General features: G+C 39.5%; 376 protein-coding genes, 20 pseudogenes and 1 riboswitch (2 of these 397 cut by a window edge). Of the genes and pseudogenes, 179 read left to right on the plus strand and 217 right to left on the minus strand.

The genetic code is table 11. The features are described from left to right. The 8 genes from fabG to C427_RS11620 form a co-directional block, all read left to right on the plus strand. On the plus strand, positions 1–294 hold the final stretch of the coding sequence (fabG, locus tag C427_RS11585) for a 3-oxoacyl-ACP reductase FabG (protein ID WP_007635486.1). Its footprint begins 444 nt before the window's first position; the window shows 294 of its 738 coding nt (coding positions 445–738); its start codon lies beyond the left edge, outside the window; its stop codon occupies positions 292–294. A 169-nt stretch (positions 295–463) separates the two neighbouring features. Next, positions 464–703 (plus strand): acyl carrier protein, encoded by a 240-nt coding sequence (acpP, locus tag C427_RS11590; protein ID WP_007620501.1) that lies wholly within the window; start codon positions 464–466, stop codon positions 701–703. Between the two features lie 76 nt (positions 704–779). Beyond that, positions 780–2018, plus strand: a complete 1239-nt coding sequence (gene fabF, locus C427_RS11595; RefSeq protein ID WP_007635488.1) for a beta-ketoacyl-ACP synthase II — start codon at positions 780–782, stop codon at positions 2016–2018. Between the two features lie 60 nt (positions 2019–2078). Next, positions 2079–2921 carry an aminodeoxychorismate lyase gene (gene pabC / locus C427_RS11600; RefSeq protein ID WP_007635490.1) on the plus strand — a complete coding sequence of 281 codons (843 nt, stop codon included), beginning with the start codon at positions 2079–2081 and terminating at the stop codon, positions 2919–2921. After that, positions 2921–3916 (plus strand): endolytic transglycosylase MltG, encoded by a 996-nt coding sequence (mltG, locus tag C427_RS11605; RefSeq protein ID WP_007635492.1) that lies wholly within the window; start codon positions 2921–2923, stop codon positions 3914–3916. The genes pabC and mltG overlap by 1 nt, the downstream gene beginning before the upstream one ends. 11 nt (positions 3917–3927) lie before the next feature. After that, positions 3928–4557, plus strand: a complete 630-nt coding sequence (gene tmk / locus C427_RS11610; protein WP_007635495.1) for a dTMP kinase — start codon at positions 3928–3930, stop codon at positions 4555–4557. Further along, entirely contained in the window at positions 4558–5445 is an 888-nt protein-coding gene (gene holB, locus C427_RS11615; RefSeq protein ID WP_007635496.1) for a DNA polymerase III subunit delta', read from the plus strand. 30 nt (positions 5446–5475) lie between these two features. Further along, on the plus strand, positions 5476–6249 hold the full coding sequence (locus C427_RS11620; protein WP_007635497.1) for a TatD family hydrolase: 774 nt from the start codon (positions 5476–5478) through the stop codon (positions 6247–6249). 96 nt (positions 6250–6345) lie between these two features. Here C427_RS11620 and C427_RS11625 read toward each other — a convergent pair whose 3' ends face one another. The 5 genes from C427_RS11625 to C427_RS11645 form a co-directional block, all read right to left on the minus strand. Continuing rightward, entirely contained in the window at positions 6346–6825 is a 480-nt protein-coding gene (locus tag C427_RS11625) for a YchJ family protein (protein WP_007635498.1), read from the minus strand. A 103-nt stretch (positions 6826–6928) separates the two neighbouring features. Then, the gene (locus C427_RS11630; RefSeq protein ID WP_007635499.1) at positions 6929–7306 is read right to left on the minus strand and encodes a hypothetical protein; all 378 of its coding nucleotides are present in this window, start codon (positions 7304–7306) and stop codon (positions 6929–6931) included. 921 nt (positions 7307–8227) lie between these two features. After that, positions 8228–9559, minus strand: a complete 1332-nt coding sequence (locus C427_RS11635; RefSeq protein ID WP_007635501.1) for an anti-phage deoxyguanosine triphosphatase — start codon at positions 9557–9559, stop codon at positions 8228–8230. A gap of 99 nt (positions 9560–9658) precedes the next feature. Beyond that, a complete protein-coding gene (gene yfbR, locus C427_RS11640) occupies positions 9659–10270 on the minus strand; it encodes a 5'-deoxynucleotidase (RefSeq protein WP_081588965.1) in 612 nt (203 codons plus the stop codon). A gap of 4 nt (positions 10271–10274) precedes the next feature. Continuing rightward, a complete protein-coding gene (locus C427_RS11645) occupies positions 10275–11495 on the minus strand; it encodes a pyridoxal phosphate-dependent aminotransferase (protein ID WP_007635504.1) in 1221 nt (406 codons plus the stop codon). Positions 11496–12222: 727 nt separating this feature from the next. Here C427_RS11645 and C427_RS11650 point away from each other — a divergent pair. Continuing rightward, positions 12223–13017 (plus strand): DUF2189 domain-containing protein, encoded by a 795-nt coding sequence (locus C427_RS11650; protein WP_007635505.1) that lies wholly within the window; start codon positions 12223–12225, stop codon positions 13015–13017. A gap of 81 nt (positions 13018–13098) precedes the next feature. On the opposite strand, the gene C427_RS11655 is transcribed toward C427_RS11650, so the two are convergent. Continuing rightward, the gene (locus tag C427_RS11655; RefSeq protein ID WP_007635506.1) at positions 13099–13428 is read right to left on the minus strand and encodes a hypothetical protein; all 330 of its coding nucleotides are present in this window, start codon (positions 13426–13428) and stop codon (positions 13099–13101) included. Between the two features lie 119 nt (positions 13429–13547). Here C427_RS11655 and C427_RS11660 point away from each other — a divergent pair, with 119 nt between their 5' ends. Together C427_RS11660 and C427_RS11665 are read left to right on the plus strand one after the other, a co-directional pair. Next, positions 13548–14309 (plus strand): Nif3-like dinuclear metal center hexameric protein, encoded by a 762-nt coding sequence (locus C427_RS11660; RefSeq protein ID WP_007635507.1) that lies wholly within the window; start codon positions 13548–13550, stop codon positions 14307–14309. A 14-nt stretch (positions 14310–14323) separates the two neighbouring features. Then, positions 14324–15088: a methyltransferase gene (locus C427_RS11665; RefSeq protein ID WP_007635508.1), complete on the plus strand. Its 765-nt coding sequence runs from the start codon at positions 14324–14326 to the stop codon at positions 15086–15088. An 11-nt stretch (positions 15089–15099) separates the two neighbouring features. Here the strand turns inward: C427_RS11665 and C427_RS11670 are convergent, their stop codons facing one another. Then, positions 15100–15588: a glutathione peroxidase gene (locus C427_RS11670; protein ID WP_007635509.1), complete on the minus strand. Its 489-nt coding sequence runs from the start codon at positions 15586–15588 to the stop codon at positions 15100–15102. 96 nt (positions 15589–15684) lie between these two features. Here C427_RS11670 and C427_RS11675 point away from each other — a divergent pair, with 96 nt between their 5' ends. Continuing rightward, positions 15685–16569, plus strand: coding sequence for an NAD(P)-dependent oxidoreductase (locus C427_RS11675; RefSeq protein ID WP_007635510.1), 885 nt, complete (start codon positions 15685–15687; stop codon positions 16567–16569). Positions 16570–16586: 17 nt separating this feature from the next. On the opposite strand, the gene C427_RS11680 is transcribed toward C427_RS11675, so the two are convergent. Both C427_RS11680 and sbcB read right to left on the minus strand, forming a co-directional pair. After that, a complete protein-coding gene (locus C427_RS11680; protein ID WP_007635511.1) occupies positions 16587–18242 on the minus strand; it encodes a DUF342 domain-containing protein in 1656 nt (551 codons plus the stop codon). A gap of 166 nt (positions 18243–18408) precedes the next feature. Next, entirely contained in the window at positions 18409–19839 is a 1431-nt protein-coding gene (gene sbcB, locus C427_RS11685; RefSeq protein ID WP_007635512.1) for an exodeoxyribonuclease I, read from the minus strand. A gap of 209 nt (positions 19840–20048) precedes the next feature. Between sbcB and C427_RS11690 the strand changes: the two genes are divergently transcribed. From C427_RS11690 to C427_RS11700, 3 genes are all read left to right on the plus strand, one after another. Further along, complete coding sequence (locus tag C427_RS11690) at positions 20049–20471, plus strand: CBS domain-containing protein (RefSeq protein WP_007635513.1); 423 nt, start codon at positions 20049–20051, stop codon at positions 20469–20471. Positions 20472–20567: 96 nt separating this feature from the next. Next, positions 20568–24473 carry an ATP-dependent RNA helicase HrpA gene (hrpA, locus tag C427_RS11695; protein ID WP_007635514.1) on the plus strand — a complete coding sequence of 1302 codons (3906 nt, stop codon included), beginning with the start codon at positions 20568–20570 and terminating at the stop codon, positions 24471–24473. A 70-nt stretch (positions 24474–24543) separates the two neighbouring features. Then, positions 24544–24846 carry a PilZ domain-containing protein gene (locus C427_RS11700; RefSeq protein WP_007635515.1) on the plus strand — a complete coding sequence of 101 codons (303 nt, stop codon included), beginning with the start codon at positions 24544–24546 and terminating at the stop codon, positions 24844–24846. Between the two features lie 71 nt (positions 24847–24917). Here the strand turns inward: C427_RS11700 and C427_RS11705 are convergent, their stop codons facing one another. Further along, positions 24918–26105: a class I SAM-dependent rRNA methyltransferase gene (locus tag C427_RS11705; protein ID WP_007635516.1), complete on the minus strand. Its 1188-nt coding sequence runs from the start codon at positions 26103–26105 to the stop codon at positions 24918–24920. A 91-nt stretch (positions 26106–26196) separates the two neighbouring features. Here C427_RS11705 and C427_RS11710 point away from each other — a divergent pair, with 91 nt between their 5' ends. From C427_RS11710 to C427_RS11745, 8 genes are all read left to right on the plus strand, one after another. Next, entirely contained in the window at positions 26197–27192 is a 996-nt protein-coding gene (locus C427_RS11710) for an NAD(P)H-quinone oxidoreductase (protein WP_007635517.1), read from the plus strand. A 414-nt stretch (positions 27193–27606) separates the two neighbouring features. Continuing rightward, entirely contained in the window at positions 27607–28110 is a 504-nt protein-coding gene (locus tag C427_RS11715) for an ureidoglycolate lyase (protein ID WP_007635518.1), read from the plus strand. 79 nt (positions 28111–28189) lie between these two features. Next, complete coding sequence (locus tag C427_RS11720) at positions 28190–30454, plus strand: malate synthase G (protein WP_007635519.1); 2265 nt, start codon at positions 28190–28192, stop codon at positions 30452–30454. A gap of 338 nt (positions 30455–30792) precedes the next feature. After that, positions 30793–31539, plus strand: coding sequence for a Sir2 family NAD+-dependent deacetylase (gene cobB, locus C427_RS11725; RefSeq protein WP_007635522.1), 747 nt, complete (start codon positions 30793–30795; stop codon positions 31537–31539). Beyond that, positions 31532–32176: a LysE family translocator gene (locus tag C427_RS11730; protein ID WP_007635523.1), complete on the plus strand. Its 645-nt coding sequence runs from the start codon at positions 31532–31534 to the stop codon at positions 32174–32176. Before cobB ends, C427_RS11730 begins: the two co-directional genes overlap by 8 nt. A gap of 43 nt (positions 32177–32219) precedes the next feature. Then, entirely contained in the window at positions 32220–32984 is a 765-nt protein-coding gene (locus C427_RS11735; RefSeq protein ID WP_007635525.1) for a hypothetical protein, read from the plus strand. Then, positions 32977–33804, plus strand: a complete 828-nt coding sequence (locus tag C427_RS11740) for a glucosaminidase domain-containing protein (RefSeq protein ID WP_007635526.1) — start codon at positions 32977–32979, stop codon at positions 33802–33804. The genes C427_RS11735 and C427_RS11740 overlap by 8 nt, the downstream gene beginning before the upstream one ends. Further along, positions 33801–34436, plus strand: a complete 636-nt coding sequence (locus tag C427_RS11745; protein WP_007635527.1) for a DUF2987 domain-containing protein — start codon at positions 33801–33803, stop codon at positions 34434–34436. Before C427_RS11740 ends, C427_RS11745 begins: the two co-directional genes overlap by 4 nt. 64 nt (positions 34437–34500) lie before the next feature. Here the strand turns inward: C427_RS11745 and C427_RS11750 are convergent, their stop codons facing one another. The 3 genes from C427_RS11750 to ttcA form a co-directional block, all read right to left on the minus strand. Further along, positions 34501–35052 (minus strand): YkvA family protein, encoded by a 552-nt coding sequence (locus tag C427_RS11750; RefSeq protein ID WP_007635528.1) that lies wholly within the window; start codon positions 35050–35052, stop codon positions 34501–34503. Between the two features lie 127 nt (positions 35053–35179). Beyond that, on the minus strand, positions 35180–36205 hold the full coding sequence (locus C427_RS11755; RefSeq protein ID WP_007635529.1) for a patatin-like phospholipase family protein: 1026 nt from the start codon (positions 36203–36205) through the stop codon (positions 35180–35182). An 18-nt stretch (positions 36206–36223) separates the two neighbouring features. Next, on the minus strand, positions 36224–37132 hold the full coding sequence (gene ttcA, locus C427_RS11760; protein WP_041250455.1) for a tRNA 2-thiocytidine(32) synthetase TtcA: 909 nt from the start codon (positions 37130–37132) through the stop codon (positions 36224–36226). A gap of 118 nt (positions 37133–37250) precedes the next feature. Here ttcA and C427_RS28225 point away from each other — a divergent pair, with 118 nt between their 5' ends. From C427_RS28225 to C427_RS11785, 5 genes are read left to right on the plus strand one after another with little or no spacing between them, the layout of a single operon-like run. Then, positions 37251–37448, plus strand: a complete 198-nt coding sequence (locus C427_RS28225; RefSeq protein WP_007635531.1) for an ATP-binding cassette domain-containing protein — start codon at positions 37251–37253, stop codon at positions 37446–37448. 8 nt (positions 37449–37456) lie between these two features. Then, entirely contained in the window at positions 37457–37933 is a 477-nt protein-coding gene (locus C427_RS11770) for an ABC transporter ATP-binding protein (RefSeq protein WP_007635532.1), read from the plus strand. Next, positions 37923–38168 (plus strand): peptide ABC transporter permease, encoded by a 246-nt coding sequence (locus C427_RS11775; protein WP_226991061.1) that lies wholly within the window; start codon positions 37923–37925, stop codon positions 38166–38168. Before C427_RS11770 ends, C427_RS11775 begins: the two co-directional genes overlap by 11 nt. Before the next feature lie 57 nt (positions 38169–38225). Then, positions 38226–38861 (plus strand): ABC transporter permease, encoded by a 636-nt coding sequence (locus tag C427_RS11780; RefSeq protein WP_007635534.1) that lies wholly within the window; start codon positions 38226–38228, stop codon positions 38859–38861. After that, positions 38855–39145 (plus strand): FtsX-like permease family protein, encoded by a 291-nt coding sequence (locus C427_RS11785; RefSeq protein ID WP_236613758.1) that lies wholly within the window; start codon positions 38855–38857, stop codon positions 39143–39145. The genes C427_RS11780 and C427_RS11785 overlap by 7 nt, the downstream gene beginning before the upstream one ends. 43 nt (positions 39146–39188) lie before the next feature. On the opposite strand, the gene uspE is transcribed toward C427_RS11785, so the two are convergent. The 9 genes from uspE to ccoN form a co-directional block, all read right to left on the minus strand. Next, on the minus strand, positions 39189–40118 hold the full coding sequence (gene uspE / locus C427_RS11790) for a universal stress protein UspE (RefSeq protein WP_007635536.1): 930 nt from the start codon (positions 40116–40118) through the stop codon (positions 39189–39191). A gap of 97 nt (positions 40119–40215) precedes the next feature. Next, on the minus strand, positions 40216–40887 hold the full coding sequence (locus tag C427_RS11795) for a sulfite exporter TauE/SafE family protein (RefSeq protein ID WP_007635537.1): 672 nt from the start codon (positions 40885–40887) through the stop codon (positions 40216–40218). Then, positions 40880–41071 carry a cbb3-type cytochrome oxidase assembly protein CcoS gene (gene ccoS / locus C427_RS11800; RefSeq protein ID WP_187292391.1) on the minus strand — a complete coding sequence of 64 codons (192 nt, stop codon included), beginning with the start codon at positions 41069–41071 and terminating at the stop codon, positions 40880–40882. The genes C427_RS11795 and ccoS overlap by 8 nt, the downstream gene beginning before the upstream one ends. A gap of 14 nt (positions 41072–41085) precedes the next feature. Further along, positions 41086–43455: a heavy metal translocating P-type ATPase gene (locus C427_RS11805; RefSeq protein ID WP_007635539.1), complete on the minus strand. Its 2370-nt coding sequence runs from the start codon at positions 43453–43455 to the stop codon at positions 41086–41088. Positions 43456–43459: 4 nt separating this feature from the next. Further along, positions 43460–43951 carry a FixH family protein gene (locus C427_RS11810; protein ID WP_081588966.1) on the minus strand — a complete coding sequence of 164 codons (492 nt, stop codon included), beginning with the start codon at positions 43949–43951 and terminating at the stop codon, positions 43460–43462. A 78-nt stretch (positions 43952–44029) separates the two neighbouring features. Continuing rightward, a complete protein-coding gene (gene ccoP, locus C427_RS11815; RefSeq protein ID WP_007635541.1) occupies positions 44030–45016 on the minus strand; it encodes a cytochrome-c oxidase, cbb3-type subunit III in 987 nt (328 codons plus the stop codon). Next, positions 45009–45182 (minus strand): CcoQ/FixQ family Cbb3-type cytochrome c oxidase assembly chaperone, encoded by a 174-nt coding sequence (locus C427_RS11820; protein ID WP_007635542.1) that lies wholly within the window; start codon positions 45180–45182, stop codon positions 45009–45011. The genes ccoP and C427_RS11820 overlap by 8 nt, the downstream gene beginning before the upstream one ends. A 1-nt stretch (position 45183) precedes the next feature. Then, positions 45184–45789, minus strand: a complete 606-nt coding sequence (gene ccoO / locus C427_RS11825; protein WP_007635543.1) for a cytochrome-c oxidase, cbb3-type subunit II — start codon at positions 45787–45789, stop codon at positions 45184–45186. A 12-nt stretch (positions 45790–45801) separates the two neighbouring features. Continuing rightward, positions 45802–47235, minus strand: coding sequence for a cytochrome-c oxidase, cbb3-type subunit I (gene ccoN, locus C427_RS11830; RefSeq protein WP_007635544.1), 1434 nt, complete (start codon positions 47233–47235; stop codon positions 45802–45804). A 230-nt stretch (positions 47236–47465) separates the two neighbouring features. Here ccoN and C427_RS11835 point away from each other — a divergent pair, with 230 nt between their 5' ends. Then, the gene (locus tag C427_RS11835; RefSeq protein WP_007635545.1) at positions 47466–47936 is read left to right on the plus strand and encodes a hypothetical protein; all 471 of its coding nucleotides are present in this window, start codon (positions 47466–47468) and stop codon (positions 47934–47936) included. Between the two features lie 41 nt (positions 47937–47977). Here C427_RS11835 and bfr (C427_RS11840) read toward each other — a convergent pair. From bfr (C427_RS11840) to C427_RS11860, 5 genes and pseudogenes are all read right to left on the minus strand, one after another. Continuing rightward, positions 47978–48447, minus strand: a pseudogene (bfr, locus tag C427_RS11840) (bacterioferritin). Between the two features lies 1 nt (position 48448). Next, positions 48449–48922 (minus strand): bacterioferritin, encoded by a 474-nt coding sequence (gene bfr / locus C427_RS11845; protein WP_007635548.1) that lies wholly within the window; start codon positions 48920–48922, stop codon positions 48449–48451. A gap of 128 nt (positions 48923–49050) precedes the next feature. Then, a complete protein-coding gene (locus C427_RS11850) occupies positions 49051–50631 on the minus strand; it encodes a cation:proton antiporter family protein (RefSeq protein WP_007635550.1) in 1581 nt (526 codons plus the stop codon). Positions 50632–51089: 458 nt separating this feature from the next. Further along, positions 51090–51401 (minus strand): hypothetical protein, encoded by a 312-nt coding sequence (locus C427_RS27495; RefSeq protein WP_226991063.1) that lies wholly within the window; start codon positions 51399–51401, stop codon positions 51090–51092. Between the two features lie 393 nt (positions 51402–51794). After that, on the minus strand, positions 51795–53036 hold the full coding sequence (locus C427_RS11860; protein WP_007635552.1) for a tyrosine-type recombinase/integrase: 1242 nt from the start codon (positions 53034–53036) through the stop codon (positions 51795–51797). Positions 53037–53774: 738 nt separating this feature from the next. Between C427_RS11860 and C427_RS11865 the strand changes: the two genes are divergently transcribed. Next, positions 53775–54446, plus strand: a complete 672-nt coding sequence (locus tag C427_RS11865; protein WP_007635553.1) for a hypothetical protein — start codon at positions 53775–53777, stop codon at positions 54444–54446. 159 nt (positions 54447–54605) lie between these two features. On the opposite strand, the gene clpB is transcribed toward C427_RS11865, so the two are convergent. Next, positions 54606–57200 carry an ATP-dependent chaperone ClpB gene (gene clpB / locus C427_RS11870; protein WP_007635554.1) on the minus strand — a complete coding sequence of 865 codons (2595 nt, stop codon included), beginning with the start codon at positions 57198–57200 and terminating at the stop codon, positions 54606–54608. A 437-nt stretch (positions 57201–57637) separates the two neighbouring features. Between clpB and C427_RS11875 the strand changes: the two genes are divergently transcribed. Then, on the plus strand, positions 57638–57874 hold the full coding sequence (locus C427_RS11875; protein ID WP_007635555.1) for a hypothetical protein: 237 nt from the start codon (positions 57638–57640) through the stop codon (positions 57872–57874). Between the two features lie 1454 nt (positions 57875–59328). On the opposite strand, the gene C427_RS11880 is transcribed toward C427_RS11875, so the two are convergent. Then, the gene (locus tag C427_RS11880; protein ID WP_015430875.1) at positions 59329–59787 is read right to left on the minus strand and encodes a PGPGW domain-containing protein; all 459 of its coding nucleotides are present in this window, start codon (positions 59785–59787) and stop codon (positions 59329–59331) included. A 73-nt stretch (positions 59788–59860) separates the two neighbouring features. On the opposite strand from C427_RS11880, the gene C427_RS11885 reads away from it, so the two are divergent. The 3 genes from C427_RS11885 to C427_RS24940 all read left to right on the plus strand — a co-directional run bounded on the left by C427_RS11885 (position 59861) and on the right by C427_RS24940 (position 63265). Then, the gene (locus tag C427_RS11885) at positions 59861–61315 is read left to right on the plus strand and encodes a phospholipase D-like domain-containing protein (protein ID WP_007635561.1); all 1455 of its coding nucleotides are present in this window, start codon (positions 59861–59863) and stop codon (positions 61313–61315) included. A 72-nt stretch (positions 61316–61387) separates the two neighbouring features. Further along, positions 61388–62155, plus strand: a complete 768-nt coding sequence (locus C427_RS11890; protein ID WP_007635562.1) for an endonuclease/exonuclease/phosphatase family protein — start codon at positions 61388–61390, stop codon at positions 62153–62155. 705 nt (positions 62156–62860) lie between these two features. Continuing rightward, positions 62861–63265 carry an SDR family NAD(P)-dependent oxidoreductase gene (locus C427_RS24940; protein ID WP_226991072.1) on the plus strand — a complete coding sequence of 135 codons (405 nt, stop codon included), beginning with the start codon at positions 62861–62863 and terminating at the stop codon, positions 63263–63265. Positions 63266–63505: 240 nt separating this feature from the next. On the opposite strand, the gene nhaA is transcribed toward C427_RS24940, so the two are convergent. Further along, a complete protein-coding gene (nhaA, locus tag C427_RS11905; protein ID WP_007635564.1) occupies positions 63506–64864 on the minus strand; it encodes a Na+/H+ antiporter NhaA in 1359 nt (452 codons plus the stop codon). Positions 64865–65251: 387 nt separating this feature from the next. Here nhaA and C427_RS11910 point away from each other — a divergent pair, with 387 nt between their 5' ends. From C427_RS11910 to C427_RS11975, 14 genes are all read left to right on the plus strand, one after another. Continuing rightward, complete coding sequence (locus C427_RS11910) at positions 65252–66028, plus strand: PRC-barrel domain-containing protein (protein WP_007635565.1); 777 nt, start codon at positions 65252–65254, stop codon at positions 66026–66028. A 285-nt stretch (positions 66029–66313) separates the two neighbouring features. Then, complete coding sequence (locus tag C427_RS11915; protein ID WP_322786659.1) at positions 66314–67582, plus strand: class II fumarate hydratase; 1269 nt, start codon at positions 66314–66316, stop codon at positions 67580–67582. Positions 67583–67789: 207 nt separating this feature from the next. Next, positions 67790–69277 carry a bifunctional 2-methylcitrate dehydratase/aconitate hydratase gene (locus C427_RS11920; RefSeq protein WP_007635567.1) on the plus strand — a complete coding sequence of 496 codons (1488 nt, stop codon included), beginning with the start codon at positions 67790–67792 and terminating at the stop codon, positions 69275–69277. A gap of 133 nt (positions 69278–69410) precedes the next feature. After that, a complete protein-coding gene (locus C427_RS11925; RefSeq protein WP_007635568.1) occupies positions 69411–69617 on the plus strand; it encodes a hypothetical protein in 207 nt (68 codons plus the stop codon). Positions 69618–69685: 68 nt separating this feature from the next. Further along, positions 69686–70762, plus strand: a complete 1077-nt coding sequence (locus C427_RS11930; protein WP_015430877.1) for a sodium:calcium antiporter — start codon at positions 69686–69688, stop codon at positions 70760–70762. Between the two features lie 145 nt (positions 70763–70907). After that, positions 70908–71582, plus strand: coding sequence for a response regulator transcription factor (locus C427_RS11935; protein WP_015430878.1), 675 nt, complete (start codon positions 70908–70910; stop codon positions 71580–71582). Between the two features lie 149 nt (positions 71583–71731). Continuing rightward, positions 71732–73003, plus strand: coding sequence for a sensor histidine kinase (locus C427_RS11940; protein WP_236613695.1), 1272 nt, complete (start codon positions 71732–71734; stop codon positions 73001–73003). Further along, positions 73000–75219 carry a DUF5916 domain-containing protein gene (locus C427_RS11945; RefSeq protein WP_226991066.1) on the plus strand — a complete coding sequence of 740 codons (2220 nt, stop codon included), beginning with the start codon at positions 73000–73002 and terminating at the stop codon, positions 75217–75219. The genes C427_RS11940 and C427_RS11945 overlap by 4 nt, the downstream gene beginning before the upstream one ends. 138 nt (positions 75220–75357) lie before the next feature. Beyond that, a complete protein-coding gene (locus C427_RS11950) occupies positions 75358–76968 on the plus strand; it encodes a ShlB/FhaC/HecB family protein (protein ID WP_007635574.1) in 1611 nt (536 codons plus the stop codon). Between the two features lie 11 nt (positions 76969–76979). Then, positions 76980–78668: a phosphoethanolamine transferase gene (locus tag C427_RS11955; RefSeq protein WP_007635576.1), complete on the plus strand. Its 1689-nt coding sequence runs from the start codon at positions 76980–76982 to the stop codon at positions 78666–78668. Continuing rightward, positions 78668–79033 carry a diacylglycerol kinase gene (locus tag C427_RS11960; RefSeq protein WP_007635577.1) on the plus strand — a complete coding sequence of 122 codons (366 nt, stop codon included), beginning with the start codon at positions 78668–78670 and terminating at the stop codon, positions 79031–79033. Before C427_RS11955 ends, C427_RS11960 begins: the two co-directional genes overlap by 1 nt. 34 nt (positions 79034–79067) lie before the next feature. Further along, positions 79068–79676, plus strand: a complete 609-nt coding sequence (locus C427_RS11965) for a COG4705 family protein (protein WP_015430879.1) — start codon at positions 79068–79070, stop codon at positions 79674–79676. Positions 79677–79705: 29 nt separating this feature from the next. Next, positions 79706–79846, plus strand: coding sequence for a hypothetical protein (locus C427_RS29010; RefSeq protein ID WP_015430880.1), 141 nt, complete (start codon positions 79706–79708; stop codon positions 79844–79846). A 577-nt stretch (positions 79847–80423) separates the two neighbouring features. Further along, complete coding sequence (locus tag C427_RS11975; protein WP_226991067.1) at positions 80424–81995, plus strand: LTA synthase family protein; 1572 nt, start codon at positions 80424–80426, stop codon at positions 81993–81995. A 211-nt stretch (positions 81996–82206) separates the two neighbouring features. On the opposite strand, the gene C427_RS11980 is transcribed toward C427_RS11975, so the two are convergent. Continuing rightward, a complete protein-coding gene (locus tag C427_RS11980; protein ID WP_226991068.1) occupies positions 82207–82764 on the minus strand; it encodes a YceI family protein in 558 nt (185 codons plus the stop codon). 682 nt (positions 82765–83446) lie between these two features. On the opposite strand from C427_RS11980, the gene C427_RS27505 reads away from it, so the two are divergent. The 6 genes and pseudogenes from C427_RS27505 to C427_RS12010 all read left to right on the plus strand — a co-directional run bounded on the left by C427_RS27505 (position 83447) and on the right by C427_RS12010 (position 91499). Further along, positions 83447–84772, plus strand: a complete 1326-nt coding sequence (locus tag C427_RS27505; RefSeq protein WP_015430882.1) for a GAF domain-containing protein — start codon at positions 83447–83449, stop codon at positions 84770–84772. Then, positions 84711–86426: a putative bifunctional diguanylate cyclase/phosphodiesterase gene (locus C427_RS27510; RefSeq protein ID WP_236613696.1), complete on the plus strand. Its 1716-nt coding sequence runs from the start codon at positions 84711–84713 to the stop codon at positions 86424–86426. The genes C427_RS27505 and C427_RS27510 overlap by 62 nt, the downstream gene beginning before the upstream one ends. 439 nt (positions 86427–86865) lie before the next feature. After that, entirely contained in the window at positions 86866–88209 is a 1344-nt protein-coding gene (locus C427_RS11995) for a TolC family protein (protein WP_015430884.1), read from the plus strand. 9 nt (positions 88210–88218) lie between these two features. Beyond that, positions 88219–89194 (plus strand): annotated as a pseudogene (locus tag C427_RS12000) (HlyD family secretion protein). Between the two features lie 23 nt (positions 89195–89217). Then, positions 89218–90357 (plus strand): ABC transporter permease, encoded by a 1140-nt coding sequence (locus tag C427_RS12005; protein WP_226991069.1) that lies wholly within the window; start codon positions 89218–89220, stop codon positions 90355–90357. Continuing rightward, the gene (locus C427_RS12010; RefSeq protein ID WP_007635592.1) at positions 90354–91499 is read left to right on the plus strand and encodes an ABC transporter permease; all 1146 of its coding nucleotides are present in this window, start codon (positions 90354–90356) and stop codon (positions 91497–91499) included. Before C427_RS12005 ends, C427_RS12010 begins: the two co-directional genes overlap by 4 nt. A 184-nt stretch (positions 91500–91683) precedes the next feature. On the opposite strand, the gene C427_RS12015 is transcribed toward C427_RS12010, so the two are convergent. The 8 genes and pseudogenes from C427_RS12015 to C427_RS12055 all read right to left on the minus strand — a co-directional run bounded on the left by C427_RS12015 (position 91684) and on the right by C427_RS12055 (position 97485). Further along, positions 91684–92142, minus strand: a complete 459-nt coding sequence (locus C427_RS12015; protein WP_007635607.1) for a CBS domain-containing protein — start codon at positions 92140–92142, stop codon at positions 91684–91686. A 569-nt stretch (positions 92143–92711) separates the two neighbouring features. Next, positions 92712–93068 carry a rhodanese-like domain-containing protein gene (locus C427_RS12020; RefSeq protein ID WP_007635609.1) on the minus strand — a complete coding sequence of 119 codons (357 nt, stop codon included), beginning with the start codon at positions 93066–93068 and terminating at the stop codon, positions 92712–92714. Positions 93069–93096: 28 nt separating this feature from the next. Next, positions 93097–93981, minus strand: coding sequence for an efflux RND transporter periplasmic adaptor subunit (locus C427_RS12025; protein ID WP_148285910.1), 885 nt, complete (start codon positions 93979–93981; stop codon positions 93097–93099). After that, a pseudogene (locus C427_RS27515) lies at positions 93978–94859 on the minus strand (efflux RND transporter permease subunit). The gene C427_RS12025 and the pseudogene C427_RS27515 overlap by 4 nt, the downstream one beginning before the upstream one ends. Before the next feature lie 9 nt (positions 94860–94868). Continuing rightward, a complete protein-coding gene (locus C427_RS12040; protein WP_007635620.1) occupies positions 94869–95168 on the minus strand; it encodes an ArsR/SmtB family transcription factor in 300 nt (99 codons plus the stop codon). Positions 95169–95514: 346 nt separating this feature from the next. After that, a complete protein-coding gene (locus tag C427_RS12045) occupies positions 95515–96027 on the minus strand; it encodes a cytochrome b (protein WP_007635622.1) in 513 nt (170 codons plus the stop codon). 17 nt (positions 96028–96044) lie between these two features. Continuing rightward, positions 96045–96470, minus strand: coding sequence for a universal stress protein (locus tag C427_RS12050; protein WP_007635624.1), 426 nt, complete (start codon positions 96468–96470; stop codon positions 96045–96047). 268 nt (positions 96471–96738) lie between these two features. After that, positions 96739–97485: a helix-turn-helix domain-containing protein gene (locus tag C427_RS12055; RefSeq protein WP_007635625.1), complete on the minus strand. Its 747-nt coding sequence runs from the start codon at positions 97483–97485 to the stop codon at positions 96739–96741. A 150-nt stretch (positions 97486–97635) separates the two neighbouring features. Here C427_RS12055 and C427_RS28535 point away from each other — a divergent pair. The 4 genes and pseudogenes from C427_RS28535 to C427_RS12070 all read left to right on the plus strand — a co-directional run bounded on the left by C427_RS28535 (position 97636) and on the right by C427_RS12070 (position 99988). Next, positions 97636–98132, plus strand: a pseudogene (locus tag C427_RS28535) (PAS domain S-box protein). A gap of 5 nt (positions 98133–98137) precedes the next feature. Continuing rightward, positions 98138–98833, plus strand: coding sequence for a sensor histidine kinase (locus tag C427_RS28540; protein WP_015430894.1), 696 nt, complete (start codon positions 98138–98140; stop codon positions 98831–98833). A 1-nt stretch (position 98834) separates the two neighbouring features. After that, positions 98835–99485, plus strand: coding sequence for a response regulator transcription factor (locus tag C427_RS12065; protein ID WP_007635627.1), 651 nt, complete (start codon positions 98835–98837; stop codon positions 99483–99485). A 113-nt stretch (positions 99486–99598) separates the two neighbouring features. After that, complete coding sequence (locus tag C427_RS12070) at positions 99599–99988, plus strand: response regulator transcription factor (protein WP_007635628.1); 390 nt, start codon at positions 99599–99601, stop codon at positions 99986–99988. 27 nt (positions 99989–100015) lie between these two features. On the opposite strand, the gene C427_RS12075 is transcribed toward C427_RS12070, so the two are convergent. After that, complete coding sequence (locus C427_RS12075) at positions 100016–100222, minus strand: hypothetical protein (RefSeq protein ID WP_007635630.1); 207 nt, start codon at positions 100220–100222, stop codon at positions 100016–100018. A gap of 345 nt (positions 100223–100567) precedes the next feature. Here C427_RS12075 and C427_RS12080 point away from each other — a divergent pair, with 345 nt between their 5' ends. Then, entirely contained in the window at positions 100568–101860 is a 1293-nt protein-coding gene (locus C427_RS12080; RefSeq protein WP_007635632.1) for an NAD(P)/FAD-dependent oxidoreductase, read from the plus strand. A gap of 184 nt (positions 101861–102044) precedes the next feature. Here C427_RS12080 and C427_RS28835 read toward each other — a convergent pair. Then, positions 102045–102793: pseudogene (locus C427_RS28835) on the minus strand (DUF1624 domain-containing protein). Next, the gene (locus C427_RS12090; protein ID WP_007635636.1) at positions 102765–103016 is read right to left on the minus strand and encodes a hypothetical protein; all 252 of its coding nucleotides are present in this window, start codon (positions 103014–103016) and stop codon (positions 102765–102767) included. Before C427_RS12090 ends, C427_RS28835 begins: the two are co-directional and overlap by 29 nt. Positions 103017–103143: 127 nt before the next feature. Here C427_RS12090 and fabA point away from each other — a divergent pair, with 127 nt between their 5' ends. After that, the gene (gene fabA / locus C427_RS12095; RefSeq protein WP_007635638.1) at positions 103144–103662 is read left to right on the plus strand and encodes a 3-hydroxyacyl-[acyl-carrier-protein] dehydratase FabA; all 519 of its coding nucleotides are present in this window, start codon (positions 103144–103146) and stop codon (positions 103660–103662) included. A 49-nt stretch (positions 103663–103711) separates the two neighbouring features. Here fabA and rmf read toward each other — a convergent pair whose 3' ends face one another. The 39 genes and pseudogenes from rmf to C427_RS25530 form a co-directional block, all read right to left on the minus strand. Next, positions 103712–103888, minus strand: a complete 177-nt coding sequence (gene rmf, locus C427_RS12100; RefSeq protein ID WP_007635640.1) for a ribosome modulation factor — start codon at positions 103886–103888, stop codon at positions 103712–103714. A gap of 275 nt (positions 103889–104163) precedes the next feature. Further along, positions 104164–105912 (minus strand): DUF3466 family protein, encoded by a 1749-nt coding sequence (locus C427_RS12105; protein ID WP_007635642.1) that lies wholly within the window; start codon positions 105910–105912, stop codon positions 104164–104166. Between the two features lie 64 nt (positions 105913–105976). After that, positions 105977–107875, minus strand: a complete 1899-nt coding sequence (uup, locus tag C427_RS12110; RefSeq protein ID WP_007635643.1) for an ATP-binding cassette ATPase Uup — start codon at positions 107873–107875, stop codon at positions 105977–105979. Beyond that, complete coding sequence (locus C427_RS12115) at positions 107872–108105, minus strand: glutaredoxin family protein (RefSeq protein ID WP_007635646.1); 234 nt, start codon at positions 108103–108105, stop codon at positions 107872–107874. The genes uup and C427_RS12115 overlap by 4 nt, the downstream gene beginning before the upstream one ends. A gap of 13 nt (positions 108106–108118) precedes the next feature. After that, on the minus strand, positions 108119–110233 hold the full coding sequence (gene rlmKL, locus C427_RS12120; RefSeq protein ID WP_081588969.1) for a bifunctional 23S rRNA (guanine(2069)-N(7))-methyltransferase RlmK/23S rRNA (guanine(2445)-N(2))-methyltransferase RlmL: 2115 nt from the start codon (positions 110231–110233) through the stop codon (positions 108119–108121). A gap of 160 nt (positions 110234–110393) precedes the next feature. Continuing rightward, positions 110394–110906: a cell division protein ZapC domain-containing protein gene (locus C427_RS12125; RefSeq protein ID WP_007635649.1), complete on the minus strand. Its 513-nt coding sequence runs from the start codon at positions 110904–110906 to the stop codon at positions 110394–110396. A 128-nt stretch (positions 110907–111034) separates the two neighbouring features. Continuing rightward, positions 111035–112042 carry a quinone-dependent dihydroorotate dehydrogenase gene (pyrD, locus tag C427_RS12130; protein WP_007635650.1) on the minus strand — a complete coding sequence of 336 codons (1008 nt, stop codon included), beginning with the start codon at positions 112040–112042 and terminating at the stop codon, positions 111035–111037. A 92-nt stretch (positions 112043–112134) separates the two neighbouring features. Further along, positions 112135–116973 (minus strand): NAD-glutamate dehydrogenase, encoded by a 4839-nt coding sequence (locus C427_RS12135; RefSeq protein ID WP_007635651.1) that lies wholly within the window; start codon positions 116971–116973, stop codon positions 112135–112137. Between the two features lie 296 nt (positions 116974–117269). Next, the gene (locus tag C427_RS12140) at positions 117270–117491 is read right to left on the minus strand and encodes a DUF2835 family protein (RefSeq protein WP_034898686.1); all 222 of its coding nucleotides are present in this window, start codon (positions 117489–117491) and stop codon (positions 117270–117272) included. A gap of 31 nt (positions 117492–117522) precedes the next feature. Beyond that, the gene (gene pepN, locus C427_RS12145; RefSeq protein ID WP_007635652.1) at positions 117523–120132 is read right to left on the minus strand and encodes an aminopeptidase N; all 2610 of its coding nucleotides are present in this window, start codon (positions 120130–120132) and stop codon (positions 117523–117525) included. Positions 120133–120201: 69 nt separating this feature from the next. Next, positions 120202–121690, minus strand: a pseudogene (gene nhaC, locus C427_RS12150) (Na+/H+ antiporter NhaC). A gap of 53 nt (positions 121691–121743) precedes the next feature. Next, on the minus strand, positions 121744–123081 hold the full coding sequence (locus C427_RS12155) for a sodium-dependent transporter (protein WP_007635654.1): 1338 nt from the start codon (positions 123079–123081) through the stop codon (positions 121744–121746). 69 nt (positions 123082–123150) lie between these two features. Further along, positions 123151–125187 (minus strand): carboxy terminal-processing peptidase, encoded by a 2037-nt coding sequence (gene prc, locus C427_RS12160; RefSeq protein WP_007635656.1) that lies wholly within the window; start codon positions 125185–125187, stop codon positions 123151–123153. Positions 125188–125190: 3 nt separating this feature from the next. Beyond that, complete coding sequence (proQ, locus tag C427_RS12165; RefSeq protein WP_007635658.1) at positions 125191–125835, minus strand: RNA chaperone ProQ; 645 nt, start codon at positions 125833–125835, stop codon at positions 125191–125193. A 24-nt stretch (positions 125836–125859) separates the two neighbouring features. Further along, on the minus strand, positions 125860–126147 hold the full coding sequence (locus C427_RS12170; RefSeq protein WP_007635660.1) for a hypothetical protein: 288 nt from the start codon (positions 126145–126147) through the stop codon (positions 125860–125862). After that, positions 126147–126644: a GAF domain-containing protein gene (locus C427_RS12175; protein ID WP_007635662.1), complete on the minus strand. Its 498-nt coding sequence runs from the start codon at positions 126642–126644 to the stop codon at positions 126147–126149. Before C427_RS12175 ends, C427_RS12170 begins: the two co-directional genes overlap by 1 nt. A 25-nt stretch (positions 126645–126669) precedes the next feature. Continuing rightward, positions 126670–127368 carry an SIMPL domain-containing protein gene (locus C427_RS12180; protein ID WP_007635664.1) on the minus strand — a complete coding sequence of 233 codons (699 nt, stop codon included), beginning with the start codon at positions 127366–127368 and terminating at the stop codon, positions 126670–126672. A gap of 133 nt (positions 127369–127501) precedes the next feature. Then, positions 127502–129649: a prolyl oligopeptidase family serine peptidase gene (locus C427_RS12185; protein WP_007635665.1), complete on the minus strand. Its 2148-nt coding sequence runs from the start codon at positions 129647–129649 to the stop codon at positions 127502–127504. A 69-nt stretch (positions 129650–129718) separates the two neighbouring features. Continuing rightward, a complete protein-coding gene (gene prpF / locus C427_RS12190) occupies positions 129719–130897 on the minus strand; it encodes a 2-methylaconitate cis-trans isomerase PrpF (protein WP_007635667.1) in 1179 nt (392 codons plus the stop codon). A gap of 28 nt (positions 130898–130925) precedes the next feature. Continuing rightward, a complete protein-coding gene (gene acnD / locus C427_RS12195; protein WP_007635669.1) occupies positions 130926–133529 on the minus strand; it encodes a Fe/S-dependent 2-methylisocitrate dehydratase AcnD in 2604 nt (867 codons plus the stop codon). Between the two features lie 66 nt (positions 133530–133595). Beyond that, entirely contained in the window at positions 133596–134720 is a 1125-nt protein-coding gene (gene prpC, locus C427_RS12200) for a bifunctional 2-methylcitrate synthase/citrate synthase (RefSeq protein WP_007635671.1), read from the minus strand. A gap of 98 nt (positions 134721–134818) precedes the next feature. After that, the gene (gene prpB, locus C427_RS12205) at positions 134819–135700 is read right to left on the minus strand and encodes a methylisocitrate lyase (RefSeq protein WP_007635673.1); all 882 of its coding nucleotides are present in this window, start codon (positions 135698–135700) and stop codon (positions 134819–134821) included. Next, positions 135697–136371: a GntR family transcriptional regulator gene (locus tag C427_RS12210; protein WP_007635675.1), complete on the minus strand. Its 675-nt coding sequence runs from the start codon at positions 136369–136371 to the stop codon at positions 135697–135699. The genes prpB and C427_RS12210 overlap by 4 nt, the downstream gene beginning before the upstream one ends. A 107-nt stretch (positions 136372–136478) precedes the next feature. Beyond that, entirely contained in the window at positions 136479–137603 is a 1125-nt protein-coding gene (locus tag C427_RS12215) for a pyridoxal-phosphate-dependent aminotransferase family protein (protein ID WP_081588970.1), read from the minus strand. A 376-nt stretch (positions 137604–137979) separates the two neighbouring features. Then, positions 137980–138498 (minus strand): gamma carbonic anhydrase family protein, encoded by a 519-nt coding sequence (locus C427_RS12220; protein ID WP_007635678.1) that lies wholly within the window; start codon positions 138496–138498, stop codon positions 137980–137982. Continuing rightward, positions 138495–139358, minus strand: coding sequence for an acyl-CoA thioesterase domain-containing protein (locus C427_RS12225; protein WP_007635679.1), 864 nt, complete (start codon positions 139356–139358; stop codon positions 138495–138497). The genes C427_RS12220 and C427_RS12225 overlap by 4 nt, the downstream gene beginning before the upstream one ends. 38 nt (positions 139359–139396) lie before the next feature. Beyond that, positions 139397–141256 carry a protein kinase domain-containing protein gene (locus tag C427_RS12230; RefSeq protein WP_007635680.1) on the minus strand — a complete coding sequence of 620 codons (1860 nt, stop codon included), beginning with the start codon at positions 141254–141256 and terminating at the stop codon, positions 139397–139399. Between the two features lie 14 nt (positions 141257–141270). Then, on the minus strand, positions 141271–142146 hold the full coding sequence (locus C427_RS12235) for a 23S rRNA (adenine(2030)-N(6))-methyltransferase RlmJ (RefSeq protein ID WP_007635681.1): 876 nt from the start codon (positions 142144–142146) through the stop codon (positions 141271–141273). Between the two features lie 93 nt (positions 142147–142239). Continuing rightward, positions 142240–143478 carry a 2-oxo acid dehydrogenase subunit E2 gene (locus C427_RS12240; protein ID WP_007635682.1) on the minus strand — a complete coding sequence of 413 codons (1239 nt, stop codon included), beginning with the start codon at positions 143476–143478 and terminating at the stop codon, positions 142240–142242. A gap of 34 nt (positions 143479–143512) precedes the next feature. After that, complete coding sequence (locus tag C427_RS12245; protein WP_007635683.1) at positions 143513–144490, minus strand: alpha-ketoacid dehydrogenase subunit beta; 978 nt, start codon at positions 144488–144490, stop codon at positions 143513–143515. A gap of 1 nt (position 144491) precedes the next feature. Continuing rightward, positions 144492–145676, minus strand: a complete 1185-nt coding sequence (locus tag C427_RS12250) for a thiamine pyrophosphate-dependent dehydrogenase E1 component subunit alpha (RefSeq protein WP_007635684.1) — start codon at positions 145674–145676, stop codon at positions 144492–144494. Between the two features lie 226 nt (positions 145677–145902). Further along, positions 145903–148770 carry a TonB-dependent receptor plug domain-containing protein gene (locus C427_RS12255; protein WP_007635685.1) on the minus strand — a complete coding sequence of 956 codons (2868 nt, stop codon included), beginning with the start codon at positions 148768–148770 and terminating at the stop codon, positions 145903–145905. Between the two features lie 120 nt (positions 148771–148890). After that, positions 148891–149931 carry a FecR family protein gene (locus C427_RS12260; RefSeq protein ID WP_007635686.1) on the minus strand — a complete coding sequence of 347 codons (1041 nt, stop codon included), beginning with the start codon at positions 149929–149931 and terminating at the stop codon, positions 148891–148893. After that, positions 149928–150488 carry an RNA polymerase sigma factor gene (locus C427_RS12265; protein WP_015430898.1) on the minus strand — a complete coding sequence of 187 codons (561 nt, stop codon included), beginning with the start codon at positions 150486–150488 and terminating at the stop codon, positions 149928–149930. Before C427_RS12265 ends, C427_RS12260 begins: the two co-directional genes overlap by 4 nt. 122 nt (positions 150489–150610) lie before the next feature. Then, on the minus strand, positions 150611–152068 hold the full coding sequence (locus tag C427_RS12270; RefSeq protein ID WP_007635688.1) for a tetratricopeptide repeat-containing sulfotransferase family protein: 1458 nt from the start codon (positions 152066–152068) through the stop codon (positions 150611–150613). A 62-nt stretch (positions 152069–152130) separates the two neighbouring features. Beyond that, positions 152131–154794, minus strand: a complete 2664-nt coding sequence (locus C427_RS12275; protein WP_007635689.1) for a TonB-dependent receptor plug domain-containing protein — start codon at positions 154792–154794, stop codon at positions 152131–152133. 354 nt (positions 154795–155148) lie between these two features. Then, on the minus strand, positions 155149–156186 hold the full coding sequence (gene sohB, locus C427_RS12280; RefSeq protein WP_007635690.1) for a protease SohB: 1038 nt from the start codon (positions 156184–156186) through the stop codon (positions 155149–155151). Positions 156187–156272: 86 nt separating this feature from the next. Further along, positions 156273–157985, minus strand: a complete 1713-nt coding sequence (locus C427_RS12285) for a VolA/Pla-1 family phospholipase (RefSeq protein WP_015430900.1) — start codon at positions 157983–157985, stop codon at positions 156273–156275. A gap of 42 nt (positions 157986–158027) precedes the next feature. Beyond that, positions 158028–158747 carry a hypothetical protein gene (locus C427_RS25530; protein WP_015430901.1) on the minus strand — a complete coding sequence of 240 codons (720 nt, stop codon included), beginning with the start codon at positions 158745–158747 and terminating at the stop codon, positions 158028–158030. 396 nt (positions 158748–159143) lie between these two features. Here C427_RS25530 and C427_RS12290 point away from each other — a divergent pair, with 396 nt between their 5' ends. Then, positions 159144–159887 carry a YciK family oxidoreductase gene (locus tag C427_RS12290; RefSeq protein WP_007635692.1) on the plus strand — a complete coding sequence of 248 codons (744 nt, stop codon included), beginning with the start codon at positions 159144–159146 and terminating at the stop codon, positions 159885–159887. A gap of 102 nt (positions 159888–159989) precedes the next feature. Here C427_RS12290 and glnS read toward each other — a convergent pair whose 3' ends face one another. Further along, positions 159990–161657 (minus strand): glutamine--tRNA ligase, encoded by a 1668-nt coding sequence (glnS, locus tag C427_RS12295; protein WP_007635694.1) that lies wholly within the window; start codon positions 161655–161657, stop codon positions 159990–159992. Positions 161658–161904: 247 nt separating this feature from the next. Here glnS and C427_RS12300 point away from each other — a divergent pair, with 247 nt between their 5' ends. Then, positions 161905–162933, plus strand: a complete 1029-nt coding sequence (locus C427_RS12300) for a LacI family DNA-binding transcriptional regulator (protein ID WP_007635696.1) — start codon at positions 161905–161907, stop codon at positions 162931–162933. 50 nt (positions 162934–162983) lie between these two features. On the opposite strand, the gene C427_RS12305 is transcribed toward C427_RS12300, so the two are convergent. The 12 genes from C427_RS12305 to C427_RS12350 all read right to left on the minus strand — a co-directional run bounded on the left by C427_RS12305 (position 162984) and on the right by C427_RS12350 (position 175212). Then, positions 162984–164696: an alpha-amylase family glycosyl hydrolase gene (locus C427_RS12305; protein WP_007635698.1), complete on the minus strand. Its 1713-nt coding sequence runs from the start codon at positions 164694–164696 to the stop codon at positions 162984–162986. 13 nt (positions 164697–164709) lie between these two features. Further along, positions 164710–166218 carry an MFS transporter gene (locus tag C427_RS12310; protein WP_007635700.1) on the minus strand — a complete coding sequence of 503 codons (1509 nt, stop codon included), beginning with the start codon at positions 166216–166218 and terminating at the stop codon, positions 164710–164712. A gap of 135 nt (positions 166219–166353) precedes the next feature. Beyond that, positions 166354–166551 (minus strand): acyl-CoA thioesterase family protein, encoded by a 198-nt coding sequence (locus C427_RS28545; RefSeq protein WP_015430902.1) that lies wholly within the window; start codon positions 166549–166551, stop codon positions 166354–166356. Beyond that, the gene (locus tag C427_RS12315) at positions 166518–166856 is read right to left on the minus strand and encodes an acyl-CoA thioesterase (protein ID WP_015430903.1); all 339 of its coding nucleotides are present in this window, start codon (positions 166854–166856) and stop codon (positions 166518–166520) included. Before C427_RS12315 ends, C427_RS28545 begins: the two co-directional genes overlap by 34 nt. 8 nt (positions 166857–166864) lie before the next feature. Beyond that, positions 166865–167539, minus strand: a complete 675-nt coding sequence (locus tag C427_RS12320; RefSeq protein ID WP_007635702.1) for a rhomboid family intramembrane serine protease — start codon at positions 167537–167539, stop codon at positions 166865–166867. Between the two features lie 304 nt (positions 167540–167843). Then, positions 167844–169379, minus strand: coding sequence for a S9 family peptidase (locus tag C427_RS12325; protein ID WP_148285911.1), 1536 nt, complete (start codon positions 169377–169379; stop codon positions 167844–167846). Next, complete coding sequence (locus C427_RS24125; RefSeq protein WP_015430905.1) at positions 169366–169950, minus strand: TolB family protein; 585 nt, start codon at positions 169948–169950, stop codon at positions 169366–169368. The genes C427_RS12325 and C427_RS24125 overlap by 14 nt, the downstream gene beginning before the upstream one ends. 456 nt (positions 169951–170406) lie before the next feature. Next, positions 170407–170988, minus strand: coding sequence for a nucleotidyltransferase family protein (locus tag C427_RS12330; protein WP_007635704.1), 582 nt, complete (start codon positions 170986–170988; stop codon positions 170407–170409). After that, on the minus strand, positions 170985–171992 hold the full coding sequence (locus C427_RS12335) for an XdhC family protein (protein WP_007635705.1): 1008 nt from the start codon (positions 171990–171992) through the stop codon (positions 170985–170987). Before C427_RS12335 ends, C427_RS12330 begins: the two co-directional genes overlap by 4 nt. 6 nt (positions 171993–171998) lie before the next feature. Further along, positions 171999–173180 carry an RDD family protein gene (locus C427_RS12340; RefSeq protein WP_007635706.1) on the minus strand — a complete coding sequence of 394 codons (1182 nt, stop codon included), beginning with the start codon at positions 173178–173180 and terminating at the stop codon, positions 171999–172001. An 11-nt stretch (positions 173181–173191) separates the two neighbouring features. Beyond that, positions 173192–174376, minus strand: a complete 1185-nt coding sequence (locus C427_RS12345) for a vWA domain-containing protein (protein ID WP_007635709.1) — start codon at positions 174374–174376, stop codon at positions 173192–173194. Next, positions 174376–175212: an AAA family ATPase gene (locus tag C427_RS12350; RefSeq protein ID WP_007635711.1), complete on the minus strand. Its 837-nt coding sequence runs from the start codon at positions 175210–175212 to the stop codon at positions 174376–174378. The genes C427_RS12345 and C427_RS12350 overlap by 1 nt, the downstream gene beginning before the upstream one ends. Positions 175213–175473: 261 nt before the next feature. Here C427_RS12350 and cysK point away from each other — a divergent pair, with 261 nt between their 5' ends. Together cysK and C427_RS12360 are read left to right on the plus strand one after the other, a co-directional pair. Beyond that, the gene (cysK, locus tag C427_RS12355) at positions 175474–176439 is read left to right on the plus strand and encodes a cysteine synthase A (protein WP_007635714.1); all 966 of its coding nucleotides are present in this window, start codon (positions 175474–175476) and stop codon (positions 176437–176439) included. A gap of 149 nt (positions 176440–176588) precedes the next feature. After that, a complete protein-coding gene (locus C427_RS12360; RefSeq protein WP_007635716.1) occupies positions 176589–177032 on the plus strand; it encodes a hypothetical protein in 444 nt (147 codons plus the stop codon). A 12-nt stretch (positions 177033–177044) separates the two neighbouring features. Here the strand turns inward: C427_RS12360 and C427_RS24950 are convergent, their stop codons facing one another. Both C427_RS24950 and C427_RS27535 read right to left on the minus strand, forming a co-directional pair. Next, positions 177045–177314, minus strand: a complete 270-nt coding sequence (locus C427_RS24950) for a gamma-glutamyltransferase (protein WP_236613698.1) — start codon at positions 177312–177314, stop codon at positions 177045–177047. Continuing rightward, the gene (locus C427_RS27535; protein WP_015430907.1) at positions 177280–177522 is read right to left on the minus strand and encodes a gamma-glutamyltransferase; all 243 of its coding nucleotides are present in this window, start codon (positions 177520–177522) and stop codon (positions 177280–177282) included. Before C427_RS27535 ends, C427_RS24950 begins: the two co-directional genes overlap by 35 nt. 45 nt (positions 177523–177567) lie before the next feature. On the opposite strand from C427_RS27535, the gene rrtA reads away from it, so the two are divergent. Beyond that, entirely contained in the window at positions 177568–178161 is a 594-nt protein-coding gene (rrtA, locus tag C427_RS12375) for a rhombosortase (RefSeq protein WP_007635717.1), read from the plus strand. Positions 178162–178489: 328 nt separating this feature from the next. Here rrtA and C427_RS12380 read toward each other — a convergent pair whose 3' ends face one another. The 5 genes from C427_RS12380 to C427_RS12400 all read right to left on the minus strand — a co-directional run bounded on the left by C427_RS12380 (position 178490) and on the right by C427_RS12400 (position 185490). Next, a complete protein-coding gene (locus tag C427_RS12380; RefSeq protein WP_007635719.1) occupies positions 178490–180979 on the minus strand; it encodes a S9 family peptidase in 2490 nt (829 codons plus the stop codon). Positions 180980–181129: 150 nt separating this feature from the next. Next, a complete protein-coding gene (locus C427_RS12385) occupies positions 181130–181633 on the minus strand; it encodes a hypothetical protein (RefSeq protein WP_007635721.1) in 504 nt (167 codons plus the stop codon). A gap of 192 nt (positions 181634–181825) precedes the next feature. After that, positions 181826–182590: an SDR family oxidoreductase gene (locus C427_RS12390; RefSeq protein WP_007635723.1), complete on the minus strand. Its 765-nt coding sequence runs from the start codon at positions 182588–182590 to the stop codon at positions 181826–181828. Positions 182591–182632: 42 nt separating this feature from the next. Further along, the gene (locus C427_RS12395) at positions 182633–183637 is read right to left on the minus strand and encodes an NADP-dependent oxidoreductase (RefSeq protein WP_007635729.1); all 1005 of its coding nucleotides are present in this window, start codon (positions 183635–183637) and stop codon (positions 182633–182635) included. 47 nt (positions 183638–183684) lie between these two features. After that, on the minus strand, positions 183685–185490 hold the full coding sequence (locus tag C427_RS12400; RefSeq protein WP_007635731.1) for an acyl-CoA dehydrogenase: 1806 nt from the start codon (positions 185488–185490) through the stop codon (positions 183685–183687). 171 nt (positions 185491–185661) lie between these two features. Here C427_RS12400 and C427_RS12405 point away from each other — a divergent pair. Continuing rightward, positions 185662–186637 (plus strand): annotated as a pseudogene (locus tag C427_RS12405) (GlxA family transcriptional regulator). A 298-nt stretch (positions 186638–186935) separates the two neighbouring features. Beyond that, entirely contained in the window at positions 186936–187244 is a 309-nt protein-coding gene (locus tag C427_RS12410) for an isoamylase early set domain-containing protein (protein WP_007635735.1), read from the plus strand. A gap of 740 nt (positions 187245–187984) precedes the next feature. Here C427_RS12410 and C427_RS12415 read toward each other — a convergent pair. Together C427_RS12415 and C427_RS12420 are read right to left on the minus strand one after the other, a co-directional pair. Next, complete coding sequence (locus C427_RS12415; protein WP_007635737.1) at positions 187985–188911, minus strand: electron transfer flavoprotein subunit alpha/FixB family protein; 927 nt, start codon at positions 188909–188911, stop codon at positions 187985–187987. After that, positions 188911–189660: an electron transfer flavoprotein subunit beta/FixA family protein gene (locus tag C427_RS12420; RefSeq protein ID WP_007635739.1), complete on the minus strand. Its 750-nt coding sequence runs from the start codon at positions 189658–189660 to the stop codon at positions 188911–188913. Before C427_RS12420 ends, C427_RS12415 begins: the two co-directional genes overlap by 1 nt. 456 nt (positions 189661–190116) lie before the next feature. Between C427_RS12420 and C427_RS12425 the strand changes: the two genes are divergently transcribed. The 5 genes from C427_RS12425 to fur all read left to right on the plus strand — a co-directional run bounded on the left by C427_RS12425 (position 190117) and on the right by fur (position 194007). Continuing rightward, positions 190117–191754: an electron transfer flavoprotein-ubiquinone oxidoreductase gene (locus tag C427_RS12425; RefSeq protein WP_007635741.1), complete on the plus strand. Its 1638-nt coding sequence runs from the start codon at positions 190117–190119 to the stop codon at positions 191752–191754. 64 nt (positions 191755–191818) lie between these two features. Then, complete coding sequence (locus tag C427_RS12430) at positions 191819–192592, plus strand: alpha/beta fold hydrolase (protein ID WP_007635743.1); 774 nt, start codon at positions 191819–191821, stop codon at positions 192590–192592. 82 nt (positions 192593–192674) lie between these two features. Continuing rightward, positions 192675–192884, plus strand: coding sequence for a DUF2788 domain-containing protein (locus C427_RS12435; RefSeq protein ID WP_007635744.1), 210 nt, complete (start codon positions 192675–192677; stop codon positions 192882–192884). A gap of 68 nt (positions 192885–192952) precedes the next feature. Continuing rightward, on the plus strand, positions 192953–193477 hold the full coding sequence (fldA, locus tag C427_RS12440) for a flavodoxin FldA (RefSeq protein WP_007635747.1): 525 nt from the start codon (positions 192953–192955) through the stop codon (positions 193475–193477). Between the two features lie 110 nt (positions 193478–193587). Continuing rightward, on the plus strand, positions 193588–194007 hold the full coding sequence (gene fur / locus C427_RS12445; protein WP_007635749.1) for a ferric iron uptake transcriptional regulator: 420 nt from the start codon (positions 193588–193590) through the stop codon (positions 194005–194007). 649 nt (positions 194008–194656) lie between these two features. Here fur and C427_RS12450 read toward each other — a convergent pair. Both C427_RS12450 and C427_RS28840 read right to left on the minus strand, forming a co-directional pair. After that, positions 194657–195635: pseudogene (locus tag C427_RS12450) on the minus strand (transposase). Between the two features lie 500 nt (positions 195636–196135). After that, positions 196136–196363 carry a lysoplasmalogenase family protein gene (locus tag C427_RS28840; RefSeq protein WP_081589034.1) on the minus strand — a complete coding sequence of 76 codons (228 nt, stop codon included), beginning with the start codon at positions 196361–196363 and terminating at the stop codon, positions 196136–196138. A gap of 440 nt (positions 196364–196803) precedes the next feature. On the opposite strand from C427_RS28840, the gene C427_RS12455 reads away from it, so the two are divergent. Beyond that, positions 196804–197475, plus strand: a complete 672-nt coding sequence (locus tag C427_RS12455) for a nitroreductase (RefSeq protein WP_007640160.1) — start codon at positions 196804–196806, stop codon at positions 197473–197475. A 237-nt stretch (positions 197476–197712) separates the two neighbouring features. Here C427_RS12455 and C427_RS12460 read toward each other — a convergent pair whose 3' ends face one another. Continuing rightward, the gene (locus C427_RS12460; protein WP_007640159.1) at positions 197713–198906 is read right to left on the minus strand and encodes an MFS transporter; all 1194 of its coding nucleotides are present in this window, start codon (positions 198904–198906) and stop codon (positions 197713–197715) included. A gap of 376 nt (positions 198907–199282) precedes the next feature. Beyond that, positions 199283–200320 (minus strand): AraC family transcriptional regulator, encoded by a 1038-nt coding sequence (locus C427_RS12465; protein ID WP_226991207.1) that lies wholly within the window; start codon positions 200318–200320, stop codon positions 199283–199285. Positions 200321–200490: 170 nt separating this feature from the next. On the opposite strand from C427_RS12465, the gene C427_RS12470 reads away from it, so the two are divergent. The 5 genes from C427_RS12470 (at position 200491) to C427_RS27545 (ending at position 205628) form a co-directional block, all read left to right on the plus strand. Continuing rightward, complete coding sequence (locus C427_RS12470) at positions 200491–201645, plus strand: acyl-CoA dehydrogenase family protein (RefSeq protein ID WP_007640150.1); 1155 nt, start codon at positions 200491–200493, stop codon at positions 201643–201645. A 46-nt stretch (positions 201646–201691) separates the two neighbouring features. Next, positions 201692–202699, plus strand: a complete 1008-nt coding sequence (locus C427_RS12475; RefSeq protein WP_007640149.1) for an NAD(P)H-dependent flavin oxidoreductase — start codon at positions 201692–201694, stop codon at positions 202697–202699. 37 nt (positions 202700–202736) lie between these two features. Further along, positions 202737–203600: a crotonase/enoyl-CoA hydratase family protein gene (locus C427_RS12480; RefSeq protein ID WP_007640147.1), complete on the plus strand. Its 864-nt coding sequence runs from the start codon at positions 202737–202739 to the stop codon at positions 203598–203600. Between the two features lie 901 nt (positions 203601–204501). Continuing rightward, entirely contained in the window at positions 204502–204696 is a 195-nt protein-coding gene (locus C427_RS27540) for a hypothetical protein (protein WP_015430912.1), read from the plus strand. A 131-nt stretch (positions 204697–204827) separates the two neighbouring features. After that, complete coding sequence (locus C427_RS27545; protein ID WP_015430913.1) at positions 204828–205628, plus strand: hypothetical protein; 801 nt, start codon at positions 204828–204830, stop codon at positions 205626–205628. 68 nt (positions 205629–205696) lie between these two features. Here the strand turns inward: C427_RS27545 and C427_RS12490 are convergent. The 7 genes and pseudogenes from C427_RS12490 to moaA form a co-directional block, all read right to left on the minus strand. Then, positions 205697–206514 (minus strand): annotated as a pseudogene (locus C427_RS12490) (HAD family hydrolase). Between the two features lie 166 nt (positions 206515–206680). Next, positions 206681–207142, minus strand: a complete 462-nt coding sequence (gene moaE, locus C427_RS12495) for a molybdopterin synthase catalytic subunit MoaE (protein WP_007640143.1) — start codon at positions 207140–207142, stop codon at positions 206681–206683. An 8-nt stretch (positions 207143–207150) separates the two neighbouring features. Then, positions 207151–207411, minus strand: coding sequence for a molybdopterin converting factor subunit 1 (gene moaD / locus C427_RS12500; protein ID WP_007640142.1), 261 nt, complete (start codon positions 207409–207411; stop codon positions 207151–207153). Next, positions 207405–207890: a cyclic pyranopterin monophosphate synthase MoaC gene (moaC, locus tag C427_RS12505; RefSeq protein ID WP_007640140.1), complete on the minus strand. Its 486-nt coding sequence runs from the start codon at positions 207888–207890 to the stop codon at positions 207405–207407. The genes moaD and moaC overlap by 7 nt, the downstream gene beginning before the upstream one ends. A gap of 7 nt (positions 207891–207897) precedes the next feature. After that, positions 207898–208437, minus strand: a complete 540-nt coding sequence (moaB, locus tag C427_RS12510; RefSeq protein WP_007640138.1) for a molybdenum cofactor biosynthesis protein B — start codon at positions 208435–208437, stop codon at positions 207898–207900. 2 nt (positions 208438–208439) lie between these two features. Continuing rightward, complete coding sequence (gene mobA, locus C427_RS12515) at positions 208440–209045, minus strand: molybdenum cofactor guanylyltransferase (protein ID WP_007640136.1); 606 nt, start codon at positions 209043–209045, stop codon at positions 208440–208442. Between the two features lie 46 nt (positions 209046–209091). Continuing rightward, the gene (gene moaA / locus C427_RS12520) at positions 209092–210060 is read right to left on the minus strand and encodes a GTP 3',8-cyclase MoaA (RefSeq protein WP_007640134.1); all 969 of its coding nucleotides are present in this window, start codon (positions 210058–210060) and stop codon (positions 209092–209094) included. Then, positions 210054–210225, minus strand: a riboswitch (molybdenum cofactor riboswitch). (Overlaps the previous gene by 7 nt.) 214 nt (positions 210226–210439) lie before the next feature. On the opposite strand from moaA, the gene C427_RS12525 reads away from it, so the two are divergent. From C427_RS12525 to C427_RS12550, 6 genes are all read left to right on the plus strand, one after another. After that, on the plus strand, positions 210440–211321 hold the full coding sequence (locus C427_RS12525; protein WP_007640132.1) for a kinase-like protein: 882 nt from the start codon (positions 210440–210442) through the stop codon (positions 211319–211321). Next, a complete protein-coding gene (locus tag C427_RS12530) occupies positions 211314–212150 on the plus strand; it encodes an HAD-IIB family hydrolase (protein WP_007640130.1) in 837 nt (278 codons plus the stop codon). The genes C427_RS12525 and C427_RS12530 overlap by 8 nt, the downstream gene beginning before the upstream one ends. Before the next feature lie 12 nt (positions 212151–212162). Continuing rightward, the gene (locus tag C427_RS12535) at positions 212163–213392 is read left to right on the plus strand and encodes a glycosyltransferase family protein (protein WP_007640128.1); all 1230 of its coding nucleotides are present in this window, start codon (positions 212163–212165) and stop codon (positions 213390–213392) included. Positions 213393–213424: 32 nt separating this feature from the next. Next, positions 213425–215182: a sugar phosphorylase gene (locus C427_RS12540; protein ID WP_007640126.1), complete on the plus strand. Its 1758-nt coding sequence runs from the start codon at positions 213425–213427 to the stop codon at positions 215180–215182. Positions 215183–215585: 403 nt separating this feature from the next. Further along, positions 215586–215795: an EF-hand domain-containing protein gene (locus C427_RS12545; RefSeq protein ID WP_007640124.1), complete on the plus strand. Its 210-nt coding sequence runs from the start codon at positions 215586–215588 to the stop codon at positions 215793–215795. Between the two features lie 105 nt (positions 215796–215900). Further along, a complete protein-coding gene (locus tag C427_RS12550; RefSeq protein ID WP_007640120.1) occupies positions 215901–216119 on the plus strand; it encodes a hypothetical protein in 219 nt (72 codons plus the stop codon). A gap of 62 nt (positions 216120–216181) precedes the next feature. Here C427_RS12550 and C427_RS12555 read toward each other — a convergent pair whose 3' ends face one another. Then, positions 216182–217015 carry a sulfurtransferase gene (locus tag C427_RS12555; RefSeq protein ID WP_007640118.1) on the minus strand — a complete coding sequence of 278 codons (834 nt, stop codon included), beginning with the start codon at positions 217013–217015 and terminating at the stop codon, positions 216182–216184. Between the two features lie 616 nt (positions 217016–217631). On the opposite strand from C427_RS12555, the gene C427_RS12560 reads away from it, so the two are divergent. The 4 genes from C427_RS12560 to C427_RS12575 all read left to right on the plus strand — a co-directional run bounded on the left by C427_RS12560 (position 217632) and on the right by C427_RS12575 (position 223957). Next, the gene (locus tag C427_RS12560) at positions 217632–218996 is read left to right on the plus strand and encodes an 8-oxoguanine deaminase (RefSeq protein ID WP_007640116.1); all 1365 of its coding nucleotides are present in this window, start codon (positions 217632–217634) and stop codon (positions 218994–218996) included. Positions 218997–219325: 329 nt separating this feature from the next. Next, positions 219326–221722 carry a TonB-dependent siderophore receptor gene (locus tag C427_RS12565; RefSeq protein ID WP_007640114.1) on the plus strand — a complete coding sequence of 799 codons (2397 nt, stop codon included), beginning with the start codon at positions 219326–219328 and terminating at the stop codon, positions 221720–221722. Positions 221723–221796: 74 nt separating this feature from the next. After that, the gene (locus C427_RS12570) at positions 221797–223527 is read left to right on the plus strand and encodes a cupin domain-containing protein (protein ID WP_007640113.1); all 1731 of its coding nucleotides are present in this window, start codon (positions 221797–221799) and stop codon (positions 223525–223527) included. 154 nt (positions 223528–223681) lie between these two features. Continuing rightward, a complete protein-coding gene (locus tag C427_RS12575; RefSeq protein ID WP_007640112.1) occupies positions 223682–223957 on the plus strand; it encodes a hypothetical protein in 276 nt (91 codons plus the stop codon). Positions 223958–224028: 71 nt separating this feature from the next. On the opposite strand, the gene C427_RS12580 is transcribed toward C427_RS12575, so the two are convergent. Continuing rightward, on the minus strand, positions 224029–225036 hold the full coding sequence (locus C427_RS12580) for an adenosine deaminase (RefSeq protein ID WP_007640111.1): 1008 nt from the start codon (positions 225034–225036) through the stop codon (positions 224029–224031). 311 nt (positions 225037–225347) lie between these two features. On the opposite strand from C427_RS12580, the gene C427_RS12585 reads away from it, so the two are divergent. The 3 genes from C427_RS12585 to C427_RS12595 all read left to right on the plus strand — a co-directional run bounded on the left by C427_RS12585 (position 225348) and on the right by C427_RS12595 (position 228400). Further along, on the plus strand, positions 225348–226676 hold the full coding sequence (locus C427_RS12585; protein WP_007640110.1) for an NCS2 family permease: 1329 nt from the start codon (positions 225348–225350) through the stop codon (positions 226674–226676). Between the two features lie 805 nt (positions 226677–227481). Beyond that, positions 227482–227739, plus strand: a complete 258-nt coding sequence (locus C427_RS12590) for a hypothetical protein (RefSeq protein WP_007640101.1) — start codon at positions 227482–227484, stop codon at positions 227737–227739. Positions 227740–227959: 220 nt separating this feature from the next. Continuing rightward, positions 227960–228400 carry a MaoC family dehydratase gene (locus C427_RS12595; protein ID WP_007640100.1) on the plus strand — a complete coding sequence of 147 codons (441 nt, stop codon included), beginning with the start codon at positions 227960–227962 and terminating at the stop codon, positions 228398–228400. 179 nt (positions 228401–228579) lie between these two features. Here the strand turns inward: C427_RS12595 and C427_RS12600 are convergent, their stop codons facing one another. The 3 genes from C427_RS12600 to C427_RS12610 form a co-directional block, all read right to left on the minus strand. After that, positions 228580–229803, minus strand: a complete 1224-nt coding sequence (locus C427_RS12600; protein ID WP_007640099.1) for an EAL and HDOD domain-containing protein — start codon at positions 229801–229803, stop codon at positions 228580–228582. 499 nt (positions 229804–230302) lie between these two features. Beyond that, the gene (gene puuE / locus C427_RS12605) at positions 230303–231205 is read right to left on the minus strand and encodes an allantoinase PuuE (protein ID WP_007640095.1); all 903 of its coding nucleotides are present in this window, start codon (positions 231203–231205) and stop codon (positions 230303–230305) included. 10 nt (positions 231206–231215) lie between these two features. Next, a complete protein-coding gene (locus tag C427_RS12610; RefSeq protein ID WP_007640093.1) occupies positions 231216–231860 on the minus strand; it encodes a TetR/AcrR family transcriptional regulator in 645 nt (214 codons plus the stop codon). A 362-nt stretch (positions 231861–232222) separates the two neighbouring features. On the opposite strand from C427_RS12610, the gene xdhA reads away from it, so the two are divergent. The 7 genes from xdhA to C427_RS12645 are packed head-to-tail and all read left to right on the plus strand — an operon-like array spanning position 232223 to position 240345. Then, positions 232223–233701: a xanthine dehydrogenase small subunit gene (gene xdhA / locus C427_RS12615; protein WP_007640091.1), complete on the plus strand. Its 1479-nt coding sequence runs from the start codon at positions 232223–232225 to the stop codon at positions 233699–233701. Continuing rightward, complete coding sequence (xdhB, locus tag C427_RS12620) at positions 233694–236036, plus strand: xanthine dehydrogenase molybdopterin binding subunit (RefSeq protein WP_007640090.1); 2343 nt, start codon at positions 233694–233696, stop codon at positions 236034–236036. Before xdhA ends, xdhB begins: the two co-directional genes overlap by 8 nt. Then, positions 236033–236899: a xanthine dehydrogenase accessory protein XdhC gene (gene xdhC, locus C427_RS12625; RefSeq protein ID WP_007640087.1), complete on the plus strand. Its 867-nt coding sequence runs from the start codon at positions 236033–236035 to the stop codon at positions 236897–236899. The genes xdhB and xdhC overlap by 4 nt, the downstream gene beginning before the upstream one ends. Next, on the plus strand, positions 236896–237447 hold the full coding sequence (gene uraD, locus C427_RS12630) for a 2-oxo-4-hydroxy-4-carboxy-5-ureidoimidazoline decarboxylase (protein ID WP_007640085.1): 552 nt from the start codon (positions 236896–236898) through the stop codon (positions 237445–237447). The genes xdhC and uraD overlap by 4 nt, the downstream gene beginning before the upstream one ends. Next, positions 237444–237770 (plus strand): hydroxyisourate hydrolase, encoded by a 327-nt coding sequence (gene uraH / locus C427_RS12635; RefSeq protein ID WP_007640083.1) that lies wholly within the window; start codon positions 237444–237446, stop codon positions 237768–237770. Before uraD ends, uraH begins: the two co-directional genes overlap by 4 nt. A gap of 50 nt (positions 237771–237820) precedes the next feature. Further along, complete coding sequence (gene guaD / locus C427_RS12640; protein WP_007640081.1) at positions 237821–239137, plus strand: guanine deaminase; 1317 nt, start codon at positions 237821–237823, stop codon at positions 239135–239137. Continuing rightward, positions 239137–240345, plus strand: coding sequence for a urate hydroxylase PuuD (locus C427_RS12645; RefSeq protein WP_007640079.1), 1209 nt, complete (start codon positions 239137–239139; stop codon positions 240343–240345). The genes guaD and C427_RS12645 overlap by 1 nt, the downstream gene beginning before the upstream one ends. Positions 240346–240400: 55 nt before the next feature. On the opposite strand, the gene C427_RS12650 is transcribed toward C427_RS12645, so the two are convergent. Then, positions 240401–241291, minus strand: a complete 891-nt coding sequence (locus C427_RS12650; protein ID WP_007640077.1) for a formyltransferase family protein — start codon at positions 241289–241291, stop codon at positions 240401–240403. 426 nt (positions 241292–241717) lie between these two features. On the opposite strand from C427_RS12650, the gene glpT reads away from it, so the two are divergent. The 5 genes from glpT (at position 241718) to C427_RS12675 (ending at position 248113) form a co-directional block, all read left to right on the plus strand. Beyond that, on the plus strand, positions 241718–243073 hold the full coding sequence (glpT, locus tag C427_RS12655; protein WP_007640075.1) for a glycerol-3-phosphate transporter: 1356 nt from the start codon (positions 241718–241720) through the stop codon (positions 243071–243073). 126 nt (positions 243074–243199) lie between these two features. Next, entirely contained in the window at positions 243200–243565 is a 366-nt protein-coding gene (locus C427_RS12660) for an MbcA/ParS/Xre antitoxin family protein (protein ID WP_007640073.1), read from the plus strand. Next, the gene (locus tag C427_RS12665) at positions 243562–244311 is read left to right on the plus strand and encodes an RES family NAD+ phosphorylase (RefSeq protein WP_007640071.1); all 750 of its coding nucleotides are present in this window, start codon (positions 243562–243564) and stop codon (positions 244309–244311) included. Before C427_RS12660 ends, C427_RS12665 begins: the two co-directional genes overlap by 4 nt. Positions 244312–244693: 382 nt before the next feature. Next, positions 244694–245968 (plus strand): S8 family serine peptidase, encoded by a 1275-nt coding sequence (locus C427_RS12670; protein ID WP_007640068.1) that lies wholly within the window; start codon positions 244694–244696, stop codon positions 245966–245968. Between the two features lie 360 nt (positions 245969–246328). Next, positions 246329–248113: an alpha/beta hydrolase family protein gene (locus C427_RS12675; protein ID WP_007640066.1), complete on the plus strand. Its 1785-nt coding sequence runs from the start codon at positions 246329–246331 to the stop codon at positions 248111–248113. A gap of 129 nt (positions 248114–248242) precedes the next feature. On the opposite strand, the gene C427_RS12680 is transcribed toward C427_RS12675, so the two are convergent. Next, the gene (locus C427_RS12680; protein WP_007640064.1) at positions 248243–249571 is read right to left on the minus strand and encodes a cytochrome P450; all 1329 of its coding nucleotides are present in this window, start codon (positions 249569–249571) and stop codon (positions 248243–248245) included. 21 nt (positions 249572–249592) lie between these two features. Continuing rightward, the gene (locus tag C427_RS12685; RefSeq protein ID WP_034899753.1) at positions 249593–249913 is read right to left on the minus strand and encodes a 2Fe-2S iron-sulfur cluster-binding protein; all 321 of its coding nucleotides are present in this window, start codon (positions 249911–249913) and stop codon (positions 249593–249595) included. A gap of 180 nt (positions 249914–250093) precedes the next feature. Between C427_RS12685 and C427_RS12690 the strand changes: the two genes are divergently transcribed. Beyond that, positions 250094–251140, plus strand: a complete 1047-nt coding sequence (locus tag C427_RS12690; RefSeq protein ID WP_007640059.1) for an AraC family transcriptional regulator — start codon at positions 250094–250096, stop codon at positions 251138–251140. A 72-nt stretch (positions 251141–251212) separates the two neighbouring features. Next, on the plus strand, positions 251213–252418 hold the full coding sequence (locus tag C427_RS12695; RefSeq protein ID WP_007640057.1) for an NAD(P)/FAD-dependent oxidoreductase: 1206 nt from the start codon (positions 251213–251215) through the stop codon (positions 252416–252418). A gap of 2 nt (positions 252419–252420) precedes the next feature. On the opposite strand, the gene C427_RS12700 is transcribed toward C427_RS12695, so the two are convergent. The 8 genes from C427_RS12700 to smc all read right to left on the minus strand — a co-directional run bounded on the left by C427_RS12700 (position 252421) and on the right by smc (position 264839). Continuing rightward, positions 252421–253188: a 3-keto-disaccharide hydrolase gene (locus C427_RS12700; protein ID WP_226991206.1), complete on the minus strand. Its 768-nt coding sequence runs from the start codon at positions 253186–253188 to the stop codon at positions 252421–252423. A 76-nt stretch (positions 253189–253264) separates the two neighbouring features. After that, positions 253265–253858, minus strand: coding sequence for a gluconate 2-dehydrogenase subunit 3 family protein (locus C427_RS12705; protein WP_007640055.1), 594 nt, complete (start codon positions 253856–253858; stop codon positions 253265–253267). 2 nt (positions 253859–253860) lie between these two features. Continuing rightward, positions 253861–255546: a GMC oxidoreductase gene (locus C427_RS12710; protein WP_007640054.1), complete on the minus strand. Its 1686-nt coding sequence runs from the start codon at positions 255544–255546 to the stop codon at positions 253861–253863. A gap of 45 nt (positions 255547–255591) precedes the next feature. Continuing rightward, entirely contained in the window at positions 255592–256479 is an 888-nt protein-coding gene (locus C427_RS12715; RefSeq protein WP_007640052.1) for a hydroxypyruvate isomerase family protein, read from the minus strand. 952 nt (positions 256480–257431) lie between these two features. Beyond that, entirely contained in the window at positions 257432–257764 is a 333-nt protein-coding gene (locus C427_RS12725; RefSeq protein ID WP_007640047.1) for a DUF3392 domain-containing protein, read from the minus strand. Continuing rightward, complete coding sequence (gene ligA / locus C427_RS12730; protein ID WP_007640045.1) at positions 257765–259804, minus strand: NAD-dependent DNA ligase LigA; 2040 nt, start codon at positions 259802–259804, stop codon at positions 257765–257767. It abuts the gene before it with no gap. A gap of 80 nt (positions 259805–259884) precedes the next feature. After that, positions 259885–261297, minus strand: coding sequence for a cell division protein ZipA (gene zipA / locus C427_RS12735; RefSeq protein ID WP_007640043.1), 1413 nt, complete (start codon positions 261295–261297; stop codon positions 259885–259887). Between the two features lie 53 nt (positions 261298–261350). Continuing rightward, entirely contained in the window at positions 261351–264839 is a 3489-nt protein-coding gene (gene smc, locus C427_RS12740; protein ID WP_007640040.1) for a chromosome segregation protein SMC, read from the minus strand. 196 nt (positions 264840–265035) lie between these two features. On the opposite strand from smc, the gene cysZ reads away from it, so the two are divergent. Next, positions 265036–265758 carry a sulfate transporter CysZ gene (gene cysZ, locus C427_RS12745; RefSeq protein ID WP_007640038.1) on the plus strand — a complete coding sequence of 241 codons (723 nt, stop codon included), beginning with the start codon at positions 265036–265038 and terminating at the stop codon, positions 265756–265758. Positions 265759–265864: 106 nt separating this feature from the next. On the opposite strand, the gene C427_RS12750 is transcribed toward cysZ, so the two are convergent. Together C427_RS12750 and C427_RS12755 are read right to left on the minus strand one after the other, a co-directional pair. After that, positions 265865–266269, minus strand: a complete 405-nt coding sequence (locus C427_RS12750) for a hypothetical protein (protein WP_007640036.1) — start codon at positions 266267–266269, stop codon at positions 265865–265867. Positions 266270–266417: 148 nt separating this feature from the next. Beyond that, positions 266418–267607, minus strand: a protein-coding gene (locus tag C427_RS12755) for an IS3 family transposase (RefSeq protein WP_407636130.1) whose coding sequence is annotated in 2 segments (ribosomal slippage) — positions 266418–267349 and positions 267349–267607 — 1191 coding nt in all. Because the reading frame shifts where the segments join, the coding sequence is not laid out codon by codon here. Between the two features lie 644 nt (positions 267608–268251). Here C427_RS12755 and C427_RS12765 point away from each other — a divergent pair. Next, positions 268252–268815, plus strand: coding sequence for a hypothetical protein (locus tag C427_RS12765; protein WP_226991205.1), 564 nt, complete (start codon positions 268252–268254; stop codon positions 268813–268815). Between the two features lie 240 nt (positions 268816–269055). Here C427_RS12765 and C427_RS12770 read toward each other — a convergent pair whose 3' ends face one another. Both C427_RS12770 and C427_RS12775 read right to left on the minus strand, forming a co-directional pair. Further along, the gene (locus C427_RS12770; RefSeq protein WP_226991204.1) at positions 269056–269373 is read right to left on the minus strand and encodes a hypothetical protein; all 318 of its coding nucleotides are present in this window, start codon (positions 269371–269373) and stop codon (positions 269056–269058) included. 50 nt (positions 269374–269423) lie between these two features. Further along, positions 269424–270488 (minus strand): 2-dehydropantoate 2-reductase, encoded by a 1065-nt coding sequence (locus C427_RS12775; RefSeq protein WP_007640026.1) that lies wholly within the window; start codon positions 270486–270488, stop codon positions 269424–269426. Between the two features lie 130 nt (positions 270489–270618). Here C427_RS12775 and C427_RS12780 point away from each other — a divergent pair, with 130 nt between their 5' ends. Both C427_RS12780 and C427_RS12785 read left to right on the plus strand, forming a co-directional pair. Continuing rightward, positions 270619–271866 (plus strand): GGDEF domain-containing protein, encoded by a 1248-nt coding sequence (locus C427_RS12780; RefSeq protein ID WP_007640024.1) that lies wholly within the window; start codon positions 270619–270621, stop codon positions 271864–271866. A 10-nt stretch (positions 271867–271876) separates the two neighbouring features. Beyond that, positions 271877–273142 (plus strand): glycosyltransferase, encoded by a 1266-nt coding sequence (locus C427_RS12785; RefSeq protein WP_007640023.1) that lies wholly within the window; start codon positions 271877–271879, stop codon positions 273140–273142. A 562-nt stretch (positions 273143–273704) separates the two neighbouring features. Here C427_RS12785 and C427_RS12790 read toward each other — a convergent pair. The 4 genes from C427_RS12790 to modF form a co-directional block, all read right to left on the minus strand. Then, positions 273705–274712, minus strand: a complete 1008-nt coding sequence (locus tag C427_RS12790) for a purine-nucleoside phosphorylase (RefSeq protein ID WP_007640021.1) — start codon at positions 274710–274712, stop codon at positions 273705–273707. Positions 274713–274751: 39 nt separating this feature from the next. Further along, complete coding sequence (locus C427_RS12795; protein ID WP_226991202.1) at positions 274752–275270, minus strand: thioredoxin family protein; 519 nt, start codon at positions 275268–275270, stop codon at positions 274752–274754. After that, complete coding sequence (locus tag C427_RS12800) at positions 275271–276848, minus strand: aminotransferase class V-fold PLP-dependent enzyme (RefSeq protein WP_015430918.1); 1578 nt, start codon at positions 276846–276848, stop codon at positions 275271–275273. Between the two features lie 221 nt (positions 276849–277069). After that, positions 277070–278515 (minus strand): molybdate ABC transporter ATP-binding protein ModF, encoded by a 1446-nt coding sequence (gene modF / locus C427_RS12805; protein ID WP_007640015.1) that lies wholly within the window; start codon positions 278513–278515, stop codon positions 277070–277072. An 828-nt stretch (positions 278516–279343) separates the two neighbouring features. Between modF and C427_RS12815 the strand changes: the two genes are divergently transcribed. Both C427_RS12815 and C427_RS26405 read left to right on the plus strand, forming a co-directional pair. Next, positions 279344–280300, plus strand: coding sequence for a sensor domain-containing diguanylate cyclase (locus C427_RS12815; RefSeq protein WP_007640012.1), 957 nt, complete (start codon positions 279344–279346; stop codon positions 280298–280300). A 71-nt stretch (positions 280301–280371) separates the two neighbouring features. Then, positions 280372–280518, plus strand: a complete 147-nt coding sequence (locus C427_RS26405) for a hypothetical protein (RefSeq protein WP_007640010.1) — start codon at positions 280372–280374, stop codon at positions 280516–280518. A gap of 941 nt (positions 280519–281459) precedes the next feature. Here the strand turns inward: C427_RS26405 and C427_RS12820 are convergent. After that, the gene (locus tag C427_RS12820; protein ID WP_007640001.1) at positions 281460–281903 is read right to left on the minus strand and encodes a DUF4389 domain-containing protein; all 444 of its coding nucleotides are present in this window, start codon (positions 281901–281903) and stop codon (positions 281460–281462) included. Positions 281904–282269: 366 nt separating this feature from the next. Next, positions 282270–283346, minus strand: coding sequence for a D-cysteine desulfhydrase family protein (locus C427_RS12825; RefSeq protein ID WP_015430919.1), 1077 nt, complete (start codon positions 283344–283346; stop codon positions 282270–282272). Between the two features lie 210 nt (positions 283347–283556). Here C427_RS12825 and C427_RS12830 point away from each other — a divergent pair, with 210 nt between their 5' ends. Beyond that, positions 283557–283904 (plus strand): cyclic nucleotide-binding domain-containing protein, encoded by a 348-nt coding sequence (locus C427_RS12830; protein ID WP_007639998.1) that lies wholly within the window; start codon positions 283557–283559, stop codon positions 283902–283904. A 771-nt stretch (positions 283905–284675) separates the two neighbouring features. Here C427_RS12830 and C427_RS12835 read toward each other — a convergent pair. From C427_RS12835 to C427_RS27555, 3 genes are all read right to left on the minus strand, one after another. Next, positions 284676–286139: a serine hydrolase domain-containing protein gene (locus tag C427_RS12835; RefSeq protein ID WP_007639993.1), complete on the minus strand. Its 1464-nt coding sequence runs from the start codon at positions 286137–286139 to the stop codon at positions 284676–284678. Between the two features lie 303 nt (positions 286140–286442). After that, entirely contained in the window at positions 286443–287075 is a 633-nt protein-coding gene (locus C427_RS27550; protein ID WP_015430921.1) for a transposase, read from the minus strand. Between the two features lie 167 nt (positions 287076–287242). After that, on the minus strand, positions 287243–287683 hold the full coding sequence (locus tag C427_RS27555; protein WP_015430923.1) for a hypothetical protein: 441 nt from the start codon (positions 287681–287683) through the stop codon (positions 287243–287245). 276 nt (positions 287684–287959) lie between these two features. On the opposite strand from C427_RS27555, the pseudogene C427_RS12850 reads away from it, so the two are divergent. Beyond that, positions 287960–288385 (plus strand): annotated as a pseudogene (locus tag C427_RS12850) (Lrp/AsnC family transcriptional regulator); the annotation flags it as partial. Positions 288386–288405: 20 nt separating this feature from the next. Here the strand turns inward: C427_RS12850 and C427_RS12855 are convergent. Then, the gene (locus tag C427_RS12855; RefSeq protein WP_007636993.1) at positions 288406–288906 is read right to left on the minus strand and encodes an Lrp/AsnC family transcriptional regulator; all 501 of its coding nucleotides are present in this window, start codon (positions 288904–288906) and stop codon (positions 288406–288408) included. A 174-nt stretch (positions 288907–289080) separates the two neighbouring features. Between C427_RS12855 and C427_RS12860 the strand changes: the two genes are divergently transcribed. The 4 genes from C427_RS12860 to C427_RS12875 all read left to right on the plus strand — a co-directional run bounded on the left by C427_RS12860 (position 289081) and on the right by C427_RS12875 (position 295243). Further along, positions 289081–291207 carry a TonB-dependent receptor gene (locus tag C427_RS12860; protein ID WP_007636994.1) on the plus strand — a complete coding sequence of 709 codons (2127 nt, stop codon included), beginning with the start codon at positions 289081–289083 and terminating at the stop codon, positions 291205–291207. A gap of 75 nt (positions 291208–291282) precedes the next feature. Next, positions 291283–292569 (plus strand): purine-cytosine permease family protein, encoded by a 1287-nt coding sequence (locus C427_RS12865; protein WP_007636996.1) that lies wholly within the window; start codon positions 291283–291285, stop codon positions 292567–292569. Positions 292570–292580: 11 nt separating this feature from the next. Next, complete coding sequence (locus C427_RS12870; protein WP_007636997.1) at positions 292581–294161, plus strand: hydantoinase/oxoprolinase family protein; 1581 nt, start codon at positions 292581–292583, stop codon at positions 294159–294161. Then, positions 294158–295243, plus strand: a complete 1086-nt coding sequence (locus C427_RS12875; protein WP_007636998.1) for a DUF917 domain-containing protein — start codon at positions 294158–294160, stop codon at positions 295241–295243. The genes C427_RS12870 and C427_RS12875 overlap by 4 nt, the downstream gene beginning before the upstream one ends. A 728-nt stretch (positions 295244–295971) precedes the next feature. Here the strand turns inward: C427_RS12875 and C427_RS24970 are convergent. Next, positions 295972–296997 (minus strand): annotated as a pseudogene (locus C427_RS24970) (IS110 family RNA-guided transposase). Between the two features lie 439 nt (positions 296998–297436). Next, positions 297437–298036 carry a glutathione S-transferase gene (locus C427_RS12895; protein ID WP_007641752.1) on the minus strand — a complete coding sequence of 200 codons (600 nt, stop codon included), beginning with the start codon at positions 298034–298036 and terminating at the stop codon, positions 297437–297439. A 214-nt stretch (positions 298037–298250) separates the two neighbouring features. On the opposite strand from C427_RS12895, the gene C427_RS12900 reads away from it, so the two are divergent. Beyond that, positions 298251–300587, plus strand: a complete 2337-nt coding sequence (locus tag C427_RS12900) for a peptidase U32 family protein (RefSeq protein ID WP_007641750.1) — start codon at positions 298251–298253, stop codon at positions 300585–300587. 150 nt (positions 300588–300737) lie between these two features. On the opposite strand, the gene C427_RS12905 is transcribed toward C427_RS12900, so the two are convergent. Beyond that, the gene (locus tag C427_RS12905; RefSeq protein ID WP_007641749.1) at positions 300738–301031 is read right to left on the minus strand and encodes a high-potential iron-sulfur protein; all 294 of its coding nucleotides are present in this window, start codon (positions 301029–301031) and stop codon (positions 300738–300740) included. 417 nt (positions 301032–301448) lie between these two features. Between C427_RS12905 and C427_RS12910 the strand changes: the two genes are divergently transcribed. Both C427_RS12910 and C427_RS12915 read left to right on the plus strand, forming a co-directional pair. Further along, positions 301449–301862 carry a S24 family peptidase gene (locus C427_RS12910; RefSeq protein WP_007641743.1) on the plus strand — a complete coding sequence of 138 codons (414 nt, stop codon included), beginning with the start codon at positions 301449–301451 and terminating at the stop codon, positions 301860–301862. After that, positions 301850–303121, plus strand: coding sequence for a Y-family DNA polymerase (locus C427_RS12915; protein WP_007641741.1), 1272 nt, complete (start codon positions 301850–301852; stop codon positions 303119–303121). The genes C427_RS12910 and C427_RS12915 overlap by 13 nt, the downstream gene beginning before the upstream one ends. Before the next feature lie 232 nt (positions 303122–303353). On the opposite strand, the gene C427_RS12920 is transcribed toward C427_RS12915, so the two are convergent. Then, on the minus strand, positions 303354–303800 hold the full coding sequence (locus tag C427_RS12920) for a hypothetical protein (RefSeq protein WP_007641739.1): 447 nt from the start codon (positions 303798–303800) through the stop codon (positions 303354–303356). A 385-nt stretch (positions 303801–304185) separates the two neighbouring features. Here C427_RS12920 and C427_RS12925 point away from each other — a divergent pair, with 385 nt between their 5' ends. After that, entirely contained in the window at positions 304186–305814 is a 1629-nt protein-coding gene (locus C427_RS12925) for an ATP-binding cassette domain-containing protein (protein WP_007641737.1), read from the plus strand. A 207-nt stretch (positions 305815–306021) separates the two neighbouring features. Then, the gene (locus C427_RS12930) at positions 306022–306702 is read left to right on the plus strand and encodes a hypothetical protein (protein WP_007641730.1); all 681 of its coding nucleotides are present in this window, start codon (positions 306022–306024) and stop codon (positions 306700–306702) included. A gap of 68 nt (positions 306703–306770) precedes the next feature. On the opposite strand, the gene C427_RS12935 is transcribed toward C427_RS12930, so the two are convergent. The 3 genes from C427_RS12935 to C427_RS12945 all read right to left on the minus strand — a co-directional run bounded on the left by C427_RS12935 (position 306771) and on the right by C427_RS12945 (position 309100). Beyond that, the gene (locus tag C427_RS12935; protein WP_007641728.1) at positions 306771–307157 is read right to left on the minus strand and encodes an MmcQ/YjbR family DNA-binding protein; all 387 of its coding nucleotides are present in this window, start codon (positions 307155–307157) and stop codon (positions 306771–306773) included. Between the two features lie 67 nt (positions 307158–307224). Next, entirely contained in the window at positions 307225–307788 is a 564-nt protein-coding gene (locus tag C427_RS12940; protein WP_007641726.1) for a phosphoribosyltransferase, read from the minus strand. Positions 307789–307888: 100 nt separating this feature from the next. Beyond that, positions 307889–309100 (minus strand): lipoprotein-releasing ABC transporter permease subunit, encoded by a 1212-nt coding sequence (locus C427_RS12945; protein ID WP_007641724.1) that lies wholly within the window; start codon positions 309098–309100, stop codon positions 307889–307891. 130 nt (positions 309101–309230) lie between these two features. Here C427_RS12945 and C427_RS12950 point away from each other — a divergent pair, with 130 nt between their 5' ends. Genes C427_RS12950 through C427_RS12960 form a run of 3 tightly spaced genes read left to right on the plus strand, consistent with a single transcriptional unit; the run spans position 309231 to position 315006 of the window. After that, a complete protein-coding gene (locus C427_RS12950; RefSeq protein WP_007641723.1) occupies positions 309231–309824 on the plus strand; it encodes a PilZ domain-containing protein in 594 nt (197 codons plus the stop codon). 23 nt (positions 309825–309847) lie between these two features. Next, entirely contained in the window at positions 309848–313342 is a 3495-nt protein-coding gene (gene mfd, locus C427_RS12955; protein WP_007641722.1) for a transcription-repair coupling factor, read from the plus strand. After that, positions 313342–315006: a CsiV family protein gene (locus C427_RS12960; protein WP_007641721.1), complete on the plus strand. Its 1665-nt coding sequence runs from the start codon at positions 313342–313344 to the stop codon at positions 315004–315006. The genes mfd and C427_RS12960 overlap by 1 nt, the downstream gene beginning before the upstream one ends. A gap of 146 nt (positions 315007–315152) precedes the next feature. Here the strand turns inward: C427_RS12960 and C427_RS12965 are convergent, their stop codons facing one another. The 4 genes from C427_RS12965 to C427_RS12980 all read right to left on the minus strand — a co-directional run bounded on the left by C427_RS12965 (position 315153) and on the right by C427_RS12980 (position 320600). Beyond that, positions 315153–317789, minus strand: a complete 2637-nt coding sequence (locus tag C427_RS12965) for a TonB-dependent receptor plug domain-containing protein (RefSeq protein ID WP_007641719.1) — start codon at positions 317787–317789, stop codon at positions 315153–315155. Between the two features lie 108 nt (positions 317790–317897). Continuing rightward, positions 317898–318392 carry a RidA family protein gene (locus C427_RS12970; protein WP_007641717.1) on the minus strand — a complete coding sequence of 165 codons (495 nt, stop codon included), beginning with the start codon at positions 318390–318392 and terminating at the stop codon, positions 317898–317900. A 17-nt stretch (positions 318393–318409) separates the two neighbouring features. After that, the gene (locus tag C427_RS12975; RefSeq protein ID WP_007641715.1) at positions 318410–319021 is read right to left on the minus strand and encodes a c-type cytochrome; all 612 of its coding nucleotides are present in this window, start codon (positions 319019–319021) and stop codon (positions 318410–318412) included. Further along, complete coding sequence (locus C427_RS12980; protein WP_007641713.1) at positions 319011–320600, minus strand: flavin monoamine oxidase family protein; 1590 nt, start codon at positions 320598–320600, stop codon at positions 319011–319013. The genes C427_RS12975 and C427_RS12980 overlap by 11 nt, the downstream gene beginning before the upstream one ends. 340 nt (positions 320601–320940) lie before the next feature. Between C427_RS12980 and C427_RS12985 the strand changes: the two genes are divergently transcribed. Then, positions 320941–321939 (plus strand): LysR family transcriptional regulator, encoded by a 999-nt coding sequence (locus C427_RS12985; protein WP_007641711.1) that lies wholly within the window; start codon positions 320941–320943, stop codon positions 321937–321939. Between the two features lie 13 nt (positions 321940–321952). Here the strand turns inward: C427_RS12985 and C427_RS12990 are convergent, their stop codons facing one another. The 3 genes and pseudogenes from C427_RS12990 to nagZ all read right to left on the minus strand — a co-directional run bounded on the left by C427_RS12990 (position 321953) and on the right by nagZ (position 324944). Beyond that, positions 321953–322279, minus strand: a complete 327-nt coding sequence (locus C427_RS12990; protein ID WP_007641710.1) for a YunC family protein — start codon at positions 322277–322279, stop codon at positions 321953–321955. A 226-nt stretch (positions 322280–322505) separates the two neighbouring features. Then, positions 322506–323929, minus strand: a pseudogene (locus C427_RS12995) (SLC13 family permease). Continuing rightward, positions 323919–324944: a beta-N-acetylhexosaminidase gene (gene nagZ, locus C427_RS13000; protein WP_007641706.1), complete on the minus strand. Its 1026-nt coding sequence runs from the start codon at positions 324942–324944 to the stop codon at positions 323919–323921. The pseudogene C427_RS12995 and the gene nagZ overlap by 11 nt, the downstream one beginning before the upstream one ends. 155 nt (positions 324945–325099) lie before the next feature. On the opposite strand from nagZ, the gene nadK reads away from it, so the two are divergent. The 3 genes from nadK (at position 325100) to C427_RS13015 (ending at position 328234) form a co-directional block, all read left to right on the plus strand. Further along, positions 325100–325975 carry an NAD(+) kinase gene (gene nadK / locus C427_RS13005; protein ID WP_034900077.1) on the plus strand — a complete coding sequence of 292 codons (876 nt, stop codon included), beginning with the start codon at positions 325100–325102 and terminating at the stop codon, positions 325973–325975. 112 nt (positions 325976–326087) lie between these two features. Further along, a complete protein-coding gene (gene recN / locus C427_RS13010) occupies positions 326088–327761 on the plus strand; it encodes a DNA repair protein RecN (protein ID WP_007641704.1) in 1674 nt (557 codons plus the stop codon). Positions 327762–327877: 116 nt separating this feature from the next. Beyond that, entirely contained in the window at positions 327878–328234 is a 357-nt protein-coding gene (locus C427_RS13015) for an outer membrane protein assembly factor BamE (protein ID WP_007641703.1), read from the plus strand. Positions 328235–328264: 30 nt separating this feature from the next. Here C427_RS13015 and rlmM read toward each other — a convergent pair whose 3' ends face one another. The 5 genes from rlmM to C427_RS13040 all read right to left on the minus strand — a co-directional run bounded on the left by rlmM (position 328265) and on the right by C427_RS13040 (position 334109). Then, positions 328265–329332, minus strand: a complete 1068-nt coding sequence (gene rlmM / locus C427_RS13020) for a 23S rRNA (cytidine(2498)-2'-O)-methyltransferase RlmM (protein WP_007641702.1) — start codon at positions 329330–329332, stop codon at positions 328265–328267. Continuing rightward, a complete protein-coding gene (locus C427_RS13025) occupies positions 329332–329703 on the minus strand; it encodes a DUF423 domain-containing protein (protein ID WP_007641701.1) in 372 nt (123 codons plus the stop codon). Before C427_RS13025 ends, rlmM begins: the two co-directional genes overlap by 1 nt. Before the next feature lie 270 nt (positions 329704–329973). Next, entirely contained in the window at positions 329974–332298 is a 2325-nt protein-coding gene (locus C427_RS13030) for a TonB-dependent receptor (RefSeq protein WP_007641699.1), read from the minus strand. Between the two features lie 301 nt (positions 332299–332599). Beyond that, a complete protein-coding gene (locus C427_RS13035) occupies positions 332600–333220 on the minus strand; it encodes an alpha/beta family hydrolase (protein ID WP_007641697.1) in 621 nt (206 codons plus the stop codon). After that, complete coding sequence (locus C427_RS13040) at positions 333201–334109, minus strand: transcriptional regulator GcvA (protein WP_007641696.1); 909 nt, start codon at positions 334107–334109, stop codon at positions 333201–333203. Before C427_RS13040 ends, C427_RS13035 begins: the two co-directional genes overlap by 20 nt. A gap of 220 nt (positions 334110–334329) precedes the next feature. On the opposite strand from C427_RS13040, the gene C427_RS13045 reads away from it, so the two are divergent. Continuing rightward, positions 334330–334626, plus strand: a complete 297-nt coding sequence (locus tag C427_RS13045; protein WP_007641695.1) for a hypothetical protein — start codon at positions 334330–334332, stop codon at positions 334624–334626. A 174-nt stretch (positions 334627–334800) separates the two neighbouring features. Here the strand turns inward: C427_RS13045 and kdsA are convergent, their stop codons facing one another. Beyond that, positions 334801–335670 carry a 3-deoxy-8-phosphooctulonate synthase gene (gene kdsA, locus C427_RS13050; RefSeq protein WP_007641694.1) on the minus strand — a complete coding sequence of 290 codons (870 nt, stop codon included), beginning with the start codon at positions 335668–335670 and terminating at the stop codon, positions 334801–334803. A gap of 283 nt (positions 335671–335953) precedes the next feature. Here kdsA and miaB point away from each other — a divergent pair, with 283 nt between their 5' ends. The 7 genes from miaB to C427_RS13085 all read left to right on the plus strand — a co-directional run bounded on the left by miaB (position 335954) and on the right by C427_RS13085 (position 345327). Then, positions 335954–337384 carry a tRNA (N6-isopentenyl adenosine(37)-C2)-methylthiotransferase MiaB gene (miaB, locus tag C427_RS13055; protein WP_034900062.1) on the plus strand — a complete coding sequence of 477 codons (1431 nt, stop codon included), beginning with the start codon at positions 335954–335956 and terminating at the stop codon, positions 337382–337384. Positions 337385–337431: 47 nt separating this feature from the next. After that, on the plus strand, positions 337432–338496 hold the full coding sequence (locus tag C427_RS13060) for a PhoH family protein (protein ID WP_007641692.1): 1065 nt from the start codon (positions 337432–337434) through the stop codon (positions 338494–338496). 7 nt (positions 338497–338503) lie between these two features. Beyond that, positions 338504–338992, plus strand: a complete 489-nt coding sequence (ybeY, locus tag C427_RS13065; protein ID WP_007641691.1) for an rRNA maturation RNase YbeY — start codon at positions 338504–338506, stop codon at positions 338990–338992. Between the two features lie 65 nt (positions 338993–339057). Next, a complete protein-coding gene (locus tag C427_RS13070; RefSeq protein WP_007641690.1) occupies positions 339058–339918 on the plus strand; it encodes an HlyC/CorC family transporter in 861 nt (286 codons plus the stop codon). A gap of 47 nt (positions 339919–339965) precedes the next feature. Continuing rightward, positions 339966–341477: an apolipoprotein N-acyltransferase gene (gene lnt / locus C427_RS13075; protein WP_081589060.1), complete on the plus strand. Its 1512-nt coding sequence runs from the start codon at positions 339966–339968 to the stop codon at positions 341475–341477. Positions 341478–341481: 4 nt separating this feature from the next. Further along, the gene (locus C427_RS13080) at positions 341482–341985 is read left to right on the plus strand and encodes a GNAT family N-acetyltransferase (RefSeq protein WP_007641684.1); all 504 of its coding nucleotides are present in this window, start codon (positions 341482–341484) and stop codon (positions 341983–341985) included. A 426-nt stretch (positions 341986–342411) separates the two neighbouring features. Further along, the gene (locus tag C427_RS13085; RefSeq protein WP_007641683.1) at positions 342412–345327 is read left to right on the plus strand and encodes a TonB-dependent receptor; all 2916 of its coding nucleotides are present in this window, start codon (positions 342412–342414) and stop codon (positions 345325–345327) included. Positions 345328–345851: 524 nt separating this feature from the next. On the opposite strand, the gene C427_RS13090 is transcribed toward C427_RS13085, so the two are convergent. Beyond that, a complete protein-coding gene (locus tag C427_RS13090; protein ID WP_007641682.1) occupies positions 345852–346769 on the minus strand; it encodes a DMT family transporter in 918 nt (305 codons plus the stop codon). A gap of 719 nt (positions 346770–347488) precedes the next feature. Between C427_RS13090 and C427_RS13095 the strand changes: the two genes are divergently transcribed. Continuing rightward, on the plus strand, positions 347489–349087 hold the full coding sequence (locus tag C427_RS13095) for a GMC family oxidoreductase (protein WP_007641674.1): 1599 nt from the start codon (positions 347489–347491) through the stop codon (positions 349085–349087). 91 nt (positions 349088–349178) lie between these two features. Here C427_RS13095 and C427_RS13100 read toward each other — a convergent pair whose 3' ends face one another. The 3 genes from C427_RS13100 to C427_RS13110 form a co-directional block, all read right to left on the minus strand. After that, a complete protein-coding gene (locus C427_RS13100) occupies positions 349179–350738 on the minus strand; it encodes an AMP-binding protein (protein ID WP_007641672.1) in 1560 nt (519 codons plus the stop codon). A gap of 21 nt (positions 350739–350759) precedes the next feature. Next, a complete protein-coding gene (locus C427_RS13105; RefSeq protein ID WP_007641671.1) occupies positions 350760–352175 on the minus strand; it encodes a coniferyl aldehyde dehydrogenase in 1416 nt (471 codons plus the stop codon). Between the two features lie 77 nt (positions 352176–352252). Further along, complete coding sequence (locus C427_RS13110; RefSeq protein WP_015430927.1) at positions 352253–353227, minus strand: AraC family transcriptional regulator ligand-binding domain-containing protein; 975 nt, start codon at positions 353225–353227, stop codon at positions 352253–352255. Positions 353228–353405: 178 nt separating this feature from the next. On the opposite strand from C427_RS13110, the gene C427_RS13115 reads away from it, so the two are divergent. From C427_RS13115 to C427_RS26770, 3 genes are all read left to right on the plus strand, one after another. Further along, a complete protein-coding gene (locus C427_RS13115; protein WP_007641669.1) occupies positions 353406–355355 on the plus strand; it encodes a DUF1302 domain-containing protein in 1950 nt (649 codons plus the stop codon). A gap of 13 nt (positions 355356–355368) precedes the next feature. After that, positions 355369–356730 (plus strand): DUF1329 domain-containing protein, encoded by a 1362-nt coding sequence (locus C427_RS13120; protein WP_007641667.1) that lies wholly within the window; start codon positions 355369–355371, stop codon positions 356728–356730. Between the two features lie 532 nt (positions 356731–357262). Beyond that, complete coding sequence (locus tag C427_RS26770; protein WP_007641661.1) at positions 357263–357496, plus strand: MBL fold metallo-hydrolase; 234 nt, start codon at positions 357263–357265, stop codon at positions 357494–357496. A gap of 225 nt (positions 357497–357721) precedes the next feature. Here C427_RS26770 and C427_RS13130 read toward each other — a convergent pair whose 3' ends face one another. The 6 genes from C427_RS13130 to dapB all read right to left on the minus strand — a co-directional run bounded on the left by C427_RS13130 (position 357722) and on the right by dapB (position 367767). Further along, positions 357722–360055: an efflux RND transporter permease subunit gene (locus tag C427_RS13130; RefSeq protein ID WP_007641659.1), complete on the minus strand. Its 2334-nt coding sequence runs from the start codon at positions 360053–360055 to the stop codon at positions 357722–357724. An 8-nt stretch (positions 360056–360063) separates the two neighbouring features. Then, positions 360064–361176: a WD40/YVTN/BNR-like repeat-containing protein gene (locus C427_RS13135; protein ID WP_007641658.1), complete on the minus strand. Its 1113-nt coding sequence runs from the start codon at positions 361174–361176 to the stop codon at positions 360064–360066. A gap of 479 nt (positions 361177–361655) precedes the next feature. Beyond that, the gene (gene greA / locus C427_RS13140; RefSeq protein WP_007641657.1) at positions 361656–362132 is read right to left on the minus strand and encodes a transcription elongation factor GreA; all 477 of its coding nucleotides are present in this window, start codon (positions 362130–362132) and stop codon (positions 361656–361658) included. 108 nt (positions 362133–362240) lie between these two features. Then, positions 362241–365459, minus strand: a complete 3219-nt coding sequence (gene carB, locus C427_RS13145) for a carbamoyl-phosphate synthase large subunit (RefSeq protein ID WP_007641656.1) — start codon at positions 365457–365459, stop codon at positions 362241–362243. A gap of 61 nt (positions 365460–365520) precedes the next feature. Further along, entirely contained in the window at positions 365521–366666 is a 1146-nt protein-coding gene (gene carA, locus C427_RS13150; protein WP_007641655.1) for a glutamine-hydrolyzing carbamoyl-phosphate synthase small subunit, read from the minus strand. Positions 366667–366963: 297 nt separating this feature from the next. Beyond that, a complete protein-coding gene (dapB, locus tag C427_RS13155; RefSeq protein WP_007641654.1) occupies positions 366964–367767 on the minus strand; it encodes a 4-hydroxy-tetrahydrodipicolinate reductase in 804 nt (267 codons plus the stop codon). A gap of 148 nt (positions 367768–367915) precedes the next feature. Between dapB and C427_RS13160 the strand changes: the two genes are divergently transcribed. Then, positions 367916–368512, plus strand: coding sequence for a PH domain-containing protein (locus C427_RS13160; protein ID WP_226991249.1), 597 nt, complete (start codon positions 367916–367918; stop codon positions 368510–368512). After that, positions 368505–370121, plus strand: coding sequence for a PH domain-containing protein (locus tag C427_RS13165; RefSeq protein ID WP_007641652.1), 1617 nt, complete (start codon positions 368505–368507; stop codon positions 370119–370121). Before C427_RS13160 ends, C427_RS13165 begins: the two co-directional genes overlap by 8 nt. A gap of 54 nt (positions 370122–370175) precedes the next feature. On the opposite strand, the gene dnaJ is transcribed toward C427_RS13165, so the two are convergent. The 3 genes and pseudogenes from dnaJ to grpE all read right to left on the minus strand — a co-directional run bounded on the left by dnaJ (position 370176) and on the right by grpE (position 374159). Further along, a complete protein-coding gene (gene dnaJ, locus C427_RS13170; RefSeq protein WP_007641651.1) occupies positions 370176–371318 on the minus strand; it encodes a molecular chaperone DnaJ in 1143 nt (380 codons plus the stop codon). Between the two features lie 147 nt (positions 371319–371465). After that, a pseudogene (dnaK, locus tag C427_RS13175) lies at positions 371466–373412 on the minus strand (molecular chaperone DnaK). Positions 373413–373553: 141 nt separating this feature from the next. Continuing rightward, positions 373554–374159 carry a nucleotide exchange factor GrpE gene (gene grpE / locus C427_RS13180; protein WP_007641649.1) on the minus strand — a complete coding sequence of 202 codons (606 nt, stop codon included), beginning with the start codon at positions 374157–374159 and terminating at the stop codon, positions 373554–373556. A gap of 187 nt (positions 374160–374346) precedes the next feature. Between grpE and C427_RS13185 the strand changes: the two genes are divergently transcribed. Both C427_RS13185 and C427_RS13190 read left to right on the plus strand, forming a co-directional pair. Further along, entirely contained in the window at positions 374347–377721 is a 3375-nt protein-coding gene (locus tag C427_RS13185) for a PAS domain-containing hybrid sensor histidine kinase/response regulator (protein ID WP_007641647.1), read from the plus strand. 83 nt (positions 377722–377804) lie between these two features. Then, positions 377805–378695 (plus strand): homocysteine S-methyltransferase family protein, encoded by an 891-nt coding sequence (locus C427_RS13190; protein WP_007641645.1) that lies wholly within the window; start codon positions 377805–377807, stop codon positions 378693–378695. A 94-nt stretch (positions 378696–378789) separates the two neighbouring features. Here the strand turns inward: C427_RS13190 and hppD are convergent, their stop codons facing one another. After that, on the minus strand, positions 378790–379890 hold the full coding sequence (gene hppD, locus C427_RS13195; protein WP_007641643.1) for a 4-hydroxyphenylpyruvate dioxygenase: 1101 nt from the start codon (positions 379888–379890) through the stop codon (positions 378790–378792). Positions 379891–380422: 532 nt separating this feature from the next. Between hppD and putA the strand changes: the two genes are divergently transcribed. The 3 genes from putA (at position 380423) to C427_RS13205 (ending at position 386094) form a co-directional block, all read left to right on the plus strand. Then, positions 380423–384208: a bifunctional proline dehydrogenase/L-glutamate gamma-semialdehyde dehydrogenase PutA gene (gene putA / locus C427_RS13200; protein ID WP_007641642.1), complete on the plus strand. Its 3786-nt coding sequence runs from the start codon at positions 380423–380425 to the stop codon at positions 384206–384208. Between the two features lie 414 nt (positions 384209–384622). Beyond that, positions 384623–385120 carry an FAD-dependent oxidoreductase gene (locus tag C427_RS27560; RefSeq protein WP_015430929.1) on the plus strand — a complete coding sequence of 166 codons (498 nt, stop codon included), beginning with the start codon at positions 384623–384625 and terminating at the stop codon, positions 385118–385120. Further along, on the plus strand, positions 385015–386094 hold the full coding sequence (locus C427_RS13205) for a flavin-containing monooxygenase (protein WP_236613699.1): 1080 nt from the start codon (positions 385015–385017) through the stop codon (positions 386092–386094). The genes C427_RS27560 and C427_RS13205 overlap by 106 nt, the downstream gene beginning before the upstream one ends. Before the next feature lie 123 nt (positions 386095–386217). Here the strand turns inward: C427_RS13205 and C427_RS13210 are convergent, their stop codons facing one another. Beyond that, positions 386218–386883, minus strand: a complete 666-nt coding sequence (locus C427_RS13210) for a response regulator transcription factor (protein ID WP_007641636.1) — start codon at positions 386881–386883, stop codon at positions 386218–386220. A 130-nt stretch (positions 386884–387013) separates the two neighbouring features. Next, positions 387014–389323, minus strand: a complete 2310-nt coding sequence (locus C427_RS13215; RefSeq protein ID WP_007641635.1) for a TonB-dependent receptor — start codon at positions 389321–389323, stop codon at positions 387014–387016. Between the two features lie 184 nt (positions 389324–389507). Between C427_RS13215 and C427_RS13220 the strand changes: the two genes are divergently transcribed. From C427_RS13220 to C427_RS24135, 8 genes and pseudogenes are all read left to right on the plus strand, one after another. Beyond that, a complete protein-coding gene (locus tag C427_RS13220; protein WP_007641634.1) occupies positions 389508–390803 on the plus strand; it encodes a GntP family permease in 1296 nt (431 codons plus the stop codon). A gap of 34 nt (positions 390804–390837) precedes the next feature. Beyond that, positions 390838–392037 carry an E22 family MetX-like putative esterase gene (locus C427_RS13225; RefSeq protein WP_007641633.1) on the plus strand — a complete coding sequence of 400 codons (1200 nt, stop codon included), beginning with the start codon at positions 390838–390840 and terminating at the stop codon, positions 392035–392037. A 36-nt stretch (positions 392038–392073) separates the two neighbouring features. After that, positions 392074–393066 carry an extracellular catalytic domain type 2 short-chain-length polyhydroxyalkanoate depolymerase gene (locus tag C427_RS13230; RefSeq protein WP_007641632.1) on the plus strand — a complete coding sequence of 331 codons (993 nt, stop codon included), beginning with the start codon at positions 392074–392076 and terminating at the stop codon, positions 393064–393066. Positions 393067–393075: 9 nt separating this feature from the next. Beyond that, complete coding sequence (locus tag C427_RS13235; RefSeq protein ID WP_007641630.1) at positions 393076–393843, plus strand: 3-hydroxybutyrate dehydrogenase; 768 nt, start codon at positions 393076–393078, stop codon at positions 393841–393843. Between the two features lie 717 nt (positions 393844–394560). Further along, a pseudogene (locus tag C427_RS13240) lies at positions 394561–394896 on the plus strand (PAS domain-containing protein); the annotation flags it as partial. Next, the gene (locus tag C427_RS26415) at positions 394877–395029 is read left to right on the plus strand and encodes a hypothetical protein (RefSeq protein ID WP_015430932.1); all 153 of its coding nucleotides are present in this window, start codon (positions 394877–394879) and stop codon (positions 395027–395029) included. The pseudogene C427_RS13240 and the gene C427_RS26415, both read left to right, overlap by 20 nt. Positions 395030–395119: 90 nt before the next feature. After that, positions 395120–395665 (plus strand): GGDEF domain-containing protein, encoded by a 546-nt coding sequence (locus tag C427_RS24130; RefSeq protein ID WP_051075192.1) that lies wholly within the window; start codon positions 395120–395122, stop codon positions 395663–395665. Then, positions 395623–396474: a putative bifunctional diguanylate cyclase/phosphodiesterase gene (locus C427_RS24135; RefSeq protein ID WP_015430934.1), complete on the plus strand. Its 852-nt coding sequence runs from the start codon at positions 395623–395625 to the stop codon at positions 396472–396474. The genes C427_RS24130 and C427_RS24135 overlap by 43 nt, the downstream gene beginning before the upstream one ends. A gap of 98 nt (positions 396475–396572) precedes the next feature. Here the strand turns inward: C427_RS24135 and C427_RS13250 are convergent, their stop codons facing one another. Together C427_RS13250 and C427_RS13255 are read right to left on the minus strand one after the other, a co-directional pair. Beyond that, positions 396573–397979, minus strand: coding sequence for a WS/DGAT/MGAT family O-acyltransferase (locus C427_RS13250; protein WP_007641627.1), 1407 nt, complete (start codon positions 397977–397979; stop codon positions 396573–396575). A gap of 276 nt (positions 397980–398255) precedes the next feature. Beyond that, complete coding sequence (locus tag C427_RS13255) at positions 398256–398492, minus strand: RNA-binding S4 domain-containing protein (protein ID WP_034900071.1); 237 nt, start codon at positions 398490–398492, stop codon at positions 398256–398258. Between the two features lie 395 nt (positions 398493–398887). Here C427_RS13255 and C427_RS13260 point away from each other — a divergent pair, with 395 nt between their 5' ends. Beyond that, a complete protein-coding gene (locus C427_RS13260; protein ID WP_007641619.1) occupies positions 398888–399259 on the plus strand; it encodes a glutathione S-transferase N-terminal domain-containing protein in 372 nt (123 codons plus the stop codon). A 140-nt stretch (positions 399260–399399) separates the two neighbouring features. Here the strand turns inward: C427_RS13260 and C427_RS28845 are convergent, their stop codons facing one another. The 8 genes and pseudogenes from C427_RS28845 to C427_RS13305 all read right to left on the minus strand — a co-directional run bounded on the left by C427_RS28845 (position 399400) and on the right by C427_RS13305 (position 407221). Next, positions 399400–399759 (minus strand): DNA glycosylase AlkZ-like family protein, encoded by a 360-nt coding sequence (locus tag C427_RS28845; RefSeq protein WP_085949637.1) that lies wholly within the window; start codon positions 399757–399759, stop codon positions 399400–399402. Continuing rightward, positions 399690–400334 (minus strand): annotated as a pseudogene (locus C427_RS27565) (DNA glycosylase AlkZ-like family protein). Before C427_RS27565 ends, C427_RS28845 begins: the two are co-directional and overlap by 70 nt. A gap of 85 nt (positions 400335–400419) precedes the next feature. Then, positions 400420–401082, minus strand: coding sequence for an SDR family oxidoreductase (locus C427_RS13280; protein ID WP_007641612.1), 663 nt, complete (start codon positions 401080–401082; stop codon positions 400420–400422). A 9-nt stretch (positions 401083–401091) separates the two neighbouring features. Then, entirely contained in the window at positions 401092–401847 is a 756-nt protein-coding gene (gene kdsB / locus C427_RS13285; RefSeq protein WP_007641610.1) for a 3-deoxy-manno-octulosonate cytidylyltransferase, read from the minus strand. Positions 401848–401879: 32 nt separating this feature from the next. Then, positions 401880–402089 (minus strand): Trm112 family protein, encoded by a 210-nt coding sequence (locus tag C427_RS13290; RefSeq protein WP_007641608.1) that lies wholly within the window; start codon positions 402087–402089, stop codon positions 401880–401882. Next, positions 402089–403080: pseudogene (gene lpxK, locus C427_RS13295) on the minus strand (tetraacyldisaccharide 4'-kinase). Before lpxK ends, C427_RS13290 begins: the two are co-directional and overlap by 1 nt. A gap of 14 nt (positions 403081–403094) precedes the next feature. Continuing rightward, positions 403095–404868: pseudogene (gene msbA, locus C427_RS13300) on the minus strand (lipid A export permease/ATP-binding protein MsbA). Between the two features lie 85 nt (positions 404869–404953). After that, positions 404954–407221 (minus strand): DNA internalization-related competence protein ComEC/Rec2, encoded by a 2268-nt coding sequence (locus C427_RS13305; protein ID WP_081589056.1) that lies wholly within the window; start codon positions 407219–407221, stop codon positions 404954–404956. Between the two features lie 52 nt (positions 407222–407273). Here C427_RS13305 and C427_RS13310 point away from each other — a divergent pair, with 52 nt between their 5' ends. After that, positions 407274–407804 carry a DUF2062 domain-containing protein gene (locus C427_RS13310; RefSeq protein WP_034900047.1) on the plus strand — a complete coding sequence of 177 codons (531 nt, stop codon included), beginning with the start codon at positions 407274–407276 and terminating at the stop codon, positions 407802–407804. Between the two features lie 492 nt (positions 407805–408296). On the opposite strand, the pseudogene C427_RS28850 reads toward C427_RS13310, so the two are convergent. Beyond that, a pseudogene (locus C427_RS28850) lies at positions 408297–408647 on the minus strand (aldo/keto reductase). Between the two features lie 288 nt (positions 408648–408935). On the opposite strand from C427_RS28850, the pseudogene C427_RS13315 reads away from it, so the two are divergent. Next, positions 408936–409280 (plus strand): annotated as a pseudogene (locus tag C427_RS13315) (GGDEF domain-containing protein). A 106-nt stretch (positions 409281–409386) separates the two neighbouring features. On the opposite strand, the gene C427_RS13320 reads toward C427_RS13315, so the two are convergent. Then, positions 409387–410454: a patatin-like phospholipase domain-containing protein gene (locus C427_RS13320; protein ID WP_007641600.1), complete on the minus strand. Its 1068-nt coding sequence runs from the start codon at positions 410452–410454 to the stop codon at positions 409387–409389. Between the two features lie 713 nt (positions 410455–411167). Here C427_RS13320 and C427_RS13325 point away from each other — a divergent pair. The 6 genes and pseudogenes from C427_RS13325 to C427_RS13345 all read left to right on the plus strand — a co-directional run bounded on the left by C427_RS13325 (position 411168) and on the right by C427_RS13345 (position 414914). Further along, entirely contained in the window at positions 411168–411674 is a 507-nt protein-coding gene (locus C427_RS13325; protein WP_226991248.1) for a PTS sugar transporter subunit IIA, read from the plus strand. Positions 411675–411780: 106 nt separating this feature from the next. Further along, positions 411781–412126 (plus strand): annotated as a pseudogene (locus C427_RS13330) (ArsC family reductase). Continuing rightward, entirely contained in the window at positions 412123–413250 is a 1128-nt protein-coding gene (gene dapE / locus C427_RS13335) for a succinyl-diaminopimelate desuccinylase (RefSeq protein ID WP_007641594.1), read from the plus strand. The pseudogene C427_RS13330 and the gene dapE overlap by 4 nt, the downstream one beginning before the upstream one ends. Continuing rightward, a complete protein-coding gene (locus C427_RS13340; protein ID WP_007641592.1) occupies positions 413247–413921 on the plus strand; it encodes a M15 family metallopeptidase in 675 nt (224 codons plus the stop codon). The genes dapE and C427_RS13340 overlap by 4 nt, the downstream gene beginning before the upstream one ends. Beyond that, entirely contained in the window at positions 413918–414073 is a 156-nt protein-coding gene (locus C427_RS24990; protein WP_007641590.1) for a DUF2897 family protein, read from the plus strand. Before C427_RS13340 ends, C427_RS24990 begins: the two co-directional genes overlap by 4 nt. Positions 414074–414110: 37 nt before the next feature. Continuing rightward, a complete protein-coding gene (locus C427_RS13345; protein ID WP_007641588.1) occupies positions 414111–414914 on the plus strand; it encodes a formyltransferase family protein in 804 nt (267 codons plus the stop codon). 159 nt (positions 414915–415073) lie between these two features. On the opposite strand, the gene C427_RS13350 is transcribed toward C427_RS13345, so the two are convergent. From C427_RS13350 to C427_RS13380, 7 genes are all read right to left on the minus strand, one after another. Then, positions 415074–415400, minus strand: coding sequence for a heavy metal-binding domain-containing protein (locus C427_RS13350; protein WP_007641586.1), 327 nt, complete (start codon positions 415398–415400; stop codon positions 415074–415076). Then, positions 415397–415756, minus strand: a complete 360-nt coding sequence (locus C427_RS13355; protein WP_015430943.1) for an HIT domain-containing protein — start codon at positions 415754–415756, stop codon at positions 415397–415399. The genes C427_RS13350 and C427_RS13355 overlap by 4 nt, the downstream gene beginning before the upstream one ends. Before the next feature lie 70 nt (positions 415757–415826). Further along, a complete protein-coding gene (astE, locus tag C427_RS13360; protein WP_007641583.1) occupies positions 415827–416906 on the minus strand; it encodes a succinylglutamate desuccinylase in 1080 nt (359 codons plus the stop codon). Positions 416907–417000: 94 nt separating this feature from the next. Further along, the gene (locus C427_RS13365) at positions 417001–418308 is read right to left on the minus strand and encodes a putative bifunctional diguanylate cyclase/phosphodiesterase (RefSeq protein WP_007641581.1); all 1308 of its coding nucleotides are present in this window, start codon (positions 418306–418308) and stop codon (positions 417001–417003) included. A gap of 201 nt (positions 418309–418509) precedes the next feature. Continuing rightward, positions 418510–420981: a glycogen/starch/alpha-glucan phosphorylase gene (locus C427_RS13370; RefSeq protein ID WP_007641578.1), complete on the minus strand. Its 2472-nt coding sequence runs from the start codon at positions 420979–420981 to the stop codon at positions 418510–418512. A 226-nt stretch (positions 420982–421207) separates the two neighbouring features. Beyond that, entirely contained in the window at positions 421208–422860 is a 1653-nt protein-coding gene (pgm, locus tag C427_RS13375) for a phosphoglucomutase (alpha-D-glucose-1,6-bisphosphate-dependent) (protein ID WP_007641577.1), read from the minus strand. Positions 422861–423097: 237 nt separating this feature from the next. Then, a complete protein-coding gene (locus C427_RS13380) occupies positions 423098–423676 on the minus strand; it encodes a negative modulator of initiation of replication (protein ID WP_007641575.1) in 579 nt (192 codons plus the stop codon). 175 nt (positions 423677–423851) lie between these two features. On the opposite strand from C427_RS13380, the gene C427_RS13385 reads away from it, so the two are divergent. The 8 genes from C427_RS13385 to C427_RS13420 all read left to right on the plus strand — a co-directional run bounded on the left by C427_RS13385 (position 423852) and on the right by C427_RS13420 (position 435712). Continuing rightward, on the plus strand, positions 423852–424772 hold the full coding sequence (locus C427_RS13385; protein ID WP_007641573.1) for an AAA family ATPase: 921 nt from the start codon (positions 423852–423854) through the stop codon (positions 424770–424772). Positions 424773–424780: 8 nt separating this feature from the next. Further along, the gene (locus tag C427_RS13390; protein ID WP_007641571.1) at positions 424781–425830 is read left to right on the plus strand and encodes a DUF58 domain-containing protein; all 1050 of its coding nucleotides are present in this window, start codon (positions 424781–424783) and stop codon (positions 425828–425830) included. A gap of 2 nt (positions 425831–425832) precedes the next feature. After that, positions 425833–427920 carry a transglutaminase family protein gene (locus C427_RS13395; RefSeq protein ID WP_015430944.1) on the plus strand — a complete coding sequence of 696 codons (2088 nt, stop codon included), beginning with the start codon at positions 425833–425835 and terminating at the stop codon, positions 427918–427920. Between the two features lie 141 nt (positions 427921–428061). Next, positions 428062–429648 carry an ABC-F family ATPase gene (locus C427_RS13400; protein ID WP_034900044.1) on the plus strand — a complete coding sequence of 529 codons (1587 nt, stop codon included), beginning with the start codon at positions 428062–428064 and terminating at the stop codon, positions 429646–429648. Positions 429649–429828: 180 nt separating this feature from the next. Further along, a complete protein-coding gene (locus C427_RS13405) occupies positions 429829–430224 on the plus strand; it encodes a hypothetical protein (RefSeq protein WP_007641565.1) in 396 nt (131 codons plus the stop codon). Between the two features lie 141 nt (positions 430225–430365). Further along, the gene (locus C427_RS13410; RefSeq protein ID WP_007641563.1) at positions 430366–431625 is read left to right on the plus strand and encodes a TolC family protein; all 1260 of its coding nucleotides are present in this window, start codon (positions 430366–430368) and stop codon (positions 431623–431625) included. Positions 431626–431693: 68 nt separating this feature from the next. Further along, a complete protein-coding gene (locus C427_RS13415) occupies positions 431694–432548 on the plus strand; it encodes an efflux RND transporter periplasmic adaptor subunit (protein WP_007641561.1) in 855 nt (284 codons plus the stop codon). Positions 432549–432601: 53 nt separating this feature from the next. Beyond that, positions 432602–435712 carry an efflux RND transporter permease subunit gene (locus C427_RS13420; protein WP_007641560.1) on the plus strand — a complete coding sequence of 1037 codons (3111 nt, stop codon included), beginning with the start codon at positions 432602–432604 and terminating at the stop codon, positions 435710–435712. A 267-nt stretch (positions 435713–435979) separates the two neighbouring features. On the opposite strand, the gene C427_RS26420 is transcribed toward C427_RS13420, so the two are convergent. After that, complete coding sequence (locus C427_RS26420; protein ID WP_153810674.1) at positions 435980–436150, minus strand: hypothetical protein; 171 nt, start codon at positions 436148–436150, stop codon at positions 435980–435982. A gap of 446 nt (positions 436151–436596) precedes the next feature. On the opposite strand from C427_RS26420, the gene C427_RS13435 reads away from it, so the two are divergent. Beyond that, on the plus strand, positions 436597–437070 hold the full coding sequence (locus tag C427_RS13435; protein WP_034900039.1) for an NYN domain-containing protein: 474 nt from the start codon (positions 436597–436599) through the stop codon (positions 437068–437070). Between the two features lies 1 nt (position 437071). Here C427_RS13435 and feoB read toward each other — a convergent pair whose 3' ends face one another. The 4 genes from feoB to C427_RS13455 form a co-directional block, all read right to left on the minus strand. Continuing rightward, positions 437072–438886 (minus strand): ferrous iron transporter B, encoded by a 1815-nt coding sequence (gene feoB / locus C427_RS13440; RefSeq protein WP_007641554.1) that lies wholly within the window; start codon positions 438884–438886, stop codon positions 437072–437074. Positions 438887–438999: 113 nt separating this feature from the next. After that, positions 439000–439230, minus strand: coding sequence for a FeoA family protein (locus C427_RS13445; RefSeq protein WP_007641552.1), 231 nt, complete (start codon positions 439228–439230; stop codon positions 439000–439002). 107 nt (positions 439231–439337) lie between these two features. Next, positions 439338–440681: a class II 3-deoxy-7-phosphoheptulonate synthase gene (locus C427_RS13450; protein WP_007641550.1), complete on the minus strand. Its 1344-nt coding sequence runs from the start codon at positions 440679–440681 to the stop codon at positions 439338–439340. A gap of 132 nt (positions 440682–440813) precedes the next feature. Continuing rightward, positions 440814–441290: a low molecular weight protein-tyrosine-phosphatase gene (locus C427_RS13455; RefSeq protein WP_007641547.1), complete on the minus strand. Its 477-nt coding sequence runs from the start codon at positions 441288–441290 to the stop codon at positions 440814–440816. Positions 441291–441372: 82 nt separating this feature from the next. Here C427_RS13455 and pepE point away from each other — a divergent pair, with 82 nt between their 5' ends. Then, entirely contained in the window at positions 441373–442065 is a 693-nt protein-coding gene (pepE, locus tag C427_RS13460) for a dipeptidase PepE (RefSeq protein WP_007641546.1), read from the plus strand. A 918-nt stretch (positions 442066–442983) separates the two neighbouring features. Continuing rightward, positions 442984–443886: a chemotaxis protein gene (locus C427_RS13465; protein ID WP_007641544.1), complete on the plus strand. Its 903-nt coding sequence runs from the start codon at positions 442984–442986 to the stop codon at positions 443884–443886. A 622-nt stretch (positions 443887–444508) separates the two neighbouring features. Here C427_RS13465 and C427_RS13470 read toward each other — a convergent pair. The 3 genes from C427_RS13470 to C427_RS13480 are packed head-to-tail and all read right to left on the minus strand — an operon-like array spanning position 444509 to position 446219. Next, positions 444509–445156, minus strand: a complete 648-nt coding sequence (locus C427_RS13470) for a DUF799 domain-containing protein (protein WP_007641542.1) — start codon at positions 445154–445156, stop codon at positions 444509–444511. Positions 445157–445166: 10 nt separating this feature from the next. Continuing rightward, a complete protein-coding gene (locus C427_RS13475) occupies positions 445167–445520 on the minus strand; it encodes a DUF4810 domain-containing protein (RefSeq protein WP_226991247.1) in 354 nt (117 codons plus the stop codon). Positions 445521–445532: 12 nt separating this feature from the next. Next, the gene (locus tag C427_RS13480; protein WP_007641538.1) at positions 445533–446219 is read right to left on the minus strand and encodes a CsgG/HfaB family protein; all 687 of its coding nucleotides are present in this window, start codon (positions 446217–446219) and stop codon (positions 445533–445535) included. Between the two features lie 394 nt (positions 446220–446613). On the opposite strand from C427_RS13480, the gene C427_RS13485 reads away from it, so the two are divergent. Next, positions 446614–447696 carry a threonine aldolase family protein gene (locus C427_RS13485; RefSeq protein ID WP_007641533.1) on the plus strand — a complete coding sequence of 361 codons (1083 nt, stop codon included), beginning with the start codon at positions 446614–446616 and terminating at the stop codon, positions 447694–447696. A 124-nt stretch (positions 447697–447820) separates the two neighbouring features. Here the strand turns inward: C427_RS13485 and C427_RS13490 are convergent, their stop codons facing one another. The 4 genes from C427_RS13490 to bioB all read right to left on the minus strand — a co-directional run bounded on the left by C427_RS13490 (position 447821) and on the right by bioB (position 453160). Beyond that, the gene (locus C427_RS13490) at positions 447821–449446 is read right to left on the minus strand and encodes an endonuclease (RefSeq protein WP_007641532.1); all 1626 of its coding nucleotides are present in this window, start codon (positions 449444–449446) and stop codon (positions 447821–447823) included. A gap of 467 nt (positions 449447–449913) precedes the next feature. Next, positions 449914–450639: a dethiobiotin synthase gene (gene bioD / locus C427_RS13495; protein WP_015430948.1), complete on the minus strand. Its 726-nt coding sequence runs from the start codon at positions 450637–450639 to the stop codon at positions 449914–449916. A gap of 164 nt (positions 450640–450803) precedes the next feature. Then, entirely contained in the window at positions 450804–452036 is a 1233-nt protein-coding gene (locus C427_RS13500) for an aminotransferase class I/II-fold pyridoxal phosphate-dependent enzyme (protein ID WP_007638554.1), read from the minus strand. Beyond that, positions 452036–453160, minus strand: a complete 1125-nt coding sequence (gene bioB / locus C427_RS13505) for a biotin synthase BioB (protein WP_007638556.1) — start codon at positions 453158–453160, stop codon at positions 452036–452038. The genes C427_RS13500 and bioB overlap by 1 nt, the downstream gene beginning before the upstream one ends. Positions 453161–453273: 113 nt before the next feature. On the opposite strand from bioB, the gene bioA reads away from it, so the two are divergent. After that, the gene (gene bioA, locus C427_RS13510; protein ID WP_407636124.1) at positions 453274–454545 is read left to right on the plus strand and encodes an adenosylmethionine--8-amino-7-oxononanoate transaminase; all 1272 of its coding nucleotides are present in this window, start codon (positions 453274–453276) and stop codon (positions 454543–454545) included. 27 nt (positions 454546–454572) lie between these two features. Here bioA and C427_RS13515 read toward each other — a convergent pair whose 3' ends face one another. From C427_RS13515 to hemA, 6 genes are all read right to left on the minus strand, one after another. After that, entirely contained in the window at positions 454573–455391 is an 819-nt protein-coding gene (locus C427_RS13515; protein WP_007638560.1) for a SirB1 family protein, read from the minus strand. Between the two features lie 178 nt (positions 455392–455569). Then, positions 455570–455788, minus strand: coding sequence for a SirB2 family protein (locus C427_RS24140; protein ID WP_081589019.1), 219 nt, complete (start codon positions 455786–455788; stop codon positions 455570–455572). Between the two features lie 133 nt (positions 455789–455921). Next, complete coding sequence (locus C427_RS13525; RefSeq protein WP_015430949.1) at positions 455922–457463, minus strand: response regulator; 1542 nt, start codon at positions 457461–457463, stop codon at positions 455922–455924. A 126-nt stretch (positions 457464–457589) separates the two neighbouring features. Continuing rightward, positions 457590–458447: a peptide chain release factor N(5)-glutamine methyltransferase gene (prmC, locus tag C427_RS13530; protein ID WP_007638567.1), complete on the minus strand. Its 858-nt coding sequence runs from the start codon at positions 458445–458447 to the stop codon at positions 457590–457592. 15 nt (positions 458448–458462) lie between these two features. Further along, positions 458463–459548 carry a peptide chain release factor 1 gene (gene prfA / locus C427_RS13535; protein WP_007638568.1) on the minus strand — a complete coding sequence of 362 codons (1086 nt, stop codon included), beginning with the start codon at positions 459546–459548 and terminating at the stop codon, positions 458463–458465. Positions 459549–459587: 39 nt separating this feature from the next. Beyond that, positions 459588–460841, minus strand: coding sequence for a glutamyl-tRNA reductase (gene hemA / locus C427_RS13540; protein WP_007638570.1), 1254 nt, complete (start codon positions 460839–460841; stop codon positions 459588–459590). Between the two features lie 143 nt (positions 460842–460984). Here hemA and lolB point away from each other — a divergent pair, with 143 nt between their 5' ends. Further along, positions 460985–461373, plus strand: partial view of a lipoprotein insertase outer membrane protein LolB gene (gene lolB / locus C427_RS13545; RefSeq protein ID WP_007638572.1) — the 5' portion only. Its footprint extends 232 nt past the window's final position; 389 of the gene's 621 nt are visible here — the first part of the coding sequence; its start codon is at positions 460985–460987; its stop codon lies beyond the right edge, outside the window.

Below are 461373 nucleotides of genomic sequence, written 5' to 3' on the forward strand. Positions count from 1 at the left end.
CAAGCTAACTATGCCGCTGCCAAAGCGGGAGTGATAGGTTTTAGTAAGTCTATGGCCCGTGAAGTTGCATCTAGAGGTATTACCGTTAATGTAGTTTCTCCGGGATTTATTGATACCGATATGACAAAATCATTAACTGATGACCAAAAAGAAAGTATATTTAAAGATATTCCAGCAAACCGTTTGGGCGACCCTAAAGAAATAGCGGCAACAGTGGGATTTTTAGCAAGTGATGATGCTGCATATATCACTGGAGAAACGATACATGTCAATGGCGGCATGTATATGGGATGAAATAAAATAAAGTGTAATTTTGTTGATGCTTTATTAAAAGAATAAATATTTACTAATCCGTGAGTGGTTAGACCAGAAAAAAAGTTGACCCTGCTACTTGCAAGGGGTCACTTAGCTGAATACACTACGCACAAAATTATATCTAGCGACTTAAAGGATAACTAGAATTATGAGTACTATCGAAGAACGTGTAAAAAAAATCGTCATTGAGCAACTTGGTGTTAAAGAAGAGGAAGTTAAACCAGAAGCTTCATTCGTTGATGATTTAGGTGCGGATTCACTAGACACTGTCGAATTAGTAATGGCCCTTGAAGAAGAGTTCGATACTGAAATTCCTGATGAAGAAGCTGAAAAAATTACCACTGTTCAGTCTGCTATTGACTACGTTAACGCTAATAAAGACGCATAATACTTTACAAAACGGTCCTCTCTGGGCCGTTTCTTCTTTAAATCACACACATTTTTATAAATAGTCGGAGGCCAATGTGTCTAAACGTCGCGTTGTTGTGACCGGTCTTGGCATGCTTTCTCCTGTTGGCAATACTGTAGATTCCACCTGGAAAAGCATACTTGCGGGTAAAAGTGGGATTGCACCTATCACCTCTTTTGATTGTTCCTCGTTTACCACTCAGTTTGCCGGTGAAGTCAAAAATTTTAATGTCGAACAGTACATTCCTAAAAAAGAAACCAAAAAGATGGATAGGTTTATCCAGTTAGGGATCGCGGCCGGTAAACAAGCTCTCGAGCATTCAGGATTTAAAGTCACCACTCAAAATGCAACAAGAATTGGTGTTGCTATTGGTTCTGGGATTGGTGGTCTGGGTTTAATTGAAGAAAACCATCGGCGGATGCTTGAATCAGGCCCAAGAAAAATTTCACCATTTTTTGTTCCTGCCACGATCACTAATATGATTTCAGGATTCTTTTCAATATTTGAAGGTCTCAAAGGCCCAAATATTAATGTTGTTACTGCATGTACCACTGGCGTCCATAATATAGGTATTGCTGCTCGTATCATTGCATACGGTGACGCAGATGCGATGATTGCCGGTGGTGCTGAGTCAACTGTCTGTGGTTTAGGTATTGGCGGCTTTGCTGCAGCCCGTGCTTTATCGACCCGCAATGATAACCCTGAAGCGGCTAGCCGCCCTTGGGATAAGGACAGAGATGGTTTTGTTATGGGGGAGGGTGCAGGTGTCGTGATGTTGGAAGACTATGACTCTGCTGTAGAGCGTGGCGCTAAAATTTATGCTGAACTGGTTGGTTTTGGCATGAGTGGCGATGCTTACCATATGACTTCGCCGCCAGCTAATGGTGAAGGTGCTGCGGCTGCCATGGTCAATGCGATTAACGATGCCAAGGTTGATGTGAGTGAAATTGGTTACATTAATGCACATGGCACATCGACTCCTGCAGGAGATGTCGCTGAAGTTGCTGCGATTAAATATGCTTTTGGTCAACATTCAAACAAGGTTTTGGTAAGTTCCACCAAATCAATGATTGGACATTTACTTGGAGCCGCAGGCTCAGTTGAAGCTATTTTTACTATACTGGCACTACGCGATCAGATTGCCCCCCCAACTATTAACTTAGATAACCCTGGTGAAGGCTGCGACCTTGATTTCGTTGCCCATACTGCAAAACCTGTGAAGATGGAATTTGCGTTATGTAATTCTTTTGGTTTTGGTGGCACTAATGGCTCACTACTGTTTAAAAGACTCTAGGCAGAGTTTGGCTATTGAATATTATTGAAGCTATTTTAGGGTATTTAGATGCGACTATGAATGATTGTTAACGGTCAGCAACAGCAACAGATAGAGATTGCAGACAGAGCCTTTCAATATGGTGATGGCTGCTTTACCACTATGGCGTTTAGAAACAGCCGTCTTGAATTGTTTGATGCCCATATTAGTCGTCTAAAATTAGCCTGTAAAACGCTATATATAGAGTTTATTAAATGGTCAGATATAGAACGTTGCATCGTTGATTCAGTGCAGTCTATTGATGACTGCGTAGTAAAAGTGATCATTACTCGAGGTGTCGGTGGCAGGGGTTATAGCCCTCAAGGAGCTGCAAATCCTAGTTTTATCATTACCCATCACACAATCCCAGCACATTATGCTCTTTGGCAAACCGATGGTATTAAACTCACTATTAGCCCTATTACGTTAGCTTGCCAACCTCTACTGGCAGGCATCAAACATCTAAATCGTTTAGAGCAGGTATTAATTAAACATGCACTGGCAAAAACTGATTATGATGATGCGATTGTTTGTGATACCCAACAAAACATAATTGAAACATCTGCAGGTAATCTATTTTGGTATAAAGATAATGTTTGGTATACAGCAGACCATTCAGTATCGGGGGTTGAAGGGGTTATGCGTAACCAGATTTTGGCAGTTATGCAAGAAAAAGATTTGCCGTGTCAGGTGGTTCGTCAGGACATCAGTGACTTATTCTGCGCCCAGGAGTTGTTTGTTTGTAACTCTCTAATGATGCTGGTGCCCGTAGTGAGTTTGTTTAATCCAGTCACTCAGCAAAACAAACATTATGTTATCGAACAAACAAAACTGATGCAGCATTATATTCAGCATACAATTAACCTTAAGGCGCTAAAAGTTTAATGAAAATTGTAAAATGGCTATTGTTTTTTGCAGTAGTATTTGGAATCGGTTTTGTTGCCACCCTTTTTTATTTTGACAAAAAAGTACATCAACCTCTAATCCTCAATGAGGCAACTATATATCAAGTTAAATCAGGCCAATCTGCGAAAGGATTACTGAATAGATTAAAAGAGCAGGGTATTATTTCTGATAATATTGGCCTTAAAATTAGATTGAAGCTTGAACCAGCACTTGCCAACATTAAAGTGGGCACCTATGAATTGTTGCCTTCAATGAGTGCATTAGATTTACTAGAGCTATTCTCTAGTGGTAAAGAATTACAATTTTCAATCAGTTTAATTGAAGGACTGAATTGGCGGGAATGGTTATTAGTTATAAAGTCCCATCCACAAATTACATTCTCGGATGATTTTTATCAACAGCTTGCCATTTTAACCGCACAACTTCCGGAGCAATCGATTGAAGGATATCTGCTTCCTGACACCTATTATTTTGTGGCACAAACCGAGGCAATTGATCTAGTCAAACGTGCGCATTTGAGTATGCAAAAATATTTAAATGAGGCTTGGCAACATCGGGCGCTGGATTTGCCATATGCATCGGCCTATGAAGGTTTAACCTTGGCGTCAATTATAGAAAAAGAAACCGGCGTAGCAGATGAGCGGCCTCGTATTTCTGGTGTGTTTGTCAATAGACTTAATCTGAATATGCGTTTACAAACTGATCCGACGGTTATTTATGGTATGGGTGAAAGTTTTGATGGCGACATCAGACGCAAAGATCTAAAAACGGCTACGCCTTATAATACTTATATGATTAGAGGCTTACCACCAACACCTATCGCTATGCCAAGTAAATTAGCCATTGATGCTGCTTTTAACCCGTTGATAACTGATGAGTTGTACTTTGTATCTAAAGGTGATGGCAGTCACAAATTTTCAATCACTTTGCAAGAGCACAACCTTGCGGTGCGTCAATATCAATTAAATAAATAAGAGAGTCCTAGTTGCAAACACCAGGTAAATTCATCGTTATTGAAGGTTTAGAAGGCGCAGGAAAAAGCAGCGCTGTAGCGATTTTGACCCAAGCTATACAAACTGCTGGTCACATTGTAGTTAATACCAGAGAGCCTGGCGGCACCGCTATGGCAGAAGCCATCAGAGATGTAGTCAAACACGATTGGATAGATGAAAAAGTCACAGTAGAAGCTGAGTTGTTGTTAATGTATGCAGCAAGAGCGCAATTAGTCCAAAACGTTATTCTGCCAAATTTAGAAAAAGGGTTCTGGGTACTCGGAGACAGACATGATATGTCTTCGCAAGCATATCAAGGTGGTGGTCGACAGATTGATCAGAACATGATTGAAAGCTTAAGAGCGATTACATTAAAAGACTTTAGGCCTGACTTTACCTTGTATATGGATGTTGAGCCTAAAGAAGGGCTTAAACGTGTCACAGGCCGTGGCGAGTTAGATCGTATTGAGCAAGAGGATTTGAGCTTTTTTGAGCGTACTCGTGAGCGTTATCTGTTATTGGCACAGCAGGATCATAATTGCATCGTGATCAATACTATGCAAGATATGCAAGCGGTGCACACAGATTTAGAGCTAGCGATTCAACAATTTTTGGAGAATTAAGTGTTTCCTTGGTTAGAGGTTACTTTTAAACAGTTAAGTGCACGGATCGCGGCAGTTAAGTTGCATCATGCTTTGCTTATTCAAGGTCCCTCTGGTTTAGGTAAATCAAACTTTGCCTTGCAGTTTGCTCAGTTACTTTTATGTAAAGCTAGGCAAGGGCATAAGGTGTGCGGTCACTGCCAGTCTTGCTTGTTAAATGCTGCGAATACTCATCCTGACTTACATGTGGTGGAATCGGATAAACAAATTGGTGTTGATCAGATACGCGACGCCATTAAAAAATTAGTTAGCTCTGCTCACATGTCTGGGGCAAAGGTATTGATTATCTATGATGCACACACTATGACCGAATCAAGCGCGAATGCATTACTCAAAACCTTAGAAGAGCCTACCGCTAATACGTTTTTGTTACTCACAACGAACAAGCCAGAACGTTTGCTGCCGACAATTAAAAGCCGCTGTGAAAAATTAGCGTTACCTTTACCCACTTTAGATTCGACATTAGCTTGGGTAAAAACCCAATATGACGCTGATATTGATATCAATTTTGCCAGATTGTTTAGTTCACGCCCGCTGGCTTTATTAGCAGAACTACAAGAAGAGCAAAAGTTTACTTATGAAATATTTAGCGCTGGTTTAGATGCTTTGCTGCATAAGCAAACCAGTGCCATGCAATTAGCAATGGATTGGCACGATAGTGCAGATAAAGTACTTAAATGGACTCAATATTGGGCAAGACAACAATGTACTGAGAATGTTTCTGAAACAGTGTGGCAGCTAAATTTACAAGCGTCTAAGGTGACTCGACAATTGCGTAACCCTGGTGTGAATAAAACATTATTGTTAACAGAGCTGTTAGATAAGCTTGCATTAGTCAAGGCCGCATAAACTTAACCCTACAAAAGATGGAAAAATTACGTGTTTGTTGATTCACATTGTCACCTAGATAAATTAGACAAAACCCCAGAAGAACTTTCAGACATCCTTAACTTTGCAAGAAGCCGTGGTGTCGAACATTTTTTATGCGTTTCGGTGTCTGTTAAAGACTTCCCTATGATGTTGGATACCGTTAAAGAATTTAATGATGTATCTGTTTCCTGCGGTGTACACCCTCTACACCAAGAAGATGCTTGTGGTTATGATGAGCTACTTAATATGGCTGATAATGAAGAAGTAGTCGCCATAGGAGAAACTGGCTTAGATTACTTCTATAGTGCTGAAACGAAATCAGTGCAACTCACTTCTTTTGTTGATCATATTAAGGTAGCCAACAAGTTAAGCAAACCATTGATCATCCATACTAGGGATGCTCGAGAAGATACGATTGATTTGCTTAAGCTGCACAAAGACCCAGCAACCAGAGGTGTGCTTCATTGTTTTACTGAGACTTGGGAGATGGCGCAGGCTGCAATTGAACTAGGTATGTATATTTCTATATCCGGCATAGTCACCTTTAAAACAGCCACTGAGTTACAACAGGTGGTGAAAAAAATACCATTAGATAAATTACTAATAGAAACTGATTCACCTTGGTTAGCGCCTGTTCCCTATAGAGGTAAGCCGAATCAACCGGGCTTTGTAAGGGAAGTAGGGGAGTTTATTGCTGAGCTGAGAGGTATAAGTGTGGAAGAGTTGGCTAAAATAACCACTAATAACTTTTATGACTTATTTGCAATTCAACGCTCAGTCTGAATATGTCAGTTAGAGATAGCGTTTCATAGTGTAAAGATGCAAGTTTATTTGTTTTAAATAGGTAAATATATGCTGATTCAATTGGCCTTTTGTTAATTACCGCCCACAACATTTTTTATACTTTTTACCGCTGCCGCACAAGCATTGACTGTTTCGCTCTTGGGAGAGTTCACCTGAATCTTTTTTTATAACTCCATCAGCATATAACCACTTTCCCGCTTCAAAAACAAAGTCTGATATTTCATGCATTACATAATAAGAGTTATGTATTTGATAGAAGGCTTTAAATTCTACCTGAGCCATATTTACTTGAGAATAGTGGGCTATGACTTGTAAAGATAACCACTGAGTATCCTCGGAGCTGTCTGCTAGTTCACTTATTGTTAGTTTTGAACGCTGGGCTAATATGTAGGTTTGTAAGATGTACCGATAATTTTTTAAAGAATAAGCTGAAAAACGCGAGCGCATTAAGGTTTCAGCATCTTTTGCAGCTACTTTTCCATCAATAATCGGCTTGCAACATACTTCATATGTAAGTTCGTTACCGCAAGTGCAGTGTTTAATAATCGTCGCCAAAATCAAATAACCTAACCAAATAAATCTATTAACCTAGCAAGCCTAGGCGATTAAAGTAAACATAGTCAAGAATTTATCAAAGCTGTTTTTTAAACTTTGTCGATTACCAAGGGCCTTTTACTACGTTATCTTGTTGGTCGTTGACGGGGATCAAGTTAACTAGCGATACCTTAAAATCAATACACAGTTGTTTTAGACGCTTAAAGCTTATTTCATCTAAAGATAACTGTTCAACGAACAGGTTTGAACACTGACCGCCAATCACAATTTTTTCAAGCCACAATGATAATTGGTTTTGTGTAGGTTTAGTAATACACATGCAATAATCTTGTTTTTCAGAAAATCGAATATGATTAGCCACTAAAAAAGTCCATTTATTGGCATGCTTAACATTTATATCGATGCTATGCCTGTTATCTGCTGGCACTTGCATAGAGGCTAGTGGAATAGAGTTATTTGTAAACGCATGTAAACTTGCCATAATAATTTCTCAACAGTGTTCTTATATACAGTGGTTATATATACAGTAGTACTGTATAAATCATCATGCAAGCTTTTTTTGCCTTGATGTGTTTTTATTCGTTTATTAATCTTTCTAGATTACATATAAACCTACCGACATCGATGCTGAAGGACGCATGACTTCGTCTAGCTTTAACTTTAACTTTAACTTTAAACATGAGGATAATTGACCTCCCCACCAGTAAAACGATTACTTTGACCTTACATTTATTCCGGATCGTAGATTGTCTTAAACACAACAAATTTCGCCGAGCTAAGTGGGTTAGCTTTTTTAATCAGTGATGAAACTGAAAACCTATCCAAGACACGACCATAGAACAAGCTAAGAAGCAGTGAAGTCGATAGATTCGCGGTAGTAAATTTAAATTTTCGTACAAGTCGTTATAGTTTAACGCATGAGGTTTTTCTGCTTAGTCATTAGTAATCCATGACTATTGGTCAACTTTGAAAGACTGTGACTGTGCAAATAAGAACAAGTTTTCAGAGCTAAATTTATAAAGTTATTGTGGCTGATGAGTTTTGTTGCCATGTCAGCTCATCAATAGATGTTGTATGTTTTTGGCTGTGAAACTCAAGTGGTGTGGTTTTAAATACTTTGTTTTCATCATCAACAAACACTTGAAATAGCTATAGTAAGTGGGCTTACCATCTAGACTAAAGATCCTAACTATCGCATCGACCTTCACCTTTTTCGGCTGTTTTAGTCGACGTTTTTGTCACTTACATGACTTTCTTTTTTCTCAATGAATTTAGGTGTGTGATTTAGCATGCCCTACCTATTAATTAGGTTTAGCTAATGGCCTACATTAATAGGCCATTAATTCAGCACAAAATTCTTGATGTATTTATCATCAAGTAAATGAATATTTTTGGTATTGATTTACGACCCGATCTTTTCTGTAACTGCAGCGGAGGAGGGCAGAAACAAGGTGCCGTACAACTTGGCAGCAAAACCATCTGTCATGCCCGAGATATAATCAGCAATCACTCTGTGGCCATTCCCTGCTTCATGTGCTTTTAACCAACGTTGGCATGTGTTTTCAGGCAGTAATCTTTGAGGATCTGAAGCAAACGCCTGAAATAATTCCATGACTATTTGCTGACCTTTATATTCGATCATTTGTATCTCAGGTTTTCTGATAACACGGTTAAACACATAAGCTTTAAATATGCTTAAAGCCTGATGGAAAGATGTGGGAAACACAGCGTTATATTTAAGTAAATCTTGCTCAAACTCCGGTGCAATTTCTTTTATCTCAATATTTGTAATAAAACAATTGACCAAGGCACCTATGGCATCCTTCCTTTCATGGTGATGTTGGCTAAACAGCTTTTCGCTGAGCGCCATTATGTATTGGTTCATCCAATCAATGTCTAACTTGAGTAACGGCTCTGCGACTTCTTGAAAAAACTGTGAGCGGTTGACTATGCCCATTACAATGGCATCTTCAAGATCATGGATGCCGTAAGCAATATCATCTGCCAACTCCATAATTGAACAGTCAAAAGATTTATATAGAGTTTTGTGATGGCTTTTAGCTGTACTTTTAAATTGCATAAATCGTTGCGAATCATGGGTAGATAATCCCTCAAGTATCCACTCAAAAGAGGCTTGATCGCATTTATACAGACCTTTAGGTGGATGCCAAAGAGATGCTTTCACTTCTCGATGAGATACCGACTCTTGCGCCTGAGGTGGTTGATTTAATTGAGGCAGGTAGTTGGGATACTTGATTAAACCTAATAAAGTTCGCCTGCTAAGATTCATCCCGTGGTTGGCAGTATAAGGTTCAAGTTTGGTGACTATTCTAAATGTTTGGCCATTTCCTTCGAAACCGCCATGATTCCGCATCATATAATGCAGCGCCACTTCACCGCCATGGCCATAAGGAGGATGGCCGATATCATGAGCTAAACATAACGCCTCAATTAAGGTGTCATTCAAATCTAAGTGTTGGGTTAAATCAGCGTATTTGCTTCTAAGCTGCGCAGCGATGCCTTGGCCAATTTGTGATGCTTCTAAGGAATGTGTAAGCCGAGTGCGATAAAAATCACTCATGCCTACACCTAACACTTGGGTTTTGGCTTGTAATCGTCTGAAAGCAGCTGAATGCAGGATCCTGGCTTTGTCACGTTGATAAGGAGTGCGATGATCTCCTTGACGTTGAAGTTGAAGTTTTTGGCCATGCCTGCGCTGTGTCCATATTTCCATAACTTACATCTGCTCCACACATATTATTTGAGGCGAACTACATTAATGTTATGTGACCAGATGCTGCTGAGTTAATCAAGCCATTGTTTGGTCGTCTAACTAATAGTCCTCTTGAGTAATTTCGTCGAGACTTAAGCTAAAGCTGGGCACATATGCTTTGATAAAATAATCGACTTCACTTGAGTGATAATCTTTCAACATTTTGTCTAAACGTTTTTTAGCTAATTCAAATTCCTTGTTTCCAGCAGAAAGCTCCTCTAGGGTTTTTAGATAGGCGCAGATCACATCAGCGGCTTTGACAATAAAAGCGATATCTTTATTGTGACGATGATGATCAATCAGCTGTGCATAATCTTCTCTGAACTCATCTGGTGCCATATTAATGAGTTTTTGTTCTGCGAGCTTTTCAATTTTTTTATACTCGTCACGAATGATGGGATTTGAATATTTTACCGGCGTGGGTAAATCACCGGTGATCACCTCTGATACGTCATGAAACATGGCCACAGTTGCTACTTGATTAGGATCTAAATCACCATCAAAATACTTATTGCGTATCAGTGCTAATGCATGGGCTACCATAGCCACCTGTAAACTGTGCTCTTGCACATTTTCGGTCCTGATATTGCGCATCAAAGGCCATCTGTTTATTAACTTCATACGAGATAGATGGGCGAAGAAATGACTTTGTTTAGGAGATATTTTGTTCATTTAGTTAAATTACCTGCCTATAACTTTTGAAAAAGTTTGCTATACCTTCGAGTGCTGGTTTTAGTACGTCAATATGAGGCAGAAATACGAGTCTAAAATAGCAGCCTGTTTTGAGGTTAAATGCTGAGCCGTGTACTAATAATATTTTTTCTGCACGTAATAGGTCAAAAATCATTTGTTCGTCATTGGTAATATTGAATTTTTCAGCGTCTACTTTAACAAAACAATACATGGCGCCCTTAGGCATGACACATTCAAGACCATCTACAGCATTTAACATTTCAAATGCCATGTCTCTTTGAATTTTTAGTCGACCATCATCACCAATGAGTTCATTAATACTTTGATATCCACCTAAGGCCGTTTGTATCGCATGTTGGCTCGGTACATTTGCGCACATGCGCATCGAAGACAGAATATTAAGCCCTTCGATGTAACTTTGGGCGATAAATTTATTACCACTCACCACTAACCATCCTGAACGAAAACCCGCTATACGATAGTTTTTAGATAAACCACCCATCGTGATACAAAAAATATCGGTCGCCATTGATGCGATACAGTGATGTTTTGCATCGTCATATAAAATTTTATCGTAGATTTCATCGCTTATTACGACCAGTGAAAACTCACGGGCCAATTCAATAATCTGTTGCAATAGCTCTGGGCTATATACTGCACCAGTGGGATTATTAGGATTAATTAATACGATTGCTTTGGACTTGTCAGTAATTTTATTACGGATGTCTTGTATATCAGGTTGCCAAGCATTGGTTTCGTCACATCGATAATGTATTGGTACACCAGATGCGAGACTTACCGCAGCTGTCCATAGAGGGTAATCGGGTGCGGGTATCAATACTTCATCATCATTATTGACCAGTCCTTGCATAGCCATAACGATAAGCTCACTGACACCGTTACCGATAAACACATCTTCTACTTTGACGTTTTTGACATTTTTTTGCTGATAATATTGCATCACTGCAACGCGAGCTGAATAAATACCATTCGAGTCTGAATAACCTTGTGATTTTGGCAGGTTATGGATTACATCTTTTAAAATATCGTCAGGCGCTTCGAAACCAAATGGGGCAGGGTTACCAATATTCAATTTAAGGATTCGATGTCCTTCATCTTCCATTTTTTTTGCTTCGGTTAAAATGGGTCCACGTATCTCATAACAGACATTTTCTAATTTGTTCGACTTATTAATTTTTTTCATTGATTTTGAATAACCTCCTACATGGTAGGACAGATTAAACCAACAAGGGTGGGGGTGTTAAGTGTTAAATTAACTATGCTATATAAAAATGTTAAATGGGTGCATTATTTACAAACTCTGTCATATTTAATTTTGGAAATCCTCTTATTTCAAATGGAGTAATATGTGTTTATTAGGCAAGGTATATATTTGCTCCTTTGATATGGATTGACGTTAGTAATATTTTAGAACTAAAAGGCAAAGGTTTAAATTGAAGCGTACTCTCAAAAAGTTTTTTCAAGAAAGCAGCACTGATTATATTGACACAGCTTGCAACAACAACAATCTTCGATTGATACAATCAGAGAATCTGTTACAAGCTCAATGCTGACAGAGCTATTTCTAATATTTGTAGTTATTCTAAATTTGATGTAATCAACAATAATCGTCACAAACTTGCTTGAGATTGTATATCAGGTAAAGGTATGGATATTATTTGTTTTCTATACGAAACCAAAAGATGGCATAACAACTTGCGACAACTATTCATTGGTAACCAGTTAATTACTGATCGTATTTAAACGTTCATTACGTATTAGACATAGACACACCTTCTAAATTAACGATGGTTAACTAGTTCTATGACTTAAGCGCTGTATATTTTTTTATTCTAGGAGTAAAATAATCTTAAAGTTCAACTATCAAATAATAAAAATTAAAACGTTTCGACTTTTTATGGAGTAAAACTATGTCAGACCACTTCAAAATAACACCTCATAATGCGATTTCCGATAGTGACATTGCACGGGTTATTCCTTGTAAAAAATTGACGATGAATGACCCGATTAGATGGTTGGCGCTGGCGCTTAAGGACGCGAGTCGGGAACCTGGGCTAACACTTTTTTTTGGTCTTATATTTGCGGCTATACCTTGGCTCATTATTGAGCTTGTCCAATTAACAGGTTGGCATTTAGTGATAATGCCTGCAATTGTCTGTTTTATGCTGATTGGTCCATTTTTGGCAGCTTGTATGTACGATGTTAGTTGGGAACTAGAAAAAAACCACGAACCAACTTTACGCCACTGTGTGAAGACATTAAAACGCAATGCACTTAATGAATGGGGTTTAGGAATTTTACTGATGATATTAATGATCTTTTGGCTTCGTGTAGCTTCATTGATCCACGCCTTATATCCTCAGTATATGGATGCAAATTTTATCAATCTTTTACCTTTTTTAGCGGTGGGTACATTAGTCGGTGCCGTATTCACATTATTAGTGTTTTTTGTGAGTGCATTTACACAACCAATACTGATGGAGCGAAAGGTCGACTTAGCTACTGCACTATTAACAAACATGAATGCTATCTGGACCAATAAAGGTCCTATGATGTTATGGGCATTTATAATTATGTTAGCAGTATTGATTGGATTTGCTACATGGTTTGTAGGTTTCATTTTTCTGATGCCGCTTATAGGATATGCGACTTGGCACGGTTATATAGGCACAATAGAAACCAAAAGAGAGCGCCATTACGAATAATTATGCTGTTATAGGTATAATCATCACACAATAAAAAAGCCTCATAATAAATAATCATGAGGCTTTTTTTGTGTTGGAAGTTTATCGCGGTAATTTAGAAACAGTGCTTTCTTCTAAAATTTTCTTAGCCCAAAATGCTTTGACTGAGAAGTTCGTTTTTTTAGCAAGTGATTTGGCTGCTTTTGTCTTAGTCGCCTTCTTGGGTTTATCAACCGCTACTGTGGCTTTATTGGCCGGAGTTAAAGCGCCTAATTCTGCGATCATTGCATCTAAATCTGCCAGACGTATATTTTTGCCACCATCAATACTATACCAGCCACCTTTGGCTTCGATAGCGGGAGCTTTACCATTTTCTGCTTTATAAGCTTCAGTAAAAGCTGCGATTACTTGATCTTTATCCAATTTACTCATAATCAGGTCTTTGCCTTGTCTATGTTTATTTTCAGAATATGTAAAGGTTTTATACCTTTTTTTAATTATAATGTCTAATTTTGCATCATTTACACACGTTATTAATCAGTAGGGGTTCAATGTCAGTATCAAATAGTCAATTATTAGAATTACTTAATTCATTATTAAAGCCAGAGCAGGTAAAGGATTATTGCCCTAATGGTTTACAAGTAGAGGGTAAGACACCGATTTTTAAGTTAGTCACAGGTGTGACTGCCTCGCAAGCATTAATCAACCATGCGGTATCAATTAATGCAGATGCGATTTTAGTACATCATGGATACTTCTGGAGTGGAGAGTCGCCGTGCATAACAGGTATGAAAAGGAAACGAATCCAAACATTGTTGCACCACAATATCAACCTTTTTGCCTATCATCTGCCTTTAGATATTCACCCAACGCTAGGCAATAACGCACAGTTAGCTAAATTATTAGGTATTGTGGATATCACACCATTACAACGAAATAATCCTCAATCTGTGGTGATGCAAGGTAAGTTTGCCGGCGGTATTTCTCCAACCGAGTTGACTCACTTACTAAGTAATATGTTAACTAAAACACCATTACACGAATCAGCTAATAAAACTAAAATTGAAACAGTTGCTTGGTGCACAGGAGGTGGGCAAAGTTACATAGAATTAGCTGCTGAAAAAGGCATCGATGCTTACATCACAGGTGAAGTATCAGAACAAACTATCCACACAGCTAGAGAAATGAACATTCATTTTTACGCCGCTGGTCATCATGCTACCGAACGTTATGGCGTAAAAGCGCTAGGCGAATATATTCAACAAGAGCTAGGAATTGAGACCGTATTTGTTGACATAGATAACCCAGCTTGAGGCACATTCAATAAATGGAAAATAATAATCAAGATCAAAGTTTTGATAAGTTTGCAGATAAATTTGAGAAAAACATTTATGGTTCAACAAAAGGGCGGTTACGGCATGAGTTGTTAGTTCATCATCTGCATGATTGTATATCTCTACAGACTTTGCCATTAGATGTATTGGATGCAGGTGGAGGCACAGGGGTAATGTCTGAAATGATGATTAATTTAGGTCATAAAGTCACATTATCTGATATCTCTTCTGACGTACTGTCTTTAGCAAAGAAAAAGTTAGGTGAAAATATTAATCTGGATATTCAACATAGAGACATCTTATCGTTAAGTAATAATAGACAATATGATTTGGTCGTCTGCCATGCCGTTTTAGAGTGGTTACAACATCCTTCAGAGGTAATACGTAAATTAGTGGATTTAGTTAAACCCGGAGGTCATCTGTCACTTAGCTTTTTTAATCATGATGCTCAGTTGTTTGGAAACATGTTGTACGGTAATTTTGATTATGTTGAACAAGGTATGACCAGTAAAAATATAGTACGTTTAAGTCCTAAAAACCCGCAAAAACCTAAAGTTATTATATCTCAACTTGAAAGCTTACCTGTTAAAGTCATAAAACAAGCCGGTATACGTTGTTTTCATGATTATTTGAAACAGCCAGAAAAGCAAATCAGTGAATATGAACAGTTAAAACACTTAGAAATTCAATATGGCTCGAGTGAGCCATATTTATGGCTGGGTAAATATTTTTTAATTATTGCCCAGAAAGATTCATAATGTTGGGTAGGCTATTCAGCTAATAACTTTTCAATGTCTTTAATCATCTCATCTGGCTTGGTAGTAGACGCATAACGTTTAGTAACTTTACCTTGTTTATTCACTAAAAATTTGGTGAAATTCCATTTGACGCTTTTACTACCCATTACTCCTGCTGCCCCTTCCTTCAAATATTTGTATACTGGGGCTGCGTTTGCCCCATTAACTTCAATCTTCTTAAATAAAGGAAAATTGACATTAAAGTTCAGACTACAAAACTCTTGGATCTCATTATCTTCTCCAGGTTCCTGATGACCGAATTGGTCACATGGAAACCCAAGTACTTCTAAGCCTTGTGGTTCAAATTGTTTATAAAGCTTTTGCAATCCATCATATTGCGGGGTGAAACCGCACTTACTTGCTGTGTTAACGATTAACAGTACTTTGCCCTGATAGTCTTTAAAATTTATATTTTCGCCATTATTTAATATGGCATCAAATTGATATATGGTGTCCGACATAAACATTCTCTTTGTGACTTTGTGTTGTCTATATTGTCATTATTAAGTCCTGTTTCAAATGTTTAAGTCAATAATTATGAATTAAGGCAGCCTTAGATGAAGGAAAGTAAATTGGTACAAAAAATAGCGTTTGTTGGCTTAGGTGTTATGGGATATCCCATGGCTGGACATTGCAAAAAATCAGGCTTTGAAGTCACCGTGTATAATCGCACCACCGAAAAATCCCAAACTTGGGTGGATGAATTTTCAGGACAGATGGCACTTACCCCCAAACTTGCAGCCGAGCAAGCCAATGTAATTTTGTTGTGTGTTGGCAATGATGATGATCTACGTAGCGTTATGTTAGGAGATCATGGGGTATTAGCAGGAATAAATGCTGGAGATATCATCGTTGATCACACTACCGCTTCAGCAGAAGTTGCTCGAGAGATGGCGACACTATGTGCCGAGCTCGGAGTTGGGTTTTTAGATGCGCCAGTATCAGGTGGTCAAGCAGGTGCTGAAAATGGACAGTTAACTGTGATGGTAGGCGGGCAAAAAGACCATTACACTGCGGTTGAACCCGTCATAGATTGTTATGCTAAATTCAGTCAACTACTTGGAGAGGTTGGTAGCGGTCAACTGGCTAAAATGATGAACCAAATTTGTATTGCGGGTGTCGTTCAAGGCATAGCCGAGGCATTAAGTTTTGGTAAAAATGCGGGGTTGGATTGCCATGCCGTTATTGATGTTATATCAAAAGGCGCAGCGCAGTCGTGGCAAATGGAGAATCGATTTGAGAGCATGTTAGCGGGTAAGTTTGACTTTGGGTTTGCCGTTGACTGGATGCGTAAAGACTTAGGTATTGCCTTAAATGAAGCGAAGAGAAACGGCTCTTCTTTACCATTAACGGCACTGGTCGATCAGTTTTATGCCGATGTGCAGAAAAAAGGGGGAGGCCGATGGGACACCTCTAGCCTGTTAACTAGGCTGCAAGATTAATAAACATTAATAAATGATTATATCAGTGGCTCTACATGCCACTGATGTCCATGGAAACAAATTTTGGCCTTGTCATATTCTCTTTCTGCTCGCCACGTGCGATTATTCAATTTAACCACTACACTAGGATAAACGCGTTTATTGGCGATCAATTGAATATTATTTTGATATTGCTCTTTGGCCTGATTCATTTCATTAGATTTGGTTTCAAGCCACTCTAGTAATTGTGTTTCGTTTTTAAACATTTGGTTTGCTTCGTCAACTCTTAGCTGCATATCTTTAGGGATGAACTTAGAATTAATTATATTGATACGCTCTAAATGCCTATTATTATTTTGTTTCATTTTATTTAGAAGTTCGTCGAGTGTGTCTTTGCGTTCCAATAAAGTATTAAAGCCTTCGCTATAATCAATACTCAAGCTACTACCAGACACGGCACCTAAAGTACCGGCCGTAATTGTATCTTGACATTTGACCGTACAGGCGAAAATATTCCCATTCGGTTTGTCTATGGCACCGACAGTCACTTTTCCACGACAGTTAATGCGACTGTAGGCTAGTTGTCTGCCAACTGTCACATTACCATTACAATTAATATCTAAGCCTTGCCCATGCTGAACATGCACGCTACCTTTTGAGGTCAAGCTGGTACTATATTCAGTGGCGCTATCATTCACTTTCCCCATTGCGCCTTCGGTAATAATGATATCCCCGCCAGCATGAATAGTGGCAGACTCAACAAAGCCATTGACTGTGACATCTCCAGTAGCATGGATTTCCATACTTTCAGTTACATCACCATTAACGAGTACTGAACCGTCATAATTCACATTACCGCTACCAACGTTGACACCTTTACAGGTGAAAATATTATCGACCCACATCTTTTGATCTTTAAATTTGGGCATGCCAGAGAAATCTGCAAGCAACAAATTTTCATCACCATCACTGATAACAGTGCCTTCACCAGGTATAAATTTTACCCATTCACCTGACTTGGCATCGATAATATCCCCACCAACTGTAAATCCTCGTCTGCCCTCAGTTGGTGGCATCCTACGAAGAAGCTCAGTGCCTTTTTGAACGCATATAATCGAACCTAAGTTGCGCATGTCAACACGGGCAGAACCCACTGTTTGAGGCTTTAAAATCCTATCTAGGGCATTTTGGACTAAAGGTTTCAACCTAGAAGGTTTGCCTACCCTAGGCGCTAAACCTTTGGCAATAAGCTCTTCAAATACTTCGCCTGGAAAAGCTTGTGCAGTCTGATGAACTAAACTGATTAAACGTTTTTTACTGATCCCGCGTTTTATACTGAATGCATTTAATTCTTTTAGTAATGACTTAACCGATGGGAGTTTACCCGCGTAGCCCGCAGTTATTGTTAAGTAAGCAGATAATTGATCATCAACGATTCTAGTTTTAATTTGGGTGTCTCTACGCTCACCAATTCGATGTTCTATCACATCAGAGATATTATCTTTGGTTACAGACTTACAATTATTGACTGCTTCAATGATATTTTCATCAAATATAAAGAAATGCTTAAAAACACTTTTTTGAACAAGCTCAAAAATAATGTTTGCTTCAACCTTATCTTTAAGAAGACTTGGAGAAATAATTAAGTCTAAATATTGGTCTTTGTCGTCAACCTGTAATGTTATACCGAGCATTCAATTGCCTTTGATTACGCCAAAAAAAACTAAGTGGATTTAAGCCAGCCTAAAGTATCTATTACGTATCGGCTTATCATTGAGTTACATTAATTGAGAACCATCGCATAAATCTCGTAAAAAAGCAGCGGCAGTATCCAATTGTTAAGAACAGTTTGATGTATTGTTATAACCTTTGTGCATAATTGTAAAGAGCTTTTAATATAGTTAATTTGTCCGGATTGCGTGCATGTTCGATGCTAAGTTGTTCGAGTTGCAATAAAAACTCTGGCATTTTAATACTTGCAGGCGACTCATCGTCGAAAAATTTAAAGTGTCGATATCGTTGCCATTTTTCAATCTCTGGCTCAGATAGCGACTGAGGTATATTTCGGGCTCGGTATCTAAATAATAATGTATTTAGACGATCATCTTCAAATGGTAAAGAAATTTCGGTTAATCCATGAACATCTGAATTAACAATTTGGTTCATAAACTCTTTGTCGATGGATGAAAAAAATCCGCCTGAATACAGAGCGTGTTCAGGATCAAGTGAAGTACGTCTTTCTGTTGGAACGTATACCTCTTGCAATTTTTCGATAATGTGCTTGTTGGCTTTAATTTTTTGCAAGTTTTGTAAACAACCTTGCCTATCGATCCCTAAACGCTCGGCATTTTCAGTGCTAAGTGTTTTCGCTGGGGCCAACACCGGGCATTTATTAATATGCAACAGCTTAATTGGCAAGCGTTGCTCATTTTCTTCTAACATTGCTTTTGGTGTATATAACCTGTTTCTTATTTCATCTGCTGAAAGTGTAAAAAGTGGACTAGGGTCTAGGGCTAAATTTAAAGTGATCACTGCATTTTTATTAGATGGATGCATACCTACAGGCACTATCCAAGAACAGCAGCCATGAACTGAAGGGATTTTTGAAGATATGTGTACTAGTGGTGTTAACTTTTCATAATCTATTTGTTCTAGTACTTTTATTTTATCTCGTAAAGTAAACACATAATCAAATAATTTGGGTTGGCGTTCTTTAATCAATTTAGCCACGGCAATTGTGGCGTACACATCAGACATCGCATCGTGTGCACCTTGATGATCAATACCGTTGGCCTTAGTTAAATCCTGTAACTTAAAACTTGGTAAGCCAGCCTCATTTACTGGCCAATTTATGCCTTCTGGTCTAAGCGCATAACAAGCTCTCGCTAAGTCAATTATGTCCCAACGGCTATTTCCATGTTGCCATTCTCTTGCATAAGGGTCATAAAAGTTTCTATATAATGTGTAGCGAGTAATTTCGTCATCAAAACGTATGTTGTTGAAACCGGCGACGCAGGTATTGGGCTTTGAAAACTGTTCATGGACCTTGGCGATAAAATCCCTTTCAGAGAGTCCTTCTTTTAAAGAACGCTGTGGGGTAATACCTGTGACTAAACAAGCTTGTGGAACGGGCAGGCAATCATTAGCGATTTGGCTAAAAATCATCAAAGGTTCACTTATTACGTTCAAGTCTAAATCTGTGCGTATACCAGCAAACTGACAAGGAAAGTCCTTTTGAGGGTTGGCACCCCATGTTTCATAATCGTGCCAATAAATGCTTGCTGAATTCACGAGTTTCCCTTTTGTAAGTTGCTCTGTAATGGAGAATTTAGATTAGTTTTCCTTTACAGAGAGTCAAAACTGATAAATTACTGTATTTATTTTATCAGTTATATCAAGATTAGTATCATAACGAAATTAATTAGGAATAATTGCTACTTAAGTCTATCTTTATATGAGTCGATATAAAATTATAATTATCTGAAAACCAAGGAGTTACAGTGGAATCTCTAAAAGTGAGCGACCATATGAATCAGCGTCCAGTCACCTTTACCAGTAACATGACTGTAGCAGAGGCGGTAGAACGTTTATTACAAACTAAACAAACGGGTGGTCCAGTAATTGATACCCATAAAAAAGTCATAGGTTTCCTATCTGAACAAGATTGCCTAGTACATATGATTGAGTCTAGTTATTACAGAGAGCAGGTAGCACATGTTAAAGACATCATGAAAATCGATGTGATATCTATTAAGCCCTATACTTCAGTCATTGATTTAGCACAAAAAATGATGACCGAAAAACCAAAGGTGTATCCAGTAGTTGATGATGATGGTTATTTACTTGGCACAATCAATCGTTCAGCGCTGTTGCACGCAATAGACTTGCAACTTCATGACGGTTACAGGTTACGCGCAAGTTAAGTTAAGTTATGTTTGTTACGTAATACTTCTGGTATTTGCTCGGTTCATCTTCTAGGATCACAGCTTGTTTTCATTGATGTAATTGAGCAGTCGTTTTTGTCTTCAGCACAACCCAATCCAGAAATTAGCGTTAAACAACTTTCCAGTGATATCGCATCTTGTATGTCTAAGGACAAATTTAGGCTTATTTCCCGTTTACGTAAATTCCATAGTCTAGCCGCAGATAAAAAACCAGAGCATTTAGCCAAACTACATCGAGATGTAGAAAAATCAGCTCAAGTCTATGCTTCCAGACTGGCGCAACGTCCAGAGATTGATTTTCCTCCTTTGCCTGTCTCAGAAAGGAAAGATGAAATAGCAGAGGCTATTGCCAATAATCAGGTGGTGATCATTGCAGGCGAAACAGGTTCTGGTAAAACCACCCAAATTCCGAAAATATGTTTAGAGCTAGGCAGAGGGATTGGCGGTTTGATTGGTCATACTCAGCCGCGACGTCTTGCGGCTAGAACTGTTGCTAACCGTATTGCTGAAGAGTTGAAGACACCACTTGGGCAACAAGTGGGTTTTAAAATCAGATTTTCAGACCATGTATCCGATAGTACTTATATCAAATTGATGACAGACGGTATTTTGTTAGCTGAAATCCAACAAGATAAATTTTTAAGTCAATACGATACAATTATCATAGATGAAGCGCACGAACGTAGTTTAAATATTGACTTTATTCTCGGATATCTAAAACAGCTGTTACCAAGACGTCCAGAACTTAAGCTTATCATTACTTCTGCAACTATCGACCCACTGCGTTTTTCTAAACATTTTGATGATGCACCGGTGATTGAAGTCAGTGGTAGAACTTACCCTGTAGAAATGCGCTACCGGGAGATTGAGAGCAGTGATTACGACCAAATACAAGCAATTACCGAAGCCGTTAATGAGCTTTTAACTGAGGCCGGTGGTGATATTTTAGTGTTTTTAAGTGGAGAGCGTGAAATTCGTGATACCGCCGATGCACTAAACAAACAGCAATATCGAAATACAGAAGTCTTGCCGCTGTATTCAAGGTTAAGTAACAGTGAACAAAACAAAGTGTTTGCTGCGCATTCTTCGAGGCGAATTGTACTTGCCACTAACGTTGCCGAAACCTCGCTGACCGTGCCAGGCATAAAGTATGTCATAGACCCTGGTACCGCTCGTATTTCACGTTATAGCGTGCGCAGTAAAGTGCAACGTTTGCCTATTGAAGCTATTTCACAAGCGTCAGCAAATCAAAGGGCAGGGCGCTGTGGTCGTGTATCCAATGGAATATGTATTCGTTTATATTCAGAAGATGATTATTTATCCAGAGATGTGTTTACGGACCCAGAGATCTTACGTACTAACTTGGCTTCTGTTATTTTGCAAATGATGTCGCTCGGCCTAGGAAAAGTGGACGATTTTCCATTCGTTGAGCCACCTGATTCTAGAAGCATTAATGATGGTTTTAAATTGCTCGAAGAGTTAGGGGCTATTGATAACAAACTGGGGCGCCAAGGATTAACTCCCCAAGGTAGACAACTAGCCAGACTTCCTATTGACCCCAGATATGCACGCATGGTGATTGAAGCCGCTAAACAAAATTGTCTGAATGAAGTGCTGATTATTGCTGCGGGTTTGAGTATTCAAGATCCTAAAGAAAGGCCTCAAGATAAGAAACAACAAGCTGACTTAATGCATGAGGATTTTACTAATAAAGAGTCTGATTTTCTTGGTTATTTCCAGCTTTGGCAGGGGTTCAAAGAACAACAGCAAGCTTTATCATCGAGCCAATTACGTAACTGGTGTAAGAAACATTTCATCAATTTTATGCGTATGCGTGAATGGCAAGATATTGTCAGCCAACTAAAAAAATCCGTAGCAGAATTGGGTTTTGGTATTACCTCTCAACAGGCAGAGTACCAAGCTATTCACCAAGCGATTGCCTCAGGTTTGTTATCTCATCTAGGCAATAAAGATATAGACCGTGAATATTTAGGCGCTCGCAATAGCCGCTTTAAGATTTTTCCAGGTTCTGGTTTAGCTAAATCTCAACCCAAATGGACCATGGTGGCCGAGCTAGTTGAAACGGCTCACTTATTTGGTCGGGTGGCTGCTAAAATCGAACCAGAGTGGATTGAGCCACTGGCGCAACACTTAACTAAAACAGAATATTCCGAGCCTCATTGGTCAAAAAAACAAGGTGTGGTGCAAGCTTTTGAGAAAGTCAGTTTGTATGGTTTGATACTCATTAACCAAAGACGAAAAAACTATAGCCAGATTGACCCAGAAGTTTGCAGAGAAATATTTATCCGCGAAGCTTTGGTCAACATGCAGACCAAGTTAAACTTTTCCTTTTTATCTCTTAATCAAAAAATGATAGAAAACATTGAAGGCCTAGAAGAAAAAAGCCGTAGACGGGATTTATTAGTAGATGAAAGTACTTTAGTCGATTTCTATGGTGAAAAAATACCCAAACATATTTGCTCCGAGGTTAATTTTAAAAAATGGTGGAACAAACAAACTACTGAATTCCCCGATCTCCTTAACTTTGACCCTAAGGCCTTGCTTAGGAAAGATACGCAACATATTAATGCATTGTCATTTCCGGAAACCTTTAGGCAACACAACCTTACGCTGGGATTAGATTATCATTTTGACCCAATGGATGAAGACGATGGTGTAAGTTTGATGGTGCCATTAGCATTACTTAACCAAGTGACACCTGTGGGACTCGATTGGCTTATACCTGGACTCCGTCATGAACTTATTGTGGCTTTGATTAAAGCGCTACCAAAATCTTTAAGGCGAAACTTTGTGCCTGCCCCCAATTATGCTGATGCTTGTTTGGCTGATATGCCACAAACTGATGAGCAAGGTGTCCCCATCGCGTTCTTGACAGCTTTGTCTTTAAAATTAAAGCGTATGACGGGACGTGAGCCTGAAGCCAGCGAATGGCAACTAGACAGATTGCCTCAACATTTAATTTTTAATATCAAAGTTATCGACCAAGATGCCAAAGTTATTGCCCAAGGCCGTGATCTATTTGCATTACAACAAAAACTACAAGGTAAGGTAAAACAAAACCTACAAGCTGTGGCCACACCTGAACTTGAGAAAACCGGTTTAGTCAGTTGGGAAATCGATAAATTACCAAATGAGTTTATCAACAAAACAAGCGGTTATGAAATTAAGGCCTACCCAGCGTTGGTTAATGAAGGCAAAACAGTAGCGGTTAAATTATTTGATCAACCCCACAAGGCGCAAGCATCCCACAAACTGGGTTTGCGTAAATTAATTATCTTAGGGATCCCTTCACCGGTTAAATATTTACAGGATAAATTACCTAACAAAGCAAAATTAGGGCTGTATTTTAACCCTTTTGGACATATTAAGGCATTAATCGACGACTGTATTGATGCTGGAGTCGATAATCTTATTAATCAATATTCTCTTCAGAATCAAAGCGACATCCGTGAAAAAGTACATTTTGAATCATGTTGTGAGTTTGTCAGGCAAGAAATTAACGATACTGTTTTGCGTATTGCTCAACAAGTAGAAGTGGGACTAACAGTTGCCCATGAAATAAAGAAAAAGATGAAAGGCAGTGTGCCCCTGAATCTAATTTACGCTCATGGACATATCAAAGGTCAGCTAGATTCATTAGTTTATAAAGGTTTTGTTGCTGATGTAGGCGCACAGAGACTGGCTGATTGGCAACGTTATATCAAAGCCATTTCAAAAAGATTGGAAAAAGTCGCAATAGATCCTACTAAAGATAAGTTACATCAACTTAATCTGGAAAAAGTAGAACAGGCTTATCAGGAAAAATGTAATAAAATTTCACAAAATCAGCCTATACCTGATGAATTACAAGAAGTACGTTGGTTATTACATGAACTACAGGTGTCATTTTTCGCGCAACAACTAGGCACTTCTGCGCCTATTTCAGTCAAACGTATACTGAATCATTTAGATTCTATTTAATATCCGTTGACTTTGTTTTCACGGCACCCTATAAATAATAGGGTGGAATTTAAACAGCATGAGGTATTGGATGATAGGTTACGATGACAAACGCAATTTTTTCCGGATGATGGTTAATTCTGTATGCGAACTCAAAATAGTGGATGATGAATCTTTACGCAGCCTGCAGGCAGTGTGTAAAGATATAAGTGCAACTGGAATGTCTTTTGAAATAGAAGAAAGTTCAGTTGAAATGGGCACTAAGGTCAACGTTTATATTGAATCAACTAATTCACAGATCCCTTCACTGACAGCCGATACTAAGGTGGTGCGTTGTGAGTCGGTTGATGATAACTCATGTACTGTCGGTGTTGAAATTCTTGAAATGAAATAAGCAGCGACAACGCCGCTTATTAGCATTTTGAATGTTGAGTTGATCTGACAAATATTTTTTTGCAGATCAACCTAAAGTACTCTACACACTAAGCCTTTTAAATAAAATCCTTCTGGATAGTTAGTCCCAACTGGATGATCGGCTGCTTGGCCTAGTCTTTCAATAATTTGCACGGTTCTGCCAGCATCTAATGCCGCGTCTGCCACTACTTTTTGAAACAAATCAAAAGACAATAAACCTGAGCAACTAAAGGTACATAAAATACCGCCAGGCTGCATAATTTGCATGGCTAACATATTGATATCTTTATAACCGCGACAGCCACGAACTACTGAGTTCTTTGAATCGATAAACTTAGGCGGGTCAAGGATGATTTGGTCAAAATGTTTTCCCTCTTGTTTAAAGTCCCGTAACGCTTGAAACACATCTGCGTTGATAAACTCACATTTGTCTGTGTCTAAACCATTGATCTCAACATTTCTTTTGGCGGTGGTTAAGGCTAAGTCGGATACATCAATACTGGTCACTGACTTGGCGCCACTCGCTAAGGCATAGCTGCCAAAGGTACCGGTATAACAGAAACAATTCAGTAATGTTTTGTCTTTTACATATTTTGCAGCAATGGCGCGGTTGTCTCTTTGATCGAGATAAAATCCTGTTTTATGGCCAGCCTTGACGTTAACAATAATTTTTACGCCGTTTTCTTCAATTACTACTTCTTCAGGCACGTCACCATGTAATACCTGTGTTATTTGTTCCAAGCCTTCTTTTTTGCGGATCGCCACATCACTGCGTTCATAAATAGAACATTCTGGGAATTCCTTCTTCAATGCCCAAACAATTTTGTCACGGTGCTTTTCGGCACCCGCTGATAACAACTGGCAAACCAACACATCCGCATATTTATCAATAGTGACGCCGGGCAGTCCGTCTGATTCGGCAGCGATTAGTCGATAACCAGTTAATCCGTGACGTTCGATCAAGTCTTCTCTTGACGCTTGCGCTATGGCTATACGTCTTTGAAAGAAACCATTATCAATAATTTCATTTTGTTCAAATGTCCAAATCCGCACTTGAATTTGCGACTCTGGCGACCAAGCCCCTCTCCCTAAAAACTTACCATCATGGGACATCACATCTACGGTGTCTCCCATGTTGGTTCTGCCTATAGTTTTTTCTATCGCGCGAGAGAAAATCCAAGGATGTTTACGTAATAAAGACTTTTCACGACCGGGCTGCAAAATGACGCTAGATGACATAGGATAACTTTTATAAATAATTTGGCTCAATTGTACATGAGGGTTAGTCTTTGCTAAACAGAATTCCCGCATCTAAAAAGGATTAAACACTATGAGTAGTTCCATGCAGTTTATAAAACACGAAAACGGTTGTACACCTGACTCATTAGGAATTAGCCATACCGACATCCCCTCGCTGACATCTGGTCAGGTTTTGATCAAAGTGGCGTGCTTTGGTTTGAATAGAGCTGATACTCTTCAAAGGCAGGGTAAATACCCTGCGCCAGCAGGTGAAAGTGATATTCTAGGCTTGGAAATGAGCGGTGAAGTTGTGCAAGTTCATTCTCAGCAAACAAGTCCTCATGCTTTTGAAATCGGCGATAAGGTATTCGGCTTAGTGGCCGGAGGAGGATATGCTGAATATGTGGCGGTGCACAGTCAACATCTGATGAAAGTGCCTTTAAATATGGATATGCCTCAAGCTGCAGGCATAGCTGAATGTTTTCTGACGGCATTCCAAGCACTCTTTATTGAAAATAATTTACAACCCAAACAACATGTCTTGATCCATGCAGGAGCAAGTGGAGTGGGGCTTGCGGCTATTCAGTTAGCTAAAAGACATGGCTGTGCTGTTGCTGTGACAGCATCCAGCCAGGCGAAGTTAGACTTATGTAAACAACTAGGTGCGGACTTGGTCATCAATTATAAACAACAAGATTTCGCGGATGAAATAGCCAAACATTGGCAAGGCTGTGATTTAATCATCGATTTTGTTGCTGGTGATTACCTCAACCGAAACCTAAAACTGTTAAATATTGATGGTAGCGTGCTTTATTTAGCTATGTTGGCTGGACGCTATGCAGATAACTTAGACATGGCGATGATGTTGGGAAAGCGGGCCACTGTCAAAGGGTCTACGCTGAGAAGCCGGCATGATAAATATAAAACCCGTCTGATAAAAGCGTTTAGCCAGACATGTTTAGCAGATTTTGATAGTTGCAAACTCGTGCCTAATATTGATACTGAATATGCTGCAAAGGATGTAGGCAAAGCTCATCAACGGTTAGAAGACAACAATACTATGGGCAAGTTAATTTGTTGTTGGTAAACTTTAAATTAAAACGTGTATTTTAATGCCCTTGTTAATAATTTAATCAATCTATGCATCACTTTCTTAATCCATTACAATAATAATCTCGTAGTTTCTCAGATCATTATTGTTAAGAATAACCTGTTTTACGCGACCCTATTATAAATAATAATCTTCTTGCTGAACATGATTTTGGCGCAATAGGTAAGGGCGTATTCGAAGGTAAAACAAATTAACTGTTATAGATTGAAAAGTGACCGGTATTTTGATTGTTATATTATAAAACAGGGTATGAGCGATACGAACAAGACTCTGATATCTACATTTATTTACTTTGGTTAAATTCTATACTTATTTAGATAATGTTAATTCTAGAATGTGCTGGAAGAGTAAAATTAAGTAAGCTTTAATTTCAATTGAGATAATAATTTGATGCAAAATAATAAACCGATAATTCCTAAAACATTGACGCGCGAAAATTTCATTCAGTTTGGTGATGTGATAGAGGTAAATGAAAACGCCAAAAATTTTAGCATTAATGATGGATTTACACAGCGTTATCATGATCTAGCACAAGTAGATGTGACCCAAGAAAACGGTCGTACCTTAATTAATATCTTTCGTTCAACACCTCTAGAACAACCTGTGAGTATTAAGATGATGGAACGTCACCCATTATCAAGCCAAGCTTTTATTCCAATGGGGCAACAACCGTATTTAGTGGTGGTTGCGCCTAAAGGTGAATTGGACATGACAAAACTTGAAGTGTTCTTAGCTTCATCAAACCAAGGGGTGAATTATCATAAAGGCACTTGGCATCACTATTGTTTGGCATTAAATCATGTCAGTGATTTTATAGTGGTTGACCGCGGTGGGGTTGGAGATAACTGCGATGTGATAAAGTTGGACGGATCACTGGTTATAGCTCAGAGCTAACGTAAACAGTAAAATTAATGCCAACTTCAAAAGAATAGAGCCACATCTAGCGGGCTGTTTCAAAATTATAGGAAACACAATGAGTAAACGAATTAATGAACATGGTTATAAAATTGCCGATTGTCTTTACAACTTAGTCAATAATGATGTGCTGCCTGGTTTACAAGTTAATAAACAAGATTTTTGGCAAGCGGTTGCAGCTGTGTTTAATGAGTTTATTCCTAGAAACAAAGCTTTGTTGGCTACTCGAGAAGAGCTGCAATCAAAAATTAATACTTGGCATTTAGAACATCTGAACGGCGAATTTTCACAACAAACATATCAACAGTTTTTGACTGAGATTGGTTATTTGGTTCCTGAAAAAAGTGATTTTCAAATCACTACAGAAAATGTTGACGCTGAAGTTGCTTTAATTGCAGGGCCCCAGTTAGTAGTGCCACTAATGAACGCACGATTTGCACTCAATGCCGCCAATGCTAGATGGGGCAGTTTATATGACGCCCTTTATGGCTCTGATGTAATCGTTGATGACCTTTTAAAAGTTGATGACCTTTTAAAAGTTGATGACTCTTTAAACGTTAATGACTCTTTAAACGTTAATGACTCTGCCACAAAACCAGCCTCTGGTTACAATCCTATTCGTGGTAAAAAAGTACAAACTTTTGCTCGTGACTTTTTAGATGCATCCTTACCATTGGTTCAAGGCAGTCATCATGATGCGGTTCAATATAAAATCAATAACCAGCAGCTTATTATTCATTTAAATACAGGTAGCTTGGTTAACTTAAAAGACATGACTCAGTTTGTTGGATTTAATGGTTCCACAGAAAGTCCCAGTGCAATTTTATGTATCAATAATGGGTTACATATTGAAATTCAAATTGATGACACCAACTTAATTGGTCAAACAGATGCTGCTGGTGTGAAGGACGTTGTTCTAGAATCTGCATTGAGCACCATTCAAGATTGCGAAGATTCCATAGCAGCGGTAGATGCGGCAGATAAAACAGCAGTTTATGCTAATTGGTTAGGACTGATGAAAGGTGATTTGTCTGAAACTATCAGTAAAGGGGGCAAAGAAACCACCAGAACACTTAATCCAGATAGAACATACCTGTCTGCAGACGGTGAACCCATGAGTTTACCGGGGCGCAGCTTGCAATTTATCCGTAATGTAGGTCATTTAATGACAACGGACGCTATATTAACGGTGAATGATGATGAAGTGCCCGAAGGCATTCTAGATGCCCTGATAACATCCTTGATTGCTCTTCACGACTTAAATGGTTCATCTAAGTTTGTGAACTCTAAACATGGCAGCATCTATATTGTTAAGCCTAAAATGCATGGGCCCGAAGAAGTACAATTTACCAATGACTTGTTTATCCGCGTAGAGACTAGTTTAGGCCTTGCAGAAAATACTATCAAAATGGGTATTATGGATGAAGAGCGGAGAACTTCAGCCAATCTAAAAGAGTGTATTCGTGAAGCAAGTGCTCGTTTGGCCTTTATTAATACTGGGTTTTTAGATAGAACTGGCGATGAAATACACACCAGCATGTTAGCAGGGCCAGTGGTTCGAAAGGAACTAATGAAAAATGAAAAATGGATTTCAGCCTACGAAAATAGAAATGTGGTAATTGGTCTAAAAGCAGGTCTTAAAGGTAAAGCGCAAATCGGTAAAGGTATGTGGGCTACACCTGATGAAATGGCAGCAATGCTAAAGGCTAAAATAGGTCATCCAAAATCCGGTGCATCATGTGCATGGGTACCTTCACCTACAGCAGCCACATTACATGTTATGCATTACCATCAAGTTAATGTTTCAGAGGTACAACAGCAAATATTAACTGAGGCTAATACGAGTGAAGTTCATGCTCATCTAGAAGCGTTGCTAACTATTCCGTTGCTTAAAAACAGTGCAGATTTGTCAGAACACGAACGACAAGACGAATTGAATAATAATGTCCAAGGATTATTGGGTTATGTGGTGCGTTGGGTTAATCAGGGAGTAGGGTGCTCAAAAGTTCCCGATATTGATAACGTAGGGCGCATGGAAGACAGAGCGACATTACGTATATCCAGTCAACATATTTGCAACTGGTTACATCATGGTTTACTGAGTACTGATCAAGTCATGCAAACCCTTAAACGTATGGCGGTTGTTGTGGATACTCAAAATCAACAAGATAGTTCTTATATTTCAATGGCACCAAACTTTGATTCCAGTTTAGCTTTTCAGGCAGCAGTAGACCTTATATTTAAAGGCAAGGAACAGCCAAGTGGTTACACAGAACCCTTGTTGCATAAAATGCGCAATGAACTTAAAGCACAGCTTAACTAATCAACGTCGAGAGTTAGTATAAAAATATTATCAGTTGTGAGTGTTTTAGAATCTAAATTTGACTCTCTAAAAAGTGACTAAATGTTTTGATGCATACTGACGCATCAAGACATTTTCTAAAGGTATAAATCATCTTCATCTTCACCTGCATTGTAAAAACATCAACTCACAGACTTTAATTTCAAGTTGTTTTGGTAGCATTTGAATTTTTTGAATGAAATAAACAAATGCTTAAAAGTAATTTTTGTTAGCATGATAATAATATAATATCCATAAACGAAGTTTAAGTATTCAACTGTTGGTTATCAATTCGGTAATTAAATCTTTTTAGGCCTCCCATGTTAGCAAATCTATCTCCCTATAAACTTGAGCAACTGAAAGTAGTGGTGCTGACAGGTGCCGGTATTTCGGCCGAATCTGGATTGAAAACCTTTAGGGATAATAATGGCTTATGGGAAGAACATAGTATTGAAGATGTGGCTACTCCTGAAGGATTTGAACGTAATGCAGACTTAGTCTATCGATTCTACAATCAGAGACGGCGCCAGTTACTCAGTCCAGAAGTGCATCCTAATAAAGCGCACCTAGCACTAGCAAAATTAGAAAATGCATTAGCTAACAATTTCACCCTGATCACCCAAAATGTAGATGATTTGCATCAAAGAGCAGGTAACAAAAATGTGCTTCATATGCACGGCAGTTTGATATCCGCTAGATGTTTAACCTCGGGTAGTTGTAGCGCTATATTTGACGATTTAGATCACACTAATCAGTGTGATTGCTGTTATCCATCAAGCAATATGCGGCCAGATATCGTATGGTTTGGTGAAATGCCAAAATATATGCAGGAAATTGAGACGCTTTTGTATGCTGCCGATGTATTTGTTTCTATTGGCACTTCAGGCACTGTTTATCCCGCGGCCGGTTTTGTCAGTCAGGCTAACCATTATGGTGCTTACAGCGTAGAGTTAAATCTAGAGCCAAGCTCAGGGCAGAACAAATTTTCCGAGAATCACTATGGACCTGCTAGTCAATTGGTCGTTCAGTTCGTGAATACATTATTAAAAGGTCATAACTTTGATTGAACATTTACAACAATATTGGTTAGAGTTTTTAACCATCGCTAGCGTGCACTTGCTGGCTGTCGCTAGTCCAGGGCCAGATTTTGCCATTGTACTAAAACACAGTATCAGTTTTGGACGAAGAGCAGCTATTATTACTAGTGTTGGGGTTGGGGTTGGCATCCTCATCCATGTTGGCTATTCGTTATTAGGTATTGGTATTATAATAAAAACCACTCCTGTGCTTTTTCAAATTTTTAGTTATGTTGCTGCTGCATATTTATTTTATTTAGGCTGGGGAGCAATAAGCAGTTCTGCGCCTAAAAACATAACTAATGTAGAGGTTGAAAAAGTTATTCAAATTATTTCTGATAAGAAAGCCTTTATGGTGGGATTTTTAACTAATGGTCTAAACCCTAAAGCCACGCTGTTCTTTTTATCGGTTTTTGCCGTAGCTGTATCACCCGATACCCCAAATTTAATTAAGCTGGGGTATGGTTTATATTTGGCTGTGGCTACCGGTGTTTGGTTTTGTGTGTTGTCATTGTTATTAAGTTCTAAAAAAGTGACGATTTTTATCGGTAAAAAAGGTTACTGGTTTGATAGGGTTATGGGTGTTGTATTGATTTTGTTGGCGATAAAGCTGGTTATGCCTGTATAGTGCGCGTTTGTATCGTAATAGAGATCGTTAAGTAGGAATATAAGTGGAACAAAAAAAGTATGAAATACAAGGCGGCAGCCTCGAAAAGTCTCTAAAGGGTGAAACCCAATTAGATCTAAAAGCGATTGCTGAAGAAGCATGGAATTTATCAAAAAACACTAAAACAGCCGTTTTACATGGTGTGCTGTTATTGTTTTTTATCGCCATTGTATTTGCCTGGGTATTGCAATCATTTTTTGGCATCTCCGATTTAAGTGTTGTGCCCCCAAGTTTGATGATTTCACTAAAAGTCGCGGGCATCATTGTTACTACACCGATAATAGCCACCATGTTTTTGTTAGGAATTTCACACAGCGTAGGTATTAAACCAAAATTCACCTCTATTCTAAAAAATGTAATTGGCTCTGTTTTAGTCATTTTACTGGCCCTGTTATTAGCTGCGATGTCAGATGTGGGGTCGTTTATTGGTTCACAAATTAGTGTGTTGTTAGGTGTGGCGGTGTTGTTTTACATAAATCTAGCCACAAGTTTTTCAATCATGTTGTTAATTGAAAAAAAGCTAGCGCCGAGTCAATCTGTGATCCAGTCTTTGAAGGTGTTTCACAAATATTGGATGCCACTTTCGATGTTTTACATAGTGTATTATCTTTGTCTGTTTTTAGGCGCCTTGTCCTTAGGTTTTGCGTATATTTGGATAATTCCCTTTTTCATTAATATGAGAGGTATATTATATCGGGAATTATTTGGCGTTAAAGTGCTTAGTGTTAAGAATCAATCGAACCCTGATGAGGCGGTATTTCATGCGTGATTTTATTAAAATATCTGTTGTGACCCTTGCTGTTGTAATCAGCACAATAGTATTCATTGTTTTACTACAACAATTTAAAACTAAAGACGTTGCGGAAGACATTATTAGCCTGAATGGTTTACACATCGCTCCACTAGATAGCAGTAGGAAAGCAGTACCAAATTTTTCTGATTATGCTGATGTTATCGAAAAAAAACAGGCGTTTTTTGCTTATTTACAACCTGAAATTCAAAGACAAAATGAGATTGTATTAAAAGAGCGTGAAATGGTAATTGCTCTGCAAGCGTTATTCTTAAAACAACAAGAGTTTAATAAGCATCAAAAAGCAGTATTTAAGAAGTTAGCAAAAAAATATCAATTTAGCAGTGATAAATCTCTATCTGTAGAACAAACCTTAGAAACATTAGTCAGAAGAGTTGACACAATACCAGAGGCCCTCATTTTAGTTCAGGCGGCGAATGAATCTGGTTGGGGCGAATCAAGGTTTGCTCAAAAGGGCTACAATTTTTTTGGTCTTTGGTGTTTTAAAAAGGGCTGTGGTTTTGTACCTAAACAACGTACTGATGGGGCTGAACATGAAGTCGCAAGGTTTAGAGATTTGTCACATGCAGTTATGACCTATGTTCGTAACATCAATCGTCATTATGCATATAAAGACTTACGTGTAATAAGGCAAATTCTTAGAGAGGCTGATAAGCCCGTTACTGCAAGAGCTCTCGCAGTCGGTCTATCAAGTTATTCTGAGCGTGGACAAGAATACATTGATGAATTGTTAAGCATGTTGCGAGTAAACAGAAAACATATGGAAACAGAGAGTTGAAATTAATTATATTTATATTAGGGCTGACGATTTTAAGTTCATTTGCTGCTGCAGAGACCTTAGAAGTAGAGTATTCGAGTTTTTATAGTCATGTTAAAAAACTGGATGATCCTGAGACAAACGTATTAAGGTTTGCTTTTGGATTTCAGCATATTACCGAGGAACGTCTTTGTCACATCAGCAGTGCAAAAATAGTTACGCAAAAACAAACATTAGAATTAACGGTAGAAGATAATGAGCGTTTTACGGTGCCAACAGATAAAATTCTTAAAATGGCTAAGGCACAGGTAGTCCTCGAATTAGATGATCAGGCAAATAGATGTGATATGTCAGTGCAATTAGAGACGTTACCGAGTTATTTGAAGACACAATATAGCCATGATGAGCTGTTGTTATTGTTTGAGCAATATCAGGCATTTTTTGATGAGATGGGCGGATTTCTGTCGTTTATGATGCCTTCTGCTGAAGGTTTACTGTTTCACTTCGAAGAGGGGGTCACTTTACCTGAAAGTTTGCAACCCTTAATGAATAAAGAGGGAACTATAGCGTTGAACAAAATATGGCTGGCACAGGGGAACGGACTTGAATTGCCCCAAAAACCGTTACGCATAACCACTATTGTGGAGAAATAAGTTATTTAGTAAGAAGAGGTATGCAGAGTGACTATGTTACCCTGCATTCAATAATTATTTAGGGCTAATCTCTCCTAGAGAATAAACGCCTACTCCCGCCAGTACTACGGTTACGGCGCATATTTGAACGAAGCTCTGTTCTTTTGCTGTCCAACCAACTGTCCCTATTTACATTAGCTTCAGAGCCTCTGCGAGTTTCTTCAGTTGTTCTGAATTTGCAAAATTGTCTATAAGCTGACAAATCTTGTGACAACTCTTGAATGACCAATTCGATCATAATGGCATCATCTACATATCCTAAACCAGGAATGTTGTCTGGCACTAAATCTTCAGGTTCACTAAAATAGGCAAGTGAAGTCAGAATTTCATTTTTTTCATCTTCTGGCATTTGCCATTCTGGGTCTTCTAAAGCAGAAATAAGAGTTTCGAGAGATTCCATTCTGCGTTTAACAAAATCAGGTAAATTAGCCTGTTCCATTTCTGCACAAACGGAACGTGCTTTCTGTAACACTTCGGCCGGTGGTAATTTACTGGCTTTACTCATTGCGGCTTTCATCATGGTACGAAAATGTTCTAAGTCACTATCAGAAAGTTCGAAACTAATTTGAATGGGCATGTTGTCAATCCTTGTTTTATTATTAGATATCTACCTTAAAGAGCAGCCGAGAGTCTGTCAATTGCACAGTTCAAATATCGTCCCTAATCTGCTCTTTATCCGAAGTTAATGTGCAATTAATTGGTATTTAGTCTGTACCCAGCTGATATTTTATTTGCTCTTCAATTCTATGAACACTAGCACGACCATGCTCAATAAGTTCTTTGGCTCGATAAAACTCCATCATACCGAAATCACGAAGCTGTGGTTCAATTAGAATGTCCGGTGGATCGCCAGCTAGGCGAGAGCGAGTCACTCTTGCAGATAGGATATCTAATGATCCTGTCATAGCATTAATAATGGATGGAGCAGGGGGCACAATAATATGATTCTGACTTGGTATCTGTGGTGTTTTTGACGGTTCCACATTGGCAGGCTCAAGAATTTCTAAACATTCTTCAGTCAAAAATTCTTGGTCTGTAATTATGTCTTGCTCAGTTGCATCAGGAGTTGTATCTCCATCCTTCTTAAACCATTGTTGAATTTGTTGCTGACTACGTTTAAAAAAATCGGATGTCTTTTTTTGGTTATTACTATGATCAATAGGATTGGCGACCAAAGATTGAGGTCTAAAATCTGCACTTAGATTAACTGCGATCACAATGTCTGCACCTAACATTCTGCACATATTAACTGGCACAGGATTAACCACGCCCCCATCAACAAGCCATCTATTTTCAAATAAAATCGGCGGAAACAAACCAGGAATCGCACATGATGCCTTAACAGCTTCAACCACAGAGCCACTCATAAAGTTAACTTCTCGGCCGCTGTATAAGTCCGTGGCGACAGCTGCAAAAGGTTTATTTAACTCTTCAAAGGTTTCAAAACTAAAGTTATCTTGCAGGGCTTTAAATACTTTAAGCCCACTCACGAGGCCACCTTTATGAAAACCGACTCCCATCAAAGCAAACACCTGCCAATCTGTTAGGCTTTCAACCCATTCAGCTAATTCTGACAATTTCCCAGAGGCATAAGCGGCTCCCACATAAGAGCCTATAGAGCACCCGGATACTATATCTATCTCGATGCCCATTTCTTCTAGAGCTTGGATCACGCCTATGTGCGCCCATCCTCTTGCAGCGCCGCTTCCTAATGCTAGACCAATTTTCATAAATATATGTTTTTAATCCTAAATGTTGGTTATGTTGAGCGACATTACTTCTTTAAACTGTGTCGAAGTGACTGAGGTCAGTTCGGGAGGATCAAAACCAATATCACCGTTTTCAAATGGTGTAGATTGAGTTTTTAAAGCAACAAAATCAAATTGAGTATTATCAGCTAGATGCGAAGGCACCACATTTTGTAATGCTTTTGTCATGGATTCTATTCTGCCAGGAAAGCGCTGCTGCCAATCTTGCAACATACCTTTTATGACTTTTCTTTGCAGATTTTCTTGGGAGCCACAGAGATTGCAAGGAATAATCGGGAATTCAAGGTGTTGAGAATAAGCAGCAATATCCTGTTCGGCGCAATAAGCCAGTGGCCGAATAACCATTTGTTTGCCATCATCACTGACTAATTTTGGTGGCATCGATTTTAACTGCCCCCCATTAAACATGTTAAGAAAGAGCGTCTCCAACATATCATCTCTATGATGTCCCAGTGCAATTTTAGTGGCTTTTAATCGCGTAGCTGTGTTGTATAAAATGCCTCGGCGCAGTCTTGAACAAAGTGCACAGGTAGTTTTACCTTCAGGTACTTTATCTATTACGATGGAATAAGTGTCTTCTTCTACTACCTCAAAATCTACACCAAGCTGGGTAAGGTATTCAGGCAATACATGCTCTGGGAACCCAGGTTGTTTCTGATCAAGATTAACCGCAATAATACTAAACGAAATGGGTGCTACTTTTTGCATATGCAGCAACATATCCAACATAGTGTAACTATCTTTCCCTCCAGATAAGCAGACCATGACTTTGTCGCCATCTTCAATCATATTAAAATCAGCTAGCGCTTTACCGGTGTTATGTCTGATGCGTTTTTGTAATTTATTGAAGCTTTGTGTGTTTTTGCTTATTAATACTGGATAATTGATTCATGGATATGCTTATATTTTATTGACTAAAAAGTTTGCCTCATATGGCTGGATAATTATACTGGAAAAAAATTCCTGTTTCTGAACTAAACCTTTGTTTAATGGATATGTTGTTTTTATGCCTTATAGTTTGTCAATACAAGACCTATTTTTTACTTGGTCAAAACAAAGTGAATTTGCTCTACGTATACCTAATTGGCAAGTGGAGACAGGAAAAAAAGTATTCTTATATGGACGTTCAGGGGAAGGAAAGTCTACGTTGTTGAATTTAATTTCTGGTATTGAAAACCGCTATAGTGGTGACATACATGTTTAGGTCAATGCATGACCGAATTAAGCCAAAGGCAAAAAGACACGTTCAGAGCGAATAATATTGGCATTATATTTCAACAGTTTAATTTATTGCCTTATTTATCAGCAGAACAAAATATACGTTTGTCCCAGCGTTTTAGAAGTGTAAATAAGACTGCAGACTCAATCGAACTAGCCTCAATATCTGAACGCTTAGAATTAAACCGTCATATACTCAAACAAAAATCAATTGAGCTGAGTGTTGGTCAACAGCAAAGAGTAGCCGTTACACGAGCCTTGTTCGGCTCGCCTGCGTTAATTATTGCCGACGAACCTACCTCGGCCTTAGATACTCAGACCAGAACACAATTTATCCAGTTATTATTAGACTCAGCTGAATCCTCGACGGTTATATTTGTTAGTCACGATATGTCTTTGGCTTCACACTTTGATCAACAATTAGCTCTAGCAGATTTACAGCAACCAAGGGGCGAAGTTGATGCTGCTTAAATTAGTCTTAGCAAGTCTATGGTCGCGGCGAGTTATGGCTATTCTGACTTGTACATCAATTGCGATAAGCATGCTGGTGCTTATTGGCGTTGAGCTTTTGCGTGTAGAGGTAAAAAACAACTTTGAACGGGCTGTATCTGGCGTAGACTTGATCGTGGGTAGCCGTACTAGTGGCATAAACTTATTACTATTTTCGGTGTTTAAAATTGGCAACCCTAGCAACAACCTGCAATGAAAAAGCTATCAAGATATAATTAATAGGTATTAAGTAGCTTGGTCGGTTCCGCTTTCGATGGGAGATTCTCATCAAGGGTTTTCTGTGATCGGCACAACGAGTGACTATTTCGAATATTTTAAGTATGCCGATAAACAAAACATTTCATTCGCGCAAAGTGAACGTTTTAAACGTTTATATGAAGTTATGTTAGGTGTAGATGCAGCTAAGAGTCTGGAATATAACATAAATCAATCGCTAGTCATGTCTCATGGCACCGGTAAGGTCAGCTTTACCCATCACGAAGACCATCCTTTTAAGGTAGTCGGGATATTAAAATCGACAGGTACACCCGCAGAACAGTCTTTATATATCCCCTTACAAAGCATCGATATCCTGCATCAAACACAACATATTCATGATGAATTATTAACAGATGCACCTTTAGGAAAACAATATCAATCACAGCTCAATGCGTTTTTACTTGGTAGTAAAAGCAAAATAGCCGTATTACGTTTGCAGCGAGATATTAATCAATATACACAAGAGCCGCTTAGCGCAATTCTGCCTACTTTAGCTCTACGTGAGCTTTGGAAAATTGTAGGTGCGGTTGAAATTAGCTTGAGGGTGATTTCATGGCTGATATTAGCTACAGCTCTTATTTGTATGAAAACTATGTTGTTGGCCTCAATGAAAGAGAATTGGAAGTGCTGAGAGCTTTAGGTGCTAAAGCGCATGTCATTATTTTACTGATTGGCGCTGAGGCTTTGTTGCCTAAAACTGTGGGTTCATTGGCAGGTTATTTATTGATCACATTGGGGTTACTACTAGGCCAGCCTTTACTTGAACAACAATTTGCCTTTTACATCAGCCCATATGTAGATTTCGCTTCCGTTGCACATTTCTTCTTTATAGCTGCATGTGCAGCTATATTATTGTCTTTTATCCCAGCAGTAGTTGCTTATAAAAAGTCACTACTTAGCGGCCTTAAACAATAGCTTGTTTTAGGCACATCTAACATTATACCGGTCATACAAAGCCTTAACATTTTACAGGTGACACGAAGCCATCAGGCTTAATCGCCAATACATCACAATTAAGTTTATCAATCACATGTTCTGCGGTGTTACCGATTAGCGCTGCAGAAATACCTTGCCGACCAATAGTACCAAGCACTACCAACTCTGCATCTAATTGTTCAGCGTATTTTGGGATCACGTCCTCTGGCAAGCCAATATCCACGTGACAATGTGTTTTACTTATGTGGTGTCTTTCACTGTGTTCTTGCATACATTGTTCATGGTGCTGCTTAGCTGATTCGTCGTACGAGGTGGGGTCAAACTCAGGAATTTCGATAACAATGTTGGCAGGTGTGCCAGGATAAGAATTAACTAAGTGAACATTTGAAGATAATAACTTAGCAAAATGTAAGGCTTGCTTCGTGATTTCTTCGTTTAACGAAATGTGCTCTTTGACATCAACTCCTACGTTAATTGCAGCAATAATTTGACCCCCAATAGGCCAATCATGCTCTTTTACTAATAACACAGGCACGGGTGCTTTTCGCATGATATGCCAGTCGGTGGGAGTGAAAATAACTGATTTTAATGAATCATGTTGCTGAGTGCCTTTAACAATCAGATCGTAGCCTTTGTCTATCACTTCATAAATAATGCTTTCATAAGGTCGATTATGCCAAACGATTTTAACATCGATGCTCACGCTTTGAGTACTGAATTTCTCTGAGACTAAATTAACTAACCAGTCAGTTCTGTCATCTATAACGGCCTGTCGCATATTTTCGCGCTCATCCATAGAGAGCATAGTGGTCATTTCGTACGAAAAGTCATAGATAGTTAGAAATGCAGTAATACTGGCGCCGTTGATTTTGGCTATTTCAATTGCTCTGGCTAATGATTTTTGGTTAGTAATCTCTGGCTCTATAACGGCTAATATTTTCTGATAATTCATACCGGACCTTTATATAAAATAGCGGATAAGTAGTTTAATAAGCTTATGAAAATATTTAATATTTTACCAGTGGTTAGGCGTCTAAAAGATGACTATTTTATTGAATTGAGCCTGAAATAGCTTGGAATAATTGATTTGTAGCGAATAACATGAGCAGTAAACCCATGAAAAATTTCGCTTTAGGGGTTTGGATTAATTGTTGAATCTTGTCGAATCCAGAAGCCATTAATATCATTATTGGTAAGGTGCCTAAACCAAAACCAGCCATAATAATAGCCCCCTGAAGTGCAGACCCGCTGGCCAAAGACCACGTTAGCACCGAATAAACTAAGCCACAGGGTAACCATCCCCAAATCATGCCATAGGGTAGAGCGTGTAATGGGCTTTTAAAGGGAAGTAATTTTTTTGACCATGGACGTATTAATTTCCAAAATTTGCTACCTAGCTTTTCAATGTTGCTAAGTCCTTGCCACCAACCCGCAATATATAACCCTAATAAAAATAGGAACACCCCGCTAACAAACTGCAAGATGATAATACCTTGATTAATTTGATGGGCAAACAAATAGCCAGCCCATCCAGTTATTGACCCTGCAATAATATAGCTTACTACTCGGCCGAAATTGTAGGCCAGAGTGTAAGGTAACATCGCTGAATTTTTAGGGACCGCATAAGTAAAAGCCCCCACGATGCCTCCACACATGCCTACGCAATGCACTCCACCTGCTAAACCAATTAGTAAAGCCGAAACAAACGTTAAGTCATTCATCACTTTTGTTAGATGTTGGTTGTGGTTCTGAGGGTTTCTTAGGCAGGTCATCGTCGAACAAAATACTACTACCGTGGCGCTCTAAATCCTCGAATTGATTAGATTTCACAGCCCAAAAAAACACACCGATTGCTATGCTCACTAGTAATATAGCCAGTGGGATCAAAACATATATACTGCTCAAGAGAAGGCCCTCTATTATTTAAGAAGTCGAGTGGAATTCACCACCACTATTAAAGAACTCACTGACATCCCCAGCACTGCCATCCAAGGACTCAGTAAACCCATCACAGCTAAGGGTAATATTAGTAAATTATATCCTATTGCCCAGCCGATATTTTGTTTGATTTTAGATTTACATCTTGCCGCGATACGAAAAATTGTTTGTATCTTAGCCAGATCATTATCGAGTAAGACTATATCCGCTGATGATTTAGCCAAATCAGATCCTGCGCCTAGCGTTATTGATACATCAGCTTGAGCCAATACGGGTCCATCATTTATGCCATCACCCACCATTAACACCACATGCTTATTTGCTTGAGCTACTTTAATTGTGTTTAATTTATCTTCTGGGCTTTGTTCAGCTAACCAATTATTAATGCCTAACTGTTCAGCAACCGATTTCACTATAGGTGCTATATCTCCACTAATTAAATTAATATCATAAGCTTTTAGATCGTTAATTAAATCAACCCCCTGTGGCCTGAGCTTATCGGTTAACAAAAAACCACAAAGTAAGTCACTGTCTGATTGAAGAAATACATTACAAGCACTCATATTCTCAGGAATTGATATATCCATAAAGCTCGCAGCTCCTAGTTTATAAGCAACCCCTGCGATAATGCCACTGACACCTTTTCCCATTTCACTTTGAAACTCAGTTACAGTGTGTGGACTCTCATAATCACGGAATGCCTTTGCAATAGGGTGAGATGAATATCGCTCAATGCTTGCAGCGAGTTCAAGATAATCTAAGTCTGGTTTTTGACTTGGATTGATGCACTGAGTCAGAACAAATTGTCCTTCTGTAAAAGTGCCTGTTTTATCTAAACCAATCCAGTCAACTAACGCGATTTGCTCTAAAGCATCCCCGCGTTTTAGTAACACTCCTTTACTGTTTAAATTAGCAATGGCACAAGATAAAGCAGAGGGCGTCGCTAATCCTAAAGCACAGGGGCAGGTAGCAATCAATACAGCAACCATTACCCATAGCGCTTCGGATGGGTCAATTTGTTGCCATACTACATAACTAACACAGGCTATTACTAAAACAACGATCACAAAATATTGAGAGAACTGATCAGCTAAACTTGCAATCCTTGGCTTAGTACTCATGGCTTGTGTCTGTAATTTATTGATTTGATTAAGTGTGGAATGTTGCAAGCTTGCGGTGACTTTCACGGTCAACGTGCCTAATTGATTCAAACTGCCGGCTAAAACTTGGTCACCAGTGAATTTACTGATCAAATCAAACTCACCCGTTAACATTGCTTGATCAAGTTGTCCTTGTCCATGAATAATAATCCCATCGACAGGAACTAACTCACCGGCTTTTACTAACACTAACTGCTGTACCTTTAAAGACTTAGCCAACACTGGGGTTAACGTATCACCTTCAATCAAAGTAGCAGTGGTGGGCATGTACTCCAGCATATTGGCAGATGCTTGAACCGCTTTGTAACGTGCGCTATGTTCAAGATAACGGCTAACCAACAGTAAAAATACAAACATACACAATGATTCAAAGTAGGTTTGCCCCGTATTTTGTGCCGTGGCAAACACGCCTGATATATATGTAATGCCTAAAGCCAAAACAATGGGCACATCCATATTAAATGTTCCAGCGCGCAGACCACGGACAGCGCTAGTATAAAATTCGGAGGCTGAATAGAGAATAACAGGGGTAGTTAATAACAAGCTAATCCAATTAAAGTATTGTTTAGTTTCAGCATCTATATGCCCGAACAAATCAAAAAAAGTGCCTATATTTAACATCATGACTTGCATCGTCATTAAACCAGCTAAACCTAAGCGCTTTAAAAACGCCTTGTTTTCTTGATTGAATGTAGCTTCATGTTGCTCGGGTTGAAAAGGTTTTGCGTGATAGCCTATTTTTTCAATATGACTTAATATCTGACTGAGCTTTAGTTGCTGACTATTCCACGTTACGCTCGCACGTCTGGCTGATACATTAACACCAACTTTCATGATGCCATTTAATTTAGCCAGTTGTTTCTCGATGAGCCATCCACAAGCCGCACAATTAATACCGCTAATGGTCAATTGAATTTCGCTTACGTCATTCTCACTTTCAACAAATTCCTGCAATATACTGTCGTCGTCGAATACTTTTAGTCTTTGTAGTAAGTCTGCTTCGTTTTCTGATGCCTTTTCAGCAAACTCACTTCGATAATGATAATAATCTTCCAATCCATTTTTAACTATTGCATCAGCCACCGCGCAACATCCAATACAACAAAAGGATTGCCTTTTACTCAATACAGAAGTGTGATGATTAAGCTGCGGGGCTATATCCAACCCACAATGAAAACACTTAGCCAACATAGCGCTACGGCTTTAGGTCAAATGGATTTGTTTGCGGCAAAGAGACCACTTTTTGAATTTTCCAATCTCCGTTAAAAGGATGTAAACTTAATTGCCACTTACCTAACATATTATCGGTCAATGGCGCACGGTATACTCCGTTAGCATCTCGTAACACAGTAACCGAAAAATCTTTAAACTTTTGCGTTGAATGATAGAAGTCTAAAATTAAAGCTTCACCGTTTTCAGGTTCGCCGCTGATAAAGATGACTTCAACATAGTCTGCAAATACTTGTGTCTTAGTTGATATATTGAGAGATTTAGCTTGCTGTAATTTTTTGATTTTGAGATTAATACCTCTGCCTTCTTTGTAGTAGTCGTCAATTACCATGCTGTCTTTGCCAGTAAATGCCAAATTCATCATTGTAAAGCTAAGAACCATAGATGTCAGTGGCACAATAATTAGAAACCAGGGCCAAAATTGTTTGTACCAAACTTTTAAAATATCAGATTGCATGTAAAGAAACGACTCAATGTTAAAATATAATAAATAAAAAAGCCCCGTAAACGGAGCTTTCAGTAAATAATCACGTCACTACTTGTCCTGAGATAAACTGTATACGTACGCACTCACCATATGTATTTTCTTTTCACCTAGTGTATTTTTAAATGCTGGCATTACACCGTTACGACCATACCTAAGTGTTTCTGTGATTGCTTTTTCAGTACCACCGTACAACCAAATTTGGTCAGTCAAGTTAGGTGCACCAATCAATTGATTACCTTTACCATCTTGACCGTGACAAGCAGCACATACAGCAAATCTAGCCTGGCCCCCATCTTTCATTGATTGATTTAAACTTGGGTCATCAAGATATTTTTGACCACTTAACTTTCTATCGCTTAAACTTAAAACATAAGCCACTAATTCTTGGATACCATCTTCACCATGTACAGCTAGTTGAGCAGGCATCATGGCCCTACGACCATTAATTAAAGTTTCAGTTATTTTCTCAGGTGAACCACCATATAACCAATCATCATCAGTTAAATTTGGAAAACCTCTTTGACCCCTTGCATCAGAGCCGTGGCACTGTGAACAATTTTGACTATACAAACGTTGACCAATTTTTAGCGCCTTTACATCTTTGACTAGTTCGGTAATAGGCTGTTTGTAATATGCATCAAAGATAGGAGCAAAAAGTTCGTTAGCAAATTCTACTTCTCTATCATATTGGTTGATCACTCCATTGGTCTTATTTGCCAGTATTGCAGCTTTAGACTCAGCCAATGATTGGATGTTTTGATTAGAACTTTGCCAATTAATTAGACCTTTATAATTGCCTAAGCCAGGATACAAAGCTAAGTAAATAAGTGCCCAAATAATACAAATGTAGAATAAAATTGTCCACCATCTAGGTAGCTGGTTATTGAGTTCGGAAATACCATCAAACTCATGATGCATATCGTCGCCTTCAGCTACACCTGTTTGATTAGACAAACACCAACGTAATATTAAAAAACAACCTAATATTGACCCCAGTGTGATCACTGAGATCCAGATACTCCAAAAACTACTCATCTACTTTAGACTCCCGCTTATCTTGCTGGGGCTCATCATCAAAAATAAGCTTTTCGGCCTCGTCAAAACTTGCTTTTGACTTTTTACTGTAAGCCCACCAAACTATTCCAATAAAAAATACAAAGACCAATACGGTATATATACTACCACTCGTTGCATAATCCATATTATTTCAACGCCGTGCCAAGAGACTGTAAATAGGCGATGAGTGCAACCATCTCCGTTTTACCTTTAACTGCTTCTTTTGCTCCAGCAATATCTTCATCTGTGTAAGGCACACCAAAATCTCTAAATACTGAAAGTTTCTTAGCGGTTAACTCACCATCTAGCTTATTTTCCATCAACCAAGGAAAACCGGGCATATTAGATTCAGGTACTAAGTCTCTTGCATTAATCAAGTGGATTCTGTGCCAATCGTCACTGTACCTTCCACCCACACGGGCCAAATCAGGCCCTGTGCGTTTAGAACCCCACAAGAAAGGGTGTTCCCACACTGATTCACCGGCTACAGAGTAATGACCATAGCGCTCTGTTTCAGAGCGGAAGGGGCGTATCATTTGGCTGTGACAGCCCACACAACCTTCACGAATATAGATATCTCGACCTTCCATCTGAAGGGCAGTGTAAGGTTTTAAACCTTCAACTGGCTCCATCAATTGTTGTTGAAACATAAGCGGTGTAATTTGCGCCATGCCTCCCAAACTAATAGCTACCAAGATAAGAACAGCCAATAGGCCTGCATTTTTTTCAATCAACGCATGTGCATTTTTCATAGTCTGACCTCTTTAAGCCGGTTGTACTTCTGGTTCAATTGCCTTTTCTACATTTACACTTTTAACAGTTCTGTAGACGTTGTAAGCCATGATTAACATGCCCGACACAACTAAAACACCACCGACAAAGCGTAATAAATAGAATGGTTTTGAAGCTTCAAGTGATTCTACAAAACTATAAGTTAAGGTTCCGTCAGCATTAATTGCACGCCACATTAACCCTTGTAAAACACCCGACATCCACATAGCGACTATGTATAACACCACGCCAACTGTGGCCAACCAAAAATGTACATTAATCAATTTTATGCTGTACATCCTGGGCTTATCAAACAAAATTGGGATCAGATGGTAGATAGATCCTATAGATACCATTGCAACCCAACCCAAAGCGCCAGAATGGACATGTCCAATAGTCCAATCGGTATAATGTGAAAGTGCATTAACTGTTTTGATTGCCATCATAGGGCCTTCAAATGTCGACATGCCGTAGAATGACAACGAAACAACAAGAAAACGTAATATAGGATCAGTTCGTAGCTTATGCCATGCGCCTGATAACGTCATAATACCGTTTATCATACCGCCCCAAGAAGGAACGAATAATATAATAGACATTGCCATACCTAAAGATTGAGTCCAGTCGGGAAGGGCAGTGTAATGTAAATGGTGTGGGCCAGCCCAAATATACAGAGATATTAATGCCCAAAAGTGAACAACTGACAAGCGGTAAGAATAAACAGGGCGTCCAGCCTGTTTAGGTACGAAGTAATACATCATACCCAAGAAACCAGCAGTTAAGAAAAAGCCGACCGCATTGTGCCCGTACCACCACTGGATCATGGCATCAACTGCACCAGCATAGATAGAATAGGATTTTGTCAAAGAAACTGGTATTGCCATACTATTAGCAATGTGCAACACCGCAACAGTTAACATAAACGCACCGAAGAACCAGTTAGCTACATATATGTGTGAAACTTTTCTGATAATCATGGTCCCAAAAAAGTTAATTACATAAGACAACCAGACTATAGTAATTAATATATCGATAGGCCATTCAAGCTCACCGTATTCTTTTGAGCTCGTAAAACCCATAGGTAGTGTTATCACGGCTAGCACAATAACAAGCTGCCAACCCCAAAAAGTAAAGGAAGCCATTTTGTCGCTGAACAACCTTACATTTGATGTTCTTTGCACCACATAAAAAGATGTAGCAAACAAGGCACATCCGCCGAAGGCAAAGATAACCGAATTGGTATGCAATGGTCTCAGCCTAGAGAATGTTAACCACGGGGTGTCGAAATTTAATGCGGGCCAATATAGCTGAGCGGCAATTAACACCCCCAAAGCCATACCAATAATTCCCCACACCACTGTCATGATTGCGAATTGCCGAACTACTTTATAGTTGTATTCGGGATGTACTTGAATAGCTTCACTCATTTAATGAATCTTCCACTCTTGTTAACGATAAATTTACAGGCTTCTTACAAATAAAAACAACTAGGCTAATTTTTAAAGCTTTTACTAAGCAATTGATATTAAGACTAATATACAGTACTTGTATTACTATTTTAAGGTTCTTTTATTCAAAAAAAATTTAAATACTTACTTGTTAATGACTATGTTTTTGAACACAATTAGTGCCAGTTTATTCTAGGCGCAGTGTAATTGTGAATCCTACTTTTTTTGCCAAAATATTACTCCCTTTGCTCGTTTTTACAGCAGCTGTAGGACTATTTTTAAATTATACAGATTCTTCACCTATAAAAACCACAAAACAGTGCAACATTGATCTAACGCAAGAATGTGTTGTATTTGATAAGAACAAACAAATTTCAGTTCAATTTCTACAAGTGATTGAGTTAGAGGAAGAATTAGCACTCACTATTACTGTGCCAAACAACACAAATATTACACAAATGTGGGTACAAGGTATCAATATGTATATGGGGAAAAATGCTGTAATAGTTGACTCTGTATACGCAAAGAAACAGCAAAAGGTTTATAACGCACGTTTATTTTTAGGCTCTTGTAGTGAGCCGTTAATGAGATGGCAACTCATTATTCAGACCAGCGATGAAAGCCAATCAGAGCAGTCTTGGTTTTTTAATTTTGCTACAGATAGAAACAAGGAAAGTTGAATAAGTCCACGCTCATCCAACGTCCAAAATAGTGTGTTATCTTACATCTGAGATTGTAGATAAATTGACCAAACCTGGACGTTTGATCAACCCTATTTTGCTGTTTAAGGCCATTGGGATGAACCATTTCAGGGTCATCCAGAAGAACTAACTATATGTGTCGGGTAACATAATCTTGCTCTGCGTCACAAATACTCATGGTGTCTTTTAAAGCTTGAGCAACGGCATACTCAACCCGCAAATCACTTTCTAACATCGAAGGTACATCTGTACCTATCATAAGTCCGTCACGGTCGACCATGTTAGGTGTGCCTTCTAAAAACAGCATCCGCTCTATTAATTTGGTGGCGTGACCTTTCTCATCATCAAATTCATGGGAAATACGTTCATATAACTTATAAAATCCCCAGTCTTGATACATTTGAGAATGAATAAAGTATTGATCCATAGCTGCTAACTCAAAGGCGAGTAGGGCATTAAGTTGGTCAATTATGACTTTTATACCTTGCATATTAGTCTCCTTCAACTTGGCTTTGTAAATAATTTTCTAGACCTAAATGTTTAATTTGATATTGCTGGGTTTCAATCCAATCAATATGATCTTCTTCGTAGCTTAAGATGGATTCAAGTAAATCACGAGTCACAAAATCTTGTAACGTCTCACATAAATGAATAGATTTTTTTAATAATGGAATTTGTGAATTCTGAAAAGTCATATCGCAGCTCAGCATTTCAACCGTTTCTTCACCTATCATTAATTTACCCAACATTTGTAAATTAGGTAAACCTTCCAGAAATAAAATACGCTCTATTAATTGATCGGCTTGTTTCATATCTTTAATAGATTTTTTGTAGGCCGCGTTATTTAGTTTCTCTAGCCCCCAATTTTTAAACATGCGCGCATGTAAAAAATATTGATTTATTGATGTGAGTTCGAAGGTAAGTATTTCATTTAATGCAACTAATACTTGTTTATCGCCTTTCATTAACTGTATTCCATTGTAGTAACTAATAACAAATTATAATAGTAAGCGCTTAGAAAAACCACCGTTAATTAGAAAATAATCTTATAAAACAAGGTGATACATAATACAAACGATTCTCGTTTCAATCTTTATTTAGGCCTTACATACTCTGGTAATAGCTGCAGACTTTCCTCAGCAAACCCCGTTCCAGCCTCGGTAAAAAAGTTAAACACCTTATCTGAACCTGCCTCTATAAGTGGTTGTATCTCGTCTTCATAACGGGCAATAGATGCTATTTTGCCTGAATAATTAGCGTGTTGAAGTTGCTCGGTAATATTGCAGATATCATCAATAGAAGGTAACGCCAGTAAGATTAACTGTACTTGGGTTAAGTCCATATTCTCCCATAAATCGACGTCCTCTCCGTCTCCCACCATGGCTTGATAGCCTATTGTTTTCAGATGACTTATACGGCTAGGATCTGCATCCATTCCCCAAACTATATTACCTACCATGCTGTTAAGAGATAAATAAGCACCTTTGCCGACTCTTCCCAAACCGATCACTATAATCTCAGCCCCAACTGGTTGTACGTAAACGTCTTCATGCAACCGGTGTGGACTTTCAAAAGTTTTGAGTCGGTCTTTAAATTTGGTGTATTGGTTGTGTGAGGTTTTGTAAGCTAAACCAGTTAATACAAAGGAAAACGATACGGCCAAAGCTAAAACCACTAACCACTGGGCACTTAACCATCCTAGGCTTACTAACAATGCAACTACAATGAGACCAAACTCACTATAGTTTGATAACACCAGACTGGCTAAATAACTGGTACGTGCTCTTAATTTTAAAAAAGTAAATAACGAAAAGAACAAAGCAAACTTAATGGGGATAAATAAGCAAAGTATTATGGCTGTCAGCATTAGGTCTAGGGTAGGGAGCGCACTAAAGCCAATGGTAAGGAAAAAGCCGACCAGAAAAATATCTTTAAAATTCATGAGGGCTTTTGACATTTCTGCAGACTTTACATGTGTAGCGATAAACATTCCGACAATTAAAGCGCCTAAATCACCTTTAATTCCCAAAGCTTCAAAAAGCTCGTAACCACCCAATGCAAATAGGAACCCAGATAATATTAATAATTCACCATGACCCACACGCTCTAAAATCATTGACCATATTGGTTTTGCGAAAAATAATAATAACAATAATAACGACCATATAGACGGTACTTTTCCTGTAGCGATAACTAGAAAAAGCACGGCTACTATGTCCTGCATAATCAACACACCAATGGCTAACTTGCCATGACGGGTCTTGATTTCACCACTTTCCTCGAGAATTTTAACAATACACACGGTGCTACTAAAGCTTAATGAAAAAGCGAGTAGGGCTTGTGATGACCAGTCTAAGTCAGCAAAAGCCGCTAAACCAAGCCAAGACACAGCAAATAATAATAAGTTTATTATGGTTACCCATATTACCGAGTGGAAAATACTACCTAACCAGACTTCTTTTTTATACAAATCACGCACATTAAGCTTTAAACCAATGGTAAATAACATCAAAGTTATGCCTAAATTGGCGATTGTCTGCAAGGCGTCTGTTGAGTGAAAACCCAGGTAATTTAGAGTAAATCCTGCAATCAAATAACCGATCAGAGGAGGCAAGCCAACCAATTTAAGGCCAAGACCACAGATGAATGCTAGGAGAATAAATGCGAATTCCATATGAACTCTATGACAATAATGAAGTGACTATTATGGTAACGATTTTATTTAGGAAAGCTAGTTGAAGAATGGTAAGTTAATGTTTTTGTGATAATTAAGAGATCTCTTAGATGGTTGATTACTCATCGAATAAACAAACATTAACTTACCATTCGTTGACAATAATCAATATCCCATCCAGTAACTACTGTTTTAATGACTTCTAAAATTGGATTCATCATCGGTGATTAATATTCATTAAAAGTGATTGGGAAAGACTGTTTTTATCATTGTCAACTAACGTCAGGTTTTACACTGAGTTTTCACTTTTAAATGGGAAGTTAGGTTACGAAATTACTCTATTAAAGGCCCCAGAAACATAGAATTATCTATTGTAGAACGTCAGAAGAGTATTTAAACCTAGGATTAATTAAATTATTTTGAATCTAGCATTTTTGAAAGTTTGTTAAGCTCTTCCATTAGTCTGTTTTCTTTAACCCGAGTTCACCTAACTCAAAAGTGATTTCAGTTTCTCTGCGTTTGACTTGTTCATAGGTTAACGTATTTTGAGCCTGTGTTATTTGAGTGTGCAACTTATCAATACGTTTATACCGGTCAGACCTGTCTAGTAACTCAAGTTTTTCTGTGAACCTTGCCAAAGATACAAGATTGACCCTTATGCCAAAATCTATACATTGTTCATACGTCTTCTCAGAATTTTTATAGTTATTCTGTCGGATCAAAGTTTTAATTGTTTCTACTTTATCAGAACGGGATTTATCACTAAGCACGTGTTGCTCAATTACCGCAATTAGCTTGTTTAGAAGCAGTGAGGTTATGTAGATTCTTTATTGTCATATTTATACACTCAATTTAACATAATATACATTATAGGAACTCAAGTATGTAGGTCCTTATTAATGATATATCGACAAGTAACTAAAAATGGTCAGTAATTGAATGTGCCTAGCACAAGTTTGTTTTTATAAATCGGTTGTCTGATGTGGAACAACCTTATTAATGAATAACGTAATTTCTCTACTTAGCAACGTATGATTTGTTATACAGACTTTGCTAAATACTTATTTTAGTTCTGCCAACTGCCAGCAACTACAGATTAAGTAATCAAAGTACTATATAAAGCGTATTTTAACTATTACGTGGTAATTCGGAACGTAATTAGCTTAATCTACTTTCCTTTGTTTACCACTTTCAGCACGTTTCTTATTTTCGCTTTGCACATAAACAGTGTCGGTGGTTGCCATACTTGCATGGCCAAGGTCTTCTGAAATATCTTTTAGAGGGCGACCACGTTCGATTTCCATACTGGCACCAGTATGTCTTAACCAGTGTGCAGAAGCTTCTTTTAACTTTAACGCCTTATTTTCACCTTCTGATGTGCGCATGTTTTCATGAGCTTGATCTAAAACACTTTGTACTAAACGTCGTAAGTGTCGAGATGTCATTCCACCTTGGCCACGTATTTTTTCGACTAGCACTAAATTTTCATTACTTGATGGCAATCCTATCAAACCACGGGAAATGCGATAACGTTCTAAGAAAGGTAAAAAATCTATAGGAACTGTGATATCACGAATCTTACGGCTTTTACCAAATATTTTAAGCCACCAATTTTCATCATCATCTTGCCAGAAATGGCCCATTGTTGGAGACCAATTTGTGCGTTCTGATAACTCTGAAATCCTTAAAAATAAGGTTTTTAGTGCAACAATCACAAATAAGTTACGTTCAAATACCGGGTTGTCATCAGCCATTTCAACAGCCGTATCTAAGACATATTGCCACTGACTACCTGTTAAACGTTTAATTTCTTTAACTTGTGAGTCGATTATAAAATGTCGGCAATCTTTTTTAGCTATTTGTGCTGGGTTACCAATGCAAAAATCTTCAGCCATTAAATAGTTATAAAAAACGATGATTGCTGTAAACATTGACGAAAGTGTTTGTTGCGATGGTCGATATTTTTTCTTATCAATAATAAATTGTGTTTTTTGACTTTTAGGTGCCTGAATCTTGTACGGGAACCAAAACTCATTGGCACATGAATAACCATTCATTATTTTAAATCGTTCTTGATTTGACGTACCTATCCAACTCACGGGTGGATGCCAACAAAAGTCAGCGAATTCCAATAAGTCTGTCTTACGTAGTTGATCTATAGGTTTCTTTTTCTCAATAAATGACCATAAAAGAAAACGTTCAACGTCATTTCTAAATCGGTCGTAGGTGTGTGTCGATTTATTTCTACCTATATAATTTAAGAAAACTTTTCCCCAGTTAAATTGTTCAAGCCACCAAGATTCATTTGATGAAAATATTTCTTTTAACTCTGGATAATCTTTAAAATCAAAATCACATAAATCAAGGTACGGTGGGTATAAAGGCACAGGCTTTTTAAGTAACATTATTTTTTTAATTCTTAGTAATTAGATTCAAGATAGCTAGTTTAATACACTATTACGTTATGTCCAATACTGAAGAGTATTGGACATAGTGGGGGTGTTTATCTTATATATGCAGTTATTGTGACCCATTATTTTATTGTCGTGCAAATGTATTAAATTAGTTTTTGTATAACCCATTATTTTAATTGAGGAATATAAATATACATCTCTTAATTAAAAAGCATTATAAGCGCAAATCCTAGGTTATATGGTCTGTTTGAAATGACTTATTTTATAAAACCTTAACTGACATTGCCCATGTAGATAAAGTTATATGAAGTTATATAAAGTTGAAAGTTACATTGGTTGCCTAGTAGAAAAAGTGTGATTAATAGAGCTTATCCCCTACCCCACATATCAATTAATATGACATTCATGTAACAATACAATCTAGCTTAACACTGCTTATAAAATGAAAAGGACAATGTAAATATATTGAATTCGTTTTCGGCAACAGTTCATAATTACGAATTAATTTAGGTTAATAAGAATACAAAAGCCATCTTTTTAAGGTGATATTATTGTAAATCTGATTATAAAATATGAAATGCTTTCTGTGGTGATGAGATTAATGATGTGAAGAATACTTTGCCAACAAAATATCGTAATATTTGCAAGTGCAATACAGCATGTATTATGGCTTGTAGAACGCTGATTATACTTGGTCTTTTAAGTAGTTTACTTCAGAGTGTTAGTCTAATGGCAAGTGATACTCAACCCCATTGTCAGCGTAGTTTCAACTATTCTATTTATCTCAGTGGTCTACATACAGGTGAAATGGTCCGCACTGAGAATTGGTTGGACAGATCTGCCGTTATCACCTCAAAAAGTGAAGCCAGTATTTTAGGCATTGGCACTCAATATCAACAACGTTCTGAGTTGTCGTGGTCAGATATTAGTCAAGAATGGCTGACGGACAACTTTCATCAACAAATAACAGGTTTTCGCTCCCGAAATATGCAAGTCATCCTTGCCAATAATGGCCTTGAATCACGTGTTGATCTTGATGGGGCAATCACGACTTACCAATCAAAAACGCTACCATTAAGAGATGTCGACACCATAACCATTCAAATACGTGAAAATATACTTAATAATCGACAGAAATTTACACTTTTAAGACAAGCCTCTGATGCTGTAGAACCCTATCAGTTCTCTGTTAAAGAAACAGTAATCACCACCATAGCCTCTTGGGGCGAAATTCAACTTATACCGGTCGAGCAAACAGGCTCAGAAGTAGTCACATACTTTTTTGCGCCAAGCATGAACTACCAACTGGTGAAAGCTCATTTCCATGGTCTGATTTTACAAGGAATGATTGAACTAAATAGTTACAATTCATCTTGCGACACAATCAAAAACGATAACTGATTCAAACCGAAGTAGCTTAAGCTCATTAACCACGGCAATTATATGCTAATGCCGTTTTGATAGCCTTGAATACTCATTAAAATTTTGGCGTTTTATTTTAATTAAAACGCCAATTAGGTATTTCAAAATTTAATTAGCTTTGTAAAGAGACGCATGCAATTAAACGAGGTTGCCGGATGTTGTCTGAGTAAACTTCACTTCGCCGCCCTCCATGACAACATGAATAATATCTCCAGGACTAAACTCGCCACCTAGAATTCGTTTAGCTAACTGTTTTTCAATCTGATTTTTGATTACTCGTTTTAATGGCCTAGCACCGTAGACTGGGTCAAAACCTGCATCGGCAATCACATCCACCACGTTGTCTGAAATATCTAACGACAAGTCCTGCTCTGCTAGGCGTTTATGCAAATAGTTTAATTGTATTTTTGCTATCTGTCTCACTTGGTCTTTTTTAAGTGGATGGAACACCACAATTTCGTCTAGTCGATTGATAAACTCTGGTCTAAAATGTTGGCCTACCACTTCTAAGACCCTCTTTTTTATCTCTTCATAATTTTCTTCACCCGCAACATCTAATATCAAGTGACTACCTAAATTTGATGTCATCACTATTACCGTATTCCGAAAATCTACTGTGCGTCCTTGTCCGTCAGTCAGGCGTCCATCATCAAGTACCTGTAGTAATATATTAAAAACATCAGGATGAGCTTTTTCGACCTCGTCCAATAATACAACTGCATAAGGTCGACGTCTCACGGCTTCAGTCAGATAACCACCCTCTTCATATCCTACATATCCGGGAGGAGCACCAACCAGTCGTGCAACAGAATGTTTCTCCATAAATTCAGACATATCGATGCGTACAATAGAGTCTTCAGTGTCAAACAGAAATTCTGCGAGTGCTTTAGTTAATTCGGTTTTACCAACACCTGTCGGACCCAAAAATAAGAATGAGCCATTTGGCCGTTGTGGATCAGCCAGCCCCGCTCTTGAACTTCTTATGGAATCTGATACCGCTGTTATCGCTTCCTCTTGACCAATAACTCGGCTATGCAGCGCCTCTTCCATTTTTAAAAGTTTTTCGCGTTCTCCTGAAAGCATTTTTGATACGGGTATACCCGTCCACTTCGAGACAACTTCAGCTATTTCTTCATCCGTTACTTTATTCCTCAGTAAGGTCATTTCTTTGGTTTGATTCTGACTTACTACGATTAATTTAGCTTCGAGCTCAGGTATTCTTCCATATTGAATCTCTGACATGCGGGTTAAATCACTTGCCCTGCGTGCAGCTTCAAGCTCCCTTCTTGCTTGTTCTAGCTCTTCCTTGACCTGGGTTTCACCTTGCACGTAGGCTTTTTCGGAGATCCAAGTTTCTTTTAAGTCAGAAAATTCCAGCTCTAAGACATTCACTTCTTCGTCAAGATTGTTTAACCTTTTTTTAGACGCGTCGTCGGTTTCTTTTTTCAATGCTTCACGTTCAATTTTTAATTGGATTAAGCGCCTGTCGAGCTTATCCATTTCTTCAGGCATCGAATCAATTTCCATTCGAATACGTGATCCAGCCTCATCAATAAGGTCGATGGCTTTGTCTGGCAATTGACGATCAGCTATATACCGTTGTGACAATAAGGTCGCGGCTACTATGGCAGAGTCGGTGATTGCCACACCATGATGCACTTCATACTTTTCCTTTAGGCCCCGTAAAATAGCAATCGTGTCTTCAATAGACGGTTCTTCTACAAGTACTTTTTGAAAGCGACGCTCTAGCGCCGTATCTTTCTCAATATATTTTCTGTATTCATCTAGGGTTGTTGCACCAACACAATGAAGTTCGCCTCTTGCTAAAGCGGGTTTAAGCATGTTTCCAGCGTCCATTGCTCCGTCGCTTTTCCCCGCACCTACGATAGTGTGAATTTCGTCGATGAATAAAATGACATTACCTTCTTGTCTTGCAACATCATTTAGAACCGCTTTAAGACGCTCTTCAAATTCCCCTCTAAATTTAGCACCTGCAATCAGTGCTGCCATATCCAAAGATAGTAATCTTCGACCTTTTAAACCCTCAGGAACCTCTCCATTGACAATACGTTGAGCTAGGCCTTCAACAATGGCCGTTTTTCCGACACCTGGTTCGCCGATTAAAACGGGGTTGTTTTTTGAGCGTCGCTGCAATACTTGAATAACACGTCTGATTTCATCATCACGACCAATAACGGGATCCAGTTTCCCTTGCTCAGCTCTTTCTGTTACGTCAATACTATATTTATCTAAGGCATCACGCTGCTCTTCTGCATTTGCATCATTAACGGGTTGTCCACCTGTGGCTTCCGCTATTGCTTTTTCGAGAGCAAGTGTCGTGGCACCGGAGTCTTTCATTAACTTACCGATCTGCCCTTTATCTGCTGTACAAGCGAGCAAAAACAAGTCACTAGAGATAAATTTATCACCACGTTTTTGGGCTAACTTGTCTGTTTGATTAAACAACCTAGCAAGTTCACTAGAGACATGGATCTCTCCGTTGCTGTCTTCTAACTTGGCAATACGCTCGAGGGATTCACCTAGTTGTGATCTAAGTTTATTAATATCGACATCTGACTTATTTAACAAAGGTCTTGCTGTGCCATCGTCCTGATTGAGCAAAGCAAATAATAAGTGCACTGGCTCAATTGTTGGATTGTCATGACCCAACGCTAAGCTTTGCGCATCCGACAACGCTAGTTGCAGTTTACTAGTAAATTTATCCATTCTCATATTTATGCTCTCTATTAATCGACACTGAATTATTCAGTTTTAGTAAAAATATAACGTTGTCAGGACATAAATTTGATGACCTAACTTGATTTTGCAAACCTACAACAGAGTATAAAATTTGATTTGAAAAGACCCATCACGGATTCTATTATTTAAGCAAAAATACTGGGTTACATGTGTTTCAACCGCATGCGAAATAAGAAAAGAATTCTACGCATGGGAGAAAAATTGTTCAATCAATGCTGATAAATTTGATATGGGTGATGAATCCAGTCCATCAACACTGAATATAATTAGTCTCATTATTTGAGAAGGGTCATAGTGATAATCTTGATTCTCATTATAAATAAATCTGGCGTGCCCCTAAGATTTAAAGATTTTATACGCTTTAAATCTTAGCATCGGAACATTTTGAGCTTACAGAGTTTTGTGAATTAGTGGCAAACAAACACTTTGGCACCGTTGTGGTGCTAAAAGACAATAAACTATGCAGTACTTCTCTTAAAAATGTTGCTGATAAAAGTAGGTTAGTGTCCACAGAAACCCCTGCCCTAGCCAGTGCTTTGTCAATGGGGATATGTTTTGGAAATACTGACCTGACACCTGGCTTACACAGTTTTAAGCATGAGATCCCGGGTTCATTGGGTACACATTGGCCCAGGGCTAAAGCATAAATACCCATTGCTAATGGGTACACCCTGGCAGATTTTACTTCAAGCAAACATTTCTAAAAACACAGCGGTCTATTAAGCTCGTGTATATGGTTTGATAAGCTCGTCCAAAAACAATCAGTTTTAGGTATATAAGATCCTATCTTACGGGTTTTGAATATATCGAGACAGTCATAAAAACTTTATGACTGTCTCGAACAGCTATGATGCTGTTGCTCCTAAATTTAAAGGACTAGGAGTCTGAGGGAGCCCCACAAAATCATAGATGAGTTTTAGGTTTATTTATGAGCGTTTGTAATGTTGCTATAGCCGCTACCCAAAGCCGTTTTAGCAGCTTGAGATTTTTATCTTTTTAGGCTCTTAAGCCTATAAATTTGTTTGATAAAACGTTTTTCCGCTTAACTGAACTAGATTGATACTGCCTATGTTTTCTCACTTCTTTTACCGTTAACCCGAGTAAAAATAGTAAGTTATTGTGCTATGCAAGCAACGCTCAATAACACACCTAGTCTTTTTATTATGCGATTATCACCAGGATTAATGCCTAGCCCCGTTTTTAAATCTCGAAAACTTTCTTCTATTTGCATTCTAGTGGAATAAATTCTGTTTACTTTTTTACATAAGTCTTTTGTTTAAGTCAGTGATATCGCTAACAACCGAGGTTCTTTTTCGCGTTCAGCACAAGCCCGCGATTTTTTGCTATTACGTGAATCTTCTCCTGTGGCTGTTTTATCTTTGTGAACTTTGGGATTGCGTTTAAATACAACCAGCCTTGTTTCAAAAGAATTATTGTTTCGTGTGACTAGCTGAAAAACCCCAAAATCTTTGGATTTTCTAGATCCTTTTGATTAAAGATTTTTCAACGGATGCCATGTATCGCTTGATTTCCTTTTGCAATAGGTTCTATTTATAACTCTTGCTATAAAATCCCAACTGAGTGATTCCATCAACCTAAACCACTGATTTCGAAAACCGGCATCCGTCACGATAATAGGCTGACAACGTTTGGGTAGCATAGCTTTTAATTTACTCATAAACTGACGGTGAGTTTGAGGTTTTTATTTTGTATTTAAAGGGGGCACTTCTTCATTCAACGTTTACGAACGCCCTTGTGTTGCCAATGATGCCCTTAGCAAAAAGTGTTGTTTTCGGTTGTCTATATCTGACCAATTAACCCAGATGACTGAGCGACTATCCTGTGCGATTAGCTTCGTGATCATGCACTGATAAATCAACTCAGTTTTGCAATGTGAATAACTATTATTACAGAGCCTATCAACCCTTTTTATAAAGTGTTTCTCTAATGCTTTATTGTCAATATTACGTCCAAGCCCAGTAACAGAAAAGGAGCTACCATTCATTGCGCTTTCCGCTGCGCAAGACAAGCTTAATGGTTAAGGTAATGGCTTTTCAATACTCAATAACCGCATCAGGCAAGATGCAAATAAAACAGAGTTTCAATCAAAAATAAAGGGGGGTTTCTTGGCTTTAACTCGGATCCAGTTAAGAGTTGTACGTACTGATTTTCGAGAAAGAATATTTTGTTCCATCTTGTCTTTGCCCGGAAACGGGAGCAAGCTGAGACCAATTAACATGGTGATTAACCCTTGGCCGGGTAAAACTAACATCACTATCCCTATCAACAATAAGCATACCCCAACAATGATTTTTGCAAGGTTTATCAGCTGGGTTAGGTTGGAGTTTATCAACTTTAAATGAGGAACGACAATTACATTCTCAGCAGTTATTTGTCTGCGGATAAAGTAACGTTTATCCATTTGGGTGATGATGCAACTTATGATTATAAAATAAACAATAGCAGACGCAGTCGATAACACTATGGTTAGAAATATAACATCAGCGCCAAGAGTTTCATTCAGGTATTTTGCAATGTTGTTGTAATATTCTGTCAGCACTTTTATTTTCCATCATTGATCTAGCAGCATCAATTATTAATGCACTTCGAAGTTGAATCCAAGGTTGAGTTTTATGCAAATATTTGAAATGTTGATTGAATGGGTCTCCCTCCATTGGGTAACAATCTCTGTCATTTTACATTTTAGCTTATCTCTTGTGACATCGTTACATGTGCTTTTGTTTAAAGAAAACGAGCGTACATCACTTGCCTGGATTGGCCTTGTTATATTTTCGCCCTTTGTGGGAAGCTTGTTTTACTGGTTGTTTGGGATAAATCGCATCAAGCGTTTAGCGCAAAAAAAACATCCACAGATTCTTAAAGAAGATTTTAGGTGCCAAGAAAAACCCATTCAGTTTCATAAACTACCTAAAAAATGGCATTCAGCCATTATTTCAGGATTTACTATTCATCCAGTAAATCATGTCTCAAATAACACAGTTGAACCGCTGATTAATGGCGATATTGCCTACCCTGCAATGATTCAATCCATTCATAGCGCTAAGCGTTATATCGTTTTATCGAGCTATATTTTTGATTATGATTCACTTGGACGTTTATTTGTTGATGCCTTAGCTAAAGCACATCAACGAGGGGTTATTGTGAACGTTTTACTGGACGGGATCGGGATTGGATATAGTTGGCACAAATCAGACCGAGCTTTAAATAAAATGGGCGTGAAAACCGCCCGTTATTTACCTGTCGTTTCGTTTACTAGCATTCGCTTTATCAACCTAAGAAACCACAGGAAAATACTTTGCATCGATGGTGACGTGGCTTACATAGGCGGAATGAATCTAACCAAAAATAATGTGGTTAAATTTTCAGTACACCCTATTGATGATGTTCAGTTTAAAGTAACCGGTCCAGTGATTGACCAGATTAGTCAGGTTTTTAAAGAGGATTGGTTTTTTGCAACCGGCGAGTTGATCGAATTCCCCAGCTATCATTCAGTCACAAGTGAGCAAACAAATGAACAATCCGTCATTGCCCGAGTCATTCAAGATGGCCCAGATGAAAACCACAACAGAATCCGCTGGACACTGATTAATGCATTGGTTTGCGCACAACACAGCGTAAAAATCATGACACCCTATTTTATCCCAGATCAAATATTAATGAGCTCACTTCATGCTGCAGCATTGCGTGGTGTGTGCATCGAAATTATTGTGCCTCAACATAGTAATATTCCTTTTGTAGACTGGGTGATGGAAGCAAACTTCTCGAGAATAATAGAGCACGGTATTCAGATATATAAAAACAAAAGGCCTTTTGATCACAGTAAGATTGTCCTTATCGATGATATCTGGTCATTTATTGGATCCAGCAATTGGGATGCTAGAAGCCTGGAATTCAATTTCGAAATAAACTTGGAATGTTATGATGAGGTTCTGAATACGAAACTCACAGATATGTTTACCTTAAAAAAACATAATTCTATTGCTGTGGTTGCGGACGAAATTAATGGCCTACCTATCTACAAAAAAATTCGCAATAACCTGTTTCGTTTATTTTCACCTTATCTATAACCCTATCGGTAGGTTACTACACCCTGTTGTCAAAAATTGTATTAAAGAGCGGGTAACAAAGGGATTATTTTTATGATTAAGAGTCGATATAGTAAAGTTGAGTCTCTAAAAATTATGGGTCTCGCTTCAAAACAGGTGTTAGGACCAGACATCAATATTTTATTGTGGAATGTATTTAAATGCGGTAAGAACGGATGGCGGGACGATTTTTTAAAACTTATGGAGAACAAAGATTTAATTCTGCTACAAGAAGCTATTTTAAACTCTCCCCTCGACCCGCATTTTAATAAGTCATTAAAGCATCAGTGGATTATGGCGCGTAGCTTCAGAAACGTAAAAACCAACATCGAAACTGGGGTTAAAACTGGGTCGACTGTTACGGCAAATAAACATTATTTTGCAGCGTCAAAACACAGCGAGCCGATTTCAAATACAAAAAAAATGTTGCTGGCAACAGTATATCCGTTAGATACATCGGCACAATCATTGCTGGTTCTCAATTGTCATATTATTAACTTTGTTTCTTTTAAAAAATTCAGGGCGCACCTCAAGCAAGTATTCCAAACACTAGAGCATCATACTGGGCCTATATTATTGGCAGGTGATTTTAATACTTGGAATGGAAAAAGATTAAAATATTTTACTGAGCAAGCGTTGTCGTTTTCGTTACAGGAAGTGGAAATGAAGCGCCAGCCAAGGTTGAGTCATTTATTTCAGCATCTTGACCATGTTTACTGTCGCGGATTAGAAATAGTCGATGCCCTTGTACATACTGATATTCATTCTTCTGATCATTATCCAATCAGCTTGTCGTTACGTACGTTAAGTCCAGCAAAATAAAATAACTATTTGGTAAATGATATGTTCATGACATATCAATAGTTTCACTGAACTATTCTCTTCCCAGACTTATCGTCTAGCCTTATAAATCAAGGTAGGTAGTGTCCACAATTTATTAGGTATAATACCGAATGGTATCTGCCTCACCTAAGGGTAATTATGGTTAATGTTCACATGATCTTTTTAAGGTTTTCGTCATGAAAAATAAATAAACAAGCAACAGAATTACAGGCAAGCTATAAAGCAATGGTTGAAAGTGTCGAAGCGTTTGTGATGCAAGAAGGTAAACGTTGTAACAGGCTTTTCTCGAGGCAGAACAACAACTTGAGAATGCCAAGGACATAAGCAAATCAAAAATTCAGCAAGTGAGTAAAGACTTAAAGAGTACTGACGTTTGTGGGGAGATGCTGTAGAAGGCGCCAGTGAAGCATATAAAGATCAAATAACATTTGATTTAGCTTATGTTAATAATCCAATTTGGAATTAGTTTCAGAGTATCGCTGATTCAAATACACTAGAATTTATAGCGTTCACAAGGACTCTAAAGGAATATTCATACCAATATCTGTGGACCAGCCCCGTCAGATCATCCTGAAATAGCTGAATAGTCAAATTTATTGATACTAATAGAATTGATTAATTTTTTACTAGCTCATATACATTAAGGATATCAACATAAAAAGAGTCGAAAATAAAACAGCATTAATAACCGGTGCTGCACTGGGTATTGGTAAAGCCACCGCCCTTCTTATAGCGCAACAAGGCGCGAAGGTAGCCATAACAGACATCAATGATAAACAAGGTCAAAACCTCACTGATGAGATCAATGCAGCTGGCGGTGTAGCTAAATATTGGCATCTAGAGACGTCAAATGAAGACAACGTTCAACAGGTGTTTTCTGAAGTGGCCAGTGAGTTTGGAACAATTGATATCCTGGTTAATAACGCGGGTATAGCCGGAGTCAATAAACCCACTCATGAAATAACCAAAATAGAATGGGAATCTCTAATGAATATCAACGTCACAGGCGTGTTGTATCTCGCATCGGATGAATCTAAATTCGTGACCGGTACTGAGTTAGTGATTGATGGTGGCTATACCTGTCAGTAAATTTTAGTCTGAACGGAAGTTATGTATTATTGCGGAAATCCCTAATATTAGTGACTGGCATTCTTATTTGAGATAACAACGTGCCACTAAATGAATGCATAGAATTCCTCAAAGTACAGGTTTTACAACCTTTTGGAGCCCATTCATTACAATCTTTGATGGGCTCCTTTTTGATATAGTTTGTTCTGAGCCCCCCTACTCAGCTCAAATTACCAAATGTGAAAATGGTCAAACCTCAATTTATCTTCTAGACGCAAATAATAAAAACACCGTGCCGAGAATACCAGCGATTATTGAACCAAACAAAATGCCTAATTTGGCTTGTTCAATTAATTCAGGTTGTCCTTCGAATGCTAATGCTGAGATAAATAGAGACATAGTAAACCCAATACCAGCCAAGAAACCAATACCCACGATGTGATAAAAATCTACACCCTTGGGTAGCCTTGCTATGCCCGTTTTTAGAGATAGCCACGCAAAAACACTGATCCCTATTCCTTTACCCAATACAAGACCAAATAAAACGGCCAATGTGACCACCGCATCGCTAAATTCAGGAATATCGGTGGGTATCAGCATGCCCGCGTTTAAAAAAGCAAATAACGGTAATATGATAAGACTAACGGGTTTATCAAGTGAGTTACCCCAGCGTATTATCGGTGTAGTGGTTTTTTTAGCAATATCTTCAGCTTCAACCGCCAGTGCGTGTTGCTCCCCACTTTCAAGAATAGTGGAGTCCGGTTTGTTGACCTCTTCAAAATTCTTAACCACGTTTTTCATTTTACGTTGAAACCAAACCTTGTTGGCATAAGGTCTTGTGGGAACCATTAAGGCCGCCAAAATTCCTGCCGTCGTGGCATGAATTCCAGATTGAAGAATAAACCACCACAATAAAACACCTCCGATAAAATAAAATGAGGCCTTTCTTATACCTAGCAAGTTCATCAATAACATTGCGATTAATGTCAATCCAGCCCATAAAAGCGAACTGACCACAATTTCCTCTGTATAAAAAAGACCAATAACCGCAACAGCCCCCATGTCATCAACAATAGCTAAACCTGTCAGTATAATGGCGGCGGCTCGAGGAGCTCTAGTGCCTAATAATGTTAAAATACCGATGGCAAAAGCGGTGTCCGTTGCCATCGGTATACCCCACCCCTGATAAGCGTCTATTCCACCTATACTGACAATTAGCAGATAGATTAATGCCGGTAGCACCATGCCACCTATCGCCATAGCAATCACTAAGGCGGCGTCTTTCAGATCACTCAGTGCTCCAACTAAACACTCATACTTAATTTCTAAACCCAAGATAAAGAAAAATAACACCATCAACCCATCATTTATCCAATAGTGTATTGAGTGACTGATTTCCCAGTCCCCGAGTGAAACTGCGAGCACCAGTTTACTTAAGGTTTCATATTGGTGTTGCCACCCAACATTGACCATAAGAATAGCCAGTAAAGCGGCAATAAATAACACTATTCCGGCCATAGCTTGGCTATTGATAAAGGCTTCTAAAGGTGATGATAGTTTAAGAAAGCTGCGTTCAAGTGGCGCATGCCTTCGGTTTGCATCTCTTATTTTATATTTCATAACCTTTCCTTGCAGATTTTTACTGTGTACTGATAAAGAGTATGGCTAACACCCATAATTATATTTGGCATTCGACATGAAATCGTATAAATACATAATAATAATTAGTTCTCTACTCTTTATCCTTGGCCGTAATAATAACACAACGGGTTGCAGTCAAGTTAAATGCCTGTATGTTTTGAGTTTTGGATAGCTGCATGAAATGCATTAAACATGTTGGTGCGTTATAATCATTCGTGTGCTAATTAAATTCAGTTTATATAAAATGAGATTTTTAGCCATTTGTCATCAAGCGAAGACAATATTTTAATGAGTATTATTTATGGATAGCTCCATAAATAATATTGAAAAACGTCGATAAATCAATTCATCAATGAGGAGAAAACGATGTTAGCCAGTCTAAAAGAATTAAGCGGATGCACCATTAAGGCAACTGACGGTGACTTAGGTCAGGCCAAAGATGTGTATTTTGATGATAGGTCTTTAACAATTCGTTTTTTGGTAGTTGATACCCATCCTTGGCTGCCACTGAGTCAGAAAGTATTAATAAGTCCTATTTCATTACTTGAATTTAGTGCAGATGCTTATGCAATGACGGTGTCATTGTCAAAAGACATGATAAAAAGTTGCCCCAAAGTTGAAGAGCATGAAACCGTATCTCGGGAGTTTGAAAAAATATATTACGATTATTTTGGTTACGGCTATTATTGGACTGGTGAAGGTGCATGGGGAGAATACGCATACCCGACCGCCCTATTTCGCGGAAATATACTACCTTTTGAGAGTATAGAAATAGATGACACTGAAACTGACAATGTTGCAGATGACAACCTTGAGACAGCAAACCACTTGCGTTCTGCTAATGAGCTTGCACATTACAGCATTAATGCCGTGAATGGTAAAAAGGGTTACATCTATGACTTTATTTGGGATATCTACAACTGGTCCCTAAAATATCTGGTGATTGATACGCGAGACTGGTTACCTGGTGGCAAACACGTGCTTGTCTCGCCAGAACAGTTTGAAGCTTTTAATTGGGGGAGTAGAACGGTTAACTGCAATATGAGTTTGCAACAGATAAAAGCCTGTCCTGAATATCGTTCAGATAAATTAAATGACAGTAAATACCTGAAACAAGTTAAGCAAAAACTACAGGGCATATAATGATTCGATTAAGTGATATGTTAAATGCATAGGTTGCTGCTGACGATACACGCATCTACATCCGTGATGCAGATGCGTCAATCTAATTAAAATATTTTTTGTCGCCTCGCAAAAAAATATTGCCGGGGCATCATTCCATGGGCTAAAAATCAAGGATAAAACATGACAACAACAAACGACACTAACAAAAACAATAACACTAATAATCCAGAGCATATCAGTAAGGTCTTATATGGGTGAAGAAACCGCTAAAGCGCTTGAAATTTCACCATTAGTGAGATGAAAATGCCCCGTGCCTTTCTTTGGGCGCTGGGTGAGGTGAAAAGTGCAGCTGCGATTGCCAATATGGAGCTAGGGCTACTTGAGCCAGGCAAAGCGATGGCGATCAAACGTGCCGCACAAAGCGTGGCTAACGGCTTCTACGACGATCAATTTCCAGTCGATGTATTTCAAACTGGTTCAGGTACTAGTACTAACATGAATGCTAATGAGGTGATTGCCTCCCTTGTTGCTTTACAAAGTGAGGGAAAAATATCAGTGCACCCTTTGGATGACGTAAATTTAGGACAAAGCTCTAATGACGTTATCCCATCGTGTATTCATTTAAGCGCAGCTACACTTATCGAAAACGAACTACTGCCTGCCCTATCCCACCTAGTTGATACTTTAGATAATAAAGCCAAGGAACATCAGGATACTATCAAAACCGGTAGAACCCATCTTATGGATGCTATGCCGTTAAGCTTTGGACAAGAGATAAGTGCTTGGCGAGATCAGATTACCTTCATACATACCCAACTCCAACATAACTTACAAAGCTTATGTAAGCTGGCTATTGGCGGCACTGCTGTAGGAACAGGTGTCAACACACATCCAGAATTTGGCACTGTCGTGACTCGTATATTATCAGGCAATAGCGGATTGGTTTTTACCCCAGCTGACAATTACTTTCATGCAATCAGTGCCCAAGACACAGCCGTCAACATCAGTGGCAACCTCAAAACAGCCGCAGTTAGCTTGAGTAAAATCAGTAATGATATCCGTTGGCTGAGCAGCGGACCGTTAAATGGCTTAAATGAAATACACTTACCTGAGCTTCAAAAAGGCAGCAGTATCATGCCAGGAAAAGTGAACCCCGTGATCCCCGAAGCCGTGCTAATGGGATGTACTCAAGTGATTGGTAATGACACTACCATCACCTTGGCAGCACAGTCAGGCAACTTCCAATTAAACACGATGTTGCCTTTAATCAGCCATACTCTAATACAAAGTATTCAACTACTGACTACTTGTAGCATCTCGCTGGCGGATAAAGCCATCAAAGGCATGCAAATAAACCACGCAAAGATTGCGCAAAGTGTGGCACGAAATCCTATGTTAGTGACAGCCTTGACGAGTTTGATTGGTTACGACAAAAGCGCCGAAATTGCCAAAAAAGCTTATACAGAAAACAGAACGGTACTAGATGTCGCCAAAGAGCTGACCAATATAGATGAGGCTGTACTTATCGAAAGGTTAGAACCAAGAGCCATTGTAGGTGACACAAAAATGTAAACACTGAGTACAGATTCAAAGTTTGATGTGGTTACTTGGATGATAAATTTCCGATTTATTAATTATCCACGGATTTATGCACTACTGACACATAGTCAGCCATAACTCTGTCGCCTCATTCAATATGCTAAAGCACCTCTAAGTAACCTAAGTGTAAATTTCAACAGAACTTATGCCAAGTATGTAGACAACAAATAAGGATACAAAATGAGCAGTAATGTAGATGTTAACAACCGTCCAGATTATGATCATGTCATTCAAGACATTGCCGATTATGTATTAAATTATAACGTCACCAGCGAAGAAGCTTTAGACACCGCAAGAAACTGTTTAATGGACACATTAGGCTGTGGATTACTGGCACTTCGGTTTCCTGAATGCACCAAACACCTCGGCCCTATAGTACAAGGAACGGTTGTACCGAATGGGGCCCGAGTACCTGGAACATCGCTGACGCTAGATCCGGTAAAAGCCGCTTGGGACATTGGTTGTATCATTCGTTGGTTAGATTATAACGATACTTGGTTGGCTGCTGAATGGGGGCATCCGTCAGATAATTTAGGCGGTATTCTGGCCGTAGCAGATCATCTATCTCAAGTTAGATTATCCAGAGGCGAGCCACCTCTTTTTATGCGAGAAGTACTTGAGATCATGGTGATGGCACATGAAATTCAAGGAGTGATCGCTATAGAAAACTCTTTCAATCGAGTGGGTTTGTGCCATGTATTATTAGTACGCGTTGCATCATCAGCGGTTATTACCAAAATGATGGGCGGCAATAGAGAGCAGATAATGGCGGCAGTATCTCAGGCATGGGTCGATGGCTCTGCTCTGCGTACTTATCGTCACGCACCAAACGCAGGCTCTCGTAAATCTTGGGCAGCTGGCGACGCAACCTCAAGAGCAGTGCGTTTGGCTGACATGTCGATGCGCGGAGAAATGGGTATACCAAGCGCATTAACTGCAGAGCAATGGGGGTTTTATGACGTCTCTTTCTCTAAAACAAACAAAGACCAAGCCCTGAAACCAGAGGCTCAACGACAGTTTTCGTTTTCTCAAGACTACGGCTCTTACGTGATGGAAAACATCTTGTTTAAGATTTCTTTTCCAGCCGAGTTTCATGCACAAACGGCTGCAGAGGCATCGGTTATTTTGTATCCTCAGGTCAGTGCTCGTTTACAGGATATCGAGAAAATCGTAGTCCGGACTCACGAATCTGCAATTCGTATCATTTCAAAAACGGGTACGCTTGCCAATGCTGCGGACCGCGACCATTGTTTGCAATACATGATTGCCGTTCCTTTGGCGTTTGGTAATTTAACGGCGGATCATTACGAAGACGATTTTCATAACGCACATCCCATCATCGATGAACTTCGCGATAAAATGGAAATTGTCGAAGATAAACGCTTTACCACAGAGTATTTAGAAGCAGATAAACGCTCTATCGCCAATGCTATTCAGGTTTTCTTTAAAGATGGCAGTAGCACTGAAGAAGTGGTTGTAGAATACCCAGTAGGTCATAGACTTCGCCGTAAAGAAGGCATCCCGTTGTTGGAGAAAAAATTCAAAACTAACCTAGCATCACGTTTCCCAAGTCAACAATGTCAAAAGATCTCAACACTTTGTAAAGAGCAAGGCACACTTGAGGTAACACCAGTAAACCTTTTTATGGACTTATTTGTTATCAGTTAAGTTTGGAAACTATTTGATTTATACAGATAACGGCATTAATAACGCAGTCACTTGTTACTGCTAGCCGTGACATAAAGTGTTAACAGTAGGCAACAAAACCAGAGCTAACCTAACTAGACCGATAGGATTTAATATGACGGATGAAAATAAACACAGTATCGCAACCTTTGCGGCTTTGAAAACCTCCATAGCAAATGGTGAAGAGTCATCGGTAAAAGAGTTGTTAGCCAATCAACCGATGCAAGAGCTTGAAAAAGGCTATCTTATTGACCTAGCCAAATTATCCAACAACCCCACGATCATTAAGCTACTTGAAGATGTTCCGTTATCAAATAAGTGAAATTTGAATAGCCAATATGGCATCGGTTACCATAGAACCAATATAATCAATTATGAATACGGAACAACGTGCTAACTGAACTCGCCTATATCTTTCTTATTTTGGCTATTGCGACAGCGATAGTCTGGAAGTCATGCCACTATTTAGAGGAAGCATGCCACGATTTAGCAAACTGTTACGGGTTGCCAGACTCAGTCAAAGGCTCCACCGTGATGGCAATCAGTTCGAGTTTCCCAGAACTGGTCACTATCATTTTGGCGACAGGTGTTCATGGCGACTTTGAATTGGGTCTGGCAACCATTATTGGTTCAGCAGTGTTCAATATATTGGTCATCCCTGGGACCTCGGTATTTTTTAGACCTGGTTCACTGCATGCAGCTCGCAACGTGCTGTACCGGGAAGCTCAGTTTTACCTTATCAGTGTGCTGATAGTGATGTTAACGCTGTCGTTTGCGGTAATTTATCAACCGTCTACGGTGCAACAATTTAACGGAACACTCACCGGTTCACTGATGATCCTACCGCTGTTATTTTACGGGTTGTACATCTACATACAATATCAAGAAGTACGCGACCACAGCCCCAAAGAAAAACATCCGAATTGTTCAGCACTCAAAAGCTGGGGCAAGCTGATTCTTTGCATGTTGCTGGTTACCCTTGGGGTAGAAATGATGATCCGAATGGTAATTGATCTCGGCGAGATGTTTCAAACACCGAGTTATTTTTGGGGGGCAACTATATTAGCGGCAGCAACCAGTATCCCTGACCTTTTTGTCAGCATCAAAGCCGCCCAACGCACCCACAGTTCCGCAAGCCTAACAAACGCCTTTGGCAGCAATGTTTTCGACTTATTGGTGGTCTTACCTGCCGGCGTGATCATTGCCGGCTCAGTGGTCTTCAACTATCCCCGGGTTATTCCAATGATGATGTTTCTCATATTTGCCACTGTAACTTTTCTGGTTCTGGCACGAAGTAGTTCCGAGCTGACCAATAATAACGGTAAAATACTGCTTGTATTGTATGCCGGGTTTATTGTTTGGATGGGGACACAATACATTGGTGTTGGTGGCCCCATTACAGCGAACTGCAGCGATTCAATTGGTTACCAACAGTTAGAAATCAACAAACCCACACAATATGGGTAAATGCTTGGACTGAGAACATCAATGATGTGATTAAAGTCATGATGCATATACTTGGGCAGAAAACGCTTTCTTAAGTATAAAATCAGCAAAACTTAAGTTTCATCTGATATGTTAATGGTTGTACTCATTGTTTTTGGCTCGCATCTTGAAAATATTAATTATTGAAGATTCAAACTCTCTTAGAAGAAGCTTAAAAGTGGGGCTATCAAATCTTGGCTTTACAGTCGACGATACAGGCGATGGTTCTGAAGGCTTAAGTATGGTCTTAGCTGGGGATTATTCTCTTTTAATTCTCGACCTTATGCTGCCCTCTGTTGACGGTACGGCGATACTAAAAGCACTGCGCGATGCTAAAAAAAATATTAGAGTATTAATATTATCTGCACGCGATCTCACAGAAGATAAAATTCAAGGGTTATTGAACGGTGCCGACGATTACTTAACCAAACCATTTTCATTTGACGAGCTTCACGTGCGTCTACTGTGCCTTATGCGCCGAGGCAGCTTAAATATTAATGATAGTAAAATTAATATTGGCACTTTTTCTTTAGATCTCCATTTAAAACAATTTCACTGTAATGGTATAGATGCGAATTTCACTCCAAATGAGTATAAGTTAGTGGAATGCCTATTCACTAACCAAGGCAAAGTCATATCTCCAGAAAAACTGAGTGAATACCTAGCAGGACAATATGATGCGATAGCTAAAAATTCAATTGAGGCTCATTTGTCGTCTGCCCGCAAAAAAGTGAGGGAGATAGGTTACGATTTGCCCATTAAGACTAAACGTGGCTTTGGTTACTTTGTTGAAAACAACTAATGAGTTCGATTAAATAAAAATTAAGCCGTTATATATCTATTTCAGTTTCAATATTATTAATATCTATATTCGTGGTAACTGATGTCATTGTAGATAAGTGGATAAGCAGTGAATTTGATAGAGCTATGACTATAAAGTCTAGTTTGCTTGTGACATTAGTAAGTGAAGACACGGAAGAAATAGAGTTTGATTTTGCAGATGAATTCATGCCTGAATTTTCAGGGTTTAACGACCCAGAATACTTTCAATTATGGCTAAATGAAGAAATATTTGAACGCTCACAAACCCTTGATATTTTTGAAATAAATTCATTGCCTAAATTGAGTCTTCCTATAAATACATCTTCTATTACCAACATTACTTTACCAGATGGACGTTCAGGCAGAATGTATTCCACAACATTTAAACCTCAAATTGAAAGCGATGTACGGGAAGATTTTGGAATTACCAAGGAAGAGTTTTCTAAAACACAACAGCCTATGTCATTAGCCTATGCCATAAGTAACGAAAACTTAAATCAAATACTCTGGTTTGTAGATATCATATTTTTAGTTACCTCTATTATAGCCATTGTCGCAGTTAAAATAATTGTATTTAATGTGGTTGAACGTGGCTTAATCCCCCTTGTTAAACTCAATGATGACCTCAAACAAATTAATTTAAATTCTCAAATTAGCACCATATCGACTGACAACCTACCTGAAGAACTTATCTCAATCGCCAGCGGAATTAACCATTTTATCAGTGAAAATAAAGTGCTTTATTCACGTGAAAAAAGGATCACCTCGGATATTGCTCATGAATTAAAAACCCCTATTGCAGAATTACTCAGCTTGAGTGAAGTCGCGATTAAGTTTCCACATGAAAGACAAATATCTGACACGTATAAAAGTGACGTGCTAGATATTGCACAACGTCTAAAGAACATTGTTAATGGCATTCTTTTACTACAAAAAAGTACATCTGGCGTTGAATTACAGAAGACTGACGTCAACATAGAATCACTTCTTAAATGTATTATTGAACGTGAAAATAAATCAGCAAGAGACATTCGCTTAAGCTTTAACAATCCATCTACGCATATGCATATAAGCGAAATAGCCATTGACACTATATTGTCTAACTTGGTCAATAATGCGCTGTTTTACAGCCCCGAAGATACGCCTATTTCTATATCAATTAGCCCCACAATAGACAAAAAGATGATGATAGTAATATCAAATACCAGCACCCATGATTATTCTGAGGCAGATTTAGAGCAATTTTTCGAACCTCTTTGGCAAAAGGATAACTCAAGAACTTCATCAGAACGATATGGATTGGGACTAGCAATAGTGAAGTCTTATTGTGACAACATTGGCGCCTCATTATCTGTGGTGCTAGAGCCAGAAAAACAGGTCGTCTTTACGATATTATTGTGAATCAGTATAGATATTTAGGTTACATTTTTAGCCATTTAATGTGTGCATTCAATGCACATTCACAAGACATGATAATCGATGGCGTTCTTGATGAAAACCAGTGGCAGTTAACCCTTACCCTCACAAAGAGTTATCAAGTTTTACCCCAAACTCTTGTCCGAGATGACAATCAGTTTTCGTACCGACTGCTAACCACGGATAAGGGCATATATTTAGGTTTAACCGCTAAGACTCAAAAAGCGTTACGTGTTCGCACTCAAGAAAATGACAGCATTTTTTCAAATGACCACTTTCAAGTCATGCTAGATATGAAAAACAATGAACAACAAAGTTATGTATTTGCCATAAATCATCAAGGTAACTATTTTGATGGTATCTATGATGTAGATAAAGTGTTGGATCTTGATTGGGATACTCAGTGGGATTATAAGGTAACAACTAACGATAACAGTTGGGTAGCTGAAGTGTTTATTCCATGGAGTGCAATGTCATTTGGAATTGAAGACCAAAATCAATTTGGGGTGTATGTGAGCCGCTTTGACGAAAGCAGTAATGCGACTTATGCGTCAGAGCCAGCTAATCCACAAATGAACAGCTTTTTTCAACGGTTTTCAAAATATTCAAGCAGGGTGCTTAATCAGACTAGTTTTGACTTGTTTCCTTATGTTTCATTTAATCAAGATTTTCTAAATACCCGTAATAGCGAGTCAGTTGGTGCTGAGGTGTTTTGGCAGCCATCAAAAGGACAACGGTTAAGTGCAACGCTTAACCCTGATTTTGGACAAGTAGAATCAGATGAACTGGTCGTCAATTTTTCAGCCATTGAAAACTTTTTTTCAGAAAAACGACCTTTCTTTAATCACAATCAAAGCTTATTCGAAGTCACCGGACCTGAAACTCTAACACTGGTGCATTCACCCAGAATTGGAGGCAATAATTTCTATGACGAAGCACATCAAAGTGAGCTTCATTCTGCCCTAAAATACACTCTAAATAGTGCAAATTATGATGTAGGTGTTTTGTCTGCTTTTGAAAAGCCTACAACAAGGGGGGATGGTAGAGATTTTCTAGCCTTGCGTGGTCAATACTCGTTTGGTGCAAGCAAAGTCGGCTTATCTTTAAACCATGTTAATACGCCGAATATAGATAGACAGGCCACCGTTTTATCATCTGATATACATTATGCCATCACTGATAACACGTCTCTAAACCTTGGGATCATCAAGGCAAATATAAAACAATACAACAAAACCGAAGCAGATATTGGCTGGTGGCTTACAGGAAGTAGTGATATTGCTGGGCAACACACTCACGAATTTAGTATGTTTTCCTATGGAGAGCATTTACAACTTAATGACATCGGATTTGTAAAGCGGGTGAACCGTAAACAATTTGAATACCAGTATCAATATCAAATACCCAATGTGGCGTCGACGTTAATAAGGGATATAACATTTGCACTCGAAACAGAAATAAAAACAAACTTCCAACATGAAAAGCTACCTCATGTGATTGGTGCTGCTGCAGAGCTGCTAACACAAGATGAATTTGAGTACGGGCTTTCAATCGAAATGATCTCATCTGGATTTGATGACCTCGTTACCCGTGGCAATCTTGCCTTATGGTTACCCTCGTCACAAATTTTAGAGCTTGAAGTCGCCTCTGCTGAATATTTATGGGGGCAATACGAATTTGAGTTAGCGCTGGGTACTGAAGGATGGAATGGTTATTTCTATGATATGCAAACCAGCATTGCCCAACAATTGAATCAAGACTTCAATGTAAGTTTTACCGTTTCTCAATACCACAGCAATAGTTGGGTAGATTGGGACCAAGACAATATGATTAGCGAGTTCAGTTTTACAGAGCAAGGTGTTGAGCTGAGTATGGATTATCAAATAGATGCTAATCAAGAGCTACGCATCAAATTCGAAGCAGTTATTGGTAAAGCAAACAATCTAAATACATATGTCATTCAGGCTGATGGTTCAGTACAACGTTTGCACAAGAGTGAAGACTTTGCGTTTGGTGAAAACACATTTCAATTACGTTATAAGTATTCGTTTTCTAAATTAACCGCATTGTACTTAAGTTACGGTTTTGGTGGCGAATATGAGGATGAGTTGGCTAAATTTGGAAAAAGAAACTTATATACAAGGGCTATTAAGTCAAAGAATGCCCACAATCTCTTTGGGAAAATAAGGCTACATTTTTAATCTAACCATATAAAAGTTCTACATATAGCTAATACAACACACACAAATTCAGTTTAATCTATGTCAATTATCAGTTTAATCTAAGCCGATCTTAAGTTTCCTTTTTTATTATATAAACACTTATTAATAGGTGTTTATATGCAGTTGTTTTTTAAACTTTTTACGACTATCAGTTTCATTGTTACCTTTGTACTTTCTGGTCTAGCCGCTAGCGAAGAGCAAACGTGTGAGCAAACAAAAAACGTTAAGTTCGTACCTTATGATATTTTTGACCTCTCTGAAAAAGGCACCATATTTCTTCATCATTGGGCAAATTTTCTTCATATAAAAACCAAACATAAAACACTCATCAATGAGTCTGCATTCTTCCTAAATAAATGCCAAATAAACGATGACGATTTACTGGAGTTAGAGCGGCACCTTCGAAAGGAAAAATACATTCGGAATGCTGCAGTAACTTACCACGAAGATAATACAATCGAGGTGCAGACCTGGGATAATTGGTCTTTGATGCCCACCGTTGATTTCGGTAGAAAAGGTGGAAAAAACAAATTTGCGATAGGCATAAAAGACCGAAATCTATTGGGGTTGGGTATTGATGCAGAGGTTGAGTACTTTAGTAATGATCAGCGTACTGGTTATAAACTTAAAACCCAATTTCCCCTATTTTTAAAAAACAACATCAACGTCAGCATTCGGCTGACAAGTAATGATGATGGCACATCAGAAGCCATATTCTTACAAAAGAAATTTGTCAGTTTTGATACGCGTAACGCTTATAAAATTGGTTTTGATAACTTTGATCAAATTGACACACAGTATGAAAATGGCATTGAATCTTCTCAATATACTCATCATAAAAACTTCTCAACTGTTGATTGGCAATGGCTGCAGCAAGACTCTGCCACCGACACATTAAGATTTGGATTAGGTTTCACCCACGACACACATCGCTTTTTAGAATTAACCGACTCAGCAATATCCAGCAACTTGCCGAGTAAAATTTTACCGTTAGATAGGTCCTTTAATTATCCTTTTCTTACTGTTGAGTATCTCCAAAAAGATTATCGGAAACTAACTAACCTAAACGTCATAAACCAAATTGAGGACTTCAACTTAGGCTGGAATGTTATTGCCAGTATGGGTTCTGACTTGAGCAATAATGAAGCTTCCCCAGCAATACTGTGGCAGTCACATTTATCCAAAGGTTTTGACGTATTTAATAATGCTATTTGGCTATTTGAAGCCTCTTTCGAGGCAGAGGTGTATGCCAACAGTAAGGTCGAAAATAGGCTACTTCTAAACATTAATACTGAATATTTTTATAAGTTTAATGATAACTGGGGCGCCTATTTTAAACAGGCTAATCAATTCAGTAAAAACCAATTTTTGGACTCCCCTATTGTCCTGGGAGGTGAATCGGGTGTTAGGGGGTACCCGCTGCAGTTCCAGCACGGCAAACATAGTGCTCAATTAACGGTTGAGGCGCGTTACTACCCTCACATCAATATTTATAAATTACTCGAACTAGGCGCTGCCGCCTTTATTGATAGCGGCCGAGTGTTTGGGAGAGTCGACTCATCACTCCCCGACTCACCTTTGATGACATCTGTTGGCTTAGGGGCACGCTTCTTTTCAACTCACTCTAGCGAAGCCCGCGTTATTCACGTCGATATTATTAAACCTGTTTCCTCAGATCCCAACGTGAACAGCGTTGAATTTCGGATTACCACCAAACATTCATTTTAAGGCTTAATTTAGTGAAAAAATTTATGATGTATTTTAAAAATTTAGCCATAACAACAAACCAGTTGGTGTTCTTTACCTGTTGTTATATTGCTCTGATTTTAAATCTCCCTTTTTTGGTGAAAACAACCCATGTGATCATAGACCTCGATAACTACAACGTCATTTTTTTACTGTCTGTGCCTATATTTTTATTGTCATTCACCGTAATCCTACAAAGTATTCTCTCTTTTAGGTGGATCACTAAATTCGTTTTAATAAGCACCGTGATTTGTTCATCTCTGATATTTTACGGCACGACTTCCTATGGAATAGTGTTTGATTACGGCATGGTTCAAAATACGGTTGAAACTGACAGAGCAGAAGCCTTGTCTTACGTTAACGTACACGCAACCTTATTCTTTGTTGTATTTGGTATTGTCCCATCGATAATAATATACGCGGTGCAACTTACCTATCAGCCTTTTTTAAAAGAATTATTAAGCCGTGTAAAACTTATTGTATTAAATATTGCGGTGATGCTTCTAATAGGTGGCTTATTTTATTCAAATTACGCGTCAGTGGGCAGAAACAACAAAGCACTCATTAGCTATATTACCCCGTATAAAATGCTGGATGCGTCATATAAATTTGTGCGCAATCACTATTTCACTCCACCTCTGGAATTCAAAGTACTCGATACATCGCCCTCAATCGTGCGTGATAGTTCAAGAAAACATGTCACCGTTATGGTGCTGGGCGAAACAGCCCGCGCTCAGAGTTTTTCGCTAAATGGCTACAATAAACCAACAAATCAGTTTACCGATAAGCAAGGCGTGGTGTCTTTTTCCAATATGCATTCATGCGGTACCGCAACGGCTGTTTCTGTACCCTGTATGTTTTCGAGATTAAGTAAACAAAACTATGATAAACGTATTGCGGTCGCCCAACAAAACGCAGTGGATTTGGTTCATTTGGCCGGTGCGGATGTGTTGTGGATAAGTAATAATAACGGCAGCTGTAAAGGTGTGTGTACCCGGGTTAAAACGCAACAACTGGATACCAGCCGCTCCAATCCTCATTGTGATGGCGAATATTGTTATGACGAAGCGCTTTTGGCGCCATTGCGGAGTAAGCTAAAACATCTGACTCACCAAAATACGCTGATTGTGTTACACATGATTGGATCTCATGGCCCCACTTATTTTAAGCGCTACCCAATAGAAAAAAGAGTTTTCACACCCGATTGCCAGCGAAGCGACATCCAAAACTGTTCACAGCAACAACTTATTAATACTTATGATAATACTATTGCCTATACCGACTTTGTGCTGTCAGAAATTATCACTGGATTAGGGGATTTAGCAGAAAAAGACGATATTGATACATCCTTACTTTATATTTCAGACCATGGAGAGTCACTCGGAGAAAAGGGTATTTACTTGCATGGCTTACCCTATGCGTTTGCGCCTGAGGAGCAAACACACGTCCCGATGATTTATTGGAGCGACCCGTTACAAACTGACTTTAACCTTACTTGTCTGAATGCCTCCGCAGATTCCAGAATATCTCACGATAATATTTTCGATACAATATTGAGCATTATGTCTGTCCGTTCGACCGCGTATAGAACGGATAGTGATCCCTTCATTCAGTGTAAATCTCAAAGTGCCATTGCACGCACCACAACATCAACTAAATTAAGAACGGAGCTAGAAAACTAGTGTTTGATAATAAAAATAAGCTCACAGGTATAAGAAGGATCCAATTAGCCACCCTCAATTCATTTCGAGCATTTAAGTGGCTTTACGATAATGAATCTGCTTTTAAGCAAGAATTATTACTTTTGCTTCTGGCGATACCGATTTCGTTTATGTTCGAGATCAGTATTAAACAACAGCTGATATTAATTCTTGCGATAATATTCATTTTGTTTACAGAAATCATCAACACAGCGATAGAGGCAGTAGTAGATAGAGTGGGATTAGATATACACCCGTTATCTGGTTTAGCAAAAGATTTAGGCTCTGCAGCCGTGTTAATTAGCCTAGTAGTTGCAGCCAGTATTTGGTTAATTATTTTACTTTAAACTGTCGTTATTGCTGTATTTGGATTGAGTAAACATGATTTATAATGAGGTGAAAGTGGATCCTGATATTAAAGAAGCGTTGATTAAAGTACCTCAAGTTACTTTGGGCTTTTGGATCATTAAAATTCTTGCCACTACCCTTGGCGAAACAGTCGGTGACGCTGTTTCTATGTCAATGAATCTTGGATATTTAATTGGCACAATTATATTTATGTCTTGTTTAATTGTGGCTGTTGTGTGCCAAATTAAGGCTATAAAATTCAAACCATCTATATATTGGATTGCAATCATAGCTTCCACAACGGTTGGCACAACACTTGCCGACTTTGCTGATAGGTCTTTAGGTATTGGTTATATTGGAGGCTCCACACTTTTAGCGATATTGTTAGTTAGCACGTTACTCATTTGGCATAAATCACTAGGTAGTATCAGTGTTGCCTCAATTCATAATCCAAAAGCTGAAGCATTTTACTGGCTCACCATCATGTTCTCTCAAACGCTTGGAACGGCTCTTGGTGACTGGACTGCGGTCTCTGCTGGTTTGGGATATGTAGGCGCGGCATATATTTTCAGTGCTGGCTTAATATTAGTGATCGCTTGTTTTTGTTTACCCACATATCACGGACTATCTTATTCTGGTTAGCATTCGTTCTTACTCGGCCTCTTGGTGCCGTGTTCGGTGACTTTTTAGATAAACCTATAGCGCAAGGAGGTCTTGATTTTAGTCGATATACAACGACAGGTTTACTTTTATTGGTGATTATTATTTTAGTGGTATTGTTGCCGCAGCGTTCAGCATTAAAACAACATTAAAATATTGAGTAACGAAAATTACAAATCCTACCTTGTGTTCAAAATTTGTGGCATAAGGTTAAACGTAATAGCCGTTATGTTGGCGAAACAATGTCTATCCTAGCTTAATTTCAGTTTAAATTAAGCCATTCTTAAGTTTCGTTTTTTAAGGTATGCCTCGTGTTTTATTAGAGATATGAATATCGATGTTTACCGCTGTTGTGTATTTGTTACGACCCTTTATCATATTTTCTGTACTCCTCATTGTTACACTTTTTGTTTCTAGGGTTGGATTGAGTTTATGGCAGGTTGATCGGTTTAACGACATACAAAGCGTAATCACGCTTTTGTTGAATGGACTAAGAATCGACCTAAGTTGGCTGGGTTATTTATTGCTTTTACCTTCAATGCTGCATCCTTGGTTAATGTTAACCAGATACCGCGATGTATGGCTTAAAATATTGAAGTTTATATTTTTATGCGTGTTCATTGTGGTGGTATTTTTTGAACTCGCCACCCCGCATTTATCAACGAATACGGTTTTCGCCCGAATCGATTGTTTATTGAATATTTAGCTTATCCTAATGAAGTGATGAAAATGTTATTCAACGGACATTTACTGACATTAGCGCTGGTATGTATATTTCTTATCACCCTGAGTAAAGTGTGTTGGACCTTTTTAGATAAGATTATTGGGTTAGATAAACCCATAAATCGTGTATCCATTATTTTTGCTTCTTTGTCATGTTTTACCATGCTGTTAGTCTTTTTCCTTGGTGCTAGAGGCACATTAGGACATCGTCCCATCAACCCATCACTGGTGTACTTTTCAACTGATCCTTTAGTCAACTCTTTAACCTTAAATTCAATTTATAGTGTTGCCCATGCCTATAAACAATTTGGAAATGAAAAAAATGCTGCCAAACTTTACGGCATAATGGACAACGAGAAAGTGATCACTCTTATTAGGCAAGAAACAGGCTTAGGCCTGCACGCGTTTAAAGATAATACACAACCCTCTCGGTCTTTGCGCTTACCTGTTTATCAAGGTAAACCTAAAAATTTAGTGATTATTTTAGAGGAAAGTCTAGGTGCGCAATTTGTATCATCTTTAGGAGGGCTGCCTCTTACGCCTGAAATCGATAAACTAAATAAACAGGGGTGGGCATTTAAACAATTGTATGCGACTGGCACTCGTTCTGTCAGAGGCATTGAAGCGGTTATTACTGGATTCACCCCAACACCGGCAAGAGCGGTAGTTAAATTGGATAAATCTCAGCAAGGCTTCTTTACTATTGCAAATTTGCTGAAAGATAACGGTTATACAACGCAATTTATATACGGCGGTGAAAGTCATTTCGATAATATGAAAAGTTTTTTCTTAGGCAATGGTTTTACCGATATTGTTGACTTCAATGATATTATTAATCCTCAGTTTGTGGCGTCATGGGGAGCCAGTGATGAGGACTTATTTAATCAAGCTGATATTGAATTAACTGAACTTCACAACAGCAATAAACCGTTTTTTAGTTTTATTTTTTCCTCAAGCAACCACGACCCATTTGAAATTCCAGAAGGTATTGTGACCCCCATTGAATACACCGCTGAGCAATTATCAAAATATGGCTCAAGAGAACGCATGCGTCACAAAGCAATCCAGTATGCAGACTACGCTTTGGGCAAGTTTATTGATAATGCTAAAAATCGCCCTTATTGGAAAGATACCGTATTTCTTGTGGTGGCAGATCATGATGCTAGAGCATTGGGACGTGACCTTGTACCAATCAAAAACTTTCATATTCCTGGTGTTATTTTAAATTCAGGAAAGGCCTATTTATCGGATGAAAGAGTCGTAAGTCAGATTGACTTACCCCCCACTTTATTATCCTTAATGGGGATCTCAAACCATTCACCGATGCTGGGACAAGATTTGAATGCCTCTGAAGCATCGGGGCGAGCTATGATGCAATATGCTGAAAACTTTGGCTATATGCAAGGCGATGAAGTCACTATACTGCAGCCCCATAAAACACCTAGTAATTTTGTATATGATTTAAAAGAAAAGACACTCGTCCGAACACCACTGAACCAAGAACTAGCTGATATAGCCTTGGCTCATGCATTGTGGGGAAGCTTGGCATATAAGAATGCTTGGTTTCAGCATAAATAAACTAAAGCGAATAGTATTACAATAGTGTGATAGTAGCCCATGAAAAGTGAGCACCATGAGGTTACGAGGTGTTGGGTTCGTCAATACGTTGAACTATATATTTACGTATTTCCCAGTAAGCTAAAGCCTCACTAACTGGGAAAATACTATATAAAGCTCATACCAATATTATGCAGATTTATAAATTTAGTTAGTAGCCACAGCCTCAATACTACTGGCGTTGAAATTCGCTGTGTATCTCAATCTCTACTTCGTCACTCACCACTGGAATAAACTTTTTCAAACCAAATACAGAACGGTTAAATCGTAAATTGGCAGCAAAGCCAAGAGTATACTTTCGGGTTAGTGGATTATTGGCCGCACCATTTAATTTAGCCACCATGGTTACTGCCTGAGATGTACCTAAAAAAGTAAGTTCTCCTTGTACTAATAACTGTTCATTTTCAATTTTTTCAACAGATAAACTACGAAACACAGCTTGAGGAAAGTTTTCAGTATTAAGCCATGTTGCGCCTAAAAGTGTGGTCGCAAAGGCTGGATTATTGACATCAATACTGCGCATATTAATTACTGCTTCAACACTTGAATTTTCAATGTTGTTGGGATCAAAATTAAGGCTCACATCAAACTCATTGAAGCGGCCTACATAGCTTGAAAAACCCATATGGTTAATTTTAAATAATAGTGCAGCGTGGTCTTTATCAAGCTTATATTCGCCGACTTGTACCTCAACAATTTTTTGTTTTAAAGTTGGCTGTAGCCAACTCACACACGAACTCATTAGGCATAACATAGAGACAGTCAGTATTAATTGGCAAAGCGACTGTTTTATCTGTTTCTGATGAGTACGTTTAAATCGAAATAAAAACTCTAGTGCTAGCATATGTATCCTTGATGACGAGTAATTCTGTTCTTAAAGCTTTTTTTTACTGCCACTTAAAATGTTGCGTTACTTACCTTAAAAGATAAATTAATCAAAGAAGGTATAGCTGCGTTTAAAAATATAACTGTACAGTACTTTGCGGCTTGGCACTTATGCAACATGCCACCGCAAAGCCTCAATGTTGGCTGAATCTATAAAACAGGGGATAAAAATGGCTACATAAGTTCATTTTATAACCATTTTTTGCTAAATAGTGTCCATCTTGAAATAGGCTTGTGGCGAGAGCGTTTCAGTGACATAAGATCGATGCTCCAAAACCTAGGTATTTAGCTATTCTAAATCACTATATCTTGTAGTGTTAAGAGTATGTTTCAGGGGTGCTCGCACTACACATATATACCAGGACGGGCACTAACTAGATGCCAGCCTTTAAAGATTGACCCTATATTTTTAATGAAGTATGTTGCGATTCAAGTTTTTTATGCGCAGATTTTTCTACATTTACATTTTGTTTGACTTAAATAATTAAATCAAAAAACAACATTGTTCAGAAAAACGTGGGAGTCGAATGACAGAAGTCGAATTAGTCAAAATATTTAACCTTCAGCCTTTTGGAATTGCTGAGCTTACTCCTTTGGAAGGCAAATATATTTTCTATAATGAACAAGAGCGTATCCTCAGAAGGCTATCTGTCAGTGAAATTCAATCTGTCTCGATATTTGATCTATTTTCTGGGGATGAAAGTGAAAAGCTGAGAACGATTTTTAAAAAATGTGTAGCATCATCTGCAGTTCAGGAATGTTTTTTTAAATATAACAGCGAGAGAAACACATTTCAAATGAGGTTGGTCAAAGGCGATAATGGAAATATTGTTAGTTCACTCACGGATATTTCCAATCTTCATCACTTGGAAGGACAGCAGTTAATACACAAGGAAAATATTAAATGTTTAAGCGATGCTGTCTCAGGAGTAAACATTGGTTGTTGGGACTATTATCCTCAAGAAGATCGCATTATTGCGAATGAAACATGGGTAATTCAAAAAAAATACAAAGATGAAGATGAAGATGAAGACTTCAGATTAAATACTGAATTATTCTCAGATGTGATTGATGGACCCACAAATTGGGCTTCTATTGCTACTCCTGGTGATTTGGAAGCTACAAATAAACTTATTGAAAAACACTTAAGTAAAGAGACAGATGTGTACGATGCCAAGTTTCGAATGAAGTGTGGGGATAATCAGTGGAGATGGGTTCATGATCTAGGTAGAGTTTCTCTGTGTGATGAAAATGGTTTAGCTATTAGAATGAATGGAGTTCATGCTGATATCACTGAACGCAAACAAGCCGAATTACGTGAGAAATCCCGCACTCATGTATTGGAGCTAATTACGAAAGGAGAACCGTTGCCAGTTATTTTGGCTGCCATTGTTAAGGTAGTTGAGCAAGATAACCCAGCCATGTTATGTAGTGTTTTATTACTAGACGATAAAGGAAAACATCTATTAAGTGGCACAGCATCCAGTCTTCCCGATTTTTATAATGAAGCGATTCATGGCATAGAGATTGGCGAAGGGGTTGGCTCCTGCGGAACAGCCGCCTTTATTAATCAGCGTGTAATTGTTGATGATATTCAAACTCATCCTTACTGGGTAGCCTACAAAGAAATAGCAAAAGAGGCAGGGTTGGCCGCATGTTGGTCGGAACCAATACGGTCCACAAAAGGTAAAGTGCTCGGCACTTTCGCTATTTATCACCGTAACATTAATCATCCAACAGAAGCTGATCTTGCCGTAATTGAACAAACCGCAAATATGGCAAGCATCGCCATTGAAAAAACAGGCCGAAGAAAAGCTAAAACGCGCTGCCAGCGTGTTCACCCATACCCATGAGGGGATCATAATAACCGATGACTCTGGCAGTATCACTGAAGTCAACGATGCTTTTAGTAGTATTACTGGCTACGCTCCAGAGGACGTGTTGGGAGAACATCCAAGGATATTTCACTCTGGCCGTCAATCACCAGAATTTTATGCTGAAATGAGTCATACGCTGCTAACACAAGGCTATTGGCATGGAGAAGTATGGAATTGCCGTAAAAATGGTGAAATCTATCTAGAAAGGCTCACCATTAGCGCCGAGAAGGATGCTGATGGTCTCTTGCAGCACTACGTATCATTGATAACTGACATTACACTGATGAAAGAACATCATGAGCAACTAGAACGAATGGCTCATTACGACGTACTCACCAATTTGCCTAACCGTGTATTACTAGCAGACCGTCTAAGCCAATCCATGGTGCAGTGTCAACGTCGCAATCAGTCATTAGCCGTTGCATTTATGGATTTAGATGGCTTCAAAGCTGTCAATGACCGTCACGGCCATAATGTAGGTGATAAACTACTCATTGAAGTGGCACATCGCATGAATGAAGCATTACGTGAAGGTGATACGCTGGCACGTATTGGTGGCGATGAATTTATTGTTGTCATCGTTGATTTGGGAAATATCGAAGATAGTGAACCCGTATTAAAACGACTTCTAAAGGCCGCTTCCGATCCTGTTTATTTAGGTGATGCCGTAATGCAAGTTTCAGCTAGTATAGGTGTAAGCTTTTATCCACAAGACCATGTAGGTGCAGACCTTCTGATGCGTCACGCCGACCAAGCTATGTATATTGCTAAGCAATCAGGTAAAAACCGGTATCATTTTTTTGATACTGCACAAGATAATGCGAGCAAGACGCTTGGGCAAAGCATAGGTGATATCAGTTCCGCGTTGGGAAAATGTGAGTTTGTTCTTCACTATCAACCTAAGGTCAACATGCGCACGGGTGAAGTGATAGGCGTAGAAGCTTTAATTCGCTGGCAGCATCCTGTTCGGGGTTTAATCCCACCTTTAGAGTTCTTACCCGCTATAGAAGGCCATGCCGTTAGTCTGGAACTGGGTGAATGGGTTATAGACACCGCATTAACCCAAATAAGCCAGTGGCAAAAAATAGGAGTAAACTTAGCTATCAGCGTCAATATTAGTGCCTATCAACTACAGCAAGTTAACTTCACAACTCGCTTAGCAGGTTTGTTGGCTGTACATCCCGAAGTGCCCCCGCATTATTTAGAATTGGAAATATTAGAAACCAGTGCGTTGCATGACATTAGCCAAGTATCGACGACCATGAATACCTGTCATAAACTTGGCGTGTGCTTTGCTTTAGACGACTTTGGAACGGGATATTCCTCACTCACCTATCTAAAGCGCTTACCAGCATACTTGATTAAAATCGACCAGAGTTTCGTCCGAGACATGTTAGAAGATGCAGACGATTTAGCGATTGTTGAAGGTGTCGTTGGTTTAGCTAAAGTATTCAGGCGTGATGTAATTGCTGAAGGTGTGGAAACCATCGCTCATGGAGTTGCCCTTTTGCAACTAGGTTGTGTTTTGGCACAGGGTTACGGCATTGCTCGACCCATGCCTAGTAGTGATATTCCTGAGTGGGTATCTAACTGGAAAGCGGATGACTCTTGGCAAGTTAACAAAGGCTAAATGACTTGACCACTGAGCTCCACTAGAAGCGACCTTGTAGAGCATTCAGAGGCACAAACCCATCTAATAGAGGATGTTCCTGAAGATATAATTTAGTAGCAAAATACACGGATGTTTTTGTCAGTTCGTATGTCTACTTTGTCGTAAAATCAGTGCTTAACATAACAACCATTCATTCAGTTCCAATATTTAAAACTTAGTTTCAAACTTTTATAAACTCGGACACTATTAATACTGCGGTTAATTACTGAACTGAGAAATTCAAAATTAAATAGATTAAACTCCTCTCTTGTTAACATACTGAATTTATAGCTATATTCGTGTAAATTATAATGTAAATGTAGTAGTGAAATATTATCATTAAACATATCAATATTTAGGGAATTGCTCTGTACATGAAACTGAAAATTTCACGGTTGTTTTTGGGGCGTTTTTTTCGATGATTTTATTGAATATTCCCCCTCTTAATGCAGCTCAAGATGCCACTCAAGCACCGACAAAGTTGCTTTCATTTTCAGATGCCTGGACATTACTGCAAAAAAGTAATAATTCTTTAGCAGCCCAGCACGCAAATGTTGAGCGCTATAAGTATTTACAAGAAGGTAAAAAGGACCTTAACTTACCCGCCGTTACATTAGGTGCTAATTACACCCGTTTGAATGACGATATCACATTGTTAGGAAGCCAAATTTCAGAGAGCCTTGCAGGCCTCGAATCAACATTTGAAAGTAAAGATGTCTATACCTCCTCTGTTCGTGTGGTTTGGCCCATTTATACTGGGGGGAAAATTTCTGCAGCTCAAAATGCTGCAAAAGGTCAATTTAATCAAGCTGAAGCCGAACTTGTCATGGAAACTCAGCATAGATTTGAAGAGCTTAGCCAATATTATTTTTCGGTTTTATTGGCTCAAGATGTCCTGAAAACACGACAAAAAGTAGAGACTGGTCTTAAACAGCATCTTGATTTTGCCATAAAGCTTGAAGAGCAAGGGCAAGTGGCTCACATTGAACGATTGCAAGCAGAGGCTTCCCTAGATAAAGCACAGGTTGATTACAAGAAAGCACAAAAAGATTTGGATATTGCTTCATCTGCGCTAACTCAAATATTAAATCAAAACGTAGTTGTTTTGCCAAAAGACACACTCTTTATAAATAGTACTCTTCCCAAAATGAGCAGCTTTATTGAAAAAACACTTAACACCTATCCTGGTCTAGATATTCTTGACTCCAGAAAGAAACAAGCGAGGAGTTTAATCTCGGCTGAGAAAAGTAAGTATTATCCTGATGTGTTTTTATTTGGTGATTATAATCTTTACGAAGAAGAGACATTAACAAGTGAGCTAAAACCTGATTGGTTTGTTGGTATAGGCTTAAGCGTGCCACTATTTGATAATTCAGGTCGTTCTAATAATGTTAAGGCTGCACACAGTGCTGTTTATCAAGTTCAATATTTAAAGGCACAAGCTCTACAAGATTTAACTGTTCTAGTTCAAAAAACCTACCTTGAAGCGCAGCAAGCAATTGAAGAAGTGATCGGACTTGATTCTAGTTTAGCATTAGCGAGAGAAAATCTTCGTTTACGCAAAAAAGGATTCACACAAGGATTGTCTAATTCTCTTGATGTAGTGGATGCTGAACTGAATCAATCGAGTATTAAAACACAACAATCTGTTGCTCGATTTCAATATTTAACCTCATTAACTAAACTACTTGCGTTAAGTGGTGAGATGAACACTTTTGAGTATTATCAGACTGCAGCGTTACCCACAGACATTCAGGAATAAATACACACTATGAAAAAGTTAAAACTTAGCATTATTCTAATATTGGTAGCGTTGTTAATCAGTTGGTTATGTTTTCGATTTTATCGAGCGTATCAACCTCAACCCATTCGTCTTCAAGGCCAGATTCAAGCTCAGCAATATAGTATTTCTTCCAAAGTACCTGGCCGCATAGAGCAAGTGCTGGTGCGAAAAGGTGATCAAGTTAAAAAATCACAACTGATATTTACATTATATAGTCCCGAGATTACAGCGAAGCTAGATCAAGCCATTGCGGGGCAAAAAGCAGCAGGTGCCATGGCAAAAGAAGCAGAAAAAGGTGCTAGAACCCAAGAAATTCAAGCATCAAAAGATCAATGGTTAAAAGCTAAATCTGCCACCGAATTAATGGAAAAAACCTATCAACGTATTAATAATTTATATAAAGATGGGGTCATTGCGGAACAAAAAAGTGACGAAGCGAATACCTCAGCGCCTTGCAGCAAAATATACCGAGAATGCTGCATTTCAAATGTATCAGTTAACTCAAGAAGGCGCTCGTGAAGAAACCAAATTTGCTGCCCAGCAGAAAGAAATAATGGCGGCCGGTGTGGTAGCAGAAGTACAAGCTTCCGCAGCCGACACTAAAATAACTAGTTGGTTTGATGGTGAAGTTTCACAGGTATTACTAAACAGCGGAGAACTCGCGCCTCAAGGATTTCCAGTGGTCACTGTGATTGATACAAAAGATGCTTGGGCCGTATTAAATGTTCGAGAAGATTTACTCAAGAGCTTCCAAAAAGGCATGCGTTTTATTGCTTATCTGCCTGCTTTAGATAAAAAAATACCTTTTGAAGTATCACATATTGCCGTAATGGGCGATTTCGCCACTTGGCGTTCAACAGACGCAGCACAAGGGTTTGATTTACGTACATTTGAAGTGGAAGCAAGGCCTGTCGAGTTAACTGATGATTTACGTATGGGTATGAGTCTGGTAGTAGAACTCTAAAGTAATTTAAGCGGGCAATGGCGATGAGTTTTCGAGAACAATGGCAAATTTTTTACCAAGATAAGTGGCTGTTATCTTGTCTTACTTGGGTGCCTATTTTATTAGCCCTTTCAATTTGGGCGATATTTTTTCATGGCAGCGCCCGCAATTTGCCAATCGGTGTTGTTGATTTATCCCATAGTCAATTATCTAGAACAATAACTCGTCAATTAGATGCCAGTGCCACTCTTGCGGTTATTGGCAACTACTCAGATGTCAGCCAAGCGAAAAACGCCTTGGTCACCGATGAAATATACGGATATGTTGTTATACCTTCGCAGTTTGAACGAGATATTTATAGAGCTGATGCGCCACAAATATCGGTGTTTTATAATAGCCAATATATTCTAGTCGGCAAGCTCGTTAATTCAGCCATTGTTAGCGCTGTAAGCACTGCTAATGCTCAAATAGATGTATTAAAATCCCTTGCTGATGGCGACACCACAACCCAAAGTGCTATGGGTAAAGCTGTCACTATTAGAACTCAAATTACACCATTATTTAATAAAAACACCAATTATACGCAATTCCTGGTTTCCGCTATTATACCCGCGCTATGGCAAATTTTTATTGTTGCTGGCACCGTTTTAATTATCACTGCTAATGTTTCAAACAAAGGCGCTCAGCGCTGGGTAAAGGAAACATCAATAGTGCATATGATTAAAACGTTGGGTTACTATGTACCGGTCTTTCTATTGCAAGGTGCACTTTTTTTAGTGTGGTTTTACCAAGGATTTGAGTGGCCCATGCATGGCAGTTTTGTGGTCTTACTTTTTGCTCAGCTTGTGACATGTGTAGCTTGTATGATCATGGGGGTATTTTTCTATTTTCTAACCTTTGATGCTGCCAGAGCAATCAGCTTAGCTGGCGCATTTACCGCACCCAGTTTTGCCTTTATGGGTATAACATTTCCGGTGACCGATATGAATAATGTCTCTCTGATATGGAGAAATTTATTACCTATTAGCCATTATATTGAAGTACAAGTCAGCCAGGTTAGTTATGGTGCTTCATGGATTGTGGCATTAACGCAATTACTGCCTATGTTTGGTTATTTATTACCTTTATTATTGACTGTTGTCTTGATAAAAAGACAGCGTCAAATCAATGAGCTTGCAAAATGAATATGCTTTCATTAGCCATGCTTGAATTGAAAGCAATAATGACTAATTCTGCGGTGGCGTTAACTGTGTTTGGTGGCGTAATTTTCTATTCATTTTTATATCCATTGCCATATGCTAATCAGACCCCAAAACAACAAAAGATTAGCATTGTTAATTTGGATAAAAGCCAAGCAAGTTATCAATTAGAAAGAATGGTTGATGCAACACCACAAGTTAAAGTTCAGCGAAGGGATCATTCAATTGATGCTGCAAAGGATGCCCTATTAACTCATAACAATAACGGTATTAGCGGCATTCTTGTTATTCCTGAGGATTTTTACAAAGATTTTTTACTTGGAAAAAGCCCGGTGTTGGCTTATGTTGGCGACGCCTCTTTTTTTTTAGTGTACGGCACAATAATAGAGGGATTAGCTAATGCTGGAGGCACACTGGCGGCAGAAATCAAGGTATCTCATTTACTAACAGAAGATGTGCCTCTGACTTACGCAGTTAACAATATATCTTCCGTAAAATTAAACATGAAGCCAACGTTTAACGCCGGTATGGGTTACATTCAATATGTTGTACCGGCAGTATTTGTGCTCATCCTGCAACAAACCTTAGCCATGGCTGCAGGGTTAATGGGTGGGTCACAAAAGTCAGGTCAAGGCTATTGGCGTCGATATAGTCCACTTAAAGTTTTTGCTATACGCACCTTTATTTTAGGCAGTATTTATGTCCTTTTAAGCTTGTATTATTTTGGTGTCAGCTTTGAAATGTATGGTGTAAATCGGTTGGCAGATATATCCACTATATTTGCTATTTTAATCCCCTTTTTACTCTCTAGTTGTTTTATTGGCATATGGTTAGGAGCGATTCTACCGAGACGAGAATTAGTTACATTTTTTGTACTAATAAGCTCAATGCCCCTTATATTTTCTGCGGGTGTTATTTGGCCACTTGAAATTATCCCAAGCCCTATTATCTGGATAACATCACTGTTTCCAAGCACAGCTGCTATTCAAGCTTTTGTACATGCTAATCAAATGGGCGCGTCACTCCAGCAAATAATAGACAAAGTGTTATTGTTATGGGGTTTAACGTTTCTATGGGGAGGTTTAGCGTTTCTATCGTTTAAACGTTCAATAAGTCGAACTAATTAAATAACATTTTAAGTATCAAAATTCAAACTGTTAACAACTACCTTCACCTCAAGTTTTATTTACTATCCTTTAAAAGTAACAATACAGAGCATTCAATTTGTGAAACTAGATCAGGTATATATTTTAAACTATTTGAAATTCGCGGTTCAAAAGACTCACCAACCTGGGCGTCAATCTTTAAAGACTACAACATTATCTTCGATTCGGTATTCTCATTAATCAGTTCGTTACAGAGTAATTTTACCTGTTCACTAAACTCCTCTGACAGTATTGCCAATGAATCTTCAATGCAAAAAACACCCACTAGTACACCGTTTACGTTGACAACCGGAGCACGTCTAACGCCATAATAACGTAGGTATTTCAGTGCCTCTTCAACATCATGGGTTTCGGTGACGCAGATTAACTCACTGGTCAAAATGTCTTCAGCTTTTAATACCGCTGGATCTATTTTCGCAGCAAGCACTTCAAGTACCAAATCACGATCGGTAATTAAGCCCTGAGGCCTCATTTCACCATTATTATTATCCACTACCACAACTGAGCCAACATGTTGTTCTCGCATAATTCTAGCAACGTCTAACACCGAGTCTTGATGTAAAACATATATAAAATTTCTTGAACATATTTCTCCAACATTCATGTTGTTGTTCCAGCAATAAAACATGAAATAATAGTAGGCTATTTTAATGGGCTACTATTGATTTGGGTCAAATAAAAGAATGGGTTTGAGGGTGCTAAAATTACAAGATGTGTTCTACCCCCATCGATATTTTATTATGCAGTGAGCGTTTCGCCTTTAGTGTTTATTTGTAGATTAAAGATTGAAGGAAATTAATGTGTGTGGGTATTAGTCTTATCATATATTGATACAGATCGACTATTCAGCATTTTAAGGATGAAATATATACTTATAAAACATCTATGATTAGCCAACTCATACTTGTTGCGGATCACATCCAAATGCCCCCCAAAAGTTTCTGCTATTTATTCCAAAACCGAGCTACTCAAAAAGTCGTAAAGAAGCATTACCATGGCAAAAACCTAACCTTATCTGTGATGATCCAGCCACAGAGAATAAGTTAGAAGCAATAATAGTCAATAGCGCTTATGTGTCGGCCATTCGTAAATTACATTTTGTGCTCAGAGCCCGGCATTGGTGGCTTTTCCAGGTGGATATGGACCCTTGATCATAGCTATGGATATGAAAATCTACTGTGAGTACTGGGCCATGTTAAGTACTTCTTCCATTCGACAAGTGATGACATTCACATTTGTATAACCCATTCTGGCCAATTGTTCCGCTGCTAACGTAGCACGTAGCGATGAAGCACAATGCAAATAGATTGGACGTTCTGGGTCTTTTTCAATTTCTAATATTTTCATTTCAAGCACCCCTCGGGGAATATTGATAGCGCCAACAGCAGGGGAAGCAAAGTGTTCAGCTGACTCTCTAACATCTATCAGTAAACCGTGGTTTTGACTGATTTCTTGGGCTGCTTTTTTTGCGGTTAAAAGTTGTACGTTTTGTTTCGCTTGCTGAAGCAACTGCGGAAGTGTTTTTAGCATAATAAATTCCTGAAAGTTTATATATTCTTTAATTAGCGCTCAAAGCCAGTATGTCACCTGAATTGAGACCCGAAACAATTTCTACCTGATTAAGTTGATATTTTCCTAACTGCACAAAGCGTCGGCTTAAATTGCCATCTTTTAATAACCACACCATATCAAGTTGGCCAAAACTTTTCACATAATCCACTGGGACCGACAATACCTCTTTAGTGCCATCTTTTATTAACATTCTGGCAAACATGCCAGGCCTTAGATTAGAATCAAATTCTATTCCTGCTTTCACCAAAAATGAGCGTGCATTAGGATCGGCGGCAGGCACAATCTCAACAATAATGGCATTAATCTCTTTACCTAAAGAGTCTACCTTAACTGTTATTTTTCGACCTATATCGAGCTGGGTTGCCAATGATTCACGAACATCAGCTTCAATTTGTAGGGTTAATGGGTCGTACAAAGACAAAAGCAATTGGCCTGGTGATGCCATATTTCCTGGTTCAGCAGATCTCTCAACCACTACGCCTGAAAAAGGTAAGTTTATTTTACTATATTCAAGGGCAGTTTGTGCCGCTTGTTTGCGTTGATTTGCTGCCACCAGTTCTGATCCATAACGCCTAAAATTTGTCACCGCCACATCAAGTTCACTTTGTGAGACTAAGCCTTTTTCTTTTAGTGTTTGAGCGCGTTCAAAATTGACCTTTGTTACAGTTAACATGGCTTGTGAAGCATCTACCATAGCGATTGATTGAGCTAGCTGTGCTTTTAGCCCCTCGCTTTCAAGCGTAACCAGTAACTGACCTTTTTGTACGTTGTTCCCTGCCCTTACATGAATGTTTTTAATTCGAGCCAAGATTTGGCTGGATAACAAGGTCGCTTCTCTCGCTTTAATACCAGCCTGAATCGATTCTACTATTGGCTTAGTGAAGTATTCGTTTCATTTGCAAATTCTAACCACTGGTAACTTTTAGGCTCGGAAGGCCCATCACGAATTTCGGCAATGTCTTTTAGCAATACCATTTTTCCATTGATGACGTTAACCACAATGTTATTTAACGAATGCAAATCACGGATGACATCTCCAGACTCAATCACCAGAGTATTTTGTCCCAGCGATAATTCGTCATGCCTAGTGAGCTGATTCGATTGCGCCAGAGCATCCACCACATTCATGACACTGGTTTGACGGGCAGCAAGTGCCTGTAAATCAAGCAATACTTGTATCGATCTTGAGCGGCCACCTACTATGTTGACCTCACTGGTATTGGGCAGACTTTGAATAACAGTCGACACTTCTTGTGCCATTCTGCGAAGTTCATAATCAGAATAGAGATCAGGTGAGGTGCTATAAAGCCCAACCATCAGTATTGCAACATCATCAACTTCAATGGGTTTAACAATCTAATTAGCTACCACGTTGGGGATTCTGTCTTGATTAGAATGCAATTTGTTATAGGTGTTGATTAACGCCCGTTCTCTGTCTTCGCCAACATTAAACCGTAGGGTGACTTTTAACGTTCCATCGTGTTATGCAGAGTAAATGTGTTCAATGCAGGGGACTTGTTTGAGCAGTTTTTCTAGTAGAACGGTAACTTGTCGTTCAACCTGACGAGCAGATAGATTAGGCACATCCACCCATACATCAATCATTGGCACCACTATCTGTGGCCCTTCCTCACGTGGCGTATAAGTGAGCGCAATAGCCCCTAAAAATATATCAACAATAAATACAAATTGAGGAAATCCACCTTTCAATGAATAGGCAACGAGTTTATCTATTGGATGTTTTTTCATATCCTTCAACTATTCGGTAACACAGAATAATTCATACATTTTCTCAATTATTTGTTTCACTCTGACATCTGAAAACGTGTAAAAAATTGATTGCGCCTGACGTCGTGTTGATACCATTCCTGCTTTTCTCAGTGCGGCTGAATGCTGAGACAGTGCTGACTGCGTAAGAGGTACTGATAGATTTAACTCGTTTACCGAACATTCTTTATCAACTAGGCTGCATAAAATCATTAACCTGTTTTTATTCGCTATCATTTTTAAGAATGATTCCGCCTCAGAAGCATTGTCTTTAATTTGATCTAGATCCAAGTTTGTTGAATCCAATTTGATTTATATTAGGATTATCTAATATAAAATGCGATGTAAAATGAATATTAATCAAGGCTTGAGATTGGTCGCTGGGATCATGATTTTAGTTTCGCTGGCACTGACATATTTTGTGCATGCTAATTAGATATATTTTATGATGTTTATTTCGGCAAATCTAATTAAGTCAATATTTACAAACTGGTGTCCTATGATAACAATTATGAGAAAGTTGGGTGTGTTGGATTAGTCTCTTTTGAGAATAAAATATGGGGGCACATAGTAGCTGTAATCCAATGTTTATTGCTTTGACTAAGGATTAGACCTGATAAACATGCGCCGCAAAGTATTATCTTGTTGTATGTAATGATGAAAAAAACTCCGTAAACATATGCAAACCAATAAGATAATAACCAATAGTGCCCGCCGTCTTATGCACTTGTTCGATTGTTTCTGATAACACTTCATTTTCAGCAATTAATGGAGGTAAATTCAAACCAAAGAAAGGAATAGGCTTTCCTTCAGCACTTAAAATAAGCCAACCTGCGATTGGCTTACAGATCATCAATATGTATAAACCAAAATGAAAAGCTTTCGCTAACAACTTCTGCCATTTAGTTATAGGAGGATGGATCTTAGGTGTTTGTGTTACCCACCTTGCGATAAGTCTTACCCATACCAAAACGAACACACTAAGCCCTAGCATAAAATGCCAAGTTTTAAGGTTGTCTCTTGGCTCACTTCCTTTTGGGTAAATTTCTCTTAGTTCTATGCAGCTGTAAACCACAACGAGTAACAAGAACATGATCCAATGAAGAATAATGGATAACGTTGCATACCTTTGCTGTTTGGTTAAATACATTTCAGTTTGGCTTTAATTTAAATGATCCTGACAGCTAATACATCCTGCTTTGCAACATGTAGAACCGAATTGGCTGTTGAGCCCAACAATAGTTTAATACCGCTGCGACCATGCGTACCGATAACAATGAGATCTGCATTAATCTCATTTGCTAAGGTGTGAATTTCCTCAGCTGCATTGCCTGTAGGTAAATAAAGTTGTTTTATTGGAATGTTATTATTTTTGCCAATGTCATCTAAGCGATGTTTCGCTTGATTATGTATATCTGCAACATAATCACCGCCTACTGCACTAATATACGGTTGAAAATAAGTGGTAGGCAAAGTCACGAAAACAATATGAAGATGACTAGGATCTTTGACGACAGATAAGGCTTTTTTGAGCACTTGGTCATATTCAGAATAAACATCAATAGCCACTAATATGCGTTGGTAATTTTTCATGTATCGACTCCAAATAGGTGATGTGTGATTATTTAATATCTTTAATATCTATATGCAGATATAAGTAGGTTTAGGGCTATAAAGTCCATGAGTTATGCTTAATTGGTTACGCGTAACCGTTTGTGTGGTATATTTAATCCCAGTATTTAAGCAAAATGTAAGTGCCGAGTATTGATTAACATCAAATTTATTATTGATTGTCACAATCTAAATTTAATTAAATTTGGCAAAGCGGTGTTGCCACCTTTGAATCAGTTCGTTGCATGTTTTACTTTTTTAGGATGTGACCGACCGAAATAGGTTGAGAACAAATGTCTATGGCAACACTACAGTTTAATTCCTCAAAGTCCAAAATACACAAATATCGAAGCTTAACGGCAATAATATTTCTTTGTTGCAAACTGGCAAAAATACGGCTCACAGTTTCTATCGCCATTCCTAAATAATTAGCTATATCAGTGCGTGTCATGCTTAACATAAATTCACTGCCTGACAGGCCTCTTTCAGCAAAGCCAATAGATAAATCGAGCAAAAATCTAGTTATCTTTTGTTCGCTAGAACAGGTACTTAAACACATCATCATGGAACTGTCGCAGGCTAAGGTATGGCTCATCGATTGCAATAATCCATTACGAAACACAGTGTTTGTATTTATCAAATTATTTAGTCGCGATTCTTTTATCAAACACACACTGCTGGTTTCAAGAAAACACACGGTTTGGCTATGTTTATGTCCATCAAACCCATCGACTCCTAACATATCCTCAGGATAATAAAATCTTGTTATATGTTCCTCCCCTTCCCTAGAGGTAATAAACGATTTAGCAGAGCCTGAACGTAAAATATAGATCCCTTCAAAATGATCACCTGCTAAGAATAAGCTATCTCTTCGATGAAAAACTCGATGTGAATTACGCTGCTGTGTATTTTGTGAAGCGTTTGTATTACCTATACAAATGTCCATGAGTGATGCAGCATTGTAATAGTCATTTTGTGCTTGATATGAAGTCTTCATCTCGGTATCACCTCTAAAATTAAGAAATATCAACTGACATAAAGCTTAATTGTCTAGCTGCCACATTTACTCTTGGGTTAAATCATATACCGTAAATAACAACACAAAATATCCGGAATAACTCGTAAATTACTTATAAGGATGTTGTTAATGCTTGAATCTGATAAGTCAATTTCGAACCAAGTATTGTCAGATAAGTCCAGTAGTCAAGGGACGATTAAAGATGCGAACGAGAAGTTGATTGCATTACTTGACGCTGCAGTTGACGCTTTAGTCATTATTGATGGAAAAGGCAATGTCGAGCTTTTTAATAGTGCTGCTCGGAAGATGTTTGGGTACTCTCAACAAGACGTTTTTGGTAAAAATATAAAAATGTTAATGCCCCCTCATTTAGTGTTGAACATGACAAATATTTATCTTCCTATTTGGCCTCTGGTGAACCAAAAATAATTGGTAAAGGCAGAGAAGTCAGAGGCAAAAAATCTAATGGTGAAGAATTCCCTATATTTTTAAGTGTTGGAGAAGTAAAAGGTTCAAGCCACATACAGTTTGTCGGTATCATTCGAGATATCTCTGAACAAGAACGTGACAGAAATGAGGCAAGGCAAGGCAAAGTAGAGAGCGTTTATCTCATGCTTCTAGGTTAAGTTCTATGGGGGAGTTAGCAGCAGGCATTGCCCACGAAATGAATCAACCTCTTTCTGCCATATCGAATTATGCCCAAGCATCAAAACGACTTTTACAATCAGCCTCACAAGAAAACGAACTAAAGGTAGTCGCTGCGCTAGACAAGATTTGTAATCAAGCCATTCGCGCCAGCGAGGTAATCAATCGATTGAGAACATTTGTGAAAAAGCGGGTTACACAAAGGGAATTGGTTGATCTTAATGAGCTGATACGTGAGACGGTCAATTTGGCAAAGGTAGACACGCGTATCCTTAACCACGAGATAATACTAGAGTTATGTCACCATAATAAGCCGCAACTGATAGCTGACCCAGTGCAAATCCAGCAGGTGTTACTTAACCTAATCCGCAACGGCATAGATGCCATGGAGCATATAAAAGGAGCTCCACTGCATATCCACAGCCAATGGTTATCAGATGTGATGATTGAGGTGTCGGTTATTGATTACGGTCACGGAATAGATGTGGAAACAGGCAGTAGCATATTTAACCCTTTTTTCACCACCAAAGAAACAGGAATGGGAATGGGTTTAGCCGTGAGTCAAACGATCATTCATGCGCATGGAGGAAGAATATACTTTGGCCCAGGCAGGCCATCAGGTTGTATTTTCTCTTTTAGTTTACCAGCCATTTCTGACAGCCAAAAAGATATCGAGAAATAGTATGCAAAAAGATCAAATCAAGCATCTGTCTTCACCACCCATGGTGCATGTGGTCGACGATGATGAAGCAGTATTGGATTCAGTTGGTATGTTGCTTGACAGCATTGGATTGGTTAACACTTGTTACAAGGATGTCCAATTATTTTTAGATGCTTATAGTGAAGCCTCGTTTGATAAAAACAATGGCTGTATTTTATTAGATATTAGAATGCCGTTTATTAGTGGCATAGAATGTCAACATAGGCTTGAAAAAATGGGCTGTCGTATGCCAATTGTTTTTGTGACTGGTCATGGAGATGTGCCAACAGCAGTAGAAGCAATGAAAAATGGTGCGACTGAATTTATTCAAAAACCTTTTAGAGAACAAGTTCTAATAGATGCGATTCAAAAAGCACTACAAGTTAACCAGAGAGACCAAAAACGTCTCGATAAAGTTGAACAGACTCAGACTAAGTTAGCCTCACTCGCTCATCGAGAGACTCAAATTCTGAATGCCATAGTAACAGGCAAAGCCAACAAGGTGATTGCCGTTGAACTTAATCTTAGCCAAAGGACAATAGAAGTTCATCGTGCTCATGTAATGGAAAAAATGGAAGTTAAGTCTCTTGCAGAACTCGTTAAAATGGTGATTGATGCCTCCTCTACTGAATAATTAGCAGTTAATATACGTACAAATGCTTATTGCTGTATGCCACATTGACATCGATAAGCACGATTATGAATAGTTAGACCTCAAAATATGTCTAACGTATTATTTAGTTCTTAATGGTGCTCAATATTAAAACTCTTGAAAAACAGATTGTATACATAGTAGATGGTGATCATAATTTACAACGATCACTTACAAAACTGTTTAAACTCAATAACTTAGTAGCTGAGGTGTTTGACTCAGCTGAAGATTTTCTTAAAGCAAAATTAAGAAGCAGAGCAGCTTGCTTAATTATTGAAGTCAATTTACCTAATATGGACGGCATAACGTTGCTAGAACATATTAACAACTTAGGCGTTAGGTTACCCACCATTGTTTTATCATCAGGTAGTGATTTATCCGAGGCGGTTCGGGCAATGCAAGCTGAGACCATGGATTTCATAGAAAAACCTTTTATAGCAGACACTCTTATTAAAAAAGTACTGGATGTAATAAACCAAGCTTAAAATTTTATTTATTACACTTCATAACTATTACATAGCGCAGATATCAGTCGCAAGCGTGAGTCTTTTATCATGTAAAACTCCTCTGGAAACGTTGCTGTGATGTTTACTTGGCTGAGCGGTAATTTCGCGATGTGACCGTTTTTCTGTTACGCCTTCATAAATCTTGTATCGTTCTTCTTCGGCCAGTAGGGTGTTTTTTTGCATAGTGAGCTCACATTGAGTTTTAGCCGACATGTATGAGTCATGCGGTTGTGTTTGTATCAAATACGCGTGCTAATGCTATAAAGTACTGAAATCATATCTTTTATTTAATTGCCTATATTGATATAAATTAAGACTTGAACCTGTTGCTAAGCCCTAGGTTATTTTAGGAATATGCCGCACAGTATTGATTAGTACAATCACAAAGAGTCTAAACCCAGATATAAGTGACTAGACAGCTATAAAGGATTTGTGCATGATATTTATATTACGTTATTGATTTGAAGTTACTGTATTTTTAATACGGATATATCCTTAAAACCTAATACCTTTGCAAATTCAAACGGCCTATCTTTATATTACTTTTAGGGAACCAACATGCAGAAAATCGTTATTGTAGGTGGCGGCGCAGGTGGCCTGGAACTCGTTAGCCGCTTAAGTCAAACATTAGGCAAAAAAGGCTTGGCCGAAATCATATTAGTTGACCGACAGCCAACGCATGTATGGAAACCTCTTCTGCACGAGGTAGCGGCAGGTGTGATTGATAAAAACTCAGATGGTGTGGATTATCGTATTCACGCTGCTAGGCATAACTATCAATTTCAACTTGGCACCATGAGTGATATCGACCATAAGAATAAGCTCATAAAACTCGATCCGATACTCGATGAGCAAGACGAAGTTCTAATACCTAACAGAGAGATTAGCTATGATTTTCTGGTATTAGCTATCGGCAGCGTCAGTAATGACTTTGGCACACCAGGCGTCACTAAAAATGCATATTTCCTCGACTCGTTAGCTCAGGCTGAACGATTTCATAAAGCATTGCTAAATCAATTACTGAGAATTAATCAACAATCTGACTTATCCAGTACTTTAAAAGTGGCTATCGTGGGCGGTGGTGCAACCGGGACAGAACTAGCGGCAGAATTGCATCATGTCGCTAATTTAGCGCGTTCTTATGGCATGCCCAAAATGTCATCAAAGCGCCTAGTTATTACTATAATTGAAGCGGGTGAACGCATATTACCAGCTTTACCTGTAAAAATTGCAAACTCGGCAAAGAGCGCTTTAACAAAACTCGGTATTCACGTTTTGGAAGGCACTCGAATAATCAAAGCACAAAAAGAGGGATTTGTTACCAAAGAGGAAGTATTGATTGAAGCTGATTTATTAGTTTGGGCTGCAGGCGTTAAAGCCCCTGACTTCATACAAAATCTAAATTTCTTTGAAACTAATAGAGCGCAGCAAATATTAGTCAATGCAAATTTACAGAGTACCGTTAGCGACCAAATATTTGTCATTGGCGATTGTTGTGGATTTAAACAAGAAGACGGTACTTGGGTCCCTCCCCGCGCTCAATCTGCTCACCAAATGGCGGGTGTTGCAGCCATCAATTTGAAAAATATTATTAAGTCGAAACCGTTGGTACATTACCGTTATACAGACTACGGATCTTTGGTACATTTGAGTAAATACAGCACCGTTGGCAGTCTGATGGGTAGCTTAAGTAATAGCAGTATGTTTATCGAAGGTCGACTTGCAAGATTGGTTTATGTTTCGTTATACAACATGCACCAATTTTCGGTACATGGCTGGCGTAAAGGGTTGTTAGTGTTACTGAGCCGAAAATTAAGCAATATAGTGGGAGCAAAGTTGAAGCTTCATTAAACAGTCTTGGGCGAAGTAAACAGTCTTGAACTTAGTAAACAGTCTTGAACTTAGTAAACAGTCTTGAACTTAATAAACAGTCTTGAACTTAATAAACAGTCTTGAACAAGGTAAAGACCTTCAAAACAGTGGATAAATAGACCGGTCGTCCCTAATTTATCCACTTTAGTGTATTAGTTAATGATTATCGCCCTAACATCATATCCGCCAAACCAAATAAACCATACAAAATAGGCTGATGTATTAAATAAATAAGCAACGAATGTTGACCTAAAAAAACCAATTTATTTAAAACCCTATTCGATTTAACTTTAATCTGAAAAAGCGCTTTATGCATCACAAATACACCAATCAATACCACTCCAATCCAAGGAAAAAAGCTTACTAGGTCGACGGTTCGTGTAGGTATACCTAGATGTAAAACACTCCACTCCCAGATGGGAGTTAAGTTTACTATACCAATCGCGTAGCCCACTATGCATGCTATACCGATCACAAAGGCAACGTTTGGGGCGCGGACAAATATCACTGATATGGGTAATGCTAAGGTAATAAAATGGATTATGCCAAAGTACACCCATGTACTCGGATGCATAAAAAGACTACCAAGGGTGATAAACAGTGAAACAGCAAAAAGTTTAGCCACCGCCTTAGCCAGTTTTTTTTGTTGATAGATTTTCGATATGCCAAATAACTGCTCATGCCCACAGCCAATAAAAAGCTGCTCACGATAATTGTTCTGAATATTCTCCATTCAATATCTTTACTGGTGCTGAAATCCGCCCAGCCAAAAACCGTTAAGTCATAACTAAAATGGAAAATAACCATTAGCACAATGGCTAAGCCTCTAAGTAAATCAATCTCATAATTTCTGCTAAAACTATTACTTGAAAAATCTCTCATATTATTTATTATGATCCTTAAGCCATTCATTTAAAAGCTTAATTTGGCCACACTTATAGGCTGCATAGGTTATACGTAACGCATTGGATAACATTTCACTGTCGGTCCATTTAGTTTTATCAGACAATTCTTTGTAACAATCCATAGCCTGAGGCGTTACATATCCCCTGACTTGTTTTTTACCCTTGTCTTTTTGTTTGTCTCGAAAACGTTTTTGTTTCTCAGCGTTAGCACTGCGTTTTGGTATGGTCATATTGTAGTAATATTCATTTGTTGAGGATTAAATTAGTCAAAAGTTAAAATATATCACTGTTCAGAGTTGTTTAGCGTACAAGTGTTCGCTAAATTACCCACCTCAGATTATTTAGGCAGTATATAGAATGACAGAACAACAAAATAGTTTCACAAAAGAAGAACTTTTATCTTGTAGCACTGGCGAATTATTTGGGCCGGGAAATAGCCAACTTCCAGCACCTAATATGTTGATGATGGATCGCATTGTCGAAATTCATGAAACCGGTGGTAGCCACGACAAAGGATATATTGTAGCAGAGCTTGATATCACACCCGACCTTTGGTTCTTTGCATGCCATTTTCCAGGCGACCCTGTAATGCCTGGTTGCTTAGGCTTAGATGCAATGTGGCAATTAGTTGGGTTTTTCTTGGGTTGGTCAGGTGGCCCAGGCAAAGGTAGAGCTTTGGGTGTGGGTGAAGTTAAATTTAAAGGGCAAGTGTTACCTACTGCTAAAAAAGTAACCTATCGCATTGATTTAAAACGTGTCATCAAGCGTAAATTGTTTATGGGTTTAGGTGACGGCACGGTTGCAGTAGACGGTAGAGTAATTTACGAAGCGAAAGACTTAAAAGTAGGTTTATTTCAAGATACCAGTAACTTTTAATGTAAATTCACGCTCACAAAAAATTAAAGCCCCTGATGGGGCTTATTTTTTAACGACTGGCTAGTCCTATACTTCTATCTCCAATGGCCTCTCGCCATCCTCCTAACCATTCAGATCGCACATTAGTTGACTGAAATGGGCAATGCTCTTTTGAGCGGCCTGTAATGCCTGCTTGGTAACCTTTAGAATGTGCTCTTGAAAGTTTATCTCTCTTTTGTCGCTTCATTGGGTTTCCTCTATTGAATGATTAATGACTTGTGGTCAATAACTCATGATAACCACGTAATAGAGATAGTTGAATTTAGGCTTTGGTTCAATAATAAATGTGATTTTTTTAATTTGACATTATTTAACTGTTTGAATAATTGTGTTTTTTGTCTATAAATTATATTTGAATATAAAACGACTACTTTATGACTATTGGTAATAATAAAATTTTCACTACGCTGAAAACAAAAAAACCGCCATAAGGCGGTCTAATCTGATTAAATGCTAGGCAAACTAGAGCCGATTTTTAAAGCGTCTCCAACCTAATATTCCTAATCCAAATAAGAATATCCAAGAAACACTTGCTCCTTGTCTATCCCTGTTTACATCATCGGCCGGGGCATCACAATTTTCTACTTCACCACCTGTAATTGGTTCTAATTTAACGGCCACAACTAAATCAATAATTGTTTCACTACCTGTTGAATCAAGTCTCACTTCACCTCTTGAATCTTTTGCGGGCCCTTGATAAAGAGCCGTCGCGCCTATTTCGCCTTTATCATTGATGCTATTGGCTTGAACTATGGTGTAAGGAGAATCGCAACTGATGAGGTCTCGTGCAGCATAAAACTGTTTGGCAGCATGATCATATAAGAAACCTTCAGTACGACGTCCAGTTAGAGACGCATCGACTTCTCCATAACCTACAACTAAATCATTGTTATTAATATCTAAAGCAACACTGGAAGAGCCTAAGAAAAAGTCATTTGGAAAAGTTAACTCGGCTAAGTTCATATCGTAAATAAAGAACTTGGTTCTACTTGTTCCATTGACAGATTTTATCTGATAACCCACAACTAAATTATTGTTATTGATATCTTGCGCTGTACTAATAGTGGTTGTTATGTCTTCTGGATCTGGCGTAATATTAATCACTTCATCTCCATCGAATATCACAGCATAACTAAGGGTAATTGGGATACCATTTTGAGTTACTGTTTCACCGTTTAGAATGTATGGTTCGTTTGAAATACCTACAGCTAATCCGTTATCATTAATCGCAAAAGATTGACTGCGATAATATTTTTCATCACCTGCTTCTGGCTCAAACAACAATCCTAACACTTTAGTATTTAACAAGTTCCCTTGGCCATCTAGTTGCCAAATTAATCCTCTCAGTTGAGAGAACGTAGAGGGAGAATTAGTAAATGAGTCAACAATATTACTGATACAAGATTCAACTGGAATATCGCCTCTTAGGGGAAAATCCTGAGTGTCCGGATCTTCATCATCAACTAATTCATCATTTTTACAGTCGGTAATCGCTGTTTGTAAGGTGTCAGATAAAAATAAAGAAGAACCATAACCTGCCACTTGGTTACTCTCATTAATCCCAAAGGCGTCACTAAAACCACCTGCAGTTGTGTCTGGCGCTGGCAAACCAATAACCGTATCGGCAAAACTAACAAATCCACGTGTACCAAACTCATGCACAACAAGGTTTATGTCAACACCGCTAGCTAACGTGTAATCAATTTTATTGTAAAACCCATCACCACTGCCTACTATAAAACCTGAGTCATTCAGATCTCGAGCAATAGAAGTGGTACTTAACGAAAATTGATTATCTTGTTCAGAAAGCTGGTCAAAACCAGAAATATAATTTGAGTCATTTTCCGAGGCTAAAAAACTAACGGTATCAGCAATTTGTTGAGCACTTTGCGAACCGTCTGCGGACCTAATTAACCCAAGTAGCAGTTCATAGTCAGTAATATTGAAGTCACCGTTACTGGCTGATTCAACATCTGTTAAACCATTAATTAACGCGTCTGATTCAAAATCCAATAAATCTAGATCAATCGGAATATTGTAAGGGTTTCTCACATTTACCGTGATATTGCCATCTTCGTTGATTGCACTAGGGAAACTATTTCGTCCTTCACCTGCAACAGGTAATTCAACTACTCTGTACTTAGCGGCTTGGCTAACAGGTGTTACCAAAAGGGCTAAAGATAATGCGGCGTACAGCCTTGTTTTAGTCATGTATAAATAATCCTACTTACTGCTAATATGTTAATTTGTAATGTCTATTTTTGGTTATCTTCTATTAGAACATACCTTCAATCTCATCCCACCTTTCATACGTAAGTTTTAGCGCTTTTTCTGATTCAGCTAAATCCGCAAGTACTGGGTCTGATTTTGACGCCTCTTGTGTAAAGAAATTTGGGTCGTTCACTAATTTCTGAAGACTTTCGACATGGAGCTCAAGAGTCTCAATTTTTAAAGGTAACGATTCTAATTCAAGTTGCAACTTATATGACAACTTTTTACCTTTTACCTCTGGCGAACTGCTTTTAGGACTATGTGATTGAGATTTAGTTGCAACTGGTGTGACTTTTTGTGTCAATTGCTGCGAGTACCAATCACTAATATCGGTGCACCCCCCTACAAACTCTCTTACTATGCCATTGCCTTCGAAGAAATAACTGGACGTAACCACATTATCAACAAATTCTCTATCGTGGCTAACCAAAATAACTGTGCCAGGGTAATTACATATAGTATCTTCCAACAATTCTAAGGTTTCTACATCTAAGTCATTTGTTGGTTCATCCAGAATAAGCATATTGCTTGGTCTTAACATCAACTTTGCTAACAACAAGCGATTCTTTTCACCGCCTGATAACGATTTAACAGGTGAATTCACTCTTTCAGGCGTAAACAAATAGTCTTGTAAATAACTCATGACATGTTTTGTCTTGCCATTTATGGTCACTTCTCGTCTTCCATCAGCAATTGCGTCAATGACTTTAAGCTCGCCATCTAACTGGTCACGATGCTGGTCAAAATATGCCACTTCAAGTTTTGAGCCTGACTTTACTTCACCCGATGTGGGTGATAATTGGCCTAGTAACAATTTTATTAAGGTACTTTTACCACAACCATTTGGACCAACCAAGGCTAATTTTTCGCCCCTTTGGATAGTCGTTGTAAGTGATTCAACAATCAGCTTGTCGGCAATAATGTAATGTAAATTCTCTGTTTCAAAAACAATCTTTCCAGAACTCTTCGATTCGCTAACGCTGACTTTCGCCGTCCCTAATTTGTTAGCTCTTTGCGAACGTTCTGTTCTTAATGCCTTAAGCGCACGTACTCGACCTTCGTTCCTCGTACGGCGGGCTTTTACACCTTGTCTTATCCATGTTTCTTCTATACTTAACTTCTTATCAAATAACGCATTCTGGGTTTCTTCAACTTCTAAGTCATGGGCTTTTTGATCAAGGTAGGCCTGATAATTTCCAGGATAACTGACTAAATTACCTCGATCTAAATCGATTATACGACTGGCGACTTTTCGAATAAACGCTCTGTCATGGCTAACAAATACCACCGCGCCAGCATATCCAAGAATGGCATCTTCAAGCCACTTGATCATATCAATATCAAGGTGGTTGGTAGGCTCATCTAATAAAAGAATATCTGGCTCACTCGCCATAGCTTTAGCTAAAGCCGCTTTTCTCCTCCAACCACCAGATAAATTGCTCAGTTGTTGATTTGGATCAAGCTGCAGCTTAGTCAAAACCTGCTGTATACGTTGTTCAAGCTGCCAGCCATTGTGGTGATCAAGTTGTTGTTGAAAGAACTCAAGTTTAGCCATATTGGCATCAGAGGGGTCTTCAGCAACCAAGTCAGCCGTATGAAAATAGCCTTTAAGATACTCCCCGACTTCGGCAAGCCCTTCTGCTACATAATCAAACAGACTGCATTCCACACTTGCAGGCGGGTCTTGTGGCAAACGAGAAATTTTTACTTCTTTGTTCACTAAACGTTGACCGTCGTCGAGCTTGATATCTGCTTCAATGACTTTGAGAAGAGTGGATTTTCCGCAACCATTGCGGCCTACTAGACATAATCTTTCACCGGGATGAATGACTAACTCTATACCATTTAGTAAAGGAGGATGACCAAGGATGATACTGGCATTTTTTAACTGCAATAAACTCAACGTAAAAACTCACCTAATTGAAAAGAATCGAATGGCCAAGGCAATTCACTTTGTATATCTTCGCGATACAAAACCGGAATTCGAGCACCATATAAATGGTACAAATCAGAGCTGGCACGCACATCCACTTTTTTAACGATGGACGCCGCACTTTTGTCTACTTTTTCAAGTAGACTCTCGGCTTGTTCGCAAAGGCTACAACCTTGGCCTGTATATAAAATTAAAACCACAACTTAACACACCCTATTGTTTAACTAGAGACCAACAGTGATGAATTTTAGGGTTACGTTGAAAATCTTCAGGCAAAGTTTGCTTAGAAATATCTTCAATATTCAATCCCAACGCAACCAATGCAGCTTCGTCTAACTTAAACTGGCGCAAGTTGTTCGAAAACAAAATTTCTCCACCAGGATTGAGGCATGTTAATGCGTCTGTAAGCAACGCAATATGGTCTCTTTGTACATCCCATGTTCCTTCCATTCGTTTTGAATTAGAGAAAGACGGGGGATCAATAAACATTAAATCATATTTACCATTGTGTCGGTTAAGCCATGTCAAACAGTCGGCTTGTATAAACTCATAAGCGCCAGTTAACTTATTGATTTTGAAATTCTCTTTTGCCCAATCAATATAAGTATTCGACATGTCAACAGTGGTCACAGATTTTGCACCACCTAAAGCAGCATGCACAGAGAAACTACCGGTGTAGGCAAACAAATTCAGAACGTCTTTAGACTTAGATTTCTGTTGGAATAATTGACGTGTCACTCTGTGATCTATAAATAACCCCGTATCCAAGTAATCATATAAATTGACTTGAAATTTAGCGCCGTTTTCAAACACTTCTACCGTTTCTTTACGCTCTGATACTTTCTGATATTGGTTTGTACCTTTTTGTTGCTCTCTGACTTTCAGAATAATCTTGTTAGAATTAATTCCTGTTACCTGAGGCAAAGCCATCATTACTTCTTGTACACGCCTTTTAGCCTTGTGTTCAGGTACATCTTTAGGTGCTGAATATTCCTGCACAACTAAGTAGTCTGCATATCTATCCACGGCAACATTATATTCAGGCAAATCAGCATCATAGATGCGATAACAATTAGTGTTTTGATTTTTTAACCATTTATTGGTTTTTACCAAATTTTTAGATAGGCGGTTAGAAAAATCATTATTGACCGTTTTATTCTCTCGTACCTGGCAATTTTTTTCATCCAATTCAAAGTTAACTAATAAACATTCCAATTTACCGTTCATTAATTTGTAATCTTTTTTAGCTGCTAATTTCATCTGTCGCAACAAGTCACGGTCAGATGTCAATAACGAAAGATGCCAAGTCTTAAATTCTTGTTTTAACCAACTCCCCCATTTCTGGAAAATTGGAATCAGTTGGGTAGTTTCGCTCAACCGTTCACCGTAAGGAGGGTTACTGACAATGTAACCACTAGGCAAATCTGCTGATGGTAAAGTACAGGCATCTTGTTGAGTAAATTTGATTAGGTCTACAACACCCGCTGATTCAGCATTTTCTCTGGCAACCGAAATTATCGAACTTTCAATATCATTTGCCCAAATAATACCGTTATGAGTCTGCCTGGCCTGTTCAGCATCTTGTATTAAATTGTCCCAGCTAGCCTTATCATGTTGTTTCCACGCATCAAATCCCCAGGACTCGCGTTTTAATCCTGGCGCGATATTGGTTGCCATCATAGCTGCTTCTATCGCAATGGTGCCAGAACCACACATAGGGTCTATCAATGGTGATTGCATATTCTTAGGCCATCCGCTTCTAATTAGCATGGCACAGGCTAAATGTTCTTTCACCGGCGCGATACCTGTTTTAGAGCGATAGTGCCTTTGATGTAAGCTTTGGCCGGTTAAATCGATATATACACCCAATATGCTCCGCCACATACGGGCTTGAATTCTAATGTCTGGAGATACTTTACTGACAGAAGGACGGACATCGAAAAAAGTCGAGAATTGGTCAACTATGGCATCTTTCACTCTTAACCCACCGAACTGGGTATTATTGATGCTTTGGTTAGTACCTGTAAAGTCAACCATAAATGTATCGTCTACACCAAAATGAGTTGGCCAGTTTGCTTGGTCAGTGACTTTGTATACATCGTCTGCAGTATTAACCTCACCCTCTGCAAGCTTGACTAATACTCGGTTTGCCAAGCGCGACCAAATACAGACTTTATATGCGTCAGCGAGTTCGCCGCTAAACAATACTTGTCCGGGTTTAGATTTTAGTGCCACGTCTGGGCATATCTCTGCTATTTCTTCTAATAGCAACCCGTCTAAGCCCTTAGACGTAGTAATTAAAAATTCGAAATTAGTTTCGGACGACATACATAGACTCATAGTGCGGCTCAGGATACTCATAATTTAAAACGGGCGCGATTATACGGTAAATGTCGACTAAGCGCATGTTTAATCGACATTTAAAAGAAGCGGATATTTATTGTTTACAGCAAGCCTTATCTAGAGATAATAAGAAACTTGAAAATAGTCATGCAGTCAGCTGGGAGCTGGTTTCGGCCAATAAGGGTTCAAGACGGTTTTTTGCTAACTTAATTAAATCAAACTGTCTTAGAAATTTGTTTTCATTCAGCTGTAGCTTCGAAGAGATCAACATGCAAGTGGCTAAATTGTGTTCATCGGTCAACACCAATACCACACCAGTATTAAATTTATTGACGACTCTGGCTAACCGGTGATGAAAACCGAAAGATTCTATTTCATCTAAAAACCAGCTTTTAGGTGACACCGGTTTGTGAAACATTGTCGCTGCAGTGGCATTGATTAAAATGTGCGTGAGTTGCGCATCTGAAAATTGGCCACCACTTGCAACTAAATGCTCAGCTAGTAATAGGTAACACTCCATATCAGATAAATTAAATAACTGCTGCGACTTTGGTAAATCTATAATCTGTTGTTGTCCGTATGCAGTTGTACACTGCCACTCTTCTCCCATAGACAACATGAGTTGTCTATTTTCAGAAAACCAATACCAATCTGACATGGGGTGCAGCATATAACTGAATAATCTCTGTTGTTAATCACCATTAAAAAAATAACATATGTTTTTAGCCTTTGGGCGTTTTTTTACCTTTTTAATTAGTCTAAAAGAAGCAGATCTTCGCAGGATCATTATATAGAATCCACGATCTCCCTGATCACTTTTGGCCCTTGGTAGATCAAAGATGTGTACAGTTGGATCAAATTTGATCCAGCGTTGATCCTGGCTTTTGCTGACTCAGCGGAATGAATACCCCCTACCCCTATAACCGTTATCCTACCTGCGATCGATTCGACCAGCTTCTCAGTCACAGCAAGGCTTTTAGCGTTTAGTACTGCGCCACTCAGACCTCCCATTTCTTCTGAATATTTCTGTCCTAGGACTTCGGTTCTATCTAGAGTAGTGTTGGTTGCAATAACGCCGTCGATCTGTGCGTTGATCAAGGAATTTGACATGTCGACAATTTCTTGGTCTGAAAGATCAGGTGCGATCTTTATGAGGATCGGTACATATTTAGCATACTGTGTGGCTAATAATTTTTGTTCATTCTTAAGACCTGCTAACAGCGCATCTAGAGCTTGCCCATGTTGTAAGTTCCGTAATCCTGGGGTGTTGGGTGAAGAGATATTAACGGTAATATAACTGGCATAGTTGTAAACTTTACGTAGGCAAATTAGGTAGTCATTCAGTGCCTGCTCTTCTGGTGTATCTTTATTTTTACCAATATTGATGCCTAAGATACCCGTGTATTTTGCGTTCTTAACGTTTTCAATTAAATTGTCTACTCCCTTATTATTAAAACCCATACGATTAATAATGGCCTGCCCTTTAGGTAATCGAAACATTCTAGGTTTGTCATTACCAAGTTGAGGTTTAGGGGTGACGGTTCCGATTTCAATATAACCAAAACCCATGGCTGCGAATGCATCAATGCATTCTCCGTTTTTATCTAAACCTGCGGCTAGTCCAACAGGATTTTTAAACGTTAACCCCAACGCTTGCACCGGTTTTTCAGCTAAGTTTTGTTTGTATACACAATTTAGAAGGTTGTGTTGAGTGCGCTTCAGCCAGTTAATAGTAAGGTCATGGCTCCACTCAGGATCTTGGGTGAACAATAATTTTTGAATGATGGAATACATAATTTCTCTTTAATCATAAAAAAGCCCTGGAACGTATTAACGAAAACCAGGGCATTGTTAAATATAAGGGCTAAAATAGATAAGCCCTATTGTCAGTTGTTGGCGTTGATGCACAGCAGCATTAACTCCCTAAGGGCAACTGAAAACTTAGCAAACTCATGTGTACTACTGGTTTTAAATTCAGACATCATATGATACCAGCGATCGAGTAGAACTTGGTTATTGAGCATCCAATTATTTAGAATTGATTCTGCGTCTTTATTCTTTGGATCGGATGCTAACAACACTGCAGTAATCGATCTTTGCTGCCAATCGAGCTCTTCGCGATACGAAGCCCGCGCTAATGCTTGCCAATGATTACTCACTGCTTGACCATCAATTTGAGACAAGAACCAATGTAATTCAAGTTTTGAACCTAATTTAAAGTATAAATTAGAGACCAGTTTTATATCGCGTTTATCAGATTCTGCAACTTGAGCTAAGTCCATACAAGGGAACATATTGCTAAGTGACGAAACGCGGTATGCAATTGAATCTGGTACACCAGCATTTTTCAGTGCACGGGTAGCGCTTTCAAGTTGTTCATATTCGCTTTCTACCAAATAATCCTGAATATTCGCGAACAAGTCATCGAAAGTAGAACGATAACTGTCAATTGAATCTTGAATACTTAAGGTCTTAATACCGTGACGCAGATACCATCTAGATGCACGACGTAAGGTTCTTCGCATGCTGTCGAGCATACGTAATTGCACTTCTGAGGATACTTTATTGTCTAAATTCTCGATCTCTTCCCACAAACTTTGCATCCCAAAAATGCCTTTAACTACAGAATAAGCTGTGGCTACCTCATCAACTCCAGCCCCTGTTTCTTCTTGGATCCTAAAGACATAGTTCATGCCCATATCGTTAATGATATTATTAGTTAATTTTGTAGCAATGATCTCGCTTCTAAGCGGGTGCAGCTGCATCTGCGCAGAAAAGTTTTCTTGAAGCTTTTTAGGGAAAGCTTCAATTAATAATTTTCCGTGATATGGATTATCAGTAATCGAAGCGACATTAAATTTCTCTTTCATAACCATTTTTCCATAAGCAATCAGTACTGATAACTCAGGTCTGGTTAAACCTGAAGACTTCGCTAGTCTTTCAGAAATCTCATCATCGGCAGGAATAAATTCTAGTTCTCTGTTTAAGTACCCTTCACGTTCTAAACCATGGATAAAACGTAACTGCTCTCTTAATTGACCTACTCCACCTAATGCAGAGATGGATATGGACTCGGTTTGACGGTAACAATCTTGAATAACCAACTCACCCACTTCATCCGTCATTTCATAAAGTATTTTGTTGCGTTGTTTAATCGTTAAATCACCCGCATTCACTAAAGAGTTAAGGAGAATCTTGATGTTAACTTCATTGTCTGAACAATCCACCCCACCCACATTATCAACAAAATCGGTGTTTACCTTACCTCCATTTGCTGCAAATTCTATACGTCCAAGTTGTGTTGCGCCTAAGTTTCCACCTTCACCAATTATTTTTGCCTGTAATTGATTACCATTAACTCGTACGTCATCATTGGCACGATCACCTACCTGAGCATGAGTTTCTTTGGTGCTTTTAAGATAAGTACCAATACCCCCATTCCAGAGTAAATCAACAGGCATTTTTAGAACGTTATGAATAAGTTCATTCGGTGTCATACTTTGCTGTTTAGTGCCCAGCCACTTTTTCATTTCTGGTGTTAGTTTAATTGATTTAGCCGAACGACTAAAAATATCTCCACCTTTTGAGATAAGCGTTCTGTCATAATCGTCCCAGCTCAGAGAAGGATTTTCAAATAATCGATTTCTTTCTTTATATGAGGTCTCAATATTTGGACTAGGGTCAAAAAAGATATGTAAATGGTTAAAAGCACAAATTAATTTAGTGTGTGAGGATAACAACATACCGTTTCCAAACACATCACCCGCCATATCGCCTATTGCGACACAACTAAAATCTGTAGTTTGACAATCTATATCCATTTCTCTGAAATGACGTTTAACAGATTCCCAGGCGCCTTTTGCGGTAATTCCCATTTTTTTATGGTCGTAACCAATACTGCCGCCAGAGGCAAACGCATCACCTAACCAAAAATTGAACTCGTCAGAAATACTGTTCGCAATATCTGAGAACGTTGCTGTTCCCTTATCTGCAGCTACAACCAAATAAGCGTCATCTTCATCTAACCTGACCACATCTTTTGGATGAACAACCTTACCTTCAACTATGTTATCGGTGATATCCAATAAGCTTCGGATGAATATTTTGTAACATTCTTGGCCTTCTTTTTGAAACGCTTCTCGGCCCTGATCCATAGGTAAGCTTTTACAAACAAATCCACCTTTGGCTCCAACTGGCACAATCACAGTATTTTTAACTTGTTGGGCTTTAACTAGGCCTAAAATTTCTGTTCTAAAATCTTCTTGTCTATCTGACCAACGTAATCCACCTCGTGCTACTTTGCCGCCTCTTAGATGGACACCTTCGACTCGAGGTGAGTATACAAAGATTTCAAATTTTGGTCGAGGTAATGGCATCTCTGGTATAAGTTCAGGTAACATTTTGTATGAAATATAAGGTTTTTGATTACCCAATTCATCTTTTTGATAAAAGTTGGTGCGAAGTGTGGCCAAAATCAAATCCAAGTAACGACGAATAATCCTGTCGTCATCTAAATTAGAAACGTTGTCTAATTGTTCTTTAATAGTGATAAGCGTTGTATCTTCAATCTTGCTACTACGCTTAACTTTTGGGTCAAATTTTTGATGAAATAATTGAACCAGCAAAGTAGCGATTTTTGGATAGTTTGCTAAGGTGTTTGCAATGTAATCACGACTAAAGGATGTACCTATTTGACGCATATATTTTGCGTAAGAACGCAAGATAGTTACATTCCTGCCAGTTAGCCCTGCACCTAAAACTAAACGGTTAAACGGGTCATCTTCTAAAGCCTTGTACCATACCTCTGAAAACGCTGTTTGAAACAACATCTGTGCTTGCCCCATATCCATATCATTACTGGTATTATGTAGCATCGAGAAATCCATGATCCAGTTAACTTTTTCTTCATTAGGACTTATCTTAAAAGGACTTTCATCTATGACACGTAAACCAAAATTTTCAAGCATAGGCAATACTGCAGACAAATGGATAGGCTCATTCTTATGAAATAGTTTTAACCTAACGGCTTTGCTTTCAGGCCCTTCCTCTTGAGGTCTGTAGAACAACATGTCTAAAGTATGTTCAGTATTGAGTAACTCGAGTTTTTCGATATCTACTAATGCAGCACTAGGCAAATTGTATTCTTTATAACTGCTAGGAAAGGCATTGACATATCTCTGTTCAAGTCTTTTACCTTTAGCTTCGCCATGATTATTACGAATAGTGTTGGCTAATCTGTCATCCCAGCTTTTATTCAATTCGATGATGTTTTTTTCGATATCCTTCACATTATATTCCGCGTTATTGTTTTTCACTCTGGCAATGTAATGCGTTCTCGCATATACAGACTCTGAAAAATAAGTGGTAAATTCAACCTCTTCTTCACTAGCAAATGATTTTTTTAACAGTACCTGAGTGTCTTTTCGCAACTGAGTGTTGTAGCGCTCTCTAGGTACAAACACCATGCATGACACAAAACGGCCGAACACATCCTTGCGTGCAAATAGTCTAGAAATACCTCGCTCTTGCATTTGAAAAATGCCTAATACAATCTTTCCGAGTTCTTTTACACTGCCTTGCAATAATTCATCTCGAGGATAGGTTTCAATAATATTTAGAAATGCTTTATGTCCATGTGAGCCAGGATCAAAACCAGACAATTCAGAAATCGCATCAATTTTTTCCTGTAATACGGGTAATTGTGTTGCACTGCTATTATAAAATGAAGCTGAATATAATCCGATAAATCGGTCTTCACCGATAACTTTACCTGCTTCATCAAAACGCTTAATGCCTACGTAATCTAAATAAGCAGGTCGATGAACTCTAGAGCGTGAATTAGTTTTAGTTAGCATTAATGGATTTTTACTTAATGCTTCTTCTCTAGCTGAAGGGGGAATATTCGACAAAATTCTATCACGATTAGTTTTTGAGTTTTTCATTAAGCCTAGACTGGAATCATTATCGGCTACCCAACGGTAATCCCCTTTTATCCCTTTGGCACTATACGAACGGTATCCCATTAATGTGAAATTATGATCATTAAGCCATGCCAAAAATGTTTCAGTTTGTTTTTTTTGCTCTACCGAAATGGGACAGTAACTGGTTTTAAATTCCTCAATAATAGTGCGTAAACGGGTTCGCATAGGTTGCCAATCTTGCACAGCCATAGAAACATCATTCACCACTGACATCAGCTCATCCTTAAGTTGCTCTAAAGCAAGTTTTGATGTTTGTCGGTCTACCTCAATCAGGAATACAGTTTGTCTGAGAACTTCTTTCTTTTTATTATTTGAATTTTCAAAGGAAACAAATGTATGTTGTTCATCTCGCATCAGTCCAATAGGACAATGCAATAACAAGTGCGCTGTTATTCCCATTTTATTCAGTGCCATTCGCACTGAATCCACTAAAAATGGCATATCCGTAACAATGATTTCTACGATAGTATGCGTTGATTGCCAACCATGTTTACTGATGGCTGGATTAAAAGCGCGAATAAATGGTGCATCACCTTGATAATCCACAAACTGATTCCACAAACTCAAGGTTGCACCATACAGGTTGTCCTCAGTGCGATTATCTAAATCATCATGAGCAATATTCTTGAAGAGTATTTTGGAGAAATTTGTGACCTGTTCAATTCGATCAGGCGCGACCTTTTTATTAATTAGTTGATAGACATTTTCAAGTAGAACTGAATGTTGGTTATCTGCAACCGTCATGTTTTTACCTATTATTTATAACTTGTTAGTAGTAGGAAAATTTATAGTTACCGAGCAGGCTAACCTTATTGATATTAGCCATACTAGATTAGACAAAAGACTGACATATATACAGTTTTTTGTATTTTATCTCTTATTCTCGCTAATATAATCACGCAATAAAAGACTTATATTTACTTAGTTTTAACAAAATTCATAGGTATGCATATTGAGCGCATAAAAAAGACCCATATGGGCCTTTAAGGTATCAATTCATTAAATACTTATGCAAATTATTTTTACAAGCATTTGGGAAGTTATGTAATTTTTTCAAAACTCATAATTTTGTTATTTTCATCAATCATCAATCTAAATCTACCTTTGATTCCAATTGGACTGACGTGAAGTCGTAAGTTTCTGACGGGCAATTGGATACTTTTGCCGTTGTCATCTCTAATGATAACGCTATTGATGCCGGGAATATAAAGTCGCTCGCACAAGTCGTATTTGAGCGACAAGGTAAAATAAAAAGTCTGCATTTTTATGTTCTTAGTCTACGCTCAATGGCCTCTAGGGCAAACTTTTGGATATTTTCTCAAATAAGTCTTTACTCAACCCCTTTGTATCACCGATACGCATAAGTTGAAGCTGCATAAGTTGTTGCCTAGTTTTATCGACTTTTTGCCACTGTATTAAAGGTGTGATAATACGAGCTGCAATTTGGGGGTTAACCTCGTTTAATTTGATCAGATAATCAGCTACAAATTTATACCCGGTACCATCGATATTGTGAAATCCAGCCACATTAAAAAAACAAAAGGTGCCGATTAACGCTCGAACCCTATTTGGATTATTAATAGTGAATCGGCTGTGCCCCATCAATATGCTAATTCGAGCAAGTATATCTGAACGATCGGTATTAGCATGTAACGCAAACCATTTATCTAAGACTAGTGGGTCAGCATGCCATTTTTGCTCAAAGGCTAACATCAGTCTTTCAAATAAGTCCAAGTCGCCTAATTGTGCTGCTCCTAATACGCCAAGGGAGTCAGTCATATTATCTGCGTTATTAAATTGCTGAGTGAGTAATTGTTCAACATCAGGTTGTGCAGACAACGTTAAATACTTTAACGCAAGATTCTGCATTTTTCTTTGTTCTACTTGCTGAGACTGATAAGCATAAGGTTGTTTTTCAAAAGCCGAATAATGGCTCAACCAGTTTGCTTGAAATGTTTGCGCTAATGCCTTAAATAATTGTTTTCTTGATTGATTTAATGCGTCAATATTGACTGTGTCCAATTGTTGAAACAAAGTTTCAAAACTAGGTAAGGTCAGTATTTCAGCTTTTAATGCCAACGATATATCCTTAGACTCGATGATGGGTTCAAACATCGCGATTGTTTCAGCGATTGATGTTGTTTGCTGCAGTTCGGTTTTACCCGCTAAATTATGGATACAATTACTAAATAATTGTTGCCCTGCATCCCAACGAGCAAATTCATCAGGAGAGCCTAACATAACATTGCCTAACTGCTGCTGGGTGTAAGGATAATCCACTTTAACAGGCGCACTAAAACCATGAAGCAATGAGGGGATAGGCTTTGACTCAACGTTGTAAAATTCTAAACATTGTTGGGTCTCGTTTAACTCTAAAGTCAATTGCTGTTGATCAGTATCCCCCAAGTTTAAAGATTCAAGTTTATCGTTCAACAGACTAAATTGAATCGGAATGACCAAATTCTGTTTTTCTTTTTGTTCAAAAGTAGCAATATGCTTCTGTTCAAAGGCAATTCGATAAATTTTTGAAATCGCATCATAAGTGTCAGTAACCACAATTTGAGGGGTACCCGATTGGCTATACCAACGCCTAAATTGTGATAAATCTTTATCATTGGCATCTTCCATGGCTTGCACAAAATCATCGCAAGTCACCGCTTGCCCATCAAATCGCTTAAAGTACAGTTTGATACCTGCTAAAAAACCTGTCTTACTCAACAGTGTAAATAACATTCTGATTACTTCAGAGCCTTTGTCGTAGACTGTCACAGTATAGAAGTTATTCATTTCTATCACTTCATCAGGTCTGATAGGATGCGACATAGCACTTGCATCTTCGGCAAACTGACGTTCTCGAATAACTTTGACATTTTGAATACGGTTAACAATAGGCGAAGACATGTCAGCACTGAATTGCTGATCACGAAACACAGTTAACCCTTCTTTTAAACTCAATTGAAACCAATCACGGCAAGTCACTCTGTTGCCAGTCCAGTTATGGAAGTATTCATGTGCGATAACAGCTTCAATATTAAAATAATCTTCATCAGTAGCGGTTTGTGCATCGGCTAACACAAATTTACTGTTAAATACGTTAAGCCCTTTATTTTCCATGGCCCCCATATTAAAAAAGTCGACAGCAACTATCATGTAAATATCCAGGTCGTACTCAAGACCGAATTCAGTTTCGTCCCATTTCATGGCCTTTTTAAGTGAGTCAAGTGCGTGTTGTCCTCGACCAAGCATACCTTTATCAACAAATAATTCTAAGGCTATAGTTCTACCTGACTGAGTAACAAACTTGTCCTCCAAAAGATCAAAATCACCCGCCACTAAGGCAAATAAGTAGCAAGGTTTTTTAAAAGGATCTGACCATTTTATCCAGTGTTTACCATCACTTAAATCACCCGAGTCGACCTTGTTACCATTAGAAAGTAAAAAGGGAAAATTAACTTTGTCAGCGATAATTTTAACATCATAGGTTGCAAGTACATCAGGTCTGTCTAGAAAATAAGTGATTTTCCTAAAACCTTCCGCCTCACATTGAGTGCAATACGCGCCAGCTTGAAGGTATAAACCCTCTAAACTAGAGTTATCCTTGGGATTAATAATACTTTCAATACGTAATTCAAATGTATCAGTATCAATATCAATTGTAAGTGATGTATCTGTTTGCTGATAATCAGCAGCCTCAGTGCCATTTATACACACTGAAGATAATTGAATACCTTCGCCATCTAAGATAAGAGGTTTATTATGTGATCCGTTTCTGGTGACCTTTGAAATACAAATCACTTTTGTGGTTGTTTCAATCAAGGTGAATTCTAGATCTACGTGATCAATTAAGAAGTCAGGCTGACGGTAGTCGGCGCGTTTTTTTACTGCAGGTATAATAGTGGACATCATATCCTCAAAAATGAACAAGATTTAACAGGAGATACTAGACTTGCTGGCAAACAACAAGTCTGCATATTAAACTTTTGTTGGTAATGGTTCCTGATCAAGTTCAGGAATAGGTATACGTAAGATTTTAATACCTAGGTAAGCATAAATAATAGCTAACACTGGGTTAATCAAATTAAAAAAGGTATAGAAAATATAATCTAACGGGTTGACGGCCAATACACCGTGCATGTAAACACCACAAGTGTTCCATGGGATCAGTGGAGACGTCAAGGTACCGCCATCTTCTAAACTACGGGATAAATTCAATTGATGTAATCCACGCTTTTCGAACTCATTTTTATACATTCTGCCAGGCATCACAATTGCCATATATTGGTCAGCAGTAATAATATTAGTGCCAATACAGGTTAAAATAGTCCGAGTGATCATATCACCAGCCGACGTAGCGCCTTTCAAAAATGCACTTACTGCTCTTTTAAGCAGCCCCACTCTTTCTAATACTGCACCAAAGGTCATGGCACACATAATTAACCATATAGTATTCAGCATGCTCGACATTCCACCGCGACTTAATAAATCGTTTAACGTATCGCTGGGAGTTGAGAAAGATACACCATCAAACAGTGCAGTCCATACCACAACGATTGAACCTCGAAGTGCGCTTACCCCCTCCCCGGCTAAGCTTGCAATAACTTCAGGTTGGAATATCGCAGCCCATATGCCACCTAATAATGCTCCTATGGCTACTGCTGGAAATGCAGGTACTTTCTTTATAGCCATAGTTAACAGTACCAACAAAGGAATCAACATATGCAAACCTAAATTGAACTCTTTTTGCAACAAACTTTGCATCTCTTTGATGCCACTGGATGATTCAGGTACATCTGCTCCTAAACCAATCACTACAAATAAAATAAGGGTAATTACAATACTGGGTATTGTTGTCCACAGCATGTATTGGATATGTTCAAACAAATTTGTACCTGCTATAGCAGGTGCCAAATTAGTCGTTTCTGAAAGTGGTGATATTTTATCACCGAAATAAGCGCCTGAAATTATGGCACCTGCGGTGATTGCATCTGACATGCCCATACCGATTGACACGCCCATCAGAGCGACTCCCACCGTCGCCGCTGTAGTCCATGAACTACCAATACTCATGGCGACTATGGCACAAATAAGGCAACTGGCGGCGTAAAACATTGAAGGGTTCAACAGGTCTAAGCCATAATAAATAAGGGTTGGAACGGTACCCGCTAACATCCAAGTACCAATTAATGAGCCAACAGCCAACAGCCAACAGGATAAGAATGGCACCTAACGAACGAGAAATTCCTTTGATAATGCCTTGCTCAATATCGTCCCAACTGTAACCATTTTTTAGGCCAATAATAGCTGCAATGCCCATGGCGACCAATAAGGCAATTTGGTTTGGGCCAAAAGAAGAATTATCTTCAAACAAATATACTGAACCACCTAACAGAGTGATTAAGATTACAATAGGAATAAGTGCATCAGATAACGATGCTTCTATTTTAGGTTTTTCAATGGTCATAAATAATTACTATCCTGAAAGATCAAAACGAAGTTGAAAACGATGAAACGGAACTAAGCCGTTATTGAACGATAAAACATAATAGCGATAACCACAGGACATACAAAACGCACATACCAAGGCCAAATCTTCCAGAATATACTGTGCTCTACCTGTTGATTCCCATGTTTTAGTTCGGCTAATATTTGATCACGTTTCCATACCCATCCAGCAAATATACATAACACTAATCCAAGTAAAGGTTGACTATACTTAGTGGTTAAGTCAATGACGAATCCAAATAAGCTCCCCATATTAAATGCTATAGTTGAACTGATTATAAATACCAAAAGCGTTAAAGCCCATACTGCCGGTTTTCTTTCTATGCCTTTACTTTCAACAACATAAGCAACAGGAACTTCGAGCATGGATATTGAAGACGTTAAAGCAGCTATTATCATTAATGCAAAAAACACAAACGCTACATATACTCCTACGGTACCCATTGTTTCAAATAATGAAGGTAAAACCGCAAAAATCAAATTGGGACCTTCAATTAAAGCTCCACTATCAGAAAATATTTTCACACCATTGTGCAGCGCGACATACATTGCAGGGATAATTAGCATTCCAGCCAAAATAGCAACGCCAATATCAACTAATGCAACTGAAGCACCAAGAGTAGGTAAGTTTTCTTTCTTACTGACATAAGAACCGTATACCAACATGGTACCAACCCCTAAAGACATGGAGAAGAAGGCCTGTCCCATGGCGCTTATTAGCAAATCAGGATCCATAATCAAACTAAAATTGGGTAGCAAGTAAGCTTTCCACCCCTCTACCGCACCATCTAATGTAGATACATAAATAATCAACAGAACAATAATAATAAAGAGAGCGGGCATTAAACGAACTGACCACAATTCAATACCTTGTTTCACCCCTCCAGTAACAATACTAGCGGTTAAACAAAGAAAGATGCCGCAAAAAAGAATATCCCGAGTGTAAGAAGATGAGACTAACCAGGTTGAAATAGCATCTTGCCCTAGCATATCGCTGATAGTTTGCAAGAAGTGAGATAACATCCACCCCGCGACTAATGCATAAAAAGAAAGAATTAATGAAACAGTAACAAATCCCCACACACCGGTTGCTCGACCGATATTACTGCCTGATATTTTGCCTAATGCATCGACCATATTTGAACGAGTATAGCGACCTATTATTAATTCAGCCATCAGCACCGGATAAGCTAGAAGAAAAGCTAACACAATATAGACCAGCACAAATGCTGCGCCACCGTTACTGGCAACTTGGGTTGGGAACCCCCAAATATTACCTAATCCTACCGCCGAGCCAGCGGCAGCCAGCACAAATCCCATTCGGGATGAAAATTCTCCACGTGCAGCCATGTGTAGCCCTTCTTATTATTTTTATTATTATTGAATCGTTAAGGGCTGCATATAGCAGCCCTTTGTTTATTATTTTTTGTTATTAATGGCGTATTTGCCCATAGTCAATACGTCATAAGTAATATTCGCCGCTTCCTCTAAAAACGGATCAACGGTCTCTAGTTCCTCCGGTAAGTCATCCAAGTTGTCAACTTTCTCTAAACCGAGACGAACCAGACGTTCATTAGTGCGCATAAGATTACGTTCTTCTATTTCAGTTTTTTCTTTAAGACGTTCTGTTTCAACTAAAGAAATCGTTTTATCTTCCTTTTTAATTTTGTAACGCTCTACATCTTCATATATATAATTGAATTCTTTCTTAATCCTTTGGTTATGCAAATCGGTTAGACCTTTAACAGTATTTTTATTTTCGCCAAAAGTAGTGTAATTGGCTCTTGCAATGCTGTCCCAAGGGAGGGCATTTTCTTCTTGGCTTTCTCCCCAATCGGCATGATCTATTACAGATGGGAACAAAATATCTGGAATAACACCTTTATGCTGAGTGCTGCCGCCATTTATCCGATAAAACTTGGCAATAGTAAACTGCACACTACCCAATGGATTTTCGTACAAGTCATAAATACGGCCTAAAGGTCGGTGCTGCTGCACAGTGCCTTTTCCGAAGGTCTGTTCACCTAATATTAAAGCGCGATTATAATCCTGCATAGCGGCCGCAAATATTTCTGAAGCAGATGCACTGTAACGGTCAACCAATACAGTCAGTGGGCCATCATAGAACACTTTACCATCAACGTCTTTTTCAAGTCGAATTCGTCCAGCGCCATCACGAATTTGTACCACAGGGCCTTTATCTATAAACAAGCCTGAAAGTAGAGTTGATTCTGTTAATGACCCCCCGCCGTTGCCACGCAAATCAACAATAATGCCGCGTACGCCTTGTTCATTTAAACTGTCAATTTCTTTTTCAACGTCTTTGTGTAAGTTGTTATAAAAAGAAGGAATTGAGATAACACCTAATTTTTGGTCTTTATTTGGACCATCATTGGGGATATAAACTTCAGATTTTGCAGCTCTATCTTCTAATTTTATTTTATCTCGGGTAAGTGTAACCACTACTGGCACTGAAGTTTCAGATGACCCTTTAACAACTTGTAATTTTACAATGCTACCTTTTGGCCCTTTGATCAGTTCTACGACTTCATCTAAACGCCAACCAATAACATCAACAAATTCATCATCCGCTTGGGCAACACCAACAATCTTATCCTCAGGCTTAATATTGTTAGATAAATCTGCTGGACCGCCAGGCACAACACTGCGAATGGTAGTGAAATCATCTTCGCTGAGTAATACTGCCCCTATACCTTCAAAAGAGAGATTCATTTCCATCTGGAAACGTTCTGCATTGCGTGGCGATAGATAGCTAGTGTGAGCTTCAATACTGCGGGCAAACGAATTCATAACCGTTTGAAAAACATCTTCGCTAGACGTTTGAGTTAGGCGTTTGATCGCACGCTGATAGCGTTTAGTCAACAACTCTTGGGTTTTAAGCCAATCTTTACCGGCTAACTTTAAATTAAGCGCGTCATATTTGACTCTTTGACGCCATAGTTCGTCTAATTCGCTATTATTTTTAGCCCACGGTGCTTCTTCACGATCATAGGTAAACGTGTCATTGGGTAATTCAAAGTTAAATTCTTTATCTAACAAGCTTAAAGCGTATTCATATCTCTCAGTACGACGTTGCATATTAAGCTGGTAAATTTCATAAGCAATACTTAAGTTACCCCGCTCAATCGCATCATCAAACTTGACTCTGTAGGCAGAGAAACGCTTAATGTCTTCAGCACTAAAAACATTACGATTGAAATCTAAAGAACGAATGAAGCGATCAAATATTTTGCTCGACAACTCATCGTCTAAATCAATTTGTTTATAGTGGGCGCGTAGAAATTGCGAGGTCACTCTTTTTGCCGACGCTACGTGTTGCGACTCTTGGGTCAATTTGGGTAAGTCTTTAACACCCAAACTACTCTCTATTGCTATAGAGCCATAACTCATCACCAATAAAGCTGATGCCACAGATATTCGAATTGATTTAATCATTTATTACCTCTTTGAACGAGCCAACCTCAAGTTTTCCAATTGAACTTTGACCACCATTCCAGTATCTAGTTGCACCTGAATACCATCTTTACTGACATCAGTAATAGTTGCAGGCATCGGGCTCTTGCCAATCTTAACGGTCACAGAAGTTCCTGCGACAATATGTTCTTGCTCTAATCTTTCAGCGGGTGGTTGCTTAACCTTGACTTGCTCTTTAATCACTACCTTAGAAGTAGGTTTAAATTTAGGGGCTTCTTTCTTTTTGTAACTAGGTTTTACATCAGCACCGGCAGCTTTCAGCTCTTTACGCTGTTCTGCAACTTTGGCTTTGCTTTCATCAAGTTGCTTTTTAGCGTGTTCGACGTGTTCATCCTCAATAGCAGCTACATCTTTGCCATCTAAATCAATACGCTGCGCACCTTTTTTGATGCTGTGTAGGTAACGCCAACTGTTAGTGTAGTGTCTTAATGATGATCGAAGTAGCGTTTTGCTAACTCGATCATCATTCTCTAAACGCTCAGCTAAATCTTGAAAAACACCTATCTTTAAAGGTTTAGCATCACCTTTATTACTAAAACAAGCGGGGAATTGATCAACTAAAAAGCCAATGACTTCTTTGCTGTTTGAAAATTTTTGTGGATTGTCCATTCAGTCTTCTAGTTAGTTAGTGTGTTAACGGGGTTCTTGGTGCTCATCATCCCAAGTTGCTAGAAGCTGGTCAACCCAGTCATACAAATCATCTTCATCTATATCAAGTAAATGCGCATCTTCTCGCCAATTTTCCCAAATATATTGGATCATGTTCTCTAAAGAGGTGGAATTTATGTCTTCATGTGCCTTATCGTAAAGCATATGAAGAATAGTATTCATCCTATCCGTTGCTTCACTCGCCCTCTCATCCCAAAAATCCATGTCTTCAACAGTGGCTAGCACAACTTGAATATCTATTGTATGTTTCACTAAACAACTCCCCTAGTTTCTTCTTCGTCTGCATTGTATAAAGTTGTTTGCAATATTTCTACGATCTGGCTCAACCCTGTTTTATCCTCAAGATCAAATCGTCTTATATTTGGGCTATCTATATCCAATACTGCGACGATGTGATTATTATGGCGGATCGGCAACACTATTTCTGAATTAGATGCGGCATCACAAGCAATGTGACCAGAAAATTGATGCACGTCGTCAATCAATTGAATGCAGTTTTCTGATACTGAGGTTCCGCACACACCTTTTCCGATTGGGATACGAATACAAGCGGGTTGTCCGTGAAATGGTCCAAGAACTAATTGCCCTTCTTTTACTAAATAAAACCCAGCCCAATTGACGTTATCTAAACCCCAATAAAGAATCGCACTAATATTCGCCATATTGGCGACAAAATCACTTTCTCCAGCAACTATTGCTTCTATCTGTTGAGCCAATTCTGAATAGTGTTGCTGCTTGTTTTCTGCCATTAATCTAACCCTAATTAAAATGTAACTAATTATGACTTTCTTTTAGAGCAAAAATAACTTTTACCCTAGCTTGTGTCGTCATTTCTCCGGGTTGGTAGCTTTCAGATGCCTGTAACTGTCGCATACCCATCGCTTTTGGCGCGACGTCTCCTGTTGATTGCTCAGATATGGATATTACACCCGCTAATTTCAAGCCCAGCACGTTAGCCATATCGGTGGCGCGCTGCTTTGCATTTAACAATGAATGTTTTAATGCGCCTCGATAATTTTCATCAGCTTGACTGTTTGTGAAACTAAATTCATTAATGTGACTGACACCTAGACTCAATACCGCGTCTATAGATTGTTCGTATTGGGTTAAGGTTTTCAAGGTGACTGTAGCTTGTCTGGTTAATATAAAACCCTTTTGCTCGCGTTTATTATCATTGTATTCAACCCAAGGATTAAACTGTACTTGTAATGATTGAATTGCCTTTTTATCGACTCCGATCTTCATTAAAGCCTGTACCACATAATTTGTTTTTTCGACGATTGCCTTGTTTAATTCTGATGCCACTCTACCTTTTTGTTCAATTGACAAACTAAAACTAAAGCGATCGGGAACACTAAGTATGTTACCCACTCCTGAGACTTCAATTGTTCTATGTTGTTGCTCATTGGTATGGTCTTTAGCGCTGGCACTGCCAATCATTAACGTGAACAAAAATAAAAAACATAAACGCATATATAACCTCGATAAACAGACATTTTTGAATCAATTTCAATTATGATGCATTCGCAGCTATGAACATAGAATGAATCAATTTAAGCTACTGTTATTGTAATGGCGACTTCATAACTAAGCTGCCATAAGGATATTAATCCATTAATTTTTGAGATAAAAAAGTATATTCTAAAGCGGTTCTATTTGCTCTTTCTTGAAGATTAGCCGACGCTGAATGTCCTCCATCAATATTTTCATAATATTCAAAATCATGACCGTGCTTTTCTAACAGGTAAGCCATCTTTCTTGCATGAGCAGGATGCACTCTATCGTCTTTGGTAGAGGTAACAAACATAATTGAAGGGTAGTCACCCTTTGGGTCAATGTTATGCACCGGCGATATCTTTTCTAAAAATGCGCGTTCATTAGCGACATCAGGGCTACCATATTCATCAACCCAGGAAGCCCCTGCTAGTAATTTGTGATAACGCAACATATCCAACAAAGGTACCTGGCAGATAACTGCATTCCATAGGTCTGGCCTTTGAATGTACATAACTCCCATTAACAGACCACCATTAGACCCACCCATTATGCCTAGGCGTTTAGATGAAGTGATTTTTTTATGGATGATATCTTCACCCACAGCAATCATGTCGTCAAAAATAACCTGACGTTTAGTTTTAAGACCTGCTTGATGCCAATTTGGACCAAATTCTCCACCACCACGAATATTTGCCAATACATAAACGCCGCCTTGTTCGAGCCAGTTTTTACCAAGTAACCCTGAATAACTAGGTTTAAGTGACACCTGAAAGCCACCATAAGCATATTGCAATGTAGGGTTTGTGCCATCAAATTGAATGTCTTTATGTCTGACTACAAAATAGGGAATTTTTTCACCGTTTTTTGAACTGGCTTCAAATTGTTCAACTATAATATTTGACGCATCAAAACGGGCTGGAATAGATTTAATCGCAATAATATCTATATTTTTTATATCAACTTTAAATAAGGTATCAGGCGCCACAAAACTTTCTTGATTAATAAAAATGATATCGCTATCAATATTAGCTGATGAAACAGACATTGAACCGTTTTCAGGCATCGCCAATTTTATATGTGACCATTTTTTATCAAAATCATAAATATATACATTACTGACTACATTTTCTAACAAGGTTAAAACTAATTTATTACTTGTAATCGACACACTATCAATAGTGGCTCGTTCCTCAGGATGATAAACTAATTGTAAGTTTTTTATTTCTTGCTTTTGCAGCCAATGCTCTAAATCAAAGGACACCAGATCGCCACTATTAAAAGCTTGTTTTATACCTTGTGGAGACCATTCTTGCTTGAGTGACAACACAAGTTGCCCTTTGAAAACACCTTGCACGGCTACTTTTTTAGGTAAAGGTAATTGAACCGCATCACTTCCGTCATCAGGAAGCCAAAAATATAACGATTCAAAAAATGTGACGGAGCGCACCGCTATACTCAAATTTTTGTCACCAAATTTAATAGTAACAGGCCATACACCTACATCTGTTTTTTCGCCTTCAAATATTTGTTTTGCTTGTGAAAGTGCCTGCCCTCTTTGTAATGACTTGATAATATAAGGGTAGCCACTTTCAGTTAGAGAGTCTTCACCCCAGTTAGTGGCAATATTGATATTATCAATATCCTTCCAACTCACACCGGTTTTCGATTCTGGTATAAAAAATCCATTCTCAACAAAAGATTGTTTGGAGTGGTCCCACTCACGTATTTCGACAGAGTCTTTTCCACCATCAGAAAGGGATAATAGGCAACGGTCGTAATCACTCTCCAAACATTGTGTACCTTTGAACACCCAATTTTTATCTTCTGATGTAGAAAGGTTATCAATGCTTAACAAGTCTTGCCATTTAGGATGAAGCTTTGTGTATTCATCTATAGTGGTTCTTCGCAACATGCCTCGAACCTGATTTTCGTCTTGCCAAAAGTTGTAAACAAAACCACCTCGGAAAGTGCCATAAGGGATTTTATCTTTGGCATTGACTATCTCTAATCCAGAATCAAGATACTGAGCATAACGTTTATCAGCCGTCAGCTTATCTAAAGTCACTTTATTCCAAGCATTCACCTTATCTAAAGCTTGCTTACCTTCTACTTCTTCTAACCACAAGGGGGGTTCTGCGACGGTTTCTGTCATAGGTAGACTTTGTTCCAATTTATTACGTTGTTCTTCGGGGTGACTACAACCGGTAACAATAAACGTGCTGGCGATAGTCATAAATGTTAAAAAGTTCAGTGTCAATTTTTGACCTTTTAAAACGCTGATTATTGCTCTGCATATTTATCAAAGGAATTAACAGACATGATCAATTTAAAAAGAATCACTAGGTATATACACCTCACCTTTCATTAGTTTTCTTGCGCTTCGGCTCATTGACACTTTATTTACTGTCCATGTTCCATTGTGGAATTCGATTTGCGCACCAACCTTCAATGTTCCAGAAGGATGGCCAAAAGTAACAGACTCAATATCCCCCCCGCCTGCGGCTAAATTAACTAAGGTGCCGGGAACAGCTGCAGCTGTGCCTATCGCAACAGCTGCAGTGCCCATCATGGCATGATGTAACTTACCCATTGAAAGCGCTCTGACTGCCAAGTCAATAGTTTGGCTATCGACCGTTTCCCCACTCGAAGTGAGATATTCTGCTGGTTTCGCTACAAAAGCAATTTTGGGAGTGTGTTGACGACTAACAGCCTCATCAATATGTTGAATTAAGCCCATTTTTAGCGCCCCATATGCGCGAATAGTTTCAAAACGGTTCAGAGCTTGTGCATCACCGTTAATGGCTTCTTGTAATTCAGTCCCTGCATACCCTAGCGCTTCAGCATTTAGGAATATAGTAGGAATACCCGCATTGATCATCGTGGCTTTAAAATCACCCACATTTGGCACATGTAAATCATCAACCAAGTTGCCGGTAGGGAACATGGCTTCATCACCGTCAACGGGGGCAACAAATTCCACTTTAACTTCGGCTGCTGGAAAGGTCACACCATCTAATTCGAAGTTACCTGTTTCTTGAACCAATCCATCAGTAATAGGCACATGAGCAATAATAGTTTTGTTGATATTAGCTTGCCAAATACGTACTACACATACACCATTTTCAGGAATACGATTGGCGTCAAGCAATGCATGACTAATGGCAAATGAACCAACGGCTGCGGTTAAATTGCCACAATTCCCGCTCCAATCTACAAAAGCGGTATCGATTGATACTTGTCCAAACAGATAATCTACATCGTGATCAGCCTGAGTACTTTTAGATAAAATTACGATTTTACTGGTGCTTGAAGTGGCACCACCCATTCCATCAGTTTGTTTGCCATAGGGATCGGGGCTTCCGATCACTCTAAGTAACAATTTATCTCTTGCCTCACCGGGTATCTGTGCAGATACGGGTAAATCAGTCAACTTGAAAAAAACACCTTTGCTAGTGCCGCCGCGCATGTACGTTGCAGCAACACCTATTTGTGGTTTATGACTCATATATTTATGTCCTTTAGAATTCTACTCGTTATGCCACAGTAGACTCAAGAAAATCCTGAGCAAAACGCTGCAGTACACCGCCTGCTTCGTAAACCCGTACTTCCTCAGCAGTATCTAAACGACACGTCATAGGGACTTGCATTTGCTCACCATTTTTACGGGTAATATTTAAGGTTAAAGTGGCACCAGCGGCATAATCACCTATGACATCGTAGGTTTCAGTGCCGTCTATGCCTAAAGTATGACGAGTGATTCCAGGTTTAAATTCAAGGGGTAATACGCCCATGCCGACTAAATTAGTGCGGTGAATACGTTCAAAACCTTCAGCAGCAATCACTTCTACACCTGCTAATCGCACTCCTTTGGCTGCCCAATCTCTAGAAGAACCTTGCCCATAATCAGCACCTGCCACAATTATCAGCGGTTGTTTACGCTGCATGTAGGTTTCGATAGTTTCCCACATACGCATCACGGTGCCTTCAGGCTCTAATCTAGCAAACGAACCAGGTTTTATTTCACCATTTTCCAAGACCATTTCGTTTAACAATTTGGGATTAGCAAAGGTCGCTCTTTGGGCTGTAAGGTGATCACCTCGGTGAGTCGCATAAGAGTTAAAATCAACTTCAGGTAATCCCATTTTATGTAAGTACTCTCCTGCCGCACTGTCTAACATAATCGCATTAGACGGAGATAAATGGTCAGTGGTAATGTTGTCGCCCAACACTGCTAGTGGTCTCATTCCTTTCATGGTGCGCTCTCCTGCAAGCGCTCCGTCCCAGTATGGAGGTCTGCGGATATAAGTGCTTTGAGGTCGCCAATCATATAACGGACTTTCAGCAGGTTCGAACGAACCTAAATCAAACATGGGAGCGTATACTTTTTTAAATTGCTCTGGCTTAACAAACTCAGAGACAATCGCATCGATTTGTTCGTCACTTGGCCAGATATCTTTTAAGGTAATAGCGGTGCCATCTTTATCATATCCTAACGCGTCATTTTCAATATCAAAACGCATCGTACCGGCAATTGCATACGCCACGACTAAAGGTGGAGACGCTAAAAATGCCTGCTTAGCATAAGGATGAATTCGTCCATCAAAATTACGGTTACCTGATAAAACTGCAGTGGTATATAAATCACGATCTACAGCTTCTTTTTGAATAGCAGGATCAAGCGCCCCGCTCATGCCATTGCAAGTGGTGCATGCATATCCAACAATACCAAAACCTAATTTTTCCATTTCAGGTAATAAACCTGATTCTTCTAGGTAATACTTGGCCACCTTTGAGCCTGGTGCAAATGACGATTTCACCCATGGCTTTCTTAATAAACCTAATTCATTGGCTTTTTTAGCAATTAAACCCGCCGCCACTACGTTGCGTGGATTACTGGTGTTGGTACAACTGGTAATTGCCGCAATAATAACCGCACCATCGGGCATTTCACCCTCTTTTTGCTCAACAGCATAGGCAATGCCTTTTGATGCTAAATCGGCAGTAGCAAGACGACGATGTGGACTAGATGGACCCGCCATATTGCGTCCTACAGACGATAAATCGAACTCTAATACTCTTTCGTATTCTGCATCTATTAGATCATCTGCCCAAAGACCAGTATGTTTAGCGTAAGTTTCAACTAATTCAACTTGTTCTGGCTCGCGACCAGTGATTTTTAAATAATCAATGGTTTGTTTATCAATATAAAACATACCCGCAGACGCACCGTATTCTGGTGTCATATTTGAAATAGTGGCACGGTCTCCGATGGTTAATTCTGCAGCGCCGTCGCCAAAAAACTCAAGATAGGCTGAAACGACTTTGGCGTTTCTTAAAAATTCAGTGATTGCCAATACAATATCTGTAGCCGTGATACCTGGCTGGCGTTTTCCACTTAGTCTGACACCAACAATATTCGGTAAACGCATCATAGAAGGCCTGCCAAGCATGACTGTTTCTGCTTCTAAACCACCAACACCAATGGCGATGACGCCCAAGGCATCGACATGAGGAGTATGGCTGTCTGTACCTACACAAGTATCGGGGAAGGCTACGCCGTCTCTTAGTTGAATTACAGGCGACATTTTTTCTAAATTAATTTGGTGCATGATGCCATTACCGGCAGGAATAACATCCACATTTTTAAACGCTGTTTTGGTCCATTCAATAAAATGAAATCGGTCTTCGTTACGTCTATCTTCTATGGCTCTATTTTTATCAAAGGCCTCAGAGTCATCACCATTATATTCAACAGCCAGTGAGTGATCGACGATTAATTGGGTTGGTACCACAGGGTTAACTTTTGACGGGTCGCCGCCTTGATCTGCTATTGCATCACGCAAGCCAGCCAAGTCAACAAGCGCAGTTTGACCCAAAATATCATGACAAACAACACGCGCAGGATACCAAGGAAAATCTAACTCTTGTTTGCGATAAATAATCTGCTTTAGGCAATCAGTCAGGATATTTGGCGCGCATTTTCGCACCAATTGTTCAGCTAAGACTCGGGATGTATACGGTAATTTTGCGTAAGCACCTTGGCTAATGGTTTCAACTGCAGCACGGGTATCAAAATAATCAATATTGGTTCCAGCTATTGTGTAACCAGGAAGAGGTTTGCGATATTCGTAATTCATATATAGGCCCACAGAATAGATAAGGAGAGTCAGGCCGATTATTATCGGCCTGTAATTAAGAGGCTTTTAGCGTTGACTAATAGCCGTTACTTTTCTTGGCTCAGCACCGATATAGTCGGCACTTGGTCGAATGATACGATTGTTTGAACGTTGCTCCATGATATGAGCAGCCCAACCGGTTAAACGCGAACAAACAAAGATAGGTGTAAATAACTTAGTCGGAATACCCATAAAATGATAAGCCGATGCATGAAAAAAGTCAGCATTGCAGAATAATTTTTTGGTATCCCACATAAATTCTTCACAAGCCACTGAAATATCGTAAAGCGAACTATCACCAAACTCTGCTGCAAGTTTTTCTGACCAGGCTTTAATAATCACGTTGCGAGGATCCGATTCACTATAAATAGCGTGGCCGAAACCCATTATTTTTTCTTTACGCTCTAACATTCCTGCCATTTGTATTTTCGCATCAGCAGGCGAGCTAAACTTCTGGATCATATCCATTGCCGCTTCGTTTGCTCCACCATGCAGCGGTCCACGAAGTGAACCAATGGCACCGGTCACACATGAGTACATATCAGATAAAGTAGAGGCACAAACACGAGCGGTAAAAGTAGAAGCATTAAATTCATGCTCAGCATACAAAATAAGCGATACATCCATCACTTTTCTGTGAAGCTCTGAGGGAGTGTCACCTGTAAGCAGTTTTAAGAAATGGCCGCCAATGGAATCTTCATCAGTTGTACAATCAATTTCTACACCGTCATGACTATACTTGTACCAAAAACACATGATGGCTGGGAAAGCGGCAAGCAACCTATTTGAAGCTGTGTTTTGTTGACTGAAGTCAACTTCAGGTTCAAGGTTACCTAAAAAAGAGCAACCGGTGCGCATCACATCCATTGGATGTGCGTCTGCAGGTATCAGTTTTAACACTTCTTTTAAGGCTTTAGGTAAATCACGCTGAGTGAGTAACTCTGCTTTATAGCTATTTAATTCTGCTTGATTGGGAAGTTCACCGTTAAATAATAAATAAGCCACTTCTTCAAACGTTGCGTTGTCCGCTAAATCTGAGACATCATAACCGCAATAAGTAAGCCCCGATCCTGACTTACCTACAGTACACAGTTTGGTTTGTCCGGCGCTTTGGCCTCGAAGACCAGCACCACTTAGTTTTTTTTCAGCCATAATTTATTCCAACTTATATGTTTTTAACCCTTGTTCTGAATACACATCAAGGGTTTTAGGGTTTCTAATCGTTTAACAAAAATCGATTTATATCGGAGTTACTTATTTTTGCCTTCAGAAAATAGTGAGTCTAGTTTTTCTTCATAGGCGTGATAGCCTAGGAAATCATATAGTTCCATACGTGTCTGCATAGTATCAACCACAGCTTTTTGATCACCATGGGTCATAATAGACTGATAGACATTTTCAGCCGCTTTATTCATAGCTCTAAATGCACTAAGTGGATACAGCACCATATCAGCGCCCCACTCACCTAGCTCTTTTTTATTCCATAATTCAGTTTGACCAAACTCTGTGATATTTGCCAGGATTGGCACATCTAATGCTTCAGAAAATGCACGATAATGTGCTTCAGTTTGCACCGCTTCGGCAAAAATACCATCTGCGCCAGCTGCCGCGTAAGCTTTAGCCCTTGCGATAGAAGCTTCTAATCCTTCTTGTGCAAAAGAATCAGTACGAGCCATGATGAAGAAATCATGATCGGTGCGGGCATCAACAGCCGCTTTTATACGATCCACCATCTCTTCAGTGGAAACAATTTCTTTATTGGGGCGATGGCCACAACGCTTTTGCGCTACCTGGTCTTCCATATGTACAGCTGCAGCTCCCGCTTTTTCCATATCACGTATGGTCTTAGCAATGTTAAAAGCTCCGCCCCAACCTGTATCGATATCAATTAATAAAGGTAAGTCGCAGGCAGCAGTAATTCGCTGAACATCCACCAAAACGTCATTCAAAGACGTCAAACCTAAGTCTGGTAAACCATAGGATGCATTCGCAACCCCACCGCCTGAAAGATAGATGGCCTGATGACCAATTTGTTTAGCCATCATCGCTGTATACGCGTTGATAGTGCCAACGATTTGTAAAGGTTGATTGTCTTTTAGTGCTTGACGAAAGCGTTGTCCAGGAGTGCTCATAAAGTATTCATCCTTTTTTCTACGTTTTTTCGAGACGCTGAAATATGCCTTCGCATTAGTATTTCAGCCAGTTCTCCATCTTTATCTTCGATGGCTTGAATAATGTGATGATGTTCAGAAAAGGCTCTTTTAGCGCGAGGGCTGGCCATTCCAAACTGGTAACGATACATGCGCACCAAATAATAGAGTTCTTCACATAAAAGCCGGATTAGCAGTTTGTTGCCACTGCCCATCACTATGCGAAAATGAAAGTCTAAATCCCCTTCTTCTTGAATGTAAGCCTGACCTTGCTTCAAAGATTCGTACTGATTGTGTACTTCGAGTAAATGTTTTAAATCAGCAATTTGTTTTGACGTCATATTTTGTGCCGCTAACCGACACGCCATACCCTCTAAAGATTCTCTAACTCGAAAAATCTCAAGAAGTTGCTCCGTCGATAATGTCACCACGCGATAACCAATGTTGGCTTTACGTTCAAGTAAACCGCAACCTTCTAGGCGAGATAATGCATCACGTAATGTGCTGCGGCTGATTTCATAATATTTGGCGAGACCTGGTTCACTTAATTTAGAGCCAGTTAAGATATCACCCTCAACAATGCGTTGCCGGATATCGATGAATACCGTATCTGCGCGAGTGATACCAGTTGATGTGTTTGTTAATATTTGCAATGAATCATTGTCGACAATAAATAAACATAAAACTATGCTATAGCTTATTGTTAAAAATAACAAGGGCTAACTGTCGACAATTAGCCCTTGTTATAGAATTGACTTATTTAGTTAAGTACTGTGTTTAAACTAGCTACACAATAATCAACATTCTTTTGACTTGAACCACAGCCCATTAAACCGATCCTCCATACTTTACCAGCCAATGCACCTAAGCCAGCACCAATTTCTAAATTGAACTCACCCAGTAATCTATTGCGAACATCAGCATCATCGACACCTTCTGGAATACGCACCATGTTCAATTGAGGAAGACGATAATCTTGATCAACAACAAATTCTAACCCTAATTTTTCTAAGCCTGCTTTTAAGCTAAGGTGGTTTTTAAGGTGTCTCGCATGAGTCGGTTGTAGTTCTTCTTGTTGCAATATTAACAGCGATTCGTGTAATGCATATATGCTATTAACTGGGGCGGTGTGATGGTAAGCACGCTTAGCCCCCTTACCCCAGTAACCCATTACTAAATCCATATCTAAGAACCAGCTTTGCACGGGATGTTTACGTTGTTTAATAACTGCGATAGCCAGTTCACTAAAAGAAACAGGAGATAAACCAGGAACGCAAGAAAGACATTTTTGGGTTCCCGAATAAATCGCATCAATCTGCCAATCATCAACTTTTAACTCGCTGCCGCCTAGGGATGTCACAGCATCAACTATGGTTAAACAATCAAACTCTTTGGCTAGTTGGCATAATGCCTTGGCATCATTCAACACACCAGTTGAAGTTTCAGCATGAACAAAAGCCACGGCTTTAACATCACTGTTAGCTTGCAATGCTTCTCTTAATTTATTCAGATCTATAGGTTTACCCCACTCATCTTGCACCATGATGGCTTGACCACCGCAACGCTGTACATTTTGCTGCATACGTCCGCCAAAGACACCATTTTGACACACAATTACTTTATCGCCTGGCTCAACTAAATTAACAAAAACAGACTCCATACCTGCTGAACCTGGCGCCGAAATAGGCATAGTTAAGGCGTTGTTAGTTTGAAATGCGTATTGTAATAACTGCTTTACTTCATCCATTAGGTCCACAAACTTTGGATCTAAATGGCCGATTGTAGGCCTAGCTAAAGCTTTGAGAACTTGAGGATATACGTCCGAAGGGCCTGGCCCCATAAGAACTCGGGTTGGAGGTATAAAAGATGAAAATGATAGAGACATAGATATTCCAAAATTTAACTGATTTTATAAATAGATTTTTGCAGCATAAACTCATGGGTACAATACAAGTATACCGAGGATAAATAAGATAAATACTCATTTACAAAAGCATTATTAAACCTATTGAAGTATTCAACAGCAAAATAAAATCACCTGTATGACGCTGTATAAAAGTATTAAAGTATTGATTTAAATAGACAATAAAATTAAGTGTAATAATTGTTTATTTTTTACACACAGCTGTTCTATTATTAAAAATCAAGTTTCATGAATTTCACTTCAAGGAAGGAGTTTTATAGTTAGCGCACGGCTCTAACAGAGCCATTTCCCTAAGCCCGAACTAGTAATAGTATCGGGCATTTTTTTGTCTTAAAATTCAAGATAATTTTAAATGAGTTAAAAATCGTTTGGCATTATCAACATAATGCTGTGCAGATTGTTCAAGCATTTTTTGCTGCTGTTCTGGAATAGGCTTAATAATCTTAGCAGGTGACCCCATCACTAGTGAGCCATCGGGGATCAGCATGTTTTCAGTGACTAAACTATTCGCACCTATGACACAATATTTACCGATTTTCGCACCGTTTAAGACCACACTATTAATGCCTATTAAACTGTAATCACCTACCTCACAGCCATGCAACATTACCTTATGACCAATTGTGACGCCTTTACCAATAGTTAAAGGTACACCCACATCGGTGTGTAATACTGAACCATCTTGTACATTACTGTTTTCACCGATTGTAATGACATCACAATCACCGCGAACCACAGCGTTAAACCAAACACTGCTGTTTTGCTGCATTACGACTTTACCAATAACATGGGCACCAGGTGCAACAAATACACCTTCTGCAATATGAACATGATCATCACCTAAAGAATAAATCATTGGTCTTCTCCTATTTGACGCAGTAAGCCTTCTTGCATAGTTGAAGCGACTAACTTGCCTTCACGATTAAAAAACTGTCCCCTAACTAATCCTCTAGCACCACCAGAAAAGGGACTTTCAGCGCAATATAATAACCAATCATCAAAATCGAAAGGATGATGAAACCACATAGAATGATCAATCGTTGCCATACGTATATTTTTATCCCGAGTAGACACCCCGTGTGGATGAAGAGCCGTAGATAAAAGGTGATAATCTGATGCATATGCCAGCATCACTTGATTAAGGTTGATATTACCAGACAAGACCTCTTGTGCCTTCATCCAAATATAGCGTTTCGGCTCTTGTACTATCACTTTAGCAGGATCAACGAAGTCAACCGTGCGCATATCAATGGGTTTGTGATAACCAGTGCTTTCGCACATACGTTCAGGCATATCATGATTGCTTCCAAACTCATCTATATCAGATTTTATATCTTCAGGTGACGGTACATTAGGCATCTCAGCATACTGGTGAGCAAGGCCTGCTTCGGGCGCTTGAAAAGATGCCGTCATGTAAAAAATATTTCTTCCATTTTGAATTGCTTTTACTCTTCTAGTAGAGAAACTGCGACCATCTCGAACGTTTTCCACGTCAAATATTACCGGTTTATTCGCATCTCCAGGTAATAAAAAGTAGCTATGGAATGAATGAGAAATTCGCCCCTCAGGTAAAGTAAGTTGCGCTGCCGCAAGTGCCTGACCTAATACCTGTCCCCCAAATAAAGCACGGAATCCTAAATCCCAACTTTCACCACGAAACAAACCTTCTTCAATTTTATCTAAGGTTAACAACTCTACTAGTTTTACTTCTGACATAAGCTCTCTGTCTATTCTGTGCACTAAGGGAATGTCCACTAAGTGTGTTGATTTGGATCTTTAGGATAAAATTTATCAGGTAATTGTCCTTGATGAGTAAAAAATCGCGTATCTTTGAACGGCAATTTCATAAAACCTGAGATCCCAAGTCCTTCGATGGTCGGAATAAGATCAATAACATCTTTTAGTAAACTCTTAAACTCTAATTCCATACTGTGATTTAATAATTTGTAATCGCTATGTATCTTAAGGTGAGTAGGTAATGATTCAAAAATGATACAGCCCGTATGATGAATGCTGTTTAACTGACTGATCACAGTCATTAACTTTTTAGGCAGTGTTAATAATTCGTCTGGATCATCCCCATCTTCAAAGTAAGAATGCATATGGGTGTCATGCTCAGTATGTGACACTGCACTTAATTCATAGGGTATTTGTATGGTCTTTTCGGCTATAAATACACTATTTTCATCACTTCGTTCTACATGCAACGTATCACGTGCATTGAACATACAGCATTTAAAAACCCCGTTACGGTTGATGGCCCTAGCAAAATGTACCACATTATTAACCGACGATTCGAATGAGTTTTGAAGGGTTGTATCATACAAGTTCAGACTAGAGTCGATATAGACCCCCGAGTCTTCCCACCTTACAGCTAATCCTCCGACTACCGGATACTTACCTAGCCGACTTACCGCGGCTACAAAGGCTTTTTCAGTATCCCCCATGCCTTGCATATAATTTTTATAATAACGTTCAAACTGAGCATCGTCTATATATCTAAGCTCTTGTTCTGTTTGGTAAACCTCAATGCGCAAAAATGACTTTCGAGAACTATAAACTACGGTATCAATCTCTTTGTAATATGGACTAACACGAGTAGGTATCAACGAAGTATGCAGTTGACGAATTTTTTCATTTAACACTAGGTTTTTCATGTACTGCATATTGTTAATAAAATAGTCGCCCCCCTTCTCACGTATCTGAGGTGAATCGCTCATCATTGCAGTTAAGGTTTTGGCAAGTTCTTGGGGTAATCCAAGAGAATTTGGACTGATAACTTTATGCCCAAAACGGCTTGATTGACCTGATGCTATTGCATACAAAGTACTTGCCAGACCTTGTTCATCGAATCTTACCGAAGATAAGCCACCATTGAGCTGATCATCGCCTATAAAATACACATCACCTAAACGCGCATTAGTTTGCTGCATATCACTCGACATTAAGTCCATAACATTATTGCCTACAAACTGACCTTGGTGGTCAATTTGTGCAAAAACAGACGAGCCCCAATCAATCAATCCTACTTGTTCGTTGCTTTCATCAAACACGATATTCGAAGGTTTGATATCACCATGAACGATCGGTTTAGTTTGACCTTGTTGTTGATGTCCCCGTAAATATAATAAAATATCTGACAGTTGCCCTGCTATTTTAATAACTAGTTGTACCGATAAGGGGCCATACTTTAAGGATATCTTCTCTAAATCTTCGCCTTTGGCTCGGTCCATAACCAAGACAGACTGTTTATTGATACGCTGATATTCGATTAGCCGTGGTACGTAGGGATGATTAACTAAGCTCAACATATACGCTTCTTCTTCAAATCGGTCTTGAACATGTTGCGGCAAATTTATCCGAGAAAATTTAAAAACCTGTTGCTGAGATTGAGCCGTATTTTGAGAAATGTTTGCTTTTGAAACAGTACCTGCAAATGCAAACCCAAATGCACCTTTGCCAATCAATTCAATGTTTTGATAACCCAATAGCAGCAACTGGTCGGTGCACAACTTAAACCAATCTTTTAGTTTTTTGGCATCCTTATGGGACAGCAAATAAATAGACTGCTCATCAGGGATATAAAAATGTTTAATGTTCGCGGGTGTCAACATCTTAGAATTGCCAATTATTCTTCAATTAACCAATCAACAGAGAAGGATGCGCTATCGTTTTGAGCCATTAATGGTGTCAGTTCTTGTAAACTTTCTGTAATTTTCTTGTCAAGCTGCCAAGGTGCGTTAATGATAAGCATACCAGACCCATACATGCCTCCCAGCTCGACACCATTGGTTACGCATAACTCTATTTTAAGCATATTCTTAAAAGGATGTTGGGTTAGGCTCTCCAACATCGCTTCACTTTTTCCTTTTTTACTATCGCTGCTTTCAAAGCTTGTATTTGAAGCTTTTCTATCACTTATTAAGGGATACCAAATCGCATAAATAGCAGAGTTCCATCTCTTGTGAGCAGTTATTACGGTATCGACTACTTGTTGATATTCACTCGCCACTTCATAAGAAGGGTCGATAAGCACCATACCCCGTTGCATGTTGGGTGGCGTTAAAGCTAACAAACCTTCATATCCATCCCTATGATGAATAGCGATATTTTTACCCCCAAGATTGCTTTTTAAATTGAGTATTTCCTGATTGTGCCATTCCATCAGAATCATTTGGTCCTGTGGACGCAACATAGATTTGGCTATTTCTGGCGAACCCGGATATTGATTAAAATTTTTATAAGCAGCCACCAAAGACAAATAATCGCTCATTGCTTTATTTTGTGCTGCATGCCCGGTAAGGCGATCAATACCGTGTTTAAATTCTTTTGTTTTAAGGGCTTCTTCTGAATTTAGCTGATACACCCCTGCACCACTGTGGGTGTCAAAATAACAAAAGCCTTTTTCTTTGCTTTTAAGCTTGTTAATGAGCAACATCTGGCAAAGGTGTTTTAATACATCCCCATGATTACCTGCATGATAGCTATGTCGATAACTTAGCAAACTGAATTCCTTAATTTAACGGAGTTATTGAATATTTGCGTTAATCTTAAAGCAAAAATAAACCCGCTGTTAGCGGGTTTGATAATTATATAGCTATCTGGTCACGGCTAACATGGTAATCGGGTTTTCCAAGTAAGATTTCCAAAGGTTATTAAACCTTACCATCGTCGCGCCATCGATAATTCTATGATCACCTGACCAACTTACGTGCATGATGTTAACGGCCTTCACAGCGTCATTTTCATCAAACCGTGGTAACCGTTGTATTTTACCAAGGGCCACAATGGCTGATTCAGGTGCATTAATTACAGGTGTGGCAACCGTGCCACCAAGTACACCAATATTAGAAATGCTAATGGTTCCGCCTTTAAGGTCAACACTGCTTAATCTTCCTTGACGCGCTAAGTCTACTAACTCGTTAGCTTTTTTAGCGACCTCTAATAAAGATAAGTTTTGCACACCCTTAATGTTAGGTACAACTAAGCCAACCTTGGAGTCGACTGCAAGGCCAATATTGTGATCGTCAAAATATGTGACTTCTGAGCAATCGCTATTAATTTGACTGTTAATTATTGGGAACTGTTCTAATGCCAATGACATAGCTTTGATGAAAAATGGCATAAAGCTGAGTTTGACGCCTTCTTTCTCAAACGACGCTTTAAGTTGTGATCTAGCGTCGATGAGTTTGTCCATTTCGATTTCTTCACTAACACTGAAATGTGGTACAGTAAAAACTGAATGCATCATATGTTTTGCCATAGCAGCTTGAATACCGCGAATTGGCTCAACATGTTTACCGCCAGTTGTCTTTGGAGTGACTACAACTGATTCAAGCGTTGGTGACGCACTAGCAGTAAGATCGTCCTTTAAAACACGTCCTTTATCGCCACTACCAACTATCTGAGATAATTCAATTTCTAGTTCCCTAGCAAGCCTTCTTACTGCTGGGCTTGCTAACGCTTTACCAGTGTTCTCTTTATCAGTGTCAGTATGCGTAGGCTTAGAGGTAACCGCAGTGACAGTATTCGACAAATTTGTCTCAGTTGTTTCTACTTCTTTAACGGTTGATGGCTCCTGCAGAGGCGCTGAATTTTCATCAGTAACTTGCATAGCAAACAAAGGGAAATGCACTTTTGCGATATCGCCTTCGGCATAATAAAGTTTAGTGATTACACCGCTATACTTTGCAGGGATCTCTACTAATGCCTTATCGGTCATCACCTCAACTACTGGTTGGTCTTCAATAATATCTTGGCCTTGTGTAACTAACCACTTGACTACTTCGCATTCAACAATACCTTCGCCAATATCAGGCAGAATAAAATCTTGCATAGTTTGCTCCTTTAAATTGACCTAAAAATCTACCCTAAAAATTGACGGTGCGTTTTATAGCTTCGAATGTTTTAAGATGATCTGGCATATATTCTTTTTCATGGGCCAACGGATAAGGCGTATCTAAACCACACACTCGGCAAATAGGTGACTCAAGGTACAGAAAACACTTTTCCTGTACACTTGCTGCAATTTCACTAGCAAAACCAGCGGTTAGCGGTGCTTCATGATTGATCAACAGCCGTCCAGTTTTTTCAACCGAACTACACACTGTCTCAATGTCCCAAGGTAATATGCTCTGTAAGTCAATTACCTCACAGGATATGCCTTGTTCTTCTGCCATGGCCGCTGCTTTTTCTATAATTTCAACTTGTGCGCCCCAAGCTAATAAAGTGATATCAGTACCTTGTTTGACAATGTCAGCTTTACCAAGAGCAAGCTGGTAATCCTCTTCAGGCACTTCACCCACTGAAGCACGATATAAACGTTTGGGCTCCATAAATAAAACAGGATTATCATCACGTATTGACGCAAGCAACAAGCCCTTTGCTTGATAAGGATTGCGAGGTATCACCACTTTCATACCTGGTATATGTGCGAAAAAAGCTTCGGGTGACTGAGAATGATAAAGACCACCTGATATACCGCCACCGTATGGCGTACGAATAGTCAGTGTGCCACATGAAAACTGGCCGCCAGAACGATACCGAAACTTTGCGGTTTCATTTACAATTTGATCAAAGGCTGGAAATATATAATCCGCGAATTGTATTTCAGCAACCGGGACTGAGCCTTGTGAAGCAAGGCCAGTAGCAAAACCAATGATGCCTTGTTCAGTTAAAGGTGTATTAAAACAACGGCCTTTCCCAAATGTTTGTTGCAGGTTACTGGTGGCTCTAAATACACCACCAAAGTGGCCTACGTCTTCCCCAAACACCATGACTTTTTCGTCATCATTCATAGCTGTTATTAAAGCATTATTCACAGCCTGCAGCATATTCATAGTCGCCATGTTATGACCTCCCTGACGTTTTTGGATATGCTTCCGGATACATATCAATATGTGTTTTCAACTCAGCTAATTGTGCCTTTAAGTGCCATGGAGGTGTGTCATACACATCTTCAATAATTTGCTCAATCGGACACACCGGTACTTGTTCGGCAAGTTTTAGCTCTTTTAAAACTTCTTGTCGGGTTTGCTCAATAAAAGCGAGGTTCTGTTCTTCATCTAACCAACCTTTGGACTGCATCCAGGTTTTAAATCGTGCCACAGGATCTTTTAGCAACCAACTGCCCTCCTCGTCTTTTGAACGATAACTAGTTGGGTCATCAGATGTAGAATGCGCTGCTAATCTGTATGTCATTGCTTCTATTAGCACCGGACATTGGTGTTCTAATGCTAATTCTCTGGCTTTTTGGGTGGCGCTATACACGGCCAATACATCATTACCATCAACTCGAATGGTACGGATCCCGTAACCTAAACCTCTTGAGGCGATACCATCACCTTTAAACTGCTCTTCAGAAGGAGTTGAAATCGCATAACCATTATTTCTACAGAAGAAAATGACAGGACAATTGAGTACAGCTGCCATGTTAAGTCCAGCATGGAAATCGCCCTCAGACGCCGCGCCCTCTCCAAAGTAACAGATAGTGACAGCTTCAAGGCCAGCCATTTTCTGGCCATAAGCGTAACCACTTGCTTGTGGTATCTGTGTGCCTAAGGGGGAAGAGATCGTCATAAAATTGAGTGCTTTAGAACCATAATGAATTGGCATTTGTCTACCTTTGTTCAGTTCATTTTGATTACTGAACATTTGATCCATAAATTCTTTACTGGTAAAACCTCTATAAGCCAGTGCGCCTTGCTCACGATACTGCGACATGATCATATCTTGTGGCTCTAAAGCTGCAGCGCTGGCAACCGTTGAAGCTTCTTCGCCGGTACAGGCAAGGTAAAAGCTAATCCGACCTTGTCGTTGGGCGGCCACCATCCTTTCATCTAACACCCTGACATATTGCATAGTATGCAGGATCTTCAGTGCAGCTTGTTGGGTGATGTTTGGTAATTCTGCTTGTGGATGCAGCGTCCCGTCTGGTTGTAAAACCTGCAGCATTGGAATATCAATCAGGCCATTTTCGATAACGTTAACCTGATGAACCAGTCCGATATTAGCTAAATGATTTCTATCTTTCATCTATCAACCTATGGCAAAAACAAACTAAATCAATACTTTGTTTATAAATTGTAATTAGGATGTTAATCCTAGATGAAAAATGAAGAATTAGCGTTGCCAATTAGCTTATTTGACGATAAAAAAAGAAATGAAATGGTTAATTATGAATAATAAAGATGATGTTTGTCCTAGTTAAAAATATTATGTATCAAACGTTATAAAACCACAGATCCGCTTTAATTAAGGATTAAAACTCATATATCGTACGTAAATAGTAAAACCCACCATTAATACCTAATGGAGAGGTAGCTGGGTATAACGCTCCGGCTTCAGCACTAAATGGGTTATGGTCAGGGCGATTATCAAATAAGTTTTTAGCGCCTATAGATAGCGTAAAATGGGCACTATATTGGTAACGTATGTCTACATCCAGAGTTAATTCAGAGCCTGCAATAAAATCATATCCTGCCGCTGCATCTAAGTGGTCCTCATAAAAATCATCATAAAAATTAAGGCGGATATTACTACTTAGTTTATTGTACTCTTGCATAACAGATAAACTAGCTCGCTGCGCAGGGAGGTTATTTTCAATCATATTTATACGTTGTTGAGTAAGGTTTGACTCGAAGTATGTTGAGCCATCAGTTCCGACTATAGGATATAAAGTGACTCTATCAACAACAGTATCTGTCCAGTTGTAAGTAAACATAAAACGGCTCGGGATATTAAACAAATAGGTTTCGTAATTCACCACTAAGTCTAAACCTTGACTGGTTGAATCAAAATCATTGGTGAAATATTTTGCACTGCTGTAACTAGTGGCATCTGTTATACCCGCATCCAATAACGATTGAATATCCTCTTTACTCAGCGTTAACGCTGAAGTGGTACTTATCCGATCATCAAGTTGAATATTGAAATAGTCCAACGTGAAATAGAAACGTTTAGCTATTGCACCTACTAGACCAAAACTTGTATTGAGAGATTTTTCTGGGCGCAAAGGCGTAGCACCAAGTTGAATAGATATTGCATTGGTGGGTGGTAATGTCGCTTGATCCTCTAAACCTTGAGGTGAAAAAGCAGTGGTCACATTAATAACATTACTTTGACCAACTGTTGGGGCTTTAAAACCGGTACTCACTGACCCACGTAATGTCAGTGACTCATTTAAAATCATTCTCGCAGATACTTTTCCATCAAAAGTAGAACCAAAGTCTGTAAAATCTTCATACCGTGCAGCAAGACCAAATAAAAACACATCGCTCATATGTACTTCAAAATCTGTATAGATTGCCCAATTTCCTCTACCCCAGTTGCCAGATGATTGAGGGCTATATCCAGGAAATCCATTGGAACCCACACCAAAGCCTTGAGATAATCCAGTATTAGGATCAAAAGCTAAATCACCCACCGCATAGGAAGCCAAATCCCCTACTTTTTGCCGATAATTTTCTCGCCTCCATTCTAGGCCAGTAGCAAAATTGATTTGATACTTTTCATCTATGTTGAATTGTTTAAATAAGTCTAAATTAATATTTTTTTCTAGTTGGCTGGCTAATCCCGGATTAAAAGAAAAAGGAGTGAGTGGGCCTAAAGATGGATTAACGGTATTACTTATCTCGTAGTCAATCTCAGAATAACCCAAACCTACACTCAGATCGTAATCCCACTCGGAATATGTTTGCCCTTTAACTCCTAATACCCAAGAAACGTCGCTGATCGTGCCGCCAAATTGCGGGGTAAAACCGCCAGGCAAAATTTCATTGAACGAAAAACAGTTTTGCCCTAATGCGCTTGATTTATCCGTAATAAGTAGAAAGTCGCTATCGTCTAATACATTGTTATCTGTTATGAATACTTTGGGGCAACTAATACCTACTCCGATACCGTCTAAGTCAGCGACCAATAAAGTCGCTACACCATTTTCATCTGGTTGTCCTTCATATACTCCATCTCGGGTGTGTGGATTACGAAAATAAAACCCTCCTTGTATTTGTCTTTGAGCCAGATTACTGAATGAATACAGCTCATTAGATGGATCCAATTGGTATCCCATATTCACTAATAGTTTTACATTATAGTTTACTTCAGGACTGCCCCAAACTTGCGCTGGATTGGCAATGTTGTTATTTCCTGCCTCAGTTAAAGCCAATGCATCGTAACGTTGCACACTTCTGTCTGTAGCTGCCTGTTGTTTAAATTCAGTACTTATATTAATAAATCCATTAGAGCCAAGTGGTAACCCAAGATTGCCCTGAATTTGAAGTAACTCCCCATCACCCTCACCAAACTGACCTACCCTAAGATCAATCATCCCTCCATCATCATTATCATTAAGCACAAAATTAATCACACCCGCTATGGCGTCAGAGCCGTATTGTGCGGCGGCACCATCACGCAGCACTTCAATTTGTTGTAACGATGACGTCGGAATATTAGATATATCTACTCCTTGTGCTCCATCTGATAGACCGCCTCCTAAAAATGTAATTGCTGAGGATCTATGCCTTCTTTTACCATTTATTAAAATCAACGTATGGTCAGAAGCCATACCACGTAAGTTTGCTGGACGTACTAAACTAGATGCGTCGTTTATGGGTTGGTCATTAACGTTAAAAGAAGGTACTAAAGAAGAAATCATAGAGGTCATATCGGTAGCCCCCTGACGGGTGAGTTCAGCTACCCCAATTATATCTAGTGGAATGGGTGAATCAATGACTGAGCGAGGTGCAGACCTGGTTCCAACCACTGCAATTTTTTCCATTTCATTTGATGAAAACAAGCCTTTTTTAGTCTTTGAGTCAGCTAAGTTCATCAGTCCAATATCATCAACTTGAATAATCGCCTTTACACTCAATCCTTTTTCATCATATACGGGGTATAAACTGGTACCTTCTAATAGTTTAACTAAACCTAATTCTACAGTGTAATAACCGATTAAACTGTTGGCTATTTCCTGCTCCGCGAGTTCAATGGGAAATAAAAGTGTAGAGTTGGCTTGCTGGGCAAATAATATAAGTGCTTTGTCAGCCACTTGAGGTGGAATATCGAATTGATACTTATTCTTGGCTGACGCCTGAAGTGAGATAATTAATAATAAAACCGATAAGCGCATATAAAACACATTGAAGACTAATTACAATTCGAATTATAAGTCTAGCACGATGATTTATTATAGAAAACGTTGAAAATGGGCCTTACACGATAACTCTATAATTTAGTTAATCAATTTCTATTAACCGGATGACAATACTATCGATTGCTCATCTAGTTTTAAGTAAACAATATTAAAGTTGTTTTCAAGTGCAAATAATAACCCTTGTATATCCCCCGCTTTAAAATAGCCTGCTATCCGCCTTTGTTTCACTTGGTCATCAGCTAAAGTAAACTTAATTGATGTGTAACGACTTATCTCCTGCAACGCTTCTGATAAAGGTTCTCCATGAAATACTAACATACCTTGTTGCCAAGCTAATTCATTTTGAATTTGCTCATTGGACATTTCCAATTGTTGAATGGATTGCTGACTAATAAGCGCTTTCTGGCCCTCAATCATTAGTTCCCCAAAACCCTCGAGCGGATTTGCTGATTCAGCAATAGAATTGTTATCTGGCTTATCTTTGACTAATACTTTGCCATCTGTAACTAACAATTCTAATTGATGGGCATTGGTTAATTGCACATTAAAAGATGTGCCTACTGCGGTCACTGTATTGTCAGCAGCTTTAACAATGAAAGGCCTGTTTTCGTCATGAGCAACATCAAAGTGTGCTTCACCTCGAAGTAAATGAACATTTCTACGAATATCAGAAAAATCTACTAAAACTAAACTATCAGTATTTAAATGGATAACAGAGCCGTCTGCTAAAGAGACTAGGCGTTGCTCACCTACAGCTGTTTCAGCGTTAAGCACTAACAATGATGGGTCTGTGCTGGAAGACATCATTTGGGTATTAACTAACCATGCTAAACAGCTCACAAATACGAAGGCCAAGCTTGCAGCTATGCCACGAAACTTCTTGTTAGCAAATATATGGTTTTGACGTGCCTGAGCATCTCGTAATGGAAATAAAGCACTTAGTTCGTTTAATACACTTAACTCGTCCCATGTTTGAGCGACATCAAAGAGACTTGTTCTATGTGCTTTGCTGATGTTTACCCAATCAGCAAAAGCCTGCTGTTCGATTTTGTTTAAGCCTCGATCAAAACGACTAATCCATTCACATGCTTGCTGGAGAATGTCTTTCTTACTACTAAATAATTGAATGTTATTCATTTGTTGACTGTTTCACTATGTTTCACTGCACCAGCAGCTTGTTCCGTGTCTGAATTGACAAATTGCTGCAAATATAATGTACATTGTAATAAACCTTTAGCCACATGCTTTTCAACAGTACTCTGGCTTAACCCAATATACTCAGCAATATCCTTTTGACTCATGCCGTACACCTTTTTTAATAAAAACACCCGTTTAACTTCAACTGAAAGTGTGTCTGTGGCTCGGCAAAAGTGTAAAAAACGCTGCTTACTTGCAACCTGACTTTCTAAGCTTTTACTGGTTAAATCACTGGGTAAACTTTGCATATTATCCAGAGACTGGTTTTTTTGGGCACTGGCTCTTGAAACATGATTAAGGGCTAAGTTTTTAGCGGTTGTCAGCATATACGTTCTTTCGTATGTTATTTCTTGCTTTAGTTCAGCCTCATAACTTTTAACAAAGGTTTCTTGTACGATATCCTCAATATCATCACTGTGAACAATGCCACCGATCACTCTTATTAATTGAGCTCGGCATTTGAAATATGTCTGTTCTAGTGTCGATTTTCTTATCATCTTAGCTATAAATACTCTGTAAGGGGGGGATTACAGTATTTGTTAATTTTGACTTATTTGAAGTTAACACTTTACCTAAAGTCGAATAACGGATAAGTCGCAATTGCTTGCTGCGTTCATCATTAACCATGTTCACTATCGATAAATTGGCTTAGATGATCTGCATAATTGTACCAGTTGTTAATGGATATTGTATTCATTGGGCGCCTCACCTGAATATTACTTAAGGTTTTTACCACTTTATTGGCCTCTGGGAACGTGGATTCAACCAATTGTGAAGGTAACCCACAAAACTCAAAGATATTTTTGATCGTCTGGTCTTTATTCACAACCAGCTGTTCGTAGCTAACTTCATGTATAAAGCTAGGTAATTGAGTGTTCCAGAATTCCATCAAGTCAGCATACAAAGTGTGATATTGCTTAAATTCATTTAACGAACAAAAATAGGGTTCGTTCTGAGCAAAGGAATTACGGTAAATAGATAAAGCTACATCAGCTAAATTACGCTTAATATGCAGTACTTTAGCATTAGGAAATAATTTGTAAATCAAACCTATTGATTGAAAATTAGCAGGTAACTTATCAATCACATAATCTTTACCTTTTGCATGAATAGACATTTTTTCTAGGTATATTTGTGCGGCAGCATTTAATTGTGCACTAGAGACGTTACTCATCGAGTAAGGATAATGTGATTTCGTTTGACTAAATAAAAAGGCTGCCACTTCACGGCTTAGATAAGGTACTTCACCAGCAGACGAGATATCCTGATGCTCAGTTAGTAAATACTCAAGTAAAGTCGAGCCAGTTCTTGGTAAACCAATAATAAAAATAGGAATAATTTCAGGGAAAGCATTATTTGTAGAGGAGCAACTACCTATTGATAAAACATGCTCTGACGCCTTTATTTTAATGTCTTGGAAAAAACTTTGTAACTCGGAGGTTTTAAAATCGCAAAGCTCAGTTTGAATTAGATTAGCACGTTCAAAGTGTTGCCAAGCTTGTTGGTAGTTTTGTATTCCATGTAATACATTACCAACAGCATAATGAAGAGCGGTTGTCTCTTGAGAGGTTATGTTTTTTTGCTTTAAACGCTCTTTAAGTAAAGGTAAATATTGCTCGTTGTGACTATCAAGGCGAGTGAGTTCTAGCAGTGCATATGATGCGATTGAATCTGTTGTTAACTGAATAACTGTTCTAAAAGCATGTTCGCCTTTCGCTAAATTCCCCAAAATGATGTATTGCAAACCCAGGTGGTAATGGACCATTGCATTGTTGGGCAAATGACTTGCAGCATACTCTAGTGCTGTTAACCCATCGATTTCAGAATTGACCCCATTAAATGCCTCAGACAAGTGGATGAGGGGAAACGCGTCATTAGGTAACAACTCACAACTTTTGGTTAGAAAAGACACGGCTTTATCAAATTGTTCAGCTTCCAGAGCAATGACACCCATACCTAAATAGGCCTTCCCACATTCTGGATGACTGATGATTGCTTCCAAATATAAACGTTCAGCTTGCACTAAATCACCCATTTTAAAAAAATCAGTAGCATGTTGTAATTTTGACAGACTCATCAACTTAACCATAATAAAAAGTATTTTAAAATGACCTTACCAATTAGGTAAGGCCGTCATACTTAAAAGTTATAGTTTGCACTTATGTAGTACAGACCACCATTAAAGCCCATTGGTGACGTCTCATAATAGACACCGCCCCAATTATTTTTAGGCAATCCTTCAGCATCTAAACCAGCAGTTTGTTGGACTCTTTCCGCTTCTTGATCAAACACATTTTGAGCACCGACACTGATTGTAATTGAATCACTGAACATATAACTTACTTCGAAATCAACAGTCACAGCAGAACTGGCGGTAATAGCAGTTGCATCATAGTCAACATGTACACCTTGATATTCGCCGTAGTAGTTGGCTCGGGTAAACATCGAAATATCTTCCCATGATTGAGACCAAGTAAAAGTAGCTCTATGATTAGGCAAGTCTTCTTCTAGACGTTTCACCTTAAAGGCACCGGTGATCTCAGAAAATTTAGTGACTTCTGTATCGTTCCAGTTGTAAGCAAGGCTAAAAGTAGAGCTACCATCCAACAGGTCAGCACTATAGTTAGCCACCACATCAATACCTTGTGTCGTAGTGTCGAAGTCATTAGTAAAGAAACTGACTTGTTGGAAACTATCTATATTCGGCTCGATGGCTCTAAGTGCATCTTTATCTTCAGCGGTTAAGTTGATTTTATCAGACTGACTGAGACGGTCTGACACTTCAATATGGTAGTAATCCACTGTCATAAAGAAATCACCGTCTTGATAGACACCACCTAATGTATAACTGTCTGATTCTTCAGGTTGTAACTCAGTACCACCTAATTGAACTGAAATTGGGTTAGTTGGCGCTAAAAGTGCTGAATCCACTAACACACCACCATCCAAGTTGGTTTGCACGTTACTCACGTTGGCTTGACCAACAGTAGGAGCACGGAATCCAGAGCTGATTGAACTACGTATTGACAACTCATCAGTCAGATGGAACTGAGCAGATATTTTATAGTTGGTGGTAGAACCAAATGTATCATAATCTTCAAAACGTAATGCGCCACCTAATAATAAAGCTTCAGTCACCTGGGCTTCCATATCGACATAAGCGGCGTAGTTTCTTCGGGTTGACACACCGGCATCATTTGGCTTGAATCCAGGAAAACCGTTTGAGCCAATACCAAAGCCTTGAGTAGTCAATGGTCCAGCAGTATAGGAGGCTACATCACCTGCTACTATTTCATATGATTCCTCATGCCATTCTAAACCACCGGCAACGTTAACGTCTTCATATAAACCAGCATCAACTAATTTAACTAAATCAAAGTTAAAGTTTTTCTCCAGCTGAATATACTTTCCAGGGCGAAAATCCCGAGGCGTATTTGGCCCCAAAGAAGCGTTAACAGTATTGTAAATAACATACTGAGATTCACTACGTCCCACTGTGCCACTTAAGTCATATAAAACACCATCAGCAAAACCGTCTTTGAATTCGCCTTTTGTGCCTATTGTCAAAGATGTATCGGTAATATTACCGCCAAAGTTAGGAGTGAAACCTCCAGGAATTGATTGATTAAAAGCGAAACAATTTGCTGCTGTAAGAGAGTCAAGAGCAGTTTGGTTTGGTAGACCATTTGAGCCAATTTCTACAATAGGACAATCCAATTGTTGATCAAAGCCTTCTAATGAACCCACTAATATAGTGGGCGTGGCTGCATTATATGCAGCTTCTTCAGAAGTAATAACATCTTTATCTAAGTCTGCAGGTTGTCTAGTTGCTACACCCTCAACATCACGAATATTACCACCGTAAACGCCACCTCGCGTATTGGGGTTCCGATAATAGAATCCACCACGCACATCACGTTCAGAATAGTTACCAAACATGTAAAACTCTTTATCATTTCCTAAGTCTAGACCAACGTTACCAAAAATAGTGATATCGTCATTGACCTCTGGTGAGCCCCAAATTTGGGCTGGATTAGCCACATCCAAACCTGCAACAGCAAAGGCGGCCGCATCTGGACGTTGTACACTTCTACTTGTAGCGTCGGCATTTTTATATTGAAAACTGACGTTAGCAAATCCGTCTTGTGTCAATGGCATACCAATATTACCAGACACTTCAGTGGAGGCGCCGTCACCTTCATAATACTCACCACGACGAACCGATAACGTACCGCCGTCGGAATCATCTTTCAGAACAAAGTTCATTACGCCAGCAATAGCATCTGAACCATACTGCGCAGCAGCACCGTCACGTAACACTTCAACCTGTTTTATGGCAATGCTTGGGATAACAGATATATCAGGACCCTGTGCCCCATCATTAATACCACCACCTAAAAACGCGATAACAGATGAACGATGGCGTCTTTTACCATTCAACAGAATTAAAGTACTGTCGGCGGGCAATCCACGTAAATTTGCAGGGCGAACCAGGGAAGCAGCATCACTAATCGGGTTCGAATGCACATTTAAAGAAGGCACGGTACCTTTTAAAATTTCTAACATGTCAGTATTACCTGACTTTGATAATTCGTCAGCACCAATGATGTCTATAGGTACAGGTGAGTCAGCAATAGAGCGTGGTGCTGCACGGGACCCGACTACGGCTATTTTTTCGAAACTATTATCATCATCATTTACTTCTTGAGCAAATACAGGTGATACAGATACAACACTAGCGGCTGCAGAAGCAGCTATAATGAAGCGAATGCTTTTACTAAGTTTTGTTTTTGATGTTCTCATGATTTATTCCAGCTTAATATTTTTATAATGCTTAATGGTTAGGGCAATAAAATACAACCCCTGAAAAGTCCATTAAGTGCTTGATGTCCATTAAGTGTTTGTGTGTCCTTTTGACGCCCACAAAAAGTGATCGCAAATAACTTATAAACCTGAAATTAATTAAAAACAAACAAAACACACAAAATAAAAAATATACTTTTTTTGATAGAGGATTTTGGTTTTTGCTTTGTCTATAGGGGATGGGAGAGTGTTAGTTGGAGATTTTACGGTATAAATTGTCAGATCGTATAATGTTACCACTAAGTTTTAAATGTCGAAGAAGACTAAATAACCTTCTCCGACAAACGCAATTAGTTAGCGAAAATTGGTTTCACTTTTACTCCAAAGTTTCATCAATAAAGACTCAACAGAAAGACTGGCGGCTAAGCCTAGTCTTTCTGGTAAACTTTTTTTCATACTATATTTAACAGTGAAAATTTTCTTATTTTGATTGGCTGCTAATATGTAATCGTCAGATGTTTGAATATTATCAACTAAACCCAGCTCCTTAGCTTTAATACCATACCAATATTCACCGGTGGCTACTTTATCAATATCTAACGCTGGTCTTTGGGTTTGCACAAAGTCCTTGAACATATGATGCACATCTTCAAGCTCAGCTTTGAATTTCTCTCGGCCTTGATCGTTGTTTTCGCCAAACATAGTTAAAGTGCGTTTAAATTCACCTGCTGTGTGTTGTTCAAACTCTATATTACTTTTCTTAAGCAACTTGTTGAAGTTAGGTAACTGGGCTATCACACCAATAGAACCGATAATGGCAAACTTTGCTGCCAACACATGATCCGCGACGCAAGCCATCATATAACCACCACTGGCGGCAACTTTATCTACCGAAATAGTGAGTTTGATATTTTTGTCTTTAATTCGTTGTAACTGAGACGCGGCCAAACCATAGCCATGCACTACCCCACCTCCACTTTCAAGTCTCACTAACACTTCGTCATCTGGTTTAGCTACACATAAAATAGCCGTGACTTCTTCCCGCAGATAATCCACCTCATGGGCGTCCATCGAACCAGAAAAATCAACAACAAAGATTTGGCCCTTGCTAGGTTCATTCGCATCTTTATTCTTTTGTTCTTTTTTCTTGGCTTTCAGGGTCTTTTTTTGTTGTTTGTGAAATAATTTAAGTTCGTCTTTACTTAGTAATTCACCTCTTGCAAAGTCAGTTATCGACTCTAACTTATCTGATAAGGAGCTAATTTCAAGATGGCCTTTACCTTGTTTTTGCTTACTAAATAAAGCAATAATACCGCCAAGCGCCAAAAGAATCGCCACTACTATTGTTATCGCTTTAGCAATAAATAATCCGTACTCATATAAAAAATCCAACCGGGTGTACTCCTAAAAAGTATTTTTAGATATATGGGGATAAACTAACAAAAAAAAAGCCAAGTGCTTAACTTGGCTCTGTATTTTCACATGTTAGTTTGATTTTCAACCACTGAGGTATCAGCAACAACTATATTCTCACCACCAGTAACAATGAAGGTTACCGCTTGGCTTTGCATTTCTGTAGTGGTTGCAGCACTAATGCTAGGACTTAAAAATGACGAATGGGCCCCAGAAATAAATCTGACAACGCCACTTCCTTGGCCTGCTGTTGATACTTTAGGTAAGCCCATGATATCGGCTAATGGCTGTCCACCAACTAAAGGTAACGATGTAGTAACTGGATTCACCTGATCAGTCAGCGCAGTGCTGCCATCATCATTGTTTCCTCCACCAACAACCAACTGCACTAATGTTGGAGTGGTACTCGATAATTTAGCGCCACAACTAATAGGATCTGCCGCATCGGTAACCGTTTGCGCAGCGAAAGCAACCAATGTGAAACCAGCATTAATTTCTGCTGCTTGCTCAGCAGTAATTACTTGTTCAAAGTCTAAGTAAGCTGGACCTATGGCCGCTGCAGCAGGTATTCCATTTTGCAATGCAAGGGCCGTTAAAAACTCTACAAACTCAGGTGAGGATGCCACTAAAATTTGACCTTTGATAATTGGACCAAAAAAAGCTGAATCAAGCAAGCCTGCGCTGGTTCCCCCAGTTGGCACATTGATTGTGGCAGTTTGAAATGTATACATATTATCAAACGTGGCTAAATCTCCTGATAAACTTTTATTTGCTAACGCAACAGCACCTGTTCCATAAATGGCACCTAAACTCTGGCCCATAAAATGTACTTTCGAGGTATTTAAGTCGACTAAACCTGTTGAATCATTGATAGCATTAAGCACTAATCTGAAAGCCATAATATCAGCGATACTTTGACGATCATTATCTCGAGTATTTAATAGGATTAAAGAGGTATAGCCGACACTGTCAAAAACATCCTCACCAATTGTTATGATTCGATCACCATGTAATGGGTGATCAATTGCCACAGAAGCATAACCAGCCATAGCTAAAGCCGATGCAATGAACAAAGCGTTCTTTTTCGTTTCACCTAAACCATGTTGAAACACCACTACTGGCCAGCCTCCAGCTGGTTTAGTTTGCGCAGGTACAACATCACCAGATGCGGCAGATATCATGGAAATCACTGATTCGTCAGGAACAGTAAAATATACGCGGACATTTTCGGTACCCGATTCATTATATAAGGTGTTTACATCGTCTGTTTGACGGCCTCGTAAAGCAGGGATGGGATTAAATTTGGTGATATTTCTTGGGTCTGTCATACCCAAGCTGGTTAAATTTAGGTCAAATAAGGTTCCTCCTGATGCTAACTGACACAGTGCGTTATTAGCGCCAACTTGACCTGCTTGAATTAACCCTGTGACTATTTCAGTGCCAAGGGATTGTAAAGTGGCTCCACTAGTACATGCCGCTCTCCACCAGTCGTTAGCAGGATTAGTTGTACTTGAGTAATAAGGTAACTTAACCTCACCCTCGACTATTGTTGAGGCACACAATGGACCTACCTGAGAAAAGGAGGCTGTAGCCGTAGCGTTTGCTGGAGAAGCAGGATCTGAAACAGCAGCAATAAATCCATCACAAGTATTCAGACCCACAGCATTTAATTGCTCTAACAGATCATCTGAAAGTAATGAAGCAGAAATGTTTTCGAATACAGTATCAGGGCCTGTGGTTAATTCGGTAGTAATGGTCGGTAAATACTGTGATGCCACAGCATTGGCTGTGGCTAAATCTGCACCGGTAGCTAAGGTAGCCTAAAATGCTTGGGCATAAGGCGCAATGTTTAACTGTTTGACTGTGTAAAGAGAATCTTCAGTAGATTGCGTAGAAAAATAAGCTGCATAGGAAACATCACCGGTATCTAATCCTGAAGGCTCTAAAACATTCACTAAGGAACTAACCAAACCTTGCAATTGCAGCAGATCATCTGAGCCTAAAGCATTGGTGGTGATATCTTGACGAGCCAGCTCCCAAGTAATAGAGCCTTTTACTGCTCGACCGTCGGTTGATTTTAACTCTTCAGTGACAACTAACATATGACCCTGAGAGGACTTCATTGTATTAAGAGGGATGACACTAATAGCGCCCGTACCTGTTGTATAAGAGGCAACAAAATCGACACCGTAGATCAATTCTTCGCCTAATTCACATGGCACACCAGGTGCACCGATAGACACGGCTAATGCCTGACAAGTTTCCGAAGTACCTTTTAAGGCTTGAGTCGCTTCAAAAATTCTTATAGATGAGCCAGACACCGTCGCAGCTTCAATATCCAAATCATCTGTTAAGGATACTCGAATAGCAAATGGCATATGCGCAGACCAACCGTCCAGCGCACTAAGAGAATGTAGCGGATTGGCAGGGTCAAATTCATCATTACCTTTAGTATTAAGGGTGAAATCAAAAAAATTGCCATTCGGTATCATCAGAAAATCGTTTGGTACATTTATATCAGCAGTAGCCGGATTAAACACGACCCGCACAAACGGCTATTCAAGAACCACTTATTGAATTTCATCAGTTACTGTGACATCTCCAGGTAAATCACCTCCACAAGCTGCTAATCCAAATAGGGTGACAATACCAGTACTTATAAGTGTTTTTTTTATTATCCTGCCTCTATATTATTTAATTTTTTAATCGTATGTATTTGTATTTATGATTATTAATAAATAAATGTTATATAAAAGTATAATTTTTTTTCAATAGCGTGACCAGTTAACATATTAGCAATACTATTGCCTTTATAGTCTATTTGTAAAGCCTCTATAAAATTCCTTTCAAAATATTATCTTACTATTAGCCTAGTACTTTCTTAGGTCAGTACTTCAGTGATACCATTTATATATTGATTTTATTAGATGTTCATTATGCATAACTTCACGCCACAGAAACTTTATCTAGATAAAAAAACAATCTTAATCACAGGTGCCGGAGACGGTATTGGAAAACAAGCGGCGCTGCACTATGCAAAATTCGGGGCTACAGTCATTTTGCTGGGTAAAACCGTTGTAAAGCTTGAAAGTGTTTATGATGAAATAATTACCAATGGGGGTAATGAACCCGCTATTGTGCCTTTAGATTTAAAAGGGGCGACCGCAAAACACTATCGGGATATGGCAGATACTATAAATGACCAATTTGGTTGTTTAGATGGCTTATTACATAACGCCAGTGTTTTGGGACATTTAGGACCGTTTGCACAAATTAGTGAGCAAGATTGGCAAAATGTATTTCAAGTGAATGTAACCAGTCAGTTTTTAATGACTCAAGCATTATTACCTAGCTTGAAAAAAGCACCTCACTCTTCCGTTATATTCACCACATCAAGTGTAGGAGTTCAAGGTAGAGCATACTGGGGACCCTACTCCATTTCTAAATTTGCCACCCAAGGCATGATGCAAGTGCTGGCTGATGAATATGATAACAGCAGCATACGTTTTAATTGTATCAATCCTGGGGCCACAAAAACGACTATGCGAGCCAAAGCGTTTCCAGCAGAAAATGCTGACCATTTAAAAACACCTGAACAAATAATGCCGTTGTATTTGTACTTAATGGACAATGAAAAAAGTACAGAGAATGGTCAGACGATTGATGCACAACCCAAATAGCCCAATTTAGTGGGTTTATCTGGTAGTCGTTTAAATAGCCACTGACTGTTATAAAAAACCGGACATTAACAGTCCGGTTTTTTATAACAGTTTGTTGGTACTTTACCCTTGATCCATTTTCGCCCAAGTATCTCTAAGCCCTACTGCACGATTGAAAACTAACTTATCGTCTTGGCTATCTTTATCTTTGCAAAAGTAACCTGTTCTTTCAAACTGGATTGGAGCACTGTGCTTTGCGCTAACAAGGCTAGGTTCTACTATTCCCTGTTTAACCACTAAGGACTCTTCATTAATACACTCTAAAAAGTCTTCTTCTGCAGCTGGATTGGGTACTTTAAAAAGTCTGTCATACAAACGTATTTCGGCTGGCACACCATGTGAAGCAGATACCCAATGAATAACACCTTTGACTTTACGTCCATCAGAGGGATCTTTACCTAAGGTATCTTTATCGTAGCTGCAATAAACAGTGATGATATTTCCCTGTTCGTCTTTTTCAACACGTTCTGCTTTGATTACATAAGCATTTCTTAAACGCACTTCTTTGCCTAATACTAAGCGTTTAAACTTCTTATTAGCTTCTTCTCTAAAGTCATCCGCTTCGATAAAGATTTCTTTGCTGAAAGGCACACTTCTGGTGCCCATTGATTCGTCAGCTGGATGATTGGGTGAAGTTAAATTTTCGACATCATCTGCAGTATAATTTTCAATGACCAGTTTAAGCGGTTCAAGCACCGCCATCGCTCTGGACGCATCAGCATTTAATTCTTCTCTTAGACAAGCTTCAAGCATGGACATTTCAACCATATTGTCCATTTTGGTGACACCAATACGTTTACAAAACTCGCGTATAGAGGCGGATGTATAACCTCTTCTGCGTAGACCTGCAACGGTTGGCATCCGTGGGTCGTCCCAACCATTCACTCGATTCTCTTCGACCAATTGAATTAATTTACGTTTGCTCAATACCGTGTATTCAAGATTCAGCCTTGAAAATTCGTATTGATGAGGTGTGGTATCAATGCTGATATTGCTGAGTACCCAATCATATAATCGTCTATTGTCTTGAAACTCCAGAGTACATAAAGAATGGGTAATGCCTTCAATCGCATCAGAAATACAATGGGTAAAATCGTACATTGGATAAATGCACCACTTATCACCCGTTTGGTGATGATGGGCAAAACGGACTCTGTACAAAGCAGGGTCCCGCATACACATGAAAGATGAACTCATATCAATTTTAGCCCTAAGAAGACACTCACCTTCTTTAAACTTACCATCACGCATCTTTTCAAATAATGCTAAGTTTTCACTAACCGTGGTATCTCTATAGGGACTATTTTTGCCTGACTCTTTTAAGGTACCCCGTAACTCACGCATCTGTTCTTGGCTTGAAAAATCTACGTAAGCCAAGCCTTTGTTAATTAATTCAACTGCAAATATATATAATTGATCAAAATAATTAGACGAATAGCGTACATCGCCATCCCAGGTAAAACCTAACCAAGACACGTCTTTTTGAATAGCGTTGACGTAATCTATATCCTCTTTTTCAGGGTTAGTATCGTCAAACCTCAGCTTACATTGACCTTGATAATCTTGGGCAATACCAAAATTAAGACAAATAGATTTTGCATGGCCAATATGAAGATAACCATTTGGCTCTGGTGGAAACCGAGTCTGGATTTTTGTATGAAGACCTTCGTTAATATCTTTATCTATGATTTGACGAATAAAATTGGTCGGACGACTGTCAGTCTCGGCCATTAATGCACCCTCTTGGTAAAAAATACGAATAATTAACTGGATATTATACCAGTATCAATTATCAAGATAAGGGTTTTTACTGGTGTCTTAGCTATTTTATGCAGCGCTAAGCTAATTAATTACCGAGTCCGCAATAAATGTTGCTAAAAAGTCGTTGTTAAATCACAAAAAAACAATCTAAGATACTGGCAAATATAGAATTTGTTGGTGATTTTCATTATGGTTAAGAATTTGGTATGCATTAATTATGAGAGATAAAGCCACATCGTTTGATATCGCGCATCGTGCGGGTGTATCCCAATCTACCGTATCCAGAGCACTGCGCAACAGTCCGTTAGTGAACAAAGAAACTCGCGACAAAATTCAAGCTATTGCCTCTGAACTTAACTACAAAGTAGATAAAAACGCCAGTAACTTGCGTCGTCAACACAGTTTGACACTTGCACTGTTATTATTTGAAGATCCCACGTCTGATGATTCACTCATCAACCCATTCTTTCTATCTATGTTAGGCAGCATTACCAAAGCAAGCACTAAAGCGGGTTATGATTTATTAGTTTCTTTTCAAAATTTAAGTGATGACTGGCAATCTGAGTTTGAAGACTCGAACAAAGCAGATGGTCTTATTTTATTAGGCTATGGTGACTATACAGACTACCGAGATAAACTCTCTAAATTGGAAGAGCAAGGCACCCACTTTGTTAGATGGGGCGCACACGATGCCGATCATCCGGGCGTATCTATCGGCTGTGACAATGTTCAAGGTGGCTTTGATGTGACTCAACATATGCTTAAAATGCAGCGCCAAAAATTTGCCTTTATTGGGGAAGCTGGCAGCCAAGCACCTGAATTTGAGGAGCGTTATTTAGGCCACTGCCAAGCTTTGAAAGAAGCAGGAATAGTTGTTGATAACTCCATGCAATTTGATGCTATTTCTACTGAGCAATCAGGTTATCAAGGGGTACAAAAATTAATTGATTCAGGCAACAGCTTTGATGCTTTATTTTGTGCCAGTGACCTTATTGCACTAGGAGCGTTGCGTTGTTTACGAGAAAAAAGACTGCATATCCCAGAAGACGTAGCCATTGCCGGTTTCGATAACATTCCTATTTCCAGTTTTGCAAATCCCGCTTTAACCACGGTACATCAAGATACTAAATTAGCGGGTGAGATTTTAGTAGATAGTTTGCTGAAATTAATAAGCGGTCAAGAAGTGTCTCATTTTCTTATGCCGGTTGATTTAGTGGTACGCCAATCCTGTGGCGCACAAATCTAAGCAACTCATATTGGACTTGTTCAACATATAATAGTTATGTCTAAGTAGGTTTATTTGTTTAGCATCAGCCGTTGCAACTCATCCAGCAATAATGGGTTTGATATGGGTCCTTGTCGCAACCAGACCTGCACACCATGAGCTACAACATTTGTTTTTAACTCAAGATGTGACTCAGTAATGCTGACCTTGTCATCGTTGATTTGACTTACCCAACTACCCGATTGCATATACTTTTGAATCAAAAATTCAGCTTCTTGATCACCTTTATTCAACAACACTAAGGCTGTTTGAGATTTACCATCTTTAACTAAAACTCGGTAGAACGCGGCTTTGTTAACGTGTAACTCAACATTAACTTGTAAACCATTTTGTAAAGCGGCTATATTTTTACGGATATTAGCAATCTTAGTCAATGCTTGATGGATTTTGTGAGTCTTTGCCTCTTCGATGTTGCTTTGTCCAAAGTAATTTCTATTACCTTGATGCTCGGCCTTACCCCGCATGAAGCCAATTTCCGAACCTTGGTATACAACAGGAATACCACGACTGGTAAATAACCAATTATTAGCATCGATAAAACCATGATCAGAGGCATTCATTCTCGGCATATCATGGTTGTCATAAAAAGTAGTTAATTCATAAGGATTAGCGTAGGGTCCGTGTGTCAAATGCAGGTATTCTTGAAGATCTGCATAATCACTTTGTGGATTTTCAAACGTTGCGACTATGGCTTGTTTACCCACAAAGTCCAATACACTTATGCCGCCGTTTTTAAGCAAGGTATGTTGTGCTAGAAAATTTGCGTTGTAATCAAAACTCTCACCAAACATAAAAAAATCGGGATGTTCTGCACGAATTTTGTCTGCCATGAGTTTCCAAAATTCATGTGGCACATGCTTAATGGTATCGATTCGAAACGCATCAGCTCCCTGTTCTATCCAGTATAAATAAGACTCCATTAAATACTGTTGCAGCTTTTCATTACGATCATCCAAGTTGGATAATTCCATGATATCTGGAGTGTGCCTGAAGAATTCATGCAAAGGATTATTTGAGTCCAACTCTTCAGGTTTAAGGTTTTGATGATCTGCTACCAATTTACCTTCAATATCATAGAGCTCACCAAATTTGGGCTGATCGACAGGCATACTAAAAGAGGGTGAACCATGATTTGCCACAATATCAAACACTGACTTTAAACCAAATTGCTGGCGCATTTGTTGAGTATATTCTTTATAGCCAAGATTATTAGAAGGATAATGTTCGTCAATCTGATAAAAGTTGTTTGCCCAATAACCATGATAGCCAGTTTTACCGCCATCTTTGAATGCACCGCCAAAATCTATGGGCTCACCACCTGAAAATGCCTGATCGGGATTGTCTAAAATAGGTGTTAACCACACAGCTGTAAAACCCATGTCGCTAATGTATTGAGCGTTGTTTAAAACACCTTTCAAATCACCACCTAAATATCCCACATTGGCGGTTTCTCCGTTTTCACCAACGAGAGGTAAGTCGAACGTGGGCCAAGCACCACCCTGCTTTATTTGATTATTACTTGGGTCACCATCGACAAAGCGGTCTGTCATCACAAAATATATCGCTTCTTTGACAAATGGTTGTGCCGTCCCGTAAAACTCTTGCACAGGTTTGGCGATTATTATAGTGGATGTGTTGTCTTTGGATGTAACCTGAGAGTCGCAGGCCATAATGAGTAAACATGAGGACAAGGTAAGACCTAACGCTTTTTTATTTACATTCAACAAGGCTTAACTCCTATTCAGGGATTTTGACACGCAGGGTCATGATGCCCGCAATTAACATACTGCAACCGCCTACCACTAGGGCATAAACAGGTTGATTATCAAACACTTTAGTAATTAAAAATCCTAAAATACTGGCGGCTAAGATTTGTGGGATAACAATAAAAAAGTTAAATATCCCCATATAAACCCCCATCTTTTTGGCAGGCAGAACGTTAGATAAAATGGCATATGGTACTGACAATATCGAAGCCCAAGCAAATCCAACTCCTACCATAGACAACACTAACCAAGCGGGATCTTTGATAAAGATAAAGGATATAAAACCGATACCACCTAAGGTCAAATTTAACAGATGAGCAAATTGTAGGTTAGAAAAACGCACTACCATTGGAATAATAATGGCAGCAAAAATGGATACGCCATTATAAGTAGCCATTAAAATAGAAACCCAATCAGCGCCTTCATTATAGATGGCTGAGGTGACATCTTTAGTTGAATAATGAAAAGAAGTCACTGCAGAGTTGGTATAAATCCACATTGCAAACAAAGGAAACCAAGAGAAAAACTGAACCACTGCCAGCTGACGCATCGCTTGGGGCATACTAAACAAGTCATTCATGACTTCAGAAAAACCATTGCTTGTGCGGTCTTTTTTACGCAAGTAACCTGCAATTAATTGACATACACCAAATGCCGCTAAGCCCCCAGCCATGATATATAAATTCTTATCTAGGCTTTCTATATTACCGGCAATTAGCAAATACAACAGCACCCCAATAGCGGAATAAATGATCCCGCCCTTAAAATACTGCTGACTAGAACGAACAACTTGTGGCTCAGCAAAGATACCATCTTCTGCCGATTGTGCTTCTTCGTAAGCTGCCAGTTGTTCGGGTGTGTACTCTTTAGTGGATAATACGGTCCACAGTACAGCGATCATAAATATGCTGCCACCTGCATAAAACGAAAACTTCACAGAGTCTGGGATCACTCCAGCAGCAGCAACATTACTAATATCAAACCAATTAGTCATCATCCAAGGCAACGCAGATGCCACCACGGCACCAACACCTATAAAGAAGGTTTGCATGGCATAGCCCATAGCACGCTGTTTTTTGGGCAACATGTCACCCACAAATGCTCTAAAGGGCTCCATAGATACATTAATCGAGGCATCCATGATCCATAACATGCCAGCCGCTAACCAAAGTGTGGGTGAGTTGGGCATAATAAATAAAGACAGACTTGCAGCGATAGCACCCCATAAAAAGTAGGGCCGTCTTCTACCTAAGCGATTCCAAGTGTTATCACTCATATAACCAATGATAGGTTGTACAATTAGTCCGGTTATAGGTGCTGCCACCCAAAGAATGGCGAGGTTGCTATAATCGGCACCTAAGGCTTCGAATATTCGACTAACGTTAGAGTTTTGTAAGGCAAAGCCAAATTGGATCCCTAAAAATCCAAAACACATATTCCAAATTTGCCAAAAATTTAACTGGGGTTTTGTTTTTTGCATCAAGTAATCTCTAATACACCGGTGAAATCTTGTAGAATTACACAACATTCACAGCTGTTAATAAAAAGTAAACTGTAAGATTAGAGAGTACCCTGAGTCTAGGTAAATCAACAACTTAATGCATACGTATTCACACTATGCTAGAACGCCTGCATGGTTAATCAATGGAAATGGCGTTGCGGTGAGTAACCGTTCTCGCAACCAATCGGGTATTGGAGTTTTTTGATAGGTTTGGGTATCAACCATCACATAAGTCACCGTACTTTTAGCAATCTGTATTTGTGACGTAAAGTCGGTGATCAATACCTCAAAGCCATAAGAGGTATTGCCCACCTTTTTGTTTTTACCTCGAGCGCCAGAACATCATCAAACTTAGCAGACGACTCCCAATCGATATGCAAACTGACCACCTGGCTGTCTAATCCTTTATTAAGTAGCACTTGAAAACCACCCAGTGCCGCTCTGAAATATTCCGTCATAGCGATATCAATATAATCAGCATATCGAGCGTTAAATACAACCTGTTGGGCATCACATTCTCCATATCGGACTCTAAGTAAGATAGTGAACTGTTCTTTAACTAGGGATGTATTCAACTGCGTCGTGTTCTGGGTATTCTTCTGCGTAATCATTTGCATTATGCTCCTTAATGTAACCGGGATTTATCTTCTTGTTCCAATGGCTCATCGACTTGCCATTCATCACCAATGTCTAGGTCATCTACCGCGCTATTTTCTTCCCAATCATAGCGTTTCACCACTGGTTTAGGGTCACTATCTCGCCATATGAAGGCTGCAATTACACCTGTTAAAGCACCAAAAAAATGATACTCAAAAGAAATACCTTCTTCCCTAGGAAAAATAGTCATTGTCATACCACCGTACAATAAAAAAGCTATCATCATAATAGCAACCGAACTTTTATCCCGGCGAAAGATACTGGCAACAAACAAAAAGAAAAACAATCCATGCGTGAGACCACTCGCGCCGATATGAGTAGCTTGGCGAGCAAACAACCAGACCCCCACTCCAGATAACACCCAAACTAAACTTAATACTTTCCACCATGATTTTGGATAACCATAATACAAAACGCTTGCCAAAATGAGGATCGCAAAAGTATTATTAAAAAGGTGTTCCAAAGAGCCATGGACTAAAGGCGCAGTGAGGATCCCCAACATTCCTGCTGCTTCAAGTGGTACCAGCCCCATAAAAGACAAATTCCAGCCAAACAAAATCTCAGATGACTTTAAACACCACAGCAAAGTAATGGCTAAAAATGAATAGAGGATACTTTGGGACAATCTTTTATTTTGTTTCATGCTTAATAATATTGGGCAGAGTTTTCGATTTTAAAGAGGCGTAGATAACCCAAGTGCTAATCTACCAATCTTAAGCGGCTACAGAGCCTATCAATGAGAAAGTTAGTAACTCGTTTGAAGCGGTCTATTGTGGTTTGTCGTTGACTAGTCAATTAAATTGTATTCAACCATTGCAAGCGTAACAAAGACCTACGATTATTTAGGCAATAATTCCCAGCTATACTGTAAATGTTTAATTCAAAGTACTGAGTAGCTTTATAAATAAAACAGAGGCATGTTATCCCTCTGTTTTATTTTGCTAATATTAGTGCTTAGCTTTTACCTCAGTGGTGGCAGCAACCTTTACGGGATCAAATTCGTCAAACCATTTACGCAGCATCAGATTAGTACGCATGTAGTTAGATGGTATCGATCCAGTACCATGATATTCATTACGCATAGGTATTAGGCGTGTGGGTATACCGAGGATCTTTAAAGCTGCAAAATAGCTTTCTGCTTCTCCAATAGGCGTACGCAAGTCTTTATCGCCGGTCATTAGCAAGGTGGGGGTTTTCACCTTACCCACATGCATCAGAGTCGAGTGGTCAAGCCATGGTTTAGGGTCTTCCCAATACGGTGCAGGAAAAAAGTTATAAAGCCATCCAACTACATCGGTAGTGCCCGACATGCCAATCCAATTAGTAACAGGACATAAAGCTGCAGCGGCTTTAAAACGGTCGGTTTGACCAATAATCCAAGTGGTGAGTATTCCCCCACCTGAACAACCAGCCACAAACATGCGGTCAGAGTCAGCATACCCATCGGCAATAACCTTATCTACGCCAGCCATAAGGTCTGCATAATCAACGGGGCCTGGGTAACGATGCCGAATGGCATTGGCAAAATCGCTTCCATAACCAGTAGAGCCTCTGGGATTGGTGTAAAGAACGACATAACCACGGGCGGCAAACTCCTGAAAGGTAAAATTAAAGCCACTATTATACATTGCGTGAGGGCCTCCATGTATTTGTAACAACAGAGGGTATTTTTTGTTTGAATCATAATTTGGCGGTAGTACCACCCAGCCTTGAACACGCGCACTCTCGCCAGTCTCAGCTGTAGCGTCGTACCAAATTTCTTTTACTTCACCAAGAGTTTTCCCATACAAAACATCAGAGTTAACATCGGTCAATCGACTAATATCATTTTTACCTTTAATGTTGGTAACTGCAATTTCACTTGGTTTATCAGATGTACTGATGGAAACCGCAGCACGTCCATTCTTAGCAACATTGAAAAGCGTCACTACTTGCGCACCGCTGGTGATGTCGCGTATCCGTCCACGCAAATCTACTGCGTGTATGTTGCGCGAACCTCGTGCAGAGACAGTAAAAACAATCTCTCGTCCACTATCTAGCCACTCAATAGATGAGGGGCCATCATCCAGATCATTGGTCAAGGCCTTGATATTGCTGCCATCATTTGTCATTACAAATAAATCTGGTACTGGATACGAAGTATTATGTTCGGGATAACCTGTATAGGCTATTTGTTTGCCGTCGGGTGAAAAATCAGGCTGTCCATAATTACCCTGTCCGCTAGTTAATTGAGTAATAGTTCCATCTGCTACCGACACCAAGTTAATGTGGCTCTCAGACCACGCCTCAGGAGTCTGAGCTCGGGTCAAACCATCAAAGGCAATTACTTTTCCATCTGGAGACCAAGAGAGTGCAGGCGCTGATGCAATAGAACCAAGTCCCCGACGTCCAACGTTCCAATCACCGCTGGTCAATTGTCGTGGAGTACCGCCCATAGCCGGAACCACAAATATGTGGTCATAACCATTGTTAGTATAACCCACTCGGTCTTGACGATAATGTAATGTATCTATAACAGGCGGATCCTCGGTCCCATTTTGCGCCTTGAGGTCGCTCTGGTAGAGTTACTGTCCATGTTGATTTTATGGGCACTCTAGCCACAAAAGCAATTTGCTTACCATCCGGTGACCAAGCCATACTGCGCGGACTATGCGCAAACGAAGTAACTTGAAGTGTGGCACTTTCAGCATCGATAAAGCGCACAAAGATTTGCCCTTTTTCGTTATTGTCAGAAGCGACATAGGCAATACGCTTTCCATCAGGAGCCCATAATGCGTTTTGTCCAAGCATCATAGGACGATTACGACTACCATTAAAACTCATCAGCCAAAGAGTGGATGTGAATTTGTCATTCATCTTATCGATGTGACTTCTAGAGTACAGAATCTGAGAACCATCAGGTGATATTTGTCCATTACCGACTCGTTCAAAATCTAAATAATCTTTCAATTGAATAAAATTTTTATCGCTATTGTCTTTGGCAAAAGATGCCGCACAAAAACCCACGCTAGCTGAAAAAATTGTTGCCATTGCAATTAATATTTTTAGTTTCATTATTTGAACTCCATATGAATTTATATATAAGCCATGTCGTATTGTTTCAACTCTAAAGTTAAGCTGCTAGTGTTTGGTCAGATGTTTATTAAGGTGATGAGTCGGCTATCAATAATTTTATACGTCCGGTCCCATACTGAGCTTGAAAACCGTAGCTGCAAAAATTAATGAAACGACTTCAACTGCAGTAATTCATTAGAAGTGGTTCTGGCTGTGATCGCTTCATCATGATGTAAACTACTATCAACTATTCTTTAAAACCGTTCAACCAAAAAATATTGCGAGTCAAAAAAGAGATTATTATAAATCAATGCCAATATTTATTTGATACTATTTTATGGTTAATTAGTGAATCTAAAGATCAGATTTAGACTAAGAAATTGATGTGTCTCTAGGCTATAACTTGCAAAGTTCGCTACTATCATGAAGGTACTGGTACTGAGCCTCTGAATAGGATTAAACAAATTTGAGGTCGTCCGGTGTATCTACATCCAAAGCAGCTTCTGGCATAGTTAAACCAATAACCTGTTGAGAGTATTGTTGAAGCATTGTCTTAGCGCCTTTATCACCTTTTAATTGGCTTAACTGAGAAAAGTATTGTGTGGGAAATATTGTAGGGGCCCCAACTACACCTGCGTATTTAGCAGCAATAATATGTTGTGGATATTTGTTTAATTTTTGAAGCATTTTTATTACCAGATTCTGAGTTAGTGCAACCTGATCGGCCAACGCTATCAATACATGAGTGGTGTCGATGGCAGTTAAATGCATACTTTCAGCCAACGTATGGCCCATGCCGAGTTGCCAACTACTCGCCACATACCTAGTAATGTTGTTCGGAAGGACCTCATTTATCAATTCAGCATTGGCACCTAACATTACATAACCATTGGTGATACCTGTTAACCATTTTTCACCCTGACGATATTGTGAAAGGCAATGACAAATCATGGGCTGCCCATGAATATCTGTTAGCTGTTTTATTCCACCAAAACGTTTACTTTGACCAGCGGCCAATAATATCAGCTCAGTTTTCACTGATTTAATACGCCACTGATAGATAAACCGTCGGCTTGTTCTAAAACAGCATGAACTTCGGCTAGCATTGACAAAGCGATAGATTCAGGCAATTCGCCGCCTAATCGCAAACCTACTGGGTTTGCCAAAGGTTTAGACAAATCGTTTCTAGTTAACTTTGCAATATCTAACACCCTGTCAGTGCGATGAGTAGGCCCCAGTAATCCGACATATTTAGCACTACTGGTTTGTACTAATTTTAATGCTGCAGCATCAAGTTTTATATTATGTGTTAGTACTAATGCAGCATCTATTTGACTAAGCCAGGTCGTATCATAAAGTTCATCTATTGACTGACGAATAATCTGGCTGGCTTTTGTGAAAAATTCGGCCTTGGCGTAACCTACTCGAGGATCAATAAGTAACACCTGCCATCCCAAATCGGCCGCAATAGACACGACGGGTTTTGCATCTACCCCTGCTCCAAAAACAGCCAGTAATGGCGCAGGACTGAGTAGTTGCACAAAAACATCTGCGGACCCAGTTAACTGTGCACTAAAAGCAGACTTTTGAGACTTGTCCTCTCTTGGAATGACTTTGTTGAGTGGAAAACCCTCATCAATTTGTTGATGATATTCAGCCTCACTTCTTTGTTCTAAACAACGATTAAGCTCATCAAGCTTAAGATAATCATTATCTGCGTGAACCGGCTGCAACAAAATTCTCACCATGCCGCCGCAACCAATACCCAGTTGCCAAGCAAGATCTTCTTCTTCGCGCATATCGTATTCGATAATACGATTTTGATGATTGTCCCAACAACGCCTAGCCTGGCGCATTATATCTGACTCTAAACAACCACCGCTTAACAAACCAAAATACTGTCCCATGTCATTGATCAGCATCATAGCCCCTGCCTTGCGGTAAGACGAGCCGTCGGTTTGTATGATAGTGGCCAATACCCACAAATGTGTATTTCTATTCTCAGACCAATGACTGAGTAACTGACTTATTCTATTTGCCATCTAGGCCTATACCGCCATATTTTTATCGAAGGGGACTTTAGGTTTGCGCAAATCAATCACTAATGTCTCTGAAATTTTATCATGAATGGCTTGACGATTAGGGTCCCAAAAAACCTGAAGAAACCCCATAAGTCCAGTAGCTAAACCTGCTGCGTAACCACCATAACGGCCAAAACTTTCCCACAAATTTAAAGCAGTGTTGTCGAGTTTAATCACTTGCATACCAAGTAATTTTTTTCCTGGTGTTTGGCCCTTCCACCATGCAGTAAAAACACTGAAATAAAACGCTGCCCAACCTAAGCCAAGGCCGAGTTCTTCAATTAAGTTTTCTAATCTCTCAATAAGTCCTGTGGACTTGTAAGGTGGTTTTTGAATATTTGTGTCGTTTTTGATTGGCAAGGTAATCACCTGCTCAGTTGATTTTAGCTCAGCTACCTTTAACTCAAGACTGTTTTTTGATGTTTGTTGTAGGTGGCGAGTCAATTCTGTTTGCTGTGAAGTACTCAGGCTTTCAGACACTGAGCCTATATACTCTCTTAATATATCATTTATGGTATCTGTATCTAAACCAATATCAACCACATCCAGAATAAGTTCATTACCTAACGTTTGGAAACAATCATAAATAGGTTCGCATTCTTTTTTAGCAACTCGCTGTTTCATAGCCTTAGTATTTACCAAATATTTGGCTGTCAAAGTGATTAATTCAATTCCCCACACATCATCATTAATTTTTGTTGAAGGTTCAGGCGACTCAAATCTTGCTAATTCATTATCACTACTATCTTTATCATTTCCATTAATTGCATCAACAATGCCCATTGCGACGACAAATAACAATAATGCTACCAACAGACGCAAAAGAATTCGTGCGGCATTAAAACGTTTTTTAGTTTTTAAGCGATTGCCCGCCCTAAAAAAAGTCCAAGCAGCTATCCCAGCCAATACTAAGCTGCTGATTTGTGTCAATAAAGATATTAAGAACAAATCTATTATTAAGCCAAAACCACGGCGAAAAGGGCCTGCCAAAGGTGTACCTAACAAATCATCAGCCACAAAAAATGCATATGGAGTGACAATTTGTCGGGTTTCTTTATGAGTTAAACACACATTTTCAGACTCAGAGCCCGCATCAACATCTAATGAACTATCTGTTTGGTTAGTATTTAAGTCTGAATGCTGTTGCATAAACGCTTCTTTTATCCGCTTCTCTTGGTTAGGCTTTTTATCCCCTCTCCTATTCCATCTAACGTGAGTGGGAACATTCTGTCGGTCATTATTTCTTTCATTATGCTCACTGAAGCATAATAATTCCAATACTGACTCAACTGTGGGTTTAGCCATATTGCATGTTCAAAATGATGCAGTAAACGTTGCATCCAGACCGATCCAGCTTCTTCATTCCAGTGCTCTACGCTTCCACCTGGGTAGGTTATTTCGTAAGGTCCCATAGTCGCATCACCGACAAATATAAGTTTATAATCCGCGCCATACTTGTGAATAACATTCGCAATAGGTATAACTTCTCTATCACGTCTTTTGTTATCCTTCCAGACACCTTCGTAAACACAATTATGAAAATAAAAGTATTCAAGATGCTTAAATTCAGTGTGCACCGCTGAAAATAACTCTTCGCATTCTTTAATATGTGCATCCATCGAGCCACCCACGTCAAAAAACATCAACACTTTAACCGCGTTGTGACGCTCTTTCACCATATGAATGTCCAGAAACCCAGCATTTTTAGCGGTAGCACCGATAGTTGTAGGTATATCTAGCTCTTCGGTCGCGCCGGTCCGCGCAAACTTTCGTAGTTTACGCAGCGCAACCTTGATATTACGGGTACCCAACTCAACATCGCCAGCAAGATTTTTAAATTCTCGCTTATCCCACACCTTAGCGGCCGAGAAATTACGATTGCCTTGTTGACCGATACGCACGCCTTCTGGATTATACCCATTAGCTCCAAACGGAGATGTACCACCAGTACCAATCCATTTATTACCACCTTGATGACGTTTTTCTTGCTCCGCCAAACGTTCTTTTAGAGTTTTCATCAACTCTTCAAGGCCACCCAAAGCTTGAATCTGCGCTTTTTCTTCTTCACTGAAATGCCGTTCTAAGGCATTTTTCAACCATTCATCTGGGATGTCTTTACCAAACAAGTCAATGCTTTGCACCCCTTCAAAATAGTCAGCAAAAGCACGGTCAAACTTATCAAACTGGCTTTCATCTTTCACCATAATCATTTTTGATAAAAAATAAAAATCGTCAATACTGGCAAATATTACGCCTTTCTCTAACGCATTAAGCAAGTCCAAAAGCTCTCTTAGACTCACTGATAGCCGGTACTCTCTGAGTTTAAAAAAGAAATTAATTAACATTAACGACGCGCCATAAAGACCAGTTTTTCGAATAGGTGAATATCTTGTTCATTCTTAAGTAAAGCACCATAAAGTGGTGGAATACTTTGTTTGCCATCCTTATTCTGTAACGCTTCGGCTGGAATGTCTTCTGCTACCAATAACTTCAACCAATCTAACAATTCTGAAGTAGATGGCTTCTTACGAAGGCCAGGTACATCTCGCAAATCAAAAAATGATTGTAAGGCTTGGTTAAGTAATATTTTCTTTATATCTGGAAAATGCACATCTACAATTTTACGCATCTCTTCAGCATCTGGGAACTGAATGTAATGGAAGAAACAACGACGTAAAAACGCGTCAGGTAATTCTTTTTCATTATTCGATGTAATAATCACAATCGGACGTTGTTTGGCTTTAACTAATTGTTGGGTTTCATAAACAAAAAACTCCATTTTATCAAGTTCTAACAGTAAATCGTTTGGAAACTCGATATCCGCTTTGTCTATTTCATCAATTAATAATATGGTGCGCTTTTCTGCATCAAAAGCCTGCCATAATTTCCCCTTCACAATATAGTTGCCAATATCATGCACTTTCTCATCACCTAACTGCGAGTCACGTAACCGCGAAACTGCGTCATATTCATATAATCCTTGTTGGGCTTTGGTCGTTGATTTGATGTGCCATTGAATTAAATTAGCATCTAAACTTTTTGCTAACTCTTCTGCCAACATAGTTTTACCCGTACCTGGTTCACCTTTTATCAACAACGGTTTTTCTAGTGTGATAGCTGCGTTGACAGCAAGTTGTAACTCACGACTAGCAATATATTTTTCTGTTCCATTAAACGCCATGTAAAACCTCAAACCTTATTAACAATTGATTAACCATAAGATATATCGAAAAAGCCCTTTAAATGAAGCCCCCTACCCTTATCTCTAAGTATGAATACCTTTATGATAAAACAGTTTTACGAGCTATACGTATCAATAATATTTATAGGGCCTATTGTTGTTTCACATATATAAGAAAAACAGGCTCTATCAATAACTAAACTGAGGTGTAACAATCGGAGTTATACTGTAAAAAATATAATATTAAGCAAGGAAATAACTATGCAAGTATACGACGACCATTCACTCGCCATTGGTAAAACACCTTTGGTCAAACTAAATCGCGTGACAGGTGGCAATGTTTACGCAAAAATTGAATCAAGAAACCCAAGTTTCAGTATTAAATGCCGTATCGGCGCAAATATGATTTGGGACGCAGAACAAAAAGGACTGCTTAAACCAGGTAATGAAATTGTTGAGGCAACTAGCGGCAATACTGGTATAGCTCTTGCTTTTGTTGCAGCATCAAGAGGTTATAAAATCACGTTAACCATGCCTAGTTCGATGAGTTTAGAACGTCGTAAATTACTTAAAGCCATGGGTGCAAACTTAGTCTTGACTGAAGCTCCAAAAGGTATGAAGGGTGCCATTGCTGCTGCCAATGAGATTGTGGCTTCTGATCCATCTAAATATATCCCCATGCATCAGTTTGAAAATCCAGCTAATCCTGAAATACATGAAAAAACCACGGGTCCTGAAATCTGGAATGACACAGACGGAAAAATTGACATTTTCGTTGCAGGTGTTGGTACAGGCGGAACACTTACAGGTGTTAGCCGGTATATAAAAAACACCCAAGGTAAGGCGATTACCACAGTAGCCGTTGAACCAACTGATTCCCCCGTTATTACGCAAGCTAAAGCAGGTGAAGCACTTACCCCTGGGCCACACAAGATTCAAGGCATAGGTGCTGGCTTTATTCCTGGCAACTTAGACTTAGACATGGTCGATGCTGTTGAACAAGTAAGTAATGAAGATTGTATGGCAATGACTCATCGCTTAATGAAAGAAGAAGGTATTCTAGCGGGTATTTCTTCTGGTGCTGCCGTCGTAGCGGCCAAACGCTGGGCAGAGAAGCCTGAGAATGCTAACAAAATCATAGTGGTCATTTTAGCCAGTGCATCAGAGCGTTATCTTAGTAGTCCTTTGTTTGCAAATGAATTCTCTGATTCAGAAAACATTCAGTAATTTTTTAAAAATGTAGTTTACATAAACAGTGTTTATTTTTACTTCGATTAAAGAGGGAGGCTGTTGCCTCCCTCTTCTTTGATGAATCAAAAAAAACAAGTTAAAATAAAATTATGAGAGCAGGCTCAATTATCAAAGTGGAATGTACCATGCTAAAAAATATCATTTTTATTCTGATTTTTTCAGTTCTACTCGTTGCGTGTGACAAAGCGCCGCCTAAACAAGGTGGTGGTAAATTTGGTATGTTAGACAGAGGTAACCCAGAGTTTGCTGCAATAGAGTTCTTTGACCATATTTATCACAGCAAGGGTATTGATGATGCTATTGAGTTAAGCACGCCTAAAATGGAACGTTTATTACGCTCTTACCATACCAATAAAGGGGTCCAAAAGCATGTGTTGAACATGCGTTTTGATAAGGTAAGTATCCAACCTAAATCACGCAGCGCAGGTAGAAATGAATTTGCAAAAGAAGCCCAAATCTCATTATTTTTTGAGGGTGAGTTAGATGGCAACGTTTTAAAAGATATGCGTTTAATCGATCTGGTAAGAGTAGGTAAGGACTGGAAGGTAGATGAGGTCAGTTTGAACTAACCTATAACTAATCTAGAATCCTACTGCTACGTCTTCTCTTCTGATGTCTGCCCCATCAATTAGTACTCCGTCGTTTATTTGAATACAGTGCAGCACGCTGTTTAAATCTCTAATTTGAACCTTGTGGCCTATTTTCTCAAGCATTGGCTTTAATCCCTCAATCTGAATGTCTTTTACTGGTGCTTTATAATCATTCCTATTGGTTACTTTAGGTAAGTTGATGGCTTGTTGGATGTCTAACCCCCAATCAAATACACCCATAATAGTTTGCGCTACTCGCACTACGAGTGCCGTTTTTTAAGCTCAACAGGTTCAGAACTGATTCATTTAATCCATCAACCATGACCCAGGAGCCAAAAGCAAATTCAACACTGGTGGTCATAGAGACTGCATTACCCTCTTTATCAACAATACTAAAATGGCTGCTGTTGGGATGAACAAAGATTTTACCACTTGAAAAATCAGTTAAAACTGAAGCTAACTTATCCAATAAAAATTAGTTATCATAACAATATTAACAATTTATAAATATCATATGTTCAATTTACCTGTTCAAGCAAAATACAGTTTAGCTCCATTATTGGTAGTCATCGTTAGTATTGTTATGGCCTTAACCGAGCCGATGAGCAGTCATTTGTTCGCTTACGACAGATGTCAGCTTAATAATTTTCAGTGGTGGCGTCTCATAACAGGGCATTTCCTGCACACCAACACCCCCCATTTATTATTAAACACCGCTGGATTAGCATTGTTATGGGCCTTGCATGGTCATTACTACAAAATGCCACGTTATTTAATTCAATTCTTGGTGTTATGTTTAGGAACCGCAATTGGCTTATATTTTTTCGACCAACAGATGCAATGGTATGTCGGTTTATCAGGCGTGCTTCATGGCTTATTTATTATCGGTGCTTATTTTGATATTAGGAATTCTTTCAGAAGCGGATGGTTAATGTTGATTGGTGTCTGGCTTAAGGTTATTCATGAACAAATATTTGGTGCTAGTGAAGAGGTAGCTGGACTCATAGCAGCCAATGTGGCCGTTGATGCACACTTATTCGGTACTATCACTGGCAGTATTATAATTTTGTATTATTTTTTAATACGGAAGCCTCAACCAATGTCATAATAATGACACGCTAAATCGTCAAAATCAGTGGTTAGAATTTGTGTTAAAGGTCACAATAAACGAGGCCAAATTTGAAGCCTAATAGATGTTAATCATTGCAATATTTACTGAGTGCATTGTGGCTTAAGGTAAAGAATTGAGCTGCGTTTAAGATAATTACATTTAATGTATTTATCACCAATGTGATAAATATTATTCACGGCTACAAATACGCTCGAAACAATTGCCGAGCTTGGCATCGTAATAATCGAAAATTCTTCATCCCTTGAAACAGTTATGCCCCTCTAAAATGCTTGTGATTTCAGGGGGCAATTTATAAAATATAAGTTTATAGGTTGGTTTCAAACAATTTATAAATCCTTCTGTACTCATCCAACCATGAACTAGGTTGCACAAATCCATGTGATTCAACTGGGTAAATAGCCGTTTCAAAATCCTGCTTTTCTAATTCAATCAAACGCTGAACGAGTCTCACGACATCCACAAAGAAAACATTACTGTCTATCATGGGAGCGTTAATCAGCAATGGCTTCTCTAATCCTTCAGCGAAATAGATAGGCGAGCTCCTTTCGTAGGCTATAGGATCAACATCGGGCATATTAAGTATGTTTGAAGTATAACCATGATTATAGTGCGCCCAGTCGCTAACAGGTCTTAATGCTGCCCCAGCTTGAAACAAATCAGGAGAATTAAATAATGCCATAAAAGTCAGAAAGCCACCATAAGAACCACCATAAGTCCCTACTCTGTTGGCATCAACCTCTAGATTTTCAACCAACCAGTCAACACCGTCTTCTAGGTCTTGAATTTCAGGGGTCCCCATTTGCCTGTAGATAGCGGTGCGCCAATCTCTTCCATAACCAGCTGAGGCCCGATAATCCATATCTAGTACCACATAACCTTGTTGTACTAACAAATTATGGAACATAAACTCTCTGAAATAACCAGACCAACCCAGATGCGAGTTTTGCAAATATCCAGCACCATGATTAAACACAACAGCCTTGGACTTTTGACCAGGTTGCATATCTCTGGGCGTATAAACGCGAGAATATATTGGATGTTTCGTGTGTGTGGATTTAATTGGCACTATATCGGGGGCAAGCCAATTAATATCTAAAAATACCTGACTAATTGTATGTGTTAGCTGAACTGCGTCCTGATTTTCAACCGATTGTAAATATAACTCTGGGGGTCGAACCAAGCTGGAATGAGTGAGCAATAAAGCCTGTTCATCTGGGCTTAATTGATAATCGGTCATACCATTTAGATTAGTTATTTGTTGAAGTGTGTTCTCAGCTAAAGCAACACGATATATCTCGTATATGCCAGGATGTTTTTTATTTCCCTTAAAATACATAAATTGATCGTCAGAAGTTAACGTCAAAGAATCCACCTCAAAGTTACCGGAAGTCACTGCTCTTGCTTGACCATTTAAAGGTTTAATATACAGCTGTGAATAGCCAGTTTCCTCAGACAAATAGTACAAATCAGTACTTCTATTTAACCAACCAAAGCTGTTGAACTTATAATTAACCCAAGCGTCATCATGCAATCTGTGTTGATTTACCAACGTTGCGCTAGCAGTATCAACAGTAGCAAGCCAGCGGTCTTTGTTGTCCCATGCTTCTAGCATAATGGCAACATTTTCACCGTTGTTATGCCATTGAATAGCACCTTGCGACCAATACCAGTCCTGCATAAGACTAATATCTCTAGGTAGGCGATTAGCGGTATATGTTCCACCCTTAGCTTGTGCGTTCTCTCGCTTCACCGCTTCCAATACGTCTTCATTATACCCAGGCAAGCTGTTATAGCTGAGTTTGCGTTTTGACCTTGTATCTATATTAAGTAACCAAATGTTGTGTTTCACTGGTTTGGCATCTGCTACCCTGCGGCGCACATTGTCGGTGGTTATTCTTCCATCGTCGTTGATGTAGTTCGGCATAATATCACTATCATCGCGCCAGCTTGATTCAGTCTGTTCTACCAACACTAGCCACTTACCGTTTGATGATAAGCTGGCTGCTACGGTTTCATTATCTTCAGGAAAATAAAAATCAGCAGGGGCAAGTGTTTTATTTTGTTGTGCAAGTTGTTGCTTTTTTTCAAAACGTAATCTTTTTTGCTGACGTTTTAACGCGACTACCTCGATTAATTGCTGCTGCTGCTCCGCAATATAATCCTCTGGCTCTTCCACAGCAGTAGGTTCGTCAGCAAATTGCCATGACACTAATTGCTCATATAGACCATGATCCGGATGGATCGCATAGATAGCATCACCACTTTGGAAGCTTAAACGACCATCATTTAAAAAGACTAAATTATTCGGCTGCTTATTGTCTTTTGTAAGTTGTTTTACCTTATTATCAGATAGGCTTTTAACAAAAATATTACCTTCAAACACCCATGCTGTAAGGTCTTTTGTTTGGTTTAATATTCGACTGTTATAGTCGTGTAAATGTAACTGCGTTAATTCAACCTTATTACCCTTACCTGTTTGATTTATGGGTTTCTCCCATAAATCAAACACTGGTGAGGCTAGTTGTTTTTGTTGGTAATAGACACTCTGGCTATCGTCCCCCCAATATGCAGATGTCGGCTGACGACCCATCCAATCAGGATCAGCCATAATCATTTCTAGAGTTAATAACTTAGTCTGAATACTGCTTGTAACTGTCTGAGCTGCCTTGATTAACTTTGGCGACGCAGCGACACTATTACCAACAAGGGGGGCAGCAGTTTGGGTTGCGGAACAGCCAAATAGGAAAGAGGTTACACTGGCTAATATTAAGCCGTTTTTTGTAAGTTTGAACATGCAGTATGCCTTAGACAAGATTGAAGAAAATTACAATCCTATTAAAACGCATTACTGGGTCATTTAGCAAAATAATAAATACAAAATCTTTATAGATTTTAGTGTCTTACGTTACGCATTATTTACAACAATAAACTCGAGAGAGAAGGTTTACACCTTGGCGAGAAGTCGAATTAGCATTTGGCAATAATGATTATAAGCCGATTGTTCAAAGGCGCTTGAATCCTTATTCATAAATCCGTGGTGATAGCTGCTTTGTTCCACCTTAATGCCTGATTGTTGTTGCGGCACCTGGATAACATCTGGTAATGAAAAATGCGGTTCAAACTCAGGGAAGATGATATGACATCGGCAATTGAGATGGCTGCCTAAATAATGACGAATTTGACTAGGATAAAACAAAGTAAGCGCAAAGTTGTTTATTGAAATGCCCTCATTTGATAGTTCAGACACAGCCTTGTAAATTGCGGCTGCACCAGCACTAAAACCAATGACTTGCTTTATACCTAGATTACATTTTAAGTGCTGCTTCAAACTCTCAATATAAGCAGTAATCCCACCATAATCTTGAAAGCATTGATACGCTTGCGCTTCATTTTTGAATGACAGGATGAGGTGGCTGATAAGGCACCACAGCAACAAATGAGTCGTCAATATTAACATCTTTAAGCAGTGATAAAAAAGCCTCACTCATACCAAATATATCGATGGCGATCAGTCGTGTTTTTTAACTATCGAGTAAAATATCGGCCACGTTAGCACTTCAACATAATAAGCCTTGTATAATAAACGGCCATCTAAGGCAACTAAATGATTGCCTTAGATAGAATAACATTCTTTAAAAATTTAACTTAAAAAACCACCATCGACCACTACAGTAGTACCTGTAGTGTAGCTAGATGCATCCGAAACCAAATATAATACAGTGCCTGCCATCTCATCTGGTTGTGCGGTACGTCCAAGAGGAATTTGCATCAAGGCTGTCTTTAATATTTTTTCATTACCCGTTAACGCTGAAGCAAATTTGGTCTCAGTTAAACCGGGTAATAGAGCGTTTACCCTAATATTTAACGGTCCGCATTCTTTCGCAAAGGACTTCGTCATACTAATAACTGCAGCTTTAGTGATGGAATATATACCTTGTCCCATACCTGGTGAAATACCGTTTATAGACGCAGTATTCAATATAACTCCCCCGCCCTGCTCTTTCATCATTTTACCGGCTGCGGTCGACATAAAGAAATATCCACGAATATTTACATCAACCGTTTTATCAAATGCCGCTAAATCAGTATCTAATATATGACCAAAATATGGATTAGCCGCTGCGTTGTTAACTAGAATATCCAAACGTCCATATTTCTCGCTAATTTGCTCAAAAATGTTTTCAATCTGCGCCATTTCACCAACATGACATGCCATAGCAACTGCATCACCACCGTCGTCGCGAATGCTTTGTGCAACGGCTTCACAACCATCAATCTTGCGACTAGAAACAATCACTCTTGCGCCATAGGCAGCAAGTAATCGTGCTATAGACTCACCTATACCTCGGCTTGCACCTGTAATTAACGCGACTCTACCGGTTAAATCAAAAATATCTTTTTTCATAAAATTTCCTCACTCTGTGAATATGTCACTGACTTGTTCTTATTAATCTGCATCTACTTTAAGGACTAATTTACCCATGTTTTCACCGTTAAATAGCATCAATAGTGTTTCAGGGAAATGCTCGATGCCTTTAACCACATGCTCTTTAGCGACTAATTTACCCTCCGCAATCCAACCTGCCATTTCAGCTGCTGCTTTAGAATAATTAGCAACATTATCAAATACTACAATGCCTTCCATCCTAGCCCTATTGACCAATAAAGTAAGATAGTTAGACGGACCTTTTACAGCCGTTGTATTGTTATATTGGCTGATAGCACCACAGATTACTATTCGCGCCTTCATACGAATTTGGGTTAACACATCATCAAGTATGTCACCACCAACATTATCGAAATACACGTCAACGCCCTTAGGACAGGCAACTCGTAGCGCTTTTTTCACGTTCTCATTTTTATAATCAATGGCCGCATCAAAACCTAACTCGTCCACAAGGTAGGCACATTTGTCAGCACCGCCAGCAATCCCCACGACTTTGCAGCCTTTTATCTTAGCTATTTGTCCGACAACTGAGCCTACGGCTCCAGCGGCACCTGATACCACGACTGTTTCACCAGCTTTAGGTAAACCAGTATTTAACAAGCCAAAATAAGCAGTCATTCCAGGCATACCTAACACCCCTAGATATCGCTCTAATGGTGCTAAGCTTGGATCTATTTTGTGGAGTCCCTCAATGCCCACTACGGCATACTTTTGAACACCACAATGACCATACACGTAATCACCTTCTGAAAATTGACTACTGGTAGACTTAAGCACTTTGCCAACGGTCCCAGCACGCATCACGCCACCAATTTGTACCGGTTCTATGTAAGATTTACCGTCATTCATCCAACCACGCATCGCGGGGTCCAAAGAAATGTACTCCACTTGAATTAAGACTTGATTGTCAGCTAATTCAGCAACATCGTTTTCTACAAAATCCCAGTCTTTTCTAGTGGGTGTTCCCACAGGTCTTGATGCCAATAAGAATTGTTTATTCTTCATAATGTCTCCATATCTATTTATGTTTTAACATCTAATTGATGAATCGATTAAAACCATTCAGCTTGCATTTCACTGCAGCTGTCATCCATATCATTTAATAACGCAATATCTCTTTGCACTGCAGGCAATTCCCAGCGTACAAAATACTTAGCTGCTTGCACTTTTCCTAAATAAAATGCCTTATCTTCATCAGATAGATTTGCTGAGGTTAATGCGTTCTCAGCTACATTTGCCTGACGTATCCACAACCAGCTCATTACAACTTGGCCGAATACATTCATAAAGCACGTTGCGTTAGCTAACAACACCGGTTGTTTTTCAGACTTTAAATGTTTTGCAAGTATAGGCAGCAAGGACTGCATGTGTTTTATATATGGCAATAAATTTGCTATCAACTTCTGACTTTGTGTCCCCGTCACTTGGGCAAAATCATGTTCCATTCTTTGTTGTAATAGTTTCAGTCCAGAACCATTGGCTTGCCACAGTTTACGAGTGAGTAAATCCAATGCTTGAATACCGTTAGTGCCTTCGTGTATGGGATTAAGCCTATTGTCACGCCAGCATTGTTCAACCGGGTATTCTCGCGTATAACCTGCACCACCTAACACTTGTATGGCCAAATCATTGGCTTTTGGTCCGAACTCTGATGGCCATGCTTTTACTATAGGCGTCAGCAAGTCCAACAACTCTGATGCTTGTCGTTTTTCATCATCTGTAGTGAGTGTATGAGAATCATCGACCAAGCGCGCGGCGTAAAAACATAGTGCCATGGCACCTTCTACATAGGACTTTTGTGCCAATAGCATCCGTTTAACATCGCCATGTTGAATAATGGTGGCAGCTTTATCTGTTGGTTTGTTGTTAGGTGCAACACGTCCTTGGGTGCGTTCCTTGGCATACTCTAAAGAATACTGATATCCACTGTAGCCTATCATCGCCGCACCAAAACCCACGCCTAAACGAGCTTCATTCATCATTAAAAACATGTAACGAAGACCTTGATGCTCTTCGCCTATTAGATATCCGTGGCAGTCTTCTTTTTCACCAAAGCTTAGCGCTGTGGAGGTGGTTCCTCTATATCCCATCTTATGAATAAGACCTGCTAAGGCAACATCATTTCTTTGAGTTGGGTTTCCAGCTTCATCAAGACGAAACTTAGGCACCACAAATAATGAAATACCCTTGACACCCGCTGGTGCACCTTTAATTTTAGCTAAAACCAAATGTACTATGTTGTCGGACAGTTCATGGTCACCGCCGGAGATATAAATTTTATTGCCTTTAAGGCGATAGTTTCCGTCTTCATGTTTGATTGCTGTGGTATGAATATCAGCCAAAGACGAACCTGCATGGGGCTCTGTCAACGCCATAGTGCCAGTAAACTCACCCGTTAACATTTTAGGCATAAAAGCATCTTTTAGCTGTTGTGATGCAAAGTTGCGGATCACATTTGCAGCAGCCATTGTCAAAAAGGGATAGCCGGTACTAGAAGGGTTGGCTGCCATAAAATAACCAGCACAAGCAGTCATAATGGTTTCTGGTAACTGCATGCCGCCTTCCTCGAAGTCAAAGCGTCCTGCAATTAAGCCTGATTCAACATATGCGTCAAAGGCTTCTTTTACCTCAGGTATCATATGTACTTTTTGACCATCAAAAGTTGGCTCGTTAGCGTCACCTTTGGCATTATGTGTGGCAAACTTTTCAGTGGCAATTTTGTTTGCGATATCCATCACCGCATCAAATGTTTCGCGGTTATGCTCGACAAACCTTTCTCGATCACAAAGGTTTTCGGTGTCTAATACTTCGTATAATTGAAACGCTAATTCTTTGCGTTTAACCAATTCGTTGTTCATATCCTTCAACCTTTAAAAGTGTTTACAGCTGAAAACTGCAATTAAGTAAGTAATGGTAGTAGATTGACAAAATTATCACTTCGCTATTATTGTCATATATGACATATTAATGGTCATTTACGACAGTTATAACGGGGTGTTATTTGAGACTAATCATTGCAGTTATTTATAGTGTTTAAAGTAACCATTCTTGGCTTTGATCAGGCTTATGCAAGCGCCATAACTGGCGCCCTCGACTTGTTTGCTTTAGCCGGAGTGACATGGCAACGAATGCAAGGCCAACAACCTTCGCCATTTTTTGAGGTGCAAATTGCATCGCTAAAAAAACGTCCTGTACGCTGCATTAATCAGTTAGTGATCAATAGTCATATTGCGATTGAAGATGTCGAACATACTGACTTATTACTGATCCCCACTATAGGTGGCGAACTCATTAATGTGATTAATAACAACCAGCCCCTATTGGCACATATTCAAAAACATTTTGATAACCATTCTGATATTGCTAGCAATTGCAGTGGAGCTTTTTTATTAGCAGAAGCCGGTTTGTTGGATGGTAAAGAAGCGACGACACATTGGGGATATGCCAGCCTGTTTAAATCTCGCTATCCTAATGTTAATTTGTGTGCAGAAAAGATGATCACTTCTGCACACAATATCTATTGTTCTGGTGGAGGTATGGCTTGGTTTGATTTAGCCCTGATGTTGATTGAGCGCTATTGCGGTCATGATGTAGCCACCACAACCGCTAAAGCACATGTTATTGATATTTATCGAGGTGAACAAGTTGCTTATGCCAACATTCTCACTAAAAAATATCATCAGGACCCCGATGTGTTGCTTGTTCAGGAATGGCTAGAATCAAACTATAGCCAAAGGGTCGCCGTGAGCGATTTACCTTTGTTGGTCAATCTAACCTTAAGAACCTTTAATCGACGATTCAAAAAAGCCACCGAACAGAACCCGCTAGAATATTTACAAACCTTACGTATTGAAGCGGCTAAAAAACAGCTCGAAACAACTCATGACAGTATCGACCGGATAGTCACTCAAGTTGGCTATGATGACCTAAGCTCATTTACGCGTTTAATTTAAAAAACACGCTGGATTATCTCCTAGTCAGTATGCAAAAAAGTTTAAACGTTAAGACTAAAAGTTAGTGTAAATCAAAAAGTCGCACGTTTTTTGCACTAAATTAAATTCTATAAATACAGACTTTCATAATTTATCAGTAAAATATAAATGAATCTAAGTACATAACTAGGTAGGCGGTATGGAACATATAATTATCAATAGTTTAAGTGATTACTACAATTAATTAGTGCAACCATTCGCTTGCACTAATTTAACACTTCATTGCACGTATTTTGTACATTAAGACAGATGTTAAGCAGTCATTAGCCACAATAGTTTAATTTATACATAACGTTACTAGGAAAAATAGCATGGCATTTAAAAAACAATATTTGAAATCTAAGGCAGTGTGCAAAGTGACATTTAAGTTACCCAAAGAACAAGCACATGATGCAGACTACGTACGTTTATTGGGAGACTTTAACGAGTGGGATATACTTTGCGCACCAATGAAAAAACTTAAAAATGGAGACTTTACGGCTACTGTTAGTTTAGATAAAGACTCGCAATATCAGTTTAAATATTTGCTAGATGATAAGGCATGGGAAAATGATTGGGAGGCTGATGCCTACATACTTTCCCCATTATTTTCTGCTGATAACTCGGTTATAAAGGTATAAACAATTAATTACAGAAAGGTGAAGTTACTGTGTAGTTTCACCGTCTAAACACCTATTTAAATTAGGGGGAACCCCTCGTTAAATATATCGGCATAAGTGTGTTAATTCAAACATGGATAAAAGCTCATCTTATTTTATCTAGATGATATTTCTCCTAGCATTTATTTCTTAAACATAGCCGGAGAATCTGTGGATAGCGGTTTACTCCATGAGAATATGGAAAGGCTGGACGTTTTCTTTGAAAATTTCATATAACCAAATATTCACTGCAAGGTTCACTTCAAATTATTTTTTGAAGTTCGAGCGTTATTTCCTAAAGATTGTATTGGTAACAGCCTCACTGCAGTCTGATTAGTTTATTGCATACCTTTCACCTAATGTATCCCTTTGTTTAAGGTTTGTTTGTATATTTTTGGCATTGTTCCAGCCCAACCTTTTAAACATCAACAAAAGAAGCTGTAAAAAATTTTAGTTATTAATATCAGTTATTTTTAGAAACGCTATTTTACTTATGTTGCGATGAGTAACTACAGCAAATTTGGATTAAGTGAAAACTAATGCAAAGCAATAATGTTTAGAATAATAATTCTGTTTCTAACTAATTATGCTAAAGACAGATATCAAGCTTAATAAAAAAATTAAAACTCATATATGTTTTATAGGAAAAATTTAAAAGACGACATATACAAAAAAGCCATGGCTTGAATAGCCATGGCTTAGTCAAAACGTTTTAATGTTAACTATAAAGTAGCTTCAAGCTCTGGCAATACATCAAACAAATCACCCACTAAGCCATAATCGGCTACTTGGAAAATTGGTGCTTCTTCGTCTTTGTTAATAGCAACAATTACTTTCGAGTCTTTCATACCAGCTAAATGTTGAATTGCTCCTGAAATACCCACAGCAATGTATAGATTAGGAGCAACAATTTTACCTGTTTGCCCTACTTGCATATCGTTTGGAACAAAACCAGCATCAACAGCCGCTCTTGAAGCACCCATGGCAGCACCAAGTTTATCTGCAATACCATCTAGCAATTTAAAGTTTTCACCATTTTGCATACCACGACCACCAGAAATAATAATATCTGCAGCAGTTAATTCTGGTCTTTCAGATTCTGTTAACTCGGCAGAAACGAAAGCTGATTTATCAAGTGATTTTACTATCGTGCAAGCTTCCACAGGTGCGGCATTATTTTCACCTGCTGCATCAAATGCAGCAGTTCTAACCGTAATCACTTTGATTTTGTCAGACGATTGAACAGTCGCAATGGCATTGCCAGCATATATCGGACGAAGAAATGTGTCAGCACTTTCAACTTTAATTATGTCAGAAATCTGAGCAACATCTAACAAGGCTGCAACTCTGGGCATAAAGTTTTTGCCGGTGGTGGTAGCTGCCGCCAAGACATGGCTAGCATCTTTACCTAGCTCGGTAACTAATTCAGCAATGTTTTCAGCCATTTGTTGGGCGTATTCAGCGCTGTCGGCCAATAACACCCTACTCACGCCATCTATTTTAGCGGCTTGTGTCGCAACAGCTTCACACTCGAAGCCAGCAACTAGTAAATGTATTTCACCACCAATTTGTGATGCCGCATGCATAAGCTTGTGCGTTTCGGTCTTAAGCTGTTCGTTGTCATGTTCTGCGTATACTAAAATAGCCATTAGATCACCTTCGCTTCATTTCTTAATTTCTCGACTAATTCAGCAACATTAGCCACCATAATTCCGCCTTTGCGCTGTGCAGGCGCCTCAACTTTCAGAACTTTAACACTTGATGTTAGATCAACACCAAAATCAGCAGCAGGCTTAACCTCTAAAGGTTTACGCTTAGCTTTCATTATATTTGGCAGAGAAGCATACCGAGGTTCATTTAGTCTTAAGTCTGTCGTAACAACTGCTGGTAACGTCAATTCGATAGTTTGTAGACCACCATCAATTTCACGAGTAACTTTTATTTTACCCGCATCTACTGATATCTCAGAAGCAAATGTAGCCTGTGGCATACCTGTTAATGCAGCTAGCATTTGACCAGTTTGGTTATTGTCAGAGTCGATGGATTGCTTACCCAAAATAACAAGATCTGGCGACTCTTGTTCAACCACCTTTTGCAATAATTTAGCTATTTGTAACGAATCAAGGATCAAATCAGTGTCAATTTGAATACCGCGATCTGCACCCAGTGCAAGAGACGTACGAATTTGCTCTTGACAGCTTTTATCGCCAATGGATACTACGACTATTTCTGTGGCTACACCCTTCTCTTTCAGGCGAACAGCTTCTTCTACAGCAATTTCACAAAAAGGATTAATTGACATTTTAGCGTTAGTTAAATCTACAGCGCTGTTATCTGGTTTAACCCTGACTTTTACATTGTAATCAATGGCGCGTTTTACTGGTACAAGAATTTTCATTTTCACCTCTACTTACAGGTATAAAGTTTAAAATTTAAGTTATCAAACGACTCAAATCAAGTTGACGACAATTTACTTTGTGTTGACGTTAACGTCAACACGGATATCAATTTACAATCATTGGTTATGACCGACGCTATAAACAGGTATTATATGTCATAGTATATGCAGTGTATTATGTTTAGGATCATCTTGCTTTAAGACTAAGACATTAATTAACATTTTGTTAAATAAAGGTATTTCATGTGATTTGCAAAATATTATATAATCTTATTATGATGTTTATTAGTACAAGTATTGATCCTATTAAAAGCGAAATCTGGTGCAATAATAGACATTTGCCGACTATAATATGCTTATAAATAAGGTTCCTAAGTATTTTTTTTATGAATAGTTAAATACATTTTTATGAATAGTTGAAACTAAAAAGAGGACAAACAAGTGGAACGAGAATCGATGGAGTTTGATGTAGTAATAGTCGGTGCTGGCCCTGCTGGTCTGTCAACTGCGTGTCGGTTGATGCAAATTGCCCAGGAAAAAAACCAAGAATTAATGGTTTGTGTAGTAGAAAAAGGTTCAGAAGTAGGAGCGCATATTTTATCTGGTGCAGTGTTTGAAACACGCGCATTAGATGAATTATTTCCAGATTGGAAAGAAAAAGGTGCTCCTCTTAATACTCCGGTTACTGGAGATGATATTTATTGGCTCAGCAATGAAAGTAAAGGGACAAAAATCCCTGGTTTTATGACACCTAAAACTATGCACAACGATGGCAATTATATTGTGAGTATGGGTAATGTGTGTCGCTGGTTGGCCGAACAAGCTGAAGCGCTAGGCGTCGAGATATTTCCTGGATTTTCTGCTTCAGAAGTGCTTTTTAACGAAGATGGAAGCGTTGGTGGTGTGATCACCGGCGATATGGGCCTTGATAAAGAAGGTCAACCTAAAGATTCGTTTATGCCCGGTATGGAACTCAAAGCCAAATACACTGTATTTGCTGAAGGTTGCCGTGGGCATTTAGGCAAACAGCTGATTGAAAAATTCGAGTTGGACAAAGGACAATCTCCGCAACATTACGGTATTGGCTTTAAGGAAATTTGGGATATAGATCCCGCCAAACATCAAGAAGGTTTAGTTGTGCATACTGCTGGCTGGCCTATTACCGATGCTACAGGTGGTTCTTATCTTTACCATGCAGAGAACAACCAAGTATTAGTCGGACTAATTTTAGACTTGAATTATAGCAACACACATTTAAGTCCTTTTGATGAATTCCAGAGGCTCAAACATCACCCTGTATTCAAACAGTATCTTGAAGGCGGTAAACGAGTGTCTTATGGCGCAAGGGCTCTTGCTAAAGGTGGTTTTAATTCTTTACCGAAAATGACATTTCCAGGAGGTTTGTTGTTAGGTTGTGACGCGGGGACCTTAAATTTTGCCAAAATCAAGGGTAATCACACTGCGATGAAGTCTGGGTTAATAGCTGCTGAATCACTTATGGAGGTATTGAACCAAGCCGATGCATCTCCTTCGCAGGATTTAACCAGTTACACTCAGATGTTCAAAGACTCTTGGTTGTATGATGAATTGTTCAGATCACGTAATTTCGGCCCTGCTTTACATAAATTTGGTACCTTTTTGGGCGGAGCTTTTAACACCTTAGAACAAAACTGGTTTAAGGGTAATCTGCCCTTTACTTTCAAAGATGATATCGCTGACCATGTACAGCTTAAAAAGACACAAGATTGCGTCAAAATTGATTACCCTAAACACGATGGTATTCTAAGTTTTGACAAATTATCTTCTGTTTTCTTGTCAAATACTAATCATGAAGAAGAACAGCCTTGTCACTTAAAACTTAAAGACAGCACGGTACCAATTACGGTTAATTTGGCATTATATGATGAGCCTGCTCAGCGTTACTGCCCCGCAGGTGTGTATGAAATCATTGAATCTCAACAAGGTGAAAAACAATTGCAGATAAATGCTCAAAACTGCGTACATTGTAAAACTTGTGATATCAAAGACCCAACTCAAAATATTAATTGGGTTGTACCAGAAGGTGCAGGCGGGCCAAACTATCCTAATATGTAATCTTAATTAGTGGGGGAAACCCCACTTTTATTACTCTATTAAGTCAGGAATTATTAAGTGTTTTATGACCGCGGTTAATTATCAAATACATTCAGACTCTGCAGATAAACCTTGGATAATGCTAATTCACGGTTTATTTGGGAGCCTGGATAATTTATCAGCACTAAGAAGACAATTTACTGAATCATTTCAGGTATTATCGGTAGATCTACCTGATCATGGTAAATCTTCTTTCACCCAGACATTTAGTTTTGAACATTATGCAGCACTCATATCTGAACTTATTGCCAGTCTAAACATTAAACGGCTTAGCATAGTTGGGCATTCGTTGGGTGGTAAGGTCGCTATGCGACTTGCTTTGAATCAACATGAACTAATTAGTCACTTGATCGTATTAGACATTGCTCCAGTTCAATATCATTCACGTCATTCAAATGTATTTCAGGGATTAAGTAATGTTGCACTAGCAGTTATAACAAATCGTAAAGAAGCAGAAGTAGCACTTTCAAAATACATTGAAGATGGTTCTACCAAACAATTTTTACTAAAAAGTTTATATAACGAAAACGATATTTGGAAGTGGCGTTTTAATTTGGAATTATTACAAACTGATTATACTAAATTATCAGCGGCCATCGTGTCGGAGCAAACCTTCGATGGACCAGTGTTATTTATTAAAGGCGAGCATTCAGATTATTTGCTTCCAGAATATAAGCAAGCTGTTACCAATTTGTTTCCAAATAGTCAGTCTAAGATGATACGTGAAACAGGACACTGGTTACATGCTGAGAAACCCGAGCTATGCGCAAAGATTATTTTGGAATTTTTAATTAAATAAGAATGCAGCGACTTATGACAATTTTCATAGTATAGACTCTATGTTAATATGCGTTAGATTTTAAAGGAATTGATCAAAGTACATGTTAACTGACCATTACGAACAAATTGAAGCAATAGGTTTGGACGTTGCGATTATAGGCCTTTTTTTACTCATGGCTTACGTGGTTCATGACGTACTTAAGAAAAATAACGTACCTCTTATTGGTAAAGTTGTTGTGTATTTTGTACTTTTTTTAGGTGCCGCAGGATTTATATTTAAAGGCATCATGCAATTGGTTATTGAAGGCTAATATCGATGATAATTTAGTTTTCATTGAAACCAAAATGAATTTATATTTTAGTTGAGGAATACGTAACAATGGCAAGTGTGGGGCTATTTTTTGGCAGCGATACTGGCAATACAGAACATATTGCTAAGATGATCCAAAAAGAATTAGGCAAAAACCTAATAGACGTAAAAGACATTGCTAAAAGTAGCAAAGAAGACATTGCTGAGTTTGATCTATTACTTTTCGGTATTCCGACATGGTATTATGGTGAAGCGCAGTGTGATTGGGATGATTTTTTCCCAGAACTTGAGCTAATTGATTTCGAAGATAAACTAGTAGCGATCTTTGGCTGTGGTGATCAAGAGGATTATGCAGAATATTTCTTAGATGCAATGGGTATGGTTAGAGATATTGTAGAAGCTAAAGGTGCTATCCTAGTAGGCCAATGGCCATCGGAAAGTTATGACTTTGAAGCATCTAAAGGCATGGCCGATGAAAATCACTTTGTAGGCTTAGGAATTGATGAAGACCGTCAACCCGAACTTACCGAACAGCGAGTCAAAGCCTGGTGTAAACAAATTCATGATGAACTTTGTTTAGCGGAATTAGGTTAAAAAAATTAAAAGGAGCTTTAGCTCCTTTTAATTTAGATAGATAGTAAATAACTTTTAAATCCAAATAGGTACCCTATAATGACCTTACACTTTTATATGAAAGTAAGATAATGGATCAAAATAAAGAATTAAAAAAAGCGGGATTAAAAGTCACTCTTCCACGCTTGAAAATCCTCGAGATATTGCAGCTACCTGAAAATCAACATATCAGTGCTGAAGACGTTTATAAAATCCTAATTGACCATGACGAAGATATTGGTTTGGCTACGGTTTACCGAGTTCTCAATCAATTTGATGATGCAGGTATTTTAAACCGTCATCATTTTGAAGGTGGAAAATCAGTTTTTGAAATTAGCCATAAAAACCACCACGATCATTTAGTTTGTCTAAAATGCGGAAAAGTGATTGAGTTTGAGGATGATGTCATCGAAAGACGTCAAGATGAAGTAGCTGAACGTCATAATATGACACTCACCCATCACAGTTTATATCTGTATGGTGAATGTAAAATAGACTGCGACGTAGATTAATTATTTCAACTTATAAATAAGCCGTAATCAAAGCGGCTTTTTTTATGTCTTATTTTAAGAGCCAAATTAATTAAATTAAGCCTAATACCTCATTCGAACTATCGAATTTACCTGCCCCCCCCTATGCAAGCCATCAGCACTTAATTTTTACATAGCCACCCATAATAAAATATTGAATCTAGACTATCATTCAACAGCAATTTTCTGGGTGTAAAAGGGTTCAGATTGAGTAGGTTATGAGGCAGAAAATTAACTTAGAGCTAATTGCTGGAAATAAGAGACGTTTCACAATTTTTACATAATTTTTACATAGCCACCCATAATAAAATATTGAATCTAGACTATCATTCAACAGCAATTTTCTGGGTGTAAAAGGGTTCAGATTGAGTAGGTTATGAGGCAGAAAATTAACTTAGAGCTAATTGCTGGAAATAAGAGACGTTTCACAATTTTTACATAGCCACCCATAATAAAATATTGAATCTAGACTATCATTCAACAGCAATTTTCTGGGTGTAAAAGGGTTCAGATTGAGTAGGTTATGAGGCAGAAAATTAACTTAGAGCTAATTGCTGGAAATAAGAGACGTTTCACTGATTTGTAGACACAGCTATGCCTTGTTGATTATAAGTTAACTGGTTTATTGCGGTTATGCGCAGCGCAGCAAGGTTTTCGCTTTACCCATACCTCGAATTCGTTGATGCCCGGTGTGCTCTTTAAATTGATTCATCATTTGCTCTGCTCCGGCAGCATAACAAAAGTGTTTTTCAAACTCAGTGGTGAGGGTGAGCCATTGTTCGTCTGATAAGCCTAATCTTTGCAGTATGGCTTGCTGTTGCTGGTCAATATGCCCTGCTTTGTCATCTCGGATGACTCTTCCTGTGATATCGACTAGCTCACAGTAGTCTTTAAGGGAAAAGGGTATACCTTTGGGCATATCTTGTCTGGGGTGGCCGACAAAAGGCATCAACACATTTTTAATAGATGGCTGTTTTATCGATTCTAAACGTTTTTGAATGCCCGTGTATTTTGATGTTTCAGGCGTATCCGCTATCTTGGCTCGGATCGGATTCAGGTCAACATAAGCCATACAAGACAGCAATGCTGCATCATCTAGTAAGGCTTGAGATTTAAACCGACCTTCCCAGAACCTCCCCCTGCAGTCATCTTCTTTGTTCGCTTCTCTGGCTATGTGTTCATTGAGATTACGCATGAACCAGCTTATGTCATGTAAGCGCCTGCGATACTCGGTGATGGTGTTATCTAAGGTCTGCTGTTGTCCTTGGTTTATCGTGTCTCCTCTAACAAACATTTGGGTAAGCAATGTGCCTCGATGCAAACGATGCCAGCGCTGAGCCACGTTATTATCTGACCATACCTGCGTTCGTTTCACATCCACATGTAACACCATATGCACATGATTACTCATCACCGCATAGGCACATATGTTATGGCAACACTGCCGATAAAAACAACATCCGCTTTTCAACCCATTCACGGCGGTGTTCAAAACTTTGACCTGAGTATTTATCTACACCGCACAAAAAAGAGCGCCGCACACAATTGGAAATACAATGGTAATAATGGGTATCGGTTAAACTAATTTGGCTGCTACGTGGCTGGGGCATGACATCAATCCTTTGATTTAATTCCTAATCAAAGCTTAGTTCGTCTTGGTAGTTAGTCAAATTGTTATGGGTGGCTTGATAAGTACCACTAATTTTATGGTCCAGCTGGTGCTAAGTTATTAATAACTGAACAATGTTTGCCGAACATGGGACCAAATTTTGATTGTTTAAATATGTTTTTTTTGCACCAATAAGTAATTTATTGTCTGATTTCGAGATTCCCAATAATTAAGATTTCATCTGCACTTTTACTTAGTTGGGGAATTCTGTTGCCAACATGAAAAATACCACACAGTAACTACTCATTATCCAATGACTCTCATATGGGATTGGGTTAATGAATTTATTAATGGCAATGAAGGAATCAAAGATAATGCTACACCTAAGCCAGCCAAGCTCATAGGTAACGAAGTTTGAAAAGCAAATGTTCTCATTTTTGATATTATTATCAAGTAGGCCATCACGCCTATTTGTAAATTCCCAAGGTTAGTGAGAAGCCATCACATCATTACTAACATATATATTAATAACAGCACTCTGAGGTACCAACGATTGTAAAACCCTTGCCAATGATGCCTAAATACCCCTGCGTAACTAAGTTGTGCTAATAGGAACGCTACGACTCCAAAGATAAACTCATCGAACGCAAGTAACAAGTCACCACATCCACTAAAGACTAGTACCAACAGTAAAGTAGTCGGCATTGAGCTCGGTTTTGTTTTTAGCATTCCACCTAATGATACTGCAATAGGGATGATTTTTAGGAGCTATAAAAGGTCTAAGAAAAAAATGTAAGCTAGCCATATACAACAGTCCAAAAACAAAAAATATCATACTTATGATTTTAGACATATTCACTCAACATTGGTGTTTGTAAATATTTTGTAATCAGATTGGATTATGGATCTAATAACCGTTATAGACACCGACAGAAAAAATTTCAATTTTGAAGTTAATCACCCTTAAACACAATAATGCTGAAAAACTCAACTCTAATGAGCAGTAAAGCTTTTTACAACGGTTAAATATATTTTGATAAACAAGTGTTAGTCACTGCCCAATAAATAAAACTGTAACTCGATAATAAGTTTGCATGATTTCTACCCATCGCATCCCTAAGTTATAGTATTTGATAATCATCAATGTCATTTAATTACTAAAGGTTTTTATGAATTTTGCAGAATTCGCAGCATCCCGAAAAAGTGTTCGAGGTTTTAAAAATAAAGCAGTCTCTAAAGAGCTAGTCGATACTGTAATAAATGCAGCTAAATGGGCTCCGTCTTCTTACAATACCCAGACTTGGCGCATACATGCTGTTACGGGTTATGTACTGGATAAAATACGTGAGGACAATACCATAAATACGCTTGCTGGTAAGCCACATGTTCGCGACTTTCCCTACAAGGAAGATTACGAAGGTATTCACAGACAACGTCAAATCGACGTAGCAGTACAACTATTTGAAGTGATGGGCATTACTAGAGAAGATAAAGAAAAACGCATGGAATGGATGATGAGAGGTTTTCGCCAGTTTGATGCGCCGGTATCTCTTGTTCTTACTTACGACAAATCCTTAGAGCCGGCGGGCATAACTCAGTTTGGCTTGGGTTCATTGGCCTACGGTATTGTATTAGCCGCATGGGATTTAGGTTTAGGCTGCGTGATAAATGGTCAGGGAATTATGCAATCAGATGTGGTGCATAAACATGCGCAAATACCAGATGACGAGGCAATTATGATTTGTATTGCGATGGGTTACCCTGATAACGACTTTGAAGCAAATAACGTGCGCTCAGTGCGCGCCGACAATGAAGATTTTGTGAGCTATCACGGATTCTAGAAGCAATAAAGCTCGGTTATGAATTTATAATCACTATACTGTAATGATGCATACCACACGAATAACACTTAAAGGCTGTATATTATGTTAGGCACCTTCGTGTGGAAGTTACTGGGCAGTTACTAGATAGTTATCGAGCTGTTTTAAGCACTATCGGTTTGTATCAATACCGATTTATTTCGTAAACTCAATCACTCAATATCACCAAGTTTACTCATTAAAATGCATATTCTGACATTATTTTTTCTTGTCGCTAAATTTCAATGTAAAGAAAAACAATAAGAAATAACTTCCGAAGGCAAACCAATAAGGTAAAGACCCGTCTATTGAATATAAGTAAGTACCCAGTAATGGACCTACCGTAAATCCCAATGGCCCACAGGACCCAGCGACCCCAGCAACAGCCCCCTGCTCTTCAGATGAAACAGCAACAGAGGCACCCGCCATAAACCCTGGCCCAGCTAGTCCCATACCCAGTCCAAGAATACACATAGCCAATATATACATATTCTGAGATTCGCTTAAGGCCATCATGGCAAAAGCAATCATCATGATAGGCATGGATATTCTAAGCAGCACGAATGGCCTTACGTGCAGGCGTGGAATGACCAACAATTGCACTAGTAGAGCGGCGGCTGCCGAAAACATCAAACTAATGCCTACCACTTTAGCGGTTTCAGTGCCATCAAGCCCCAATACATCTTGAAAGCGGAACGCGATAGTTTGTTGAACAATGGCAAATCCCATAAACAAAAACACACCCGCGATTACCAATGGGAAAATCCTTGGATCGCTGTATTTAAGTCTCTTGGGCTTTGTTACGACAACAGCCTTAGGTAATTCTGGCAAAGCATATAGTGTCAATATAGCGGCAGCTAGGGTTAAAAACACAGAGAAATAAAGTGGTGTGAGTAAGCTGATACTGGCAAGTAATCCACCAATAGCAGGGCCCAATATTGAGCCAATGTTACCAGCGGCGCCAATTGCACCCATGCCTTTTATACGATCTGTAATGGTCGTAATATCAGCCATATAAGCGTTTGCTGATGGAGCAACGGCCGCCATAACAACGGCGTTCGCAACACGAGTTACAATCAACAGGATGAGTGCTGTAACGGGAATAAGATACCCTAGAAGCGCGGCTTGAAACACACTAGCAAACATCACGGTACCCACAGAGTAACCAAACAGACCAATCAAAAGGATTTTTCTTCTACCCCAGAGATCACTTGCCCGACCCCAAAGCGGACTAACTAGAAACAAAGTTAATGATGATGAAGAGATAATGGCACCAATTTGCACCTCTACTAAGCCCACTTCACGTCCAAGGGGGGCCAATATAGCGAATAATACTGTTTGGGCAAAACCCATAGCACCAGCTGCTAACAATAAAGTGCGTTTGGCTAAAACATTAGCTTGGGATTCAATCATTGCACATACTTCAAAGATGAAGCGACACCTAAGTATGGCTTGCCAGAATAGAAAAAAGTCAGTTGAAAAACACAATAAATAGTAAACAGGATTTTAACCATCATCGGTACTTCAGGCATATAGGTATAATGTGTCATTAGATACCGTTTGATTATCATATTGAATTATCCACGCTACATTTCACTCATCTTCAATCTTTTTTCACTCTTTATACCAACTAGAAAAGTTCTGATTATCACACTAAGTACCGAATTCATGGGCATTATACGCGGTGTTCTAGATTATCGCATGAAGAGAAATAGCACATCATATAACATATGTGCTTCGTTAATTTTAGGACCTATAAAACCATTTTGTTTACAACACTATCAAAATCCTAGATTAACTGACGACAATTACGATATGTGCTTGGTGATACACCGGTCCAATATTTAAAAGCACGAGAAAACGTTGCCTGCTCAGTAAAACCCACGGCTAATCCTATTTCTGCCAAGGTCAAGTTAGACTGCTCAAAAAGACTAATGGCCTTGTCTCGCTTAACATTATCTTTTAATTGTTGAAAACGACTGCCTTCTGCCATTAATTTTCGACGCAATGTTCTGGAGGTCATATTTAGCTTTGCTGCAACAGTTTCTAAATTTGATTTTTTTGCTAATGTAGCACCCTCTAATAATCGTAACACTTGAGCGCTGCATGTATCGTGATAGGATTGTTTTTTGAACCATTGCAACGGGATCTGCCTCAAGTATTCTAATAATTCATCTTGATTTTGCACCACAGACAAATTTAAATATTTGGCATCAAACAGCAGCGCATTATGTTTACTTTGATAAATACAAGGACAAGGATACATTAATCTGTATTCCTCATGGTGCGCAGGTTTAGCATGTTGAACTTGTACTTCACTTAATGGAATAACCTGCCCCACTAACCAGCTACAGAATCGATGACAAATTAATAATAAAAACTCGCTTAATAAACTGTTTAATGAATTTTTGTCGTTATTAACTTTAAAATTGGGATTGATACAAACTAAAATTTGCCCGGTACTTTTTCTAAAGCTAATTTGCAATTGATCGCCTGTTAAATTATAAAATTCAGCGGTATGAGTAAAAACGTCATCAAGAGTTTTACAGGTAATCAAACGTTCTGCTAATAACTTAAACATACCCACTTTTACTTTTTGCTGAGTGAATCCTAAAAGTTCATCACCGCTTACTTGCCAACAGCTTTTAACAATGCTGGCTAATTGTGTGGCTAACACTCTAGATTTTGGTTGCTTTAGTTGTGTGGTGGTTAGTTCAGATCGTGCTAAAAACTTCTGTTCATTTCCACCTAATAAAACCCCATTATCTAAATGTGCTCTAGCAAAATAGCTAGCAATTGTGTGCTGTTCTGCAAAATTATATAACAATGTTGTTTTGTCCACTTTTAACAATAACTGACCTTATTAAAGCAATATTCACACGACATATAAAGATTTATGTCCGTAAATGCTAAATAAATGACTTTATTCCACATTGCTTACTCCCAATTAATTATCAATAATTACTTATGATTTTTATAGTTAACAACAAGGTTTTTATGTCTGCAATAGAAGAAGGTAATTCTGAAGAAATACAAATGTTTCGCGATATGGTTTTGCGTTTTTTAGAGCAGGAAGTTTTGCCTCATTATGACTCATGGGAAAAAAATCATAAAATGCCCAGAGAAATGTGGAACACCATGGGTAGTGCGGGCATGCTTCTAGTGGATTTTCCTGAAAAATATGGTGCTGCAGATGCTAGCTTTGACGTGTGCCAGATGATCCAAGAAGAAATGTGTCGCTTGAATCTGCATGCTTTAGCAACTGGATATAACATCCACTCAAATATCGTGGCTCCTTACCTGTTACACATTGGCAATCAACAACAACAAGACCGTTGGTTACCCGCCATGGTGTCTGGTGAAGTCCTCACTGCACTTGCCATGACTGAGCCGGGTGCAGGCAGTGATCTTGCTAATATCCGTACTAAAGCAATCAAGGACGGTGATCACTATATCCTTAGCGGCTCAAAAACGTTTATCACCAATGGCAACGATGCCAATATGATTATTGTGTGTGCTAAAACCGATATTAACGCAGGTTCTAAAGGTATTTCGTTATTTTTAGTCGATACCAGTATTCCTGGTTTCTCTACCGGCAAACCTATCGAAAAAATGGGGCAACACTGTAGTGATACTGCCGAATTGTTTTTTGAAAATATGCGTATCCCTAGCGATGCGTTGTTAGGTGAAGAAGGCAAAGGGTTTGTATATCTAATGCAAGAGCTTCCACGGGAACGACTTGGCTGTGCGGTACAAGCTATTGGACATGCACAAGGCGCTTTAGATATTACCTGTGATTATGTCAAAGACCGTAAGGCATTCGGTCATTCGGTGTCACAGTTCCAAAATACCCGTTTTAAATTAGCTGAATGCCAAACTGAGCTTGAAATGTGTCGAGCTCTGCTGGAAAAACATATGCATAAATATCAACGCGGTGAAATGACTGTCACCGATGCAGCTATGTTGAAACTAGCCGCCACAGAAATGCAGCTGAAGATGGTAAACGAGTGCTTACAGTTATTTGGGGGATACGGCTATACAGATGAATATCCTATCTCGCGTTTTTATCGCGATGCACGTATCCAAACAATTTACGCCGGTACTTCTGAAATAATGAAAGAAGTGATCGCACGTGACATTTTAGGCCGATGAATAGCGCAAATGACACAATTATGAAAATTTATATTTTGGAAATACTATGACTATCCCCGTTGAGTTTACACATCGCATACGCCTTCCGCTGATTGCTTCTCCCATGTTTATCGCTAGTGGTGTTGAGCTAGTTATCGAAAATTGTAAAGCAGGGGTTGTGGGTACATTTCCTGCTCTTAACCAAAGAACAAGTGAAGGCTTTGAAGCTTGGTTAGTTGAAATTCAAACACGATTAGCAGAGTGGGAACAACAAACAGGTGTCCAAGCAGCGCCTTTTGGCGTCAATTTGATTGTGCATCGAAGTAATCCTCGCTGGCAAGCCGATCTGGATATTTGTGTTAAACACAAAGTACCCTTAATCATCACTTCTTTAGGTGCAGTGGCCGATTTAGTAGATGCAGTGCATGCATACGGTGGTTTAGTTTTTCATGATGTCGTTAATGCGCGTCATGGTAAAAAAGCGGCTGCTGCTGGGGTCGATGGTTTAATTGCAGTATGCAATGGAGCGGGAGGACACGCTGGCGTTACCAACCCATTTGCACTGGTTGCGGAAATTAGGCAGTTTTTTGATAAAACCGTCATTCTCGCTGGTAGTTTATCTCATGGTCGAGATGTGGCAGCAGCTGAAATGATGGGTGCTGACATGGCCTATATGGGTACACGCTTTCTTGCCACAACAGAAGCCAATATCGACGATGATTATCAAGCTATGCTTATCAACAGTAGCGCCAATGATATTTTATACACTCCTAAAATATCAGGTGTGAATGCTAATTTCATTCGTCAAAGTATTGTAGATGCGGACATTGATCCTACGGATTTGACGCCTAAGTCTGAATTGGATTTTGGTTCCGAATTAGATATTGACGACAAACCAAATACTAGGGAAAAGAAAGCATGGCGCGATATATGGTCTGCTGGCCAAGGTGTAGGCTCTATCGATAAAGTGTTCAGTACGGCACAACTGGTTGATAAACTAGTCACTGAATATCATGCTGCTATCGCTAGTCATCAGAAAAAATATATTAATACATTTGCCAAATCTGACAGTTGATTTGACTATTCCTAAATTCATAGAGAGACGCCAATAAATGCAATATAAAACGATTGATTATCAGGTAAACGAGCTAATTTTAACCTTAAGCTTAAATCGCCCTGAACAGATGAATTCATTTACCGTCGAAATGGCTACTGAATTAGTACATGCATTTAATCGCGCAAGTGACGATGATGAAGTCAGTGTTATTGTGGTTACTGGCAAGGGCCGTGCATTTTGCGCTGGTATGGATCTTACCCGTGAAGGTAATGTTTTTGGTTTAGATGAAACTAAAAATCCCAGTGTCGCAGACATGCATGATAACAAAACCATTCCTGGTGTCAGTGATACTGGGGGCACAGTTAACCTAAGTATTTATGATTGTAAAAAACCTGTTATAGCTGCCATTAATGGAGTTGCGGTAGGGGTTGGTGCAACAATGTTAGCCGCAATGGATATTCGATTAGCATCAGAAAAAGCAAAAATAGGCTTTGTTTTTGAAAAAATAGGGATTACGCCTGAAGCATGTTCAAGTTGGTTTCTACCTAGAGTGGTAGGCATCAGTCAAGCCTTAGAGTGGGTATACACCGGTGAGATATTTGACGCAAGCATAGCAAAAGAAAGTGGATTTGTTCGCTCTGTTCACGCCCCAGAAGACTTGATGGAAGCTGCCTATACGTTGGCACGCAATATATCTAACAAATCCCAAGTAGGTATCACATTAGCAAGACAAATGATGTTAAGACTTTCAGCAGCAGACACGCCAAGAGAAGCCCATAACGTTGATTCTTTAGCAATATTCTATACTAGCCAACAGGATGGTAAAGAAGGTGTAAAATCGTTTCTAGAAAAACGAGCTCCCAATTTTAAATCGAAATCATCTACAGACATGCCTAGTTTTTATCCTTGGTGGAAATAGTATTTTCAACTAATTATTTAACCATACCTAAGGATAGCAACACCTAAAAAGTGTGATTTTCCACCTGACAAATGAGACTCAGGGTAAAAGAATATCTAGATAACCTACACGTTCTTTTACCTTCTTAATAACTCCTTTCAAATTCATTACAACTCAATGTTACAGGCATACATCTCATTAAGTTTTGCAGGATAAGTGACTTCAACAGACCGCTACAATGAAACCAATGTCAACTGGGATAATTGGCTCTCGCAAATATTCAAGCAAACTATAATAACAAAGATCAACGTTACACAATTGATGAACATACTAATACACCTAAGGGCAATGTAGTTGAACAAAATACTGAACCGCTAATAATCCCACCCGGCCCCTCAAATAGCTGCGCTATAGCTATTCAAACTGAGTTATAAAGAACTAAACGAGGAAGGAATGAATCGACATGAGTAATTAATTCATGAAGTTACACGCTTTAAGTATAACTTTAGCTAGTAAGGTATTAATAAATATATCTTTATTAATAAAAATTAAACTATCATTAGTTACTGTTTTTTTGAGGTACAGATTCAGGTAGAAATATGCACGGACCGATGGGAGAGTCAACTTATACAAAATCGGCTAATAATTTGGTCAGACATATTCAAAGTAATACACCAATAAAGGATTCCCTTTTCGAACATGCTCAACTTTACTTTGAAACATCAGATAAAGATAAGCAAACCTGTTTCGAATTCCAAAAAAAATTAAAAGCATTGAAGATTCACTGCAAGCAGCAAATAAGAAAACTAAAACAATCATTAACGAAAATCTCAATGCTGCTCAACTATTATTAAAAAAAGAGCGAACTCGTCAGCAACAAATATGCACTCTTAGATACAAAAAAGTAAAAGCTTTATGTACTTTGTTATTGGCACTAACTGAAGCAGATAATTGGCAGAAGACTCAGGTTTACAGTGCAAAATTACTTGGAACACTGCAATTACTCTCTCCTGGTGAAGGCGCGAAGGTCGCGCACCAAAACCAAAGGTTTAAACCTGCATATAAAGGTGTGATTGCCTTGAGATTATTAGACAAACTGCTCATAGAAAAAAAATAGATCTTCAATACATCAATGATCGTTACCAAAAGAAGCTCCGTTATCCCGAACAGAAATCTGGGTTAACCTTATTCCAACGAGATGTCGCGATACCCGTTCTTATTGCCGCAATATTTCAGGATGTGGGGTTAATGCACCCCAAGGCTCAGAAGATACTAACGGGGGAAGATGGGTCCCTTGACGAATTCAGAGTACTAGACAGAGAAGAACGTCTGGCCTTGCTAAAAATAAACCATGAACACACTCTCGATTTTATTACCAATGGTCTAGGTATGGAACAATATATCGGAAATTCTAAACAAGAAAGAACCGATTTCGTCCGAAATCAGGAAGAGAAATTAAACTTTACTCGTACATTATTGATTGACGCAATTAAACCTAAATTAGGAGTTGGGGACCTAATCAAGATCCCACAGATTTATGCTTCAGTAATATTCTCATCTAAGCAAAGTCACAACTTTTTAGACCTACCTAAAGCAGGCATGGTTATTAACAGAGCCGCAGAGCGGGGCTCAATAAGCAAAGTATTCGCTGAATGTTTATTGTCAATAGTTGGACATTTTCCTCAGGGATATGGAATAACTTATATTCCCAAAGATAATGACATGCAGGACATGGAACGCTATGAATATGCCATAGTCACAGAGCTAAATCCTGCAGACCCCTATATACCAAGATGTAGAGTAGCAACTCGTAACCTAACATTTATTTCAGGCGGTCATACGAATTCTGTAAATATGGAAAGTAATTTATATTTCTCTACAGCGAAGAAAAAACTAGAGAAAGTAAACCCTGCTCGCCTGGAAGAAATACTCCGTAAATTGGCCTCAAACTTTGAGGAACGTAAGACGTTAGATTTGATCCCTAGTTATTGGAACCCATATGGCTTCTTCTGTTACAAAAAGCTCCAAAATTTATGGAATAAAGCTTAAATAATTGCCTCTGCTTATATAAGTAATAATGTCTTTAATCACACAGGCTTACTTAAAAAAACGGAGCGTTATAGTGAAAATCTCTCACGTAAAAAATGTGCAATGCCATCCTTATGATTATTGCCAATCACAGCACTCGCTGATTTTTTCACTTCTGCTTGGGCGTTTTCTGGGGCATAACTTTCGTCAGCTAAGGCAAACATGCTTAAATCGTTATCACCATCGCCAAAACAAATAACATTACTGGCTCCCAGCTGTTTTTTAGATTGGTAACAGCTGAGCCTTTATTAGCGCTTTGATGATGAACATCTAACCACCAAAAGTTGTTGCCCTCTTGAGCAGGGCCAGAGTATGCAACAAGATTTGTATTGGCATTCAATTTTAACCATATCTGTTTAATAGTGTCAGCAGAACCAATCATACTGATATTAGTGACTTGACTATTAAGCGGTAACGCTTCTAAAGTTAAAAGTGTAGCTTTAGAGCTAGAAAAGTACTTGTATACCAATTCTTTTTCTACATCATGACGTGTTTCAGAATGAAAAATAAAATGCTGATGTTTGTCGATGACATTAACAAAGGGAGTAATTCCTTGTGCAATCGCAGCATCGATAACAGTTGAAATTTCAGCGTTATCAAGGAGATTTTCAAGAGTGATTTTTTGAATTTTAGGATCCCACACTGTCACCCCATTATTATAAATTTGAGGCAACTCGAATTCATGGCCCTCAACTATGCGTTGAGCCGATAACATAGTACGGCCTGTTGCTATCGTATAAGCGATGTTTTTTTCGTTAAGAAGGATAAGGGTTTCTTTGGTGAAGGCTGATATTTCAGATGCATCATTTAATAAGGTGCCATCTAAATCGAAAAAAATAAGATCCATAGATATTTTTGTAACTCAAGATTACGGACTAAACTTTAGTCCTACATTTATGAAGGGCATGATAGTCGAATACGAATAGCACGGCAATTTAGTTTATATGCTAGAAGAACAGTTTTAAATACAAATTAAAATCTGCACTTTTAATCATAACTATTAACAAAGAATGTTAAGACCAATCCTTTGATTTTTGTATATCACTAATTTTTGCTTCAATCCATTTATCACCTTGTGTGGTGGTTTCTTTTTTCCAAAATGGCGCCTGAGTTTTAAGATAATCCATTATAAATTCGTTAGCATGATAGGCAGATTGACGATGTTGGCTCGTGACACCGACAAACACAATTTGATCAGACACTTTGAGCTGACCTACTCTGTGAATAACCGACACACTACCAAGATGCCACTTAACTCTAGCCGTTTCGACTATGTCATTTAGTACTTTTTCTGTCATCGCTGGGTAGTGCTCTAAAAATAAACCACTAACAGATTGTTGTAGATTCATATCCCGAACCAAACCGACAAAGGTTACCAGAGCACCATCGCTGTTATTACTGTCTCTTAATTTTTGATACTGATAAGCAAAGTCGAAATCCTGAGTTTGCACGCTGATTTGTGTAAAGTGGCTCATGATAATAATTAACCACCGGTCACGGGAGGAAAAAACGCAATTTCGTCGGCATCATTTATGACAGTATCATCACTTGTCAACTCTTGGTTAACAGCTACTAAAGCTTTGCCATAATCTAAATACTCGTTCCAAGCCTCGCCTTTTTCTTGCAACAGACTACGTAACTTCGCCACTGTGTTTAGCTGCTTCCCATTTTGAATTATGTCAATCTCTAGGCATTCAGTTTTAATGATTTCTTTAAGTTGACCAAAAAACAAAATTTTTAACATGACCAATCACCACTTTTACCGCCTTGCTTACTGAGTACTTTGATATCACTGATTTCCATATGTGGGTCAACGGCCTTACACATATCAAATAAAGTCAGCGCCGCCACACTCACTGCGGTGAGCGCTTCCATCTCAACACCAGTTTGCCCCGCTAATTTGCACAGCGCTTGAATTCGTACTTTATTAGCATCATCCAAAGTTTGAAAGTCAATCTGCACTTTCGATAACATCAAGGGGTGGCATAAAGGAATAAGGTCACTACATTTCTTTGCCCCCTGGATACCCGCTATCCGCGCTATTGATAACACATCACCTTTGGCATGCGTGTTATCTTTTAACATACTGAAAGCTTGTGCAGACATGGTGATATAACCTTCTGCCACAGCTTGTCGTTGTGTGATGTTCTTGTCTGTCACATCAACCATATTTGCCTTTCCATGTTCATTTACATGGGTTAAAACAGCACTCTGGTTTTGCATATCGGGGTTATCCTCTACTTGGGCATTCAGTGATGTCTTTTAAATGTACAACAAAACTACACGGGCGATGAGTAGAGTCTAATTGTTGTTGTAATATACTATTCCACGCAGTTTTACAGGCTCCAGTTGAACCCGGCATACAAAATATTGCGGTGCCATTGGCCATACCGCCAAGTGCTCTGGATTGCACTGTTGATGTCCCTATTTCTAAATAAGATACATGTCTGAATAGCTCACCAAAACCTTCAATTTCTTTTTCAAACAATGGTAACAAAGCTTCAGGGGTAGTATCTCTTGCAGTAAACCCAGTTCCACCTGTCACAAGAATAACCTGAATGTCAGCTGCGGCTATCCAATTAGACACCACGGCACGGATCTGGAACTTGTCGTCTATGACAATTTTTTTATGTATTACATTATGACCATCTACGATAGCCGCCTGATTGAGATATTGCCCTGACGTATCATTGTCTTCACTGCGCGTATCCGACACAGTTAATACCGCAATATTAAGAGCTTGTTTAATTGTTGAGTCACTCACTGCCATCTCTATGCCTCGGTATATGGTTGCTCTGCACAGCGCTGTTGCCACTGTAGAGGAGTATTAATATTGTCTAATTGAGTATTTTTAAAAGGTTGTACTTGTAAACCTTGCAAAGAATCCAACATCATTTTCACTGAGTATTGCTGCTGTTTGGGTTGCATCAAAGCTTCATCAGGTGGATGTTTAAATACCTTCGCTAGATATTCAGTTAGTTCACAACCTATCGGTGTATACAAAGGTAAAAAACATTTGTCAAAAGAGCATAAACAATTATTTTCCCTGCCCACTTTAAGTAAATGATTATAATCATCTGAACATAAATCAGGCATATCTACGGCTATCACCAACAGTTCACTAATCTTGCTATGGTGAAGAAGAATATGAGTTATTGCTGCATGTATACCTGATAAAGGGCCACAATTCGGAATGATATCAGGGATACCTTGTTCATGCTGAGAACCACTGATAAATATATTATCCTCACACACCAAAGACAATCGTTTTTGGTGATGTTCAAGTAACGACTGCCGGCTATCAGGTAATCTTAACAAACTCTTATCTGTGCCCATTCGACTTGACTTGCCGCCAGCTAAAATTAACCCTGCTAGCATTTATTTATCACCGTAGAATACAATGTCTTGCACAACTGTGTATTCATTAACCACCTAACATGGCTAAATGTTTAGTGGCACCTGTGAAGCCATCTTGAAGCCAATGTGTCGCTTCTTTATCACCCAACAAATTAATGAGTTGGGCTTGTAACTCCTTGCTGTCAGCCGACTGCAATGCATGACGAATATCCAAACCTTGGTCTGCAAACAAACATAAATGCAATTTGCCAATAGCGGAAATCCTTAAACGATTACAGGTTGCACAAAATTCTTTGCTGTAAGGCATAATTAAACCTATTCTGCCTTGATAATCAGGGTGGAAAAACTCTTGTGCGGGCCCTGCAGCTTTACCTCGGATAAGCTGTCCCCACCCACTTTCGACCAAATGTTCTTTTATTGGCATACCAGAAACATGGTTCTGATTAAAGAACGTCACATTGTCACCTGTTTGCATCAACTCAATCAGTCTTAACGTGACCGGGGTGACTTTTAACCAAGTAAGGAAATTTTGGAGTTCTTGTTCATTATATTGTTTCATCAATACAGCGTTGATTTTAACTTTAACGCCTAAGGACATGGCTTTGTCGATACCACGCAAAATAGACTCAAGTTTATTGTGTCCAGTAATCGCAGCAAACATGCGAGGGTCGAGGCTATCTATACTTATATTAAGTGAATCAAGGCCTGCATCCACCCATTTGTGAATATCCGACTCCAACTTATGGCCATTACTCGTCATAGCCACATGCTGAATCCCCTTAGCAGAGGCACAAGCTTTTATGATCTCAGGTAAGTCTTTTCTGAGAGCTGGCTCACCACCGGTTATACGTACTTTACTTGTACCTAGTGAAGCAAATCCTTTAACCAAGGTTTGAATTTCGGTTAATGACAAAAAGTCACGCTCAGTATCGCAAGCATAACCATCAGGAAGACAGTATTTACATTTAAAATTACACACATCTGTGATAGACAGCCGCAAGTAATGGAATCGACGTCCAAATTTATCTTCTAACATATTATTTAACACCTTTCCAAATTGAAGTGACACACAAATTTGCGACACTTACGGGAGGCTGTTCGATTTCTCTTACAACCCTGGCGAATCAGAAAAATTAACAGATTCACGGCTAAAGCACCTTGTCATAGATTTAGGTGAGATAGCTCGGAGTTATGCACCGGTTATCTGACTAGGAAGTCAAACAACAGTTAACTATTTGTACCATATAATTATAATTTTGTAATGAGAAAATACTTTGATATTTTGCAATATCAATAGCTTCAGTCATGTCAATCGTTAAAATGTGGCACATAAGTTGTACTAATATATATATCGAATAAATAACTACTTAAATAAAAAGCACTTTTAAAGTGCAAACAAGAGATTTAGGATGTTTATGATCAGCACATTTATCAACAAAAACCAGCTCTCTAATGATTTTCATAAGATTGCTGAAGGTTATTTTATTCCTCTTGCAGAGGAAATTAAGGCGCACCAACTTAGTGCAAAAAGCACTTATTTTGTTGGAATTAATGGCAGCCAAGGCTCTGGAAAGTCCACGTTATCAGTATTTTTAAAGGACTACTTGAGTGAGACTTATGGTACGAAGGTAGTAGTCATATCTTTAGATGATTTCTACTTTAGCCAAATAGAACGGCAAATTGTAGCTGCTGATGTGCACCCTTTATTCGCAACCCGCGGTGTGCCTGGAACCCACAACATGCGCCAAGCAAAAACGGTAATGCATGATTTAAAACATCATCAACCCACGGTTATTCCAAGATTTAATAAAGCCACGGATAACCCCCACCCCATACCTTTTTGGACAAAGTTACCTTCTTCGGTAGATATTGTGATTTTTGAAGGCTGGTGTTGGGGCGTTGAACCGCAAACGTCTAAACAGCTTAAACAACCAGTAAATGCATTAGAAGCAATCGAAGACGAACAGGCTAACTGGCGAAACCATGTCAACTTACAACTTTCTCTTCATTACAGGCCCCTTTATAATTTGATGGATAAGTGGGTGATGTTAAAAGCCCCTTCCTTCGAGGACGTATATGCATGGCGTTTGGAGCAAGAACAAAAACTTAATGTAGCTACAACCCATCATGACAAATCGGGCATCATGGATGAACAGCAAATTCAGCGTTTTATCCAGCATTATCAGCGTTTAACTGAGCATGCACTCAAAACATTACCCAAAACTTGTGATCACGTATATGAACTAAACTCCTCTAGAGATATTACCGCGCACAAGCTTAAGGAAGCCCATGCTTAATGATGTATTAGTTTTTACAGATTTAGACGGCACATTGCTAGACCATCATAGCTATAGCTTTGCCCCTGCGATACCCATGCTGCATAAGCTTGCTTCAATGAATATACCTGTAATCCCTAACACCAGCAAAACCTTCGCAGAAGTAACAGAGTTAAGACAAAAATTAGATTTAAAGGGGCCTTTTATAGTCGAAAATGGTGCCGCTGTTTATATCCCCATAAATTATTTCAACACTCAATCCAGTGATACAACGTCTAAAAATGGCTACTGGGTTAAAGAGTTTTCTAAGCCGAGAGAGCATTGGTTATCATTAATAGACAAGTTAAAGAACACTTTTGCAGGCGAATTCAATCATTTTTTTAATATGTCCAATAAAGAAATAATCGCTGCAACCGGACTTTCAATTAAGCAGGCAAAACAAGCTAATGCCCGAGAGTACGGTGAGCCTATTTTGTGGTTAGGCAGTGACAATACAAAACATAAATTTGTCGAGACCTTAGAAGAGCTTGGAATCACACCTTTACAAGGAGGACGTTTTTTACATCTGTCTGGGCAATGTGACAAAGGAAAAGCGCTGATTTGGCTAACACAGCAATTTCAACAAGAACGTGGAATAAAAAACTGTATATCTATTGCCTTGGGTGACGGACAAAATGATGTAGCTATGTTGGAGGCTGCAGATATTGCGGTACAAATTTTATCACCTGCAAACGCCCCACCATTATTAACGAGACAACATGACGTCTACACCAGCCAAGCTTATGGCCCAAGTGGTTGGACCGAATGTCTAGAGCAAATAATTTTTAAGCATAAACAATTTAACCCGTAGTACGGAGATATCATGGCTGATTTTTATCAAAATGGCATAGTCACAACTTTACACAACCTATCTGAAAGACCTGTTGAGGATCTAGAAAGAGAACTCGTAGAGTTCTCAAAAAGACGTCCGATGGCGCTCATCCTGCCCTCTTTATATTCCGAACTTGAAGGTACAGCATTACCTAACATTATCGATCATATCGCCAAAGTTCCCTACCTATCTCAAATTGTAATTGGCCTAGACAGAGCCAACCTTGAAGAATACCAACATGCTCTAAAATTCTTCGGCGCATTGCCCCAAAATCACCGCATATTATGGAATGAAGGGCCAAGACTACAAGCATTAGATGCAAAACTAGAAGCTTTAGGATTGGCGCCCAAGGAATTAGGCAAAGGTCGGAATGTCTGGTATTGCATGGGGTACGTATTAGCGACCGGGAAAGCGGAGTCTGTAGCCTTGCACGATTGTGATATCTTGACTTACGACAGAGGCCTATTAGCTCGATTAATATATCCAGTTGCAAATCCACTTTTTAACTACGAGTTTTGTAAGGGCTATTACGCACGTGTAGCTGATGGAAAGATTAACGGTCGAGTCTCAAGATTATTAGTCACACCTTTGATCAGGGCTTTACAAAAGGTAGTGGGTCATAACGAATACCTTGAATATATGGATAGTTTTAGATATCCATTGGCAGGCGAGTTTTCTTTCAGGCGTGATGTGTTAAATGATATCCGTATCCCCAGTGATTGGGGCCTAGAAATTGGCGTATTATCTGAGATGCATCGTAATTATTCGCATAATAGATTGTGTCAGGCTGATATAGCTAAGACATACGATCACAAACATCAGGATTTATCGGCTAATAATGACCAAGGTGGACTTTCGAAGATGTCTATCGATATTACCAAAGCTTTATTTCGGAAACTTGCCACTCAGGGTGAAACCTTCACAACCGAGTCTTTTAGGTCATTAAAAGCCACGTACTACCGAATTGCATTAGACTTTGTCGAAACCTATAACAATGATGCGATTATGAATGGTCTAAAATTAGACATTCATAATGAAGAAAAGGCGGTTGAGTTATTTGCCAGAAATATTATGAAAGCAGGTGAGAGTTTCTTAGATAACCCAATGGAAACCCCTTTCATTCCTAGCTGGAACCGTGTTGTGAGTGCTATGCCAGATGTATTAGAGCAATTAAAAACCGCGGTAGAACAAGATTTCTTAGAGTTTAGTCAACCTTTGTAATTAACATTTTAATCAATTAAAAGGTGTAATGAATGTTATCTGTTTTAGAACAATTGATAGAACGTGTTGAGCATCACTTAGCCGTTATATATCAGGATGTTGAATTAATTACTACGTACCCTGAGTTATGTAAACAGTTATTAGAAACTATGCGCATAGATAACTCTGATTTATTGGTAGAGCCGAAACGCCATCATAACAATTGGGATCAACAGGATGTCATGCTAATCACCTATGGCGATAGCATTGAAAAGTCGGGAGAAAAACCACTTCACTCTTTACACGATTTTTTAACTAAGTATTGCGGTGACGCGATTAACAGCGTACATCTTTTACCTTTTTTCCCATACAGCTCTGATGATGGGTTTTCGGTCATTGATTATTCTAGTGTTAACGAAGCGTTAGGAGACTGGGATGATATAAGAGCGATAACTACAGATTATCGGGTTATGTCTGATGTGGTAATTAATCATTGCTCATCTAGAAGTGCATGGTTTGAAAACTTTATCAAAGGTGAAGGCCCGGGTAGTGACTTTTTTTATACTGCCTCTTTAAAAGATGATTTATCTAAAGTGGTACGACCCAGAACGTCTGATTTGCTAAGGTTAACCGAAACACCGCACGGAGAAAAGCAGGTCTGGTGTACTTTTAGTCATGATCAAGTCGATTTCGATTTCAGAAACCCAGCAGTTTTAGACACGTTTGTTTCAATCATGAGGCAATATTTGGACACCGGCATTCGAATATTTCGGTTAGATGCCGTGGCTTTTCTCTGGAAAAAAATAGGCACAAGCTGTATAAATCTTGAACAAACCCACGAAGTGGTGCGTTTATTGCGGACACTAATAGAACACGCAGTGAGTGACGCGGTCATCATCACTGAAACCAATATTCCCAATAGACAAAACCTTACCTATTTTGGTAATGCCAATGAAGCACACGGTATTTATAACTTTTCGCTACCCCCGCTGTTAGTCAACACCTTAGTAACAGGTTCTTGCAAACACCTTAAGTCGTGGTTGGGCAGTATGCCCCCCTCACAAAATGGCACCTTCTTTTTCAATTTTATCGCGTCTCATGATGGAATAGGATTGAGGCCTGCTGAAGGCCTATTGCAGGATCACGAACTCACAGCTCTGGTTAATACTATGCAAAATTTTGGTGGTAGAATTTCATGGCGAACGTCTGAAGATGGCAAACAAAAAGCTTATGAAATAAATATTGCTCTCTATGATGCACTGCAAGGTACAGTAAAAGGTACTGATAAATGGGGGCTAGACAGATTTATATGTGCTCACAGCATCATGTTTGGTCTTGAGGGTATTCCAGGGATTTATATACATAGTTTATTAGGCACCGGCAATGACTATGAAAAAGTTAAAAATACCAGCCATAACCGTTCTATTAATCGGCATAAATGGGACTACACCAAATTACAGGAGCAGCTAGCTTTACCCTTCAGCCAACATAGCAAAGTACATGCGAGGATGATAAAGCTACTCAATATCCGTAAAGAGCAGCCCGCTTTTCACCCTAGTGCCACCCAGTTTACGTTGCAATTAGGCGAACAAATATTTGGTTTTTGGCGTCAAAGTATGGACCGAAGACAAAGTATTTTTTGTATTTTCAATATCACTGATGAACCACAAAGCATTAGGTTAAGTGACATGAACTTAATAGGGACCGACACTTGGTTTGATCTTATCAGCGGCCATACAATGTGTCTGGAAGATTTGGAATACCGGTTGGCACCTTATCAATCTATGTGGATATCTAATATTGGCAGTTAGGCCCTTCCCTTATAAAATAACTCACTAAGGGCTTGTGTAGCACATAAGCCCCACCCTATCCATATGATTTTTATAAATATTATTTATCTCAACCGATAACTGTCTGTATCAAAAGACAGATTAGTGATATATATTTAAAAATCTTCTACAACACACTCAATTTAAAATATAAGCAATTGATTTTATTGATTATTTCAACATTGGCACAACACTTGTACTGGTCAACATAAGTAAGATGGTAACAGTATCAATTCAGCAGACCCCATCCATACTTTTAAATATTTATACAAAGTAATTTACTAAAAATATTACTAGTAAACAATTTGTCAAAGCAGTTTGTTATTTAACTAAACTTTATCGCTTTTAAACTAAAGTTTAAAAAGAATCAAAAAGGAATAAATATATGAAAAAATTAATCCCACTTATCGCGCTGACGTTCGCATCCATGGCATTAATCGCTGAAGAAGACTTAATAGCAAAATTAGATTTAGACAATGATGGTCGAATTAGCATTGAAGAAGCTGCTGAAGACGCTTCGTTAGCAGCAGTGTTTTCTGAACTGGATACCAATAAAGACGGTTACCTTTCAGCTAGTGAGTTAGAAAACACATAACAACATAATAACAATAAGTGCGGTGCGAGATTAATATTCAACTTACCCACTAAATCTAGTATTTTAATTTTATATTAAAGGAAGAAAATCATAAAAAAATTACTATTGGTATCAATCGCAACTTTCGTAACATTTAATTCATTTGCAGGGACTATAGAAATCACCGTTCATCCACTAGATGTCGACAAAAACGGTCTCATCAGCATCGACGAAGCAAAAGCAGACAATACCCTGAGTGCAATTTTTACAGAACTTGATGTCAACCAAGATGGCTTTTTATCACATTTGGAATTAGAAGTTAAAACAGAAGATGAAACTAACTAAGTCAGATGCATAGTTAGTTTAAAGAGTTTGCAAAGTTAGTGTATTTACAGACTTTTGCTATTTTATAGCTCAACCGGTAAATCAGACCTTGCACCCCATTCACTCCATGAACCATCATATACGGCGATGTGTGTGAATCCTGCTTCCGTTGCAGCCAAAGCCAAAATGCAGGCAGTAACACCCGACCCACAGCTAAAAACCAACAATCCATCAAAAGACTGTATGTATTCCGAAAAAATACATTTTAGCTCTTCTGAAGATTTTAGTACGAAACCTTCAATGCATGTTTGGAAGGGTAAATTTTGTGATGTTGGAATATGACCAGAGCGTAAACCCTTGCGCGGCTCTGCTTGTGTACCGTTAAAGCGTCCTGCACTTCGGGCGTCTAACAAAGTTATATTGGTTAATTTCTGGATTAATTCATCTGCATTAAAAAAATGGTTGCTGTTGAACTTAGCCTTAAAATCACCTGATTTACGAGGAGAGATAAGCTGTAAAACCTTTGGTCTGTCCTGTTCTAACCAATTAGGTAAACCGCCATTAAGTATATAAACTTGCTGGTGGCCCATAGACTTAAACATCCACCAAACTCTAGGTGCGCAATAAATCCCCTTGTTGTCATAGATTACAATTAAACTATCCTGATTAATGCCTAAGTTGCCAGCGTTTTCGGTAAAGCTGATTTCGTTAGGCATAGTATGAGGCAAGCTAGAATTTGTATCACAAAATATATTTTCGAAATCAAAAAACATGGAATTGGGAATATAACCAACAGGTCTTTTATTGGCTTTTCCCGTTATCGGATTGTCCATCTGGGTATACAACACTATTAAATCAGGCTGGTCGATTCTATCTTCTAGCCATTGGCTGCTAACGATATTGGTTTTTGGCTGCATGATTTATTCCTTAAATAAACGAAAAAGCGGCGCACTGCAGTAAACATGAAATTTATCTTCAGTGGATCCATACTCAACACACTGCACCGATATGATGCTTAGGTTTCGTATGCTGCGCTAATTTAATTTACACTTGATATATAAAAAATAAAAACAATATTATTATCAAAGCGTTAGACTAAAACAAGCAACTGACTAGTTGGTCAATTACTTGCTTTACAATTAAATACGTAAATAGTTACTTACTTGAGTGCACAACCTATGCTTCACAATGATTAATAAATTTATGGATTACACGATAAACCAATAATATTGCATTATATCGATACGGACTTACCACAGGTGATGGCTTTTTCAATAAGGTATTTTAACCCTTACCTATATTATAGGAGCAACACTTGTTAAGTTTCCACTTTCGCCATAGCGGCGTATATTAATACTCAAGGCGGATCCTATAGACCGTCGAAAATTCTTATTTTAACCAGCTTTAGAAAGAAATATTATTTCTTCCCCGGTTACCGTTACAGTCTTTTGTGCAATAATTATATGCCTATTTATACTCGACGATACTTCGAAAGCGTCGACCACTTCGATTTAGTAGTAAGAGAATTTAAACATGCAAAACCATACCCTATGGCTTAAATCACCCGCAGCGATATTTACAGGTAATACCCTAGACGCGGGTAACGGCCTAGTGATAAAAGGCAATAAAATTGTTGAATTAGTCCCATCTGGCATACAGCCAAAAACACCTATAGATAGTTACCTTGATTGTAGCAATAAAGTTATTACGCCGGGCCTTATCAATACTCATCATCATTTCTATCAAACATTAACACGTGCCGTCCCAGGTGCATTAAACAAACCCTTGTTTCCTTGGCTTAAATATCTTTATCAGATATGGAAGAACCTAGATGAAGAGATGATTTACACCGCGACTCAATTAGCGGGTTTAGAGTTGATGATGTCTGGGGCTACTTGTATCGCTGATCACCACTATGTTTTTCCAAAAGGGCTTGAACAAGCTATTGATATTCAAGTTGAGGCCATTAACACTTTGGGTTGTCGCGCCACGCTCACCAGAGGATCCATGAGCTTAGGAGAAAGTAAGGGGGGCTTGCCTCCTGACAGCGTTATCCAATCTGAAGACATAATATTGCAAGATAGTCAGAGACTTATATCAAAATATCATGACGAATCTGAAGATGGGTTTATACAAATAGCACTGGCACCGTGTTCACCTTTTTCTGTGTCCACTTCTTTAATGCAAGATACAGCTCAGTTAGCTAAACAAAATAACGTTATGTTGCATACGCATTTGGCCGAAACTGAAGACGAAAACAATTTTTGCATGCGTCAATATGGGATGCGCCCTTTAGATTATTTAGAACATTGCAATTGGTTAGGTGACAAAACTTGGCTAGCTCACGGGATCCACTTTAACCAAGATGAAATAAAACGCTTGGGCCAAGCTAGAGTAGGTATTGCTCACTGCCCCAGTTCTAATATGTTATTGGCGTCAGGTATTTGCCCAACTGTCGAACTTGAAGCCGCCGGGTGTAATATAGGTTTAGCAGTTGATGGCTCAGCGTCTAATGATTGTTCTAACATGATCCAAGAAGTACGTCAGTCTTTGTTACAGCAGCGTTTACGTTATGGAGCTGAGATTATAACCGCTGAACGTGTACTCGGTTATGCAACAACAGGTTCTGCTGCGGTGTTACAAAGACCGTCCATAGGTCAGTTTGCTATTGATATGCAGGCTGACTTAGCGATTTTTAGCTTAGACGAATTACGTTTTTCAGGCGTGGGCAGTCCTCTTGATGGATTGATAACTTGTGGTGCCTATCAAGTTGATAAATTGATGGTCGGGGGTAAGTGGTTAATTGAAAATTCTGAGCACAGCACAGTTTTAACCAGGCAACTCATGGAAAAACATCAATTACTCGCCAAAAAAATTCAAAACCAAAACTTTGTTTAATTTACTGTTTAGTATATGCAGGCACTCCTATGGTGCAATGCATTGAGAAATGATTTAAATTAGTGCACGCCGAATTTAATAAATTAATATCACGGGTAAGTAATATGCCTAACGTTATTTTCTTTTACCAGCAAAAAACAAGTATTTTCAAGGAATTAATAAATAACATTGTTACTAGACCATTTGGACAAGGTGTTGGCATCTTTCGTGCAGAACCTGACGATAATATTAAAAGATAGAAAATAACTAACTCAATTAAAACAGTGTGTTTAATAGGCCAAAGAGCCTAATACAACACATAGCAAAGCTACTACCTTGGGATCACCATAATGACAAATAAAACTTTTATATCAAACCCGCTAGCCAAAGCCATCGCTATTGGACTAGCTACTTTCATGCCACTACAAACGTTGGCGCAACAGACTGCTGAAGAAAGCGTCGAGCGTATTGAGGTAACCGGCTCTTTAGGCAGTCTACCCGGACAAGATGTTGAAGCAGTTTTTGGTTTTGGAAAATCAATTCTGGAAACACCGCGCTCTGCCTCAACCATTAGTGAAGAGCAATTAGAACGCTTTAGTGTTACTGACATAGATGATTTAGTCGCATTTGCACCTGGTACCTTCACTCAGTCATTTTTTGGTGTTGCTGGTTCACTAGATGTACGTGGTACACCGGGCGAAAACTATTTTCGGGGAATGAAACGTTTAGACAACCCAGGCAACTACCCCACCCCGATTGGTGCATCTAGTCGTATCGATATTGTTCGTGGACCTGCTTCACCTATCTATGGTCCATCGAAAATTGGCGGTTACTTAAACTTTAATCCTAAATCAGCTCGTGCTAGTGGTGGTCAATATTTAGATCAAAATGAAGGCAAATTTTCTTATACCTTAGGTACCTGGGATAAAAGCGTAATGACCGCAGAAATTGGTGGTCCTGGTAAAATTGGCGATAAAGACATGGGTTTTTATCTTTATGGTGAAGTAGAAAACTCTGGCAGCTATTACAATAATTCTGGTACAGACCAAACAATTTTACAAGCCTCATTCAATGTAGATATTACTGAAAACTTACGGATTGAGTTTGGTGGTATGTATCACGATTACGATGGTAATCAGGTTGCTGGTTGGAACCGTTTAAGCCAAGACTTAATCGATAACGGTACTTATATTACTGGAACTGCAAGCCCACTGGATATAAACGGTGATGGTTCAATATCACATCAAGAATACGGTTTAGTTAATATTGCAGGTAATAGCTTCTTCTACTTTCCTGGTTTTACTTTTGATGATGCCGAAGCGACAGACGCAATGGTATTAAACAATTCTGGTACTGCCACATTACGTGGTGACCAAGTTTTAGTGGCAGCCGATGATGTATTGTTAAATACCGTTGAGACCTTTTACTTTGACTTGATTTATTTCACAGATAACGGCTGGGAAATCAAGAACCAAATGTTCTATGATGCCTATGAAAATCTAAATGAAAACGCTTATGGGTTCGCGCAGTTTCATGACAGCTCGGTATTTGAAAATAAATTGGTTTTTGCCACGGAATATGAAGCTGAGGGTCTATTAGCACAGGTACAATTATCACCTTCTATTCGTCATACCGAATTTTTACATGGCGATGATTTTACAAATGAATATTTTCAAAGACGTGATCTTACTGGACCATCTACAGCACTTGATAGACGTTTATTAGCCACCAGAATTGGGCGAGATTTTGATAACTACGACGAAGGTAATTATACAAATTTAGGTATAGCTGCCATGACCGATGTCACTTGGGATATGGGTTTAAACATCGTACTAGGCGTGCGTTATGACACCATCGATATTAAAACAACTAGCCGTGGTGATTTGTTATTAACCCCAGGCGATATTGTGACGGTTAAAGATACGGTTGAGGGGGCTTCTTGGAATGCAAGTATTTCATACAAAACTGATTTCGGACTGATCCCATATATTACCTCTGCCGAACAAGCTACCTTAATCGCTGGTCAAGGTGCAGAAATAGGTGTAGGACAAGTGGGTAATGGTGCATTTGATACTTCAGACTTATTTGAATACGGTATTAAAGGTTCATTTTTAGATGATAGTTTATATTTTGCATTATCTGTTTACGAGCAAGAACGAACCGATTTTAATGCACAAGCCATAGTAACTAATGCAACCACAGAGAATGAAGGGGTTGAATTTGAATTACGTTGGGTTATCTCTGATCAATTAGTTGTCGGTGCTGGTTATACCAACATCAAGGTTTATAACCTGACTGCCCTATCAGAAGGTAATCAATTTGGTTTCTTAGGCATAGGTGATTTACCTAATCTGACTGACCCGGCATTAATTTATGGTGGCAACCCAATTGGAGTTACTTTAATTGACCCGAATAATAAAGAGACAGTTAGAAAAGCTGGAATACCTGAAAATATTTATACATTAAACGCGACCTATGATTTTCAAAATGGCTATGCAGTAAATGGCAGTATCGTTAGGGCAGATGAAACATTCTCAAGTTTTTCTCAAGCGATAACATTGCCAGCTTACACCTTAGTCAATGCAGGGGTGTCTTATACAACAAACACATGGAGTGCCAGTGTTAATATTAAGAACTTAACGGATGAAACCTATTTTAGGGCTAACTTCCCTGACTTATTTGGAGCTCAAATCGTCTTGCCAGAATTACCAAGACATTTTCAAGCTAAGGTTAGTTATAAATTTTAATGAGTTAAATTAGATTATTATAAGGGTAAATATGTCACTTACATATTTACCCTTTTTTATATGAGGTACAGAATATGTTTAAAACACGTTTAAAAAACCTGCTCATAGTAACGTTGAGCGTTTTGGTACTTTTCAGTTGTTTGGATCAAAATCCACAAAATACTGAACTGAAATCTGAGCTACAAATACCACTAGAGATAAAAGTGGTCGTTGTCACTATGTTTGAAATCGGTGCAGATGAGGGCGACAAACCCGGCGAATTCCAACTATGGAAAGCTGGCCAAAAACTCAATACCTGTTTGCCTTTTGTCGTTTCACATCACGATATTTGTATTAATGCCGAAACAGGCGTTATGGGCATAGTCACGGGGATGGGAACCGCTAAAGCGGCCACAGCTATTATGGCATTAGGCTTAGATCCTAGATTTGATTTAACACATGCATATTGGTTAGTGGCTGGGATCGCTGGTTTTGACCCTGCTGATGCTTCAATAGGCTCTGCCGCTTGGGCAACATGGCTTCTTGATGGTGATTTAGCCCATCAAATTGATGCCAGAGAAATACCTGATACTTGGTCAACCGGCTACTTTCCGTTGTTTACTACTGACCCTCTGTTGGAAAATCAAACCATAGATCTCAGTAAACTTAATAAACACGGTCAATCTTCAAATGGTGAAGTTTATCAACTCAACTCTCAGTTGACTGATTGGGCATATACACTTACCAAAGATGTAAAGTTAAATGACTACCCTGTTATGCAAGCCTTGCGAGATAAATACACAGGTTATCCAAATGCGCAGAAATTACCTTTTGTATTGAAAGGTGAACATATGGCCGCTTCTACTTTTTGGCATGGTGATTTATTAAATGAGTGGGCGAATAACTGGACCCATTATTGGACTGCAGGTCAAGGAAATTTTGTCAGCTCTGGCATGGAAGATACCGGCGCTTACCAGTCAATGATTTACTTGGACAACGCAAATAAAGCAGATAAATCTCGTTTTATGGTGGTTCGTACCGGCAGTAATTATTCTATGCCACCGCCTGGATTAACAGCAATTGAAAATTTAAAATTAGAAAGTGGTGAGAATGGTTATGCAGGTATGCGCTCCGCACTCGAAACGGCCTATCTGGTAGGCAGTAAAGTAGTGGATACAATCGTTGCTAATTGGTCACAATACAAAACGACTATGCCTTACCAAGTACAAGAAAAAATAATCAATGTTAGCCAACAGCAAATTGGTGTTGGCAACCAGAGTTCAGCTTCTATTAGTGTTCTTTCGAGCGTTTCTGGAAGCAATAAAATCCTGACTGCAAAACAATTGGCCAAAGCGTTAAATCTTGAGGCACATGTTGAAGGTGGCTACTTTCGCCAAACCTTTAAAGCAGATCATAGAGCCACTATTGCTACCGAAAATGGTGATAGAGTCACTATGACCAGCATTTATTATCTATTAACTGCAGAATCACCAATTGGTCATTTTCATATGAACCAATCAGATATCATGCATTATTTTCATATGGGCGATCCTATTACCTACTATATGATTAATTCAGACGGTAGTTTACAAAAAACAATATTGGGGCCAGATCCGATCCAAGGACATCAAATGCAAATGATGGTAAAAGGAGGGACATGGAAGGCATCAAAAACGTCAACTGATGGGAAATACGGATACGGACTCATAGGAGAAGCTGTTGCACCTGGATTTGAGTATGCTGATATGCAACTAGGTAAAAAGACAATGTTATTGAAGCAGTTTCCAAAACATACACAACTCATCGAAGAACTGAGTCGCGAGTAAGCAGTGAACTTTCGTGCTAAATACTCGTGGACACGTCGCTTAGGCAGCAACACACTGCCTAAGCGACGTGTCTACGGCCACTAGGCATATTTATGCAACGGATCCAAAATGGCTTTTTCTTAGCGGCCCTAACAAAACAAGTATGAGAGAAATTATGAAAAACATCTGTTTTCCGATGATGGCAATGTTAGCCTTCTCTGTTGGCACTATTCACGCAACTCACGCAAAAGAAGGAAAACAGCTTAATTTTATGAACGAACAACTATCAGAACAATTATTAAATCAGACAATTGCATTAAGTGAGCCTAACTTAGTTAAATCTCAAGCAGAGTTGTTGCGTAAACATTATGACGCACTGGTGCTAAGCGGCTTTACCAAAAGCGAAGCACTACAGATTATTATAGCAATGGCGTCGGTAGATAAGCATTAATGTGGACTACCTGCAGAAGATGGCTTCAAATACCCTTCTAATCAGCAACGTATTACATCAGAAATTAAATATCAGTAGGTACTTAACTTTTCTAACCACTTAAGTTTGTGTTCTTCAGACATGAAACTGGCATTGAAACTATTTTTTACTAACTGCTCTAACTGGTGTTTTTCTATCGGCAAGTGATCAATTATTGCAAAATAATTATCATTTAAATAACCTCCAAAATAACTAGGGTCGTCAGCATTAATAGTGGCCATTAGCCCTAAATCGAGCAATTGCAACACGTTGTGATGTTGCATATGTTTGAAGACCTTCAGCTTAGTATTCGACAGAGGGCAAACGGTTAATGGATGTTGTGAATCAATTAAAAACGCTATTAACACAGGGTCTTCTATACTGCGCACACCGTGGTCTATTCGATGCACATCTAAGGCTTTTAATGCACCCCAAACATAGTCTGGCGGCCCCTCTTCACCCGCATGAGCAACTCGCTTTAAGCCTAATTCTTTAGCCATTTTAAACACTTTAGTAAATTTTTCAGGAGGATTACCCAACTCACCGCTGTCTAGTCCAACTGCAGTAATATCATTTAAGTATGGTGTTGAAGCTTGTAACGTTTCAATAGCACTTTGTTCTGTTAAATGCCTTAAGAAAGACATAATCAATAAGCAGGATTGCCCCCATTCTTGTTGTGCTTGTTGCATGGCCCGCTTAAAACCTGGCATAAACACATCAAATCCAATACCCCGTTCAGTATGAGTCTGCGGGTCGAACATTATTTCAGCATGTACTACGTTGTCTTCTTTGCAAGTAAGTAGATAACTCCACATCAACTGGTAAAAATCGTCTTCGTCCTTAAGTACCGATGCACCAAAATAATAAATATCTAAAAAACTTTGCAGATCCTCGAAGTCATAAGCATTTTTTACTTCTTCAATATTCGCATATGGTAATTCAAGCTGATGCTTTTCTGCTAATGCCATCATTAAATCTGGCTCTAATGAGCCTTCAATGTGCAGGTGTAATTCTACTTTGGGCAATGACGCTACCCAATGTTTCAACTCATCTTTGGTCATTTTTCCCACCTGCTTTATTACTTTTCTACCATGTAAATTTTGTTATTGCTTGCACCAAAATGAACATCTAAGTTAACTATTGGTGCAACACAATCGATCTTATCTGAATTTACTCTATTTGTTTTAATCAAATCAAGCGCTTAAAGCACATTTTATTATTGTTTTATAACGTTAGATGACATGATTACCATGTTAACAGCATAAATCAGACCAACGCCAGACTAGATGGTCAGCTTTTTGCAGGCTGCTTAGGTTAAAACTCATAACCTCAAATACATAAATGATGTCACATCAAAAATAGAGCGATAAACATGTCTAACATTCTTGAACACTTTTTTAAATTAAAAGAAAAAGGTACCAATCTAAAAACTGAATTTATTGCCGGATTAACTACCTTTGCAGCTATGTCCTATGTGTTGGTGGTAAACCCAAGCATTTTAGGTGCAGGTGGCATGCCAATCGAAGGACTGATAACTGTCACTGCTATTGCTGCATGTTTAGGTACATTATTAATGGCCTTCATGACTAACTACCCCATAGCGATGGCTCCGGGTATGGGTCTCAATGCCTTTTTCGCCTTTACGATTTGTTTAACCCGAGAAATACCATGGGACGCAGCATTAGGCATTGTGTTTTGGAACGGTATTTTATTTTTATTGCTGTCTGTTACAGGTGTCAGAACTAAAATAGCAGATGCCATACCAGCAGCACTTAAAATTGGTGTTCAATGTGGTATTGGTTTATTTATTGCGTTCATCGGATTAAAAAATGCAGGATTGGTAGTCGACAATCCTGCTACATTTGTCTCTATCGGCGACTTATCTGAGCCAGCCACATTATTAGCGTTAGCAGGCATCATCTTAACCATCGTTTTAGTTATTCGAAAAGTAACCGGGGCTATTCTTATTTCCGTAATAGTCTTAACCATAATAGGTGCTTTCATCCCAGTTGGTGACGGATATTTAACCCAGCATACAAGCCAAATCATTGGCCTTCCAGACAGTATAAGCACAACATTTTTTGCGATGGACATTATGTATCCAATCGAATACTTTGCTGAAACATGGGATCTGATTTTTGCCCTGCTATTTGTAAATATGTTCGATACCATAGGTACCTTAATAGGCGTATCCCGTCGCGCTAACCTACTAGATGAACACGGTAAATTACCAAAAATGGGAAAAGCGATGACGGCAGACGCAGTTGCCAGTGTCATGGGTGCGGCAATAGGTACTTCACCCGTAACGTCATACGTCGAATCAGCAGCAGGAGTATCCGCAGGTGGCAGAACAGGGCTGACGTCAGTGTTTGTTGCTTTATGTTTTATTTTAGCATTGTTCCTCACACCACTTATGAAAGTTATCCCATTAATGGCAACGACACCCGCGCTGATCATGGTGGGTATATTAATGATGGATTCATTTAGACAACTCGACTTTGACGACTTAACATCCCTAGCAACTGCCACAGTTGCACTACTAGCTATGCCCCTTACCTTTAGCATTAGTGAAGGCATAGCACTAGGGTTTATTACTTATGTGGGCATAATGCTGGGTACAGGAAGATACAAACAGGTGACCCTCATCACATATATAATGGCAATAGTATTTGTATTGAGATATGTATTGGATTTAAAGTGAATTCAACATTTTTTGAGTTCATAGTAACAACCATAATATAAAATCTGGTCTGCTATGCGACTTGCATAGCAGTTAATTTAAGTACTTAAATTGAAAGAGTATAATTAATACACCAATAGAATCGCACTATATTTAAGTAGACTCAAGGTCATCAAGTCACTTCATGGCTGGCTGAATATATACCATTTCCGTTGGGAACTATCTCGATGCAGTTTCATTTGTTAAGAATATGACTATAGAAAACATCCAATTTTTAATCTAAATCGATAGTTAAACGAACAATCATGTCTTAAAGATATTATTAATCACCTTGAGGCAGAATTAGTTATTTTAAATATCTGCTAGTTGAATACAGCTGAGATAGCGTTTATCTTCACTACAATTAATGATTTAAAATTTTACGGACGAAAAACGGCAATATTTTATATTTTATATTTTATATTTTATATTTTATATTTTATATTTTATATTTTTAGGAAAAAAATCATCTCATCCGCCATATTAATAATAAGAATTATTTCGTTTCATTTACTCAATTTTATTAGCCTACATGTAATGACTGAAAAAATTGGTGATTGCTGCAGATTTTTAGTATCCGGTAAATTGTTCTGAGACTGCTGATAAACTTGGTTATATGATTGAAAATAAACGGCACATATTTAATCAAAAAGGTATTGAAACTAAACATATAATAATGTCATGGGCAAGGTCAATTATTGAAGCTGAAAAAGGGCATATTAATACTGTGGTGGGAGCACTTTAAAATGATGCGCCAGACTTCATTTACCCTAACAGATAGTTAGGTTTGATCAGCAGTTCTTTTTTCACTACAAGTAATAAAACTTGGCAATACCTGGGCACTGGTTCTATTAATAACATCCGATTAGGCGTTATTAAAGCTTATGATTACGGTGAACCACTCAATCAATATATTCAGTTAAATATTAACAATGATCGTTTACAGATATTAACTGGTGAAGACGATGTGTTATCACGAGCAGTCAATATGATGGTAGCTGATAGAATAGATAAAAGCTTACATTGCTTTTTCGCCAAACGATAAAAATTCAATAGATTATGCAAAAATCCTCTCTGATGGTATTTTGGATATGAGAAGTAATGGTGATTTAGAAAAATTGCTGTTTAAATGTGGTTTACATGATTGGCAATGACATGTTTCTTAATTCACACCCCCCCACTTTTGCAGGTAATCTATCGTTTAAATGGTTGCCACCTAATTAATTTTTAACACGTTACACTAAACTCAATTTTAAGGATAACCTATGTATTTTGAAGATTATTATCCGGGTCAAACATCTCAGTTTGGCGCTTATCGCGTAACTGAAAGCGAAATAATAGAGTTTGCTAGTAAATATGATCCCCAGTATTTTCACTTAGATGATGAGGCGGCTAAAGACTCTCTTTTTGGCGGGTTATGTGCCAGCGGTTGGCATACTTCAGCCATGTTCATGCGTATGCTTATTGACAATTTACCTGAAGAGCATGGTTCTCTTGGTTCACCTGGGATTAATAATCTCAAGTGGTTAAAACCTGTGTACCCCGGGTATATCCTAAGTGTAAAAAGTTGTGTGAGTCAGTGTAGATTGTCTAAGAGCAAACCTGGTGTGGGTTTAATATGTGTGAATTATGAGATTATAAACCAGCATGACGCATCAGTCATGACATTAGAATCAAATGCTTTTTTCAGGTGCAGAGGCACCTAGGCTCGGCGGTGGCAAAGACTCCATTCTGTGTAATAAGACTACGATTAATTTAGAGTTTTATAATTATTGAATTGGTCCGATAAAAGAGCTAGCTCAAACACTAGGTAAATATTGAATTTCTCAAATTGATAAGGTGTTTGCTGCTAGTTATGTACTAAAATTCACCCTTGAGGCAATGATCAGTATATAGCCGTCACTCTATGTTCTGCCCAGATCAAAGCGTCTTTAAATAAACCACAAGATTGCTCAGGGTCTACATTTATTTGTTGGCAAAAAAGCTTAACATTCTCCCAATTTCCCTTTTCAAATAATTCACATAACTTCAAAAAATTTGCAGATTCTCCTTTACGATTAATTATCGCGTCTTTCATATCTTGGTGTAGTGGTAACTTATCCATAAGCTCTTGTATATCGCCATCTACCATGGCATCGATTAAAGACAATAATCCAATTAAAAATGCGGATGGTTGGGAGTTAATAGGTAAAGTTGCATTTACCATTAACTCACAAAAACGCCCTCTAGATAGAGCCATGATAGTCAACGCTTTTGGTTTACCTATTGAAAATTGAGCAGTAAACAACAAACTAATAAAACGTTTTAACTCTACGATTCCTAATACTATTATGGCTTGCTTTATAGTTTGTATGGCAGCGTCCCGCTTAAATATGGGTGATTGCACATAACGAAGTAGCTTAAAAGACAGGTTAATATCATCTTCAAATATAGCAGTAATATTTTTAAAATCTAATTCAGCTTTATTGATTTCGGACCACAAGTTAACTACTGCGATTTGGGAAGGATTAAAAGCAACCGTTTTAATGATTTCAGGGCGACTAAAAAAATAGCCTTGATAATATTCACAGCCAATAGTTATTGCATGTTGAAATTCAGCGTAAGTTTCTATTTTTTCAGCTAATAACTTAATATGAGGAAAAGGTTTTAACGCAGTTATGATTTCTTGGAACTGTTGTTCCGATGTAAGCGAATAATCAAGTTTTATGATATCCACATATGGAAAGAAGTGTCTCCAAGTTGAGTCATGCTCGTAATCATCTAACGCAATAGAATAGCCCTTATCTTTTAAATCAATACAAGCCGCAAGCAGCTTTTTACCCGGTTTGGCCGTTTCGAGAATCTCAACCACAATTTTCTCTTTGTTCAATAATAAAGGATAGCCATTTATTATCGAATCATGAGTAAAGTTAATAAAAGCAAGTGAGCCTTGAGTCAAACTTTCCAAACCTAAATTAAACTCTAAGCCCTCAATAATTTTAGCCGTCGCTACATCTTCATTTATATTTTTTGGAAAGATATTATCTAGACTGTCGCGAAGTAATAATTCATAAGCAAATAATTTTTTAGCTCTATCTAAAATAGGCTGGCGTGCCACATAAAAGCTCAAATTATAATTCCTTTGTTTTTACAGATAACATGAGCCTTTTCTTACCCTCAAAATAGATGACGAATAATGATGAGATTGATATTAAATTTAATATCGTCTTAAATTAGTAAATCTACTGAATTACCTAACCGAATACTACTACTTACAGATTGACTCAAACAAGTTTGAATCAATCTGGTCTCACAAAACTGAGACAGCGTTACATGTATATTAAACAATATTGGAGACTTAATAAATCGCGTATTTATCACATATAGAACATTGTCGGCTGCATAACATTCACTCGCCAATATGTCTGAACATTCAATGCATCACATTGGACTAAATTAACGTTATTAATTACGTCATTAAAAATAATATTACCATAATAACAAACCATTTACATTTTAGTAACATGCATTTCAATTCTAATATTTAAAATACATTTACCGTTGCATTTATCTGTATTCTTTTGAATATGATGTAGTAAAAGTCTTTTATGTTCACACTGACATCAAGATTACGCGGGGAAATGTTCCATCCAATGCAAAGCTATCTGCTCTCTGGTGCAGTACCACACCCTATCATGGCTGTGCACATATTCAATAAATCGTTGCAGAGCAGCCATGCGCGCTGGGCGTCCAATAATGCGACAATGTAATCCAATTGATAACATTTTGGGTGCGGTTTCACCTTCTGCATACAGTACATCAAAGGCATCTTTTAGGTACTGATAAAACTGTTCGCCACTGTTAAAACCTTGAGGTGATACAAAGCGCATATCGTTGGTATCAAGTGTATAAGGTACCATTAGTAAAGGTTTAGCGTATTGGGTATCGTAATACGGTAAGTCATCTGCATAAGAGTCAGCACAGTATAAAATGTCATCTCTATCAGCTATTAACTTCAGGGTGTTAGGACTTGTTCTCCCCGTATACCAGCCTTTGGGTTTACTGCCAGTGATTGCTTGATGTAACTGCACGGCCGCATTGATCATTTTCTTTTCTTGAATTTCTGGCATATCTTGATAATGGATCCAGCGCATAGAGTGACTCGCTATCTCCCAGTTTGCTTCTTTCATAGCCGCGACTGCTTCTGGATTGCGTTGCAGTGCCATCGTCACACCAAATACTGTAATGGGTAAATTGTAACGCACAAACAAATTATATAGACGCCAAAATCCAGCACGGCTGCCATATTCATACATAGACTCCATGCTTAGATGTCTGTCTTTATAAGCTTGCGCTCCGATGATCTCAGATAAAAACACTTCAGACTGTTCATCACCATGCAGCACACAGTTTTCAGCACCTTCTTCATAATTAAGTACAAATTGCACCGCTATCTTGGCTTGATTAGGCCATTTTGGATGAGGGGGATGTTGGCCATAACCGATTAAATCTCTTGGATATGCATGTTTCATGGGAGGAACCTTATTCAAATTCTGTGGGAACAGATAAACCGCAGCCGGTTAATATTAATTTCACCAAATTATTTGTAGCTTCGGAAAAATCAGTTTGAGTCATGGGTTTGCCTCTGAGTTCATTAATTTGTATAGAAAAGTCAGCATAATGTTGTGATGTAGCCCAAATATTGAATAACAAATAATGAGGGTCTGTTGCCACTAACTTGCCTTGGTCAATCCATTGTTTGATAACATCCACGCGGCCCGCCATCCAAGATGCATGTTGGTCTTTGAAAAATTTGTTTAAATTAGGTGCACCATTGATAATTTCTAGTGCAAACATTTTAGATGCATCTGGTCTACAACGAGATATTTCCATTTTATCTGCAATATAATGAGCTAAAACTTCAGCGGGATCGTCGCCCACCGTTGCTTCATCAAAGCGGCTGTTCCATAAACGAAGAATATCTTCCAACAACGCTAAGTACAGTGACTCTTTGGATTTAAAATAATAAAGCACGTTAGTTTTGGGAAGTTCAGCTCTGTCAGCTATTTGCTGAACTCGTGCACCTTTAAAACCGTGTAAAGCAAACTCCTTTTCTGCAGCATTTAATATTTTACTGCGATTAAGCTCTCCAATGCTAGTTTCTTTATAATTTTTACTTGCACACATTTAATATTTAATTTCCATTTGTATAAATCTTTAGGGGCTTTGTTTAACCCTATAAAAATATCACCCAATGTATGGGATTGCCAGAATCATAAAGTGGTTACATATAAATTACCACCGCTGTAATAACCGGCATTTTAATTGCTTATCGCCTGATAGTTAATACTAAGTACTTAGTATTAACTATCAGGCAGCTCTCAAAACCATATTAATTATTAAGGCAGATGACTCTAAGCAAAAACGTCTATATTAGGCTTCATTTTGCTTAAAACACACAAAAGCTGACCATTTAGTCTAGTATTTATTGTATTTAACATCACTAGTCGGGATAATATCATTATTAGACCTCGCTTATGGAGCGCCACATGATCAGCTTTTTGCTTAACAACGACATAGCTAACATAGATCAAGCCAGAGCTGACTTGACTTTGCTTGAATATTTGCGTGAACAAAAAAACTTAACCGGTACTAAAGAAGGCTGCGCATCAGGCGATTGTGGCGCCTGTACAGTGGTGTTAGCTGAAGTAATAGGACACGACGGCACAACACGGAACAACCTTGAATATAGAGCCATTAATAGTTGTGTGACATTTTTATCGGCATTACATGGCAAACAACTTATCACTGTAGAGCATTTACCAGACGGCAAAAATTTACATCCTGTGCAGCAAAGTATGGTTGAGTATCATGGCTCCCAATGTGGCTTCTGTACTCCAGGCTTTATTATGTCGATGTTTGCTTTGTACCAACAAGCACAACAACCTGATAGAGAGGCCGTTATCCAAGCATTGTCTGGTAATCTATGTCGCTGTACCGGTTATCGCCCCATTATTGATGCAACGTTAAGTGTTTGCCAAAATAAACAAGCGGATAAGTTTAAACAAATAGAAACTCAAACCGTTGGACGTCTAAATGCTATCAATAAACAACTTATCAGCACAGACAATTTATTAGTACCCACTTCAAGACAAGAATTAGCTGCGGCCAAAGCTAAATATCCAGATGCTAATGTGTTTGCAGGAAGTACTGACTTAGCCTTACAGGTCACTCAACAGTTAAAAACCTTTGATAAACTTATCGCTTTATGTGCGATGCCAGACTTAAACATACTGGTTGAACAAGAGGAGGGATTATTAATCGGTGCTGCCCTACCCTTTGGTAAAATTGAGTCGAGCTTACTCAAATATTTTCCGCAATTATCCGAGCTATTATGGCGTTTTGCAGCCACACCGATTCGTAATCAAGCCAGCCTAGGTGGTAATGTCGCCAATGGTTCTCCAATTGGAGATATGCCACCTGCATTGTTAGCGCTTAATGCTGTCATACATGTCGATAACGGCACACACAAAAGAAAAATAGCGGCAAGTGAATTCTTTTTGGATTACCGCAAGACAGCGTTAGAGACATCTGACTGGATAGAAGCAATTTTTATTCCCTTCACTCATCACCGAAGCTTAGTACGCGCCTATAAAGTATCTAAACGTTATGAAGATGATATTTCAGCAGTATGTGCAGTGTTCAATTTGCAAGTCATCGATGGAAAGATACACAGCATCTACTCTGGGTTTGGTGGTGTAGCTGCTATACCGGCAACTGTAATAGAGCTTAACACTCAGCTTGAAGGTAAAACTTGGTCCAGTAACAAGACCTTTGAGATTGGTAAAGAAATACTCAAACAAGCATTTACCCCTTTAGATGATGTGCGTGCTAGCAAAACGTATAGGGTTAGTATGTTGACAAATCTGTGGAAACGTTTCTGGTTAGAAACAAACCAAAGTACCCAAAAAATTGCAACCCGTGTGGTACATGTATCTTCTTCAAATGAGGCGTCACGTGATGCGTAAACTTATTGAGCAACCTACATTTGATGCCACACCTCAAGGTGCAGCAGGTAAATCACACAAACATGAAAGTGCAGAGCGACAGGTCAGTGGCCAAGCTCGTTACATTGATGATATGCCAGAGGCTGCAAATATCCATCACGTTGCTGTGGGCGTTAGCTCGGTCACTACTGGTACAATTACATCCATAGACTTGTCACTGGTGAAGGCTAGTGAAGGCGTAATAGACGTAATAACGGTTGATGATATACCTGGTCATAAAGATATAGGTCCCGTTTTTCCGGGAGACCCATTATTAGCGGGTACAGAAATTTTATATCACAGCCAGCCAATATTTGCGGTATTAGCGACCAGCGTTAACTTAGCTCGCCGAGCTTCATTAAAAGCAAACATTGTGATATCTCCCACCGAAGCGTGTTTGACCGTTAATCAGGCCAAACAACGAGAAAATTTTGTGCGTCCCCCACACTTTATGCGCCGTGGGGATTTTCAAACAAGTTACGCCCAAAGCCCGATCCGTATTGAGGGTGAAATGATTATCGGTGGTCAAGAGCACATGTATCTTGAAGGCCAGGTATCTATGGCCATACCCGAAGAAGAAGACCGAATGTTAGTCTACTCTTCTAGCCAGCATCCCAGTGAAGTACAAAAGTTAATTGCTGAAGTATTAGATATCAAACTTCACAAAGTAGTAGTTGATATGCGTCGCATGGGCGGTGGTTTTGGCGGTAAAGAAACACAAGCAGCACAATGGGCTTGCTTAGCAGCAGTATTTGCTAACCGTAACAAAGTAGCAGTCAAACTTCGATTGCCACGTATGTTAGATATGATGGCAACGGGTAAAAGGCATCCATTCGAAAATAAATTTAAAGTAGCCACTGATAATAAAGGGCTAATACAAGCAACCCATATAGAAATTAACGGTAATTGTGGTCACTCTCCCGATTTGTCGGATGCCATAGTAGACCGGGCAATGTTCCATGCAGATAATGGCTATTTTCTGGCTGATTGTTATGTAGAAGGCCATAGGTGTCGAACTAATCAAGTATCGCATACTGCCTATCGCGGATTTGGTGGCCCTCAGGGCATGATTGTCGCCGAAGCTATGATGGATGCGATTGCCCGTAAGTTGGGTAAAGACCCCTTAGATATCCGTAAACTCAATTTGTATGGCAAAGACACTCGAAATACCACTCAATATGGTATGCAGGTAGAACACAATTTATTAGCTGACCTTATTGATAAGCTTGAAGCATCATGCGATTACCAACTGCGCCGCAAACAAATTACAGAGTTCAACAAAGACAGCCCAATCATCAAAAAAGGCTTGGCCTTAACCCCAGTAAAATTCGGAATCTCATTCACTGCCAAACATCTTAATCAGGCTGGCGCGTTACTGCATATTTATACTGACGGTAGTATGCAAATCAACCATGGTGGCACCGAGATGGGCCAAGGGTTACATACCAAAATTGGACAGATAGTAGCGAATGAGTTTGGGGTGCCCTTGTCTCATGTTGAAATCACTTCGACTCGAACCGATAAAGTCCCAAACACATCACCAACAGCGGCTTCAAGCGGTACAGACTTAAACGGAAAAGCGGCGCAAAATGCCTGTTTGATCATCAAACAGAGACTGGCTAAGTTTTATGCTGAGCAGGTCAAAGGCAACCCCGAACAGGTTATCTTTTGCGAACAATCCGTAGTCTTAAATGAACATACTATTGCTTTTACTGAATTAATCCAGCAAGCCTATATTGGCCGCGTATCACTTTCAGCATCAGGTTTTTACAAAACCCCCAAGCTTGAATATGACCGTTCTACAGGCAACGGTAGACCCTTCTTCTATTTTGCATACGGAGCAAGTTGTTCTGAAGTATCTATTGATACTTTAACGGGTGAATACAAAGTTGACCGTGTAGATATACTCCATGATGTGGGCAAAAGCCTGAACCCTGCCATTGATATAGGTCAAATCGAAGGTGGTTTTATCCAAGGTATGGGCTGGTTAACCACTGAAGAATTGTTGTGGGACACTAGCGGTAAACTTATTAGCAACAACCCTGCGACCTATAAAATCCCAGCAATTGGTGATACCCCAGAAATTTTTAATGTCGACTTATATCCTAGAGCAAACGACGAAGACAGTATCTACCATTCTAAAGCGGTAGGCGAACCACCATTTATGCTCGCCAATTCGGTTTGGTGTGCATTAAAAGACGCGATATCCAGTATTACTAACTATCAAACTGATCCAGTGTTACATCCACCTGCCACACCAGAAAAAGTCTATAACGCAGTTGAACAAGCCCAAGCTTGGCTGGAGAAACAAATATGAGCCTACCAGTAAAAACATGGTTTGACGCATTGCACCAATGCCAAATGCAAGGCAAAAGTTATGTGTTAGTGACATTACTTGCCACTGCAGGCTCTACACCCAGAAATGGCGGTACAAAAATGTTGGTGTGTGATGACAGCGCCTTTGACACAATTGGCGGTGGTCACCTAGAGTTTGAAGTGATAAAACAAGCGCGTAACCTGCTGCTTGAAAACACCACAACACAAAAAATAGAACACTATCCCCTTTCGAGTAAGTTAGGTCAGTGCTGTGGTGGAGCTACAAATGTGTTGTTTGAAACATTCACTCAGCACACCCAACATATCGCCATTTACGGGGCAGGTCATGTATCCAAAGCATTAGTGCCTATTTTATCGCAACTGCCGTTACAAATAAGTTGGATAGACAATCGTCAAGCTATGCTTGATGAGATAGCCCAGCACTCTCAGCCAAGTAACCTTAAATTAGTGGTTAGCGAGAATCCTGAAGACACCATTGCTACTCTGCCTAGCGGTTCTTGGGTAATGATCATGACCCATAGCCATCAATTAGACTTTGACATAGTCGAGGCAGCGCTGAAGCGCAAAGATATGGCCTTTGTAGGCATGATTGGCTCAGATACCAAAGCTAGGCGTTTTAGAACGCGATTGGTTCACCGTGAATTTGAACCGCTAGATATTCAGCGACTTGTTTCTCCTGTCGGATTACTGGATATTTCTGGTAAACGCCCTATCGAAGTAGCGGTATCCATGGCGGCACAATTAATCCAACGTTTAGAGCCTGAAAAAAACACGCAATCTCAACAAAAACAAGCATGGCGAGACAATAAACAACTTATGCAATCTTTGGTAACAACTAAATGAATCAACAAAACAGCTTGTCATTACAAGCACTAAATAGCCTCGATGGCAGAGAGGCTAAACAATGGTTTAGCCAATGTTGCGCTGCACCTAAATGGTTTAAGAGTATGTCACAGGCTCGCCCCTTCGCTGATATTCATACAGTGCTAAAAGCCGCAACAGATATTTGGCAGCAATGCTCTACCTCAGAATTTTTAATCGCTTTTGAAGCCCATCCAATGATCGGCGACGTAAATAGTTTACGTGAAAAATATGTGGCCACTAAAAATATGGCCAGCAACGAACAACAAGGTGCAACTGATGCAGATAACGAAACATTGCAGAATTTAGCCACCGCCAATCATGAATATCTAAATCGGCATGGCTTTATATTTATTATTTGTGCCAGCGGCCTGAGTGCCAACACAATGCTGGATGCCGTTTTGTCACGTTTACACAATGATACCGCGACAGAAATGACGCTTGCCGCAGCAGAACAAATTAAAATCACCTTACTAAGATTAGAGAAGGGATTAGTAAATAACCTAGAAAAAGGAATACACACATCATGAGCATTAGTCTTTCCAGCCATGTTTTAGATACGACTTTAGGTAAACCCGCAGCCAAAATGAAATTAACCTTAACCACCCAAGATGGGCAAATTATTCATGCCCAAACTGATAGTGATGGCCGCTGTAATCAATGGCAATATTATGATTTTAAAGCGGGTGAATATTGCCTGCGTTTTTATACAAAAGATTACTTAATATCACACCACAGCCAAGCATTTTATCCTTTTGTGGATATACATTTTGAGCTCACTGAAAACGGTGGTCACTATCATGTACCTCTGCTTATTTCACCTTTTGGTTTTAGTAGTTATCGCGGCAGTTAGTCTGGAATGTATTGTTACAGTTGAAGACAGTTAAAGAGAACCCATTATTTATGACAACCCAAGCTTATCGTGCTTCGATATTGCATTTTCCCAAACAAAGTCACAGTCCTAAACAGGACTATGTATACTTTGAAGATGGAATTTTAGTTACGCGTAACGAAAAAATAGAATTCATTGGAGAGTACAAAGCCAATATAAATCAATACGTTGAAGCTAAACTTCATGATTATACTGGCAAATTGCTTTTACCCGGTTTTATTGACAGCCATTTACATTTTCCGCAAACAGAAATGCTTGCCAGCTTTGGCGAACAGTTACTTGACTGGTTAACGGATTACACATTTCCAGTGGAACGCAAGTTTGCTGACGTTGAATACGCTAATCACATTGCTAAAATATTCATTAAGCAATTACATCGACATGGCACCACCACGGGCATGGTGTATTCGTCGGTACATAAACAAGCGGCTGACGCTCTTTTCCAAGAAGCCGCCAGTCATAATATGTTGTTGATTGCCGGTAAAGTGTGCATGGACAGGCACTGCCCAGATTGGCTTAAAGACACTCCCCAAAGTGCTCAGCAAGAAAGCGCGGCTCTGATAGAAAAGTGGCATAACAATGGCCGACTGAAATATGCCATTACCCCGCGTTTTGCACCCACAAGCAGCCCTGAACAATTGCATGCATTAGGTGAGTTAGCTCAACAATACCCGGATGTATTTATTCAGACTCACTTATCTGAGAACCATAAAGAAATCGCTTGGGTAAAGGAGTTATTCCCAGAGCGTAAAAATTATTTAGATGTTTACGATCATTATGGCTTACTCAGGAAAGGGGCAGTGTTTGGTCACGGTATCCATTTAGAGCAAGCTGAATGGCAACGCTTACAAGAAACCCAAGCAAGTATTGCGTTTTGCCCCACCTCAAATTTATTTTTAGGTAGCGGCCTCTTTGATTTAGCTAAAGCTGAACAACAAAACATCCCTGTTATGCTCGCCACTGATGTGGGCGGCGGCACAAGTTTTAGCATGTTAAAAACCATGGGCGAGGCTTACAAAATCTGCCAGCTAAAAGGTAACCAAATGGATCCTATGCATGGGTTGTATTTGATGACTCAAGGGGCAGCGGTGGGATTAGGGCTAGAATATGAAATTGGTAACCTTAATCCCGGCACCGATGCAGACTTTGTTATTCTCGACCCAGAATTTGACGAGCTCAGTGCGCTGCGTTTTGAACATCACCGCACCCCCCAAGATATTATTTTTGCACTCAGCATGTTAGCTGATGATAGAGCCATAATGGCCACTTACGTAGCGGGAAAAGTAGTCTACCAAGCCGATAAACAAGTATTAAAAGGAGCACACTAATGTTGCTTGATTGGATTTCATTATTTCTTCGCTGGTTTCATGTTGTCGCTGGTGTCGCATGGATTGGCGCATCGTTTTATTTTATCTGGCTAGATAATAATTTACGCACTCCACCTGACTGGAAAAAGCAAAAAGGTATCAAGGGTGATTTGTGGGCGGTGCATGGCGGTGGTTTTTACGAAGTAGCTAAATATGAATATGGTCCAGAAGTAATACCTGAAAAGCTCCATTGGTTTAAATGGGAAGCCTATACCACCTGGATCAGCGGTTTTTTATTACTGTGCTTAGTTTATTATCATGGCGCAGCTATTTATCTAATTGATAGTTCGGTTATGGACCTAACCCCTTCCCAAGCGATAAGTAGAGGTTTAGCCCTTATCTTTGGTGGGTTATTTATTTATGAAGCCGCCTGTCGTAGCCCGCTATCAAGATATCCGAAGGTCTTCGGTATCATGTTTTTAGTGATGCTAGCGGTAGCTAGTTACTTGGCCACTCAGTGGTTCAGTGGACGAGGCGCATTCATTCATATAGGTGCGTTAATCGGTACCATCATGGCTGGTAATGTATTCTTTAAAATTATGCCTGCTCAAAGATTAATGGTTGACGCAGTTGCCAATAAAACCGAGATTGATCCTAGTTGGGGTCTGGGTGCCAAATTACGCTCGGTACACAACAATTATCTTACCCTACCCTTGTTATTTATTATGATCAGCAACCATTACCCTATGACTTACCAACATCAGAATGCTTGGTTAGTATTGATGGCAATTGGATTAGTTTCAGCTTGGATCCGTCATTATTTCAACCTAAAACATATCGGTATTTCTCGCCCCTCGATCTTGGTCACAGGCGCGATTGGGATGGTAATGATTGCTGGCTGGGTATCTATGCCTGTGATGGTAAAAGAGGACAGTTTAAGCACAGAAAATACGCCAGTCATCGAACTTAATGCACAGCAACAACAAGTATTTGATGTTATACAAACCCACTGTGCCAACTGTCATGCCGCTAATCCGACAGATGAAATTTTTGTGGTTGCACCTGTAGGATTAATGTTCGATACATGGCAGCAAATAGAGCAACGTGCGGCGGTTATTCATAATCGAGCCGTTGTAACTAAAGACATGCCAATGATGAATAAAACGGGGATGACTGAAGCAGATAGGCAAGTTATTGGCACTTGGTTTGAGGGTTTATCGTCTAAGTAATGGAGTACCTAGATATGAGTTCGACTAAATAAATAGCTACCTGAATAAAAGACGTCTAAGTAACAGGCAGCCATAATATTAATTCATTTGGGATACACATTTCACCGTCGAGAGTCGCGATAGTAATGTGTAACCCATTGTCTTGAATAACTTGCCCAGCACTATAATTATGTTGATAACATTTTGCATTCACTTCTGGAGCAAATTGTTTCTGTTGCAAAAATGTGCAGGATTTGGAATTTAAAGAAGATGAAGAATATGTTACTAAGCAGACTCTCCCAGCAATATCAGCATAAGTACCTAAACTGCCAAAGGCACGTAACGTTGTTAAAAGTACAGACGTTGGTTGCCGCCAATCAAGAGTTTGCTCACTTACTGTGATCGAAGACCAATAACTGCCCTCACCTTGTGTTTGGCTATTCTGGTAGTAGCCATCTAAATCAGATAAAAACGTCGATAATAAGTCAGGAGTTTGCTGGAAAATTTTAACACTCAGGCTATCAAATGTTTCCTGTTCATCAATCGATATGGTTTTTTGCAGTAAGATATCACCGGCATCGAATTCGTTACTGAGCTTATGTAAGGTTATGCCAGCGTAAATTGATTGTTTTAAAATCAAATGCGGCAAAGGTGTCATGCCCTTGCCTTCTGGTAATAGTGTTGGATGTACGTTAACGGCATATTTTAGGTCAGCTGGAACAGGTATTTTCCAAGGATATTCAGCACTAAAAAACAACTCAACGCCCTTCTCAACTAACGTTTGCATATCTGCTAAGCAAGGTTTACCAAAACAAAGGTTTATGTGGTTTTTATTTGCGAATTGAATCACTTTGTCTGAAAACGGGCTACTTTCACCCGTATAAATAGCAGTGAATTCATAATCCTGTTTTAAGAACACGTCTAAGCATGAAAATAACGGATCGTAACCAAAATATGTAATTTTCATATTAACAATAAACTATGCACATCTATCCTCAATAAATAAAGCATAGAAATACTCCTAAGCTAACAGTTACGCCCACAAGAGAAACCATAACATCCCGATTTTTGCCATTCGATGACGCCAAAGAATTTGGGTATCTACCAAAGGTTATGGCCTTACAAACAGGCCAACCTACCCAGTAAAAAACACTCCCAAAAAGGATCTCAACTACTAGGACTCGCACATATGTAGACAATAACTCAACGATGACTTCTATGATACATTCTCCTATTAAGACAATTAGCTAACGGGGTTTATCGCTAAAATCACAAGATAAGCGCAATAACTTGTCACAGTCTGGGCATAAATTAAAAACTAATCTTAAATAATTGATTTATGTGATGATAATTATCTGTTTTAATTAGTGAAACGCAATTAAATTAAGCCTTTATGTTTGGTATTTTCAAACCCGCTCCACATATTCAATTACAACCCAAAGAACACATCGACGATGATTATAAAAAGCTACGCTGGCAAGTGTTTCTGGGTATTTTTGTAGGTTATGCAGGTTACTACTTGGTTCGTAAAAACTTTTCTTTAGCTATGCCCTTTTTAATTGAAGAGCAAGGTTTCAGTAAAGGCGAGTTGGGTATAGCGCTATCGGCGGTTTCTATCGCCTACGGTTTAAGTAAGTTTTTAATGGGTAGTGTATCAGACCGCAGTAACCCACGTTTTTTTCTGATGACCGGATTACTCATCTCTGCCGGTGTGATGTTTATATTTGGGTTTACCTCTTGGGCAACTCAAAGTATCGGTTCCATTTTTATCTTACTGTTCTTAAATGGCTGGGCTCAAGGTATGGGGTGGCCTGCTTGCGGCCGCACTATGGTGCATTGGTTCTCAGGCAACGAACGGGGTAAAACAGTTTCATTTTGGAATATTGCGCACAATGTTGGTGGCGGTCTAATCGGCCCTCTTTCTATCTTGGGCATGGCTTGGTTTAATGAATGGCATAGTATTTTTTATGTGCCCGCTTTTGCTGCGTCATTAATAGCCGTATTTATCTTTTTTACTCTCCGGGATACACCGCAGTCATGTGGATTACCCCCTATCGAAGCTTACCGCAACGATTACCCCAAAGATTATGATGCATCACACGAACAAGAATTCAGCGCAAAAGAAATATTCTTAAAATATGTTCTTAATAACAAATTGCTTTGGTTTATTGCGGCGGCTAATGCTTTTGTCTACCTTATTCGTTACGGTGTTTTAGATTGGGCGCCCACCTACCTTTATGAAGTAAAAGACTTTTCGTTTAACAAAAGCTCGTGGGCGTATTTCTTATACGAATGGGCTGGCATACCTGGAACATTGTTATGCGGTTATATCAGTGACGCCTGGTTTAAAGGCCGTCGTGCACCACCCGCTATTTTGTATATGGTGTTGGTATTAGTAGCCGTTCTTGTCTATTGGTTTAATCCTCCGGGCAATCCCACTATAGATATTGTCGCGCTGATGGCGATTGGCTTTTTAATTTACGGTCCCGTGATGTTAATTGGACTCTTTGCCTTAGAGTTAGTCCCTAAAAAAGCAGCAGGCACCGCTGCCGGTTTAACGGGCTTATTTGGTTACTTAGGTGGTGCAGTAGTGGCTAATATTGTACTAGGTTACACCGTTGACCACTTTGGCTGGGACGGAGGCTTTATCCTGTTAGTGGGTGGCTGTATTTGCGCAATCATACTGATAGCTATGACCTTAAAACACGAAGTGGCTCATGAAAGTAACCAAGCACCCGCCAAAAATTAACGGTAATACACTTTAGCCAAAAGCAACACAACCTATTCCAATTGAGACAAAAACAACAAAATTGCCCCAATTGGTAAATCGGTGTTATAATCTTACTTAACAGCTTAAAATAGAGGTCTGTAAGTCATGCGAGATATGCAAGCGGCTAAAACAAAAGACAGTCAAAACATAGTTATGAAAGCTTATATTAACGCCTACAAAACTATGGGGATGTCTGACGATAACGCAGCGAAGTTAATTGGCGTGGGCCGTTCGACATTGTTACGCAAACTGAGTTTTGAAACAGACTCTAAACAAAGTGAGCTTCAAATATTGTTTATTCGGTTTTACCGCTCTTTATTTGCCTTATTTGGAGGCGATCTTATTTCTATGAAACATTGGTTTGAACATAAAAACAAACATATTCGTGGTGTGCCTAGAGAGTTATGCTTTACGGTCACAGGCCTAGTCAATATCAATACTTATTTGGACGCATTAAGAGGTAAAGCTTGAAGGCAAAGCAGATTATTGATGTTGCAGGAGGGTTAACCACTTATGCTAATTCAGTTTGCCGGATGGTTGAAACACAAGAATATGCGGCGACCACTTCTTTAGTGGATGATCTCGAAGAACAAGCCATTTTAGAACAAATTCTCGATGACTTTAAACCCGGCTATGCGGATGACACCCAAAATTTACATTACCTGATATCCACCCCTTTCCGTTATCCCCCCTTAAAGTATGGTTCCCGTTTTGGAGCAATTTTCGAGGCGAGTTATTTTTATGCCAGTGAAGCGATTAAGACTTGCCTAGCAGAAGCAGCCTTTTATCGTTTTTATCTAATTGATGGAACTGAAACCCCTTTCCCAAAAATGGTCCAGTCAGAACACTCTTTGTTTTTTGTTCGTGTATTAAGCAGCAGTGCCTTGGATTTGACTCAGATTCCAGATGCAGAAATACAAAACCAACTAACCGATCCTATATCTTACTCCTTCACTCAACAAATAGGACTACAAGCACGTAAAGTCGGCGCTGATTTGCTGCGTTATTTCTCAGCACGAAGTCAAGAGCAAGGTATCAATGTGGCCATCGATAACCATAGGATTATTCAATCTGAAAAACCCGAGGATAAAGTGGAGTACATCTGTCAACTCGATCCAAAAACTGGCATTTTAAGATTTTCAGAACCAAGAACCTTCCCTATTATGTTTACAAGAGAGCAGTTTTTAGTTGATGGAGAGTTGCCTTTATTAGGGTAATCTGAATGTCAGTTATAACGAATAAGCATCCGTTAACTCTAACTAACCTGAACTCGGGATAAGCCATACCGTCCTGTACAAATATTATTGCAGCACGTCTAACCCCAAGTTCAGGTTAACTAATACGCATACAAGAATTCTTCAATAAAGCGGAAGCTTCAACAAACCTGCTCCCACAGTGCATGTCACTTTATCTTTAAGATGATAACTACCTGTTCCTAAATTGAGGGTAACCCCCTATTTTCAGATTGCCTATCTATTGGGAGACTCCCTAGGAACAAAACAATGCTCAGACAAGATTGACTTTTCGATGTGGTCTGAGAATAAAATTAAGTTCTTCATTTTAGAATAACTTAAAAACTAAACACTTTGTGAGTCAAAAATGAAAAATAAATTACTAAGTTTAATAATTTTAACTTCTCTAGGACTACCTGCTATTGCTACAGAAGACAACCTATTGAGTAATGTCATCGTAAGCCTCGATGCTAACCAGATCGGAAGCGTTGCGGAGTTTGCAGATGGATACGCAATATCGACACAGTATACTTATAATCACGTTTTTAGTGGTTTTTCTGCAGCGGTTACCCCAAAGGTGCTAGCACAATTAAGTACCGATCAACGTGTGTTAAGTATTTCAAATGATGGCAGAGTTCATGCAATAAAAAATACATCGAGCCAAGTATCAGCCTGTAACCTTTTACTTGGCTGTCAGACTAGTCAGCAAATAACGCCGTGGGGTATTAATCGCATAGGTGCAAATACCACTGAGAATACTGGCGAAGGCGTGCATGTTTATGTTATTGACACCGGTATAGATTCTGATCATGGTGATTTAGCTAGCAATGTTGCTAATGGCTATAGCGTTGAAATGTGCCTAGGTTTGGGCTGTTCGAATGCTTGGGATGATGACCAAGGCCATGGAACTCATGTTGCTGGCACTATTGGTGCTCTGGATAACAATCTTGATGTTATCGGCGTAGCACCCGCGGTTACATTACACGCTGTTAAGGTATTGAATGCGGCAGGAAGTGGTTCTAATTCGGGCGTTATTGCTGGTATTGATTGGGTAACACAACAAGCTACATCTTTAGGTGTTCCAGTAGTGGCTAATATGAGTCTGGGTGGTAGCGGCACCAAAACAGGTATTTGTACCAGCAACGGTTTTGTTGGCAGTGATAACTTTCATCGTGCTATCTGTAATGCGAAGAATCAAGGTGTTATTTTTGCTGTCGCAGCAGGAAATGATGGTGAAAATGCGAATCAATCAACACCAGCAGCCTATGATGACGCGGTGATCACGGTAAGTGCAACCAACATAAATGATGATTGGGCTAGCTTTTCAAACTGGGGTAACGAAACTGCCAATTGGACTATTCACCAATCAGCGCCTGTGGCTATTGCAGCGCCAGGAGTAAATATCCTATCAACTCAAAATGGTGGAGGAACGACAACCCTAAGTGGCACTTCAATGGCAGCTCCTCACGTTGCTGGTGTGTTAGCGCTTTATTTAGAAACGATATCCCTTAACGCTGACGGCAATGCATTTGTCGAAGCGAGAGACTGGTTGCTCAACAACAGTGAGTCAAATGCTAATTTAACAAACTCCACTGGTGATGCACACCAAGAAGACTTCCTTGACGCTGAAATACCAAAATAAAAGTATAAATTAACTATTGGTAAAGGTTTTTGATGTGGTCAACCCCGTGCTGTCAGGTATAAAACTATCTTTATTTAACCGTATTTTATATTAATGCTTTATTCCAATGAAATCTGTAGGGCCGGGTGTTAAAAACAACATTTCAAACGCTCTGCCCCCGCAGATCATAAATGTAATATTAAGCTTGACGAGTAGGATCGTAAATAGCAGTGGTTCCAGTTCGGCAACTCAAAGTAACGTTTAACTAAATTAATTTATGCTCAGGATACACCAGTGGTGTAAAGGATTTCGATAACCACCTTGGAATGAACCCTTCACACGTAATAGTTTTCACTTAAAACAATAAAAAGAGGCACCATTATGATCCGTAACACCTACCTTAGAATCACCCGATGCGCTGCTTTGGGTCTCGTAGTTGCAAGTATTGCACTGGTTGGCATTACCACTTCGCCAGCTCATGCAGCAGGCAAAAACAACAAAAATCAGAGAGAAATAGCCAGAGCCATTAACGGCGGTGGGCCGGCGCTATCGCAGCTCAAATATGACCTGACCATTACCTCATTTGATGGCACAGACATCGCGGTAACGGTATATCAACCAACGTTAAAACAGGGTCAACCAGCGCCTTTACTTATGTATAGTCACGGCTGGGGCGGCAGTCGTTCCACCGATCTAAGTGAAACAGACTCGCTCACCAAAACGGCTCGTAAGGCTTGGGAGTCAGGTTACTTTGTACTCACCTTTGATCAACGCGGATTTGGTGATAGCGGCGGTCAAGCCAATTCTCAGGACCCTGAGATTGAAGGTCGTGACGTTCAGACTCTCCTTGACTGGGCTGAAGGTGGCATGTCACCTCACCTAGCATATTTAAAAGGTGATCCACTAGTGGGCGGAATAGGATTGAGTTATGGCGGTGGGTTCCAACTGGTTGGAGCCAGTATCGATCCGCGATTTGATGCGATAGTACCTGCGATGACTTGGCACGACTTACCTTACAGCTTGAGCCCAGAACGTATACCAAAGACATTATGGCTTTCAGTGTTAGGTGCTCTTGCTAGAGAAAGTCAAGCCCCTTGGCTAACGCAAGCATATGCAGAATCTTTGACTGGTACAGCAAGTGAGGAAGGTTCTAAACGTTTGGCCCGCAATGGTCTTAAAGCATATTGCAAGCCTGATGGTCTTGGCGTGCCAATGGTAGATGCTTTATTTATTCAGGGTGTCAACGACACACTGTTCAATTTAAATGAAGCCACTTGGAATTACGAGTGCCTGCGTAATGCTGGTAATGATGCTTATCTGCTTCTCACTAAGGGTGGGCATATCTTGCCAGCCTTCCAAGATGGTTCTGACGGAGGAACTACCAACTCAGGGGGCTTTTTTAATGATGTGCAGTGCGGCGATACCCGTTACACTATTGCCGATTTGTCTTACACGTTCCTCAATGGCAAACTGCGTAAATTGCAACGTTATATACCTATTCCACGCGTATGTCTTACCCAAGAACGTATTCAGGGAGTGGTAAGCGACGAGGTACCTAAAGGTGGGTTAGTCCAACATTTTGCTAGTGGTAACTTACTGGTTGGCCCACCCTCTGTCGACGTGATTCTCAATCTACTAAGAAAGCTTGATCCATCGACCCAAGCCGAAGTGCTGAGCCGACTTTCTGCTGACACAGTCAGTTTACTCACCAAGGCGTTGATTGGTTTGGTAAACATCGAGCCAGAACAGGTAGCGACACTTCTGACTGAGCTTGTAGAAACTCAACCTGCAGCTTTGCTAGCAGAACTAGGAACCGCCCCGCGATTTGTACCCTTGTATAGCGCCGCCAGCGAACAAATCCTCGCAGGTATACCTCTGGCAGATTTGAACATAGAAGGAGAAGCAGCACTAGATCCGCGGGTGTTTGTTGGACTAGGGGTTATGCGGCTTGGACAGCTCAGCCCAAAACTGTTACATGAACAAATTCTGCCTATGCGCGGCACTGGCGCACGTCAAACTGAACTTATCGGTACCAGTACTCAATTGCAATCAGGCGATCAAGTTGGTCTGATGCTCTACGGTTTTCATCCGCAGTATACTCTTGGTTTTTCGCGCATCCCCAGCGCAATAAACTTAACTGGCACAGTGCAGTTACCGTTACAGTAGCGCCAACAAAACCCACCGGCACCTAACGTGTCGGTGGTCCCACAAAGATTATTTATAATCAGTCGATGCAGATGCTCGATTTCATTCGCACTGCCCCAACAGATTTGGATGATTCATATAAAATCATCGTTAAACTTTAGCCGTAAGCTTTACCCTTAACTCTGTATAGCCTTTTACGAAATTAGATTGTACATACTTAGGCTTGTTGATGACTTCAATATTTTCAAAGCGTTGTAATATTTCTTCCCATAGTATTCGCAACTGCATTTCCGCTAGACGGTTACCCATGCAGCGATGAATGCCAAAACCAAACGACAGATGATTACGGGCTTTATCCCTATCGATCACAAATTGGTCGGGGTTGTTGATGACGCGTTCATCGCGATTACCTGATACATACCACATCACCACCTTGTCACCTTTTTTGATAGTTTTGCCGTTAAGCTCAACATCTTCGGTGGCAATTCGGCGCATGTGCGCTAATGGCGTTTGCCAGCGAATAATTTCAGACACCATATTGGGAATTAAGCTGGGATCGTTTTTGAGTTTGATAAATTCTTGGGGAAATTCATTCAATGCATCAACTCCACCTGTCATTGAGTTACGTGTGGTGTCGTTACCGCCAACGATCAGCAATACAAGGTTGCCGAGAAACTCTAAAGGGGTGTCGACCATATTTTTAGTGTTATCGTTGGCTTGCATTAAGCTAATCAAATCAAAACCACCTTGCTCCCCAGCCGCTTTTTGCGCAGCTTTGATGTGCCAAAGTTGCGAAAATTCAGTCATTAAATCGGTGATGCCCGCAACACGCTCATCGTCTTGAACTAGGCCGCCGGTCATTTCTGGACTGCCTGAAGCAAGATCAGACCAATACGGCAGCTTGTGGCGTTTTTCATAGGGAAAATCGAACAAAGTGGCCAGCATTCTCGTGGTTAATTCTACCGACACTTTCTCAACCCAGTCAAAACTTTCACCCACGGGTAAGTCATTTAAAACATCAACCGTACGCTCCCGAATAAGCTCTTCCATTTCAGCTAAATTCTTCGGCGCAACAGCACTCTGCACAGCCTGTCTCTGTGCGTCATGCTTTGGCGGGTCCATCGCGATAAACATGTCGAGCATATAATCAGCCGGTCTGTCGCCAATAACAATAGCAGGCTCGGAGGAAAATAAGGTGTGATTTTTATCAACAAACATAATGTCTTCAAAACGTGTTACAGACCAAAAAGCACCAAAGGGGCTGTTTTTTTGATAGTGCACAGGACACTCATCCCGCAAACGTTTAAAATAGGACTGCCATTTATTCTGACGAAACATAAAGGGATTGCTGACATCTATGTCTTCTAACGCGACAGTGGATACGTCAGCTATGGGTTGTTCGATAAATTTTACAGCAGGCGTTGGTGTTATTGATGACGTTGCAACGGGCTCAGCGGTAGTATTGGTTAAACTGTTCATTACGGTTTCCTGTGTTGACAACTACATTTGAAATTCAGGTAAGCGAACGATCATGCCGTCCATTGCTGCGGTTGTCTTAATTTGGCAAGACAGGCGTGACGTTTTTGCTTTTTCTGGGGTTAAATCCAGCATCATGATTTCATCATCATTAGCAACACCAACAGCGTCAATCCAAGTTTCATCAACGATGACGTGACAGGTACCGCACGCACATACACCGCCGCAGTCTGCGTCAATACCTGGAATGCCATTGTCGATAGCGGTTTGCATCACGGATTTTCCCTCCTCAATGGGAGTTGTGTGTTGCTCCCCTAAGTGCTCTATGAAAATTATGTGACCCATATTCCTCTCCAATTTCAAACATTGTTGTCCTGATGTAGTGGCTAAATAATAATCGTTAGGAATATTTATAGGAGGTCATATTTTGACATTTGGGAGTCATAAGTTGACTGTTTATTGACTATTTTCTATCAGTAAATAACACTGACGTCTAAGTTTTATTAGTCATGAGGATCTGTTGATATGTCGAGTTCGCAAGTTATAGAGCAGGTTCCGAGTATTCCCGCAAATTACTCCCGCTTGATTGCTCGTGAGCTTGATTTGCAAGAGCGTGAATTAAGCAGTTTATTATTTGCGACCACGTTAACGTCAGCGCAGCTGATGAGTGAAGACACGTTGCTTACGCCAGCGCAACAAGTTCAGATTGTGATGAACGGTTTACGCATATCAAAAGATGAATCAATAGGTCTTCGATTAGGCAAAAAATTAACTCCACCTACTCATGGTGCTCTAGGTTTTCTGGCAAACAGTAGTCCAACGTTATTGACAGCGGTTCGCTCTTTTCAAGAGTTTATTCCAACCCGAATGAGTTTTATTGAAATGAGTTTAGAGGAATCGGATGAGTGGATTAAATGTTATTTTGATTTGATACTCGATGCTGATAACACAGTGTTCAGAACAATACTGGATGCAGCTTCTATGTCGTTGTTAGCCTGTATCGAATTTGTGCTCGGTCGTGAGCTGTTTGATGGCCAATTGCAGTTTTCTCTTGCAGAGCCTAATTATATTGAGCGCTATGCTGAATTTATCCCCTGCCCAGTAGAGTTTTCTTGCGCGCGTAATTGTTTGAAAATTCCTAGGGCTTTAAAAGATATTGAAAACGTTTCGTCTAACCATGAAAACTATGTGATTGCTTTACAGCAATGCCAGCAAATGTTGTCGCAATTACCTGATGATACATTATCAATAACCTATCAAGTTAAAAAATTAATATTATCCTATCCACCAGGGCGATTGTCTGAGGATGCTGTCGCAGAATTGATGTTCATTACCAAGCGAACTTTGGCGCGGCGTTTAATAAAAGAAGGAACCGGCTTTCGACAAATAAAAGAAAAAATAATGGCTGAGCAGGCACTTAATTATTTACGTGATACGGAACTGTCTGTCGAATCGATTGCGGGATTATTGAATTATCATGACAGCGCTAACTTTCGACGTGCATTTAAGCGGTGGTATCACTGCCCACCAAATGAATACCGTGAACAACTCAAATCAACGTCTATTGAATAGACAGTGAATAGCTTTTTTATACTTTGGCTGCATCTTAATATCTATGAAAATCAATAGTTAGGAAAAATAATAATGAAAACGGTATTAATTATTGGCGGTGGACACGCAGCGGCGGCTGCAGTGGTTGCATTGCGAGCAAGTAAATGGAATGGCAAAATCGTGATGATTAGCGATGAAAATGACCTACCTTATCAACGTCCACCACTTTCAAAGGGGTATTTGTTAGGCAGTATTAACGAACAGCAGTTACCCATTAAGAGTCGTTTTTTGTACGATAAACTTGATTGCGAACTTAAGTTAGGTATATCAGTTGCACACATTGACCGAAATAGTAAAAGACTGACTACGAAGAACGGCGAGCATGTTAATTATGACCACTTAATAATTGCTACGGGCACAAGCGCCAGAAAGTTAAGTGTTCCTGGTGCTGACTTAGAATGTGTACATTATCTACGTACTTTGGCAGATGCAAAACGTATCAAGCAATATATAGCACCTAGGACTAAGTTATTGATAGTAGGCGCGGGGTATATAGGTCTAGAAATTGCTGCTTCAGCCACCAAAATTGGCGCTAATGTGGTGGTTTTAGAAACTCAAGAGCGTGTACTTTCAAGAGTGACTAATCCCGAAATGTCTGATTTTTATCAAACATTACATGCTTCTAACGGGGTTGATATTAAGCTAAATACGGGATTAAACGAGTTAAGGCGAACATCGACAGGATATCAAGCTTTCTTAAATAATGGTGAAATACTCCATTTTGACTTAGCCGTTGTGGGCATTGGTGTGCAGCCTAATCAAGCATTAGCCGAGGAAGCCGGACTCGAATGTAACAACGGTATTGTGGTCGACTCAACAACTCGCACCAACGATCCTTCAATTTATGCTATTGGCGATGTGAGTAATCATCCTAATGCATTTTACACAACTCGATTGCGCTTAGAGTCTGTGCCCAATGCAACCGAACAAGCTAAAATAGCGGCTAAAAACATTTGTGGCATTTACAGCGACTATAATGCGTTACCGTGGTTTTGGTCAGAGCAATACGACGTTAAGTTGCAAACCGCTGGACTATCACAAGGCTATGATATGTCCGTGCTTAGAGGGGATATGAGCACCCATTCTTTTGCGCTGTTCTATCTTAAAGCAGGCAAGTTGATTGCAATGGATGCGATCAACTCACCACGAGACTTTATAAAGGCGAAGCAACTCATTCTTGCTGGATTTAATATTACCCCCGAGCGAATTGAGGATATAAATAGCGACTGGTTTAGCTAGCCTTAATGCTTATTATTAAGCTCTCTTACCCATAAGTTACGAAAGCTCACTTGATTACCGTGATCTTGAAGTTGCAGAGGTGCACATCCGTGAGCTTTATAACTTGGAGCACCTATCCATTCAGTTTTACCCTGAACTTCAACATGATTTTGTACCAGCACCCCATTATGCATAACAGTAACGTAAGCAGGTTTGCTCAAGGTTGCTCCGTCAAAACGCGGGGCAGTATAAATAATATCGTAAGACTGCCATTGACCAGCAGGTCGCATAACATTTACCAAAGGTATACTTTGTTTATAGACACTGGCTGCTTGGCCATTGGCATAGGTTGGATTGTTGTATGAATCTAACACTTGAATTTCGTAACGCTGTTGCAGAAAAATACCACTGTTATTGCGCTGTTGCCCCTTAAGCCCCTCTACATCTGTGGGGGTTTTCCATTCCATATGTAATTGTATATCGCAGAAACTTTGTTTAGTCTTGATATCACCGCTAGCAGGTTTTACCGTAAAGCTGCCACCTTTTACAGACCAAGGTGCATCACCACCATCTAAACCTTGCCAGGCAATTAGATCTTCACCATTAAATAGACTGATCGCGTCTGAAGGCATACTTCCATCAAGTGCAGATACTATGACTGGCACAGGCTCCCAAACTTCACTTTTTTGGGCCATTTTCTCTCGCTGTGCCTGTTCGTCTTGAGCAAGACTAAAACCACTAATGGCAGTACACATTCCTATCAAAAGCCATACACGACTTGTTTTTTTCATCAACAACATTAACTTAAGTCCTTATTCATAGGATATTTATTATCAGGTATCTTTTCACACCATAAATACCGAGCTTTTATATAGCCCAAGCTTTATCGCCTTTTTTGTAAGGAAAGTCGCCGTCATATGAGCCAGGAATGGCAACATACCTAAGCACTTTGGTTGCTCCTAACTCTGATGTGAAAAAGCTAAACAATACTAATTGTTTAATCATCGAAAAGTAGTGCGGCACTGCTGTTCCGTCTTCACTGTCTTGGGTCTCAGCTAGGGCCATTTTTTTATTATATATATTGGCTTCTTCATCTAATGATGAAAGCAAGAGTAGACGCTGTTCAGGTGTGAGCAATAAAAAATCCTTGGAATATTGACTCTTAGCCTTTGATTTTAATGACATGATCCCATCATTGAATTCTTTTCGTTGAACTTGTGTATAACAATCAGCGAGCAATATGGCTATCACACTGCCAACGTCGGCATCTTTTGCTCCAGGCGTATCAGTACGGGGAATAATGCTTTCGCCCACTTCATTAAAAAATGCGATCTCATCTTTAGAGAAACCGCTATTTTTGCTATTCACCATAGGAATTACGGTGTAGGCCAACACATTTGAACCCACAAATGCGGTCCCTGTTGCAGCGGCAATCATTTTTAGTAGTTCACGTCTTTTCATAATCAAAGGTTCCCTTTTTTCAGCTCATCTACCGCAAAACTTGCGGCTCTGGCAGTTAAAGCCATGTAGGTCAATGAAGGGTTAACACATGATGCAGACGTCATACAGGCACCATCGGTTACAAATACGTTAAGCGCATCCCATACCTGATTGTGACCGTTAAGTACCGAGGTTTTAGGATCTCGGCCCATCCGCGCGGTACCCATTTCGTGAATACCCATACCTGGATAATAATCACTTTCAAATCCTTGTACGTTGCCCAAACCTGCAGCTTCGAACATATCGACGGCGTCCTGCTGCATATCTTTACGCATGCGTATTTCGTTATCTCGAATAGCAACGTCCATGACCAACACGGGGAGTCCCCACTTATCGGTCTTCTTTGGGTCCAAATAAATACGATTGCTATGTTCGGGCAACATCTCACCAAAGGCTGTCATACCAATAGTCCAAGGGCCTGGTTCGCTTATGGCATCTTTTAGATTAGCACCTAAGCCCATTTCTGCGACATCCTTTCCCCATCCCTGACGGCTTGCGGAGCCCTGATAACCAAAACCACGTAAATAATCACGTTTATCATCACCCCAGTTTCGAAAACGTGGTACGTAAAATCCGCTTGGGCGACGACCATAATAATATTTATCGTCATAGCCCTCCACTGTAGCAGATGCCCCTATTCTGAAATGGTGGTCCATCACATTGTGACCCAACTCACCACTGCTGCTACCTAACCCCCCCTCCCATACATCTGTGGCCGAGTTCATCAACAACCAAGCTGAATTAAAAGACGAGGCATTAACAAAGATAATTTTACTGTTAAATTCAAAACTTTCGTTAGTTTGGGCATCAATAACAACTACACCTGTAGCGCGTTTTTTGTTTTTGTCATAAAGAATTTCTTTTACAATCGAAAAGGGACGTAATGTCAGATTGCCGGTTTTTACCGCAGCCGGTAAAGTAGACGATTGAGTACTAAAAAAACCACCGAAGGGGCAACCCAACCAGCACTTATTTCTGTACTGACAACTAGTTCGTCCTTCTTCCGGCTTAGCCTCAGTCATATTTGCTGTGCGACCGGATATTAAGTGACGTGAGCCTTTAAACGCCTTGGTAATCCGTGCTGAAACATCTTTTTCAACACAGTTTAATAACATGGCAGGTTGAAATTGACCGTCGGGCAAAACATCCAAACCGTCGCGATTACCACTGATACCAGCGAAACGCTCAACATAATCGTACCAAGGGGCGACATCTTCGTAGCGGATTGGCCAGTCAACAGCGATACCCTCTTTGGCATTAGCCATAAAGTCTTCAGTGTTTAAACGATAACTTTGACGGCCCCACAATAATGAACGTCCCCCAACATGATAACCGCGATACCAGTCAAAACGTTTTTTTTCAACGTAAGGAGACTCTTTTTCATTGGCCCACATGCCAAAGGTGGGTTCATTTAAAGGGTAGTCGCGGTTAAGCACAGGGTAATCTTTCTGCATTTCTTGAGTAGGCCGACCACGGTGTGGATAATTCCAAGCTTCCTTGTGCATATTTTTATAATCTTTGACGTGTTCTATATTTTTGCCACGTTCAAGCATTAATACTTTAAGCCCCTTTTCGGTTAACTCTTTCGCAGCCCAACCTCCACTGATGCCAGATCCAACGACTATTGCGTCATAATAATTATTCGCCACTTTTCAATCCCTCTATTTGGTTCACTGAGTATAAAAATGTCATATTCAGACGTCACAAATTTGAATGGCGTTACGTAACGATTCAATTTTGCCTGCACGGTTATCTGCTTTAGGAATAAATTCCTGAGCCAAAAAGCCGCTAAAACCCGAATCACGTATTGCTTTGGCAATCGCGGGGTAATACAGTTCTTGACTTTCATCAATTTCATTCCGTCCAGGCACACCGGCGGTGTGGTAGTGGCCAAAATACTGGTGGTGATTTTTTATAGTGCGAATTATATCGCCTTCGTTAACTTGCATATGGTAGATGTCATATAGCAGTTTAAAGTTGGGTGAGTCCAATTCTTGACACAAAGCCACTCCCCACTCTGATGTGTCAGCCATATAATCCGGATGATCAATTTTGCTATTAAATAGCTCCATTTGTAGCACTACACCTTTTTTCTCAGCATGAGGTAATATGCGCTGCAGCGCTTTTACTGCATTTTTAAGCCCCGTATCTTTGGTCATGCCTCTGGCATTTCCGCTAAAGCAAACCAAGTTGGTGTATCCCGCATTAGCTACCAGATCAATATGTTGTGTGTAGCGTTCGACCAATTCGTCATGAAATTGTGGATGGATCCAACCATCAACCAAATTGATTTCGGCGCCGTTACACATAGACGAATCGATGCCATAACGTTTAAGTACCGGCCAGTCTTTTGGGCCAACTAAATCAATAGCGGAAAAACCTATTGATTTAACAGTCTGACATAATTCTTCGATAGTCAAATCAGCATAAGTCCATCGCGCAACAGAATGATTAATGCGGCCTTTTAATGGTAATAATTTTGACTCTGATGCGCTTGCAACAATACTAAGAGCGACATTAGTACCTAAAGCCACACCCGTTAGCGCCATACTTTTAAGAAAATTCCGACGAGGATTATTCATTTATGACCACCTTTTTTCATTTGAATGCCAGTAATAGATTGGCTGATAAAGCAAGCATAAGCCCAGATAGAAATAAGTTAATTGGAACTTACGCAAAAATGCACAGGATAGGCAATATCAAAACCCTTTAATTGCAGCCGCGTGAAAACCTCACATTTCACCACAAACGATAGCAACTATTTCTAAAACAATGTGTAAATACGCTTAATGGTTAACAATATGTTAATTACTTTAGCGAAAAATTACATACTTACGGTAAACAAAGATCGGTTTTTAATGCAATAAATTCGGCGTTATCAAGGAACGTACAAAATCTAAATACCCCGATTATTAAGCGACAATTAAAAATCATTCGACATATATAAGAATCAGAATAGATATCTTAATTATAATTTGCGGACTAGAAATGAATGAACTGCACCAAAAAATTTGATTTAACATACTGATTTGAAATTATCTGATCCAAAATACAACTTTATAATTGCCTCACTTACAAATTAAACGCATACATACAGGTTGTTGAAGCTAACAATGGGCAATGGCGTTGATACTATTCTAACAATTTTTTTAGTGGTGCATGAAACGTTACAATCACTTTGTTAAGTTATAACTGTGATTAAAAGCCGTTGTAATTAATTTGAACATGGTCTGTAAGTGAATATTTGGAGGGGTGATTTTATTCATTATGGGAACGATGAAAGTGAAGACTGTATTTTATTAATGGTTATTAGGTTTGGTATCCTTAGGTTTCAGGGGGGCTAGTAATAAATAAAATATCCAAGCTAACCAAGAGACAAAAATAATTAGCAATACCCATGCGACCTTTTCACCTCCCTCAGTTCGATTTGATTTTGCTACTAATATTATGGGTATCAACCAAATCAAAAATAATATTATTACGATTAATAAACCAATCATTAAACACTTCCTTAGTCTGTGTCTGATAAAAAATTTAAATATAACGCCTTTTCTCGGCCAAATATCCTAAAATTAAAAATACTGAAATAACAATCAATCCACGATATAAATTTGGCACCCACAAAATAAGCTGTTTTACATAAGGTGTGGCAAACACAACTAACAATCCGTATCCAAAAGCGCAAACCAGTACAAATACAAAAGTACGGATCACGAAATGGTAAGGGCTGATCATACGTTTTATATGTTTATTAAAAACATCCCCATACACCACTAAAATAGTGGCCAAAATCGTTAAGGCGATTTCACTATAATAGGGATGTATCCACTGGCTAAGCTGAGTTAATAGCGACGGTGTCAATCCCATCTAAATAAGCTCTCCAAGTTCAGTAAACATATCCAACATTTGTTGTTCATTAAGTACCTTAACGCCTAGTTCTTCAGCTTTTGCTAACTTAGAGCCAGCCTTTTCACCCGCTACTACACAACTAGTTTTAGCAGACACGCTTCCCGCTACTTTTGCACCCAAAGATTGAAGCATAGCCTTAGCGGCATTTCTGTCCATTTGTTCTAGAGTTCCTGTAAGCACAAAGGTTTGCCCTGCAAGAGGTAAAGAATCCACCTCTATTTTGTCAATTTTAGGCCAGTGTATCCCTGCCACTAATAATTCGTCGATTACTTGAACATTATGCTCTTCTGCAAAAAAGTTAACGACGTGCTGAGCCACAATTGCGCCTACGTCACTTACTTCTTGTAAACTTTCCAAATCGGCTTTCTTAATCGTTTCCAAATCACAGAAGTACGCAGCTAAGTTTGTCGCTGTGGCCTCACCTACTTCTCGAATACCTAGTGAATACATAAACTTAGCTAATGTGGTTTGTTTACATTTCTCTAGAGATTGAATTAAATTAGCAGCAGATTTTTCGCCCATCCGATCTAAATTAGAAATTTGCATAAACTCTAACTTGAAAAAATCCGCAGGTGTTTTGACTAATTTTTGGTCGACTAATTGTTCGATAATTTTATCGCCTAAGCCATCAATATCAAACGCTTTTCGCGAGGCAAAATGTTTCATTGATTCTTTAAGCTGGGCAGCACAATAAAGGCCGCCGGTACATCTTGCTACGACTTCGTCTTCAAGTTTTTCGATAGCTGAGTCGCAGATTGGACACGTTTCTGGAAACACTATGTCTCGTGCATTGTCGGGACGTTTATCAACAATTACTGACACAACTTGCGGGATCACATCCCCTGCCCGTCTGATGATCACGGTGTCGCCTATTTTTAAACCAAGACGTTGAATTTCATCTTGGTTATGCAATGTAGCATTAGATACGGTTACACCACCCACAAAAACGGGCTCTAACCTTGCCACAGGTGTGATGGCACCTGTTCGTCCCACCTGAAATTCAACATCTTGCACCACCGTCATTTCTTCCTGAGCTGGGAATTTATGGGCAATGGCCCAACGCGGCGCACGGGCAACAAAACCAAGCTGTTGTTGCAATTCAATGTTGTCAGCTTTAAACACAACACCATCAATATCGTAATTAAGTGCATCACGAATATTACCTAAATGCTGATAATAATCTAAACACGCCTCTGCACCTTGGGCGACTTGTAACTCTTTACTTAAAGGTAAACCCCAATCGCTTAACTGTTTTAATCTGGCTGAATGACTATCCGCTAATGGATATTGTTCGTTTTCGACCAAACCTAACGAATAACTAAAAAATAACAGCGGGCGCTTAGCAGTAATGCGAGAGTCCAATTGTCGTAAGCTACCTGCGGCAGCATTGCGGGGATTGGCGAACGCTTTTTTGTCATGCTCTACTTGAGTTTTGTTTAGTCGGGCAAAACCATCTCGGGTCATGATCACTTCACCACGCACTTCCAAACGTTCCGGGTAATTGTCACCGCGTAATGTTAATGGAATATTGCGAATAGTGCGCACGTTGGACGTAATATTTTCACCCACACGTCCATCACCACGTGTAGCTCCGCGAACTAATTTACCGTTCTCATATAACAAGCTAACAGCTAAACCGTCTAGCTTGGGCTCGCAACTATAGCTAATTTCAGCATCGTCTTTGAGCCTGTCTTGCATCCTTTTTTCAAATGCTAAAAATGAGTCTTTATCGAAGGCATTGTCCAACGACAACATAGGCACCTCGTGAGCCACCTGTTCAAATTCAGGTAAGGGCATATCCCCTACTTTTTGACTGGGTGAATCATCGGTCAATAATTCTGGATATTTTTGTTCTATTATCTGTAATGCTTGCATCTGCCTGTCGTACTCGGCATCAGGCACACTAGGATTGTCTAATACATAATATTGATAGTTACATTCTGCAATGCTGGTTTTAAGTAAAGCGAGTTGATTAATAATCTCTTGCGAGGCTGCCATAAAGCATTCCAGTAAAATAAAGTTGAGTTTTGCCCTGAATATTTATCCATGGGCAAAAGAATAGTATGGAGTTTAGTAGATCAGCTTTTTAATAAACGCTGACGTTCGAATTCTCGGATTTTTTCTACGTATTGTTGCAGACTTTGCTTGGTCAATAATGTACGTCTGCCATCGTATATTTGTGCTGAAAACTCATCTGCAATTTTTCGGGCTGCGTTGTGCATCATGTTAAACACTTGATGTGGCTCACCTTCAATTGGCAAAATCATAAATAACGAAATACCACCAGTAGTGAAGTTTTCAAGGTTATCAATGTCAAAATTACCCGGCTTGAACATATTGGCTAGGCTAAACAATACCGGCCCTTTGCCATTTGAATTAATATGACGATGGAAAATATCTTGATCACCGAATTTAAAACCCAAAGTGAGTAACATCGGCAGCAATGCAGATCCCGGAATAGGATTGTCGTCTGCAGACTTAACATTTAGCACTAACACTTCTTGTGGTTGCTCAGACTCAGCAGGCTTAGCTTTTAGTTCCTCTTTAGGCTCTGGTTTAGCAGTCGGTTGATCATCAAAATCGATATGCATTTGCTCTTCTGCAATTTTAGGATCACGACGTTTTCTAATTGCCTCAGCTTTATTTCGCTTAACCACAGTGCGAGCTTGTTCCGATGAACTTAGTTTTTCAGCTAGAGTGGCATGCGCTTTATCCTCTTCCTCTTTATTCTCAGACTCTTTAATCTCAGCCGCAGGGAGATGTGCCTTAGTTGGCTGCTCGGCTAAAGTGCTGGATACCTGTTCATTTTCATTCTCGGGATGTGACGCTTCTTTTTTTAATAAAAATGGGGGAGGCTCTGGCACTTGGTGATGATCATTAGTGCCAACGTTATGATTAGAAGCCCCATAAAAATTTGGGGAAACCATTTTCTGAGTCTTGTTTGATGAAGCTTTTTCTTGCTGTAAAATAGACACTGTTTCTGCCGCTAAAGAGGTATATTTAGAAGCATATTCAGGCTTGGGTTGTGTCACTACAGAAGCATAGATTTTACTGGACGCGACTTCAGGCTCGACTTGAACACTCGCTGTGGGAGCGTGTTCTACTGCAGCTTTATCAGCATCAACAGCCACTTTTACATGACTAGACTTATCAGCAGACACAACTCTCACTGTTCCTATGCCTAAATCATCAAACTCATTTTTAGGTGAGGTGGTGGTAGCTAGATCAGATTCAACTTCATCCTCCCCACTATCAAATTTAATATCAGAGTCTTCGTCAGAGTGGTTATTTTCATAATTTAACTCTTCGTCAAACCTATCATTATCAGACTGCCAACCGGAAGGTTGATATTCTTGATCTTTTTTATTTTTGCTAGCGTTTGCTTTCTTATCAGTATTTTTTCGAGAGAGCCAAATACCGTGAACGGCAAGACCCACAATCACCAAACTGCCTATTATTAACAACGACCAACGTAAACCATCTGCTTCCATTAACTTACTCGTACTTCTTTATTCTTCATTAAAAGGGGTAATGTATTTTGTGTTTAGGCTTGGGCAATTGCCACAGCTTCATCAACATCTACTGCAACCATTCGTGACACACCAGGCTCAGACATTGTAACACCGGTTAAATGTGTTGCCATTTCCATGGCTATTTTATTATGGGTAATAAAAATAAACTGTACAGTTTTTGACATTTCAGACACCAGTTTACAAAATCTAACCACATTAGCATCATCCAGAGGCGCATCCACTTCATCTAACAAACAAAATGGTGCTGGATTCAATCTAAAAATTGCGAACACCAATGATAAAGCGGTCAGCGCTTTTTCACCACCAGAAAGTAAATGAATTGTGCTGTTTTTCTTACCTGGGGGTCTGGCCATGATCGTCACACCTGTTTCGAGTAAGTCATCGTCAGTCAGTTCAAGATAAGCCGTGCCGCCGCCAAATACTTTAGGAAACAACAGTTTTAGGTCTTCATTTACTTGATCAAATGTTTCTTTAAAACGTGAGCGGGTTTCTTTATCAATCTTACGAATAGCTTGTTCTAAAATATCTAAAGCAGACACTAAGTCATCATTTTGGTCATCAAGATGTTGTTTTCGCTCAGCCTGCACATCATACTCTTCAACAGCTGCAAGGTTAACAGCACCTAGCCTAGCCACAGACGCGATAGTTTCATCTAATAGCGTTTGCCAGCTTTTTTCATCTGCGTTTTCGGGTAACGTGTCTAACACCGTTTTAAGACTTTGCTGCATTTCTTGTAGTTGTTCTAATACACCGTTAGCTCTGACGCGATAACCTTCACATTCAAGTTTAATGCTTTGCAATTCACTGAGCATTACCTGAATTTTATCAGTGACACCTTTTTGACCTTTTTCAGCTACGGTTAACTTTTCGTCTACAACGGCGAGTATTTCATTATCCGTTTGTTGCTGAATATCCAAAGTGTTTTTTTGCTGTAACAACTGTTGTAACGACTCTTGTTGGTTTTCTAGGGGCATAGCCAGTTCAGCAAATTCAGCCTTTAAGAAACTCAACTTTTGCTGCATGTTATTCAGCAGCTGTGCTTCACGCTGCTGATTGGCGGTTAACCCTTGATACTGGCTTTGTAAACTTTGTAAATGCAAAGCTAATTGGTGTAACTTATTTTTAGACACTTCTAGCTGGGTACGATTATCGGAGACTTTTTGCTGGTGCTGTTCGCGGATTAGCTCACATTCACGTTGCTGCTCTTGAAGAATTTCTACTGATTGTTCGAGCTCTTCTGCTTGCATCGATAACTCTTCAAGCTGTTGTTGTTCTTCTTCAGTAGTATTCTGTTGGCGCAGTAATTCTTGTGATAGGCGGGTGTTGCGCCCCATATTTTGTTGTTGCTGTTGTGCCAGTAATTGCCCTTGATTCTTTGCTTGCTGCAAATTGAGTTTCAGATGTTCAAATTGCTGTTTTCCTGTTTCTGCATTTTGATTAGCAACAACCAGTTTATCTTCAGCGTCACTAACCGCTAAATCTGCAGATAAAACTTTGAGTTGCACTAGTGCAAGTTGACCTTCAAGTTGATTAATCTGATTAGCGCGTTTTAATAAACCAGTTTGTTGATCAGCACTTCCTACGATCATCCAGCCCTTTCCTAACCAATACCCCTGTGGAGTGACAACACTTTGATAATTCTCTAATTCGGCTAACATCCCAAGTCCTTCTTCAAGACTGTTGGCACACATAATATGAGTTAACCAGCTTGGCACACCGCTGTTGTTAAGTTTATTGGCGATACTTTTATCAGAAATTGTGAGGCTGTGATTCTCAATGTAACTATCTTGAAACAACCAAGCAGAACCAGACAACTCGACTAATCTGCCCTGTTCAGTATTTTTTGGCAACACAATGGCACGCTGCCATTGCTGAGTAATAGTGTCGAATGCCTCCTCCCAGCCATGTTGAATATCTAAGGTTTGCCACCAGGGTTGGGTACTGAGTTGATGATTTTGAATAAATTTTTGTGAGGTTGTATCCAGATCACTGGTTTGTTGTAATGCATTTAATGCGGCTAACTGAGCTTCGATGCCTTGTAACTCACCTCTTATCTGCATTTGGCTTTGGGCAGCTTGTTTTAAACTGAGTTGTGCATCGTCCTGAATAGACAAAGTTTGCGGTGCATTTTCAGTACTTTGTTGTAACTGGTCTTCGATCATCAGCATTTCTTGCTGGCACGCTTCTATTTGTGTCACTAACTCATCGTCTATGACTTCGCCTAGCTCATCTTTAAGCTCACCAATACGCTGCTGTGTGCGCATTTGCATCGACATCAAAGACTGAATTTTACTATGACAACTTTGAGCTTGTTGTTTGCGCTGATTATATTCTAACTCTTGATTTCGCCATTGATGTTGTTGTTGGCTAAACTGCTCTTCCGCTTCAAACAAAATACTCTGTGATTGCTCTACCTGCTCTTCTGATAATTGTTTTTCTGGCTCTGCTAAAGCGAGTTGATCTGCTAATTCATCAATTTTTTGAATATTCTGCTGATGGTGGGTTTCATTATCACTAACAGAAATCTGCAGGGCATTAGATTCTTGCTCAATTTGCTGACGTCTTTGTTTAGTATGAATTTGATTCTGTTCGATGCGGGTAATATCAGTGCTTACCCTAAACACTTGTTGCTGAGTATCATTGAGCTGCTGCTTTAAATCTTGTTGCTGTTGTTTGAATTCAACAATGTCTTTTTCTTCATTGCGTTGAGTGGCGATGTAAGCTTCGATATCAGCATTTTTCTGGGCGATACTTATTTCTAAAGTATCGATTTTTTTACTCTGCTGTAACCAGCGCAAAGCGGCTAATTCAGCTTTGTAGCGACGCTCACTTTGTTTGAGTTCTTTGTAATGCTTTGCGGCAGTGGCTTGGCGTTGCAATTTTTCTAATTGTTGGCCTAATTCACTACGCACATCTTCTAGGCGTTCTAAGTTTTCTTTGGTGTGTCGAATGCGGGTTTCGGTTTCACGGCGTCGCTCTTTGTATTTTGATACTCCAGCCGCCTCTTCAATAAAAACTCTTAATTCTTGAGGTTTAGACTCAACTAAACGAGAAATCATGCCCTGTTCGATAATTGCGTAGCTGCGCGGACCTAAACCAGTCCCTAAAAATAAATCAGTCACGTCACGGCGACGACATTTAGTGTTGTTAAGTAAATAACTGGATTGCGCATCTTTGGTCACAATACGTTTAACCGACAACTCGTTGTAACCTGCATATTCACCTTGAATACGCCCGGATGAATTATCAAACACCAATTCAACGCTACACTGCGAAACCGGTTTACGTGCGGTTGAACCGTTAAAAATAACATCTGTCATGGAAGCGCCACGCAGATTTTTAGCTGAACTTTCACCCAACACCCAGCGCACAGCATCAATCACGTTGGATTTGCCACAGCCATTAGGCCCGACAACCGCAGTCATATCATCTGGAAAAGGTATAGTGGTTGGGTCAACAAAAGACTTAAACCCAGCCAACTTAATTTTTTTTAGGCGCATATAAAAATGGAGTTATTCCGAAAATTGTTATTATTTTTGTGTTTCAGAGATTGAATGTACCAAAAGTCACCAAGTGTAACAATTCTCGTTTTGACCCATCGTGCTAATTACGTATACTGCGCAGCATCATTTTTAGAAAAACGGTTGTTTTTCATTCGCTTGAAACATAAATAACAACCAGCTATACAGGTGTAATATGGATTATTTTTTTCAAGGTTTTAGATTAATTACAACCAAAGGTTTGAAACGCTTTGTGTTTTTCCCGTTGGCCATTAATCTTATCTTGTTTACTGCAGGTTTTTATTACTTATTTGGTGAAATCAGTAGCAGTATTGTTTGGTTAACCGAACTCATTCCTGATTGGAAATGGCTGAGTTGGTTAAAAGATGGCTTGAGTTATATTATTTGGCCCATTGCTGTTATCACTATTTTATTAGTATTTGCACTAACATTTGGTACCTTAGCTAACTGGATTGCTGCACCCTTTAACGGATTGTTAGCCGAAAAAGTAGAACAACACCTAACAGGCCAACGCATGGACGACACTGGTTTAACTGATGTATTTAAAGATATTCCCCGCACGTTAGGGCGTGAACTATCAAAACTCACGTATTACATACCCAGAGCCATCGGCTTTTTATTGTTATTTTTTATATTGCCTGTGTTCGGACAAGTATTATGGTTTTTATTCTCAGCTTGGATGATGGCCATTCAGTATTGTGACTATGCCTTTGATAATCACAAAGTGTCATTTAGAGAAATGAAACACGTATTGCAAGCCAACCGCTCACAAAGTTTTAGCTTTGGAATTACTGTTAGTGTGTTCTCGCTTATTCCTATTGTTAACTTTTTAGTTATGCCGGTAGCCGTGTGTGGTGCAACGGCTTTATGGGTCGATGAGTTAAAAGAGCAGGTTTAAAATAACGTAGTTAGTTATTAAGATAACGAAGATTGATAACATCACTGGGGCTATGGGTGAAGGTTAACTTCTAATCCCAGTGAACATTACGTTTTAAATGGCAGTTTTACGCAAATCTTGTTTGCTTACTAGATGCAAACAACCAAGCAAAAAACAGCATAAACACAAAATCATTAGCACCATAGATACTATAAAAAATGCCTGCCAGAACATCAATGGAATAAAGCGAAGATAGACTGTTATCCATCATCCACCGAGTCCAAATAACAACATAGACAAGTTTCTCAATCGCAAACACAGCGGCAAGCCACTTTATACTAGACGTTATAGTGGCTGCGCCTATGTATGCTAAGCCCCATACTACAATCATCAAAAGACCGAAGTTAGACATCACAATGGGGTCTGCATGATTAATGGCGGTATTAGTAAACCCTAGTGAAAACAAAAGTACACCGCCAATATTCAATAGACCTGCAGCAAGCAATCCGTTTTTAACTAATGTTTGGTTCATGAACATCCTAATGATTTTAAAATAAGTGACAGCTTTAGATAATAATCTATGATTTTTTTATCTCCAATAATAATTGGCTTATGATACATATTGAATGATTTAATACATCAGAATGGCTTTAAGGATGAGGTGTTATTGATTGAAGTGATCAAGTTATTTTGGCCACAGGTTTATAGTATTTCCAATACCGATATTCCGATTCATTCGGCGTCAATCCACCGTTGTATGAATGCGGCCTAATTTCACTGTAATAACCAATTATATAATCACTGATACAGTGCTTTGCTTCACTAAAACTGTAATAGCCGGTTATCGGTATCCATTCCGTTTTTAAGCTTCTAAAGAAGCGTTCCATTGGGCTATTATCCCAACAATTACCGCGTCGACTCATGCTTTGTGTCAAACGATATCGCCACACTAACTGCCTAAATTGGCGACTTGTATAGTGACTTCCCTGATCGGAATGGAACATGACCTCTTTAGGTCTTCCTCGACTTTCATAAGCCATGATTAATGCCTGGCAAGTTAAGTTACTATCGGGCGAATGACTCAACGCCCAGTCAACAGGTTTTCGTGCAAATAAATCCATAACAACCGCTAGATAAGCCCAGCAATTACCCGTCCAAATATACGTCACATCGTCGCACCACAATTGGTCTGGCTGTGTTACTGCAAACTGCCTATCCAATGTATTGGGGATGGCTACATGCTCTTGTGTCGCTCTTTTATAAGCATGTTTCGGCAGCTGACAGCTGACTAAATCAAGCTTCTTCATGATGTTACCAGCGCGATAACGAGACAATGGGTAACCATTATTGGTTGCCATGATTGCCACTGTTCTTGCGCCAGCTGAGCCATTGCTTTGACGATGGACTTCTTTTACCTGACTGTGCAATTTAGCCGTTTCTGGTGTAATGCGTTTATCTCGCTTAAACCAGTATTTATATGTGCTGCGGTGGACTCCAAATACCTCACACAAAAATTTTATTGAATAACGGCGTGCATCGCTCTGACTCAGTTTCTCGATTACCGAGAGTTGTTCATGGAGTCCGACATCAACAGAGCGGTAGCCTTTTTTATAATCTCCTTTTCCAATTCAAGTCGTTCATTACGCTTCTTCAACTCACGAATTTCAAGCTGTTCTGGCGTCATGGGTGTTGGCTTCACACGCACACCTTGGCGCTCTTGTTGAAGTTGTTTCACCCATTTGCCAATGGTTGAAAACCCCACTCCCATGGCTTTAGCTGCTTCGTCATGCGTGTAACCTTGATCGACAATTAATTGGGCTGTTTCTAATCTGAATTCAGGACTAAATGTCCGTCTTGTTCTTTTACTCATCTTTGGCACCTAATCTTGCTATGCTGATAGCATAACATCTCTTAATAGGTGGCCAAATTAACTATGCCACTTCACCCAATGACTCTAAACTCAACTAGAGTCATACTCTTGATGGCTTAAAAGCATCTAAAGTTTGAATGGCATCTTATCTTTCTAAGGATTAATTTCAATTACTATCATCAAACCAAAGGCTATATGTTTTTAGGAGGTATATCCATAATAAGTATGGTCAACAAATCAACAATAACGCATCAAGCATTAGACATTAGACATTATCGTTTTGTTAGCCATTACAGTGAGACCCATAGTAGCCACTGGGGAATACATGCGATGGAAAATCTATAATGACTTCCACTCTTTTAGCTAAATATTCAACATTAGATCGACACATATCACGTCAGAAAAACTCAGAAAGCGGACAGTCGAGCGCTAAACCTGACGGAGATGCTTGTGCCATTAGCGGTTATTGCAGACTTTTAATAGACGTCTAAATTTTGCTATGTGATATATTTTAAAAAACTAATTGTTCGTTTTGATATTTCAGAGATATAAGAGTTCTATGTGCGAATTCTAATAATCGTGTTTGGGTAAAAGATAATGTGATTTACTACGTTGGGCATCTCACTACGGTATTAAGTAATGAGGTGTTCCAGTTATATGAAGAGAATAAGGCTATCAATTTAATAGCTATTCAAAGTAAGGGGGGAGAAGTAAATAAAGGATTAGATTTGGGTTCATTTATATATTCAAATGTCCCACATGTGAGAGTTGACTCTTATTGTTTGTCTTCTTGTGCTAACTATGTGTTTACGGCAGGAAATGTTAAATATGTGAGTAGAAATTCGCTTATTGCGTTCCGCGGTGGTGCAACAAGCGAATCGACTGAGAATGATACATTTTTAGAACAACGCCCTATTTTAAAAAGAAAAATATTGATCGATAAATATAAAAGCTACAGAAAAAAACTTATCATCAGAGAAAAAGAATTTTTTGATTTTATAGGTGTTCAGCAAAGAATTACGACCATTGGTGAGAGCAATAATTTTTTACCCTCGTGGGAAGCACAGTATGTTGGTTGGTATTATACAAAAGGCAGCCTTAGTAGGCTTGGAGTAAAAGAGATAGTTGTGAATGGAGGCAAATGGGAACCCATGGAATCTTTAAATGAACTGAAGTTTTTTAGGATAAGAGAAGAAGACGTTTTCTAAATATTCGATAAACGAAGTATTCCGAATTGATGTTATCTGGGTTGTTTTCAGTGCGATTTATGATTTTTTAAGATTATGGTTATCCCTGAGCTCCTTTCCCTATCGCTTAAACGACGATTGTTCCCTTAACAACTCTCCCAGCTTCTGAATAAACATTTTCACACCGTTGTCTTTTGTGCGGCCAATGGTGAGCTTAGCTTTGCTGTTAATCTCGATGCTTTTTCTAGTGACAATGCCATTTCAACTCACAACTAGATCGGCGGTGATTTTCATTGTTGAGCCTTGTGTGTCTTCGAACATGGCAATCTGAGTAAAATCTATGTGTATTTTGGTTTGGGCTGATGGTAAAACCCGCACGTCTGACTTATTAAGGGATTGAATTAAAGATTCACTGAAATTATCTTTATCGATGTCAGTAAATAAAGGTTTAGTTTGTGTGTGAGCTGTTGAGTCAGGATAATTTAAGGATGCTATTTCGATAATCATTAACCCCTTAAACTTGCCCATATCGATGGTTTGTATGCTGCTATTTGTGAAGCTGAGATTTTGCTTACTCAAGGAACAACCGCTAAAAAGTAAAACGAAAAACACAATCCAGACCACATATTTCATTTTCCTGATACCCAGTTTAAAAGTACTTCTGCCGAGATGGGCGGTTTTTGCTCTTGTGTTAAGCTTTTGATGTCACTTAGCTGTCTTATTAAATCACTGATTTTTTCATTAGCAGGACAGGCAATATTTAAGCTTTTAGCATGTTTTAGAATTGCACCGTTTATATGCTCGATTTCTGTTGGTTTACCTTGTGACACATCCCAGCACATGGATGAAAGGACGTTAGGGTCAATTTCCAACATTTTGTTAGCCACAAGAGTGAAAATAAAATTAGGTAACCGTAATACCATAGGTATTTTGTGAGCAGAAATGACGGTCACTTTGGGCAGTTTAATATCTAACGCATCAGCTACTTGCAAACACTCACCCATTAGCAAAGCGATGACTTTGCGATAACCCCGCTGCTCTAACATGGCTTTAACTGGAATGTCTGCTAATGCATTAACACTGTTGCCCAAATTCAATTGTAATTTTGCCCATAGCAGTGCATCCATATTTGTGGTGCTGCTGATGGGTAACAATTCTGACTGTAATGCCATGACCAAGGTACTGATCCCGATTTGTGACTGGGGTGTCTGTTCAATGGTCAGCTTACCTTCTGAGCCACGATGATAATGCCCCGGCGATATTTCAACTACATTAAAAGGTATCATTACTCTGAGTACCATATTGTCAGGATAGGCTTGTTTGACAGCAGCTTCTGAACCCAATCCATTCTGGCAACATAGAATAATGGTTTGTATATCGACTAACGGGGCAATATCTAAGATAGCTTGTTTAATCCCAATACATTTAACTGTTAGCCATAAAAACCGTGCTTTTTTGACTGTTGAATCAGGTGAAGATAGTTGTTTATCATCCTGTACATCAATTTTTGGTAATACAGCTTGATGGTCTTGATAATCAGTGAGCTTAAAACCTAACGTGAGTTTGGACTTTGTGGTTACCCGGCAAATTAATGTTGTTTGAAATCCCTGAACACTGATTGCGCCGCCTAGATAGCAACCAATGAGTCCCGCGCCAAAGATTGTATGTTGCTCCCACGGGAAGAAATCTGTCATTGATGCACTGCACTTAGTGATAAGTATTTAATAGATTATCACAAACCGTTAGGCCTGTTGACCTTTTGCCGCTGTGTAAATTCACTTACAATAGCGGTGTGTGTTTATACATTTTTAATCGAAGTGAGTGTTGTCATTGACTACTAAATTGTCGCCCCTGTTGTCTCGATTGACTTATTTTTGTTGGTTGTTCTTCCCCCCGTTACTTTTTTTTAGTGCTTTATTTAGCGTTTATTTTTTCAATACTGAGTTGTTTAAAAACTGGCTAATTAACCTTTGGTGGATGAGTTATGTCAGTTTGGCTATTGCGGCGATTATTGCTTGGCAGTTTGGTCGAAGCAGACTGGTTTATGCCTGTTTACTACTTTTTCTTGTTGCCGCTAATAAAGAAATAACACTAACACCAGAATTATTAGAAGCGAGATACAGCGGGATCTTGTTTAGCTTTGTATTTTTGCTGTATAGCAGAGATAAAGGATTTTCCACTCTAAACTTGTGTTTCAGTTTAGCTATTTTATTACTTTTATTTGTGTTGAGTTGGTTAGCTGTTCCAGCTTTACAAGTCGCCAGTCAACCCTGGTTAACCCCTATAGACAGCCTACTATTTCAACTGTCACCGGAAATACTTAGCGTCATAACAACTTTTAATATGGCATTGCTAGTCGGAGCTTTATTACTAGGCTTGGTTAGGTTATTTCTAAAAACCGATAACACCCATAACGCTTTATATTTTGCCTTGGGGTTAAGTGCTTTCATACATATTGATAGTGATCCCAAATTTGGGCTGCTCACCATAGTCAGTTTAGCGAGCTTGTTCTGTTACTCAGTACTCAAAGACAGCTTTACTATGGCTTTTAAAGATGAACTAACCGATATCCCCTCTAGACGCGCATTGATGCAATATGTGCAAACCCTTGGGCGTAAATATACTGTGGTGATGTCTGATATCGACCATTTTAAAAAGTTTAACGACACCTACGGCCATGATGTTGGCGATGAAGTATTAAAACTAGTGGCCAGTAAATTACACAAGATAACTGGCGGTGGTAAAACGTTTCGTTTTGGTGGCGAAGAATTTATAATCGTTTTCCCAAGAAAAACATCAGCAGAAGTGATGCCTTTTGTCGAAATGGTTCGCCTAAGTATTGCTGATTACGACATTGCCCTTAGAGCTAAACCGCGCCCTCCTAGACCTAAGAAGACGTTATCAAGAATAACACCCGCCAAAGAAAAAATAGTAAAAGTCACAACCAGTTTTGGTGTTGCTCATCGGACCAAACAACATCCAGACTTTGCCAGTATTATGAAACAAGCTGACATCGCCCTGTATGCGGCCAAAAAAGGCGGCAGAAACTGTGTCAAGTTAGCGAAACAATGAGTTTTAACCTATGAGCATTGAGAATAGTAAAAAGTTACTGGTACTGGGTTACGTATGGCCAGAGCCCAATTCATCGGCTGCTGGTAGACATATGTTGAGTTTACTAACGTTGTTTGTGCAGCAAGGTTGGCAAGTCACTTTTGCTAGCCCTGCCTTGCAAGGCGAACATAAAGTAGATTTAACAGAGCTGGGTATCGACGAACAAGCAGTAACAATTAATTGCAGTAGTTTTGATGATTTCGTTAATGAACTCAACCCCAGCATAGTGCTATTCGATCGCTTTATGCTTGAAGAACAGTTTGGATGGCGGGTAGCCAAACATTGCCCTGATGCATTGCGCATACTCGATACCGAAGATTTACATTCACTTCGACATGCAAGGCATCAAGCATTAAAACAAAATAGACCATTAACTCCAGCAGATTTGAGTAGTGATGTGGCTAAACGTGAAATTGCAGCTATTTTTCGCTGTGACTTAAGTTTGATCATTTCAGACTATGAATTTGAATTACTCAAAAACCATTACTCCGTGCCCGAACATATTTTACTACACTGTCCCTTTATGCTGGATTTGCAAAACGTTACACCATCAGCAAACAGTTTCTTAGACAGACAACACTTCATCAGCATTGGTAACTTTCGCCACGAGCCTAATTGGGACGCGGTGCTTTTTTTAAAACAAACCATTTGGCCCTTGATACGCAAACAATTACCTCAAGCCGAGTTACATATTTACGGTGCATACCCGCCACCAAAAGCCACACAATTACACAATCCCAAACAAGGTTTTTTAGTTAAAGGCTGGGCAGAGGATGCCAAACAGGTCATGCAGCAAGCCAGAGTCTGTTTAGCCCCGTTACGTTTTGGTGCGGGTATAAAAGGCAAGTTAGCTGAAGCGATGTTTTGTGGCACTCCAAATGTTACCACCAACATTGGGAGTGAAGGCATGAATATGGGGCTTGACTGGTCTGGATTAACAACAGATCTAACTCAGTTCGATAACCAAGAAAACAGTGCCTCAGATTTTGCTAAACATGCGGTGCAACTCTATCAAAACGAAGCCTTATGGCAGCAAAAACAACAACATGGTTACCAGATTATTAAAACCAATTTTAATAAAGAAGAAATCCAAACAACGTTACTGGCACGTATTGTAGATATTCAACACAACTTAAACAATCATCGTTCAAACAACTTTATTGGGCAAATGTTGCAACATCACCAACTTAAGAGCACCCAATACATGGCTCAATGGATTGAAGCTAAAAACCGTTGAATTGTATTTATCTATAATTTAGTTGCCCGATTTAAAATCCTAAGTGATATCAAATCGGGCTTAGTGCCGAGAGTGGATTGCGGTCGTAGGATAAATTAAAAGTGACTGATGGCAGTTATTATAAACAGCCATTTAGTTGATATGTTTATTATAGGCTTTTGATATTAATGGTTGATATCCTAATAGCGGAAGGGCCGGCAAAACGGTCATTTAAGAGTTTAGCTACACACTTCAAATACAGACTTACTAAGATGTATTTGAAATAACATTAACCTCCTACTTCCAGATATCAGACATTTCAAATCTAATTTTAGTTATGATTAAGATTACTTAATTTAACAAACAGTACCGCAGAATTATTTCCCCAATTTGTTTTTCATCAAACTAAGAAAACTTTAAAATCAAATGATTACAGTAATTTTTTATGATTATTAACATGTCGCTGCACCTTCATCCTTGGTATCTAAACTTCTAGACTTATTTCAGCCAGTCTTCAATTGAGCTTCCATTTAAGTGATGCTAATTATTGAGTTAATTAAGTAAAATACCTGATGTAAATATGTTATGGATTAGTGGGTACGCTTTCTTTCCAAACAACCCAATTTTTAAGAATATGGTCTGTCACGATACTTCCTACTAATACAATATTTTCAACTGTTTCGGCAAAACCACCAGCTGTTTCTCCGGGTGCGGGGTCAAGGTGTTCTAGAGTAGTTTCGTTTGGGTTACCTTGATCAAAATTGACGGAACCTCGCAAACTTAAAATTCTTTGGGTACCGTAAATTCGGCTAATGACCTGTGTTATCGCCGCGGCTTCCATTTCAGTTGCGATATAATCATCTGCCTCATATAACTCAGATATATATTGCGCTTGTTTTGACAACCCCGGTCCATGAAAAAACGTATCACCTGTCATATGCGTTCCCTTTTGTACTTTAGGTAATTGCCCTGCTGCATTCTGGGGGTAACGTTTTCGATAGGCTTTTGCGCCCGGTGAGTCTTTTAGTGTTATATCTTTAGTTAAGGCCATGCTCCATGAAACCAATAAGGGGTTAAGTTGATAACGGCGAATACTTTCGTATCCTGTACGAGGCATAAAAGTCGGTTCCCCTGCCTTACCTTCTTCTGGTGCCCAACGATGACCTAAGTCATAATCAATTAGCCAACTGCCCCATGTCACATCACCTATGGTGCCTTTTGATGGTGGTGTGCCCCCCACTCCACTTAGAATGAAATAACTGCTCGAAAAATCAAATTTTTCGTTTAGTAAAATCGCTTGCATTGAAGCAGATGACGCCACCTTGCCCATCCCTAACACACCGCCACATATACCATCGTTATTACAATAAACAGGCTTGAGTGCACCTTTCACATCAAAAGGGTGACTATTGCTAAAATAACGTTCATACCAGAGCTGAAATTCACCGGCTTTATCGCCTGAATTCGCGCCGATTTCAAACATAGTAGCAATAAATACTTTTACCTGGATAGGTTTGGTACTGGCAGCAACGTGGCTACAAAATAAAAATGAAGAGAGTAAAATCAAAGATAATAATTTGTGGATATTCACAAGCATTCCCCAGTCGTTAGACAGTGTTAATAGTTCGGGTTAAGGATTAATAGCTTTAAAATGGTGGATCGTCTCAAGCACTTGCTCAAGTGTTTTTAAAAAGGCTAAGGGCTCATAATTGATTGGTAACTGGACTAATTTTTCACCACTGGCATTGAGTATCAACAACGTCGGAAAACCAGTGACTTGGTAGTTTTGCATAAAAGTTTTACCTTCTGGTGACTCGTACTCTATTCGAGCATAAACAAACTCTTGATCAAGCTGTGTTTTGACTTGTTCATCAGAGAACACTTGTTGGTCTAGTTTACGACAGGATGGGCACCAAATAGCTGACATATCTACTAAGACTAATTTATTGGAGCTTTTGGCTACCTCTAACGCTTGAACTAAGCTACGGATCTCTAAACCAGTTTGATCTATGGCTTGTTGCCCAAGATAACTCTGAATCGTTCTATTCCCGTAATACCCTAAAACAGATATCAATATAATAATCCCGCACACATCTAATACTTTTCTAATGGGAGAGCGCGTCTGGTCTTCCTTATTGTTTGTTGACATCTAGACCTCTCTATCTGACGATTGAAATTGACAGTATTCAGTAATTTTATCTACTACAGCAGATAATCCATTACCTCTAGATTGACTGAGATGTTGACCTAAACGTAATGTTTTTAAATAATCAGCTAAGTTAAAATCTAATACTTGGTTGGCTGTTTTGCCTGACAAAGCTTCGAACACTATGGCTAACAAACCACGAACAATTTTGCTTGGCGAATCACCCTCCAATACTAATGCGCCTTCTTCTATAAAACACCTAATCCATACTTGGCTTTCACACCCAGACACTGCTGAAGCATCTGTTTTATATTGGTCTTGCAATCGAACTAACCCTTTACCTGCTAACATCAGCTGTCTGTAGCTTTGATCCCAGCTTTTGGCCTGTTTAATAGACTCTGCAATCGGCGCAAGCTTTGTTGGTTTATGTTCGACCGATGAGTCAACAATCGCCAAATGATTGGCAGGCTCAGTTAACAAACTAATACATTCGGTAAGTGCAGCACCAAAGGCGTGAATATCAGCACTGGTATTGTAAGCCGCCATAGACACTCGAATGGTACCATCGATACCCAGCGCCTCCATCAAAGGCATGGCGCAGTGATGCCCTACCCTAACGGCAATATTGCGTTTATCTAACAGCACCGCTAAATCGTAATGACTGACGCCTTGCACGGTAAAAGACTGCACACAAATACTATTGACAATGTCACCCCATAACCTAACTTGTGGGATAATTGACAACGTATCGAGTAACTGTTGATACAAGTTGTGCTCAAGTCCTAACAGCGTAGTTCTATGCTGTTGAATAAACTCACTAGCAACACTGATACCTAACACCCCAGCAATATTAGGTGTGCCTGCTTCAAACTTTAATGGTGGGGGTTGAAAAGTAGTGTGTTCGAAACTGACTTTTTGAATCATCTCACCGCCAAGTTGATAGGGTGGTAATTGCTCCAGCAAAGCATACTTGCCATATAAAACCCCGATGCCAGTAGGACCAAACATTTTATGCCCGCTAAACACATAGAAATCGCAATCCAACCGTTGCACATCCACCGCTAAATGACTGACAGCTTGCGTACCGTCTATGAGCGTTAGGGCCCCGAATTCTTTGGCTTTTGCAATAATAACTTCAATGGGATTGATGTTGCCCAGAGCGTTAGATACATGGCCTAAAGCAACCAAAACGGTACTAGAATTAATCAATTGCAATGATTCTTTAAGCTTTAACACACCATGATTGTCCACAGGCATGACTTGAAGTTTTAGATTTAATTCTTGTGCTATTTGCTGCCAAGGCACGATATTAGCGTGATGCTCTAGGGCTGATATTAGAATACTGTCACCTGCTTTAAAGACACTTTTAGACAACCCACTGGCTATAAGGTTAATACTTTCCGTCGCCCCTTTAGTCCACACAATTTCTTTGTGACTCTTTGCGCCAATAAAGTGTTGGATATGCTTACGGGATTGTTCAAATTGTTCGGTGACACTCGCCGCCAACTGATGACTAGACCGATGCACATTGACCGTGCGCTCTTGATAGTAATGTTGAGTCACATCGATAACCGACTGCAACTTTTGACTAGTAGCAGCGCTATCCAGATATACCCAGTCTTGTGAGCGAGGATTTGAAAAAAGGGAAAGTATTTACGTAAAATATTGGATGACATCGATTATAATAAGACAAATAAATTTTAGCTTATGATTGTTGTCAATCAAAAGCAGATTAGCAAGACATTTAAACTGTATTCAAGCACACAATTAAAACAAGTGACGTTAAGTAACATGACATACTATCAAACGTTAAAATCCGTCATCAACAAATGATGTTTAATACTCGGGATCACATCCTCTTGATGATGATTCACGTATAGCAATGTAGTACGCCCTTCTCTTGCGAGTAAATCAATTAAAGCCAATACTTTTAGACGATTTATATCGTCTAAACCATTACTGGCTTCATCTAAAATTAACAAAGCGGGATGTTTAACCATTGCACGGGCAATCAATGCTAAACGTTGATCACCAAAGGACAACTCCTGAAATGGTGTAGCAGTTTGTTTGTCTAGTCCCATAAGCACTAACCATTGTTGAGCTAATGTTATTTGATTTTTGGTAGCTTGCTGATACAAACCAATACTGTCGAAAAAGCCCGATAACACTACATGTAACAATGAACAATTCACTCGATAATCTAAATGAAAAGCGTTAGACAAATATCCTATATACTGTTTGATTTGCCAAATGCTTTCACCACTGCCTCGTTGATAACCAAACACGTAAATATCGTTTACATAACACTGCGGATGATCGCCGGTGATCAAATTCAATAAGCACGTTTTACCAGAGCCATTTGGACCGGTGACCTGCCAATGTTGCTGGGGTTGAATGATCCAATTCAAATGACTAAAAACAGTATTCTCAGCGTAGTTCACCTTCGCATTGGTTAACTTCACCAATGGCGCATCAACATTTAAAGGATGGGGTGCAAAGCTATCGCTATCTTTTTCTGGCAATACTAGGTCTGGCTGCTGCATATGACACAGCTGACTAATATGGGTGAGTTGTTCAGCCAAATCATTATTAACGGGTGTCTGCCACTGAATACTTCCTGACTTCATCAGAACTAACTGCTGACAAAAGCTCGGTACTTCGCTAAAACGATTGAGCACAAATATGAAAGTAGTCTGAGTAGATATTTCCAATAGTAACGCATCAAAGTCAGCGCAGGCTTGTTGGTCTAATCCATCCCATGGTTCGTCAAGGATCAATAATTCAGGTTGACTCAATATTGCCTTTGCCAAAAGTAGTTTACGGGTTTCTCCAGTAGACAAAGCACGAAATGCTCGCTGTAACATGTCTTTAAGCGCAAAAACACTGATTACTCGTGTCAATAATGTTTTCTCAATATCATCAGAGCGCAAACCTTCCAGTAGTATTTCTTCAACTGTGGTGGCTATGGGAATGATATCTAAAATATCAGCACAATCTTTTTGCTTCTCTGATTCTATTAAAATTTGCTGTTGCTCAACCGATACCCAAGCAACATTAGAAGCGACTTGTCGCTGCCCATTTAATAACTCTCCATGACCAGCTATCATCGCCGCTAGTGCAGATTTACCCGTCCCGTTTGGACCCAGTACAACAGTGTGTTGCAATGGTTTTATTATTAAGGAATCGATATTTAAATGGAAATGTTCAGCAAACAGAGCATGACAGTTTTTTAGTGATACTAACGACATAAATCTAAACGTTAAAAAATTTGTCGTATCCTACCAGAAAATTTTACTCGTTCATCATTAAGACGGAATTTATGCATTTATTGTAACAACAACGTGTAGAGTTAATTTAGCCTTCACAGCGGCTTACTTTTGCTGTTTGATACTATGCAAGCATGCATAGTATCAAACGCCGATGAAATACAGATCACTATGTCATCTCGAGGTCAAAATAATCAAGTTAGGTATGCAACAGGTTTGTGAGAATACCTATGATGTTATTTCACTCCATCTAAGCCTTTCAGATGAATGTGTGCAGCTTTCAAAAATCTGGTCGAAATGGTTACTGCTACATTAATCGTAAGATATTGTTTGCCTTCAAACTAACAAGGATTAACCTGAGTACAGGTGTTAAGCTAGGTAAGCCCTTTAATTTCGTAAGGTGGCATTGCGTTTCCAAGCATTAGTAACAACTAAGTTAATGCAAAAACATGTTGCAGTACCGAACAAAATTAACAAACAACTGTTAAGATTCCTGAATTAGAACTAGGCTTTACTCCATGTAGAAAAGTTATCCCGCCTATCGGATAAAAGTATGAAATAATATACAAAGTTCAACAATCTCAACTCCCAACAATACCTATTTATCAAAATAAAGATTGAGGTAATTTACCTGTTGTTACATTTATAGCAGATATAGCAAAAATTTGAGATTTTGGTCGTTCCAAAATTAAACTAGGTGTTTTTACTAATTGTATTTGGTTCTTAATATCAATAAAGATCGACAATTCATTTAATATTTTTGATCTATAGTAATTATTAATAAATATAGCTAAGCATGTTGTAAGTTCAATGATAAAACCCAAAATTCCAGAGAATGAAACAAAACGATTACATGCATTAAGAACATTAAAAATTCTTGATTCTTCTAATGATGAACGATTTGATCGTGTGACTCGTATGGCTAAACGAATTTTTGGTGTATCTATTTCGCTCGTTAGCCTGATTGACAAAGATCGGCAATGGTTTAAGTCTAAGCAAGGTATTGAAGCGACTGAAACCCCAAGAGATATCTCCTTCTGTGCCCATGCCATCAATCAAAGTGGGTTATTTATCATTCCAAACGCTAGTGAAGATGAACGATTTTTTGATAATCCACTAGTCACTTCTGAGCCTAACATTCGCTTCTATGCAGGCTGTCCGTTGAAAATTAGGAATGGATTAAACATAGGAACGTTGTGTCTTATGGATAAAATACCACGAGTTATGGATGATGAAGACCAACAATTTCTAAAAGATCTAGGCGCTATGATCGAGCAAGAAATTGCATCGATACAGCTAGCCACACTAGACGAGCTGACCATGATTTCTAATAGGCGCGGCTTTTTAACACTTGTCGAACATAGCTTAAAAATGTGCCGACGAAAGCAATTATCGATGTCGTTTTTACTGTTTGTTCTAAATAAATTTAATAATATAAACGATGATTTTGGGCACCATGAAGGTGATTTTGTATTAACCAAATTTGCTCAAATAATGCTTGATACATTTCGGGATTGCGACGTTGTCGGTCGGCTCGGCGGAGATGAATTTGTTGCTATGCTAACCGATTTTGATAACCACAACGCTGATGAGATTTTAGCTAGATTTGCCGCCGCTGTTGCAGAAGCAAATGCAACCATGAATAAGCCTTACAAAATTGAATATAGCGTGGGTTTCGAAAATTTTCAGCATGATACTAAAAAAACATCAGAAGAAATGATTCAAAAAGCTGATGCGGCTATGTACAAACATAAAAAAAGGCAATGAGTATTGGATAATGACTGAAACAGAAATCAATACCTATAAGCATCAATTACTCAGCTTAAAGGGTAACCATTATGTTTAAAGTTCACGGTGATTGGAAAATTGAAGTATGTGGTCACGTTGTTGTGCAGTGTTTTTCTGATGGATGGAATGAAGAAGCCATTATAGCTTATATCAAAGATTTTCGAACTCAAGCCACTCCATTTATAGGTAAAGAGTAGGCTATTCTATCTATATTTGAAGACTGGGAATTAGGGGTTCCAGAAATAGCCAAACATGTAGAAGAGCATTGTGGATGGTTTCGAATTAATGGCTGTATCAAGGATTCTCATGTTTACACAACAAATGCGACCAAAGAAATGCATTTAGAAAGACTGATCCCATATATTGATGAGTTTTATGAACGGCAAGTATTTACTAAGTCTCAAATGGCCGTTAAATGGCTAGCCAGTTGTGGTTTTGTTATAAAAAGTTCAAATATTATTAGTAATATAGAGATGAAGCTTAATAAAGACTAATAGTGACACGCTATAAACACCTAATTACCAATCAAATTACAGAGTTATTGGGGCACTCATGCCCATATTCTCGAATATTAAAATTCTGCATGGTAAATCATTGTTGAATGCATGCGAGTGCTATTCTGCCATTTTCAATTCGTACAATTGCATCACAATTAGCCGCTACTTTATTGTCATGTGTTGATATTAAAAAGGTTGTATTGTCGGTTTGATTAATTTCACGAAGCCAAGTCATACTTTGATCGAGATTACCCTTTGTCTGAATAATGCCTATCCTCGTTCGGCGGCGATAGGCTGGTAATATCCGTTATCTAGAAATAGAAATAATATTGACGAGTAATGCAAACGCCTGAATGAATTTTCCGTTTCTGCCTTGGACATCGATCGCATCCAGCTGACTCTTATTGTTCTTGCCTAGCGGTATGCCTTTAGCCGTATCGTTGCTAAAGGCATACTAGGATTATTGAACTTTAAGCACAACAAAGTTATCCCGTCTGGTAAGTCAAATAACGGCTTCACCAGCAAGATTATCCCCAATACATCCAGGCATATTATTTAAGCTAAAATTTCTGTCCATATGCAGGATAAATGCTGAATAAACCTTAACTGTAATTAGGGGAACCCAGGTCGTTTAGTATCGCCTAACTGTTAGATGGATCATTCTTTGTACCTTTTTCCGTTTCAATCTCATTCTTAAACTCCGCATCAGCCACATCAACAATTCCTTCATCATCTTTTGTGGTGGCCTCAGTAGTGGCGACATTTTCTTTATTATCCTCATTGTCACCCTCATCTAAATCAGAACTCGGTGTTCCATCTGGAAAAGGCACAAAAGGAAATGGCATTGCGTCGGTTTTAAAGGTTAGAAACAAGGTAATTTGATACAGGTAAGTACTCAGATTCTGACCGAGAGGAATCACGACTTGATTCGTCTGGCCTTTAAACAGAAGTGTGACAAATTGAAAAACAGCCACCAAGGTTACGATTAATTTTGCTGCTCCCGAAATTATGGAAAAAACAACCATAAATAAACCTCGCTTCCAAGTATCCAGATTAGTCAGTGTTGCTTTCGTTTTTTCGTTCATTTGATTCTCCTAATGACATTGTTATGAGTTTTACACTTTACGTAGGTACAGCAAATATGAAGCCAACAATATCTACAATAAAATCAATAAGTTAAAGAAACCGTTGTTCTGTGAAATATATATAACACGAGTTATTACGTTTTATCGCCAGATTGTGATGAAAATCACCAAACTCACCTTGAGTACTTCAAACTTCAATTTATGTAGAATACTGATTGACGGTAATTTCCATTTAGCGGTTCTTAACGCCAGAGTTGGCGGACATTCAAGGCTATTTTCACGCAATGAAATGAGAGTCTGGATCAATCATTTAAAGTTAATGTCTCATCCATTGTGATCTCAATATCAAATAGCGAACATGAACCACTAATTGGCTAAACAAATAATTATCAATAAGTTAAAAACGTTTACGCGGTATGCAAAGAGTCCTTGACTGCCTCCAGTGTGTAAAAATAGCTGATGGCTATTCTGTTCAATCACACCTTTGGCACATAAATCCATAAAACCTGCCATCGCTTTTCCCGTATAAACAGGGTCTAACAAGAGTCCTTCAAGTTGTGCGCAGCGCTTAACCGCGGCGATCATTGATGGTGTTGTTATACCGTATCCTTGGCCGTAGTAACTTCCATTGGTGACGACTCTCCCTTCAGCTTCGTTGGAATTGATACCAAGTTGCGTTAATATTTCTCTAAGTAATGCATAGACTAACTGCTGCTGATCTTCAGTTGCACGACTCACCGTAATGCCAAGTACCGGTATATCTACTTTTGCAGCAATAAGCCCAGCTAATAAACCAGCTTGTGTACCCGCACTGCCAGTCGCTAACACAATTTGATCTATCTGAATATTTTCAGAGACTATCTGCTGCAAAATTTCATTCGCACAGCGTACGTAACCTAAACTGCCAATCACATTCGAGCCACCCATTGGAATAAAATAAGGTTTTCGCCCCTCACTTTTTAATGTATTGATTAAAGCTTCAGCGTAGTCATTACAGTCTTCACCTAGGCTTAATCTATGGATTTTAGCGCCAAATAAACTATCGAGTAACATATTGCCATTGTTGTAATAATCCGTTTTTGGCGTGCCAGTGACATCTTCTAAGACCAATTCACAATCAAACCCAAATTTAGCGGCCGCTGCTGCAGTCTGTCTTGCATGATTTGACTGAAAGCCACCAACAGTGAGTAATATATCGGCTCCTTGCTGTTGGGCATCTGCTATCAAATATTCAAGTTTACGCGCTTTATTCCCACCTCCAGCTAGACCCGTGCAATCATCCCGTTTTACAAACAGATTGCATCCTAATTCATTAGATAATCTTGGTAACCGTTCTAGCAATGTAGGTGTATGTGTAATGCTTACTCGGGGGATAAGGTTAAAATCTTGCATCTTGACCACTTCTTTTAATGTTGATGATTTAACTTCTAACACCCCACTCACAATCTTGCTAGTGAAGCGTTAGTTTGCGGCTCTATCATCCGAGCAATTTGGGACCAACACCCAATAATAACTCGTCAATTGTAGCTAGGTGTTTAAACGTTGATTACTTAACGATGAATTAACAGCCAGGTTCGTTTTATGATTACGATCAATGTTTGAAATTGAATTAGTCACTAGTATAAATTCAATAACAACAAGGGTTACGCCATTATGGTTAATACAGAACTCACAGAATTACTTGATTATCTGAAGATATATCAGCCCTTAAGCGCTTTATCACACAATACACATAGTCAGTGTGCAGCTATATTATCATTAAGCTATCGTAAAAAAGGAGCAAAAATTCTCACCATAGGCTCTTCTAATAACAAACTTTATATGACCAGGTCGGGAGCGATCGCTTTATATAACACCGAAAATAATCTTATTAGAACCTTGGCAGAAGGCGCGTTCTTTGGATATGTATCTATGTTGAAAGATAAGCCAGTACATTATCAAGCGGTCTGTGAAGATGATTGTTTATTATTAGAGTGCAGTAAACAGAATTTTATTTACTAGGTCAATTTACATGGATGTAAATTGAGTCGTAGAGTGGCAGGAGCACATTGTGACGACCTGCTAAATTTCGTAAATAATTGGATGAAGAACATAGCTCTGCGATTTGCGAGCAGTACTTTTTTGATTACTTTTTTTTGGCTGTAGCAAAAAAGTAGGTCGCACAGAAGGGATTCTGAGAGAAACCTGCCACGCGGACGTCGCGCGGGAAGGCAGTAAGCGAAGCGTATGCTTTAACTCTATATATAAGACTAAAAGCACGCTCCGCGCCATCATCCTGATGGTTTTGTCTTGAATCCCTTCAAACCAGTTACTTCTTTTCAACAGCCAAAAGAAGTAACCAAGAAAGCCCGCTCGCTACAAAAGTTCTTAACCGCAAAAATGGCTTATTCTTGGGGTGAAACTGGGATTTTAGAAGCACACCTTTGCCCAGTTGATGATCTAGTTTAAGAAAACTCTATAGGAAAGTTAAGATAAATGATGGGATTGAGTGGGATTATGTGAACCAAGATATGAAACCCCATTGCATAATACGTAACGTGGTCCAAGTTGCGAAAATTAATGGTGTTTCTTGCTTTCTATTTGAGTTCAACAGCATTTATTGCACACTACCGCCCATGATCGATAAAGAGACGGTCTCTAATGTATAGTGAAAGGACTGGTGAACGCCCAAAGCGGACTAAACGACTTATCTGGTTGAACGGCAAAAATGAGCGTGGAACAGTCTTACAATTAAGAGCTGCCGACCGTCTCAAAAAATGAGTTGCCGAATATTTACTCGTCAACCTTAGTAGCAACAATCCCACCCCAGAAAGAAATTTGATTAACTTCCCCTAACTTATTTTGGTGCAGTTCTAAAGTCATGTCTGTCATTGAAAATAGCTTTTGGCTACTTTCTGGAAAGAATAATTCGTCCACAATAAACTCTTCATTGTTAACAATAAAGTTCCCTCCCTTTTCCGCAATAACAAAGGTGCTTTCAAATGGCTCGGTGATTTTGTATCTACCTAAAATCGAATTGAAAAGCTTAGGGTCTAACCTAGTTATTGTTTTTTCGGTCGGCTTAAATTCATCCCAGTGATAAATTTCACTGATTCTATTCAAAATCTCACTAATCAAAGCAGATCCATTGTCGCTATTAGTCATAATCGCAATACCGTCACCCGTCTGAGTGTGTGCAAATAATTGCGCTTTATAGCCTTCGTTAGAGCCACCGTGACTAAAGGAGGTTACTTTTTCCTTGCCACCTAAAAAGAAACCTATCCCCATTGGCTCTATTTGTGGTGAGAGTATTTCTTCAACAGTTTTTTTAGTGAAAAAAGACTCGTCTTTACCCAAACCTGCTAACTGTATTTTTGACACTAAACGCAATAAATCAGATGGCGTCGTCCATAAACCCGCAGCAGCTAAGGCGGCATAAGTATGTGCGCCACCTGCAATAGGAACACCATTGGTATTGTGTGCTACTGCCGCATTATTTTTCAAACTGCCTTCTAATGGTTGGCTATAAACACTATGCCCCATCAACAAAGGGTCAAAAAGTGTCGCTTTTGCTAATTCTGGTAGAAGTGTTTTAGATTGATCTTGCAAAACCAATTGCGCCAAAATAGTCCCACCACCTGAATATCTGAACTGGGTTCCAGGCTCTATATCGACAATAACGGGGGCAGAATTAGCAGGGGTGACACCTTTGAGTAATGAAATAATGGACGGAACGTCAGTACCTTCTGCATAGCCAGCAAAACCATGTATTGTGGTGCCAGCAGAATGGCTGAGTAATCGACGTAATGTGACATCGCTTTTATGTGACCATTGATGAGCAGGTACCTGCCAACTTTTAAGTAAACGGTTTACATCAACCTCTAAATTCAAATTATTATCTTGGCGATACTTCATTAATACGCTGGCAAATACAGGTTTGGATATACTTGCCGCTTGAAAGACAGTATTGGCATCAATGGGACGATTATTAATTTGATCAATTACGCCTACAGTATGTGTCCAACTAATCTTATTATCTTTTAAAAATGCGATAGAAACAGCAGGTACTTTATAATATTCCATCCTTTCTTTTAGGCTACTAACCTTAGAAGGCTTGCCAATTATTCGAACTGTGGGCTGTAAACCTTCGCTAATCAATTGGTTTTCAGTGATTATCTGGTCACTATTACCCAAAGCGCTTAGGCTATATATAGAGGCGCTTGCTAAAACGATTAAAGTGTTGGCATTGAAGTTCAAAATATATCCTTATACATAGGAGCTTAATTTGTTGTATGGCATATATGTAACATACATAAAATACGAAATAATAGGTATAAAATTCAAGTTTCTAAATTTTATCGATAGTACAGTTCCATCCCTGCCCGAAGCGTTAGTTCAGTGTGTGAACCACGACTGACGGCAATTGGCACAAACTTGACCATCAACTTACGCCTAGCTTCGGCCATAAGCGGACATTAAGAATTAAACGTGACAGCCCTTACAGATCGTCAGGGTATATATTTTAAGTTTACACTGACCCTGAGGGATCCCCACGAATATTCAACCATTAAAGTTGTCTGCAATAATAGTTCTGAGATTTAATACTGCTGCTTCATATTGCTCACAGAGCAGCGTGAAACGCTTATCTACGAAGCCTCGTAAGCCCAAATAATGAAACGATAATACTCGCCTTGTTTTAACTGTATTCGCTTGATAACGACGGTGTAAACCAGCCATTAATATAGCTAAACCTATAATGTTAGCCAGAATGCTGGCGAGTGTGGCGATGAGAATAAGTATTGCAATACGTTGTACGCTTCGGCTTTTATGATGTTCAAAACCCAGTCCGAATAAGCTACTTTTGATATCCCTAAACTCTTCTTCAATTTGCATACGCAGTCGATAAATAGCCACTATCTTTTTACCTAAAGACTTGCTCCGAGGAAGTGACGTTGCAATTAACCAGGGGTTTGTAGCGCCTCTTGCATGGACCTTTGAACACTTAGATTGCCTAGGAATGTTATGTCGCGTTAAGCTATGCCGTCCTTTGTTTTTGCCTTTAAATAGCACCAAGGTACATGCTAAAGGTTGGTTGCGACAAATATGGCTAGCGAACCCTATGGGTTGACTGGTAGCTCGCTTATACAACTCAGAAGTATGCTCCCAATCATCTTTCTGATTAACATACATCATAGGTTTGCGGACTCTTCCTGCAAAATCCCACCCCAATGCGATAATATATTTAAATCAGGTTGTTTTATAGCCAGCATCGGTGACAATAATGGGTTGAGCATTCTCATCTATAATACTGTTCAATTTAGCCAGAAATGCCTTATGTGTGCAGCGTTTTTCTTTCGTACTCATATCATGGACTTCTTGATATATAGCGACCCTCGGCCCTTAAAAGCGACGGATGCTCGTAGCAAAAAGCAGCCTTTGTGCGTATCCAAATCAGACCAATCAATCAGAATAATGGGGCGTAACGAAGCGCTTGCAAACTGCTTATATATGGTGCGATAAATAGAGAGTGTTTCATTGAGAATATGTTTGTTAGACAATAAGCGGTCAGCTTGTTTGATGCGATGCTTTTCATATGCTGAAGATGAAATTCCACGTACCATGCCGGTTACACTGGCTTTAGCCCCGTTTAGCAAACTGCTAACGCTGCTCGCTAATGCTGCTCGTCTAACTTTATGCATTTTAGGCGTGACAGCTGAAAGGAACTTCTTCAAAATAACAACTTCATTCATGGTATTGGTCTTTAGTGATGTTTGGCGATTGAACTGATCACCAAGTACCATGAATGTTCCAAATTATTTTAAAATTACTTACCTGTTTATTTCGTGGGGATACCTCAGACCCTGACCCCAGATTTAAGGGGATTTCAAATTATTACAACTATTTATTAGTAAGAACTCGCAAGGCTAGACTTAAGTTTGACGATGGAAAAAGTTTACAACCTTAGCCTGCTAGTTAAAATGTCAGTATATTGTAATATTTGTACTATTATTTATCATATTGACATAGCGAGATAGCAAAATGACAGAATTGACTTCTAGGACCAAACAAACAAAAGCCCCTATCTATACGACGAATTAGACAGGGAGTTGGTTAGCATATTGCGCAAAGACGGCAGGGCATCAATTTCAAAACTGTCTGAGATTTTACATGTCTCCCGAGACACCATTCAAAATAGACTAGATCGGCTGCTTTCAAGCGGAGCAATTTTGGGCTTTACCATTCGCGCCCATGAAAATGTGGAGGAAGGCGCAATAAGGGCAATCATGATGATTGAGGTAGTGGGTAAATCCACTTCGCAAATTATTGAAAAATTACGAGGTATTCCTGAGTTGTTTAAACTGCACACTACTAATGGTGCGTGGGATCTCATTGCAGAGATACAAACATTAAGCCTGAGTGAGTTTGATCAAGTTTTGAGGGTAGTAAGAATGATCTCTGGGGTACTTAACAGCGAAACCAGCATTTTACTTAGCTCGACTTAATCAAAATCTTCCATTTGCCCTCACTCCAGCCATTCCAGTTTCTGTAGCGGATAACCCAGATACCACTTAGAACGTTCTAATATGATGCGCGTTTTAAGTTTTTGTATGCCCAATTTAGGATTTCCATTTACAGTGTCACAAAGTTCATTCAGGGCTTGTGTGTCAGAGCAACAAGTAAAACAAATATAATCAATATCACCGGTAATACGTAAGCAATCCATAAACTCTGGGATGGCTTTTATGGCATCCTCAAAGGTTTTTCTTGCCACTGGATTATTGGCTTCAAGAGTAAATTCAACATAAGCCAAGACATTTTTTACAATTCTATTTAAATCAAGATCGGTATTAAAACCAACAAAATAGCCTGCCTCTTTGAGCGCTTTAGTACGCTGAAAACAGGCACTGTTTGATAAACCCACTCGCTCGCTTAGTTCTTGATTGGAGATATCTGCCTGCGTATGCACTATCGAAATTATTTTCTTATTGATCTGATCAAGTTTGATATTTTTTTTAATGCTCATTTAATGGCCATTTAAGTTAAAAAACGATTCTTTTGTGAGGGCAGTTCGGAAGTAAAGAATATCCGTTTTCAAGATGTATCTTCAACAGAATGTTTTTATTCGTTAGTAATATACTACAGCAACGAACTAAAACTAAAATTGCAAATTCAACATATAAATATGGGAATCAACACAATGTCTATGCTTCTAAATAACATCACGACAGCCTTGATTGTGCCAAGCACTTTACTGTTTGTTGCTAATTCACAGCTTGTTGCCGCACAAGAATCACTCGATAAATCCTTTGAAAAAATAGTCGTCACCGCTCGTGGACGTTCTGAGAGTATTCAAGAGATACCAGAGTCTATCACCTCGTTTAATGCCGAGCAAATTGAGCGTGCAGGCATTAAGAGTTTTCGTGATGTGGCTGATCTGACTCCCAATTTAAGCCAATTAGACAATTTTCGCCCGGGATTATCTCGCATTCAAATTCGTGGTTTGATTACGCCTCAGGTAGGTGATGCGCCATTAGCCTTTGTAGTTGATGGTATTACCGCCTCTGATTTGGAGTTTATGAATCAACAGTTATTCGATATTGAAAGGATCGAAATACTGCGCGGTGCTCAGGGTGCGCTTTATGGACGTGGTGCGATTGGTGGAGCGGTTAATATTACCACTCGCAGACCTACTAACGACTTTGAAGCTCGCGTCAGCACGTCTTTTGCCAGTGGTAGCGATTTGCGTTTATCTGGTGTCGCGTCTGGCGCTTTGGTTGAAGACCAAGCCTACTTTAGAGTTGGGGCCTACAAACGTGATTATGATGGACAACTTGATAATACATTTTTAAATCAAACTGTTGATTTTCATGAAGAAAATTCGGTTTTTGGCAAACTGAGCATTGATATTTCAGATGAATCCATCTTGGATTTAAATGCACGTTTGACCAATACAGAATCAGGTATTGGATATTACCAAGCTGTCGATTTTGATACCGTTGAAGATTTTTCACTACAAGTTGAACATAACGTGCCTGGTCTCGACACTCGCGATCTTAGTGAATTTAGCGCACGATTCTCACACGATTTTGAAACCTCTACCCTTGAGTTAGTTGCAGGATATAGCGAATCAGATCAAAGCGGTTTTTCTGATGCCGATTATTCCAACAAAGAAAGTGACTTTGACGGTTTCTATTTCGCTGGCGCGCAGGAAAACATTTTAAAGGTGGAATCAAGTACCTTCGAAGTCCGCTTAAAGTCTGACGACGATACACGACTGCGCTGGGCAGTAGCAGCCTTTGCACAAGAACGCTCGCGCGACAGCGAATACCACAACTATGACGACTTGGTTGGCAATCAGCCGATGAATCGATCTGACTTTGATGAGAGCTTAATTGTCTTTAGTATATTGGATGAAAACAGCAGCAGTGCATGGGCTTTATCAACACAACTAAACTATGATTTTACCGAGCAAATCGAAGTAACTGCGGCACTTCGTTATGATACCGACGATAGAGAATCTTTTGACTCACGCTTTGTTGAAGATACTTTTGAGCAAAAAACATTTTCTGAACTACAGCCCAAATTTTCAGTCGCCTATCAAATGAATCCAAACACACTTGTCTATGGTGGTTATTCACGTGGTTTCCGTAGTGGAGGTTTTAACGAACCTCACCCTAATATTAGCCGCACCTTTGATAAAGAAATATCTGATAGCTTTGAATTAGGCTTCAAAACTAGCTTGTTAGATGACAGCGGGACATTTAATTTTGCCTTGTTTAGAATTGATCAGGAAAATGCCCAGGTTACCCGCTTTAATGGCGATACCTTTACCTTAGAAAACATATCTGTCGATGATGTCAGCACTCAAGGTATTGAGTTTGAGCTTTCTGTTCAGGCAAGTGACAATTTAACTCTGATGGCGAATGGCGGGATAATTGACTCAGACATTCAAGCATTTTCTGAACGCCCTGATTTAATTGGCTATTCGTTACCTCACGTTGCTGATTACAACCTCAATTTGGTTGCAGAATATGAATATGCCATGTCATCAGAATTAAATTTAATCCTTCGCGCCGATTTGAACCACACAGGCCCTAGAATATTCAGCTTTGATATTGCCGATATTCAATCTTCCAAACAAAGCATTATTAATCTAAGAGCAACCATCGAGGCCGAAGCATGGTCGGTAACTGCCTTTGCAGACAACCTAACAGATGAACGTCAAATTGAAGATTTAATACTGCTAGGTAATAGCGTGGTTTCTCTTGGGCGTTTCCCGAATATCGGCTCTAGCTTTGGTGTTCAATTTAATTATGACTTTTAATTGGTTGGGCCGGTATCGGTCCTCATTGCTCAATAGCCTGTTAATTAGCAGGCTGCTGTTTGTTGAGTTAGGTCTATGAAACAGGAACTAAATGAGTTTTCTGCAGTAAAGATCACCGACGCCCAATTAGTACCTTGGCCAAGAGTAGCAGCCGTTGGGGCTATGGTGGCTTTTTCATTACCCACATTTATTACGGGTCTTGAAGTGCATCAGGCCCTCGAACCCATACAGGCTCTTTTGGCCTTGATCATTGGTTCACTTATTATTTTTGCTATCGGTGGCGTGATGGGGGTGATAGGTGCAAAAACTCGCATGAGTTCCTATTTGCTAGTGCGAATAGCTTTTGGCGACAAAGGCGCGAGCATAGTTAATATCGCCTTTGCTATTTCATTACTTGGCTGGTTTGGGGTCAATATAAACTTGTTTGGTGATGCGGTTTCGCGCCTAGCCCTAGATGTTTTTGACGTCAGTATAGCCCCCTTAACCTTGGCCATTATTGCCAGTTTTTGTATGACACTCACTACGGTTATCGGTTTTAAAGCGATTAATTGGCTGGCAACAATAATGGTACCCATACTCGCGGGGGTAACGTTTATATTGGCTTATTCTGCCCTCAGCGAAAATTCATTTTCACAAATAATGGCGACTGAAAAAGTCGCAACTCTGTCCCTTGGTCAGGGCATTTCAGCGGTAGTAGGCGCGATCATTATTGGCGCGATCATTTTGCCAGACATCACACGTTTTGTTAAACACTGGTCCAGTGCTATCTACATCGCGTTTATCGCTTATGTTGTTGTACAACTTTTAGTCATGGGCGCTGCGGGCCTTGCAGGGGCAGCATCAGGTAAAACCGACATTTTAGATATCATGATTGATCTTGGCCTAGGTATTAGTGCGTCTATCATTGTTATTGCTGGTAGTTGGGTACTCAATTCCTTAAATCTATACAGCGCTGTGCTGAGCACAACCGCTACCTTCCCAAAATTAAACGCGACTTTAGTGACCATTTCTTTAGGTTTAGTGGGTGTTTTTGTGGCCTTATTAAATCTGCTCGACAACTTCATAACCTTTATTTTTTATCTGTCGATTATTTTTGTTCCGGTTGCCGGGATCATCATCAGCGATTATCTGTTTATCCGTCCTCACGCCTATAACATCGAATCACTTAGCGATAATCGCACTTTTGCACCTAAAGGATTTATTGCTTGGCTGTTGAGTGCGATTTTCGCCGTTTTAAGCACTGAAAGTGTGATTTCCTCGCCATCGGGAATTGCAGCTATCGATGCTATTTTTCTTGCTGGCATTATCTACACAATCCTATCTTGGAATGAACGTCGTTCCAGTCACAGCGCAAAGAGCTAAAGGTAAAACACATGAGAATTGGAATAGATGTAGGCGGCACGCATACAGATGCAGTGATTATGCAAGGTGATAAAGTATTGGCATCAACCAAAGCCCTTACCACTGCTGATGTTATTTCGGGGATCACCAATGCGCTGGACGTTATTTTAGGCGATAGCGGCATTTCACAAGATAAAATCGAAACTGTGATGATAGGCACCACTCAGTTTACCAATGCCATTATTGAGCGACGTGAACTGGCCCAAGTGGCAGCGGTGCGCATTGGTTTACCCTCAGGTAATGGCATGCCCCCCATGTTGGATTGGCCACAAGATCTCAAAGATGCTCTTGATAGTGAATACTTTATGTTACATGGCGGCTATTTATATGACGGTTGGTCGTTAGCTGATATAGACGAAGTTGAAATCACTAATATGATTAATAGCATGCTTAAAAGCGGCGTTAAAAATATTGCCATTGCGTCAGCATTTTCACCGATAAATTCAACACCAGAAGAACAAGTCGCGGCCAAAATACGTCAAGCCATTCCAGATGCCAAAATTACCCTATCCCATAGTTTTGGTCGTTTAGGTCTAATGGAACGTGAAAATGCGGCCATTCTTAATACCACTTTGCTACCTTTTGCCGACAAAGTAGTCAGCTCGTTTTTAGGTGCATTAAAAAAACGCAACTTAAACTGCCCTGTATATATCAGCCAAAATGATGGCACCTTGATGAGTGCTGATTTTGTTCGCTCCTATCCGGCCCTGACCTTTGCCTCTGGCCCCACCAACTCCTTACGTGGCGCCTATAAATTAACTGGCTTGAAGGATGCCATAGTCGTTGATATTGGTGGCACTACATCAGACATCGGTGTATTGCAAAATGGCTTCCCGCGAGAATCAAATGTGATTATTAAAGTAGGCGGCGTGCGCACTAACTTTAGAATGCCCGACATCTTAGCGATTGGCTTGGGCGGTGGCAGTATCGTTTCAGCCGATGGCAGTTCAATTGGGCCGCGTTCGGTAGGTCATAGGCTAGTAACAGAAGGTTTGGTTTTTGGTGGCGACACCCTCACCACTACCGACATTTTAGTGGCCAGTGGTGCTGAAAACATTGGTGATAAATCAAAAGTCGCACATATCTCGGCTGAAACCATTCGCAAGGCAAAACAAACTCTACATGCTATGCTTAATAACAATATCGATATGATGAAGCCAGGTGGAAAATCCATGCCGGTAATACTGGTTGGTGGCGGTGCAATTCTGATAACTGATGGATTAGACGCAGCTTCAGATATCCATCGACCAGAACATGCTGATGTTGCCAACGCCATAGGCGCTGCCATTGCACAAATCGGCGGTGAAGCTGAGCAGATGGTGTCTTATCGCACCTTACCCCGCGAAGAGGCCATAAAGCAGGTGACTAAAGACGCAATGCAACGTGCCATTGATGCAGGTGCAGCAGCAGAAACTTTGCGCACCGTTGATATCGAAGAAACCCCGGTACCTTATATGGATGAATCTAGCACATGTATACGCGTCAAAGTGATTGGTGAATTAGCCAGCTCGCCGGCTAATTCATCTGACAATACACAGGAGTCGACATTATGAAAATTGAACTTAAACATTTAGAAGATTTAGCATTGGGTTCGGTTTTTTTGGCAACTGGTGGTGGCGGTGACCCATATGTTCCGCGCCTTATAGCAGAACAAGCGATAAAACAATTTGGGCCAGTCGAGGTAATCGACCCTTCTGAATTAAGTGATGATGCATACGTGGTTGCCATTGGTTCGGTAGGCGCGCCAACGGTGAGCCTAGAATTGTTGCCTTCGGTAGAAGACGCCGCGAATACCTTAGCGGCATTTGAAAAACACGTTGGAAAAACAGTCGATGCTGTGGCGTCTTTTGAAATTGGTGGCGGAAATTCGTTAATTCCTATTGTGGCCGCAGCCGGAAAAGGCCTTGCAGTTATTGATGGTGATGGCATGGGCCGAGCTTTACCCGAAGCTCAAATGATGAGCTATGCCATTGCTGGAGTTAAACCTACGCCAGCGCTTGCATATGATTATGCCGGTAATGTTTCTACTTTCTCGACTAACAGCACCGAAGTTTATGAGCGACACATACGCAGCCTTGCGATGGCGGCAGGTGGCATGATCACCACAGCCGAGCATCCTATGACCGGGCGTGAACTGAAAGACTCTATTATTCCAGGCACGTTGTCGTTCTCTATTAAACTGGGGCAAACCCTGCGTGAAAATCGTGGCTTAGCAACAGATATGCTGGCGCCATTACAGGCACTATTTAAAGACTCAATTTATGGTGAATGTCGCTTGGTTTATACCGGCAAGGTGATTGACAAGGCCACCCGAATTGTTGGCGGTTATGACATTGGTGAAGCCACAATTGAATCTTTTGACAGCAGTGATTCGCCATTAACAGTGAGCATAAAAAATGAATATCTGCTTGCTCGCAAAGGAGACAAGGTAGTCACCAGTGTGCCTGATTTAATTGTTATCGTTGACTACGAAACATCAACACCAATCAACGCTGAACGACTTCGCTATGGCCAGCGAGTTGCAGTATTTGCAGTTGGCTGCCCACAGTTTTATCGAAGTGACCGAGCCCTAAAAGTTGTCTCTCCACGCTGTTTTGGATTTGATCTAGACTATGTAGCGCTTGAGGATCTTTAATGTCAACATTACCAAATGTGAAAAATAGGATGAAGTCTGCGGAGGTAGAGCCGTTGATTTTACTTTCCACGATAAAAGTTAGGTTTTCTACTTCCGTCTTTGGACATGGGGCTAACTCTAAGTTCAAACTTCTAATACAAATTTGAATGACCTACGGCCGCTTTTGAGTAAACCAGCAATTGCCGTGACAGTTTTAAACAGTCTGCAATTCGCTCATTGCCGTCAGTCAAGTTTAGTTAATCGTATGATGATTTTTCGCTCAATATAGTCTGATAGTTTGAATTCTCTTAAGGAATTATGAGGACATATATGGACGCTCCCGTGATGTCAACATAGTACTGTACCTTCGTGCTGATTTTCAGCACAAATACCGTTTTAATCTTCTTTTACCGTTAGTCTGTTGTGTTGAAGGCAGTCTTAAAAATGGCTTAGTTCTGACATATATTCAGGCTCTTTATTGAAATGGTTTTATCATTTCAGGCCTCTGATGAACTCCGTTCCGGGTACCGGGTACCACATCGCCTTTAAAATACCCACACGGATTAATAATCCTTGTCATAGCCTGGCTTTGATGTGGTAGGGCATAACGTTTCCTCATCATATACTGACTAAGCGGGTTGGTAAAAAGGTGTTATCCCGAGTCTTGCCTTCCACAACACCCACACAGGCTTGGTGCCTTTGTCCACAACGGAATTAAGCAAAACTGGGATAACGTAAACTGTTTCATATTATGCGCTCAGGTTGGCTGCTGTAACGCGATAGTGCTCTTGGCGAGAAAGTAATATCCAGATTAAACGAGCCAAACGGTGAGCCATGGCGACTGCCACTTTATTAAACGGTTTGGTTGCACGAAATTTCAACGCCCACAAAGCTAATGGGCCTGTGCTTTTTGCTGCTCGGCTGACAAAGGCTCTCGCACCGTGTATCAATTGTTTACGTAAGTAACGGTCTCCACGCTTAGTAATGCCGCCCATTTTACTGATATTACCCGATGCATGTGGTTTGGGCGTCAGCCCTAACCACACTGCAAACTCTTTAGGATTGTTAAACGCCTGGCCTTTGTCGATGGCGGCTAACAACGCAGAAGCATTAATCACACCGATACTAGGAATACTGCGTAGGATTTTTCCGCTTTCACTTGCATCGACAAATTAATCTAACTGTTTTTCAATACTTTTGAGACGGTTAAGTGTGATGTCATATTCGCTCAACATGTCTATCACCATATCTTGTAGTCGATGACTGTATTGAGGGTTATCTATCACACTGGTTAACCCATTTAGCAGGGCTTTGTGACCACAAGGAAACACTACCCCAAACTCACTCAATAGCCCTTTAGCTTGATTACTCATCGCTGTTTTGTTTTTGATAAGTCGCTCACGGATACGATGTAAGCAGGATATTTCCTGTTGGTGCTCAGACTACACCAGCACAAAGCGGATATGAGCTCGTTGGCTGGCCTCTGCTATGGCAAAAGCATCGTTGTGGTCATTCTTGTTACCTCGCACAAAGGGCGTGACATGTTGGGCAGGGATAAGCTTGGTATCATGGCCTAATTTCGCTATTTCTCGCCCTCAGTAATGAGATGAGTAACAAGCCTCCATGACCACCACAGTCGGTGACTGCTGGCGCATAAAGTCGAGTAACTCATTGCGCTTTAACATCTTATTAAACTGAGGTTTTATATGCTCATTCACCCCGCATACTTGAAATACATTCTTTGCTAAATCGATAGTAATTGTTTTAAGCTTCATCTTGGACGTTCCCTATGTAAATAGTCTTGTTGGAAATACTATTTTGGCGCATTGACGCCGTATTAGGGAGCGTCCATCTCATCATCCATCGTAAGAGAATAGAAAATTGGCTTTGCCGATACCCTCTCTGGTGGCTTTGCCACTGCTTTCCCCGCATTTAAAGTTTCAGCACAAAAAGGCTTGTTTTAGGGGCAAATGACAAGCGGACGCCGCGCGGGACGTCATTTGAGTGGAGCTTGAAGGGATACATTCGCAACGACAAAGCGGTTGGCGCCCATAAAATAAGTCTTTTTGTGCGGTTAAAAACTTTAGTCGCGGCGGCTTCTTTTTGGTTACTTTTTCTTAGCTTTAGAAGAAAAAGTAACTGATTCGAAGGGATTCGAGGCAAAAACGTCATGGATAACGGTAAGCGTTAGCGCATAAAAAAAGACCACAGCCCTTACTCCCCACCACCAACCCAAAACTCATGTTTAGCCATCACCCTAGTAAACATCCCACTCTGCAAATAAAAATTAAGCCACTGCCTAACCCGCGGATAAGGCGCCTGCAGATACCATTGACGTTCAACCTTAGCAAACTGCCGAATAAACGGCACCAATGCAATATCTGCCAAGCTCTCTTGTGCTGACATTAAAAAAGAACTTTCAATTAAGCGATTTTCAAGCTCCTGAATAAACACCTCGCAGGCCTGCCTACACTCGATAACGTTATCTTCACGATACCGTTTAGAAGCCTTATAAGCGTTCAAACAGGTTTTAAATTCATTATCAAATTGTGCAATCAACTTCAGCATGCTTGGTAACGCGCTTTTATCATGGGAGTGCAACAAATTATCAGGGTCGTTATTTGTTAGCGCCCACAACATAACATCTAGACTTTCGTCAATTACAGTCGGTGGCCGTTGTTCATTATCTAACACTAAAATAGGTACGGTGCCTTTGGCCGAAGCCGCGAGCATTTCAACAGGTTTTTGCTTGAGATTAACCTCTCTTAAATCAATCTGAAGCTGGGCTTTATGTATGCCTATTCTCGCTCGCATCGCATACGGGCAGTTTCGTAATGAGTACAGTATCGGGACTGGCATGTTTATAGGCAGTGGCATATTGGGTATTTATCGCTGTTTTGTACTTACTAACTCACTAAACCGAGCACTTTGCCGTGTTTACCTAGAATAATCTACTGTAGCGATATTCATTGGCCAAATATACGGGTAATATCCGCGCTTTAAAATTAACCGACTATATATTATCTACATGAAGCATAAAATTGAATTGTTAGCCCCAGGCGGTGATGTTGATGCCATTAAAGCGGCCATTATTGCCGGTGCTGATGCCGTCTATTGCGGTCTTGATACCTTTAATGCCCGTAATCGTGCGTCTAATATTTCTTTTGATGAACTTGTAGGAGTCATTCGGCTCGCGCATCAGTATCAATGCGAAATCTTTCTGACCTTAAATATTGTGATTTTGGAACGGGAATTTACCACCCTAGCTAAGTTGTTAAGTAAGCTGGTGAATACCACGCTAGATGGGGTGATTGTTCAAGATATAGGGATGTTTAACCTGATTAAAAAACATTTTCCTAGCCTTGATATCCATGCATCAACACAGCTCACTACCCACAATGCCGGGCAGATTGGTTTTCTCAAAAAACTGGGCGCATCGAGAGTTAATTTATCCAGAGAGCTAAACCTCAGGGAAATAACTGAGTTAACCGCGGTGAGCCGCGAACACGATATCTTAACTGAAGTGTTTGTGCATGGTTCACTTTGTGTGGCCTTCTCGGGTTTATGTTATTCCACTTCAGCAAGCGTGGGTAATTCGGGTAACCGTGGTCGTTGTAGTCAGGCGTGCCGTGAAGAATATGAAACCACAGCAACAGGTCATAATTTCCCGCTCAATATAAAAGATAACTCTGCATTTTTTGATTTACCTGCGTTAATAGAGGCTGGCGTGACCTCTTTTAAAATAGAGGGGCGAATAAAAGGCGCAAGTTATGTGCATACAGTGGTGGATAGTTTTCGTAAGCAAATAGATGGCTTTATTAAAACAGGTCAATTGCTTGAAGACGGCGAACGCCTTTATAAAGTATTTAATCGGGACTTTTCAAATGCGTTTTTGCGTGGTGATTTAAACCAGTCGATGTTTATTGATAATCCACGAGATAATTCAAAAAACCATGCCATCGCTAAAATCAGCAGTACTAACGACAAAAATCTAATTTCCGTAGTGCAAATTCAAGAAGTCGAACACACACTTTACCAAGAAAAAAACGAAATTAATGATGCGGTAAAAGACAAAATTCAATATTTAAGTATCGATAAAGTGCCTTTAACTCTCAGCTTTTCGGGTCAATCAGGCAGTCCATTAAGTCTAACTGTTAGCATAGAAAATAACACACAAGAACTATCGACCCAACAGACTCCATTAGTTAATATCTCCAAAACGGCAGCGAAAAGTTTTGTACTTCAATCCACAAGTCTATTAACTAAGAGTGAGCACAATGGGATTGATCACATCACTCTTGATAAACGTTTCAGAAGCTTAGGCAATGCTGAATACGTACTTAAGGAAATCGAGTTACGCGACTTATCAGCCAAGCTTAGTGTTCCCTTTAGTGAGCTGACATCTCTCAAAAACGAAGCCGCCCGTGTATTGAATCATTCCAAGGCGTTATTACCTGCAGTCACATTACCTGAACTAGAAAGACATACTAAGAACGCCGATAGCCTTGCAGATACACAGCCCCAACTTTCTATATTAATCAGTGACGAGTCAGATATTCATTTAACCACAGTCACCTCTGCTGATATTTATTTTAAATTACCCGACGCCTACAAACGCGATTGCACTAAATATATCGATTTCTTATCAGCAAACCCACGCCTCATCCCTTGGTTTCCTGCTGTATTGATTGGTAAGGATTATGATGTGGCGATTAATATTTTAGAGCAAGTGGCACCGCCTTTAATTGTCACTAACAACACGGGTATCGCGTACAGAGCAAATCAACTAGGGATAGAATGGATAGCGGGCCCCTTTTTAAATACCACCAATTCTTATGCCTTAATGGCCATGAAAGAAGAATTTGATTGCAGCGGCGCGTTTATTTCTAACGAGCTTAATCAACAACAAATGAAAAACATTGCACGGCCTGCAAACTTTAAATTGTTTTACAGTATCTATCATCCCATCTTGTTAATGACCAGCAGACAGTGTTTCTTCCAACAAAGTGTGGGTTGTGATAAACCAAGAATAGATAATGGTTGTATGCTGTCGTGTGATAAATCAACCAGCATTACCAACCTTAAAGGTGTGTCGTTTGCGATTGATAAACAAAAGGCAGGTTACCCAAGTATTTATAATCAAGATCAGTTTTTAAATATGCAGGTCATCAATGACTTGGCTGATTTATTTGACGGTTTTTTAATTGATTTAACCAATATTGGAGCCGGTGATAAAGCCTCACCTGACAAAGTCGCATTGATTAGCCAGTTCGAACAATTATTGGCGGGTGATGCAAAGGTAGAAATGACCTTAAACTCGATGGTAATAGAGTCAACAGTCAGTCAATACCATACTGGTTTGTGAATAAGGCGAAGACGCATCATTGCTGAGACTGCTGCACGCTATTGTTTTTCGTAAAAATGTCTTTTGTGTAAATAACAATAAGGCTGATTTTTAAGCAGCCTTATTGTTTATGAAATGCTTAAATTAACGGTGTTAATCTACTCAAGTAATTTATCCCGCTTTCTTCATCCAAGCTGAACACCAACCTTTAGCGTTCACTACTTTACCAGGGAAAATTCCGCATGGGCGCCACTCTTTACCGTCCTCACCTTGAATATATTGGCAATTTGAGCAATGTGCGCCTTCAATCTTTGATTCATGCACATACTTAAGGGCAATGGCAGTTGGATCATCAAGCGCCACTTGCTCTTGTGCGTTAGCGCGTAATGCCACCCCACCTAGGGTCAATCCGATAATAGATGAACCTGATATTTTTAAAAAGTCACGGCGGTTAACGTTGTTCATAATTGATATCCTAATTGGTAGACGAAAATAGTAATGATTCTCTTTTACGTTACCCCTAAAATGCAAAAAACCCGCTTTTAGGGCGAGTTTTTAGGGCTAACATTTTTTAAATTCAACTCTTTATACTTATGTACAAAGAAATTAGATCCATTAAAAGTGTGTAAAATATGTAATTGTTTTGGTTCTTAAAATATTGGGGACAATTTACCTGTAGTGTGTTGCCATTTGTCCGGCTGTTTTGATGCCAAAATTTGTAAGTCTATTTTCGGGGATACTTGTAAAAATTGCAATATTTAAATAAGCAACATTCATTGATAGTTACAGATCCACTATATCAGTAACTATCGATGAATGTTCTTGCTATCTAGTATATAGTTCGCGCTATAATACTGTACACCCATACAGTATTGAGACGTAATGAATATTATACCGATCAAGGCTCAGGCTGGCATAACCGGTTTCGAGTCACCCGCGTCAGAGTACCAGACTCTACCCATGTCTCTTGATGAAATACTCATTGATCACCCCACTGCCACGTTTGTAGGGCTTGCTGTAGGAGATAGCATGACAGGCCACGGCATATTTGATGGCGATGTATTAATTGTTGACCGGGCAGCCAGGCAAGCCAATATGGATATCATAGTGGCTACGTTAAATGGTGTATTCATGTGTAAGCTCTATGACCGTAAAAAGCAGTGCTTATTGTCAGGGCTCGATATTTACAAGGCCTACCAACTAACCGATGGCGATGAATTCTTAGAAGAAGGCATTGTTATTCGCTCGATTAGAAATCACCGCCAATCAACAAAGCTGGCAAGATGTTTGCGTTAGTCGATGTTAATAGCATGTATGCCTCATGCGAGAAAATTTTCGATCCACTTGCCCGGCGAACTGGCGTCATTGTGTTAAGTAACAACGATGGCTGTGTAGTGGCCATGTGTAAGTTAGCTAAAGCCAAACTAGGTAATGTAAAGTTTCAACCGTACTTCAAAATTAGCAAACAAGTTGCAGCATCTGGCGTAATAGTGCGCAGCTCTAACTATGAATTATATTCAGACTTGTCTGCATCGATAATGGATATCCTCAGCCGATACTCGCCCGAGCAACATATTTACTCAATTGATGAATCGTTTCTTCGTTTTCAAACCCAACCCAAAGACAGTTGGTGGCATCTGGGAAAGGAAATAAGGCGGGTAATATGGCAAGAGGTCAGGCTACCAGTCTGTGTGGGTATGGGGCCGACTGCGACATTAGCTAAAGCGGCTAACCATTACGCAAAGAAGAACAAAAATACAGGTGGCGTCAGCATTATTGATAAACAAAACATCATGACGGTGCTGCAAGGAATGGCTATTGAAGATGTGTGGGGGATCGGGGGGCGCTTAGGTAAAAAGCTAAGGGTTATGGCGATTGATAATGCGTGGAAGCTTTCGCAACAACCCGCCAAACTAATGCGTCAGCAGTTTTCTGTAAATATCGAGCGCACAGTAAGGGAATTACAAGGTGAGTCATGCTTAACATGGGATGAAGTAAGAAGCCCTAAACAACAAATATTCTCTACTCGAGCATTTGGTGAAAAAGTCACTGATTATGCATCATTAGAACAAAGCTTAGTGATGCATGGTGAAAAAGTCGCCAAAAAAGCCCGTAAGCAAGGTAGCTTAATAAAGATGATGGTAGCATTTGCTCATTCCAGTCCGTTCTCAGATGGGCAGATTTACCGGCGCAACATACATCATGGTTTTTTTGATGCTACCGCTGATAGCCGCGACCTAGCCATTGCGGCTAGCGAAGCGGCAAAGCAAATATATCGTCCCGGTGTGTTATTCCATAAATCAGGTGTAGGCGCTATTGAGTTGGTAGATGACGCAATGTATCAGCGAGATATGTTTTCAGTACAAGGCCGTGATCCTCGGGTTATGGCCGCACTAGATACCATTAATCAACGTTTTGGTCCCGACTCTTTATCATTAGCGGCAAAAGGTATTCAAGGAAAGTGGCAAATGCGCAGAGAGATGAAGTCTCCTAATTACACCTCATCATGGTTAGATATGGTGAGGATAAATTGTAGTCATATCATCAAAAAATAATATCGACAGCCCATAAGAATTAAAGAAATAAAGAAATAAACACCAATTTATTAAGCTTCTGAGTGATACAAATAAACTCAAAAGTTGAGTCACTCTGTTGCGAAATTATATCGTATCCATGTTGATTGAAAGCAAGTTCGACTAAAAAAAATATGCCAACAGCCCGCTGCGAGTGAAGATTGACAGTTGGATAAATGACAAAATGAATGTGCATACATAAAACATCAATGACTTATCTAAAAGTGACTTCACGCATTAGTGCATTACCGCTTAAGTGACGCATAACAACACGTTCTCCACTGCTTTCTTCTAATTTAGCAATAGTGCTCTTAGACCATTGCATATAGGCTTTGTATCGCTCATCATCTTGCGCTTTGGTGGCCATGGTTTCAAACATGGTAATTAAATACATGTCTGGCTCCCCGTCTCTAGGATACTGGTTGATAATGACTTTGTAGCCATTAATCCAGCCTTTAGACTTAGCAAACTCCTGTGAATCACGCCATTTGGTCGATAGATGTTTGGCATAATTTAACCATTGACCATCAACAACTGTGATTGAGGATACCTCCCAATAATCTCCATTTTTAAACACACGCTCGTCGGCAGCTAATGTGTTAAAAGACAGCAAGCTTAACAAACAAATTAACACACTAGGTTTTGTTATAAATGTTTTCACTGAACAATCTCCCTTCCGTTTTACTTTGCTTAGCGCTCCAATAGTGCCATTTTTAGACAAAGCAATATTACATTAGCAGCTGTTTAATAAATGAGCAAAAATTAAGAAAGCCGACAGAGCCATAACACATTAAATCATGAATATTTTATTGCCATGTTAATGTTTGAGCACTTACAAACTCACTTTTTGTGTTGTAAAGTACATGACCGCCACTAAGAGACTTTGAGCCAATGAACAAATAACGTCTGACATTAATTCAGTATTTAATTTGAATTATCAGGGTTATTGGCTTCTTCAATTGGTGTCTGTCTCGAAAATCATCTTACGTTTTCGGTATGCCATACTGATTAAATTTAGCGCCCTGAATTATCAGGAGACGTTTATTTTGACACGCTTAACACTTAGCAATATTTCATTACAGCATAGCAATGGTGGTATGCTGTTTTGCCACATCAACTTCAATTTACCCGAAGGACTAACCGCACTTGTAGGTGAAAATGGTGTTGGTAAATCCTTACTGGCAGACATTATTAGAGGAAAAGTTAAGGCAACCACAGGAACCGTTGAAGTTATCGGGCCACTTTTCTTTCTAGGGCAAAATACACACGTTGCTTTTACTCGTAATGAAACAGTGGCAGAGTATCTTGGGGCTGCATCTAAACTTGATGCACTTAAAAATATTGATGGTGGCAGTATTGCACCACAAGACTATCAAACAGTCGGTGACGATTGGCTATTTGCTGCTACCTTTAAAGTACAATTGGCAAAACTATCCAAACACATAACCGCATATTCAAAATTATCTGAATTAAGTGGTGGCGAATTAATAAAAGTGATGTTGTGGAGCCTTTTTTTTAAGGCTGAGTTGCAAGATGGCATACTGATACTCGACGAACCCAGTAATCATTTAGATAGTGAAACCAAACAGTGGTTAACAGAGAAATTATTATCTTTCACAGGTAGGTGTTTGCTGATTAGCCATGACCGCATGTTACTTAACCTTTGTCGACATATAGCAAAACTAACCCCCGGGGGTATAGAGTTAGTTGAATCAAATTATGATGCGTTTGAACTACAGAACTTGCAACACGAGAAAGCGACAGCCAAAAAGCTGAATCAATTACAGGTACTGCAAAACAAAGCAATCCTCAGCGCGCAGCGTGATACAGAAAAAGCACAAAAACGTGCTAGCCAAGGAGCGAATAAAGGTAAAAAAGGAGGAATGCCTAAAGTGTTACTGGGTGCTAAACAACATAAAGCCGAGTCATCATTAAGCGCAAAAATAACACAGCATCAATCCAAAATAACGAATATCGAGCAACAAATACAAGCAGCGAAAACTGACAATACACTTAAACCGATACAATTTGGGTTTAGGACCAATCTACAAAAAATGAAAAGACTGATTAATCTGCAAGAGATCACCCTGCCACACACGAATAACACAATATCGATGGAAGTTAAGCAAGGCGAAAAATGCTATTTGAATGGTATCAATGGATCGGGGAAATCGACACTCTTACACCTATTAAAGAATCTTTCAGGTGCCCAGGATAGGCGACAAGAAATCGGGTATAAAGATATATTAGAAACACTGAGTGTTAGTGGTTCAGCCCACATAAACACCCAAATTTGTTTGTTAGACCAGCATTGTTCATTGATACAGAGCCAAAATAACATGTTAGAAAATTTGTCTTACTTTTGTTCACATCTAAGTCACTCAGAACTACGTACTTTATTGGCAACTAACGGATTTAGAAAAGATAAAGTATTTCAAAAGGCAGGGTTACTCAGTGGAGGAGAGAAAATGCGACTGGCGATGCTAATTGCTAGTCAACACCAGAATAGCTTATTACTACTTGATGAGCCTGACAATCATCTTGATATTAGAAGTAAGCATATATTGTCGGATGCTTTACTCCGCTATAACAGTGGCTTCATTTTAGTGAGTCATGATCAAGAGTTTGTTTCAAAATGTGGGATAACCCATACGTATTCGTTAACTATTGACTAAAGCCAGCGTTTACATAATTCAGTTGTGTTGTATCAGTCAAGGATAATGTTTATCCTTGCTAAGCGTCATAGAATAAGGCCATGAAAATTGCTTATTTTATGGCAACTATTCGGATTTACATGCCAATATGCGGTATATCTACTAATTAAACAACAATAACGACGGATGGTTTTTGTCGTTTATTTTTAATGTTCACTAAGAAGTATTATGACTGAAATAATATATCCAGTATGGCGTCAGCGATTAGCGAGGAGTTTGCATGTCAATCGCAGTCAAGTGCAATCAAAGTATTATCAAGTGGCAAGTGTGTGCTCAAATGGAGCGCCTAAAAACAGAACCATGGTATTTAGGGGGTTCTTACCAGACACCCAGAGTCTGTTGTCTGTGACTGACATAAGAAGCGATAAGATTGAAGAGTGGCAAGGTGAAAATCAGTCGCGATTTGAAATTTGTTGGTATTTTTCTGACTCTAGAGAACAATACCGTTTAGCAGGAGAAGTAGCATTGATATCTGACTCGTTAGAACCGAGCTATGAAAGTTCAGTCTTAGGAAATCAGAGGAAGAATAGTCTTTTAAAACAACAATGGTCAAACTTGTCAATAAACGCTAAACAACCTTTTTACTCAAGCAGCCCTAAAGCACCATTTGATGAAGATTCAATACTGCCTATTCCAGAAGATAGACTAGGTAACCAAGTCAACAATGAGGTTAATCGCAACATTACGCAAAGCAATGTTGCTGACCATGACAACGATATTAGTAACAATTTTTGTGTTTTGGTTTTTATTCCATACACCGTCGACTATTTGGACCTAAAATCTAAACCGCAGCAAAGATGTCTTTACGATATCCAAGATGACTGGAAAGAACGAGTCGTCAATCCTTAACAGTAATTAACTTTGCCTAAGATTATAAACCGAATACTAACAAGTTTAGTTTTGCTAAATATTATGTATTAAAGATGTAGCAAAATCGATTCTTGGTCTTTTGTAATCATATTACTTACTACCAAATTGAAAGAGTTATCCATCATCCGCTGTATTTCCCCTTCAGGGACTGAGCCATCTAGCTTGACTGTATTCCAATGTACTTTACTCATATGATAACCGGGAATAACGGATGGGAAGATGTCTCGCAGCATAATGGCTTCTTGAGGATCACATTTAAGGTTCATCCAACAAATACCATTATCGGTATCATCTGACTCATTGTCTTTGCCTAAGGCCAAAGTCGCAAACATTTTATGTTTGACTTTGAACACAGATACGCCATCACCAAAAGGAAATGTTTCAACTGTAAAAGGTTTGTTTAATAGGTATTCTCTGGCTTGTTTTTGATCCATCTACTTTTCCTTAAATAATAAAAAGGGTAGTCACCCGCCCTAACTTATAAACTGAGGTTTGCTGAAATTAATCTTGCTTCAACAGATGCATTACGTTTTTTAAATCTGTTTTGCCTTTAATAATTTCATCTGGTGTGAGTCCAGATATTTCATGGGGAAAGACTAACCATTCGTCACTTTCGTGCACATAATAATCAGGCACGATGTCAGTTTTGTTATTTTGAGGTTTATAATACGGACAAGCTATACGCACATCTTTTGGCATATTTGCCCGAGATAAATTTTTAATTTGTTTCATCAAAGCTTCAACACTGCGGCCTGAATCAAATACGTCATCAACAATTAATAGGCTGTCTTCGGCATTGGCGTTTTCAATCAAGTAATGTAAACCGTGCACTTTGATGGTTTTAGATTGTTGACCAATTCCATAATATGAAGAAGTACGCACGGCTATATGATCAGTTTCAACTTTCTTAAAATCAAAATACTCTTGCACTGCGATACCAATGGGTGCACCGCCACGCCAAATACCGATTATAAAATGTGGGCGAAAGCCACTTTCATAAACTTGAGCGGCTACTCGAAATGAATCTTCAAGTAGCTGTTGTGCAGTGATAAACGTTTTTTCCATTACATGAACCTTAAAATTTAGAGCGCAGTTGACAACGCGGCTGCACCCAAGGTGCAGCAAGATAAAACTTATAGCCTACTATTGTATACCGAAGCTCGACTTATTCATATTTTAAAGCATCCGCCGGATTAACTCTTACGGCGCGATACGCTGGATAAAGGCTAGCCAGAAAACATAAAATAAGTGACGTGACAATAAGAAATACCACTTGTTGCCATTGTAAATCGGTGGGAACACCCTGCCCCCCGGGGCTCAAAAATATGGGTAAATTAAATAACTTGATCACATTATTGATTTGAGTCACCAATAATACACCCGTCACCACACCAATCGCAGTGCCTTTTATACCGTTGTAAATACCATTAAACAGAAAAATACCCATAATATTATTGCGGGTCATGCCCTGCGTTAAGAGTATAGCGATATCACCTTGTTTCTCGGTCACCACCATGACCAGAGCCGATACTATGTTAAAAGCTGCGACCGAGATAATTAGCAACAACATCAGCGACATCATATTCTTTTCCATCTTCACTGCGTCGAATAACACGCCCTGCTGGTCACGCCAGTTGGTTGAGCTATAGCCTTGGGCTTCTAATGCCTGCACCACACTTTTATAATTAAAGGCATCAGCTAAAAACAAACGTGTTTGGGCTAATTTCGATTTTTTACCTCTTAATAACCTAGCGGCATCATCAATGTGCATTAACACGGCTTTATCGTCCAAGGCAGAGCCCATATCAAATATGCCTACGACGCGGAACACTCTCTGGCTGTAGATACGCCCAAAGGGACCGAAGTAACTGTTTTCAGACGCGATCAGACGGGCTGGTTCGCCCATCCGTAAATTTAATTTAATAGACAGAGCGCGGCCAATGATAATTCCATATTCACCTTTAACTAAATCGGTCAGCCGGCCGGATAACATATTTTCAGCAATAATTGAGGAGCGCTGCATCACATCGGGTTGAATGCCTTGAAACATGACCCCTTTGAGCCCTTGAGAGGATTGCACTATGCCTTCTGAATCGATCTGTTGGGCGCTGGCAATCACACCTTCAATATGCTCGAACATATTAGGTGTAATATCAGTATCAATCTTTTTTTGTACCAACACATGAGGCGTGATCCCTAAATTGCGTAATTTAAGTTCCCCTTCAAAACCATTCATCACAGATAAAACGGTGATCAAGGCCATCAAGCCAAGGGCGATGCCTGCAACAGAGAAAAAATTTATAAATGCAATAAAATGACTGCCTTTAGTAGCTTTGGCGTAACGTAAACCAATAAAGGCTGAAAGTGGGTAAAACATAAAAAAGAAACTCTTATAACAACAAAACAGTTAAAAAAATAAAGGTTTAACTGTTGGTATAGTGATGAATGATGTTGAATAATACGTGCCTGAAGTAAATCTAACAAGCAAAGCAAAGCTGGGAGAGAATATGCAGAACTTAACGCTTTATCAAAAACATCAACAATTCGATGAGTTTTTTATGATCAATCACAATATTCCAGTCAATATGCGTTTATTAGCAGACGATTTTGTATTGCCCGAAATTGATGATTTACATCAACATATGCCTTACGAGTTTCAAATAGCTAGCGAACTTTCTGCCATCGACACAAAAGCCTTGCGACCACTTCGGCGTTTAGGTGAACACGCCATTGAGCTAGCAGAATTTCTGAATCATCAATCGCGAAAAATTGATTTAATGATGTCTCTGATTTTGCAACAACATGCAAATCATAAACATACTTATGATTCGATACAATTTGGCGGCGGCGGCATAGTTCTTAGTTGTGAAAACGAATTATCAATAGGCGGTACCATTGAACTCAAGCTATTTCTAAGAGAAGAGGCCTCAGCCATTTTTTGTTTTGCTGAAGTTATTGCTTGTAAGCCTGTCGATGACACGTACCATGTGTCCTTGATTTTTACTCGTATACGTGAAGAAGATCAAGACTTGTTAGTCACAGCCAGTTTACATTTACAAACGGCAAATTTACGTAAACGCAAGAACCAAGAAAAAACCTAAAAGAACTAAAACGAAAGCGATCAATGACTCAGAGTATTTTTTCACCGCCTTTACCAAACAACACCCTTAAAACCAAAAATGATATTCGCCATTGGGGTAATCTCCAAGGCAGCAGCACGGCTCTTGTCTTGGCCAATGCCACGAAGCTGGCGACTGGCCCAATATTATTGGTTACCGCAGATACACCCAGTGCTATTAAGCTTGAAAAAGAGCTGGATTATTTTTTGCAGGATCAATCTGTCGATGTGCAACTATTTCCTGATTGGGAAACCCTGCCCTATGACAACTTTTCACCTCATCAAGATATTGTTTCACAGCGTCTAGAAACCCTCTACCAACTCACACAAAACGAACGTAGAGTGTTTATTGTACCCATCAATACCCTAATGATGCGAATGGCACCGGTAGATTATATTAGTAGATATTTGCTGATATTGAAGATAAATCAAAAGTTAGAGATTAATAGTTTTCGCTCAGGATTAGAGCGCGCCGGCTATTTACATGTTAACCAAGTGATGGGTCACAGCGAGTTTTCTATACGTGGCAGTATCATCGATTTATTTCCTATGGGCAGTCAGCACCCTTATCGCATAGATTTATTTGATGATGAAGTGGATACCATTCGGCATTTTGATCCGGAAACTCAGCGCTCCGGTGATAAGGTTGATGAAATAAAACTGTTACCTGCCAGAGAGTTTCCCACTGATAAAGAAGCCAGTTTGTTGTTTAGGCAGCAGTATCTCGGCAAGTTTGATGCAAATAACAGCAAAGAATCTATTTATTACCAAGTAGGTAAAGGCCTAATGCCAGGTGGTATAGAATATTATTTGCCGTTGTTTTTTGAAGAAACAGCTACGTTATTTGACTACCTGAATCAAGACACCACCGTAATAATGCATGGTGATTTACAAACCGCACATGAAAATCATTGGAAAGATGTCAACCACAGATACGAACAACTGCGCTATAACCTCGCTAGGCCCTTATTGCCTCCTTCTGATATTTTTATGCGTTATGAAGAGCTATTTGGTGCCTTAAAAGAATGGCCAAGGGTTCAAATTCAAAACCAAGCCGCAGATGAGAAAAATGGTAGTGTTAACTTTGCCACTTCGCCGGTGGGTGACGTCGCTCTAAAACCACAAAATAAGGTACCCTGGACATCACTTAAACAACAAGTAGACCTGTGGCAAAAACAAAAAGTTAAAGTGTTGTTTAGCGCTGAATCTGCCGGGCGCCGTGAAGGTCTTTTAGAGATACTCGTAAAAGCAGAAATTAAACCCAAGGTTTTTGAAAGTTTTGATGACTTTATTAAAAGCGCCGAACCTGTTGGTATTTCTGTAGGTGCTGCCGAGTTTAGTTTTTTATTAAATGAACCAAAATGCGCGATTGCGTTTATCACCGAGACAGAATTACTCGGGCATAAAATCAGCCATCGTCGCAAGCGTGACAAACGCCAAGGCACCGATGAACATGCCATAATTCGAAACTTGGCAGAAATGCAGGTAGGCCAGCCAGTGGTGCATTTTGAACACGGAGTAGGTCGTTATTTAGGTTTGCAAACCCTAGATGCAGGCGGTATTACCACAGAATACCTAACCATCGAATATGCCAAACAATCAAAGTTATATGTACCTGTTGCATCTCTGCACTTAATTAGCCGTTATAGCGGCGGTGATATTGACCATGCACCTCTGCATCATTTAGGCACCGACACCTGGTCTAAAGCCAAGAAAAAAGCTGCGGAAAAAGTCCGTGATGTAGCCGCTCAATTATTAGATGTGTACGCTAGACGAGCTGCCAAACCTGGTTATGCGTTCAAAATTGCGTGGGACGAATATCAATCGTTCAGTGACAGCTTCCCCTTTGAAGAAACCATAGATCAGCAAAAAGCCATTAATGCCGTGATCCAAGATATGGGCTCGGCCAATGCCATGGACAGATTAGTTTGTGGTGATGTTGGTTTTGGTAAAACTGAAGTCGCAATGCGCGCAGCTTTTATTGCTGCCAATCAGGGTAAACAAGTTGCGATATTGGTCCCTACCACGTTACTTGCCAGTCAACATTTTGAAAATTTTAAAGATCGGTTTGTGAATTGCCCTTTCAGAATTGAAGTATTGTCTCGATTTGTAAGTGCCAAAGATGCGAAAGAAACCATTAAGGCTATCGGTGAAGGTAAAGTTGATATAGTAGTGGGCACACATACGTTGTTACAAGACAGCCTTAAATTTAGTGACTTAGGTTTGGTCATCATCGACGAAGAACACAGGTTTGGGGTGCGCCAGAAAGAAAAATTCAAAGCGCTGCGTTCAGATGTAGACATTCTAACGTTAACCGCTACCCCGATCCCAAGAACCCTGAATATGGCGTTAAGTGGGATGCGCGACTTGTCTATTATCGCCACCCCTCCGGCTAAACGTCTGCCAATCAAAACCTTTGTACAGCAACGTAACAAAGGGTTAATTCGCGAAGCTATCATGCGTGAAATCTTGCGTGGTGGTCAGGTTTATTTCTTGCATAACGAAGTAGATACCATCGAGAGCACAGCACAAGAAATTGCAGAAATAGTCCCCGAAGCACGAATCGCTATTGGCCATGGCCAAATGCGTGAGCGTGAACTCGAAAAAGTCATGGCCGATTTTTATCACCAACGTTTTAATGTGTTGTTGTGTACCACTATTATTGAAACAGGTATCGATGTGCCATCAGCTAATACAATAGTAATGGACCGGGCTGATCACCTTGGCCTGGCCCAATTACATCAATTGCGTGGTCGTGTTGGTCGCTCGCATCATCAGGCCTATGCCTATTTGCTTACACCGCATCCAAGGCGATTAAGTAAAGATGCTGCGAAACGCCTAGATGCTATTTCATCGCTAGAAGAATTAGGCGCAGGTTTTGCCCTTGCCACTCATGATTTAGAAATTCGTGGCGCGGGGGAATTATTAGGCGATGGACAATCAGGGCAGATTTCCAGTATTGGTTTTACCTTATATATGGATATGCTGGACCAAGCAGTTGAAGCACTTAAAGAAGGCAAAGAGCCCTCTTTGGAAGCCGCTCTGGCTGAACAAACGGATATTGATTTACGTTTGCCGGCTCTGTTCCCGGATGATTATATTCCTGATGTGAATATGCGTTTATCTTTGTATAAAAAGTTGGCTAGTTGCAAAGATGAAAGAGCCGTCAATGAATTACAAATAGAACTGATAGACAGATTTGGTTTATTACCTCAAAGTGCTAAAAACCTGTTAGATATGGCTATGCTTAAATTAAAAGCCAAACTAATTGGTATTTCTAAAATAGAAGGTACTAATAAAGGTGGATTTGTAGAGTTCTCACAGAAAACCCAGATTGACCCAAGCTTTATTATCAAGCTAATTCAGTCGCAACCTAGAATTTACAAATTAGATGGGCCGCAAAAACTTAAATTTAACGTGCCTACTGAATCCGCCAAAGATAGACTTGAACTGTTCAATAATATGCTAACCGAGTTTAGCCAACAATTACGGGCTGCTTAATGACAGATAAAATGACTGTTCATACTCTAAAACAAATAATCATGGGTGCTTTTTCTTCAAGAGGTGCCATTGCAATTCTGCTTACTGCCAGCGTTTTAACTCAATCTGCGAATGCTGTTGAAAATGAGTGGTGGTTTGATGTAGAAGTGATTTTATTTGAACGCAATTTAGAGACGGTCAATATCTCTGAAAAATTCAAACAATCACGGCTTGAAAAACCATCTAGCGACATTCTGGATTTACTTACGCCTTATTTGAAACCTGATTTAAGCTATTTACGGGCTGGTTTGCCGTATTGCCGGGCTTCAAAGCAACTAGCAGTAAAAACACAATATGAACAAGATTTTGCCTTTGCCATGCCAGTGCTCAAAACCAATGCGTCATCTTTTGCGCAGAAAGATGAAGAACAAAAACAAAAAAGCCAAATCTTAGCCGTTGACGCTGATGAAAACTTTCAATATCAAGTCGCTTCTACAGATATATTTGCAAATACCGATAACAGTAAACCTTCAGCTAAGACCGCTGACGCCGGAAATGTTAGTTTTTATAACTCAGAACAAAACCTTAATAATGACGAAGATCATCAAGCCAACACAGCTCAAACTCCAGAGACAAATTTAGCTCGCCCCCCTATTGAGGTGAAATTCGTCGAATGGCAACTTCCTAGTAATTTACTGTGTGCCTATGCCGAACAAATTGATCCATCTTTTGATTCGATTATAGCATTACAAAGTGACAGTACTAGCGGTCAGCATAGTGATCTAATAAAGCGCGTTCCCGACATCATAGACGGAACTGAATGGCAAACAAAACGCGGTGCCTTTTTGTTACCCACAGCAACCATGTATATGAATGAGTTGTATGAGAAAATTAAAAAGCAGCGAGATATCACACCAATCCTACATGTAAATTGGCGTCAAGAAGTTAAATTTGGACGAGAAGATGCACACACATTTAGATTGTTTGCAGGTGAAAACTTTGCAGAGCAATTTGATGCCAATGGTATACCTGTAGTTGACGATACAGATAGTTTGTTTGATAGTTTGAATCAACCTACAGACGAGTATTACCTACCTGACCAAGAACTAGTCGGGTTAACTCCAGAACAACAACAAGCGCTCATAAAACATATTAATGGCATAGGAGCAGAAGCAGTAACTGAAGACTTATTTGCAAGAATTGCTGCTGCGTTGGCAGATGAATCGCCCATCAATATTGAACAAGACGACACCCAAAATACGCAGCAAACACCTATGGAAAATACTGCAATTCTCAAAGAACTATGGAGATTAGACGGTGGTATAACCGTCTACCTGCGTAACGTTGGGCGCATACCCTATTTGCACATCGATAGTAATTTGGATTTTAGACAACCAATATTCGATCTAAAGAAAGCTTTGCGAGTACCAGGTTTATCGACTAATTACTCTGGCCAAGATGCAATAGCAGTCAACCCGTTGCTGCAACCGGGCTCTTTACAAACGATCTCGCAACAACCGAATTTTTTACGGAGTGTTAATTTTAATCAGCTGAGGCGTGTGATCAGCAAACAAGTCCATTATTTTGACCATCCATTATTTGGTATGATAGTACGCATTAATCGTTATCGTTGGCCAGAAACTGAACAAGAAACCGACATAAATAACTCTGAATCACATCATTGATTTTTATTTAGCGCCCTAGTAAACCTGGTGCTAATGATAAACGACTTTCATAAGCCCCAGCTTTGACAAAGCAGTATTATATTAATGACCGAGCACAAAAAAGCCGTCATATATGACGGCTTTTGAATTTAACAACAGTTTAAATATTAAAAGATATAGTTCAAACGTGCGTAGTAGTAACCACCTTGCCAATCAACGTTATTGCCTGACCAGTATACGGCCCCACAACAATCGTCACTTGAACCGTTAACACCATCCTTTTCGGGGTAAGTATCAAAGATATTTCGAGCACCTGCTGCTAGAGATAAACCATCATTAATTTGATAATTCAATTCTAAATCGAACATCACACCTGCATCATACTCCTGTACGACCGTTGCAGAAGAGTTAATAGCATTTTCATATGTGCCGTAAAAATTAGCACGTATCAGTACACTTAACATATCAAAACTATGCTTAGCAGATAATACGCCACGCCATTTAGGAAGTGCATTTTCTAAATCATACTCATCTTCACTGTTCAGGTACAAAGATGCATCTGAATCAATTTCAGTTGAGTTATAGTTTAATGACCCAGTTAAAACGGTGTCATCCATAGTATAAGTAGCAACAATATCCATACCATTAGTGACAGTATCAAAAGCATTTTGGAAGTAATTTACGCCACCAATAGTATTTGCCCCGTCAACATCTGCCGCAACCAATGCCAAATATTTATCATAGGCATCACCAGAATCTGGATCCGTTGATACATCAATTGTAGATACCGCATAAAAACGGTCTTCTAGCTCAATGCGATAAAAGTCGACAGTAAGGCTTAATGCATCAAAACTACCCGCCATACCTAAACTATAGTTCAAAGATGTTTCAGGTTTTAATGCATCTGCACCAAGAGCCTGACCAACAGAGCTTAATGCAGGGAAAAGACCGGTAGCCACTGGAAGGCCATCTGGCAATCGAGTAGAAACGTTTGTAGTACCTTGTTGTCCTGGTGTAGGCGCTCTAAAGCCTGTTCCTACAGAGCCACGTAAATTAACATCATCAGTTAAACTGTATTTGAAGGCGACTTTACCTACTAATTCAGAACCAAAATCAGAGTAATCTTCATATCGTAAGGCGCCTTGCAGGAATAACGCATCAGTAACATCGGTACTTAGATCTACATATATTCCTGCCATATCACGGTCGTAAGTCTCTGAATATATGTCAGAGTATCCAGGGAAGCCGTTAGAGCCTACACCTACTGCGGTATATACGGCATCATCAGAATCAGTACAATCTAAAGTAGAACCTACTGAAATCACTGCTAAACCGTCAGTGCTAGCTGAACCATCATCATTACAAAAACCATGAGGATCAGGACTTGAATACGCGCCGACATTATAAGAATCTGGGTCACCTTCCACTAGCTCATAACTTTCTTCCATATAAGTTAAACCAAAGGCTAGTACAACTTCGGTAGAAAATCCCATATCAAAAAACTGAGTAAAGTCAGCTGACAATTGCAATTCTTCGTTAATCAAGTCACCAGGGTGAAATTTAGTTGGAGAATCGGGACCCATAGAAGGGTTAATAGTATTTTCCAATGTGTATTCAATTTTATTTGACCCATAACGCGCACTGAAGTCATACTTCATTTCGTTGGCAAACTCACCTTCCAAGCCACTGACTAATGAGAAATCAGTAATTTCACCAGTAAATCTAGGCGTAAAACCACCCGGGAATTTTTCAAGAGGTGAATATAGTGAACCGTTTTCTAAGCGAATATCTTCAATGGTACCGTTACCTGGGTAACGATAATAAAAACTACCATCACCTTCACTGGCAGAATAGTTACCAAATGCATATAACTTCATGGTATCGCTAAATTCATAGCCTGAGTTGAAGAACAACCGAGTAGCTGAATTATTGGGTTGTCCCCAAGGTTGTACTACATCTTCACCACCTAAATTAGCATCAGCTAAACCAGCGATAAATGCTTCCTCAGAATAACCAGATAATGAGGTATCCAGACCGGTTAAGAAATCGGCACTATTCACATCTACACATGCCCAACTTTCACAGTATTGTTCTCCGCGATTTGTTGAGCTGGTATCAGATATTTCTCCTGACAGACTAAAGAAACCTTTATCGCCAAGTGCAAAACCAATGTTACCGGTAACAGTGAATTGCTCTCCATCACCTTCATAATATTGCCCCATATCGACTGATAATGAACCACCTTCACTGTTGTCTTTCAACTGAAAGTTTATTACCCCAGCGATAGCATCTGAACCATATTGCGCTGCAGCTCCATCACGAAGTACTTCAACTCCCTTAAGTGCAGAAGAAGGAATAGTCGCAATATCTGCTCCTTGAGTACCTGAACCGCCTATTTGCACTAAAGCGGAACGATGACGTCTTTTTGAGTTAATCAAAACCAACGTTTTATCGGTTGGCATACCACGTAAGCTAGCTGGTCGTATAAAAGATCCCCCATCCGAAATAGGCTGGCGACCCAAAGAATAAGACGGAACCAAGGTTTTTAATATGTCATTAGTATCAGTAAAAGGAACAGCTACTAAGTCATCTTCACTAAATACATCGACAGGTACAGCTGAATCTGCAATTGATCTAGGTGCCCCACGAGAGCCTGTAATAATGACTTTTTCAACATTATCTGAGGCGGCATTGTCAGGCGCTGACGATTCTTGTGCCATAACCGACGACAAACCAACAGTGCTGATTGCGCAAGACATTAGACCCATTTTAATGGCTTTGCTGAGCTTATTTTGTTTTAACATGGTTTTCCCCAGTTTTATTATGTGTGTTCAAATTGATATGACTAGATTTTTTATTGTTTATTATTTTTCCCTACCTAGTTGATAGAGAAAAATGTTTATTTCGAATCGTTATTCTGGTTTAGCTATGACCATTTCGATTTCGATCAACATATTCGGCCCACCGGCTAAACCCGCGATTTGAAACGCTGAACGTGCAGGTTTATTAGGCTGTTCCTTGGTACCAAAATATTTGGTGTAGGCTTTCATAAAACCACCAAAGTCCATTTTTCCATCCATTGCAGGGTCGCCGACTAAGAAGACTTGCATTTTGATTACATCACCAAAATCCACGCCCAACTCTTTGAACGAGCCCTCAAAACGTTTAAATACATTTAATGCTTGAGTTTCAGTATCACCGTAGTATTCGCGGCTACCTTTTGTGGCTTCAGCGTTAACTGGCCCAGGCACCATGCCACTATGAAAAATGAGAGTAGTATCAGGTGTTACTTCAACAGCCCGAGAAATTGGGAACGTACTGTTATTGGGTAATGCATGGCGAGTAACGTCAGCTAATGCACTAGTGGCAAACATAGCTGTCGCTGCAAATAACATGTGTTTTTTCATAAAAATACTCCTAAAAATTACTTTAATTGTTGAATATAAGCGGCAACGTTAGCTGCATCTTGTTCCGATGTAACAACAGCACTTGCTGCCTTCATCTGCTGTCCATACGTGTCACTCACCTCTGCACCACGAAGACCCAGACGAAAATGATTAAGTTGGGTTACTATGTACCAATCGTTTAAACTGCTTAATTTTGGCGCGCCGAGAGTTTCATTACCTACGGCTTGAGGGCCGTGACAAGCTGCACACGTTTGATAAAGTGCCTTTCCAGCTTGCGCATCGGCATGAATGCTAGAAGTAGGCTTAGCTGAATTTGTTTTAGTGACCCATTTGGCAATATCGGTAAGTTGTTGGTCAGACAGATTGCTCACCATCTTCATCATTTCACCTCCGGTGGCATCATCAGGATGGGCCCCTCTCATGCCACTTTTAAATTTTTTCAACTGACGTTCGATATACCATTGAGATAAGCCCGTTAGCCTTGGCGCACCAATATTGACATTGCCTTTTAATTGACTACCGTGGCAAACGGTACAATATACAAGGCTTTCAGGCGTTATGGCCTCCTCTGCGATAACGCTATAGGAAAGACTAAAAAGTAAGGTGAAAACTGCTGATTTAACTAACATGGCTGGCCTCCCCATGATTGATATTGGCACCTAATAGTTTATTGAGTTGTTGCAGCGCCTGTTCACTTGAGGCTAAAGCACCTTCTTGCCAACCACTGTGATGACTGATTTGATCGCCAATCATAAAGTGACGACCTTCTGGCTCTTGTAACAAATGATAATATTTTTCAAAGTCGCCCTCACTCATTTGCATGCCGCAGCCCATTTGGTGATTCATGCGAGCCCACGGAATGGTGATACCATTTTCAATATATTTGCTATAACCGGGATGGATTTTTTCACCTGAAATCGCACCTGCTTTTAAGCGTTCTTGTTGCGACATGGCTTCAAATTTAGCGCTCACTTTCGGATCCCATGTGTAGGCTCCCAAAAGTATTCCTTTTTGTGCATGTATATCGTGTGACGGATACCACAGCTGGTTAATTGGATCAGAGGTATAACTGATACCGCCGAAGATACCGTCTCGTTCCCAAAAGCGTTCTTTCATTTGATAAGCAATTTTGAACAAATGTCCGCGCTTAATACTGTCCAGTCCTGATTGATACATTGCTGAGAAGTTGTTCTCAATACCAGCCATAAAATATGCAGGAATGTTATTGAAGCAATAATCGGCTTGCACTGTATGGAACTTGCCTCCCTGCTCATAAGTCACTTCAACGCCTTTGTCTCGATTATAAATCTTCTTAACTTGAGCATTTAATACCGGGGGAGTTTTCAAATATTTCAAAAAGCCCTTAACAACAGCATCCATACCACCTATGGGCTCCATTAAAGGTTCACACCAGTCATACAGTTCAGCGCCTAACAGACCGCCGTACCAGAAACTGCTATCAAGCATCTCTTTTAATTCGATGGGTGCATGGGGTTTGGGGAAATCCAACATGCGATCAGTAGTTGAACCAGCTCTGTTGCTACCGATGTATTTTCCATTTTCTGTCAAGTCACCAAAGGTCTGAGAAAATTTCATTAACTTACTAACATCTTCTTCACTAAGAAGTTGATCAAACTGGTTTGAATCAGCAGACTTCCACAACAATTCAGACATCAATCCACGAACATCGGTATGGTATTCAATAATGCGTTTAGGTTTACCGCCTAATGACTTGTCATCATGGAAATATGCCATCTTGCTACTATTTGCTTTGATCTGTAATGGCACATTGAGTGCTCTGCAATAGTGCAATAAACGTCTATGATGTCCTGGAATACGTGCTGGACCGCAGTTAAAAAATAAATTGTCTTGTTGATCAAAGTTGCAAATTTGTGGGTTACCCATCTCATCGATTTTATCACCGTTGCGAACAGTTAGATTACGTCCTCCCGGTCGAAAAGAGGCTTCTAAAATGGTGCAGTCAAAGCCTGCTCGTTCGAGCTCTAATGCAGTGGATAATCCAGCGATACCAGCACCCAAAATTAGGGCCGTTGGTTTATTACCTTTTGACGCAGGTTTAACCTTAACTGGGCCAGAGTAACGATCATCGGGCATCAACCCCATAGCTAGACTGGTTTTGAGTAACGCTGAGGAACCACCTGCGGCTCCAACATAAGATAAAAACTGTCTTCTTGTAATATTCAACATAATTATTCTAACTACACCCCCGAATTAAATCGGTACGACACGTGAAAAATCAGAATTTCATGCTAGCGATTCTTAGGCTTAGGTAGAACGCAATATAATATTGTGCACCCCCCTACTTTTTATATACCCCCCGATTTTCATTGGCCAAGGAGTCATAACATTTATCAAAAATAAACTTTTATTTGGGTTTTGAGTAAAATCTAGCAAAACAATTAAATTCCCTCGAAAATACAAATGGCATTAAATTTGCTACGTTCAGGTATACAAAATTATGACCAACAAAATTCTTAGGTTTAACAAAGAAATTAGAGACGTTTTTCCATTTTATTTAGGGTAATTGATGAATTCGAAACAGTTACAGTATTTTTTAGCTACTGCAGAGCAAGGTAGTATTGCAGCCGCGGCTAAACATTTAGACGTCGCGCAACCGGCTATAAGTTTGCAACTCACTAATTTAGAGCATGAGCTGAAAATAAAACTGCTAGAGAGAGATTTTCGTGGGGTTAAATTAACTGATGCTGGTAATCGTTTTGAACAGCATGCTCGTATTATTATGGAGAAAATACAAGCAGCCAAAACAGACTTAATTGGTGAACAAGCAGAATGTAAAGGCAAAGTAGTTGTTGGCCTTAACCAATCAAGTTGTAACGTGTTATCAGTTGCCTTACTAAATGAGTTAGAGCATAGATTTACTGACATCGAATTAAGCTTTAAAATAGGCCCATTTGATATGATTGAAAACTGGTTAGCTGAAGACCAAATAGATATTGCAGTGTGTCACAAACCCATCACGAAAAATGGTATTTCAGACGCGCTCCCACTTATTCGTGAAGATATAAATTTATATATCTCTCCTCATCCACAAAACCCTTCTTACAGCGAACTTGCAATGCACTCTTCGATTCCATTTGTAGAGTTACAATATTACGATATTTTTCTGCCAGATAAACAAGATACGTTAACTATTATGTTAACAAAACAAGCAAACAAGTCTGGTATCACCCTTAAATCCAAGGCCGCTTTTGGTCAATTAATGACAACCTTACATTATGTTACGCAAGGCTTAGGCTTGGTGATTTGCCCTTCATCAGCAGTGTTTCATTTAGAATCATGTAAACAATTGAGGGTGATTAACATCATCCAACCTAGTTTACAGCGTGATGTTTTTTTACAGCTCGCTCACAAAAAACAACATGAGCCAGCTGCAATGGCTGTTTTTGAACTGCTTCGAGAAATCACCGCCCTCTCACATGATAATAAAAATTGGCGCGGCACATTACTAGATAGAAAATATGCCATTCCGTCAGTCAACAATATTGAGACATTGGTTACCGGTTAATCCCTGTGCTCTCTTAACGCAGTAGTTCCAGAGCATCGGCACCTGGCATGCCTATTTGTATGCCAAGTTTGATTGCTTCTTCAGACACGGCCAATACAGGCTTATATAACATATCGTCATATTGATTGACGCCAGAAACAATGGCACACGCTTCTCCAGTTTTGTCACAAGTGGTCACATTAAGGTAGCCACAAGCTAACAATCCCTTTTCACCCTGAATTGTCAACAAAGGCAGTTTTAATTCTATTCTGTCTTTTTTTAAGTTGCCCCAATTAAACGTGTCTGCATATAAGTTAGGTACAAATAACCAAAATAAAACCAACCAATTAAAATTTTTCATCTACTAATTCTCTCAACATGGATAAGACACACGCACTATTGAATGCGCACATGAGTAACTTTCTAAGTTTAAGGCAGATTTTGTGCCAATATATTTTTAGGGCTAATTTATTGGGGTGACGAGCAACAGCTAAGTTAGTGCTGCACTAGGTTGGACTCTTATAGTTATATTTTCGGGCACCCTCCTTAATCTTGCGACTATAAATCACTATCAATGAAAGTGTACTTTACAACGTAAAGTAACTTACACCAGTAATAACGAACGCTAAGAATATGTTCAGTGCAAAGCCTTCCCTAGCCATAGTTTGAATACTAAATTTGTCCATCCCATATACGATGGCATTAGGTGCTGTTGCTACAGGCAACATAAAAGCACAGCTTGCACTAATGGCGGCTGGCATCATCATCAATGCGGGATCAATCCCAGCTGCAACACCTGCAGCGGCGAGAATTGGCATCAATAAGGTGGCAGTAGCCGTATTTGAAGTAATTTCAGTTAAAAAAGTCACAAACAAACAAATACACAGGATTAACAAAGGTACAGGTAAGTCAGATAACCCCGTCAAGCCATCCCCCATTAAGGCACTTAACCCTGAAGCAGAAAACGCTTTTGCAATACAAATACCCCCTGCAAATAACAACAACATGCCCCATGGAATCGACACTGCAGTATCCCAATCAAGTAATTTGTCTGACTTTGGTTTATTGATAACTTCACCAAATTTTGTGTCTTTTGGGCAGGCCTCTAATGCTTTCTCTTTGTTACCGCTGGGGATAAGAAACATTAATACCACGCCTGCCAAAGCAATACTGCTGTCGCCAATACTTGGCATATTTAACCATACTGTCCAATAAGGTCGAAACATCCAAGCTAACGCTACCAACACAAATGTTATCAACACCCGCTTTTCAGCAGGTTGCCAAGCCCCAGATTTAGGTAAAATATACTCTTGAGTACTTTCTAGATTACGGGTTAACCACCAAGCAATCACCGGAATGCCAATCACCACTATAGGTACACCAGTTTTCATCCACTCGAGGAAACTGATTTCTTTGCCTTGTGTTTCAAGGTAAACACTCATAAAAATAATGTTCGGAGGGGTGCCTACAGGCGTACCCACTCCGCCTAAACTAGCTGCGTAAGCAATGCCCAGTAACATAGCAATAGTCAGCTTAGGATCTTTTACATGTTGTAATACTGCCAGCGTGATGGGCAATAACATCAAGGTAGTGGCTGAATTAGAAATCCACATACTTAGAATAGCGGCAGTCAACATAAAGCCAAACACCAACCGTTTAGCACTTTTACCGCCAGTGAGATTAACCAAGTAAAAAGCCAATCGACTATGCACATTAGACTTTTCCAATGCCTTTGAAAGCATAAACGCGCCCATCAACAATAAAATAACGTGGCTGCCCAGCGCCGAGGCAGACTCTTTATGGGTTAATACCCCCGCCATAGGAAAACCGAAAAAGGAATAAGCGAGGTAACAGGAATAGGCAGTGCTTCAGTTACCCATAACATGGCAGTAAATAGCGTAATAGAGGCTGTAGAGGCAATCAAATGTGGCTGACCAACAGCTACTAGCCCAAAATACAGCACAGTTGCACTCATAGCCGAGATTAAAATTAGTTTGTTGTTAGTTTGCATAGAATTGGTCTAATACTTTGCTAGCGATTTGATGCTCAGTGGTCTTTTTCAGAGTAGAAAAATCGACACTAGTCGTTTTCCTGAGACGTGTAATTCTTTCTAAGCTATTTTTATGCAGACTCATACCTGAGGGTAACTCATCAATCACCTTAACTGCCCCTTTTGGATCATTGCATACCAACACCATGTCACAACCAGCTTCTATGGCCAACTCGGCACGATCAACAATATTGCCCATTTGTACTGCACCTTGCATCGACAAATCATCAGAAAATACTACACCATTAAAATCCAGTTCTTGGCGCAAAATCTGTTTGATCCACTGTTGGGAAAAACCTGCAGGTAAATCATCTACATCTGGATAAATAACATGGGCTGGCATCACCGCATCCAATAACCCTTGCTGATGAATAGATTTAAAAATTGCCATATCGAGAGCGAAAATTTCTTCACGACTGCGTTTATCTACAGGCATAGCAATATGGGAATCCTCGAGTATATTGCCATGTCCGGGGAAATGTTTACCGGTGGCAGACATGCCAGCCCGATGCATACCTTTGATAAATTTGCTGGCTAATTGAACAATGATGTCCGGTTGCTGATGAAAACTACGATCTCCAATCACTGCGGATACACCATGAATATCGAGCACTGGAGCAAAACTAATGTCGATATCGAAAGTTAATAGTTCTGCTGCCATTAACCACCCAAATTGTTCACATAAATAACCTGAAAGTTGAATATCTCCATCTGTTTGAAGATGAATACGGCCCATTGCAGGAATGTCGCTGAATCCTTGACGAAAGCGCTGCACTCTTCCCCCTTCATGGTCTGTCGCAATCAAAACATCGTTACGCGTAACAGATCTTATGTGCCGTACTAAGTCAGAAAGCTGTTTTTGATCGTGATAGTTACGGCTGAATAAAATAAGCCCACCAACTAAGGGGTGATCGAGTATATCTATCTCTTCGTGTGTCAGTTCAAAACCTGAAACATCTAACATTAATGGCCCCATTAATTAGTGCTCTTCTTTTATTAGTATACAAATTTAATGAACATACTATAGGGATGATCAAATCCTGTCGTCAATCAATTAATCGAAACGAAAAATATGACTTTCAAACGCTCTCGTGGTTATACTTTGGCAAATAGTTATTTATGTTGTTTTCAATGAAGTTTAAAACCGTAGGTTTAATTGGCAAACAGGCACATCAAGGTGCAAATTTGAGTTTCAAGGCCTTAATAGTCTATTTGACTGAACGTGGCTGTCGGATATTAGTCGAAACAAACACTGCGCAAAAATTAGATACAAATGGTTGCGAATCTGCAGATATAACTGAAATTGGTAAACAAGCTGACTTAGCTATAGTGGTCGGTGGTGATGGCAATATGCTTGGCGCAGCTCGTGTGCTTGCAGAGTATAATGTAGCGGTGGTAGGAGTTAACCGCGGTAACTTAGGTTTTTTGACCGATATCAATCCCAATGATATTGAACCGCAACTAGATAGCATCTTTGACGGCGATTGCCAAATAGAGCAACGTTTTTTGTTAGAAGTCGAAGTTTATCGAGATGGTAAAGTACAAAGCAAAGACTCTGCGGTAAACGAAGTAGTAATTCACCACGGCAAAGTAGCACACATGATGGAATTTGAAGTATATCTGGATGATAACTTTGTTTTCAGTCAGCGCTCTGATGGCTTAATTGTGGCGACGCCAACAGGCTCTACAGCATATTCGTTATCTGGTGGAGGTCCCATTCTTACCCCTAACTTAGATGCATTAACTTTAGTACCCATGTTTCCACACACATTAAGCAGTCGCCCAATAGTAGTAGATGCCAACAGCACAGTAAAATTAAAAGTATCTCCTGAAAACACCGATAATATGCAAGTCAGTTGTGATAGCCACATTGTGCTAACAGTCTTACCTGGAGACGAAATTGTTATTTGTAAAAATCCGGCCAAACTGTCTCTAATTCATCCTAAAGACTATAATTATTTCAATGTGTTACGCACAAAACTTGGCTGGGGCAGTAAACTTTACTAGTCACTTGCAGCATTTTTTAAAGAGATAACTAGACACTGAGCAAAAGCATGTATATATTTACAGGTACTGTATGTTTAAACATGCTTTTATATGTCTTTATTGAGGATTAAAAATGCTTACCCACTTATCCATTCGTAATTTCGCTATTGTTAAAACACTAGATGTTGATTTTAGTCATGGTATGACTGCTATTACCGGTGAAACAGGTGCAGGTAAGTCGATTTCGGTTGACGCATTAGGCTTATGTTTGGGCGACAGGGCAGACATTAGCATGGTGCGTACCGGCGCTGATAAAGCAGAAGTATGTGCTGGTTTTAATGTAAAGCAGCTACCTGGAGCCATGAAGTGGCTTGAAGAGCACGAACTGACAGACCACGATGAGGTATTGATTAGGCGGGTTATTTCCTCTGAGGGACGTTCTAAAGCCTTTGTCAATGGTACGCCAGTTCCTTTACAACAGCTAAAACAACTTGGTCAATTTTTATTGAGTATCCATGGGCAACACGCCCATCAACAAATTTTGAAAAGTGACAATCAACGCAACTTACTTGATCAGTACGCTGAGCATGGCAACTTGTTGAGTAACGTGGCAGATGCTTACCAAACTCTCCGAGCTCAACGACAACACTATCAAAGTTTATTGGAAGGCCAGCAACAACGCGAAGATCGTAGCCAGTTATTATCCTATCAAATCCAAGAACTTGACGAATATGCCTTAGCAGAAGGGGAATTTGGGTCGCTAGAAGTCGAACATAAAAGGCTCAGCAACAGCCAAACTTTATTGGAACAAAGTCAAATTAGTTTTCATCAACTTTATGAGGCAGAAGAGTTTAATGCATTATCAGCGGTACAAAACAGTGTAGACCGCTTAACTGAGTTGCAAGAGCACGACCCTAGCCTTGCGCCTATTGTAACAATGTTAACCGAAGCCTGTATTCAAATTGACGAAGCGGCTAACGAATTAAGAGCGTATACTGAACAACTCGAAATCGACCCTATGCGTATGCAAAACGTCGAAGCCCGCTATTCACAAGCCTTAGATTTATCTAGAAAGCATAATGTTCGGCCCGAGACATTATATGACTTTCATCAACAGCTTTCCGCTGAGTTTAGTGAATTAATTAAAGACGACTCATTGTTAGAAGAATTAAAAATTCAACTATGTGAGTTAGACAAACAATATCACCTAGCTGCCAACAAACTTAGTCTATCAAGGCAAAAAGCCGCCAAGTCTTTTGCTAAACAAGTCGAGCATCATATTCACAAAATGAACATGGCTGATGCGGTGTTTAAAATTGAAGTTGAACATCAGGTCCAAGGTACCCCTAACAAATTGGGCTTAGACTCGGTGCAGTTTGTAGTGTCGACCAATAAGGGCCAAGCCTTAGATAATCTTGAAAAAGTCGTATCAGGCGGCGAACTGTCACGGATTGGACTAGCTATTCAAGTGATTAGCTCTAGCAATAACGATATCGCCACCATGATTTTTGATGAAGTTGACAGCGGCATAAGTGGTTCAACTGCATCTGTGGTAGGCCAGTTATTACGTAAGCTAGGCGAAACTGCACAAGTGATTTGTGTCACTCATTTACCTCAAGTAGCTGCTCGAGCGCACAATCAAATGTTTGTTACAAAGTTCAGTGATAAAAAAACCACAGAAACTCATATGATTTGTTTACAAGAAAATGAACGAATTGAAGAGTTGGCACGTCTACTAGCAGGAGATACTCTTACCGAATCAGCGATAGCGAATGCCAGAGAATTGCTACAAATCAGTAATTCATAGCAATTAGGTATTGATTGCGCTAACGCGGCTGGGTTAGGATGCTTCGCTTAATAAATGTGAGTTACTCTCGCATTTATCCGTTTTCGCTTTTTTACACGCAGAGATATTGAGTAACAATGAAGTTTAAGAATTTACTGGTTATATTAACCGCCACCATGATGTTGTCAGCCTGTGCTGATTGGATTTTCCGAATTGATGTACCTCAAGGTAACTTTTTGGATGATAAAGATGTTAAAAAGCTTAGAATAGACATGACCAAAGAACAGGTTGTGTATGTGTTAGGTAAACCTGTTTTAGAAGACGCATTTGATCATGATACCTGGTATTACTTATATCAAATGAAACGCGGTATGAAACAACGTGGTGAAGACTTTCGCAAAGACCTGACCATAAAGTTTGTTGATGACAAGGTAGCTGAAGTAACTGGTGATTTCGAATTATCTGAAGACTTTACTATTTCACTTGATCAATAAATCATTTTCTATTTTATATCTTATCCAGTTTTATTTTAGCCTCAAATGCACTGTCACCTCTTCTCTGTTGTGATATAAATGCTTAGCCTGCAAAATGTATTTTCCTGCTTGTTGAGCATGCATTACCTCTTCAATAATCGCTAAGGCTCCCTGCACAGACTCATAGCGTTTTTTCATGGGTAACTTAAGATTAAACATGGCTTCCTTACAGCGGCCGTCTGCTACCCAACTAGCCATGAGTTTGGCTACACGTTGAGGTTGCTCAATCATATCGCAGACTAACCAGTAAACATTTTTCTTCTTAGGCTGAAATTTAAACCCATCTTCAGGGCAATAGGTCACCTGCCCTGTTTCCATTAATGCAGCATCCATAGCACCATTGTCAACTGCTTGCACAAACATGCCTCGCTGTACAAGTTGATAGGTCCATCCACCTGGACAAGCACCCAAGTCAACGGCGTATAAACCACCTTGCAGGCGCACGTCATGTTCTTCTTTGGGGATAAACGTCTGAAACGCTTCATCAAGCTTCAAGGTAGAACGACTTGGCGCGTCATGGGGGAACTTCAAGCGTAAGATACCTAACGCCAAAGGTGAGTTATTATGTGTAAATGAATAACCGATATAGGCCTTATCAGTTTTGGTGAAAAACACATGTAATACAGGTTTCTTGATATTATCCTTGGCAGTTAACCTGTTCTTCTTACGTAGAGCTTGCCTAAAGGGCACGCTTATCTTTCTGCATAATTTCGACAGTTCCCTGCCATCTGTTGTATCGGCATATTCAACCCGTAACTCACCACATAACGGAAAGCCTTCGCAAGCGTCTAAAAGTGGAGTAATACGGTCTGCAACATCCATTTCTTCAATCATTTGTTTACAAGCAAATTGCTGACGTGCAAAAATCAAGTTGTTGAATATTAGCTTGTTTGCTAATAACTCAGCATGTTCTTCCTCATAACAATTAAATAAAACAAAGCCACTGTTAGCTTTAGTTTTCGCATAACCAAACGCCTCCAATTGGGTGGCTTTCTCTTGCACTTCATTCGCTACATCATTTTCAAAACCACTGCGGCAATACAACAATAATCCAGCCATTAACTCGCTCCTTTTAGAGCTGCAGCTGCCAACAATGCCCAACCAACAATAAAACAAACCCCGCCAATCGGCGTGATCGGTCCAAACCATTTAATCTGGGTGAGCGCCAACATATACAAACTTCCGCTAAACAAAATAATACCCGCAAACATAAAGCCTGCACTGTAAAAAAGTAATGATTGCGGCATTTGGCGATACAAAATAACTAACAATATTAAAGCGAGGCTGTGATACATCTGATACTGCACACCTGTTTGGAAGGTGTTTAAAAGTGTTTCAGATAACTTACTTTTGAGGCCGTGAGCCGCGAATGCACCTAAAACAACTGATATCAAAGCGCTGCAAGCAGCGAGACTTAGTAGGATTTTCATCAGAAATTGACTCATAAGATAGATTGATATCTAGCAAACACCCTGTTGTGTGTTTGCATAAAAGGTGATCATAACAAAATCAGGCCTTGTTAGTTATCAAATACGTTATTTGCCTACTATTGAGTGTTCATGCCAGGCGACATGGCACTCAATAGCAACAATTTTGTTGATGCTGTATGGTTAAATCTAGGTAAAAGACTATTTGTCAAAATATGAGAATAGACAATAACCTTTATCCTCTCTCATATAAAACTATGTTTTTGATATTGTCTAAAAGTCTGCGTACACACGAACACCCGCAATAAAGGGCATACCCGCAACAAATGTCGGTAAACCGAAACCACCGCCGGTGTTTCCTGCATCGATGATATAATCTTCATCTAACAAGTTATCGGCGTATAATTCGACTTTCCAAGGACTGTTCTCTTTACTCAACTTGATAGATACATCTGTAAGCCAATAAGCATCTTGCGCTAAATCAGGACGATTACTGCTCTCAAAAAAGGTCTTCGTCTGGTAAGAGCTTATTAAATCAAATGCAACATCGAAATGCTGTATCTTGACCGACTTATTAAAGAAAAACGCTGCGCTCAGTTCTGGTGCTAATCGGAAAGTATTACCACCATAATCAAACCTTGAACCAACATTTGTATTCTTGTCAAACTCGGCATCCAATAAACCTAAGTTTGCCCCTACCCGCAAACTATCATCAAACACGTAATCAAGGGTAGATTCAAAGCCAAACATATTCGAATCGCCCACAGTCACAGTTTGACTTTCTAATGTTTGGTTATCGGTAAAGCTTTGCTGAAAATTTTGATAGGTGTAAGCAAATAGTGCCGCAGTGAATGACAGGTTTTTAGCATAATACTTCAGTCCAATATCATAACTGTCTACGGTTTCGGCTTCGACAATAGAATTTTCTCCAAAAGCATTTGCATCCACCACAGGTGAACGCCGACCTTCTGCATAATTGAAGTAAATTGACATATTATTTGAATAGTTATAATTCAAAGATACTCGCGGTAGCGTTGCTGTAAAATTCTCTTCAGCAGATGCGCTAAATGTATTGAAAAATGTATCTTTCGAAAATCGTGTTTCATCTATGTAGCGCACGCCAGCTGTAATAGCTAAATCGTCAGTCAAATCATAAGTACCTTCGACAACAAAAGAGTTAATATCCAAATTACCTTCAAAAACGAACGGCCCATTGATCGTTGTAGTCGAAGTAGATGGATCACTTATAGGCGTTCCGTCTGCATTAAATAAAGAAGCAATTAACAACTGTCTCACTGCAGCGGTTTCTTCAATAGTTGCGTCAGTGCGTACATCATTGATCAAAGAAACATTAGGAAATTGAACCGCAAGTTCAGCTAACTTTGCGTCAAGAGCACCGCGTAAAACAGGATCAACCAACTGCACAAAGGGAAGGATCGACTCGTCCTTTGTAGAGGAAAAACCAATAAAACCTGCAAAAGGTCCATCTGGGGTATATACCAAACGTGCACCGAATCCAGATAAATCAGCATTGTTTTCGAAAAATGCATCTTGGATACGTAACCCAGTACCATCCGCATCAAAATACTCTTCTACTTCTACATTTTTAACATAGCCATTGGCAGTTAACGTTAAACTATCACTAAAATAATGGGTCACTGCGACATCATAAGATTGCAATTCTCGATCAATACCAATCAATGAACCGAAACCTAGCTCTGCTGCAGAAAAAGGGCTAGTATCTCCGTTTAGCGGTGCAATCGAGCCACTTTTGAAAGATATGCCAGGCTGATCATTATTTTCTATAGATGCACGCAGTACAACGTTGCTATGTTCGAAATCAGCTCTTAGAGTAGCTCTGACTGCTTCGACCGATACTCCATTTAAATCTCCTCCTGCACACGATTGAGACACACCATTTTGATCGGTAATAAAGCCAGAAGGATTATAAGAGTCAGGTCCACACCCTTTGTTTTCAATAATGCCATCTTGTTCTCGGTACATCGTCGCTAAACGAAATGCCAGAATATCGTTAATAGGGGTGTTGACCATACCGCGGAATTCCAGTGCCCCCTCAGTGTTTGTAGCCAGTCTTACACTCGCTTCAAACTTATCAGAAGGAAGAGCAGAGATAATGCTAATAGCGCCATTTGCAGCAGCTGCGCCGAATAATGTTGGTTGAGCACCTTTTAAGACTTCAATACGGTCAATATCATATAAGCCCACACTCGCTACTGTTTTCTTACTGACGTCAATACCATCCTGATAAACAGAAATACGCGGTGTCGAAGTAACACTGGCTGAATCGTCGGTAATGCCTCTAATGTTAAATGATGGCAAGCTCACACCTTGCTCTTGGATCACAACATTAGGTAAAAAACGGGATAAGTCATCTAATTCTGTGGTGTTGGTACGATCTAAAAACTCTCCTTGGATAACATCCATAGTGACAGGCACATCCAGAATAAATTGTTCGCGCTGCTGCGCTGTAACGGTAATCTTTTCAATACCACCTTCTCTACTCTCAGCTTTAACTGCATGAGAAATTAACACACCAATGGTACTTAAGCTGAATATCAATATCGGCAACTTACTCATAAAAACCCTTTCAAATTATTAGATAAATAGAATCAGACGCAGTTCTAGTTTTTTGGCTCAAAGCCGCCTACGTCATAAGGAATAATGAGTTATTTTTGTGTCATTAATATTGCATTAAAATTAAGCTTTTAAGAAAAGCAGAGCGATAATTAAATTAGTTTGAGGGAGATGTTCGAAGCGTTCACCGGCTAAACAAGATAGTTAGGTAGCGATATTTGTGTCTGATGATAGTCTAAATGTAAATTCTGGATTAAACAGGGTGATACATGTCAATTCCACCGATCATGTTAATGTTAATAACTTAGAGATGCGTTCTGATAAATGCAGCGCTATGCTCAATTGCCTTATGTAAATTTTCTCCTAAGTTGTGGCCAGAAGCTTTGCGCGGTTTAAAACTATGATCACCATCCGTTAAATAGTTTACTTGAACCTGTGCAGATAAATGATACGTGCCGATTTCTTCACGGGTACCAAAGCTGTCTCGCTCGCCTTGTATAATCAATACGGGTTTATTAATTGCTAATAAATGTTCAGTGCGTAATTTATCTGGCTTATTCGGAGGATGAAAGGGATATCCCATGCATATACAACCTAACGCAGTCGACTCTTGCAATAACATACTGGCCATCCTACCACCCATCGACTTTCCACCAATAAAGATGGGTAACCTGTTGTCAATTTCACTGAGTACCTTTGTAAAGTGAACCAGTAATTTTTCGGCCCTATCGGGTGGTCGCCTTTTACCCAAGTCCTCGGCCAATTGCATATAAGCAAAATTAAAACGCACTACGTTAATATTGTGTTTGGCCAAGCCCTCGGCCATCAGCTGCATAAATTCACTATTTTGCCCAGCACCCGCTCCATGGGCAAAAACAAAGGTCGCGATTGGGTTTTGAGCTGTATTAATTAAAGTATTGATCATCTTGCTCTTCTTTTACTTGTGCCAATAACCATTCACGAAATGCAGTTATCTTACCTAGATCAGCCTGAGATTGATGACAAACTAAATAATAAGCACTTCTAGTAATTAACTTTTCTTCGAATGGGCATATTAAGCGCCCCGCTTCAATTTCTGGTCTAGCTAAAAAACTGTATCCTAGAGCGATCCCTTGCCCCAACGCAGCCACTTGCTGAACTAACAGCGAATGACTAAAGATCGGGCCATGATTAACATTCACCCCCAATACGTTGAAATGTCGTATCCACTCCTGCCAAGCGTCTCTAGATGAGTCATGCAATAACGTATGTTGTGAGAGATCGTCCAATTTCTTTAGAGGCTTACCCCCTTGGATTAATAGAGGGGAACACATAGGAGTGAGATATTCGGTATGCAACTTATCTGCTGCCAGACCTGACCATTTACCTTTTCCAAAATAAATAGCAACATCTACATCATCGGTTAAAAACCCTTCATCGCCATCTACCGCTTTAATTCGAAGATCTATATCCGGGTTTAACTGACTAAATTTGCTGATCCTAGGTACTAACCACTGAATTGCAAAACTTGTCTGTAGCGCTACTGTGATGGCACCTTTTCCGCCTTTTGCAACTAATCGTTCAGTTGCATTATTTAGTGACTGAAAAATATCCTTTAATTCAAGGTAGTAGCTCTGGCCTTCTTCAGTCAAAAACAACGAACGATTTTTGCGCACAAAAAGTTTCATGGATAAAAACTCTTCTAATGCTTTTATTTGATGGCTGACAGCTGCTTGAGTAACAAATAGTTCATCTGCTGCGCGAGTAAAACTGAGATGTCTGGCCGCTACTTCAAAAGCTTTAAGGGAATTTAGAGGAGGTAATCTGCGGTTCATAAGTAAGCTATCAATATATTATATTCTAAGCACCATTAAAGCATTAGTTTTTCTAATCTACAAGCATACAAAAAGTCATTTTATTAGATATTAACGAGAGTGTAGAATCCGCTTCGTGGTAAATATTTATTGTTTTAAAACAATAGATAACAATCACAAATCTGATTTATGAAACAAAAAACACTTATTATTTTACATTACTAAACTAAAGGTTAACAAAATGAAAACAACTTATACAATAATGGCTATTTTAGTCTCGGTACTTTTTTCTCAAACTGCTGAAGCAAAATTAGGTGCTAATCGTTCTACGATGCAACTTGAAAGTTCAATAGGAATAAATATTGAAACCGAAATTGTCAACAACATCAATATGATGCTAGAGAATGTTCAAGCTCCTGCAATTAAATTAGATGTTGTTAAACAACTTGGTATCGAAACACTTCAATCCCAAACCAACGAACTGGTACAAAATGTGAGCCTACCAGAATTCAAGTTCAAAGTAGTCATAGCTGATTAAGTAATTATTTATTTAAGTTAGAGCGGCTTGTTAACACCTATTAGTAAGTTATCGCTGTGCGGGACCTCACGTGCTGGGAACACCATGATAGATCTCATGTCATAAGCCTGCCGCATATGGTTGATGGAGCCTAGCACAGCAAAACTTACAACAGCATTCACTCATATCTATTTATTAATCTGCACTGGTGTCTAGCGGCGCAAATCCTTTAACCAATTCATCTAATGCTTTCATTTGTTGTAAATACGGTTCTAATTTATCCAAAGCCAAAGCGCAAGGCCCGTCACATTTAGCTTGATTAGGATTAGGATGTGCTTCAATGAACAACCCCGCAATCCCTAAAGCCATTCCACTTCTGGCAAGTTGTGCTGCTTGAGCACGGCGACCATCTGCTGAATCGGTTCGCCCACCAGGTTTTTGTAAAGCATGGGTCGCATCAAAAATAACAGGTGCATACGCTTTCATCTCATCCATAGCCAACATATCGACCACTAGATTGTTATAGCCATAACAAGAGCCTCGTTCACACAAGATAATCTTATCATTCCCGGCCTCACCAAATTTAGTGATGATATGACGCATTTCGTGAGCCGCTAAAAATTGTGGTTTTTTCACGTTAATAATTACGCCAGTTTTTGCCATCGCTACAACCAAATCAGTTTGACGAGCCAAAAATGCAGGTAATTGAATCACATCCACTACTTCTGCAACCGGAGCTGCTTGGTGGGTCTCGTGAACATCTGTTATCAAGGGCACATTGAAGGTTTGTTTGATTTCTTCAAATATTTTTAGCCCCTCTTCCATTCCTGGGCCACGGTAAGAATTAACAGATGAACGATTAGCTTTATCAAATGATGCTTTGAACACATAAGGAATACCCAGTTTTTGGGTTACTTCTTTATAATGTTCAGCAATACGCATTGCCATATCTCTAGACTCCAGCACATTCATGCCGCCAAAAAGCACAAAAGGTTTGTCATTAGCCACTTCAATATTACCAATGGCGAGTTTCTGTAAGTTTTGTTTAATTTGCATATTTTGCATGTAGAGGTCTTAATATTTTTGAGTTTCAATTGATGAACAGCATACCAAGCAAAGCAATTTGTGGGTATATGAAAAGCACCAGCCGTCAATAAATTTGTTTTGTAGACTGGTGATTCAATTATTCGCTGTTTACTGAGTATTTATTAGGCATATAATTCGTGTAAAAGTAGCGATTAGTTCAAATAACACGTAAGATCACAGGTTCGATTTTAGTGACTTATTAAGACTTCATATCTTTTAAGTGACAGCACAAAATGATTGCCAAAGGTAAATACGATCCGCTATGACAAAAAAGCTATTTATTAAAACCTGGGGTTGCCAAATGAACGAGTATGACTCGGAGAAAATGGCCGACCTCTTGAACTCGACTCATGGTTATCAAGCCACAGACACAGCTGAAGACGCCGATATCATATTGCTCAATACCTGCTCAATTCGTGAGAAAGCTCAAGAAAAAGTATTTCATCAATTAGGTCGCTGGAAAAACCTTAAAAAAGACAAACCTGAGCTTATTATTGGTGTAGGTGGATGCGTGGCCTCACAAGAAGGCAAGACTATCCGCAAACGCGCGCCTTTTGTTGATTTGGTGTTTGGTCCCCAAACTCTGCATCGCTTACCAGAAATGATAAATCAAATTAAAGGTGGTAGTAAATCCGTCATCGATATTAGTTTTCCAGAAATTGAAAAGTTTGACCGCTTACCCGAGCCCAAGGCAGATGGCCCAAGCGCGTTTGTTTCGATTATGGAAGGCTGCTCTAAATACTGTACATTTTGCGTAGTGCCCTACACTCGGGGTGAAGAAGTGAGTCGCCCAGTAGATGACGTCTTATTAGAGATTGCGCAGCTAGCGGCTCAAGGCGTTCGTGAAGTTAATATGTTGGGGCAAAACGTGAATGCGTTTCGTGGCCCAAATTACGACGGTAGTATCTGTACTTTTGCTGAGTTATTAGAATTGGTCGCGTCTATCAATGGTATCGATCGTATTCGTTATACTACTTCACATCCGGTAGAGTTTACTGACGATATTATTGATGCATATGCACAAATCCCAGAACTGGTTGATCACTTACATCTGCCGGTACAATCTGGGGCAGACCGTATTTTAAACTTGATGAAGCGTGGTCATACTGCCATCGAGTATAAATCTAAAATTAGAAGGCTTAAAAAAATCCGACCAAACTTAAGTATGTCATCTGATTTTATAATCGGTTTTCCTGGTGAAACTAACGCTGACTTTGAAGCAACAATGGACTTAATTCAAGCCATGGACTTTGACTTAAGTTTTAGTTTTATCTACAGCGCACGACCCGGCACACCGGCAGCTGATTTACCCGATGATGTGACCGAAGAGACAAAAAAACAACGTTTGAGTTTGTTGCAACAACGTATCACCCAGCAGGCATTACGCATTGCCCGCAATATGGTGGACACCGAACAACGTATTTTGGTAGAAGGTCCAAGCAAAAAGAATCCAATGGAGTTATCTGGACGTACTGAAAACAATCGAGTGGTGAACTTTGAAGGTTCCTACAAAATGATTGGTCAATTTGTTGATGTTAAAATAACCGATGTGTTCGCTAATTCATTAAGAGGTGATGTGATCAGAACTGAAGATCAGATGGACTTACGCAATGAATTGGCACCACACACTATTTTAGCTAAAAACCCAAATAAAGTTGACGACTTAGGTGTCGGTCAAGTCGCTGTCGTTTAGTATTAATACCTATGCCAACAAATCTATAAATTAAAGAGAGTAACCATTTGAGCAACCTTTTAAGCAGTGAAATTGTATTAGAGCCCTCAGACCACAAACGTTTATCCAGTTTGTGTGGGCCACTAGATGACAATATCAAACAAATTGAACGTCGTTTGGGTGTAGAAATAACTTACCGTAACAACGAATTTAAAGTGATGGGACAGTCGCAACAATCTAGCGGTGCAGCAGAACTACTGAAGTTACTGTATATGGAAACTCAACCCATTCGTGGCGTGATCCCTGATATAGAACCAAACAAAGTACATTTAGCTATTCAAGAGGCAAAATGTTTGGAGCGAGCCGAGGCCGGACAATATGGTAAAGAAGTCCATATAAAAACTAAACGTGGGGTAATTAAACCTCGTAACCCCAATCAGTCGCAATACGTTAGCAATATCATTAATCACGATATTAGCTTTGGTGTGGGCCCTGCTGGCACCGGTAAAACATATTTAGCTGTTGCTTGTGCGGTAGAAGCATTAGAACGTCAAGAAGTGCGGCGTATTTTATTGACTCGACCTGCGGTAGAAGCAGGTGAAAAACTAGGTTTTTTACCTGGCGACCTGTCTCAAAAAGTCGACCCGTATCTGCGCCCTCTTTATGATGCTTTATTTGAAATGCTAGGATTTGAAAAAGTTGAAAAGTTAATTGAACGCAGTGTTATCGAAGTGGCGCCATTAGCCTACATGCGGGGTCGTACCTTAAACGATGCCTTTATTATTTTGGATGAAGGACAGAATACGACAGTAGAACAAATGAAAATGTTCTTAACCCGTATCGGATTTAATTCTCAGGCGGTGATCACTGGTGATATAACTCAAGTAGATTTACCTCGTGGTGTACGTTCAGGTTTACGCCATTGCATAGAAGTATTAAAAGATGTTAACGATATTTCTTTCAACTTCTTCAGTGCCAATGATGTGGTACGTCATCCAGTTGTAGGGCGTATTGTTATGGCTTATGAAGAATATGAAGGCAAACAAGAAAAAGAGCGTTTAGAAAAAAAAGCGCAACAAGAAGCGCTTTCTAGTGAAGTCATTGTCAATAAACATCAAGATCCCACTAAGTGAAAATCCGGTGAGCGCCATTTTAGACTTACAACTTGCCAGTGATAGTGCCGATATCCCTAAACAACAGGATATGCAATTATGGCTAGATACGTTGTTGTCTCACCAGCAGCTTAATAAAAAAGAAATCACGGTGCGTATTGTTGACGAAGCAGAAATCCAACAGCTTAATCAACAATATCGTGGTAAAGACAAGTCAACTAATGTGTTGTCCTTCCCTTTTGAAATGCCTGAACTAGTCATGCCTGACGGTGTCCATATGGATGAATCTATAAGTGATTTTTTAGGGGATATTGTGGTATGCACACAAGTAGTCAAACTAGAATCTCAGCAACAAAACAAGCTTCTGGCTCATCACTGGGCACATATGTTGATACATGGCACCTTGCATTTGCTTGGTTATGACCACATTGAAGATCAAGATGCGGAAGAAATGGAAGGTATTGAAATTGCTATATTACAAAAATTAGGCATTGACGACCCCTACCAAAATCATTAATGATGCATTGTGAATTATTCATAAAGCTTTAATGCTTTACTAAAACTAACCTAAATAACGAGATCATGAGCGAAGATACCCCCCCATCTACTAACGGTTCTGCCAACAAAGGCTGGATTGAGAAAATAGTCCAGTCCTTTACGGGAGAGCCGAAAAATAAGGAAGAGTTGTTTGAGGTCATTACTGACGCAGAACAACGCGAGGTCATTAACCCTGAAACTAAAGCCATGATTGAAGGAGTGATGGAAGTGAGCGAAATGCGTGTCAGGGAGATTATGATCCCAAGAGCACAAATGCGTACCATTGATATTGACCAAAGTGTAGAAGAGTTTCTACCTATCCTCTTAGACTCTGCCCATTCCCGCTTTCCTGTTATTAACGAAGACAAAGACCATATTGAAGGTATTTTGCTGGCTAAAGACTTACTTGAATATGCCTTCGTATCTGGGAAAGATCTTGAGCTAAAAAATATTCTTCGTCCGGCCGTTATTGTCCCCGAAAGTAAACGTGTAGACGTGTTGCTTAAAGAGTTTCAACAAAAACGCTATCACATGGCCATAGTAGTAGATGAGTATGGCGGTGTGTCAGGATTGGTGACTATTGAAGATATCCTTGAATTAATAGTCGGTGAAATTGAAGACGAACATGACGTGGAAGAAAATGAGAACGATGGTATTCGTCCACTTAATAAGTACACTTACTCAGTTAAAGCCCTCACATCATTAGAAGATTTTAATAAGTTTTTCGAAACTAAATTTGATGAAGAAGAAGCAGACACCATAGGTGGGATAGTGTTAAAAGCGTTTGGTCATATGCCACAGCGTGACGAAAAAGTGACTATTGATGAGATTAAATTTAAGGTGACTAACTCAGATAAAAGGCGTTTGCTGCAGTTAAAAGTCACATTACCAGAAACAGAAGAATAGCTCTGAGCATCACATACAATGGACGTAACGTCTCATTCCCTCTAAAACTGCTTGTTACTTGTCTTTGTGGTGTGTTGCTTACATTGGCTTACGCGCCGTTTTCATTTTGGTTTGTTACATTTCTAAGCCTCACTAGCTTTATTTACTTACTAAGCAACTCATTGCCCAAACAAGGCTTTAAACTAGGTTTTGCCTTTGGTTTAGGCTGGTTTGGTGCAGGTGTGAGCTGGGTGCATGTAAGCATTGCCGATTTTGGTGGGATCCCACTGATTGGCTCTATAACACTGATGCTTCTGCTAAGCGCATATCTAGCTTTATTCCCTGCGTTAAGTTGTTATATCCTCACTAAGTACTTTTCACGTAAACTATGGCCTCTTGCCCTACCCTTTATTTGGTTAATGGTTGAATGGTTAAGAAGTTGGTTGCTAACCGGTTTCCCTTGGCTTTCTTTGGGTTATAGCCAAATTCAAGGCCCACTTGCAGGATGGTTTCCAGTTATTGGAGAGTTTGGTGTTTCAGGGTTACTTGTATTCATTTGCACGGCAATTGCTATAAGCCTAACGGCTAAAAAATGGCTTTCAAGTGTCATTATAGTCACGATGTTTTTCATATCTGGGCTAGCGTTAAATCGGTATCAATGGGCTAAACCAAGCGGTGAAACTGCGCGTATTGCCATGGTTCAAGGTAATATAGAACAAGCCTTGCGCTGGACCCCGGAACAAGACCAACCAACTATGAACAAATACAAAACCATGACGGCTGATCATTGGGATAATGACGTTATCATCTGGCCAGAAGCGGCGATCCCTAAACTTGAACCCGTGGCCGCAGATTATCTCAGTGAAATAGATAACTTAGCCGCACATACGAACACAGGGTTAATCACGGGTATTGTTAATTACAACTTTGAAACCCGAGAAGCCTACAACAACTTAATTGGTTTAGGCCAAAGACATACAAATGAAGATAATAATGACACTCCTCGCGGTCATTACTATTACTTTCATGGTAATCGATTTGCCAAGCATCACTTACTGCCGATAGGTGAGTTTATCCCATTAGAAGATTGGATACGTGGTTTAGCACCGATATTCGACTTGCCTATGTCATCCTTTAGTCGCGGTGATTATCAACAAGCAAATTTAGAGGCAAAAGGTTATCACTTTGCTCCGGCAATTTGCTTCGAAATCGCTTTTCCTCGCCAAATATCTGCCAACCTATATTCCAACACAGACTTTATTATCACTGTGAGTAACGATGCTTGGTTTGGCGGCTCTCATGGCCCAGCCCAACACTTAGAAATTGCTCAAGCGCGGGCCAAAGAATTTGGGTTACCTGTGTTACGTGCAACCAATAACGGCATCACTGCCTTTATCGATCACCAAGGTCGAATTCAAAGTAGACTACCTCAGTTCGAAGCTGCTGTACTAAGTGATGTTATCCAACAAGTGGAGGGGTATACTCCTTACCGTTTGTTTGGTGATTGGCCAATATGGAGTGTGTCTTTCATGCTGATTGGTATAGCATGCTGGAATAAAAAACAACTAAGACAAAAATAATTAAATGTTCACTCAAAGCCGCGACCCTAATTTTACTATTCGCTCAGCAACCATTGAAGACACAGCACTTATACTAAGGTTTATTCAAGAATTAGCAGATTACGAAAAACTCTTGCATGAAGTAGTCGCAGACGAAACCACACTCAAACAAAACTTATTCGGTGAAACACCTCACGCTAAAGTAATCATTGGTGAATATAATGGTAAGCCTGTATCGTTTGCATTGTATTTCCATAATTTTTCCACCTTTCTAGGGCGTCCCGGTATTTATTTAGAAGATTTGTACGTGCAACCCGATATGCGCGGCAAAGGTTTAGGCAAAATACTCTTGGGGTATTTGGCCTCACTTACCAAGGAACTAAACTGTGGTCGCCTAGAGTGGTGGGTATTGGATTGGAATAAACCCGCCATCGACTTTTACCAATCTCTTGGAGCACAACCTATGGATGAATGGACTGTAAATCGTGTTACGGGTGAAGCGTTGGATAAACTTGCTGCACAACTATAGTTTTAAGTAGTGAACCTCAACAGTTCAGAACACACAACTGGCTTAACTTTAGCAGAGGCGACTTCCAAAATAAGCTATCAGCACTGTATTCAACTAGTCTTCGCCCCTCTTTCCTATCATCATAGAATTGAAGAATGTGTTTAAGGAGATATTTTACTTAACCATAAACATTTAAATTAACATGTACAAAAAGGACTTTACACACGAATACTTTTCTTATAATAAACTACAGCAGAATTGTTATTGTTACACTAAAAATCATGTTCAAAGCAACACTGACCCCATTATTTGTGACACTCACCCCTCTGTTTGTGTCATTGACCCCTTTATTTTCTCCCTAATAAGACTTACGATATGCAGTAAGACTAATCTAAATTAGTTGATCCTCAAATTTTAATAAATAAAAAAACACATTAGGGAAAGAACATGAAAAAGTTTAGGAATAGTATAACTGCATTCGCAGTTGCTGCTGCTCTTGGTGTCTCGGGAACTGCGTTCGCATTAGACACTGGCGGTTTGAAAATAAGAGTGACTGACGCAAATGGTAGCCCAATCGCAGGTGCCACTGTATTAGTTCAAGCACCAGATGCTTTAGCTAGTAAAAACGCAGTGTCAGACGCAGACGGTTATGTAACACTGCGAGGTTTAGACGCCTCTAACCAGTATACAGTGAGCATTAATGGTGCGAACGTGCAACCGTTTGAAGCAACAGACGTTCGAGTACAAACAGGAAAGAGCCTTAACCTTACTTATTCTTTATCTGGCACAGATTCTGATTTGGAAACCATTACAGTTTCTGGTCGTTCTATGGCTGCGATTGATACTACTTCAGCTACAACTGGTTTAGATATTACACTTGATATGACTGAGTCGCTTCCGACTGGTCGTTCTTATCAAAGTTATCTGCAACTTACTCCTGGTGTAAAACCAAGTGCAACTGGTAACCCATCTTCTAAATCCGGTGTTAACTACGCTGATGGTGGTGGTGTAACTGGTCAATCAACAGATAACGTCTATTACATTGATGGCGTAAACGTTACCGATAATTCATCAGGTACGTTTGGTGGCAACATCAACTCAGAAATCATTCAAGAACAGCAAGTTATTACTGGTGCTTTACCTGCTAAATACGCTGGCGGCGGTGGTTTAGTATCAAGAGTTGTGACTAAATCTGGTGGTAATGAGTTTCATGGCTCTATTAACTATTATTTACAAAATGATAGTCTAGTAAGTGATGATGAAAATAAACCAAGTGCTGGCTTTTCAACTTTTGACACCGCTGTCACATTGGGCGGTCCAATTATTCAAGATAAGTTATGGTTTTTTGCTTCTTATCAAATAAAAAATCGTAAAGATGATGTGGCTAATCCTGATACAGGCTTAATTTCCCGTTCAGTTGAAAACGAGAGCACATTGGGTTTTGGTAAGGTAACTTGGCAAGCCACTGAAGATGATCGGTTAGTTGTTACTTATTTTAACGATCCTACAGACGTTTCTGGTCGCCGCGACTTCGACGTATTATCAAACCGTGACCGTTCACGAACTTCTGGTGGTGACAATTATAAAGTTGATTACTCACACACTTGGGATGATGTGGTCGTTAATGCTGGTTTTATGAGCCATGAATCAGAACTATCTGATCTTGCTAAAGATAAATCTACTCGTAATGATGTCGCTTATCTTACAGACGCCGCAACAGTAGGCCAAACAGATACCGACCTTGGTGGACTTGGCTCAGATACACTGCGTAATCGTAATAAAGAAAGTTCTTATATTAACATAGAGTATTACCTAGACACTGATTTTGGTTTCCATACTATTGAAGCTGGTTATTCAACAGAAACCAATGAAAACATAACCAACTTAGCTTATACAGGCGATGGCGCTCAATATACCTCTATTGCAGCCGCTGACTCAGGTGTTAGTTTTTCTGAATATACTGATGGTACTGAATGGGTGGGTAGTAAAGACATATCAAATGATGATATCCCGCGTATTGCTGCTGGTGCAGGTATATCTGAAGCAGATGTTGAAGCAATTGTATTTAACAGCACTGTTGGTAACCCAACAGGTGACGTTAACGCATATCGTATCATTCAAACTCAACAAGCTGAATCGAAGCTAGAAACTAAAGGGCAAACGTTCTATCTTCAAGATAAAATCATTATTGATGACCTAACCCTTAATATCGGTTTTCGCGCAGAAAAATGGGAGCATTTTGCATCAACTGGAGCGAAGATTTTTACCTTCGATTGGGACATTGCGCACCGTTTAAGTGCGGTTTATGATATTGATGGTGATGGCGATTCAAAAGTATGGGCTTTCGCAGGTCGTTATTATGACCCTATTCGTACAGATATGACATCTTTTGCGGGTAACCTAACGGGCTCTGTTCGCGAAGAGCAAGTGTTTGTTAACGGTGCATGGGAAACTTTCCGTACTCGTGGCGGCGTTGGAACACAAGATGCTTTCTTTGCACCTACTACTAAAACACCTTATACCGATGAATATTTAATTGGGTATTCGAAAAACCTTACCGAAGATACGAACATTTCTGTTACTTATACTAATCGTAAAACAAGAGATATCTTAGAAGATTACGATTTAGGTGTATATACTGAAGGTGGCCAGTTAGATGGTACAAGTTTGGCATTGCCATTGTCGTACTTCGGTTACACTGAAAACCCAGGTTCAAACTATGTTCTAGCCACATTGGAAGGTGGAAAACGTGATTATCAAGGTATCGAACTAACGTTTAATAAACTGCGTTCAGATAACTGGACCATGCGCGCGTCATATACATACAATGATGCTGAAGGTAACTCTAACTCTGATGGTAACGCAGATTTACAAGGTGATTTCTATTACTTAGATCCTCGTGCTCCAAACATGTACGATAAACAGCCAGGTAATATCGAACATTCTGCCAGAGTATTTGGTACGTATTTCTTCGATAATGGCTTTGAAATAGGTGCTATTTATAACTGGAATTCAGGTACTTTGTATAACAAAGCAACTAACGTATACGGACGTTATGTACCTTTACGTGAAACTTCATCGTATGATTTTGGTGGCTATGATGGCACTTGGATTGCACCTGGCAATGTAGCAAGTGAAAGCACTCCGGCATATGGCACCTTAGATATGCGACTTAAATACAACTATGATTTTGCTGACGATTATAGTGCAGAATTCTTCTTAGACATCTTTAACGTCTTAGATGATCAAGCAACTATTGAAGAAGAAGCATTTATAGCTGGTAGTGGTTCATTCGACTTTGGTCAATCCAAAGATTGGGTTGAACCTCGTCGCTTCTACTTAGGCGCTAAATTAATATTCTAAATTTAATTTAAAATATTGTTTGCATAAATAACCAGTAGTGAATAGCTACTGGTTATTTTTATTCATTAAAAACCAAATTTACTTAATTGTACTAAGATGTTGATTTTGCGACGTTGTTTATAGACTTTCTGATCACTACAAAATTTAGCTTTAACAAGTACTATTTACTCGACGCAACTATTTTAGATTGAAAATAGCTAAATCAACATTAGGTTGCAGTACAAAATTAGCCTCTCTCTTCTTATTAACTAGGTACAGCGGAGATTGAATCAATAATGATTCTACAATTAACAATTTACGAATAACGACTTACAACAAATAAAATCGCTCGTTTAATATTTCACCATTACAATAATCAAACATTATTACGGGATCCCATAAAATCTAAAATCAAATCCTTAAACCAAATATTCCTTCAATCTTTATAGGGACAGCGTTTGAGCGGGATTTGGGGTAAGAGATGCCTACACAACGCAATCCTCGACTTGAATAATTATTTGTGGTGTATAAGAAACCCGTTAGTCCTAACTCTGCTCTATTGGTTTATCAGCTGCGAATAACCTTCTAAATCTGTGAACGGGTGTTAACACGACTATATTGCCAGTTAAAACCAAAACAAAACCAATGACAGTGCTTGATTGCCAAACAAACCCCTCAAACATCATACTCAATGTCACAGCCACGACTGGAAACAATACCACTGAATAACTTGCCTTTTCAGGGCCTATATCTTTTAGCAATACAAAGTAACAAGCAAATGCGATGACGGTACCAAATATGCTTAGATACAGCAGTGATACAATATAAGGAAGCCGAGTATCGAAGCTAAACTCAGAACCGCTGATCAAGGTAAAGGTCAGAAGGAATAGACTGCCGTATAACATCCCCCATGCATTGCCCTGCATAATTCCAATATCGTTCTTGGAGTTGCGCACACTGGTCATATTCCCTAATGAGGCTACAAAAGTGCCAGCTAACGACAGTCCTAAACCGATGATCGCTTCACTGGCAAAATCTAGCGTTTTAACGTCTTGCCAAAACAACCCTATAATACCGGCGAGACCTAATGTTGCGCCTATAAAAATACGTGGTGCGATAGGTTTGCCAAAAAATATTCGGGTATTAATAATGTTCATTATTAATAATGTAGAGAACGCAATAGAGGTCATGGCTGAAGTTAAGTAGTCTTGAGCCCAATACAAAATCAGGTAATTAAATCCGAAGTTACAACAGGCTAAGGTCATAAAGAAAAGATGATTTTCAAGACTGAATTGCATTGGTAACTTTTTAATTAAGCAGTACACCCACATCAAAAGTGCAGCAATGGAGAAACGATAAACTAACGATACTTCAGGTGCTACAACACCTAACTGGTATTCGATGGCAAGCCATGTAGAGCCCCAAATCAGTACTGTTAGGACATATAAAACTGTGCTTCTCATTTTGATTGATTTTCCATTCTAAAAACTATACGGCTATTTAACCTGAACTCTGGATAAGACGTTCCGCGACCCTAAAAGTAATTATACCTAAAACAGTATGTCAGGTGGTTATAATTGATTTACTAGGCCAATAAATACATCCAGTGGAGCTATTATTGCGTTTATCGAGGCGAGCTTGTGAAGGAATAGCCAGCAATTGTGAGCAACTTCAATGAAGATAGGCGTAATAATAGCGGTACTGAACGGTAAGGTTTATCCAGAGCTCAGGTTATTTGTGTTATTCGTTGCCTCGGATACGATAACGTTTTATTCCAGTTGAAACTTGCATCACTTTTAAGTGAATGTTGTCTCAGCCAAGCAGGAAAGTCTGTTTGACGAACAACATCTATTTCTAATAGAATTAATATTTGACACATTTCAGTGTTTTAGAGTCCTCTCTATCCCCACGAACGGATATGAATTCTTATACAACCAACATTTCAGACTGATGAGATAAACGTTGTGAATTAAAAACCATTATTAAAATAAAATACACATTATTACCAATATCAATCTTTCATTGCAAAAATAGGAATTCAAATAATAACGGATTAAATGAATTTTAACTCACAAGTAGCTGAAAAAGGTTTGCAGTAGATAATAAATTGGCATTAATTGATACATTCTATACCTACACGACTGTTAATATAATGTTATGTAAAAGTAAAAAAGGCTTTTTAATGCAATTTGACTATATCATCATTGGTGCAGGTTCTGCAGGTTGTGTATTAGCTGCTCGCTTGTCAGAAAACCCAGATAATTCAGTGTGTTTGCTTGAAGCTGGCGGTCCTGATAGCAGTGTTTTAATTCATGCACCTATAGGTGTGGCAGCCATGATGCCCACTAAAATTAATAATTGGGCCTTTAAAACTATTCCTCAAAAAGGCTTAAATGGTCGGCAAGGTTATCAACCTAGAGGCAAAACTTTAGGGGGAAGCTCATCAACTAATGCCATGTTATACGTACGTGGAAATAAGTGGGATTATGATACTTGGGCCAGTTTAGGTAATGAAGGTTGGGCATATAAAGATGTACTACCTTATTTTAAAAAATCAGAAGGCAATGAAGTCTATTCTGACGAATTTCATAACAGCGAAGGTCCCCTAGGCGTATCAAACCCTACTGATGCTAGCAATCTTAATAATATGTTCTTTAGTGCATGCGAGGAACATGGCATCCCTTTTATAGACGACTTTAATGGTGCTAAGCAAGAAGGTGCATTTTTTTATCAAAGAACGGTTAAAAACGGTGAACGTTGCAGTGCGGCAAAAGCATTTTTAACTCCTAACTTATCTAGGCCTAACTTAACGGTTATCACGCACGCTGTGACAGAAAAGATCTTGTTCGCAGATAAAAAAGCCGTAGGAGTGCGTTATAAAAAAGCTAACCAGTCAGTGGAAATCAAATCCACTAAAGAGGTTATTCTCAGTGCGGGTGCGTTTGGTTCTCCACAAATATTGATGTTATCTGGAGTCGGAGCGACCCAGCATCTATCAGAAAAAGGCATAGCCAGTGTTCATGATTTAGCGGGCGTTGGGCAAAATCTACAAGACCATATAGATTATGTGCAAACTTACAAAGTATCCAGTAAGGCAGATACCTTCGGTATATCTCTAACTGGAGGATTTAGGATTATTAAATCCATGTTCCAATGGAAAAAAAGTAGGACTGGCAAAATCACCAGTACCTTGGCTGAATCAGGGGCTTTTTTCCATACTAAAGAGGGATTGAGTGCTCCAGACGCACAATTTGTTTTTGTTCCTGGGATTGTTGACGATCATGCGAGAAAAATAAACATGGGCCATGGCTATAGCTGTCATATTACGGTCTGTCGTCCTGAAAGTCGCGGCGAAGTGAAATTAAAGAGCACCGATCCAACAGACACGTTGTTGATCGATCCAAATTTCTTGGGTGACGAAAAAGATATGCAAACTATCATGGCTGGAGCGCAAAAAATGCAGACGATTTTAGAAGCTGATGCGTTCAGTGAGATAAGAAAAAATATGCTGTATTTAGTCGAAAAAAGTAATGAACAGCAATTAGAGCAAGACATACGTAACCGTGCAGACACCCAATACCATCCAGTAGGAACCTGTAAGATGGGACCTGCAACAGATATTTTGGCGGTGGTAGACTCTGAGTTGAGAGTTCATGGTTTACAAAGTTTAAGGGTAGTCGATGCCTCTATCATGCCTAATTTGGTAAGTGGCAATACCAATGCGCCCACCATCATGATTGCTGAAAAAGCTGCAGATATGATCTTAGCAGCTAATGCCTAGCCAACATATTTAAACTCCACCCCCATAAAAAAGCGAAGGTAAATAAAACCTTCGCCTTTAAATATCGGTGAAGTGTCATCCTAAATATTGTCTATTTGCGGAGTTCTCTGCGTAATAATTTACCTACAGATGACTTAGGCAGTTCTTGCATAAAAACGATTTTTTTCGGGACTTTGTAAGCAGTCAACATTACTTTGCAATGTTCTAATATGTCACTTTCTGACACCTCAGATTTAACAGTGATGTAAGCACAGACTTTTTCGCCAGTTTTTTCGTCTGGCTCGCCGATAACAGCAGCCTCTAATATTGCATCATGTTGAGACAGTACATCTTCAATCTCATTCGGATACACATTAAAACCAGAAACAATAATCATGTCTTTTAAACGGTCGACAATCTTAATCGTACCATCCTCTAAGCAAATACCCACATCCCCAGTTTTGAAAAAACCGTCTTGGGTTATAGCCTTCGCTGTTTCTTCAGGCATATTCCAATAACCCGCCATAACTTGTGGACCTTTAACCACAATTTGGCCTTCTTCAACAATCTGATCATTCTCATCCCAAAGTTGAATTTCAGTGCCCTCTACCGGCCTGCCTACAGTGCCAAGGCGCTCTTTACCTGGTCGGTTAAAACACACCACCGGTGACGTCTCAGATAATCCATAACCTTCTGAAATAGAACAGCCAGTAGTGGTTTTCCACATATCAACCGCGGTTGATGTCAGAGCTGTGCCACCTGATATGGTTATTTTTAAAGCAGAAAAATCTAAGACTTTAAATTCAGGATGCATACATAAACCTACAAACAAAGTGTTAATGCCCGCAAAACCAGTGAATTTAAAAGGTTTGATAGCCTGTATAAAAGCATCCATATCTCGTGGATTAGGGATTAATATATTCAGGTTACCGCTAGTAGTAAATACCAACATATTTACGCTGAATGCGTAGATATGGTAAAGCGGTAAAGGACAAACAAATATTTCTTCTCCTTCCGTGCAACCATCCTTCAACACTAATCGAGTCTGTTCTGCATTAGACATTATGTTGCTATGTGTTAAGCAGGCGCCTTTTGAAACACCAGTGGTGCCACCTGTATACTGCAGCACAGCATTGTCATTAATTGAGATAGCCGGTCTAGGGGCTAATACGGCATCTGCATACTCAGTTAATATTTGATTTAGACCAACACAACCAATAGGCGCTGTCATATCACCAGTTAATAAATCGGTAGCCGCAGTGGTAATAATCAACTGTATGTCAGTATGCTCTTTAACTTCATTGAATTTTGGCAATAAATCAGTCAATAAAATAATCGCTTTAGCACCAGAATCTTTAAATTGATGCTGCATTTCTCTGGGGGTATATAAAGGATTAGTGTTAACAATGATTAATCCTGCACGAAACGCGGCATAAGCGGCAATTGGATACTGATTCAAATTAGGTAGTTGGATCACTATTCTATCACCCGGCGACAAACTTTCTTGCTGCTGAAGCCAGCAAGCCAGAGCCTTAGATTGTGCGTCAATTTGGGCAAAGCTCAAGGTTTGGCCTAAACACGAAAACGCAGGCTTATCGGCATATTTCAATAAACAATGCTCAAGAAGGTCTGCAATATTATCGAACTCAAGATTGATAAGTGTCTGGGTCATAGTTATTCTTCTTAGTTGCTACTAGCGAATATAAAGCTTGTAAATAAGGTTATGCACGGCTGTGCCAAAAGGAGGAAATAAAAATTTTCCAAAGCTGACACGCCCGCGCGACAAAATGGATTTTGCATGAGAGAAGGTCTTAAAGCCTTCTGAACCATGATAACTTCCCATACCAGAAGAGCCTACCCCTCCAAACGGTAAGTCTTCAGCAGCCACATGAAAAGCCGCATCATTAATGCATACACCTCCTGAATGAGTACTTTTTAAAATTTGGTCCTGACAGGCTTTGTTAAAACTATATATATACAAAGCAAGAGGACGCTCGTCTGCGTTTATATAGTCAATCGCCTGCTGTAACGCGTCATATTCAACAATAGGCAACAGCGGGCCAAATATTTCTTGCTGCATGACCAGCATTTCTTTATTGACACCATGTATTAAAGTGAGCGGCATTTGTCTGGTTTTTGAACAACCAGGATCACTACCTAAAGGCGTAATAACCGCTCCTTTAGCTTGAGCATCGTCGATTAATAATTGTAAGCGAGCATGTTGAGCTGGATTGATCACACTGGTGTAATCTTTATTGTCCTTTACCGATGGGTACATACGCTCAAATGTTTTCTCGATCGCATCAATTAACTGCTGAGTTTTTCCTTTAGGACAAAAAATATAATCTGGTGCAACGCAGGTTTGACCGGCATTCAGAGTTTTACCCAAAATAAAACGTTCTACGGCAGTATTAATATCCATATCATCAGCAATAATAGCAGGTGATTTTCCACCTAACTCTAATGTGACAGGTACCAGGTGCTCGGCTGCAGCACGCATCACTAATTTCCCAACATTAGTTGAGCCCGTAAAAAACAAGTGGTCAAAAGGCAGAGAGGAAAATGCAGCAGCAACACTCGCATCGCCTTCAACAATGCTTATTTTATTAGGCTCAAAATATTTGTCTACTAATTGCTTAATGATACTTGCAGTATGAGGTGTGTATTCAGACATTTTTATCATGGCTTTATTGCCTGCGGCCAGCGCGGCAGTGAGTGGGCCTAAGCCTAAAAACACCGGATAGTTCCAAGGCACAATGATGCCTATCACACCCAATGGCTGATATTCCACTCTGGCAGATGCAGGCTGAAGTAACATACTTAGGTGTCGCTTACTGGGTTTCATCCATTTCTTTAGACGGTCAAGAGAGTAGTTGATCCCTTGCACTGTGGTGAGGATATCACCAATTTTTGAATCATCACTAGAGCGGCTTCCAAAATCCTGATCCATTGCCTTTATTAAAGCATCCTGATTTTCCAGCAATAACGCTTTTAATGCTTTTAAATCTTGTTGTCTTTGCTGAATTTCAGGAAAAGGCGTTTTCTTAAAGGAGTTTTTGAGTGTTGTTAGGATGTCAGTTAAATCGGTTTTTATAGCGTCTTCAATCATTATTTTGCCTTTTCCGAATAGGTTATATCAAGAGTAATTTATACTCGAAGATGATATAGATAGATAGATAGATAAATTCAGTATTTGTTAAAATATATACCAATATTGGAAAAACCAACTAGATAACCCACTTCACTTAATGATAGATGGCCTTGTGTAATGTATTCCAATGCGAGTTTCTTTCTTGTCTCTTCTAGTAAGTCTCGGTAACAGGCGTCTTGTTCGCTTAGTTTTCTTTGCAGATTTCGAAGACTCATGCCAATCTGCTTAGCAACATCAGTTTGAGTTGGCGTGCCTAACGGCAGCATGTCATGGATACTATTTCTAACTATTTGCACAACGTCATTCTTATCGAGCCTTGAAACAAATTCATTCAGCATCTTTTCGTGGGATTGAGTGATCAAAGGATTCCCCCCAAGTAGTGGCTCTTTTAAAATAGCGGTATCACAGCTAAATGAAATTTCATCTTGGTCGAAATTCACTGGACAATTAAAGAAATCACTCAGAAAATAAAACATATTCTCGGTATTCGACCAATTAAGATTAACTTCCTGGGGTCTAAAATTGTGGCTTGAGCATTCTCTGGCAAATTTAACCAAGGTCGCAATAAAAATGATAATAGAATTACGGGATAAAACGGGCCTATTAGTGGACTCATACAGAAATGGAGTGAGTACTAATTTATACACTCTAGGTCCTTCTTCTATTTTAATGGAACAGGTATTAGACACCACTTTTTTATAGCGCTCTACACGTTTGAACGCGTCGTATAGATTGTTAGACGCCATCATTGCATAACCTAGTATATGGAAAGTGCCCGGATGAAAATTTTCAGCTACAGTTATAGCAAAATCATGACGTTCTTTTAAATGATTACAATATTCAATTAACTGAGACACTCTTTCAGCAGAAATCCTAGATTCTGGGTCTTTAAAATCAGACGTTTTGATACCGCAATCAGCTAAGGTGCTATTAAAATCGATGTCCCATTCATCCATAGCTCGTTTTATGGGGATAAGCCAGCCACTGAGCACTGAAAAATAATCTGTCATACTAAAAAAATTGTCGCTTTAAATAAGTGAATAATCATCATATTGCATCATATGATAAGAGATTGGCATAGAGTTTAAGTTATTTTTATTTTTTTTATTTGTAGTATTAATGTAAGCATTTTGTTTAAATTCAATCTGGTCTGACCTATTTGGTTAACAATTAAACATGGGAACTATCATGTCTATTAGCAAACACACAAAAAAATTACTCGCTGCTGCAATAACAACAGCCTTATTTTCTTATTCTGCCACAGCTGCAGAATTTTATTTTGGTGAAGATGACGATATCAGTCTTCAAATCACCTCAAGACTTTCAATAGGGTCTAGCTGGCGGTTACAAGATGCTGATCCTTACTACATTGGCAAAACAAATGGCGGTACTGGCAACACATCCACCACAGACGATGGCAATCTTAACTTTGGTAAAAACGACGCGTTTTCTCAAATTATAAAAGGTTCTCATGATTTTAACCTAACCAAAGGAAACATTGGTGCATTTGTTCGGGTTAAATATTGGCATGACTTTGAATTATCTGATGGTGACAGACCCCATGGTAACTCCGGTAATGGTTATACCCCTGGTGAGCCATTAAGTGACGATGGCTTTACTCAGTTTGGCCAGTTTTCTGGTATTGAATTAATGGATGCCTATATTTTTGGTGCCTTTGACATAGGCGATGTTCCCTTAGATGTACGTTTAGGACGTCAAGTTGTCAGCTGGGGTGAAAGTACGTTTATCCAAGGTGGCCTCAATTCATCTAATCCATTTGATGTAAACGCATTACGTCGCCCGGGCGCTAGCCTAAAAGAAGGGCTGTTACCGGTCGGTATGTTCTTTGTCAATGCAGGTTTGACAGAAAATCTAAGTGTAGAAGCATTCTATCAATATGAATGGGAAAAAACCCAAATTGATGGGTGTGGTACGTATTTCTCTGGTGCGGATTTTGCAGCCGATGGTTGTAATTTTGTATCAGTAGGTCCACTTGGAGACCAATCCGGACTGGCAGCAGGTATTGCAGCAAAACGTGAAGCCGATATGGAGCCAGATGATGGTGGCCAGTATGGGTTAGCTCTCCGTTATTTTGCACAAGAGCTGAATGATACTGAATTTGGTTTTTACTACATGAACATTCACTCTCGAGTGCCGCTGATTAATTCTATTCGTGGTGCATTTCGCGGAATCAATCCAGCGTTACCGGTATTTTTACCTTGGGCAAATGCGGTTCAATTAGATGCTGCTTTCCCTACATTAGCTGCTGGTGCTGAAGCTGGTGTATTAACGCCTGAACAGCTAGGACAATTCGGTTTAGCCTCAGTATTACAAACCACAGGTGTAGACCGAGACACTATTGATGCCTTAAACCCTGGATATAATATTGAGTTTCCAGAAGATTTAAAATATTACGGCCTTAGCTTTGCAACCAATGTTGCAGGTTTTGCCTTGTCAGGTGAAGTTTCTTATAAACCTGACACGCCAATTCAGATAAGTGGCCCAGAAATTTTAAACGGGGTATTGTCTGAACAACCCTTCCTTAAATACTCTTCTCGTGTTTTAGGTGTCAACCCTGGTGAGCTTTCCAGAGGGTGGGATGAATTTGATGTCACTCAAGTTCAAGTTACTGCATTACAGTTTTTTGATCGGGTGTTAGGTGCTTCTCGCTTAACTGTTATCGCCGAAGCAGGTGTTATTTTAACCGATGATATTGAAGCATCTGATCAAAACTATGGTCGTAACTCAGTATTTGGGTTAGGAGATTTTGATGTAGGTGGTGGTATCAACTGTACAAACTTGGTTGCTGCAGGCGCACTTTCAGGTGATTGTATTGATGATGGTTACGTAACGGACACTGCTTGGGGTTATCGTATAAGAGCCGCACTAGATTATCCAAATGTATTTGCCGGTGTGTCTCTTTCACCCACAATCGATTGGCAGCATGATGTGTCTGGTTATTCTCCAGATCCAGGTCAACAGTTTAATGAAGGCGCTAAATCATTTGGTGTCTCACTCGAAGCCGTTTATCAACAAACTTATTCAGCCTCTTTAAGCTTTAGAAGCTTCAGTGGTGGCGATTATAATATTTTGTCGGATAAAGACTTTCTTGCCGTAAGTATTGGTATTACGTATTAATAGGATAAAAACAATGAAAAATTTAATCACTTCTGTAAGCGTATTGTGTTTGAGCTTAGCGGCGCACAATGCAATCGCTAAAGTATCACCAGAAGAAGCAGCAAAACTCGGCACTTCTTTAACCCCAATCGGTGCTGAAATGGCCGGTAACGCTGCGGGTACTATCCCAGCATGGACCGGAGGACTCAACAGTAAGAATTCTTCACCGAGCACGGATCCGGGTCGCCCATCTAACCCTTTTTCTTCAGATAAAATGTTATTTGAAATCACCAATGCGAACCTGTCTTCACACCAAGCTAATTTAAGCCCTGGTCAGATAGCTATGTTTGAAAAATATCCAGACTATAAAATGCCTGTTTATGAAACACGTCGCACCGCTGCTTACCCTGAAAACATCTATGATATAATTAAGAAAAATGCAGTTAATTCAGTATTAGTTCAAGGTGGTAATGGATTAAAATCTTTTGACACGGCCATTCCTTTCCCGATACCACAAGATGCTAACGAAGTGATTTGGAATCATATTACTCGTTTTCGTGGTGGTACTGCTAAACGCGAATTCACAACTATCCCTGTTCAAGCCGATGGCTCATTTGTTGAAGTAAAAATGAATGACCAATTGGTTTGGCCTGAATTTTTGGAAGGTGGCAGAGATGCTGAGAAAGATGCAAATATTCTTTTTTATTACCTACAAGTGATTACCGCTCCTGCACGTTTAACAGGTACTGCATTGTTAGTTCACGAAACCATTGACCAAGTAGAAGAAGCACGTAAAGCTTGGGTATACAATTCAGGGCAGCGACGAGTGCGCCGTGCTCCGAATGTATCCTATGATGGACCTGCTGCAGGAACTGATGGCTTAAGAACCACAGATAACTATGATATGTATAACGGTGCACCTGATAGGTACAACTGGAAATTAATCGGCAAAAAAGAAATGTATATCCCTTACAATTCTTACAAGTTGATGGATACCAGTATTAGCTATGAAAATGCAGTAAAAGCCGGGCATTTAAATACAGACAACTTACGTTATGAGTTACACCGTGTATGGGAAGTAGAAGCGACCCTAGCTGAAGGTGAACGTCATATTTATGCCAAGCGAACCTTCTTTATAGATGAAGATACTTGGGGGGCATCGGTTATTGATCATTATGATGGTCGTAACGAATTATGGCGTATGTCTGAAGGTCATAATGTGATGTTTTATGACGTGAATACACCTTGGATGGTAGCAGAAACCCTACATGACCTAAATTCTGGTCGGTATTTGGTCACAGGCTTAAGTAATGAAGAACCTAGATTCATGACTTGGGGAGGAGTCGAACAACGCACCGCGTTCTCTTCTTCAGCCCTACGACGCCTTAGTCGTTAAGCAATAAAATCAAAAAGGCTGAAATTTTCAGCCTTTTTTTATGTGTGAAATTTACTTGGGTATTACTTCAAAACTGTTTTTATAGACGATTAAAGAAAAAACTATGTTTATTATAAGCCACACTGCTTCACTCAACCTACTTATTCTGTTATCTGGATGTAAGAATACCAATGATACTAGTAATTATTCTACTACTGAAAAAGTGGCCACTAGTAAAATGCGAGAACACAAAAGTTGGTTAGACAGCGTTTGCCCTTTATTAATAATTTAGATTTTGAGCTAGCAGAAAAAGGCTTAATAAAACGTCCAGAACAATTAAAAATATTAGATGATAAATGTAGTGTGGGATTTGGGTAATTATGATTTTTTGACGAACCAAGACTACCACAGCACGATTAACCCAAGCTTATAACCTTAGGCTTGTCTTAACATGTCTTACGGCTTACATAAGGTTACAGAGCATATTTATAAGGTTCGTGGATATGACTTATCAATAATTCTTTCATCAAAAGTGATACAGGTTGGATAATGTTTGATCTTCTGCTGCCCCCTGCCACATCAGAAGCGGTATTTAACCCAAGAGCTTGGTGAGTTTCCGGTTAAGGCTGTTGTTTACAGCCATACCCATGCAGATCATTTTGGTGGTGTAAAAGGTGTGGTAAGCCAAGAGCAAGTGGATTCTGGCGTAGTACAAATTATCGCTCCTAAAGATTTTATGGAGCATGCCATTAAAGAAAATGATGGAAGACTTTACCTTCTGGTTTAATATCGCGACTCCCTAACACCCAAGGGCCCTAATAACTCACTCCCACAGGGATAAACATCCAGAGTCACATAAAAAAAGAGGACCCGTAGTTGCCTACCGGTCCTCTTTTTATTAGTTCTACTTCTGAGTCGTTATGTCGAATATGATTCAAAAACAACGCTTCGAAAGTATATTTATTACAAAGCATAAAATCCCCCTAAGGTAACCTTATGCTTAATTAATCACTTACTTAATTGAAGGTTTATTACCAATTCTTAATGCCCAAGCTAAAGCAGGTATCAACGTCAATGCACCCAACATGTTAAGTAAAAACATAAAGGTTAGTAATAAGCCCATGTCGGCTTGAAACTTAATCGGTGAGAACACCCAAGTTGCGACACTTATCGCTAAGGTGATACCGGTAAACGCAACAGCCTTGCCCGTTTGATTAAGTGCATACAAATAGGTGTCGTACAGGGACTTATTCATAGCTAAGGCTTCTTTGACCTTACTGAATATGTAAATACCGTAATCCACACCTATACCTACTCCCAAGGCAATAACAGGTAATGTTGCTACTTTTACTCCAATACCTAAGACCGCCATCAGTGCTTGGCTTAGGATTGAGGTTAATACTAATGGCACAACAATACTGATGACAGTGCGCACCGATCTGAAAGTAATCAAGCACAGGGCAATCACCACTGAATAAACCCATATCAACATTTCTGTTTGGGCATCTTCAATCACCATATTAGTAGCAGATTCAATACCAGCATTACCTGCGGCCATTAAGAATTCGATGCCTTGTGGTGGATTTTCTAGTATAAAGGTATCAACAGCATCAACTACATTTTGTAATGTATCGGCTTTATGATCATTCAGAAATATCAGTACCGGTGCCATACTACAGTCTTGATTAATTAACCCTGGTGGAACTTTGGCTAAAGATGCATTGGTAACGAATTGATTACGGTTCAGACCAAACCATTTTATAGAACCTTCATTCATGCCGAATATACCAAATTTTGATACATCAGCAATGGATTTAACGTCTTGTACACCAGGAGTATTTTTGATGCTCCATTGAAATTGGTCAATCCATACTAAATTATCATATTTGATGCATTGTTCTTGTGCCGTTTTAGCCATCACCACGAATACATCGGTACTGGTACTGTAGTTTGCAACTATGTAAGCATTGTCTAAGTTATAAACCGAGTCAGGTCGTAATTCAGGGGCACCAGCATCAAGATCACCAATTTTCATAAACTGAGAAAAATACAATCCAACTACAAACAATACTGCACCGACTGCCAATGCAATTTTTGCCATAAAGGGTTTAGCAAAGTTAGCAAAAAACTTTTCTACAATGGAAATATGCTCTAATGATCTTCGCGCATTATTGACCGCAGACTGAGTTACCCCAACATAACTCATGACAATTGGCAGAGCTATTAAGTTAGTTACAATGATCACCGCCACTCCAATACTGGCAGCTATTGCTAATTCCTGGATGACACCAATGTCGATTACCATCAAAGTAGTGAAACCTATAGCATCACTTACTAGGGCTGTCATACCAGCCACAACTAGTGAGCGAAACGCTAGTTTTGCAGCATCGGCCTTGTTATGGCCAGTCACCGAATGGTAAATAATCGAATTAATGATTTGAACTCCATGGCTGACACCAATCGCAAACACTAAAAAGGGCACCAACATAGAGTAAGGATTAATTCCATAGCCTAATAAGTTAAGAATACCTAACTGACAAATAACCGCAAAAATAGAAAAGAATAAAACAGCAAATGTGCTTTTTAAACATCTAGAGTACAAAAATAACAAAACAAAAGTGATGGCAACGGCTAACCCAAAAAAGATAACCACTTGTAAAGCGCCATCAATCAAATCGCCGACTACTTTTGCAAAACCCACAATTCTGATTTGCACAGTATCTGTTTGATATTTGTCTCTTATCTCTGATTCTAACTTACTGGATAAATCCCGATAATCTAAGGGCTGTCCAGTCTCTGGATTAATATCTTGAAGTGGGGCCAAAATCATTGCGGATTGAAAGTTATTACCCACTAATACGCCTACTTGGCCTGATTTTAGGGTATTGGTTTGAAGCTTTTTAAGAGATTCTACAGAACCGTCGTAACCATCAGGGATAACGGCTCCACCAACGAACCCTTCTTCTGTTACTTCTGCCCACCTAACATTAGGTGTCCATAATGATTTGAGTTCATTTCGATTAACCCCAGGAATAAAAAACACTTCGTCAGTAACTTGTTTCAATATTTCCTGGAATTTTGGTTCGAAAATGTCGCCTTCGGTGTTCTCAACCACAACACGCACCACATTGCCCAGTCCCGCTAGTTCTTTTCGGTAAGTAAGGAAATTATTGATGAACTCATGTTGACCAGGGATCATCTTAGTGAAGCTGGCTTCTGGCTTAACCTGCACCGCCTGAATAGATAATAGAACAAATAAAATGCTTATTATGCTCAGAATAGTTATACGTTTAGTGAATAATATATTTTCAATAGTTTCTGTAAATTTTGATGGTGACTTTTCCATAAATACCCTTATTTAACTAACCAAGTAGTCATGCCAAATTGGCCTGCTAACACTAAGCTATTATCACGGATAAGCACCGATGAAAAAACAGCACTCGACGGGTGTCGGTTTAGACTCATATTTGAAATGTCATTGACATTAAATCTAACAATGATACCTGCATGACCTACTAAGCTAACGGTCATATCATCAGCAATCACACCGCCTAATAAACTGGCACTGCTACCTATATTTGAGGCCTCCCATGATGCACCATTATCGTTTGACACCATAAAATTACCCTGTAGACCAAAAGCCACTAGAGAGTCTTTTTTACTAGCGATACCAAACAAACTGCCATCATATGGCATATCCATTGTTTGCCAAGTTCGACCGTTATTGTCTGACGAGAATCCAATTCCATTCTCACCTACAATATATACAGAGCCGTTATCAGCGGTAATAATTGAATTTAAGTGGTATTGATTGGGATTTTTAATTTGACCGTCGATCAACCGCCAACTGCTACCTAAATCGTCACTGGTAAGCATTGTGCCGTATGCACCTACTGCAAAAAGATGATTGTTGTCACTAGCTGTGATAGATAATAATGGTTTATTAGGCCCATCTTTTAGTTCAATCTGAGCATCCTCAAGATTAAATTCAAGATCTTCTATGTTAAATTCAAGTTCTGCAATTTCATCTTCATCGGTTAGCTCTTCAAGTCGCTGTTGAAAAGCAACAATTTTTTTACCGATGTAGATAATTTTTAACTTGGTTAATTCATTACCATCGAAAACTTTTGTCCAGCTATTACTTTGTGGAGCACTTTTCAAAATAATTGAGTCATGCCCAACCGCAAATCTAGTCCCATCTTTTAAAGTAGTGCTATCAGTCAAAGTCAAACTAACTGGCACGCTCTGCTGTTGCCAGTTATCCATATCTGACCACATTAAAATATGCCCCCGTTCACCCACAGCAAGAATTTTGTCTTGCTGCTTAGTGATATTGGTGATGATGCTTGTATTAGCGATACCACTTGTTCGTGCGGGAATTTGCAATAAATCAAATTGCCCTTGAGCAAACACTGTAGTACCGATACCCGAAAGCAAAATACCTAAAAGTATATTTAATTTTCTCATATTTTTGTTCTTGTCATGTTAATCACTTATTAATTATTGAATATTCCAATACAAACTAGTAGGAATCTTATGCCAAAACGTTATCTTTTCGATAATAGTTTATAACTTGGCGCATTCGGGTTTGAATAGTCAACTGATGATAGACATAGCAAAGTTTACTATTACGAAAACTTACCAAATTCAGCAAATCATCCAGACAGACAATCTTTCATACGGATGATGTTTTGAAGAATCATATAATACCAAAATAGTAGGAAATATTTTCATCATTCCTACTATTTTTGGTGTTTCATAATATGTTCAATAAAGATGCATAATTAATAAACAAAACACTGCATGCTCATGAAATAATTTGACAGGGGTTGAGAATGTTTGGGTACTAAACAACGTAACAACTAAAATATATTCTGCAAATTATCCAGAGCATCAAACGCCTTATAATGTATAAATTGATACAATAATGAAACGAAAATGCTTATCTAAATATATTCCACTGCAATTATCTCAAACTCAACCGTACCCTTAGGTGTTTGAATATTGACAATGTCGTCTAATGATTTACCAATCAAACCGCGAGCGATAGGAGAACCAACTGAAATCAAGTTATTCTTAATATCAGCTTCATCCTGCCCCACAATTTGGTAAGTGATTTCTTCATCAGTTTTCAAATTGATGATGGTGACTGTGGTACCAAATATAACCTTGCCATTATTAGTCATTTTAGTGACATCTATAATCTGTATATTAGACAACTTACCTTCAATATCTTGCAATCGTCCTTCACAAAAACTCTGCTGCTCACGGGCTGCGTGATATTCAGCATTTTCTTTTAAATCGCCATGCTCTCTTGCTTCAGCAATAGATTTAACAATTTGAGGTCTCTTTACTGATTTTAAATATTTCAACTCTTCACGGAGCAAGTCTGCTCCTTTCGCTGTCATTGGATATAGGGTCATATCAACAACTCTCTTATTTTTGTTATTTGACTAAAATTAATGGGTACTAAATTCAACTTTTCAACTAAGGGATAAATTACAATGCAATTTATCCCTTAGAGGTCGAGATTAGTAAATACGTGCGTGTAATTCTTGAACTGATGTTACTCGCGCTCTGTCGTCTGCTTTATTAGCATTAACGGTAGCAAACGCTGCGTTCATAGTAGTGGTGTAAGCCACTTTATTTAATAATGCTTCTTTGCGAATATACACAGAGTCATTAATCGCCTGACGTCCTTCAGTGGTATTCACAATGTAACAATATTCACCATTTTTAATGGCATCCACAATATTTGGACGTCCCTCGCTAAGTTTATTCACGATTGAACATTCAACACCAGCATTATTTAATACCGTTGCTGTACCTTTGGTCGCTTCTAAAGTAAAACCTTTAGACACCATAGCTTGACCAAGTTCGATTACCCGATTTTTATCGTTGAGACGAACAGATAACAACGCTTTACCACCAACAGGAATAGGCTGACTAGCGCCTAAATTAGCCTTAGCATACGCTTCTTCAAAACTTTCACCCACACCCATGACTTCACCAGTTGAACGCATTTCAGGGCCAAGTAATGGATCGACACCTTGGAACTTAGCAAAAGGCAGTACCACTTCTTTAACCGAATAAAACGGGGGAATAATTTCTTTAGTAATACCTTGTGACACTAGTGACTGGCCTACCATAGCTCTTGCACCAATTTTGGCTAGCGGCATACCGGTGGCTTTTGAGACAAAAGGTACCGTTCGCGCAGCACGAGGATTGACTTCAATCAAATACACTTGACCATCTTTCACAGCAAATTGCGTATTCATCAAACCTATAACACCCAACTCCAGTGCCATAGCTTTCACTTGCTGTCGCATTACATCTTGCACTTCAGGACTTAAAGAATAAGGAGGCAATGAACAAGCCGAATCACCAGAGTGAACGCCTGCCTGTTCGATATGCTCCATAATGCCACCGATAACTACATCGGTGCCATCACAAATAGCATCTACGTCCACTTCAATAGCATCGTCTAAAAAGCGGTCTAACAATACTGGAGAGTCATTAGATACTTTTACTGCATCGTTTAAGTAGCGTTTAAGGTCGTTAATGTCGTAAACAATTTCCATAGCGCGGCCACCTAAAACGTAGGAAGGACGAACCACTAATGGGAACCCAATTTTGTCTGCAGCGACTAAAGCTTGTTCCAAATTTCTAACCGTCGCATTAGCTGGCTGCTTAAGGTTAAGTTTATTCACCATTTTTTGAAAACGTTCACGGTCTTCTGCTTTATCAATTGCATCAGGTGAAGTACCAATGATAGGCACGCCAGCGGCTTCTAACTCACGGGCTAGCTTAAGAGGTGTTTGGCCACCGTATTGCACAATCACCCCTTTAGGTTTTTCGATACGCACTATCTCTAATACATCTTCTAAAGTGACTGATTCGAAATACAAACGGTCGGAAGTATCGTAATCGGTAGACACTGTTTCTGGGTTGCAATTGACCATAATGGTTTCATAACCATCTTCACGCAATGCCAGTGCCGCATGAACACAGCAATAATCAAACTCAATGCCCTGCCCTATGCGGTTTGGACCACCACCTAACACCATAATTTTATCATTGTCAGTTGGGTTAGCTTCACACTCTTCATCGTATGTAGAATACATATAAGCGGTGTCGGAGGAAAATTCAGCCGCACAAGTATCTACGCGTTTGTACACAGGATGAATATCAAAACCGCGACGCATTTCACGCACGTCCGTTTCATCTACACCGGTTAAGTCAGCAATTCTAGAATCGGCAAACCCCTTGCGTTTGAGTATTTTCATCAAATCTTCATCTATCGAAGACAATCCAGACGCCTGGACCTGTTGCTCAAGGATGATCAATTCTTCAATCTGCACCAAGTACCATCTATCGATATTAGTTAACTCGAATATTTCATCGACTGACATTCCCATGCGCATTGCATCGGCAATATACCAAATACGTTCAGCACCTGGCTCGCGTAATTCACGAACAATGGTGGTTTTTGCCTCTGGCGTAGTAATATCAATAATAGAGTCCAGACCATTCACACCTACCTCTAATCCCCGTAACGCTTTTTGTAACGACTCTTGTAAGTTACGACCGATGGCCATTACTTCACCTACAGATTTCATTTGTGTGGTTAAACGGTCATTAGCACCAGCAAATTTTTCAAAATTAAATCGTGGTATTTTTGTCACTACGTAATCGATAGTAGGTTCGAACGAAGCTGGAGTTAGTCCGCCAGTAATATCATTCGCCAATTCATCGAGTGTATAACCTATGGCTAATTTAGCAGCGACTTTCGCAATAGGGAAACCCGTTGCTTTTGATGCCAACGCAGAAGAACGAGATACTCGAGGGTTCATCTCAATAACCACTAAACGACCTGTTTTTGGATCCACCCCGAACTGAACATTTGAACCGCCCGTTTCCACGCCGATTTCCCGTAAAACTGCAATGGCAGCGTTACGCATGATTTGAAACTCTTTGTCGGTTAAGGTTTGTGCTGGGGCAACAGTGATGGAATCACCTGTATGCACACCCATTGGATCAATATTTTCTATGGTACAAACAATAATGACGTTGTCAGCGCTGTCTCTGACCACTTCCATTTCATATTCTTTCCAGCCAATCAATGATTCATCAATTAGCAACTCGCTAGTAGGTGATAAGTCTAATCCGCGACGACATATTTCTTCAAACTCTTGTTTATTGTACGCAATACCGCCACCTGAACCGCCCATCGTGAAGGATGGGCGAATAATACAAGGAAAACCTATACGTGTACTGACATCAAAAGCTTCTTCTAAGGTATGCGCAATTTCAGCGTATGGGCATTCTAAGCCAATAGACTTCATAGCTTTATCAAATCGCTCTCGGTCTTCTGCTTTATCAATTGCATCTGCCGTGGCACCGATCATTTCAACACCAAACTCTGCCAGTACACCGTGTTTATTCAAATCAAGGGCGCAGTTTAAGGCAGTTTGTCCACCCATAGTGGGCAAAATGGCATCAGGACGTTCTTTCTCGATGATCTTTTTCACCACTTCCCAGTGAATTGGCTCAATGTAGGTAGCATCAGCCATTTCCGGATCGGTCATGATAGTGGCTGGGTTTGAATTAACCAAGATCACACGAAAACCTTCTTCGCGCAGTGCTTTACAAGCTTGTGCACCTGAATAGTCAAATTCACAAGCTTGCCCTATTACGATAGGGCCAGCGCCTAAAATCAAGATGCTTTTTATGTCGGTACGTTTTGGCATGTCACTAATTACTCTACTAATTCTTGTACTTTAAAAGGTGCGTACTTAAATGGTACGTGCTTTATTGGTTCTGCTGCATCAACGCTATGAAATGATCGAATAATGGCGCTGCATCATGTGGCCCTGGACTAGCTTCTGGATGACCTTGAAAACTAAAAGCTGGCTTGTCTGTGCGATGAATACCTTGTAAAGATTTATCGAATAACGACACATGAGTCACCTCTAAGGTATCCGGTAAATTACTTTCATCTACCGCAAAACCATGGTTTTGGCTGGTAATCATCACCCGTTCACCTTTAATATCCTTAACAGGATGGTTAGCACCATGATGACCAAATTTCATTTTGACTGTTTTAGCACCACTAGCTAAGGCTAATAACTGATGACCTAAACAAATACCAAAAATCGGAATATTAGTTTCTAACAATTGTTTAATTGCGGAAACAGCGTAATCACAAGGCTCAGGATCTCCCGGGCCATTTGACAAAAACACCCCATCTGGTTTTAACGCGAGTACTGCTTCTGCAGTTGTTTTGGCCGGCACCACTGTGAGCTTACAGCCACGGTCCGCTAACATACGTAAAATATTACGTTTCACACCAAAATCGTAGGCAACCACATGAAATGCGGGGTTATCTAAAGCGGCTTGGTAACCTTCACCTAACACCCAACTTCCATCTGTCCATTGGTAAGGTTCAGTACAAGTCACTTCTTTGGCTAAATCCATACCTTTGAGACCACCAAAAGCCTTTGCTTTAGCTAAGGCTAATGATTCATCCAATGGAATGTCATCAAGGGTATTACTGGCAATAATACAGCCACTTTGTGCACCTTTGTCGCGCAAAATTCGTGTCAATCTACGGGTATCAATGTCTGCAATACCAAGAATGTTATTTTCTTCAAGATATTCAGATAAGCTCATTTCACTACGAAAATTACTAACAAGAAGTGGTAAGTCGCGAATAATTAGGCCTTTTGCCCAAACTTTATGTGATTCACAATCTTCGGAGTTTATACCCGTGTTACCGATATGTGGGTAAGTGAGGGTGACAATTTGTTCTGCGTAAGACGGATCTGTTAGAATTTCCTGATAACCTGTCATAGAGGTATTAAACACTACCTCACCCACTGACACACCAGAAGCTCCAATAGCAGTACCTTTAAAGACAGAACCATCTTCAAGTACTAAAAGGGCAGAATTAGCCAAATCAACCTCCAGGTTAGATATTAAACGGTTTTAACCTTGAGCTCTTACTTTCCAAACAATTAAAAGAGCCCATGAATACCTATATAAACATTTGATTTACATAGGTATTTAGTCAACTTGCAAATCATGAAATGATGAACTACGAACAACATCACTAAATTTTGGCAAATCCGGAATATTATACATACAAGGGTGTTTCAGGTCTATTCACAATTAATAAAATGCATAAATAACCGTTTAACCATACTTTTTATACATAAGGGTTAAAAGTAGCTATTCACAAGTTATTGAATAGCATCATTTAAAACCCAACACATCTTCCATATCGTATAATCCTGCTGGTTTGTCGATAATCCAACTTGCCGCTTTTACGGCTCCTTTTGCAAATGTTAAACGACTTGAAGCTTTATGAGTAATCTCTAACCTTTCACCGATATCAGCAAACAATGCTGTGTGCTCACCCACTACATCACCAGCCCTAACAGTAGCAAAACCAATCGTTTTATGATCTCGCTCACCGGTGTCACCTTCTCGACCGTACACTGCACATTCAGACAAATCCCGTCCAATTTCATCGGCTATTGCCTGCCCAATTGCCATCGCGGTACCCGAAGGTGCATCTTTCTTAAATCGGTGATGAGCTTCTAAAATTTCAATATCAGCGGTACCCGCCATAACAGCTGCCGCTTGTCTGACTAAATTAAGCATCAAATTAACACCCACACTATAGTTAGCCGCAAAAACAATAGGAATATGTTTAGCCGCAGAATCTAACGCCAATTTTTGTTTAGCATTTAATCCTGTCGTACCAATTATTACCGGTTTATTGTGAGCAACACAAAAAGCCAAATTTTCAGTGAGTGCATCCGGTAAGGTGAAATCAATCAGCACCTCTATTTGTTCAATATGTAAATATAAATCATCGCAAATCAACAAGTCTTTCTTGCCTATTCCAGCGAGCTCTCCCACATCAAATCCCACGAAGTTAGAGCTGGCTCTTACAGCAGCGGCGGTCAATTTGTCACCCGCACTTTGCTCGATTGCTTCGATCAAGACTCGGCCCATACGGCCATTGGCGCCGAAAATAGCGATATTACTCATAGTGATTTAATCATTTTTAATTAGAGGTTTATATACAGATTGTGCCTGAATTATGCGTTTGATGCAGTAAAGGCGCAGTGATCTTTTTTATATATCTAACCTCAGCTTCGCATAAGGAGGCCAGCACTTATCTGAAAACTCAGATAGTATGGCTGTATACAACGACCAACATCCCCATTGTTCTCACTCTTTATGGAATGCCATGTTAGAAAATAGTTTCACCAATCCAAGCATCACTATTGCTCACTTACCAGCAATAGTGAGCCTAGAAAAACAATCTTTATCTGAGCAATATGCACCGTTAAACCGTTTAATCAACTTAGGCTGTACCTTAATTATCTGTGTGTTGGGTTTGGCTTTTTATTTCCAGCCTTTTATAAACTTACCAAGTGAATTACTTAACTCCCTGCCCTTCGTTATTTGGGCTTCTGCTGTGCTGGGCTTTTTGTTCACATGGTTAAGTCATGCTCAAGATCAACTAAAATCCTATGCTCTTAGAGAATCAGATTTACATTATTCAAGCGGCCTTTTTTTTAGAAGCGTAGTGAGTCAACCCATTACTCGTATTCAGCATATCGAGCTAAAACGTGGCCCTATCGAACGAAAAGCCGGTTTAGCAACATTGCAAGTATTCAGTGCAGGAGGTGAAATGCATACCTTTCAAATACCTGGTTTACCGCTAGAGACCGCTCAGCAACTACGCCAATTTATATTGCAGCATAAAGATGTCGTCAAACATGGATAAACAACCTAATTCAGCGGCTATCGGTAGCACAAGTCTAACTGATAAATTACCAACCCAAGACGATTGGCAAGTTTTATCGCCTGTGGCTATTTTGTATTTCGCTGTTGGTGTATTCAAACATTTGTTCGGTAATATTATCTATCTGATACCCGCATTAGCGGTAAGCTATAAAAGTATGCTCGAACATCCTTATATCTGGTTTCCCAGTATTTTAACGGCATTTGCACTATTACTACTTTTCGCATTTGTCAGCTTTAAATTATATCGCTACCGATTAACAGATAACAATATTGAGATACGGTCGGGGATATTCAGTAAGAAACATTTAAACTTACCGTTTTCCAGAGTACAAAATGTCAAAATAGAACAACCCATTTACTATCGATTTAGCGGCCATGCCTGTTTGCAATTAGATACAGCTGGTGCAGCTAAAAACGAAGCAAAATTGGTGGCGATAAAATTACATTTTGCTGAACAGCTGAAAACCCGTATTCAGGGCCAAGCCCAAACCGATGCAACAGATGTCAATCAGGATAATTTAACAGCCAATACTACGGATAGGTTAAATACCACAGTAACTAATCAAGGAAAGCAAGAAAAAGTACTTAACCAACGTCAGTTATCTGATTTAATCATTCATGGTATTACTAGCAATAGAATTTGGATTTTTTTGGGCGGGATGGCACCTTTTTACGATAATATATTTGAGTCGATTAGCGAATGGTTAACCACCTTAGGAATTGATTTTACCGGATTATTTAGCTTACAAACTCATTCGCTACTTGAGGTAGGTTTGTATGCATTGTCACTTACAATGCTCGTCATGTTGGTGTTGGTAAGCTTTTCAGTCATCGGGGCGATTGTAAGCTTCTACGGTTACACCCTGAGTAAACTAGATGATAAATACATCAGGCGCAGTGGGTTATTCACTAAACACGAAGTCAGTATGAGTTTAAGTCGTTTGCAAATGATAGTGCAAAAACAGGACTGGTTAGACGTGATACTTAAACGTATTAACCTCAATTTTGAACAAAGTAATTCCTTTGGTAAAAATCAAAGCTCATCCGCCACCAGCAATAAAATTATTGTGCCATCGATTAAACCCGATGAATGCCAAGCGCTAATCGATGATGCCTATCCTAACAATTCCCTGCATACTTTAATCTTCAATGATGGGTTTGAACCCATTAGTAAGCGTTTTATTTTTCGTAATATCGTTTATTTATTAACGCCCATTTGGTTGCTCGCAACATACAACACACTGATAGATGACAAATTGATGATTTCAGCACTGGTAAGCGCATTGTTTATTGCTTTATGTGCTTTAGTGTTTTTACGTTGGAAACGCTGGGGCGTCGCCAGAGATGAACAATTTGTGTACATAAGAAAAGGGTTAATCGGCATCGATTATTATTGTTTCCCTACCTACAAACTTCAACAGACCCAATTTAAGCAAAATTTATTGATGAAAAAACGTCAATTAGCTTCAGTAAAATTTGTACTCGCATCCGGCTCATTTAAGGTGCCGCTGATCAGTCAAACGTTAGCCTATGAAATGATTGACGTAGGCCTTTATCAGGTCGAATCAAGTCAAAAATCTTGGATGTGATAACAAAAAGCCGCTAAATTTAGCGGCTTTTTTAATATAGCTTGAATGACTTTGTTAATTAGTTAAATCATCAAAGAACTTTTTAACACCATCAAAGAAACCACTTTCTTTTGGGCGGTTTTTAGCAGTATCTTTGCCCGTACCCATAGAATTTTCCAGTTGATCTAACAGTTCTTTTTGACTGGCACTTAAGTTAACCGGTGTTTCGATGACCACTTTACAAATTAGATCACCTACACTGCCACTGCGAACCGACTTAACACCTTTGTTACGTAACCGGAACATTTTTCCTGTTTGTGTTTCTGGAGTGACTTTTAATTTCACTTTGCCTTCTAGTGTAGGTACTTCAATCTCACCACCTAGGGCCGCTCGAGTGAAGCTTAAAGGTACCTCGCAATATAAATTATTGCCTTCGCGGGTAAATATTTTGTGGTCACGAACATGCACTTGAACGTACAAGTCACCTGATGGAGCACCCATTTCACCCGCTTCACCTTCACCTGACAAACGAATTCTATCGCCTGTATCAACTCCGGCTGGTACTTTGACTGATAACGTTTTAGTTTTTTCTACGCGACCTTGTCCATGACAAGGTTTACAAGGGTCAGATATTATTTTGCCTCTACCAGAGCATGTCGGACAGGTTTGCTGAACAGCAAAAAAACCTTGACGCATTTGCACTTGGCCTTGTCCATGACAAGTAGGACAAGTCGTTGGACTTGAGCCTTTTTTCGCACCAGATCCGTCACAAACTTCACAACCAGCAAGTGTTGGTACACGAATCTCGACGCTTTTGCCTTTCACCGCTTCTTCAAGAGATAATTCTAAGTTATAGCGCAGATCGGAGCCTTGACGAGCACGAGATTGACGACCACCGCCCCCACGTCCACCACCAAATATATCACCGAATACGTCACCAAAAATATCACCAAAGTCTCCACCTTGACCGCCACCACCGCCGCCGCGATTAGGATCGAGGCCAGCATGACCATATTGATCATAGGCCGCTCGTTTTTGTGAGTCAGTCAACATTTCGTGCGCTTCTTGCACTTCTTTAAATTTTTCTTCCATAGCTTTATCTCCCTGAGTTCTATCTGGGTGATATTTCATCGCTAGGCGCTTGTAAGCCTTTTTTATCTCGCGTTCGGCGGCACTTTTGTCCACACCCAACACTTCATAATAATCTCGCTTCGACATCTCGATTCGTTACCCTGGGGTCTATGGTTACTTATTTTAAATAACAAACATCGTTATTTTTTATAAATTCTTAAAACAAACAAGGCGCAGTCAGTGTGAGCTGCTGCGCCGAGTTACACTATTGAGTCGCCTCAACAGTCAAGTTATCTAAAAATTTACTTTTTTCGTTCTTCTTTCTACTTCTTCAAACTACAGCGTCAACCACATCATCATCTTGTGATTTTGTCGCCTGCATTAGTTTGGATCAGCGCCACCTTGAGCTGCGCCATCAGCAGCAGCTTTAGCTTGAGCTACTTCCATTAACTTGGCAGAAGCTTGAATAAGTTCTTGAGTTTTAGTTTCAATTCCTTCTTTGTCACCTTCTTTAACTGCTCCTTCAAGAGCAACTACAGCGGTTTCAATTTCAGTTTTATCTTCTTCACTCAATGCATCGCCAGCTTCTTCAACTTGTTTACGAGTACTATGTATCATGCCGTCAGCTTGGTTACGCGCTTGTACAAGCTCTTCAAATTTAGCATCAGCTTCTTTGTTTGCTTCAGCATCTTGAACCATTTTTTCAACTTCTTCTTCACTTAAACCAGAAGATGCTTTAATGGTGATTTTTTGCTCTTTACCTGTGTCTTTGTCTTTCGCAGAAACATGTAAAATACCATCAGCATCGATATCAAAAGTCACTTCAATTTGAGGAGCTCCACGTTGAGCAGCTCGAATACCTTCTAGATTAAATTGACCCAGAGATTTGTTGCCTGAGGCTTGCTTACGCTCACCTTGCAGACAATGAATCGTTACTGCAGCTTGGTTATCTTCAGCTGTTGAGAAAGTCTGAGATTTCTTAGTAGGTACGGTGGTGTTTTTCTCGATTAGAGCAGTCATCACACCACCCATTGTTTCGATTCCTAAAGAAAGAGGGGTTACGTCAAGTAACAATACGTCTTTCACATCACCAGATAATACGCCACCTTGAATTGCGGCGCCCACTGCAACGGCTTCATCTGCGTTCACATCTTTACGTGGCTCTTTACCAAAGAATTCAGTTACATACTTCTGAACCATAGGCATACGTGTTTGACCACCTACCAAGATAATATCGTTGATATCACCTACAGATAAATCGGCATCAGATAACGCTTGTTTGAGTGGCTCAAGTGTTGCTTTAACCATTGATTCAACCAAAGACTCAAGTTTTGCACGAGTAAGCTTAATAGTCAGGTGTTTAGGGCCCGACGCATCAGCTGTGATATAAGGCAAATTCACTTCAGTTTGTTGAGCAGAAGAAAGTTCAATCTTAGCTTTCTCGCCAGCTTCTTTTAAGCGTTGCATGGCCAATGGGTCTTTGCGCAAGTCCATGCCCGAGTCTTTCTTGAATTCTTCAACTAGATAGTTAATAACTTTGTTATCAAAATCTTCACCACCTAAATGGGTGTCACCGTTAGTCGCTAATACTTCAAACGTATGCTCACCATCGGCTTCGTCGATTTCGATAATAGAGATATCGAATGTACCACCACCTAAGTCATAAACAGCTACAACGCTATCGCCTTTTTTCTTATCCATGCCGTAGGCAAGAGCAGCAGCAGTTGGCTCGTTGATGATACGTTTTACTTCAAGACCCGCTATACGGCCTGCATCTTTCGTTGCTTGACGCTGAGAATCATTAAAATAAGCAGGAACCGTAATAACCGCGGCTGTTACTTCTTCACCTAGATAATCTTCAGCCGTCTTTTTCATTTTCTTCAAGACTTCAGCAGATATCTGTGGTGGTGCCATTTTTTCGCCTTTCGCTTCAACCCAAGCATCACCGTTGTCAGCTTTGACAATTTTGAAAGGCATGATGTCGATATCACGTTGTATTTCTTTATCTTCCCAGCGACGGCCGATTAAACGCTTTATGGCGAATAATGTGTTTTGTGGGTTAGTTACAGCTTGACGTTTAGCAGGCTGGCCAACCAATATTTCACCATCTTGTGTATAAGCGATGATGGAAGGAGTTGTACGATCCCCTTCTGCGTTCTCTAATACTTTGGCTACGCCACCATCTAGTACTGCCACACATGAGTTAGTAGTACCTAAATCTATTCCAATGATTCTACCCATTAGTTTTTCTCCAAAAGAATGTTCTTAAAAGCTTGTACACTTTGTGGGGTTATTAATAAATTTTTCAACATATTGATTAAAAAAACCTTCACAAAACTGTAATTATTTTTGCCAATTGATTACTTCAATTATGAAGTGTAATTAGGCTTGAGTATCCACTGTGCTCTCTGGTGCTCGAGTAACCAGCACCATGGCAGGGCGTAATAAACGGCCATTTATCTCATAGCCTTTTTGCATCACTGCTAACACTGTATTAGGTGGCAGCTCTGCGTTTTCTTGCATCGACATAGCTTGATGCTTTTCTGGGTTGAAAGGTTGACCTTGCGGATCAATCACTGACATACCAAATTTTTCAATAGTGCTAATAAAAGACTTAAGCGTCATTTCAACACCATCAACAATAGACCTAATGGCTTCGTCTTCTGGATTAGCCACTTGTAATGCACGTTCTAAATTGTCAGCCACTGGCAACAACTCAGCGGCAAATTTTTCTAAAGCAAATTTGCGGGCTTTGTCGATCTCACCCTGAGCTCGTTTACGAGCGTTATCAGCATCAGCTATAGCGCGCATCACTGAATCTTTTTGTTCAACCATCTTAGTTTCTGCGGCAATGACGGCAGCTTCTAATTCAACAATACGTTGTTGGTCTTCAGTCAACTCAAGAATCGTTTGATCCGCGTCATGTTGTTCTGTATCTGCATTGGTATCTAATTCTTCACCTTGCTGAGGTGTTTGTTCATTTGACATGCTTAACTCCGAATACTCTTTACGCAAATTTTAACTGCCACTATTAATGGGGTTATATTTATAAGCTTCAAGGGCTGATAATTGATGTTTTTTGATTTACCTGTAAACACTAATCACCAATCAGCTATCTTTCATATTTGACTCGCTAAAGGTAAAGTACTGGACGTTCAATTTTTTAAACAATCACATGATCAATGTTTGGACAGTTTCAGCACTAGTACTTTGCTACTTGCTTGTTCTTTTTGCTTTAGCGTTTTGGGCCGACAAACGTTATAAAGGCCAACAACAGCATCCATTTATATACAGTCTAGCGCTTGGTGTGCACTGCACTTCTTGGGCTTTTTTTGGAACCACCACGCAAGCCACTCAATATGGTTGGGCGTTTGTCCCTACTTACCTGGGAGTGATACTGGTTTTTCTTTTTGCGCATCCGGTTTTACGCAAAATTAGTCTGTTATGCCATCAGCACCAAGTGAGTTCCCTAGCCGACTTTATTAGTTTACGTTTCGAAAAATCTTATCTTCTTGCAGCATTAGTCACTTTATTGTGTTTAATCGGTGTCATCCCCTATATTGCATTACAACTCGATTCGGTCAGCCAAAGTGTGGCCATATTAGTCGGTATAGACGTAAGTTGGAGTGAGAATGTTGGTGCTTATGTCGCTATTTTAATGGCACTTTTTGCGATTTTATTTGGCACTCAGTCTTTAAGCGCCAGCGACAAACACCCTGGTTTAATGTTGACTATCGCTTTTGCATCTCTGGTTAAGCTAGTGGCTTTACTGATTGTGGGTGTGTATGTGTGTTATGTAATGTTTGACGGTGTATTAGACCTATTTGGCCAGGCGCAATTGCATCCTAAAAGTCTACAAATAATTCAGTCTGACTCAGCTATATGGGTATACCTAAGCCATATGTTGTTAGGCGTATGTTCGATGTTTTGTTTACCTAGGCAGTTTCATATAAATTTTGTCGAAAATAATGGTAGTGAAGAACTCAGAACAGCTCGCTGGATGTTCCCATTATACTTGTGCCTGATGACGGTGTTTATCTTGCCCATAGGCATTGCTGGCCACATAATTTTTGACGAAACAATGCAAGTCAGCACGGATACCTACGCCTTAGCATTACCGATACAAGGCGGTAACACGGGTGTAGCTCTTATCTCTTTTATTGGCGGATTATCTGCGGCAACCAGTATGGTGGTGGTTGCAACGTTAGCAATGGGGATCATGATATCTAATAACCTAGTCACGCCACTGCGTCTTAAAATCCAATTACAACGCTTACAACAACATAACTTGACGCCTAAAGCCGTATTATTTACCCGCCGAGCCACTGTTGTAATAGTCATGGGCATCGCCTTTTTATATCACTTGGATATAAGCAAGACTGCTCCCCTTGTCAAAAGTGGTATTATTGCTATCGCTCTTTTATCCCAAACGTTACCGATTATTATTGGTGGTTTATATTGGCAAAAACGCAATAAAACAGCGGCTATGATAGCGTTATTAGCAGGTGCTTTATGTTGGGTTTACTGGTTACTTTGGCCAAGCATTATCGCTAGTTATTATTTCGCTCTCCCCCCCGATGATTTACAACTTGCATCAGGGTTTGTTCTAAGTCTTTTGGTCAATCTGTTTTGTTTTGTATTGTTTAGTTTAATTTTACCTGCAAGCAAAGAGCAGCAGATAGGCAACCAAAAGGAACATGCATTTTCAACTCTCAATCAAGCTACCAAAATATCTAAGTTACTCGCCGTCACGGAAAAAGTACTCGATAAAGACCGTCATCAGTTTTTGCTTAACAACCTGCCAGTCGATCAACATTCGGCTTATGCCAGCCCGAAGCTGCTCGCCAACATAGAAAATGAAATAGCCAATCAAGTCGGAAATGTGAGTGCCAGAATTTTACTCTCTGCTATTGCCGAGAAAAAAGATATTGCCCTTGCAGAGCTTGTCGAATTGGTTGAGGAAGCGAGCCAAACCTTTCACTTTAATCATGAAGTATTGCAATCCTCTGTGGAACATATTCAACAAGGAATATGTGTAGTAGATGTGAATTTGGCGCTTTTGGCTTGGAACCAACGCTACATTCAGTTATTCGACTATCCAAAAAGTTTAATCAAGGTCGGCATTCCGATTAAAGAGTTACTTTTATTTAACGCCCAAAGAGGATTATTTGGTAAAAAAGAACAACTTGAGGAAGAAATAGAAAAACGTATTCAATACATGCGTGTCGGAAGCCATTACAAATATGTGCGCGAACAAAAAAACGGACAGACTATAGAAGTTAACGGTAGTCCCCTGCCCGGTGGCGGATTTGTTACCACCTATAGCGATATCACCGACTACATCAATATTCAACAGCAATTACAGCAATCGAAACAACATTTAGAAAGCCGAGTCATTGAGCGCACAGAACAATTACAAACCGCTAACCTTGCTCTTGATGAAGCACGCCAAGAAGCTGAAAAAGCCTACGACAGTAAAAGTAAATTTCTTGCTGCCGCTGGTCACGATTTAATGCAGCCTTTTAATGCCGCGAGTTTGTTCGCATCACTTATAAAAGAAAAAGCGCCTAATCAAGAGTTGGCTGAAATGAGCCAAAATCTCATTCAATCACTTGCTAACGCAGAGGAGCTATTATCCACTTTACTGGATATGACTCGACTCGATTCAGGCATACTCAATACTAATATTCAACACTTTAGGCTAAGTGATTTACTTACACCTTTAGTCAATGAATTTACCATTTTAGCAAAGCGCAAAGACTTGGGGCTTAAATATGTTGCGAACACATGTTTTATTCAATCTGACAAAAAGCTACTAAGACGAATTCTTCAAAACTTGATCTCCAATGCAGTACGTTACACCGAGTCAGGTAAAATATTAGTAGTAGCAAAAAGGCACAACCAGCAACTTAAGATCAGGGTCTATGATACAGGTCAAGGCATCGCAGCGGATCAACAGAAAGCCATATTTGAGGAATTCAATCAGCTTGATCAACAAAATAACAACCAAGGTTTAGGTCTAGGGCTGACTATAGTAGAACGTTTTAGTGCTCTACTAAGCCATGCTGTTGAAGTGAAATCTGCCGTTAATCATGGAAGCTGTTTTGAAATAACGGTGCCTAGAGGATTGGCAGTGTCTAATACCGATTCAACGCAAAGCTATTTGATTGCTGACTCTGCTGTTTTGCTAAAGGATAAAGTAGTCGTGATCATTGAAAACGACGAAGATACAATAGAAGCAGTGAGCCACTTATTACGCAGTTGGGGAGCAACAGTTTATGCGTTTAATAAAATATCAGATGCTTTAACACACTGCCCAATATGCCCAAACTTGTTGTTTTTAGACTACCACTTAGATAATGGTGCAACCGGTGCTGAAGCAGCGGCAGCGCTGCGCAATCAATGGCAAGTAAGCATACCGGCGGTATTAAGCAGCGCAGATAGAACTGAAGAAGTACGAAGACAAGCAATTGATGCCCATTTACATTATTTGCCTAAGCCAATTAAGCCTGCTGCATTAAAACGATTTATAAAACAGGTCATCCATTGATCATCAATAGATCTGAACTTGAATACTTAAAACACCGTAAATAATATATTGGTTGTTATTTACATATGAACAGGAACAAAACAATGAGTAAAATCACATTACTTGATGGAGGCATGGGGCAAGAATTATTGCGAAGAAGCTCACGTGCAATTACGCCTATGTGGTCTGCTGATATCATGTTGAACGAGCCAATGCTGGTCAGAGATTTGCATCGTGAGTTTATTGATAGTGGTGCTCGCGTCATCACTCTCAATACTTATACTGCAACACCGCAACGATTAAAACGAGAAAACCAATTCAGTCAATTAAAAAACCTTCATCAGCGCGCCATGAATGCAGCTAAAGAAGCAATAGAATTGGCCCAGTGCAATACTGTAGCCATAGCGGGCTGCCTGCCACCCTTGGTTGCTAGTTATCGTCCTGACGTATCCCTATCCTTCGAAGACTCGCTTGCTACTTACCGTCAACTTGTTGAACTCCAAGCACCGGCAAGTGATTTATTTATATGCGAAACAATGTCGTCAATAACCGAGGCACGTGCTGCCTGCACTGCCGCACTTGAAAGTGGTAAACCTGTTTGGGTGGCATTAACAGTTAGTGATGAACACCCAGGGCAATTAAGAAGTGGAGAATCCTTGGTAGATACCTTGCTAGCACTTGAGTCATTTGATACCCAAGCGACCCTATTAAACTGCAGTCAGCCTGAAGCCATCTCTGCGTGTTGGTCGCTTTTGAAAATGAAACAACGCAAAATCGGAGCGTATGCCAATGGTTTTTTATCAGTAGACGCATTATATCCAGGTGCTACTGTCGAAGAACTAGAAGTGCGACAAGACATGAGCCCACAACGATATGCAGAGCACGCTATGACATGGGCCAAAAACGGAGCATCAATTATTGGTGGTTGCTGTGAAATTGGACCAACACATATCAAAGCGTTGCATAACAGATTATGCAGCGAAGGATTTATCTAAGTAGACATTGTGCTCTACCTAGATAAAGTGCTTAGTTATGAATTTTGTCACGCTGGATAACGGTAAAAGTGTGATCAAAATGTAAGGAGGGCTCTTAGGCGCCCTCTTTTACCTCAATTTTTTTATCGGTATTCAAAACACCACGATTAATTTGGTCACGTTCAATCGATTCGAATAATGCTTTGAAATTACCTTCCCCAAAACCATCATCGCCTTTGCGTTGAATAAACTCGAAAAATACTGGGCCTAATTGGGTTTCTGAGAATATTTGTAGTAGTAGCCTTGGGCCATCTTCAGTAGTTCCATCCATCAAAATACCCCGTGTTTGCAGCTCATCAACGGGCTCACCATGCTTAGGTAAACGTCCTTCAAGCAACTCATAATATGTTTTCGGGGGCGCCGTCATAAATGGCATGCCCATTTCTTTCAAGCGATCCCAACAAGCCACTAAATCGTCGCAACTGAACGCAATATGTTGAATACCTTCGCCATTAAATGCACGTAAGAATTCTTCAATTTGACCTTTACCACCTTCACCTTCTTCATTTAAAGGGATACGGATTTTCCCATCCGGGGCAGTAAGGGCTTTAGACGTCAAGCCTGTATATTCACCTTTAATGTCAAAAAAACGGACTTCTTTAAAGTTGAATAATGTTTCGTAGAAGTCAGCCCAATATTTCATGCGACCGCCATAAACGTTATGCGTTAAATGATCGATTACGTTAAAGCCAGCACCTACTGGGTTACGGTCAACGCCATCAATATAATCAAAGTCGATGTCATAAATAGAAAGTTCATCACCGTATCGGTCAATCAGATAGATAATAGCATTACCAATTCCACGAATAGCAGGTAAACGTAGCTCCATAGGACCCGTTTCAACAACGACTGGCTCTGCTCCTTGTGCTAATAAGTGATTATAAGAGTTAACCGCATTTTTAACTCTAAAACCCATTCCACATGCTGATGGGCCATGTTCACGAGCAAAATACCAAGCCGCAGATTTTGGCTCATAGTTAGCAATTAAGTTAATGCCACCTTGACGCCATAATTGGGCATCCTTGGTTCGGTGATTTGCAATTTGAATAAATCCCATCACTGTAAACACTTTCTCTAGCTGCCCTTTTTCAGGGGAAGAAAATTCAATGAATTCAAATCCGTCTAAACCCGCTGGATTTTCAAATAAGTCTGCCATTATTTACTCTCTTTAGTCATGTCTAAAACCTAAAATAAATGTACCCTTGATAGGACATCTAATTTTTGTTGTTTGGCGGTTTTGGCGAATTAATTTTTTAATGCGGTTATACCGCTAAATCTGGACGCCAGCAGCTTAGGTTATTTCGATTAAAAATGCCAAAGAGGACATTCTGAAAAAATGTCTAGATTGTTATTAAAACCGGCAAATGTAAATATTTTGATACGATTTATTATCCCTAGACTTACTTAACTGGTTTTTAAAACAACACATCACATTACCTGCCAACTGCAAACCAAACGGAAGCGGCTAAACCTTAAATATTAGAAATAAGCAAAAAAATGCCTAAAATGTATTAATAATAGGTTTGGATCCAGAATTTTCCTATCTACGTAACCAAATAATACTGGCCACAAACGTTGTCGCCAGTCTTTGCTATCTATATACTGCACTTCGCGTTAAATGAGCTAACAAAACAGCATCATTTTCAGTTTATTTTTAAGTTTTATTTTCCAGCTATTTGGAGTTGTATATGTTGTTTGACGGTAACCTAGTCACTGAGTCAGCCACTCGTCAAAAAATTCGCGATTTTTATCGAATTGATGAAAATCTTGCCGTTGAACACATTTTGCCAGATGCAGAAGTCAACATGCGTGCCCGCAGCCGCGCTTGGGAAAGAGCACGTAAAATGGTGCTACAAATTCGTAACGATCAGGAAGGCACCGGCGTCGTTGAAGCCTTGCTCAATGAATATTCTTTATCTTCCGCCGAAGGCGTTGTACTAATGTGTCTTGCAGAAGCGTTATTGCGAGTACCAGACAAACGTACACAAGACAAATTGATCAGCGACAAATTATCCAAAGGTCAGTGGAGTTCACATTTAGGCAACAGCGATTCATTATTTGTCAACGCTTCTTCTTGGGGCTTACTACTGACCGGTGGTCTGGTTAATTATGCCAATCAAAAAAATAAATTTGGTTTCTTGAAAAAAACCTTGGGTAAGGTTGGCGAGCCGGTTATTCGTAAAGCCATGAATATCGCTATGAAGGTTATGGGCCAACAGTTTGTGATGGGTGAAACCATTGAAGACGCGGTACAGCGTGCTGAAGAAAAAGAGCGTAAAGGCTATGTTTATTCTTACGACATGCTAGGTGAAGGAGCCAGAACCCAAAAAGATGCCGATGATTACTATAATGCTTATGCACAAGCAATAAAGGTAATTGGTAATGCAGCAAAAGGCAAAGGCCCAAGAAAAAGCCCTGGGATCTCAGTTAAGTTATCAGCGATTCACCCTCGTTATGAGTTTACTCATAGAGAAAGAGTGATGGCAGAAATCCCTCCCAAACTAAAAGAATTGTGTTTGCTAGCAAAAGAATATGACATCGGTTTAACTGTCGATGCTGAAGAATCCGAACGTTTAGACATCTCTCTAGATATCATTGAACAGGTATTCAGTGATCCTGACTTGGCTGGCTGGGACGGCTTCGGTCTAGCCGTGCAGTCTTATCAAAAACGTGCCATGTATGTGATTGACTGGTTACGAGAGTTGACTGAAAAAGTGGGTCGCAAATTGATGGTCAGATTAGTGAAAGGCGCATATTGGGATACCGAAATTAAAAATGCCCAAAAAGATGGTCTTGAACACTTTCCGGTATTTACCCGTAAGTCTTCTACGGACGTGTCATATCATGCCTGTGCGAATCGCTTACTCGATTATCGAAATACCATCTACCCACAATTTGCTACCCATAATGCTTATACCGCAGCGGTAATAGTAGAGTTAGCTGGTGATGACAAAGAAGGCTTTGAGTTTCAGTGCTTGCACGGTATGGGTGACAGCCTGTATGACCAGATAGTATCTTTGGAAAATATTCAATGCCGTATTTACGCCCCGGTAGGAGAGCATGAAGATTTATTAGCATATTTGGTGCGTCGTCTACTTGAAAACGGTGCGAATTCATCATTTGTGAATGCCATCGTTGACGTATCCAGACCGGTTGAGTCCTTACTCGAAGATCCAGTTGAAAAGACCCAACGCTTAAAATTTAAATATAACGACCAAATTCAAAAACCTATTAATTTATACGGTGCAGAAAGAGACAACTCAAAAGGTATTGACGTCACTGATATAAATCATATCACCCCGCTCAAAGCGGCAATTGATACTTGGTTTGAAGAGCATTTATTAACTGAAGAACAAGTGCCTAAAGGTTGTCATGCCGTGCGCAACCCTGCCAATTTGGATGAAATAATTGGCTTTCATCATTTCGATACCAAACAAGAAATGGCGGAAAAGTTAACAACTGCCCACAATACCTTTGCTAGCTGGTCAAAAACGCCTATGACTGAAAGAGCGGACTTGCTACGTCGCACTGCTGACATCCTTGAACGCCACATGGATGAATTGATTGCACTGTGTATAAAAGAAGCAGGTAAAGTGACATCAGACGGTGTAGATGAAGTCCGCGAAGCAGTCGACTTTTGCCGTTATTATGCTGCTCGGGCAGAAGAGCTGGCAGAAGATGACAGATTAGCACCGCGCGGTGTGGTGTTGTGTATTAGCCCGTGGAATTTCCCTTTGGCTATATTTTTAGGTCAAGTCGCTGCAGCTATTGTGACCGGTAACACCGTGATTGCCAAACCCGCGGAGCAAACCAGTTTAATTGCCCTACGCGCTTTGCAGTTAATGGAGTATGTGGGTCTACCAGCAGGTGTGGTGCAGTCAGTGATTGCTGAGGGGCCTGACGTGGGAGAAATGCTGTTACCCGATGAGCGGATCAAAGCGGTTATGTTCACCGGTTCCACCGTCACCGGTAATGTGATTGCTAACGCTTTGGCACAAAGAGGTGGTGAGCAAGTCCCTCTGATAGCCGAAACAGGTGGTCAAAACTGCATGATTGTTGACTCCACAGCCTTACCAGAACAAGTGGTTGATGACGTTATCGCCTCTGGTTTTCAAAGTGCTGGGCAACGCTGTTCAGCACTGCGAGTACTATTTTTACAAGAAGAAATAGCGGACACCGTCACCGAAATGTTAATCGGTGCACTGCATGAATTAAGTGTGGGCGACCCTGCTTATCTGTCTACCGATATTGGCCCAGTTATTGACCAAAAAGCATTGGCTAATTTACAAGCCCATACAGAAGATATGCAACATAATGGTACCTTGTTATATGAGTGCAAAGTGCCCGCCAATAAAGGTACCTTCTTTGCACCTAAACTATATCAAATAGCAGATATTTCAGTACTCAAGCGTGAAGTATTTGGTCCTTGTGTGCACATAGTACGATTCAAAGCAGATGATCTTGAAAAAACGGTGGAGAAAATTAATGCCACAGGTTTTGGTTTGACTATGGGTATTCACACTCGTATTGATGCTAGAGCCATGGAATTAGTCAAACTGTCTCGCGCCGGTAACGTTTATGTAAACCGTAATATGATTGGAGCCATAGTCGGGGTTCAGCCCTTTGGTGGCCGCGGACTTTCTGGAACAGGTCCAAAAGCAGGAGGACCCAATTACTTAACGCGCCTGATGCTTGAAAAATCAACACCACGGGCTATCACTGAATTAATGCCTAACACCGATAAAGCACTAGAAAGTAACGAAGAGGCCAAGCAACAAGCTGCCGTTTTCATGAAAAATGCTCACACTACCGAAAATGAATGGCGTTTAACGGATTTAAATACTCGTCTGTCGTCAGTGCGTCAACTACTCGCAACTATTGCCAAAGTGGATATAGTTGAAGAACTAGCTGATGATTTAAATTCCACCTTAGCAGCAGCGCGATCGCAATTAATCAGTATCGAAAAACGTCTGAAAAAACCTAAGTTTTTACCTGGACCGACGGGTGAATCCAATGTGTTGTATTTGGAGCCTAGAGGCGTTTTAGTGTGTTTCGCTGATAAAGATGTGACGTTTGAATATTGGATATTATCCATTGTGACCGCTTTGGCCACAGGAAATGTAGTCATATCAGTAGTATCTGAACTGTTTTATGCTGAAGCTATAGAGTTTCGCGAACAGTTTATTGCAACTGGCGCACCTGAAAGTGTATTTCAGGTTGCTAAGCTGCATCACTTAGAAGCTTTGTTAGCCGAAGAATCTCTAGCGGGTGTGGTAATTGACAGTGAAAGTGATCGTTCCAGTTATATGGTACAAATCCTAGCCAAACGCACAGGAGCAATACTGCCTGTTATTACCGCGGAGTATTATGACCATCTGATTCAGCGTTTGTTAACTGAAAAAACGGTTAGCATTGATACTACTGCTTCCGGTGGTAATACTTCACTCATGACACTGGTAGAAGATGAAGAATAAAGTCACAACAATAAAAAGTACCTAACAAGGCTTACTTTACTGAAAGTTAAAAAACCAGCTAAATAGCTGGTTTTTTTGTGTTAGATTTATTGAGAACTCTCAATATAGCTTGTTTCTATGACCTATTGGGTTTAATGCAAAGTCGTGTGATTAATCCCTTTTACAATCCAGCTTTAAATTCCAAAGGTTATGCCGACTAGACAGCTAAGCTAATAAGCAATAAATCGCATAGCTATATATTTTTGCTCAAAATAAATTGTTTGATACTCTCTATATTTACATTGGCAGCGGTGCTGATTATAGTGACAATGTATAGTTAACAGATAATTGACTATCAAGGCTAATAGCAATAATATCAGATACTTACATTCGCTCGCCTACTGCGTTCGAAAGGGTTGATAGAGAATTAATACAGTGAGTATAAAAACAAGCGAAGTAGACGTATTAATTATTGGCGCTGGCATTTCCGGTATCGGGGCGGCCTATCATCTTCAGAAGCATTGCCCGACCAAATCTTACGCTATTATTGAAGCCCGCAGCGAAGTGGGCGGCACTTGGGATCTATTTCGCTATCCCGGAATTCGTTCTGATTCAGACATGTTTACTTTTGGCTTTAACTTTAAACCTTGGCGTTCGCCAAAAGCCATTTCCCCTGGCCAAGATATCAAACATTATATTTCTGAAGCCGCAACTGAAAATGGCATAGATAAACATATAGTATTCGAACATAAAGTGCTCGCGGCCAACTGGGATAGTGCCAGCGCCAAATGGCATACTGAGATCCAAAATCTTAAAACGGGAGAGTGTTGCCAATATGTCAGCTGTTTCTTTTTTCTGGTGCCGGTTATTATAACTACGATAATGGTTACACCCCAGATTTTAAAGGCATTGAGAATTTTTCAGGTAAAGTGATTCACCCGCAACATTGGCCACAAGACCTCAGTTATGCCGGTAAAAACGTGATTGTAATTGGCAGTGGTGCAACTGCTGTTACCATTGTTCCAGCCATGGCCAATACGGCTGGTCATGTCACTATGTTACAGCGCTCTCCTACCTATATTGCCTCAAGATCCGAACAAGATGTATTTGCTAATGTGATGCGCCGCTATTTACCCGCTAAACTTGCTTACAGTGTCAGCCGCTGGAACAAAATACTCCAAGGCATGTTTATGTATAGCATGGCTAGGCGACGCCCCGAGTCTGCAAAGAAAGTCATACGGAACGGCGTAATTGAAGCACTTGGAGAGGATTATCCTGTTGATAAACACTTTAAACCGAGTTACCAACCTTGGGACCAACGGGCTTGCTTAGTGCCCGACGGTGATTTGTTTAAAGCTATAAAAAGCGGTTCGGCTAGTGTTGTCACTGAACATATAGACTCCTTTACGGCTAATGGGATTAAATTGCAGACCGGCGAAGTACTGGCAGCAGATATTATTGTGACGGCTACTGGACTCAATTTAGAAATACTCGGTTCATATAAACTAAGCGTTGATAACAAACCATTTAATGCCGCTGATAGTTATTGTTACAAAGGCATGATGTTAAGTGGCTTGCCTAACTTCGCGTTTTCGATGGGTTATACCAATGCGTCTTGGACCCTGAAGTCAGATTTAGTCGGACAGTATGTATGCCGTTTGATTAACTATATGGATAGGCATCAACATCATTACTGTCAGCCTGTCCTACCCATTAATGGCATTGAGGCAGAGCCTTTTATTAATTTCACCTCAGGCTATATTACTCGGTCATTGGATAAGATGCCCAAACAGGGGCGGGATAAGCCCTGGAGACTTAACCAAAATTATATACTTGATCGGATGAGTTTGAGCTATGAGTCAGTGGTTGATGACAATATTGTTTTTTCTTCGATTACACCTGAGTAAATAAGTCAGGGCTAGATAATTAAAGGACCCATTATCACTATGCTAAAGTAGATAGGTATATGTAGCTTAAGTAATAATCAGTGCATGGAGGCTATGGTACTATTTCATGCAAGTTAATAGAGCTTAGAAGTCACTCATATGCTCACCCTCTATTGTGCTCATTACACTTTTAAACATCACTCCTGCCTGAGTGCGGTTATTGAAGCCGAGTTTATTCAAGACCGCAGATACATGTTGTTTAATGGTGGACTCACTCACTTGAAATTCGTGGGCAATTTGTTTATTTAGCAGTCCATCGGCCATCAATTGCAACACTCTAAATTGATGTGGAGTGAGCAATTCGAGTCTAGTAGCAAAAGTTTTGTATTGGGAGTTGTCAAGATGTTTCACATCGCTTAGCATGTCTTCTGGCACCCAAATTTGACCATCTAATATTTGCACCACGGCTTGAGTGATAACCGGTAACGGGGTAGATTTGGGGATATAGCCGCTGGAACCAAAGTCGATAGCTTTTTTAATAATTTCCGAGCGCTCTTCTGCTGACACTATGACTACCAGTACATCAGGGTAATGATTACGCAATACAGTAAGTCCAGTAAGCCCATGATTACCTGGCATATTTAAATCCAAAAACACCAGTTCAATATTTTGATGAATGTTTAATAAATCCAAGGTTTCGTCAAAACTCGCGGATTCTAATATGTTGTCACCTAATGTACCTAAAACAGCGTGCTTTAATGCACTACGGAATAAGGGGTGATCATCTGCAACAATGGCTCGTGCTTGCATCAATAAAACCTTTAGGAGCTAGAACTAATTGAATTAACAATAGAATGTAAGAGTATGATTATTTTAGAGTTAAGCCAATGGATAAACGCAAAAAGGCAGCCGAAGCTGCCTTAAAAAATACCAGCTTAGTTTAAAACCGATAACCAACGGTTAAGCTAACTGAGCGGGGGTCGCCATAATAACCGATTAGAGTAGTATCGCCACCTAATCCTGGTCCATAGGTTCCATCGCCATTATCTACAGCAAAATTATAACCACCGACTAAATACTCTTCATCCGTTAAGTTTTTAAGATGTAAACCGCCGTACCATTGACCACCATCACTTTGCCAATTAACGCTGGCATTGAGAATACCGTAACCTTCTTCTTGAAGCAGGTCACTGTCTTCAAATAGGCGATAATCACCTCGATAATAATAATTAGCGTTAAAGGTAAAGGCACCCATATCGCTTTCCATCACATAATTTGCAGCAAGGTTATAGGTTAAATCAGGTGTATTTGAAATGCCGATAAGGGGTGGAACTGCGTTATTTTCTTCAATTTTAGAATTAATTGTACCTAGTGAGAAATCAAAGGTTAGATTATCCGTTGCTAAGTAGGTTATTTCTGCCTCTATGCCAGTTGCTGATGTCGCCGCCACGTTAGACAGAAACTGATTTAACACTGTGACATCATCAGTAGGGAGTAAACCAATATACTGGCGGTCTTTATGATCCAGAGAGAACAAGGTTAAGTTAACCCGCAAGTTATCTGACCAATCACTCTTCATGCCCACTTCAATTGAATCGACAATCTCTGGTTCAACCCCTGGTTCGTTAACTGTTGCACGAGGGTTAAACGTACCAGATTTAAAGCCCTGTGAATAACTGGCAAAAAGCATCAAGTCTGGATTCGCTTGATATTCTAATCCTATTCTAGGCGTAAAACGCGACCAGCTTTGAACTGAGGGAGCATCTAAAACACCGTCTCCATTTGAGTCACTGCCTAAAACTTGAGGTACTATGTCACCACTTGGACGGACATAGCCTGGGATCCAAGCTGATTCAGGATAAACATTATCAAATATCAAACCATTTTTGACTACTGCTTGTTTTTCTTCGTCTGTATATCGAGCACCGATAGTGACCGATAATTGTTCGGTAATATCATAAGAACCTTGGGCATAGATTGCAGTACTTTCACTGTTGTTACAACCACTCACCTCACGAGTTAAACCCGGAGTGCCAAATGCAGCACGCCCCAAAAATCCTAATATTGCTTCAAACTGTCCACAAGACTCACCATCATAATAGTAAATACCACCGACGACATTTAAACCATCGCCGGAATAATTAAATTGCACTTCATGGGAGCTATTATCGTCTTCATAAATAGCTGGGACATCAAAAATATCAAGAGCAGTATTATCAAAGTCAATATTGGTAGGTGAGTAACTTTCACGTGTGGAGCCAGTATATTTGAGGCTCATAGCATCATTTATATCCCAGCGCGCAGTTAGACTTATGCCTTCCAATTCTACTTTGTTTTCCGTTGGCAAACTTGTGTAGGAATCAAAAACACTGTCTGGTACCGGTGCATCAGTTAATAGGCTGGGTAATAAACGATAGCCGCCTTTGGAATTAGAGTCATCGGTTGTTTTATCCCAGGCTAAACGAAAAAACAAATCGTCTCTTGGGGTAAATTCTATGGTGACTCGCGCTGCAGTTAGATCTTTGTTGTAGTTTTCTAAATCCTGATTGGGTAAGGCTGATTGCAAATATTCGCCATATCCATCACGAGACAAGTCAGCTAAACCAAATCCAACATACAATTTATCTTCAATTATCGGAAATTGGCCGGTTACTTTGAGATCGCGCTGGTTATAGTTACCTAATGTGCCCTGTACATTTAGCTCAGTGTCGCCACTCATCTCTTTAGTTATGTATTTAAGTGCACCGCCTACCGTATTTTTACCGTACAAACTGCCTTGCGGACCACGTAAAACCTCTATGCGCTCAACGTCTAACAAGTCAAAAACAGCACCTTGAGGACGGGCTACATAAACATCATCAATATAAATTCCAACGCCTGGTTCATAACCCCAAAGTGGATCTTGCTGACCAACCCCACGAATAAATGCGGTTAAGGTGGAGTTAGTACCACGACTGTTCTGCAAAGTGGTGTTAGGGGAAAATTGCTGAATTTCGGTTAGCACCGAAATGCCTTTTTCATCCAGTTCAACAGAACCAATCGAGGTGATTGAAACTGGTACTTCTTGCAAACTTTCAACCGTTTTACGGGCTGTTACCTCTATTCGTTCAAGGCCTTTCTTCTGTTCGTTCTGTTGGGCGTGCAGATTGCTGCTTGCAAGTAAGACTGCTCCTACTGCCACAGCGCAGAGTGATTGATTAAATAATTGTTTAGTAGCAGCCAAACGTTGGATATTTTTTATATTGTTCATTATGTGTCCTTGGATGTAGGTTTTATTGTTTTCTATCTGCTGCGGTCTAAGTAACCTTAATCCAGAACTGACTCGCCGTCTTTAGTACCATAGTACTATGGCATTGTTCAGGCTTTACTTCACAATGCAATTATCCTTTCTGTTGGTCTGCGGTCACTGACTCAATTTAAAGGAAACATATAATATGCTTAGTTTAATCGGCCTCATAGGTGGGTTATTGCTGCTTATAGTATTAACTATTCGCGGAATGAATTTATTTATAGCTGCCCCTCTGTGTGCACTCATAGTCGCACTGACCAGTGGTTTACCTATTTTTATCGGAGACATCAACTTTGTTACTAATTACATGCAAGGTTTTTCAGGCTTTATAGCGTCTTGGTTTTTTATGTTTTTGCTAGGTTCATTATTTGGCAAATTTATGGAAGATACCGGTGCGGCAGACTCATTAGCTAGATGGATCATTAGCAAACTAGGTAGACAACAAGCTGTGGTGGCAGTGGTATTAGCCTGTGCAGTGCTCACCTACGGTGGAGTCAGTGTATTTGTGGTGGCATTTTCAGTTTACCCCATGGCACTTAGCTTGTTTAAAGATGCTAATCTGCCGAGACGCTTTATCCCTGCAGCACTGGCCTTTGGTTCAGTGACGTTTACTATGACATCCGCCGGTTCACCTGAAATTCAAAACTGGATCCCTATTAAATACTTAGGTACGTCACCTTTTGCTGCGTGGGAAGTCAGCTTAGTCGTGGCCATATTTATGGCAAGCTTTGGTTTTTGGTGGATGAGCAAAATGATCAATAAAGCCGTGGCTAACGGTGAACATTTTGAGGCACGTGATCATGATCCTGCAATCCCAGAGCGCGATTACCCCCACCCTTTCACCGGTATTATTCCGCTTTTTGTGGTGTTGGTTTTATCATTCTTATTACATGATTCTCTGCAGCAACTAGCATTAATAGTGGCGTTAGGTGGCGGTGTGTTATGTTTAATGGCGATTAACTTTAAGTATTTTCACAACTTACAAAATGCCGTGACAGCTGGGACCACCGGTGCGCTTATTGCTATCGGCAATACAGCAGCGGTAGTAGGCTTTGGTAGCATTGCCAAATCAACAGCAGCATTTCAAACAGCTGTCGAAATGATGTCACAAATACCCGGTAACGAATTAATTGGGGCCGCTATCGCCATTAGTGTCATCGCGGGATTAACAGGCTCTGCGTCTGGTGGTCAAGTTATCGCTTTGCCTCTTCTGGCTCCTGGTTATTTAGAACAAGGGGTCGACCCTGAAGAGCTGCATAGGATTGTATCTATCTCGTCTGGAGCCTTAGATTCATTACCGCATAATGGTTATGTGGTAACAACCATTCGAGCAATCTGTCAAGAAACCCATCAACAAGCCTATTGGGCATTGGGCGCACTGACAGTTGTTGTGCCACTATGTGGCGTGGTATTAGCCATAGCTATATTTAGTTTTACATAAACACATTGCGGAAAATAAGCAGGAATCAATTGATATGAAATATCCGATATTAAGACACAGTAAATATTTAGCTATGTGTGTTGTCTTGTTATTTAGTGCATTTACATCAGCAGACTTAATGGTAGTCAAACAACGTTTTGAAACAGCAAATTTCAAAACCTTTAATGGCGAAACCATTAAAAAAGTGGTTGTGGGCTGGGAGAGTTATGGCAAGTTAAACGTCAAAAAAGACAATGTAATATTAGTCACTCACTACTTTTCAGCTAATTCACACGCTGCAGGAAAATACGCCAAAGAAGATCAACAACCAGGTTATTGGGACGCATTAATTGGTCCTGGCAAAGCCATTGATACCAATAAATTTTATGTTATTAGCGTAGACAGTTTAGCTAATCTTGGCGTGAACGATCCTAATGTCATTACGACTGGACCTGCGTCTATCAACCCTGATACAGGTAAGGCTTATGGTTTAGATTTTCCAGTCGTGACTATCCGAGACTTTGTTGAAGTACAAAAACTGGTGCTAGAAAGTTTAGGCATAACTAAGTTACACGCTGTTATAGGGGCATCAATGGGTTCGATGCAAGCAATCGACTGGGCAGCCGCTTACCCAGACTGGGTGCCTAGAATGATATCGGTGATTGGCAGTGCTCAAAGTGATGCATGGGCCACCGTTTTATTAGAACGTTGGGCTATTCCTATTCGACTCGACCCAAATTGGCGAAACGGCGATTATTATACACATACTCCTCCTACCGAAGGGCTAATCGCAGCGTTAATGTTTATTACGCAAGACGCATTGACCCCAAAAGCCTTCAATCAAATTGGCATCACAAAAGCAGTAAATCATCAGGCGTTACAAACAGGACCCCTGCACTCAATTGAAGGCACATATTCTATTGTGAGCTGGCTTAGGGAGCGGGCAGAAACCAGAGCTAAATTATCTGACGCTAATCATCTTTTATATTTAATCAGGGCATCCCAATTGTTTATCGCCGGTCACGGTGAAACTCTTGCCGAAGGCCTTAAAAATATCAAAGCCAAAAGCCTTTTTTTGCCTTCAGCTAATGATTTGTTACTGATGCCTTACCTCAGCCATGATGCAAATAAACAGCTTGTAGATTTGGGCAAAGACAGCCAATTAGAAGAGTTGCTAGGTGATTCAGGTCACTTAAATGGGATATTAGGCATTAGCCAAAAAGCGCAACAAATCAAAGACTTTATTGAACACTAAATAAGTTTATCTATGCAGATATAAAGAAGGATGAAAATGAAAAACCTAACAATTTTATTGCTAAGCTATTTGCTCATAAATAGCAGTCATGCGTTTGCTGAAAAGCTCAACCTAGACCTGACAAAGATTGGTTTATCAGGTCTATCGAGTGGTGGTTACATGGCGAATCAATTTCACATCGCTCATTCTGATTGGGTAGACAAAGTCGGCATCATTGCAGCTGGCCCATATTACTGTGCCCAGAACAGTATCAAAACAGCACTTGCACAATGTGTAAATAAAAGTACGGATGCAACCAGCCAAAATTTAACACAACAAGCTAAAGCTTATGAAAGACAGCATAACGTTGCCATTTTAGATAACCTAAAACACAGTAAAGTATGGTTATTAAGAGGCACCAAAGACACTAAAATCCATGCTGATGTGACTCAAGCCCTGCATCAGCAATATCTTATGTGGATGGACCCAAATAATCTGGAATATATCAATCAACAGCCTTTTGCGCATCATTTTCCTACCTTAACTCGTGGTTCTAAATGTGATGTTTCTGAATCACCATTTATGGGTAATTGTGATTACGATGCTGCGGGAGAAATGTTGCGTTTTCTGTACCCGACTTTGCAACCACGCAATGAGCAACCACAAGGCAATCTTGTATTAGTTGACCAACAAGCATTAGGAGGGGAGCAAGCAAGCAGCCTAGCCGAGCAAGGATATCTATATATTCCCAAAACATGTCAGGCTGGTGAAAGTTGTCAACTACACATTAGTTTTCATGGCTGTCAGCAAAATGTAGAAACAGTAGGTACCCAATTCATCGAAAACAATGGCTTAAACAATTGGGCCGATACAAACCAAATGGTTGTGCTTTATCCACAAACTAAAAACTCTATGTTTATGCCGTTAAACCCTCAAGGCTGCTGGGATTGGTGGGGTTACACAGGTAGCGACTATGCCACCCAGAATGGCCTACAAATTAGAGCGGTTAAACAAATAGCTGAGTCATTAATTCAAAAATTAGATATTTAGGAGAACGGTATGTCTAAAAGGAATATTCTTATTACAGGTGGCGCCAGTGGTATAGGTTTGGGTATTGGTCAGTACTTAGGTAACTTGGGACATCATATTATCATCGCAGATATTAATTTAGCTGCAGCAACAAATGCGGTTACGCAATTGCACAACCAAGGCATCGGCGCCTCAGCAATTGAACTAGATGTCACTAATTTAAAAGACGTAGCTGAGTTACCCAACAATTTACATCCATTAACAGTAGATGTGTTAATCAACAACGCGGGGGTACAATACGTAAGTAAGCTTGAAGACTTCCCACCTGAAAAATGGCAACTTCTGATCAATATTATGTTGGTTGCACCTGCAATGCTTAGCCAAGCGTTGCTGCCTAACATGCGCAATCAAAATTACGGCCGAATTATCAATATCGGCTCAGTGCATTCAGTGGTCGCTTCGCCATTTAAATCTGCGTATGTCGCGGCAAAACATGGCTTATTAGGCTTTGCTAAGACCCTTGCCCTAGAAACAGGTGATTGTGATGTCACCGTTAATACCCTGTGTCCTGCTTATGTAAAAACCCCCTTGGTTGAAAATCAAATTGCGGCACAAGCGATTGAAAATGGTATTAGCGAACAGGAGGTAATAGATAAAATCATGCTAGCGCCAATGCCCAAAAAAGCCTTTATCGGTATAGATGAGTTAGCAGCTACAGCAGCGTTTTTACTCACCAATGAAGCAAAGAATATCACCGCACAAGCGTTAGTGATTGATGGAGGGTGGACTGCGCGATAAGACTTCAGTTTGATTCGATAATAGTTAAAAGTAATCAACAGATAATTTAATCATGTAGCTATGGTTAAATTTATTCGTGTAGCTATAGTTAAATTTAATCGTGTATTACATATTTTGACACTGTGTTGAGCTGTCGAATCAAACTGAATCTGATTTTTATTAAACTCTCCCCCATGATTGCTAGACACTCTCAAAGGTGTTTGGCTGAATCAATTAATCACTAACGAGAATCTAATCACCAACAGATCTTCGCATATTCTCAAATAAGCAGATTACCCGTGTCCGCCTAGGATCTAACTTCAGTTTTTTATAGCCCTAAAATACTCATTGATAATGCATAGCCCAGTTCATTATGGATAAAGATTATAGGCTGTTATAATCATTGGTTAATTGTTACGTGGACCATATATAGTCTCTGCTTCAAATGTATTCGCAGATCCGGGAATAACTTCTGGTGGAAAAGTTAGATGTAGTACCAAAATCTAAAAGCTAAGTCCAGAGCAAATGGCATTAGTTATTAGCGCCGCAGATATTGCTATATGGGACTGGGAAATAGTAAGTAAAGAATTAATTTGCAATGAGCTATGAGCACAAATCATTGGTTACAGTTTATCAGAATTGCAGCCGTTAACGTTTGAAACATGGTCTAACTCCGTCCACTTAGACGACATCGAAAATGCGACGTTATTACTCTAAGAACATTGGCTAGGTAAGGCTGAAGTCTACGAAACAGAGTTCAGAATGAAACATAAGTTAGGACACTATGTTTGGATTTTGGCCACGGGGAAAGTCATTGAATATGACCAAAATTCATCACCTCGAAGAATGATCGGTACACATATTGATATTACCCAACGAAAACGTGAGGAGCAGGAATTAGTCACTACCTCTCGTCTTCTCGACCAGTCACAAAAAATAGCCAAGGTTGGAGGGTGGGAGTTAGATATTCTTTCTGGCAATTTATTTTGGACCGCTGAAACCTACCGCATACATGAAACCACGCCCAAGAATTTAATCCTAGTGTTGATGCGGCGTGAGTTATTTTTTACCTGATTCAAAAGATAAGATTGAAAATGCACTAGCCGCTGCAATGATTCAAGGTAAAAGTTATGATCTTGAGCTAGAAGCCTACACCACTAAAGGACGTTTGATTGACATTAGAACAACAGGTGTTGTGACAATGTAGAACAAAAATCCAGTCAAATTAACAGGCATATTCCAAGATATTAGTGAGCAAAAGGCAAACCAACGAAGGCTAGAAAAATCGAATCATAAATTGGCACAGCTCAACGAAGTATTAAAGAAAAATGCGTATTATGATGCCCTAACGGGATTACCAAATAGAAATCTCTTAGCCAATAGAATGCAACAGTGTATTAGCAACAATAAACGCCAACAAAGTCATATTGCGATAGTTTTTATGGATTTAGATGGTTTCAAGGAAATTAATGATCTTCATGGTCATAGTTTTGGCGATGATTTATTATGTTTTATTGCACAAAAAATTAAACTTTTAATGCGCGAAGACGACACATTGGCCCGTTTTGGTGGCGATGAATTTGTGATGATCCTAGATAATCTTAACTCACCTGACGATTGTCTTTTAATCCTACGACAAATACTTGACTCAGTATCGAATATCCAATTCATTAACAACAAATCAGTTAAATTATCAGCCAGTATTGGGCTCACTATTTACCCTCAAGATAATAGTAATTCAGATCAACTTATAAGGCATGCGGATCAAGCGATGTATATCGCTAAACAATCTGGAAAAAATTGTTTAGCGATATATTTGATGTTGCAAAAGATGTTGCTGTAACCAATCAGTATGAAGAAATAGAAAATATCCGCTGCGCATTTAAAAATGATGAATTTGTACTTTATTATCAACCCAAAATTAATATGAGAACGAATCAAATTGTTGGATTAGAAGCACTTATTAGATGGGATCATCCTCAAAAAGGTATATTACCTCCAGCAGCATTTTTGCCCGTAATCGAGCAGAACACGCTCTTAATTGAGTTAGGTGAATGGGTTATTAAGGCAGCTCTAAATCAACTTAGTAGCTGGTCTAAGTCAGGAATAGAGATGCCTATCAGTGTCAATATTAGTCCATTACAACTACAACAAACAGATTTTGTGGATCGCCTTACCCTAATATTTAAAAGTCACCCGCACTTTAAAGCGGGACAAATAGAATTTGAAATATTAGAAACCAGTGCCTTAGATGATATAAAAATAGTAAAAAGTGTCGTTGAAAAATGTCATGAATTGGGAGTCGTTTTTTCAATAGATGACTTTGGAACCGGTTATTCGTCATTAACTTACCTAAAAAAATTACCCACTGAATATCTTAAAATAGACCGTTCCTTTATCCGATATATGCTGACTGACCATGATGATCGCTCTATTGTTATGGGTATAATTCAATTGGCTAAAACGTTTGAAAGAACCGTTATCGCTGAGGGAGTAGAAACAATCGCACATGGTGAAAAATTATTGACTCTAGGGTGCAAGTTGGCACAAGGATTTGGTATTTCTAAACCGATGCCCGCTAAAGAATTTCCAGGATGGTTAGGCCATTGGACGCACAATAATGAGTGGCAAATCCTCAGTGACCCAGAATAGTTATAAAATTATTATCCAAAATAAACCAGTAACCCAAATTAAATGCTTATACATACAGGTTACTGGTTAGCCTTATCTGGGATTGAAGTATTATATATTTACGTTTTGCCTTTATTTTGCATTAATCCCTGCAGATAAATTCCTCCCTTGATACCATCCATTGCAACATCTATATATTCGGCAATTTTTTCAATATCGGGAATCGTATCTCGACAAGCCATTAGTCCAAAATCGATATCATCACAATAACTCACCACTGTAATATTCAGTGACTGGCCATCAATTAATACAGATAAAGGATAGGTTGCTTTTAGCTTTGCTTGGCCAAAATACAACGGTTTCCTAGGACCAGGGACGTTGGATATAGTCACGTTTGCAACAGGTGGTAATAAGTTGGTCATATTAAGTTGATTCATCACTGCAACCAAGCCCTGAGCAATCACCGCAAAACTAGTAGCAGCATCCGCAGAAACCGAGCCAAGTTCTTCTTTTGCATCTTTGGTTGAAGCACCAATTTTGGTTAAGCGAGTCATGGTGTCGGGTTCGTCAGTGGCCAGATTAGCTGTAACATAGGTAATTTGATTACCTGTACGATTCATCTGTCTCACCGAAACGGGTACCGAAGCGATTAAAGATTTTTTGGGTAATGCCCCCTTATCTTGCATATATTTACGCAAAGCCCCAGAACACAATGCCAATACCATGTCGTTAACGGTCGCATTAGCTTGTTTACCAATGCTCTTGAGTTCTGTTAACGAAAGTGATTTTACTGCAAAACGCCGAGCACCTGTGATCGGTACATTAAAAATCGATTTCGGAGCAGTGAAAGGCACCGGAGAAGTATTTTTACTGATACCTGTGGCTTTTAATCCTTGCCCCCAAAACATTTTTGATAAGTCCTGAACCATGCTTGCTCTGTCTTTTACTTGAGCAGCCAAGTTAGCTGTTTTTTCGCTTAAGCTTATTGAATTCTGAGAACGAGGTATTAAGTGTTTTTTCAGACCAGCCCAAGGGGCCCTCACCTCATCTTGACCCGATAAACTAAAACACTCTTCCATCAATTCGATACCCCCCATGCCATCAATAGCGGCATGATGCATCTTCATGTAAAGAGCAAACTTGTTTCCTTCAAGGCCTTCGATTAAATGAAATTCCCATAAGGGCCGTTCTCTATCCAACAGACGACTGTGTAGGCGTGAAGCTAGTTCTAACAAGTCAGCCATTCTACCGGGTTTAGGCAGCGCTGAATGGCGAACATGGTAGTGAATATCAAAGTGTTCATCTGTTACCCAACTTGGCAGTTTACCGCTGCTAACATGGCTTAACTTTTGATTAAAAGGGGGCCCTGCAGGTTGGACTTCTAATTTGTCCATTAAATCCCGAGGGAAATTACCCTTGTATCCTTTAGGTATTTCAAAAATCGCCAGACTGGCGACGTTGACGGGGGTGGTCTGCTTTTCTAAAGACAGAAAAGCAAGGTCGAGCGCACTTAATTTATTTGACATTGGAATAACCTACAAAATTCCTAATGTAAGACTATACAACGAAACTTATAAGCTTTTTTGATAATTCTACCTAGCTCAAAATTTTAGCATCAATAAACATTTATATTTTACAGTATTAAAATTGCGAATGAACTGAATAACGGTGGAGAAAATCCAGTTTATTAGCGAATATATGGACATTCTGCCGCTTAATAAGCGGCGATATGGGAAGCCTCAGAATAATCTTATAATAATGACGAAAATGATTATGTTGTTAAATTTAGATACCGACCTGACTTAACTGATAAAAGGTTTTATTTCCTGCTTCAATACTATTTTAAATTGCTGATTTTCAAATTCGATAATATCGCCAGATATAATTTTTTTACGCCTTCTGGTTTCAACATCACCATTAACTAATACTCGGCCATCATCGATGGCCACTTTAGCTTCACCGCCGCTGGAAACTAGAGCTTCGAATTTTAATAACTGATACAGAGCAATGGGCTCGGCATATATTTCAATATTTTTCATGGGTAAAGTTTCCATTTATCTTTGTAACCTTATTTAATGTAATTCACCTACCGTATCTGTATAAACTCAAAATATATACTTTAATCAATAGGTTTTAGAAAGCTTGTAGGTAGACCTTTATTGTAGCCAAACTAGTTTATTTTTAATCGCGGCTTAAAAAACAGGTGAAATACTGAGCATTAATAAACAGACGATAACAAACACCACGCTAATTCAAAACAGCTACGCATCCACTGATTTTCAATAAAAACCATTTGGGCCTAGAATCTCATATCAATATGCAGCAAAAATACTGATCCTTATAACTAGGTAACAAGTAAGTTTAGATCACAAGCGCGTAAAGGTTATAATGATTTCGACTTTTACTTAACCAATTCAACAAATGAGCTGTATAGATGAAATTATTGATTAATATTATTCGTAACCTGTTAGGTGGCCTTATTGCTGCCATTGATTTTATCACTCGTGGTTCAAAACTGAAACGTACTCAAGAAGCTCAAGAACAAGTAACTGTGGAGCTAGAGAAACTCTCTTTGTATCAATTTTTTGCTTGTCCATTTTGTATAAAAACACGCAGAGCAATGTATAAGTTAAATTTGCCTATGGTAAAACGTAATGCCTCAGAAGGCTCTCCTTATCGTGATGAATTATTACAAGGTGGTGGGAAAATTCAAACGCCATGTTTACGTATTGAAAAAGATGATTCTGTAGAATGGTTGTATGAATCTTCTGCGATCATCAGTTATCTTGAAAAGCGTTTTGTTTAGAACACTGGTCACTTATAACACTTGCAGGCGTTGTTTGACGTCTGCTTGACTTTTATTTGATTGATTTATGACACCCGAAAGTTTACGTACTTCTATAACCTCGCCCTTATAAAACTGCACAAAAGCATTGAGTGTTGGCTTTAGTATCTCAATAAACTCATATACCTTAGCGGTCTCAAGATGCAAATTTTGGATATGCAAAACATGCGTTTACGGTCAATTTTGGTATCCAAACGCCCTACAAACTCCGATCCCCTTACCAGTGGTAGGCTGAAATACCCGGATTGACGTTTTGCTGGTGGCACATAACACTCAATTTGGTAATCAAAGCTAAATATTTGTGATGGTCGTTTACGCTGGATCACTGCATCATCAAAAGGTGACAGGATATTAACTTGATGCCGATTAACGGACTGTTTGAGTAAATTAGTTACGTTGGATAGTCCATAATCAAATAACGTTCGAATTCTTTGGCTATTGACATTGTTGTGACTATACATGAAGGCAATACTCGCTTAATTAGGTCATAGACTTTTTGAAACACTATTCGCTCAGCTAACATCAACTCACCTTCTATAAAGAGTTGTTCTAGGGTGACTTTGTCTGGTTTCCAATCCCGGCATCCACTGCCTCTTTGGGTGCTGTTTTGTTCAAAGTCTTTGGCCCGTAATGGGCCTTCTTGTTGAATTCTTCGCAACACACGCTTTTCAGCAACAGGGGTTTTATCGCGCCAATGTTTTTCATCCGCCGTTATTGTGTGTTTCTTTGGAAGTGAAAAGCGGTAATCTTACATCAGTAAATAAGCGGCAGCATGATATCAGTATTCAAATACCTGCTTCTGCATTAAAAGTTTATCTATAAAATTAGCTTGATAGTTATTTATGCGACCCCACAAGCAATGGTGATGTGCCCGTTGAATAACAGAAATAGAGTCTATTTGAATATAACTTAAATGTTTAATAGCCGCATTTGCGCCTTCGACACCTTGCCCAAAGACATTGCTTGTATGCAGTCCTTGACTGATGAGGGCGAGTTTGCATGCTTGTTTAGGCGTTATCTCAGGCAACTGTAACATAACGAAACACGCTGCTGTCTTTATCTAAAAATAAAAAAGTAACCTTAGCGTTCATACATAGCTCTTACACTCTTTACCTTTCGTATTACCAAGGCAAAACTTCACCATTTGAATGCCAGAAGGTGCCTGTATTACCCAGATTCAATTCTTCTATACGCTGGATTAATCGCTCAACCGCAACAGCAGCAGAAATATCGCCACTATAATTCACCATCTCAGTTTGAACATGACCTGGATGCAATAAAGCAACAGCCACTTCTTGCTCTTTCAAATCATGGGCCAATGATACGCCTGCAATATTTAATGCGGCTTTAGACATGCGATAACCGTAATAACCACCAGAAGTATTGTCTGTTACTGAGCCCATACGACTAGTTATCATAGCGACTTTTGCACCTTTAACCAGTTGTTGCCTCAGCATTTGAGTCACCATCAAAGGCCCAATAGCATTGACTCTAAACTGATATTCAAGGGTCTTGACTGACATATGTTCTAAGGTTTCGTTAGCAAACACACCTGCGTTGTTGATCAACAAATCTATTTTTAAGTCGCTCAATGTAGGTAGGATTTTTTCTAAACATTCTGGGCTACTCACATCGACTTTATCAATCACTTTGGCGTCAGATTGACTAAGCTCATCGCTAGTATTGCGGCAAAGAGCAATTACTTTGTCACCTTTAGCCAAATACTGTTTTACAAACTCTAATCCAATGCCACGATTGGCTCCGGTAACAACTACAGTTGCCATACAAACTCCTTATTTGTGATTAGCTAATAACCTAGCTAAATCTTCTGGTGTATCGATGCCAATAGGCGGTGTAACTCTGGCTTCCTGCACATGGATTTTTTCACCATGCCATAAGACCCGAAGTTGTTCCAAGGATTCAATTTGTTCTATACCAGATGGAGACATATTCACGTATTGTTTTATAAATCCTGCTCGATATGCATAAATACCAATATGCCTAAAATAAAAATCACCTATCTCATCAATGCTGTCTGAATCAAGAAAACGCGCCCTGTCGTAAGGGATCGTGGAGCGAGAGAAATACATAGCATAACCTTGCTTATCCATCACCACCTTGACGGTATTGGGATTAAAGGCTTCTTCAACATCGGTGATCTTAACCGCTAGTGTTGCCATTTCAGCTTGCTGATGATTATGTAAGTTTTCAGCCACTTGCAGGATATTTTCAGCAGGAATAAAAGGTTCATCACCCTGCACATTCACCACCAATTCGTGGGACAACATGTTTTGTAAATCGACTACTTCAGCTAGTCTTTCGGTGCCTGATTCGTGGTGCGCGCCTGTCATGCAATATTTGCCACCAAAGTCATCAACTACTTTGGCGATCCTGACATCGTCGGTGGCCACTAAAATATTGCTTGCCCCTGATTCTTGAGCACGCTCGTATACATGTTGCACCATGGGTTTGCCTTGTATTTCTACTAAAGGCTTACCGGGAAATCGTGTAGACGCATATCGCGCAGGGATAATGACACTAAATTGCATAATTAAATCTCTTCAATAAAATTAACCAACATTTAACTCTGGTTACTTTTTAACAGTAGTTCCATTTCTTCGCTAGACACATGTTTGGCTTCTGACTCCAACAACACGGGTATATTTTCTCGAATTGGATAAACCATACGATCGAATTTACAGATAAGTTGTGCCTGTTTATCTTGGTACAATAATTTACCTTTACAAACTGGGCAGGCTAAAATATCTAACAATTTTTTATCAAAGGCCATTATTTTCTCTTATTTTGTTTTTTATCTGCAACCACTTGCTTTAACTTTTGCAAAAGTTGCGATTCAAATTGTGCGGTTAATCTAGCACTAACAGGTAAATACCAACAATCATCATGTGCTATCAAGGTACATTTTACGGCATCTTTTTCTGTCATGATCACGGTTCCGCTAGGAATATCTTTTTTACTAAAGGCATGATGATCAACAAAACTGATTTGCTCCTTTAGCTTAACTTGTTTTTTTCTAACAAGGAAAAGAAACGTTGCGGGTTACCTATAGCCGCCATTGCTGTGACGGGCAAAGACAAATCGTTTATCGATAAACTTTTATTAGGGTATTTAACGTTAATCAATCTGCCAGCTTCCAGTGACATTAAATACTCACCATTTGTGACTGAACCACCATTTAATACTAAAAAATCAACCCTATCTAAACGCCACGAACCTTCGCGCAGTGGGCCTGCAGGTAATAAAAGTTTATTGCCACAACGCCTTTGTCCATCCATCACAACAATTTCAATGTCCCTATTTAAAGCATAATGTTGCAAACCGTCATCACAAATAATCACATCACATTCATGTGTCTCAACTAGTTTCAACGCCCCTCTTGGGCGAATAGGATCAACGACTAATGGGCAGTTGATATGCTGACGCATCAATATAGCCTCATCACCCACCCTATCGACTTCGCTGATGTAGTCTACCGACATAGGATAAGTGACATTTTTTCCGCCATAACCACGGCTTAATACTCCAGGGTGATATCCTGCTTGCCTTAATCGCTTAGCCAAATGCACGACTAATGGCGTTTTCCCATTACCACCGACACTGGTGTTACCCACTACAATAACTGGCACAGAAATATCAACTGAAGGTTTGATCTGCAATCGAAATAACATTCTTCTTAAGCTTGATAATACCCAAAACAGTGCGCTTAACGGTAATAACAAAATGATTACAGGCCAATGATACCAACTCGGTGAATACCACATGTTGTCAATCCAACTCACTTAGCGATTATCTCCTCACCAAACTGCATGTTATACAATTGCGAATAAACCCCATGTTGTGCCAATAAACTTTGATGGTTACCTTGCTCGATAATTTCACCTGCCTCAATCACTAAAATTGTATCGGCGTTTTCGATAGTCGACAATCTATGGGCCACCACAATGCTAGTGCGGTTTTGTTGCAGTTTATCCAGTGCATCTTGGATCAATCGTTCTGATTCAGTATCTAATGCTGATGTTGCTTCGTCTAATATTAAAATAGGCGCGTCTAATAGCAAGGCACGGGCAATCGCCAAACGTTGACGTTGCCCCCCAGATAACATAAACCCATTTTCACCTACTATGGTATCCAAGCCTTCGGGTAACTGTTCCAAGAATTCCATTACATGGGCGGTTTTAGCCGCTTTCAGTATTTGTTCGCGGCTAACGTTATCTCCTGACCCATACGCAATATTATTGGCAATAGTGTCATTAAATAACACCACATGTTGTGACACCAAAGCAAACTGTCGACGTAAGTCTTTTAATGGGATATCTCTTAACAACATATCGTCTAATAAGATTTCACCCGTTTGGTTATCATAGAAACGTGTCAGCAGACTTGAAATAGTTGATTTACCGCTACCAGAACGGCCTACCAGAGCAAATGTTTGCCCGGGTTTGACTGAAAAAGATAAGCTTTTTTAACGCGGCGTTTTCTTTACTTGGGTAACGGAATGTCACGTTGTTAAAATCTATTTTCCCCTGAACTCTGGTGATGCTCTGTGTGCCTTTGTCTTCTTCAATATGTTGGTCCAGCACATCGAAAATACTCACACAAGCCGCCATACCTTTTTGGAATTCACTATTCACGGTGGTCAGTTGTTTCAGAGGTTTTAAGAGCATGGTCATGAAAACCACCACACTGACAAATACGCCTGGAGTCAACGTTGTCACTAAACCTGGGGTACTGGCTACGTAAAGCACAACAGCCAAAGCAATAGAAGCAATCACCTGAATAGAAGAGACACTGAGTATTCTGGCTACAATCAATTTCATATTTTGTTGACGGTTGTGGTTGTTTTTACCAGCAAAAGATTTATTTTCAATATCCTGTCCACCAAACATTAATACCACTTTGTGGCCTTTTAACACTTGTTCAACCGAGGAAGTTAATCCGCCCATAGCATCTTGAATACGACGACTGACCAATCTAAATCGTTTACTTACTACAGCAACAATCACAGCGACAAGAGGACCAATTAAGATAAAAATTAGCGATAATTGCCACGACTTATAAAACATAGCTATTAATAAACCTATAACCAATGCTCCTTCACGAACAAGTATGATCAAAGCTTTACTTGACGCATTAGCAACCTGCTCTGTGTCATAAATAACTTTAGAAATTAGTTTGCCTGTACTGTTGTTGTCATGAAACTCAACAGGAAAATGAATGTAGCGGCTAAACAATTCTTGACGCATACGCATCACTACATGGTTTCCAATCCACGAAACAGAATAAGTCCCCAGAAAATTTAAAACGCCTCTGAAAATAAAGATAGGCACAATAAAAAAAGCCGCTAAACGCAGATACTCATAGTCACCTTTACCTAGGCTGTCATCAACTAGTGTTTCTAGCTGGGCTAAAACCAATACATCAATCACCGAGTAGCCAATCATGCCAATAATAGCGACAGCAAATGCCAGCTTGTAATCTTTAAGGTAAACGCGAAAACGTTTAAAAATTTTATCTGGTACTTGACTGTCCAAATCGCTCTGCTTGCTCATTAAATAAAGGGTATCTGAATAAATATAAAAACATTGGTAGTGTAACTGTTAGGGCGAAAATCCCCAACTATCAATAAGATATTTATTAATGGTGAGTAGAATTTGCATACCAATAAGGATAAATATCCTGTCTAAAGGTTTTTAGAATTACCGGCGTGGTTGAATTGTACTCAATCTGAAATGAAACTTGGCCTGAATGTGAAGTTGAAAACAGTATTGGGTTGTATGTCTGATATCTGTCTACGACCTCTTGCCTTGGAAAACGCCAACGATTCATAAAGCCCTGACTAAATATCACATATTTAGCTCCTACTGTTTGGATAAACTCGGCAGATGAAGATGTGTTACTTCCATGATGAGCTGCCACCAAAATATCAGATTTTAATTGTTTTGGATATAAACCCACCAGTTGCTTTTCGATACTTTTATTGATATCACCGGGTAATAAAATACTGTGGTACTGATCTGATACTTTGATTACACAGGAACCATTATTGTCGTTATGTTTAAGTGCGTTGTCTGGCCATAGAGCTTCAATACTCAAACCTTGCCAACTTATAGCAAAATCTTGCTGGCACTTATCTTGATTAGTTATCACCTGAGATACCTCAATACCCTTAAGTAATTGCGGTAAACTGCCAGCATGATCGTTATCTTTGTGACTGATAAACACTACATCTACTTTTGAAAATCCCCTAGCCTGCAAAATAGGTAACAACACGCTGTCGGCCATATTAAAGCCAGAAGGATAACTTGCCCCAACATCATAAATGATTGCATGATTATTTTTACTAATGAGCACAGCCAACCCATGCCCCACATCCAATACGTCTAGCTGCCAAGTGTTAATTTTTGGCGATAATAAATGACTAGCTAGCGGCACTAACAATAAAAACAAATATTTTTTATTTAGCCAAAAAGAAGGCAAACAACACCCCAACACAAATAGGAATACAAAAAACCATACAGCAGCTGGAAATGTTGGAATGTTGAAGAATGATGCTTTGATTTTCAGAGCAAAATTGAGGAAAGTTAAACCATAACTCAGTATTAGGTCTGCGTAAGAAAATAACTCAAATGCCCAGTCAGGACTAAACGCTAAACAAATTACTGCTACCAGACAAATCGGTACTAAGACCATCGTCACTACTGGCACTGCAATCAAATTAACCAAGGGGGAAACAGTTGAGACATAAGAGAACTGCCAAGCAACTAACGGTAGCATCAATACTGTCAAACATAATTGCACTTTGACCATGCCAGAAAATATTGCTGTCAACGAAAAATTAGCTTGTTTGACCGGCCATCGCCAAAATATAAAACATATAATGGTCACCGCAGAAAAGCTTAACCAAAAACTCAACCCAAATATACTCAGAGGAAACAGAAATACAAAGCCAGTAAGCCCTAACAAGATTAATCTTCTCGCCCCAAGGTGTTTATTCCACAAAAAAAGCACACTAAACAAAAACAACATCAACCATGCTCTAAGTGTGGGCAATCCAAAACCAGCTAAAGCTGAATAAGCCAAGGTGGTAAAAAGAGTCAACAACATAGCCACGTTGTGCAAGTTGATATGATGTAAAGAATAAAACCTACTGATAAGCCCACCACCAGCCCAAGCTATCAACACATAACTGACACTCGCAACCAAGGCCAAATGTAAGCCTGATATGGCAATAAGATGAGCCACACCGGTTTTTTGAACTAGATGCCAGTCTTCCTGTTGCAACAACCCTCGATAACCAAAAGTGACAGCCGCTAGCCAAGAACGCTGGGGTAAATCAAAGCCTAACATTCGATTCAACAACGTTTGTCTAATGCTATTAACATTGGCAAGCAACGTATTATCATCATCTGATTTAACGTAACCCGTTGCGTTTATGCCTTCACTAAACAACCATTGCTGATAATTAAAACCGGCCTCATTAGCTAAACCATGCGGCGGTTTAACTTTGACCCAAAGTTTAACACGTTGCCCCTGCTGTACCTGCCAAGCAGGCTCGCGCCAACTTAAGTGAAAGATCTTAGTAAACAACAAATGTTGGTCTGCAATATGGGTGACCTTAATATTAAAACGTATATTTTTTTCAGTAATAACTAAGCTGTTTACCTCGCCTATTATTTGTACTGGTTGACTAGTTTGTTCTGAAGATAGTTGCAAAGAGTATTGCCAATGCCCTACACTCGCCATCCAGATTATGCCTAGCAGAAAATAACCAAGGTGTTGATTTTTCCTAATTGTTAGGCAAGCGCACATGAATAGTAAAAGAGTGATAACGATGGAAGGCAGATTAGTCCACCATAAACTTGTGAACGACGCTGCAATAAAACTGAAGAGTTTACTGTCCATAGTAAGAAGTGAATGCCATCCGTTGCTGCATGAAATTAAAGTATAGAGAACTATTCTGAAAAAGTTTATTAAGCGCTTTCTGCCAAGCCCCCAAAAAGTCAAAGAACAGAAGATATTGTCTATTTTTGGTTCTTTGTTACACGATCCTAACCTTTGGCATTTAAATAGGCGATCTGCTTCAGGCGCATTTGCTGTTGGATTATTCTTCGCATTTTGGCCAGTTCCATTTCAAATGTGGTTAGCCGCTGCGATGGCGATTCCTTTGCGAGTCAACTTGCCATTATCTGTGGCTACCGTTTGGATAACGAACCCTTTCACTATGCCGCCTATTTTTTATGGGGCTTATATTTTAGGTACTACCGTAATGGGCTCGCCACAAAGACAATTTAGTTTTGAATTAAGTTGGGATTGGGTACTACAAAGCATTGAAACCATTGGCCCAGCGTTTTTAGTCGGATGTTTAATATGTTCGGTACTTTTTAGTGCTGTGGGATTCTTTATTTTAAATTATCTGTGGAGATTGTCAGTCAAAAAAGCATGGAAACAACGTATCCAGAAGCGTTATCCAAAACGTCTGAAGTGAATCAGGGCTATCGTTCGATAGCCCTTTAAAAGCCAATTTTAACCCACGTGTTATTCATTTTCCTTTGGACTAATCCGCTTCCACTAAATATAGCTACTTGTCTAAGCTAGACATCATAGCTTTAGGGTAACGCTCGCCAAACACCAAATCAGCAGGAATAAGTTGATTAATTTCATCCAGTTCAAGAGGTGATAAAATCACTGATGTTGCCCCCGCATTCTCAATTAAACGTTCAACACTTCTAGTACCAGGAATGGGTACATAATCTTCACCTTGATGTAGAATCCAAGCTAAATCTAACTATGCAGGACTACATTTTTTTGTGTTAACAAACTGATTAATGCTATCCACCAAAGTTAGATTGTGATGAAAATTTTCCTCGGGAAATCGAGGGTTATTCAGTCTCCAATCCCCTTCTTCAAAGTCCTCACTACTTTTTATGGAGCCCGTTAGAAAACCACGACCAAGAGAGTTATAGGGTAGAGGTACAAGTCAGATACCCGACCTTTTGCATGCGGCTAATATATCGACTTCTAGGTGGCGACTCCAAAGAGAAAACTCGCTTTGGATTGCAGAAATGTGAAGCACGGCTGAAGCTCTTTCAAGAGTAGTAACGCCAGCTTCGGACAAGCCCAAATATTTGATTTTTCATTATTTGATAAGTTCAGCTATAGCTCCCAATGTTTCCTTAATAGGCACAGACGGGTCCATCCGATGTTGGTAATACACATTAATATGGTCTACTACTAAGCTCTTTAGACTCGCTTCACAAGCTTGATGTATGTATTCAGGACGACCATCAAAACCTAAAAATTCACCTTGGGGATTTCGTATAATGCCAATTTAGTTGCCAATACGATTTTTTACGTTGCTGCAAATGTTTACTGAAATATCTTCCTAATAACTCTTTTTAGGTTTTAGGGCCATAAATATCAGACGTATCCCAAAACCTAACACCAGACTCAATAGCTTACGATAAAGTATTAAAAGACTGATTTTCATTATGACTTCCATAAAACTCTGACATCCTCATACATCCCAAGCCAATACTTGAAACCTCTAGTCCTTGTGTACCCGATAAACGTGTTTTCATAACTTCTCCTTAGTTAAATATACTAACGTATCCACACCATGAAAAGTCATGTGGCTGGCGATAAGGTACTTATTTCATTAGGACAATTATTACTTCAGTCGGTGCGCGACACTGATTATGTTGGCCGCTATGGCGGTGAATAATTTATGGTGGTATTTAGTGATGCGACTCCTAGTGTCATCGAGAGTAAAATGAATGACATTTCAACCGCCTTTTTACAGATTAATTATACCGTTGGTAAACAATCCTTTAATTGTAGTTTTAGTGCCGGTTTGGCCAGCTCAACGCATCATGAGAAGCTCAGTGAGCTTATTTCTAAAGTCGATACCGCTTTATACAAGGCTAAAGATGAGGGAAGAAGCAAAGTCTGTGTGCACGATTAGCATAACGAAAAATGTTTAATCCAGGTATAACACCGCTTAGCCCAAACTCAGTTTAATAGGATTACGACTCACCATCTGCAGAGTCGCTATCCTCATCCTTGTTATATCACGCAAACTCAATTGGCTTCATATGTTCGATAATCTGTTGATTGTCACACATCTTTTTAAACGCTTGTCCTAAGCGATCACTCTGTGAAATAACAGTTTGCCAATATTCAATACGTTGCGCTGCAGGCATGGTTTCAAAATCAGTTCTGTCTGGTATTTTTCCATAAGGTAAGCTAGCTACAAATTCGTCAGAAGGCACCAACATTACCACGTCATCGTAACTGCTAGCATGAGGCAGACGCTTTTTAAGTGATTTGTCGAACCAGCCTGGAATAGGTTTTGAGTAGAAGTGTGGATACAATACTAAGCCTTTTTGAGGCCCAAAAGTAAGATCAAAATGATAATCAATGATGCCACCATCTCGATACATTCCTTTTGGCGCTCCATCAATATTTTTTACACCTTCAATCACAACAGGAATAGAGCCTGAAGCCATCAATGCTTGGGGTAAATTTTTAGCGGTAAGAGCAACTGAATATGAAGGCATATTATTTGGATCATTGATCTTTAAATCAGAATTAGGCGACGAAAATAGAAAACGTTGATAAAACTTTTCTAACCATTTCCGTTTCAGCGCGTTAGCACTAGCGCTGGCAATTAACCCCGTCATTTGTAATGGTTTTGCTTCGAATTGGGTTAAACCCTTACACTTTGCCACTATAAAATGCGCTTTAATGATGGGGTTGTTAATGATTTCTTCGCTGCCGTTTTCACCCAAGACGTAATTCAGCAGCGCTGTGCCACTTGCAGTGATTTCTTTAGCAGTTGGTTTATCAGAATAAACAGTATGCGAATAACGCTCCGCTAAACGATTTATTGCAGACAATGGATCGTTTTGCGCAAAACAAGCAAACCTAAATGCACCCGCCGACGAACCCACAATGTTGAGTGGTCTGGTACGCTCAGCAAAAAACTCAGGGAAAATATAACGGTCAAGACCCGCTAACACAAACCACTTAGGGCCGCCTGATGCTCCCAACATATAATCAAATAAATCAGCACTAAAGCCTTCTTGCTTTATACGTGCAAAGGCATTTTTCCCTGCATAAATATCCAAAACCTGCATACTCTTCCTTTTATATTCGAACACTGCTCGAACACTAATTACCTGGTTCAATTTCAGCGTTAATAGCACATACCACGTCAGCTGAAACTTTTATGACGCTGTGCTGACGGCTAACCAAAGTTTTTTATAGTTATTAAAATACCTGGACTAAGTTTAACAACTTGAGCAATAGATGCATCTAAATCAGCGACCTTAATATATATCATGCATAGTGCATGACGCAGGTAAGTCGTGATTTACCCCTATAGTATGGTAAACACCAGCAACTGCTGTTTACAAATCTGGCGGTTGCATAGCGTAATCGCCTGATTATCCGACACTCACAAAGCTTCTTTGCCAACCAACAACAGATGTATAAGAATCGCTTATACGTCGTGTATTAGGCAGGTTAAATCGGACCTCGCTAAGGTACCTATTTCTATATTACTCATAATAACCCCTCATAAATGATGTAATTTCAAACAAGCCTTCAGCTATCGAGTGATTAACAACCAATAGTAATTTATTTATATATATCAGTCTGTTAAGTAACATATAAACAGTACTCAACAGAGTTATCCACAGGAACAGTGGATAAACCCAACTTGACATCATTACCACCAACTTTTTTGTTATCATATGTATAAAATGAATTAAGTATTGCTATATGCCAAAGATTAAATCTCAAACTATTCACAAGCAAAACCTCTTAGCTAGTCTAAAGAACAGGACTTATGATGGGATTATTTAGTCGCCTAGTAGAGGCTGGCACTCTGCCATCTTATAAAAAGACCATAGAAATTTATAACCCATTAACGGGCACCGTACTGCCATTGAATGAGGTGCCCCATGCACTTTTTACAGAACGCATGTTTGGCGAAGGCATAGCCATTAAGCCGTCTGGTTACCAAGTATTCGCAACATTCGCTGGCACTATGCTGCACTTTCCAGAACTGGCTAATCAATTAAGAATAATTGGGCAAAATGGCTTACAGATACAAATACAGCTAGGGATTGATTCTCACCTTATGTTAGGGGGATTTAAGAAAATCATCAAACAAGGTGAGAGCTTTGAACAAGGACAACTGCTCGCGGAGTTTTCACTGATTAAGATGAAAAAACAACTACACAGTATTTTATGCCCTATTACTGTACTCAGTAGTGACAAAATAAAGGGTCTGCAAGCCCACTATTTTCAAGTTATCGCGGGTGAAGATAAAATAATGACGGTTTACGTATAATTTAGGAATATCAACAAACTAAAAGCATCGCTATCGTCCTTTACCTTCCCCACCCTTTATCGTTATAGTCGCACTATTATGATTTTGATTAACTCAATAGGACACCATGACTACCCTGTACGGCATTAAAAACTGCGACACCATCAAAAAAGCACGCGCTTGGTTATCAGCAAACAACATTGATTATACCTTCCACGATTACAGACAAAATGGACTAACCCCCCCGATGGTTAGAGCAAGCCGAACTGGCTTTAGGTTGGGAACTGATGCTCAATAAACGTGGCACTACTTTTCGTCAATTAAGTGAAGAACAAAAACAAGGGGTCGATAAAACGACAGCTTTAGCATTAATGCTTGAACATCCAGCCATGATTAAACGCCCCATACTCACCCATAACGATAAATATTTTATCGGTTTTAAAGCAGCACAATACACTGAGGTATTCTCATGAGTCGTACACTTGATTTAACTAAAGACTTGATCAATAGAAAATCTGTTACCCCAGAAGATGCAGGTTGTCAGGAAATGATGGCAAACATTCTTGCACCTTTAGGGTTTGAAGTTCAGGATCTCACCTTTGCCGACACCAAAAACATTTGGGCCCGCAGAGGGACTGAGGAACCGCTGTTTTGTTTTGCCGGACATACCGATGTAGTACCTTCAGGCCCAGAAAAAAATTGGCAAACCCCACCTTTTGAAGCGACCGAGAAAAATGGTTACATACATGGTCGTGGTGCAGCAGATATGAAAGGCAGTTTAGCCGCCATGTTAGTCGCCACCGAAAATTTTGTAAAAGCAAATCCATTACATAAAGGTTCGATTGCTTTTTTAATTACCAGTGATGAAGAGGGGCCTTTTATTAATGGCACCACTAAGGTGATTGATACCCTAGAAGCCCGCAACGAAAAAATCACGTGGTGTTTGGTCGGCGAACCTTCAAGTACTAACGAAGTGGGTGATGTAGTCAAAAATGGACGTAGGGGGTCGCTAACCGGTGATTTACTGGTTAAAGGAATCCAAGGTCATGTCGCCTACCCTCACCTAGCCAGAAACCCTATTCATGAGTCAACGTTGGCACTCGCAGAATTGGCCAACACCCATTGGGATAAGGGAAATGATTCATTCCCCGCCACTAGTTTTCAAATCTCTAATATCAATGGTGGTACAGGTGCTGGGAATGTTATACCAGGTGAATTAAAAATCTGTTTTAACTTTAGATTTTCAACTGAAGTAACTGACCAAGAGTTAATAACAAGAACGATAAAAGTGTTAAATGCGCATAAATTAGATTACGACATTAATTGGACCTTCAATGGTCAACCTTTCTTGACAGATTGTGGCAAGTTAGTGGAAGCCACACAACAAGCCATCAAACATTGCACAGGCAGAGACACCTTGTTGTCTACAGCAGGCGGCACTTCTGATGGACGATTTATTGCGCCAACGGGAGCTCAAGTCATTGAGCTTGGACCTGTTAACGCCACAATCCACAAGATTGATGAGTGCGTCAAAATTGACGACCTCGATACGCTTGCTGAAATTTATCAAGACATATTGCAACGGCTGTTAGCGTGATCACACAAGCACACACCTTAGGAAAAGATGAGAGTCTTTTAGTCGAATGCCAGAACGGTTTTCGACTATTACCTGAAGTGTGTGAAGCATTTAAGCGTATGCAAACGTCAGCAGCACAAGATAATGTAGACATACAAATTGTCAGCAGCTACCGAAGCTTTGAGCGCCAATTGAGTATTTGGCAAAACAAGTGGTCAGGCAAGGCGACCTTGTTAGACGCAAATGAAAATACCTTAGATGCCACTGAGCTGTCCGACCAAGAAAAAATATACGCGATCCTCACATGGTCAGCGTTGCCTGGAGCCAGCCGTCATCATTGGGGTACTGATTTAGACGTGTATGACAAAAAGTCTGTAGAAAAGAGTCAGCATGACTTTCAGTTAGTTTGCAGCGAATACGATCAAGGACCTTGCACCCTACTCAATAATTGGCTAAACAAACATGCCATTAAGTTTGGTTTTAGCAGACCTTATGCTGAATATAAAGGCGGCATTGCTCGGGAGCCTTGGCATCTTAGCTTTCATGACAGCGCTGAAAAAATGTTCGCACAGTTAGATGAGACGGCACTGCTAAATAATCTTAAGAATTCAAATGTTTTAGGATTAGAAAGTATTGCGAATAACATGCCTGAAATATATCAGCGCTTCGTTTTAAACAGAGGATTAATATGAATATTTGGATAGTGGTAGTGATTATCATCTTGGCCTTGGGCTTTATTATCGGCAACATATTATTATTACAACAAAGTGCCAGTCAAAAACTACCTAAGCCCAATAAAGATAATAATACATCGTATGACCGTTTTGAAGACAAAGATGATTAACTTCTCATTGTGTACTTGTAATAAGTGGTGATGTTAAATGCGGATCTTGATACTGGCCAACAAAGACATTGCTAGCAATTTAGCCCTCAACACTCTATTTCAAACAATGCGAGGTCAACACCAATTCCAGGTTTTACTGTCATCATCGGTTGGAAAAAACACAATAAACAAACCTCAATGTTTATTAGATTTAGCTTTTTTTGAGCAAAGCTTATTCAACCAAATACTGTTCCCTGCCTTACAACACAATCCTTCAACTGCGGCGAGCAAACATCTCAGTTTTAATCAATTTAAAATACTGGGAATACAAGTATCAGATATCCACTCGATAAACTGTCAGGCAGGCATTAACCAAGTGAATGAATTTTCACCTGAGCTTATCGTTTCAATTCGCTTTGGTTTGATCCTGCAATCTGCGGTCATTGAGATCCCCAAATTTGGCGTAATCAATTTACACTCAGGTGAACTCCCCACATACCGTGGCGTCATGGCAACGTTTAGGGCCATGCAGCAAAACGTAACTGAATGTGGCACTACCCTGCATTATATTAATGACAATGGTATAGATAGCGGTGAAATTATCAGTATTAGTAAGCAAACGTTGGATTACCAACGCTCATATTTATACAACACCCTGTCGCTTTACGAAACGGGTATAAACGATGTGGTGAATGCAATATCTAAAATTGAAAAGTCAGAAAAATGCGAGAGTTATTCTGCAGATTCACAGGGAAACTACTTTTCATTTCCCTGTGAACAAGAGCTAATAGATTTTCAACAAAGAGGTCACAAGCTATACGAATATCGGGATGTGGTTGATATCGCTCAGAACTATTACTGAGAGAATCTTAAAAAAAGAAAAACACGCTTCGCATCATCATCCTGATTTTTTAACTTGAACCGCTTCTGTGAGAAACTTGTCATTCCACCGCCACGCGGGATAGCATTGTCCGCTATAGCAACAATTAAAAGCGAACAACAATACTCAACCTATTTTGGCTTACAGATCAACATAACGAATAGCAGTCCCACTGATACTCACCATCAACATACTGCCGCCCTTGCCCACCACTTCGTAGTCAATATCCACACCAATAACCGCATTAGCACCAATAGAGCGAGCTTCTTGTTCTAGTTCCTGGAAACCAATTTTTCGTGCTTTAGTGAGTTCATCTTCGTAAGCGCCTGAACGACCACCCACAATGTCACGGATGGAAGCAAAAATATCTTTAAATATATTCGCCCCCATGACGGCTTCACCTACGACAATACCTAAATACTGTTCGATTTTTTTGCCTTCAAGCTGATTAGTTGTGGTTACTATCATTTCTCACTCCTTGATTTGATTTCAGTCTTAATTAATTCAATTTGTTTGGCCAACGCTTCATCTGAATAGGCCTTAGATGGCACTTGCCCCCAAATAGGTTTGGGCCAACTTACGTCATGTTGATAACGTACAATATGATGTAAATGTAACTGAGGTACCATATTACCCAGCGCGGCGATATTCAACTTATCAGGTGTAAACAAATGTTTAAGTGCCCAGCTAACCAGTGATGATTCTTGCCATAATGCTTGCTGTTGAGCAGTATTTAGATCAATTACGTCACTGATATCTGTCACGCGAGGGACTAAAATTATCCAAGGGTAGTTGGCATCGTTGATCAGTCGAACAGAACACAAAGCTAAATCAGTGACTAGTTCACTGTCTTTTTCTAATTGCGGATGTAGAAAAAATCGGTCATCTGAGTCCTTAAATATGAGTAGGTATTACCGTTAACAGCGCTCGCTGACCGATTTCAACATCGGCGTTTGGAAAGACAATCGCTTCACCTTCAAATTGGGCGCGGTATTCGCACCCTGTTTCATGGGCTAATACATGACCTTTAGGAAAATCACTGAAGTTAGGTGCATCTGGCGCAAAATCAAGTGAAAAATCAGCTTGTTGTTTATTGACCACTTGGTTGACTTCATAAATCAAAAAATCTGCTTCATTATAGTTTTTAAGTGACAAATCATTACCACAAATCAAATTGGTCAATGTGGTGACTACATCATTAAAATGATCCATATTATTTTGCCCAAATGGCATTACCTTACCCAATTCAACAGTGAATGCATTTGCGTTAAGTTCATTAACTGAATAATAACTGAAAGTAGTCGTGGGACTACCGGACAGTAAAATAGTATTCACCCCACAGGCTAACAAGATTTGTAGCTGATATTTGTCCCAAGGTTTACCATTTTGAAATGGGTATACCGCAAACTTATCATTTTTAGATGCGCGAATAGCGGTATGTAAATCATAATGAAAACGACTTCTAGATTGAGTCGCATCTATTCCCAGATAGAAATTTTTTACTACATCTTCTAATTGTTTTGCTCGATGTCTTTCAGCATTCATCTGTTGCCCAGCAGCTAAATTTTGATGCTCGCCACTAAATAAACGATTCATATTCTCTTCAACAAATCGCTGCGCAATGTCCATGGCGGGTAAATTCCCAAACAAAAATAACACCCGTTGCTTTACCAGTATTTTACCCATCAAAATACTTTTGACTAAATCATCACAAATTTCTATGGGAGCAGTTTCGTTACCGTGGACACCACATGAAAGCACAATGTCTTTATCACTATTAGCAATCGTCTCAAAGCTGATAATCCCTTCTGCCAACACATTAACTTGTGTATGTGCATCAATAAAAAATTGAAAAGATGTACTAAAAAGTGCAGGTTGAGTGCGCGATAAAGACAGAAAATTGCCATGCTGCTTTAACGATTGGATCGTGTCTTGAATGGTGTTTTGATTTAATGTATCGATTTTTGTTTGCATATGAATGGGTAATAATCGCAGATATGATTTCTAAAGAATTAATACTACGCTAATCAGAATATTAACTCTGCTTTTTTCAACTGAGGATAAACAGTTAAGCAGTCTGATGTTCACGCGCAAAGGATGTGCCAACGGCTAAGTCTTTATTGGCTAGCTCAATAAAATCATCTACGGGGACCGCTTTTGAGAACAAAAAACCTTGCCCAGATACAACCCCTATTTCACGTAATATATGAAGATGCTGAATAGTTTCGATCCCCTCCGCGATCAACTCACAATTGGCGGCCTTAGCAATTAACTGACTCGCCTCTACTATCGCCCGATTAACCGGACTTTCATCAATTTGCATGATGAAAGATTTATCGATTTTAATGCTATCGATTTCAATATCACGTAAATAAGCTAAATTCGAGTAACCTTTACCAAAATCATCAATCGCAATCGTCGCTCCAAATGCACGAATTTGTGACAATTGTTTTTTAACTAAAATTGAATTAGATAATGCCACGTCTTCAGTAAGTTCTAATTCAAACTGTGACAATTCCACATGGTGTTTTTGCGCCAACTTTTGGATCTTGTTGGCAAAATTCAAATCATATAATTGTGAAGGCGACATATTCACAGCAATTTTTAGACGTAACCCCTTGCTGTTAAGATAAGCAGCGTTTTTAAAGGCTTGCTCTAATATCCAATAACCAAGTTCATTCATCATATTGTAGGATTCAGCGGCTTGAATCAGTGTCCCAGGAAAAATCAAACCATCTAGCGGATGATTCCAACGTAACAAACACTCCGCACCTATTATTTGTAAGGTATTTAACTCGATTTTAGGTTGAAAATAGATTTCCAATTCATCTTGCTCCAAAGCCCGAGTAATGTCAGCCTTCATAGCTAATGCTCGGCCTGAGGTATAATCAGTTAAAATTTGCGCATGTTGAAAATTATCAAATTTATTATCTTTTGCTTGTTTTAAGGCTGTTTCAGCTAATGAAAAAAATTTATTGATATCGCTGTTGTTTTTAGGATTCGATGCTGCACCAACATTGAAGTCGGCGATAAAGGCGTGGTCATCGCATTGTATAGGGGTTTTAAAATGTTGAACTAGATGGCTGTAAAAATTATAAAGTTGTTTCTGTTGATGGGTACCTGACAAAATCAAACCAAAAACATCACCGCCAATTCGGCCAAAAATCGCGTTGTCGTCAAACAAAAACGCAATACGATTTGCAATTTCTAAGAGTACTTTGTCACCATAATCGTAACCAAAACTGGCACTGACATCAGAAAAACGCACGACATCAATTAATAGTAAAGATTGTTCAGCATTTGTATTTAAAAGCTGCTCTATTTCACATAAAAATGCATAGCGATTTGGAATAGTTATTAATGATTCATGTTGCATTAAAAATGTATAGCCGCGTTAATAGTCCACTAAAATTTTTGTCAAATCACTGCTAATAGTGAAGAAAACCCTTGGAATAAGAATACGTTAGTTAGCCTATTTCACCTAATCCTAAAACACAAGACTCAAACACTTGTTTGAGTCTTGTGTTTTAGATAAAAATCTGCCATGACCTATCTTAAATTTTATAAGTATAAAAATTTACTCTACTGTACATGGCTGTAATTTCCAAATTTTTTCAACATAGTCATTAATGGCTCGGTCTGAGGTAAATTTTCCCATACGTGCAGTATTCAGTATTGCCATTTTCGCCCAGCGAGATTTATCACCGAAAGCCTTATTGGCTTTTTGCTGTGCATCTGAATAAGACTCAAAGTCGGCCAATACTTTGTATTGGTCTCCTCCCTCCAACAAACTACGTTTAAGTGATGCTAATGCACCCGGTTTGCCTGGGGTAAAATAATCAGTTTCAAGCCAATCTAATACCGCTTTGATCTCTTTATTATTGTAATAAATATCAAATGGGTTGTAGCCCACTTTATCAAGCTCATGCACTTCATTTACGTTTAAACCAAAAATGAAAATATTTTCGTCACCCACTTCTTCAGCTATCTCAATATTCGCACCGTCTAAGGTGCCAACTGTTAACGCACCGTTTAGTGATAGCTTCATATTTCCAGTACCTGAAGCTTCTAGGCCCGCAGTGGAAATCTGCTCGGAAATATCAGCCGCGGGAATTATTTTCTCAGCCAAACTAACGCGGTAATTGGGTAAAAACACCACTTTTATTTTTCCGTTTACCCGTTTGTCATTATTCACTTTGTCAGCCACTTGATTGATGGCATAAATAATATCTTTGGCTAATTTATAACTAGGTGCGGCTTTAGCGCCAAATATAAATACCCGTGGTTGCATGTCATAATTAGGATTCTCTAGCAAACGACGGTAAAGCGCCATAATATGTAAAAGGTTAAGATGTTGACGTTTATATTCATGTAAGCGTTTAATTTGTACATCAAAGATAGCTTTAGGATTAATTTCTATTCCCGTTAACACTAATACCTCTTTTGCCAACGCCACTTTGTTTTCGTGCTTTATTTTCATAAATTGTTTTTGAAACTTAGTATTGTCAGCAAACTGGCTTAGCTGCTCTAGCTTATCTAGATGTAACGGCCAATCATTGCCAATCTTTTCATCAATTAGAGCAGATAATTTGGGGTTGCATGCCTTTAGCCAACGACGTGGCGTAATACCATTAGTTACGTTGGTTAACTTTTCTGGCCACATTTTGTCAAATTCAGGGAACAGATTCTTCTTGACTAAGGATGAATGAATTTCAGCCACACCGTTCACTTTAAAAGAGCCAATAACCGACAAGTTACCCATACGTATCATCTTTTCGTTGCCCTCTTCAATGATTGACAATTTTTGCTTGATCGCATTGTTACCTGGCCACATTTTTTCTACTTCAACCATAAAACGATGATTAATTTCATAAATGATTTCTAAGTGCCTGGGGAGAATTTTTTCAAACATACGAGCCGGCCATTTTTCCAAGGCTTCAGGTAACAACGTATGATTGGTGTAGGCAAATGTTTTACTGCATATCTGCCATGCGCTATCCCAATCAAGCTCCGCCCTGTCTAATAAAATTCTCATCAATTCGGGAATGGCAATAGCCGGATGAGTGTCATTTAATTGAATGACAACTTGGCTGGAAAAACGACTCCAATTATTTCCATGGGCTCTTTTATAACGACGAATAATATCTTTTAGCGAACAAGCGCTAAAGAAATACTGCTGAATTAAACGTAACTCTTTACCCGCCTCAGTTTCATCATTTGGGTACAATACTTTAGAAATCGTTTCGGCTTGTACGTTTTCTTTTTGCGCATCCACATAACCACCGGCATTAAACACGTCCCAATTGAAGTAACTTGACGCTTGGCTTTGCCATAAACGCAAAACATTCACGGTTTTCCCGCCGTAGCCCACCACGGGGATATCCCAAGGCAGCCCTTTCACTATCAGACCAGGATGCCATTCTTTTTTAATTTCACCATTTTCACCATATTTAGTTTCAACATAACCATACAGTGGAATTTCTTGAATAGACTCAGGGCGGCATATTTCCCATGGGTTACCATAATCGCGCCAGCTGTCTGGACGTTCAATTTGTTCACCATTTTTTATTTCTTGGCGGAATAAACCATGTTCATAATGTAATCCATAACCTACAGCTGGCATATCAAGTGTCGCAAGCGAGTCAATAAAACATGCGGCTAATCGGCCTAAACCGCCATTACCCAATGCCATATCCGGCTCTTCTTCCATAATGTCAGTGAGGTTAACGCCTAATTCTTTTAAAGCTTGATCCGTTTGTTCGAACAAACCTAAATTATGCAGGTTGTTGGACATCAAACGACCCATTAAAAACTCTGCAGAAAAATAATGTACGGCACGGGTATCATTAAAATAATGAGACTTTTGAGTTTTACGCAATTGCTCCAACACGTGCTCTTGAATTGAGGCGCAAGTCGCTTTCCACCATGCATGATTGTCGGCTTTATTTTCGTCGGTGCCTAATGAACAATGTAGATGTCTAACAATCGCATCTTTAATGGCTTTTTTTGGTAAGGAAGCCGTTTTAGAAACTGACTTTTTCGCACTCATATTACACCTCAATTTAGCTTTATTTGGATGTCACTTACCCAGACGTGATTAGTCTAACAATGGTTTTAAATGACGTAATAAAATTACAGATAAATTTAATGAGATAGTTTTAGCAGGATTTTCTATTGCATTTTGTTAAATAAATGTTAAATAAACAAATAAGCATACGTATTCACTTCAGAATCCGCATGCTTTTTACATAAAAATAACATTCTGTATTTTTTATTTATACATTTGCGGTTTTAAACACTTGTTCTACCAATGTTTGAGCTTCTTTAATCAATAAATCAAGATGCTCTGAGCCATTAAAACTTTCTGCGTATATCTTGTAAATATCTTCAGTACCGGATGGACGTGCAGCAAACCAGCCATTTTCGGTACTGACTTTTACTCCACCAATTGCTGCATTGTTACCTGGCGCATGAGTTTGAATATTCGTAATCGTTTCACCTGCTAGATCTGAAGATTGAATGACACTTTTATCCATTTTGCTTAATACTTGCTTCTGAGCATGATTTGCAGCTACATCAATGCGAGTATAAACAGGTGCTGAAAACTGCTCGGTAAGGTCCTGATAATGCTCACCTGGATCTTTACCTGTTACAGCAATAATTTCAGCCGCTAACAAACACATGATGATCCCGTCTTTGTCGGTTGCCCATGGTTTGCCATCACGACGCAAAAATATACCGCCTGCACTTTCTTCACCTGCAAAACCAATTTCGCTGTTCAATAAACCTTGTACGAACCATTTAAAGCCTACTGGCATTTCTGCCAATTCACGGCCTAGTCCGTTCACTACACGATCAATCATGCTACTCGATACCAGTGTCTTACCGATTTTTATATCTTTGGGCCACTGGGTTCTGTGTTGAAATAAATATTGAATGGCTACCGCTAAATAATGATTAGGATTCATTAAACCGCTTTTGCGAGTGACTATGCCGTGACGGTCAAAATCAGGATCGTTGCCAAAGGCCACATCAAACTTGTCTTTTAAATCAATCAAACTCGCCATGGCGTAAGGTGAGGAACAATCCATACGAATTTTTCCATCCTTATCTCGGTGCATAAAGCCAAACTGCTGATCAACATTACGATTGACCACCTCAATGTTTATGCCATAACGCTCGGCTATTTTGTCCCAGTAACCTAAACCTGCACCACCTAGTGGATCGGTGCCTAAAACTAATCCTGCCTTAGCAATGGCTTGCATATCTATTACTTGATCGAGTTGTGCAATATAATCTTCGGAAAAATCAATTTCTGTTACGTAAACCGAGTCATAGGCAGCTGCCAAATTCATACGTTTCACACCAGCCATATCATTGCTGATGATCTCATTGGCACGTTGCTGGATAAGATTAGTGACATCGCTGTCTGCGGGTCCACCATGAGGCTGGTTATACTTAAAACCGCCGTCTTCTGGGGGATTATGTGATGGGGTTATCACCACACCATCAGCTTGGTCTTTTGACGCAGTGCCATTATGTTGCAAAATAGCATGGGAGATAACAGGTGTAGGGGTATAACCGCGATTTTCCTGAACAACTAGAGCAACCCCGTTTGCTGCTAACACTTCGACAGCTGTTGAAAACGCAGCTTCAGATAAAGCATGCGTATCCATGCCCATATATAATGGCCCCGTAATATTTTGATCTTGTCGAAATTCAGCTAGCGCCTGACAGATGGCTGCAATATGCATATCGTTAAAGGTATTTAAAATCGAGCTACCACGGTGTCCTGACGTACCAAAAGACACCGCTTGGGAAATGTCTCCTTTGGTTGGTTGATGGGTGTAATAGGCACTAGTTAACTTAGCAACGTTAACCAACTGTTCTTTACTAGCAGGTTTTCCTGCTTCTGGATGCAGAGCCATAATAGTCCTTATTTTTGTTAAACACCCCAATATCGGGATAAAAGATGTCGAAATACGTTTACATTATTAGCAATCTTAAAGTAACGGATAATCCCGCTGGTAATGCTGCTGCCATATTCAGGATAAGTGCCGCTATTTGTGTTCTTATCAAAGCGCTCGTTAGATTGTTTAGACATTCTAAACTGACAGAGAGCAACACAGAGATGCATAAATAGCAGTGTTTATTCCGAGTTTGAGCTATATATGCTCGGGAGCAAGTATGGTGATCAGTTGTTCTATTTCGGATAGACTAAAACCCACTTGCTCAGCGACTTCTTTAAGCATATTGATTTTCTTTACAGTATTGTTATTGGTTATCACCCAATATTTGGAGCCGGGCACATTTTTAGGATTAGTACTGCTACCTGTCGCTAAGAGTGTATCTTTGTCAGTGGCAAAGTAGGTTCTGTTACGGCCACTCATACCTAATACTTTACTGAATTGTTGGATATGATATTTATGGATAATTGATAACACCAACAGCCACCTTTCCACCATTTTAGGAATAGCTTGCAACTGTTGCCCTTCGAGTTCGCTAAACACTGCTGATGCCTGACAAATCTGCTCTGCGGATTGAGCACTAGCACTACCACTACCAATACTATTGTCTAGCGCGAAAATAGATTTTGCAGCATCAACATTATTCGCTTGCTCGATGTTAAGCAGCGACTCAGGCATCACTAATCGACGTAAAATATCTGATGCACTTTCACCGATATCTTGGGTTTGTGAAGCAATAAAATGGTAAAGGTCGTCTTCTATTTGAATACTTTTCATGGAATTATTTTTTATAATCGGTGTACATGACATAGATTATACGGATTGACGCAATCAATTCATCGATTAATTCCATTTCATACGCAAGTATTAGCTAAACCACCGAAATTTTGCTTAATTTGCGCTAAAATATTGATTCTTTCAATAAAATCAATTCTTTGGATACCCTTACCCTATGCTGCAAAATAAATTGGCTATGGCCGTAGAGCAATCCTGCAAAGTATTAATTGGTAAACAACAACAAGTTAAATTGGCACTAACTTGTTTGTTAGCGAATGGCCATTTGTTAATTGAAGATTTACCCGGTATGGGCAAAACCACACTTTCACACACTTTGGCTAAAGTACTTGGCTTGGAATACTCCCGTATCCAGTTCACATCTGACTTATTACCCGCAGACATGCTGGGGATCAATATTTATGATAACAACGAACAAACGTTTCGCTTTCACCCAGGGCCTATTTTTAATCAACTGGTTCTAGCTGATGAAATCAATCGAGCTAGCCCTAAAACCCAAAGTGCATTGCTTGAGGCCATGGAAGAAAGGCAGGTCAGCTTAGATGGTAAAACCCGCCCACTGCCTTCACCGTTTTTTGTGATTGGTACCCAAAACCCGATGCATCAATCAGGCACATATCCTCTACCCGAATCCCAATTAGACCGTTTTTTAATGCGTATTCAGTTGGGATATCCCGATAAAGAGGCAGAAATAAGCATGTTAAAGACACAACTTGGGGACTCCCAACATGAAGTAAAGACGGTAATGGACATAGCTGAATTTATTGAATTACAAGGAGCAGTCAGACAAGTTCATGCATCGGATGAATTACTTCATTATATATTGCGCTTAGTCACGTTTAGTCGTGAAAGCAACTTATTTGCCAACCCATTATCACCCCGAGCGACCAAAGCATTGTTAAGCTCAGCTAAAGCATGGGCATTTATTAATAATAGAGAATTTTTAATTCCAGAAGATGTGCAAGCCATATTGCCGGCAGTAGCCGAACATCGATTACGCAGCGCATCAAGCGACTTCAGTGCACAGGGCAGTTTAAGTAAAACATTACTCGAATCAATCGACCCGCTTGCGGCTTAGACTCTGATATGACTGTAATCTACAATTACTGGAACAAATGGTTAAATAAGCGGATACCCGAGGCCACCCAGCATCGCTTAAACCATCACAATATTTTTATTTTCCCTGCTAAATTTGGGCTGTTGTTTTTGTCTTTGTGTGTACTGCTCTTTTTATTGGGCACCAACTATCAAAATAACCTGATGTTGTTACTCTGCTATTTTTTATTAGCAATATTTTTAGTTAACCTATTGGCTAGTTATATCAACTTTGCCCGCATCGATTTACAAATAGGTAAGTGTCCTGAAGTATTTGTAAGTGACAATTTAGATGTTCCTATATGGTTAAATGCCAATAACGATACTGCATCCCCTACCCATGGGTTATTACATTTTAAGTTCCAAGCTACTCAGCGTAAATCCAATAAAAAAGCCAAAACCCAACATGACCAATCAGGCACGCTAATAGATGCCGATGCTTTCACTAATCCAATTAGCTTAAGCCAAAATTGTCAACAACGAGGAAAATTGACTTTATCAAGAGTCACTGTAGAAAGCTTTTACCCATTAGGCTTGTACCGTTGTTGGACACATTTAGCTTTTAGCCACGAGATAACCGTTTTTCCTAAACCTTTGCCATGTGACATACGACTGCATGTTAGTCAGAAAAACAGTCCTAAAGAAAGTGGTGATATAGCCAATCAGCAAACCGGTCACGATGACTTTTCTCATCTCAAAGCATACCAAACAGGCGAATCGTTAAATCATGTCGCATGGAAACAACTGGCTAAAGGTCGAGGTATGGTCAGCAAACAATTTTCTTCGATTAGCAATCACATAGGTTGGCTTAAACTATCAGCTGAGTATAAAAACAAAGTGTTATCACAACCCAGCATAGAGTTAGAAACAGCATTAGATAAAGAGCTGGGCGAGTTGTGTTATCAAGTAATTGAGTTGAGCCGAACCCAACGTACGTTTGGTTTGGACTTGGGCGCTCAATGTATTGCACCCAATAGTGGTGCTGAGCATCGACTCGCCTGTTTACGCGCCTTAGCCTACTTTCCAGAATTAAGCTGCTAAGCATGTTGTTCAAGCTAAAACAAAAAACTTCACCCCAAGACACCGCGCAGTTTTCTGGAAATATTGCATTATTATTGGCGGCGGTATTAGTATTGGTGAGTTTTAGTCTTTTTTCTTCGATACTCACTTGGATATTATTATTGGTTGCTTGCGGTGCGGTAATCAGAGGCGCTATTTACTATAATCATTACAAACACTTACCATCGATTCGCACCCTAAACTTATTAGCGTTGTTAAGTATACTAGGGTTGATTTACTCAGCTTTAAGTGCCGGTTTATTATTTGGAATGGTTAACTTATTGATCCTCGCCTGTGCATTGAAATTGATGCAAATGCGCAGTCAAAAAGATGTCTATCAATTAGTCATTAGTCTGTCTTTTTTGATTGGTTGTGGTTTTATTTTTAATCAATCTATTGGTTTTAGCCTATTTTATGGCTTGATGTGTATGACACTGTTATTAAGTTTGGCCTGTTATCACGCCCCTTCAAACACGATGCGCAAACAATTAAAAACCATTTCATTATTAAGTTTACAAGCTTTACCCATAGGCGTGTTGATGTTTTTAGTGCTACCCCAGCTATCGCCACTATGGCACACACCTAAAGCCAAAGGTGCGCAAACAGGACTCTCAGAACAGATAACACCTGGCGATATCGCCGCTCTGTCGCAATCAAGCGAATTAGCATTTCGAGCAACCTTCGAAGACACGCCGCCCAAAGCGCGGCAACGATACTGGCGAGCCATAGTAATGGAAGACTTTGATGGCAAAACATGGAAAGTCCATCCTTATCGTCAGAAGGTCCGAGAATATCAATTAGAAACAAAGCAGCAATTTGAGCCTAAATTGACGGGCCCTTTTTTTAATTATGAAGTGATCGCCGAGCCTACCTATCAACCTTGGCTATTTGCATTGGACATTGCGGTGCCCGCAAATACTCAGAGCAGCAGAAATATCATGCAAAGCAGTGATTTTTTGTTGTTTAATCGCCAGCCAGTAGTGAGCAAATATCAGTACGCAGTGCGTTCATATCCTGAAGCCTTAGCCAGCCAAACTCTGACGAAAACTGACAAACAGATTAATTTAGGCTTACCTGAAAAAGACAATAAAAGAACCCGGGTATGGGTCAATAACCTGCGCGCTCAACATCAAGAAAACGACAAATTTATAGAAGCAATATTAAGTCACTTTACTGAGAACCCTTTTGTTTATACCTTACGACCTGATGTTATGCTGGTTGATCCCGTGGACCGTTTTTTATTTGATAATCAAGCAGGATTTTGCAGCCACTATGCCAGCGCGTTAGCTTATGCACTTCGGTTAGGCGGGATCCCAGCACGCATAGTGACAGGTTATCAAGGAGGCGAATTAATAGAAAATACTGGGAAATCACCGTATTTGAGCATTTATCAATACGATGCCCATGCTTGGGTAGAAACATGGGGTGATAACTCAGGTTGGCAACGAATCGATCCAACTGCAATTGTATCGCCAGACAGAATAGAATTTGGTTTACAACAAGCGATGCAAGAAGAAGGCAGTTTTTTAGCTGATTCTCCCTTTGCCCTAGCCAGACTTGCCAATATAGCTTGGCTCAATAATATAAGACTCTTTTTAGCAGACATAGATTACAACTGGAGTCGCTGGGTATTAGGATTTAATAGTGATAAGCAACGTGACCTATTCAAATCGATATTAGGAAAACTTACCCCAGACCGCTTATCAATCTTAGGGGTAGGAATAGTATTCAGCATCGCTTTGTTACTGAGTTTGTTTTTTCTCCCTCATTGGTTACAAAATAGACTTGCCACAACACAACGCTTATATTTAAAAGCACTGAATGCCCTTGAAAACGCAGGAACCCAAAGAGCAACTTGGCAAGGACCCAGTGCATTTAGTCAACAGATAAGTGAACGCTACCCACATAAAGTGAGTGTTCCCTTTTCTCAACTAACCCAATACTATTTGCGATTAACCTATCAAAATAAGCAAGACCCTAAAACCACAGTACTCACGACTAAACAGTGTCATCGCATGATGCGCCGTCATTTAGCCCTCTTAAAAACTGAATTGTCAAAACATAAAGCTTAAATCTGTAAAAATCCCCCTCCCCCTTAGCGATATCAAGATTTTTGTGACATAATATGCGCCGAATTTTTGCCATCTATACATCACCGATTTAAGGTATGTGATGGTAAACGATAGTTGAATATTAATACTGAGGTACCGACATTGCTAACAACTGCAAATATTACAATCCAATTTGGCGAAAAGCCTTTATTTGAAAATGTCTCAGCCAAATTTGGCAATGGCAATAAATATGGCCTGATTGGCGCAAATGGTTGTGGTAAGTCAACCTTTATGAAAATCATTGGTGGTGACTTAGAGCCCTCTGGAGGCAATGTGTCTGTCGACCCAGGCGAACGGATCGGTAAACTAAAACAAGATCAGTTCGCATATGAAGACTGCAGCGTTATTGATACTGTTGTTATGGGTCATGGTGAACTTTGGAAAGTTAAAGTTGAACGCGATGCTATTTACTCCAATCCTGATATGACAGAAGAAGATGGTATCAGAGTCGCCGATTTAGAGAATGAATTTGCCGAAATGGACGGTTACACAGCTGAATCTAGAGCCGGCGAACTTTTGATTGGTGTGGGTATTCCTGTGGAGCAACATTTTGGTCCTATGAGTGAAATTGCGCCAGGTTGGAAACTTAGGGTGTTGCTAGCCCAAGTATTATTTTCTGATCCTGACATTATGTTACTCGATGAGCCTACCAACAACTTGGATATCAATACTATCCGCTGGTTGGAAACTGTGCTTAACGAACGTAACTGCACCATGATCATTATTTCTCATGATAGGCACTTCTTAAATTCTGTTTGCAGCCATATGGCAGATATCGATTACGGCGAAATTCGTTTATTTCCCGGCAATTACGATGAATACATGACAGCAGCCACTCAATCTCGTGACCAGTTATTATCAGATAACGCCAAGAAAAAAGCGCAAATATCTGAGCTGAAAGCGTTTGTGAGTCGTTTCTCAGCCAACGCATCAAAGTCGAAACAAGCCACATCACGAGCTAGGCAGATTGATAAGATTCAATTGGATGAAGTCAAACCCTCGAGCCGTCAAAGTCCATTTATTCGTTTTGAAGAAACTAAAAAGCTTCACCGCTTGGCAGTAGAAGTCGAAGGGTTGGCCAAAACTTACGATGAAGAGTTATACAAAAACTTAGACTTGATGATAGAAGTAGGTGAAAGAGTCGCCATCATTGGTCCTAACGGTGTGGGTAAAACAACCCTACTAAAATGTTTAGTCGGTGACACTGATTTAACAGCGGGTAGCATAAAATGGTCAGAGAATAGCAACATTGGTTATTATGCACAGGACCATGCTTCTGACTTTGAAGAAGACAAAACACTGATGGATTGGATGTACCAATGGGCCCAAGAAGGTGATGACGAACAAATCATGCGCGGTACATTGGGCAGGCTGTTATTCTCTCAGCATGATATTAATAAGTCGGTCAAAGTCATATCAGGTGGTGAACAAGGGCGTATGTTGTTTGGCAAATTGATGCTACAAAAACCCAACATTTTAGTCATGGACGAACCAACCAACCACCTAGACATGGAATCTATAGAGTCTTTGAATTTAGCGCTAGAAAATTACAAAGGTACCTTGATTTTTGTCAGTCATGATAGAGAATTTGTATCTACTGTCGCTACACGTATCATCGACATTCAACCCGATGGTATCGTGGACTTTAAAGGCGACTATGAGAGTTACTTGGCAAGTCAAGGGGTATAAAGCAGATCACCGGCTTCGAGTAGTGAAGTTATAAGACATAGTATTGATTTGGGAGTGGCACTTGCTACTCCCTTCTCTATGACGACTGGAAAGCTTAATCAAACTATTTTGATTGCTCTTTGTCTGATAACCTTCGCAGCTTAAGTTTATTAGCGCACACATTATAATTATTAAGGTAAAATGAAAAACAGACGTTTGGTAAGCTACTTCACGATTGTACTGATACTATTTCAGTCCTTTTCGGCTATTGCCAATTCGTTAGACTTTCATGCGACTGACCCAGCACATCTGCAGCAGATACATCAGCACTCGGATGACCATAATGCCGCCAGAGTGGAACACGGCCCATCCAATAAACCAATCAAAAAACTTGATGACGCTCAAGCGCCCCCTGCCAATCATCACAATCCAGCCGACTGTCATCACTGTGGACATTGCAATGGCACTCACCTGCAGTGGGTGGGTCAACAAGCTTTTCGTAGCACTGACCTAGTGCAACAGTTACATCAATTTTCCTATTTACGCGCGCTGATTAATGCCCCTATCAACCAGTTGTTACGCCCACCCAAAGCCTAGTCCTTTTTTCTGATTAAAACTTAGGTCTCAATTACTTTTTGAGATGCACAGTCATATTTGATTTTATTAGGACAATCAATGAACCTTTCTTTTTTTAAGAAGCTTCTGTGCCTGCGAGCATGGTATATAAGTACGCTGGTAATGTGTATCAGCGGCAACGCTTCTGCAGCGTTAAATGACGTTAATAGGGCTTTTCCAATGACACTAGAAAGTGCCATAAAACGCACACTTATCAATAACCCCCAATTACATGAATTTAATTTTAGGCAGCAAGTGATTGCAGGTGAAGCTAAAACCGCAGCACTAAGGCCGGGTTATGCTGTGGGTGTCGAAGCAGAAAACTTTCTTGGCAGCGGTGATGTGTCAGGTATCAATGACGTGGAACTTACGATCACCTTATCATCCGTTATTGAAATGGGTGAAAAACTCCATGCACGAACAAATATTAGCAACGTTAAACGCCAAAAGTTAGTTGTCGAGAAACAAGTGCGTTCCCTGGATATTCTTGCCGAGGTCATGCGTCGATATATCGATGTGTTAGCGGGACAAGAGACAGTCAATGCGGTGAACGAAGCGGAACAACTTGCTCGTTATACCTATCAAGCGGTTATTCGCAGGGTAGAAGCTGGGGCGTCACCATTACTAGAACAAAAGCGCGCTGAAGCAGCCTTGGCTAAAGCTAGACTTAATGTACAAACAGCGAAATTACAGTTGCAAACCAGTATTAAAAGTTTGTCTATTATGTGGGGTGAGCAGCAGCCTGCATTTGGTCACGTGCAAGGGAATATTTTTTCATTAACCAAGTCGCCATCATTCCAAACGCTTATTTCAACGCTTTCAGCCAGCCCTCATATTCAGTTGTTTGCACAGCAGTCCCGTGTGCAAAACGCGCAGATGAGATTGGCACAGACGGCTAACCGACCTGATGTTAGCTGGACCGCCGGCATCCGCAGAATAAAGGCTATTGATGCAACCACGTTTGTTGCTGGCGCAAGCGTCCCTCTTCTCAGTAATAGTCGAAACCTAGGTGATTATGAAGCACAAAGAGCAAGGCTCGATACCATTGAGCAACAAAAACAAGCCAGTCTTCGCAATCTATACCATCAGGTTAATCAAGCGCTGGACGCCCGAAACCGGGCATTACTTGAAGTGTCTACGTTCCAAAAAGACATTATCCCACCACTTAAAGAGGCCTTAACACTGGTTGAAAAAGCCTACTCAGACGGACGGTTCAGTTATCTAGAATGGGTATCCACCCGACAAGAATTACTGGATGCGCAACACGCTCTGATTCAATCAGCAAAACAAGCTCATCAGCGCGGTGCAGATATCGAAGCACTGACAGGTATATCTATAGTTTCGCTCCCAGGTGATACCTCCCATATTTTTAAAGAGCATTAATTATGAAAATATTTAGTACAAACACACAATGTCGGACAAAAAAACGGACGCTCATATACGTAATAATATTGCTATCGCTTCCATGTTTAACTGTTGCTGGCGAAGACAATCACGCTGCAGAAGTTGCGGTGATAACAGATAATATGGCTAGCGCATCTGGTATAGAAACCGTCGCGGTGTCTGCTGGGCAATTGCATATAATGGCAACTATTTTTGGCGATGTGATTACCGATCCCGCATCGCTCAGTCATATTCGCGCCAGATTTGACGGTGTAGTCTCAGATGTCACAGTTAATCTCGGTGATAAGGTCAAGCGTGGGGATACCTTGGCGATGGTAGAGTCAAATGAAAGTCTTAAACGTTACCAAGTCAGCTCACCGTTTGCTGGAACGATCATCGGTAGACATGCGAATGCAGGTGAGCTATCTAATGGCCAAATCTTATTTTCAATCGCAAATTATGATGATGTGTGGGCGCAGTTAAAAATATTTCCTAACCAACGTGCGGCCATAAAAGCTGGGCAAAAAGTTTGGCTAAGTAATGCTGATTTTGTTCAAGAATCATCTATCAGTCATACTGTTCCTTCATCTGAAGGCAAACCTTACACCTTAGCGTTTGTGAAACTAAATAATACTGATGGCAACTGGCCAGTTGGCGCCTTAACTAAAGCGCGGGTTAGAACAGCTACCACAGATACCTCTCTGCTTATTCCTAAGTCTGCGATCCAGAAGTTTGAAGGACAACCAGTGGTGTTTGTAAAAAAAGGAAATCAGTATCATGCTCGCCGAATTAGCCTTGGGCTAGCCGACGATACAAATATTGAGGTGTTGCAAGGCTTAGAAAATGGCGAGTTGATTGTTAGTCAAAACAGCTACCTGATAAAGGCAGATTTAGAAAAGTCGGAGGCAAGTCATGATCACTAATCACGCAATGTCTATTCCGATGCTAGGCCTTTCACTCAAATTTGGAGTCAAGCATGATTGAATCTATACTTCGTCTATCGATTGATAGACGCGGCATCATGCTACTACTGATACTCTTTATCAGCGGACTAGGTGTATGGAGTTATCAACAACTCCCTATTGATGCCGTTCCTGACATCACCAACGTGCAAGTACAAATCAACACTCAAGCACCAGGTTACTCGCCACTTGAAACTGAACAGCGGATCACATTCGTGGTGGAAACGGCGTTAGCAGGTCTACCTGAACTCTCTTACACCCGTTCATTATCTCGCTATGGCTTATCTCAGGTCACGGCAGTGTTTCATGAAGGCACTGACATTTACTTCGCCAGAAACTTAATCAGCGCCCGCCTAGCTTTAATAAAAAGCCAACTTCCCCTAGGACTTGAACCTGAGATGGGGCCAATTGCTACGGGCTTAGGTGAAATCTACATGTACACTTTGAGTGCAACAGATGATGCACGCCAAACTAACGGGCAACTATTTGATGCTATGGCATTACGAGAACTACATGACTGGGTTGTGAAGCCCCAACTTGTTTTAGTCAAAGGTGTCACAGAAGTAAACGCCATTGGCGGATATACCAAACAATATCATGTGAATCCTTCGCCACAAAAAATGCTCAACTTTAACCTCAGTATGCAGGACTTATTAACCGCGCTTGCCCGAAATAATGCCAATCAAGGAGCAGGATTTGTAGAGCGTAATGGGCAGCAAATATTAATTCGTTCCCAAGCTCAGCTCAAGACGGTTGAAGACATTGGAAATGTGGTTGTTAAGCTCATTGACTCGGTACCGGTCACGGTAAACGATATTGGCAAGGTAGTCATAGGCAAGGAGCTTCGCACAGGTGCTGCCACTCGTGAGGGCATTGAGACAGTATTAGGGACAGCGATGATGTTAGTTGGGGAAAATTCTCGCGCGGTCTCAATAGCGGTGGCTCAAAAAGTGGCCGACATTCAAACAAGTTTGCCCGATGGCGTAATCATTCAGCCTGTCTACGATAGAACCACGTTAGTGGATAAAGCCATCAATACCGTACAGAAAAACCTGGTAGAAGGGGCGTTGTTAGTAGTGGTTATCTTATTTATTCTTTTGGGCAACGTTCGAGCAGCATTGATCACCGCTGCAGTTATTCCGCTGACGATGTTGGCGACGATAACGGGCATGGTACAAACTGGTGTATCGGCAAACCTCATGAGTTTAGGCGCATTGGACTTTGGATTAATTGTGGACGGCGCAGTGATCATTGTCGAAAACTGTATCAGGCGACTATCCGAGCAACAAAAGCGTAGCGGCGTGATAATGCTTCTCAAAGACAGGTTAGAATTGGTCTATGAGGCAACTAATGAAGTCATCAGGCCCAGCTTATTTGGTGTGCTTATCATCACAGTGGTATACATCCCTCTTTTTTCGTTGTCGGGCGTAGAAGGCAAAATGTTTCACCCAATGGCTGCAACGGTCATCATCGCTTTACTGGCCGCAATGCTATTTTCGATTACCATTGTACCAGCGGCAGTAGCGATGTTTTTGAGCGGAAAAATCAGTGAAAAAGAAAGCCCCATTATTGTAGGCGCCAAATATGTATATCGCCCCTTATTGTTAGGAGCATTGAAGTTTCGTTGGTTAGTTGTTGTGACAGCAAGTGTATTGGTTATTATCAGCATCTGGCTAGCGTCCCGCTTAGGCTCTGAGTTTATTCCACAACTTGATGAAGGCGATATTGCACTGCACGCAATGCGTATTCCAGGGACGGGCATCGACCAAGCCATTGATATGCAGAAACTGCTTGAAACAAAAATCATGGAATACCAGCAAGTACAGACTGTGTTTGCTAAAACAGGCACCGCTGAAGTAGCAACCGACCCTATGCCTCCCAATGTGACTGACACCTTTGTGATGCTAAAGCCCAAAGAGTTGTGGGCAGATCCGAGCCTGTCTAAACAAGACTTTGTCGCAATGCTTGAAAAGGATTTAAGCGTATTACCAGGCAATAATTACGAATTCACGCAACCCATACAAATGCGATTTAATGAATTAATAAGCGGTGTACGTGCAGATTTGGGTATCAAATTATTTGGTGATGATTTAGATACCTTAGTGTTGTCTGCGTCTGAAATACTGGCGGTACTTGAAACGATTGAAGGCGTGGCTGATGCTCGCCTTGAACAAGTCGACAATGTACCAATATTAACTATTAATCCTAAACCTGTCATGTTGGCGCGATACGGGCTAGACGTGACAGACCTGCAAACATGGCTTCATTCAGCGATTGGTGGCAATCAGGCTGGATTAATTTTCGAAGGTGATAGAAGGTTTAGCTTAACTGTCAGATTTAGTGAGGATATGCGTTCTAATCTCGATGCATTTGGAGACATTCCAATCGTGACAGCCAACGGTGAATACGTACCTCTGGCAGAAGTAGCAGAATTAAATTTATCCTCCGTACCCAGCCAGATCAGTCGAGAAAACGGCAAGCGACGAGTTGTAGTAACAGCCAATTTACGGCAGCGGGACTTAGGCTCTTTTGTGCAGGAAGCCAAGCTCAAAATAGCACAACAAGTAGACTTGCCTGTAGGTTATTGGTTAGATTATGGAGGCACTTTTGAGCAGTTACAAAGTGCCAGTCAACGGCTCTCAATTGTGGTACCCGCCACGTTATTTATTATTTTGACTTTATTGGTGATTGCCTTTGGCTCAATCAAAGATGCCTTGATTATATTTACTGGGGTGCCACTTGCCTTAACGGGCGGTATTCTTGCGCTTTGGATGAGAGATTTACCCCTGTCTATTTCAGCTGGTGTAGGATTTATAGCCCTTTCAGGCATTGCTGTTCTCAATGGTTTGGTGATGTTGTCATTTATCAAGCAACGGTTATTAGAAACAGGTGAATTAGTTAATTCTATCGTTGAAGGTTCGCTTACTCGACTTAGGCCAGTATTGATGACTGCGCTTGTAGCCAGTTTAGGATTTGTACCCATGGCGATAAACGTTGGAACAGGCGCTGAAGTACAGCGACCTTTAGCAACCGTTGTGATTGGCGGTATTATATCGTCAACAATGCTTACTTTGTTTGTGCTGCCAGTGCTGTATCGCTTCGCCTATTGGAAAAGAGTCAATTGATGACAAGCGTGGTGAGCAATCTAATTAAAGAACTACAGGAGTTGCAAGCTGTGTAGCCGGTCACAGCGTGCTACGAGCTTGTTATTGGCAAGATAAGTTTGGAGTAAATTTAAACGGGCTATTTGTTGAAGGCAATGCAGTTGATTGGCTTTTATTTTATTTTGAGCTAGTCACTCGAAGTTTACAAATGGTAGAACTAAAAAAACCGGATTTCTCCGGTTTTTTTCATCTGTTACTACAAGTTGATAACTCGTAGCTGTCTAGTTGTTACTTAATATTTAGTAACCAAGAGACAAATTGTTTTGCTTCAGTGGTGTTAGCAAAGGTGCCAATTTTCTGGCCACACTTGTCGGCAAACGCCACTTTGTATTTATTCACAGAGATGTTGTGCACTGGGCACATTACCGAAATCTGTGTTCCGTTATATGTATAAGACATAATAAAACTCATTAAATATGACTATTTTGTACTTCAAATATTGAAGCAATTAATAGTTAAAACTAAAAATAAGCTCATTACAGTTTTGACGATACTACTAAAACCTTAAGTTTTTGTTCGATGAGACATCTGCAAATTTTGTTTGCTACGATGTTTAATACCCATTAATTCGTCGTACGATAATTCAGCTTGTTATTATAATTCATTAAGTCATTGCCTGTAGAGGCGCACTTAAAGATTACGTTTTTAATGTCGGCTGACTGGATCAAGGAAAGACATAACATTGGAGGTTTGTTTTGAGAGAGGTTCAACAAACCGAATATCAACATACTTACCTTTGATTAATTAGTCAACTGTTAATTAGACTAAATGGTCTACTAGTGACAAATACTTTTACTATTAAGATGTTATCATCAGACTAATTTATTAATAGTAAGAGATTTACTTTGGAAAAAATCGCCATATTCGTTGATGTTCAAAACATCTACTACACGACTCGCCAAGCGTACTCTCGCCAATTTAACTATCGTCGATTCTGGCAACATATACAGCATCAAGGCGACATTATCATGGCCAATGCCTATGCTATTGATAAAGGGGATGAACAACAGCAAAAATTTCAAAGCGCACTCAAACATATTGGTTTTGATATAAAATTAAAACCTTATATCCAACGTAGCGATGGTTCAGCCAAAGGTGATTGGGATGTAGGCATTGCCATAGACGTGTTAGAAGCGGCCGAAAGTGCTGATACGATTGTTTTATTATCGGGTGACGGAGATTTTGATTTATTGCTCAAAAGGGTGAGTCAAAAATATGGCTGTAAAACGCAAGTCTATGGTGTACCTCAACTTACGGCCACATCCTTGGTGAATGCAACCGATGAGTTTTTCAAAATTGAATCTGATTTATTACAATAACCTAAATAACACTAGCCGCAATCCATGCGATAAGATAGGCCAGTAATCCGTAACTCACAAATAAGCCCCAGGCTATTTTTCCACTGCCTGTTTCACCTTTAATGGTGGCAACCGTAGCGACACATTGCAGTGCCACTACATAAAATAACATCAAACCAATACCAGCCCCAAGAGCAAGGCCGTCTTGCTGAATATTAGCAGCTAACCCAGCTATATCTTCATCCGCTCCTTGAATACCAAATAAAGTACCCAGTGCGCCAACAAATACCTCTCGGGCTAAAAATGACACTAATATAGCCACACCGTAACGCCAATCTAAACCTAGGGGTTCAAAAACAGGCTCAATCCATTGCCCTATCGATGCCAAATAAGATGACTGTAAATTACCATTTTGTGGAAAATAGCCTAAAACCCATATTACCACAGAGACCATAAAAATAATCGGTGCAGCCCGTCGGATAAATTGCTTAGCACTGGTTAAAACTCGATGGATAAGTGGTTTCCAGTGGGGTAAGCGATAGGTCGGCAACTCTAATATAAATGGCATCTCTGCTTTATCCTTATCTAAATCTGTCAGTTTAGTTAATAATGTACTGACCAATAATGCTGTTGCGATACCAATAAAATACAGAATGAAGAAGGTAATGCCCTGCAAGTTAATTAGCCCACCTAAATATTGAGTGTCGGGGATTAACACCGCAATTAACAAAGCATACACTGGTAAACGAGCCGAACATGACATCAAAGGAATAGTCATCATGGTAATAAGCCGCTTGCGCGGTGATTCTATGGTTCGCGCGGCCATAATCGCGGGAATAGCACAGGCATGCCCTGACAAATAGGGGATAAAACTTCTACCAGACAAACCAAAGTAACTCAAAGGTTTATGACAAATTAATGCTGCTCTGGCTAAATAACCACTATCTTCGAGTAATCCAATAATCAAAGTAAGCACCATAATTTGCGGCACAAAAACTAAAAACGAACCCACACCACCAAACATTGCATCAGTGACAAAATCGTTTAACACCCCTGACGGAATAACTTGGCTGCTTACCATCGCCAACTCCGTCATGATGGTTTCAACCCCGTCCATTAATGGACTGGCCCAAGTGAAAATACTTTGAAATAACAAAAACATGATGGCTAAGAAAATAAAACCACCAAAAAAACTGTTTAACAAAAAGTTATCTATTATGTTTTGCTGCTTAAGGACCACATCGGCTTTAATACCGTAACGACGAGACAACTCTCGGCTTATCTCTAGTAATGGGGTGTGTGCATCATTCGTTATTTTAGGCACAAAATCCTGAGGATGTTTAGCCGCATCAATAAGGCCTAACTTGAACTCATGTAAACCGATTAGAGTTTTAGCGGAAAGGGCAAAAACCGCACAACCTAAATCCTGAGATAACTTATCTGTATCAATGTGGTGACTAAAACGTTGCACCTCGTCAATCATATTTAACGCGAAAACCACACCTTTTTTATGTTCAAAGGCTAAGTCTCTCACCTGAAGACCAAACACTAAACTGCGTTCTAAACGTGTAGCATCCAAATTACATACTATTAACGACGTATCATCACTGTGCATCGCCTCATGCAACTTTTCGATGGCAAGCTCTTCATCTCTTGACAAGCTTTTTAATGAGTAGGTACCGGGAAAGTCTACTAACTGATACTCGTCAAATTTGCCACTTTTCAATTCAACGGTAACGCCTGGAAAATTAGCTACTTTTTGGCGCATACCGGTTAATTGATTAAACAGCAGGCTTTTACCAGAATTGGGTTTACCAACTAAGATAATACTTTTCATTGGATACCTTTGAGCAGAAACAAATATGCAACGTAGTTTGGATTTAAGAGCAACAAACAGTCTGAATTAGAATATGCAAAATACACTTAAGCTGGGCACTTCAAAGATTATTATTAAGCCGCACTAATATTGATGTGGTTAGCAATACTTTGCTCTAAAGAATAAACACAATCACCAACCTGCAACACCAGAGGTCCTTTTAAAGGGCTGCGACGCAGACACAGAATGGATTGACCAGCAGCGAAACCCATTTCATTCAGGCGATCAAATACTGCAGGCATCAGATTAGGATCGAGGCTATCAATTAATACAGACTGTTTATTTCTAATTTCCCAGAGGGTCATATAACTACCTGGCTGACTAATACAAATGAAAACGATTATCATTTATACCATTTAAAACAACCGCTTTGCAATTAAACACATCACAAAACGGCAAGTTTTTATTCTTTTTATGCGTCACGCAAATGGTCAGCCACAAGAAACGCCATCTCTAATACTTGATCAGCATTTAATCGTGGGTCACATTGAGTTTTATAGGCTAAAGCCAAGTCGTCATCACTGATTTTATAAGCGCCACCTGTGCACTCAGTCACATGTTGTCCGGTCATCTCTAAGTGAATACCACCAGCATGAGTGCCTTCAGATTTATGTGCAGCAAAAAACTGTTGAATTTCACGCAGAATAGCGTCGAAGTTACGTGTTTTATAACCGCTTGAAGCTTTAAATGTGTTGCCATGCATGGGATCAGAGCTCCACACCACTTTACGTCCTTCTTGTTTAACTCGGCGTAAAAGTTTAGGCAGGTTGTGTTCAAGCTTGTCTGCGCCCATACGGGTGATCAACGTCAGTCGGCCCGCATCATTATTGGGGTTGAGTGCATCAATTAGCTGAATTAATTCATCTTCCTGCATAGTTGGCCCTACTTTTACACCAATAGGATTATGAATGCCGCGGAAAAACTCTAAATGTGCATGATCGAGTTGACGAGTTCGTTCACCAATCCACAACATATGTGCCGAACAGTTGTACCAATTACCCGTCAACGTATCGACTCGGGTCAAAGCTTGCTCATAGTTAAGCAACAAAGCCTCATGGGAGGTATACAAACTAGTTTCATGCAAAGTAGGCGTATTTGTAGAATTGATACCCATGACTTTCATAAACTCTAATGAGTCTTGAATACGCGTAGCTAAGTCATGATAACGATCTTTTAAAGGGTTATTTTCTACGAAAGCCATATTCCAGCGATTCACTTCATGCAAATCAGCTAATCCACCTTGAGCAAAAGCACGCAATAAATTTAAAGTAGACGCACCACGATGATAGGCTTCAATCATTCTTTGAGGATCAGGCCTACGTGAAGCTTCAGTAAATTCAAAGCTGTTAATAATATCGCCACGATAACTTGGTAAAGACACACCATCAATTGTTTCAAAATCACCCGAACGCGGCTTAGCATACTGCCCAGCCATACGAGCCACTTTGATTACCGGGCATCGACCCGCATAAGTCAGTACGATGGCCATTTGCAAAATGACTTTAAAAGTGTCGCGAATTTTTGGAGCGTTAAATTCATCAAAAGATTCAGCGCAATCACCGCCCTGCAACAAGAAACCTTTTCCTTCTGCTACATCACCTAACTGTTTATATAGAGCACGTGTTTCAGCTGCAAAAACCAAAGGAGGATAACCGCCAAGAGTATCTTCAACCTGTTTAAGGTGTTGTTTATCTTCATAAGTAGGTTGTTGCAAAATGGGCTTTGAGCGCCAACTGTCTGGTTGCCAATGACTCACGATTTTTCCTTGTTAGATTGATGTAAGGTAGCCGATTAAAAAATGAACCGACAAACTGGGACGAGAATTTAGAGGGTATGAGCGTAAACATCAATCACAAACGCACTTATTCTTGAAATATAAATTGATAACTTATGACGTACTGGATTTTAGATGCTTAATAAAGCCATCAGCCCCTTGTTCAATCAGATCTAAAACATATTCAAAACCTCCTTTGCCACCGTAATAAGGGTCGGGCACCTCTCGCTCTTCAGCATCACTAAAACTTAAAAGTAATGTCACCTTATGTTGAAGTTCTTCTGGGCAGGCTTCTAATAAGCTTGCGATATTTTGGTTATCCATACCCAAAATATAATCAAACTTTTCAAAGTCTTGCTGTACCACTTTTCGACACTTCAAACCTTTAAAACTATAACCTCTTTCCATACCCACGGCTTGAGAACGTTTGTCAGGCGCAGCTCCTTTGTGATAACCAGCCGTACCAGCGGAGTCGATTTCAATAACCAAACCGATATCAGCTGCTTTTGTTTTAAAAACAGCTTCAGCACTGGGTGACCGGCAAATATTACCCAAACAAACAAAAAGTACTGAAGGTGTGTTGGTTGCCATTTTATTTCCTAATATTTTCCCTATGCAAAGTATTCTAGCTGTCTATAATTGTGCGTCTAGTGCTAAAACGGATTAATTTGAAATGAATATACTGATGCTTAGCAGCTCTAAAGTGGCCAATGAAGATTACCTACAGCATGCAATCCCCATGCTTAATCAACATTTATCCAATATCAAAGAACTACTATTTATACCTTTTGCTGGCGTATCAGTCAGCTGGGACGACTACACAACAAAAGTACAACACGCCCTGCCCGACTTTCAAGTATTCGGCATTCATGAATGCTCGAACGCCCATCAAGCATTAGAACATGCTCAAGCCATATTAGTAGGCGGTGGCAACACCTTCAACCTGCTTAACGAACTGTATCGTCAAGATTTACTCGGCACCGTAAAAAACCAAGTCAACAAAGGCACACCCTATGTTGGATGGAGCGCAGGCTCAAATATATGCGGTAATAGTATCCGCACCACCAACGATATGCCGATAATTCAACCACCTAGTTTTGACGCACTCAACTTTGTACCTTTTCAGCTCAATCCCCACTACACTGACTATCAACCCCCCGGGCACAATGGCGAAACACGCGCGCAACGCATCGAGGAGTTTTGTATTTTAAATCCTAAGATGCCTGTGATTGGAATTCGTGAAGGGTGTGCCTTGCTGTTGCAAGGGGAGTCGTTGGTTTTAAAAGGTGAATTAGATGGGGTAGTGTTTGAGGGTAATTCACAGAGTGTGATCCACCCAAATCAGGATTTAAGTGGGTATTTGTAAGAGGAATTTGAGGACGATCATCCTAAATTTATTACTGACGTTAATAAAAGAATATGCATACACAACTCTCGAAGGCAATGCTCTTGAACCGGAAGTTTTGCGAGTTTCGAGTTGAGGCGAGCAACAAGAGGCTCGCCTTTGCAGACTAAGAGTTTTGAATGGCTTTACTATGGATGAATTTTGTTACGACCCCAATTAATTTCAAAAAGTAATTTTATTGTTCGTGGACCACTGCATTTTCACACTAAATTTGATTGTATGGATACGAATGTCAGAAATGAGACCGCGAGTCCTAGTCGACCACAACGGTTATCGGTGAAAACACGACCCTCATTCTACTCCTCACTCTGTGAAGCCATTTGGTACTTACAGTTACACATCTTAATTCTGTTCTTGAACTTAAAACGTTTTGACAGTAATCAAGTAGCACTTATCAAAAATAAATAACCAAAAGTTGAACTTATGCCTTAACTGCCCCTCTGAATATATAGTTTTTATGTGTGTTCCCTTTTTAAGCCTGATTTTCCATCAGGCTTTTTTTTGCGCTTTTTTTACTGCTAATAGTCATCAACAAAGCCATCATGGTAATTCAACCCTTTGTCCTTAAAGAACATAGCAAGGATGGCGATAAGCATTAACGCATTCTTATAACTTGATACTAGGATATCAAGCCTTCATGATGTAAGTGCTACACATAGTTACTTCTATGCTCGTTGCCACTCAGTTACTGCGTTAAACCTCGGTCTCCATTTCAAAAGTTGCGACTTGGCCATGCAGTGCATCGATTTAATCTAGTTTCACTCTACTCAATTCACTTAATAACTAGATGAAGGGATGAATTATCAATACACTCATGTTAATTTTATTTTGGTCGATTCGAGCAGTACCAACTCATTATTTTATTCACCGGAGAATGTTGTGGCCTCTAAAGCTAACTACTCACAAGGGCTACTACTATTTCGCCTAAAAAATGGTCGTCAGTATGCTTTGGGAACCTTAAAAATCCAAGAGCTTGTGCCGTATAAAGCGGTAACGAAAATGATTAAGTCAGAACCAGGGGTTAAAGGTGTTTTAACAATTCGTAATCAAACTATCGCAGTGATCGATATGGCTGAAGTGATAGGGCTTGGCCCAATTTCAGAAAGTAATCTCAGCCAGTCTTTTATTGTTGTGACCGATTGCCAACGAAAAGTAGTTGGCTTTATTGTTAGCCAAATTGAAAAAATTGTTGAAACCAATTGGCGAGAAATCAAGCAGCCTGATAAAAAACTAGGGGCCGGTGTTTTCATTACAGGGACGGTAGAAGTTGAAGGTGAGTTTATTCAACTGATAGATGTAGAGTTACTTCTTAATAAAATTTTCCCTCCAGATCCGCGGGCGGCATTAGCGGTGGTTACCGATTTTCAGCGGGAACAACTTAAACCCATGAATATATTAGTGGTTGATGATTCATTGACCGCTAGGCGGCAACTAACTGATGTTTTAGAGCTCCTGAACGTACCATTTCATGTTACGGACGATGGTCATAAAGCTTTAGTGTACATGCGTGAGCAAGCTTCCAGTGGGCATCCAGTTAACTTGTTAGTCTCCGATATTGAGATGCCAGGTTTAGACGGATATGAGCTAACTTTTGAAGTGCGTAATTTGCCGGTATTGGCAGCTGCCTACATCATTCTTCACACCTCGTTATCGAGTGCGATCAGTATTGGTCAAGCTCACCAAGTAGGTGCAAATGAAGCATTAACAAAATTCGACGCAAAAGAATTGGTACTTTCTATGCTGCGAGGTGTCGAGTTTATCAATAACCCGCCTAAAGAATGAACACATTAAAGTCATAGGTTAAGTTAAATACGATTTTCATTTGTACTTATCGTTATCAGCTAAGGACGGCTTGCCTAGCTAAGTTCTTTCGTTGAAAAAGATGACCTTGGGATTTAACAAAACATCTAGGATTTACTCTGTGACTTAACTTAAATCGATCAGACTACAATTGTGCAATGCCTATAGAAAAATAATTAATAACAAGTTGAACTTATGACGTTATTACCCCTCTGAATAAACAGTGTTTATGTGTGTTCCCTTTTTAAGCCTGATTTTCCATCAGGCTTTTTTTTACTTTTTTATCTTCAAGTACATTAATTTTACTAATGCTCAACGAAGTGATCATTACTTTTCACTAACGTTTAGGTAATGACTTATCAAAACGAGTGGTGTACCACAACAAAGTGGAGAACTTCAAAAGTGAGCTGATAAGATACTTATCACACAACCTTTATTACCTTATTTTTGGTTAAAGAAAAACAGATTGGAAGAAAGGGGGGCGCTTGCTAAAAGTGATGCTAACAACGCTTGGTCTGGCATCACTCGATGCAGCATATAGGTTTAAAAAGTATGCCAAGGACACTTACAAACATAAATCTCTCAATAATTTACACCTAGGATTTTAATTGCTGCTCTTTACATTTTTATAAGGCCCATTGAGTAAACCTCTTTTAGCTGAATTAAAAGCCATATTATTGGCCATACGTGCAACCTGTGGTGTGTTATCTGAAATTTCACCCGCAATTTGCGAAACTACGGCCACAACTAAAGCCCCCAATAGACCACCGCTACTATTATCATTGGGACTATACTGCGCGTTAATAGGTGCTTCCCACAATAACTTACCCGTTTTAACTGAAACAAGTTTTAGACCACCCTGCACCACAGAAACGGATGACAATACTAGAAATTTTTGTCCCCAATCCTGAATATGCACATACAGAACAGCGTCAGCACCGATAATTTCATCGATTTTATCTAATGCAATACCATTCATTTCGGCAGGGGTCGGCAAACCGTTTTCTTTTAAGAAATTGTCCACAACCGAAACCGGAAAAACATAGTAACCTTTCTCTGCAAGAGGTTTTGTTACCGTCGACAAATAGGTATAAGGGGCACTCACTTCAACAGAGCTATTCATTGGTGGCAAAACCAAAATAGAGCGAGGTGCGGCTTGCTTTAAAGGGCCATAATTATAGGGTTCAATCGTGGTACAACCAGATAAAAGTACGATAAACAACAGCGCAACTTTATGAATACGGGTGTTCATTTTTACTTCCTTAACTTTTTGGAATAGAACGTTGTATGATGCCGTTAATGAAAGTCGCTGATTCTGGAAATAACTCTTTTTCTTTTATCAGAGATTGCATTGCAAGTTCTTTATTGCCATCAGCGGCATACATAAAACCTAGATGAGCATAAACGCCAGGAGCAACCGACTTACCTAATGCTTCAGCTTTATCAATATCTGCAAGTAATGTCTCAATTTGAACACTAGGAGGGACTTCACTTGGGGTATGGTGAGTTTTATAAACTAAATCTTCATATGCCCCCCAGTAATATTGGTTTTTGTTCGATGCACAGCCAGCAAGCAACAACACCGTTACACATAAAATGACTTTATTAAGTTCCATTTCCATCTCAGATTACAAGGTCAGTTGTAAGGTATTGTTTTCAAGATCACGAGTCATATTATTAACGCTTTCTTTAATCGCAAAATCTAACACTTTGCCATTAAGAGTAGAATCATATCCCGCTTTGGAACCGAAACCGACGACCTGTCGTTCATTGAGTTGATATTCGCCCGCACCTTGAGTTGTGTATATGATTTCAGAAGTCACAACGTCAATGATGGTTAAGGAAACCTTCGCATAGGCTATTTGGCTTTTACCGGAACCCAAGATACCAAACAATTGTTTGTCACCAATCACTTTTCTGCCGAATTCAGTCACACCGCCACTAATGACGTAACGGGCACCTTTAATCTCTTGTTTGATGCCTAGAAGTTGAGCTTCTTGTTGTAAGTTGGCTAAGTTTTCTCTGTCGACTACCTTAAAACGATGAGTTTGTTGCAGATGGGTCTTTAGAATAGTTTTGCCCTGATTGCCCAGTCTATCTATATTGGATGAAAACAAACCCTGCATATAATTAGAACGGTTGTTAAAATTACCTAAAACAAGTGTAGATTTGGGGCCTGCATACGCTGTTTTATTTGATTCTACAGGGGTAACCGCGACTTTTTGATAGGTTTCAGTGGCACAGCCGCTGATGCCGGTAATCAATGCACCTAACATTAAAAATAAACTAAATTTCTTAACCCGACAATATTCCATAAATTACTACTCCATCATTAAAAAAACATTGTCTAATAATATTACCCTCACGTAAACGAAATAAGTGGAACATCTCTGTAGATTCTATTTTTTTACAGAACAGCCAATGCTTTATGATTTATTTCGGAGATCTTTTTTACTGACTTGCTTGGTTGTTGAAAAAATTAGGTTTGAGAAAACTGATTTTAATTGAATAAAGCCATATAAAATTTGCCCAAGGCGGCTGAGCTGGATAGAGCAACACAGTTTAAAAAAATCTATTAAGAAATAATTGCTCCGCTCTAATTAGAACACAATCAATGTAAAGTCCGGTTTTACTTCCAACCTTGCTCAAACATTGGATACATAATAAAATTGACACACATTTTTCAAACATTTAAGCGCAAATTTTTATATGCCAGTGTCACTCAAAGAAAGTTGCTCAATCAATCTTGGTTATCCTTACCATAAACATAAAACACCTGCAGAATCGTTGTCGAGGTTGTCTTCTTATTTGAATGAACAAAAGAAAGTTGACTCTGAAATTGGCAACGACCACGGTGCGAGTCTGCTGGAAGATAAAGTAGCTAAACTATTTGGAATGCAGGCCGCGTTATGGCTACCCACAGGCACCTTGGCACAAGGTATTGCGGCCAGAATACATGGACAACAAACAAACAGTGAACGATTATTGCTACATCCTTCTTCGCATTTGTTGTTGCATGAAGAACAAGGCTATCAATATGCCCATGGATGTTCAGCAAAAGTAATCGGCAAGTGGCGAGAAACTCTTACTTCGGCCGATATTAGTGGTGAGTCTGGCAGTCTTTTTGTCGAGCTTCCGCAACGTCATAGCGGCGGCAAGCTCCCCAGCTGGAATGAATTGCAAGGGATTAAAGATCACTGCAAAGCTTTAGGTATGCCGTTGCACATGGATGGAGCCAGATTATGGTCTTGCCGCCCTTTTTACGAGAATAGATCTTATGCCGATATTGTCGCAGGTTTTGATTCGGTTTATGTATCACTGTATAAAGATATTGGTTCAATGGGCGGCGCTATATTAGCAGGCTCTCAGGTATTTATTAATGATGCGCGTAAATGGAGAACCCGTTTAGGCGGATTTTCGGTTGGTTCTTGGCCACTTATATACGATGCATTACATTTAATTGATAATCGAATCACACAGATGCCAGCATTTATCGAAAAAGCGAAACAGCTAGCAAACGGGATTCAGCATATTGATAATTTTCGAATCGATCCAGTTGTTCCCCATACTAACCTGTTTCATATCTTGCTTAACGTTTCTGCTGACAAAGCAGCATCAGCTAGAGATCAAGTTGCGAGAGACTCGGGGGTATGGCTATCCGACCGATTCTGGGATTACGAATATCCCAACACCTGCGCCATGGAATTTGTGGTGGGTGAAAAGGCACTGGCGTTGGAGAGTGAAATATTTACCAAAGCTATGACTCTGTTTGATAAAGCTTTAAATCCTTAGTAATTAACTGCTTAAAAGTGTGTCGATAACATGTTATATCAATTAATCCTTTAGCAGTTAAAATATAAAAACCAGCCACTGGGTGGCTGGTTTTTAGGAGTTAACTAAACTACTTTAACAATAATTAATTACCCCAAATTTCACTTACAAAAATTGGATAATCAACAAAAGGATTACGATTGCCTTGATGGGAGTACGCAGCCTCATTTCGATCTATCTCCTTTTGACTGACAGGATCTTGAGTATGCCAACTTTTTAGCATGCTCAAATACCACGTTTCAAACACTTGATCACCACTACCATTAAGCACTGCATCAGCATAAATACTATTACTATCCCAACCTACGATGTTATTTTCATAACGGGTTGCCATATAGAAATAAGCGCGTGCAAGATCACCTTTAAATTCATCAATAGGTTCAAACACCGTTCCTGTATAACCCAAGCTGCTGCTTGCGCTGCCTACTTTTGAACCATTAGCTGAGATATAACTAGCAGAACTTACTTCACCATATGGGTAGCTGCTGCGTTTAGAATTGACGTATCCGTCTGTAGCAAAAATATGATGTACGTCAGTATTCATTGGGTTAACGGCACCGCCAAACCAACTTCTTGGAAAAGAATGCTCACGATTGTAACAATCACTTTCACCCGAATAATTACCACATTGATCAATGCCAGAAGTAAAAATATAGCTATCAGACGAATTAGGCGACTCAGAATAAATATCTAAAATAGTGCCATCATTCTCGTAATAGCTATCCAATTCGTTGGCCGTGTAGAACGTCCATAGGTCGCCATAACTTTGTGTTGTATGTCCATTAATGATGTTGAACAACTCAGTTTTTAATGTGAAGCCTGTTAAGTTTTCAGCACTCTTGTAATATTCACTTAAGTTGGTAGTACCACCAGAGCCTCCTGGTCCACTTCCAATAGTGAAACTAGTTGATTCACTGGAACCAAAACTACCGCCACTTGCGACAGTATTGCCAGCAACAACCATATTATATGAGCCAGACCCATACGAACAACATATACCGTCACCATAAGAATCATCAATGGTAAAAACATAATCGCCATCATCTAAACACACATCCTCAGAGTAGGAGGTAGAGCTCGAATAGCCTGAGCCTGAGTTCAGCGTTGATGAACTACTATTGACTATCGACCAGCTAGTCTCAGAGCCATAATTATCAGTTGTTAAATTAAATGTACCTGCACTGCATTCGCCTGAACTTGAACCGCCGCCAGTACTATTATGGGGTTCAAAATCATCGACATAAACTATTTCGCTGCCATCAAACCCTGATACATCGTAAAAACGTAATCCGACAGGAATACGGGTTGTGCTGCTTGCTGTAAAGCTATACGTCAACTCCTGCCATTGTCCCGTGATAGAAGCATTCGAATATCCCTGATAACCGTTTACGTATAGACGGGCTTGTACATTGCCTTCAGTGTGGTAAACCCACACACTATAATTATAGGTTTCGCCCGATGTAACATTCACACTTTGACGAAAGTCAGTTGAACCTTGTGTACTAGTATTAACAGTGACTGCAGCTGCACTATTACCACTTTTTACAAAAGAGGTTGTTTTACTCAGGCTTATCCCTGAATCTATAGTTGACCAATCATTTGGTATTGAGCCAGACCAGTTTTCAAACCCTCCATTATCAACATTAGCGTAAGCCAGTTGACTCGCCAACAAAGTCCCTATTAACAGATTAGTTTTTATTTTTAATTTCATATTAATACCTTTATTATTTCGGAGTTGAATATTGTCCGATCAAAAATGTTCGTAAATAAAAGATCTTATGGATGTTTTGTTGCATTGATATTAAATACATCATGTTGTAAAAAATTAGCTTTCTCATGCACTGTGAATAATTTCACATTCCTGAAGGCTATATATTGGCGATCATGAAGCTGTTTTAATGATCAAGATTTAAACGATTATAAGTTTTGAAGTATTAATAATGATCAAATAATAAAATAACCAATTGCACACTAGTGGACTTAAATACTAGGTTATCACACAACAAATTAATCGACTCATTAGCTTCAACACGGGAGATCAGAAAATAAGTCATACAACAAGTACTGCCAACAGCACTTAGTTTTGCTGAAGCAAAACGGTGATTTCTATCATTACCGCTTTAAGTGGGATAAAAGTGAAGCATATTTACCCAGTAAAATTAAAATAAGACCAAAAAACTATAAATCTAAAACAGATAGATCTAAATATACACCAGCATCATTTGGTGAATTTAATCTAGGTATAGTGCCAATAAATGGCGCGTCAATCAGTGTTTTTAAACTATCAATATTTTTGTCTAAAAATGGCATGTCAGAGTCAACTTGATTGGCCACCCAACCTGCTATTTTTAAGCCGTCGCTCCTAATACATTCAGCGGTTAATACAGCATGGTTCAAACAACCTAAACGCATGCCCACGACTAAAATGACGGCTAGGTTTCGTTCAACTACAAACTCTGACAAGTATCTTGGCTGGCCGTAAAAATCAATTCCAAGGGGCAAACGCCAGCCACCAGCGCCTTCTACAATCAACACATCAGGCTTTTTTTGTAACAAGGCAATAAAACCTTCGCGCACTGTATCGATTGAAATAGGTTGGGCCGTCGTATCTTTGTTTAAATCTTGTGCGGCTAAATGTGGCGCAATAGCGGCTTCAAATGCAATGGGATTAACTTCGTCATAACTTAAACCAATATTTGCATGCTTTTGCAAGGCCAAGGCATCTTCATTGCGCAACCCTTGAGGGGTTGGCTCGCAACCGGCAGCAATCGGTTTATATGCAGCAGTCAGCAAGCCCTTTTTATTGAGTTCAATAAGCAGCGCTTCTGTAACGAATGTTTTACCAACTTCGGTATCGGTGCCGGTTACAAAAAACGCGCGGCGTTTAACTGATAAATGTCCCATGAAAATCCTATTTAACACCGAGTTGGCGCTATGAGTACCTTATAAAATCAGACCTGATGTATCAGTGAAAAATGTGTATTTTAGGATACTTCGGTTGATTAATGGTTTCAATTTATCGTAAAGCATGCTGATAAAAAGCGCTCTTTCTTTTACAATTAAATATTTTAGGGTCTTGCTCCATGAGCATCCTGTAATACGATTTTCAAACCATCAACTAACGCTTCGATATCACGGATTTCATGCCCTGCGGTTAGTGTAATACGCAACCTGTCCATATGTTTAGGTACTGTGGGGTAGCGAATTGCTGTCACCCATAAGCCTAATGCTTTTAGTTTTTCACTGGCAGCTAAGGCTTTTTCTGCATCGCCTATTAACACAGGTTGAATAGCGGTATTAGAAGGCATTAATGCTAACCCTGCGGTGTTTGCTAATAATTTAAACTGTTCAATTCGCTCGGTAAGAGTGGTTCGGCGCTCAGCAGTTTGTTTAGCCTGTAAACTGGCTAAGGTTGCATGGGCCTGGGCAGCAGGCATTGCAGTGCTGTAAATATAATGCTTAGCAAAGTTAACTAGATAGTCAATAAGGTCATGACTTCCAGCCACAAATGCACCGGCTGTCCCTATCGCTTTGCCAAAAGTAGCCATTAAAATGGGCACTTGTTGTTGTGACAAATTATGGGTCTCTATCACTCCCAAGCCGTGTTTTCCTAAAGCGCCAAAACCATGGGCATCATCAACCATTAACCAAGCTTTTGCATGCTTGGTTAATGAAACCATTTCAGATAAAGGCGCTTGGTCGCCATCCATACTAAAAACGCCTTCAGTGGCGACTAAAGTATTTTGACTTTTTTGTGTATCCGCAAAATTTAATAACAATTCAAGGTGTTCAAGATCATTGTGATTAAAGCGAGTTAACTTGGCTTTTGAAGCTTTTGCACCTTCAATAAAAGAAGCATGCATTAATTCATCAGCAATAATTACGTCTTTGTGGTTTAGATCGGCCTGATTATTTATTCGACTATGGTTATAAGCAGCTTGGCTGAAAAGAGTTTGGCAAACGGCTTGATTAGCAGCAAAGCCAGAATTAAACAGCAACACTTTATCGCGTTTAAGTTCAGATGCTAGGTATTCCTCCAAAGCCTGATGAGCTTTGGTATATCCAGTGACCAATGGTGATGCACCACTGCCGCCGCCATACTCACTAATGCCATCAACCCAAGCTTGCGCTACAACACTTGAGCGACGCATAGCTAAATAGTCATTACTTGAAAAGTTGATATAGTGCTGACCATCGATTTCAATCAGTGGCCCTGCAGCTGAGTCTAGCGTATTTCGCGAACGAAAAAGCCCTTCATTTCGGCGCTTATTGAGTGCAGAAGCGATAAAATCAAATGCCATTATAAATCAGCAGCTTCTGCTTGTTGACTCGCGGCATCGTAAAATAGATGCTGGCTAGTCTTGTCATCGATTTCTTCTAAAAGTGCGGCTTCATGTGCTGCATCTGAATAGTCACGAGTTTGAGCAGAATTTATCCCTAATTTTTTAAATAATGTCACATCTTCATGGGTTTCAGGATTAGAGGTGGTTAACAACTTACAACCGTAAAAGATAGAATTAGCGCCAGCCAAAAAACACATGGCTTGCATTTGTTCATTCATCGCCTCACGGCCAGCAGATAAACGCACATATGACTTCGGCATCATCAGCCTAGCGATAGCTATAGTACGAATAAATTCGAAATAATCTAAGTCTTCGACATTTTCCATAGGGGTGCCTTTGACTTTGACCAACATGTTAATTGGCACACTTTCTGGATGATGTTCTAGGTTAGCCAGTTGCATCAATAAACTAGAACGGTCAGATGTCGTTTCACCCATGCCCACTATGCCACCAGAACACACATTCATGCCTGAGCCTCTAACGTTTTCTAAGGTATCTAACCTATCTTGATAGGTACGAGTTGTAATAATATCACCATAAAACTCTGGCGAGGTATCTAAATTGTGATTGTAATAATCGAGCCCAGATTGTTTCAAAGATAATGCTTGGTCAGACGTTAACATACCTAACGTCATACACGTTTCTAATCCAAGTTTTTTCACTTCTTTGACCATCTCTGTCACATAAGGCATATCTCTTTCACGTGGGTTACGCCATGCTGCGCCCATACAAAATCGGGTAGAACCAGCTTGTTTGGCTTCTTGCGCACGCAGAATAACTTTATCGATTTCCATTAAACGTTCTTTTTCTAAACCGGTATCATAACGTGCACTTTGCGGGCAGTATTTGCAATCTTCTGGGCAGGCGCCGGTTTTAATCGATAACAAAGTGCTAACTTGCACTTGATTAGGATCAAAATTTTGCCTGTGTACTGTTTGAGCTTGAAACATTAAGTCACTAAAGGGCTGTTCAAAAAGGGCGTTCACCTCTTCAATTGTCCAGTCATGACGGATACTAGCTGGGTTGAGTAATGATGAAGTGTTCAAAGACGATTTGTTTATAGGTAATTTATTTATAGTCATTAGTGCAACCTAGGAATTTCATACTTTACTAAATGATTCAAGGCGCTTAGTCTATGGCTCGCGACAATATTGTCAACCCAATTAAAAACAAAGACTTTACAAGTGATTATATTTTGAACAATGAAGATTTACTTTTCGACCAACACCATATTTGGCATCCATATACATCTGCAATAAATCCCCTTCCCTGCTACGAAGTCACGAAAGCTGAAGGTGTGTATATCCATCTAGCGACTGGTGAAAAATTGGTGGATGGCGTGTCATCTTGGTGGACCGCCATTCATGGTTATAACCATCCTGAGTTAAATCATGCAGTTAAAAGTCAAGTAGATGACTTTGCTCATGTAATGTTTGGTGGATTAACGCATAAACCTGCGATCGACCTATGCCGAACTTTGGTGGATATCACGCCTCAAGGTTTAGACAGGGTATTTTTGGCTGACTCAGGTTCGGTATCAGTAGAAGTGGCGATGAAAATGGCTTTGCAATACTGGGCGTGTCAGGGCAACAGTACTAAACACCGATTTATCACGCCTCGTAATGGTTATCATGGTGATACGTTTGCTGCTATGTCGGTATGCGACCCTGTGAATGGAATGCACAGTTTATTTTCTGACACTTTAACCCACCAAATATTTGCCCCGGCACCTCAGACACGTTTTGATAAACAGTGGAATGAAGACGATATAAAACCTTTAGAGCAGCTTATTCAAACTCATCATAATGAACTCGCAGCACTCATCATCGAGCCCATAGTTCAAAATGCCGGTGGTATGCGGATTTATCATCCCGAATATTTAAAGCGCTGCAGGCAACTTTGCGACGATTACAACATACTTTTGATTTGTGATGAAATTGCCACGGGGTTTGGCCGCACAGGCAAATTATTTGCTTGTGAGTATGCAGATATAAGCCCAGATATACTATGTCTAGGGAAAGCGCTAACGGGTGGATATATGACGTTGGCGGCCACTCTTTGTTCTGAAGATGTTGCCCAAGGTGTATGCCAAGGTGAGCCCGGTGTTTTTATGCATGGTCCAACATTCATGGGTAACGCACTAGCGTGTTCAGTTGCCAATGCTAGCTTAAAGATCATTCAAAGAAATGATTGGCAGACACAAGTGTCTCATATTGAACGACAACTGCATGTTGAGTTAGCACCTTGTATGGATTTAGAAGCAGTAAAAGACGTAAGAGTGATTGGAGCCATTGGTGTAGTAGAATGTAAATCAGCCGTGAACGTGGCTGAGCTTCAAAAATCTTTTGTCAAACAAGGCGTATGGATAAGGCCTTTCGGTAAACTTGTGTATATTATGCCGCCGTACATTATTAACCCGCAACAGCTTAGCCAGTTAACTAAGGCTATCTATAACGTATTAAAATAAGCTGCAAACTTCTGGATAGATGCCAATTCAATGAAAAACGTCTGGGACTTGTTCACACAATTGCTGTAATTGGGCTTGCAGCAATTGTGTGGCAGGATCTTTAGGGCACTTGCGGATAAAATATTGATAGTCTGCAATTGCCACTTGAGTACAGTCTAGCTGATGTAATAAAAACCCTCTGTCTCTTCTTTCGTAAGGATCGTTGGGACACAAATTGACTAATAGTTCTACCGCCGTTAAAGCTTCAGAGTAACATTTCTCGTTAATGTACGACGCTTTCAAATTATGCAGTAATCTAACAATAGTTTCATCACAGCTTGCTTCATGTAGGGCTTCTTCTGGCATCTTTTCATCTTCTATTTCATGTAAAATAGAAAAATATAAAGACTCAAGATCTTGACGGCTCAATTGCTTGCCATTCAGGGGATCTAAATAAATGTCAGGATAATGATTAAAACGACATTTAAGCAAGAAGTGACCGGGGAAGTTCACTACACACACATCAAAACCTAGCTTTTTACCCATTGATTGAAACACAATAGCTAGGCTTACAGGGATACCAGTGCGATAATCCAAGACTTGGTTGAGTAAACTGTACTGGCAGGAAAAATAATCCGTTTCATCACCACTAAAAGCGAGTTCCACATAAAAAAATTGAATAAAACGTTTAAAATTTTCTGGGATGGTATCAGTTGGTCCGATATATACTTTTGCTTCCTCAATCCACAACTCAACTTTGCGTTGATAATCGTCAGGTTGGCAACTGTCAAGTTGAAACATGCTTGCTAACTGCAAACTGGCCATCAGATAATCTCGCTTAGCGATAGCCTGTTTTAACTCTTTCACTTGTTTTACCCCACTAAATAAACGCTCCTCTTTTTATCGGTTTATATGGAGTAACCTTTACTGTAAATAACAGTAAAATTATAAATAAATACAAGTCTCTGTTAATTCATAAATTATAAAATCTAAAATAACATAGCTTGTCTACTAACTGCGACCATGTCTGCGTAAGTAATCCAACTCAACGTACTAAACCAATGCACCGCATAAAACTGTTACGCCCAAGCTTTAGCGCTAATGTAACCATAAATACATACATCACTAAGGCTGACAGCTTTTCAGTGACCCATGCATTTACGAACAGATATTGCTTATGCCTAACACACAATATAGCGTCACTGACCAGTAATAATGTGTCAACAACATGGGGAATAATTTTAAGCCACTTTTGTTTCAACATGTGATTCCGTAATGTTAAGAACAAGACGTAATAAAAACAACCGCACACTTAATACAATGGCATCAAGATAAAGGTGTTTAACCACTTCATACATGCTTAATAAGCCTTTATTTTAAGGGATAACAAATTAAAGTTAACTGGGAAAGCGAAGCATAATATTTTCTATTTCGCCGAGGTTTTCTTGCAAAAACTCAACCATATTAGGATCAAACTGTTGACCTTTTTCGGCAACAATCACCTTCATCACTTTTTCAATAGGCCATGCTTCTTTGTAACTACGTTCAGACCGCATTGCATCAAAGGCATCTGCAATGCTGGTGATCCTGCAAAATATATGAATACCTTCGCCAGACTTGCCCCTTGGATAACCTTTACCGTTCCAATATTCATGATGATCACGGGCAATAAGTGCTGCTGTTTTGATAAGAGGCCGGCTAGAATCTTTCAATAAGTTGTAACCAATCTCTGCATGATTACGTACTGCTAATGTTTCTTCTGCATCAAGGCTTCCTGGCTTCAGCATAATATTATCTGAAACTCTAATCTTACCAATATCATGCAATGGAACAGCTAAGCTTAATATTTTCAAATCTTGCTCAGACAAACCAGATGAACGGCCTAAAACATCACAAATTTTTATCATTCGCTGGGTATGATTTTTACTACCAAAACTGGTTTCAATAGCATCAGCTAAACGTTCGATAATTTCTCGTTGTGTATCTTCAATATCTTTATTTAACAATACGTTGTCAAATGCAATTTGCACATTCTGAGAAAATATTTCAACTAACCTCTTGTCAGTTTCGGTGAGTTTTCTGGGTAAGCCAGACATATAAAGCAACGAACCTTTCTTAGTTTTGCTATCACAATAAACCACTAAGTATTCATCTTCGCAGATCATGGTTTTATTAGCATAAGCTTGCTGACAAGAAATTAACTGGCGCCCACTGATTACTTCCTCAAGTCGGTTGCCTGCTTTATTTTTGTACTCGCCTCTTCCTGTAAACACATAAAGTTCGGAGGAGTTGTATTGTTCTATGGGTTTGGGACCTACAACGGCCGAGGTTAAATAAGCCGTATCTTTGGTACCTCCTATTAAGGAAGCAAGTTGCTGAACTATACCTTCAATAAAACTTTCTAAAGAATGAATACTAAAAAGATCAGCGGAAGCAGAGATGATTTTTTCTAAGCCATGTCTATTTTCTTCAATAACAATAATATCGCGATAAGAACGAAGAGCGGCTATGACCACTGTGAATAGCTTTTGTGCGGTCAACTCAGTTTTTGATTTGTAATCATTAATATCGTAATTAATGATTACATCACGTTCTGGTGCTTGGCCTGGCTGGCCTGTGCGTAAAATAATACGAGTAAAATGATTATCCATCTCGTTTCTGATAAATTCAGCCACTTTTAGGCCTGCATCGTCTGTTTCCATGACCACATCCAGCAACACGACGGCTATGTCGTCATGCTCACGAAACATTTGTTTCGCTTGCTCGCCATCGAATGCACTCAGAAATTCAAGATCTTTTTCTTGAAATACAAAGTCACCCAGCGCTAACTTAGTAACCGCATGCACTTCAGGCTCATCATCAACAATTAATACCTTCCACTTGCCTTGCAACTCAATTTCTTCATCATTATCTTCGGCGAATAAAATTTCGTCAGACATAACATTCCCTTTAAACCAGCAAAAAACCAAGGCTAAGATTAACCAGCTAAAAAAGCCCTATATTTATAACTTATTTATGATAACGACAACTCAACAAAATAATCTAGTATAAAGCAATGATCTAGATTAATTGCTTCCTAAGGTAACACGAGGCAAGCCATTCAGATCAGTTTCGCTTCTAATTTTATTAAAACCATGAGCTTTCAAAACATCGGACACTTGCTCACTTTGCTGATAACCATGTTCAATCACTAACCAGCCGTTATCTGCTAAATAATACTTACTTTGAGAAATTATTAAGCGTATATCATCCAGTCCATCCATACCCGATATCAAAGCACTACTAGGCTCAAAACGCACATCACCTTGATTTAGGTACCGGTTGTTGTTTTCAATATAAGGCGGGTTTGTCACTATTAAATCGAACTGTTGCTGTGTAACGGCAGAAAACCAGTCACTTTGTATGAATTTCACCCGTTCGAGTTTATGCATGCTGGCGTTATCTTGGGCCAACGCAACCGCTTCAGTATTTTTATCTAAACCGGTTACCATCCATTGAGGATTTTCAGTGGCTAGCGCCAAAGCAATTGCGCCAGTACCCGTACCTAAATCTAGCACTTTTGAATGTTCAGCTAAGTTGAGCTGTAAGGCTATTTCAACTAGGAGTTCTGTTTCAGGTCTGGGTATTAAGGTAGCTGGAGACACTTTGAGTCGCAATGACCAAAAATCTCGGTAGCCAATAATATGTGCTACTGGATGACCTAATGATCTTTGCATAACAAACTCTTGAAATATTTTCATTTGCATTTTATCTAGCAGTTTTTCAGGCCAAGTATGCAAATAAATTACTTCACAATGTAAACAAGTTGCTAACAACACCTTGCTATCAATTGCAGCTGAATCATATAGGCCGTCATCACTGACACTATGAAAACTAAATTGCTCTCTGGCCCAAGATAATGCTTGGGCAATTGTGAATGACAAATTATCCAATATAATCTATTCGTCAGAAAGTGAAGATAACAAATCAGCTTGATGTTCTTGTCTAATAGGCTCCAACACATTGTTTAGTTCCCCAGCAATCACATCGTCTAAGCAATATAAAGTTAAGTTAATGCGATGATCGGTGACTCGTCCTTGGGGGAAGTTATAAGTACGAATACGCTCTGAACGATCGCCACTAGCCACAAGGTTGCGTCGCGTAGAGGTTTCTTCGGCTTGGCGTTTATCTTCTTCTAACTGGTTCAATCGAGACTGTAATATAGCCATCGCTTTAGCACGGTTTTTATGTTGTGAACGTTCGTCTTGGCACTCCACAACTATACCCGACGGGTTGTGGGTAATACGGATGGCAGAGTCAGTTTTATTGACGTGCTGACCACCGGCACCAGAGGCTCTAAATGTATCAATTTTCAAATCAGCTTTATTGATTTCAATCGCTTCAGACTCAGGTATTTCAGGCATCACTACCACGGTACAAGCTGAAGTATGAATACGCCCTTGAGACTCAGTGTCAGGTACACGTTGCACGCGATGCCCGCCGGACTCAAACTTCATAAGACCATAAGAGCCATCACCTAATATATTTGCAATCACAACTTTGTAACCACCATGATCACCTTCGTTAGCCGTAACTAGTTCAACTTTCCAACCTTGTTTTTCGGCATACCGGCTGTACATACGGAATAAGTCACCCGCAAAAATAGCGGCTTCATCACCCCCTGCTCCAGCACGTATTTCTACAAAACAATTACTCTCATCGTTAGGATCTTTAGGTAATAGTAGTACTTGTAGTTCTTGGGTAAATTCTTCAATACTTTGCTTGGCTGATTTATATTCTTCTTGTGCCATCTCACGCATTTCGGCATCGTCTTCTTGCATCATTTCTTGCGCAGATTCAAAGTCTTTTTGGGCTCCCTGAAAATCACGAAAACACTTCACTACTCCTTCTAACTGTGAGTATTCTTTGGTCAGGCCTCTGTATCTGTCTTGATCCGCAATGACTTCAGCTTCGCTCAATAAAGCTTGCACCTCTTCGTAGCGCTCATCTAATACTTCTAATTTTCGTTGAACAGATTCTTTCATTATATTCCTGTACGCGGGCTAGATTTGCCGCTAATTATCTTATTTTTTTAAGGCTAATGCATCTTTTAGTAATGCTAGCTGTTCTGAGTTTTGTTCAATAGCTGCATTTTTTAACGCTTTGGTGGGAGCATGAATAAGGCTATTAGTTAATTTATTGGCTAATTCAATCACTACTTGCTCAGCTTCTTTACCGTCTGCTAATTGGTTTAGCGCTTTACTCACTAAAATATCGCGCTGCAGTTCACTTTGGTCACGAAATCCTTTTAATACGTCAATCGATGTTTGGCTTTGTTGCCAACGCATAAATTGTTGTACTTGTTTTGCCACCATTTCATCAGCAAGTGCTGCAGCATCTTGACGATTGGCTAAGTTTTTCTCTACTATTTGCTGTAAATCATCCACTGTATACAGATAGGCATCATCTAATTCACCCACTTCTGGTTCAACATCACGGGGTACAGCTAAATCTACTAAAAATATAGGTTTATGCTTACGCTCTTTTAAGGCACTTTGCACTAAACCTTTTCCTAAAATCGGTAATTGACTGGCGGTTGAACTAATGACGATATCAGCATCTTTTAAATGCTGAGGGATCTGAGCCAAAGTTAATACAGAAGCATTCAGAGGCTCTGCAATCTTTTGAGCACGAGCTAATGTGCGGTTTGCAACGGTTAGCGATTTAACATTTTGTTCGTAAAGGTGTTTTGCTACCAGTTCGATGGTTTCGCCAGCGCCAATTAATAACACTCTGCTTTTTTCAAGTGATGAAAAAATATGCTTAGCCAATTGCACCGACGCATAAGCAACAGACACTGCATTAGCACCAATATCTGTTTCACTGCGCACTCTTTTTGCTACTGAAAAAGTATGTTGAAACAAGCGTTCAAAATTCCCCTTGATCACTCCGGAATTTTTGGCATCATTAAAGGCTTGTTTCACTTGCCCTAAAATTTGAGGCTCGCCTAACATCATGGAGTCCAATCCACATGCCACACGCATAATGTGACTGACTGCATGCTGCTCGGTGTAAAGATAACTGTTATCTTGTAAATCTTTTGGCTGCACACCATGAAAATTAGCTAGCCAAATGGCAATATTATGTGTCTGTTTTTCATCAACTTGCGCATAAACTTCAGTACGGTTACAGGTTGACAAAATCACAGATTCGGTTGCGCCTGTTTCTTTACGCAAAGAAGCCAGCGCCTGCACTATTGCATCGGGTGAAAAAGCTATTTTTTCACGTAATTCAATTGGGGCGGTTTTATGATTAATACCAAAAGCAATTAGGGTCATGGAGTGATTAGATATACTACAATAAAGGTTAGACCGATTAAGTTGCGCATTGTACGCAAAAGGTAAAACTATTGAAAGCAATGTCACTTGTATGTTCCTATTGCCTCAATCGATTTTTTTATTTGAAGAGTGTTATTCAAACTGTGTTAGCTATCCGCCCTTGTATAAAACAAACTTTATCTGCCCTTTTGCTTACCTTTTTTTTGATTGGATGTGCAACGTCTCCTCATCCCACAGTAAACTTAAATTCAACTACTCACCAAATATCCTTAAACCAAGAAGATCGCTGGTTAATAAAAGGGAGGATCGGTTTTAAGAGTCCAGAAAAAAAACAAAGTGCTAATTTTAGGTGGCAACAAGCACAACAACGATATCAACTCAACATGACCTCTATTATTGGCACATCAATTTTAAAGATGCAGGGTGATGAACAAAGTGTCACTTTGGTGACTGATGATGAAACTTATCAAGATTCTGACCCTAGTCATTTAGTTTGGCGTGTCACTGGTTGGCAAATACCAGTAGAAAAATT

Source organism: Paraglaciecola psychrophila 170, assembly GCF_000347635.1.
GTDB classification, from domain to species: Bacteria; Pseudomonadota; Gammaproteobacteria; order Enterobacterales; family Alteromonadaceae; genus Paraglaciecola; species Paraglaciecola psychrophila.

Coding starts and splice junctions, on each gene's coding strand:
- C427_RS24140 (WP_081589019.1), bottom strand. CDS start 455,788: ATGTTGAAACAAAAGTGGCTTAAAATTATTCCCCATGTTGTTGACACA.
- C427_RS11755 (WP_007635529.1), bottom strand. CDS start 36,205: ATGAAAATTGGTCTAGCATTAGGAAGCGGCGCTGCAAGAGGATGGGCG.
- C427_RS12675 (WP_007640066.1), top strand. CDS start 246,329: ATGATCCGTAACACCTACCTTAGAATCACCCGATGCGCTGCTTTGGGT.
- C427_RS11665 (WP_007635508.1), top strand. CDS start 14,324: ATGGAAAATAATAATCAAGATCAAAGTTTTGATAAGTTTGCAGATAAA.
- C427_RS12750 (WP_007640036.1), bottom strand. CDS start 266,269: ATGAACCAAACATTAGTTAAAAACGGATTGCTTGCTGCAGGTCTATTG.
- C427_RS12380 (WP_007635719.1), bottom strand. CDS start 180,979: ATGTTCAAACTTACAAAAAACGGCTTAATATTAGCCAGTGTAACCTCT.
- C427_RS13470 (WP_007641542.1), bottom strand. CDS start 445,156: ATGAACACCCGTATTCATAAAGTTGCGCTGTTGTTTATCGTACTTTTA.
- C427_RS12940 (WP_007641726.1), bottom strand. CDS start 307,788: ATGGAAAAAACGTTTATCACTGCACAACAGCTACTTGAAGATTCATTT.
- C427_RS12245 (WP_007635683.1), bottom strand. CDS start 144,490: ATGGCGACTATGAATATGCTGCAGGCTGTGAATAATGCTTTAATAACA.
- C427_RS13485 (WP_007641533.1), top strand. CDS start 446,614: ATGCCAGTGTCACTCAAAGAAAGTTGCTCAATCAATCTTGGTTATCCT.
- pyrD (WP_007635650.1), bottom strand. CDS start 112,042: ATGTATTCCATCATTCAAAAATTATTGTTCACCCAAGATCCTGAGTGG.
- C427_RS12105 (WP_007635642.1), bottom strand. CDS start 105,912: ATGACTAAAACAAGGCTGTACGCCGCATTATCTTTAGCCCTTTTGGTA.
- C427_RS13385 (WP_007641573.1), top strand. CDS start 423,852: ATGCTGCAAAATAAATTGGCTATGGCCGTAGAGCAATCCTGCAAAGTA.
- C427_RS11950 (WP_007635574.1), top strand. CDS start 75,358: ATGCAGTTGTTTTTTAAACTTTTTACGACTATCAGTTTCATTGTTACC.
- bfr (WP_007635548.1), bottom strand. CDS start 48,922: ATGAAAGGCGATAAACAAGTATTAGTTGCATTAAATGAAATACTTACC.
- C427_RS13085 (WP_007641683.1), top strand. CDS start 342,412: ATGAAAAAGTTTAGGAATAGTATAACTGCATTCGCAGTTGCTGCTGCT.
- C427_RS11865 (WP_007635553.1), top strand. CDS start 53,775: ATGGCAAGTGATACTCAACCCCATTGTCAGCGTAGTTTCAACTATTCT.
- C427_RS13185 (WP_007641647.1), top strand. CDS start 374,347: ATGATCAATGTTTGGACAGTTTCAGCACTAGTACTTTGCTACTTGCTT.
- C427_RS12480 (WP_007640147.1), top strand. CDS start 202,737: ATGCAATATAAAACGATTGATTATCAGGTAAACGAGCTAATTTTAACC.
- cobB (WP_007635522.1), top strand. CDS start 30,793: ATGTTAGCAAATCTATCTCCCTATAAACTTGAGCAACTGAAAGTAGTG.
- C427_RS12820 (WP_007640001.1), bottom strand. CDS start 281,903: ATGAACGAAAAAACGAAAGCAACACTGACTAATCTGGATACTTGGAAG.
- clpB (WP_007635554.1), bottom strand. CDS start 57,200: ATGAGAATGGATAAATTTACTAGTAAACTGCAACTAGCGTTGTCGGAT.
- C427_RS12785 (WP_007640023.1), top strand. CDS start 271,877: ATGAGCATTGAGAATAGTAAAAAGTTACTGGTACTGGGTTACGTATGG.
- C427_RS13105 (WP_007641671.1), bottom strand. CDS start 352,175: ATGATTGAAGACGCTATAAAAACCGATTTAACTGACATCCTAACAACA.
- pepN (WP_007635652.1), bottom strand. CDS start 120,132: ATGTCCACTATTATACCTGCAGTAAAAAAACGCGCCGACTACCGTCAG.
- C427_RS12960 (WP_007641721.1), top strand. CDS start 313,342: ATGACAGATAAAATGACTGTTCATACTCTAAAACAAATAATCATGGGT.
- cysK (WP_007635714.1), top strand. CDS start 175,474: ATGCAAGTATACGACGACCATTCACTCGCCATTGGTAAAACACCTTTG.
- C427_RS12080 (WP_007635632.1), top strand. CDS start 100,568: ATGCAGAAAATCGTTATTGTAGGTGGCGGCGCAGGTGGCCTGGAACTC.
- C427_RS13190 (WP_007641645.1), top strand. CDS start 377,805: ATGAGTAAAATCACATTACTTGATGGAGGCATGGGGCAAGAATTATTG.
- C427_RS27555 (WP_015430923.1), bottom strand. CDS start 287,683: ATGGTACTTGGTGATCAGTTCAATCGCCAAACATCACTAAAGACCAAT.
- C427_RS12980 (WP_007641713.1), bottom strand. CDS start 320,600: ATGTTGAATATTACAAGAAGACAGTTTTTATCTTATGTTGGAGCCGCA.
- C427_RS13480 (WP_007641538.1), bottom strand. CDS start 446,219: ATGGAATATTGTCGGGTTAAGAAATTTAGTTTATTTTTAATGTTAGGT.
- C427_RS11700 (WP_007635515.1), top strand. CDS start 24,544: ATGATAGGTTACGATGACAAACGCAATTTTTTCCGGATGATGGTTAAT.
- C427_RS13015 (WP_007641703.1), top strand. CDS start 327,878: ATGAAGTTTAAGAATTTACTGGTTATATTAACCGCCACCATGATGTTG.
- C427_RS12340 (WP_007635706.1), bottom strand. CDS start 173,180: ATGCAACAGCATTCAGACTTAAATACTAACCAAACAGATAGTTCATTA.
- C427_RS12930 (WP_007641730.1), top strand. CDS start 306,022: ATGACTGAAATAATATATCCAGTATGGCGTCAGCGATTAGCGAGGAGT.
- C427_RS12470 (WP_007640150.1), top strand. CDS start 200,491: ATGTCTGCAATAGAAGAAGGTAATTCTGAAGAAATACAAATGTTTCGC.
- C427_RS13100 (WP_007641672.1), bottom strand. CDS start 350,738: ATGACCCAGACACTTATCAATCTTGAGTTCGATAATATTGCAGACCTT.
- pgm (WP_007641577.1), bottom strand. CDS start 422,860: ATGGCTCTGCATCCAGAAGCAGGAAAACCTGCTAGTAAAGAACAGTTG.
- C427_RS12430 (WP_007635743.1), top strand. CDS start 191,819: ATGACCGCGGTTAATTATCAAATACATTCAGACTCTGCAGATAAACCT.
- C427_RS11885 (WP_007635561.1), top strand. CDS start 59,861: ATGCAAATATTTGAAATGTTGATTGAATGGGTCTCCCTCCATTGGGTA.
- C427_RS12860 (WP_007636994.1), top strand. CDS start 289,081: ATGTCTATGCTTCTAAATAACATCACGACAGCCTTGATTGTGCCAAGC.
- C427_RS12360 (WP_007635716.1), top strand. CDS start 176,589: ATGCTAAAAAATATCATTTTTATTCTGATTTTTTCAGTTCTACTCGTT.
- C427_RS12900 (WP_007641750.1), top strand. CDS start 298,251: ATGAAGCATAAAATTGAATTGTTAGCCCCAGGCGGTGATGTTGATGCC.
- C427_RS12555 (WP_007640118.1), bottom strand. CDS start 217,015: ATGCAGCCAAAAACCAATATCGTTAGCAGCCAATGGCTAGAAGATAGA.
- moaA (WP_007640134.1), bottom strand. CDS start 210,060: ATGTTAGAAGATAAATTTGGACGTCGATTCCATTACTTGCGGCTGTCT.
- C427_RS13305 (WP_081589056.1), bottom strand. CDS start 407,221: ATGGACAGTAAACTCTTCAGTTTTATTGCAGCGTCGTTCACAAGTTTA.
- astE (WP_007641583.1), bottom strand. CDS start 416,906: ATGCAAACAAAAATCGATACATTAAATCAAAACACCATTCAAGACACG.
- C427_RS12015 (WP_007635607.1), bottom strand. CDS start 92,142: ATGAATGTTGGAGAAATATGTTCAAGAAATTTTATATATGTTTTACAT.
- C427_RS13210 (WP_007641636.1), bottom strand. CDS start 386,883: ATGCAAGCACGAGCCATTGTTGCAGATGATCACCCCTTATTCCGTAGT.
- proQ (WP_007635658.1), bottom strand. CDS start 125,835: ATGGACAATCCACAAAAATTTTCAAACAGCAAAGAAGTCATTGGCTTT.
- C427_RS12680 (WP_007640064.1), bottom strand. CDS start 249,571: ATGAACAGTTTAACCAATACTACCGCTGAGCCCGTTGCAACGTCATCA.
- nagZ (WP_007641706.1), bottom strand. CDS start 324,944: ATGGGGCCATTAATGTTAGATGTTTCAGGTTTTGAACTGACACACGAA.
- C427_RS13215 (WP_007641635.1), bottom strand. CDS start 389,323: ATGAACAATATAAAAAATATCCAACGTTTGGCTGCTACTAAACAATTA.
- C427_RS12870 (WP_007636997.1), top strand. CDS start 292,581: ATGAGAATTGGAATAGATGTAGGCGGCACGCATACAGATGCAGTGATT.
- recN (WP_007641704.1), top strand. CDS start 326,088: ATGCTTACCCACTTATCCATTCGTAATTTCGCTATTGTTAAAACACTA.
- rmf (WP_007635640.1), bottom strand. CDS start 103,888: ATGAAGCGACAAAAGAGAGATAAACTTTCAAGAGCACATTCTAAAGGT.
- C427_RS13350 (WP_007641586.1), bottom strand. CDS start 415,400: ATGATAGTAACCACAACTAATCAGCTTGAAGGCAAAAAAATCGAACAG.
- C427_RS13070 (WP_007641690.1), top strand. CDS start 339,058: ATGAGCGAAGATACCCCCCCATCTACTAACGGTTCTGCCAACAAAGGC.
- C427_RS13090 (WP_007641682.1), bottom strand. CDS start 346,769: ATGAGAAGCACAGTTTTATATGTCCTAACAGTACTGATTTGGGGCTCT.
- C427_RS12815 (WP_007640012.1), top strand. CDS start 279,344: ATGATAAAACCCAAAATTCCAGAGAATGAAACAAAACGATTACATGCA.
- prpC (WP_007635671.1), bottom strand. CDS start 134,720: ATGGCTGAAAAAAAACTAAGTGGTGCTGGTCTTCGAGGCCAAAGCGCC.
- C427_RS12855 (WP_007636993.1), bottom strand. CDS start 288,906: ATGAGCATTAAAAAAAATATCAAACTTGATCAGATCAATAAGAAAATA.
- C427_RS13110 (WP_015430927.1), bottom strand. CDS start 353,227: ATGACAGATTATTTTTCAGTGCTCAGTGGCTGGCTTATCCCCATAAAA.
- C427_RS12175 (WP_007635662.1), bottom strand. CDS start 126,644: ATGGCAGAAAACAAGCAGCAACACTATTCAGAATTGGCTCAACAGATA.
- dapE (WP_007641594.1), top strand. CDS start 412,123: ATGAGTCGTACACTTGATTTAACTAAAGACTTGATCAATAGAAAATCT.
- C427_RS12595 (WP_007640100.1), top strand. CDS start 227,960: ATGTATTTTGAAGATTATTATCCGGGTCAAACATCTCAGTTTGGCGCT.
- ccoP (WP_007635541.1), bottom strand. CDS start 45,016: ATGAGTAGTTTTTGGAGTATCTGGATCTCAGTGATCACACTGGGGTCA.
- C427_RS13405 (WP_007641565.1), top strand. CDS start 429,829: ATGAAAAACAGACGTTTGGTAAGCTACTTCACGATTGTACTGATACTA.
- C427_RS12975 (WP_007641715.1), bottom strand. CDS start 319,021: ATGTTAGTTAAATCAGCAGTTTTCACCTTACTTTTTAGTCTTTCCTAT.
- C427_RS11925 (WP_007635568.1), top strand. CDS start 69,411: ATGACGGATGAAAATAAACACAGTATCGCAACCTTTGCGGCTTTGAAA.
- C427_RS12875 (WP_007636998.1), top strand. CDS start 294,158: ATGAAAATTGAACTTAAACATTTAGAAGATTTAGCATTGGGTTCGGTT.
- C427_RS13025 (WP_007641701.1), bottom strand. CDS start 329,703: ATGAAAATCCTACTAAGTCTCGCTGCTTGCAGCGCTTTGATATCAGTT.
- C427_RS11915 (WP_322786659.1), top strand. CDS start 66,314: ATGCCCCGTGCCTTTCTTTGGGCGCTGGGTGAGGTGAAAAGTGCAGCT.
- C427_RS12935 (WP_007641728.1), bottom strand. CDS start 307,157: ATGGATCAAAAACAAGCCAGAGAATACCTATTAAACAAACCTTTTACA.
- puuE (WP_007640095.1), bottom strand. CDS start 231,205: ATGAAACATGCATATCCAAGAGATTTAATCGGTTATGGCCAACATCCC.
- C427_RS13160 (WP_226991249.1), top strand. CDS start 367,916: ATGGCTGTATACAACGACCAACATCCCCATTGTTCTCACTCTTTATGG.
- C427_RS27505 (WP_015430882.1), top strand. CDS start 83,447: ATGACAGAAGTCGAATTAGTCAAAATATTTAACCTTCAGCCTTTTGGA.
- C427_RS13380 (WP_007641575.1), bottom strand. CDS start 423,676: ATGAAAAGTATTCAAATAGAAGACGACCTTTACCATTTTATTGCTTCA.
- C427_RS12830 (WP_007639998.1), top strand. CDS start 283,557: ATGGTTAATACAGAACTCACAGAATTACTTGATTATCTGAAGATATAT.
- mfd (WP_007641722.1), top strand. CDS start 309,848: ATGACTCAGAGTATTTTTTCACCGCCTTTACCAAACAACACCCTTAAA.
- C427_RS27545 (WP_015430913.1), top strand. CDS start 204,828: ATGCACCCCAAGGCTCAGAAGATACTAACGGGGGAAGATGGGTCCCTT.
- C427_RS12020 (WP_007635609.1), bottom strand. CDS start 93,068: ATGCTAAAAACACTTCCGCAGTTGCTTCAGCAAGCGAAACAAAACGTA.
- nadK (WP_034900077.1), top strand. CDS start 325,100: ATGAAGTTTAAAACCGTAGGTTTAATTGGCAAACAGGCACATCAAGGT.
- dapB (WP_007641654.1), bottom strand. CDS start 367,767: ATGAGTAATATCGCTATTTTCGGCGCCAATGGCCGTATGGGCCGAGTC.
- C427_RS13320 (WP_007641600.1), bottom strand. CDS start 410,454: ATGCAGGTTTTGGATATTTATGCAGGGAAAAATGCCTTTGCACGTATA.
- C427_RS12215 (WP_081588970.1), bottom strand. CDS start 137,603: ATGTCTCTATCATTTTCATCTTTTATACCTCCAACCCGAGTTCTTATG.
- C427_RS12565 (WP_007640114.1), top strand. CDS start 219,326: ATGACAAATAAAACTTTTATATCAAACCCGCTAGCCAAAGCCATCGCT.
- C427_RS12685 (WP_034899753.1), bottom strand. CDS start 249,913: ATGGGTCACATAATTTTCATAGAGCACTTAGGGGAGCAACACACAACT.
- C427_RS13445 (WP_007641552.1), bottom strand. CDS start 439,230: ATGACCCTCTGGGAAATTAGAAATAAACAGTCTGTATTAATTGATAGC.
- C427_RS12395 (WP_007635729.1), bottom strand. CDS start 183,637: ATGAAGAATAAACAATTCTTATTGGCATCAAGACCTGTGGGAACACCC.
- C427_RS11635 (WP_007635501.1), bottom strand. CDS start 9,559: ATGGAAATATGGACACAGCGCAGGCATGGCCAAAAACTTCAACTTCAA.
- C427_RS13135 (WP_007641658.1), bottom strand. CDS start 361,176: ATGAGAAAATTAAATATACTTTTAGGTATTTTGCTTTCGGGTATCGGT.
- rrtA (WP_007635717.1), top strand. CDS start 177,568: ATGTTCAATTTACCTGTTCAAGCAAAATACAGTTTAGCTCCATTATTG.
- miaB (WP_034900062.1), top strand. CDS start 335,954: ATGACAAAAAAGCTATTTATTAAAACCTGGGGTTGCCAAATGAACGAG.
- C427_RS12290 (WP_007635692.1), top strand. CDS start 159,144: ATGCATAACTTCACGCCACAGAAACTTTATCTAGATAAAAAAACAATC.
- C427_RS13410 (WP_007641563.1), top strand. CDS start 430,366: ATGTGTATCAGCGGCAACGCTTCTGCAGCGTTAAATGACGTTAATAGG.
- C427_RS13030 (WP_007641699.1), bottom strand. CDS start 332,298: ATGAGTAAGTTGCCGATATTGATATTCAGCTTAAGTACCATTGGTGTG.
- uraH (WP_007640083.1), top strand. CDS start 237,444: ATGAGCATTAGTCTTTCCAGCCATGTTTTAGATACGACTTTAGGTAAA.
- C427_RS27550 (WP_015430921.1), bottom strand. CDS start 287,075: ATGATGTATGTTAATCAGAAAGATGATTGGGAGCATACTTCTGAGTTG.
- C427_RS13255 (WP_034900071.1), bottom strand. CDS start 398,492: ATGAAAAATATTGAAATATATGCCGAGCCCATTGCTCTGTATCAGTTA.
- feoB (WP_007641554.1), bottom strand. CDS start 438,886: ATGAAAAGTATTATCTTAGTTGGTAAACCCAATTCTGGTAAAAGCCTG.
- C427_RS12560 (WP_007640116.1), top strand. CDS start 217,632: ATGCAAAACCATACCCTATGGCTTAAATCACCCGCAGCGATATTTACA.
- mobA (WP_007640136.1), bottom strand. CDS start 209,045: ATGCTAGCAGGGTTAATTTTAGCTGGCGGCAAGTCAAGTCGAATGGGC.
- xdhB (WP_007640090.1), top strand. CDS start 233,694: ATGCGTAAACTTATTGAGCAACCTACATTTGATGCCACACCTCAAGGT.
- C427_RS13130 (WP_007641659.1), bottom strand. CDS start 360,055: ATGGAAAAGTCACCATCAAAATTTACAGAAACTATTGAAAATATATTA.
- C427_RS13235 (WP_007641630.1), top strand. CDS start 393,076: ATGTCTAAAAGGAATATTCTTATTACAGGTGGCGCCAGTGGTATAGGT.
- C427_RS11795 (WP_007635537.1), bottom strand. CDS start 40,887: ATGAATGACTTAACGTTTGTTTCGGCTTTACTAATTGGTTTAGCAGGT.
- ccoN (WP_007635544.1), bottom strand. CDS start 47,235: ATGAGTGAAGCTATTCAAGTACATCCCGAATACAACTATAAAGTAGTT.
- moaD (WP_007640142.1), bottom strand. CDS start 207,411: ATGTTAAAAATTTTGTTTTTTGGTCAACTTAAAGAAATCATTAAAACT.
- xdhA (WP_007640091.1), top strand. CDS start 232,223: ATGATCAGCTTTTTGCTTAACAACGACATAGCTAACATAGATCAAGCC.
- carB (WP_007641656.1), bottom strand. CDS start 365,459: ATGCCAAAACGTACCGACATAAAAAGCATCTTGATTTTAGGCGCTGGC.
- C427_RS13115 (WP_007641669.1), top strand. CDS start 353,406: ATGTCTATTAGCAAACACACAAAAAAATTACTCGCTGCTGCAATAACA.
- C427_RS12320 (WP_007635702.1), bottom strand. CDS start 167,539: ATGAAACAAAATAAAAGATTGTCCCAAAGTATCCTCTATTCATTTTTA.
- C427_RS13220 (WP_007641634.1), top strand. CDS start 389,508: ATGCTTAGTTTAATCGGCCTCATAGGTGGGTTATTGCTGCTTATAGTA.
- C427_RS13165 (WP_007641652.1), top strand. CDS start 368,505: ATGGATAAACAACCTAATTCAGCGGCTATCGGTAGCACAAGTCTAACT.
- C427_RS12010 (WP_007635592.1), top strand. CDS start 90,354: ATGAATATGCTTTCATTAGCCATGCTTGAATTGAAAGCAATAATGACT.
- C427_RS12795 (WP_226991202.1), bottom strand. CDS start 275,270: ATGTCAACAAACAATAAGGAAGACCAGACGCGCTCTCCCATTAGAAAA.
- C427_RS11920 (WP_007635567.1), top strand. CDS start 67,790: ATGAGCAGTAATGTAGATGTTAACAACCGTCCAGATTATGATCATGTC.
- C427_RS13225 (WP_007641633.1), top strand. CDS start 390,838: ATGAAATATCCGATATTAAGACACAGTAAATATTTAGCTATGTGTGTT.
- C427_RS11775 (WP_226991061.1), top strand. CDS start 37,923: ATGCTGCTTAAATTAGTCTTAGCAAGTCTATGGTCGCGGCGAGTTATG.
- C427_RS13370 (WP_007641578.1), bottom strand. CDS start 420,981: ATGAGTGCGAAAAAGTCAGTTTCTAAAACGGCTTCCTTACCAAAAAAA.
- C427_RS13490 (WP_007641532.1), bottom strand. CDS start 449,446: ATGAAATTAAAAATAAAAACTAATCTGTTAATAGGGACTTTGTTGGCG.
- C427_RS12725 (WP_007640047.1), bottom strand. CDS start 257,764: ATGGGATTGACACCGTCGCTATTAACTCAGCTTAGCCAGTGGATACAT.
- C427_RS13230 (WP_007641632.1), top strand. CDS start 392,074: ATGAAAAACCTAACAATTTTATTGCTAAGCTATTTGCTCATAAATAGC.
- guaD (WP_007640081.1), top strand. CDS start 237,821: ATGACAACCCAAGCTTATCGTGCTTCGATATTGCATTTTCCCAAACAA.
- C427_RS13280 (WP_007641612.1), bottom strand. CDS start 401,082: ATGGCAACTGTAGTTGTTACCGGAGCCAATCGTGGCATTGGATTAGAG.
- mltG (WP_007635492.1), top strand. CDS start 2,921: ATGAAAATTGTAAAATGGCTATTGTTTTTTGCAGTAGTATTTGGAATC.
- C427_RS11890 (WP_007635562.1), top strand. CDS start 61,388: ATGATTAAGAGTCGATATAGTAAAGTTGAGTCTCTAAAAATTATGGGT.
- C427_RS13325 (WP_226991248.1), top strand. CDS start 411,168: ATGATGGGATTATTTAGTCGCCTAGTAGAGGCTGGCACTCTGCCATCT.
- prc (WP_007635656.1), bottom strand. CDS start 125,187: ATGATTAAATCAATTCGAATATCTGTGGCATCAGCTTTATTGGTGATG.
- xdhC (WP_007640087.1), top strand. CDS start 236,033: ATGAGCCTACCAGTAAAAACATGGTTTGACGCATTGCACCAATGCCAA.
- C427_RS12315 (WP_015430903.1), bottom strand. CDS start 166,856: ATGCAAATGATTACGCAGAAGAATACCCAGAACACGACGCAGTTGAAT.
- C427_RS12775 (WP_007640026.1), bottom strand. CDS start 270,488: ATGACAGATTTCTTCCCGTGGGAGCAACATACAATCTTTGGCGCGGGA.
- C427_RS12525 (WP_007640132.1), top strand. CDS start 210,440: ATGATCAGCACATTTATCAACAAAAACCAGCTCTCTAATGATTTTCAT.
- C427_RS13035 (WP_007641697.1), bottom strand. CDS start 333,220: ATGATCAATACTTTAATTAATACAGCTCAAAACCCAATCGCGACCTTT.
- C427_RS11705 (WP_007635516.1), bottom strand. CDS start 26,105: ATGTCATCTAGCGTCATTTTGCAGCCCGGTCGTGAAAAGTCTTTATTA.
- C427_RS11780 (WP_007635534.1), top strand. CDS start 38,226: ATGGGAGATTCTCATCAAGGGTTTTCTGTGATCGGCACAACGAGTGAC.
- C427_RS28540 (WP_015430894.1), top strand. CDS start 98,138: ATGGGGGAGTTAGCAGCAGGCATTGCCCACGAAATGAATCAACCTCTT.
- C427_RS12435 (WP_007635744.1), top strand. CDS start 192,675: ATGTTAACTGACCATTACGAACAAATTGAAGCAATAGGTTTGGACGTT.
- C427_RS12005 (WP_226991069.1), top strand. CDS start 89,218: ATGAGTTTTCGAGAACAATGGCAAATTTTTTACCAAGATAAGTGGCTG.
- fur (WP_007635749.1), top strand. CDS start 193,588: ATGGATCAAAATAAAGAATTAAAAAAAGCGGGATTAAAAGTCACTCTT.
- glnS (WP_007635694.1), bottom strand. CDS start 161,657: ATGGCCGAGACTGACAGTCGTCCGACCAATTTTATTCGTCAAATCATA.
- C427_RS12230 (WP_007635680.1), bottom strand. CDS start 141,256: ATGTTGACACCCGCGAACATTAAACATTTTTATATCCCTGATGAGCAG.
- C427_RS11805 (WP_007635539.1), bottom strand. CDS start 43,455: ATGTTGGCTAAGTGTTTTCATTGTGGGTTGGATATAGCCCCGCAGCTT.
- C427_RS11645 (WP_007635504.1), bottom strand. CDS start 11,495: ATGAAAAAAATTAATAAGTCGAACAAATTAGAAAATGTCTGTTATGAG.
- C427_RS12965 (WP_007641719.1), bottom strand. CDS start 317,789: ATGTTAAAACAAAATAAGCTCAGCAAAGCCATTAAAATGGGTCTAATG.
- C427_RS12540 (WP_007640126.1), top strand. CDS start 213,425: ATGTTATCTGTTTTAGAACAATTGATAGAACGTGTTGAGCATCACTTA.
- C427_RS12475 (WP_007640149.1), top strand. CDS start 201,692: ATGACTATCCCCGTTGAGTTTACACATCGCATACGCCTTCCGCTGATT.
- C427_RS12065 (WP_007635627.1), top strand. CDS start 98,835: ATGCAAAAAGATCAAATCAAGCATCTGTCTTCACCACCCATGGTGCAT.
- C427_RS26420 (WP_153810674.1), bottom strand. CDS start 436,150: ATGTCTTATACATATAACGGAACACAGATTTCGGTAATGTGCCCAGTG.
- kdsB (WP_007641610.1), bottom strand. CDS start 401,847: ATGCAATTTAGTGTCATTATCCCTGCGCGATATGCGTCTACACGATTT.
- grpE (WP_007641649.1), bottom strand. CDS start 374,159: ATGTCAAATGAACAAACACCTCAGCAAGGTGAAGAATTAGATACCAAT.
- C427_RS11680 (WP_007635511.1), bottom strand. CDS start 18,242: ATGCTCGGTATAACATTACAGGTTGACGACAAAGACCAATATTTAGAC.
- C427_RS13080 (WP_007641684.1), top strand. CDS start 341,482: ATGTTCACTCAAAGCCGCGACCCTAATTTTACTATTCGCTCAGCAACC.
- C427_RS11675 (WP_007635510.1), top strand. CDS start 15,685: ATGAAGGAAAGTAAATTGGTACAAAAAATAGCGTTTGTTGGCTTAGGT.
- fabA (WP_007635638.1), top strand. CDS start 103,144: ATGACAGAACAACAAAATAGTTTCACAAAAGAAGAACTTTTATCTTGT.
- C427_RS12335 (WP_007635705.1), bottom strand. CDS start 171,992: ATGGCAAATAGAATAAGTCAGTTACTCAGTCATTGGTCTGAGAATAGA.
- C427_RS11975 (WP_226991067.1), top strand. CDS start 80,424: ATGTTATTCAACGGACATTTACTGACATTAGCGCTGGTATGTATATTT.
- C427_RS11850 (WP_007635550.1), bottom strand. CDS start 50,631: ATGGAATTCGCATTTATTCTCCTAGCATTCATCTGTGGTCTTGGCCTT.
- C427_RS12265 (WP_015430898.1), bottom strand. CDS start 150,488: ATGATAAGAAAATCGACACTAGAACAGACATATTTCAAATGCCGAGCT.
- C427_RS12240 (WP_007635682.1), bottom strand. CDS start 143,478: ATGCAAGATTTTATTCTGCCTGATATTGGCGAAGGTATTGTTGAATGC.
- C427_RS11650 (WP_007635505.1), top strand. CDS start 12,223: ATGTCAGACCACTTCAAAATAACACCTCATAATGCGATTTCCGATAGT.
- C427_RS11740 (WP_007635526.1), top strand. CDS start 32,977: ATGCGTGATTTTATTAAAATATCTGTTGTGACCCTTGCTGTTGTAATC.
- C427_RS11860 (WP_007635552.1), bottom strand. CDS start 53,036: ATGTTACTTAAAAAGCCTGTGCCTTTATACCCACCGTACCTTGATTTA.
- C427_RS13455 (WP_007641547.1), bottom strand. CDS start 441,290: ATGGCAACCAACACACCTTCAGTACTTTTTGTTTGTTTGGGTAATATT.
- C427_RS12690 (WP_007640059.1), top strand. CDS start 250,094: ATGTCGAGTTCGCAAGTTATAGAGCAGGTTCCGAGTATTCCCGCAAAT.
- C427_RS12895 (WP_007641752.1), bottom strand. CDS start 298,036: ATGCGAGCGAGAATAGGCATACATAAAGCCCAGCTTCAGATTGATTTA.
- C427_RS12530 (WP_007640130.1), top strand. CDS start 211,314: ATGCTTAATGATGTATTAGTTTTTACAGATTTAGACGGCACATTGCTA.
- glpT (WP_007640075.1), top strand. CDS start 241,718: ATGTTTGGTATTTTCAAACCCGCTCCACATATTCAATTACAACCCAAA.
- C427_RS13095 (WP_007641674.1), top strand. CDS start 347,489: ATGCAATTTGACTATATCATCATTGGTGCAGGTTCTGCAGGTTGTGTA.
- putA (WP_007641642.1), top strand. CDS start 380,423: ATGTTGTTTGACGGTAACCTAGTCACTGAGTCAGCCACTCGTCAAAAA.
- C427_RS13500 (WP_007638554.1), bottom strand. CDS start 452,036: ATGGCATTTGATTTTATCGCTTCTGCACTCAATAAGCGCCGAAATGAA.
- C427_RS12275 (WP_007635689.1), bottom strand. CDS start 154,794: ATGAGAACATCAAAAACAAAACTTAGTAAAAGCATTCGCTTCATTATA.
- C427_RS12950 (WP_007641723.1), top strand. CDS start 309,231: ATGCAGAACTTAACGCTTTATCAAAAACATCAACAATTCGATGAGTTT.
- bioB (WP_007638556.1), bottom strand. CDS start 453,160: ATGACTATAAATAAATTACCTATAAACAAATCGTCTTTGAACACTTCA.
- C427_RS12455 (WP_007640160.1), top strand. CDS start 196,804: ATGAATTTTGCAGAATTCGCAGCATCCCGAAAAAGTGTTCGAGGTTTT.
- modF (WP_007640015.1), bottom strand. CDS start 278,515: ATGTCGTTAGTATCACTAAAAAACTGTCATGCTCTGTTTGCTGAACAT.
- C427_RS13390 (WP_007641571.1), top strand. CDS start 424,781: ATGACTGTAATCTACAATTACTGGAACAAATGGTTAAATAAGCGGATA.
- C427_RS12090 (WP_007635636.1), bottom strand. CDS start 103,016: ATGACCATACCAAAACGCAGTGCTAACGCTGAGAAACAAAAACGTTTT.
- C427_RS12660 (WP_007640073.1), top strand. CDS start 243,200: ATGCGAGATATGCAAGCGGCTAAAACAAAAGACAGTCAAAACATAGTT.
- C427_RS12545 (WP_007640124.1), top strand. CDS start 215,586: ATGAAAAAATTAATCCCACTTATCGCGCTGACGTTCGCATCCATGGCA.
- C427_RS12535 (WP_007640128.1), top strand. CDS start 212,163: ATGGCTGATTTTTATCAAAATGGCATAGTCACAACTTTACACAACCTA.
- C427_RS13120 (WP_007641667.1), top strand. CDS start 355,369: ATGAAAAATTTAATCACTTCTGTAAGCGTATTGTGTTTGAGCTTAGCG.
- acnD (WP_007635669.1), bottom strand. CDS start 133,529: ATGAATTACGAATATCGCAAACCTCTTCCTGGTTACACAATAGCTGGA.
- C427_RS11910 (WP_007635565.1), top strand. CDS start 65,252: ATGTTAGCCAGTCTAAAAGAATTAAGCGGATGCACCATTAAGGCAACT.
- yfbR (WP_081588965.1), bottom strand. CDS start 10,270: ATGAACAAAATATCTCCTAAACAAAGTCATTTCTTCGCCCATCTATCT.
- moaB (WP_007640138.1), bottom strand. CDS start 208,437: ATGGCAGTGAGTGACTCAACAATTAAACAAGCTCTTAATATTGCGGTA.
- ccoO (WP_007635543.1), bottom strand. CDS start 45,789: ATGAAAAATGCACATGCGTTGATTGAAAAAAATGCAGGCCTATTGGCT.
- C427_RS12905 (WP_007641749.1), bottom strand. CDS start 301,031: ATGAACAACGTTAACCGCCGTGACTTTTTAAAAATATCAGGTTCATCT.
- C427_RS28225 (WP_007635531.1), top strand. CDS start 37,251: ATGCCTTATAGTTTGTCAATACAAGACCTATTTTTTACTTGGTCAAAA.
- C427_RS12695 (WP_007640057.1), top strand. CDS start 251,213: ATGAAAACGGTATTAATTATTGGCGGTGGACACGCAGCGGCGGCTGCA.
- C427_RS11655 (WP_007635506.1), bottom strand. CDS start 13,428: ATGAGTAAATTGGATAAAGATCAAGTAATCGCAGCTTTTACTGAAGCT.
- C427_RS12670 (WP_007640068.1), top strand. CDS start 244,694: ATGAAAAATAAATTACTAAGTTTAATAATTTTAACTTCTCTAGGACTA.
- fldA (WP_007635747.1), top strand. CDS start 192,953: ATGGCAAGTGTGGGGCTATTTTTTGGCAGCGATACTGGCAATACAGAA.
- C427_RS12125 (WP_007635649.1), bottom strand. CDS start 110,906: ATGTCAGATTGGTATTGGTTTTCTGAAAATAGACAACTCATGTTGTCT.
- C427_RS12420 (WP_007635739.1), bottom strand. CDS start 189,660: ATGAAAATTCTTGTACCAGTAAAACGCGCCATTGATTACAATGTAAAA.
- C427_RS12865 (WP_007636996.1), top strand. CDS start 291,283: ATGAAACAGGAACTAAATGAGTTTTCTGCAGTAAAGATCACCGACGCC.
- C427_RS12645 (WP_007640079.1), top strand. CDS start 239,137: ATGTTGCTTGATTGGATTTCATTATTTCTTCGCTGGTTTCATGTTGTC.
- C427_RS12310 (WP_007635700.1), bottom strand. CDS start 166,218: ATGCAAAAAACAAAACCCCAGTTAAATTTTTGGCAAATTTGGAATATG.
- C427_RS28845 (WP_085949637.1), bottom strand. CDS start 399,759: ATGTATAGTCACAACAATGTCAATAGCCAAAGAATTCGAACGTTATTT.
- C427_RS12575 (WP_007640112.1), top strand. CDS start 223,682: ATGAAAAACATCTGTTTTCCGATGATGGCAATGTTAGCCTTCTCTGTT.
- hemA (WP_007638570.1), bottom strand. CDS start 460,841: ATGACCCTAATTGCTTTTGGTATTAATCATAAAACCGCCCCAATTGAA.
- bioD (WP_015430948.1), bottom strand. CDS start 450,639: ATGGGACATTTATCAGTTAAACGCCGCGCGTTTTTTGTAACCGGCACC.
- C427_RS12050 (WP_007635624.1), bottom strand. CDS start 96,470: ATGAAAAATTACCAACGCATATTAGTGGCTATTGATGTTTATTCTGAA.
- C427_RS13250 (WP_007641627.1), bottom strand. CDS start 397,979: ATGTCAAATAAATTAAGTGCGCTCGACCTTGCTTTTCTGTCTTTAGAA.
- C427_RS12390 (WP_007635723.1), bottom strand. CDS start 182,590: ATGAAAAAAGATATTTTTGATTTAACCGGTAGAGTCGCGTTAATTACA.
- C427_RS12570 (WP_007640113.1), top strand. CDS start 221,797: ATGTTTAAAACACGTTTAAAAAACCTGCTCATAGTAACGTTGAGCGTT.
- C427_RS11670 (WP_007635509.1), bottom strand. CDS start 15,588: ATGTCGGACACCATATATCAATTTGATGCCATATTAAATAATGGCGAA.
- C427_RS11965 (WP_015430879.1), top strand. CDS start 79,068: ATGATTTATAATGAGGTGAAAGTGGATCCTGATATTAAAGAAGCGTTG.
- C427_RS12055 (WP_007635625.1), bottom strand. CDS start 97,485: ATGAAGACTTCATATCAAGCACAAAATGACTATTACAATGCTGCATCA.
- C427_RS12270 (WP_007635688.1), bottom strand. CDS start 152,068: ATGAGTCTGTCAAAATTACAACATGCTACTGATTTTTTTAAAATGGGT.
- C427_RS12070 (WP_007635628.1), top strand. CDS start 99,599: ATGGTGCTCAATATTAAAACTCTTGAAAAACAGATTGTATACATAGTA.
- C427_RS12915 (WP_007641741.1), top strand. CDS start 301,850: ATGTTTGCGTTAGTCGATGTTAATAGCATGTATGCCTCATGCGAGAAA.
- C427_RS13365 (WP_007641581.1), bottom strand. CDS start 418,308: ATGCAACATGAATCATTAATAACTATTCCAAATCGCTATGCATTTTTA.
- pabC (WP_007635490.1), top strand. CDS start 2,079: ATGATTGTTAACGGTCAGCAACAGCAACAGATAGAGATTGCAGACAGA.
- prpB (WP_007635673.1), bottom strand. CDS start 135,700: ATGAGCACTCCTGGACAACGCTTTCGTCAAGCACTAAAAGACAATCAA.
- C427_RS12225 (WP_007635679.1), bottom strand. CDS start 139,358: ATGTCAGAAGTAAAACTAGTAGAGTTGTTAACCTTAGATAAAATTGAA.
- C427_RS12345 (WP_007635709.1), bottom strand. CDS start 174,376: ATGTTAATTAATTTCTTTTTTAAACTCAGAGAGTACCGGCTATCAGTG.
- C427_RS12650 (WP_007640077.1), bottom strand. CDS start 241,291: ATGAAAATTACATATTTTGGTTACGATCCGTTATTTTCATGCTTAGAC.
- C427_RS11770 (WP_007635532.1), top strand. CDS start 37,457: ATGACCGAATTAAGCCAAAGGCAAAAAGACACGTTCAGAGCGAATAAT.
- C427_RS12945 (WP_007641724.1), bottom strand. CDS start 309,100: ATGTTTTACCCACTTTCAGCCTTTATTGGTTTACGTTACGCCAAAGCT.
- C427_RS13420 (WP_007641560.1), top strand. CDS start 432,602: ATGATTGAATCTATACTTCGTCTATCGATTGATAGACGCGGCATCATG.
- prfA (WP_007638568.1), bottom strand. CDS start 459,548: ATGAAAGAATCTGTTCAACGAAAATTAGAAGTATTAGATGAGCGCTAC.
- C427_RS13045 (WP_007641695.1), top strand. CDS start 334,330: ATGAAAACAACTTATACAATAATGGCTATTTTAGTCTCGGTACTTTTT.
- C427_RS11715 (WP_007635518.1), top strand. CDS start 27,607: ATGCAAAATAATAAACCGATAATTCCTAAAACATTGACGCGCGAAAAT.
- C427_RS11995 (WP_015430884.1), top strand. CDS start 86,866: ATGATTTTATTGAATATTCCCCCTCTTAATGCAGCTCAAGATGCCACT.
- C427_RS12460 (WP_007640159.1), bottom strand. CDS start 198,906: ATGATTGAATCCCAAGCTAATGTTTTAGCCAAACGCACTTTATTGTTA.
- C427_RS13040 (WP_007641696.1), bottom strand. CDS start 334,109: ATGAACCGCAGATTACCTCCTCTAAATTCCCTTAAAGCTTTTGAAGTA.
- C427_RS11630 (WP_007635499.1), bottom strand. CDS start 7,306: ATGGCAAGTTTACATGCGTTTACAAATAACTCTATTCCACTAGCCTCT.
- C427_RS13345 (WP_007641588.1), top strand. CDS start 414,111: ATGCGGATCTTGATACTGGCCAACAAAGACATTGCTAGCAATTTAGCC.
- moaE (WP_007640143.1), bottom strand. CDS start 207,142: ATGAGCCACTTTACACAAATCAGCGTGCAAACTCAGGATTTCGACTTT.
- C427_RS12260 (WP_007635686.1), bottom strand. CDS start 149,931: ATGAATAACATTCAATTATTTAGTAGTAAGAAAGACATTCTCCAGCAA.
- C427_RS12350 (WP_007635711.1), bottom strand. CDS start 175,212: ATGGCGTTTAATGGAACAGAAAAATATATTGCTAGTCGTGAGTTACAA.
- rlmM (WP_007641702.1), bottom strand. CDS start 329,332: ATGGCTGGATTATTGTTGTATTGCCGCAGTGGTTTTGAAAATGATGTA.
- C427_RS26405 (WP_007640010.1), top strand. CDS start 280,372: ATGTTTAAAGTTCACGGTGATTGGAAAATTGAAGTATGTGGTCACGTT.
- C427_RS12300 (WP_007635696.1), top strand. CDS start 161,905: ATGAGAGATAAAGCCACATCGTTTGATATCGCGCATCGTGCGGGTGTA.
- C427_RS12970 (WP_007641717.1), bottom strand. CDS start 318,392: ATGAAAAAACACATGTTATTTGCAGCGACAGCTATGTTTGCCACTAGT.
- acpP (WP_007620501.1), top strand. CDS start 464: ATGAGTACTATCGAAGAACGTGTAAAAAAAATCGTCATTGAGCAACTT.
- C427_RS12135 (WP_007635651.1), bottom strand. CDS start 116,973: ATGACGGTTGCAGATAACCAACATTCAGTTCTACTTGAAAATGTCTAT.
- prpF (WP_007635667.1), bottom strand. CDS start 130,897: ATGAGTCATAAACCACAAATAGGTGTTGCTGCAACGTACATGCGCGGC.
- C427_RS12425 (WP_007635741.1), top strand. CDS start 190,117: ATGGAGTTTGATGTAGTAATAGTCGGTGCTGGCCCTGCTGGTCTGTCA.
- C427_RS12580 (WP_007640111.1), bottom strand. CDS start 225,036: ATGACCAAAGATGAGTTGAAACATTGGGTAGCGTCATTGCCCAAAGTA.
- C427_RS12715 (WP_007640052.1), bottom strand. CDS start 256,479: ATGAATAATCCTCGTCGGAATTTTCTTAAAAGTATGGCGCTAACGGGT.
- dnaJ (WP_007641651.1), bottom strand. CDS start 371,318: ATGTCGAAGCGAGATTATTATGAAGTGTTGGGTGTGGACAAAAGTGCC.
- C427_RS24125 (WP_015430905.1), bottom strand. CDS start 169,950: ATGAAACTAAAAATATTAATTGCAATGGCAACAATTTTTTCAGCTAGC.
- hppD (WP_007641643.1), bottom strand. CDS start 379,890: ATGGCAGACTTATTTGAAAATCCAGCGGGTTTAGACGGATTTGAATTC.
- C427_RS12585 (WP_007640110.1), top strand. CDS start 225,348: ATGTCTAACATTCTTGAACACTTTTTTAAATTAAAAGAAAAAGGTACC.
- C427_RS28840 (WP_081589034.1), bottom strand. CDS start 196,363: ATGCTAAAAACAAAACCGAGCTCAATGCCGACTACTTTACTGTTGGTA.
- C427_RS12910 (WP_007641743.1), top strand. CDS start 301,449: ATGAATATTATACCGATCAAGGCTCAGGCTGGCATAACCGGTTTCGAG.
- C427_RS11810 (WP_081588966.1), bottom strand. CDS start 43,951: ATGCAATCTGATATTTTAAAAGTTTGGTACAAACAATTTTGGCCCTGG.
- C427_RS24990 (WP_007641590.1), top strand. CDS start 413,918: ATGAATATTTGGATAGTGGTAGTGATTATCATCTTGGCCTTGGGCTTT.
- C427_RS12610 (WP_007640093.1), bottom strand. CDS start 231,860: ATGTGTGCAAGTAAAAATTATAAAGAAACTAGCATTGGAGAGCTTAAT.
- C427_RS11710 (WP_007635517.1), top strand. CDS start 26,197: ATGAGTAGTTCCATGCAGTTTATAAAACACGAAAACGGTTGTACACCT.
- C427_RS13260 (WP_007641619.1), top strand. CDS start 398,888: ATGAAATTATTGATTAATATTATTCGTAACCTGTTAGGTGGCCTTATT.
- C427_RS12705 (WP_007640055.1), bottom strand. CDS start 253,858: ATGAAAAGACGTGAACTACTAAAAATGATTGCCGCTGCAACAGGGACC.
- C427_RS13290 (WP_007641608.1), bottom strand. CDS start 402,089: ATGGCCTTTGATAAAAAATTGTTAGATATTTTAGCCTGCCCAGTTTGT.
- uraD (WP_007640085.1), top strand. CDS start 236,896: ATGAATCAACAAAACAGCTTGTCATTACAAGCACTAAATAGCCTCGAT.
- C427_RS12985 (WP_007641711.1), top strand. CDS start 320,941: ATGAATTCGAAACAGTTACAGTATTTTTTAGCTACTGCAGAGCAAGGT.
- moaC (WP_007640140.1), bottom strand. CDS start 207,890: ATGCAAAACCAGAGTGCTGTTTTAACCCATGTAAATGAACATGGAAAG.
- nhaA (WP_007635564.1), bottom strand. CDS start 64,864: ATGAAATATAAAATAAGAGATGCAAACCGAAGGCATGCGCCACTTGAA.
- uspE (WP_007635536.1), bottom strand. CDS start 40,118: ATGAATTATCAGAAAATATTAGCCGTTATAGAGCCAGAGATTACTAAC.
- C427_RS12990 (WP_007641710.1), bottom strand. CDS start 322,279: ATGAAAAATTTTAATTGGTTGGTTTTATTTTGGTTATTTGTACCTAAC.
- C427_RS12140 (WP_034898686.1), bottom strand. CDS start 117,491: ATGCAGACTTTTTATTTTACCTTGTCGCTCAAATACGACTTGTGCGAG.
- C427_RS12155 (WP_007635654.1), bottom strand. CDS start 123,081: ATGGCTGCACGTGGAGAATTTTCATCCCGAATGGGATTTGTGCTGGCT.
- C427_RS12255 (WP_007635685.1), bottom strand. CDS start 148,770: ATGCGCTTATCGGTTTTATTATTAATTATCTCACTTCAGGCGTCAGCC.
- greA (WP_007641657.1), bottom strand. CDS start 362,132: ATGACCCTATATCCAATGACAGCGAAAGGAGCAGACTTGCTCCGTGAA.
- C427_RS12400 (WP_007635731.1), bottom strand. CDS start 185,490: ATGAACAACGAATTGGTTAAACGCAAAGAATTAGCGTTTCAATTATAC.
- C427_RS12250 (WP_007635684.1), bottom strand. CDS start 145,676: ATGAAAGATAGAAATCATTTAGCTAATATCGGACTGGTTCATCAGGTT.
- C427_RS11660 (WP_007635507.1), top strand. CDS start 13,548: ATGTCAGTATCAAATAGTCAATTATTAGAATTACTTAATTCATTATTA.
- kdsA (WP_007641694.1), bottom strand. CDS start 335,670: ATGCAAAATATGCAAATTAAACAAAACTTACAGAAACTCGCCATTGGT.
- C427_RS13525 (WP_015430949.1), bottom strand. CDS start 457,463: ATGTCTGACGAAATTTTATTCGCCGAAGATAATGATGAAGAAATTGAG.
- C427_RS12045 (WP_007635622.1), bottom strand. CDS start 96,027: ATGTATTTAACCAAACAGCAAAGGTATGCAACGTTATCCATTATTCTT.
- zipA (WP_007640043.1), bottom strand. CDS start 261,297: ATGGAAGCAGATGGTTTACGTTGGTCGTTGTTAATAATAGGCAGTTTG.
- ligA (WP_007640045.1), bottom strand. CDS start 259,804: ATGGCAGCCTCGCAAGAGATTATTAATCAACTCGCTTTACTTAAAACC.
- cysZ (WP_007640038.1), top strand. CDS start 265,036: ATGGATTATTTTTTTCAAGGTTTTAGATTAATTACAACCAAAGGTTTG.
- C427_RS12410 (WP_007635735.1), top strand. CDS start 186,936: ATGGCATTTAAAAAACAATATTTGAAATCTAAGGCAGTGTGCAAAGTG.
- C427_RS13395 (WP_015430944.1), top strand. CDS start 425,833: ATGTTGTTCAAGCTAAAACAAAAAACTTCACCCCAAGACACCGCGCAG.
- C427_RS12415 (WP_007635737.1), bottom strand. CDS start 188,911: ATGGCTATTTTAGTATACGCAGAACATGACAACGAACAGCTTAAGACC.
- rlmKL (WP_081588969.1), bottom strand. CDS start 110,233: ATGTCGTCCGAAACTAATTTCGAATTTTTAATTACTACGTCTAAGGGC.
- C427_RS12220 (WP_007635678.1), bottom strand. CDS start 138,498: ATGATTTATTCTTTAGGTGATGATCATGTTCATATTGCAGAAGGTGTA.
- C427_RS12700 (WP_226991206.1), bottom strand. CDS start 253,188: ATGAAAAAAACAAGTCGTGTATGGCTTTTGATAGGAATGTGTACTGCC.
- smc (WP_007640040.1), bottom strand. CDS start 264,839: ATGCGCCTAAAAAAAATTAAGTTGGCTGGGTTTAAGTCTTTTGTTGAC.
- C427_RS13475 (WP_226991247.1), bottom strand. CDS start 445,520: ATGGAACTTAATAAAGTCATTTTATGTGTAACGGTGTTGTTGCTTGCT.
- pepE (WP_007641546.1), top strand. CDS start 441,373: ATGAATATACTGATGCTTAGCAGCTCTAAAGTGGCCAATGAAGATTAC.
- C427_RS12180 (WP_007635664.1), bottom strand. CDS start 127,368: ATGCGTTTATGTTTTTTATTTTTGTTCACGTTAATGATTGGCAGTGCC.
- C427_RS11750 (WP_007635528.1), bottom strand. CDS start 35,052: ATGCCCATTCAAATTAGTTTCGAACTTTCTGATAGTGACTTAGAACAT.
- C427_RS11720 (WP_007635519.1), top strand. CDS start 28,190: ATGAGTAAACGAATTAATGAACATGGTTATAAAATTGCCGATTGTCTT.
- C427_RS11820 (WP_007635542.1), bottom strand. CDS start 45,182: ATGGATTATGCAACGAGTGGTAGTATATATACCGTATTGGTCTTTGTA.
- C427_RS12075 (WP_007635630.1), bottom strand. CDS start 100,222: ATGTCGGCTAAAACTCAATGTGAGCTCACTATGCAAAAAAACACCCTA.